Source organism: Psychrobacillus psychrodurans (assembly GCF_050209195.1).
GTDB lineage: Bacteria > Bacillota > Bacilli > Bacillales_A > Planococcaceae > Psychrobacillus > Psychrobacillus psychrodurans.
This window is the reverse complement of the sequence record NZ_CP189791.1, coordinates 1,787,817-2,249,189: the sequence shown is the minus strand read 5'-3', so window position 1 is coordinate 2,249,189 and position 461,373 is coordinate 1,787,817. Positions and strand designations below refer to the sequence as shown.

The window sequence follows — 461,373 nt, the reverse complement described above, 5'->3', positions numbered from 1 at the left end:
CTAAAAAAATTGATGGAAAACAAATTGCAGGATTAGTTACAGAAAAAGTGAAAGAACGTGTTGAAAACCTAAAATCTAAAGATATCGTTCCAGGATTAGCGGTTGTTTTAGTAGGGAACAATCCAGCATCACAAACTTATGTAAACAATAAAGCAAAGACATGCGAACGTTTAGGCATGTATTCCGTATTAATAGAGCTAGACGAAAATATTTCTGAAACGGAGCTTCTTAAAAATGTAGAGGCACTTAACCAAGATGATAAAATTCATGGTATTTTAGTTCAATTGCCATTGCCTTCACAAATTGATGAAGACCGAGTAATAGCAGCTATTTCTCCATTAAAAGACGTGGATGGTTTCCACCCAGAAAATGTTGGGAAAATGATGATTGGCCAACAATCTTTCCTTCCTTGTACACCTTTTGGCGTGATGAAATTACTTGAATATAGTGATGTAGAAATTGCAGGAAAACACGCTGTTATTATTGGTCGAAGCAATATTGTTGGTAAACCGATGGGGCAATTATTATTACAAAAAGATGCGACAGTTACCTACTGTCATTCTAGAACAAAAGATTTACATTCTTTTACTAAACAAGCTGATATTTTAGTTGTAGCAACTGGTCGAACTAAAATGATTGATGCTAGTTATATTAAAGAAGGTGCAGTTGTTATTGATGTAGGCATCAACCGTGACGAAAACAATAAGCTTTGCGGAGATGTAGATTTTGATTCCGCACAGGAGGTAGCTTCGCTGATTACCCCAGTACCTGGTGGTGTAGGTCCAATGACAATCGCGATGCTTATGGAAAATACTTGTTTAGCAGCTGAAAGTACATTAACTAATAAATAATTGGTGAGCTGTTTTTCTATGAAAGACAGCTTTTACCTTGAAGGATAAACCTACTTTTTTATGTAATCCGTTAACGCTACTGATTTCCGTTACATGTGGACGCTTTCCACGGGCGAGGCCGAGCCTCCTCGGTAGCTACGCTCCCTGCGGGGTCTCGACTTTCTCGCTTATCCCGCTGGAGTCGCCGCATTTCACTCCAATCAATAAATTGAGTATTAACTGCAATTAGATTTTGTAAAGCCTATCGCTAGGTAGAAATAGATTAAGATTTAGCATAGATAAATTGGACTTCTAAAAGCTGTTGAATTAGAGATGCTACTAATTTTATCTGATATTTGATTTAATTATCCTTATTAGAAAGTGGATTTCGTTGATTGAAGCGTAAGGGGGCGACTCCAGTGGGAACAACGCGAGCTGAAAGCCCCGCAGGAACGAAGTGACGAGGAGATTGAAGCCGTGCCCACGGAAAGCGTCCGCCTAAAGCGAGGATCAACATTGTTCGGATTTCAATATTTCATATGTATTTATGAAATTGACTCAAGTAAATTTATTTTTATACTAATGGAGTTGTTTTTTTGTGACTACAGAACCGAGTAAGTACTTAACTGTAAAAGCTCTAACTAAATACATAAAGCGAAAATTTGATGCTGATACGCATTTACGAGATGTGTACGTAAAAGGAGAACTTTCCAATGTGAAAGTTCATTCTAGCGGACATATCTATTTTACGCTTAAAGACGATGCTGCTCGACTTACTTCTGTCATGTTCGCGATGAATGCCAAATCATTAAAATTTGTTCCCGAAAGTGGCATGAATGTACTCGTTCGAGGAGATATAAATGTATTCGAAGTAGCTGGTCAATATCAATTATACGCTGCTACTATACAGCCAGACGGTATAGGGGAGCTTTTTTTAGCATTTGAACAATTAAAAAAGAAATTGCAGCAAGAAGGGCTCTTCCATCCGAGTCGTAAAAAACCAATTCCAACATTCCCTAAAAAAATTGGTGTAGTTACCTCTAAGACTGGAGCAGCTATACGAGATATCTTAACAACATTAGAACGTCGGTACCCTATTTCTGAAGTTATTGTATTTCCTAGTATCGTTCAAGGACCTCAAGCTGCGCCTACCATTGTAAAGTCAATTGAAAAAGCCAACCAAAACAATGATATGGACGTTTTGATCGTTGGACGAGGAGGCGGTTCCATTGAGGATCTATGGGCTTTCAACGAGGAAGTAGTAGCAAGAGCAATTGCAAATAGTAGAGTTCCAATAATAAGTGCAATTGGTCATGAAACAGATACAACTATCGCTGATTTTGTTTCAGATTTACGAGCCCCGACCCCAACAGCAGCTGCTGAAATGGCAGTGCCAAGCAAAGAAAACCTTATGCAAAATATCCTATCATTTCAATCGGCAAGCTTACGTTTTATCACTAAGCGGATAACAGATGAAAAAAACAGATATAAACGAGCAATGGAATCACCGATAATGGCAACTCCCGAGAAATTATATCGTCCTTTTATTGAAAGGTTTATTCGTACAGAACAACAGCTACAAAGAGAAACAAACCTTCTTTATAACAGTAAGCATCGAGATTTCTTGCAGGTTCAAAATAGATTTTCTCAATTATCTCCACAAAAATTAATCGATCAACATCATAAATCTGTCCAGTCAATAACTAACCAATTGAACCAAGCATCACTATCCACGTTTGAAAAATATCGTCAGCAATTTGTTGGCTCTATACGTACTTTAGAAGCGCTAAATCCGTTGAAGATTATGGACCGTGGATACAGTATTATATTCAAAGAGGGTAAACTAGTTAAATCCGTGGAAAATGTAAAGAAAGATGATTCGATATTTGTTACATTACAAGATGGTCAATTAGAAGCTATCGTTAGGCAAGTTGAAGTGAAAGAAAGTGGGGACTAATACTAATGACTAAGAAGGAAATTCTATTCGACGAAGCAATGCTGCAATTAGACAATATAGTTCGTCAGCTAGAACAAGGTGATGTACCTTTAGAAAGTGCTATAGAACTATACCAAAAAGGTATGGAGCTTTCCAAAGTGTGTAGTGACAAGTTGCAAAAAGCGGAAAAACAACTAGTAACATTTATAGATGAAAACAAAGAAGACGTTGGTGTGGACAATGAGTAATCTATTAACTTCATTTATACAAACCAATCAGCCGCTTATTGAAGAAACATTACATGATCTTATAAAAGATATAAAGGCACCTCAGCCTCTAAAAGATGCTATGCTGTATTCACTTCAAGCAGGTGGGAAAAGAATTAGACCATTATATACACTTGCAGTTTTAAAAGAGCTAGATTATCAGAATGAGGACGCTCTTATTGTGGCAAGTACGATTGAAATGATTCACACGTATTCCCTCATTCATGATGATTTACCTGCGATGGACAATGATGATTTACGACGTGGAAAACCAACCAATCATATAGTATTTGGCGAAGCACTTGCTATATTAGCAGGAGATGCACTTGTAACGATTGCCTTTGGTATTATTGCTAGACTTCAAAATATTTCCCCTCAGCTAAAAGTAGATTTAATCGAAAAGTTAAGCTTTTCTGCTGGTGCAGAAGGAATGGTCGGCGGTCAAGTATTAGATATGCTAGGTGAAGGTCAAACTCTAAATTTAGAGCAATTGGAAGAGATTCATGTCAATAAAACAGGGGCACTCTTGTCCTACAGTATTTTAGCGGGAGCAATCATAGCAAATGTTCCCGGAGAAATAATGAGTGCATTAAAAAAATACGCATTTCATATTGGTCTTGCATTCCAGATTCAAGATGACATTCTAGATGTAGAAGGTACATCGGAACAGTTGGGTAAAACTGCTGGTAAAGACTTAAAAAGCGAAAAAAATACATACCCTTCAATTTTGACTATTGAAGGTGCAAAAAAAGAACTTCAAAATCAGTATAACCAAGCTTTCCAGGCCTTAGAGAATGTTCAAATGCACAATGGTTTACTAGTAGAGTTTGCCAATTACATTACGAAAAGATCAAAATAGTAGCGAATAATTTGTTTTTTATACAATTATTGCTATGATATTAACTAGTTGTAAAGAAGGAAATCTAATAGAAGGTGTGTGATGGCAATGGATTTAACTTCAATTTCTAGCCCATCCTTTTTAAAAAGTTTAGATAATGAACAATTAAAGGAACTTAGTGAAGATATTCGATCGTTTTTAATAGAAAATTTAGCCGTAACAGGTGGGCATATTGGGCCGAACTTAGGAGTAGTAGAACTAACAATTGCTTTGCATAAATCATTCAACAGCCCAGAAGACAAATTTCTGTGGGATGTTGGACATCAAGCATACGTCCATAAGATTTTAACAGGGCGAGCGAGTCAATTTGATACACTGCGTCAATTTAAGGGATTATGTGGGTTTCCAAAGCGTATTGAAAGTGAACATGATGTATGGGAAGCAGGACATAGCTCAACTTCTCTTTCTGCTGCAATGGGAATGGCAAAGGCTAGGGATATTCAAAACAAGAAAAATTATGTTGTACCAATAATTGGAGATGGTGCTCTTACTGGCGGTATGGCATTAGAGGCTTTAAACCATATTGGACACGAAAAAACCGATATGACAGTTATTTTAAATGACAACGAAATGTCTATTGCACCAAATGTAGGAGCTCTCCATAATGTGTTAGGTAGATTACGTACTCATGGGACTTATAACAAGGCAAAAGATGAGCTAGAATCATTGCTGAAAAAAATCCCAGCAGTTGGTGGAAAACTTGCAGTTACAGCAGAGCGGGTGAAAGATAGTCTAAAGTATTTACTAGTTTCAGGAGCATTTTTTGAAGAACTAGGATTTACCTATCTCGGTCCAATCGATGGTCACGACTTTGTAGCATTAGAAGAAAACTTGCAATATGCCAAGAAGATGAAAGGTCCAGTAATTCTGCATGTTATAACGAAAAAAGGAAAAGGTTATAAACCTGCGGAGCTTGATAAAATTGGTACATGGCATGGAACAGGTCCATATAAAATGGAAACTGGTGATTTTGTCAAATCAACTTCAAAAGGACCTTCATGGAGCGCACTAGTTGCCGAAACTGCGAGGAAGCTTGCGCGAACAGATAAACGTATTGTAGCAATTACTCCAGCAATGCCAGTAGGTTCCAAGTTAGAAGGATTTGCTTCTGAGTTTCCAAATCGTATGTTTGATGTAGGTATTGCAGAACAGCATGCTACTACTATGGCTGCAGGTATGGCTGCAGATGGTATGAAACCGATGCTTGTCATTTACTCGACGTTTCTTCAACGTGCTTACGATCAAATTCTTCATGATATCTGTCGACAAAACCTAAATGTTGTCATTGGTATTGATCGCTCAGGCTTAGTCGGAGCAGACGGAGAAACGCATCAAGGGGTATTTGATATTTCTTTCTTACGTCATATGCCAAATATGGTTATTATGATGCCTAAGGATGAAAATGAAGGCCAGCATATGGTTAAGACTGCCTTCGATTATTCGGATGGACCAATAGCACTTCGTTATCCAAGAGGAAATGGTCTTGGCGTTCCAATGGATGAAGAATTGAAAACTATTCCAATTGGTTCTTGGGAAGTACTAAAAGAAGGTACACAGGCAGCTATTCTTACATTTGGAACAACTATACCAATGGCTATGAAGGCTGCGGAAATTCTTTCAAAAAATAATATTTCAGTAGAAGTGATTAATGCTCGTTTTATAAAACCATTAGACGGAGAAATGCTTCGAGACCTACAGGCTCGTAATATTCCTATTGTTACATTAGAAGAGAGTGTTCTTCAAGGTGGTTTCGGAAGTGCAGTAATAGAGTTTTATAATGAACATAACTTACATGCAAATGTTCACCGTATGGGTATTCCAGACATCTTTATCGAACATGGTGAGGTAAATCAATTGCTGGAAGAAATTCATATTACTTCAGACGAAATTGTAAAAGTAGTGACTACCAAAGTAAGTGAATCTTCAAGGTATATCTCATCATGACTAAAATACCGAAAGAAAGAGTAGACGTATTATTAGTCGAACAAGGATTATTCGAAACAAGAGAAAAGGCTAAACGTGCGATAATGGCAGGACTTATTTATAAAAACGAAGAGCGAATTGATAAACCTGGAGAAAAGGTGGAAAATACCTCTGTTTTAACTGTAAAAGGTCAAGTATTAAAGTATGTAAGCCGTGGTGGATTAAAGCTAGAAAAAGCATTGGATCAATTTAACTTAAGTATCGAAGATAGAATTATGCTTGATATCGGTTCTTCTACTGGTGGATTTACAGATTGTGGTTTGCAAAATGGTGTAAAGCATGCCTATGCGTTAGATGTAGGAAGCAACCAATTAGCATGGAAAATTAGGCAAGATGCTCGTGTAACTGTTATGGAAAAAACGAATTTTAGATACTCAACTCCTGCAGACTTTTTAGAGGGTTTACCATCATTTGCATCAATCGACGTATCATTTATTTCCTTAAAACTTATCTTTCCGACTTTAAAAACAATTTTAGTACCTAATGGAGATGTAATTGCTCTTGTAAAGCCTCAATTCGAGGCAGGCAAGGATCGCGTGGGGAAAAAAGGGGTAATAAGAGATAAGGCAGTCCATGTAGATGTTTTGAATGACATAGCTAATTTTGCTGAAAGTCAGCGTTTTCGATTAAAAAATGCTTCTTTCTCCCCTATCACTGGCGGAGAGGGAAATATAGAATTTCTTTTTCACCTCACGAATATTGTAGGTGAAGAATTTCCACCGCATCAGATAGATTTTGCAAAACTAGTAGGCGAAGCACATCAACTACTTAAATAACTTGCGACTCTTGTGAAAGAGTCGCTTTTTTCTTGTTACTTTTCCAATCCAATGCTATTGTATAAAGTAAACAGTATAAATATACAATGAGGTGAACCCGATATGAACAAGGGACAACGACATATTCGCATAAGAGATATTATTGGAAAGCATGAAATTGAAACACAGGATGATTTAGTCGATTTTCTAAAAAATGCGGGATATAATGTCACTCAGGCTACAGTATCGAGAGATATTAAAGAACTTCATTTAGTTAAAGTGCCATTGCCAAATGGTAATTATAAATATAGTTTACCTGCAGACCAACGCTTTAATCCTATACAAAAACTACGAAGAGCATTATCTGATGCGTTCGTTAGTATTGATGGAGCTAGTCATTTCTTAGTAATGAAAACATTACCTGGTAATGCACATGCAATAGGGTCCTTGATAGATTACTTAGATTGGCCAGAAATTTTAGGAACTATTTGCGGTGACGATACTTGCTTGATCCTATGTAGGCAGGAACAAGATAGTCAAACTATTAAAAATCGCTTACTCGAAATGCTCTAAAATGAGGTGAAAACAATTGCTGAAGGAACTAACGATAAAAAACTTTGCGATTATTGATGAATTGACCGTCAGTTTTGAAGAAGGTCTTACTGTGCTTACAGGAGAAACTGGAGCAGGAAAGTCTATTATAATTGATGCTGTGCATTTATTATGTGGTGGTAGAGGCTCACATGAATTCATTAGACATGAGGCTAAAAAAGCTGAGTTAGAAGGCTTGTTTATTATTTCCAATCCTCAACATGGTGTTGTGAAAAAGCTAGCAGACGTTGGTATTGATATTGAAGATGAATCTATCATTTTAAGAAGAGATATCAACCAGTCAGGTAAAAGTGTCTGCAGAGTCAATGGGAAACTTGTAACAATTGGTATTTTAAGAGAAATTGGTGCTTCATTAATAGATATTCATGGGCAGCATGAAAGTCAGGAATTAATGGACGATAAAGCACATATCCATTTATTGGATCAATTTGCTGGAGATAATCTAAAAGAAGTGAAAGAATCTTATCAAGAACTTTATAAGCAATACAAAAAGTGGAAAAAAGAACTAGATAAATTATCCGAGAACGAACAACAGATTGCTCATAAAATTGATTTATACACGTTTCAGGTAGAAGAAATCGTCGATTCAAATCTAGTCATTGGAGAAGAGGAGCAACTACAGGAACAGAAAAAGAAATTACAAAATTTCCATAAGGTTTTCGACAAAATGAGTACTGCGTATGATGCTATTTTGGCGGAATCAAAAGGTTTAGATTATATAGGTACGGCAATGGCTGATCTTCAGGATATAGCAGATGTCGATAAAAATATGATGGAGCTAAGCGAAAACGTATCATCAGCTTTTTACATATTGCAAGATGCAGCCTATCAACTAAAAAATGAACTAGATGAAATGGAATTTGATAACAATCAGTTACAAATCGTAGAAGAGCGTTTAGCTGCTATCCAAACCTTGAAAAGAAAGTATGGTTCAACTATTGAAGAAATTTTACAATACAAAGACCAAATTCAACACAGTTTAGATCAATTAGTGAATCGTGATGAGCAAATTCAAAAAATGACTGAAAAAATACGTCAAATTGAAATTGATTTAGAACTAGAGGCAAATGACTTAACGGATAAACGTAAAAATGCTGCTAAACATTTAAGCATTGCCATCATGGAGCAATTACAGGAACTATACATGGAAAAGGCAACTTTCTCGGTTATGTTTCATGAATCAGTTAAACCAGTTTACAATGAAAATGGGTTAGACGATTTATCGTTTTATATTTCAACGAATGTAGGAGAACCTCTGAAGTCATTAACTAAAATTGCTTCCGGTGGGGAACTATCACGTATGATGCTTGCTCTTAAAAGTATTTTCTCCGAGCATCAAGGCATTACATCTATTATTTTCGATGAGGTTGATACAGGAGTAAGTGGACGTGTTGCGCAATCAATAGCAGAGAAAATTTCAGGGATTGCTTCGAATTCACAAGTACTTTGTATTTCTCATTTACCACAAGTTGCTGCAATGGCCGATCAACATTTAATGATTAAAAAAGAAGTCAGCGGTAATCGGACATTTACTGTATTAGAAGAAGTCCAAAATGAAAAACGAGCAGAAGAGCTTAGTCGGATGATGTCTGGTGCGGAAATTACAAGCACCACTTTACAGCATTCGAAAGAGCTTTTAAAATTAGCGAAAAATCGAAAAAAAATTATAAGAAATCTTTAAAGACCTTGAGATCAAGGTCTTTTTTTTACCATGTTTTAAAGGATCCCAATATTCCCACTTCAATGTTTGAGCCAAAACAAAATCTTTATGGTAAAAAAACCCATTGATTTCAGTTTTATTTTATCAATTATTTACCTTTCATAGCCGACATTTTGTAGGACATAGTATCAATATAGGGAGGTGAAATATGAAGAAAAACTATCGTAAATGGTCGCTAATTCCACTACTCTTCTTTACTTTATTCTTCGCGAACAATTCAGCTTTTGCAGAGGAAACTTCAGTAGTACCACTCGGACAGTCCATTCAAATTGATTTACAATATGGCTCCGTTTTTGTAAGCAGTGATGTTTTACTTTCAGATGATGAATGGTTGCGAACTGGTGATTTGATTCATCTGATTAATGATAAGCCAGTGACAAATCTAATGGACGTAAAAAGTCATATAAAAGATAGTACACAAATTATTATCCAGTATGAGCATAAAAAAGAAAAGTATACGAAAAGTATAAGCTCAGTTCAAATGGTGAAATTGCTTCCTTTTTTGAAAGATGCTACAGAAGGTATTGGTACTTTAACCTATTTTGACCCCATTACGAAAGAATTTGGTGCGTTAGGTCACCAAATAGTGGACCAACAATCCGGAATTACTCCGAATTTTTCGGAAGGATCCATATATTTATCTTCGATCGAACAGATAAAGAAAAGTACGCCTGGAAAACCTGGCTATAAAATAACCTCCCATAAATCAAATACTTTACCAATCGGTGGAGTAAATGAAAATAATGTATACGGTGTTTTTGGAAAATTGGACAATAGTGCATTAGAAAATATATCCATGCAACAAGTAGAAATTGTAGATCAAGAAGAAATAAACACAGGTAAAGCAGTTATGAGGACCTCAATCGATGGTGAAAAAGTACAAGATTTTGCAATAGAAATTTCTTCAGTAGAAGGCCATATTTTTCAATTTACAGTAACCGATAAGAAGCTTCTTCAAAAGACTGGCGGGATTCTACAAGGTATGAGTGGAAGTCCAATCATGCAAAAAGATAAACTAGTCGGAGTCGTTACTCACATGTATGTAGATAAACCGGAAAATGGTGCAGCATTAGCAATTACAGAAATGATGAAAAAGAATCCATGATAAAATAAAAAGGATAGATTCCGTTTTTTTTGGGTCTATCCTTTTTATTGTTTTAGATATAAGATGAAATAAAGATAATTCGACATTGTTGTTTTAATATTCAAAAATTTGTCGCAATATAACGAAAATGTATTATAAAAGCCTTATTTTTAATAAGAATAAAGGATATTAGGAAATTAAAGAGAATAGTATCTGAGTGAAAAATTACAAAAGGTGGATGAGAAAATGGAAAAGGTAAAAATTGCAATAGTAGATGACAATAAAGATTTAATTCGGACGATGGAATCCTACTTTGATCAGCATCCTGAAATCGAGATAATAGGGACTGCGGCAAATGGGAAACTTTGTTTAGAACTTTTAGAGAATATTCAGCCGGATGTATTACTACTCGACATTATAATGCCACATTTAGATGGAATTGCTGTTTTAGATAATCTACAAAAAGACAATAAACTTAAAGATATCCAAGTAATCATGCTCACCGCGTTTGGACAAGAGGATGTAATGAAACAAGCTGTAGACTTGGGAGCATCCTATTTTATGCTGAAGCCTTTTGAATTCGAACGCTTAGTAACTCAAATTAAACAAGTAGCAGCCAAAAAAGGTTTTGTTCAGGAAGCGCCTGTAAAAACTAGTCCCGAGAAAGAAGCATTACAAAATAAGCGTATGATTGACAATACAATAACGAATGTTATTAAAGAGATTGGTGTTCCTGCACATATTAAAGGATATTCCTACCTACGAGAGGCTATCCAAATGGTTTATAGTGATATTGAATTGCTAGGCTCCATTACAAAGGTTTTATATCCAGAAATAGCTAAAAAATTTCAAACGACACCATCTCGTGTAGAACGAGCAATTCGACATGCTATAGAGGTAGCATGGAACCGTGGAAACTATGAAACTATATCTAAATTGTTCGGCTACACTGTCCATCATTTAAAATCAAAACCTACTAACAGTGAATTTATAGCAATGATCGCAGATAAAATTCGTATGGAGAATATGGCTAGTTAAATTCCTGTTACCGGACTAATCATAAATTATAAACCTTCCAATTTCTTAAATTAAAGCAATATAAACTTGCCACCAATAAAGCCAACGAATTAATTATTCGCTGGTTTTTTTGATGAATAAGTTTTTACTAGTTATTCAAAAACACACTTAACTTTTCTAAAAAGTAATTAGGTGAATCAATTTCATAAAGAATATTGTATTGTTAAATCCGAACTACGCTGAGTTCCGCTCTAGGCGCGGAAAGACATCAGTCAAACAAAGTTTGTCCAATATCTTTCCAACGGGCTTTTCAGCTCTCGCTGTTCCCGCTGGAGTCGCCGCCTGCCACTCCAATCAACGGGATTGATTTTAAAAAACTAATAATATATTGCGATATTAAGTAAACATTTGTATTTCTAAATGAAACAAGTAATTATGAAATTGACTCAGGTAATAATAGAGCAATTATTATTTTTGAAGCCTTAGAAAACTATTGAAACAGTTATGAACTTAAAGATCAGGAGCTTTATTCCCAGTTTTACTTATTTACAAAAGTATGAAAAAGGACTTTTTATATTGGTAAGAATTATTTTTATCGCTACTTTGTACCCTTCAAAAGAGGTCGGTTATAAGTCTAAATATCTGGATTATTTGAAGTAAGACTAATTAAAAATAATTAGAATTAGGTATTAATAGCGATATTTTAAGCAAATTCAAAATTTTTAGCACTCTATTTTTAATTGTGAGTATAATAATGATGAGAGGAAGTGTTTGATGCAATGATAATCATTGAGAATGATGAAATAATGCTTTCTGCAGATAATGGACGAGTATTTATGACTATTAAAAAGGATAACTACAATCTGAAGAAAGTTGATGAATTAACTAGTGCTCATCCGAGGCTGAAGATTTCTAATTTCATGGCTGTAAAAAAAGCAGTAGAAAGTGGTTCACATGATCCGATTGAAGTTGGAAGCTGGATCGACAGTATGGAGTTAGAGATAAGTATTGATAAAATGGAAGCGTTAATCACTATTTACGAGTCTCAGAACTTTATACAAGAAAACATAGAAAGTCTTCAAAAGAATATACAAAAATTACTTCAGGACAATGGAATTGTATTTGGTCAGCAACCATTGGATTTAAATTCGATTAAAACGGGTAAATCATACATAATTGCAAAAGGAGTTCCACCTGAAAAAGGTGCTAATGCCAAAATATCTTATTTACAGCAAGCAGAAAAAACACCAGTAATCAATGAAGATGGCAAAGCGGATTACTTTGATATGAACTTCATCGTAGAGATTGATGAGGGATCATGGCTTGGTGAAAAAATTCCTGCACAGCAAGGAACAGAGGGTAAGAATATTCTTGGAGAATCCGTACCTGCATTGATGGGTGATGATTTACCTCTAAAATATGACACTAAATCCGCGTATGAAGTGGAAGAGGACGGTAAGACAGTTTTACGTTCAAAAACAAAAGGAGTAATTGGAGAAGTAAACGGAGTACTTACGGTTCAAAAGCATCTTGTCATTGATGGTGATGTGGGATTGGAGACAGGTAATTTGAAATTTGACGGCTCTATTCAAGTTAGAGGAACTGTAATGGCTGGTTACTCAATAGTCTCTTCCGGTGATATCTCCATTGAATCTAATGAAGGCGTACATTCAGCAGAACTTATAAAATCGACAGAAGGAGACGTGTTCATTAAAGGCGGCATATTTGGCAGAGGAATCACAAAAGTAGAGGCACATCATAATATATTTGTTAAACATGCTAATGAATGTACTTTAGAGGCAAAAGATACTATTCACATTGGATTTTATTCTTTAGGGTCTAAGATTTTCTGTAATGAATTGATATTAGATGAGCGTAAAGGGAAGATTATTGGTGGTAAAGCTATTGCTATCAATTCAATCACATCTGCATATACGGGAAACAATTCAGAAAGGAAAACGGAATTGGTAGTCCAAGGAATAGACCGAAAAATTCTAACGGAAAATGCGAAAACAAAAGCACAAGAGATGATGAAGTTACAGGAAGAAACGACTAAGCTCAATTTTAGTTTAAGTCAATTAAATCAATTTAAGAGTTCAATGTCTGTTCAACAAGTAGCTGTATATGAACAAACGAAGCAAAAATATAATGAAATTCAACGTGAAGTGAAAGAGTTAGATGAGGAGATTCAGCGAATTTTGAAAATGTTAAGACAAACTTCAGATTATTTTATCGATATTAAAAGAGAAGCAAATCCAGGTACGGTTATTCAAATTGGAAACAAATCATCCTATCTAACAAAACAAACCCAAGGGAAATTCAAATTGGAAAATGGGGAGTTAAATGTCTAATATACCTGTGTATGCTCACCGTGGTGCTGCAGCAAAAACAGTTGAAAATTCAATGAAAGCGTTTAAAAGAGCTGTAAAGCTAGGAGTAGATGGGATTGAATTAGATTTACAGCTTTCAGCAGACGGCGTACCTTTTGTTACGCATGATATTGATTTTTTTCGATTAGCGGGAAATAAACGAAGAATTACTGATATGCTTGCAGAGGAAGTTTTGCAGCTAAAACTCGGTCGAGTGTTCTACCGTAAGTTTTTCTATTCTAAAGTAGTGACCTTTGATGAATTCATTCACTATGTGACTCCATTAGGAATAAAATTAAATATAGAATTGAAGGAATCCTTTCTTGGGAAAAATGAAAAAATTCGAGAGGTCGTAGAAAAAGCATCACACATTTCAGATGTTCACTTTTCTTCCTTCGAATTTAGTATCCTGCAAACAATACACGCGATGGGAAGAGAAGTACAAACAGCTTTTATTGGTAAAAAAAATTCAGATTGGGATTATGTGCTGTCTATTAAAGAAATAGATGCAATTCACTTCAATAAAAAGTTTTACGATACTATTTTAATGAAGAGAGTATGGGATGCTGGTTTTCCAATGCGCTTTTATAACATAAAGGGCAACGAAAAGTATATTCAGAATCCACATGAATCTGTAATTGGATGGATCACTGATTACCCAGAAAAAGTAATTCAACAACAAAAAAGACCAGGTTAAAGACGCCCGGTCCTCTAAAAATAAAAACGCAGATTTATTTGATTTCCACTCTGAGCGACCGCATGAAACGGATGTTAGTAGTATTATTCATTCTTTTAAGTGCCATAAATCAAGTGTTTCACGGAATTTTGACGTAGGCTTTTATTATAAGTCTACGTCTTTTTTCTTTTGAAATCGTGGAGCTACTTTCCCATTTTTACGATCACGGTTCAATAAGAACCCTGCAAAGAAGCCTAATCCTAGAACCGTAAATATTAATCCGCTTATAAATTGTATGACCAAGCCACCAATAGGGAGGATTTGTAATCCGAAAAATGTATCTCTCATTAATTTAATCCCAAATGCTGCTAAAATTCCAGGAATTAATAACACGATTAAAGCCGCTAAACGAGCCATTTTTTTCACTCCTGTTCTTACTAATTTAATTTTACTATCAACAATATGATTGTCAACGAAAGAAACTTGCGTTATGATAAATGAGAAGTGCAATAAGTTGCAGATGATTAATGGGGGTGTGCATATTCTTGCAAAACATACTTATAGTAGGTGCTGGTAATGGAGGATGTGCACTTTTGAAATTGATACAACAGGCTGAGTATCTTCAAGTAAAAGCTATTGTAGACATTGATGAAAAAGCTCCCGGGCTAAAACTTGCAAAAGAGACTAATATTCCTACGTTTAAAGATTGGAAACCTCTCCTAAATGATGATATTCAGATCATCATTGATGTTACGGGAAACAAAGAGGTATTTCATGAGCTTCTTGCAAATAGGCCAGCCACTGCGGTATTAATACCGGGCGAGATTGCCAACTTAATTGTTTCACTTTTAGAAGAGAAAAATAAGTATATAAACATTATTGATCACAAAACGATGATGCAGGAGTTAATCTTCAGTTCTGTTGAAGAAGGTATGATTGGAATTGATGATCAAGGCATCGTAAATTTATTTAACAAAAGTGCAGAAAGAATGACACAAATATCTGTCGAAAATGCCATTGGAAAACATGTGCATGAAGTAATTTCCTTAAGTGAATTACCTAAAGTATTCGATACGGGTCGTGTCGAACTAAACAAAGAACTCATTCTTGAAAGCGGTACCAAAATTGTCACCTCGCGTTATCCGATGATAAATGAAGAAGGAAAACAAGTCGGGGCATTTGCAGTTTTCAAGGATATTTCGGAAGTAGTTCGACTAGCTGAAGAAATTACAAACCTAACAGAAATTCAAAAAATGCTAGAGGCAATTATCTATTCAAGTGAAGATGCTATTTCCGTTGTGGATGAAGAGGGTAAAGGTATTCTTATTAACCCTGCTTACACAAGAATAACTGGATTTAGCGAAGCAGAAGTAATTGGGCAACCCGCAACAGCTGATATTTCCGAAGGGGAAAGTATTCACCTAAAAGTGTTGCAAACTCGCAAGCCTGTTCGTGGTGTTAATCTACGAGTAGGGAAACTGAAAAAAGATGTTATCGTCAATGTCGCGCCTATCATCGTTAACCAACAGTTAAAAGGTAGTGTTGGAGTAATACACGATATGACTGAAATGCGCGGGCTAATGAAAGAATTAGATCATGCTCGCACGCTAATCAGAACGTTAGGGGCAACATATAGCTTTGAAGATATTGTTGGTACTTCAAACGAAATAAACTTCACGATTGAGCAAGCAAAGTTAGCAGCAAGCGTTTCAGTAACCGTACTTTTAAGGGGAGAGGTTGGTGCTGGAAAAGACTTATTTGCTCTTGCAATACACAGTGAAAGTAATCGATCGCATCATCCGTTTCTTCGTGTAAACTGTAGCTCAACGGAAGAACATTTGCTAGAAACAGAGTTGTTTGGATCTGAAAAAGATGGGTTTATACAACCTGGAATTTTTGAACAAGCAATAAATGGTACAATTTTCTTGGACGAAGTTGGGGAACTTACGAAAAAGACACAGGCAAAGCTGCTACGTGTTCTGAGAGAAAATGCAATCATTCGAGTAGAAGGAACGACATCAATACCTGTAGATGTGAGAATCATCGCATCAAGTAGTTTGAACCTCGAAAAAGCAATGCTAGAAGGTACTTTTAGAGAAGATTTTTATTATCAATTGAATCGGATGCCAATACATATTCCTTCCTTACGTAATCGTAAACAGGATATTCCGGCAATAGCAGAGCATTTGCTCGTGAAGTTAAATCAAGAATTTGGTCGCAATGTTGAAGGTTTTTCAGAAGAAGCAATGAAGAGTTTACTTCTATATGACTGGCCGGGGAATGTTCGAGAGTTGGAAAATGTCATCAGTCGTTCAATGATATTTTTGCAGCCAAATGATCGAACGGTAGAAGAATACCATCTACCAAAGTCAATGTTAGTTATACCAAGTGAGGACAAGGGAGAGACTTCACTTGGTACGTTAGCAGAACAAATGGATGAAATGGAAAAGAAAGTATTGGCACAAGCATTAAAACTTTCTGGGGGAAACAAATCACGAACCGCCAAACAACTTAACATTTCACTCCGCACGCTTTATTACAAATTAGAAAAATATCATTTAGCATAAATGGGAGACACTTCTAACAATAGGGGTATTGAATATATAAGTAAGGCCCATTTAACTACTAGGAGGAACTACACATGGAAATCTTTAAATATATGGAAACTTATGATTACGAACAATTGGTATTCTGCCAAGATAAAACTTCAGGGTTAAAAGCGATAATTGCAATTCATGATACTACTTTAGGTCCTGCACTTGGTGGGACACGTATGTGGAATTATGCAACTGAAGAAGAAGCGATTGAGGATGCATTACGTCTTGCGAAAGGTATGACTTATAAAAATGCAGCAGCTGGATTAAATCTTGGTGGCGGAAAAACTGTAATTATTGGAGATCCATTAAAGGATAAAAATGAAGAAATGTTCCGTGCTTTTGGTCGCTTCATACAGGGGTTAAATGGTCGTTATATTACAGCTGAAGACGTTGGAACAACTGTAGCGGATATGGACTTAATCCACGAGGAGACTAATTATGTAACAGGTATTTCAGAAGCATTTGGTTCTTCAGGTAATCCATCGCCTGTAACAGCTTACGGTGTTTATGTAGGGATGAAAGCAGCAGCTAAAGAAGCATTTGGCTCAGATTCTTTAGAGGGTAAAACTGTAGCAGTACAGGGTGTTGGTAATGTTGCATACACGCTTTGCGAATACTTACACAAAGAAGGCGCAAAACTAATTGTTGCAGATATTAACCAAGCATCGGTTGACCGTGCAGTGAATGCATTCGGAGCAGTTCAAGTTGATGTTAATGATATCTATTCGCAAGAAGCAGATATTTTTGCTCCATGTGCTTTAGGTGCAATTATTAATGACAATACAATTCCACAACTAAAAGCGAAAGTAATTGCTGGTTCAGCAAACAACCAATTACGTGATACAACGCATGGAGATATAATTCATGAGATGGGCATTGTCTATGCACCAGACTATGTTATTAATTCAGGTGGCGTTATCAATGTAGCGGATGAATTATATGGCTACAATGCGGAGCGTGCGATGAAACGTGTAGCTACAATTTACGATAAAATTGAACGCATTTTTGAAATCTCAAAACGCGATGGCGTGCCATCATATGTTGCTGCTGACCGTTTGGCGGAAGAACGTATTGCACGTGTAAGCAAATCACGTAGTCAATTCCTACAAAATGGCAAACATATCTTAAACGGACGTTAAGAAAACAACTAATTTCATCTATTGAACTAAAGTAGGCCGTCTTTCTTTTAAAGTAAAGCGGCCTTCTTAGATGGATATTAAAGGAGATGGTAAAGTTGGCAAAAGATTATGATGTAGTAATTATCGGTGGTGGTACGGGCGGATATGTCGCTGCTATACGTTCGGCTCAACTTGGATTAAAAACAGCAATCGTGGAAAAAGGAAATTTAGGTGGTACTTGTTTACATAAAGGGTGTATTCCTAGTAAAGCGTTGCTTCGTAGTGCGGAAGTATATGCAACTACTAAAAATCATGCAGCTGACTTCGGTGTAAATACTGGAGAGGTAACACTCGATTTTAGTCGCGTACAGGCACGAAAGGAATCGATTGTTAACCAATTACATCAAGGTGTGCAAGGGTTGATGAAAAAAGGCAAAATAGATGTATATGAAGGTACAGGAAGAATGTTAGGACCTTCTATCTTTTCACCTTCTCCAGGTGGAACTATTTCTATAGAAATGAATAACGGCGACGAAAATGAAATGCTTATACCTAAAAATGTAGTAATCGCAACTGGTTCTAGACCACGTACTTTACCAGGATTAACAATTGACGGCGAATTTGTCATGAGCTCTGATGAAGCCTTAGCAATGACAGAGTTACCAAAAACTATGTTAATCGTAGGTGGCGGAGTTATTGGAATAGAATGGGCATCTATGCTTAATGATTTTGGAGTAGAGGTAACGGTGGTCGAGTATGCAGATCGTATTATACCGACTGAAGACAAGGATATCTCGAAAGAAATGCAAAAGCTACTTGCTAAAAAGGGTATAACATTTGTTACAAGTGCAAAAGTACTTCCAGAGACATTAGAAACAAAAGAAAAAGAAGTACAAATTTCTGCAGAAATAAATGGTGAAATGAAAACCTTTATAGCAGAAAAAATGTTAGTTTCTGTTGGCAGACAAGCGAATGTAGAAGGTATTGGCATTGAAAATACAGATATCGTTGTAGAAAAAGGATTTATCCAAGTGTCAGAAACATTCCAAACAAAAGAATCTCATATATATGCGATTGGAGATGTAATCGGTGGACTTCAATTAGCACATGTGGCTAGCCATGAAGGAATTACTGCGATTGAACATATCGCGGGTAACGACATCTCGCCAATTGACTATACATTAGTTTCACGTTGTATTTATTCGAATCCTGAAGCTTCAAGTGTTGGTATTACGGAACAACAAGCAAAAGAACAAGGATTTGATGTAAAGGTTGGTAAATTCTCATTTAAAGCGATTGGAAAAGCACTTGTTTACGGCGAATCTGATGGATTTGTGAAGATTGTTGCAGATAAAAAGACAAATGATATTCTAGGGGTTCATATGATAGGACCACATGTAACTGATATGATTTCAGAAGCAGGTTTAGCAATGGTTCTTGACGCAACACCATGGGAAATTGCGCATACAATTCACCCACATCCTACACTAAGTGAAGTAATAGGCGAAGCAGCATTAGCTGTAGATGGTAAAGCTATTCATATGTAGAAAAGTGGCAAATGCCGACCAGCAGCAAAAAGCGCTGGAAGACTTGAAGTAAGATGCGTCCTTTGCCTTTCTCTGTCATTCTGAGACGACTCAAGAGGGTGGGCTCTGAGCTAGGGAAATACTGAAATGAGAACCAATTTGCTTGTATATTAATCGAGGGGGAGTTCTAGATGACAACAAACCGTCATGAAGAATTAGGTTTAACAAATGAAGATGTGTTAACAATGTTTGAAACGATGTTAATGGCACGTCGTATCGATGAACGTATGTGGTTATTAAACCGCGCTGGTAAAATTCCTTTTGTAATTTCCTGTCAAGGTCAAGAAGCCGCTCAAGTAGGAGCAGCTTTTGCACTGGATAATACAAAGGATTATATTGCTCCTTATTACCGTGATATGGGCGTTGTTTTACACTTTGGCATGACTGCCAGAGATTTAATGCTTTCTGCTTTTGCAAAAGCAGAAGATCCAAACTCTGGTGGTCGTCAAATGCCAGGTCATTTTGGACAAAAGAAAAATAGAATCTTAACTGGTTCTTCACCCGTTACAACTCAGCTACCGCATGCTGTAGGAGTAGCTTTAGCTGCGAAAATAGAGAAAAAAGACTTTATTACCTTTGTTACTCTTGGGGAGGGTTCCTCTAACCAAGGTGATTTCCATGAAGGATTAAACTTTGCAGGAGTTCACCAATTACCATGTATTACAATGGTTGAAAACAATAATTATGCTATTTCTGTACCATTTGAGCGTCAGGTTGCGAGTAAAACAGTTGCAGACCGTGCTTCCAGTTATGGTATGCCTGGGGTAACTGTTGACGGGAAAGATCCAATCGAGGTATATAGAGTAGTGAAGGAAGCTGCAGATCGTGCGCGTAATGGCGAAGGGCCAAGCTTAATAGAAGCTGTGACGTACCGTTTGACAGCTCACTCTTCCGATGACGATGATAGACAATACCGTACTGCGGAAGATATTGCAGAAGGAAAAGCGTTAGATCCACTTATTACATTTGCAAAGTATTTGCGTGATTTAGATATTTTATCTATAGATTTAGAAAAAGAGATTAATGATCGTATTATGAAGGAAGTAAACGAAGCAACGGACTATGCAGAAAATGCTCCATATGCTGCTCCTGAAGATGCCTTGAAGCACGTCTATGCTGAACAAGAAGGAGGGAATGCATAATGGCAATCATGTCTTATATTGATGCAATCACACTTGCAATGAAAGAAGAAATGACTCGCGATGAACGCGTTTTCGTACTTGGAGAAGATGTTGGTCGTAAAGGTGGAGTGTTCAAAGCGACAAACGGTCTATATGATGAATTTGGAGAATATCGCGTGCTAGATACACCTCTTGCCGAATCTGCTATAGCAGGTGTTGGAATCGGGGCTGCGATGTATGGGCTACGTCCCATTGCGGAAATGCAGTTTGCTGACTTTATCATGCCTGCGGTAAACCAAATTATTTCCGAAGCATCACGTATTCGTTACCGTTCTAATAATGATTGGACTTGTCCGATCGTTTTCCGTGCTCCATTCGGTGGAGGAATTCACGGAGCACTCTATCATTCCCAATCGGTAGAAGCAATTTTTGCTAACCAGCCTGGTCTAAAAATCGTTATTCCATCTACACCTTATGATGCTAAAGGTTTATTAAAAGCTGCAATTCGCGATGAAGATCCTGTTATGTTCTTTGAGCATAAACGTGCGTATCGTCTTATTAAAGGTGAAGTTCCTGAAGAAGATTACACAATCGAAATCGGGAAAGCGGATGTGAAACGTGAAGGGGAAGATATCACGGTTATTACGTACGGTCTTGCTGTGCATTTTGCGCTACAGGCTGCTGAACGCTTAGAAAAAGACGGTATTTCAGCACATATTTTAGATTTACGGACAATTTATCCTTTAGATAAAGAAGGAATTATTGAAGCTGCATCTAAAACAGGTAAAGTTCTGCTAGTAACAGAAGATAACAAAGAAGGTAGTATTATTGGGGAAGTTGCTGCAATCATTGCAGAAAACTGCTTATTTGACCTAGATGCACCGATTATGCGTCTTGCTGGTCCTGATATTCCAGCTATGCCATATGCACCAACGATGGAAAAATTCTTTATGATCAATCCAGATAAAGTCGAAAAAGCGATGCGTGAGCTAGCGGAATACTAACTTCATACAAAAAAAAGACTTAGCCAAATAAAGTTAATGCCTCCGGCGGATGTCACAGATTTTTTAAGGAATTTATCGTGCAAGCTCGATAAAAATCTGGACCCAAATACGCCAAGGCGAATTTGATAAGGAGGAAAACGAATGGCAATCGAACAAATTAAAATGCCCCAGCTAGGAGAAAGTGTAACTGAAGGAACGATAGAAAAATGGTTAGTAAAACCAGGGGATCATGTAAACAAATATGATGCGCTAGCTGAAGTTAACACGGACAAAGTAACTGCTGAAGTGCCATCTTCCTTTACTGGAATTATTAAAGAACTGATCGCAAGCGAAGGAGACACACTAGCTGTAGGTGAAATCGTTTGTACAATAGAAACAGAAGGTGGAGCTTCTGAGGAAATAGTGGAGGTAAAAGAGGCTGCTCCTGAAGAGCCTACTGCAGAAACTGTTAAACCTACGGAAGTACAAAAGCATGCTGCACCTCCTGTAAAACGGGAAAAAGGAGCTAAAGCTCGCTATTCACCAGCAGTTTTAAAAATTTCACAGGAACATGGTATCGACCTTTCTTTAGTTACTGGTACTGGTAACGAAGGACGTATAACTCGTAAGGATCTACTGAAAATTGTAGAGAGTGGAGAAATTCCAGTAGATGCAAAAGCAGAGCCTAAATCGGTATCCACTCCTTCTTTACCTACTGCAGCAAGTGCACCAGCACCAAAGTCTACATCAGCTAATGTTCCAGTAGCAGTTGGAGATATCGAAATTCCTGTGACTGGTGTTCGTAAAGCAATTGCAGCAAATATGCTACGCAGTAAACACGAAGCTCCTCATGCATGGACTATGATTGAAGTGGACGTTACGAACATGGTTCAATATCGTGACTCTATCAAAAATGAATTCAAACAAAAAGAAGGATTTAATGTTACATACTTCGCTTTCTTCGTGAAAGCTGTATCGCAAGCATTAAAAGAATTCCCGATGATGAATTCCATGTGGGCTGGGGACAAAATAGTTCAGAAAAAAGACATTAATATTTCTATAGCAGTAGCGACAGAAGATGCGCTATATGTTCCAGTTATTAAAAATGCTGATGAAAAAACGATTAAAGGTATTGGCCGTGAAGTAAATGAGCTAGCATCAAAAGTTCGTTCTGGCAAATTAAAATCAGACGAAATGCAAGGTGGTACATTCACGGTAAACAACACAGGGTCATTTGGTTCTATTCAATCAATGGGAATTATCAACTACCCTCAAGCTGCTATTTTACAAGTAGAATCTATCGTGAAACGTCCAGTCATCATGGACGGTGGAATGATTGCTGCGCGTGATATGGTAAATCTATGTCTTTCACTAGACCACCGTGTACTAGACGGCCTAGTTGCCGGTCGTTTCCTAGCACGTGTAAAAGAAATTCTAGAAAACATAACAAAAGAAAATACATCTGTTTATTAATAAAACGATAAAAAGGTAGAGCATTCTTGCTCTGCCTTTTTGTTGTTTATGTGCTAAATACTGTGTGCTACAAACAAAAAACTGCCGCCACAGAGAAAAAGTGACCTATGGGAAAAAGAACAGGAACAGCTGATCGGTACGATGATTACTGCAGCAACTTTTCAATCGTTGGAAGGAAAGAAAGTTAAGACGATGGAAGAAAACATAGCGGAAAATATTTATTATTACAGAGGTCATCATAAAATGTATAAAAATAGTTTATATGAATTTAATTACCTTGATTGGCTAAATGACTTTCAAGGTTTTAAACTAAATTTATACTAATTCAGCTAGAAGATATTGAAAGGGCAACCTTCGAGCGTATAGGTGAGGAAATTCAAGATTGAAAAGATAGCATATTATTTGCCTATAATTTCTCTAATTAAGTTCCGGTTGTGGACATCGCAAGTACAGGTGAGAAGCATGCTGTAAAGGAAAGTAGGGTAAGAAAATAGAGGATATTCATTATGCGCAACATATCAAGGGAGTACTTTTAAAATTTATTCTTCTGGTTCATCTGGTTTAAATTATAAGGATGGAGATTCATTTGCATTTTATTTGTTTCCACAGGATAAAGAGGTAGAAGTTGATATTGAAAAGGATTCCATTATAGAAGTTAAACTTTCAAATTTATATATGCATAATTGGGAGAGGTAATAAATGCTTACTTTTATAACTTTCTTCAACTCCCATGAAAATTAAAAAATGCTCAAAATCAACAAAATTGCATAACCAAAGAGACTCAGAAATAGCTTTTTTAAAAAAGGCTGAGCCTTCAGATTATTTATTTGGAGTTAAAGAGTAAATCAGGAACCAACTCCTTCTTCTTAGAATAAAGGCAAGGCTGGTGCAATAACCAGAGTAGGATTAATCTCCCATGAGTGCTACTCGTATAGAGTGCGACAGTCTGTGATGCACCGTGGTCGTTGGAGTCAGACTAACGGATGGGCTCTATGGCACCATAGTTCATCGACCTTCTTCGCCAGCCGTAGTATCCTATACCCGATTTTCACATTTTCATTCTCTGTGGTGAAGCGCTGATTTTGCGCTTCATGGATGGCTAACGGGTGCTTAGTAAAAAACAATATCAAAGTAAAATGAGCCAGGAGAAAATATCCTAGCTCATTTATAATGTGTATTTAAAATCAACCTTAACCTTTAACATAGCTTTTTATTAATAGAATTCCAGAAAAATATTTCTCGTTCTTATATAAGTTGTTGTTTATAGAAAAAAGACCATAAAGGTCTTTTTTAGTACTTAAGGTAAATATTTTTCTTCTATCATAAACAGTTTATTAGCATCATCATAAAGAAACGCAAAAAGCGCTCCTTTTTTATTTGCTATATTTTCAATTGAAGCAACTGATAGCTCAGTTCCGTTCAACACATACAACTGAACATTATCTCCCACAATGACTTTATCTTTCCCTACTTCTTTATTAGCAACATAAAAACCAACATCATGTGAGTTATCAATAACAAACTCAGCAAAGTCCACTGTTAATTGGTTTCCAGCATTCGTTTTTTCGATGTTGGTAACGTACCCCACTTTTTCTGCTGAATCATAATAAGATTTAAGGTAGTCCTCTTCTGAAATGTCATCCATCGGTTCACCATCTTCTACGCTACCTGTAGCTGGCGTCACTTCTTTTGGTTCATCTTTCGTAACTTCCTTCGTCGTACCAGATTCAACAGGTGTTGTTTCTTTTGGAGTTTCTTTTTCTACCACCACTGTGTCCACTTTTTTATTGCTTTGTTCTACCACATCTACCACAGGTTCTTTTTCTACTACTTTGGCATCGTCGCTACAACCTACAGCAAGCAATACAACCATTGGTATAAGAAATAAGTTTTTTTTCAAATTTTATTCTCTCCTTTCTAATAAAAATCGAATTAGTTTCAATTCAATCTTTATTTCAATCAAACTCAAGCTTATCACAAAAATTCAGACCAGAAAAAGGAATTGTGGAGCAAATTATATGAGAAAATTATGCAAACTTCTTATGATGATCCTAAAGTTGTCTTGATAAAGGTTAAAGCGGAAGCAGCCGAATATTGGGAAACCGGTAATTTTACGAAGAAAATCGCCTTTCTCTATAAACGCATGACGGGGCAAAGTTCTAAATCGACAGATGTTAATGAAACAGTTGAATTGAATTGAATAAATAACAGCAAAGGATAAGTTAGTGAAAGGTTTCACTTAAACTAACGGAGTGCTTGTGCGGCCGAGCCTAGGTCGTATCATATAGCGGGTGGGATTCCCGTCGAGAAAGAACTAGCCATTCACTCGTAGCGAGTCTTGGAGGGCTAATGGTAACATTAGCCTTTAAGCGTAGACAGTTAGGTGGCGGGCCGAAAGCCAAATGGTTGAAGGGATTGAGCTCCATAATGTTAGTAAATCGAGAGGGCTGATGCCTTAAGCACAGCAGAAAGCTACATTTTATCTATCGTTAAAGGCAAGAAGGATAAAACCTCTCTGGAGTCAGAGACCTTGGCACGTCACACATTGATATGATACGGCAACTCGGGAGGCCCTACCGGTCTTTTCTTCTTATAGAAGAGTATGGTGTACAAGCGATAATAAGCAAGGAAACCAAATGCCGTTGTAGGGAGTCGGATAGCAGCGTAGTACCAATGAAGTTGGGTAATGCCGATGGAGGAAAGGCTGCTACCAAATGATCACCCTCACTAGGGACACATTTACTACACACAGCGGTAGAAATAATAAATGTAAACTAAACTATTGAGGATAGCAGAATCACCATTTTGTGAAGGATGATTTGGAGGAGCCGTGTGCGTAAATAGCGCAAGCACGGTTCTGTGAGGGGGGTGGAACACAATCTACCGTAAGGTAGAGAGGTTCCCTTCTACTCGACTACTTCAAGAAGGAGTATAGCCTTTTTTCTTATTGAACTAACTCAGCAGTTTAGTTGAATAAGAAATCGGAAAATATAGAAAAGAAAACTCGCTTCAAATTTGGCGAGTTTTCTTTTTTTATATACAAATAACGATTTTAAAACAATTGTCATGTTGGTTTATACCACTGGGAAAGGACCTTAAAACTGGCAGGAGGATTAAAAATCCTTGACTTAGAGTAAACTCTAAGAATTACTCTTACTTTGTGTCACAAATAAAATAATAAAGAAGATATAGACATATAAGATTTCATGAATGCGGATAAATGACATATTCTATTGGAGAATTTAGCACATGTGCATTTCATAAGTTCATTTCCATCAAAAACTACTAAGTAATTAGGTAGTTTTTTTGTATTGTATTGAGGTGATTTGTTGTGTTGGATATTAGTTTTAAAAGCAAGAAATATGAAGAAAAATTGCTATAGACATAGTAAAGGAAAAAAACTAGTGGAAATTTCGGGAATAATAATAGTATAATTTTCTTATTTAGAGGAACTTGAACATGCAATTATTTACAGTTAAAATATATATGTTATACCAATTTCAGTAAGGGGGAAGAAATCATTATGTTAGACGATCCAAATGATTACACCAATCATCCAGACGATAAAGAAGGTAATTGGGATTACGATTCAATGCCAGATCTCCAAGAATATTTCGAAAAAGATGGCAATTTTGACCAATTTAACAAGGATTATGATAAATGGGAAGAAAAACAATATGAAAAAGAAGATAAATTAAGAAAGGGGTAGGGATTGTGGAAGTTAAAATTGAAAAAAATTATCCAATTTGTAATGGTAGTGGTTACGATTTTGAAGATGGTTGTCAGTCGATAAAAGAGTAACTCAAATAAATTTTAATTAAAAAAGCTATCCTACATTTCGGGTAGCTCTTTGTTAATCATTATAACAATTATCCGGCGCTTTTCTTGAATAAGAAAGCGTCTTTTTGCACGGATAACATATTTAATGGATTAAGTTTATGGCGGTACTAAAAAAAGATTGTGAAGTATTCTACTTAAACTCCCATGAAAATTAAAATCTTCGATTTATAGAAAAAGGCAATACGAAATCGGACGCAGCTCAATAATTTTTTAAAAAAGTGCAGCGCCTAAATGAGAATTAAATTATGGGTTGGACTAGGAGGGATTTGGTTCAGTGATTGTACGTTGTAACCTAAGTTTTCAAGTCATCGAACAGAATATCGTAAAATCGATTGTTCTTTTTGTTTGTCAAAGTGATCTTCCCCTAAGTCTACGTACATTTCTTTGCGTGTTAAGATAATAGCTGATTTTAGATCAGGTGTTTCCTGAATACCGCAAGGTTTTTGGTGATCTTTATTCGAAGGTTTCTTTATTGATGTTAAAGAAATATCCTTCTTCAGAAGATGTACTAGCGGCTGGAGAAAGTAAGCTAGCGGAATGTGTGATGGAGTTTTGTCCAAGAAGGTCTAGTCTATGGGCATTGGAAAAGGCAAAAAAATTAATGGATTCCGCATCTCGAATTCCATTTCAAAAAGTGGTGTATCACAGTCACTTGATCAACCTTCAAATGTATATTGAAATGCTTTTTCAGTACCAAGGACATCTTTCAGAGTTGGAAATTCGTATAGTGACCTTGGCAAATGAATTAGAAGATTACAAGATTGTCCAATCGATTCCAGGAATCGGAGAAAAAATCGCTGCCACGATCATCTCTGAGATTAGTGAAATCGATCGGTTTAGTCATCCCAAAAAACTGGTTGCCTTTGCAGGAGTAGATCCCAGTGTTCACTCATCCGGAAAGTTCACTGCTACAACCAATCGTATTACTAAGCGAGGTTCAAGTAGATTACGCCATGCTTTGTATCTTGCCGTATTGTGCGGTATCAGAAGTTCAAGAAACAACAAGCTGAAAGAATTCTATGATAAGAAGAAATCAGAAAAAAGCCTGCAAAAGTGGCAATAGTAGCCTGCATTAACAAACTGCTTCATTGGATTTATGCTTTATTAAATCGAAAAGAAACTTTCCAAGATATAGCGTAATTACTGGTTACAAGTGATTAAGTAAAAACCTTCCATAAGGTTTTTGGAGGGCTATTTGTCATGCACAAAATAGTATAACATAAGATTAATACTAATTTTAAAGAAAAATATTGACATCCTATTAGCTGGTTTACTTCAAGAAGGAGTAAAGCCTTTTTTTCTTATTGAACTAAAGCCGCAGGTTAGTTCAATAAGAAAATGTAAATTTGAAAGATATTCAGCAGTCGAATAAATTGAAAGGGGACGTATAATTTTGATTGATTATTTTGAACGTAAAATTAGATTAAGAGATTTTGAAGTGTGGGATGTTTGAATTAGCGACCAACAATATGCTTTAGTCATATTAGATGAATTTCGACCTGCAACATTTGAAGATTTTGAAATGCCAGTGCTAATTTATGAAGATGATGACCAACGTGCAAACATTGTCTCAGCTACATACTTCTCTGTTGAGTCTGTTAAAGATGAACATAGAGAAAGACTCGGTGAATTTGCACGAATGCTTACAGCACATTTAGCATTGGCACATTGTGAAGTTATTATTCAGATATTCCTTTAGAAAAGCTATGGCACTTTAATCAAGAATAGAGTTTCCTACTTTTTCACTAACAAGGTGCTTTACTTCAAGATGGGGTAGAGCCTTTTTCTTATTGAAATAAAGGGGCAGCATTCCTGTTTGAAACTTATTCGAGGTCTTGCAGAAAAAAGAGCCCTCTAGTATGATGCTGAGTGTCAACGTCGAATTGACCCAACATCAAATAGGAGGACTCTATCTATGAATTCTAAATGGAATGAGAAACTAAATCAAGTTACTGAAAACACATTAATTGTCGGCATGGATATCGCTAAACGTACACATTATGCATGCTTCGTAGATGAACGTGGCCGTGTTTTGGAGAAATCTTTTGCCGTGCACCAGTCCAAAGAAGGATTTGAGGTATTATATGAGAATGTACTTCATGCGATGAAAGTTTATGAAAAAACAGATGTGATCGTTGGGATTGAACCCACTGGGCACTATTGGATGAACCTTGCTTATTTCTTAGATAACTATGGAATCCCGCTTGTCATGGTCAATCCAATGCACGTCAAGAAGGCAAAAGAGCTTGATGATAACTTACAGACAAAGAACGATAAGAAAGATGCAGTCGTCATTGCTCGACTGATGAAGGACGGTCGTTTTAGCTATCCCCGTATTCTGAAGAATATCGAGGCTGAGTTTCGGAATGGATCTACACTTCGTTCAAAGATGACAGAGGATTTGTCGGGCATCAAAAACCGAATCGTTCGCTGGCTTGATCGGTATTTTCCAGAGTTTACACAAGTCTATCCAACCTTCGGAAAGATGGCACTTGCTACACTCGAAAAGACACCGTTCCCAAGAGACATCATAGGGAAAACGGCTGAAGAGTTAGTCTTTCTCTACCGGCAGGTAGAGGGGATGAGAGCTCCGCAATTACCAAAGGCTAAACTTCTGATAAACGTAGCCAACAACTCGATTGGATTGAGAGAAGGACTGCAGATGGCACGACTTGAAATCGCCACGCTACTTCGTCAGTACCGATTGTTAGAGGAAGAAATAGAAATGATAAATAGTCACTTAGCCGAGCTGGCTAAGTCCACAGAAGATTACGTATATCTCACTTCTGTGCCAGGCTTAGGGGATGCCACGATTGTTGATCTGCTCTCAGAAGTCGGTAGTTTTTCACAGTATGAGAATCCACGCCAACTCATCAAACTAGCGGGATTAACATTACGTGAAAATTCATCTGGTCAACATCAGGGGCATAAACATATCTCGAAACGCGGCCGGAAGAGGTTAAGAAGCGTATTATTCAAAGTAATAGTTCCACTGGTTAGACACAACATTGCGTTTAAACATCTTCATGAATATTATACAAGCCTTCAACGAAACCCCCTAAGGGGAAAACAATCGATGGTCGTGCTCTGTGGTAAATTATTGAAGGTGTTACATGGTATTTGTAAGAAGAAAGTTCATTTCAACGAGCAACATATGATGAACGATGTCCACTGTCTCTCAACGGCAGCTTATGCATTTTTCTATCGAACGAACTAAGACAATAAGGATGACACGGAGAAGCCAGCACAATACTAAAATTAAGACCTTGAGTCCCTGCGGCAGCATAGCAGGCCTCTGCCTTATGAATAGACCGAACGAAGGAATGTAAGCGCGCTGACGCTAAGAGACATGGGAGGGTACGTCATCATAAGCATCGCAGAGATCCATTGTGCATCAAATAATGGGTAAGAAAAGCTAATGTTTTCCATTAGTTTTAGCGAAGCGTACGCTCTTCTTGGTAATAAAAACAAGAAATTCAAATCTATGTTTATTTGTTAATAGAAAAATAATTTTTCTCACATCACGAAGTGATGAAAATCGTTGATACTTCAATGTTTATAGAGGCAGTTTAGTTCAACAAGAGAAAAGATCGTTCACAAAAAATGGACAATCTTTTTTAGGAATTCAACATGTCGACTAAAATTATTTAAAAAATATCTTACAAGAACATGAAATTATTTAACTATATAACTCGTTATTAGAGTATAGAGAAAAAAACGAGACATGCTCATACTCGTTTTAGAAGGAGGTTCATATGGAAGAAGAGTTGCAGTGGATTCAAGAGGTATTAACCGGAAATAAGCAGGCTTATTCTCACATTATAAATAAATACAAAAACCTACTATATGCGACTGTTTTACGGATGACCAAAAATCCGCAGATTTCTCAAGACTTAGTTCAAGAGGCATTCATTAAAGTATATCAACAACTTGGAAAGTACGATAATAAGGGATCGTTTTCAAGTTGGGTTTATCGGGTGACTATTAACCATTGTATGGATGAATTTAGAAAGAAAAACTACCAATTGAAACATGAACAAATAAACGAAGAAAGAGTTGTAGATTCTATTCATCCGGAGATTATTTTATTGAAAAAGGAAAAAAGTAGACAGTTAGAACGATTGATCTCGACGCTTCCTGAAGATGAAAGACTGATTATTCTATTACGATATGTAAATGAATTAAGCTATGAAGAAATAAGTGAACTGGTTAAAGTGCCACTTTCAGGGGTTCGAAATAAACTTCACAGAGCGAAGAAAAAAATGAGAGAAACAACAAATCGTGAAGGAGGCTATTTTTATGAACTGTCCGAAGGCCGATAAACTTTCCCAGTATGCTGATAACCTACTAACACAGCAAGAACATTCTCAAATACTTACTCATTTAAACACTTGTGATACCTGTTCGAGTATTGTTCAAATTTTTAAAGAGGAACAGGAATTTTTAAAAGTTAATTTACAATCACCAACATTACCAGATCATTTTGCATCACTTGTATTGGAACAACTGGAACCCTATGAACAGAAAGATGTTCGAAGAAAAAAACTGATTTGGAAACGCATCGTTCTACTGGCTGCTAGTATTATGTTAGCTGTAGTTTTAACTGCAACATTAAGCCCTGCCTTTGCCCAGTTTATAGGTGGCATGTTTAGTACAAAACAGGTAGATGAAGGACTAAATATGGCTTCAGATGAAGGGCTAGGAGAAAGAGTTGATTTGGAAGTGTCAGATCAACAACTTACATTTAAAGTGGAGGACTTAATTGTAGATTCATCACGAGTAGCATTATCTTTACAAGTTATTAATGAAAAAGGTATTGTAGTAAAACCGAACATAGATCAGTCAATAAAAGGGAACCGTATTTCCGTTACCGGTTTTAATGGTGAGTACAATTATAAAATGGGTTACAGATTGGATGGAGGGTTAGATTATAATTCTTTTCAAGTGTTTATAAGTGATGAACCTGGATTAGAGAAAGTAACAATCAATTTTCATCTTGTCGAGTTAAATGGCAAACAGGGAAATTGGGACTTAGAAATACCAGTAGAAATATCAGGTAACAAAGATAACACCAAAAACGTGAATCTTAATAAAGAAAACCAAACGATAAATGGAGTAGCAATTAATTTAAAAGAAATACAATTCGCACCTACGTCGAATACCTTGCTTTATGAAACTTCGTACGAAGCATCAGAACAATTAGAAATCGAGAAAAATTTTATAGCATTAAAAGAACAGTTCGGATTGGACGTCAGCGAACTCACATCCTTTGGAACATCTATTAAATATCATATAGAAAATGAAGATAACAATGTCATAATGAAATTTTCTCCTTATATTCAGGCCGAACCTATGGATGATAAAATAATCATAAGTTCTGCAAGCGGAAAAGAAAAAATAGGGCATGCTGCATGGAAAGAAGTATTTGTACCTGATAAAAATGACAGCAATCTCACATTCGTATTGGAAGGTGTCTATAAAGTAATTCCCACTGATTTTTCTATTAAGTTTAATCCTAAAGAAATTAAAGAGAATCCTGTATCGTTTAAATATATGGGAAATGAAGTAACAATAAAAAAGGCTGAATTACAAAGTAGTGCAAATACAAGTGATCCAACTATATTTGAAATTGAAATGGCAGTGAATCAAGAAAGCAACGAAATGGAATTTGGTAAGTGGATATTGAAGGATAGTACTGGAAAGTATTTTAGGATTGATAGTGAAACTACAACAGATGGAAAAGAAGATAACAAGCATACGCTCTACTTCAAAACTAATGGTTTAGATGATATCTCGGAAGAAATGTCTTTGCATTTGCTAACTGCAACTAGCTACTATGAGATAGAGAACAAATGGCGAGTTCCGTTATTTGAATAAATAAGTCAAGAGGATAGAAAATGAAGAACCGAATGTCTTCCTCAATAAATTCTGTAGAAATTGTCACATTATTAATTGCGTGATTGCAAATTAGAACGACTTCAATTCTACTGCAATAAACGGGGTACTTTAATATAAAGTTAGGAGGGTTGCTTAGGCAACTCTTTTTTAAAACTAAGAAGCAGGATAGTTGAATATGAAGGTTTTTTTGAATGGTAACGAATAAGTGAATATATGTAAATTACAAAAGAAAGTTTTTAGGGGAGTGAAGAAATATGTCAATGGAGCAAGAAACAATGGGTATGCTAATAGGTGGATTTTCACTCACGAAGCTAATGCGGAATTCTTTCCGTATATAATGATGTGAAATAATTAATATTGGGGATGGAGTGATTTTATGAAAAAGGTGATTTTCATGTTTACAATACTATTTAAAGTTGCTTGTTCCAACAAAGACGGGGAGACTAACCAAGCACCTAAGATGGATATTGCTGAGGCACTAGCACTATCCGAAAAAAAATTTAAGGAGTCGGGTATAGAAAGCGTTTCGGCATTTAACGGAGAAACTATAAAGTATTTGAAGGCAATAAAGAAAAAGCTAAAGATTTAATAGTTAAGCCTATTTAAAAATATTATCGTCTTCCTACTTCAAGTAACGAGGTGCTTGTGCGGCCGAGCCTAGGTCGTATCATATAGCGGGTGGGATTCCCGTCGAGAAAGAACTAGCCATTCACTCGTAGCGAGTCTTGGAGGGCTAATGGTAACATTAGCCTTTAAGCGTAGACAGTTAGGTGGCGGGCCGAAAGCCAACTGGTTGAAGTGATTGAGCTCCATAATGTTAGTAAATCGAGAGGGCTGATGTTTTAAGCACGGCAGAAAGCTATATTTTATCCATCGTTAAAGGCAAGAAGGATAAAACCTCTCTGGAGTCAGAGACCTTGGCACGTCACACATCGATATGATACGGCAACTCGGGAGGCCCTACCGGTCTTTTCTTCTTATAGAAGAGTATGGTGTACAAGCGATAATAAGCGAGGAAACCAAATGCCGTTGTAGGGAGTCGGATAGCAGCGTAGTACCAATGAAGTTGGGTAATGCCGATGGAGGAAAGGCTGCTACCAAATGATCACTCTCACTAGGGACACATTTACTACACACAGCGGTAGAAATAATAAATGTAAACTAAACTATTGAGGATAGCAGAATCACCATTTTGTGAAGGATGATTTGGAGGAGCCGTGTGCGTAAATAGCGCAAGCACGGTTCTGTGAGGGGGGTGGAACACAATCTACCGTAAGGTAGAGAGGTTCCCTTCTACTCGACTACTTCAAGAAGGAGTAAAGGCTTTTTTCTTATTGAACTAACGCGGCAGTTTAGTTTAATAAGCCAAATGGATTTTTACTTATTATAAATGGAGAATTTATATAAAGTTGGAACATCTATTTGTTTCAGGCGTATTAAAGTAAAGCAACAGGTTAGTTCAAGAGTGTTGTTTAACTTATGTTCATGATTCGGACAGCTTGTGATAAGGTTGCGGTAAAAACAAACAAAGGAGTTGGATAAATTTGAAGCAATTTTTATTACTAATTTTAATTGTTTGCGGTATTCTGACAGGATGCGGAGGAAATAAAGTAACTATTTCAGAAATTAATTTAGAAAAGGCAAATGACATTGTGAAAAATTTTATTATGGATGTAGAAAATGATGAAAAAGGTACAGGAACTGGCATTTATATGTACAACGATTCCAAAAAACGCTATTTGTATCTTAATCAAGATTTTTTGGATGATGGAAAAGAATTTGGAGATATAGATATCAAAACAGATGAAAATTCGATTAACATTTATCTGAACGACATTTCTAATTCTGAGGGGGAAGCAGACACATATAAGTTGTACAAAATCAATGTCAAAGGGGACTATGAGTACCTGAAAGTTTTTAAGAATGGTGAAGAAACCCATTTTGAAGGGATAGGGGCTTAGTGGATGATGCCACAAAGGGGCACGATTTAATAGGTTCTCATTGTACTTCTTCGACTAAACCAGCCAATAGTTTGTCTCATTTTGATAGTGAGTTGAAAGTTTCATTTGAAAGTATGCCATAGTCAGTGTTTGTGAGTCTTCTACTTCAACTAACGAGGTGCTTTACTTCAAGACGGAGTAAAGCCTTTTTTCTTATTGAACTATAGGTGCAGGTTAGTTTAATAAGGTATATTAGGATGAATATGGTAATATGAAAATAAACAATAACTCAAATGCTTATGTTCAGCTACCTCCATTGAGCTAAGAACAATATATTTTAGGGGGATTTTAAATGGAGAAAATTTTAGTGAAAACGGGAATATATTCATTGATTTTAACCTTCTTCTTATTAATAGTCTTTATGAAAAGAGAAGAAAGCACAACTGATTTTGAGGGGATGACATCATTTGTTGTAACGCCTTATCCAGAGTTTTTCTTTCAAATTTTTAGATACTCTATTATCACTTCAATCATTGCAGTAATATTTGTATGGCTATATATACTGTCAAATAAGGGAAAAGAATAACAAACTCAACAGGTGTATTATTACTTTATAGATATTGTGAAAGTTTGTACTTAAATTAATGGGTGCTATAGTTCAATCAGGAGTATAGCATTTATCTTATTTCAGTAACGCAGCAGTTTTTTGGAAGAAGAACTTTTATTAGGAGGTGGATTTTTGTTCAATTATTCTCGTAAAAAGTGGACAGTTTGGATGATTATTTCTTTCTTAATAGTAGGTTTTTTATTTTATTTTAATTTTGAGGAAGGAAAGTCTTATAAAAGTAGTGCTATGACCTTTGAAATTAAAAAGAAAGAACATCATATTGAACCAGGAAAATATATGGAAATGTGGGTTATAGGAACTAACGCTAATGATAATAGTCCAAATAAAGAGAAATATAAAGTAATGATTGAGGACTCAAGAATATATAATTTGTTAGATGTAGGTAATGAATATTTTGTAAATATTCATGGAGTAAAAAAGAGGAATCAATCAGAATACATATATACTTTTGGACAGTTAGGTTTGGTTGATGGAACACAACTGACTGGAGAAGGGGAAATTGAATAATTTACTCCCATGAAAATTAAAATCTTCGATTTATAGAAAAAGGCAATACGAAATCGGACGCAGCTCAATAATTTTTAAAAAAAGTGCAGCGCCTAAATGAGAATTAAATTATGGGTTGGACTAGGAGGCATTTGGTTCAGTGATTGTAACGTTGTAACCTAAGTTTTCAAGTCTTCGAACAGAATATCGTACAATCGATTGTTCTTTTTGTTTGTCAAAGTAATCTTCCCCTAAGTCTACGTACATTTCTTTGCGTGTTAGGAGATAATAGCTGATTCTTAAAATGGCATGAGCGACTGATATCCCTGCACGCTTTTTACCCTTTCTTGATGCAGTACGCCTATACAGGGCTCCCAAGTAGGTTTTGGATCCTCTAACAGAATGAGCTGCTTCAATTAATGCCGATTTCAAGTACTTGTTTCCTTTTTTCATGTTGGTTGATTTCCTCTTGCCCGCACTTTCATTATGTCCAGGTACTAATCCTGCCCAGGAACATAAGTGCGCCGAACTGGGAAATTGCTTCTCCACATCTGTACCGACTTCGGCTAAGATTTGTTCGGCCATTCGAGTGGCGATGCCAGGAATGGAATCCAATCGTTCTATATCTTCTTGATGGGAGGATAACCTAGTAGCAACCTCTTCGTTTAATAGCTCAATCTGCTCAGTTAGAAATTCTATATGGACTAGAATGGTTTTTAACATGAGACGTTGATGTGGATTGATATACCCTCGAAGAGCTAGCTCCAGTTCACTCTTTTTCTTCTTCATTGATCGGCGGGCAAAGCTAGCTAATTTCTCAGGATCATTTTCGCCATCGGCGATAGCACGGAGCATATCAAGAGACGAAACACCCATGATGTCGGAGACAACGGAACCGAGTTTGATATTCGCTCCTTCTAAAACCTTTTGAATCCGATTATGTTGTCTCGCACGCTCTTCAATAATACTTCGACGGTATCGAACTAACTCTCTTAATTCCCGCTGATTTCGGTCTGGAATAAAACTTGCTTTAAGTAGACCGTGACGAAGAAGTTTGGCAATCCATTCTGCATCTTTTACATCGGTCTTACGACCTGGTACTGCTTTCATATGTTGAGCGTTCACTACTAAAAACTCAATGCTCTCGGCTTCTAGCAAGTTGACAATAGGCTTCCAAAATACACCTGTACTTTCCATTGCTACGTGAGTACAATCATGCTCCTTAATCCAGTCAATTAACTGTAATAGAAATACAGTTTTAGTGGAAAACGTTTGAATCTCCTTTCCTTTTGGGGTAATAATACAAGCAGTAATGGAATCCTTATGGACATCCATTCCACAAGCACGTTCAATGATTACTTCCATTGTAATCATCCTTTCTACGGCAAATAGTATTGGAGGCTGGTGCAATAACCAGAGTAGGATTAATCTCCCATGAGTGCTTCCCGTAAGGGAGCGACAGTCTGTGATGCACCGTGGTCGTTGGAGTCAGACTAACGGATGGGCTCTATGGCACCATAGTTCATCGACCTTCCTCTCCCAGCCGTAGTATCCTATACCCAGGTTTTCACATTTTCATTCTCTGTGGTGTAGCGCTGATTTTGCGCTACATGGATGGCTAACGGATGCTTTACTCAAGTTTGTGGGTGGCACTTTTTCTTGAATTAACGCAACAGGTTGGTTGTAGAGTGTTGTTTAACTTGTGTTCAACAAGTGGGCAATTTTGTTGAACAATGTTTCGGGAGATGGAAAGGATGATACTGTGAGAGATAGAATATACAGAAGTGGTTCCAATGTTTAAATCTGAAAAACACAATTTAATTGCTGACATTACTTTTAGGATTATAGCTCTTATAGTTATTTATAGTACTATAACTTTCAAACCACCTTTATGGTTTAATATTCTTTTTCCATTATTAACGGGTTTGCCGATTATTGAAGGTGTTTACAAGATGCTTAGAAAAGATAGTGATTTAATCAACAGTCGGGATGATTGTTGAATAAGCTCCTTACCTATTCAACTAACGAGGTGCTTGTGCGGCCGAGCCTAGGTCGTATCATATAGCGGGTGGGATTCCCGTCGAGAAAGAACTAGCCATTCACTCGTAGCGAGTCTTGGAGGGCTAATGGTAACATTCGCCTTTAAGCGTAGACAGTTAGGTGGCGGGCCGAAAGCCAACTGGTTGAAGGGATTGAGCTCCATAATGTTAGTAAATCGAGAGGGCTGATGCCTTAAGCACAGCAGAAAGCTATATTTTATCCATCGTTAAAGGCAAGAAGGATAAAACCTCTCTGGAGTCAGAGACCTTGGCACGTCACACATCGATATGATACGGCAACTCGGGAGGCCCTACCGGTCTTTTCTTCTTATAGAAGAGTATGGTGTACAAGCGATAATAAGCGAGGAAACCAAATGCCGTTGTAGGGAGTCTGATAGCAGCGTAGTACCAATAAAGTTGGGTAATGCCGATGGAGGAAAGGCTGCTACCAAATGATCACTCTCACTAGGGACACATTTACTACACACAGCGGTAGAAATAATAAATGTAAACTAAACTATTGAGGATAGCAGAATCACCATTTTGTGAAGGATGATTTGGAGGAGCCGTGTGCGTAAATAGCGCAAGCACGGTTCTGTGAGGAGGGTGGAACACAATCTACCGTAAGGTAGAGAGGTTCCCTTCTACTCGACTACTTCAAGAAGGAGTATAGCCTTTTTCCTTATTGAACTAACGCGGCAGCTTAGTTGAACAAGCTTAGGCAATAATTGAGGAAGATAGAATAGCTAAAGAGGTGATTTTATTGATACTCCCTAAAGGCATTACTGGATTTATTGATAATATGGAGGAAATGATAGACGGACAACAATTTAAAAAAATTTGTTATGAAGTATTGAGAGAGGCTAAAGGAGAAATTCTTAATTTCGAGGGTCCTCTCTATCCACATAATTACTTTAAAGTTCATATTCGTTTAGAGGGGGAGTTATTTTATATCCTTTTAAATGAATACTACCCCTATCTTGCCTTCGCTAATAAATGGGAAGATATTGTGATTGAATTTACGGATTTGCCAACATTAACGAAAGCCTTCGGAGAATATTATAATGTCCTCACAAAAAAAGAATTAAATTTACCATTCTCCAAAATGGAACATAATTTAGAAGAAGTTGAGTTTAGACAAGCAACCTATTGGCAACCCCGTTCAATCGGTGAAGTAATTTTCAACTGTTGGGATTAAAGAAAACACGAAATGCGGCTCTTTTAGCTTGTTCTACTTAAGCAGCAGTTTAGTTGAAGTAGAAAATCCTTTAAAATGATTGTAGGTTTTAAAGGTTAACTGGGTTTCAATAATAGATGGAGGTCGTTGCACTAACGGATGCTGTACTTGAAGAAGGGTTAAAGCCTTTTTCTTATTGAACTAAAGAAGCAGTTTAAGTCGAATAAATAAAATTAGAAAAAAGCGGAATTTTAGTTGGTTTATATTTGTATATTATTATGAGTTGATTATTATGACACTTGAAAGGTGGATTTTTTATGTACAAAGTGAATGGTATAGAAGCTTATGAAGCACATAATCGAACTGAGTTATTAGCAGGTTTAGAGGCAAAATCTGAATATATCTTTATTAAAGGAGACTATTATAAAGAAGTAAGAAAGATTATGGATACTCATCTTCCAGAGAACGAAAGTATAGGAGTGGCATTAGGAAGTGCAGGTGTGTTATCAATTCTTAATTATGCAATAGATGCAGTAAGAAATTCATTCAGTGATGCAGATAAAATGGATAAAAAAATTGACAGAAAATTAAATTCATTCAAGGTTAAAAAGATTACAGATGATGGTTTATTATTGAGCTTAAAGCAGTTAGATTATTAAAACTTGCATATATAGAATTATTTTGGATAGTTCTATGTGAATAAATACACTTAAACAAACGGGAGCTTTACTTCAAGAAGAAGTAAAGCTCTTTTCTTATTGAACTAAAGAAGCATTAGTTGAAGAAGGAAATTCAATATAAAAAGGTTTTTTTAATGTTGAGTTGAATAAGTAGAAAGGATCTTACTAAATCTTGGAGGGATAATGATTTTGTTAAATACTATACAAGCAGTATTCATTGATAGAGATGGAACAATTGGTGGAAATGGGCATTTTGTTCACCCTAAAGTCTTCACGCCTTACCTTTTTAGCCAACATGCTTTAGAAATGTTAAAAGAAAAGGGTTTTAAACTGTTTGCGTTTACTAATCAGTATAGAATTAGTTCAGCTGAAGCTTCTATCAGTGAGTTTCAGAAAAGTTTCTGTCATATGGATTCGATGATGCTTTTATTTGTCCCCATAACCCAAAGGAAGGTTGTATTTGCCATAAGCCCAACCCTGGTATGTTAATTGAAGCATCCCATAAACATAATTTAGGTTTAACAAAATGTGGAGTTATTGGGGATGTCGGTTCAACAAAGATCTTAGTTTTGACAGGTTGGGGAAATAGTTCTTATAACAAATACAGACATACTTGGTATGACGTCGAACCCGATTATGTTGCTGATAATCTTCTTGGTGCTGTCGAATGGCTACTTCCTAATCAATAGCTAATTCATCTTAAAGGAGATATAAAATGAATCCAACAAAAATTGAAGTGAAAACAATCTTTTTTGATGCTGGTGGTGTTCTTTTTGATACTTTTGTTAAAGGAGATGACAGAATAAGATATCTATTGATGGAAAGAGGTTATCAAAAATCATCTATTGATGTTGCTATTATGAAGGCAAAACGAATTAAACTGACTTTCATTACAAATTGGAATGAAGAACAATACTATAATCGGTATTATGGAACTATTGCAGAAGAACTTGGAGAAATTGAACTAATAAACGAATTATTTTTCTGTACTCATTTTGCCGTTCAATGTGAACTTTTTCCGGAAGTAAAAGATTTGCTAGAGGAATTAAGTAAAGAGTATAAATTAGTAATCATTTCAAATGCGATGCCTAGTATGGACTGGATATTTGATAGGTTAGGAATTCGTAAATATTTTGATTCAATTATTCTTTCTGCTTTTGTAAAGGAAGAAAAGCCAGGAGAAGCAATCTATAATATCGCTCTTAAACACGCAAAAGCAAAAAAAGAAGAAAGTATATTTATTGATGATAAAATTGAAAATATAGAAGGAGCCGAACGGGTTGGGATAAGAGGACTTCACTTGGATAGAAATATGATGAATTTGGTAGAACTACTTAGAGAACTAGAACTTATCAATAATTTAACAAAAATAAATTGAGAATGAAACTACAATCTAACCTTGTTCAACTAACGGAGTGCTTTACTTCAAGAAGGAGTGAGGATGCTAACATCAATAAAGAATGAGTAATAAAGAATCCAATTATCAATGTTAAATGGTGAATTAAAGAAACTGAGAAATGAGAAATGAGAAATGAGAAATGTGAGAGGTAATGTACAGTTGCTTGATCATTTCTATACAAGGGGATGTTTAAATGTTTAATGTGGGAGACATGATTTATCAGGTTATAGTATTGGGGCTAATCGTTTTATTTGTGGTCTCATTTTCACTATTTATTAGGAGAATGCTTTTGAATCAACAGGCAAAAATGCGCCAACTTAATGAAATTGAGAAGAAATTGGATAAAATAATAGAGTTAATGGATAAGGATGAAAAAAAATTTTATTTAAGAAAACAATAGTTGTGAAATATTACACTTAAACTAGCGGATGCTTTACTTCAAAAAGGGGTATGGCCTTTTTTCTTATTGAACTGATGCAGTAGGTTAGTTCAATAAGCAGGAACTATTGATGGGTTGTCGAAACTGTAATGATAAAGGTAATTTAGGCAATTTAAAGAAAAAGACTTGATCAAAGGAGTGAGTTTATGAAAAAAAGAATTTACCTGTTTAGCATAGTAGTCGTAGCACTTCTTATTGGAATATCTGCTTTGACCATAGTGTTAGTCAACAAGGACACTTCTGAAAAAGGAGCAGAAGAAATAACTGAAGTTGTAATTGACGATGAATTTCTAAACGGCTGGAATAAAATTAACATTACATTGAAAGAGAAATCCCAAAATAACTATAATTTCGAAGATATGGATTTGCACAATGGTGATATTTTCTTATTAAATGGAGAAAGTAAGGGGTTGGAATTAAAAGAAGGTGATAATGTATTGGTGGATTTAACCATAATCCCTGATGGTTTAAGTCATACTGGAGTTGGATACATATTAGATGGTAAATATACAGAGATTTTTTTTGCTCCCGTTTCTGATAAACTGATAACCTCTTTTGATGTAAAGGTGGATGGAGATTATATAATTTGTATTATCGGTGGTAACGCAAACTTTATAACGATTAAAGGTGGCGTAATTTCAATTGATTAAATTTAATAATGTCTGTTAGGTGGGGGCCGAAAGCCAACTGGTTGAAGGGATTGAGTTCCATAATGTTAGTAAATTGAGAGGATTGGGGACTTTTTAATGAAATATAACATTAAAGGAATATGTAAAATTTATCATAAAGAAGAGGGATGGGGGTGGATTTCAATTGATGGAGAGGATGATGTTTGGATACATTTCAGTAGTATTCAAATGGATGGGTTTAAATCGTTTACCAAAGGTGAGGCAGTATTGTTTGACCTTGAAGAAAATTCAAATTTAAAAGAACAATCACGTCGAGCTGTAAATGTTAAGAAACTCGTAAATAAGTTCAATTAACATATGTTTTACTTGGAAGAAGGGTCCAGCAATTCTATTATACAAATAACAATTTATTAGGAGGGATTAGTACGTTGAAAACAATAGGTTTAATAGGTGGGATGAGTTGGGAATCATCAAGTGAATATTACCGTTTAATAAATGAAGAAATAAAGAATAAATTAGGTGGATTACATTCAGCCAAATGTATTTTATATAGCGTTGACTTTGACGAAATTGAACGTTATCAGGCAAATGGCGATTGGGAAAGTGCTGGACACACTTTGGGGAATGTGGCAATCTCTTTAGAAAAAGCAGGAGCAGATTTTATTGTTATTTGTACAAACACAATGCACAAGGTAATAAACTATATTGAAGAAAAAATAAATATTCCAATTCTACATATTGCTGATGCGACAGCAAATGAAATAAAGAAAAATAATGTAAATTCAGTTGGGTTACTTGGAACTAAATATACGATGATACAAGACTTTTACAAATCAAGAATTGAAGCTAATGATATCAAGGTATTAATTCCAGATAATGAGGATATAGAACTTATAAATGAAGTGATTTATGAAGAATTATGTTTAGGTAAAATCAATCAAACGTCAAAAGAACATTTTAAAAAAGCTATAAAGAGTTTAGTTGATAAAGGTGCTGAAGGGATTATATTAGGATGTACAGAGATTGGATTATTAATAAAACAAGAGGATTCTGAAGTTCCAATATTTGATACTACAGTAATTCACGCTATTGAATCAGTTAATAAGGCAATTGATAAGTAAGGATACTTTATTCAAATGCTATAGAAATATATAAACGTCACTTACCAAAGAGATTATAGTTGTTTCACTAACGTGGTGTTTTAGCAAAATATGGCCATCATGGTGCAGCACCCCATTAGATGGTCTATTTTTATGTCCAAAACATTAAGTTAATCTCAGATATGCATTGTGAAATGTTATACCTAAACTAACTTAGCAGTTTAGTTGAAGAAAGTAGGGGAGGATTTAATAATTGGGGGTGTTTCTATTGAGACCGATTAGTCAGGATGTTTTGAAGAGATTGACTAACAGTGTGCTTTACTTCAAGAAGAGTAAAGCTTTTTCTTATTGAAACAATGAAGAAATTCACTGGAAGAATAGTGGATTTTTTATTGCCCTTATTGAATAAGCATAATGTGAGAGAAATTCAGTTTGTTGAGAACATAAATAAATATATCATTTGACATTGAAGAGCTCTTAGATAATGAAAACAATAATTTGTATATCCTATAGATTTTTAGTTTCATTCTCTTCGATTAAAAGCTCCAGTGCCTCGCGAAGGAGATTAATATCTTGAAGAATTTGTTTTTTTATTAATTCATTAGGACATTTTTTATAGTCAAATACCAATTGATTGAGTTCCTTTGTAAAGAGTTCCATAGGTTATTCTCCTTCTAACTAGGTCTAAATAGTATTATGAACCATTTTTCTTGTAAGTAAAAGTAAAATGTATTTTAAATACTACTTTAAATTAAGGCAATATTAAAGGAAAATGGTGATTATCGTAAAATGGTATTATGACGTTATTAATGGGAAATAGATGGGAGATAAATATGCGTAATAAGAAGTTAAGGGGTTTAAAACGAAAAACAAGAAATATGATAAAGCGAATATGGGAGGAAACTTCTGATTTTCCTTTGGAGTTTTATAATGGGCATTGGCATCTTCATTTACCAGTTGAACAAAGTTTTATTGATTCCGATAGCACTCCTTCTGGAATTAAGAGACTTTGTGTTCAAACTTTATTAGAACAGGCTAAAAATTTAATTGAAATCAAACCAAATACTCGTAAAAAGTATCGAGTGGTTGTTTATATTAGCTTCCAAGCATTGTTTGATTCTCAAATCATAGTGTTTGCTGGGGATTCTCACTACGATGGGTTCTTTAAAAGAAACGGTGAGTTTCAAAAATGGATTCCCTTGTCCGAAAAAAGAAATTTTGAGAGTGATTGGAGAATAAATATCCCCAAAGATATGAATGTCTTAGGATTTAAAGAAGAAATAATCGATGAAGATGGGGAAATTTATAAAAGAGATACTTGGTTTATAGGTGAATTAAAGTAGGCTAAATATTACATTCTTTTTCAACTAAAGAAGCAGCATTCCTGTTTGAAACTTATTCGAGGTCTTGCAGAAAAAAGAGCCCTCTAGTATGATGCTGAGTGTCAACGTCGAATTGACCCAACATCAAATAGGAGGACTCTATCTATGAATTCTAAATGGAATGAGAAACTAAATCAAGTTACTGAAAACACATTAATTGTCGGCATGGATATCGCTAAACGTACACATTATGCATGCTTCGTAGATGAACGTGGCCGTGTTTTGGAGAAATCTTTTGCCGTGCACCAGTCCAAAGAAGGATTTGAGGTATTATATGAGAATGTACTTCATGCGATGAAAGTTTATGAAAAAACAGATGTGATCGTTGGGATTGAACCCACTGGGCACTATTGGATGAACCTTGCTTATTTCTTAGATAACTATGGAATCCCGCTTGTCATGGTCAATCCAATGCACGTCAAGAAGGCAAAAGAGCTTGATGATAACTTACAGACAAAGAACGATAAGAAAGATGCAGTCGTCATTGCTCGACTGATGAAGGACGGTCGTTTTAGCTATCCCCGTATTCTGAAGAATATCGAGGCTGAGTTTCGGAATGGATCTACACTTCGTTCAAAGATGACAGAGGATTTGTCGGGCATCAAAAACCGAATCGTTCGCTGGCTTGATCGGTATTTTCCAGAGTTTACACAAGTCTATCCAACCTTCGGAAAGATGGCACTTGCTACACTCGAAAAGACACCGTTCCCAAGAGACATCATAGGGAAAACGGCTGAAGAGTTAGTCTTTCTCTACCGGCAGGTAGAGGGGATGAGAGCTCCGCAATTACCAAAGGCTAAACTTCTGATAAACGTAGCCAACAACTCGATTGGATTGAGAGAAGGACTGCAGATGGCACGACTTGAAATCGCCACGCTACTTCGTCAGTACCGATTGTTAGAGGAAGAAATAGAAATGATAAATAGTCACTTAGCCGAGCTGGCTAAGTCCACAGAAGAGTACGTATATCTCACTTCTGTGCCAGGCTTAGGGGATGCCACGATTGTTGATCTGCCCTCAGAAGTCGGTAGTTTTTCACAGTATGAGAATCCACGCCAACTCATCAAACTAGCGGGATTAACATTACGTGAAAATTCATCTGGTCAACATCAGGGGCATAAACATATCTCGAAACGCGGCCGGAAGAGGTTAAGAAGCGTATTATTCAAAGTAATAGTTCCACTGGTTAGACACAACATTGCGTTTAAACATCTTCATGAATATTATACAAGCCGTCAACGAAACCCCCTAAGGGGAAAACAATCGATGGTCGTGCTCTGTGGTAAATTATTGAAGGTGTTACATGGTATTTGTAAGAAGAAAGTTCATTTCAACGAGCAACATATGATGAACGATCTCCACTGTCTCTCAACGGCAGCTTAAGCATTTTTCTATCGAACGAACTATGACAATAAGGATGACACGGAGAAGCCAGCACAATACTAAAATTAAGACCTTGAGTCCCTGGGGCAGCATAGCAGGCCTCTGCCTTATGAATAGACCGAACGAAGGAATGTAAGCGCGCTGACGCTAAGAGACATGGGAGGGTACGTCATCATAAGCATCGCAGAGATCCATTGTGCATCAAATAATGGGTAAGAAAAGCTAATGTTTTCCATTAGTTTTAGCGAAGCGTACGCTCTTCTTGGTAATAAAAACAAGAAATTCAAATCTATGTTTATTTGTTAATAGAAAAATAATTTTTCTCACATCACGAAGTGATGAAAATCGTTGATACTTCAATGTTTATAGAGGGAGTTTAGTTTAAGAAGGAGTTCAGAAGAGTGGGGAAATTAAATAATAGGGGGAGATACAACTGAAAAGAAATATATTTATAGGATTATTATTTTTCATAGTTTTTTAGTCGGGTGTTCAGACGAACAAACATTTGGAAATTATTTTCAACAAAAAATGATAGAAATGCATTTAGATGAAGAAAATTATTCGTATTCACTTGTTGAGAAACAGTTTAATGTCGTACATGAAGAAGATGCAATCGCTGTGAGACATCTGTTCACTACTCACCTAAACATGATGTATTGGTAAATATAAGATTGCTTGAAAAAAAGAAATAAAATCAGAAAAAAGAGTATAATTTAATTATAGAATATTTATAAGAGGAATTGGAATATTCGAATGCTGAAATAAATTTAATATATGAACAAGAGTTTAATTAACAAGATATATTGGATCTAGAAAAGATGAATGTAGAATAGATGTATGGACACATCTTGGTTAAGTCAATAAAATTGAACTAACGAAAGGTCGTGTCTGTATTATGAGTAAAAAACGGTATAACCAAGAATTTAAACAAACAGTAGTGGAGCTTCACAGCTCAGGTACCCCGGTCAGCCAACTATCTAGCGAATATGGTGTTTCAGAAGTAACCATCTATAAATGGATTAAACAGTTCTCTACAATCGAAGGGACAAAGGAATTAACTGTATCCGATGTAGAAATGATTCAAAAAGAAAACCTCCGGTTAAAACAGGAGCTTGAAATCCTAAAAAAGGCTATGACCATATTCGCGAGAAAATAGAGGACGAAGAACTGATCAACTACATTACAAATGAAAGCGGGCATCATCCAGTACAAGTGATGTGTCGCATTTTAAAGATGCCTAAAAGTACTTATTATCATTCATTTCATAAGAAACCGAACAGCTACCACGTGGCCAATGAGGCAATATTGGATCGTATAATAGCCATTCATAAAGGAAGCAAAGGTATCTATGGCGCTCCCAAAATACATCGAGTACTTTTAAAAGAAGGCTATTCTTGCAGTATAAAAAGAGTCCAACGTCTGATGAAACAAGCAGGCATCCAGTCAAACATTGTGAAGAAATACCGTCCAGCAAGCACACAGACACCAGTGGAAGAACGAGAAAATGTGTTGAAGCAAGATTTTACAACAACCACAATCAATGAAAAATGGGTGGCAGATATCACGTATATCCATACACTTCGAGATGGCTGGTGTTATCTAGCGTCTGTCCTCGATTTGCATTCAAAGAAAATAGTAGGCTACAAGTTTTCCCATACGATGACCACAGAAATCGTGTTGTATGCTTTAAAAAGTGCCGTCGATTCCCAAAATCCTTCACCGGGATTGATCATCCATACGGATCTAGGTACCCAATATACAAGTGAGGCATTTCAAGAACAGTTAAAAAAATATGAAATGATTGCATCATTCAGTCGTAAAGGATGCCCTTATGACAATGCATGCATCGAGTCCTTTCATGCCACACTCAAAAAAGAAGAGGTCTATCGGAAACGATATGAAGATTTTGAGAATGCGAGAATCTCCCTATTTCAATATATAGAAGGCTGGTATAATCGTAGACGAATTCATGGAAGCATCGGCTTTGTAACGCCAGAGGCGTATGAAATAATGTGTCGCGCAGCATCCTGAGTCTTAAGGGTAAAAGCCAATCCCCCTCCACATTTTTCATGCACAACATCCATTGGTTAATCTCTCCACGTCCCAAGTAGATTGTCAAAGGCTCTTTTCACTTTGACGATCTACTTGGGATGTGGAACACTCCATGAATGGTGGTTGTGCAGAAAAAACTTAATCTTTTTGTGTCCAGAATCTTGACGTAGATCCAAGATATATGGAAACATTATACTTACAGTAACGGGTGTGCTTAGTTAAATAATCGAGGTGTTTTAAATGACATACTTTAATTTTAACGGGGATGATGGTTAAGTGAACAAAAGAGTAGATGGATTTTACTTTTAGGAATGGTTACTTCGTGGATTAGATTGGGCTATTTAGAATTATATTTGATATTACTACCTGCACTTTATGTTTGTTTTTCAATTAACGATAACAGTATTAAAAAAATAAAAAAAGTGTCAAGTCAATACTACAAGTAGTTTTAATCTTGTTTGCATTTATTGCATCAGTGGGGATAGTATTCGGGTTTATTCAACTAGCCAATTACTTGATCAATGATAAGTTGCACCTAACAGGATGGATGAAGACACTTAGTCAGTTTATTGCTGTTATTCTATCGTTATACCCTATCAAATTTGCATTTAGTAGTGTTGTTTATAAAATAAATAACGATTTAAATACAAGAAATATTGGATAGAATTATTAAAGTAACGGTTCTGTTTAGTTCGTTAATAGGATTTTTTTTAGAGTGTAACAAAGCAAATGAAATATTGGTCTTATATTATTACTTATTGAAAAGCTACGTTTTTTAGAAATTTGCATTTAATGGGTATCATTGTTTGCCTAGGGCTTTGGATATTAGTACACGTGATAGGATTAAGGAATAATGTCTTATCATATCAAGGAGGTATTTCGTGGAACCACTCATTATGGTTTTGTTCGGATTCTTAGTTTGTTTTTGTATTGGTTCTGTACTGAATATACTACTTAAAACGACTCAAAAAAGAGATTGGCTTATTACATTTTTTATAAGTTTAGCTTTAGCAATAATAGTAGTGCCTATATTAAACTCATATTAAAAATTAATATATTATTTGGTTAAAACAGCTGATTATAAGCTAACGGTGTGTTTTAGTTAAAATAAGTTACTCCCTGTAAGGGTTGCTTTCTTATTGAACTCCCATGAGAATTAGTTCTTCAGGAAATGAAAAATGCCAACTTATGAAGACCTCTACTTAATCGTTAAAAAAGAGGAGAGTGTAAATAGAATACGGTTGACTGGATTAAGATCAGTATCAGTATCAGTTTTGACACATCCTAATCATTTTCATACTCTGTAGTTCAGCACGGATGGCTAAAGGGTGCTTAGATAAGATTGTGTTCAAATATCTGTTTAGATAATAAAATTTCGTTTTGAAAGGGAAATTATAAAATGAAAAAAATTAGAGCGATATTTATTGGTGATGTTAGATATGATCAATGTCCTGTTTTTGAACTAAATAATGAAACAAACTACTTTGAAATGCTGATTGATAAAGAAAGCAAATATGAAAAAGAAGTTGTTGAGGAAGATAATGATTTTTTAATTTTTGAAATAGAAAAAGATATTGCAACATTAATGGATTAATATAGCACATTCTTTATAAGAAATACAGGAGAAAGCAAAGGTTTACTTAAGCATTTGGATGAGATTGTTTAATAATTGTCTCTGTTATTATTCAACTAACGCGGCTGCTTAGTTGATTAAGAGGAATATTAAAACTAATAACAAATTAATAAAATACAAGAATATTCAACTAATTCGATATCTCATGGGAGTTGTAAAATCAAAATAATAAGTTCTTTACTTGGTTGTTTTCTAATAATTTTTGTTGGTTTATTGTTTTAGTACCACCATTTTAAAGGAACCTAATAAAAACGTAATGGTTGAAATAGTAGGAATAATTATGCTTGTTTGGGGATTTTTGTTTTGAAAAAATTGCGAATTTTGGAAAACAAAAGCCATCTTAAACTCATAGGTTAGTTGAAGTTTCCATTGCTATGTGAGTACAACCATGCTCCTTAATCTAGTCAATTAACTGTAATAGAAATACAGTTTTAGTTTCACATTTTCATTTTCTGTGGTGTAGCGCTGATTTTGTGCTACATAGATGGCTAACAGGGCAGGCTAGTTCATGTGGTAACAGTATATAGTGTATACATTAGGAAAAATCCACTTGAATCGTAATAAATGAACTATACGATTTAGGGCTTTCTCTTTTTTAGTTTACTATTTTAAGTTGCAAACAATATCTTAATGACGCTTTTCCTCTAAGATATATCCGTCTCGATTTTCTTTCTCAATGTTGAAACTAACATAACAATCATATATTGTTGTATTCAGTCATATGGTTCATCAACTTAAACCATTAAACAGTTTATTAGAGGTGTTTTACAGAATGAATAAACAAGATCAGCTAAAAATAATCAAAGAGGATTTTATTAATAGTCAAAAAGTTCTGTTGGCAATTGGTGATGAAACCCGTCAATCGATCTTATTAGTCCTAATGGGGACGGATTGTCAAACGGGTTTACGTGTAGGTGAAATCACGGAACAAACACATCTCTCACGACCTGCTGTGTCCCATCATCTTAAGATTCTACGAGATGCCGGTGTTATTTTAATGCGTAAAGAAGGAACAAAAAACTATTATTATATTAATGTACGTACAGAATTAGGTTTATTAAGAACACTTGTGTCAGATATTGATAAGTTCATGCAGAACTTTTATTGAAATGAAGGAATTTAAACAGACATTATTTGGAGGTGTAGGCTATGAGAGCAATGGTTATTGAGAGGTATGGGGAAAATCCAATGAGTTTGGTAGAAATGCCCACACCTGAAATTGGGGAAAATGAGGTACTCGCAGAAATTCATGCAGCTAGTATTAATCCAATTGATTTTAAGATACGCGATGGTAAGGTGAAATTGTTAGTTAAATATCAAATGCCACTTATCTTAGGGAATGACTTTGCTGGTGTCATTGTACAGGTTGGCGCAAAAGTGACTCGTTTTAAAGTTGGTGATGAAATATATGCACGTCCTCGTAAGAGTAAAATTGGTACTTTTGCTAAATATATTGCTATTCATGAAGATGACATCGCCTTAAAACCTAAAAATTTGAGCTTTGAAGAAGCGGCGTCTATCCCACTGGTTGGACTAACCACCTATCAAGCTTTAACAGACATTTTGCAATTACAAAAGGGACAAAAGATTTTAATTCAAGCTGGAGCTGGTGGTGTCGGCACCTTTGCTATTCAATTGGCCAAATTAATGGGTGCCAATGTTGCAACGACTGCCAGTGAAGCTGGTGCGAATCTAGTAAAATCTCTTGGTGCTGATGAAATTATAAACTACAAGATAGAAAAATTTGAAGAGATACTGAAAAACTATGATGCCGTATTTGATACTCTTGGGGGCGAGATACTCGAAAAATCATTTGAAGTGATAAAAAGCGGTGGAAAAATTGTTTCCGTTTCAGGATTACCGAATGCTCGTTTTGGCAAAGAATATGGTTCAGGATTTTTTAAAACAATGTTGTTTTTTGCAGCAAGTCATAAACTTACTGCGCTTGAAAAAAAACATAATGCTCAATATACGTTTCTGTTTATGAAGCCAAGTGGAGAGCAATTACGTATAATCACGAATTTTATTGAGACTGGCAAAATCAATCCAGTTATTGATAGAGTTTTTCCTTTTGAAAATGCTCAAAAAGCGATGGAATATGCAGAGTCTGGTAGGGCTAAAGGGAAAATAATATTGAAAATTAAATAGTTATGAAACAAACTATAAAAGTACTGAAAAAAATATTTTAGGAGTAGTCTTAACGTTTGTTTTTATCTTTGCTCTAATTTACTGCTATGTTGGAACCCTCTAAATAAAATAGATTGTGAACTATTGTACTTAAACTCCTATGAGTGCTTCCTGTAAGGGAGAGGAAGTCTGTGATGTACCGAGATAGTTGGAGTCAGACTAAGGGAAGGGCTCTATGGCACCATAGTTCATCTACCTTCTTCTCAGATACTATACCCTAAGAAGGGGGAAAGCCTTTTTTCTTCATCAACTAAAGCAGCAGCTTAGTTGATGAAGAAATTCGAAGTAGATTGGATAAATTCACCAACAATAAACTTGAGAGGTGATCCCCAGATTAAATTAAGAGAGCATAAAAGCTTTGTTCGTTTTTGGACTGCATCCACCACTTCAAATTTTGGCACCTATATTACGACTATTGCTCTACAAGTATTGGTAGTGGTTAATATGGGAGGTAGTGCTGTTGATGTTGGATGGGTATCAGCATCTAGGTGGTTTCCGTATGTATTGTTGGGATTAATAGCAGGGGTTTTTGTTGATCGTTTTCACCTAAAGACTGTATTGGTAGTAACAGATATGGGGCGCGGCATAATATTTGCTTTTATTTGCTTATTAGCTGTTACAGGAGTACTTAGTATTGGTTGGCTAATGATACTGTTGTTGCTCTTTGGAGCCATGTCACTTTTTAATGATGCTGCCCACCAGTCCTTTGTGCCACAATTAGTCCCACGCCCTTTATTAACACGTGCATATGCGCGGCTAGAACAAAGCGCAGCTGTTGCGGAAACGAGCGGTCCAGCCATTGGAGGGGGGCTTGTCTTATGGATTGGTGCACCTTTTGCCCTACTTATAGATGCAGTCTCGTATCTGATTTCAGGTGTTTTAATGGCGACTGTTAAACACCAACCCTCAGATAAAGTAAAGCCCGGTCCACTTGGTAAGCAATCAAGGAAGGTTTGCAATGGGTCTATCAACACCAATACTTAAGTATACTTGCATTAAACACGCATGTTTGGTTTCTTTTCCATAGCATGACTATGACAGTCCTAGTATCCTTCTTTTTGATCGAGCTTGGCTTCGATGCTTCGCTCTTTGGGTTTGCTCTCGCGGCTGCGGGTGTCGGTGCGATCGCTGGAACCTCTCTATCTTCTCGAGCTGGTGAGCGCTTTGGTGTCGGCCGTGCAATGGCTTCTTCGCGAATTCTCTATGCTCCAGCAGTAATTCTGATTGCTTTAGCTCCACCAGCTATCAACTCTGAACCGCAGAACATAGCTATCATTTTTGCGGTAGTAGGGCAGCTCCTGTACGGCTTTTCCATGGGAATCGAAGGTCCTCTCGAAATGGGTTATCGTCAGTTTGTCACGCCCTCCCATCTGCAAGGTCGTATGAATGCCACGCTACGATCTATTAACCGTAGTGCGGTCGTTATTGGTGCCCCGCTAGGAGGTGCCATAGCCGACGGACAAGGGTTCTTGACGGCTTTATGGATATCGATAGCTGGTCTAGCTTTATGCGGACTATGGTTCAGTCTTTCATCGATGAGAAAAGCTCAAATAAAAGAAGTAGAAGAAATCTAAACCTCATTAAAACAATAAGACTCTGACGACCTAGCTAATAATATTATTATTTAAATTTAGAATCTAGCATAGGAACTAGTAGTGTATTAACGGTGTTCAGTTAAAATGAATAAATAAAAAAGTCGATTCCTTAATACTGGAATCGGCTTTTTAAAGCTTATTAATCACAATACCTTTTCTGCTATTTTTTGATTTTGAAATCCATATCTATATATACCTAGCAAAAGAGGAAACATGATAATAAAGGTAAAAACAGCAAGAAATATAATTCCTTCTGTTCCTAGTTCAGCATCTTGAAACCCATAATAAATTATAGATACAACTACATCTATTACAGTAACTATGAATATAATTTTCCAAAAAGATTGAGAATAGAATTGTTTCTTATATACATAACCATAAAATCCTAATGTGTTAATAATGGCAATAATCGTACTCACTATTCTTAATACAGTTTCTCCCCGACCATATTCATTCTCCAAAAACATTGACACTATCAACAAAACTAACATTATCCAAAAATAGATTTTCCAAAGTATGCTTATACCTCCAATTTTCTATATATCATATTGGCAGATATTTCTTTATCAATATACATACAATATTTTCCAAAGTACTGTTTGATGTGAGTTGGCAACCTCGTTAGAAATAAGGCGCATTGTATTGCAATTACCGACTGCAACATCCGTTGAAAAATTAGCTATAGTGATACATGCGGTCTTTGATAAACTGTTTTCCGTGAGTGAAAAACATTCGATTAATAATTGTTATCCATGTGATTTAAAAACTTGGAACAAAATTAATAGCAGTGAATTTCCAAATGAAATAAAACGACATCTAAAAACGACAATAATCAAAAGAAATATTATTAAGCTAAAGGCTTAATTCAAGAAGAAGTAAAATATTTTTCTTTATTGAACTAAGGTGGGGGGTTATTTCATAAAGATTTATATAATAGCTTTTGAAAGAAAGGAAACACAGATGAAAAAGAAAATTAGATTTTTTGGAATTGGATTTTTATTAATGGTTCTTTTATTCGCAGGAACGTTTAAAGTTACAAAGTTAAGGACATTTCAATTATTTGGAGGATTAACATACCAAATTGAAACGGAAAACAAGGTCATTGCTTTAACATTCGATGACGGTCCGACAAAGAACGTGGATCAAATTCTGCCTTTATTACAAAAATATGAGGCAAAAGCTACTTTTTTCCTTATCGGAAATGATATTGAAAAACACCCTGAAGAAGCAAAAAAGTTGGTAGTCGCAGGGCATCAAATTGGAAATCATACCTATTCACACAATAGAATGGTTTTAAAATTTCCTTCATTTATTAAAGAGGAAATAGAAAAAACTGATGAGTTGATCAGAAAGTCTGGATATAAGAGCGAAATTGACTTTCGACCTCCCTATGGAAAAAAACTTGTGGGATTACCTTATTATTTAAATAAGAACAACAGAGAAACTATTATGTGGTCTATAGAGCCTGATAAATATTACACAATTGCTGAAGAAAAAGTAAATTATATAGTGGAAAACATTAAACCCGGCTCGATAGTCTTGCTACATCCAATGTACGATCAAACAGGTGGAGAAATCCAAGTGATTGAAGATATTTTACGAAAACTTACGAACGATGGGTATAAATTTGTGACTGTGGATGAACTTCAGGAATTCTGATTTAAGCTTTTCACTTAAACTAACGAAGCAGTTTAGTTTAAGCTCTAAGTTGTACTAATAAATAAAGGGGAGGTGTAGATGATATGACATTTGAGAATATAGTATATCCAGCATTTATTAAGCAAGAAGAAGGTTTCGGCATTCATTTCCCAACATTGCTCCCAAAGTACGGGTGGGAGACTCCGCTAAGCTCTGGTCCCACGAAAAAAGAGGCAATTCAAAATGCAAAGAAGGCCTTAGCTTATTTGTTGGCTGGTGCTCTATATGATAATGAAGATTTACCAAGTCAAGCACACATTCCTGCTAATCTTGTGACAGAAGAGATGGAACTAATTTTTATTAAAACATCATATAGTGATTATGCAAAGGAAATTGAAGAGCATATACACTTCCGCCATTGGCATATCTATTTTAACAGAGATGAGAAAAGTGATTTTCAAGCTGTTGCATATAAGAATAGGCAAGGACTTTGGGATGTAAAGGTAGATGGTGATTTACCAATCGAAATGGCACAGGAGAAGTTGATACAACTTTGTCCTACATATCCTGTAATTTGTAATGTACGACGTCGAGATGATGCGGAAGAAGCGTTCGACAGTTTAGTACTCAGAGTAAAAAAGATAAAAAAGCAATTGTAGATTATATTGTGGGAAGCTAATCTTGGAATATGGCAAATTAGTTATTAGGGAACCACTAAAGGATAATCCATTTGATCGTTTTAAAGATCCAACCAATTTAGTATCTATACATTATGATGGAGATGATTTGGAATTAACATTCTCGGCATTGAACAGTGGACAGGAATTCAAATTCACATACAATCAAGATGGAACTAATTTTTATGCCATCCCTCATTTTCGTATTCTGAAAGAATTAACAAGAGACAAGAGATGATATTGAAATCCTTATTGGTAAATTACGAGAGGAAATGGAAGTCATAGGATTGGCAAGGTTAGCATACGATCCAACTTTTTACAAAATAGAAAATTCAAGTTTTGAATCCTGGTATAAGGATATTGATCTTTCTTTGCCATTACCTGAGAATTCTTATCTTGAACATCACTTATATATAGCATCCGACTATTTTATAGACGTACTAAGTGAACAACAACCCACTATTAATAAATCAACATAGATAATATAAAAACTGAGTACTATTGTTGAATTTCAACGAAACAACGGCTGCTTGAGTTATACATGACCATCATCTTGATGGTCTATTTTTACGCTGAAATATCAAGAATACTTCGTCTATATGAAATGGATTATTACAATTAACTAACACAGAAGTTTAGTTTAACAACAATTTGTCTCATTTGACGTGAAGTTTTTGTATATAATTATAAAAAAATTCTATTTATTCGCTGAAGGAGATAAATCACTATGAAAATTGATACAAATATAATATTAGAAGGAACAACAATCACTCTTGTTCCTCTTGAGATGAAATATAAGAAACAAGTATATGAAGCTATTAAAAACCCTGATGTATGGAAATATACATGGAGAGAAGTTAAAACATTTGATGATATAGAACAAATATTATTAATAGCTGTACAAAACAAAGACGATGGAAAGCAATTACCTTTTATGGTAAAGGATAAATTGTCAGGTGAAATAATAGGGACAACCCGTATTGGTGATATAGATACAGCAAATCGAAATGTTGAAATAGGATGGACTTGGCTTTCTCCATCAGTTTGGAAAACGAAAGTAAACACAGAATGTAAATTTTTAATGCTTCAATATTGTTTTGAGGAACTGAAGGTACTACGTGTTCAATTTTCAATTAGTGGACAAAATATCCGCTCTCAAAAAGCAGTTGAACGAATAGGGGCAGTAAAAGAAGGAACATTTCGTAAACATAGGATTAAAGCAGATGGAACTATTCACGACAATATATTTTACAGTATCGTGGATACCGAATGGATTGATGTAAAGGGAAAATTGATTAACTTATTGGAGAAGAAATACTGATTTCATTCACATCCAATAGACTGATTTCTATTTTAATAAATAATTTTTTATTCAACTGTCGGGTACTTTAGCAGAACAAGGCTGTCAGTAGACAAACTATATACCTTTTTCACCTACGCGGTAGTTTAGTAGAATTATAGAAAAATGGAAAATCCTTTTAGAATTGGAACCATAATTCGTTTCAAACGTATTAAAGTAAAGGGAAAGTTAGTGAAGAATGTTATAAAAGTGGTGTAGTCTATGAGTGAACGACTTGAATTAAGTTTTAAAAACAAAGAAGTATAAAAATGAAATTTTATTTGGCAGTGACAACATTTATTATAGGAAGCCTCGTTATATTTTATGGTGAACAAAAATATCAGTGTATTCCTTTGGTAGTATTTGTGATAGCATGGACTTTCTTTTATATGTGGCGTTTTTATTACCGTAAGAAACAGAAGAAAGATGTTAAAATTTCTTAATGGCTATTGAGTGCTTTACTTCAAGAAAGTAGGGAAATAAGTTGAGAAAAATCGCAAAGTTGGTAGCTGGTTTATTTAGTGTACTTTTATTAACTGGATGTATAGGGGAAGAGTATGATTACTCACCCCCTAGCGTTACACTTTCTCACAGTGAAGTTAAATTAGCAGATGCGAATATTAATTGGGAAAAAGATGGTACAGTAAAAAAAACAGACAGTTTGGAATTAGCAAGAGAACAACAACAAGCAATTGTTAAGGCTGGACAAGAGAACTTTGTAAATTTTGATAGTCAAGATTTTGAAATCTTAGATTTAACCGTTTCAGTTTGGAGAGATGGTGAACAAATACATTTAGATGTAAATAGACTTAAACAATTTAATTTTCCCAATGAAAAAGGTGAATATTTAGTAGAGGTAAATCTTACTTCTGATTTTGGAACGGCTCAATATGTTGGGAATATTATAGTAGAGTAAATAGATTTTCATGATAGAAATACCGGTTTATTTAGAGGGAACTAACAAGTATGTGAGAAGGGTACTGATTTTTAAACTTACAAAGCAGGTGTTTGTTCAATATGAAATCACAAAAAGAATGCGCAGTTACTGTAAAAAACTGAGATAATGCACATTAGTATAATTACACGACAAAAATAAAATATATTGGAGGTTAATAATGTTATTTATGATATTTGGGGTTATTGCAATAGTATCAACATTTATAAATCTTTATATGTATAGAGCAGGAAAGGATTATAAGCTTGCTATGGCGATGGGATTATCATTTACAGCATTAACACTCTGTGCAGAATACAGTCTTGTATCGGTCTGGGTAGAAGTGGAAGATTGGGCAGCTTTAATGGATGTAGTACCTGGTATGGAAAGGGCATTATGGTTTTTGACAATTGTTTCTATCTTACTAAATATAGCACCTATACTTTTAGAACGAAAAGGTAAGAAATAATAATTTATTGTCACATAATTTATATAATATGCAATTCCTGTGTAAGACTTTATGTATATCTAACGAGAGCTTTACTTCAAGAAGGGGTAAAGCTGTTTTTTCTTGTTGAGCTAACTCGGCAGGTTAGTTTATAACAAGGTTAAAATATAGATAGAAAATATGAACTGGGAGAAGGAGATTTGAATGAAAGATTGTATATTTTGTAATCTAGAATTAGAACCAACCCAAAAAGTTATTTTAAGCAACGAGTATTGTATGTTTTTACAGTTAGAACAAGCACAAGAGAAAGGTATTCAGCTTGAAGGTGCTGGGCTAATTGTACCTAAAAAACATAGGGAAACTGCATTTGACTTAACGATAGAAGAATGGAATGCAACCTATACACTTCTTCATGATGTAAAAAAATTCTTAGATGAAATGTATCAACCTCAAGGATATAATCTCGGATGGAATTGTGGCGAGATTGGAGGACAACATATTTTTCATTCTCATTTTCATGTATTACCGAGGTATGAAGATGAACCACTTGCGGGTAAAGGTATTAGGCATATGTTTAAAAGAGCTGATAATAATAGGATAAATTATGTAATAAAAAGGTGAGCAATTATGAAAATTTATATTGCATTTACCTTAATAAATACAGATCAGATATGTAAGTAAAAGGTTAATATCTCACATGAGTGCTAAATTCTGTGATGCACCGCGGTCGTTGGAGACAGATTAACGGGATGGCTCAATGGCACATAGTTCATCGACCTTCTTCGCCAACCACAGTATCCTATACCCGTTTTACCGTGATCATTCTCTGTGGTGTAGCGATGGTAGTTCGCTACATGGATGGCTAACGGGTGTTTAAATAAAAAAGGACATCAAAATAAAATGAGTTTAGAGAACATATCTAAGCTCATTTTATATACGTAATTTAAATCAACCTTTAACATAGCTTAAAATTAAAAGAAGAATAACAAGAGTCGTCCTAACAAATCTTTATTTTACTATTATCAAGTCCCTTTCGTTTACTTTTTATTTTTTATTCGATAGCATTTGAATAGTGAAGTATTCAATGAGCATTTGTGGAAGGGAAGATATATAGATGAAATTAAGTGTACTAGACCAAGCGCCAGTCACAACTGGCAATACAGCAGCGGAAGCATTAAAAAAAGCAGAAGAACTGGCTATTTTAGCAGATGAACTAGGCTATCACCGTATGTGGATGGCCGAGCATCATGGAACCGATGCGTTTGCAAGTTCGGCACCGGAAGTAATTGCAGCTCACTTAGCTGCAAAAACCAAAAATTTACGTATCGGTACAGGTGGAGTAATGATGATGCACTATTCACCACTAAAGCTAGCCGAAGTATTTAAAACACTGAGTGCACTTTCTCCAGGTCGTATCGACTTCGGTGTTGGACGTGCTCCAGGTGGAGATAATCATGCGATGTACGCCCTTTCGGAAGGACGTCCTCCAATGGTCAATAATATGTATGAAAAACTAGCGATTGCCCTGCAACTGATTAATGACGAAGTTCCAGAAGAAAGCCTGTATAACAGAACGCTTGCGACACCTTCTAAAATCGTGTTACCAGAAGCTTGGTTACTTGGCTCTACTGGTAATAGTGCTGTACAAGCTGGCAGAATGGGTCTCGGATATTCCTTTGCGCAATTTTTCCAAGGTGGTATGACTCCAACTATATTAGATACGTACCGCAAAAACTTTACGCCATCTGCTTTAATGGAGAAGCCAGAGATTAATGTTACCTATCTTGTCACTGCTGCAGAAACAAATGAAGAAGCTGAGTTTCAAGCATTACCGCAGGATATCTCTCGTTTGTCTCTTCTGAAAGGGCAAATTCGTCCATTGATGACACCAGAGGAAGCGCAGGAATACCCATTGACGGAAATGGATCGAATGATGATACAAGAAAATCGTAAAATTCATCTGGTCGGTTCTGCTAAAGAAGTGGCTCAGACTTTACAGGAAGAGCAAGATAATTATGGCTTCGATGAAGTAATGATTTGTAGTATTCCGCATTCACAAGAAAAACGTTTGAATGTCTATCGTTTACTCGCAAAAGAATTGATGTAACTAGCAATTGGGCGCACTTGTCATGGGTGCGTCTTTTTTGTAGCCATTTATTCCCTCTTGAAATAAGAACAAATGTTCTGTATGATAAGTGAAAAAGAAAGAACGTGATAACATGGCTAACTTTGAAGATGATTGGAACCAATTAGATTTATCTCGATTACAGGATCGTGGGTCAAAGAAATGGGTAGCAATGATGGTGCCTGAGCATGTGAAATTGCTTCGTGAGTACAGTGAGGAGATAAAAAAAGAGCCTTGCCCAAACTTAAACGAGTTTGATTATGAAGCTATTCAGGATCAAATCGCACTTGCAATGCAAAGAAATGTTGAAATTAAAATAAAACGGTGGAAAGAGGGAGAGTTTATCTATAACCGCGGTACGATACAATGGATTGATTTGAGGAAAAGAACAATCGAACTAGAGGATCCTTTTCGCTCATTTGAGCTATATATTGATGAAATCGTAGACGTCACCATGTTGGAATAGCAATTACCTAAAACATCATCCTTTCAATGTGGATGATGTTTTTATGTATGAAGTAAAAAGAAGGAGTTTGTCAGGAAGATGTGGAAGATTATTCAAGGAGAATTGATTAGGTAAAAAATTCGAAGGAGAATATGAATGAAAAAGTACACTGTCTTACTCGATATCGTATTCTATATGGCGCTACCGTTTGCAATCTGGACATATGGAAGAGAAAGTCTAGGTGATTACTGGGCGATGCTTTTATCGACAGCACCTGGTTTTATTTATACGATCATAAATTTTGTTAGAGATCGTCAGTTTAATATAACGGGCATTTTTATATTACTAAGTCTACTTGTTGGAACAGTTGTTGATATACTGTCAGGAACTGCAGAGCGGATGCTATGGAATCAAGTATTCGTGGGAGTTTCATTTAGCTGCGTATTCTTAGTATCGATGCTTATTAAAAAGCCGCTTCCCTTATACTTTATGATGGATATGGCACATTTACAAGGATATCCGCGAGAAAGTAGTAGAGTGATTTATTTCAAAAAAGAAATATTACGATGGTTCCAAGTACTTACATTAATTTTTGTACTGAGAGGTATTACTCTAGCACTATTAAAATCCTGGTTGCTAAATAAACATGGAGTAGATGCATATGGCTCCATGCTTATATATTTAAGGGTTACTAGCTGGGTATTCGGTGGAGTAATGATCATAGGGTATATTTTTATTGGAAACGAAATAAAAAAAGTAGTTAGTAAGCTGACAATTGCAAAGAAAGAGATAGAGTTAGTAACAGAATCTAAATAAAAGGGTGAATAATAATGATAAAAGCAGTACTGTTTGATTTGGATGGTACGCTACTGAATAGAGATGAGTCGTTAAAGGTTTTCATCGATAAGCAATATGAGAGACTGTTTGATTTTATAGGTCATATACCAAAAGATACGTATACAACAAGGTTTATACAACTAGATAGTAGAGGGTACGTTTGGAAGGATAAAGTATATCGGCAATTAGTAGAGGAGTTTAGATTAACTAAAGTTACTTGGGAAGAGCTGCTTGAAGATTATGTGAATGAGTTTAAGTTTTGTTGTGTTCCTTTTGATAATCTTTTGTTAATGCTAGAGGAATTAAAGAAAAGAAAGTTGCTAATTGGGATGATTACGAATGGATATGGCCGGTTTCAAATGGATAATTTAAAGGCTTTAGGAATAGAAGATTATTTTCAAGTCATTTTGGTTTCAGAATGGGAAGATATTAAAAAGCCAGATCCCCATATATTTTTACGTGCTGTGGAGAAGCTTAGTGTGCTGCCAAACGAATGCGTTTTTATCGGTGATCATCCAAAAAATGATGTGCAAGGCGCTAAAAATGTAGGAATGATAGGTATCTGGAAGAAAGATATTCACTGGATAGGCGCTCAGGCTGACTATGTAGTAAATGATTTAATGGAAATTCCAGCTTTAGTAGATGGTGTTATGGAAGAGGGAAATATGTATGAGAGGGGGTAAAAGACGCATCAAAATGCAATGCTATTCAGAAGTGTAAAATTGGGGGTTGTTGCATGTTTTTTTATACAGTCATATGTTTATTTTGCAAAAAAGAATTTAAGCTTTATGATAATGAGCCACAGTACCAAAAATATAAACGTAATATGCAGGGGAAATTTTCTTGTCCTACATGTAAAGAACGAATTGAAAGTGATGCGAGAAAAATGAGGCTTTAACCAAACAGCTATGAGTAGATATTTGTATGAAACTCTGGAAAAAAGAAACTTTAATTGAGTGGAGATTGAGGGAATAATGAAAATGCTCATCTTGGGAGCGACTGGTTTTTTAGGTTCAATGATATTTGGATTAGCTTTAAAAACACAAGATATATTCGTACAAGGAACTTCACGTTATGCAAATGAAAATAGAAATATTGTTCAAGTAGATGTAACAGATAAACTATCCTTAGAAAAAGTTATCAATCAACTAGAACCTGAAGTTGTTATCTGGTCTCTTATGAATGGAGAAAAAGAGGATGTACTAATTGATAAAGGACTTATAAATTTATTTACAGTTATTAAGAAAGAAACAAAACTAATTTTCCTATCAACGGATGCCCTTTTCGTAGATGGTGCTGGTAATTACATGGAGTCTGACCAAATAGGTTCGCTTCCAAAGGATACACCTTTACATACATATGTGAATGCAAAAAGAAATGCTGAAAACATCATAAAAACTAGACATTTAAATCACGTAATCCTTCGAACTGGTCCTTTGTATGGAGAGGATTACAATCGAAATATAGAGCAGCGAACCGAAAGGATGCTCAAACTACTCAAAAATGGTGAACAACCTAAAGCAGCTTCAAACTTATATAAGACTTTTGTTCACGTTGAAGATCTATCAAAAGCGATACTTGAAATCTCAAGAAATGAATTTACAGGAATATTACATATGGGACCTATGCAAAAAGAGAGTTATTACTCCTTTTATGTGAAGCGGTTGTTACAGCTTGGATTCGATAATTATGCTATACGGGCGTATTTAATTGAAGAAGGTGATAATTCACATTTACCTCTTGATACTTCCTTAAATACACAAAAGGCAAACTATCTACTAGAAACTAAATTTCGTAATGTCTAGCTGGTCAAATAAAGGGAGAAAGTTCAATTTAGTTGGATGCAATGAACTTTTATACCTCCTTTTTATTCGAAAAAGGAATAATCTTAATACATTCACTGAAACAATTTATCATCCTCGGAGGTGTATTGTTTATATGCTGCATGATGGCAACGAGGAAGTTTAGTTCAATAAGCAGGTTTTTTACTAGAATATAGGAATACTTATGTACTTATTATTAAGAGTTCTATCTCCAAAATACTCGATAGGAGGAATTGTAATTGTGTAATTCTAACATAAATTTTACGAATAGAATGCTAAGTATATTGAGGGATGCAGAAAATGAAGCACATTTTCAAAAATTAGAAGTATTACAGCCAATACATCTCCTAATTGCCTGTTTGAATGAGAAGACAGGAGTTCTAGGAGAGATATCTCTGAAAATTGACTTATATAAGACTACATTGAAAGCTATGATGAAGGATACTTCGTATCAGCATTCGACAAAGAGTTTTTTTTTCAACATCAGGGTAACAAATGAAGTAATTAATGTTATGGAAGTTGCTATTAATTATATGAAAAGGTATAACCAAGTCTATGTAAATGAAGGTCATTTGCTTAAAGCATTATTAACAACTAATGTAGTTGACAGTTTTTTATCAGATGAAAACAGAAAAATAATTTTGTCCCTCGGTACTACTTCACGAGATATGATAACGCATCTTGGAAATTATATAGTCCCAGAAATTAACACCCATCTTATCCGTAAAGTAAATAAAAATGAAATTACTGAACTTGTTCATTTTATTGAAAAAAATTTTTCTACTGAATGGTCTAAGACTATAAGAGAGGCATTCTCATTAAGAAAACCACCGATATACATTGCTTTAGATAATAATGGAGATATTGTTGGGTTTGCTGCTTATGATATTTATAAGAATAAGAAATGTTATTTTGGTCCTATGGGCGTAGCATTATCCAACAGAGTTAACGGGATAGGATATTCTTTACTACATCACTGTTTAAAAGACATGAGTGATATTGGTTATGAGTATGCAATTATTGGTGATGCAGGGCCAATAGAGTTTTATGAAAAAGCGTGTAATGCCGTTGTAATACCTTCAATATAGTTTAAGTGTATAAATTAGACAAAGTACGGTTATTGTAGCTTAGTAATCTAACCGGGGCTTTGTTGGTTCATCAAGCATTTATTGGTTCAATTGTAATTCATGGAGTCTATTTTGCCGGTATGATGTTAGTCGGTTACATAAAAACAAGAAGTTATAAAGCAGATTTTGAAAGGTCGTGGGATAAAGTAGAGACACTTCAAAGTGAAGTAGTTTTTAGTAAGGTTGGTTCTTCTTTTCTTTACTTTACTTATTCACATTTGTAGGAGTGGCTGTAATTTGTGGTATTACACTATTTTCATACAAGAAACTCTTCAACTAACGAGCGCTGCTTTACTCCATAAAAAGTAAAGCTTTTTTTCTGATTGCCTAAAACTAAAGGTACAGTTTAGTGAGGAGATTAATATAAAATGTTTGTTTCAGTCGATTATAGCAGACTTAATTATAGGGGGAGAGACAAATGGGGAAAACAATACATTTTTCTTTTAGTAGTACAAATTATGAAGGAACAGAGGCAAAAGAAACATTCACTTTTGAAAAATTAGGTATTGATGAGGATATGGATAATAAAGCATTAATAATAGAAATTGAAAGACTTTTTCATTCATGGGTTTGGGATAAACTTAATATTTCCTATAGTATAGTCACTGGTGAGGAGAACGCTCTTGGTTCAGATGAAATTCAGCAATAAAAGAAGTTGTTTGTTTGACTAGCGAGGTGCTTAGTAAACTATAGGGTTAATAATGCAGCTCTCTTTTCTGAATGAACTAGCACAGCAGGTTAGTTGAAGAAGGAACAATTAGGAAAATGCAGGAAGAATTTATAGTTTAATGACTATTATAGATGTAGATATAAATCAGTTCATAAGCGCTTTCTCCTTGGTATTAAGTTAAGCATGAAAGGGTTAATTCATTTGAAAACGGTTATTCTTCTCTTTGTATTTCTAACCTCACTATTTTAATAACTGATTTTACGATTAGTAATTCCTAAAAAATATAAGAAACAAATAAAAATCAGAATTGTAGATGAGAGAGTATAAAATTCTTGACACGGAGGAAAGGATCAGATGGTTAGAGTATTTATGCCCATATTAATTGCTATTATGTTGACTGGATGTACTAATGGACTCCCAAACGGTATTCATAGGCCACCAGAAGGAAAAGTTATATTAGATGATGAGCATTACACAATGATTCAAAGTTATTATGAATGGACAGAAGAAGACTTTGACATTACTACAACAGCTAATCCCAATGAATTAGAAGATAATTTCGAAACATTTGTAGCTGAAAAAGGAGATACATTAACATTTAAAATTGATAATAATCCAATTTCCTTTACGGTCACTAAACTGAATGAAGACGGTACTATTGAAAGTGTTCAAATTAAAGATAATAAAATCAATGGACCATTAAAAGAGGGATATTATATTTATGAACTTAATACAACATGGGATCAAGGTAAAGCAACTTTTACTTTTGATATTAATGTACATTAAAAATATAGCGACCTCGGAGTTTCAAAGGATTTTAAACAAGTGTATGACCTAAAACCCATTTTACACAACTCAATGGGTTTTAGTTAATCAAGATCATCAATTTGATGGTCTATTTTTTAGTCCAAAACAAGAAATAGATTTCGGCAACAAATTCTGAAATGCTCCACTTAAACTAAACGGTGGCCAGTATATCACTAAAATGATTGGGACCCGAAGCACCTTTTACGTTAAACATCTGAGGATGTCGAGAAGTTGTTGGAAAAACAAGGAATTGGAATTAAGTTCTAGTTAATGACATAGACAGAAAGTGATAAAGACGAAGCGGAATTGCCAATAAATTAATGAAACTAAAGCGACAGTTAGTTGAATTAGCAAAAATGAACTTTTGTTGTAAAGTTCGGATTGGAGGAGGAGGTCCTATTAAGTGGTAATGAGAAGTATAGTAATACTAACATAGTTGGAGATAAAGATTTTTAGAGAAGGGATTTTGTACATTAGAAACGAATTATTTCTAGTAGGGGGAATTGTAGGGAGGAAATCATTTAAAACGTTGGAACAAGCAAAAGAAGGGAGAGGACGCTTTTGATAATATGGTTTCGACACTTACCTCAAATAAGTATGGATTTGAAAGACTGGACCCCTTTCATAGAGAATAATTGGTTTAGAAAGCACTATATGAAGTTTGTTTATTTATTTCAGGTCACCATTTTTCTAATGTCACGCTTCTTTGATGTATGGTTCATTCCTATTAATACATTCGTTCTTATCTTAATATTTATCGTTGTCTTCATCATTCATGAATCCTTTCACATTCTTGTGATAAACAAAAAAGGCGATATTAGCTTAACATTTCGCGGAACATTTTTTTGGCTACATACAAATGCAGTCTTATCCAAAATGAGATTTTGGATCTTTATGAGTCTACCCCTCATTGCATTATCCGTAGTGCCTGCCATTGTTTCATTGTATGTATCAGGAAATATTAAATCAGTATTATTATTTATAAGTTGGATTAACTTATGGATTTCTGCCTCTGATATCATAAATTCATTTTTAATTGTAATTAAACCAAAGAACTCAGTATTTTGCAGAGGTTATTACCAGGTGGAAAAAAACTAATAGCATTTCTACTAAAAAGGTATACCATATGAGAGATTATATTATTCAATTACATATGAACCCTCTAGCGGTTTGGGCTGGTAAATATATATCATTGAAAGAATTATGGGAGAAAGTAAATGGCACAAAAACGTTCGTTTATACACCTAGTTCTATTCTAATTGTTTTAAAAAATAAATCTTTAAGAATATATCATTTTTGGGGAGAGGTTATATGATACAAATTCAAGGTCTAACCCAACAATTTTCAAATGGAAGGGGAATATTTGATGTAACCTTTGAGGTGGAAAAAGGAGAGGTGTTCGGATTTCTAGGACCTAATGGTGCAGGAAAATCCACAACAATTCGTCATTTAATGGGGTACATGAAGCCACAAAAAGGAACTGCTATAATCCATGGGTTTAACACTTGGGAACAACAAGAGAAAGCAAGAGAAAAAGTAGGCTATTTACCGGGAGAAATTTCTTTTTTGGATGGAATGAAGGGATTGGAATTTATTAATCTAATGGCAGGTATGCAAGGATTAAAAGATAAGAAAAGGAGGAATGAATTAATTGAACGGCTTCAATTAGAACCTAAAACACCATTTCGTAAAATGTCAAAAGGGATGAAACAGAAAGTAGGTATTGTTGTTACATTCATGCACAATCCTGAAATATATATATTAGATGAACCAACGTCAGGATTAGATCCTTTAATGCAAAAAGTCTTTATCGATCTTGTTTTAGAAGAAAAAGCAAAAGGGAAAACATTTATTATGTCTTCTCACAGTTTTGCAGAAATAGAGAGGACCTGTGATAGAGCTGCCATTATTAAGGATGGAAGGATTGTGACTGTTAAAAACATCAATGACCTGCAATATATGCAACGAAAAATCTATGATATTACTCTTGAGAATAAAAATGATGTAGAAAAAATTAAAGAATCTAATTTAATCATTGAAAACACTAATGACAATGTTGTTCGCATTGTGGTCCAAGGTGATTACAATGAGTTAATAGATGAATTATCTAAATTTAACGTTATAAATATAAGTATTATTAGTCAAAGCTTAGAAGATATTTTTATGAACTACTATGATACGAAGGTGGCTGTAAAATGAATATTTCTTTATTCAATCAAATGATAAAACTAAATATGAAGAACTTTCTTAGTTTTGGGTTTGGTTCGGCCCTCTATGTAGTTCTAATGACATCTTTATATCCGATGTTTGCAGAAAATGCCGAGGCAATTAACGAATTAATAAAAATAATCCCTGAAACACTGAAAAACGCACTTGGCTTTGATTCTCTTACTAGTTATGGTGGATTTATTTCTGCTGAATATTTCGGTCTGTTTTTCCCTATTATTTTAGGTGTTTTTAGTGTAATGACAGCAACTCAATTGTTAGCACATCTAGTTGATAAGGGATCTATGGCTTATTTACTTTCTACAAAGGTTTCTCGTACTCAAATAGCTTTTACTCAAGCTTTAGTCTTGATTAGCGGATTACTTTTTATAGTATTATTAACATTTTTAGGTGGTATCGTTGCTGGAGAAATGTTAATTGATGATCAAACCTCGCTTGAATTTAATACATTTTTCCATATATGCTTGGTTGGATTTTTATTGTTTTTTGTTGTTGGTGGGTACTCATTTCTAGTTTCTTCTTTATGTAATGACGAAAAAAAGTCGCTTGGTATAGCTGCTGCTTTAACTTTTATTTTCTATGGATTAGATATGGCAGGAAAAATCAGCTCGGATTTTGAATGGCTAAGGAACATAACACCGTTCTCATTATACAATCCTAGTGGAATTGCCAGTGGTGATGCTGAGATATTCATACCTTCTTTTATTCTCTTAGGAATTGGATTTTTTAATTATTCAGCAGCTGTTGTCGTGTTTAAACTTCGTAATTTACCACTATAAATACATCATCTACGTATGTACATAATTAGTACGTTAATCACTTATTTGCCATGCTTTCTAATAAGTGTATAAACTACTCCTCGTTTTTTATCTAAATAAGAAACTGTTAGAATTTACGAAACATTTTAGTAAATAAACTCGTAGAATAGATATAGGAGATGATTATATGGAAAAGACAATTGAGAAATATTCTAGTGAAGGAATAACAATTGAATATTCATTGGTCGGTAAAGGGGAACCTATTTTAATTTTCCACGGTGGACACTCAAATTGTAATGAAGAGTTTGGATACCAATCATTGTTAGACAATGGTTACTCCATAATTACACCTTCAAGAGCAGGGTATGGAAGTACATCTAAAGAGGCAGGTGAAAGTTTAACAAAGGCTTGTGGACATTATGATAATTTACTGAAACACCTAAAAATAGATCAAGTCCATGTTATAGCAATTTCAGCTGGCGGTCCAACTGGAATACGTTTTGCGTCTTTGTATTCAGAAAAAGTAAAAAGTCTTATCTTAGAGTGTGCAGTTTCAAAGGAATGGTTGACAAGCAAAGACATAGAGTATAAAGCAGCTCATATTATTTTTCGGCCTTCTATTGAAGGGGTTACATGGAAGATGCTTAGTAAACTTAGCCACCTATTTCCGAATACTATCTTTAAGATGATGGCTCCACAGTTTAGTTCTCTTAACAAAAAAGAGCTCCAACTAAAATCTGAGGTTAGTGATGTTGTAGAATTTACAAAAATGAATGCACGTCAACGTTCTGGTCATGGTTTCCTTATTGATCTAAAGCAATCTAAAGAAATAAAGGACCAAGATTTAAAATCTATCAGTAGTCCAACTCTTATCATTCATAGTGAAAATGACGGTTTTATTTCTCTTGAACATCCACAGAATGCTCACGAAAAAATAGCCAAATCAGAGTTATATGTAGTGGATACATGGGGGCATTTAATTTGGATTGGAAAATCAGCAAAAAAAATTAACCAAAAACTGATTTCCTTTCTCAAATCGGTTTGAAATTCGATTTTTCTCATCCAGCCGTCAATAAGTATGGACGGTTTTCATCAATTTTGATGAAGCTCTGTTTTTGCGCGTCGTGGATGACTAACGAGCGAGTTTGAGTACGCTTTGCAGATATACAAAATCCCACCAGTATTATTGGTTGGAAAAAACTTATTGACTCAATTGAAGAAAATGGCATATTTGTGATATCAAATAAAAAAGTACCTGATGCTCATACGCACCAAGTACTGAAAAATTATGACTGAACCATTTTCGTCTTGATTCGCCAAAAGAAATATAAAACGGGTAAAATCAGGAATGCAGAAGCCGAAATACCTCCTGCAATTGTTGTGTATAATGCGAATAATCCTACTAATGGTCCTCCAACAATTTGTCCAAAAGCATCAAGTTGTCCGAACATGGAAAGTGTTGTTGCACGACCTTTTGATTCAATTTGTTCATTTGTAATGATGCTCATTAATGGGTAATTTACGTTTCTCAGTGCACTTGTCACCCAGTACATCGCTACAGCTAACCAGAAATGACCTGTCCATGCGAAAATTAGCATCGTTCCCGTCAACACGGCATTTGTAAGCAATAGCACATCTGCGTAGCGACCTTTCACATTTTTCTCAACAAAATGGAGTACCCCAATATTAAGTATAAATGCTATCGCATAAAAAGCACCGAGCCAATAGATGGACTCATCTTCCGACAAATCAAAGTTAGTGATGAAATGGGCACCATATAAACGATCGAATCCTTCACTAGCAAGTCCCCATAATAACGTAACTGCCGATATACTAACTAGCATAGTCTTTGAATTACTTTCCTTAGTTTGGGAAAATATTGCTGATTTAAGTGTCTTTTGTACAAGCAAAAAAGAATATAATCATAGATTATGTTGTTTCCCAGAAGAAGTAGAAGAATTTTCTCGTAAAATTTACGCTGAGGCACAAAACGTAGAAATTATTTATGTTGTTTTATGGGTCGAAAGAAAAGAACTGTTGAGAAGGGATGCTTTAAGGATTAAAGAACATCAAATGGGAGTAAGATGTTTAGAATTAATGACTGAATTTGAAATAAGAGTAATAGATAAACGCTTTTTCTATAATACAACCGACTTACAACCATCGAATTTAGAAGAAATCTATATGAATATTAAAGAAAACCCTTCATTTAAATTTTGATTTATTCTTAAACGAACTGTGCAGGTTAGTAGAATATGAAAAACTTTTGATGATTTAATTGGTAAATTTACCTAAAAAGGGAACTGCAATCCGTTTAAAACGTTTTAAAGTAAGTGGTAGATTAGTTTAAGAGTAAAATTTAATATGGAGGGATTAGGCATGAAGCAGTCAACCTACCTAATTGGTGTATTTATATTTGGAATATCGATTGTTATATCTTCTTTAATATTGTTTAGTGCCTTTTCAAATTCAGCAAGTAAGGTAAGTGATACTCAAATAGTAACAAATTCACTACCTAATTTAATGACTAAAATGCAACTTTCCGAATATCTTCAGATAAGTGAGCAATCAATAGATGACATAATTAAGAAAGATGAACTTGAAAAAGCAAGCTTAAATAGCTATGACACCTATAAATATATCCCTTACTTAGAACTCGATAATCAGAAAAGGTTTTTAAAAGCAGAGATAGATGAATGGTTGAAATATAAGAATGATTTCCACTAATTTAAAAACGGATGGTTTTGTTAAAGAGGAATAGCTTGGTGAACTATATTTAACAGTTCCTAAAATGTACGATGCATTATATAAATTTAAACTGGTGCCAGTCAATCACAATGAATCAAAAACAACCTTTTTAACTGAAATGGTTAATGAGCAGCTCATATTCCACTATTCATTAACAAGTGTAATAACCATTGTAGAGTATAAAGATTTTAACGAGAATATATATAGCTTACAAACACATATAGTTTTTCACTGGAATTCAATTAATAGATAACCTAGGAAAGAACATAAGGTTGCTGAGGCAACTCTTTTTTCTAATAGAACTATGGGAGAAGGTGTTATTTTGAAGGGGGGATATATAGCTCTTCTTATTACATTAGCAGTAGTTATGAATGTAATATGTGTCTGGTTGTTTTTTACCCTTGGGGAAATGATAGCCCAAGGTGAGTATAGGAAATATAACAAAGGGGTTACTATTGAGGTAAATAATTTGAGTAATCAAAGTCTACCTGATCTTATATTTTCATACAGCGTCAATCAGACAGATTTTAAAGAGGTAGGAACGATAAAAAATCTTAAAGCTGGAGAAAAAACTCAAATAACTGGTAGCAGCAAAGAGATAAAAACAAGTGATACAAGCCTATATTTGCATTACTACATAAATAATGGTGGAAAAGCAGTGAATAGTTTAGCTTATTTTTATACTGCTGAACCTAGAAAAGCTGTCATTGTTTTAAATATCTATGAAGTAAAACCTCATGGATTTTTAAAGTATGAGTATAGAGGTTATAGCGGTTGGGACCAATATGGACCAGATAAAATTAACTATTGAATAATGAATTATTATTCAATAACGTTAAACTCCCTTGTAAAATGCTCACATCTATGCCGAAAGATAGTATTTTAAGGTGCCTTGGCAATGACAAAAATTTACTAGGAGGACGTAAAATGTTTAAGTACATAATACAATTTATCGTTGGATTCTTTGCTTTAATAGTATCAACATTTATAGCTTGGTATGAAGGAAGTACAATAACCAATAACTCTTTTGAATGGGAGTATTCAACACCATTTTCCAAATTGCTTAACATTGAGATTACAAATGGTCGTGATATTAGTCAACTCGATTATTTTGTTTATGCAGCTAAATTTCATCCGCTATTTCCCACTATTATGATAGTTAGTGCATTCTATATTTTGAGTGTAGTTGGTTATCTTTTAATACAGAATAAGTCTAAATGGACAATAGGATTTTGGGGATTAATAAGTTGTATGATGATATTACTTAGTGGGATGATTTTTAATTCACCAACAACTGGTGGAAGGATTTTATTCTGGGTTGCTTTAGTAAGTGGACTTATTTGCATAGCTGTTGCTATCTTAGTGGGCTTAAGAAATTTCAAGAAAAAGCTGACGGTTGATTTATAACAATGTAATGACAGTGCGAAATAGGGTTAAAAAGGAGTAAGCATCATATTTAGTGTGTTATAGCTGGGTAAAGCCTTTTTCTTGTTGACTAACCCATCAGTGAAGTTGGAGATGATATAATTAAATAAATCTGATTTATTTTAAGGAGAAGTATAGTGTTGGATGCAAAATGTATTAAATTCTATGAATTCGGTAGCCCTAGAGATGTATTAAAAGTTGAATATAAAAGTATTGAATCACCAAAAGAATCCGAAGTCCTTGTTCGAATGTTAACACGTCCTATAAATCCTTCTGATTTAATACCAATTAGGGGGGCCTATTCACATCGGATAACTTTACCTAATATTCCGGGTTATGAAGGGGTTGGTATTGTAGAAGAGGTAGGTCCATTAGTTTCTCGACACCTTATTGGTAAACGAGTTTTACCCTTGAGAGGGGAAGGTACATGGCAGGAATTTGTTAAAACATCATCAGAATTTGCAGTTCCAATACCAGATTCTATTGATAATTTTACGGCATCACAGATGTATATCAATCCAATCACAGCATGGGTTGTTTGTACGGAAGTTTTGAAATTAAAACCATATGATGTTTTACTGGTTAACGCATGTGGTTCTTCTATTGGGCATATTTTTGCTCAATTATCAAAGCTTTTAGGTTTTCGATTGATAGCAATTACTAGAAATAATAAGCATACAGAAAAATTAATTAATCTAGGTGCTTCTTTTGTAATTGATACATCAAAAAATCCACTTTATGAAACGGTTATGGAATTGACAAGTGGGATTGGTGCTGATGCTGCTATTGATTCTATTGGAGGTTCATCTGGAAACGACTTGGCATTTTGTGTGCACCCTAATGGCAATTTTTTAACTATCGGTCTTTTATCAGGAATACAAGTAAATTGGTCAGATATTGTAAATAAGGCTAAGGTTAATGCTAGTATCTTTCATTTGCGGAATTGGAATAAAAATGTCTCGGCAGATAAATGGCAAAATACATTTAACCATTTGATAACTCTAATTGATAATAAAAGATTAAGCTTGATGATGGTAGATTCCCAATACGACTTATCGAACGTAAAAAAAGCTGTTGAAGAACTTGAAACATTAAAAGAGACCAAAGGGAAAGTATTTTTAACAAGTTACTGAGTTAACTCTTGTTCAACTATCACGGCAATTAGTTGAATAAGCGAAATGGATCTATTGTAATTTAAAATGGAACATTAATTATTCTCAAACATATTAATGTAAAATAGCAAGAATACATAAACAGACAGTGGGGGCATGGTTAATAAATGAATAGTGATACATTGCATTCACTAAATTTACTGAAGTTTAAAGAGGTTGACTTTAATGCTTATTTCAGCCTTGTATCCAATGAAAAAGTTATGGCGCAAATTACCGAATACGCTATCCCTTTAAAAGAAGCTCAATTCAATTTTCAAAGATTATTAAAACGTAATGAAAAACATGAACACTTTGGTACATATAAAATCTATGATAATTAAATTAATGAATTTATAGGACTTGGACACTTAACTATTGATGAAGAGAATAATGAAGAAGCTGAAATTGGCTATATGTTAAAGCCAGAGTATTGGGGTAAAGGATACGGCGGTCAGATAGCGAAGGTATTGATTGAACGGGCTTTGAAATTAGAACTAAAGACTCTGAAAGCGATTATTGACCCAGATAATATTGCTTCTAGGAAAATTCTAATTAAAAGAGGATTTGTCTCTGAAAAGATCGGCAAATTTGACGGCTTACCTGGAGAAATATTAAGTAAAAAATTATAAACAAAATCGACAATAATAGTGTATTTCATATTAATCCCCCAATATAATGTTGGAAATCTATAATATTGCATAAAAAATTGAGACTCAGAAAAGCTATTTTAAAACAGACTGAGCCATCAATACGTTTATCTTGAGATAAAATGTAAAACAGACGAACATGTTGGTGAATACTAATTTTTTTAAACTTTTAGGGGGATTAATATTGGAAAAAACAAAAGTGCAAGCATACTTTAGTCTAAGTAATGATGATGATTTTCCATTAGATGAGTTAACTAAAAGAATGAAAATACAGCCGTCTAGGACAACAAAGGTTGGGGAACCATTACTTTTAAATTCAGCTAGACATTATTTCTCTACCACTTGGCAATATGGTTTAGGATATAAAGAAACACTTGATGTGGATGAAGTATTAATGCCTGTTATTTATAAATTGGAATCAAAAGTCAATGATATTTTACTTTTGAAAAAAGATTATAATTTAGTAGCAAAATTCTACATTGTAATTCAAATACATAACGGGCTTTCTCCAGGTCTTGCCATTAACACGAGGGCTAGTAAGCTAGCTACTGAAATTGAAGCAGTTTTTGATATTAATTTGTATGCATATCCTTATAGTGAACTAGAGTAAATGTAGCAAATATTTTTGAAGAAGTGGATAGATGATATTTAATTAGACTGCCAATTCATTGTGCTAGCTGTATTTTTAAGTTATTCCATAAAATGTTTTGTCATAAATACTTGTGAAATATCAGTGTTTTTAAATCCATTATTTTTTAAAAACGGAAGGACATTTTGCATTTTGTCTTCCAAATTATAAGTATTTCTTTTAATGGAACGATTAAAATGGAGCCCTTCCTGAAGCGCTGCTTGAAGAGCGCGTATTCCATCTGGATGTTCATTGTTAGTAGAAGCTTGAAATAATGTGACACCTTCAGCTTCGCTACCAAATTTTTGTTTTGTTCTTACTAAGCAAGCTGCAAGTACTTCACTATCCTTCATTGCGATAATTGCCTCTCCACCAGCTTTTGGTGTAATAGAAGGATCTACTTGCCACGGTACTAAAGCAGGAAAAATACTTGAATTTACTGCTTGCAGAGCAGGTATTCTTTTCAATTCAAATTCACTAGCAATTTTTTCATCATAGTTTAATACACCTTCTGCTTCCCAAAAATGTAGCGTATCAATTACTTTATACCCAACTTTCTCATATAGTTTAATAGCTGGTTGATTAATTGACAGAGCCTCTAATGTAGCAATATTTACTTTTTGCTGACTTAACAATTCAAGAGCCTTTTCAATTAGGATTGTCCCTAGTTTTTTTCCTCTGTATTCTGGAATAATTCCAGTACCACCATTCCAAGCAATTTTCTCACCATTCACTTCTCGAATGCCTTGTAATACAAAACCTACTGGTCTATCCTCATCAAACATAACAATAGATATTCCTGCTGATAGATTATCATTTCCAAACCGAGCTATAAATGCATCCAATGGCATCTTCATCGGAGTAAAATATCCTTCAAACCCATTTATAAAAAGTTCGTGTGCTTCCTTGAAAGTTAAATGCTCCATTGTTTTAAATGTAATCATTTTAAAACACCCCTTGTTAAAAGTAGTATACATTTCTCTTTAAATTTCCGAATAAGGAAATGCTAGCTGCCAAACAGTAGCATAAAGAAGAACTTCATCAATTTTCCCAAATATTATTAAGCGTGGGTAGATTTATTTCTTTTGAGAACTCACAACTCTCACGTTCATCATTTAAAGTGTAAAAAAACGGTAAAATTGCTAATAATGTTGTTTGCTCGTGGAAATGAGTAAGGTGATGGATATAACTATATCTAAGAAAAAAAGGGCCACTGTTATGTAAGCAGCCATTTTGTATAGCCAGAGGTATTTGTTTGTTTTATATTACTATTATAGCACGGGGTATTTTGAATTATAAGACTATTAAAGGTTTGATGACTTCTACTCGGTTTGAACGTTTGGTATGTGCATTTTGTGCTTCTTCTTTGGTGGTTAATTGATGAGTTTTAAGTGTAACGCCATGGTTTTTTTCAACTAACGTTAGTAACGGCGTATCACTTAAGTGATTACACCTGTAAAATAAATTAATCCCAAACACGTACTCTTGGAACCTCAGCCATTCTTAAGTAATCTAGCAATTGGCCGGTGTGTACAGATTCATGATAGGCGACTCTTAGCAACATGTCTCCCAAACTTCTTATGTAGCCTGATTCTGAACGATCAATTTTAATATTTGTTAAATCTTCTTCAGAATATGTCTTAATAGTTTCTATAAACTCATTTCTAAATGGTTCTGCAACTTTCAATTCTGCATTTACAGTGGAAAAAGGTTGTTTTTCAAAAGGAGAGTCAAAGACTGTCAGACTGGCTTGGTTTTGGATAGCTAGATGGTAATAATGTTCACTTTCCAAAACATGCCTAACCATCTCTATACAAGTCATTGCTTCTTTATCTGGTTTCCAATGTAGTTTTTCTTGAGGAATAGATGTCCAAACCTTTGTACTTCTTCTTCGTACTTCGTTTAAATTTAAAAGAATTAAATCAATTGAGTTCATAACATATTCTCCTTTAGTTGGTATGTTTTAATTATACACGAATGCACGTTCGAAAAAAAGAGAGTGATTTTGGTTAAAAGATTATGTCACAGTTTGACCGAACTAAAGAGGAGGGGATATATGAGTTAAATTAATGCGTTGGATTATTATATTAAGGTCACAAACAGTTAAAAAACAATCTAGATTCTAGTGCAATTAAATTAAAGTGGCTGAAAGTGATGATGGACCAGATTGGTAATTAGGTTCTTATTCAACTAACATATGCTTAGTTAAGTATATGGCTGTCTGAAAGGGTTGCTTTTTCTTATTGAACATATCGCAGTAGGTTTGCTCAATAAGAGCAGGAGAATCAATATTATAGGTAGAAATATAATAAGATGACATTGTTTAGAGGTTTTGAAACACTATTATATTTATATGAGGAGTGTTAGTTATGGTCCATGCAAAAGATGTTATATCGGATCAATTGTTGGCAAATGCAAATGACCCTAGTTGGTACCTACCATTTTCAGATTCAATAAGAGGACTGACTGAGGATCAAGCATTTTGGAAACCAAACGAGGAAAGTAATAGTATTGCTGAAATCGTACAGCATCTACTATATTGGAATCAAACATGGCAAACAAGGTACAAAAAATCTCACGTTGATGCCGTTCCTTCCATTGGAAATAATAATAACAGCTTTATTATTCCTGAAAATCATTCATTTGCTGACTTAGAAAAACAACTATTAGAGGTGCTTATACTTTGGCAAGAGTTATTGTCTGAAGAAAAAGTTGAGAGTGAAGTGAATGGCTTTTCTGAACATGTAAAATGGTGGGAAGTTCTCGGAAATGTGTCAACTCATAATGCGTATCACATAGGTCAGATTATTTATATCCGAAAGTTGCAAAAAAGCTGGAAAATAAATGTTGGAGAAGATGAATAAATAGAATGTATACAAGTGATTTCTTGAACTAAGGCGCGCTTATTTCAAGTAGGAGATAAGCATTTTTCTTTGAACTAAGCAGTTTAGTTGAAGAAGAATTTCCCTCTAAAATTATCGAATTGCTACATGAGAAAGGATGTAGAATATGAAGTTATTTATAGAAAATATGAATGAAGAAATAGCAAAAGATATACTTAGCTGGGAGTATGAAAAACCATATGATTTCTATAATAATGAATTAACAGATCAAGAAATAAAGGAAAGACTCGATGGTTCATATTATGCACTTGTAAATGATAAGAAAGAAATATATGGATTTTTTTGTACTGGAGAGAATGCACAAGTTCCAATCGGGAAAAAAATTGGGGTTTATTCAGATGACTCAATAGATATGGGACTAGGAATGAACCCTAAAATGGTAGGGAAAGGTAACGGTTTTGAATTTTGTTCTTTTATTCTTCGTTACATTGAAAAAAACTATATAGGTAGTCCAATTCGATTAACTGTGGCAAAGTTCAATCAAAGAGCTATTCATTTATATGAAAAGCTTGGTTTTGTTAAGAAAGACGAATTTAACACGGATTATTCAGAATTTATGACGATGATCAAATTATAACAGCGCTCGAAGATACTTTAAGGAGATTAATATTAATAAGAAAAAAACGTTTAAGTTATGTACGATGGTCACCATATTCAAGTGGTGAACTGGTTTACAGGAGAAAAGTTATGTGTAAACAGACAATTTCAAGATGAAAATCTTGGACTTGCTGTAAGAGCTAAATTAAATGGTGAACAAAAAAGTAGTGACAATATACAGTTCATACCAACTTTTGATTTTAAAAAGAGACGAAATAAATAAAAGGGGAGATTGCGGTCATTCCAGTTTTTAGGTGCAAAAGGGTGCTAAAACGTTTCTCGTTGTTGTCAAAACTTTCAAATGAGATAGAAATTCTTTTCACTTTGAGCGTTGTAGCTGAATGTTAGTTATTTACTTTTCGATACATAGCTTTGTTATTATAATAAAATATTTTTGGAAGTATTTATAGTATGAAATAACATGAAAAATATGTAACTAAGATAATGGAGAGTAAAATGTATACAATTGGACATGTTGCAAAATTTTTAGGTGTATCTAGAGATACCTTAAAATTTTATGAAGAAAAGGGATTAGTTAAACCTAAACAAAACAAGGAGAATGGGTATAGAAAATATAATCGTTTCGATATATATGATATAACCACAGTAAATTTCTATAGAGAAATGGATATTGAAATAAAAAAAATTAAGGAATTAAGAAAAAGCAAGAGTATAGAGGGAATAAAATCTTTATTAGAAGAGAAAGAACAAAAGGTTTTAGAAGAAATAGAATATAAGAAGCTTCTTTTAAAAAAGATTCAGATCGTAAAAGAAGATTGCGAGAAAATAAAACAATTCTTAGGAGAATACACAGTAAAAGAAATGAAGCCTTTAGAACTAAAAGGAGAAATAGAGCATTTCACTGCGTTTGATGAATATGAAACTCTTAAAGAGAATACGGACAGCTTGAAAGATGCCATTACTCTAACGTCTTTAAGAAGAGTCATAAGATTCAATGACGAAGGTATTCTTGAAGATAAGTTTATCATTGTAAGAAAAGTAAATGACACTCATGAAGAAAATGAAGGTGAGATTTTATCTCATCCAAAATGTATGTATACCATTATTGAAGATGGAAGGTGGTCGACTGGTGGAAAAAATATTGACCATAATGTGGAAGCGAGTTTAAGAAGAGTAGCTATAGAAAAAGGATATGAACTTTTGGGGCTAGTTTATATCAATCTATTACTTACTACTTATGAAGAAGGACTTGAACGTGTATTTTTAGAAATGTATGTACCTATAAAATAATGCAGATATGTATTGACCTGTGAGTAACCCCTAGGTTTAAGCTGAAGGTATTCGTAAGTAGAAGCGATAATAAATTTACGAAATACTTAGCTTGAAGAGGGGATTATACATGAATGGTGAAAAGAAACTAAAAAATCCAGTCACTAGTTTTATTTTGCTAACCAATATCATTTTTTTACCGCTTTTTATTCTTGTAGGAGTCACCAGAATGTTAGAATTTCCTGCATGGGTCTTTGATGTTATGCTCTGTATATCAGCTTGGTCCTCAACCTTTGCTTTTGGAGTGTTATTTAAAAGGATCTATCCTGGGCAGAGTTTTATTCAATTTGCAAAAGATAGGTTCAAGAATAAACTCAAATTTTCTGTGATTCTTACGGTAAGTATGATTCAAGCTTTCATATTTTTAGTGATTTTGTTTATCGTATCTAATAATAGTGAAGCAGACTCTATTTTCACTAAAACTTCATGGGGAATGCTGGTTTATTTCTTTTTTAAAAATCTTCTGTCAGGTCCACTAGGAGAAGAAATAGGGTGGAGAGGATTCGCTCAAATTGAGCTTCAAAAAAAGCATTCGCCATTAAAAGCTTCGATAATCTTGGGATTTTGGTGGGGGATATGGCATTTACCCATATGGTTTACTACAGGGTATGTGGGCATTGATTTAATCAAATATATGCTGTTCTTTATGATTTCAATTCAGTCCACGACAATCATCATGACCGTATTCTATAACTTAAATCAAAATTTGATTGTTCCCATTATCATCCACCAATTCTTTAATTTTTTTATTGGCATAATAAATGGAAACTTGATCGATTTAATCATGTATAACGCATTATTTTATTTAGTAGTTGCCGTTTTGATAATCGTTATAAATCCAAAGAAAGTATTGTATGGAAAGAAGACACAAACATTTTTAATGGATAACATTACATGATTTATTGATAGTTTGTACAACTATATATCTAAACTATCGGGAGCTTTAGTTGCAAAAGTCCTTTTTCTGGGTCCCTCTTTAAAACATCAAGAAGATTTTGGGGATTACTTGTGAAATGTTGCACTTAAACAACGATGAAGGCTAGTTGAATAAGAAGGTATTTTGGCGATTGTGCTGAATAAGTTAAAATATGTAAATTGTTGAACAATGGGTGCTCTACTTCAAGTCTAGGGCACTTTTTTCTTTAATTAATGCAACGAGAGTGTTTCGGCTGCAATTATATTACTTAATGACCAAAAGAAAATATTACGAATTAAGATCTTTTGAGAGGTTGGGAAATGCCAGGTGGAGTAGTTGAGCAAGGTGAATCTCTGAAAGGCGTAATGTTAAATGCAATGCGAGTAGAACATTTTATTGATTACACTCTCACGAAGAGCCCATTGGCGGATGGGTTCTTTTTGGTATAAAAAGAAAAAATAGATATATCGGTTTATGATATAAGAATAGACATATGTATCACTTAATGATATATTATTTTTAGATGTATCACTTTAAGATATATCTAAAGAAGATATAGAAGGTGATTGATTGAAGAAAACAGAGCAATTAACTGATTCAATGTTTTATATTATGGCTGCTCTAACCAAACCAAAGCATGGTTATTCAATTATGAATTTAATTGAAGAAACAACAAAAGGGGCAATTACTATAGGTCCTGCTTCGATGTACACTATTATAAAAAAGCTATTAAAACAAGAGTGGATTTATTTGCATGATGGGTCGGATTCAAGACGTAAAACATATCTACTTACTGAAAAAGGTAGAGAAGTATTAGAAGAAGATGTGAAGTTAAGAAAACTGATGATTCAATTAGCGGAAACTGGATTGAAGGAGGTTGAAAAATGAAGCATACAAAGTATATAACCTCAGGTGGGTTAGCTTTTTCAGAGGATAAGGACATGGAAAAATTACGCAGATTTTCTTTGAAGGGTTGGCATGTCAGTGATTTTAAGTTTATGGGCTATACGCTTGAAAAAGGGGAACTCGAAGATTATATCTACAGTGTAGATTATCGCTCATTAAAAGAGGATGAAGAAGAGGAATACTTTGACTTTTTTTCATCTTCTGGTTGGTCGCATATTGCTTCTGAAGGATATATTCATTTATTTCGAGCATATTCTGGTACGCAACCGATTTACAGTGACCGAGACACATCGGTTGAAAAGCATGATAATTCAATTAACTCGATGAAACGCTTAGCAATTCCGTTAGTTTTAATAACGATACTCGCATGGGTTGGAGCAATGATAAGTTCGGGTACTTTAAAATCATTACTACAGGTAATAGCTGTTATTTTCACTGTAATTGTCATCCCAACTGCTTGGACTGTTATCGCAACATACAATAACAAATGGAAGGTAAAAGAAAAAAAGGGATTAGTTAATCTATTGAAAATTATACCTTTCCTTCTTTTCATAATTGCTGTTATTATTTTGTTATTTGTTGATGGTAGTGAACTCTATCTCATAGCGTCTATGGTAATTGGAGCAATCGCACTTCCAACTGCAATTTGGGTCATCATGTCTCTTTTTCACAAAATAGGTATGAAGAGAGCTTAGTAGAAGAATCCAATGATTCAGTTTTTAGACATTTTGGAGTTAATGAGTAACTTTTGTTAAACAAGTGGCTACCTGTAAGGGTAGCTATTTCATTTTAGTTGAATAAGTATTAAACAGTTTTTAAATCTTAGAAGGTATTCAGTTATGAACAAGGGAGAGAAAACAATGCTACAATCACTGATTTTTGATATGGATGGAACTCTATTTCAAACAGATAAAATTTTAGAATTATCACTCGAAGATACTTTTAACCATTTACGATCATTAAATAAGTGGGATACAGTAGCTCCTATTGATAAATATCGTGAAATTATGGGAGTCCCTTTACCAAAAGTATGGGAAGCTTTGTTGCCTAATCATTCCGATGAAGTAAGAGGACAAACTGATGCTTATTTTCTGGAAAGATTAGTAGAAAATATTAGAAGTGGAAAAGGTGCTTTATATCCTAATGTAAAGGAAGTTTTTAGTTATTTAAAAGCGAATAGTTGCTCCATTTACATAGCGAGTAATGGGTTAACGGAGTACTTAAACGCAATTGTGAGTTATTATAATTTAGATAAATGGATTACAGAAACATTTAGTATTCAACAAATACAAACGCTGGATAAAGGGGATTTAGTTAAAACTATTTTAAAGAAGTATGATATAAAAAAAGCAGCAGTAGTCGGTGACCGTCTATCTGATATATATGCGGCTAAAGATAATGGATTAACTGCAATTGGATGTAATTTTGATTTTGCACAAGAAGATGAACTCTCACAGGCAGATTTGGTAATAGATGACTTAATTGAACTAACCACTTTATTACCTAAACTGTAAAATAACTTCTTCCACCACTAACGAGGTACTATAGTTAACTATTATAAAAGCACCTTAGATATTTTCATATGGAAAAGTTTATTAAAAAGTTGGAACCTATAATTGCTTCAAACGTATTTAAGGAAAGGCATGTTAGCAAATGGGGAAATGCCGGGGGATGCTTTTGTGAGAAAAAATGAAGACCAATATATAACACCAGAAAATTTTGGACATTTCTTCTTAAATGGAAATTCTGAAACACTTTATAAACAATGTATTAAAGATTTAAAAGAGTTATTAACGATTGGACAATTTAAAGAATTAGTACAGTCATTTAATAAGAATGTTGAAAGTTACCGACTAATTGAAACGACATTGATAGGATCTTTTGTTCAATATTTATGGTTAGATAACCATAGCGAAAAAATAATTTGTGTTTTATTCGATTCGATGGACGCTATCCATCGCCTTTTATTAAAACCCTATATAACCTTTCCCAAAAGTGACAAACGTTATTCGAAAAACGCATATACGTTTCCTGTTAAAGAAGATTGGTTAGTCTTTTGGGGTGGAACAAATGAATTTATTAACTATCATTATATTTATGAATCACAACGTTATGCATATGATTTAGTTGTGATGAAGGATGACCAAACCTATAAAGATAACAGAATGCATAATAAAAATTTCTATGCATTCGATAAAGAGGTCGTTGCACCAGCAGATAGTAAGGTCGTAAAAGTGATTAATAATATTATTGATAACATTCCGGGCGAGATGAATGAATCACAGCCAGCAGGAAATTGTGTCATTTTAGAGCATTCAAACAAAGAGTATAGTTTACTTGCCCATTTGAAACAACATTCCATTATGGTAAATGAGGGAGAAATTGTAAAGCGAGGTCAAATTGTTGGACTATGTGGAAATTCTGGAAACTCATCTGAGCCACATATTCATTTTCAAGTGATGGATTCGCCGGATTATATGAATTGTCAATCTATTCGTATCAGTTTTATCGATGGACTAGAGCCAATTCAAGGGGATACTGTAACACAATGTATTCAAAAAAAGAAAGAAAAAATGGATACCTTTGATAAAGTTGAAAATGCATTTACACTAGCAGACTTTTTCTTATTTATTCCTCGAATTATAGGCTCTTTCTTTAAATAAGGGTTATGGTAAAGTAGTTAGTTTTATAAGGGAATTGTCTAATAAATTGCATATAATGGAATTGTCATATTGAGGATTTGAGGGATTATTATGTTTAATTGGCTTACAGAGATTGAAGAACCCCCATTCCAATTTTATAATGATGATAATGGTGAATTAAATTTCAAGAGATTGGATTCAACTGTTGAATTAAGTGAAATGAGCACTGTTTGCCAGCTTTTTGCTTCTTTTGATTTAATTTTTGGTGAAGATTCCCTAACAACATTACCAACCCCTAATGACAATGCTTTAGAAACTATACTGAATGAAGTAGTTCCTCATTATTTAGATATAAAGCAAATATTCATTGATGGGAAGCTTAAAGAAATAAATGTTAGATTCCTTAAAAAAGAGTCTAAAAAGATTGTACAGGATTTGCTGTCAAATGGTATATATCCAGTTATTCCTGATTTATATCGTACAAGACATCTTAATTTGGCAACTGAACCAAGAGTAGTGAAACACTATTTGGTGAATCAAGAATTGATCGACCCATTAGACATTAAAGAGACAGAGAAGATACGAGGATTTTTTATGTGTTCTTTCTTTATTGAAAGTGGGTCAATATTACTTCAACCAACTGGATGGAAGTTGGATGATAATTTAAAAGAGTCATTGACCATTCGTGCATTTATTACATTTGCAAAACAAATTGTTTTAGTAGTAGATAATAAAGACATGAGTGTAATTGGACTTCATATTTACGGATGATTGTATTGGTTTCTAGTTCTATGGACTGGTGCTTTGCTTCAAGAAGAAGTAAAGCTTTTTTTATTGAACTAACCCAGCAGTTTAATTAAAAAAGCAGGAGTTTAAGGAATTATGTTGAATTGGCTTTTATAAGACAATCAAATTAAAGAGAAGGTGGAGTCATGAAAGCACTATTAGTAATTGATGCACAAAATATAATTGTGGAATTTAAAGATTTTCAGCAAGAACTAAACAAAATTGAAAGTATTATTCAAGACTTTAAAGAAAATGATGAACCTGTAATATTTATAAGAAATATAGATGATGATGAAACAAGCCCTTTCAATAAAGAATTGCCAAGCTCAGAACTGCATCACTCTCTAAAGGGATATGCAGATATTGTAATTGAGAAGAAGTCACCAAGTGCTTTCTTTCATACAGAACTTAGTGAAAAGTTAGACCAACTCGGTGTAGAACATCTTTTTATAACAGGATTTAACACTGAGTTTTGTTGCCAGTTTACTGCAATATCAGCATATGACAGAGGTTATCAAGTCACATTTATTGAAGATGCTACAGGAACTGTTAATGACGAAGCCACATATGAAATGAAAGAACTGGATGTAAGGGGTTTCGTAGGGACAGTTTTACATTGGTCTAATGTTATTCAGGTATTGGATATAGAGGAATATATTGAAGAGTATAAATCAAGGAGAGTTTAAATAATTTATAAGTGAAGTGTTATTGTACTATCGGTGCAAGAGTTAGCTTAAGAACAAATGTTATGATTATTTAAAATAAATATGATAGGTGATTTTGATGAGCAAAAGTTTAAGGTTGATAACGTTAAGCGGGTTAGATCAAGCACAAAATGCGAAAGTAAAATCTCTTCACTCTGAACTAGTTCCTTTTTTTGAATATATCTTAGAGTTAGTTTACCGTGAGAAAAATCCATATATGTTAAATAAGCTACTAGCATTAGATTTATGTAAACCTTTCCCTTATACCGATACGTCCAAAATAATGAGTGATTTTAAAGAATTGATCTTGGAAGACGACTGTATAAATGCTGATTTGAATACATACTGGATGAACATTAATGGGATTTTAAGTTATATTCTTAGGGGACGTTCTCAAAACATACCACAAGGTCAGATAGATTGGCTTCAAATGTCATTCTTTAATCTCTTCCAACAATATAGTTTTTTGGAAGAACATATCGGTTTATATCCAGGTTTTTATGAAGAATATATTAAATATGAAAAAGCACGAAATTTAATATTCTGTTACCTGTTTCTTGAAGCTTTATAAAACAAACGGAATCATAGTTCAATAAGAGGAATATGTTGGGGGCTTATCGATATAAGTACACGGACCAAGAAAGTCATAGGAGGGAAACTGTATGTTTTATAGGAGGAAATTTTATATTGTAAAAAATGATTTCGTTGAAAAGTTTAATGATCATTTCGACAAAACTAATTTACCTAATCAACTAAAGTACGGAGCAAGATTGGTTGGACGATGGTTGAAGGATAATAAGGATAATACTACAGAAATATTTGCTATTTGGGAATATGACAGTTATGACAATTATATAGAAATAGAGAATAATTTAAAAGGTGACAATGCTCACGTCAAACGAATTAAAGAGTGATACGAGAAAAATGGTGGTAGGGAACACATTTTCACTGAATATATATTGGAAGTGAAGAATGAAGAGTTAGTATCTACCCTACGATAAAAAACTAATAATGTTCAAGAGATGGAATAATTAGACAACCATATTGAAGCCCATTCTGCTAAGACAGGTTACTTGAGTTTATGATTTTATCTGCTTTAATTTTGGTTATTTCTACAGGAGTATATGGTTGAATGACTTAGAGGATTTACCTTTTACCTTTACTTATTGTGGTAGGCCTTACATTCTGACACTACCAATTACAGCGATATTATATTCAAGAAACTTTAATATTATAACTTATCGATGGTGATACCCCATCTACAAGTTAAAGGGTGTCGAAATAGATTATAGAAAAGTAAAGAGGAGTGGAAGCATGAAAAATAAGTATAATAAATCATTGATTTACTTATTTTCAATTGGGGTAATAATAATTTTTTCTTTTGGTATTTATCAATATTTGACTCACTTTTCAACTCGTGATGAAGCAATTGAAAAATATATCACAGAAATGTTTGATATTGATTCTACACAGTTAATAGATGTTGTTGAAACGGATATATCTAATGCTTATTATTTGTTATTACGAACAAATGGTTCAGATGTTATTAATACGACATCAAACGTGAAGATCCAAGAAAACATGTTTGGTTGGAAAGTTACAGCAGGATATGAAAGAGCCTATGCAGATTTAGGTAAACATCTTATAGATAGAGAAACTAACACATTAAAATAATTCATATCACTGATTGGCAAGTTCTTATTGTGCTAAAGGCTGCTTTAGTTAAACAGTAACCCTACTTCAATAGACGCTAATCAGTGGAATACAGATTTTACAAGTACTACGATAGAAGTTAAAGGGAACAAAATAACCATTCCATCAGAAAAAGGATATTATATTTATGAAGTTATTGTTGAATGACCGCAGGGAAAAGCAACTTATATTTTTGATATTGATATATTATAACCAAAAACTGTTATAGAAAAGCTATTGCATATAGTAACTCCTAGAACGTAAAAAGGATAGTTCACTATATAAATTCTCAGAAATAGAATATGTATATAGGGGTGATAATATGTCATTGATTTGCATAGAAGGAGCAAGTGCCGTAGGAAAAACAACAACTTCTCATGAATTTGCAAAAAGAACCAATGCTTTTATAATTCCGGAAGTAAATCTATTATTCGAGCGCCCGAAGGTAGAGTCAAAAACGTGGTATATAGAACGTCAAATAGAACGTTGGTTAATTGCTCAAGAAAAACTTAAAACTTATGATACTGTTATTCTTGATGGCGATATTTTTCAACTACTAAGTTATAACTGGTGTTTCGATTTTAAATTATATAATCATAGTCTAGATTTTATTTCTGGATTTTACCGAAATGAAATTAAAGAGGGGAGAATTAGATTCCCTGATAAGTATTTCTATCTATATACTGACAAAGAAAATTTGAAAAGTCGTAAGGAGAAAGATATTACAAGAAAAAGAGGTAATTTTGAAAAACATTTAGAAATAGTGGAACCTCATCAACGTTATTATGAGACATTAAACTATTTTATTCCTGATTATGTTGAACTAATAAATGCAGAGAGCATACAAGGAAATATTACATCTATATCAGAGAATGTTTGTTCTTATCCTGTAAGTTTCCATTCAGTAGATTTACTTGATAATATGACAAAATGGTTAGCAAATAACAATGCATAGTCTTGCTCCTATTTAAACTAACGAAACTTTAACTTCAAGAAGGAAATTGATACAAAATATGAATAGTTCTGCTGCATGACCGGCTAAAAGGGTGCGTTTAGTTAGATGATAATGGAGTTTTCATGTCCAATACGAAGGGAAGATTCATATAATAAAAGCATTAGTTGGATTTAATCTTTATCGAAAAACCTGAAATTAATATTAAGCTATATGCCCATAGTAACCATGCAGCGAAAAAAGGTAATGAATCAGTATGTAAGTTTAAAAAGACTTTATCAAAAAAAATAACACTAAATATATCCAAAATCATTCCTGGGAGAGCAATTTGGACTGATGTCATTAGACGCTTTGATTCAGGTATCTTTCTCAAATAATAATAAGCATACGTTGCAATTATTATTAAAGGTATGGTCAGAATAAAGGTAATAATCAATAAAGGCACATTCCCAGGTATCAGAAATAGTTGTCCGTAAATACGGAAAAGTAATGTCGCTAAAACCCACAATAAAATGCCCCAGCTTACATTTATCATAAAATTCACCTCTAATAAAGATTTAATATATATTATTCTACATAGATTATTAATCTTCTCGTATCTTCGGTAAATTTTATGTAAAGATGAGGTGCCGAAGCTAAGTTACGGATAAAAGTGTAAAACAAGATTTATAACTAATTGGGAGAGTTATCCAAAAAGTGTGCCGAATTCTGATAGCTCTTTAAAACTGCTTGAGTGGGAACAATACCATAACTGATCAGGAGTGTGGAAGAAGGAATTTAATATAAAAGTGTAGAAAATATAATATTCAACATATATTTTAATATTGGCAACTATTAAATGTAAGGGAGCAATCACCATGAAGGCGATGGTATACGATAGGTACGGAATGACAGACGTTCTTATGCTCAAAGAAGTAAAAATACCAGTTATACAGGACAATGAAGTACTGGTAAAAGTTCATGCTGTATCTGTGAATTCATGGGACTGGGATCTCCTAAGAGGTAAACCCTTCTTAACTCGTATTGGAGGATTGCTAAAACCAAAATACAAAATCCTCGGAGCGGACATAGCGGGGCGGGTTGAAGCGGTTGGCAGCGATGTAAAACACCTTCTTCCAGGAGATGAAGTATTCGGGGATATTTCCTGGTGTGGCTGGGGTGGGTATGCAGAGTATGTATGTGTGCATGAAGACGCATTATCTTTAAAACCACCAAGTATGACATTTGAACAAGCGGCAGCCATTCCACAAGCTGCTGTTCTTGCCTTGCAAGGTCTTCGCGATAAAGGACATATTCAGGAAGGGCAAACGGTTTTAATTAACGGTGCAGGCGGAGGTGTGGGCACGTTCGGGTTGCAGATTGCCAAATTACATGGTGCTGAAGTAACCTGTGTAGATAGCACGGATAAGTTGGAAATGCTGAAGACAATGGGAGCGGACCATGTTATTGATTACACTCAAGAAGATTTCGTACAAAAAGGTATATTGTATGATCTTATTCTTGATGTAGTAGGAAACCGGTCTATTTTCAATTATAAGGATTTATTAAAAACTAAGGGTACGTACGTCATGGTCGGTGGTCCAATGTCACTAATCTCTCAAGTATTGTTTCTGGGACCTATAATTTCTAAAATGGAAAAAAAGAACATGAAATTACTTGTCCATAAACCCAATAAATCTGATCAAAACATCCTACTGGATCTTTTTGTACAAGGAACAGTACAACCTGTAATAGATAAAAGTTATCCGTTAAGCCAGGTTGCAGACGCTATAGAGTATCTTAGTGAAGGAAAAGCACAGGGGAAAGTTGTCATCAGTTTGGAACAAAAAATACTTTAAAGAATTGTACTTCAAAAAGATTTTAATTATATTATTAATCCTGTTTATGGTCCTGAAGTAACTATTCGTTTAGTTTTTTGTTCAACTGGGTTTTTGACTCTTGATATAGGGAGGAGAAAGAAGGAATTCCCCTAAAATAGTAAATAAATGCATAGACTCTTTCTGTCGAAACACTCAACTTTCCCTAATAGTCTGGGTGTTTTTTTATTAGTTAAATTATGTATTTATTATAGGTATTCTCACTTACCGGAGCTTTATTTCAAGAGGGGTATTGCATTATTTATTGAAATAGCGCGGAAGTTATAAGAGTATCTATCAAATGTACAAGATTATACAAGAAGCATTGATTATAAAGGATTCTTACATAAATATAAATCACAAATAGAAGACCTTTATATATTAGGGTATTTTACACATTTAATCGCCGATGATATTTGGTTAAAAGGTTTTTATCTTCCTTGGTTGAGAAACAGGATGGAAGAAAATAACGAAATACTTCATTTGTATCATAATGATTTCCGATTATTAAATGGTAAATTATTAGAATACTATGGCTTAAAAAATAATTTAAGTAGAAGGTTAAGTAAGTTTCCTACAATTTTAGATTTGGAAGAGGTTAAGTCTGAAGAGGTAAAAAATTTCCTTCCTTTTCTTTTAAATGAGATGGAATACGATAAAGAAGTTTTGAATGAAAAACTTGATGTTTTTACGTTTAATCAGATAATTGGTTATATAGAGACATCAGTTAATATGGGATTATTAAATATCAAACTTTTATCACGATAAGATGTTATACTAGCTGGTGCTTTAATTCAAACAGTGGAAAAGCTGGTGAAAGAAGGTTAAGTATTAGCTTTGGTTCCTTAACATCAAGTGGTAAGAAAGGAGTTATTCATTTGAAATTAAGTATTTCTCTGTTTGTAACTCTGTCTTTCTTGTTAATGATAACTGGTTGTACGCATAGAAATTATTTAGAACAAGATGAATTAAAAAAGGAAGATGTTATCGATATAGAAGAAGAGAAAGTATTATTAATTGATGACTCAGAAGAAGAGTTTTCATATTTATCCGACCTGTCGGAAGAAGAATTAAAGTCATATGAACTATTTACAAGGGAGTATGACACAAATTACTTAAAAGGTTTTTCACCAGAAAAGACTATACTTATATATATTCATTCAGCAGTTATCGACGATATAGAAGCAATCTATTCATTGGCTTATTTGGATGGTGAGCTACCTGGTTATGATTCTTTTAAAGAAAAATATTATGAAAATCTGAACATATCCAATTTAGAGATAGCCTTAGATTTTAGATATTATGATTCAATCAAAATAAAACAAGAGAATAGTAATGGCCTATTAGTCGAATTAATGGTTAGCTATGGGAGTTTCACGGCTACTACATTAATGGGATTAAAAAAAGAAAATGAAACATGGAAAATTGAAGTACCAGACTTACTTCAAAATTGAGCTTTTCAGTATTTAGCCTTATTTAACTAGGGGGGCTTTATATGAAGTGGATCTACGTCAAGATTCTGGACACAAAAAGATTAAGTTTTTTCTGCACAACCACCATTCATGGAGTGTTCCACATCCCAAGTAGATCGTCAAAGTGAAAAGAGCCTTTGACAATCTACTTGGGACGTGGAGAGATTAACCAATGGATGTTGTGCATGAAAAATGTGGAGGGGGATTGGCTTTTACCCTTAAGACTCAGGCTGCTGCGCGACACATTATTTCATACGCCTCTGGCGTTACAAAGCCGATGCTTCCATGAATTCGTCTACGATTATACCAGCCTTCTATATATTGAAATAGGGAGATTCTCGCATTCTCAAAATCTTCATATCGTTTCCGATAGACCTCTTCTTTTTTGAGTGTGGCATGAAAGGACTCGATGCATGCATTGTCATAAGGGCATCCTTTACGACTGAATGATGCAATCATTTCATATTTTTTTAACTGTTCTTGAAATGCCTCACTTGTATATTGGGTACCTAGATCCGTATGGATGATCAATCCCGGTGAAGGATTTTGGGAATCGACGGCACTTTTTAAAGCATACAACACGATTTCTGTGGTCATCGTATGGGAAAACTTGTAGCCTACTATTTTCTTTGAATGCAAATCGAGGACAGACGCTAGATAACACCAGCCATCTCGAAGTGTATGGATATACGTGATATCTGCCACCCATTTTTCATTGATTGTGGTTGTTGTAAAATCTTGCTTCAACACATTTTCTCGTTCTTCCACTGGTGTCTGTGTGCTTGCTGGACGGTATTTCTTCACAATGTTTGACTGGATGCCTGCTTGTTTCATCAGACGTTGGACTCTTTTTATACTGCAAGAATAGCCTTCTTTTAAAAGTACTCGATGTATTTTGGGAGCGCCATAGATACCTTTGCTTCCTTTATGAATGGCTATTATACGATCCAATATTGCCTCATTGGCCACGTGGTAGCTGTTCGGTTTCTTATGAAATGAATGATAATAAGTACTTTTAGGCATCTTTAAAATGCGACACATCACTTGTACTGGATGATGCCCGCTTTCATTTGTAATGTAGTTGATCAGTTCTTCGTCCTCTATTTTCTCGCGAATATGGTCATAGCCTTTTTTAGGATTTCAAGCTCCTGTTTTAACCGGAGGTTTTCTTTTTGAATCATTTCTACATCGGATACAGTTAATTCCTTTGTCCCTTCGATTGTAGAGAACTGTTTAATCCATTTATAGATGGTTACTTCTGAAACACCATATTCGCTAGATAGTTGGCTGACCGGGGTACCTGAGCTGTGAAGCTCCACTACTGTTTGTTTAAATTCTTGGTTATACCGTTTTTTACTCATAATACAGACACGACCTTTCGTTAGTTCAATTTTATTGACTTAACCAAGATGTGTCCATACATCTATTCTACATTCAGAAGAGCTTTTAATAACACATTAAAAAGATTGATATCATTTGTTTAAATTTAATAGAGTTAACGTGAAGATTAAAACAAGTAGCTAATAATAGAATACAAACGACGGGGGAGAAAAGTCCATGGGATTTCCAAATTTGGAAACAACACGGTTGAACTTAGTTCAAGTTGAAAAGGAACATGCTCAAAGCTTTTACGAAATTATGTCAAGAAACGAAGTGACCAAGTACTATGGAATGGAGAGTTTGAAAAGTCTAGAAGATGCTCTAAAAATAGTCGAGTCTTTCCAAAACACATACAAGATACTGGCGAGTTTGTAGGTACATTGGGATTAAACAATCTTAGCACCAGGAGTAAAAAAGCTGAGATTGGTTTTGAGCTGCATCCTTCACATTGGAACAAAGGGATTATGACTGAAGCTGTAAGGGAAATATTACGATATTCATTTGAGGATTTAGAAATATATAGAATTGGTGCTATAACTTATCCACAGAATGAGCCATCTATACAGTTATTAAAACGGTTGGGTTTTACTGAGGAGGGATTATTAAGGGGTTACCTCTATCAAAATAATCAGTCTCATCATGCTTTAGTTTTTTCATTGTTAAGAACAGAATGGCAATAAATATTATTGAACCAGTATAGTTAAACAAGTGGTACATGTCCATCTAAGGCGGAGATAACAAGGGTGATTGCACAAAAATTGCAATCGCTATTTTGGCAGAAAATATTCTTTAATGATATCGATCTATATACATTCCTTAAAAGAAAGGAGAAAATTATAAATTTGATTAATTATTTTGAACGTAAAATAAGATTAAAAGACTTCGAAGTTTGGGATTTACGAATTGCCAAACGAAACTTATCATTATTCATATTAGATGAACATCGACGTGCTACATTAGAGGATTTTGAAATGCCAGAGCTAATTTATGAAGAAGGTGACCAACGTGTGAATTATGTATCTGCTAAGTATTACTCAAAAGAAGTTGTTTTAGAAGAACATAAAGAAATACTTGGTGAATTTGCAAGAATGCTAACAGAACATTTAGCATTGGCACATTGTGAAGTTATTATAAAATTTTATCAAGAAAACCCTAAAAAAGCACTAGACCGAATTATGTTAGCTAAATATGGTTTCAAAGAGTCTGAAATTCCTTTAAAAAAACTATGGCACTTTAATCAAGAATAGAAGTTGAGTTTTTTCCCTAAAGTTTGAAAATTAAAAATGATAAAAGGTTGTGTAGGACTGTAGAATGACTATGAAATAGTTGATTTAAATAGATACATATGGGGAAAGAAGGTATAAATATGCCTGGTGAGCTGAATAACTTTGCTCAAGGATACATAGAAAATCCAGAGAGAATAAAAAAGTTATATAAACGAACATTGATCATAATCGTTATTTCTCAAATGTTTGGAGGAGCAGGATTAGCAGCTGGAGTAACAGTTGGAGCATTACTTGCAGAACAAATGCTTGGAACAAATGCATTTGCAGGGCTTCCAGCAGCTTTTTTGACTTTAGGATCAGCAGGAGCTGCTTTTTCAGTAGGAAGACTTTCTAACCGTCTTGGTAGACGCATGGGTCTTGCAACAGGCTTTATAACAGGCGGCCTCGGAGCAATAGGCGTTGTTTTTGCGACTGTTTTTAATAGTGTGCCTATATTATTTGCTTCCTTATTTGTATACGGTGCAGGAACTGCAACAAATTTACAAGCTCGCTATGCCGGTACAGATCTAGCAACTAATAAACAGCGGGGCACTGCTGTAAGTATAGCAATGGTTTCCACGACATTTGGAGCAGTTGCTGGTCCAAACCTAGTGGATGTAATGGGGAATTTCGCACTTTCAATTGGTGTTCCTGAATTAGCAGGTCCGTTTATTTTATCGGCAGCAGCATTTATATTAGCAGGAATTGTGATATTTACTTTTTTACGTCCTGATCCACTCATTATTGCGTTAAACATAAATACAAATAAAAAAAACACGATACTTAACGAGACTCTCGAAAAGAAACAAAGTAATAAAAAAGGAATTACAATTGGAGCTACCATTATGGTTCTTAGTCAAATTGTGATGCTTGCTATTATGACAATGACACCGATTCATATGGGACATCATGGTTACAGTTTAAGGGAAATCGGACTTGTTATCGGGTTTCATATAGGTGCAATGTATCTGCCTTCACTCTTCACGGGGATTCTTGTTGATAAGTTTGGTCGAACTGCCATGGCGATTGCTTCTGGAATCACATTGCTGCTTGCAGGAGTTGTAGCTGCAATTGCACCCGCTGACTCTTTATTCCTTCTTGTTGTTGCATTATCGTTACTTGGAATAGGATGGAATTTGGGGTTAATAAGCGGTACAGCCTTAATTGTTGATTCAACAGAACCTTCAACACGTGCCAAAACTCAAGGGACTGTGGATGTTTTTATTGCATTAGCAGGTGCAACCGGAGGTATCATGTCAGGACTGGTTGTTGCTGGTACAAGTTACGAAACGTTATCACTTGCCGGAGGGATTTTGTCTTTAATACTCATTCCAGTTGTAATATGGTCCCGCAGTGGAAAAGAATGATGGTACAAACGAAAATATTTCTTGTTTAACAAACGAGTGCGATTGTTGAACAAGATTATCAGTTATTAACAACTCTCCACTCTTAAGAGTTTGGAATAATAATGATTTTATATTGGTTTTTACTCTTAGTTTGAATTTAGACCTCCAGGGTACAATAGTACAGAGGACAAATTGTAGGTAGGAGGTGTTTACATGAATCAGAAATATGAAGAGTGTCTTAAAGCTTGCAACGAATGTCTAGAGGCTTGTAACAAATGTTATGATGCTTGTTTAAGGGAAGATCATGTAAAAATGATGGTAGAGTGCATTAGATTAGATCGAGCTTGTGCGGATGCTTGTGCATTTGCTATACAAGCAATGACTTCTAATAGCCCTTTTATGAAAGAGATTTGTCAACTTTGTGCGGAAATTTGTGAACGTTGCGCGGATGAATGTGCTAAGCACGACCATGAACATTGTCAAAGATGTGCTGAATCTTGCCGAAAATGTGCAAAAGCATGTCGTGAAATGAGTATGTAAGTTAAAATTACTAGGAATTTAATTTTGATTATTAAAAGGCTACTGCAAAAAGTAAGCAATATACTTTTTGTGGTAGCCTTAAATTTCTCTAAAAGAAAAAATGAAAGTGATGTTCCATCTTGCTGTGACATAAATGTAGAAACTCGTCAGAATGAGTCTCTTTAATATATAGACATTAAATAATAGCTCTGAAATTTTCTACTTTACATACCACACCATGGTATGGTAATATGAAACCAAGTTAGGAGGTTGAGCTGATGGAAAACGTATTGAAAGATACTATTTACGATAAAGAGTTTGTCACATCCTGCCGGAAAAGCCATCATCCAGAACGTGTAAAAAAGGATTTAACAACTCGATTAAATCGTATAGAAGGGCAAATACGAGGGATCAAAGGCATGATAGATAAAGACGTTTACTGTGACGATGTAATTACACAACTGTCTGCGACACAATCTGCTTTAAATAGTGTAGCCAAAATTCTTTTGGAAGGTCATCTAAAAGGCTGTGTAGTTGATCGCCTTTCAGAAGGTGATGAAGAGGTATTAGACGAACTACTTGTGACGATTCAAAAGCTCATGAAAAAATAAAAAGATATAACTAGCATAATGCAAAAATTTTTAATTAAAATATACCCCAGTGGTGTATGTGGGTTATATATACTTCAATTAAGGAGAGAAAAAATATGCAAAATTTAACATTAAATGTACAAGGAATGTCTTGTGGACATTGCGTGAACGCAATCGAAAAAAGCGTTGGTCAATTAACTGGAGTAGAACTAGTAAAAGTAAACTTAACGGACGCGCAAGTAAATCTAGCATTCAATGAAGTGCAAGTATCACTCGATAAAATTAAAGAAACGATTGAAGATCAAGGTTATGAGGTAGAATAAAAATTGATGGAGTGCTTCCATAGCACTCTCTTATTTTCAAAATTAGATACCCCTAGATGGTATGAAAGAGGTGGAAAGTAACATGAATACAGAAGTTAAAGAAGCTAACTTGCAAATTACAGGAATGACATGCGCAGCGTGTGCAATTCGTATAGAAAAAGGGTTAAATAAAATGGATGGTGTCGAACAAGCAAGTGTGAACTTGGCACTTGAAAAGTCATCGATTAAATATGATCCGTCCAAACTGAGTGCAGCCGATTTTGAAAAAAAAATCGAAGCACTTGGTTACGGTGTTGTTAAACAAAAAGCGGAATTTGATATTACAGGAATGACTTGTGCCGCATGTTCTACTCGCATTGAAAAAGGGTTAAATAAAATAGAAGGTGTTGCAATTGCGAACGTCAATCTAGCGCTTGAAAAAGCAACAATCGAATTTAATCCATCAGAAGTAACAGTTGCGGACATTATTGCCAAGGTAGAGAAGCTCGGTTATGGTGCACATCAAAAGCAAGAGGATACAGAACAAGTGGACCACAGAGAAAAGGCAATAAAAGATCAGAAACGTAAATTCATTATTTCGGCCATTTTATCGTTACCTTTACTATGGACGATGGTAGGGCACTTTACATTTACATCATTCCTATATGTACCGGATTTTTTAATGAATCCATGGATACAACTGATTTTGGCAACACCAGTCCAATTTATTATCGGGAAACAGTTTTATGTGGGTGCTTATAAAGCACTTCGTAATGGTAGTGCAAACATGGATGTACTTGTTGTCATGGGTACTTCCGCAGCCTATTTTTATAGTGTATATCAAGCAGTTGTTACAGCTGGAACACATCACGGTCCACACCTATATTTTGAAACAAGTGCGGTACTGATTACACTTATTATTTTAGGTAAATTATTTGAGGCAAAAGCTAAAGGACGTTCGTCTGAAGCTATAAAAAAATTAATGGGGCTTCAAGCTAAAACAGCCATAGTCGTTCGTGATGGAGTTGAAAAAGAAGTACCCTTAGAAGAAGTAGTGATAGGTGACACAATTTTAGTGAAACCAGGTGAAAAAATCCCAGTTGATGGGGAGGTTTTAGAAGGAATTACAGCAGTGGATGAATCCATGTTAACAGGTGAAAGTTTACCTGTGGATAAAAATACAGGCGATGTATTATATGGATCAACCATTAACAAAAATGGTTTCATCAAAATGAAAGCAACAAAAGTTGGTCGTGACACTACATTAGCTCAAATTATTAAAGTAGTAGAAGATGCACAAGGGTCAAAAGCTCCGATCCAACGAATGGCAGATCAAATTTCGGGTATTTTTGTACCAATAGTAATAGGGATTGCTATCCTTACCTTCCTAGTATGGATTATCTGGGTGCAACCAGGTGAATTTACAGCCGCACTTGAAGTGTTGATAGCGGTACTGGTTATTGCTTGTCCGTGTGCACTTGGTCTGGCTACACCAACTTCAATTATGGCGGGTTCTGGTCGTGCAGCTGAGTTAGGCATTTTATTCAAAGGTGGAGAGCACTTAGAGCAGACACAAAGTATTGACACGGTTGTAGTTGATAAAACTGGAACTGTTACACATGGTAAACCTGTTTTAACAGATGTTGTGCTAGCATCTGGTCAAGAGGAAGAAAAACTCCTGTCCTTAATCGGTGCGGCCGAGAAACAATCAGAACACCCATTAGCACAAGCAATCGTTGAAGGTATTCAAGACAAAAGCATTGAACTGGGTAAAGTTCAATTTTTCGAAGCAATCCCCGGTTACGGTGTCCAGGCAACCGTTTCAGGTCAGGCCGTTGTTATAGGTACACGCAAACTTATGCAGCAATATGGAATAGAAATACAATCAGTTCTTCCAACGATGGAAAAGTTAGAGAGTGATGGCAAAACAGCAATGTTAGCTGCCATTAATGGACAATATGCAGGAATAGTTGCAGTAGCAGATACAATAAAAGATACCTCTCGGGAAGCTGTAGACCGATTACAACAAATGGGCATCAAAGTGATCATGATGACAGGTGATAATGAACGTACAGCCCAAGCAATTGGAAAAGAGGTAGGCGTTGATGCAGTTATTGCAGAAGTGCTTCCCGAAGGTAAAGCAGAAGAAGTGAAAAAGCTACAACAACAGGGCAAAAAGGTTGCAATGGTTGGTGACGGTATTAATGATGCACCAGCACTAGCAACAGCCAATATTGGGATGGCCATTGGTACTGGAACTGACGTAGCGATGGAAGCTGCTGATGTGACATTAATTCGCGGAGATTTAAACAGCATTGCTGATGCGATTATAATGAGTCGTAAAACAATGCGCAATATTAAACAAAACTTATTCTGGGCATTTGGCTATAATACACTTGGTATTCCAATTGCGGCAATAGGATTACTTGCACCTTGGGTAGCAGGTGCAGCGATGGCATTTAGTTCCGTGTCAGTTGTACTGAACGCTTTACGTTTACAAAGAGTGAAATTAGATAAGTAAAATTACTGGTGACTATAGAGTAAACTACATTGTTTGCTCTATAGATTACATATGAATAGTTTCATTGAAAGGTAATGGTGAAAATGGAGATAACCCCACTCAATAAAAAGATTAAACTGGCTGTAAATGGTGGCATTTCATTTGGTGCAAAACTAAATGCTAAACAATTGGCTGTCATTATAGATTATATGAGCGATAGTGATGAACTGGAGTTGACCACATTTCAACTACTTTACATCGAGGTACCTGAGAGTAAGTTGGAATTAGTAGAAGAGAAATTTAAGGAAGTAGGATTGTCATGTTATCCAGTTGGAAACTTTGTGAAAAGCTTAAGAACCTGCAACTTTTGTAAAGGTTTAGAAGAAGAAGGAATGCCTGTAGCCATTGAACTAAACAAGCGAATAGCAGGTAAACCAGTTCCTTTCACACTGCGCCCAGCTTACACTGGATGTCCTATAGGATGTGGTGAACCGCTTGTAAATGATATAGGCATTATGAAAGTAAAAAACGGATATGACTTATACATTGGCGGAAAATCAAAAGGAAAGGATGCTCAAATAGGTACTTTATTGATGGAGCAACTAATGCCTGAACAGCTGTATAAAGTTGTCGAAAAAACTATTCATATTTATGCTGAACAAGGCAAGAAAAGGGAAACCTTTATAAAATTCATTAACCGTTTTGGATTTGAAAACCTGAAAGATGAACTAGCTATATAGGGTTTTGTATTGAAACCCAAGTATCAGCCCTACATCACAATAAAATATAAATAAAAAGCTAGTTGTACTATTTTGTATGAAATCACACCTTTCGATTACTATAACGGAATCATTCGTAAAAAAAGACTGTCCAGAAAAATTAATTACATCTGTACAGCCTTTTACATTTATCTCGTATACTAACTTCTTATTTTAGGAAATCTTCGGTCGATGTAACATCACAATACATACCGTTAAGCGCACCGACAAACGCATAATGAACTTGATCAGCTGGAACGACCTTACCTTCATAAGACAAGTCTCTTGTTGCACATGCATCTTCAATAAGTGTAGTTTCATAGCCAAGATCCACTGCAGCTCTGACTGTGGCATCAATACACATATGTGTCATCATACCCACAACCACTACCTTAGTTATTCCTTTTTCTTTTAGTTTGATTTCTAATTCAGTCTTTAAAAAGCTGTTAGGGAAATGTTTGATAATAATGCTTTCATTTTCCAATGGTTGAACAGTTTCATGTATTTCAGCCCCTACGGTATCAGAAATGAAGAAGCCTAGTGCTGGGTCAGCTGCGATATGTTGAATATGAAAGATGTTCTCTTTGTTATTCTTTCTAAACCAGTCAAGTACTTTCGCAGCATTAGCGGCCGCTTTTTCAGGGTTACTTAATTCCATATTTCCTTTTGGAAAATAGTCGTTTTGAATATCTACAATAATTAGAGCTGTGCTCATTTTCTCCACCTCATTCAAGTTATTTTGTTACACTATAATCATAGAACGTTTAATAGTTTATATCGATAGGTTGACGAAACACTTTTACCTCTAAAAATTTCATGGTGAAAGGAATTTATAATGGAACTTGATAATATTGATTTTCAAATTCTTCGGTTATTATCCGAAAACTCTCGTGTTCAATGGAAAGACTTAGGTGAACAAATTCATATGACGGGACAAGCAGTAGGTAATCGTATAAAAAAACTGGAGGAGAATGGGGTTATTAAAGCTTACTCATTAATAGTTGATGAAATGAAATTAGGACTTACTTATACTGCGTTTGTCATTATTTATATGAAAACAGTCAATCATGATTCATTTATAAGATTAATGAATGATCGAAAAGAAGTGGTAGAGGTTCACCGCGTATCGGGAGAAGCCTGTTATCATATAAAAATAAAAGTGAGTTCTCAAGAACAATTGAATCTTTTTTTGGATAAAATTCTTGAGTACGGTAACTATACTGTACATTTATCTATCCAGGAGATTAAACTACAGAATCCGTTACTGCTACATGACAATAATAGATTAGAGTTCTAGGTGTGTGGTTAGATTAGGTCCTTTAATTTAAAGTCCTTTTTTAACGCTTCGGTAGACTTTGGATAAATTTGTCGCTGTATCCTTACCGATTGATTTTTAGAAGGTGTAATGTTAAATTACGTCACCATCACACCTTCTTAATTCGATAATTTTATAGCGTCTGTCCTTCGTCCTCCTACACCATCTCGAGGGTTTAAATAGACATGCAAATCATAATTATAGATTGTCATAATAAGTAGTGTGCATTAATAGACCAGGCAAGCTGTCTGTATTGACAACATACCTATTAGGGTATAATATAATGCTTGTCAGTATGTTATTGTTTAACCTGGAGGAGAGTATCTATGGAATACAATGATCAAATGAAAAACAGAGTGAAGCGTATGGAAGGTCAACTTCGGGGAATCTTGAAAATGATGGAAGAAAACAAAGATTGTAAAGAAGTCATTACGCAGTTGTCAGCTGTTCGCTCAGCAGTAGACAGAACAATTGGTGTGATAGTGAGTTCAAACTTAGTTGAATGTGTCCAAGAAGCCGGAGTAAATGGAGAAAAAACAGATGAAATGATTAAAGAAGCTGTCAACTTGCTTGTAAAAAGCAGATGAAACTCAAGGGTTGACATCTTTTTTTTCTTTCGTTATTATACCCATAGGGGTAATTGTGAAAAGAAAAGGAGGAATAAAAATGAATGCTGATAAAGTATTAGATGCAAAAGGATTAGCATGCCCAATGCCAATAGTAAAAAGTAGAATGACCATAAATGAACTTGAAGGGGGCCAAATACTAGAGGTTCACACAACAGATAAGGGAGCTAAAAACGACTTTCCAGCCTGGGCTAAATCTGGTGGGCACGAGCTTCTGAAACATGAGGAAGAAAATGATGTATTAAAGTTTTGGATTAAAAAGGGCTAATTCTATTTTTTTATACAATTTTATACCCTAGGGGGTAAAAAGCATATCTATAAAGGTGGTAAAGATTTGGAATACGTAACTTACATCGTTATTGGTCTTATATTGCTTTTCATCTTACAACGCGTTGTACCAACAAAAGGTGTTAGGCATATTTCAACAACTGATTTAAAAGAGGAGTTAAATAACAAAAATAAACAATTTGTTGATGTACGAACACTTGGAGAATTTAAAGGAAATCACATTAAAGGCTTTAAAAATATTCCTCTCCATCAACTCTCTCAGAAAGCGGAGAAGGAGCTTTCAAAGGAAAAAGAAGTGATTATCATTTGCCAAAGTGGAATGAGGAGCCAAAAAGCCAGTAAGATGCTCCAAGAAATAGGCTTTACAAAAGTGACAAATGTAAAAGGCGGCATGAGCAACTGGAGATAGTAGAATAAGGGGGACTTACAATGAAAGAAATGACTGCAAAAGAAGTAGAGGCTTTAATTAATGAAGTAAAGCTATTGAATATCATCGATGTGCGTGAGGTAGATGAAGTAGCAGAAGGGAAAATTCCTGGAGCAATAAACATTCCATTAGGATTAGTCGAATTTCGTATGCATGAATTAAATAAATCAAAAGAATATATCATAGTTTGCCGTTCAGGAGGAAGAAGTGGCCATGCAACACAATTCCTTGAAGACCAAGGTCATAAAGTGATCAATATGCAAGGTGGAATGCTTTCTTGGGAGGGCAAGATAGAGTAAAATTTTTTAATAGTTTTAATACCCATACCCGTATTAAAGTAGAGGTATGAAAAGGATTTATAAATAATGAGTGAGGAGAGATTTGAAAATGAATTCAGTAACAGTTTACACAACAACTCAATGCCCGTATTGTGTCATGTTAAAGAACTTTTTATCAGAGCAAAACATCTCTTTCAATGAAGTGAATGGTCAATGGATTATAGGCTTTGATCCAAATAATATCATGATCGCATTAAGAAATCGGGGGGAAAAATAAATGAATAAAAAAGTAGCAATTATCGCAAGCAATGGTGGATTATTTGATGCATACAAAGTGTTTAATATCGCAACTGCAGCTGCAGCAACAGATCAAGAAGTAGCTATTTTCTTCACATTCGAAGGCCTAAACTTAATCCACAAAGAGGCTAATCAGCAACTTCCGATGCCCGAAGGAAAAGAGCATTTTGCTGATGGATTTACGAAAGCTAATGTTCCAGCCATCCCAGATTTGCTTGCTATGGCAAAAGAAATGGGTGTTAGATTCATTGGCTGTCAAATGACAATAGATGTTATGGGATTAGATGAAGAGGATCTTATAGATGGAATTGAAGTAGGCGGTGCTGTCACATTTTTAGAATTTGCTATAGACGCGGATGTAACATTGACATTTTAACTTCATTCAGTAGAAGTCTTCTATTTCTAAAGAGGTAAAGTTTTTTGAAATAATGACGCAGTTATAACTTGAATATTTTATTTTTTTGTAAAAATATATACCCTAGGAGGTAAAGGTATGGATATAAAAGCTATGAATTCAATAGAAGTAACTAAAAAAGTAATTAACAAAGAAGAACTATTTATTTTAGATATTCGAAATACAACTGATTTCGCAGACTGGAAAATCGAAGGTGAAAACTTTGTTTATCTAAATGTTCCATACTTCGATTTAATGGATGGTGTGGAAGGAATCCTGGATGAGATTCCTGCTGATAAAGATGTACTTGTCGTTTGTGCAAAAGGGCGCTCATCTATAATGGTTGCAGAGATGCTAACTGAGGCGGGACTTTCTGTTTCATCCCTAGACGGTGGAATGAAAGCATGGAGTGAACATTTATCACCTGTTAAAGTGGGGAGTTTAAAGAATGGTGGAGAGATTTATCAGTTTGTACGTATTGGTAAGGGGTGCTTGTCTTATATGATCGTCTCAAACGGTGAGGCAGCCATTATCGATTCGGCAAGAACTACGGATATCTATCTTGAATTTGCAGAACGTATTGGTGTAAAAGTTACCCATGTATTTGATACACATCTACATGCCGATCATATTTCTGGTGGAAGAAAACTTGCTGAGAAAACAAGCGCAACCTACTGGCTCCCACCGAAAGATGCCGTAAATATAACATTTGAATATGAACCATTGGAAGATGGAAATGAAGTGGTAATTGGCAATACCGCTATCACTATTCATGCCTTATATTCTCCAGGTCACACAATTGGGTCAACATCCTTTGTTGTGGATGAAAAGTTCTTACTATCTGGGGATATTTTATTTATCGATTCAATTGGTAGACCAGACCTTGCTGGTTTAGCAGATGACTGGGTCTCAGATTTAAGAGAAAGTCTCTACGCAAGATATAGAGGATTATCTGGGGAGCTAATCGTTTTACCAGCACACTTTATGATCATCGATGAATTAAATGCAGATGGAAGTGTATCTGAAAAGTTAAGTACGCTCTACGAAACAAATCATGGGCTAAATATAGAAGATGAAAATGAATTTAGAAAACTTGTGACTGAAAATTTACCGCCCCAGCCAAATGCATATCAAGAGATTCGAGAAACGAATATGGGGATATTGAACCCTGATGAAGAAAAACAACGTGATATGGAAATTGGACCAAATCGTTGTTCGGTTCGATAAAAGTAATCAGATGCTGATGAGGTTGTTTCAAAAGAATTTCAAGGGATCAAAGAGGGAGCCGAAACAGGTTCCTTTTAAAAGGAGGAGGAAAATGGATATAGGTTTTATTGTTACCATCTTCTTCATTGGATTGATAGGCTCGTTTATTTCTGGAATGTTAGGAATAGGTGGATCCATTATTAATTTTCCGATGCTGTTGTATATCCCTTCTGCACTTGGTATTGCCCAGTTTACAGCCCATGAAGTATCAGGAATAACTGCCATCCAAGTATTTTTTGCTACGATTGGTGGAGTCTATGCATATCGAAAAGGAGAATTTTTAAATAAGAAATTAATTGTTTACATGGGTGCTAGTATTCTAATTGGTAGTTTCTTTGGGGGATTAGGTTCTACTAAAATGCCTGAAAGTGGAATCAATTTCGTATATGGAATTTTGGCAATAACTGCGGTCATCATGATGTTAATACCTAAAAAACGACTTGATGACAAACCCATTGGTCAAATCAGGTTTAACAAATGGCTTGCTGCTCTGCTCGCATTAATCGTTGGAGTTGGGGCAGGAATTGTTGGTGCAGGTGGGGCATTTTTATTAGTACCAATCATGCTAACCGTTTTAAAAATACCTACAAGAATGACAATTGCTTCGTCCTTAGCAATAACACTTATTTCATCAATAGGTGCCATCGCCGGAAAAATATCGACTGGGCAAGTGGAACTCTTACCATCACTTATCATGGTGGTTGCTAGCTTACTTGCCGCACCTCTTGGAGCTATGGTTGGAAAAAAGATAAATACAAAAGTGTTACAAATGATTTTAGCAATATTAATATTTATAACTGCAGTTAAAATTTGGTTAGATATATTAGTTTTTTAAATTTAATAAGCAATATTTATGGGAAATACATTAATTGGAAGGGTATAATTGCTTTAACTAATATGGCACCTGATGATATAAAAAAAGAAATTCAGCAATGGTGATTAAATGAGCACTGGGTCTAAACTAATTGCTTATGCGGCACTTTGCACGTAATCCATTCGCCGCTAGTTGGAATGTTGGAGGTAAAACCACATATGAAACGGATTAAATCAATAGAAGCTTGGCGAGAGTTATTGGAAAAGTCCAAAGAACAGCCTTTTCTTCTATTTAAATTCAGCAAGACATGCCAAAGTAGCTTATCAGCTATGAAAGAAGTACAAGCGCTTGAAACAGAACTTCCTAAATACATAGTCATTGTACAGGAGGACAGAACTGTTTCAAATTCAATAGAAAAAGATCTCAAGGTGAAGCATGAATCCCCTCAACTTCTAATCTTGAAAGATGGAAAAGGAATTTGGCAGGCTACTCACTACAAAATAAAGAAGTCTCTATTAAACGAGGCAATTAATACGTATGTTTGATTACTAGCGCCTATGACTGTTCAAGAATTAGGTCAGCTCTTTTATGGGGGTTGAACAAAATATTACTAGTGAATGAGATTCACAAAATTAATCCTTTGAGAAGAAAGGAGAAGATATGGTTACATTAACAACGGTCACTGCAGTTGAAAAGTTTATGGAGGATCATCAGTTTAGTTTCTTATATGTATCAAGAACTAATTGTGGAGTATGTCACGCTATACTGCCTCAGCTTAAGGATTTACTGAAAGAATTTCCACTAATACATTTAGGGCATATAAATGCAGATGATGTCGAAGAAATAGCTGGACGTCTTTCAGTTCTTACTGTACCTGCACTAATTTTATTTGTAGAAGGTAAAGAAATTATAAGGGAAGCACGGTTTGTTCAAATGCAATCTTTGCATGAAAAGATAAGTAAAGTTTATAACATGATTGTTGAGAAATCAGATTGATTTTGGTTCATTCAGTTTTATAGAAAATATTTCTCTTAGCAATTATAGATTCAAAAGCATATGAAAGGATGATAAAATGATGAATCATTGGAATATACGTTTTCAAACAGAGGATTATGTTTATGGTAAGGAACCGAATGCTTTCTTGAAGGAATTTCAGAAGAAAATAAAAGTTTCGGGCGAGGCTCTGGCCATAGCTGAAGGGGAAGGGCGTAATGCGGTTTACTTAGCGGAGCAGGGAATGAAAGTCACGGCATGGGATTATGCGGAATCAGGGCTAGCAAAAACAAATAAACTCGCAGATGAACGTGGGGTAGTGGTTAAGACTGAGCTTGTAGATTTAAACGAAGCAAACTGGAGTGAAACTAAATGGGATGAAATTGTTTGCATCTTTGGTCACTTCCCTGTAGAGCTACGACAAAAAACTCTTCTAGGTGTGAAAGAGGTTATAAAGCCTGGAGGTTACTTCCTGACAGAGGTGTATTCACATCACCAGCTTCCTTATAAGAGTGGTGGACCGCAAGATCTAGATTTTCTATATAAACCTGATGAGTTTTTGAAAATTTTTGCTGAATGGCGTATTGTTCACTTTTTCATGGGAGAGGTTGTACGTCAAGAAGGAGAACTTCATAATGGCGTGTCGCATGTTATCCAATTTGTTGGGCAAAAGCCGGGGAAGTTACAGCATTAAAGTGAATAAGATAACGTGCTGTCTCAAATGAATATAAGGTTATGGCTTATCCAACTGCCTATATGATTGACACTAATGGTCGCATTCAATTTAACACGATGGGTGCAATGAATTACGAATTCATGGTGCAGCAGTTTGAAATGATGCAATAGGTCACTTATATCAGGAATAGACATAGTTCTTATGAAGTAATTAGTTATATTGTAAACAACACCGTTCATAAATAGAACAGTGTTGTTTACCTTTGAAATATTCTAGATCAATTCTAATATTAACACTTGGCATTTTTTTCACAAGAGGAAGAAGGTGAACAAAAATGACTGAAAAACGAGATAGATATAGTTTCCTATACAAAGATGATTGTTTCTACCATTTTAATTTCCTTTTCGTATATCGTCATTGTTATCCCTATAGACTTTGACGAAAAACCCCTCTGTCTCAGACCATTCCGCATACAGTATATCGTGAATATTAGTATATCCTTCCTGATACAGTTCCTCATAGAGCCATTCCTTTGACTTGCCCGTGTATCTTAGAATTTCTTCATTAATTTCCCCTTCATCTACAAATAGAAAATTGAGGGACTCATCTTCGGGCTTTAAATTGAGCATAGTCGGAGTGACCATATCAAATTTAGCGAACTTTTTCAAGCTGACCGTACCTCCAGGTTCCAAGTACAAATCGCAAACTTCCCGAAGAGAGAAGACCCCTTGCTGTCGTAGCATGATTCGTAATTGCTCCATTTCTAAATGATTTGCTTCCAATTCTTTTACGTTGAATTCGCCATTTCTGATTAATATTGAAGTTTCCCCTTTTAGAAGAACCCTTATTTTGTCAAAGCGCTTCGACAGTTTTTCAATGATAAACAACAACACTCCCCATACCGCGACAGCGAACCATACTTTAAGAACTGAAACTTTGTCATCATAGATACTTTCTTCTAATATCCCACCAAGTACAAGAGAATAAATAAAATCAAAGGGGGTGAGCTGTGACATTTCTTTTTTCCCCAATAGACGCGTCACAATTAATAGAGCAATCAACCCAAAAAACAACTTCAATCCAATATCCACATATGTCATCAATTCCACTCCTCTGCTTTTCTTACTTCTAATATTTTCTCGTGCTAATTGACAATATAGTGTCGTAAACACTCCAGTAATATTAATGTTCATTAATTGAGATCCTGTAGAAGGATGTTCCTTAAAATCATTAGGATCTTCCATCAACCGTTCTCTTTAGCTATATAATCCTATACCCATTCTGTGAAAATTTTCATCCTTTTTGCTGTAGTTCAGGTTACCTCTTATTTAATTAAAAGGAAGAGTGTGATATAGAGAATTATTTGTTGTAATAAACACTTCGATATTTGAAATCTATGTAAAAATTTAAACTAGAAATGAGTGAAAAGATAAAGCATATCTTACTTTTCATTTAATGAAGTATTGTCTTGGATTTTTAATTAAAGGCTTTTAAATGCGAAATAAAAAAAAGAAAATGCAGAAAAGCAGCAGGTAATATATTTATAGTTTGATTACTAGTAGCTTGCTTTATTTGAAATGGTATCTCACTTTTTTTCACTTAATATCTCCAATTTTAAAGTTGTCTAGTGACAGTCATATTAACTTGTATGATAATGTGAATATTAAGAAAAAATTATGAGGTGATGAACGTGTCTGTAAAAGGTCTCAATCATTTTTTATTTTCAGTTTCACATTTAGACAATTCTATTGCGTTCTATCAAAATGTATTTGATGCAAAGTTGTTAGTTAAAGGTAGAAGTACTGCTTATTTTGACTTAAATGGAATATGGCTAGCACTAAATGAAGAGAAAGATATTCCTCGTAATGAAATAAGCCAATCTTACACTCATATCGCATTTTCAATAAATGAAACAGAATTCGATAATATGTTTGAGAGACTAGAGAATTTGAATGTAAATATCCTACCAGGTCGTCAACGAGTGGAAAAAGACAAAAAGTCTATTTATTTTACTGATCCAGATGGTCATAAGTTTGAATTCCATACAGGTACTTTACAAGATAGGCTAGATTACTATAAACAGGATAAGAAACAAATGGATTTTTTTGATTGAAGTGCTATTTTGTTAAAATTAAAGGGTTCGATATAGGAGGAATTGTTGATGGATACGAAATACCCTATAGGCATTTTTCAGTTTGATGGTGAAATTACTAATAGCGTTACTAGTGAATGGATAAATGATATTGAAGACTTGCCCAGACTATTAAGAGATACTGTAAAAGACTTAGATAGTGAACAGCTTGATACAGCCTATCGTTCTGGAGGATGGACTGTTCGTCAAGTAATACATCACATTGCAGATAGCCATATGAATGCCTACGTTCGTTTTAAATTGGCACTTACGGAAGAAAATCCCGTAATTAAACCATATATTGAAACGAAATGGGCGGAACTAGCTGATTATAAAATGCCAATCGATACTTCACTTTTACTTCTAGAAACGTTGCATAAACGTTGGACCAACCTATTACGTAATTTAACTTCTGCCGATTTGGATAGGACATTTATTCATCCAGATTCAGGTGAAGTAACATTAGGTAAGAATATAGGAATCTATGCTTGGCATGGGAAACACCATCTAGCACAAATTACTACTTTGTGTAATCGTAAAGGGTGGCATTGAATTTTATAATAAAATTCTGGTGATTTACTACAAAAAGGAGTAATACCTTTTATTAAGAACTCAAGCAGCAGTTTGGTTGCAATACGAAAATGATTATTTAATTTATTGGTAGAGTTACGCTTGAATATATTGTTTTTAAAAATAACAGCAGAGGATGGTATATAATATTGAAAATTAAACTAGATGACTTGACTGATAAAAGAACTATTGAACTAATTAGCACACACTTAGCAGGTATGGCTGAAAACTCACCTTCTGAAAGTATACATGCGTTAAATGTGGCAGGGCTCAAGCAAAATGAAATTACTTTTTATAGTGCCTGGGAAAATGACGAAATTATGGGGTGTGGTGCTTTAAAAGAACTAACGTTCAAACATGGAGAAGTAAAGTCCATGCGAACAGCAGAGATACATTTGAAAAAGGGCGTTGCTAGAGCTATATTAAAGCATATCATTAATGAAGCTAAAATGCGTGGCTATTCAAGATTAAGCCTTGAAACAGGCTCTATGGAGGCATTCCAACCAGCTCTCAAGCTATATGAAAGCTTCGGCTTTACATACTGTGAGCCTTTTGATAAATATACAGATGACCCAAATAGTCTGTTTATGACATTGAATTTACTTTAGAGAATTCTCCCCGATTAGAGAGGAATTATTAAACAATCTACAAAGTTATAATGAAATAATAAAAGTACTCAAAATTTATCAATTTTAATTTTACTCATATGCTATCTTATTTAAAAAGTAATATTTACTTACTATTCACTAGAAAGTCTTTACTTCAAGAAGGAGTAAAGACTTTTTTCTTTCTTATAACTAAGAAGTTGTGATGATTAAAAAGTTATATAAAGTAAAAGTATATGTGCTAATCGATTTTTATCCTTATTCAAATATCAAAAATATGTTATTTTAAGATAAAAGCTAGAATAATTATTACGATATAACTGGTATTGTTGCTTTAATTATAGGAGTGTTTTATTTAAAAACCGGTATTTAGTTTTTTTAGATGATATAAAAGAACTATTGTTCCTCTTAGATGTACTTTGCCCTAAAGTATCTGAACAATAGTAGCAAGTTATTTGAATAAGATCCTATGAAATTCTATGGTGATACAGACTTTAATTAGCAAAAAAGAAAGTTAATTAAGAAAAGTTCGATTGTTGAAACTTATTTGATCAAAAACCGTATTATAATGTATAGCAGTTCTCAACGAAAAAGGGAGATGGAAGCGATGGCTGAAATGAAATGGACTGAAAAGTCATGCATTGGGTGATGTGGATTTTTTGGACTTCTATTGGAGCATTAATTATAGGCAGTTATCTTGTGAATGTTTTGACTGGGCGGAAATATAATTTAAAAGAACAAGAAAAGTCTTTAAACCAAAACATTGCTGAAGCAGATTCTCTACGAGAAGTTGATCGGTATAACCATCAAAATGGACCGTTTTAAATTCACGGAACACTGAAATGAAATTAAAGATCGTTGGGTTGCTTATGCAGCTCTTTTTTTGTTCGACCAAAGTTGTCGTATAGATCTTATTAATATTGCATGAAAGTTTATAGAAAAAGACACTACAAAAATAAACTGTACCCTATAAGATAGACACTTTAAAAAAGGTCATCTTATAGGGTCTTTTTGTTTATAATGAAAAAAACAGTATTCGGAGCGATAAATTATGACTAAAAATTATTTAACACCTAACCAACAAAAAGAACTAAAAAAGAATCCATATGTAAAAGCTGTAAGCAATAAAGCGATTACGTACACAGATGAATTTAAACGATTATTTATTACTGAAAATGAATTTGGGAAGTTTCCGCGTGAAATTTTTGAAGATGCAGGATTTGATATCGAAATGATGGGGATGACACGCATTCATAAAGCGGCAGCTCGATGGAAAACAGCATACCAAAACCAAGGAATTACTGGGTTAGAAGATTCTCGGAAATATAGTTCTGGTCGCCCACTTGAACGAGAACTAAGTCTCGAGGAAAAGTATGCACGATTAGAAGCGAAGACTCGATTACTTGAGGCAGAGAACGAACTCCTAAAAAAGCTCGATTTACTCGAAAGGCAGATGGTGAAGAAGAAATAAAAATTGCGCCAGAATTAAAATTCGAACTCATTAACCAGATTATTAAAAAGTATGAGTTAAAGCGTATGGTAAGTTATCTTTGCGAGGTAATGGATGTATCTCGATCAGGTTTCTACAATTACTTTGATGAAAAATCCATTCAAAAACGTGCAATTAAAGGCGGTTCGGACGAGGTGGTGAAAAACATCATTTTAAAGGCGTATCATTTCCGAGGACGCAAAAAAGGAGCACGCCAAATTAAAATGACACTCCAAAACCAGTACCAGATTACATATAACTTAAAACGTATTCGCCGCATTATGAAGAAATTTGAGATTGTTTGTCCAATTCGAAAAGCGAATCCCTATCGCCGCATGGCGAAAGCAACAAAAGAACATCGCACATGCCCGAACGAATTGCAGCGCAACTTTAAACAAGGGTTGGCTGGAAAAGTGTTATTAACGGATATCACATATTTAAACTACAGAAGCGGAAAGCGTGCTTATTTATCCACGATTAAAGACGCAGAGACGAATGAAATTTTAGCGTATGAAGTCTCAGATAAAATTACATTAGACATCGCATTAGATACACTTCACCAATTAAGACGTCGTCATTCACATATTCGAAATGATGCCTTTATTCATTCGGATCAGGGATTTCATTACACAAATCCGACCTATCAAAAATTAGTGAAAAAGATGAATCTTGGACAGTCAATGTCACGCCGTGGAAACTGTTGGGACAATGCTCCACAAGAATCATTCTTTGGGCATTTTAAAGATGAAACAAATATAAAAGAATGCGAAACATTAGAAGAAGTAAAACAAGAAGTGAAGTGTTATATGATATATTACAATTATTATAGAGGCCAATGGAATTTAAAAAAGCTGCCGCCTGCAAAATACAGACAGCAGCTTCAACAAGTTGCCTAACCTTTTTCAAAATGTCCTTTACAAAGGGTACAGTTTAAAAAGAATTAGCTCTTATTTTTATAAAATGTTGAGTATTGTACGATATAAAAAAATTGAAACAATATTTAATTCTAATCGTTTCTATAAAGTAAGTGGGAAATAGGAACAAGAAATCGGAATCTAATTAATACAATTAAAAGTGGAGTAGGTAATGTACTTGGAATTTTTCACAGCGCAATTAGTAATGATTGCATTATTTATCTTAGTTATTCATTCAATCGAAACGTTAGCTTATTCAGTACGTTTGTCAGGAGCAAGAGTGAAACTATTAGCATCTGCACTCTCCTTATTTAATGTGATGGTAATGGTTTCAAGGCTAGCAAATATGATGCAACAACCTTTTACGGGAAGTTTAATTGATAATGCACCAAAAGTAAATTCTTTGGAATTTGTGGAGAGCCAGTATCGAATTCTAATAGGTTCTGCAACATTAGGGACAGTAATAGGTTTACTTTTGTTACCGACATTTATTGCTGTTTTTTCGAGGGCAATCATTCACTTAGCAGAAGAACGAGGTTCAATTCCAGCGTTATTGAAAAAAGGATTTACGTTATCATATTTTAAACGTGCAAAAAAGCATATTCACTTACCGAGATATACTTATTTGAAAGATATGAATTGGCGAGATATACCTATTAAATTGTTTTGCATTAATATATTAATTACAGCAATTTATACTATCGGAGTATTATCTGCACTATATGCAGCTTTGCTGACACCTGAACGTGCAACAACTGCCGTTATGGCGTCGGGTTTAATAAATGGTATAGCTACAATCTTGCTGATTGTATTTATTGACCCTAAAATTTCAATCCTCGCGGATGATGTGATCAACAAAAAAGGGAACTATGTAACATTAAAAAGTGCCTCTATTATGATGGTTACTTCAAGACTGTTAGGTACATTGTTAGCGCAGGTCTTTTTCATACCTGGGGCAAAGTATATAGCATGGTTTACGCAGTTCCTTATGTAGTTTAAGAAAAATATTTTAGAATAAAAAAACTATTTCTCTTATTGAACTAAAGTACCGTGTTAGAGATAAAAGCTTTACACATCTATTACAAAGGAGTATTTAAATGAGTGATAATCAACTGCTTATTACATTCAAAAGTGAGCTTTCCAACTTTTCGCTGGAACAACTAAGATATATATCGGCAGTAGGGGTTTGGTCTATTGGACAAATGTATGACCATTTGATAGTTGTTGCGAATGAGTATCTCGATAATATGGAAACTTGTTTTACATTAAATAAGGAACAACCCCTAGGGAAGACACAATTTGGTGAGGAATTATATAGGAATAGAGGGTTCCCACCTATTAAAATTAAATTACCAGATGAACTAAATTCTCCACCAAATAATTCGAACAATATGGAAGACCTTATTATTAGGATGGATCAGTTAATTGAAAGATTGAGTCAATTGAAATCGAAAGTAGAATATATTAACCCTTGTTATAAAGTTGAACATGGAGGTTTCGGTTGGCTGAATGCAAGGGAATGGTGTGATTTAGTTGGAATGCATTTTCGTCATCACTTGCGTCAAAAAGATGAGTTGAAAAAGTTAATTATGTAGGTGGAAGTTGGTAAACATATAAACAGTGTTGTATTTATTAGGAGTAATAATTAGTGACAAGAGATGAAATTGCGAATTTATTAGATGGTATTGGATGGAAGGTAGAATTAATCCCATTTTATAGTATAGGTTATGGTGACTACTTTTGCCTTCTTTCAAATGAATGTTCCAACACAGGAGTCTACTATTATTCACATAATGCAAATAATATTGAAAAAGAAGCTGATAACTTTGAAGAGTGGTTAAATCAGTTGCCGACTTTTTTGAGTTAATCGAGTAAAGTGCCGAATAGGCTGCTTTTTAATAAAAAAGCTACATATTGTTAAAAAAAACCTTGCACTCTTTCTATACTCGTTATAAGATGTAAATCGTAATGATTACATTTTAATTCCGGGTGCGAGATTTACAAATTTGTAAATGTACAATCGAATAGCTTATCCAAAGTTAAACTATGCCGTAATTAATAGAACACTCATATACATATTGACCTGGATAAACACATTGTTTTACTTTACAAATAGCTACTGAACAAATGGAAGTTAAAATTTTTTGCGGTTTTTTAAATCGTAACGATTACTCTTTAATTTCTTTTCTTTAGCTATAACTGTTTTCTCGCATGTATCTTTGTTTGAAAATATTACCGGAAATCCTTGTTTAGGCAAGGGTAAGAAATAGAGGAGGGTATTTAATGTACAAATTATACAAATCATTAATCGTATCAATTTTAACAATATTACTTTTGACAGCTTGTTCTTCCAAGTCAGTGGAGCAATCGGAGAATGGAAAGAAAGAAATCAACCTGCTCTTTAATTTTGCTACAAGCTCGCTTGATCCAAATGTAGATACAAGCTATGTATCATTGAGAGCAGGAATTACCGAGACCCTAGTGCACTTGAATGATGAAACTTTAAAGATTGAACCTTGGTTAGCAGAAAGTTGGTCCAGTAAAGATGGCCAAACATGGACGATTAAGTTAAGAGAAAATATAACATTCCAAAATGGTAATCCAATGGATGGAGTGGCTGTGAAGGCTTCTTTGGAGCGTGCGATGAAAGACAGTATAGCGATTAAAAATGCACTGCGCATTGAATCGATTGAAGCGGATGCCAATACACTCACTATCAAAACTGAAGTCCCTTTTCCAGAATTTCCTTCCGAATTAGTTCATCCTAACACATCCATTATAGATATAACTGAAACGGATTTTGTTAAAAAACCGGTAGGTACAGGACCTTTTGCTGTTTCTTCATTCACTCCTGGAACTTCTGTGGATTTAATACGATATGACGAGTACTGGGATGGGGCTGCAAAATTAGAAAAAGCAAGATTCTCCTTTAATGAAGATGCTAATGCAAGATCTCTTGCCCTTGAATCAGGAGGTGCTGATGTCGTTTTCCGTCCGGAAGTTGAAAGCTTAGAGAACTTAGAAACAATTTCAGGGGTTACAGTAGAATCGACTTCGACGTTTCGTGTACATCAGATGACGATGAACCTTCAGCGCAAACCACTGCAAAATATCAATGTTCGTAAAGCAATGGATGCATTAATTAATCGAGAAAGCATTGTGGATACAATTTTAAGAGGACATGCAGAAGTCGCTACCGGACCTTTTCCATCGTCATTTACTTTTGCCCCAGATTATTTGGAAAAGCAAACTGGCATTGAAGTTGCGCGAGAGTTCCTTAGAAAAGCGGGTTATGAAGAGGTGGCAGGAGTGATGAAAAAAGATGGTGAACCCTTGGAGCTTACTTTACTTACATATAGCGCCCGCGCAGATTTGCCATTAATTGCTCAGGTTTTCCAATCAGATGCAGGGCAGTTAGGTATTAATGTGATTATCCAGCAAATTGAAATACCGGAAGAATATATGGCGGCAAATCGGGATTGGGATTTGACAACCTATAGTAATTTGACTGCTCCCCGCGGAGATGCTGGATATTATTTGAATGCAACATACCATCCAAACGGTGCACTAAATTTTAGTGGGGCGGATGATGACAAGTTAACAAGTATGATTGATAAACTGAACACCACTGTAGGACAGCAGGATCGTTCGGATATTGCGGAAAAAATTGCATCCTATGTGGACGAACAAGTATACAATTCCTTTATCCTTCATCCGAATACACTGGTCGCCTATAACTCTGACAAGGTGAAAAATTGGGTAACTTCCCGAAGTGAGTACTACATGTTAACGAATGAACTGGACGTGTATTAAGTGATTCACATATTGAGACGCAGATTGGTTGAAGTGACGCTTTTTCTGCTATTAATTACATTTATTAGTTTCCTTTTTGCTAGACTTGCACCAGGGGATCCAGTTCTTTCCATTCTTAGGGTGGATGACGTTTCTGTTACAAATGAACAGGTAGAGCAATTGAGGGAAGAGTTGGGTTTCAATGAGCCGCTACTAATTCAGTATGGTCATTGGTTAGCTGATTTTGTGAAAATGGATTTTGGAAATTCCTACATTACCAACCAACCGGTAATGGAAATGCTTTGGAGTGGTCTCCCGGCTACGTTGGAACTGACTGCGGGTGGGTTGCTTGTTATGATATTGATTGCAGTTCCACTCGGCTCACTTGCAGCAATATACAGGGGAAGTTGGATTGATCAAGCTAGCCGAGTAGTTTCCCTTTTGGGTGCTGCAATGCCAAGTTTTTGGCTAGGACTCATATTGATTGATTTATTTGCGGTGCGATTTGGAATTCTTCCTACTATGGGGAGGGACGGCATTATCTCTGCTGTCCTACCATCTATTACGTTAGGATTAGCAATCTCCAGTGTATATGTCCGATTGCTTCGTTCGAGCTTAATTGATTCTTTGAATCAGGAGTATATTCGGGCGGCACGTGCTAGAGGGCTCTCGGAGACGCGGATTTTCTTTGCACACGCGCTACGTGCAAGTCTACCCCCAGTCATTACCGTATTTGGTGTTAGCTTAGGTAGTTTGATTGGAGGGGTAGTTGTAATTGAAGTGATTTTTGCTTATCCTGGAATCGGAAAAATGGTCGTTGATGCAATTAGAGGAAGAGACTACCCTGTAATACAAGGATATATTTTAGTAATGGCAATTATTGTGTTTATGGTGAATAGTGCAGTTGATTTATCATACCGTTATTTAAATCCGGAATTGCGCTTTAAGGAAAGGAGGAAGAATTGATGGAGTTGAGGATATCTAAATCTTACAAAATAAGCTATAAATCCACATTATTACTCCTCGCTTTGATACTAATGTTAGGAATTGCAGCATTTACTTTCCTAGTCTTAAAATATGATCCCTCTTTCGTCAATTTGAATGAAAGGCTCCTTCCAATGAGCTTGGAGCATCCTCTCGGAACCGATCACTTAGGACGCGACATACTGACCCGTATTCTGCTTGGTTTCCAATTAACTGTTGGATATGGTTTTTTGGCCTTGCTAATGGCTGTAGTAATTGGTGTTCCCTTTGGTATAATAGCAGGATTTAAAGGAGGAATTGTAGATCGCATTCTAATGCGAATAGCTGATGCATTCCTCTCATTTCCCGATACAATTGTAGCCATTGTGTTAAGTGGTCTTTTAGGTCCTGGCATTGAGAATCTCTTGATTGCAATTGTCGTGGTTAAATGGGTTAACTATGCTCGTTTAGTGCGTAGTACAGTCATAATTGAACGTCAAAAGGAATACATAACTATGGCTAAAGTAAATGGCTTAAGCGAATGGAGAATTATGTTAAAACACTTGTTTCCTCATGTTGTCGGCCATGTACTTGTGCTAGCAAGCCTGGATTTAGGAAAAATCATTTTGTTAATATCCTCTTTATCTTACATTGGTCTTGGCGCACAGCCTCCGACTCCTGAATGGGGTGCAATGCTTAACGAGGCACGACCATATTTCCAGTCGGTCCCTTCATTGATGGTTTTTCCAGGATTGGCTATTGTTTTGGTGGTTCTACTATCGAATCTATTGGGTGACTATTTGCGAGATAAATTTGATGTAAAAAAGGAAGTGACTTCATGAGCCTTTTGAAAGTCAGCAATTTATCAATTTCAAAAAAACACAATAATATTGTTGAAAATGTTTCGTTCAATATTCGAAAAGGAGAATGGTTAGCTATTGTTGGGCAAAGTGGCAGTGGGAAAAGTCTGACAGCTTCGGCTATTTGCCAGCTGCTTGAGCCAAACTTACAAGCTGCTGGGGAAGTCCTTTATGAAGGGGAAAACCTACTCAATTTAATGCAGAAAAATATGCGAAACTTAAGGGGAACCCGCATTTCGTATATTTTTCAGGATTACCAAGGTTCGTTTACCCCTTTGTTGACGATTGGCCAGCATTTTGAGGAGTTTTTGAAAAGACATCTTAAACTTGCGAAAAGCCAGAGAAGAACAATGGCGGAAGAGGCTTTGACGTCTGTCGGGCTAAAGTCTGAAGTTTATCTACGTTATCCATTTCAGTTAAGTGGAGGGCAGCTTCAACGTGTTTCCATTGCACTTGCACTTCTCATGAAACCGGATCTCCTTATTGCAGATGAACCGACAACTGCTCTGGATAGTATATCCTCCTTCCAAATATTGCAGTTGCTGGCGGATTTACAACAGAAAAATGGTTGCGCGATATTATTTATCACACATGATTTACGCCACGTAAGAAAATATGCGGATCGTATACTGGTGATGAAAGAAGGGAGAATTATTGAGCAAGGGGAGAAGCATCAGCTACTAAATAATCCTAAACATTCTTACACACAACTGCTGATCAAAGCATCATTATCCCTTAGAACAACTTCCTCATTATTTTCTCCGGAGGTGTTTAAATGAGCCTGCTAGAACTTAAGAATGTTAGTAAAATATACGAAAATGGAGTTCCTGTACTCAATAACATTAATTTTAAAATGGAAAAAAAAGAGTGCATAGGGCTGGTTGGGGAGAGTGGCTGTGGCAAAAGTACGTTGGCGCGTTGTGTCCTACAGCTTGAATCCATTGAAGAGGGAAAAATCTTGTATAATGGCACTTCGTTGCATGATAAAAACGAAAAAAGCTTAAGACCTTACCGAAAAAATTTGCAAGCAGTTATGCAAAATCCTTCTTCCTCCTTAAATCCGAAGCTGAAGGTACAAAATTCTTTGATAGAGCCATTTCAGCAATATGGCAAAGATGCAACTCTGCAACATTTTAACTATACAAATGAAAAAAAATTTGCAGATCAACTAATGGATGCTGTAGAACTTCCACGGAAATTGATGGACCGATATCCACATGAGCTTAGCGGCGGACAAAAACAACGGATTTCCATAGCGCGCGCAATTAGTATAGAACCTGCTTTGATAGTATTAGACGAACCGACATCAAGCTTGGACGTATTGACTCAGGCTGCTATTTTAAAGTTGCTAGATGACCTTCGAGAGCGACTTGAACTTTCTTATTTGTTTATCTCTCATGATTTGTCGGCAGTCAATATGATGAGCCAACAAATTATGGTCATGAAGGAAGGGGCTATAGTGGATCATTTTGTGCAGGAAGATCTATTTTCTGTAAAGCGACATAATTATACAAAGCAATTAATTTCACTGTTTGAATGATATATTCATGAGCATATAGGTAAGAACTAGTGGAACGAATAGGAGCATTTTTTATGAACCACAAATCATATTTAGCACTAGCAGTACCTTTAACACTTTCTACTGTTACCACACCCCTACTGGGAGCAGTAGATACAGCCGTGGTTGGACAAATAGATAATCCAGCTTATATAGGTGGTGTAGCTATAGGAACGGTTATCTTCAATACAATGTATTGGTTATTTGGTTTTTTGCGCATCAGCACATCTGGTTTTGCAGCACAGGCTCATGGAGCTAACGATGAGCTGCAGGAAAGGCTTTCTTTAATACGTCCCTTTTTAATTGCTTTGCTGGTAGGAAGTATTTTCTTGCTTCTTCAAAATCCGATCGAATATGCAGCAATGACGCTGCTAAACCCCGCATCTGATGTGGAAGCTTTGGCAACTGAATATTACCAGATACGCATATGGGGTGTGCCAGTAACGTTAATAAATTATGTTATTCTCGGTTGGTTAATGGGGCTGGCCCGCATCAAAGTAGTAGTAATGATTCAAGTAACAATGAATTTAATTAATATTGTTCTGGATATAGTTTTCGTTAATGTTTTTTCATGGGGAGTATCAGGAGTAGCTACTGCTACATTAATCGCAGAAGTTGCAGCACTAATAATCGGACTTTACGTGATAGTCAGGGGAACTACGGTTACCTTCAAACTTCTGCCTGTAAAACAGATTTTAGATGCGTCAGCATTAAAAAAGATGTTATCCGTAAACCAGGATTTGTTTATACGAACCGTATGCTTGCTACTCGTATTTAATATTTTCACGTATAAAAGCGCATCTTTCGGAACCGAAACTTTAGCAGCCAACGCGGTATTACTTCAAATACATTACTTGATGGCTTATTTTTTTGATGGTTTTTCTAATGCTTCAAGTATTCTATCAGGAAAAGCACTGGGATCAAAAGATTATAGTTTATATAAAAAAACGGTTACCATTTCGGTACATTGGGCTATAGTCACTTCGATTTTACTCACAATTTTGTATTGGGCATTTAGCCAAGAAACCATTGGACTTTTTACGAATATCCAAGAAGTTGTTGACATAGCGGTAGTCTATAGTAATTGGCTTTTATTGTTCCCGATATCTACAAGCATCGGTATTATTTTCTATGGCATTTTCACAGGGGCATCAGAAACAGCACCTATTCGAAAATCCATGATTTTTTCCTTACTTTCATTTTTCCTAATTTTCGTACTGGTAGTCCCTTTTTTCAATAATCACGGACTATGGATTGCTTTTATTGCTTTTAGTGCCGGCAGGTCGTTATTTTTGTCGTTTTATATTCCAAAACTGAATATATATTTTTCCAGTTTAAGTAAGAATTATTAATGAATCAAATAAAATAAGAATATGTTAAAGGTAATGTTTGAGTTTTCGTAAGGTGGTATTGTTTGTGAAATATAAGACTTAAACTATCTAAGCAGGTTAGTTTAAGAAGAAAATAAAATTTATTGTTTATATATTCAATTAAATGGGATGAATTATAGGTGGATTGGTACCAATGAATTCGCCAGCCATACTGTACTTATGTCCATTCCTCACCAATTTTCATCCTCTGTGGTGCAGCATTCTATGCTGTATGAATGGCTAACGGGTGCTTTGTAAAAATCATGGGGTTGCTCAGGCAACTCTTTTTTTATTCAACTAACGAAACGGTTTAGTTGTGCGAAATGTTCCTAGTTAAACAACTGCAATATAAAAAGGGGAAGGGGCTATGTTCTTTGTCTTTAACACAATTCTCCTAGAAATTACATATGAAATAGTGAACTACATAGAATGTTACTAAATTTTCTTGCTTTTTTATGTACATGTAAGGTCATATGTACAGCTAGTGAGAGAAATTCTAAATATAATGAGTAACATGAACTCAAATTGACACCCATATTCTATGCACATAGTCAAAAGGAATATTCTCTATCTTCACAAATTTCTAACGCTATTTGACTATTAATAAATTTTATTACTAGTATGCAAAGGCGGGTGTTTAACTACAGTTTATTAAAAAATAAGGAGGGTAGAAATGGATAAAGACAGTAAACATAATAAACATGAAACTCTAAATGCATTAACTAAACGAGTATCAACATTGGAAGAGTTATACGAGAAAATGGAAAAGCAACAGGAACTATTGAATGAAATTCCTACAGAAATTAGAAAAAATCCTCGACCATCTGAATCACTTTTTAGTATTTTGGAAGACTTAGACTTGGATATGGAGAAATTTATAAAGATGGCCACATTTATTTGGCGTTTATATACCGATAGTAATGAAGAGAAAATTCAACAAAAAGAAGCTGATTAATAAATCAGCTTCTTCCTCATTTATAACAACTTATATTTATGAAAAGTTATTTAAATGATGCTCCAACAATGATTAATAAAATAAACAATACAACAATTAATACAAAAGTTGAACCGTATCCGCTCGTAGTCATAATTCACACTCCTTAAACCAAATTTAGTAAGCTTACTTTAATAAGTTATTCTTGTTAAATAGAAATAATATGGACAACTATCTTGCCGAACAAAAATATTATGGACAACTAATTAATTGTTTTGTAGAAATTAATAAAATCTTAAAGAAAATAAAAAGGGTATTAGATAATGTAATATTGAAATATAAGAATGAAGAGAAACATTAACTAAAAACAACTTGAGATAGAAAACAACTTAATAATTAAAAATGTTCGATTTCATACATATGTCTTATTCAACTAGCGAGTGCTTTACTTCAGCAAAGAATAGAGAAAGGTAGGTGATTAAATATGAGTTTAGCAAGCTATATAGGGTGTAATATAGAAGTCCATCTCAGTAATGATGAAGAAAATAAAGGATTAATTTATATTGGGGATTGTTTTTCAAGTAAGTACAACAAACAAGATGTACAAACATATCAATTTACCACACCTTTTGTATATGAAGTATCGAGTGATTGGGAAATTGAGATCTCAGAAGAAATGAATCAAACAACATGTGCTGAATCAAAAAAGAAACTAATTGCATTATTTGAAATTATGGATCGTTACCTTAAAAAAGGTGATTATTTTGAACTGTATAGTTGTTGGGTTGGCGAAGAAAAGGACAAACGAGTAGGTGAGCTAACTTTGAAGATAGGTAAATTAAATGTTGATTTGATTGAATTACCTGAAAAAATTTGGTGCGAATAGAAAAGTAATGCCTGTTTTTTCTATAGATAGAGAATAGAATGGGGGACATATCAGGGATGAAAGCTGTTTTTCATTGGTAGTACTGGAGGAGAGGCATCAATTTGTTTTCAATGCAAAATTTTACTCAAAATATCTTAATTATATGCTAACAATGTAGATTAACTCTAATAAAATGAAATTTAATTAGAGTTAATCTAACTAGCATGGAGATTTTATAATTGATTTAGTTTCTTAAAAAACTAGTCCACTAAATTTTAAATTGGTTGATAATAACCTGCAGATCATCAGCAAGTTTGGCAAGTGCCATTGAAGATGATGTTATTTCTTCCATCGATGCAAGTTGTTCTTGTGTTGCTGCTGATATATTCTGGGTAATCGCAGAAGTCTCTTGGGCAACATTACTTACATTTTCAATGGAGTCGTTAACTGAAAGTGTTCCATTTGACAATTTCTTAAGTGAATCTGAAATATCTTCTATTTGTGAAACAACCCCGTTAACAGCTTGTTCAATTTTCTCGAAAGAACTTCCTGCCACACTAACTACATTAAGACCAGATTGTACTTCTTCAGCTGCTTTTTCCATTGTTTTTAATGTTAAATTAGTATCATTTTGAATTAATTGAATTAGGTTCGAAATTTGTTCAGTAGAATTTGTGGATTCTTCAGCTAGCTTTCTTACTTCATCGGCAACAACCGCGAATCCTTTGCCATGTTCACCAGCTCTGGCAGCTTCAATAGCAGCATTTAATGCTAATAAGTTAGTTTGAGCTGATATTCCTGTTATTACATTAGTAATCTGACTGATTTCATTAGATCTTGCATCGAGGTTTCCAACTGCCTTAGATAAGCTATTTACGTTTTCATAAATAGAATTCATTTGTTCATTTACTTTTTGAATAGCCTTATTTCCTTCAGTTGAGAGTGTTGATGCTTGAAGGGCGTCTTTTGTAATTTCCTCTGTATGTTTGGAAATTGTTTTTGTGTGATTAGTAATGTCTTTCATAACTCTAAAACTATTTTCGACTGTATCCAACTGTTTATCTGATCCCGAAGCAAGTTCTTGGACAGTTAGGGTAATGTGTTCGCTAGCATTGCTATTTTGCTCTGCACTCGCACTTAATTGTTCAGATGCAGATGCAACCTGTTGTGAAGAGTCTTGGACAGTAATGAATACAGCTTGGAGAGAATTTGTCATATTGTTATAGGAAGCGGTAAGTTCTCCAATTTCATCCTTAGATTCATATTTACCTTTACCTGTAAAGTCTCCATTTTCAGCTTCAATTAGTAAACCCTTAACTTCTTTAATTGGACGAACTATCATACGGGTAATTATTATGCTTAAAGTAACTAAAATTAGTAATACTACAATAGCTATACCAGCAACAAAAACTAGTACTACCTGTTTTTTATCGTTATTTTCGTTATTTATTAAATCTGCATTTTCTAAGTTATAGTTCTGCATTTCTTTCAATACGTCATTAACAGCAGCTCGATTTTCTTCAACTGCACCCATGTACAAAGAATATGCCTCTTCATTTTTATTGCTTGCTGCAAGCTCCATTACTTTATCTCTATTGTTAGCAAGTTCTTGTGCACGCTGTTTGTATTGCTCATTTAAATTTATTTCCTCTTTCGTTAGATCCGTTTTTTCAATTTCAGCGATAATTGAATCAATCTCTTCCCAAGCGGATGAGATTTCATTGTTTAACTCTTTGGTTCTTTCAGGGTTCTTCGTTACTAGAGCTTCTAGTGTGTAGGCATCACTCGCTCTGGCATTTACTCTGATTTGCATTATTTTATTCAGATGCAATAGGTTATCTTTATACATAACATTTGAACCTTTTGCCATTTCGTTTATATAGCTGATTCCAAGGGCTCCGATTGAGCACAGCCCTAATGCGCTAGCTATAATAATAATTAATAATTTTTTGCTAATACTTAAATTTCTTAAAAACTTCAAATTGAATACTCCTCTGCATTTAATTTTATCTACATTTAACTATCGGTTTGAAAGTATATATTTCAAATTGAAAATAAAATTTTATAGATTAATATTCATTTATGAATACGATAGTTCGCCGTAAATACTATTTAGATATAATTATAAATATCCTTGAATAAGAAAATAATTCCATTTGAATTTACATGGATAGAAGGAAAGGGCGTATTTATGCTGATCAATAATGTACTAATTTCCAGAAAGTTAATTCAATTAGATGGATAATGGTATTTTGATATATAAATTTCTATAATAGGCTATTTTTTATAACCAGTACGTTTTTCAATAAGTGGAGATACATATTTTTTTAAAGTTAGGTTTACTCTTTTATATAAGAAGGAGTCGAATAACCTTAAGTTGAATTTACCATAGAGAAGGGTGGTTGAAAGATGAAAATAAATAAAATGACCAATACTGCTTTGTAAATTGTTGAAAGGTCAAGTGCTGATAAGAAATATGTGAGAAGGTGGAGAATTGGATTTTTCAGAATTAGTTATAGATACCGAAAGATTAATTATACGGCCCTTTAAAAAAGATGATTATAGCGATTGGTTCAAGCAGTTCGATAATAGAATGCCCTCGAAATATAAATATGATGACGGTCGTCCTTCAAGCATGTCTGCTTATAAGGAAGAATGGTTTGTAGACTGGATTAATGGTTTCAATGAGTCAGCAAGAAAAGATAAAATGTACAACTTGGGAATATTTTGTAAAGAAGATGGATTAAACGTAGGGAAAGTAGAACTTATAACGATTTTACGGATGGATTACCAATGGGCGATGGTGGGCTACTCGATTCACAATCAGTATTGGAAAAAGGGTTATGGGTTAGAAAGTGTATTAGCAGCCACGGAAACTTTCTTTTTAACTTTAAATTTTCATCGAATCGAATTGCATATAAATACGGATAATTATCCCTCGATCCGACTAGCTGAAAAAGCTGGTTTTATGTTCGAATGTGTAAGGGAAGAATTTTCACTTGATAATGATAAATGGACGGATTTTTTGATTTACTATAAAAATAGAATATAAGATTTGAGACAATGATTAACCCTAAGAGTGGGTAGAAGAAATTCTGAATGTACTCATAAAAAACTTCTACCAAACCTTCCGCTAGAAACTTTATCACTAATTGATTCAGTACTAAAAATGAGCTAATGATATAATATTTATTAATTCACAACTCGAATATCAAACGAAAGATGTACTCGATGCAATGGAAGCAGATTCCGGTATATCATTGAAATCGTTGAGAGTAGATGGTGGGGCTGTAAAAAATGACTTCTTAATGCAATTCCAAAGTGACATACTTGACGTTGAAGTAGATCGTCCTGTTATTAATGAAACAACCGCTTTAGGAGCAGCGTATTTAGCGGGATTAGCAGTTGGTTATTGGAAAGACAGAAGCGAGATCTCTGAGAGATGGAAAAATGACAAGTCATTCCAACCAAAAATGGAAGAAGAAAAAAGAAATAATTTATATGATGGATGGCAAAAGGCAGTGAAAGCTGCGAAGATATTTAAATAATAGTTTATCAACTTAAGTAAATACATCAGAAATCAGCCTCAATAGATGGGGCTGATTTTTTGTTTGGTTTGACGAAAAATTGATTTGGAATCACCCAAAATAATACTTAGATATTTGTTCAATAAATAATTTTTCTAAATCTCCTTTCTTTTTCAAGATGATAAAAGTGGAAACAGTAGGTAAATCGAATAAATCGAAATGGGGCTGCATTATTTTGCCTTCCAATAACTCACGGCGAACGATTGAGTGTGGCAAAAAGGATACTCCTAGATCATCTTGAACAAACCGTTTGGCAATATGGGCCTGTGTTACTTTCATTGTTCTAATTCCATTGATATTCTTATGTAGTTTCACAAGAAGATCATCCCAAAAAACAGGATGATGATGGGTAAACAAATAATTGTTCTGCAAAACCCCCTTAATATCAATGGGAGGTCCGCTTTCCTCATCGTAAATGTCTACTGGCATAACGAATAAAATTGGTTCCTTATAAATAATAATGGATTCTACGCCTTTTGTTTGTGCGTCGAGTGCCGAAATGCCGATATTTACTGCTCCTGATTCTACCAGACCTTCGATAAGATAGGATTCCTCCACACGAATAGTTATTTCCAAGTCAGGTTGTAGCTTCATAAACGAACGTAAAAAATAAGGGAGAATCGTCTCAGCCATAAGTGGTGAAATCGCAATTGTCCAAGTTCGGCGATATCCTTGTTTAAAAGCATGCATTTTGTGAATTGTGCTTTCAGTATTGTTCAAAAGCTTTTGTGCTTCGGGTAGAAAGTATCTTCCTGCTTCCGACAAAGTTACTCGATTATTTTGCCTATCAAAAAGAGTGGATCCCAAATGTTCCTCAAGTAAACGGATATGAACGGTGACACTTGGTTGGGACATCATCAATTTTTCAGATGCCTTTCGAAAGTTAAGTGTCTCTGCAGCAATACAAAAAGTTTTCAGCCATTGATATTCCATATAGTCATCACCTTTGATTAATAATTATAATTAATATGATTATATATATTTAATTTTTTTTATCAAGTTCTTCTCTTATACTAAAGAAAAGGAGTGGTATATATGTTTCAAAAGGGATTAAAAGATGTTGTAGCAGTTCATACAAAAATTGCCTCAGTGGATGGGGAAGTTGGGGAACTAAGATATAGAGGAATACTAGTAGATGAGCTAGTTGCTTATAATACATTTGAACAATTGGCAGCCTTTTTATGGACTGGGGAAAGCGGTACTGAAAAAAAGCTCGAATTGAATCAATGTCGAGAATTGCCTGCACATATAATAGCGATCATTGATGCACTTCCAACCGAAATATCTTTAATGGATGCAATGAGAACGGCTATTTCTGCATATTCACAACCAGCATTTAAAGAAAAATTAATAGAAGAGCAGGCAGTCATATTAACAGCTGCACTTCCGATGATTGTGGCTAGACATTATCGAAACCAGCAAGGACTTCCTATTATAGAATCGAATAAGAACCTTTCCTACACAGCAAATTATTTATGGATGCTAACTGGGGAAATTCCAAGTGATGTACAAGTGGAAGCGCTAGAAACGTACTTGAAACTTACAATGGAGCATGGTCTCAATGCATCGACCTTTGCTGCACGTGTAACGATTTCAACCGAGTCAGATTTAACAGCAGCGATTACTTCTGCAATTGGAACAATGAAAGGACCACTACATGGAGGAGCTCCATCAGGTGTTATTTCTATGTTAAATGAATTCGAAGAACCTACAAAAATCCGTACGATTGTTAAAAATAAAATAGAAACCGGAGAAAAGATAATGGGCTTTGGTCATCGAATATACAAAACAGAGGATCCTCGTTCAATTATACTGCGAGAGAAATGTATAGAGCTTCAAGGAAAAGATGCATGGCTAGATATTGCAACAATCGCAGAAAAAGAAATAATCGAGTTATTAGCGGAGTATAAACCAGGTAGGAAGTTATATACGAATGTAGAGTATTATGCGGCAGCTATTATGCGCTCTATTAACATGCCGTCGGAATTGTTTACTCCGACATTCAGTGTAGCTAGAATGGTAGGTTGGACAGCCCATGCAATTGAACAGTTGGAAGACAATACAATTTTCCGTCCACAGTCTATATACGTAGGGCAAATAAAATAATTCTTATAAGATACCGTTTCAGTAACAGAAAACGGTATCTTTTTTTTGGATGGAAAAGGAAATCTATACGTCGAGGCGAATATATATATAGTGAGATGTAAATGAAAGGGGAATGTATATGAAATTTATAATAATGGGAGCAACTGCAATCCTTTCAGGAATCATGTTATTTGGGATGACATGGATTGCAGCTGCTATATATACAACTAGAGGAGGCGGATATGGCAGATTTTCTGATGCTATAGATGTGATAGGGTATTTTCCGATAATTATAAGTATTATTTTGGTTATAATTGGTATATCTTTTTTTGGAACTGCCTTTAATAAACATTTAGAAGACAAGTAAACTTGTGGTGAATTATTAAATGTCAGTGAAAAGTGTTAGTTCATTTTAAGAATTTCATGTGATTTTCAAGGAGTATATTAGCCTATTTTTTAGGTGATCTTTTCGTTAAAGAATATAAGAAAAGCATGGAGAATTAAATACTATTATTGCATGGAAAGATAAAAATTTTGAAGCAAAATAGCGCTATGGCTATCTCAAGAAGGAGCAGATAAAAGTGAATCATTTTGAAGAATATAATGATCCAATTTCATACGATATTGAAAACGATGCCTATACTAGTGAACTTAATTTACTTACAGAATGGGCTATCAAACAGGGAGGACCAATTATAGATCTGGCATGTGGGACCGGTAGAATGACGATCCCTTTAGCTAAAAAGGGCTTTGAATTGATAGGGGTAGATTTACATAGAGGTATGCTTGAACATGCGAAGAGGAAAGCGGAAAATTTGGTAATACAAATTAAATGGTTAGTTCAAGATTGCACAGTGCTTCAACTAGAAGAAAAAAGCCCGTTAATGTTTATGGTTGGGAACTCCTTTCAACATTTTCATACAAATGAACAACAAAATCTTGTTTTGAGGTCTATACATAGCCATTTAGAAACAGATGGAATTTTGGTATTTGGGATTAGGTTTCCAACGGCGGAAGAATTGCTCCAACCAAGTACAGAAGAGTATTGGAAAACATATATAGATACAATTGAGAATAAAGAAGTAAAAGTATATACGATTAGTAATTATAATCCTTTAGAACAAATACAGCATTATACAACAATCAGAAAATATATGGATAAAGGCAATGTTGTAAAGGAAAGAAGAACGAACATTAGTTTAAGATACACATATCCTAAAGAAATGGAACGGTTACTATTTGAAAACGGACTAGATATTTTACATGTCTATGAAGATTGGAATAAATCATTACTAAGTAAAGATAGTGATGAGATGATTTATGTTTGTAAAAAAAGATAAAATTGCACTAAGCAATATCTGTCACTAATAAGCGTGATATATGTTAGGTAAAGTATAATAAGGATCATTTATGTGTGTTTAAAAAGACACTCATAGTCTTGGTAAATTAAACGGTCAAGATGAGTATTTAAGATACCTAATGTTTCTAACGCAGCGCTGATTTAAGAGTGAGGATTATTCCTCACTCTTTTTTATAGGACGAATTAGTTAAATTTTCTATATTATAATACCTTTACTATTTGATTCAACTTTTCTAAAAAGTTGATTGACAGTACAAGTAAAATGTTTTATCTTTGTGTTAACCTTAAAAATATATAAGGTTAACACATTAGAGGAGGTATTATGTTTTGGAAAAAAGTAATATTTATCAATACTTATTAGCGGCAATTGGGGCTGCAATTATAGCAATACTCGCACAGGTGACAATTCCTCTGCCACTTGTACCAATTACTGGGCAAACTTTTGCGATCGGTTTAGTAGTTACCATTTTAGGTATGAGATTAGGTGTATTATCAGTGATGGTATATATATTAATCGGTGCGGTTGGAATGCCGGTATTTAGTGGGATGTCAGGAGGATTAGGAATTGTAGTTGGACCAACAGGTGGCTATATTGTTGGTTTCTTGCCATCTGCATTACTTATGGGACTTTATATGAGAAAATTTGGTGTCACAATTTCACATGCTATTATAGCTAATTTAATTGGTATGGTTGTTACATTGGTATTCGGGACGGTTTGGTTAAAAATAATAGCTGATTTGACGTGGACTGCAGCATTTATGGGTGGTGTTGCTCCATTTATTATCGTAGGTGTAATAAAAGCGGTACTAGCTGCATGGTTTGGTGTTGTCGTTCGTCGTCGATTAGAAACAGCACGTTTAATCGTGGCTAATACATAAAAAAAATGTTTTTTGTTTTAATAACTTCCAGGGTAGTTTTAAATGATGTTGGGTAACTTTGAAATATTTGTAGAGGACCTTTTTTATATCGGAAAGAGGAGGCAGCAAGTGGAATAGATAGCTTGCTGTCCACTTGCTGCCCTTAGACAGGTAATTAGTTTTCTGTAGATTGGATAGTGAGTCAGGGAATGATTTGGGTTTGATCGATTAATTGATTGAGAAAAAGACAGATAAATTATACCTTGCTCATCATCTTTCACTTGTTGATAAATTTTAGTAATGAATGATTTATGTATTTAGATGGAAGTTATTAGAAGGTAGTAGAAATCCATTTAAATAAAAGTGCTATAAGATAAAGAGGTACACCGACAATAATTAGCCCTGCTATAAAGTACGATACATAATACAGAATATCATGTATAGCACCAGCAAAATCATCAATAAAACTTTTCATGATATTTTACAACTCCTTCACTATTTACTATTTTAACATAAAATAATTAAACTTCTTGTGAAGTTCAGAATTTTATGTATAATTATCTTAACTAATATAAAATAGTAGCGATGAAGAGGAAAAGTAAAGTGATGATGTTATAAAGAGAGCTTCTGCTGGTGGGAACGAGGCAAACTAGTCATTTGAACATGATCTCTGAGCTTCGTACTGAACGTTATGTGACTAGTAGGATACGACAAGGTTTGGCACTTGTTATCCCTGTCAAAGTATAAAGGCTTATTGCCATGTACTTATAAAGTCAAGCGATGTGAGTTGTTTGAAAATTAAGGTGGTACCACGAGTATAATAACCTCGTCCTTATCGGAATTTTTCCGGTAAGGACGAGGTTTTTTGTTTATTAAAAAGGAGGAATAGGAAATGAGTATTTTTATTGGAGGGGCTTGGCCTTATGCAAATGGCTCTTTGCATTTAGGACATATAGCTGCATTATTACCAGGGGATATACTGGCAAGGTATTTTAGACTAAAGGGAGAGGATGTACTATATGTTTCGGGAAGTGACTGTAATGGAACACCTATTTCTATAAGAGCCAATAAGGAAGGGATTTCGGTAAGGGAGGTAGCCGATAGATACCATTCTGAATTTGAATATTCGTTTCGGAGATTAGGGTTTTCTTATGACCTCTATTCGCGAACAGACAGTGAGAATCATCACCAAGTCGTAAAGGAACTATTTTTAAAGCTATTAGATAATGGATTTATATATAAAAAAGAAATAGAACAGACCTATTGTGAGCAAGACAAGCAATTTTTACCGGATAGATATGTAGAAGGGAAATGTCCAAATTGTGGTAGCAATGCTCGTGGAGATCAATGTGATAATTGTTCCAAGATATTAGACCCATTAGATTTAATCGACCGAACGTGTAAGCTTTGTGGAAGTGAACCGACAACCCGTAAAACGGAGCATTTTTACTTTATGTTAAGTGCTTTTCAAAAACAATTAGAGAAATATGTTCACGAAGCAAGAAATAATGAGTTATGGAGAGATAATGCAATTCAATTAACGGAGCGGTATTTAAAGGAAGGACTGTTGGATCGAGCAGCCTCTAGAGATTTGCCAAATGGAGTTAGTATTCCTGTAAAAGGCTATGAGGAAAAGAAAGTTTATGTTTGGATAGAAGCAGTAGCAGGATATTATTCAGCAAGTAAAGAGTGGGCAAAAAATTCTAATAAAGAAGATAAACCATATTGGTCAAAAGAGACGATCTCATACTATGTGCATGGAAAAGATAATATCCCATTTCATACACTAATTTGGCCAGCAATCTTATTAGGGATAAATAACCAGGCATTACCTACACATATTATTTCAAATGAGTATTTGACGCTTGAGAAAAGAAAACTATCTACAAGTCAAAATTATGCGGTTTGGATACCTGATATTTTAAAAAGGTATCATCCTGATTCCATTCGTTACTTTTTAACTATCAATGCTCCAGAGAATCGTGACACTGATTTCTCCTGGAGAGAATTTATATACAGCCATAACTCGGAACTACTTGGCGCATATGGAAATCTGGTGAACCGAACATTTAAATTCGTAGAGAAGTTTTATGAAGGTAATATACCTGTAAACAGTATAAATGAAATAATAATAATACAAACAGAAAGATTATATGAAGAAGTAGGAGAGCTAATAGAAAAAGGTCATTTTAAATTAGCATTAGAAAAAATATTTCAATATATTCGTAATGGTAACAAATATTTTGATGCTCAAAAACCATGGATTCAACTAAAAGAAGAGGAAATAGAATGTAAATGTACGATTGCTACTTGTGTATACATTATTGGCAATATAGCGCAAATATTATCACCATTTCTACCCTTTTCAAGCGAAGAAGTAAAGGCAAATCTCCAAATAGATAAATTCTCTTGGCAGCCTTTTGAGCCGGCGCCAATTCAGTTGCAAACGGTTAGACCTTTATTTGAAAGAATAGATATTAGTGCTATACAAGATGAACTAGATAAACTAAGGGAAAGAGAAATTAGGCTATCGTAACCAGGTAAAAGGAGTGGAATTCCATGGCATTTCATGAAATTTCACTCAAGTTCTACTTTTCTTTTTTCACTATAGTATAGTCAATATCCAAAAAAGGAATGGAGAAGATTTTCATCCGATGTTTAGCAAAAAGGTCTCCACTTGGTTCTTCATCTATAAAAAACTGCTCCTGAAGTGGCAGCTTAAAGACAATGTTGCGAAACGTCAAGTAAATTCCAGCATCAGAATTGCCGTTTCCGCGACTTGTTAATATTAGGTTTCCATTGTTTTGTTCATGCAGTTCAAGTATGCCAATCATGGATGTGAAAGGGAGTGGAAGTGCAATATTCATATAAGTTTTCTCGCCCTTTACATATGAAGAGTATAAGGCCACAAAAATAACGTCAGATTCTATTTTTCGAAGCCATGCCCTAGTTCTAATACGACCGTCGTTAACAGCAATAATGTCACCAGTCATTTCCGTTTTCTTAGAAGAATAGGGTAAATTCAACTGTTGGATTCTTTGACTAATAACTCTATAGACAGCCGCAATTGGTTTAAACCACGGATACCAATGTACTTCTGAAAACAAATAGTACTGTTTAGTATTTTCGTAGAATTCTATAATTGTAGACTTCACATTATCCCTGTTAACATAAACCCCCATATCATCTACGAGTCCAGTGTAGCATTCGTTACCTTTGTTTGGCTCTAGTATTTGTTCACCAATAACAAATTTCCCACGTATATGACTTATTGGAACATTCAATTCTTTGTATAGGGGAGCAGGTGTTGAAATAGACCAACCGATAATACCAACTAATCCAAATAACAAACAGTTAAAAAATCCGTGAAACTTTAACATAAACTCAATACTGACCTGGAATACTCCAAAAGCATTTCCAAGCGCATATAGTAAAGAGAAAATAATAGTAATTCCTAATGCACTAAACGAAATTAAAATCAGCGTTTTTTGTACAAGTCCTTTAAATGGAATTCTAAACGCTAGAACGATAAATCCATAAATACCAATAATATATAGTAGGACAGATACTAACTCAAGCCAAGGGGAGAATGTAATCCCTGCTGCAACTATTAATGGTGATACTAAAATTATCGTAGCAAAGAATGGGTAACTCTTAGGTTTATAAAGTCTACCAGCAAACCCTATAAAAATAGGTAATAGAAAAGATGAATAATGGAAATGGATTGCCGTAAGCCAAGTTAACATAGGGGAGAACCCAGTATCAAACCCTATTTCGTAAATAAAAAACCATATCCCCCCCATGGATAAATACATGAGACCAACATCAATGGAAAACTCCTCTAAATGAGTAAATCCTCTTTTAGCAAAACGAATAAATCCGCATATAGCAACGGCAAAAGTAAACAGTAAATAGATGAAAGCAAGGATAAAGTCAAAACTAGTTTTTTCTGTTATTTGAAGTACAATAACCGAAAAAACAGCAGGAAGAACAAAGTAATACATTCGTAGTTTTAGTTTTAGAATGAGTTGCAAAGTTAGCGGGACAAATAAGAGTTGTGCTATTGTCAGCATTAAAAAGTACCAAGGATTCACAGTAAATAATGCAGTAAAAGTAAATAAAATTATATGTATACTAGCAAGAATCTTATAAGTCATCAGCTCGGAATTCCCCCTTATATTCAAATAAAGTACCAATTAGCGGGTTCGTAATCCATACATGTATACAAAAACTCTCATTTTCCTTCACATAACTTTCCTTGACTAAAACGTTTCCTTGAAAAGATTTTGGAATAGGCAATTCAAATTTTCCAAGTACGAGTCGTTGTTTTTGTGATTCGATTCTTAAATGTCCTTGATCTGTAACTTCAAAAGTCAACTCAGAGTAAATTAGACTAGGTTCACCTAAGTAGTCTTTCACTAATTCCTTATTTATATCTAAGGTCATGAGAGCATTAAAATCCCGGTTATTATTTGGGAAATAAAATTTTCTTTCCCAGTGAACCTGTTGTTCACCGTTAGATCCAATTTGTGGTTTATTGACAATTTGAAAAGGTATATTATTCCCATGTTCAGGGAACAAGAATTTTCTGCGTGCAGCAAATAGTTTGAATAGATATAGCCACTTTGGGCCACTAGTTATTTCATGCATTACTCCGGTTGCTTTAAAGGTTTTACCATCTTTAAACCCATATCTTTTTTGAAGCATTGGGTGCATTTTATAAAATTGGTTACCAAGAATTTCTTTATAAATGGACATGTATAAGCTCCTTACCTTACGCGTTTACAGCTTCTAGCTGTTGGGATATCCTTACCTGCTAACAAACCAATAATTGTTAGAACGATTAAAGATAAATTAAATGTTATCGGATTGAATGGATGTGAAAGTACTGAAGTGTCGGCAAAGATTGCAGAAATAGTGAGTAGTGGAAGTATGACTAACTGCAATCTAAGTAATCTTGTTTTATTTTGATAGAGAATCCAAATTAATCCGAAAATGATTTCAATCACGCCAATAGCAGCGACCATATTATTAGTATCACTTGGCTTGAGAGGTAGTAATGCGTTAGTCAAAGCAACTTCCTCTGGATGCATCATGATTAATTTGGGAACTAACCCTTGATAAATCCAAACGAAAAAGAATAGAAAAGTAATTATCCAATGTGTAAAAAATCGTATATATTGTCCTGATGGGGCATCTCCTTTTTCAATCCACCTTTTTAAGACATCAAAGCTTAGTGCAGTTGCCCATCCCATTAAAGGTCTAATAGCAATTCTATCCAGCAATTTACCAGGTGTGCCAAATTGCACTTCATAATCGTATTGAGTGAAAAACTTAGTGTTACTCTGTTCAGGAATATACTTCCAATAACCTTTTCCTTCTTTAATAGGAGATAAATAATGGTCCGACCCGAAATGAAGGGAAGATGTTCTTGAATCGTTCTTAGAATGTAAGGTACCGACACTTTTGCCCCAGCCATTTATAGCTATTCCGAAACCTATTTTCGTTTTATATTCAAATAGTTGTGCTTCATTTTCTTCTTTTGGCAAGTAAGTAATAGAAGAAAAGCGTAAGTCCCATTGCTCATGCAATGTGGGATTTTGGGAAGCCTCCCAAACACGTTCTACATTATCTTCAATCAGAATTTCTACATATATCGGTTTGTTTTTCATTATTGCACCCCTTCCTGAGAATACCACAAAGGTATGATCTTTTGCCTATTCGTTATCATTAAATTTCAATTTATTCCGTTTAATTTACTTCTTCTTTCAAAAAGTAAATTATCTCTCCATACTCCATTTACTTTCCCAATTCGTTCACGATATCCGACATCTCTAAAACCATGGTTTAAATGCAGATGAATACTAGCAGTATTTTCCGGGAAAATAGATGACTGCAAGGTCCAAAATCCATTTTCTTCAGATGTTTTTATTAAATGATCTAAAAGCATATGTCCCACGCCCTTTCCTTTTGCTTTCGGATGGACATAAATACTAACCTCGCCGACCCCATCATAAACCATTCTGTTAGAAACAGGAGAAAGTTTATACCAACCTAATAATAGATCCCCATCTTTAATAACATTGCTACATTTTTTGAAACTGTTAGATATCCACTTGTCAAAAGTCATAGGTGCTTCCGTTTCGAAAGTAGCATTATTTGTTTGAATGCCACATTCATAAATATATTTAATTTGCTCCCAATCTTTACTAGAAGCTTTCTCGAATTTTAAAAGCATAGTGTTTGCTCCTTCAAAAAGTTATTTTATACTTGCATTATACAAGTAATTATAATATAAATAAATAAGGGAGTGAATTCGATGGAAAACAAACGAGAATTATTTCAGCTTTTAACAAGAAGATTTGGACTACTCAATAAAAACTGCTGTTCCATTGGTGCAGTAGAAATATCAACTGTTCAAAGTCACATTATATATGAAATCGATAAACAGCCTGAATCCTCTATGCAGCAAGTAGCAGAATTATTAGCGATGGATATTACTACCTTTAGTAGGCAAATTCAAAACCTCATTAAAATGGAGCTCGTCACAAAATCACCTTCTGCCCAAGATAAAAGGGTTTCCTTATTAGCTCTAACCGTACAAGGTAAGTTTGTTGCCACTACAATTGATGAGTCGATGAATACTTATTTGGAAGAAGTGTTCTCCCACATGAATGAATTCGAACGTGACACAGTTTTACGTTCAATAGAACTATTAAATAAAGCTATGTCCAAATCTAGTGTCTGTTGTAATACGGTATGCTAATATAGAATTTATTTGTAAAATACAAGTATTTAAAGAAAGGAATCCTTTATTATGATGAATTTTAATATTATTGATAAGTCTTTATGTTGTATACCTAATAATGACATAGATCATTTGCCTGTCGCAATTATCGGTGCAGGGCCTATAGGACTTGCGGCTGCTGCACATTTAGCCGAGCGCGGGGAACCTTTTATCCTAGTGGAATCGGGAGAAAAAGTTGGTTCTAACATCCGTCAATGGGGTCATGTTCGATTATTTTCTCCATGGCAATATAATATTGATAAAATTGCCAGAAAGCTCCTAGAACATAATAATTGGATTGCACCACCAGCTGAGGAATTACCTAATGGTAAGGAATTAGTTGAACTATATTTAGAACCACTTTCAGAATTACCTCAAATACAACCACATATTTTATTTAATTCTATTGTTACTGCGGTAAGCAAAAAAGGATTAGATAAAATGAAGACCGAAGATAGGGAAAATGCATCGTTTGCTATATATTTGGAGCAAGATGGAACTACAAGCCGTATAGAAGCAAAAGCAGTAATAGACGCTTCTGGTACTTGGTCACATCCGAATCCTATAAACACGGATAATGTTTGGACACTAGAAGAAAAAGTCTTACAAGATCACATTTATTATGGCATTCCTAACACTGCTACTATCAGGGGGAAATACAGTGATAAACGAGTTGCAGTAATTGGGGGAGGTCATTCTGCTATTAACACTATTCTTGAACTTACAGAGTCAGGTAGTCAAGAACTTTACTGGATTATGAGGAAGAAAAAAGTAGAAGATGCTTATGGTGGAGAGGAAAAGGATGCACTGGAAGCAAGAGGTGAGCTTGGTAGTAGAATTCATCACTTAGTGGATAATGGAACAGTAAAACCAATTACTCCATTCTATATACAGCAACTAAAGGACGCACCAACAGGAATTCAAATAATTGGTCAATTAAACGGAAAACCTTTTGAACTTGAAGTAGATGAGATTATTGCCAATACAGGAAGTCGTCCAGATTTTTCTTTCTTGAGAGAAATTAGATTAAGTGTAGATGTTGGCACAGAAAGTGTAGAAGCTCTTTCCACTTTAATAGATCCTAATTTGCATAGTTGTGGGACAGTTCGTCCTCATGGTGAAGAAATTTTGCGTCAGCCAGAAAAGAACTTTTACGTTGTCGGGATGAAAAGCTATGGCCGTGCTCCTACATTTTTAATGGCAACTGGTTATGAACAGGTTAGATCGGTAGTTGCCTATCTAACTGGAGATTTAACAGCATCGAAGGCGATAGAATTGGATTTACCGGAAACTGGAGTGTGCAGCACGGATATTAAAGCATCTCAAGCAGGTTCATCCTGCTGTGGAGGATGCTAAAGGAGTAAATAATTATGACTGTTAATAATGGTGGCAAATTATCAAAAGAGTATTTTATATCCTATTTAAAACTAATTATGGCTACCAAAACGTGTTCACTGGAAGAAGCAAGAGAATATATGTTCGAACATTTTTTTAAGGGTAACAAGGATACATTTGGAGAGTACAGTTACTATCACTTTTTACAGGCAGCAGATATATATAAATCCAAAATAGTTTAGCAACAAGGGAGAGTATAAATTGACAGATGCAATATTAGCATCACTGATATTCCTAATTACACTTGCATTTGTTATTTGGCAGCCGAAGAATTTATCAATAGGCTGGACAGCATGTGGCGGAGCTTTAGTGGCTTTGTTAGTGGGAGTAGTTGGTATACAGGATGTTCAGGAAGTAATCGGAATAACATGGAATGCAACGTTGTCTTTTGTTGCAATTATACTAATTTCATTGGTTTTAGATGAAATTGGATTGTTTGAATGGGCGGCACTCCATATGGCAAAAGCAGCGAAAAGTAATGGAGTCAAGATGTTCATTTATGTAAGTATATTAGGGGCAATAGTCGCAGCGTTTTTTGCAAATGATGGAGCAGCATTAATATTGACCCCTATTGTATTGGCAATGGTACGTCATTTGAATTTTAAAGAAGCAATGATCTTTCCATTTATTATGGCAAGCGGATTCATTGCAGATACGACTTCGCTACCATTTGTAGTTAGTAATTTAGTTAATATCGTTTCGGCAGACTTTTTCCAAATTAGTTTTGTGGAATATGCTTCAAGAATGATTATTCCGAACTTATTCTCGTTAATTGCAACGATTAGTGTGTTATTTATATATTTCAGAAATAGCATTCCAAAAACATATGATTTATCCAGATTAAAAGAACCGAAAGAAGCTATTAAAGATTTAAAAATGTTCCATCTTTCCTGGTACGTATTATTAATACTACTAGTTGGTTATTTTACTAGTGAATTCATAAATCTGCCTGTTTCAATTGTAGCAGGAGTTGTTGCCATATTTTTTATATTAATGGCAAAAAAGAGTCATGTAGTGAATACTACTAGTGTAATAAAAAATGCACCATGGAATATAGTGTTTTTCTCGGTTGGTATGTATGTCGTTGTATATGGATTAGGAAATGCATGGCTTACACATTCGTTAGCAGGTGTAATTCAGTTTGTGTCAGAACAAGGTTTATTTGTGGCAACCATGTCTATGGGATTCATTGCAGCATTTCTATCATCAATTATGAATAATATGCCTACAGTTATGATTGATGCACTTGCGATTGCTGAAACGAATACTTCGGGAGTAATACGAGAAGCACTTATATATGCAAATGTAATTGGTTCCGATCTTGGCCCAAAAATTACGCCAATTGGTTCACTTGCGACATTAGTATGGCTACATGTCCTATCTCAAAAAGGGGTGAAAGTATCCTGGGGCGTATATTTTAAAACAGGCATAATTTTAACGGTACCTATTTTGTTCATCACTTTGTTTGGACTTTACTTAACGTTATTAATTTTTTAAAGGAGATTTTTATGACAAAACAAACGATTTACTTTCTATGCACAGGCAATTCCTGCCGTAGCCAAATAGCTGAGGGGTGGGCAAAGAAATATTTAGGTGATAAATGGGATGTATTTAGTGCTGGGATTGAGGCGCATGGACTTAATCCGAATGCTGTAAAGGCTATGAATGAGGTAGAAATTGATATTTCTGGACAAACTTCTGATATTATTGACTTAGAAATTCTAAACCATGCAGATTTAGTCGTAACGCTTTGTGGCGACGCAGCAGACAAATGCCCAATAACACCACCAAATGTTAAAAGAGAACATTGGGGCTTCGAAGACCCAGCGAAAGCTACTGGAACTGCAGAGGAAAAGTGGAGTGTATTCCAACGAATTCGTGATGAAATCGGAATTAAAATTCGACAATTTGCATTAGAAAGTAATAAATAGGGCTAATATTAAAAGCACTTTTCACTAATTCGGAGTGAAAAGTGCTTCTTTATTTACTCGTTTGAATTATCAGACGAATTGTCTGTGGTATCATCATCCTGTATTTTTTCTTCTTCATCATTCGCTTCATTTTCAATTCCTGCGTCATTTTCTCCATCATCTTCTAACAATGGATCATTTACTTCAATATCATCCACATCTGCATCGTCATCACCACATGCTCCGAGAATAAGTAATGAAGATATTGCTAAAGGTAATGCAATCATTTTTCTTTTCATCTTATTTGCCTCCAGTTTATCGTAAATTATTTTATAGACTTAGTTTCTATGTACCTCTTATTCAAAAACATAAACTTTTAGAATCTGTTTAACAACTAAAAAAGTAGATGGAGAATATTATTCCACTCCATCTACTTTTAAGCAGAAATCTATATTATTGTATGCTTTTTAACGCTTGTACTCGATTTAAATACCAAAATAATCTTCACTTAAAGTAAAATCAATAAGTAGGGTAAATACTTTCATATAATAGACCTTGTATAAAAGGGAGTGGTCGGAATGATAATGAGAGAAGCAAAGGTTTCTGACGCAACTGAGATAGCTTTAGTGCATGTGGAAAGCTGGAAGGACTACTTATAAAAACATTAGAGGATAATAGCTCAAGGCTGTTTTATGAGGCTATGGGCGGCAAACAAATTGGAAAAGTTGAGGTAGAGTTTGCGGGTGAGAAATTAAATGAACTCATATATGGATGGGATAATATTAACAATATATTTCATTGAAAGTACTGACTAAAATAAACCACTGTTTTACAAATTCTAAAAGGGCATCTAGGCTATTAAGCTAATAGAATTTGTATCGATGACAAGATAGGAGATTTACATGAGAGTGTTATTGGAGTTAATCCGAATTATTATTATGTTTGCTATTGTGGGAAGTGCTTTAGGTTATATATTGGAAAACGTATACTTAGAAATGGGCATTCATCCAGAAAAGTTAGGTTCGATTGGATTTATTGCTATTTTTGTTTTGTTTTTTGTTCTATATAGAAATAAGTTGCAATTCAGTGGTTGGTACAAGGGGAAAGGTATAGAAAAACTTCCGAGAAAAGTCTCGCAAATACTTATTATAAGTTCCATTGTTTTACTATTAATACCACCAGTTTTGAAATTGTTATTAGGGTAAAAGCAGGTTGGTCTATGAAAAATTGTCAATTACATAACGGAATTCCCTGTCAGAGGATATAAACCTTATAAGTTTACTCTTCTCTCATTTATTTTCACTCTAATTAGATCCAGAAAAATTTTGTTGCATAATATTTATATACAATTGGATACTAAGCAGGAATGTAAAAGGAGAGATACTACTTATGGCCATATGTCCTTTATGTAATTCATTAAAAGTACTCAACATAAATTGTCCCAAATGTAAAACTCAGTTGGAGGACTCAGGAAAAATATCTGATTATTTGGATCCATACGGTCATTATAATGATGAAGAGACCGTGAAAATGGGAGATGGCTATCCGAACACAGCAAAAGATAAGATTTGTCCACATTTAATGGTTTGCCAAAACTGTCAATATGATGTGGTAAAGTTTATACAAGAGGAATAGGGGAGAATTCGCTCATCTAGTCGTGTCTCCGAAAAAAACTCAAGTAATAACTACTTGAGTTTTTTTGTTTCTATTTGATCATTAGAATTGCATATCACTTAGGCCAGGACTGTGTTCATTTGGCATTTCTGGCATCAAGGGGAGTGGAAAACCAGCGGGTGGATCTGTAACAGTTAGGTCACCATGATTACGACTAGGGCTAGTGCCATGAATGATTTCAGCAATTCTAGTAGGATCCAATCGAAAGTTGAATGTGGAGTTATGATAACCCATATCTATATACTTCTTACATTCGGGGTATTTGTTAATATCGTAATTTGGTACAGGGAACAGTTTTCCCCACTGTACACCAAGTGTTTCTAATGCCTTAGCAAACGCGTTTTGGTGGGAGTTATCTCTTACGATAAGGAATGCAAGCGTTTCTCTGAATGTTTTGTTGGAACTCATTTCATAAATTCTAGTTTTTTGGAGGACTCCTGTTGACTCAAGAACAAGGTTGTCAAGTAAATCTCCTATTAAATTTCCATGACTATAAACCCATGAACCATTCCAGGGATTTCCTACCGCATCGGCAGGTAAGGAAGCTTGCGCACCAATAATGAAATGATGAGGGTTTGCATGTTTTATTGCTTCATCGAGAGGAGCCCCATCTATACCAGTATTTCCAGGCACTGCGGATTCACCTGACCCATTTAATAACTGATTAATCGTATTTTGTACTAATTCTACATGAGCAATTTCCTCTAGAAACACTCCTCTAAGCAAATCTCTAAATTGTGTTTCCTTTCCTCTAAAGTTAGAGCTTTGAAAAAAATACTGCATCATTGTACGCATCTCACCAAAATGACCGCCCAATATTTCTTGTAATACCTTTGCAGCAGCAGGGTCTGGCTGGTCTGGGACTATTTGATTTATCAATTCTTCCTTATAATAATACATTCCTCATCCTCATTTCATTCTTTATTGATACCTAGTATTTGAATCGCAATCACCTTTATACATTAAATATAGTAGATGTTTTTATTTGTGTAAGAAACTGAAGATTAATAAAATGAAAGAAAGGGAATAGTCTTAGTGTGAAAGGGGAGTGCTATATGATTTATTTGAAGATATTAGTTCAAATTTTAGTTATCTCATTCTTCATCTTTTTCGTGAGTGGACGATTAATGGGCTCGCAGATCAACCTTGTAAAACGTATTATGGCGGTTGTAATTAGTGTGTTTTTTACTTCCTTTGTCTATTGGTATGCCTATTTACGTGGAACAGATTTCTTATCAGAAAGTTTTGTATATACGTATATGGATGTAAGCACAATTATATGGATAGGAAGTATGTTGTTAATATCAATGTTGCTGTACCTTTTCTTTGAATTATTTGATCCAATGGCGATTGGTGAAAAGGGGCAAAGAGTATCTGGGAATATATCATTATTAATTCGCTTAAGAAATAATTGGCGTAGTCAGAGAAGACTGAGACAGGTTGTCCAAATTGCTATGAAAAATGGTATATCTCGGACAATTAAATATTCGAAGTTCAAGGAAAGTGAGAGAGAACTAGCAAAAGCATTAAAAGATACATTGGAGCAATCTGGTGGTGTTTTTGTGAAGTTTGGTCAAGTTCTTTCTACAAGAGGGGATATATTGCCAGCTGCATTCGTAAAAGAATTAGAATCATTACAACAGCATGTTAAGCCTTTAACGAATGAACAAGTGAGTTCTATTTTAGTGTCCTTTTTGCCTTATAAAATGGAGGATATGTTTGTTGAATTCGATTTAACACCTATTGCTTCTGCATCTATAGGTCAAGTACATAAAGCAATACTTCGTTCAAATAATAAAGAAGTAGTAGTGAAAATTTTACGTCCTGATATTAAAGATATGATGCGAGATGATTTAAATATATTAGTAGATTTCGCTACATGGTTCTCGGATAAATCTTCATGGGCTGAGAAGCTTGGTTTTCGTGAACTTGCGCTAGGATTCGCGGAGAATCTAAGAGAAGAAGTTGATTTTGAGATTGAAATGCGAAATGCCTTACAAGTAACAACAGCCTTGAAAGATAGTTCGTATACAGTGAAAATACCACATATTTATACGGAAATAAGTAATGATCATTTGATTATATTCGAGTATGTTCATGGCCAAAGTGTGGCATATGGGGATACACTTTTCAGGTCACTCGGAGTGGACAGAGAACAGTTTGCCCGTACTGTCCTATATTCATTTTTTGATCAGCTGCTGTATTCTGGAATATTCCATGCGGACCCACATCCAGGTAATATCTTTATAGATGATGTCGACGGAACCCCAATTTTCTTAGACTTTGGAGCAGTTGGTCGCTTAGCACAGCCCCAGCAAGAGGGAATGAAGTTGTTTTTATTGGGTATTCAACAGAATGATTCGGATATTTTATACGATGCACTATCTCTATTGGTAGAGGATGTAGATCATATTGAGCGGGAGAAATTAGAACATGCTATGGCTCAATTATTGTTAAGAATTTCTTATATTTCTCATATTCCAACGGAGGAATTGATTCAAGCATTTTTTGAAGTCGTTAAGAAATTCGGCTTATCTTTCTATCCATCCGTAGGTATTGCGCTAAGAGCTTTAGTTACACTCGACGGCACATTACACATGGTAAAAAGTGATTTTGATATTTTTAATGAGGCAAAAGAGTATTCTACAGAATATATGGCATCGTTATGGAAAAAACCATTTAAAAAACCAAAGCAGACCTTTGAACGTTTAGAAGAAGAATTTGCTTTGCTGTTACCTACGCTTCGTAAAATTCCAAGACGAGTAGATCATCTTATTCAGCGTGTGGAAAGTGGGAAGATAACATTACACCATGATATTTTTTCTGATAAAAGTAATTCTATGTTTATCACACAATTATTTTCTCGCTTCATTCTATTAATGGTAGGCATTACATTTGGAATAATATCGGTTGCATTATTAGCAATAGGGCAGTTTATAGAGGCAGAATTTGCAATATATTTAAACACTGCAGCGTATGTTGGTTTGTTTTTATGTGCTGTGTTACTAGTTAGATTATCTATACAGGCTATACGACTGATGAAAAGTGATAGGTAAGTTTTTGCTGATAAAATTGCAAAATAGCAGAAAGCCCTTAAATTTTACAATTGAGCCTATTATCGCTGATAAATAGTTCATAACTAAGCATTTGGGTATTAACAACGTGAGAAAAGCCCATAATTTCTCCGATATAGTTCATAGTCCATGCATTATATCCCATAAGCAACGGTGTCTTATTTTTCAACGTTAAAAAACCATTTCAATTTTGAAATGGTTTTTTGATCTGAAGGATAAAAACTAGTACATTCGGTTACCCTATGTATATTCAATTTTTTCCTAAAATGGGGTGTATACATTGTGTGCGAACGAGAAGCCGAGTACTCCTAAGCTGATGAAAGAAGTAGTTGAAAAAATGAATAATTCTGAGGATATTTTGACAATACCTTTGCAGCTTGGTGATAATTATGCTTTTGTGCTCTACTTAAAGACAGTTGTAGATGGATTAAAATTACAAAATATAATTATAAAACCCTTTTTTGAGCTCAAATCTACAGAATTTTTCTCTTCTTATATACAGTCCCTCCCAGATATTGCAAAGATGAAAACGGGGGATGAACTTTTAATACAGTTGACGAAAGGGCATGTATTAATAGCGATACAAGAACAATTTTTTCTAGTAGATATAAAAATGATTACGGCAAGTACACCTCAACCCGCTTTAATGGAGCCTACTATATATGGCCCCCAGCTTGCACTAAGTGAAGCTATTGAAACCAATTTAAATATGATTAGACATCGTTATCTTGAACCTTCACTTACAATTGAAACGGTTCAATTAAAAGATAAATCACACCAATCAATAGCGCTTATTTATGATAAGAAAATTGTTAAACAATCTGTATTAGATAAAATACAAAAAAAAATCAAAGAAATGGACAATCCTCTTATAGAATCTTCAGGAGACTTACAACTATTTTTAAATAGCACGAAATTTTCTCTATTTCCAGTATTACTTTTAACGGAACGACCAGATCGAATTACTTATAATTTGGCTAATGGAAAAGTAGTGATTTTGATGGACGGTAGTCCCCAAGCAATAGTAGCACCAGTTGTTTTCTATGATTTTATGGTCTCTATGGAGGATAACTATCATTCATTTTGGATTTCTATTTTTACTTTAATCTTACGATATGTTGGGATATTAACTTGTATACTACTCCCAGCTATGTATGTAGCAGTCACTTCTTATACACCTGATATTTTTCGTGTGGAACTTGCACTATCAGTAGCTGGGAGCAGGCTGGGTGTACCGTATCCATCATTTATAGAAGTACTTTTCATGCTGCTTTTTATGGAGTTTTTAATAGAGGCGAGTATCCGATTACCAAAAGCTATAAGTGCGACAGCTACAACTGTTGGGGGATTAATATTAGGTACAGCAGCCACTGAGGCCGCACTTACTTCCAATATAATGATCATCATTGTATCAGCTGTAGCAATCACTAGTTTTGTTATTCCAATAAGCGAAATGAGCTTTGCCATAAGAATATGTAGATATGTATTACTAGCATTCACGACCCTATTCGGCACGGTTGGTTTAATGCTTGGATTTTTAGGAATCATAATGTTCTTAACAAACAAAGAAAGCTTTGGTGAACCGTTTTTAAAGATAAATTGGAAAAGTACGAAGAGGGAAAAAGAGGTGTAAATTTCCATTGAGCCGCTATATGTATTATTTAATTTTTGTAACTATGGTAGCAAATATAATCGCAACAGTCCCTCGAATATTAGTGATTGAAAGTAAAAATGGAGTAATTTTTTCTATGATTGCTGCGCTTTTTGTAGGTGTAATATTTACTTATTTTGTAATTTTATTTTTTAATAAATTCAGTGGACTAAGTTTTCCTGAAATATTGAAAAAGCACACCTCAAAGTGGTTTTATATACCTGTAATAGTTTATTTTGGGATTTCATGGTTTTTAGCTGGGACTATTACACTTATTACTTATGTATTTTTATTTACAACTTTTGTTTCACTAGAAACTCCTTTAATTACAACAACTCTTGCATTTGTCATAATAGTTTCTTTTGGTATGTTGATGAAATCTGAAAGTGTATTGTTTACGCTTGAAACAGTATTTGTTTTACTGTTACCGATCCTAATATTTTTATTCGTAAAGATAATTACTGATAGCAATTTAGAGTGGAATTTTGTCCAAGTAGCTATGATGAATATTAATATTACTCCAAGCTATAGGTCTTTTTCAGCGGCATCCTACATTTTTATTGGAGTTGTAAATATTGTTATCTTTAATAGCTTCTTTAAAGAAAAGCTCAAATTTGGATTTAAGCAAATATCTATCATCAGTACTGTAGGTGCAGTTGTATTATTTATAACTTACTTCATACCCATTGGATTTAATGGTTTTGAACAAATTGAACATATGAACTTTCCATGGGTATCTACAAGTGATTCCGTAAGGATGAAGTATGGGGTTATTGAGCGTTTGGTTTTCATATTTATTATTATCTTTTTAGGGATTTCTTTTTTGAGTTTATTAGTTCATTGGCATGTATCGTTAAAGTTATTTGAAAGTATTTTTCATTTTAATAAATTGAAGTGGAAAAATAAAAATCTGACATCCTACTTTTTTGTTGTTCTCTTCGGTGCAGTCTCTATTTATTTGGTTACAAAAATTGATGAATTTGAACTGTTTAAATACTCAAGTTATTTCTATAATATTTTTCCACTATTTTATTTTATTTTATTCCTTTCTTTGTTTGTAGCAAAAAGGAGGGCAAAAATATAATGTACTTGTTGGACAGAAGAAAAGCGGTTTTTCTGTATGTTATTGTCATCCAATGTATAGTTCTATTGGCTGGTTGCGGATTTAAAGATATTGATAATAGATTGTTTATAATTGGAATTGGTGTTGATCCTTCTGAAAAAGAGGAAGGTCATTACAAAGTTACACTTAAATTATCCATTCCAGTAGCTTCGATTAAACAAGAAAAAAAACCGAGCTATCAGTACCTCGTACATGAAGGAGAAAACATTGAAGAAGCAGTACGAATACTAGAAACTCATACAGACAAAACGTTAGAATTTGGGCATACTAAAATCATTATGGTAAACGAAGCATTACTCGAGAATAATATTAAAGATGTGATGGATTATTTTGTTCGAAGAGGTGATATGCAGTTAATTGCATGGGTAGGGGTAGCTAAAGAATCTGCAGAAGAGGTTTTAAGAGCTGAGCCAAAAGCGGAAGAAGCTGTGTCTACATCGATAACAAGGTTTTTCGATAATACTGGAACGGAAAGTCCTTATATTGTCTCCGCCTTTATGTTTGAATTTAGGCGAAACACCCGTAGTTTAGGTATTGATCCTGTTCTACCAATTGTTGAGACAAACGATGATGGTTCTCAGTTAATAGTAAATAAATCATTAATCGTTCAAGAAGGGAGAGTTCCTTTTGAATTATCGTCTAGGCTGACGAGGGAATACAACACTCTTGCAAATGATCTTGGAGGATATAGTTATAAAATTGAGTTTGAAGGAAATAATATTGTAGTGAATATTGGAAAAACAAAGGTGAAATACAAAATAATTACGGAGAATAAAAAGCCAACTGCTATAAATATGAAAATCGAAATGACTGGTGAAATTATTGAGTCCGATAAAGACTTATCATTAAATAATTTAGAAAAATATAATAAACTAGCTGAAGATGAAGTGAAAAAACATGTGTTGAAATTTTTAACGACTGTCCAAAAGGAAAATTTAGATCCAATCGGTTTTGGGTTAAAGTATAGAACTATGCACATTAATAATAAGGATACTATGAAAAAATGGAATGAAGCCTATCCAGAGCTGCCAATTGATCTGAAAGTGGATGTAAATCTTAAAAGCACTGGGACAATAGAATGATGAATCTACCTCTTCTTAATTTTTGAAGAGGTATTTTATATTTTGGGGATATAGTGTCTATTCGGCGGACAATGCAGGATGTTCCCAGTAGCTATCTGCCACTGCTGATAGATTGTCTGCTTTAAAATTGTTAAAGTTAATTTTATTTAACGTTTCCCTACTCATTAGCACTATCATTACATCCCCATTCTCCACATTGCCGTACCGATCTGTAAGTGGGGCTTGTACTATCAAAGTCGCTTGAGTAACTTCTTCTTGTGATTTCATCACTTTCATAAATTCCACTGTGTTGTATAAAAAGGAATGTCTTGTGGTTTTTGTGGATATTATTCTTTCTTCCAATGCAATAGTTTCCAATATTCCACTTTCAAATCTAGATGATACCACAGCATTTTCCTTTTCGATGTATGTTGTTCCAAAGTTCTTCATAATTATTTCCGCGGCAATCACTTCGGGATTCATATGGCTTTGCATCATTTTTTCTTTTAGTTCTTCTTTTTCCATTTTCTTGTAAAATATAATATCGGCAACATCTATGCTATCTGTTTCTGTTTTTTCTGTATGGATTACTGAATATAAAATGATTCCTATCCCCAAAAATACTAAGAACAAAATAAACCACCATCGCTGATAAATAGGTTTCTGCGTCTCATCTATCAAAGTAAATCTCCTTTCATACTTGAGTTGTATTCTACTATTTTATGCAAACTTGAAAGGGAATTATGTCTAGTAGCTTCTAATAATCTCGGTTTACTAAAGTTGAATATGCCATCGATAATATTTACAATGAAAAAGAAACTAATAATGAAGTGGAGTCGGTGTAGAATGTATAGAACGGTAAATGATTTTATAGTAGATTGGTCTGTAGCAGCAGAGGGTACACTTCGAGTACTACAATCTTTATCTGATGAAAAATTAGATCAGGCAATTGTAGAAGGACATAGTACTCTTGGGTGGCTAGGATGGCACCTTGCAACGAGTCCAGCATTTTTCTCTGGGTTAGTAGGTTTAAATGTTGAATCAGCTATTGGTGGAAATAAAGAAGAAATTAAAGTTAGAGAAATTGTGGAAACGTATAAAAAAATCGTTGAAGCCGTAAAGAGTGAAGCAGAAAGTAATCTAACAGATGAGAAATTGGTTGAGAAGATTGAAAGCTTTGCTGGAGAGACAACAAGAGGAACATTACTACGTAAATTAATCGATCACCAAACTCACCACCGTGGTCAAATGACTGTTCTTCTTCGACAAGCAGGACTGCCTGTACCTGGTGTAATGGGGCCAACAAAAGAAGAACAGTTATAAAGTTGTCCCTGTGTGAGACACAACTTGGAAACAATTCTGAATAGTGTCTGATAGTAGATTTTTAAATGCCATACTTGAAATAGAATGGAATATACATAATAAGGCTGCTTATTATAAATTCTTCTGATTAAAGTATGATGACAGCATGAATAAAACAATAAAAAACAATGCCTGAAACCTCGTTACTTAGGGTTTTAGGTATTGTTTTTCATTTTCAATGAAGTTAAGTTTCATAGCATCTATTGATTAAAATGAAAATGCCCCTAAGAGATTATAGTTTTACAAAACAAGGGGAGTAAGTTGTGAACGAGGAATAGTTATAAGTGAAAAGTACAAAAATGAAGTTTAAAATGCACGAATAGCTGTGAGGAGTTGAAGAGTGGATTGAACTAACAGCTGTCTAAACAAAGAATAGAAGTTAGTTTTCTCGTTTTAAAGGTTATAATACAAAATCCAAAAAGGATTTTAAGAGCGCGGTGAAGAATATTGTATGAATGAAATATAGTTTGTAAGTAAATATGTATTAAGAAGAGATAGAAATGGGGTGTTATTTAATTTGAAGCCGAAGATCCTACTAGTTGGAGTGTTTCATATGGGTGGTTCATCAGATATGATTAAAAATGAAATAGATGATGTTTTTTCGCCGAAAAGACAGTTGGAATTAGAAGATGTCATTCGAAAACTAAAAGCATTTAAACCGAATAAGATTGCTGTCGAAGCAGTGAAAAAAGCTGATAGGGAGATAAATAATACATATCATCAATATATAAATAATTCCTTGAAATTAAATAAGAACGAAATACAACAAATTGGATTTCGACTTGGTGCAATGATGGAGATTGAGAGAATTTATCCTGTCGATTGGATGGGGGATGTAGGTCAAAGAAATATTGAAGAAGTCTTAGAATGGGCAAAAACCAAACATTACGAATTATATAGTTCGATTATGGAAGAATATATTCCGAAAATAGTGGAACCTCCAACAACCGGGCATACAATTGGTGACATGTTAATCCATCTTAATCAAGAAAAAAGAGTACAGCAAGACCATGCACTTTATATGCAAATCGCACGTATTGGGACAGGAACCGATTATATCGGGGTGGATTGGGTGAGATGGTGGTATCAGCGAAATTTAACCATTTTCTTTAATCTTTCAGGTTTAGTCTCAGATTCAAATGATCGAATAATATTGCTGATCGGAGCGGCGCATATATATTTAGTTAGACAATTTCTGCTGGAAAGTGGGGTTTTTGAAGTGGAATCTACCTTACACTATTTGCAATAGAGGAGAATAGCTGGATTTAGTTATGAAGTCAAAACCGCCACCAAATGATGCGCTCTTTCTTTTAATAGAAAAATTGTAAATTTTATGAGGGGGATTAAAGATGCAATTTAGGCTAGCAGAAAATAAAGATATTGACCAGTTAATTCAAATGAGATGGAATTTCACGCTTGAAGATAATCAATCAAAAACGTATACAGAGGATGATTTAAAAACATTTAAATTAGAATGTCGATATTTTTTAGAGACTGCCACCAAAAGTGAAAATTGGTTTATTTGGGTTGCAGAGAAAGAAGGGGAAATCGTATCTCACATTTATATACAACTAATACATAAGTTACCGCGTCCTGGTAGAATAACTATACCATTTGCATATATGACCAATGTCTTTACTATAGAAAAATACAGAAACCGAGGTATTGGGAGTCAATTAATCACTACTATTAATAAATGGGTGAAAAGTAAAAGTTATGAATTTATAATCGTTTGGCCGAGTGAAGATAGTGTCGATTACTATAAAAAGAATGGTTATATATATTGCAAGGAACCTATGGAATTTTTCCCATCTTAGAAGAAAATAAATAAAATGCAGAGAGGAGCTTTAATATAAGACTCTTTCATGTTAGTGAAGAATCTAATATAGAATCATTTGTACCTAGAATACCAACACGGATGGATTTAGATCCGTCAAAAAAACTTGTATGGTCCATTAATGAAAAGTGCCTCCCGAATTTTTTAACTCCTAGAAATTGTCCACGTGTTTGCTATCATATTGGAGTCAATACTTCCGAGGTAGATAAGAGGACTTATTTTTCATCCAAATCTAGCTCTCATGTAGTAGTAATAGAACGTAACTGGTTTGATGTGATGCAAAATACGACATTATATTTATATGAATTTAACACTACTCATTTTACTCTTATAGATGAAAATGCAGGTTATTACATAAGCGAACAAAAGCAGAATCCTATTAAGAAGATTGTAATATCTAACCCATCTAAAGAGCTAAGCAGAAGGAATGTCGAATTACTGCTGGTCGACAACTTATGGGATATATCTGATGAAATTCAACAGACATCATTGAATTGGTCCATGTGTAGAATGGGCTTTGCGCAGCAAAGGGATTCCTTTAGTGAAAAAAGGAGGTAAATAATGTATTCGTATAACTTTGAAGGTCTTGTCATTAAAATTGCAACTAGTAGTGATACCCCAAGAATAATTAATATGTTAAAAGGGTTAGCTATATGGATGAGAGATAATGAAATTAATCAATGGGGATTTCTTTTAGAGGGTGGTGATGACGAGGAAATTGAACAAGCAATATCTGATCAGGAAACGTATATTATCTTGAGGGATGATGAACTAATAGCCACATTCACACTTTTATCTAAACAAAGTGAGTGGGATAAACATATCTGGGGAGATGATTTAACTTCCAATACTTATTACTTACATAGACTAGCAATTATTCCTTCTTATATGAATAAAGGAGTAGGTAGTAGTATATTGACCTGGATACAAAACAATCTTAGCTACACTAAAGATTATTTAAAGCTAGATTGTGTTGCAAACAATAAAAAGTTAAATGCTTTTTATATAAACAATAACTTTGAATTTATCAATTTACATGATGGACATAATAAATATCAAAAAAGCTTGCGTCCCTGTGTAAGAAACAATTAAAATCTATTCTGAATACTTCCGGAACTTCTTCTAACACAGGGATCGCTTATTATTTAGATAAATCTGTCTAAGAAATCCAGCATTTTTCCATAGACTAATATTTCATTTTGTTTTTTAGAAAAGCCGTGGCCTTCGTCTGGTAGAACAATATATTCCACGTCTCTACCTTTTTCCTTTAAAGCTGCGACAATTTGGTCAGATTCTTTTTGTACAACCCGTGGATCATTAGCCCCTTGAATAACTAGCATAGGTTTCGTCATTCCATCTAAATAAGTAATTGGGGAATCTTCTATAAACTTTTCTTTATCTTTTACTGGATCACCTACCCATTGAATCATGAAAGACTTCCAAAACTCTGGTACTGATTCCACAGAGGAAAATAGATTACTCGGACCAAATATATCTACGACTGCTTTAAAATACTCTGCATGCCGTCCGTGAAGTAAGAGGGACATATAGCCTCCATAGCTGCCGCCTAAGAGTAGAATTTTATCTCTTTCAACATATCCTTCTTTAATCAACCATTCTAATCCTTCCAAATTATCAAGTCGCGGGCCGTGACCCCAGTCTCCTTCAACTAGTTTCATGAACTTTAAGCCATAGTTTGAAGAACCCCGGAAGTTGGGAGCGAATATGGAATACCCTCTATTGAGCAAGAATTGGAACATCGAACGGAACCATTTTCTTTCCAACGATTGAGGACCACCATGTGGCCATAAAATGACATGACCATTGGAGTATTCTTCTTTTGCTTTGAAAAGTAGTGCTTCAATCTCTAGTCCATCAAAAGAAGGGTAAGTTAGTATGGTAGGTTCTACCAGCATTTCATCTGGAACGCCTGGAATTCGAAATTTAGTTAATTCTTTCCATGATTCACTATTATTTTTTGAAACAAAGACATTGTTTGGTCTAGTAGAAGTTCGCCCTTGAATATATAGATTACCAGATGGCATCACGATTACTTTTTCTATTACATTTGTCGGTGTTTTCACTTCGTTAATTTTTTCACTTTTTAAATGGTATTCATAAAGACGATCTTCTACACCGTATGATCCAATTAAATAAAGACTTTGGCTTTTCTTAGAAAAATATATACTAGAAAAATCCTCTTTTTTAATTTCTAAAACTTTTTTAAATTCCTTCGCTTCTAAATCGAACTTCGCCAAATAAGTCAAATCTGAATTATAGTTTGTTAAAAAATAAATATCTGTTTCCGAAGTATATAGGGTGTCTGTAACCGTATGTTGTTCCTTTGTCTCAGGAGTTAATAATATAGTCTCGTCATCGAGATGAACATATGCAAGAGAGTAAGTATTTCCAAATTGTTTGCCGGAAACAAAAGATTTTTCAGCTGGGGAGACAGCTTCTATAGATGTCGGTGCAATGGTACCTTCCTGTAAGAGTTTATCTTCACCAGTTTCAATGTCATATATATAGTTATTAAGGAAGGTTGCATTACCTGCTGTTGTAGAATAATAAAGACGTTTTCCATCTTTAGTCAAGTAGTTGAAGAAATGTCGTTCTCCTTCATTTCTTCTGATCGAGACAAGTTTTCCACCTTTAGGAGCAAGAGCATATATTTGTGTATTCTCATCCCCGTCTTGATCAAAACCAGCAACCATAAACTCACCAGTTTTTGCATAGGTTAAAAAATCTACACTCTGATTATTAAATGTAAGTGGATAAGGAAACTGATTAGGCAAATCCATTGCCCAAATATTAAAGTGACCGTTAAGGTTTGAACTAATTACCAGTTGTTTTTCATCAGGACTAACAGTGAAATTCTCAACAGTTAATGTTTGAAAAAATTGTTCTACTTCTGGTTTATCAAATTTGACCATTTAAACTCCCCAATTCTTGTAAGATACTTTCATTTTATCATAATAATTTGTTAGTTTAAGATGTTTTGACTTAATATTAAATATAATCAAAATATTTGGTGTTCTACTAAAATATATCCTATGATAAATGGGTAAGAATTAAATTTTTTTTGTGTAGAGGTAATAAAAATAAAAAGGTCTCTTTAAAAGAACTAACAGGTTTCTTAAGTGTACAATTCCAACGGATTTAGAAATATAAACTTACACAAGTCAATCATGAAAACATGAGAAAAATAGGGAGTTTCTTTAAGTAAATGTGTAACAAAAAGAGTTGGACAAAGATATATGGATATGAAAAAATTTAATAGTAAGAATTATCGGCCGATTTTCTTCTTAAGTATTTAGTTTTCCTGTTAAATAAAATAATTATGGATACGGAGGAACTTTCTATATGAAAAAAAATATTATTTTAATATTAAGTTTAGTTGTTGTTTTAAGTTTAGGATTCGCAGTTCAAGTTGAAAATGTACAAGCGGCTCAAAGCAAAGAAAGAATGATTAGTGTAGCTTCTGAAGAAATATTTGTTACAAAAGTAGTTCCTTTTACAAGGCAACAATCTATGTGGGTTACTGAAACTAGAAATGGCAAAACTTATTCAGGATATATTTATAATAGAGGTTTTTCAGATGGGACTGGAAACTATTCATTTTTCTCGGGTTATTTAAAAACAGGACCTTATGCCCCAACTGTACTTCAACTTGAAGAATAGTAAAATATAATAGAGTAGATGAAATAATGGCAAAGTTTGACCGCTTCCCTTTAAGTAGTTGTTTAAACTGCAGTTCTCTGTGGATTTTACTATTTAAAGGGTTATTTTCTTTTCTGAAATATACGAACGGTTTTCAAGGAGGAACTCATGAAAGAAGTTACAAGTTTCGTTATGAAGGGAATCTTGAAAAGTAAATATATATTATTAGTTCCTATTGTTCTCATTGTTTTTATGGCTACTTTGTTGACTATCAATAGTCAACAATCAGGAGCTACTTCACAAGAGTTACAAGATAAGTTTGAACATCGCAAAGAAACAGTTAATTTTTTGATTGGTAACCTGTTAAATAAAAAAAGTCATCTTGGTTTACCTGAAGAGCAGCAAATAGCACTTGATAGTTTACTCGTTCAAGAAGAGTATTTGAAAGAGATATCAACTAAGTTAGGAATAGGAGATTTAGACATTTCTACCGAAAACCTAGCATTTCTCAAAGAATATAACGTATATGAAAACTATGACTTTATAAATTATAATAATACAAAGCTTTTAGAAGTTGAGCAGCTGAAAGCAGCCACTTTACAGAGACATGATTTAACCTATACAGAACAAGAAACGCCTTATAACACAGCACTATTTTCAAAACAATTATTTCAAATTGTATTCAGTCCATTTACTGCATTTCTTTTCTTACTCATTTTTATTTATAAATTGATATCCGATGACCAGAATAGAACATTCGAATTTTTTAAAGTCAACTCACTTTCAAATATAACAGTCTATTATGGCTACTTGATGCCATTTTTAATACTCTTATTAACGTATACAATCCTAGCTAGTTTCTTATCATTGTTGCCCCCAATAGTGACAGGGAATTTGGGTATGATTCACTATCCAATTGAAGTAGTCATTGATACAGATACTTTATTGGTGCCTGTGTGGAAATGGCTACTATACCTTCCTATCGGTTGGGGGATATTTGTTTCATTAATGCTGGTACTAGCAATATATTTGTTCAAAAACCGAATCTCTTTTTGCTTTCTGATAGCAATCATTGCATTTCCAATCGTAATTGCTTACATTTGGTCCGTTCACTTTGGATTTCACGCGGTAAATCCAATTCATTTAATAGTTTCATATGAGAAACAATTACTAGAACCGAATCGTTTTATAATCTATTTAGTTGGAATGCTTATCTTGCTTATAATATGTTTTGCTGCTTGTTATCCGGTATTTAAATCTAAACGGACTGTTCTAAGAACTTCTTTTTTTTCTCTCGCTCGCAAGAGGTATATTCCAAAACCTAAGTGGAAGTTGCTTCAATTTGAACAAATTAAAAAGAAGCGCAAAGGCCATGTAATCTTCACGTTTATCTTGTTGGTTGGGATTATTGGGGGTACATTTGTTGTTGTGAATCAAGCCTTTCAAAAACTACCAACAATATACTTGAATGTCATTGAAGACTTCCAAAATATACTTATTGATCAACAAGTGCAGTGGAAAGTAATTGAAGAAGAGTTTGATTTGGAAGCTGAAAAAATGAAGTCGATTTCTGAAGAATCAAAAGACAAGTCAACTGAGTTTCCTGAAGAAAATCCATACTCGATATTGATCAAAGACATCGAAAATGAATACAACAATTTAGAAGGATTGAAGGATGAAATTGGTTCTATAGATTTCTCTAAAAAGTATAGGGAAATCATGGAATCTTCGCAGTCTTATAAAGAATTAGATCCTTCCATGTGGAATGTAACCGTAATGGCTTCCGAGGAGCAACAGCGTATCTTAGATGAGAAAAATATTACACCTTGGCCAATCGGGCCTCAGTGGATATCTCATTTCAATGACCCAAGTTATGCAGTGGATAGCGTGCATTACAAATTAATGAAATCGTCACAAGAGAGAAATACGAAATACGGAAATAGTGGCTTGTTCTCTCTTTATAAATTTTTAGATTGGAATATGATGCTAATTGTCTTGGGCATTTATATTCTTCTGTTATGGACGAGTCTTTCTGAGGAGCAGCGACCGAATCCATCCATTCATTTTTTGACCACTAAGCCGATTACTTTCAGGTCAATTTACGCAAGCAAATGGGTGTACAATCTAGTGATCGCTTATAGTATGCTGCTGATTAGTGGAGGTATCGTATTCATAATCAGTTTATTAATAGGCGGTTTGGGTGAATCAGACTATCCGATTTTGGTCTATGCAACTGGAATTACGGATGATGAGATGTTTTTTTCAAATGTCGATAATGTCCACTTTTTCTTTGAAAGTTTAATCGTGCTTATCGTAAAAAGTGGAGTTCTTATCGTAGCTCAAATCTTCTTCTTGAATAGCTTATTCAGTCTAATTGGTAAGTGGGTGAAAAATCACTATGTGACTATAATTATCACAGTACTAGTCTCAGTTGCAGGGTATTTTTTAGCAAACCAATACATTACTGCATCATTTATGCATCTGAATCCATACATATATTTTGATACATGGCATATTGTCGATGGTTGGAAGTCAGTATTATCGAACTCTTCTACCGTCAACTTCAATAATGGTTGGATGATTCTGTTGTTTAGTGGATTGTTGTTGTTCCTCATAGGATTCATACAAAAAAGGAAGAGGGTGTCATGATGTCCTTATTACAAGTTCATCAGCTCAGAAAAAAGTATGGGAACCTACTTATATTGCGAGATATTTCATTTGATATTAATGAAGGGGATATCATCGGTCTAGTTGGTCCAAATGGGGCGGGGAAATCTACTTTATTACGATCTATTATGGCAATAGAGGAGGTAGAAAGGGGATCAGTGAAGGTCAAAAATATTTCTAATCAGAATTCCGATTTTTACAAGTTTGTTTCGTTTATACCGAGCGACAACTATTTATATATGCAGTTGACTGGGTATGACCATTTAGCTTTTGTCGCAAACATTTATCAGTTAGGAAAAGCAGCGATTGAAGAGGTCATTGATCAAATTGGAATCAGCACTTATGTCGACCAACCTGTAAAAACCTACTCATATGGGATGAGACAGCATTTGCTTATTGCATTAAGCATATTAACAAAGCCTTCTATTATATTAATGGATGAACCTTTCAATGGATTGGATCCGACAAGTACAATCGAATTAAAGGAATTAATCCGTAAATTACATGCCCAACGGATTAGCTTTATCATCTCCACACATAATTTGGATATTTTAGAGGATTTAACGAAAACAATTTGGTTCATCAGGGACGGAATGTTGTTTAAAGACAATATTAAATTAGAGATGAAGCTTCCCTATCAAATTGAGGTTAAAGTTACTGATGTAACCCTATTAGAAAATCTAATGACGGACTGTCAATTGCCACACCAAATATCGGAAAACATCGTAATTACAGATCACAATTACGATGTTGGTAAATACTTGGAGTGGCTACTGATGAATAAGGTGCAAATTCAATCGGTCAATCAAATTAAACCGAATCTGGAGGAAAGATATAAGCATTTTTATGAAGTTTTAAAAAAAGATCAAGCTTAATAACTTTAAGCGGTAAAGCTGTTTTACAGTAATATGGAACCGACTAATAATCCGAGATGTAAAAGTAATTCGATACGAAGGACAAATCTTCGAAAAGTAGGGGGCGTAGATCGGGGCAATATTTAATTGTAAGGGGGTGTTATAAAACCGTAGTTTAAAAACCTTGGACATAAACTTTTCTATGTGCAATGGACAATTATAAATAATCTAGAATTGTCCTGGAATTGTTTCTTACACTGGGCACTATTACTATTGACTTCACGGCTACTACGTGTTACGATGTACTTGTAGTAAGCGATACTTAATAGCTTATATCACAAAAGCTATTAAGTAAAAATTATCCTTAGTACTAAGTTGTACTGAATATAAGTCATACAAAATAGAGGAGGCTCTGAACATGGAAAATTTAACTGAAATGCTGAAGGGTTCCCTGGAGGGCTGCGTTCTAGAAATCATCAGCCGCCATGAAACATATGGCTACGAGATTACTCGTAGCCTGAACGAACTTGGATTTACCGAAGTCGTGGAAGGGACAGTTTACACCATTCTTGTGCGATTAGAAAAGAAAAAACTTGTAAACATAGAAAAGAAGCCGTCGGATATGGGGCCGCCTCGCAAATTTTATTCACTTAATAAGGCCGGTCAGCTGGAATTAGAATTATTTTGGAAAAAATGGGATTTCGTATCCTCAAAAATCAATGTCTTGAAGTCACACTAGCTTCATAAGATAAACAGAATAATATTTTGGACTGTCTTTTTCGGCTATATAAAAAGAGGAGGAAATATACATGATGGAAATGTTCAAAAAATTGATTGGTGATAAGAAAGAGTACAAGGTGATGATGGCTCGAGTTGAAGTCTTGCCAGAGGACTACAATTTTGTATTTAAGAAAATCCAAAATTACATGTGGAATTTTTCAGCGGGCAACGGGATGGATATGCTACACATACAGTATGAACTAATCGATTTGTTTGAAGCCGGTGCTGCGGATGGCAGACAAGTGTTAGAAATCACTGGGAACGATGTGGCATCCTTTGCGGATGAATTAGTGGCAAATGCTAAAACTTATGTCGCAAAGTATCGTGAGGATTTGAATCTCAGTATCATGAAGCAATTAGGAAAAAAATAAATTCAATAAATATTACTGACTGAATAGCTCGATGTAAACGTGAACTGTCACCTTCGTTATTCAGTTATATTTACGCACAGTAGTAAGTAGTACAGATTATCAGTCAGACTATATAGAGGTATAAAGAAAATCTTGCTTTGCGAAGCGTTTATTAAAAAGGAGGAAACAAGTATGGGGAATGCAACGATTTTTGTGAAAGGTTTAAAAAAATCCTTTAAAGAAAAGGAAGTATTAAAAGGTGTGAATTTTGAGGTGCAGCGAGGTGAAATCTTTGCACTACTGGGCTCTAATGGAGCGGGCAAGACGACTACGGTTAACATACTATCAACGTTGATGAAGGCTGATGGAGGTGAAGCAGTTATTTGTGGCTTTGACGTTTATGGGCAACCAGAACAGATACGTCAGAACATCAGCCTCACTGGGCAATTTGCAGCATTGGACGGAGTGCTCACAGGGAGGGAAAACCTGCTGATGATCGCTAAGTTGAGGGGAGTCTCCAATCCAAATCAAGTCGTAGACAATTTGCTTACACGTTTCAGCCTAGTTGATGCGGCCAACCGCCGGGCGGACCAATATTCTGGTGGGATGAAGCGCCGGCTCGACATCGCCATGAGTCTGATAGGGACGCCAGCGGTCATTTTTCTTGATGAACCGACGACAGGACTTGACCCCGAAGCGCGGATTGAAGTCTGGGATACAGTCAAGGAGCTTGCCGGAGGTGGCACTACCGTCTTACTGACGACTCAGTACTTAGAGGAAGCTGAACAACTGGCGGACCGCATCGCCATCCTACATGGCGGAAAAATCATTACGACCGGTACCCTTAATGAACTTAAAGAGATGTTCCCACCAGCCAAAGTAGAATACATCGAGAAGCAGCCGACATTAGAGGAAATTTTCCTTGCGATCATCGGTAAAAAGGAGGAAAGTAAATGAAAAGCAAGACAGGTGTATTACTAGGGCGTTTAATTCGTAACATCATGCGTAGTCCAGATACGATTATCACTGTGGCGATTACGCCGATTATGATGATGCTGCTATTTGTTTATGTATTTGGAGGAGCTATAGAAACAGGCACGGACAACTACGTTAATTATTTATTACCGGGAATTCTGCTGATGGCTATCTCATCCGGTGTGGCTTACACTTCCGTGCGGCTGTTTACGGATGTAAAGAGTGGGTTGATGGCGCGTTTCATTACCATGCCTATCAAGCGCTCGTCCATATTGTGGGCTCACGTGTTAACCTCGCTCGTTTCCAATGCACTTACTATTGTGGTTGTTATTCTCGTCGCGCTCCTGATGGGCTTCCGTTCCAGCACTGATATTCTGGATTGGCTCATGGTAGCCGGAATACTCGGCTTGTTTACATTGGCGCTTACATGGCTAGCGGTCATTCCGGGATTAACAGCAAAGTCTATGGAAGGTTCGTATGCCTACTCGTACCCGCTAATTTTCTTGCCGTTTATCAGTTCGGCCTTTGTCCCAACTGAAACTATGCCTAAAATTGTCCGTGCGTTCGCTGAGAACCAACCCGTAACTTCAATTGTTAATGCGATTCGTTCCTTATTGTATAAAGGGGAAGTTGGCAATGATATCTGGACTGCACTTGCCTGGTGTGTTGGCATTATGCTCATCGCTTACTTTTTCGCCATTAAAGAATTTAAACGCAAGTTAGGGTAGTGTCCCTGTGTAAGATACAATTAGAAACAATTCTGAATTATCTTGAAATGACTACAATAGATAGATAACGATAATTACTAAAATAATGTGCAAATACTAAATAATGTTACCTAATTTATAAAAAACGACAGAAGAAAAATAAACTTTTCTTCTGTCGTTTTTATTGATTGGTTGCTAAACAGACTTTTGCTTTAGAACACCATATGAAACAAGAAACTGATAACAAATCCCATAGTTACAAAAGTAGTGGATGTCCTAATTGATAAAGCTCGAACATTTTGTAAAATGAATTCTTTTATACTCGTAATTGCTATTAGACCAATAGAGACACCTAAAAGAACACTTTGAGCTTTTATGCCAAGATGTATGTGATTACCAATCCATATAAACAAACTAAAGCAGAATGACAAACCAATAAAACAAAGGATTAAACCGATTAGTTTCTGCCCCTGTGAAAGAAATATAGAAGTAAGAACGAATCCTTCTGGTATATGATGCAAAATAGTAGACATTGTTAAAGAGTGATTGAAAAGGGAGTCACCAAGTAAGTTTCCAATCGTTAAACTTAAAGGAATTGTATGTATAAGAAGTGCGATAGTAAGTAGATAACCAGATGGTCTAACTGAAGAATGAAGTGATTTCTTAACAAAAAGTAAAAACATATAACCTAACAATATTCCAAGAGCAATACCAGGAGTTTTGTATGAGTTTAATGCCGACGGAATGATGTCTAATGTTAGAAGGCCTATCAAAAATCCACCGCATAAAAGAGCCATACCTTCATTAGAATGTTGAAATATTTTAGATACTATCCCTGCGATTACTGCCCCTACAGTTACACTTAAAAAAAGTAATCCCCCAAGAACTAATGCACTCAAATTTATCATTTCCTCTGCATACAAATTAGATGGATGTTGTTTAAGTGTATGTGTTCATCATGCTAAACTTTCATACATCTGAAGATAATTTTTTGAGGTGTCCCTGTGTAGGACACAATTCAGAATCGTTTCTAATTGTGTCCTACACAGGGAGCAACGAAAAGAGCAACAGGAGATCCTTAGTAAAAAGGAAGTTTCCCTTTCTAATGCAATTAGAGTCAGTTAAAATATAATTAGTATTACTTTTATACATAGGGGGAAGCGAAAGCGTTCATATGACAATAGATAAAATGAAACAAACTTCGTTTAATAGAGCAACACTTGACCAATGGGAGCAAGTAGCACTTAAATCACTCAAGGGGAAAACTTTGGAGTCACTATCAACTAGAACATTAGAAGATATTATTTTGAAACCGCTTTATTCTTTAGAAGATATGGAAAATATTCCAGAATCACAAACGGCTATTGTTCGTGATGCAAAAAAGTCTTCTGGCTGGTTGATCGCACAAGTTGTAGAAGGTTCTTCAAGTAAGGAGATACTTGAGGAAATCAAAGAGTCACTTACAAAAGGTAATGATGTTGTTCATTTTAAAATAGAAAAAGAACATAATTGGCAAACAGATGAAAAAGATGAGCTAGCAGAGCTATTGAAGAAGCACACTGCTATTTTAGATGTTACAAATGATCCAGCTTTTTTAACTTATTTCTCAGACCTAAAAGGATTAGTAAAAGGTGTAGAGGATGTAGAACTTTTGAATGCTAGAACATATTTCATAAATGGCTCTACCATCCATCAAGAAGGTGGAGATGCTATTAGTGAGCTAGCTAGCGTATTAGTACAAGCAGATAAGTTTGCTAAAAATTCGGGGATAGAGAAGCTTGTTTCAAACGCATTTGTACAATTTTCGATTGAAAATAATTTCTTTATGGAAATAGCGAAAATTCGAGCATTTCGTATTCTATGGCAAGCTTTCGGACAAGCATATGGGAAATCTAATATAGCAGCAATTCCTGTACATACCGAAACCTCTTTAAGGTCTTACTCCGTATTAGATGCAAACGTTAATATTTTGCGTTCTGGTAATAGTGCGCTAGCTGCCGTTCTTGGTGGAGCGGATAGTTTGACAACGTATCCACATGATTATCTGACTGGTGCAACACCGACATCCAATCGAATCGCAAGAAATATGCAACTCGTATTAAAAGAAGAAACGCATACCCAGCGTATTGTAGATGCTGCGGGTGGTTCTTACTATGTAGACACACTAACGAATGAACTTGTCGAAAAAACGTGGGCATACTTTTTAACGTTAATGAAGGAAGCAACTGTTGAGAATAGAGAAGCAATACTTTTAGAAAGAGCAGAAGTGAAATGGAACGAGCAACTTGCTCAACTCTCTACACGTAAAAAATCGTTAATTGGAACGAATACTTATGCAAATCCAGATGATATTCTAGGAGTTTCTATTAAACAAACAGATTATAAACGACTAGCAGAACCTTTTGAACGATTAAGAAAATCATTCCAAGATAATCCATTAAACACTGCAATTATTCCCTTTGGCATTTTAAAAGAATATAAGGCTCGGATGGATTTTGTTAACGGTTATTTAATCGCATTAGGGATTTCACCAATTGTAGCTCCTGAAAATTTAAAACCATTTGATCTACAAAAATGGATAAATGAAAAAAATATTAACTATGTTGTATTTGTTGGTAACGATGAGCAAACGGCTGGTTTAGTACCTGCAATACTAAATGAAAATCTGTCCGTTCCAATGGATGTTGCCGGGAAATTTGAGGAGTATGAAGACTGGTTAGATGCCGGGTTATATGGAAGTATCTATGCTGGACAATCACTTCTTAAAAAAGGGCAACAATTACTTGCCCTTGCTAAAAAGGAGGATTCAAATGACAATGCCTAATTACGATAATGTATCTATTAAAGAAGTGTTATTAAATGAAGGACATCCAAAAATGGCAGCGGTAGGTTCCTTTTTAACGAATGAAGGAATTCATTTAAAACAAATGTATATCAAGGAAGATACGTCTGAATTCCCACATCTAAATGATCTACCAGGTATCGCACCGAACACGAGGGGACCTTATCCAACGATGTATGTTGCGAAACCTTGGACTGTTCGTCAGTATGCTGGTTTTTCAACTGCGGAAGAAAGTAATGCTTTTTATAGAAGAAACCTGGCTATGGGACAAAAGGGATTATCGGTTGCATTTGATCTTGCTACACATCGTGGCTACGATTCTGATCATGAACGAGTTACCGGGGATGTAGGAAAAGCAGGAGTTGCAATTGACTCTGTTGAAGATATGAAGATATTATTTAATGGAATTCCATTAGACCAAATGTCTGTATCAATGACGATGAATGGTGCAGTACTTCCAATACTAGCCTTCTATATTGTGACTGCAGAAGAGCAAGGCGTTACTACAGAGCAGTTAGCTGGTACGATTCAAAATGATATCTTAAAGGAATATATGGTTCGTAACACATATATTTATACACCGGAAATGTCTATGAAAATTATTGCAGATATTTTTGCTTATACAGCTCAAAAGATGCCGAAATTTAATTCTATTTCAATATCCGGTTATCATATGCAAGAAGCTGGAGCAACAGCTGATATTGAACTAGCTTACACTTTAGCTGATGGCTTAGAATATGTTCGAACAGGGTTAGCTGCCGGAATAGATATTGATGCATTTGCGCCAAGACTTTCATTCTTTTGGGCAATCGGAATGAATTATTTTATGGAAATCGCTAAAATGCGTGCAGCTCGTAGAATATGGGCGCAAATGATGCAAAGCTTTAATCCGAAAAATCCGAAATCATTAGCTCTTCGTACACATTCTCAAACGTCTGGATGGAGTTTAACCGAGCAAGATCCATTTAACAATGTTACAAGAACTTTAGTAGAGGCAAACGCAGCTGCAATGGGGCATACACAATCACTTCATACAAATGCTCTAGATGAAGCAATTGCCTTGCCGACAGATTTCTCAGCTCGAATAGCTCGTAACACTCAACTTTTTCTACAGGAAGAAACGAATATGACAAAGGTAATAGATCCATGGGGTGGGTCTTACTATGTCGAGACACTAACACACGAATTAATGGAAAAAGCATGGACTTTGATTGAAGAAATTGAAGAACTTGGAGGTATGGCAAAAGCGATAGAAACCGGTCTTCCTAAAATGAAGATAGAAGAAGCAGCTGCTAAAAAACAAGCACAAATTGACTCTTCTAAAGAAGTTATCATTGGAGTAAACAAATACCGTTTAGAGCAAGAAGATGCTATTGATATTTTAAATATAGACAATACTGTCGTTCGTCAAAAACAAATGGAACGCTTAGAAAAAGTTAAAGCTGACCGTGATGAAAAAGCAGTACAAAAAGCGTTAACTAAATTAACTGATGCAGCAAGAACTGGTGAAACAAATCTGTTAGAAGCTGCTGTTGTTGCTGCTAGGGAACGTGCAACTATTGGTGAAATTTCAGATGCAATCGAAGTGGTAGCAGGCAGACATAAGGCGGTGATTCGTTCTGTGAGTGGTGTATATAGTGCAAACTTTAATGATGCTGAAGAGATTGATGCAGTGAAACAAATGGCAGAGGATTTCCGGGAAAACGAAGGTCGTCGCCCACGTATTTTAATCGCCAAAATGGGTCAAGATGGGCATGATCGCGGAGCTAAGGTTATTGCAACTGCATTTGCTGATTTAGGATTTGACGTTGATATTAGTCCACTTTTCCAAACACCTGCAGAAACTGCACTACAGGCGGTAGAAAATGATGTTCATGTTGTCGGAGTAAGTTCATTAGCTGCTGGACATATGACGTTAGTACCTTCATTGAAAGAGGAGTTAGCTAAGCTTGGTAGAGAAGATATATTAATCGTTGTTGGTGGTGTTATCCCAGCACAGGATTATTCTTTCCTGCGTGACAACGGCGCTTCCGCTATTTTCGGACCAGGAACAGTTATTCCAGTAGCAGCACAAAAAGTTATTGAAGAGATTTATAAGCGCCTTGGCTACGAGGAAGTGGAAGATTAATGTCAAAAACGGATAATAATAACGATTCTACTATGCATGTGATGAGTGGTATTAAATCGCAACATGATGGTGTGGGGAAGGCTTCTATTAAAAAGTTCTCCAAAAAAAAGCCTCTTCAAATCAATGAAGAGGAATATATCCGAAATATACAAAATGGCTCCAGGTTACATTTAGCAAAAGCGATAACATTTATAGAAAGTACTGTATTTGATCAGCAGCATATCGGACAGCAATTATTGAAAAACTTACTTTCATTTACTGGTAACAGTGTTCGTATCGGAATAACTGGAGTTCCTGGAGTAGGAAAAAGTACCTTTATCGAGTCATTTGGTAAAATGCTATGCGATCAGGGATATAGAGTAGCAGTACTAGCTATAGACCCTAGTTCCTCCTTGACAGGTGGAAGTATTCTAGGGGACAAAACAAGAATGGAAGAACTCTCCAGACATCCGAACGCATTTATTAGACCATCCCCAACTGCAGGTACACTTGGAGGCGTACACAAAAAGTCTCGTGAGACGATGCTTCTTTGTGAGGCTGCCGGTTACGATGTGATTTTAGTTGAAACGGTTGGTGTAGGTCAAAGTGAAACGATTGTACGAGGAATGGTCGATTTCTTTTTATTATTAGCGCTTACAGGTGCAGGAGATGAACTTCAAGGGATGAAAAAAGGAATAATGGAGCTTGCTGATGCTATTATTGTTCATAAAGCAGACGGATCAAATGAAAAGCTAGCCAAAAAAACAGTTGCTGAGTATAAGCAAATACTTCACTTTCTAGCACCTTCCTCACCATATTGGAAGACTCCCGCACTAGCAGTATCTTCGCTACAAAAAATTGGCTTAGATATCGTTTGGGAAAATATACTTCATTTCCAGCAAGTGATGAAGGAAAAAACTGTATGGCAACAAAGAAGAAAAGAACAAACAGTTGAATGGTTTAAATCAATGATTGTCGATCGATTATATGATGACTTTTTTTCTTCTAATGAAAGAAAACAATCAATGGCAAAATTAGAGCAATTAGTGCGGAACGAAAAAATAACGGTTTCGCAAGCGGTTGACGATCTTTTTTCCTCGAATCCAAACCTATAATCTGATAAGATAAATATAGTTTAAAAAAGGAGAGTGGCATAAATGAATATGGATTTCAATCTATATATGAATGATATACTGGTACAAGCTCGTGGAGAAATGGAAGCAGCAGGCTATGAGCAACTTGAAACACCTGAAGATGTAGACGCTGCATTTGCTCGAAAAGGAACAACATTAGTAATGGTAAACTCAGTATGCGGATGTGCTGGAGGTATTGCTCGCCCTGCTGCAGCAAACTCTGTACATTATGATAAACGTCCGGACCATTTAGTTACTGTTTTTGCTGGTCAAGACAAATTAGCAACTCAACAAGCACGTAATCTATTCGGTGATGATCACTTACCTTCCTCTCCATCATTTGTACTGTTGAAAGATGGACAACCAGTAGCAGAAATTGGTCGTCATGAGATAGAAGGCCATGCTCCAACTTCAGTAATCACACATCTTCAAGGATTATTTGAAGAATATTGTGAAGAAGTATAATTAAGTAAAAACGGGAGTGCCCTTTAAGTTAAAACTTGTTTCTATTAGTTTTGGCATGCTTTGGACAGTCTTGAAACTATGTTATTATCGATTGATTTTTTCAGAGGCCGGTCGTGACGTCAGTCACGACCGGCCTCTGTTTTTCGGTAATCTTATGGCATTTGTTTGTCCTTCGCCCTTCTACAATTTCTAGAAACAGATTAATGCATTTTTTGAATAACTAGAGAACAGACACTCTTCTATTTATAAAGCAAGCTCTCGAAGATACAATTTCATTCGCTATTGCGCTTCTTTTTCAGAGGACACTTTCTATTTTTCTTTATTTCCACTAGTAAAAGGAAATTTACTTTCTTCACCCTTCATTACAGAATAACATCCCTAATTTAGCAGATGGTTTTATCACTTTATTAACTTTGAATAGTCTTATCTAAGCGATAAGCTATGCTGAATCTTCTTGTTGGGTGCTACTCATTTCATTGATTGAAGTGAAAGGTGGCGACTCCAGCGGATGAGTGAGACAGATGAGTCATCACATCGACGCATAAGCGACGGTGATGGCTCATCGCTCACCCCGCGGAGGCCAACAGGATGTTGGTCACGAAGGCTTTGCCACAAGATGTGGCGCTCTTAGCCTTCGTTCCTTTGTAACGCCTGAAAAGTAAATCATTGCGGTATAATTCATTTGTTTAATCATCATAAACACAGTGTTCATGATTTTTATATACTTTTCTTAAAAGAAAATAAAAAACCAGCGAAAACATATATATGCTTTCGCTGGTTTTTCTTATTTCTTAAAGGACGAAACTTAGACCGAATAGTAATGTAGACATTACCATTACAAAAATCATTAAATAAACAATAATTTTACGAAATGTTTGGTTGCGCATAATTTCTCTCCTTTAGCTTGTACCTTTATTTTAACAAAAACATAAAAATGCACAAGAGGTAGAGATTTTTTTTTGAAATAGGTACAATAGGAAAAGGTAAGCGTTTTACAAAAGGGGTGTAAAAATGGAGAAAATTGATCATATTGGTATTGCTGTAAAAAGTATTGAAGACTCTCTTCCATATTACATAGATACATTGGGGTTAAAACTAGTACATATTGAAGATGTTGTATCAGAAAAAGTTCGTGTAGCTTTTATTGATAGCGGCAATGTCCATTTAGAATTGCTTCAACCAATCGATGATACAAGTACGATTCATTCATTTATCGAAAAAAAAGGTGAAGGTATTCATCATATAGCTTTTGGCGTTACAAGTATACAACAGCGTTTGGATGAGCTAAAAGACAAGGGAGTTCGGCTTATACAAGAGACTGCAAAAGCTGGTGCCCATGGTGCTCAGGTGGCTTTTATACATCCAAAAGCATCTCATGGAGTACTTTATGAATTAGTCGACAAAACCGGGGGAGAGAAGTAATTATGGATATTTATGAAAAAATTAATGATTTATATGATCGTAAACGTAAAATCGAACTTGGTGGCGGAGATGAACGGATAGAAAAGCAGCATGAAAAAGGGAAGTTGACTGCTCGTGAACGTATTGAATTACTAGTAGACAAAGATTCGTTTGTAGAGTTAAACCCTTTTATCAAGCACCGTACAGTTGACTTCGGAATGGACAAGCAAGAAGGTCCTGGAGATGGGGTCGTAACTGGTTACGGGAAAGTGAATGGTCGTCCAATTTATCTATTCTCACAAGATTTCACAGTTTTTGGTGGAGCTTTGGGAGAAATGCATGCACTTAAAATTGCGAACGTAATGGACTTAGCAGCAAAAAATGGAGCGCCGTTTATTGGGTTAAACGATTCCGGTGGTGCTCGTATTCAAGAAGGCGTTGTTTCACTAGATGGATACGGACAAATTTTTTATCGTAATGCCATATATTCCGGCGTTATACCTCAAATTTCTGTAATCTTAGGTCCATGTGCTGGTGGAGCTGTGTATTCACCTGCTATAACTGACTTTGTGTTTATGACAGATGAAACTAGCCAAATGTTTATCACAGGTCCTAAAGTAATAGAAACAGTTACCGGAGAAAAAATTTCTGCCGAAGATCTGGGTGGATCGAAAGTACATAATACTATAAGTGGAAATGCACATTTCCGTGGGGAGACTGAAGAGGTAGTATTAGAAAGTGTCCGTCTGCTATTAAGTTATCTACCACAAAGCTATGAAGAAAAAGCTCCTTTAGCTGATGTAGTAGAAGAAGATGATTACCGTTCTGAATTAGCAGATATCGTTCCTTATGAGGCAATCCGCCCTTATGATGTTAGAAAGGTTATTGAACAGATAGTTGATACAGATTCTTTCTTAGAAGTGCAAAAGGAGTTTGCTAAAAATATAGTTATTGGTCTAGCTCGTATTAAAGGCGAGGTAGTTGGTCTAGTTTGTAACCAACCAAAAGTAATGGCTGGAGGATTAGATATAGACTCTTCAGACAAAGCTGCACGTTTTATTCGTTTTTGTGATTCCTTCAATATCCCTATCATTACGTTTGAAGATGTAACTGGATTCTTCCCAGGTATTAAACAGGAACATGGTGGAATTATTCGCCACGGCGCTAAAATATTATTTGCTTATTCAGAAGCAACCGTTCCTAAAATAACAGTTATTTTACGAAAAGCATACGGAGGTGCTTATGTTGCTCTAAACTCCAAGTCTATTGGGGCAGATGTTGTTTTTGCATGGCCTAATGCGGAAATAGCAGTTATGGGGCCAAACGGAGCTGCCAATATAATTTTTGCACGTGAAATTGCTCAAAGTTATGATCCTGAAGCAGTACGTGCGGAAAAGATTGAGGAATACCGTGAAAAATTTGCAAATCCATATGTAGCGGCCTCAATGGGAATGGTCGATGATGTTATTGACCCTCGAGAAACACGTATTAAGTTAATTCAGTCATTAGAAATGATGCGTAATAAGAAAGAAACTAGACCAAACAAAAAACATGGTAATATTCCATTATAAAAGGAGACTTTTAAATGAGTCGATTAATAGATGAATTTTTAGAGCTAGTTCAAATAGATTCTGAAACAAAGTATGAGGGAGTAATTGCACCTATTTTAAAAAGTAAATTAGAACAGCTTGGATTTACTGTTATTGAAGATGATTCTGCTACTAGAAATGGTCACGGAGCTGGAAATCTAATCGCAACTCTAAAGGGATCTAATCCAAACGTAGACCCAATATACTTTACGGTTCATATGGATACTGTTGTACCTGGAAAAGGGATTAAACCTGTAATAAAAGAAGATGGCTATATATATTCGGATGGAACTACAATTTTAGGAGCTGATGATAAAGCTGGAATAGCCGCATTATTTGAAGCTATGCGTCGTTTGAAAGAGCAATCTATCGAGCACGGAGATATACAAGTTGTTATTACCGCTGGAGAAGAAAGTGGTCTAGTAGGAGCAAAAGAATTAGATGCTTCTTTACTAACTGCAAAATATGGCTATGCGATTGATAGTGATGGGACTGTCGGTGGAATTGTAACAGCTGCGCCTTTCCAATCTAAGCTGTGGACAACTATTACTGGAAAAACTGCTCATGCTGGAGTGGCTCCTGAAAAAGGTATTTCTGCCATAACTTTAGCTGCAAAAGCTATTTCTGCTATGAAGTTAGGAAGATTAGATGCTGAAACGACTGCTAATATCGGTCGATTTGAAGGTGGACAAGCAACTAATATCGTCTGTGATGAAGTGCATATTCTTTCTGAGGCACGCTCGATCAATGAAGATAAACTTAATGCGCAAGTTGCACATATGGTAGCAACATTTGCAGAAACAGCTGAAAAATTTGGAGGTAAAGCGGTAACTGAAACACAATTAATGTACCCAGGCTTCCATTTTGAAGAACACCATTCTGTTGTACAGGTTGCTAAACGTGCAGTAGAGCGAATTGGAAGGACTGCTGAGATTAAGACTAGTGGCGGTGGCAGTGATGCAAATGTTATTGCTGGATTTGGTATTCCTACTGTTATCTTATCTGTAGGGTATGAAGAAATTCATACAACAAATGAACGCATGCCTATTGAAGAATTAGAGAAACTAGCCGATTTAATAGTAGAGATCGTTTTAGTAGCGGCAGAATAAATAGGAGGTGACTTTGTTGAGCAATGAAAAAGTAGTAGTATTTCAATGTGGAAATGAAGATTATGCAGTTTCAATTGAACATGTAGTCTCCATTGAGAAATTAGAGCATGTAAACCCAATACCGCACTTGCCAGATTATTTAATTGGTTTGATGAAGATTCGAGGAGAGCTAGTGCCAATAATCGATTTCGAACAAGTTTTGTATAATCGTAGCGGTATTGATCAAGAGTTAGCAAGAGTAGTTACTATGCATACTGAAGATATGACGGTTGGCCTTCTTGTAAAAGAAGCGAAAGAGATTCTGGATATTGATCAGGACAATCTAAAGCAAATTGGTCTAGTAAATTATACGAAAACACGTTATTTCACAGCTGTTGCAAACCTAGAAAATCGAATGATTACAATTGTAGATGCTTCTATATTAGTTAGTTCATTAGAAGGTTTTGAAGACATTCAAACATATGTTGAAGAAGTAAAGAAAGAAGAAACTATTAATAACTAGTTTCATGTTTTAGTTAAATGAAATGAGGTAGCTTATATAGCTACCTTTTTTTAATGATAAGAAAGTATATAAAAATTCTCCTTGAATACTGTTTCATGTGGGCGCTTTTCACGGGCGAGTTTTTTGCGACGAGCTTGCGTAGGAGCAAAGGAAGCGGCTGAAGACGTGCCCACGGAAAGCGTCGACCTTTGCTACAATCAACAGCATTTCTAGGTAATGTTAAGAAAGGACTAGGCGTCTTTTAACCATTCTTTATTAAGTGAAGAGAAAGAATAATAATAATAATTTGCGACCTAAATACATAGTTTCCGGTTTTATATTTTTTGAAGCTACTGATTCCCTTTTCAGGCTATTGATTTAAATGCTTCATGTGTTAGTAGGGAATATATACATATGGGTCCTCTGGCTGTTCAATTCGTTCTATCTTGTTAATTTGTAAGTTTGGTAAATCTTGGCCATCTACATTTGTTTTCGCCAAGATTCCAGTTGCTTTAATCCATTCATCCATGACTACTGGGTGAGATATATCCGTTGTGGCTATAGTTCCAAATACAGAAGAATCGGCTACACAACAAGCAATTGCCACTCGTGATATAACAAATTGATCTGGTTTTAAGTCAGGCTCCTTATAGACAAAACCCATAATCTCAATTTCTTTTCCGATAAATGAATTTAAATCATTAACAAAAATATCTAAAGTATCCAAATAAAATTCATCTTTTACAATGATTTTCGGGTTATTAAGTAGTTCATTCTTTAGCTCTAATCTATTATTATAAACCGTGTTTCCTTCATCCAAATAGCTTATGTCACTATTTTCAGAAAGTGCTGAAGAATCCCCGCCAAATTCTGTCTGCTGTAAGGACGAATTTAAACCATAGTTGATGCCTCTATTTGCGACAATGGAACTATCCATAATCGTATCTGGAAACCAAAATCCAATTAGTATAGGTAAAAAAAATAAAGAATAAATAAAACCACTTTGGAGGAACGAGCTATTATTATGATCAAAACCACAATTACAGAAAAGATCCATCTTATTCTTGGAACCACTTCTCCAAATTTGTATTACTGCTAATATCAATAAAACACCTATAGCAAAGTAAGAGAAGGGTATCATTTTTGGTGCAATATAGTATTCGATATCTCCAGTCAAAGCCAACTTAAAAGTAAGCAGAAAAAAACCAATCAATATAATACCTCTTAATAATATATGAAAACCATAATCTCTCTCTTGTTGCATACTCCACCTCACAAAAATAAATATTGGAAAACTAAAATTATCGCATACACGGATAATGTAATAATAATCATATAGCCAATCACAAATTTAGTTCTGAAGTATGCAAATAGCATTATAGAACTTTTAATATCTAACATTGGTCCGTATACTAGAAATGCCAGTAGTGACCCTGTAGAAAATGTATGTGCAAAAGAAGAGGCCACAAACGCATCCGCTTCTGAACATAGAGATAAAATAAATCCAAGACCCATCATTACTAGAGGGGCTACTATATCGTTTGCCCCAAGACTAACCAAAATCTCTCTATCGAAAAATGTCTGAAATAGACTAGCTAAAATTGTTCCGAAAATTAAGTATTTCCCCATATCGAAAAATTCATCGCTTGCATTAAACATTAATATTTTTAATTTTGAGCTTTTCTTTTCGTTTACCCAAACTGAACTATCCAAAAATTCATTTTTTGTCCATTTTAATTGATTGTGATTTCGATAAAAGAGGTGAATTAAGAAACCAATTAGTATAGCTAATGTTAGAGCTAGGAACATTCGAGCATACGCAATACCCGGTGTAGATTGGAATGCATAATAAGTAGAAGCAAAAACAATTGGATTTAATATAGGGGATCCAACTATAAAAATAACACCCAAGTGTAATGGCATCCCTTTTTTTATTAATCTTCTTACAACTGGAATAATAGCACATTCACATACTGGAAATAATGCGCTTAATAATGCAACAGGTATAATTGCAATTAAAGGATTTTTGGGAATCAGTTTCTGAATAGTATTTTCAGAAACAAAAGTTTGAATTAAAGCTGATGCAAATACACCTAAAAAGACAAAAGGTAATGCTTCTAAAACTATACTTAAAAAAATTGTAGCAGCATTAAGCCAAACCTTAGGAATTTCAAAATGTATTTGTATATAATCTGCAGCTATAAAAGAAAAAACAATTACGCCAAATATTACTGTAATCGCAGTTTCCTTCCATGTTGAAATTCCTTGACCTCTCATGGTTTATCCTCCGAATCTCTAAAAATTTGTAAGTGCCGTAAAAATTTATAGAGGATTTATAATACTCCCTCTAATAATAGTTTAAAATGATTGTTCAAATCTTCATTATGAAGGTCTGTTCCAATCAAAATGATAACGGTTTTTTTATTATTAGTGAAAGGTACAGGTATAAATTTAACTTTCTTTGAAGCAAGTTGAAAACTCAGTAGATCACTAGAGTTTTCTATTTGAATGTACCCTTTCCCTCTTAGAACGTTGCTTGGAAGTTCTTTAAACCATTTTTCAAAAGTTTTTTTGGGTAATGATGGGATACCCTCCAACTTAAATGCAAACACAGTAGAATGATGATCATGATGATGAGAGTTAATATCTGTTTCAAGCGGATTGATAGAGAATGACTGAAACCTCTTATCAAAAAGTATTTTCGGGTCGACTATACCATTTGTACAAGGTATTATTTCTTTGTCTTTTCCGGCTATTTCTTCTATTTTGTTTATAACTTTCTCAAGTTGTTTAAAGTGGATCAGGTCTGTTTTGTTTAAGAGTAAGAGACTTCCACAAATAATCTGTTCTTTCATTAAGTTCCTGACTTCTGCTGAACTCGTAAAAAAACTTTGATACTCCAAATAATTACTGGCATCAAGTACCGTTATAATAGACATGATTTCAAACTGGTCTATATATGGATCACCCAACAGGACTTCTTGTATTTCCAGTGGGTTTGCCACACCAGTTCCTTCAATGAATAAAACGTCCAAGGAACTTCTGTTCATTTCTTCTATTAACATATTCATTGTTTCTTTTAAATCATCTTGAATGGTACAGCAAATACAACCATCTAAGAGTTCAAATACTTTTCTGCCTTCAAACAAATGTCCCTCCACGTTTTCGCTGCCTAATTCATTTAGTATTATCCCAGGTTTTTGACCTTTTTCTTTACAATGTTCTAGCATTTTCAGCAATACAGTTGTCTTTCCACTTCCAAGAAATCCACCTAAAATGTAAACGGGAATTTTAGTAGGGGTTCCCATTAAACCTCTCCCTTCCTTGTTAAAGCATCTTATATTGTAATTGTTAATTATATGCTTTTATCCTGTGTTGCATTAGTATTTACATTCTGACTGAAATTTTCAGTTATAATTTGTATAGAATTAGAAAAATGTAAAGTCTCTAATATAATTTATATTATTATCTTTGTAAACTTATGTACTGAGATTACTAAATTTTTAAACACAGCGATGTTTTATAAATATCTACATTCAAAATTGCAAGGTAGTCATAGTTATTCTTATAATAAATTCATATTTACTTTTTTTCTCTTTCACTAAACTTTCCATATCAGTAAGTGAAGGAGCAGGAATTTCTATACGAAGAATTCACAATTCAATATCGAGTAGATTTATAATATTAAATTGTATACTGTTGTCATTCTAAGTTTAAATCTATAGATAAAGAAAAGGAGGGAAGTAAATTGTCGGGAAAACATAGGATTATATTTCATTTAGACATGAATAGCTTTTATGCATCAGTCGAACAAGCACATGACCCCTCGTTAAAAGGGAAAGCAATTGCAATTGCAGGTAATCCTAAAGAGAGAAGGGGAATACTAGTTACATGCTCTTATGAAGCAAGGGCTAGAGGGGTGTATACAACAATGTCCGTGTGGGAGGCTAAACGAAAATGTCCTGAACTGATATTATTACCTCCAAATTTTGAACGTTACCGAATCGCTTCTAAAGCAATATTCGAAATTTTAAGGTCCTATACACATCTTGTAGAGCCTGTTTCGATAGATGAGGGGTATATGGATGTAACGGAAGTTGATATGAACAACGATGCAGTGAGTTTTGCAAGATCTATTCAGGATCGCATTATACGAGAGCTAGATTTGCCTTGTTCCATTGGTATTGCCCCTAACAAGTTTCTTGCGAAAACGGCATCCAATCTAAAAAAGCCTATGGGTATAACTGTTTTGCGGAAAAGACAAGTAAATGAAATCTTATGGCCACTCCCAGTAATAGATATGCATGGAATTGGGGAGAGTACTGCAAAAAAATTAGAAACGATTGGTATTATTTCTATAGGAGATCTAGCAAGTGCAAGTCCTAATTTACTAAAAGAAAAACTTGGGAAAAATGGAGTCCGACTTCAAAATCGGGCGAATGGGATTGATAATAGGGAGGTAGATCCTGAATCTATATATGACACTAAAAGTGTTGGGAATTCAACTACACTGCCATTTGATGAAACGAATATAGTGGACCTTGAAAAAGTATTTATTCGTTTATCGAAAAAAGTAGCTGCTAGACTTGATGCCAAAAATCTAGCTGGACGGTCCATTACGATACATATACGTGACGCTAATTGGAAAAACAAAACAAGAAGTAAAACTGTAACTAACCGTCTCTATAAAGAACAAGAAATTAATCAATTAGCATTAGATCTATTTCAAGCTTCTTGGAATGGGGATCCAGTTCGCTTACTAGGTGTAACAGTGAACAATGTCTATGATAAAGGAGAATCAGTCGAACAACTATCTATTTTTAATTTTGAAGAACATGCTAAAGAAGAGCCAATATTAAAGCTTGTGGAACAATTGCAAGGGAAATTCGGAGAAAATAGTATTAAACGTGGTATGAAATTAAAAAAGAAACCTTCATTGGAATCAAAAACAAGTTTTAGTAAAGACTTTTTAGATGACCATGACCATCATAAATGGTTCTGATGTACAAACGAATCGTTCAAATAATTCAATGTATGTAAATCAGATAAAGTAGGTAATTCAAATTTTTGTTGATAATTTTCAATTCCTTTACCAGTAATAACGATTAAGTCATTATACTGAGCAAGGTCCCATGCGTACTGAATAGCTAAAGTTCGATCTGGAATAATCACACATTTATTCATCGGATCCAATGAAGTGAGTTCTTCTATCATTTGTTGAGTTGATACACCATTTAAGTCATCAAAAGTTAATATACATGTGTGACAATTATTTAAAGAAATCTGTATCATATTACTTCTTTTTTGGACGTCTCTATTTCCCCTAAAACCAAAAACATGCACTATTCTTTCGGGATTATATAAGTTAGCGGTTTCTAAAATGTGAGAAAAAGCATTTCCAGTGTGAGCATAATCCACAATGAAGTTTGCTCCATTTGGATGTTGAAACATTTCGAATCTACCTGGAACTCCGCTAAAATGTTGCAATGAATTCTCAATATCTAATGGTTCGATATTTAAAGAGACTGCTGTCGAAAAAGCAAGTGCAGCATTTTCTATATTGTGTTTACCTTTCATACGATTATTAATCGAATAGCGCAGCGGATGTCGCTTATTCAACACTAACGATTCATTACTTATGATATGTGTAGGATCTGTCCCATTTACTTTAATAACTTCTCTATTCAATGAAGAGACATACTCACAAAGCCGTTCTCCCCATATTGAGTCGGATTTGATCACGGCAATTCCACTCGGTTTTAAATAGTTGAATAATGATTGCTTAGCCAAATAGTAGGATTCCATATTTTCGTGGTAATCTAGATGCTCATGCTCTAAATTAGTAAAAATACAATAATCAAATCGTAGACCCTCCACGCGAGCCTGAGCTAAACCATGGGAAGACACTTCCATTATGATAGCACGATCATTACTAGTAGCCATAAGCTGATTTAATGTTAAAGCATCAAGAGTTGTATGTGTAGATATGTTTTCAACACCATTGATAATAGTGCAAATACTCCCAAATAAAGAACACGAAATACCTGCTGATTCTAAAATATGCTTTAACATATAAGAGGTAGTTGTTTTTCCGTTCGTACCGGTAATTCCAATCATTATCTTGTGTTGTGTCGGGTTTTCGTAAAACATATTCGCTAATAAGCCTAATGCTTTTCTTGAATTATTTACTTGAATATAAGGCACACCAATAGATGAGAGATTTTCTTCACCAATGACAACGGAAGCTCCATTTGAGATTGCATCCTGTATAAACTCGTGTCCGTCTTTGTGAGTTCCTGATATGGCAACGAATATGTAATTGTTCTCTACTTTTGCAGAGTTAAAAGCAAGACCATCTATTTCAATGGATTCGTCTTCTTTACTTATGTTAATGCCTAAAGGCTTTATCAATGTCTCTAATTTCATAAGTTATGAACTCCTTTTGATTGTTTAATTATTGTTAGCAGTTTTGTTTTTTACATACATGGAATTTAGGGGTAGACTTATAATTACAATATGTCCTATTGAACAAAGGAAGTGAGTAAATATGCAATTATTATTTTTAGGTACTGGTGCAGGAATGCCATCGAAACAGCGTAATACGACATCTACTGTATTGAAACTATTAGAGGAGAGAGGTTCTTTTTGGATGTTTGATTGTGGGGAAGCCACTCAGCATCAAATTTTACATACGACTCTAAAACCTCGTAAACTGGAAAAGCTTTTTATCACACATTTACATGGAGATCATATATATGGGCTACCTGGTTTGCTAGGATCCCGTTCTTTTTTAGGTGGTCTAGAACCTCTTACAATCTATGGACCAACAGGGTTGAAAAATTGGATAGAAGTAACCCTGTCTGTTTCCAAAACTCATGTGAAATATCCCTTAACAATTATAGAAATTGAAGAAGGCGTTGTTTTTGAAGATGAAGAATTTATTGTAGAGGCTAAACTATTAGAGCATGTAGTGCCCTGCTTTGGATATACTGTCAAACAAAAAGCCCTTGCACCTGAACTCTATATTGAAAAAACAGATGCTTTAGGAGTTCCAAGGGGACCTTTACTAAAACAATTGAAAGAAGGGCATGATGTGTTACTTCCAGATGGAAAAGTTGTGAAGAGTGAGGAAGTAACTGGTGCTCCAAAAGATGGATTTAAAGTAACGATATTAGGGGACACAAAATACTGTGATAACTCTATATGGTTAAGTGAAAATGCAGATATCGTCGTCCACGAAGGAACATTCGATATTGAAACTGCTGAGCTTGCCCGACGTTATGGGCACTCTACTATAGTGGATGCAGCGGAGGTTTGTGAAAAAGCAAATGCTAAGCATTTAATCGTTAATCATATCAGTGCACGCTTCATGCCGTCTGACTTAAACAAAATGCTTAGCCAAGTTGAAAAATATAGTTTTCCCATTTATATTGCCGAAGATTTTACAGAATATAGTTGGATTAATGGTACATTAATTCCCCTAAAATGAAAAAAGAGATTCCGCGAGGATTACTTCACTCGGAATCTCTTTTTTTCTCTAATATAACTCAAACTTACGGTAGCGATAGGCCGGAACCAATTAAGACCGCTTCGATTTTTACCTTGAGCAATTCCAGCATTAATAAATGCCAGTGTACCCCAACCAACAAAATATGAATTTTCCATTTTATTTCAAAATCCTTTATAATTATTTTTTTCAAGTTTCAAATAGTTTCCCGAGTTCTCGTGATCTGTTTTGTGCAGCATTAATACAAGCAAAAATAGCTTCATTCACTTTATGCTCCATTAGTTGTTCCAAACCTGCTTCTGTTGTGCCACCTGGACTAGTAACTTTTCTACGTAGCTCTTCAGGTTCCACATCACCTTTCTTCAGCATTTGTGTTGCACCTTCCATCGTCTGTATAAATAGTTGACGAGCATCTACCTTGTTTAAACCATGCTCAATAGCTGCGGATTCAAACTGTTCAGCAAAATAGTATAAGTAAGCTGGACCGCTTCCTGAAAGTGCGGTAACAACATGTAAATCTTCTTCTGCCACGACCTTTACAGAACCAATAGATTCTAAAAGATTGATGATGGGTAGTTTGGATGCTTCTGGAATAAGCTCATTCCAGCATATAGCAGATGCACTCATTCCAACGGCTGCAGAAGTATTTGGCATTACACGTGCAATTGGTCTATTACCCAGAGAATTTGTAATGGTTTGTATACTTATACCCGCAATAACGGAAATTATTGTAGTATTATTGTTTAAATATGGTGCCAGACTTGTAAGAGCTTCATTTGCATCTTTTGGTTTCATGGCTAGAAAAATAATATTAGCTTCAGTTAGAGCTTTTTTCTGATCACATACAATTTGCACATTGTATCTTTCTTTTAAATAGTTAAGCTGGTTTTCATCTGATTTATTCGTAACATAAATAGATTCAGGTGAAATTATTTTTTCTTTTGTTAAACCATGTATAATAGCCTCCGCCATAGCACCTGCACCTACAAATACAATTTTCGTCATATAATTTTCCTCCCTTTAGTTTACCTGATTTCCATTAAAGTTAATGAAAGTAGAGCGGTATTAAAACTAGGACAAAATAAAAAAGCGCTCTCATCCCATACAATAAGGACGAAAACACTTGTTTTCCGCGGTACCACCTAAATTTGCTGATAATTTTCAGCACAACTTATTCCTTCGTATCGAGAAGGTACGACCATGTTTACATAGTTGCTCCGAAGTAGGTTCTATAAACGAGCGGGAGGTGAAACTTGCACCAGGTCATTTCACTCTCTTAACTCCATCGTATATGTACTAATCTTCATCTTAGCTTTTATATTCTGAATTAATGAAATTATATGCATCTTATCATAAAAAGTCAACCATATTTCCGTGACGGTAACCCGAAATAAGAGTACAATGTAATGAATGACTATTCATTAATAAGGAGAATTCAAATGATACATAAAATTATAGTTCCCACTCCCTTTGCAGTAGGGGATGTCAATGCATATATAGTTAAAGGCGATGCATTGACATTAATTGATGCTGGACCAAAAACAGAACAAGCATTATCCGCATTAACACAAGGTATAAAAGAAGCGGGCTATGAGCTTACTGATATTGAGCAAGTTGTTTTAACACATCATCATCCCGATCATGCTGGTTGGACAGATGCATTTGAACAAGCAACTATTCTTGGTCATGAATACAATCAAGTATGGATGACTCGTGATGAAGATTTTCTACAGTATCATGACCGATTTTACTTACAGTGTCTAAAAGAAGAAGGGGTTCCAGAGGAGTATTTTAATTGGGTGGAGAAGATGAGAAGACCATTAAGCCTTTTAGGGAGTCGTTCTCTAGATACTTATTTATGTGAAGGGGACATTCTACCAGGTCATCCTGATATCCAAGTGCTTGAAACGTTAGGACATGCACAAAGTCATTTGGCATTCTGGTCTGAAAGTTCTAAAGTTCTAATAGGTGGGGACCTTATTCTCGAAAAAATTTCATCTAACCCATTAATTGAGCCACCATTAAATCCACAAGAAGAACGCCCAAAATCGATGCTACAGTACAATGCATCATTGAAAAAAATACAGCAACTACCTATTGAGAAGGTTTATAGTGGTCATGGTAACGAAGTATTTAATATAAAGGAACTAGTTACAACTAGACTAGAAAAACAAAAAGAGCGGGCACTTAAAGTACTAGATATGATGAATGACGGTGAAAAAACAATTTTTGAATTAACTAAACAATTATTTCCAAAAGTTTATGAAAAGGAACTTGGCTTGACACTTTCTGAAACAATTGGTCAAATAGATTATTTAATCGATAATGGGCTTATAATTGCAAAACGAAATGAAAAAGGAATTTTGTTATATGAGCAAAACTAAAAAAATTTTAATAACGGGTGCTACAAGTGGGGTTGGACTATTGCTTGCTAGAACTCTACATGATGTTGGTCACCAAATATGGGCGTCTGGTAGAAATAACGATGTATTAAACAATTTATCAGCTATTGGTATACATTCAATTGAAGCGGACTTAACTATCGAACAATCCTTCGATTCACTTTTTAACAAAATGGGTACACCAGATACCGTAATTCACTGTGCGGGTGTTGGAACCTTTTCTTATTTATTGGATATGGATGAACGAGATATGGAGAAAATGTTTAATGTAAACGTATTAGCACCGATGAAGCTTACAAAGTACTTTGCAGAAAAGATGAAAACACGGGGGTTTGGTCATTTTGTATTTGTTGCATCTCAAGCAGGTAAAGTAGCTACTCCTAAAGCATCTGCATATGCAGCATCTAAGCATGCCATTCTCGGGTTTGCAAATGCTATCCGAATGGAACTAAAGGAATTTGGTATCGAGGTTACGACTATAAATCCAGGACCAATTGATACACCCTTTCTAGATTTAGCTGATCAGACGGGTAATTATAGAAACAGTATGAAAAAACATCTATTGACTCCGGAAAAAGTGGTAGAGTCTATAGAAAAAGTGATTGAAAAACCGGTAAGAGAGGTTAATCTTCCTTCTTACATGAGTATTACAAGTAAACTATATGCTATGGCTCCGTCAATTGTCGAAACAGTTGGGAAAAAGTATTTCATAAAAAAATAACACATTAAAAAACCGACTCTTCCTTTAAAAAGGATAAATCGGTTTTTTTAACAATTTTTGATGTTTTTACTCAAAGTTTTTGTAGAACCATTGGAAGTTAAGATAGGTATCTGTATATACCATTTTTAGGAAACTTTTCGTTGGTATCTATTGAGTAGTTCATCCAGCTCCTGACTGCAAGTAACGACAATTGGATGAGTAAATCCAAGTCTTTTTGCCTTTTTATACATATCCTGTTTTTTTAGCTCGATTCGTAGCAATAACGATTTTTGGTGCAATTGACTTTTCACAATATTTCTTCCTCCATAGTGTGTATTAGCTTCATCTCATGAAGTGTATATCTTGTAGGTTATGTAGCAACTTGATTATTGTATAATAAGGATATTGCAAAGAATGTCGGATTGTGAAAAATATACACATTTCACAAAAGTGTCACATTTGGATGATTTCTATTGTAATAATTATAACAATTGAACATTTTACTGGACATTTTTCAGTTTTTATATCTCTGATATTTTATATAATCTTTCGACATAAAAGGAATAATGAGAGCTGATGAAGAATATTAATAAAATTGAAATTGTGCAAACAAGGCAGAAATTTGAAAATAGCTACATAAAGCTATTTCAAAACATAAAGTAGGAAAGTGGGGTTTTGAAATTGATAAAAGGAGTTATATTTGATTTTGATGGTTTAATTGTAGATACAGAAACTACATGGTATGAAGCATTCAAAGAAGTTTTTTATGAAAGTCATCATATAAATATAGATTTACTAGGATATTCTCAATGTATTGGGACAGGAAATGATGTTTTATACAATTACTTCCGGGAACTAGCAGGTGAATCCGTCAATTGTGAAATGCTAGAAGAGCATGCAGCAATTAGGTACGAAACTATGATGAAAGCACCTATACTACGTGAAGGTGTTAAAGATTATTTAGATGAAGCTAAACAAAATAATCTTAAAATAGCACTAGCTTCTAGTTCATCAAAGAGCTGGGTACATAAGTACTTAACTCAACTAAACATAATGGAGTACTTTGAAGTCATCAATACACAAGATGATGTGAGCAATATTAAACCTGATCCCGAACTATATCTTAAAACATTAAAAGACTTAGGACTGTCACGTGAAGAAACAATTGTTTTTGAAGATTCTCTTAACGGATTGAGTGCAGCAAAACAAGCAGGTATTCGCTGTGTCATAGTTCCTAATAATGTTACAAAACATCTGAAGTTTGAGAACTTTGATGAACGAATAAACTCTATGGGGGAAATCTCTTTAAGTGAGCTATTAAAGAGGATAGAACAAAGGTAATTTTATAAGTTGGAAGTACAAAAAGGAGTGTTAACATGATATTAGAGGCAGTAATGCTACAAGTTAAATCTGGTACTGATGAAAATTATGAGGAGGCTTTTCGTCAAGCATCTAAAATTATTTCAACTATGCCAGGTTATATATCACACGAATTACAACGTTGTATGGAAGTTAAAGGTAAATATTTACTGCTAGTAAGTTGGGAAACCTTAGAAGATCATACAGTTGGTTTTAGAGAATCGAGCGAGTATCAGGAATGGAAGAAACTACTTCATCCATACTACGATCCCTTCCCAGTTGTTGAACACTTTGAGAAAGTGCATATATACTAGAACAAAACATAGACTTAGTACTCTAATTAATAGAGTGAACTAAGTCTATTTTTTTTGTATCTTTCATATAGTGTTGCCGTATTGCATCTATCAAACAAGTTGATGTCACCCATATATTTAGTTTAAGCCATCACCACTTCACCTAATCATGTTGACTTCTCTATCTGTATCCAGATGATTAGTCACCATATTTACGAAAAACAATTAAGTGACTAGTCCACAATAGGATTTTACTCGGGTTATATCCTCTATAGCGGACACCATCGCATTATTATATTTAAATACTTACAAGTGCCTGACAACTTTTTTGAAACGTAATCCAATTGCAGTCATTCCAAGTACAGTTAAAGAAGAAATGAATAATTATTAATATTTATTAATAATCAGTTGTATTTAAACATAAGTCATGATACATTATGTATATTAATACTAAAAAGTTGTATATAAATTCATTGGAGGGGTATATAATGAACAAAAAAGTTGTGTTAGCATATTCGGGCGGGTTAGATACATCGGTTGCAATTACGTGGCTAAAAGATGAGGGGTATGATGTTGTAGCGGTATGTCTAGATGTTGGAGAAGGTAAAGATCTTGCATTCGTTAAAAATAAAGCACTAGAGGTTGGAGCTATCGAAAGTTATATGATTGATGCAAGAGAGGAATTTGCTAATGAATATGCACTGATCTCACTTCAAGCACATACTTGGTATGAAAATAAATATCCATTAGTTTCTGCCTTATCTCGTCCATTGATTTCTAAAAAGTTAGTTGAAATTGCAGAACAAACTGGAGCAACTGCAGTTGCACATGGTTGCACAGGTAAAGGAAATGACCAAGTTCGTTTCGAAGTTTCCATTAAAGCATTAAATCCAAATTTAGAAGTGATTGCACCAGTTCGTGAGTGGAGTTGGAGTCGTGAAGAAGAAATTGCTTATGCCAAAGAAAAAAACATCCCTATCCCGATTAACTTAGACAGCCCATTCTCTATCGATCAAAACCTATGGGGGCGTGCAAATGAATGTGGGATTTTAGAAGATCCTTGGGTAGCTCCACCTGAAGAGGCTTATGATTTAACAGTGTCTCTAGAAAATGCACCAAATACTACTGATGTAATTGAAATTGAATTTTTAAAAGGAGTACCTACTTCGATAGATGGAGTAGCGTATCCATTACACGAATTAATATTAAAACTAAATGAGTTGGCTGGGAAACATGGTGTCGGCCGTATAGATCATGTTGAAAATCGTTTAGTTGGTATTAAATCACGTGAAGTATACGAAATTCCAGGTGCTCATACATTGCTACTTGCACATAAGGAATTAGAAGATATAACACTAGTAAAAGAATTGGCTCATTTTAAACCAGTTATGGAGAAAAAGTTAACAGAACTTATATATGAAGGACTTTGGTTCTCTCCACTTAGAACTGCACTTGAGGCATTCTTAAAAGAAACGCAGCAATATGTGAATGGAACAGTAAGAGTGAAATTATTTAAGGGTCATGCAATTGTAGAAGGACGTAAATCACCTAATTCTCTATACAACGAGAAGTTAGCGACGTATACAAAGGATGATGAATTTAATCATGCTTCTGCTGTAGGATTTATCGAGCTTTGGGGTCTTCCAACAAAAGTACACGCTATGGTGAATAAGGGAGCAGAGAAGGTGGAAGTATGACAAAACTATGGGGCGGCAGATTTCAAAAATCTGCCGAACAATGGGTTGATGAATTTGGAGCTTCCATCGGATTCGACCAAACATTGGTAATAGAAGATTTAGACGGTAGTATTGCTCATGTACAAATGCTAGGAGATTGCAATATATTACCACCTGATGATGTGCAAGCAATTTTAGGTGGTCTTGTTCAATTAAAAAAACTGGCTTTAGAAAAGCAATTAGATTTTTTAGTTGCTAATGAAGATATTCACTTAAATTTGGAAAAAATGCTTATCGATTTAATCGGACCAGTTGGTGGAAAGCTACATACTGGGCGTAGCCGTAACGATCAGGTAGCGACAGATATGCATCTATTTTTAAAAAATAGAGTAGGAGAAATAATTGAGCTAATCGATCTTTTTCAACAAACACTTGTGGCACAGGCAGAAATGCATATAGAAACACTTGCACCAGGATATACGCATTTACAGCGTGCACAACCTATTTCATTTGCTCATCATTTAATGGCTTATTTTTGGATGCTAGAACGGGACAAAGATCGCTTCAAAGATTCAATGAAGCGTATTGATATTTCACCGCTTGGAGCAGGTGCGCTTGCAGGAACAACATTTCCGATTGATCGTCAGATAGCAGCTAATTATCTTGGTTTTGCAAATGTCTATGAAAATAGTATGGACGCTGTTAGTGACCGTGATTTTATTATAGAATTTTTAAGTAATTCTTCTATGATGATGGCTCATTTATCTCGGTTTGCTGAAGAAATTATTTTATGGTCTAGCTCTGAATTTAACTTCATTGAATTAGATGATTCTTTTTCAACTGGATCTAGTATAATGCCTCAAAAGAAAAATCCAGATATGGCAGAGTTAATCCGCGGAAAAACCGGTCGAGTTTATGGAAATCTAATGGGATTGTTAACTGTCATTAAAGGACTTCCATTAGCTTACAACAAAGATATGCAAGAAGACAAAGAGGGCATGTTCGATACTGTACATACAATAGTTGGCTCATTGAAAATATTTGAAGGGATGGTCCGGACAATGGTTGTTCATACGGAACGACTACACAACACGGTCCACAAAGACTTTTCTAATGCCACAGAACTTGCCGACTATTTAGCTGCAAAAGGACTCCCATTCCGAGAAGCACATGAGGTAACTGGCAAATTAGTTTTCCTATGCATCCAACGTGGTTATTTCCTGCTTGATTTACCACTTGAAGATCTCCGTAAGGCAAGTGCTTTGATTGAATCGGATATATACGATGTATTATCACCACTAGCTGCTGTTAGAAGAAGAAATTCACTGGGTGGTACTGGTTTCGATCAAGTGAAAATCCAAATTGCAGAAGCTAAGACGCGACTAGCATAACAAAAGAACCTGTAGACATTCGTGATTACGAAACTGTCTACAGGTTTTTTGAATTGAATCACTGGATGTTATAAAAAATACCTAATTATAATTCTAAAGACAATATTAATTTATTGACAATTTAGAATTATATATTTATAGTGGAATATGTAAGGGCTTACATAATAGTTATTAACCTAAACGTTTTTTGTGAATGCTCATAATGGCTTCTACATTAAAACGTATTTTTTTTCTATAAAACTAAAACGTTTTCGTAAGGTTTACTTAGGCTTTAGGAAAGGGGTTTTAAGTCACATGATAAGTTATTCACGTGGTAAAGGAAATCTGGAGAATTGGATAGTTTCTGAAGAGTTATTCCAACCAGATTCGCTTGGGAAAAGTGAAGCAATTATGTACCTTGGTAATGGGTACATGGGTTTGCGCTCTGCTGCAGAGGAGCCTTATATGAAAGAAGTAAGAAATTTATTTGCTAATGGTACTTTTAATAAAGCAGGAGAAAATGAAGTCACAGAATTACCAAATATAGCGGATGTGACACGGTTAGATATTCGAATTGACGGTGATCGGTTCAGCCTGGAATTTGGAAAAACAAAGGACTATATAAAACAATTAAATATAAAAACGGCAGAGTTAATAAGGTCCTTTGTATGGACGTCTCCAAAAGGGAAAGTTTTACAATTTGAATTTAAACGATTTGTGTCTTTAGATAATTTACATCTAATTGGCATGAAAATGTTTGTTAAAAGCTTAACTGATCCCGTTCATATTTCATTTGATACTGGAATAGATGCACAAATGAGTAATTCTGGCGCTCAGCATTTTCTAGAAGGTGAACGGAGAATATTTGATAAAAAGGATATTCAGCTAGTTCAAACAACTAGAGAATCTAAAATAGATGTGGTGATCAGTTCGACTCATAAAGTCTTTGTGAATGGTGTTGAAAGTATAAATGAACCAGAAATGAACATGGCTCGAAGAAAAGTATGGCTCACTTATAATATTAAACTTGAGCCAAATGATAGGTTGGATGTAGAAAAGCTGACGACAGTATATACAAGTCGTGATAATGATTTAGATTTTACTGAATATACAACTAGACTTCTCCGCGAAAAATCATTAAGTGATTTAAGAAACTGTGCAATAAAAGGATATGAATCAAACTTTCAATTGCATAAAGAAGCATGGAATAATCGGATATGGAGTTCATACGAATTAGAGATCAATAGTGAAAATCCTTATGATTTGCTTGCTCTGCGCTTCTCTCTATATCATTTAACAATTATGGCTCCTGCTCATGATGATCGAATGGGGATTGCAGCAAAAGGATTAAGTGGAGAAGGTTACAAGGGACACTCCTTTTGGGATACAGAAATATTCATCCTGCCATTTTTTACTTTTTCTAATCCAGCAGTAGCAAAATCACTTTTAACATACCGTTACTTCTGCTTAGAAGGTGCTAGAAAAAAGGCGAGGGAAAATGGTTTTAGTGGTGCGATGTTCCCTTGGGAGTCGGCATGGCCGACTGACGGAGAAGTAACTCCAAAACTAGGAGACATTGATATTGTTACAGGGGAACAAACGAAAATTTGGTCCGGATTTATAGAACAACATATTTCAGCAGATATCTCTTTTGCAATTTATCAATACTTTAATGTTACTGACGATCAGGAATTTATGAATCACTATGGCTATGAAATAATTTTTGATACTGCAAATTTCTGGGTAAGTCGACTTGAGTGGAATGAAGGCAAGCAGGCATACCATATTAATAATGTTATAGGACCTGATGAGTATAAAGAGCATGTAAACAACAATGCTTTTACGAATTATATGGTTTTTTTTAATATGAAACTTGCCATTCGATATTACGAAACACTTATGAAAGAAAAACCTAGCATACTAAAAAAACTGACAACGAAGTTTGATATGAAAAAAGCTTACTCTTTATGGAAATCAAACGTGGGAAAAATATATTTGCCGCAACCCCGAGCAGAGGATTTTGTAATTCCACAGGATGATACTTACTTAACGTTAAAAGAAATTGATTTAACAAAATATAAAAATCAAAAAAAACTTAGAACAATTTATCGAGATTATAATTCAGAACAAATTAATGCCATTCAAGTTACGAAGCAAGCAGATATACTGCTAATGTTGTATCTGTTAAACCAAACTTTTATAAGTGATGCCGTTCCACTGTCAAATGCAGTAAAAGAAGCTAACTTCTATTATTACGAAAGAAAAACGTTACATGATTCATCGTTAAGTCTATCAACTCACTCCATTCTAGCAAGTGAAATTGGGGACAAAGATTTAGCTTATTCATTGTTTAGGAAAGCTACCGAAGTCGATTTAGGACCCCGAATGGACACATCAGATGAGGGGATACATGCTGCATCCATCGGCGGAATATGGAAAGCATCTGTCTTTGGCTTTGCTGGAGTCAGGGTAGTAGATGGAAAACTGAGGATAAACCCGAAGTTGCCAAAGCAGTGGCGTCACTTGAAATTTAAGATTCACTGGCAAGGTCAGCCAATCACATTAGCACTTAGTCATACTACTTTTTCTATTAAGGTTGAAAATAAGAGGAAAATAGAATTTGAGCTTAATAATCAAATCTATGAGTGTGATGATGTACTAAATATAGATTTTGAATATAAAAATGGGTAGTTATAAAATGATTCTTCATTTTATTCACTATAGCAATTCAAATCATAGGGGAGGAATTTAAATGAAATTCCAAAAAAGAACATTTAGTTGTCTATTTATAATCGCTTTTCTATTGCTTTTAGCCTCTTGTAGCGGCAGTGATGAAGGGGGAACTAAAAAAGAAAACAATGGCGATAGTGATGAAGCTACAAATCAAAAAATAACTATTTTCCAAAGTAAAGTTGAAATTTCCGATCAATTAGAAGCGCTAGCGAAGGAATATACAGCTGAAACTGGTGTTGAAGTTGAAGTATGGGGAACAACAGGTGATGATTATTTTGAACAACTTCAAATTCGTTTAAACAGTGATCAAGGTCCATCCATATTCAGTCTTCAAAATGTAACGGAAGCTGAAAAAATGAAATCTTACGTAGCCGATTTATCTTCTGAAGAATATGCAAAGGACATTGCTCCTGGTATGGAATTAAAGGTAGAAGATAAAATTGTAGGGATCCCATATGGAGTAGAAGGGTTTGGTTTAGTTTATAACAAAGATTTAGTGAAACCCGAAGATGTTGCCGATTATGAATCTTTTGTTAGCACTTTAGAAAAGTTTAAAGCAGAGGATATTACGGGACTTGGCCTTTCTAAAGAAGCTTATTTCTTAATTGGGCATATTAGTAACTATCCATATTCTTTACAAAGCGATCACTATGAATTTATCGATAAGCTAACAAGCGGTGATGTAACAATGGCAGAAACAAAGGAATTTCAAGAGTTCGGTAAATTTATGGAAGCTATAAAAGCAAACACACCAAGTCCTTTAGATGTGACATACGATAAAGAAGTGGGTGACTTTGCAGCTGGGAAATCAGCCATGATTCACCAAGGTAACTGGGCTTATGGGATGCTTGCAGATTTTGATGTAGATTTTGAGGTAGGTATGCTTCCATTCCCATTAAATGGTACGGATAAACTAGCAGTTGGTGTAGGAAATAACTGGGCAGTCAATGGTAAAAAGGATGAAGCAGAAACGAAAGCAGCAAAAGACTTCTTAAATTGGATGTTTACAAGTGATACAGGGCATCGATACATTGTAGAGGAATTTGGATTTGTTCCTGCGCTTACAACTATTGAAGCAAATGACTTAGATCCACTATCTCAAGACGTTTTAAACGCTTCCAATAGTGGTCAAACAATTCCTTGGGCACAAAATTATTATCCAGCTAATATTGTTCCGAATGATTTTGCTCCAAAAGCGGAAGAATTCTTTTTATCTAAGGATATGACTGGTGAAGAATTTATAGAAAGTTTAGATGATGCTTGGAAAAACGCTGTAAAATAGTTTAATTTGTTAGGATGATAGATTAATAAAGTCTGGACATCGCATTTAAATGGTGTCCAGTACTTACCTATTCAATCAATCCATTTATAAACAAACTATTAGAAAGGAGTGTTTCACATGCAAAATAAAAATAATAAAGGGTGGTATTTATTATTTACGGCGCCGTTATTTATTATTTTTTTGACAGTAGTAGTTATTCCATTCGTAATTGGAATATATTATTCCTTTTTTAAGTGGGACGGTATAGCAGCCAATCCAAAAGTGTTTGTTGGCTTTGATAATTTTATCAAGTTATTTGGTGATACACGTTTTCTTGAGTCTACATGGAAGACGACTCTATTCACCATATTAGCGGTTATCTCCGTAAATATAGTAGGACTTGTTTTTGCACTATTGGTAACATCAAAACTTAGAACATCAAATGCGGCACGTACTATGGTATTTATGCCATATTTAATAGGTGGTCTAATATTAGGATATATTTGGCAGTTTATTTTCCTTGATGTTTTTACACTAATCGGTCAAATAACTGGACTTGAAAATGTCTTTTTTAATTGGCTTATTGATATGGATTTTGCCTTATATGCTTTAGTCTTCGTTTTTACTTGGCAAATGGCAGGATATATTATGATTATTTACATCGCTGGAATACAAAGTATACCTAATGATGTAATGGAGGCATCCATGATTGATGGTGCAAGTTGGTTGCAAAGGTTAAAAAATATTACATTTCCTCTATTAATGCCTGCTTTTACGATTAGTCTATTTTTAACGCTGTCATCAGCATTTAAAATCTACGATGTAAACCTTTCATTAACGGGCGGGGGACCTGCAAATTCCACTGAAATGTTTGCAATGAACATTTATAACGAAATCTTCGGCTATGGTAATTATGGATATGGTCAGGCTAAAGCAATTATTTTCTTCTTAATAGTAGCAGCAATCACTCTGACACAAGTTTATATTACGAAAAAGAGGGAGGTAGAGTTGTAATGAATAAGTTTTATAAATTTATAAAAGAGCTTTTACTCCTCATTACAGCACTTTTCTTTCTATCACCGATTTATATAATTATTGTCAATTCATTTAAAAATCGACAGGAATTATACGAAAATGTTTTAGCACTTCCTAAAGAATTCAGCTTCCAATATTATATAGAAGCGATGGAAAAAATGAACTTTTTGAATGCACTTGCTAATTCATTATATATAACGATACTTTCTGTTCTAATTATTGTTGTCTTATCCTCTATGACTGCATGGATGCTAGCAAGAACGGATAATAAGTTAAGTAAAATTATTTTCATGATTTTCATAGCAACCATGCTTATTCCCTTCCAAACACTAATGATGCCTTTAATGCAATTCATGAGCACTATAACTAATACGTTACATATTCCAATGATTAATACTCGTGAAGGTTTAATATTTATGCATATTGGTTTTAGTTCTAGTATTTCCGTCTTCCTATACCATGGATTTGTTAAGTCTATACCAATTACATTAGAGGAAGCAGCTACAATTGACGGTGCATCGAAGTTTGGGGTTTTCTGGAGAATTATTTTTCCAATTCTAAAACCAATCACAGTAACAGTAATGATTTTAAACGTTATTAATATATGGAATGATTATCTACTACCTTCTTTAACACTTACTGATAAGGGACTTCGAACAATCCCACTATCTACTTTTTATTTCTTTGGAGAATTTACGATTCAGTGGAACTTAGCAATGGCTGGCTTGATGCTGACAATCATTCCTGTTGTAATTTTCTATGTTCTTGCACAAAAACATATTATTAAAGGTATTGGGGAAGGGGCTGTCAAATAGAGTCTATTTCTGTGGGAGGTTAGTAAATGCAAGGATTTTCAGGTTTTACAGGAGCATTGTACAGTACAACTGAATGGATTATGCGATTTTCTGTTGTTAATATTTTGTGGTTGATAATCAATCTTCCTATCGCAATTATTCTATTAAGTTTGTACGTTAATAGTTTCAGTATAGAGTTTGTAGCTTACTATGTACCCTTAATACTTCTAGTTCCTATATTATTTGTTCCAAGTACGATGGGATTGTTTGCAATGGCACGGGATTGGGTGTTGAAGATAGAGCATCCATCACTTATGAGAGCGTATTTTTCGTATATGATATCAAATTACAAAAAGAGTTCTATAGCTGGTCTAATGTTGACCTTTGTTTGGGTTATTTGGATAATGGATTTTTACTTTTTTGCAAATGAAAACGATTTATTGCTTATGGTAATTTCGATTTTGGGAGTTGTATTATTTGTATGCACAGTTAACTTTTTTTCCTTGAATGTGCATTTTCAAATGAGCATTCGAGAATTATTAAAAAACACGTTTTTTGTAACGATCGGAAGTCCTTTATTATTTTTGTTAGTTCTTTTGATTAATTTCTTATTGCTTTACTTAAGCGTTACCAAACTTATTTTTATGTTTCCTCTATTTACAGGATCATTAAGTGCCTTTGTATCTTTTACTATATTTTATAGATTTACATTGAAGATTCAAGAGAAAGCTTTAGTCAATAAAAGTAATTAAATATTATCGAATTTTGAACCTTTAGGGCAGAACTTAATGAAGGTTTACTTATTAAAATTGGGAAGTGATTCATGAAAATGACTACTATAAGAGATGTTGCTAAGGCTGCTGGATTATCAGTGAGTATTGTTTCAAAAGCCTTTAATAATTATACAGACGTAAATGAAAAAACAAGACAAAGAATTTTTGAAATCGCCAATCAAATGGGCTATACCCCTAATTTAATAGCTAAGAACTTATCATCTAAAAAACAAACGACTATTGGTTTGATATCATCAGGAGTTCTAAACAATAGTGAAAAAGATAATAATGCATTTAATATATTCAAGGGAGTATATACCGCTGTAACTACAAGTCAATTTGAATTATCCATCTACCTAATAGATTCACAGCGTCAGAAGCAAAAGAGCTATGCACAATACTGTCGAGAGCGAAATATTGGAGGTGCACTTTTACAGGGAATACGTGTAGATGATCCATATTATAAGGAGCTGATAGATACAAATATACCTTGTGTTGTGCTTGATATTATACCTGAAACGAATAACGGGTTAGTAGGTAGTGTTTCGATAGATAACGTAAAAGCGAGTAAAGAAATTGCAACGTATTTAATTGAGAGAAATCACCGAGATATTGCTGTAATGGCTGGTAGAAAAAAAACTTATGTAAATTCAGAGCGGATTAAAGGAGTTCAAGAAGCTTGTAAGGAAAATGAGGTAGAGTTACAAGACAACGAAATTTTGTATGCTGATTTTTCAGAGGAAGAAGCATATGTAATAGCAAAAGAATATTTGAAAACTAAGCGTCCTACGGCTTTTCTTTGTTTTAGCGATCTAATGGCCTTTGGAGTTATGAAGGCAGTAAAAGAAGTTGGTTTGAAAATTCCTGAGGATATATCTATTACAGGATTTGATGATCTAATATTTAGTAGTTACACAGAACCGCAACTAACCACAATCGGTCAAGACTTTTTTGAAATAGGAAAAATGGCTGCCGAATTACTTCAAGACTTAATGGAAAATAAACTAGAACGGAAGCATGTAAATATTGATCATCGATTAGTAGAACGCGGAAGTGTCAAGACTATTTTTCCATAAACACAAATTTTTCTACTCCACTTTATTTATCAAGAAAGGAAGGATTTAATGTCACAGTACCCAAAAGTCTTTATATTTGATTTGGATGGTGTTATTACGGATACAGCAGAACTTCATTATTTAGCATGGAAAAAACTTGCAGAAGGAATTAACATCTCATTTGACAAACAATTTAATGAACGACTAAAAGGAATTAGTCGCATGGAATCCCTTGAACTGATATTACAGTTGGATACTTCTTTATTAAAGCTGGATAATGAGAAAAAAGTGAAATTGGCCAATAAAAAAAATGAATACTATTTAGAATTAGCAGAATCTATAAATAAAAAAGATGTCTTACCAGGAATTGAAGATTTATTAAAACATATTAAAAAACAAAATATTAAAATTGCTCTTGGTTCAGCAAGTGAAAATGCAAAAAATGTAGTAAAAAAACTAGGACTCTCTAGTTACTTTGATTATATTGTGGATGCATCTAAAGTGAAAAAGGGAAAGCCAAATCCAGAAACGTTTATAATTGCTGCAGATTACTTTGGTATTCCTTACAAAGAGTGTATTGGAATTGAAGATGCAGCAGCGGGAATAGAAGCAATAAACAAAGCAAATATGTTTTCGGTTGGTGTCGGTTCTGTAGAAAATTTATCTCAAGCGAACTATTTAGTTGAAGATACTTCTAAGTTGAATTTTGAAGAAATAATAAAGAAATACAGCGATAAAAATAGCTGAGGTGAAATTTAATGACATGGAAATTAACAAGATCCGAATTAGATAACCAAAACCTTCTGTTAAATGAAAGCCTTTTGTCTTTAGGGAATGGGTATCTAGGTGTTAGAGGAAATTTTGAAGAGGGTTATAAAAGTACATATAGCTCTATTCGTGGTACATATATTAATGCTTTTCATGATGAAACTGAAATTAATTATGGTGAGAAACTACATGCATTTCCTGAGATACAACAGAAAATTTTGAATGTCATTGATGCACAAACTATAAATATCTATTTGGATGATGAACAATTTTCTTTATTTGAAGGGGAAATATTACATTTAGAAAGAAACTTGCATATGGATACAGGCTACTCTGAGCGAATTGTTCATTGGAAATCTGCAAAAGGTAAGGAAGTCAAAATTCACTTTAAAAGACTTATTTCGTTTGTTACGAAAGAATTGTTTGCGATAGAAGTCAAAATAGTACCAGTAAATAATATTAAACGAGTTAAAATTGTTTCAATTGTCGAAGGTAGCGTTTCTAATTTTGTGGATAAAAACGATCCTAGAGTTGCTTCTGGTCACGCTACAAGACTTCATATATCAGAAGTACGGCAGCATGAAAGTTTTAGCATTGTAAAAAATATTACCTATGCAACAAAGCTAGAAGTTGCCTGTGTTACCTCTTCTGAACTTAATAGAGTTGAATACGAGTATGTCAGCAAAATAACGGATAGCAGTGTGGAAGAGACCTATTTGTGTAATGGAAATGAGCCAATCCAATTTACAAAATATAATGTGTATACGGACACATTAAGGCATGGAAAGGATATTGTCGACGAAGCGCTTGCTATTCACCAGCAACTAGAAGATATATCTTTTGAAAATCTCCTTCTAATTCAAAGGAATTACTTAGATCACTATTGGCATAATGCAGATGTAAAAATCAGTGGAGAGGATTCCCTTCAAGAAGGAATTCGTTTTAACCTTTTTCAGCTATTACAATCAGTTGGTAAAGAACAACAAAGTAATATTTCAGCTAAAGGTTTATCAGGAGAAGGATACGAAGGGCATTATTTTTGGGACACTGAAATTTATATATTCCCGGTCTTCTTAATGACAAATCCAGAAATGGCAAAAAATTTACTAATACAAAGATATTCAATTTTGGAGAGTGCTAGGGTAAGAGCAAAGGAGATGGGACATAAAAAAGGGGCATTATTTCCGTGGAGAACTATAACAGGGCCAGAAAGTTCAGCATTTTTCCCAGCAGGAACAGCACAGTATCATATAAGTGCAGATATTGCCTATAGTTATATTCAATATTATTTAGTAACAAAAGATGAAGAATTTTTAAAGTATTATATGGCCGAACTTTTATTTGAAACAGCTCGTCTTTGGATCGATGCGGGACATATGAAAGAGGAACTCTTTAGAATTGATTGTGTTACAGGACCAGACGAATATACTTGTATAGTCAATAACAATTACTATACCAATGTCATGGCAAAACATAATTTACTGTGGGCTGCTAAGTTATATAATCTTTTGAAAGAAGATGATAGCAAGTTACTAAACCAATTGGGTGATAAATTAAATTTATCTGAGCAAGAAGTGAGTGAGTGGATTGATGCAGGTGAGAAGATGTACCTGCCATACGATGAAAAGTACAAAATCAATGCACAGGATGATAGTTTTTTACAAAAGGATCGGTGGGATTTAGCAAATACCCCTAAAGAAAAATTCCCACTGTTACTGAATTATCATCCACTAACTCTTTACCGATATCAGGTATGTAAACAAGCGGATACAGTACTAGCACACTTTTTATTGGAAGATGAACAGGATCTTGAAACAATGAATAATTCCTATAATTACTATGAACAAATTACAACACATGATTCTTCCTTGTCTTCCTGTATATTTAGTGTGATGGCTTCCAAATTAGGTGATAAAGCGAAAGCTTATGAATATTTTAGAAAAACAGCTCGGTTAGATTTGGATAACACTCATGGTAATACGAAGGACGGGCTTCATATGGCTAATATGGGAGGGACTTGGCTTGCAATTGTTTATGGTTTTGCAGGCTTAAGAGTGAAAGAAAGCGGTCTTTCATTAGCACCTGTCCTCCCTGATAATTGGAATTCACTTGAGTTTCATTTGCTATATCAGAATAGAACAATAAATATCAAAATAGAAAGACGTACTGTAACCTATTCGCTACTAGAAGGTGATAGTTTAACCATTTCGCATATGGGGGAACCTATTTATCTCCAATTTGGTAAGTTTGTGAAAAAAGCTATATAAAATAGCGGTTGTACGGTTGTTCCTTAAGACAAGATCGAGTTCATAGGTTATTGGTATTGTTCTGCTTGGAGCAGTAGCTTTTGATGTACTTAATAGGAATAAGTAATTTAAAATAAGAGAAAGATCAAACGTTACAGTAAGAATCTGTAGCGTTTTTATTATTTCTCTTATTATTTAAATATTATGGTAAAATTTAGAGAAGTCTTCTACATAGTGAATTCAAGCATTGAGTAGAATAAAAGAGGTGTGTCAAATGATTGAACAGTTAAAGGAAATATACTCTACACTAATAGTATATAAGGATGGATCGGATCAATTAGGCTTAGATTATAAATGGTTTGCAACAGAAAATGATGAAATCATTGGTATACGGAACGATGAGTTAACTTCCAAAGATGTCTCATTATTAACTACTTTTCTTTCTCCGTATATTGTGAAGTTCCCTACACCAACAGAAGTAGAAAGAAACTGGAGAGAAATTATTTTCTCTTCTGTTTTAAAGAAGGAAGAGAAAGATTGGAAACCTAGTAACCCTTTTCGATTTGTTTATTTTGCGTTTAATAAAAATCAAATTGAACCGGTCTTGTTTAAAGATGCCATAGAAGCCCTTTTTAATAAACAGGTTCCTATTTTATGGGAAAGTGAGCACGAAGGTTTTATCATAGAGCAGCAAATGATGGAAGAGGAAAGCATTTCATACGAACAAATAATTGATATTTTAATGAGCGATTTATATGTGAAAATTAACTTTTTTGTTGGACCATACAAAAAGGATATTATTGAGCTTACACCTCACTACAATTCATTAACCAATGTGGCCAAACGCGTTTTCCTTTATACAAACAAATCGGTAGTGACTTATGTGGAAGCTATACCATTCATACTAACAAAGCAAACTGAAGAAGGATTGCGATTGGATATTTCTCAAACTATATTGCAAGAGTACATAAACGACGAAGAGACGATTAAAATGATAGAAACTTTTTTCAATTGTAACTTAAATCTTTCGGAGACAGCAAAAATCCTCCATCTGCACCGAAACAGTTTGCAATATCGATTGGATCGTTTCGTTGAGAAGACTGGGATTGATATTCGTCAATTTCATGATGCGAAGACCGTATCCTTAGCATTACTAGCTAGAAAATGACTAGTATTTAGTCAATATACACTAAGTTCTTCATCATCTTTGTGCACTATTCCCATTTCTTGAAAATTTAAAATATAGTATTCTATTAGTAATGAAAGCACTTTCAATTCAAGGGGGAAATAGGATGGCTGAACTTAAGTTAGTAAATATTAAAAAGGTATATGACAATAACGTAGTTTCTGTAGAAAACTTCAATTTAGAAATACGGGATAAAGAATTTTTAGTATTAGTTGGTCCATCTGGTTGTGGGAAATCAACTACATTACGTATGATTGCTGGATTAGAAGAAATTTCTTCAGGAGATTTATTTATTGGTGATAAACGAGTGAATGATGTGCCACCAAAAGATCGTAATATTGCGATGGTTTTCCAAAACTACGCGCTTTACCCACATATGGATGTATACAATAATATGGCTTTCGGGCTAAAACTTCGTAAATTTAAAAAAGATGAGATTAAAAAACGTGTAGATAACGCTGCGAAAATTTTAGGATTAGAAAGTCTGTTAAATCGTAAGCCAAAAGCTCTTTCTGGTGGTCAACGTCAACGTGTAGCACTAGGTAGAGCGATTGTTCGGGATGCGGAAGTTTTCTTGATGGATGAACCATTATCTAACTTAGATGCAAAGCTTCGTGTGCAAATGCGCGCTGAAATTCAAAAGCTACATAGCCGTTTGCAAACTACAACGATTTATGTAACGCATGACCAAACAGAGGCTATGACTATGGCTACTAGATTAGTAGTTATGAAAGATGGAATTATTCAACAGGTTGGTGCACCAAAAGAGGTTTACGACGAGCCAGATAATGTATTCGTCGGTGGTTTCATTGGATCTCCAGCGATGAACTTTTTAAATGGTAAGTTGGTTGGCAATCATTTTGTGATGGATGATGTAAAATTGTTAGTACCGGATGGTAGGCTTAAAATTCTTCGCCAGCAAGGATATGACGGAAAGGATATTATTCTTGGTATTCGTCCAGAGGATATTAATGACGAGCAAGTATTCCTAGATTTTTCTCCTGAAACAAAGGTGAATGCATCTATAGAGGTTGCTGAATTAATGGGTGCTGAAATTATTCTTTATTCGCAAGTAAACAATCAAAACTTCGTTGCACGAATTGATTCGCGTTTCAATATTTCAGCTGGGGATACAATAGACTTAGCCTTTGATCTTAGCAAAGCACATTTCTTTGATAAAGAAACGGAACAACGTATTAAATAAAGAAGAAGACCGCCAAAGTGAATCTTTAGCGGTTTTTTCTTTTAAACTATTTGAATATTCCTTGTTATCAAACTAGTTGTAATTCCTACAAAAAAGATTGTAATAATTGACAGGAGTAACGTATCAGCAGACAATAATAGCCCCCCACATAGAACAACGATGGTATCAATAATAAAGATAAGTATACCTACATTTACCCCTGTTTTATCACTTAGTAACTGAGCAACTAAATCTGTGCCTCCTGTACTTGTCTTAAACCGTAGCATTAAGCCAATGCCTAGACCAACAAAAATTCCACCTAAAATTGAGCTATATATCGCCTCAATATGTATGAAGCCTACAATTGGCTGAAAAAAATCAATCAAAAAAGACGAAATGATCATCCCGTGTAAACTATTATAAAAATATTCTCGATAATTAAACCATGCAATGATAAAGATTGGAATACTAAAGAAAATAATCATTAACCCTGGTTTTAAAGCCCATAGATAATTTAAAATCAAGGCTATCCCGATAATACCGCCATCTAACACTTTATATGGTATTAAAAATAGATTAATACCTAACGCTATAAAAATACTCCCACCTAGTATAACTAACCCTTTTCTCATCAAACGCATCTCATCACTCCCAAGGATACCCATGTATATAGAATATGAGAAAATGAAAGTGAAAATGTAAAAAAATATGTTTATGTTAACGATAAAATTAATTTACTATAGCTATGTTATTAACACCTAACCGAGTCAATTTCAAAATTACCTTTTTCATTTTAAACCAAGGATATTTGTGTGATTTTCAATTCTTTGATTCGTTTTTATAATATCGTTGATTGGAGAGGAAGGTGACGACTCCAGATACTTTTATGAATAATTGAATCACCCTACAATATATTCAGCCTTTATACAATAATAAAGGGAAAACGATAGTGTGTAACGAATGTTTTAAGGTGCTGAAAAGTTGAAAACGATATTTAAGGAGAATGTTGTAGTGGGAAATTACATAGTAGTAGAGGAATTTAATGAAATACAATTAGAAGAATTACATAGCTTATTTAAAAACGAATGGTGGACACAGAAGCGCTCACTACCTGAAATTAGTAAGTTGATAGACAACAGTAGTGTAGTACTTGGTTTGATAAACAGTAAAACTGGAGAATTAATAGGGTTCGCAAGGGTAATTTCAGATACTTTATATAGAGCATTTATATTTGATGTTATTGCTAAAGAGGATTATAGAAATAGTGGTATTGGTACTATGTTGATGAACAGAATTCTTGAGCATCCTCAAGTTAAAGATGTTGAGAGAGTAGAACTTTACTGTCCCGATAGGTTAATTCCGTATTACGAGAAATTTGGTTTTTCAACAGATGTAAATGGAAGTAAATTAATGAGAATTAGTAATCACATTATTAGATGATTTAGTTAAATGTGAATATCATTTAAATAGTATATTTTTACAATTAATATCAAGAGGAATTTGACTGTACAAAACTAAGATGCAGGTAATGTTGGGGGATAATTATGAAACTAAAAAGTATCAACATGGAAGAACAAATGAAGCATTATAATGTACTAGGTTTAAGTATTGCTTTGCTTGAGAACGGTCAAATTATCGGAACGCAAAATTACGGCTTATTAGAAGCAGGAAGCGATAGAAAAGTAAATGAGAATTCTATCTTCAGTGCCTGTTCTATTAGCAAGTTCTTAACAGGAATGATTGCTTTAAAACTAGTAGAGGAAAGATTTCTCAACTTAGATGAAGATATAAATAAAAGACTAGTATCGTGGAAAGTTCCAGTAAATGAATTTACTAAAAATAGTAGAGTTACATTGAGAAACTTACTTAGTCATCTATCTGGAATTAAGGACCCAGAAGGGAGTTTTTTAGAACTAAATTTTGAGTTAGGTATTCCTTCGATGGTTGAATTATTAAACGGGACAACTCCTTATTGTAGAGATCCTATTAGAGTCCAGTGTGAACCAGAGAGTGAATTTCACTATTCAGATGCCGGTTTTTGTATTGTGCAGCAACTTATTGAAGATGTTGTTGGAAAACCGTTTTATCAAGTGGTGAATGAGTTAATTTTTAAGCCATTAGGAATGGGAAATAGCTATTTAAATACAAAGACAATAATAGAAATGGATAAAAAAGAATTTTCTTATGGACATAATAAAAACGGTGAATTGATAGATCAAAACTATGCTATATATCCATATCCAGCTGCTTCTGGATTATGGACAACTTCTTTAGATTTAGCCCGATTACTTCTTGAACTACTTAATGCTCTAAGAGGAGAGAGTAAGCTTGGTATTTCAAAAAGGTTAGCAAAAGAAATGATTACACCGCAAAAAGGGAGGAGTTGGACTGGATTAGGCGTGTTTCTAGAAGGTCCCGAAATAGATTTAGAAATTACATCACTTGGTTGGGGAGTAGGATTTCAATGTATGTTGGTAGCACTTCCAAACATTGAAAAAGGGGCAGTTATCATGACGAATGCAGAATTAGGTGTTCATCAAATGGAAGGAATAATCGGACAAATATATAAATCACTTATGTCTTAAATTGCACTTTCTTTCTATTACAAGTTTGCAAAGTTGAATGTGGCTGTGAAACTCTAGTCTTACATGGTAAAATATACTAGATAAGTATAAAATATTAAACGAATGGAGAATAAATAAGTGAAATCAATCAAAATATGGACAGGTTTTTTAACTTGTTTACTGTTTTTATCTTTTTCTTATGAAGAAGCATCCGCCGAGTCAACATGGACATCTAAATGTTCAACATATGGAGAAATTAAGCCAAATCAAAACCCAACTTTTCAGCATATAAACTGCCTACTTACGAATGCGGCTTTAGAAGCAAATATTCCGCCCGAAGTAGTAAAAGCCGTGGCTTCAACAGAAAATGGTAATTGGAAACAATTTGATGATAAAGGCAAGCCTATAATCTCAAAAGATAATGGGATAGGTCTTATGCAAATTACCAATCAATTAGATTATAATCAAGAAAAATTAAAATCCGATATCACATACAATATACAGGCAGGCGTCGAAATTCTTAGTAAAATGTATAATCGCACAGATCTTCCAAAAATAAAAGATGCTGGACCACAAGTAATCGAAAACTGGTATTTTCCTGTAATGGCATATAACGGTACAAAGCCTGTTAACAGTCCAATATATAAATCTAGTGGATTAAAGAATAAGAATGCCTATCAAGAAAAAGTATTTTCATTTATTGAAAGAGATAGTTATATGAATGATACGAAATTAGGTCAGTTTCCATTTAGTACAGCTGACTTTGAATATGATTCTAACAGTAGCGACAATATTGGATTCCGTAAGAAGGATTATACATTAACTGATCAGTTATATGTCTCTGCATATCATTTTCAAATCGGCGACAAGGTATCGATAACAGAAGACACTGTAAATTTAAGGTCAAAACCTAGTACTTCTTCTGTTCCAAAATCCATATCCAAAAACTCTACATTAATTATTGATGGGAATTTCTTGTTTGACCAATCTTTAACAAGTTTAAATCAATTCGTATGGTACCCAGTTAAGACGGAAGATCAAAAGTTAGCTGGTTATATTTCCTCTGCTTACATTACGAAGAAGTTGAGTGCACCTGTAAGAGTTATGTGGGGAAAAACAGAACTTAAACTTGGGCAAATAGGCAAAGTGACTATTCTATCTAATACAAACTTAGTCAAATTGGCGAACGACGGTTCACTAACTACAGTGCGTCCTTTGAAAAAAGGAGAGGAGTTCCGACTATATAGCTATAAGAGTAATCATGGTGGTTTATATGGTGTTGGTGGAGGAAGTTACGTTCAAAAATCCACAAAAGTAAAATACGAAACACCCTCTAAAAGAAAGTTAGCATTACTTACAAAATAACCATGCACAAAGACCCTTATTCAATGATTTTTTTGGTTCAAAAAATCTATACTGCATTCTGTTAACTTAAATGCCACTTACTCCAATACCTTATACGTTGGAGTAAGTGGCATTTGTTAATTTATTTACTTGAGCTATTTTCTAATTGCTTATATATACAATTATCCGTTTTTCTAAAAGTGATCGTCATTGATAACGCGCAAGGTGGCGACTCCAGTGAGCGCAGGGCGCCCTCTGTGACCAACGACGCCCTTTTGACCCACAGAGATAGAAGTCGTGCACACGGAAAGCTTACGCTTGGAGAGCTATTAAAAGGCGATAAAGAAAGGAGTAACATTTTTTATGTAGAAATTATTGATAAAGAAGAATTTTTACTGAAGAAGACTACCTATAAAAAATAGAGAATATACTCAATATATTATTTTAATCATAGATTAGGAGGGGGATTTTTTGAGTAAGAAAATTTATAACGGTAGGTTTGTTGCTAGTACAGATGAGAGTTTTGTTTTATTTTTTATTGGCATGCGTATTAATAAAATCTTTTCATTTACAAAGTGGGTACCAGTTTTTCGCGCAATGGGACCTATGATAAAGGAATTGTATCAGAACCCTGGATTAGGATTTATTCACACTGAATTTCTTCTAAATTGGAGGGGAGTTACACTGATCCAGTATTGGAAGAGCTTTGAGGATTTGGAGGCATATGCTCATGGGAAAACTCATTCTGTAGCTTGGAAAACTTTTAACCAAAAGATTAAAGATGATGGAAGTGTTGGGATTTACCACGAAACATATATAATTGAAAAGAGTGCATCGGAGGCTATATATAATAATATGCCAAGGTACGGACTTTCCAAAGCTTTTTCTCATATTCAGGTAGTTTCGAAGACAGATACAGCAAGGTGGAGAGTAAGTAAATAATGTATCTATGCCAGTTGCTTTAACACAACCAAACTAGCAGTATGATTTAGTTTTTGCTCAACCTGCCATCAATTTCTTTTGCAATTTACTAAAAATTTTCTATCTTTTGTTTTCACTATGTTATGATAATTTCATCATAACTTATAGGCAACAGGGGGATTTTTTGTGAAACGTTTTATACAGTGGATGCTGAGGTTAGCTGTTGCATTCATCGGTATTCTACTAATCAGTGGATTGCCAATTCTTATTAATGGTTTTCAAAAAGGAGAGCTTTGGTGGAGGGAATATGGGGAACATTTACTCGTTATCTTTCCATTGAATCGTTTCCTAGATACATATTATAGTAGTTATATTGGGGAGTATATCCTCTACTCACTAGAAATATTATTTTTAGCACTGCTTGCTGCAGTTATTTTCGCTTTATCATTCACCATAATTACTATGCTTTTTAAGGAACGTTCCCGACAAAGAATCAAGACATTGTTTTTCTTTTTGGAGTCATTACCTGATATTCTAGTTATTTTGCTTATTCAATTACTAGTTATCTTTGTCCATAGACATACGGGTGTTTTTATGTCAATCGCATCTACTGGTGGAGAAAAAATCTACCTACTTCCAGTTTTTTGTTTAATGATTTTGCCGATGGTTCAGCTTTACCGCTTAAGTATGCTGACGTTTGAAGCAGAAGAAAGAAAGTTGTATGTGGAGCTAGCAAGATCTCTTGGGTTTAATAAGGTTATCATTTTACTCATACATATTTTTCGTAACGCTATCATTAGCATTTTCTTTCAATCTAAAAAAACGATGTGGTTTATGCTGTCAAATTTATTCATCTTAGAGCGTATGTTCAACATGCCAGGAATTATGTTCCACTTAAGCGAACATATGTCTGGAGAATTATTTTTAATAACTGTTTGTAGCTTTTTCATACCAGTGTTCATAATATATAGCTTTTTTGAGTGGTACTTTTTACGTCGAACAAGCCGTGGAGGTACTATTTTATGAAATTGTTATTGAAGCAACCTTATTTTGTATTCGGTTTTCTCATAATAGCTTTCTTTCTTATCGGAAGCTTTGTATTTGAATGGTTAAATGGTCCAGACCCGAAACAAACCTATTTTATAATGGAAAAAGGGCGAGTCATAGAGGCTGCACCGCTCTCTCCAAGTTGGCTTCATCCGCTTGGGACCGATCAATTTGGCTTTGATATGTTCGCAAAAATTATGCTCGGTGCAAAATATACGATTATTTCAGCTATGGGTGTCGCTGCGGTACGTATGCTAATAGCCGTGCCTATTGGATTTGCAATCGGAACATATTGGCAAAAACGTCGAACAGTTATTAATAGTTTCATTGATCCTCTACATTATATACCAATGACTATTTTTTCTTATTTAATTTTGTTTCCTGTGTTATGGGAGCCGATGGAAGGATTCTCCACAACTGTCTGGGAGCGTATTGTCATACAAGTCGTTTTAATGGCCATTATTACAGTGCCGATTGTTTCTTCACTTATTGGCAATGAGGCGAACTTATTGTATCAGCAGGAATATATTCTAGCCTCGAGAACTCTAGGGGCAAGTAAGTCCCGAATTATTACTAGACATCTATTCCCAATGATGCGAGAAAAGCTATTCGTCTTATATGGTCAGCAGGTCGTGGAAACATTAGTTGTCTTTACTCATTTAGGGCTTTTACAATTGTATATTGGAGGGACAGATGTCAGTTATGACCCAATGTTCGCTGATCCTCCTAAATCGATTGCATATGAATGGGCAAGTCTTTTTGGATCCTCCTTCCGTTATTTGCAGGGAGTTCCTTGGTTGCCGCTCGGTCCAGCTATTTGCTTTGCACTTGTCATTTTAGCCATTGCTTCGATGATAGAAGGCTATACTCGAGCTGTTAGTGGTCAAGTGAAAATACCGAGGCGTAAGAAAGTCTCTTTTGTCTCTGATAAAACTGTGGAATGGAATCAACAACAGCTAAAAGAAAAAATGCAGTTACTTTATAAGGAAAAACAAAAACTGTAGAAAGTTATCTGCAGCTTTTGTTTGGAACATTTATTCTTCTACTTTTTTACCTCTTGTTAACTTTTCAAATGGTTCCATTTCTTTATCTCCATTTGGAAGATAGTTGAATGGATTTCTTTCTTGTGCAAATTCTTCTTTTGCATTCAATTGAATACCGATTTTAGCACCAGTAGTTGCTGTTGGATCATTTAATATATTTTCTATTTCACCATCAAAATGTGGAGAGGGGTTCACATGTTGATTGTCACTTCTTCGTGGCATTATATCATCTCCTTTGTAGTTAATATGACAAAGTAGAGGTTGTTCTATTCGAGGTTTGGGTTTTACCTTTTGCTAATCAAAATTTATTTTACAAATGAATCGAGGTTTTAACAATGACTATGCCAATTATTGAAACATCAAGATTATTATTAAGAGAAGTTACAAACGAGGATGCTTCTGACATGTTACGCTATTTGTCAGATAAAGATGTTGTAAAACATATGGGATTGGAACCTTTTCAATCTGTAGAAGACGCAGTGGATGAAATCAGTTGGTATCAGTCTATCCGCAAAGATGGATCTGGCATTAGATGGGGAATTACGCTAAAAGATGCTGGAAAGGTTATCGGAAGTTGTGGATTTCTTAATAGAAGTACAAAGAATTACCGTGCTGAGGTAGGATTCGAATTAAGCAAAGAATATTGGGGAAAAGGAATTGCTTTTGAAGCCTTAGAAGCAGTTATTAAGTTCGGTTTTAATCATTATTCATTCGAACGAATCGAAGCCTTGATCGAACCAGCCAATGCCCCTTCACAAAAGTTAGTGGAGAAACAGGGGTTTAAAAGAGAGGGTTTACTAAGACATTATGAATATACTTGTGGAAAATTTGATGATTTGTATATGTATTCTATTTTAAAAGATGATTTAGACAGTTGACAGAATTTTGAACTTCTTGTAAGATATCTAAAATCATAATGTTAAATTCATTGAAGAAGAGAGTAGTCGATACGAGACTGGGAAGCGAGTTAGGGATGGTGTGAGCCTAATACACGAAGAATCGATGAACCGCACTTTGGAGAAATGTCCTGAAAGTCTAGTAGGGAAAATCGGGGAAGACACCTCGTTAAGAACGGAAAAGCGGTCACAATTGTGGCAACTAGAGTGGTACCACGGGAATTTTAGCTCTCGTCTCTTATTTAGAGACGAGAGCTTTTTATATGGGAGGAAAATACATGAACCTGACAAATCAAATCGCAAATGTCATTTCAATTGCTTTAGAAAATGAATGGACTGCTGAACAAGTAGAACTGTTACTGGAAAAGCCAAAGCAGACAGAATTAGGAGATATTGCATTTCCTTGTTTTACATTAGCCAAAAAATTTCGTAAAGCTCCGCAGCAAATAGCGTTAGAGTTAAGTGCGAAACTAGAGGATCAATTAATAGCTAGCGTTCAAGTTGCTGGTGGATACGTGAATATTTTCCTCAATCAAGCTTTTGTTACAAACCAAGTTTTACATTCTATTATGACGGATCTACAGAAGTATGGAAGTAAAAATAGCATGCATGAAAAAATTGTAATCGATTTTTCCTCACCGAATATAGCGAAGCCTTTTTCCATGGGGCATCTACGTTCAACTGTAATCGGTAACTCCTTAGCAAATATTGCGGAGAAGAATGGGTATGAAGCTCTTCGCATTAATCATCTAGGAGATTGGGGTACACAATTTGGCAAGCTGATAGTTGCTTATAAATTATGGGGAAACAAAGTGAAAATACTTGCAGCACCTATCGAAGAGTTATTGAAGATTTATGTACATTTTCATAATCTGGCAGAAAAAGATGATTCTTTAAATGATCAGGCTCGTGCAGCTTTTAAATCACTTGAAGAAGGTGACGAAGAGGCTCTAACCCTATGGAATTGGTTTAAAGAAGCATCTTTAAAGGAGTTCCAAATAATATATGAACTTTTAGGAGTTCATTTTGACTCTTATGCTGGGGAGGCTTTTTATAATGATAAAATGACTAGAGTAGTTGACGACTTAAAGAAAAAGGGATTGTTAATTGAATCTAACGGTGCTTTTGTAGTAGAACTCGAAGATATGCCACCTAGTCTGATTACCAAAAAAGATGGGGCGACTCTTTACGCGACACGCGATCTAGCAGCAGCTATATATCGTCATCAAACATTTCATGCGTGTAAAACGTTTTATGTTGTGGGGAATGAACAAACACTTCACTTTAAACAACTTTTTTCTGTACTTGAAAAAATGGGATTTGAATGGTCCAAAAATCTAGTGCATGTTCCATTTGGTATGATGCTCAAAGACGGTAAAAAAATGTCTACACGTAAAGGTAAAGTAATATTGCTTGCGGACGTAATAACTGATGCTATTAAGACTGCTCAGCATAATATTGAAGAGAAAAATCCAACATTAGAAAATAAGGAAGAAGTTGCAAAACAAGTTGGAGTAGGTGCAGTGATTTTCAATGATTTAAAAAATGACCGGATGAATGATATTGAGTTCTCGTTGGAACAGATGCTTAACTTTGAGGGAGAAACTGGTCCTTATGTACAATATACCAATGCTCGAATTTGTTCATTGCTTCAAAAAGGTAGCTTTGAGGTTGAAGCATTCACTTTTTCTTCTATTGGGGTTGAAGCTTGGCCAATTATCCAGCTACTTGAGGATTTTCCACGTGTAGTAGAAAAGGCATTTGATAATGCGGATCCATCTCAAATTGCAAAGTTCAGTTTACTGCTTGCGCGCCAGTTCAATAAATATTATGCTAGAACAAAAATTTTAGCCGATGATGGAACGACTTCTTCTAAGTTAGCATTCGCATTTACAGTTTCTGTTGTCCTGAAGGAATCCTTACGACTTCTAGGTGTACCAGCTCCAGAGAAAATGTAATACTAATAGAACTATGTACAATTTGATTAACGAACACTCCCATAAGCTTGGGAGTGTTGTTTTATTTGAGGGCTATATGAAGGGATTATTGACCTTAGATAGAATAAGTATGGTAGTACGTATTGGAGGATAGTAGAAAAAGATAATTGAATCAGTATAAAAGCTCTGGATGCATATTTTCTAGAAAAAATAATATAACCGGGAATAGTGCAGATTTAGCAATTCTAATTGCAAATAAAATCGGACTTTCTCATAATAATTCTCATTATCGGAAATCTGGACGAAGCCATTGAGCCGTGAAATCATTTAATCTTTCCATCGAAGTAATTGAGTCGAAAATATGGATGATGCCGTTGAACAAATCAATGAGTTAAACCGGAAGAAATAGGAAAGGAAGACTTATATGAAAAATAGAGAAGTGAATCAATCTGACTATTATGACCAAAAGCTTTTGCCGCTCGATGACCAATTATGTGAACTTTTAAAACAACGTAAAGAGCTTTCAAACAACAATCCAGGTGTTCCACCAATTGAATCGATCTCCAATTGGGCGGAAAAGTATGGAGTTTATGAGGATTTGTTAAACTCGTTATTTGGATTATTGAGAAATGAGGAAATCTTTCGGCCACAGGTTGAACCAAATAATTTCAGAAGACATCTGCCAGTTATGAAAGCGATTGAAAAGGATGAACGTTTATATGCAATTACATTCATTCGGCAGTTTCACAATGCAAGTGTAATATACCTTACTATAGATTGGGATGCCCCGAACATTTCCGATCCTCTGGAGGAAATGCGTCGGAGTCGTTCTGAAGGTGCTTTATATCTATACATCAATGATAATTTTGATTGTCGTACTACTGGAAAAAGAGGATCGGAAGGTCATTTTACACACAAATTTATTGTATCTCCAGCACTTCCAGATGATTTAACCGGATTAAGTTTAATTTTTACTGAGTATACGAGTCATTTAAAAGAGAACCTTACCGGTCTCGAATTTGTCATTAATCTCGAATAATTAAAAGCATTCCTACGATAAGAGCGTTTTTTCATACACTATTATTTACCATTGAATAAGAACTTGTGTTCGTAATATACTATAGAGAACGTACATTCCTAGAAGGGAGTAAATAATATGTATGAGGGACTAAAAAATCGGCAAATTATATGCATTGATATACGAAGTTTTTTTGCAAGTTGTGCAGCAGCAGACGCAGGTCTGGATGTTACGAATACCCCGATTGCGGTCATCGGAAATTTGCAGCAAAAAGGAAGTATTGTGCTTGCTGCATCTCCACCTATGAAAAAACAGTTTGGTGTAAAGACTGGAACTCGTTTGTTTGAAATACCAGATCATCCTTCGATACATCTTATCGAACCTAAAATGGAGTTTTTCGTTCGAGTATCGATGGAAATTACACGCTATTTACACCAATTTGTCCCTCACGAATCAATTCATGTATACAGTGTTGACGAGTGTTTCGTAGATCTTGGAGGAACAGAAAAGCTTTGGGGACCCGTTGAAAACACAATAAAACGTATTCAAGATGAACTGTATGCTCAATTTCAATTACCTTGTGCGGTTGGAATGGGACCTAATATGCTTATGGCTAAGTTAGCCCTAGATCTAGAAGCGAAAAAAACTGGTTTTGCTAAATGGACGTATGATGACGTTCAGGAAAAATTGTGGCCAGTAACTCCCTTAAGTGAAATGTGGGGGATTGGTTCTCGTCTCCAAAAGACTCTAAATAATATGGGGATTTTTAAGGTTGGGCAATTAGCAAATACTCCATTATCTCTACTCGAGGAGAAGTTTGGTGTGATGGGAAACCAACTTTATTTTCATGCGTGGGGAGTAGATATATCTGAGCTTGGAGCACCTCTAGCAGAAGGACAAATTAGTTATGGAAAGGGTCAAATATTATTTCGGGATTATCGTAGTAAAAAAGAAGTTATGGCAGTCGTTTTAGAAATGTGTGAGGATGTTGCTAGGCGTGCACGTGAAGCAGAGATGGTTGGTAGAACGATACATCTATCCGTTGGGTACAGCCAAGACGAATTTGGCGGAGGTTTCAATCGTTCTCGTTCTATCGATGAACCTACAAATGCTACATTGACCATTTATAAAGTATGTGAACAAATCTTTGATGAATTTTACGATCGCCGTCCTGTTCGGAAATTATCCATCTCGATTACCAATTTAGAACCAGAGTATTCGATGCAATTAAGTTTGTTTGAAGAAAATAAATGGAAAGAACGAAAGCTTGGGAAAACTATGGATGCCTTACGTAGTAAATACGGATCTACTGCAATTTTACGTGCAGTATCTTACACAGAAGCAGGAACTGCAAGAACACGTGCAGGATTACTTGGTGGGCATAAAAAGTAAAAGGAAAGAGTCAGCCCGTAAAAGGGAATGACATAGTAAAGAAATTATGCTGTGCCAAGTCAAATCCTTAAACGTATTTATGGTACATCACGCGGCATTCTTTCACATGTTCTTAGATACTGTAGATAAGTAAGGAATTAGTTGTAGAAAGACCAAGCTAAATGGAGGTGCAAAAATGTTATTATTATGGCAGCTTTCATTATTTGTTTCAATTTTAGCTTTAATGCTGGGTATTGTTAAAAGGTCTTGGGTGTTCATAATAATTAGTACTTTCACATTCATACCGATAGCATATTACTTTTCAGGGGCAAATAATGAATGGAAATATGTTGGTTTGACTCCGATAATACTACTTGTTCTAACGATATTTATTTGGTTCATAAGCAAGAAAAAATTGAAGTCAATTAAAGGATAAATCGGAAGCGATTGTTTCAACAGAAACAGTCGCATTTTTACTAAAGAGTTAGTTAAGAGGAGTAATTCCTTTTCTCGAGAGTCACGCATAAGTAACTTGAAATACCATTGAAGCCTAAGCCTATAGGTCACTCCTCAAACTCCGCATAGAATTTAAACAAGTCTCTTTGGCAAATTTTTTCGAAAATACCCACGTAATAACCTGCAAGATTACGAACTTTCTTCTTTTGTGATGCATGCAATGAAATAGTCAATGCCTGGTATCCAATTTTTTCATAGAAGTCCTTATGCTGAGGAAAGTAATTAGTAACACGGTAAGTCAGGCTAAGGTAAACACCATATAATTGACTTACTGTCTTTTGGTCTTCTCCAAGCATCGAGAAAATAGTTGATTGGAACAGTTGGTAGAATGTACTCAAATTTTTATTTGTAGAATTATCTACGGAAAATGAAGAGGATACAATTTCGTTAGAATACGTATTATGTAATAATTCTTTTTTAGAGCTTAAAGAATAATACGTTTCTTCTTGCGAAAGGTGCTGTTCAGTACTTGGATTCACTAACGTTTGAGAATCTACTCGACTGATCATTTCCGATTGGTCATCGTAAGGCAAAATGATTAAAATGTTAGCTCCATAACCCTTTGTCACACGTCGAATAGTTGAGATTCTCTTAATGACATAAAGGCTTTCTAGCTTGCGCAACGTCCGTCGAACAGTCGCATCCGATTTAGTTATTGCTTGAGAAATTGTCTCAACTTTCAAATGAGTAGCTCCAGCATATTTACACGCATACTGCGCGAGCAAAGATAGCACTGTACGATCCGTATCATTTAACTTATAACAATTCTGCGTTATATGCGACCTAATATGTGTATCCATTTCTTGAACGCTTTCAAATACTTGAAATGTCTTTAGATAGATAGTCATCTAATTTCCCCCTAGAGTCCGAAGTGAATTTGCGATTAGTCAACTGCTTCCCAACCATTACATAGAAGAAAATAGGGAGAAAGGATACAATATGAATAGATAGCACAGTAAACAGAACTTTAAAATAATGACTTCCAACAAAGGGGGTCATTTTTTATATGGAAAATGAGAAGGGATTTAGAGCAATTGAGGAGAATACATTTAAGGACAGGAGCATTAAACGAAATTAGGGGGAGTAGGATTGGAACAAAAAATTTTTGAGCATATGCAGACAGTAAGGGGAATAACAGAAAAATCTATCCAACAGATACCCGAGGAACTAGCAGATATTATTCCAAAAGGATTTTCGAATAATATTCGTTGGAATTTTGGTCACATTGCATATATACAGGAAAAACTAGTATTTGGTGTCTCAGGAGATAAGATGGCTCTTCCTGAAGCATATGAAGTCTTTTTTAGTGCAGGTACGAAACCAGCTAATTGGATTGGAACTCCGCCTTCACTAGCAGCAATTTCGGATGAACTGATTGCACAAAAACAAAGAATAGAAAATTCCCTACCTGGAAATCTACAAAAAAGATTGCCTGAACCTTTCACTAACAAGTCTGGCATTACATTTCACACACTAGGAGAAACATTTCTATTCAGTTTCTATCACGAAGCACTACATATGGAATCCATCAAAAGGATTTATAGAACTATTAAACAATAAAAGGGGGAAACTATGAAGTTTTATATTGCATCTAGCTTTAAAAATATAGAGTTGGTGAGATATGTTAGTGAAAATTTAAAGAATAGAGGGTATATCCATACGTATGATTGGACTGTAAATGAAAATGTAACAACATTAGAAGAATTAAAGATAATAGGTGAAAAAGAGAAAACTGCTGTAATAGAAGCAGATTTTGTTGTAGTTATATTACCAGCAGGTAAAGGGAGCCACATTGAACTAGGTATTGCAATTGGAAATAGGAAAAATATCTATCTGTATTCACCAAACAAGGAGATAGATAATATTGAAACAACAAGTACCTTTTATCATTTACCCGAAATCGAAAAATGCTTTGGAACATTAGATGAGTTAGTTGAAATTATAGACAATAAATCATTTAAACTATCGTAAGCAGTGTAGTGATAATCCGCTATTGGAAAGGATGAGAAGGTGTTTGTTTAAAACCAAGAAAATGTGTTATTGAAGCAACTTTCTTAATCCTTAATGGTGCGCTTTAGCGAAATAGCACTGTCATGAGACAGCCTAGGGCGTTAATAGGTTTGTTACATATCCTAGAAACAATTGGAAGTATAATTCGTCATCTATTTTAGGGTGATGTTTTGAAAAAACTGGCAATTATTATGCTTTACTTATTAGTAGTTATACTATTTTTTATTTGGAATAAAACTGCTTTAATAAATCCACTTGGAATCATATATTCGTATAAAACCGAATGGGGAATTAATGTTCCGATGCCTGAAAAAAGAGAAGAAGTATGGCAATCTGAAGCAAGTTTCCATGGCGATGGAGAATGGGTCAATATTTTTCAATACTCAAAGCAAAAAATCTCTATTGAAGATAGTGGCATGATCGCACTGTCAACAGATAATGTAGATGAAGCAAAAAATAAAATTGAACACTTTATAACTACTACCATTGCAATGTACCAATTGCAGGGAAAAGATATAGAACAGGTAAAAAAGGCTTTTGAATATTGTTCTATTAAACCTCAAGTAGGCGATTTTTACTTTTATAGAGAAAATAATGGAGGACTAGATTACTTTATCGCTTTATTCAAACTAGAAGAAAACAAATTGTATACATTTGAGTGGCATCAATAATTTTAAAACAGTTGTAAGCAGGTTAGTTAGCATAACGCTGGAAATTCTGTTTAAAGGAAGAGTGAAGAATTGACAACCAAATATGTGAACTGGGGAAATTCAAAAGTAAAATTAACCTGGAAGTGTGATTCACAACTTCCGCCAAGAAAGTTAATTACAAGCGTACACGGTTTCTGTTTTAAAGAAGAAAAGATACTTTTGGTTAACTTAGATCATAGAGGGTGGGATTTTCCTGGTGGTCATATTGAACAAGAAGAGACATCTGAAGATTGTTTAAAACGTGAGGCGTACGAAGAGGGGTATGTAACAGGTAAAGTCTTTCTTTTAGGTCATATTATAGTTGACCACAATGAAAATCCAAATTGGGATGCAAGTAGTAATTACCCAAAGGTAGGTTATCAAGTATTCTATCGTATGGACATTGAACGACTACACGATTTCCAAGCAAAGTTTGAGTCTGCTGAAAGAACTCTTATAAGTCCGTGTGAAATAACAGAATACTATCAAGACTGGAATGAACTATATCAAGAAATACTTGATCATGCTCTAGTTCTAAAATAATTCATCTTTAATAAACGGATACTTTAAAGAGCTGATATTACAGCTCTTTTTTCTTCTTCAATTAATGCCAGCTGGTTAGTTAAATAAGTCATCCAAATAAAGGAGGAGACAACTATTGAGTTGAGAAATTATGTATTATGAATATAAATTACTACTAAAGTCAAATGGTAGGTGCGAATAGTTATTCAATAAACGAGTGCCCAAATTAAATAAGGCTTATAAAAAGACAGCAAATAAAAGGAGAGTGGTTCAAATAATAACCTCTATATCCGTTATTATATTTTTTTTTATAATGGCTTTCATTCTAACTTTTAAACGTTCTTGGTCACTTAATCTAATGATATGGGGTATGTATTTAGTGATAATTTTTACGCCTATATTCATTGTTGCTGGTTCAATCATTGTTAGCGACATAACACAAGATGGATTTGCAGGAATTGGATTTCTGTTAATATTCGTACTTCTTGAAATAATTGCAATCCTCATGTTTATTGTTGGCTGTATAGGGAGTATAACGAAAAAAATTAATAAGAAAAAGGCGCAACATGAAAATCCATCAGATGTGTCATTATAAAATGGATTATTCTATTAAATTCTATCGGATGCTAAACTTCAAGAAGGGTGTTCAAATGGTCATGTAATATTATCCATAATTCTTTTAAGAATAGGTAGGTAAAAAGTTTGAGGAAGATTATACTTCCATTATTTTATGTATGCGAATGGGTTCTATTTTTTTGTGTTCTTGTTTTTCTCTTTATATTCAATTTGACCAATATCTTTAACTTAATCTATATAGATATGCCTTGGGAGGAGCAAATTTCTTTAACTTCATCTTTCATGAAGCCATTGCTTTGGTATTAGGTATTTAATTGGGAATAGAATCTATAAGATAATAAAGCTTGTTATTTGGACACTTCTATTCGGGTTAAACTCATTTATTTGCATGCTTTGGTTGAGTGTTAATGATACTAATTTGTATAAGAATGATCGTATTATACTTTTACTAATAATATTATTTAGCATCATATTTACAATCCAAACCATCTTAAAATTCCGTAATGAAATAAGGTGAAAAACGCTTCTTAATTCAACTAATAGTATGACAGTCCAAAAATCTGAAGTAGCTCTTTATATATAGTTTAAGAAGGAATTCTGAAGACTATTGAAGAAATAACTAATCAGTATAATCTATTGTGTGGAGTGAGTAATATGATTATTAGAAAGCTAGTTACCACTGTAACCACTTGTGTATTGGTTATGTTAATCTATTTCTTCGAAGAACAGACTGCTTTTGCAATCGTAGTGGTTCTATATTTATTTCCAATACTTTTGATTTATGGAGTACCAGCATCACTCCTTTCTGATTTCGTCACAAAAAAACTTAGAGGACTATCTAGAAGAAGTTGTGCATTATTAATACACTTATTACTAGGCGCTTTGTTTGTTGTGATTCCAATCTTGTTAACAGGATGGGAGAGGAAATTTCTACTTTCAGACATCAAGAGCTTATTTTCTAATTTTTATTTTATTACCTCTCTTCTATCTTCATGTTTGTTCTACTGTTTAGATGAGTTTCTTAGATCTAAATTAGCTAAATGTTTGTATAAAAGAGCTAAAGCTCTGTTTGAAAAGATTGGGGATATGAGAATTTAGAAAAGTGAAATTATCTTGTGTTCAGCTTCATTAATAGCAAATTATTTTGACCTAAATTGTTGGCAAATGATGGGCTTTAATGAAAGTTCATTGATTTATTATTTCAATACATTTTTCTTGTTCAATTTTAGACGCAGCTATGTTGAACAAGTAGTAATTTATACAGAATTGTAACTATAACAACCGTGAAGGAGGTTCTTTAATGGATAATCAATTTTCAAAATTTTTAGATATATATTTAGATATTTGGAGAGAATCATCTTTAAAGGACTTGAAAAAATTAATATCACGTGATTATAAAGCAAGAGAAATAATAGGTGGAGATATATTTGACTTTGGTTATGAAGAATCATTAAATGGATGGGAACAAGGTTTTAGCTTTGCTAAAGAAAATAATGCTCAATGGAATATAAATGTAATCTCAATTCTACCTCTAAGAGAAAATGAAACTATGGCTATCTTATCAGCTACTTTGATTATACAAGGTAAGAGTATTGAAACAGCAAATTTGTTCTTTCAGACGTTTAAAAAAGATAGCATTAACGATTGGAAATTAGTTAGAAGTTATATAGAAGCTGGAATTCCTTTTATTAGTACAAATACAGTGTTATTCAACAAGGACACAAAAGTGAAATAAGGGAGAATTGTTTCCAATATCCAATGGTAATTTAGTAGAGATGATTTTAAATTATAATACGAGGAAAGTGAAAAGGGGAGCTTCTAATGACTTGTTCTATTGATAAGGATGTTAGGGACAATATTTTTGAAGCGATTACCAGTATATTTGGTTTTAATATTCTAGGTTTTTCTCAAATACAATTAGGTTATATGAATTTGAAATGGAAAGTCAAAACCGATATAGGCGATTTATTTGTTAAACAATACAATAAAACTCGCTATCCTAAACAATTGTTACAGGGATTAGAAACTTCACTAACTCTTCAAAATATGCTACATAGTAAAGGTGTTCCTTGCCCTAAACTTTACTTACATAAAGAAAAATATGTAATACAGTCTTCATATGGTGAGCGTTTTGTTCTGATGGAATTATGTGAAGGAAGAAATATTCAGGCAGGAATAGCAAGCGAAGAACAAATGTATAGTTTAGGTCAGAAAATTGGAGAAATGCATAAAATATTAAATTCCAATAATAAACTTCAGTTGCCATTACATTGGGATGTTCGGTCAAAGGGAAATATGCTGAAAAATTGGCATGAAAGATGGACAGAAGCGACTAAATTTGAATGTATTAATACGCTTTCTAATTTAGAAATACAAAGGGAAATTTTAGAAAGTAACGACTCGAATATTTTTTCAGAATGCGAAAAGGGTTGGAGTCACTGGGACTTATTTATAGATAACATTTTATTTAAAGATAATAATGTCTCAGCACTTCTCGATTTTGATAGGATGAATTTTGTATATCCTGAATTTGACATATCAAGATCTATTTTATCGTGCTGTGTTAACAATGGCCAAATACATTTAGAAGCAGTTTCAGCATTTGTTCAAGGTTATCGAGAATTCCATACACTTACACATCAAAAATTAATACGCTCAATAAAATTAACTTGGTGGAAAGAGTCAGAGTGGGTTCGAGCCAAAATACGAAATTCTTCTCCATTAAAAAGGTTTAATGAAGAAAATATATGGATTGGTTCGAATTGGGATGACTTGGAAAATATATTTTCTAATATTGGTTAACATGAATTTGGTATATTCTATCTAATATATTGACCTAACGCAGAAGTTTGCTTTAAATAACAGGTATTAATAATGGTAGATTGAATAAGTTAATTCAAATAAATGCTATATATTTTACAGAGAAAGAGGTGTTAGGAGTGAAAAAAGCAAAAGAAAAAAATGAATTATTGGAATGGGTAAAAGCAATAGGAATCGCAATTTTATTTGCATGTGGTATTCGATATTTCCTGTTTACGCCTATTGTAGTAGACGGTGCTTCTATGATGCCAACATTTGAAAATGGTGATAGAGTAGTAGTGGATAAAATTGGACCAAAATTAGTAGAGTATGAAAGATTTGATGTGATCGTATTTGAAGCTAGAGAAGATATTAATTACATCAAACGCATTATTGGTGTTCCTGGTGACCACATCGTTTATGAGAACGATGAACTTTTTATTAATGGTGAGAGGTACGAAGAACCCTATTTAGAGGAATATAAGAAAGCTATGATGGGCAAGGGAACCCTTACTGGAGACTTTACATTAGATGAAAACTTAGGTGAATTAACTGTGCCAGATGGATACTTTTTTGTACTAGGTGATAATCGTCTTAATAGCACAGATAGCAGAGATCCTAGTGTTGGATTTGTTGCTAAGGATAAAATATTGGGTACTGCAAAAATTGTATTTTTACCTCTAGAAAATTTAAAGATTATAAAATGAATAATAATATTTCGTACTAAAGCCTAAAAGAAATTTAAACCAATACCAATCCGTATGGAGGTGTTGGCGCAGGATTGTAAAAGTTGTATTTAGGAGTGATTTCTAGAAACTGTGATTTATCATACTATAGAGGGGGAAATAAAGTGTCAGAAACAACAATGCAAAATAAGACTATTAAAGAGCTTGATGAATTAAGGTTAGTAGGTTTTCGAGTTTTATGTTCTAATGATCAATATTTAGTTGAAATACCCAAAGCGTCATTAAAGTTAAGTCACCGTTTAAGTGAAATTAAACAGGTTGTTAATCCAACTGAACAATTTGGTGCATTTGTCGTGGAAAATGAAACTGTTGATGAAGATGGCTACTGGGTTTGTGTGGAAGTTAAAGAATACACAGATATTCCATCTGATATGGTAACTCTTACGATACCAGCTCAAAAATATGCTGTTATGAGACATAAAGGTTCAAATTATAAAATAAAGGAAACATATAATGACTTACATAAGTGGATTGAAGACAATAATTATGTGAGACTAGCAAATAAATGGCATATTGAAAGGTATTATGATTGGAAAGATACCGAAAAAGTAGATGTTGAGCTGTTAGACACTATTGAATAAAATCTTTTCAGTCTTAAGATAAGCAGCCTTAATTGTGAGACTGAATTACTGTATCGGGATTGCTATTTGTTAATATAACACTATTATGTTGAAAACAGGTATAAAATACCTAGTAACAATATAATGGTGTTTTTTCGCGTTTTGACATGTATCTTTGAAGAAAAATGATGTGAAAATATTTTTATTACTTAATGAATTGATGAAAAACGGAGTTAGATTATCTGTCAAAGGAAGTCTAAAGTAATTAAAGATATTCTCCTAGCTATTCAGATAATTGCTAACTAATTTATTTCATGGGAATTGACTTTTGGACTTGTAAAGTTATTTTAAAAGTTGTCGATATAGTGAGTAGATATAAGGAAATAGTGCTTAGGTCATAGGACTTAATTGTTCATAGAAATGGGAGGATAAAGAATGAAACGAGAAAAAACATCTTTTTTAAAGACGAATAAAATATCTACTAAATTATTGTTTCTAATCAGTACTATTATTTTATTGACAGCTATAATCGTGGGTGGAACTGGATATTTTTTAGCAAAGAATGAACTCATTTATAGCGGAAAGTTGGATTTAAGTCATATAGCAAATAGTTCCTTGGCTACACTCACCACTTTAAATGAACAGGTTGAAAGTAATGAGTTAACGCTTTCCGAAGCACAGGAAAAAGCACGTGTACTCCTTAATGGCCCCAAACTTGCGGAAGAGGGTTATGATTTCACGAAGTCTAATTTTGTATATAAAGATAAAGGGTATTTAGTTGCTTATGGGTCAGATTACTCCACTAAACTACATCCTAAAAATGTAATTGAATCCATTCCAGAAGATACCACTAATCGTGAAAAGATGGTGAAAGGCGCACATGAAACGACATATAATGAACAATTCGTAACCTATCTCGATGAGGACGAAAATGGAGATATGAAAAATAAAATAGCGTATATGACCTACTATGAACCATGGGATTGGAATGTTGGAATAGCCGTTTATGAAGATGAATTCTATGCCCAATTAAATAAATTGAAATATATTCTAATTGCCATCACGATAACCATTACAATACTAAGTCTGTTGTCTTTTTATTTCCTAACGAAAAAGAAAATTAAATTCTTAGTGGACGTAAAATCTGCAGCATTAAATATTGCAAATGGTCAACTACAAAATAGTCAATTACATGAATCTAAGGATGAGATTGGTCAATTAGGTTACGCGTTCAATCAAATGTCATCACAGCTAAGTCAACTCATAAGTGGTTTACAAAGTACTAGCGATAATTTATTGGAATCAGCTACTGAGCTATCTGCTGTATCTGAAGAAACGTCTGCAAGTAGTGAAGAAGTTGGAAAAGCCATTTCTGAAATTTCAAATGGTACACTAACACAGTTTAATGATTTAGAGAACACAAACCAACGGATAAATCATTTACAACAATCTATTAATACTATGAATGAACAGAGCCATGTAATAAAAGAGTTATCCATTAACTCTGAAAAAGCGACTCAGCAAGGTAGAGAGATTGTGCAACAACTTCAAAATTCTAATGAAGAATCTCTTAAAGCTTCTAGTCACATTAATACAGGAATAACAAGCCTTTCCTCTCGAGTGAAAGAGATTTCTCGTATCACTGAAACAATTGAAAGCATTGCAGCTGAAACAAATTTGTTAGCACTAAATGCTAGTATCGAAGCTGCCAGAGCAGGGGAACATGGAAAAGGATTTGCTGTAGTGGCTAGCGAAGTACGAAAACTTGCCGAACAATCTAATAAGGCTACACACCAGATTCAAGAAATGATCACTGGTATCGCAGAAGAAACACAAAAGACTGTGCATGCCATGTCACAAACTACCTTGCATTCAGAGCAATTGAATCAAGTTGTTAATAAAACCGAAAAAGAATTCAGTAATATCGCAGCTTCAATTTTCCAAACTATACAAGCGGTAGATACGTTAAATACCGAATTAGAACAAGTAACTGAAGAAAATAATAATATTACAATTGCTATACGAAATGCCACAAGCGTATCGCAACAAACTGCTGCGACTGTCGAAGAAATCCATGCGTCCGTAGATGAGCAAATAAATGCAATTGCTAATGTAGCTAATTCTGCCGAACATCTTACGCACCTCAATCACCAATTAAATAGTATGCTCAATAAGTATTCGAATTAAAAGAACGGATGTTAAGAAGCTCTTTCCCCAAAAAAAATATTGAACAAAATTGTTATTGAAGAAATCAATAGCAAGTTCAATTTTGCGACTTTCTCATAATGAGTTAGTCGCTTTTTTTATTATCGAAATTATTTATGAAGTGTTCTATAGCAAGGAATTACCATTTAAAGACAATTATTGTTTAAATAAAATCACAATTGAGCTGATTAATTGAAGTCCAATACTTATAGAACTTTACATTTTCATCTGATTGCACCACTGAAGATCATAGAATGTAGCCAGATCGATATATGAACCCGATGGAATCCTAAATTTTGTTAAATCAAAGTATTTTAAGTAAATATAAAGATGTCGCATTATTTTGTATAAGTTTACTTTACTTTTATACAAACAAAGTTTATAATTTGATTCAAGAGGTGATGGTCATGAAGAAAGATTTTGGTGATTCAATAACAAATAAGGTTTATGAATATCGAGTACTTGCCAGAATGTCTCAGCAAGAATTAGCTGAGAAAGTTGGGGTTTCCAAACAAACCATCTTCGTAATGGAAAAAGGAAATTATATACCGACTATGCTGTTAGCCTTTCGAATTGCCCAATTTTTTAATGTGGATGTAAACGATATTTTTACTTATGTGAAAGGAAGTGATCAAAATGCAAATTAATTTCTCAGATATTTCTAACGCAATTTTTTATCCTTTAAAGTCCTGGGCTGAGCAATCTACGGGAAATTGGAATTTACTTATTGGATTTGGTTTTTTACTACTCATGAGTAGTGCGATTTTTGCTTATGTATTTTATAAGAAAATTGGGAAAGAAGACGAACGGACGAATAGCATCTTTTTGAAAAGCAGTTATTGTATGCTGTGGGCAATTATTCTATGTGACCTGATTTTTCCTAAAGATTATATGTGGACCATTTTTTTCTTGTTCAAATATGCGCTTACATTTTTAGCTGGTGGAATTTACTTAGCAATACAATATAAAAAGGGTTTTTAGAAGTGCTGTTTACACGATTTTAACACTCAAATTGTTCTTTTTCCGAAACACTTATGAAGATTTATCATTTTAAAAAGGCTGGGACAGAACCTCAAAACAGCATTTTTCTCTGTGAGAAAAATGCTGTTTTTTGCTGTGCACAAAATTGATTTCCATTCCAGGGACGCTTTCCACGGGCGTGGCCTGAGCCTGTAGTCTCAGGCGTCACGCTATTCCCGTAGGAGTCGCCCCTTCATTCCAATCAGTTTTATTAAATATCCATTATTTGGTAAAGGTTTCTCCTTATCCAATAAAATTTCTGCTTCTGTCCCAATCTCTTTGTATGCGTGGTGAAACTAAGATATTCAGTGATGCGATCAGATAATAGGTATTCAATATCCTTCAAAAAATTCATCGTATGTTGATTTATGTTAAAAAATAGGCTCTTTTTTATACCACTGATGATTTGGGAATATAACTGATAATACAGTTGCAGCGATTGCACTTGGAAGTAAAATAAAAGCAAAAAATTGAAGCATCATCATCCCACTTACATCAAAGTGACTATGAATTGGTCCTAAAATTTGCAATGCTGTCATTATAGCAACGTGGAATCCTATGGAAGTCCATATGTTTCCTGAAACCGCCCTAAGATAACCCAGTATCAGAGCAAATCCGGGAATGAATTGAAGCTGCTCGAATGAATAAATCGCCCCTATAAAATAGGCGAAAAATGAAAAAAGTATTGTCTGAATAATAAGCGTTATCCAATGAGGAAAATCTACATTTAGATAGCGATAAATATATCCTCTAAAAATAAGTTCTTCAGGTAACGCTTCAATCAGGAATACAGTAATGAATAAAATCAAGATACTAAACAATAAGTTTTCTAAACCAGAAAATAATGTTACTTCAACCCATCCTAGTGTTAAACAAATAATTAAACCAACGGATGCAGGTACAACCCAAAGAAAAAATCCAAGTGAAAATAAAAAAATATTCGTTTTGAATGTTCCTTGTCCGATTGATTTCCAATGTACTTTATCAACTTTAAGTGCTATTTGGATGAGGATAAAGGTTAATGCAGAAGTAATTACAGCAATAAAAAAATGATTTGTTCTACTATATCCTTCCCCTATAAACGTATCACTAAGGTAGGTTATAAAATTCCAAATGGTGATGCCTATTATCACTACTACTAAAATTCTTATCCACACGTTTTTCATATTAAATGTCTCCATTTCACCCATATACTCACTCACATCTTTTTATATTTCAATTAAAAACACCGTTACTTTAAGTACATATCTTCATTGCAATTTCTTTATTTTAGCATATTTAATACACTAAGTATTCACCATCTGGTCCGATAAACGAATAGCAAAACTTGCGTTTTCAAACAACATTATTGTTATTTATCAGTAATATTCACTTATGATTCTCTACACCACTATTAAAATGTTGTTCTCTATGAAGAATGTCCTTTTGCGGCAGCAGAAACAAAAAATTGTATTTAGTGGAAATTTACGAATTGACTATATGGAATATAATGCTATAATTCAATTGTAAATCGTAAATAGTAATCATTACTATTTAAGATTATTTTACTCTATAAGGAAGGATCATTGGAAATAGTATAGGAGCAAACGATTGAAAATATGACTCGACTTAAAAAATAGGTTCATATACTGACAACCACTGGAATCCGCTAGAAGGTGGAAGTAATTTAAGTTAGATCATGTTAACTCATTAAAACGCGTTAATTCAAATTAATAAGGCTGAAGGGGAGAAATATGTTGTTAATGAAAAAGTTTAAGTTAGTGTGTTTAATATTATTGATTATATCCATTTTGGCGGCTTGCTCAGCTGAAAGTTCTAATAATGAGAAAACGGGTGATTCTGCTAATAATAAAAATGAGATTGTTTATGCATCTGCTAAAGATATTAATGATATGAACCCACATTTGTACTCAGGTTCAATGCCGGCACAAGGGATGGTCTATGAATCCTTGGTTGAAAACACGGAAGATGGGATCAAACCTTTACTCGCTGAGTCTTGGGAAGTTTCAGAAGATGGAAAAGTATACACGTTCTTTTTAAGACAAGATGTGAAATTTCATGATGGGGTGCTGTTTAACGCAGAGGCAGTGAAGAAAAATATTGAGGCTGTACAAAATAATGCAGAGAAGCATGCCTGGATTAAGTTATCTACAAAAATTGAAAGTGTGAATGTAGTAGATGAGTTCACAGTTGAATTAGCACTGTCCGAAACATACTATCCAACTTTGGCTGAATTGTCTATGACGAGACCTTATGTATTCATATCACCAAAAGATTTTAAAAATGGGGAAACGAAAGATGGCGTAAGTGGCTATAACGGTACTGGTCCATATATGCTCACAGAACATAAAATCGATGAATTTGCCACTTTTGAAGCAAATGAAGACTACTGGAATGGAACACCTGAAATAAAAAAAATTACGTCAAAAGTACTTCCTGCTGGGGAAACGACATTGCTAGCATTACAAAAAGGAGAAGTCAATTTTGTATTTACAGATGATCGTGGAGCAGATAGTCTCGCTATCGAACCCATGAATCAATTAGTCGATTCCGGAGAATATCAACTTATAAGAAGTGAACCAATGAACACTAAAATGATAGTAGCCAATAGCAGTAAACAAGATAATCCAATAAGTGAAATAGCGGTTCGTGAAGCCATATGGTACTCAATTGATAGAGAAACAATTAGTAAGGATATCTTTAATGGTACAGAGTCAGTGGCTAATACACTATTTTCACCAAATGTAAACTATGCCAATGTTGACTTAAAGGAGCGAGGCTATGATGTAGAAAAAGCCAAAGATATTCTAGAAAAAGATGGATGGAAACTAGAAAATGGAGATGAAGTTAGAACCAAAGAAGGAAAAAAATTAGTTATGAAGCTCTATTATGATAGCAATTCTTCCTCTCAAAAAAACCAGGCTGAATTTATACAAGCCTCTTTAGAAGAGATTGGCCTTCATCTGGAGATTATAGGTGAAGAGTCAACTTCAATAGCTAATAGAAGATCTACCGGCAACTATGATTTATTATTCAATCAAACCTGGGGTCTAGCGTATGACCCACAAAGTACAATCTCAGCTTTTACTTCTGAGGCATCTTATTTGCACACGACAAAAGGCATTGAACATGCAGATGAACTTTACAAGAAAATTGAACAAATTATGGTCTCGACAAATGAAGAAACTAGAAAATCATTGTACGCTGATATTTTGACAATTGTTCATGAAGAAGCAGTTTTTATCCCTATTTCAAATGGAAGTGTCACTGTAGTAGCCCCACAAAATCTAAAAGGAATATCATTCAAGCAAACTCAATTTGAGCTTCCATTTGAGTTGATGAACTTTAAGTAAAAATATTAATAAGAGAGGGGATTTCCCCCTCTCAGCTTGACGACAAAAATATTTTTATAAACTGCTATGAGTAATAATAAATATCTTTAAAAAGGTTACTTTATCTAAATAAAAGTATATATAGTAGAAACCTTTAAGGAGTTGTTTATAAGGCAAGGACCACCACGAAGACTCCGGTGGGACAGCTTGAGTAGAAGACCCCGCAGGAAAGACATTGGTCGAACTTTGTTTGACCAATGTCTTTGCGACGAGTAACCGCAGGACCATATGTTTTCGCAGTGACGAGGAGGCCGAAGCCAAGCCCACGGAAAGCGAAGTGGTGGTCCTTGCCGATTTTAGTATACAACTCTATGCACCAAAAATTGAGTTTGTCTACAGTCTGAGAGGGGATTTCCCTCTCTTTTACTAGCAAAAAAAGAATAAATGTTTAAAGTTTGATAGTTCAATGGAAAGGAGATTTGCTATGGGAAGTTACATTGTTAAAAGGATCCTCGTATCCGTCCCTTTACTTTTAATCATTTCGTTTTTGACGTTTGTCTTAATTAATCTCTCTCCCTTAGATCCAGCTGAAGTGGTATTACAAGCGCAAGGTGTTCCAGAGATAACAGAAGAATTATTAGAACAAACAAAAGAAGAATTGGGCCTAGATAAGCCATTTATCTTACGTTATTTTGATTGGTTCATTTCCTCCTTACAGTTGGACTTTGGAGATTCATACATTAATGGTAAACCTGTATGGTCACTGATAGGTCCAGCATTCTTAAATACCTTAAAGTTAACGTTAATTTCATCTATTGCCATTATCTTTATGTCCATATTATTAGGAGTTACTTGTGCGTTAAAGGAAGGGCAAGTAATCGATAAATCAATAAGAGGATTATCGTTTGTTTTAACAGCAATGCCGTCCTACTGGTTAGCGACAATTATGATTTGGTATGTCTCCGTTAAATTAGACTTATTACCAACAAGTGGAATGGATTCGTATAGCAGTTATATCTTACCGGTTATTGTTATCACGATAAGTTATGCTGGTATATATTTTAGAAATATTAGATCATCCATGTTAAACAATTTAAATGAGGATTATGTCTTGTATGGAAGGGCATCCGGTTTGCCTGAGAAGAAAATTACCATGCATCTATTAAGGAATTCATTGCAAGTATCCATTTCAATATTTGGTATGGCAATACCTATCATATTGGGAAGTACAGTCGTTATAGAAAATGTTTTTGCGTGGCCAGGATTAGGAAGTCTAAGTGTGAAAGCAATTCTAGGTAGAGACTTTCCTATTATTCAAGCATATGTGCTTATATTAGCAGCTGCCTTTGTTTTGTTTAATACAATCTCCGATATTATTAATGCTTTTATGAATCCTAAGTTAAGGAATGATCTTTAAATGAGAATACTGAGAAACTTAAGTAGAGATAGGTTAGCTACGATATCCTTATTAATCATTGCTGTCACAATTATTGCTGGTATTTTCGCACCATTATTTGCACCATTTGATCCTAATGAAATCAACATGAGTCTTAGATACGCTTCACCTTCATGGGAACACTTATTAGGTAATGACCATCTAGGAAGATGTATTTTATCCAGAATTATATATGGAATCCAACCAAGTGTATTATGGGTTTTAGTTGTTCTGTTTATATCTGTTTTAGTTGGTGCCATTCTAGGTTTTCTAGCTGGTTACTTTAGAGGGAAAATTGATGCAATAATTATGAGAACATGTGACACGATGCTTTCTTTTCCTGGTTACGTTATGGCGCTAGCAGTTATTGGAATATTGGGGGTAGGCCTTGAAAATATCCTAATTGCATTTGCTTTGATTAAATGGGCTTGGTTTGCTCGAGTTATTAGAACTTCTGTTATGCAGTATGCCGAATTGGATTATGTGAAGTTTTCTAAAGCAACGGGTATTAGTGATTTTAAAATAATTTTCAAACATATAGTTCCGGTTACATTCTCTGATATCGCAGTGATTTCGAGCGGATCTATAGGATCAATGATCTTGCAAATTTCTGGTTTTTCATTTTTAGGTTTAGGAATTCAAGCCCCAAATCCAGAATGGGGAATGATGTTGAATGAAGCGAGGGAAGTTATGTTTACGAGACCGGAATTAATGTTGGCTCCCGGATTAGCGATTGTCATTGTGGTATCGGCATTCAATTTTTTATCTGACTCACTTCAAGTTGCTCTAGACCCAAAACTAGTAATCTCTAAAAATAAGTACAAAAAAAATTCTCCTTATTCTGCTGTAAAGGTTCGAGAAAAAGAGGTAGCGAATTAGATGAAGAATATACTAGAGGTTAAAAACTTAATGGTATGGGATATAGTTTCTGGGAAAAAGATCATTCAAAATAGTTCATTTGATTTAAAAGCAGGAAGCTGCCTAGCGATTGTAGGAGAAAGTGGTAGTGGTAAGTCTGTAACTTGTAGGGCAATCATGAGATTAAACAGCACTTCACTTAAACAATCGGGAGATATACTTTTTAAAGGGGAGAATATAAACCAACTTTCCACAAAGGAGTTGAGAAAAAAAAGGGGAAAAAACCTTTGCATGATTCTACAAAATGGAATGACTGCATTCGACCCCTCCTGTGTAGTCGGTGTACATCTAAGGGAAACACTTGCTGAACATTTCGATTGGAGTAAAAACGAAGCGGAAGTAAGAATGAAAAGTGCCATGGAAAGTGTCATGTTAATAAATCCTACAGAAATTATGAATAAGTATCCACATCAGTTATCGGGTGGGATGCTACAACGCATTATGATCGCGTTGGCAATTGTGCTAGAGCCAGATATTATTATCGCTGATGAACCGACAACAGCACTAGATACCATCTCCCAATTTGAAGTAGTTGACCAATTTATTAACTTACGTGAAAGAATTGGTTGTTCCATGATTTTTATTTCCCATGATTTAGGTGTTGTAAGGAAAATTGCTGATGAAGTTTTAGTGATGAAGGATGGAAAAATCATTGAAAGCGGTAATACTGAAAAAATTTTTTCAGGAGCAAAACATGAATATACAAAATACCTAGTTTCTACAAGAATGGCTCTGAGTAATAACTTTAAGAGGATTATGGGGGAGGGACAATAGTTGCTGAAAGTTGATAAAGTGCAAAAATCCTATAAAAAAAATGGGTTATTTTCTTCGGAAAGGCAGATTGTTTTAAAGAATGTTAGCCTCGAATGTAGAAATGGAGAATGTCTTGGTATTATTGGAGAAAGTGGCAGTGGTAAATCAACTTTAGGGCGTTTGATGTTGGGAATTGAAAAGCCAGATTGTGGGACGGTTTTGATTGATGGTATGAATGTAGAAGACAGAAGAGTGAGATTAGGTAATATAAGCGCTGTTTTTCAAGACTACAAATCTTCCATTAACCCATTTTTTACTGTTGAAGAGGCGATCTTGGAGCCATTGAAGATTCAAAACAAGAGTAAAAAGGAGAATATAGACAAGATTACTACTCTATTAAATCAAGTTGGACTGCCTTCGTCTTATCGAAACAAATATTCTCATGAGTTATCAGGAGGAGAGATTCAAAGAGTTTGTATTGCAAGAGCTATATCAACAGAGCCAAAATGTATTTTATTAGATGAAGCGATCAGTTCATTAGATGTATCTGTTCAAATACAAGTGCTTGAATTGCTCAAGGATTTAAAAAGAATCTACAATATGAGTTATGTTTTTATCACTCATGATATACAGGCTGCTGCTTATATTTGCGACAGAGTCATTATTTTTAAGGATGGACAAATAGAAGAAATCGTGGCAATTGAACATTTGAAGGACGTTAAATCTGTCTATGCAAGAAAATTACTAAAGTCGTTGATAACGGTTTAACCAGGTAAAGCCATAAGTACATAATTTTTAATAGTTTGGAGGAGAAAAACTTGTGAGTGGAGCTATGTCTTGGCCATTTATACGATTATATTTGCTGGTACTACTTTATTTTAGTGCCAATTCTATACTAAATGTTATTATTCCTTTACAAGGGGGTGCCCTAGGAGCAACTAATACAACAATAGGTTTGATCATGGGGGCATATTTGTTTACTACCATGTTTTTTAGACCATGGGCAGGTCATTATATTCAAAAACATGGCCCCATAAAAGTGTTGAGAGTTATTCTTATTATTAATGGATTTGCTTTAATATTATATACATTAACTGGTCTTGGTGGGTTTTTGATTGCTCGTATGTTACAAGGAGTCTCAACAGCTTTTTTTTCAATGGCATTACAGATCGGAATTATTGATGCACTACCAGAAAAAGATCGTTCACAGGGAATATCACTTTATTCTTTATTTTCTTATATACCAGGTATTATTGGACCTTTATTGGCATTAGGAATTTGGCAAGGAGGAATGGAGTACTTTGCAGTAGTGATGGTAACAATTGCTATCATAACTGGAGTATTTGGATACAGTACTAAAATGAATAATTCCGAAACCCGACCTACAAAAATGGCTGAGCAGGGTGGAAGTATGTTTAATTCATTTAGTCAGTTAGTAAAAAATCCACATTTGTATAAATGTAGTGTTCTTATGTTAGTTGCTTCCATTATATTTGGAGCGGTTACTATTTTTACGCCACTATATGCTGAACAAATAAAAAACGGCAATGCTGGTATATTTCTAATGCTAATGGCAGGGACTGTTGTCTTTTCACGGTTTTCCTTAAGAAAAAAAATTCCTTCTGATGGAAAATGGCATTCATCTTTTATAATGGGAACAATACTTCTTTTAGCTATTGGAGCACAATGCGTAAGTTTTGCAATAAATGGTGGGGTACTCTTTTTCTATTTAGGTGCTGTTTTAATAGGTATAGCTCAGGCAATTCTCTACCCAACATTAACCACATTTTTAAGCTTTGTCCTGCCCCAGGCAAAACGCAATATATTACTAGGTTTATTTATTGCGATGGCAGATTTAGGTGTCTCCTTAGGTGGTCTCATTATGGGACCACTCTCAGACCTTTACTCCTATTCAACTACATATATGATTTGCTCGATTTTAGGTGTGTTAATGCTCTTCGTTGCCTATGATCGGCGAAAGTTGTTTATCGGATAAATCTATATAGACTAAGCTGCTTAAAAATTATCATTATCCAAATAAATTGTATTAGTTAGTTTTTGTGTGTTGAAATTTTCTCCAGGGGTCACTTTATCCATTATAAAAGGAATAAGTATTTATCAAATATTTATGCACTACGTAATATCCATATTTTATTGGGAAATTGAAAGAAAGTCATAAATTCATTGAATACGTAGGTGTTTCTGTATTAAGCAGAGACACTTTTTTAGTTAAGAGTAGCATAGTTAAATATAAGAATTTGACACAAACTCGCAGTAAAACGAACTAAAAAAACGAACACCTATTGATGTTCGTTGAGAGTAATTATTTTTCAGTGGCTGTATTACCCATTGCAATTGAAATTCTGTTCCAACTGTTGATTTGATTGATGATTAGAATAAGGTCAACATATTGTTTCTCGTCATAGTGTTCTCGTACCCGCTGATAAAGTTCATCTGGAACACGTTTTGTCGGTATTAATGTCACGTGCTCCGTCAATTCTAAAGCCACTTTCTCTGCTTTAGTGTAGAATTCACACTCTTCCCATGCGCTAACACAGTATAATCGCTGTTCTGTTTCACCCATTTTTCGGGCATCGGTTGTATGCATGTTTAAACAAAAAGCACATCCGTTAATTTGAGAAGCACGAATTTTAATTAGCTCACGAATTTTTCGTTCGATCGCAGATGTTTTCGTATATTTCTCCATTTCCATCATAATATCCATACCTGCTGGTGCAATTTCAGAATAAGGTAACCTTTGTGCCATAAAGCAAGACCCCTTTACATTTTAGATAAGGCTATTATACCCTAAAAAGAACGTTTGTACTATTTTTTGCGCTTTTGACATTAATATAAGAAGAAATCCAATTGTAAAGGTAAATGTTAAATTAATTTTCCACCAAACTATAATTTGGTGGATTGTCGGAACCACTATATGGGGGATAGGTAGTAACATTCTTATAAGATTTAGTTAGTAGGGAAGTATCTAGTTTAAAAACGGATGTTTTACCTAAGGACCATAGTCACAATAGCGTATAAAATAAATGCCAAAACGTTGTGCAATCAATGTTTTGGCATTTCATATTTTGAAGAGAAATATAATTATGAGCGATACATCAGATTAATTTGCTCCGCAATATATGCTGAATCTAGATGTAAGCCATTTTTTAACCACCACATAATGATGCCGATAATAGAGGCGGTTTTAATATCTGGATCGATAATGCTTTTTCTGCCTATATTCTTCGATTGACTTCTCCGGGTAACGATTAAGTCTTTCATCAATAAAAGTAATTGATTCTCAATTTGTTCAAACTGTGCTAAAGCAAGAATATTGTTTCTTTGCTCATGAAGGTAGTTCAAAAGCTGTATTAAATGCTCTTTACGATTTCTATCAAAAATGGAAGTTAAATTTTCTAATTTATCAGTTAGCTCTTGTAAAATATCATTTGTTAAATGCTCCTTTAACTCATTAATATTTTGATAGTGTAAATAAAAAGTGGTTCGGTTCAATTTTGCCCTTTGCGTTAATTTATGAATAGAAATTTGATGAAAAGAATGATCTTCTTGTAATAGTGTTAACAAGGCTTCTTTAAGCAATTCTTGGGTACGAATTGCACGAGGATCTTCTTTAAAAAGTCATGTATATCATTCCTTTACAATATAAAATTATCAACTAATCGACAGAAAAGAGCTAATTGTATATGGCTGTTTTAATTCTTCTGCTATTATATTTTTTAGACACTCTGTCGACAATATATATTATATGGGAAGGGATTTTATATGCAAAATGAAATATCAAGTAGTACTAAAAAATTACTACTAATCATAATGATAACGGGAACTTTTTTTTCTACATTAAATCAAACATTATTAAACGTTGCGTTTAGTGATTTAATGGTTGTTTTTGATGTAAATACCGCAACGATTCAATGGTTAGCTACAGGATTTATGCTTGTAAACGGAGTGTTAGTACCTATTACAGCTTACTTAATGCAACGTTTTTCAACACGTCAGTTATTTATTAGCTCATTGTTATTTTTGCTAATTGGCTCTATTGTTGCAGCCTGCGCGAATAGTTTCGGCGTACTATTAACAGGTAGAATGATTCAAGCAGTTGGTGCTGGAATTATCATCCCGTTAATGATGACTGTAATCGTTTATCTATATCCAGCAGAAAAGCGTGGATCAATTATGGGGAATATTGGCTTCGCTATTATTTTTGCACCAGCAATTGCTCCAACATTAGCAGGTTTTATTTTAGAGTATTTATCATGGAGATGGTTATTTATCATCATGATTCCATTCGTAGCAGCGATTATTATTCTAGCGACTAAATATTTAGTTAATGTGACAGAAACTTCTAAAATAAAGCTCGACATAGTCAGTGTAATATATTCAACGGTTGGCTTTGGCTTTGTTCTATTTGGCTTTAGTAGTGCAGGCAGCCGAGGGTGGGATGATTTAATCGTCATTACATCAATTGTTGGAGGTTTGGTTGTAACGATTTTGTTCTGTCTCCGACAAATAAAGGCTACTGAACCTTTATTGAATTTAAATGTTTTCAAATTTAAAGTATTTTCGATGACGACGGTAGTTAATATTGCAATTACAATTCTAATGTATGCTGATTTAATATTACTGCCGATTTATTTGCAGGATGGACGTGGGTTTACAGCACTTGAAGCAGGATTATTATTGTTACCAGGTGCCATTATTAATGCAATGCTTTCCCCAGTTACCGGAAAACTATTTGATAAGTTTGGAGCAAAACCTTTATTCATTTTAGGGACAGGTTTAATCGCAATTTCGATGTTTACAGTTAGTGATTTATCATCTGAAACAACAACTATATATATTTTAGTTAGGACAATTTTATTGCGTATAGGTTTAGCGTTTATTACAATGCCATTAAACACTGCTGCTCTAAATGCACTGCCGAGGGAATTAGCCTCTCACGGATCGTCTATAAATAATACAATACGGCAACTTGCTGGAGCAATCGGTACAGCAATTATTATGACTGTTTATTCAATTCAATTATTGAATGTTTCTTTAGAATCTAAGCAAAGTTATATTAATGCCGCAAGTAGCACGTACTTCTATATGTTTGTTCTTTCAATAATTGCATTCATAATCACCTGGTTTACGCCGAAAAAGACAAATTAACTTAAATTACGAAAATACTAGTGACTCAAATATGTGAAAAATAAAAAGACTTAAATCCTATTTAGTTGGATTTAAGCCTTTTTATTTGTATGATACAGTACACTTATTTGTTACGTTCGCGATTTCCTCTTTTATACCACCATAAGCAAAGGACAAACCAACTATATCCAAGCATCCAACCAGCTAAAACATCAGAAGCAAAGTGACGTCCCTCTGTTATGCGAGAGAGCCCAATTAATAAAGTTAATATAATGGCTGAAATCCAAACGATGATTGAAGCCTTTTTTGAAATGATTACAGTTTGATTGATTAAATAGGCGATTGTTAAAAGATACAATAAACCATGTACTGCATGTCCAGAAGGAAAACTAAAAGTGAAAAACTGATCTACAATCTCAGGACGTGGTCGTTCTATTACACGTTTTAAAAATTGGTATAAACCATATCCAGCACCAACAGAAAAAATGACAAAAACCGTCAATCTATAGTCATGTTTACGAAACCAAATAATGATTAAAACAATTATGGTGACAGCAAATATGAACTTAGTTTCACCTAAATAATGAAACATTGTAATGAATTTATTGCCATATAATAAATCCGAGGCTTTTCTGTCGAAGGATTGTATGAATGATGTCTCATAGGTCATCCATATAATACAGAATATAACGAAAGTAAACACAGCTATAACATATTTAGACTTGTTCATATTAATATTCCTTCCAATAATTATACTTTTAAATCCCAATATCATAAAATATAAATTAGTATGGCTAAGCTTGAATGAAAAATACAAATTATATTATAGATTAGTTTTAAAATATAAAAACAGTAGGAAGCTGATACTTTTTACTGTTTTGTTCTGTTATTTAGTTTTTTTAAACCTTATTGGAAATTCAATTGATTTATTTTCGCTAACAAATGTCGAACCTAAAAGCAATGCACCACCTAGCATTTGAATAAAGGTCATTTGCTCTTGCAAGATAATAGCAGAGATTAATAATGATGTGATTGGATCAGCATAGCTTAGTGTAGCGATGCTTTGCCCTTTTAAATTCTGCATACCAGAGAAGAATAATAAGAATCCAATACCAGTGTGTATAATCCCTAAGATTAATATAAATGGTATTGAAGAACTTGATACTCCCAAAATTCCGAATCCCTCCGTAAAGAAAACGTATGGCATGAGAAGTATTGTCGCTGTTCCAAGTTGAAGTAACGTGGTTTCTAAGCCATCCATTTTCTTTATGAACTTATTCAGTAACATTAAAGACGCATAGAATACAGCTGCTAGTAATCCATAGCCAATTCCAATTAGATCATCTAATCCAGCTGTACCTAAACCACCATTACCAACAATGAATAACATACCTAGCATTGCTATACCAATGCAGATTAGTTTTTTAGCTGATAATTTTTCCTTGAGTACTAGAGGTGAAAGAATCAGGACAATAACAGGTGCAAAATAGTAACTTAATGCAGCGTTAGAAATGGTCGTATGCTTATATGATTGGAACAGGAAAATCCAATTTCCGCTAAGTGCAATACTCGAAAGTACTAAAACTAGAGCATTTACTTTGACCATTGCCCACGAAATTTTCTTCTTCATCATAAACAAGACTGTAGTTAAAAATAAACTACCAATTAAACCACGTAATAAAGCTATTTCACTCGAAGATAAGTCAATGTATCTTACAAAAACACCAATTGTTCCGAAGATTATCATTGATAATAAGAACTGAATTTTAGATTTCATCGTCTACTCCTTCGAATCTGCGAAAGAGCTCATATATTCGCAGCTTCTTAATCTGTTTTTAATATAAGCTTATTCAATGCCGACAGTGCAGCAGGAGTAAACTGTGGTGGTGGTGATGTTGAAAATGACTTCCGAATGCATTGATTTACAGTTGATAATTGCATGAAAATTCCCCCTATTTTTGATGAGCTAATTATACTAAATAAACAATGATTTGACTAACTCTCTTATAATAGATTTACTCAATCATAATGTTCTAATAGGAAACGGATATATAGTGAATATTACAAAAAAAATGGAACTTCGTATCAGTTGAAACGTATTAAACTAAAGATGGTTGATTAACGGAGAAATTGTATGAAAAATGAGAACAAACTAAAATAATACTCATTTATAATGAATAGGGGATTTTTATATGACACATTTGGTTATTTCCAAACTTAGCGAATTAGAAGAAATAGTGAAAATTGATATAGAAGTGTTTGGCAATGATAGCAGACGAAAATTCATAAAGAATGCTATTGAAGAGGAGAGATGTATTGCTATTAAAAATAAGTCCTCATTTGTTGGATTCTTGATTTTTGATATAAATTTCTTCGATAGTAGCTTTATATCTTTGATAGTTATAAAGCCAACTGAAAGACGTAAAGGATATGCAACATCCCTCATTGAGTATTTTGTAAGCATAGCACCTACAAAGAAAATATTCTCTTCCACTAATCAATCAAATATAACAATGCAAGAAGTATTCAAAGTAAATGGATTTATACAAAGTGGATTTGTTGAAAACTTAGATGAAGGGGATCCAGAGATAATTTACTTTAAATCAACAATCGCACCAGTTTTGTAATAATTAAGTACAAAATGGGGTGGCTGACAATGAAAAAGATTGCATTAATTGGTTCAGGGGGAGCAGGGAAGTCTACATTGGCAAAAAGATTAGGAGAAAAATTGAACATAGAAGTTTACCATCTAGATGCATTGTTTTGGAAGCCAAATTGGGAGCCAACATCTAAAGAGGTACAAAGGAAAGTTCAAAGCGAATTGGTTATAAAAGATCAATGGATTATTGATGGGAATTATAACGGGACCTTGGATATTAGACTGAATGCGGTTGACACTATTATATTTGTTGATATTAGTAGGTTAGTTTGCATTAATAGAGTTTTTAAGAGGATGATTCAATATCACGGCAAATCCAGACCAGAAATGGCAGAGGGTGTTAATGAAAGGATAGATTTTGACTTTCTGAAATGGGTTTGGGATTATCCAAAAACTAAGAGACCTGCAGTGTTAAAGAAACTTAAACATTTACCTAAAGAAAAGAAAGTTATTATTTTAAGGTCTCCTAGAGAAGTAAAAGATTTTTTAGATAAAGTTATTAATGAATGACCTTGACTTTTTAATGAACTACCATTTTAGAGGAATGTATAACATTGTATTCCCAAAAAGCTAACTCAGTATTTTAGCAGAATAAATATATAAAGACTTCTAGTTGTATTATAGATCTTAGAGCGAAATGAGGATAAATAATATGTATGTGCAAAGCTATTTTAATGAGAAAATTTGTTTAGAACATGCTTTAAAACTACTGATTAAAGTGGGTGAAGTACATTTAAATGAAGTTATAATACAAAGAACTTTTGAAGAAAAAGATTGCTCAGAAAAACATTATGAAGAATTACATAATTTTTTACAAAGAAATCATTTTAAAGAAAGGTATAACAAAGTAGTTATAGATAATCCATATAAAACTATGCCTTCTGAATTTGATGCGGAAATTTGTTTGGTAGCGGCGTTATCATTTCTAACAGAAATAGGTGAATTGAGAGGTGAAGAAGTAGCGGAAATTATCATGAACGAAAGTTATCGAGGTGTATACAAACTTTTAGAAAGAGGTATCCAAGGATAATATTGTTATCAAACTGATTTCCTATTTTATAGCTGTTCATGTTTTAATGTGGAGAATAAAAAGTAGTTATTGCATGCAACAGAACAGAAAAATTATAATTACTGAATACATTACAATTTCAGAGATTATAGATTGAAAGTTTATTTGTAAAAGAGTTTTAATCTGCCAAGACAGCGGCTGAAGCTGAGCCCACGGAAAGCGTCCGTCCTTCGTTTACATCAACGGCATAATGCTTGTCTTTTTTTAGAGGACCGGGCATCTTTTAGGGCACAATCGAAACATTTATGGAAAAGAAAACAATCTCCCTATTTTCAATGTAAATTGTGTACGAGTTTTGTTTATCCCAAGCTTACCTAAATAGTTACAGATATGCTTAAAAAGCATACTATAACATTATTAGAGGGAGGAGGGAATTTTATTGACAAATACTTATTTAGATTTATTAGCTTATTATGGAATTGGTGGTGCTCATCCTGGTGGCTTTAATTTAACAAAAGCTATATTGGAAAATGAAAACATTCAACCAAATGAGTCTGTGCTTGATGTTGGGTGTGGAACAGGGCAGACTGCAGCCTTTTTAGCTGAAAAGTATAATTGCCAAGTGACAGCGATTGACAATCACCCAATTATGGTTCAAAAAGCTAGGCAACGTTTTAAAAAAATTAAAGTACCGGTAATGGTGTTGGAAGAAGACGTGCACAATTTAGATTTTGTAGATAGTTCCTTTGATTTGATTATATCTGAGTCTGTTATTGTTTTTACTGATATTTCGAGGACGTTAAAGGAGCTTTCTCGAGTTTTGAAAAGTGATGGAAGCTTGATAATGATTGAGATGACTGCTGAACAATATCTGTCAGAAAAACAACAAAAATTAGCATGTAGTTTATACGGGATTAAGGAAGTATTAAATACCGAAGAATGGATACTACGGTTACATCAAGCTGGATTAACCCAAGTAGAAATAATAAATACTCCACCAGAACTTATTAAAAGTGAAATTAATGACACAAATCCTTCTATTCAAATAAATATGGATCTCTTTGACATATGGGAAAAGCATAACGAATTTTTACTTCATAACGGGAATTTCATCAACTATCGAGTATTTAAATGTCGAAAATGATAAGAAAAGGTTATTCCTACTACAAAATTTTCACTTTCTAAACTAAAACAATACACAGAAAACAGTATGAAATAGAAGTTTTTATTACTATAACTCACAATAATATATGGTCGCATTTCTTACACTTTTAATAAACTACTCCAAGTTATTCCTCATCATTCTACAAATTTATAAAACAATAAATAACCTCAAACTTTCATTTTCTAGACGGTTGTCTATTACACAATCTTTTCAACTGCATATGTTAATAACGACATATTAAGTAGTCTTGAAAGGAGGATGAAAATGAATCGATCTGATTTATATAATCAATGTTGTAGGTTTAATGGACAGCGAGTGAGAATTACTTGTCATGATGGCAGGGTTCACGTAGGGGAAATTACAAGAGTTAACAGAAATATGGTCTGGATACGACCTGATGAAAATCTTGGAGGTTATGGTTTAGGATTTTTTGGTGGATATGGAGAATCTGGCTTTGGTTTTGGTATTGCGCTGGGTGCTATTGCCGGCATCGCTCTAGCTTCAGCATTTTTTTGGTAAGATAATCTTAATACATTTTTCTAGTTAATTCATTATTCCAACGGTTATAAATGGTGGTTTTGAAATTGATAAAAATTCTACTGCTTGAACTTGGTGTGGCAATTATTAAAGGCTAGACTCTGGAGTATATGTCAACTAGCTCTAATCTTTATAAAAATAAGATTTTCACAATAAAAGAGACAGTGCGAACTGTCTCTTTTATTAGTACCAAGTTGGAAACTCTGGATGACACGGATGTCTGTGACAGAACTCAGCAATAATATTTGAAAGATTTTTTTCCAAAAACTTTCACATTGTAATAACGATTTTTCCTTGAGTATGCCCTTCTTCAAAATACCTGAAAGCGTTAGGGACTTCACTCATTTTATAGTATCTATCTATTACAGGTTTTAATTGACCGGCTTCTATAAGGTCCCTAATAAAAATCAAATCAGTTTGATTTGGTCTTTGCAAAAAGCTGCCCAATTTCTTACTTCCTGTCATGGAAAGTAGTGGACCCAATATCATAGCTTGAGTCAATTGTGCTCCGGAACCACCGACCATTACATATTTACCATTCTGACTAAGAGAACCCTTATAAGCCGAAATTGGTTGATAACCGTTTACTGCAAGAATTATGTCATACAGTTCGTTATTTTTGGTGAAGTTTTCTTTTGTATAATCAATGACATTGTCTGCTCCAATAGATTTTATAATGTCTAAATTTCTTGTGCTACAGACCGCGGTTACCTCTGCCCCAAATGATTTTGCAATCTGTACTGCAAAAGTACCTACTCCACCAGATGCTCCATTTATCAAAACCTTTTGCCCTGATTTGATCTTGCCCTTATCTCGTAAACTCTGAAGGGCGGTTGTGGCGGCCATAGGCACAGCAGCAGCTTCCTCATATGATATATTACTTGGTTTCATCACCAATGAATTTTCAGGAACTGTTGCATATTCAGCAAAGCCTCCCCACCCACAGCCAGAGAGGTCACCAAATACTTCGTCACCTGGTTTAAAGTGTTTTACATTTTTACCAACAGATTCAACCTTCCCGGATATATCACCTCCGGGAATAATGTATTTAGGTTTAAAAAGTCCAAATGCAAATCGTGCTAGGAAGGGTTCTCCTTTTAAGAGAACTAGGTTTCCATAATTCAAGGAGGCAGCGTAGATTTTAATAAGCACTTGATTTTCGTCAGGAATAGGGTTTTTCACTTCTTTAAATTCAAGATTATCAGGTGAGCCATATTTATTAGAAATTATTGCCTTCATCGGTTTCCTCCTAAATGGTATGAGATTTTCCCATTTATCTCATTAGAAAATATGCTATAAAAAAATAAAAAGACCTGAAATTTGAACAAATGAAAACAAGTGAAAAAAATCCATAATACCCAAGGTAAAATTACCTTGGGTATTAATAATTTATTGGTGCTTGGTTTTAAATGCGATCATGAAATCACTTAGAGCTTTACATGTTTCTAGTGGAACCGAATTATAAGCAGAAGCACGACAACCTCCAACAGAGCGATGCCCATTTAAACCGATAAAGCCTGCTTCTTTTGCTTCAGATAAGAATTGTTGTTCCAATTCTTCGTCTGCAACGCGAAATGTTATGTTCATTAGAGAACGGCTTTCTTTTGAAGCATGGCCTGTATAGAAGCCGTTACTATTATCAATCACATCATATATCAATTTCGCTTTTTCCTCATTTTGTTGTGCGATTGCAGTCAAACCGCCTTTTTCTTCTATCCATTTTAACACCTCTCCAAGCATATAAATGCCGAATGTTGGTGGTGTGTTGTAAAGAGAGTTACTTTCAGCATGTGTGCTGTATTTTAAGACTGTTGGGATTTCTGAATTGGCTTTTGCGAGAAAATCCTTACGAGCAATAACCACAGTTACTCCGGAAGGTCCTAGGTTTTTTTGAGCACCTGCATAGATCATATCAAATTTACTAATATCAACAGGTTTTGACATGATATCACTAGACATATCTGCGATTAATGGAACTTCTCCTGTATTAGGAAACTCGGACCATTGTGTTCCGTAGATTGTATTATTCGATGTGACATGTACATATGCGTCATCTGTGTCGATATCAATTTCGTCAAATGTAGGAATATTACGGTATTGATTTTCTTTTGTACTTGCAATCTGAACAGGTTCACCAAAAAGTTTAGCTTCTTTATAAGCTTTTTCTGACCAAACACCAGTCATAATATAGCTTGCGGTTTTCCCGTTTTTTAAGAAGTTCATCGGAATCATAGTAAATTGAAGACTTGCGCCACCCTGTAAGAAAAGAATTTCATAGTCGGTTGGAATAGCGAAAAGTTTTCTTAAACGGGAAATAGCTTCATTATGGACTTTTTCAAAAGTTGCACTGCGATGACTCATTTCCATAATAGACATACCTGACCCTTGGAAATTAACTAATTCCTGTTGTGCCTTTTCTAATACTTCTAGTGGTAGCGCAGAAGGTCCTGCATTAAAATTATATGCGCGTTTATTTGAATGATTCAAGATGACCTCTCCTATCGTATAGTGGTTTGAATATATTTATCTATTATATACGTTTTTTATCCTACTATATAAAAAATTGTGTAATTTTTTAAAAGTTAATAAAGTATTAACATTCTAATTTGTATTGAATTGATTTAATTAATATTAAATAGTAAATTCCGAACAAAGTAGATATGGACTCCAATTAACTTTCATCTGTTGAAGTAAGCAATTATGAAACTGACTCAACTATCAAATATACATTATTCTAGTGAAAATATTTCAGTAACCGAATTATTTTGTTATCCCATCTATCGGAATGTTCAAATATTTGCTAAAATAATAAAGTCTTAATATATATAGTGGGGGAAGAAAAGTGAAAGTATTTTTGGAATTAGGATGGTTTTTTAAACAAAGAAAAAAGCAGTATCTGATTGGGATTCTGATGTTATTGTTTGTTGCATTTCTACAGCTACTACCACCGAAGATAATAGGGTATGTTGTAGATGAAATCAGTCAAAATACGCTAACTACTGAATTTTTGGTTAAATGGTTAGGTATCTTAGCACTGGCGTCAATTGGGATGTATATTTTGCGTTATTATTGGCGAATTATGATTTTTGGTTCATCGATATTTTTAGCAAGACAGCTTAGAGAAAATTTGTTTCGTCATTTCACAAAAATGTCTCCTTCCTTTTATCAAAAAAAACGTGTTGGAGATTTAATGGCCCACGCAACAAATGACTTATCTGCTGTTCAACAAACGGCGGGTGCAGGTGTATTAACGCTTGTGGATTCACTAGCAACAGGAGGATTTGTAATCGCTGCAATGGCTATTACGATTAATTGGAAGCTAACATTAATAGCATTATTACCCCTACCGTTAATGGCTATTTTAACAAGCTATTATGGAAAACTGTTGCACCAACGGTTTCGTTATGCTCAAGAAGCTTTTTCTAATTTAAATGATAAATCACAGGAAAGTATTTCTGGAGTTAAAGTCATTAAAACGTTTGGACAGGAAAAAGAAGATACTGAAGATTTTGTTCAATTATCACAAGAAGTAGTAGATAAAAATATACGTGTAGCTAAGGTAGATGCATTATTTGATCCGACGATTTCTTTAGTTGTTGGGATGTGTTTTTTCCTATCCATTGTATTTGGTACTCGTTACATACTCGCTGATGAAATGACTATCGGTGATTTATTTGCGTTTACGTCTTATCTTGGTTTGCTCGTTTGGCCGATGCTTGCTTTTGGGTGGCTATTTAATATTGTTGAGCGAGGTCGTGCATCTTATGATCGTATCAATAATTTAATGGACGAAAAGATTGAAATTGATGATATTCCAGATGCTGTGAATGTAAAGCCTGAAGGAGATATTCACTTTCAAATTAAGGAATTCAAATTTCCAGGAGACGATCGAGCAGCATTACATCATGTAGATTTTACGCTTAAACGAGGGGAAACGCTCGGGATTGTCGGTAAAACAGGTTCTGGAAAAACGGCAATATTGAAGCTCTTAATGCGGGAATTTGAAGGATATACAGGTGAGATTCTATACGGAAGGTATGCGATTGACAAATATAAAAAACGCAGCTTACGTGAAGCAATTGGTTATGTACCACAGGATCATTTTTTATTCTCTACAACTGTTGCAGGTAATATAGCATTTGCTAATGCAGGAGCAACTATGGAGGCTGTTGAGGAAGCTGCAAAATTGGCTTACATACATGAGGATATTTTACAGTTTACTAATGGCTATAATACGGTCGTTGGAGAACGTGGTGTATCGTTATCAGGGGGACAAAAACAACGTATATCAATTGCTCGTGCACTAATGATGGAGCCTGAATTACTCATACTAGATGATTCTTTATCGGCAGTAGATGCTAAAACCGAGGAAGCAATTTTAGAAGCATTAAAAGCTAATCGTATCGATGAAACAACTATTATTACCTCTCATCGTTTAAGCGCGATTCAGCATGCGCATCAGATAATTGTGATGAATGAGGGAACGATAGTAGAAAAGGGGTCTCATGATCAATTAATGCAGCAACAAGGTATGTATTATGAGATGTATCAACTACAGCAGTTAGAATCATTAGTGGAGCAAGGGGGTGAATCTTAATGGACGAAAAACAACCGCAGCTGACAGGAAGAGACCAGTGGGTAGTTTTCAAACGTTTACTCAGCTACTTGAAACCACATAAAAAAACAATCGCAATCGCCTTACTTTTACTATTATTAACTGTTACAGGTGATATTCTTGGTCCATATTTGATCAAAACGTATATGGATGATTTTTTAACACCTAGATATTTCCCGACAGGTCCACTTGTAGGCCTTGCAATAGGTTATATTTTTATACAAATTGGAAATGTAATTGTCAGCTATTTTCAATTATTAACATTCCAAAAGCTAGCGCTGAAAATTATTCAACAGATGCGAATTGATGTATTTACGAAAGTACACAAATTAGGAATGCGTTATTTTGACAAAACTCCAGCGGGGAGTATTGTATCCCGTGTGACTAATGATACTGAAGCTATTAAAGATATGTTCGTTAGTGTATTGGTGGGATTTGTACAAAGTGGTTTTTTAGTAGTTGGTGTGTATATTGCAATGTTTATATTAAATGTGAAGCTCGCACTTGTGACAACTATTTTATTACCAATATTAGCTATAATTATCCTGACGTATAGGAAATATAGTTCGGTAGTTTACCAGGATCTTAGAGAGAGATTAAGTCAACTAAATGCAAAGCTAGCAGAATCATTGCAAGGCATGACAATGATTCAAGCATTTAGGCAGGAAGATCGGTTACAGGACGAATTCAATGAGATCAATGATTCACATTGGAATGCAGGTAAAAGAAACATCAAACTTGATAGCTTATTACTACGACCTGCCATTGATTTGGTTTATGCTTTAGCAATTATCATGGTACTTAGTTATTTCGGAATTACATCCATGAATAATATCGTAGAAGTAGGTGTTATATATGCCTTTGTCACATATATTGATCGTTTCTTTGAGCCAATTAATCAAGTAATGCAGCGACTTTCTATTTTTCAGCAAGCAATTGTTGCAGCATCGAGGGTTTTCAAGTTATTAGATGAGAAGGACTTGGCCCCAAATCAACAAAACGTTGAAAATGCAAAAATAGAACAAGGTAAAATTGAATTCCAGAATATCACTTTCTCTTATGATGGAAAAACTGATGTGCTAAAGAATATTTCGTTTACTGCTGAACCTGGTCAAACTGTTGCTTTAGTTGGTCATACCGGTAGTGGTAAAAGTTCTATTATAAACTTGCTTATGCGATTTTATGAATTTGAACAAGGTGATATTAAGATAGATGGTCACTCTGTGAAAAGCTTCAAATCAGAAGAGATGCGAGAAGTTGTTGGCCTTGTTCTACAGGACCCATTCATGTTTTATGGGGATATTGAAAGTAATATTCGTCTTCATGCAAACAACATGACGGATACAGCAGTAAAAGAAGCTGCAGAGTTTGTGCAGGCAAATAATTTTATCGAAAAACTACCAAACGCTTATAAACAAAAAGTGACGGAACGTGGATCCACTTTTTCGAGTGGGCAGAGACAATTGGTAGCATTTGCTCGAACTATAGCTACTAATCCAAAGATTTTAGTACTAGATGAAGCAACTGCAAATATTGACACAGAGACAGAAGTAGCTATTCAAAGTAGTTTAGAAAAAATGAGAAAAGGAAGAACGACTATAGCAATCGCCCATCGTTTGAGTACTATACAGGATGCAGAACTAATTCTGGTGCTGCATCATGGTGAAATAGTTGAACGTGGGACTCATCAGGAGCTATTAAATCAAAAAGGTTTGTACCATAAAATGTATCTACTACAGAACAATGTGGTTAATGACATAGCATAACCTTAAACCAGCTAGAGTTTTGACTCATAGCTGGTTTTGTTTTGTAAAAAAGCGGATAAATTGTAATGACTATTTATTTGTGAAAGGATATAGATGGAACATTTTTGAAGGGAGACGATCTGATGAAAGTAGGAGTAATTGGAGCAAACGGACAAATTGGACAACATGTAGTGAAGTATTTACAACAGAGTGACATACACTCTGTGACCGCGGTGGTCCGCAAAGAGGAACAAGCAGAGAAGCTTATTGCTAACGACATCCAAGCAATCGTAGCTGACTTGGAAGGATCTGTTGAGGATCTTGCAAAAGCACTTGCAGGAGTAGATGCCATTATTTTTATAGCTGGTTCAGGAGGCCATACAGGTCCTGATAAAACATTATTAATCGATCTAGATGGTGCAGTGAAAACGATGGAAGCTGCTAAACAAGTAGGAGTAGACCGCTATATTATGGTAAGTGCATTCGATGCTGACAAACGTCAAAATTGGAACGAAGGTATGCGTCCCTATTATGTAGCGAAACACTACGCCGATCGAATGCTCGAATCAAGCGGTTTAAATTATACAATAGTTCGACCTGGTGGGCTTGTAAACGAAAAGGCAATTCGTAAAATTACAGTAGGACCAGAAGCAAAACCTAGTACCATTGCGCGTGAAGATGTGGCACATACCCTTATAGCTTCATTAGAGAATAAAAACACATACCACCGAGCATTTAATTTAGTAAATGGGGAGCATTCTATTGAAACAGCGCTAAATAACCTTAGCTAGAAAACTATTCCATTATATATTGGTCGTCTCTTGAGAGTATACTCGAGAGGCTTTTTTTAGCATTAGCGATGCTACTGAATATCTTATGAGGATTTTAGTTAAGAATGGCACAGTATCCACGCCTCGTTTTAGGGTCTTACTTAACTCATATCTAGTTGGAGTGGCAACTGTAACAAAAGTCAATAATGGAGTGGAAGTACGTAACTAGAAGATTTACTATATGAAAGTCTTTTCTATATTTCAGAAATCGAATTATTTAGACTTCATGTCTTCCACAATGGTTGAAGATTTGCTAAACTTAAAAAGTCTTAAAATATATTCTGAAAAAGTATATATGTGAATCAATTTCATAATTACTTGTTTCATTTAGAAATACGAATGTTTACTTAATATCGCAGAGTGGCAGGTGGCGACTCCAGCGGGAAAAGGGCGAGCTGAAAACCACAAGGAGCATTTGTTCTCGTAGTGACGAGGAGATTGAAGCCGTGCCTGCGGAAAGCGTCCGCCTAGAGCGGAAATCAGCGTTGTTCAGATTTCACAACTTAATTTGCATTTATGAAATTAACGAACTTACTTCTGAATATAGTATAAAGACTTAACTGTTTTAAAGAGTCAAAAAGCTGTCACAAGCAATTATGAGGTCAAAAAGAAAGAAATTTGATACGATAGGTACAGTAATTTGGAAAGGTTGACTGCCGTGAGTACAGATGTAAACCTCCTACTGGCATTTGGTGCAGGGTTTTTAAGTTTCATTTCACCTTGTACACTACCATTGTATCCTGCATTTTTATCATACATTACAGGAATGTCATTAGAAGAAATTAAAACAGACAAGAAATTAATGCAAAAAAGAGGAATGCTCCATACATTATTCTTCTTATTAGGTTTTTCTATCATTTTTATTGCGATAGGCTTTGCAACATCCCTAGTAGGTACATTTTTCATACAATATGATGATTTACTTCGTCAAATTGGAGCAATTTTCATTGTTATATTCGGTTTAATCATTGTAGGTATATTTAAGCCTGAGTTTTTAATGAAAGAAAAAAAAGTTCATTTTAAAAACCGCCCTGCTGGCTACTTAGGAACTATTTTAATCGGTATGGCATTTGCTGCTGGTTGGACACCTTGTACAGGACCTATTTTAGCTGCTGTTATAGTAATGGCAGGATCAAATCCTGATGCAGGTATGTGGTATATGCTAGCTTATGTATTTGGGTTTGCTATCCCATTTTTCGTATTATCATTCTTTGTTACACGCCTTAACTGGATACGTAAAAATAGTAATTTAATCGTAAAAGTAGGCGGTTATATTATGATTGCTCTTGGATTAATTTTATTTTTTGACGGTTTAACGTATATAATTCGTATATTAAGTCCGATTTTCGGAGGTTTTACTGGATTCTAATGTAAGGGGGGCATTGCAATGCCAACAGTATTAGTAGTAGACGATGCAATATTTATGCGCACGACGATTAAAAGAATGCTAGAGAATCATCAGTTTGAAGTTGTTGGCGAAGCATCAAATGGACTAGAAGCAGTAGAGCAATATAAGACGCTTTTGCCAGATGTAGTAACGATGGATATTACCATGCCTAGGATGAACGGGATAGAAGCAGTAAAAGAAATTATAGCAGAATTTCCAGAAGCTAAGATAGTAATGGTTACTGCTTTAGGTCAACAAAAGTTAATCGTAGATGCACTAGAATTTGGAGCAAAAGATTTCATCACAAAACCTTTCGATCCAGATCAAATTATAAATGTGTTACATAATGTTACTTCTGATATGTAAACCTTTAACGAAGTTTAGTAACTAATGAAATAAAAGATATGGGGAATAACAAATGCTAGATAAAATATCTCCAAATATGATGCTGATTGCTTCCACAGTGGTCGCAATTGGCATGGGAATACTCGTTACCACGGTTCGTGCAAAATCTGCTAAGAGACCAGCAAGTGTGAAAAAAATATTATTGCCCCCAATGTTCATGTCAACTGGAGCATTAATGTTCATTTTTCCATATTTCCGTGTAAATTTGATGGAATTTATAGAAGCAATTGGTGTAGGAATGCTATTCTCTATTGTTCTTATTTGGACCTCTAAATTTGAAATTAGAGAAGGAGAAGTATATTTAAAGCAATCCAAGGCATTTATATTTATATTGTTCGGTTTGTTGATAGTCCGTATTATTGGCAAAATAATACTAAGTGCTACCATTGACATTGGAGCACTTAGTGGAATGTTTTGGATATTAGCATTTGGAATGATTGTCCCTTGGAGAATTGCGATGTACGTACAATTTAAAAAATTGCAAAATAAGATAAAAAAGTGAGCATCCAGTTATAGGATGCTCACTTTTTTATTATAGATTAGTTAGTAGTTTTGTCCACTGATAGCTCAAAATACTTGTTAAAAGGGGTTACATCAATGTTCAATTCAGCCAGTTTTTTTCGTAAAAATTTATGATCTCTCTTTGGTGTTGCGATGATATAACCGCGTATTAAAAGTTCCCGAGTTATAGAAGTTGCTTTTTCCTCTAAAGCTAACTGTCCAATTTTTCCTGCTATTTTTTGTTTAGCAACAGGTCTAAACAAATCAGGAACAGGTGTAACTAATTCATTAAGCAACAGCTTTTGCTCATCATTCCAAAGATGGATTGTTTGATCCACATAATATTCTTCCCAATCTAAATCAGATTTTCCGTCTTTCTTAGGCAGTGACTTTCCAAACTTACGGAACATAAAGAAGCCGCCAATACCCATAAGTATCACTAAAAGTACTACCCAAAAAAGGATAAACCACATAAACCAACCTTCTAGCAAACTATTCACCTCATTCTCTTATATTCAGTATAAATCGTTCCTTAAAATATTTCATCCTCCATGTATACTTTCTTTTAAAAAAGTTCTATCTACTAGTTGAAAGGAGGGACACACATGGCAAACCTAGAGCATAAGTATGCAGTTTTGAAACTCATTTTTGAAGGAGAAGTAACAGAAGCAGGCAAGATGATAACAAAGTCAAAATCTTACCGTAATGTTCGAGCAAATGCAACAGCAGACCAACTAGATAATGTTGCAAAAACACTTAGTTCATTTTCCGATAGGCCATATATCGGAGCAGAGAAAATTGAAACAATGCAAGTAATCTAATAAAAAGAAAGGAGAGAAGGGAAAATGAGTAAAACACTTCAGCTACAGTTTGAAACAGCACATGGAAAGAACGTAACAATATCAGTAGATGAACCGAAAAGTAATTTAACAGAAACAGATATTCAAACAGGAATGCAAGCAATTATTGCAAGTAATGCTTTTCAGTCTGATGGCTCACCACTAGCAGTTATTAAAAGTGCTAAAGTAGTGGACAGAACAATTACCGAATTTATTTAACTTCTTAAGACTCTCCAAAAAAGGAGAGTCTTTTTTAAAAAACAAGAAAATGTATAAGAATGTCCGTGAAGACTGAATTGATGGTACTTAAAAAGAAGGAATATAATATGATTTCCGTTCAGGTGGACACCTCCACGGGCGAGGCAGGGCCTCCTTAACTTAGAACAATGCTAGCGACAAATTGTCGTCAAACGATATGTGATACTGGTCTTCTTCCTCAATAAACGCTGCCTGGGGATCTCGCTTTTCTCGCTATCTCGTTGGAGTCGCCACCTTGCACTACAAGCAATGAAATGAGTACTACCCTACCTAACGAGAGGATTAAGCATAGCTTATCGTGACGTTAGGTAAGACAAGCAGCATTTAAAATCAGTCGGTAATAATATATTAAAATGTTTGTTCGCTTACTAAAAAGGATAGAAACGGATTTTGAATTGAGGACAAGGTATCTTATTGCCCAGTTTTTATTAATGAATAAAAATGGATGGATGTGAATAATATGGAGCAGTGGCTAAGTGTAATTCAAGATATTGGCTTTCCTATCTTTGTGTCTTTCTATTTGATGCACCGAGTGGAAACCAAACTAGAAGAGATAAAAAACGTACTGTTATCACTTAATTAGTACATTTATTCACAAAACTGTTGAATTAAATAAGACAATGTAGTTGAAGGTGGAAACTTGTTTCGCTAAGATTAGGCTATGAAGAGAAAAGCGAGGTCTCATAGATGAAAAAGTTATTTGTTATATTATGTATTTCCTTATTTGTTCTTGTTGGTTGCGGGAGCAGTGGCAATTTTGAAGCACAAACAAACTGGGAAGTTTCAGATTTTGAATATGATAATCAGCGTGGAGAAATGGTTTCTTTAGAAGACTTAAAAGGAACGGTATGGTTATCGACATTTATTTTCACTAATTGTGAGACGGTATGTCCACCAATGACATACAATATGAGTGACATTCAAAAGATGTTAAGTGAAAAGGGTATTGAGGATTACAAAATTGTTGCATTTAGTGTCGACCCAGAAGTTGATACTCCAGATAAACTCCAGGAATATCTCGGAAATTATGATGTAATAGATGAAAGTAAATGGGAACTCTTAACTGGCTACTCACAAGAACATATTGCAAGTTTTGCAGCGGATTCCTTTAAAACTCTAGTAAAAGACGACCCGAACAATAACCAAGTTATTCATGGTACATCCTTCTATTTAGTTGACCAAAATGGTGTAGTTGTAAAAAATTATAGTGGTAATACCGATGTGCCGAAAGAGGAAATTGTGATTGATGTGGAAACATTAATTGAAGATGGAAAATAAAGAACAGCCTTTCCTAATGGAGAGGCTATTTTTTTATTATGCGTTATTTTGCTTTTTTAGTAAATCTCTAATCTCTTCTAGTAATAGCTCTTTTGAGTCAACAGGAGGTGCATTTTCCGTAACTGCTACAACATCTTCTTTACGTTTAAACTTTGATAATAATCGTATAAACATAAAAATAGAGAATGCAATTACTAGGAAATCAAAGACCGATTGTATAAAATTGCCGTACAAAATTTCTGTTTCCTTATACTTGAATGATAGAGAAGTGAATTTTACACCATTTAAAAGTAAGCCAACTAAAGGAGTTATAATATTTTCAACTAAAGATGAAACAATTTTTCCAAAAGCTGCTCCAATGACCACAGCAACTGCTAAATCTAGGACATTACCTTTAAAAGCAAATTCTTTAAAATCTTTCCACATATTTTTCACCCCCATACAGTCATACTACAAAAAATCCAATAGTTTGTATATACCGACATTATCTGCATTTAGACTATTGTTTGTAATGAATTTGTGCTATTGTTTTTATAGAATCCAAGCAAGGAGTTATACATATACCGGTGGAAAAACATATTGAAAAGTATCTGTTATTATTTATATAAACATCAGGTTGTTGTGTATACTATTATTTGATTGTAATGTAATTTAGATTTCTCCTAGAAAGATTATCACATATAACATATCTAGAGGGATTATCTAATGCTAGTCAATTTTATGAAAAAGAGTTTATAACCTGAACAAAACAATTTATAAAAAAATATTATCTAGCTTTACATAGTCTATAAACGAAGGTAAAACAAAAGCGATTATACATTCCATTACTTCACTTGCACATTACTTAGATGAATTTTTAACAGAAGGTTAAAAACCTCTTCCATGTGACTATTTGAAAGGAAATAGATTGACCTATTTACAATAGTATTTTTTCACTAAACCTTTAACAATAGACTATCTTTTACAGTAATATAAGCAGAATAGGTGAATGAATAGATGAAGAAACAAAAAGGAATATCCTATAAAACAAAGCTTTGGATGATTGTGTTACTTCTTCCATTTACCATCACAATCTATATACTAGCAATTATAGGATGGAAAGAACTCGTGAAAATACCAGTTGTACAGGAATGGGCTGAAACGCTACAAAAAAGTACCGTAAAATTGGATGTGCCATCTGAATATATTGAGTTGTATAAAAAAGCAGAAGAAAATTATGGTGTCCCTTGGACATTATTAGCAGCCCATCATCGCATTGAAACCAGATTTTCGACTATGGACCCTTTACTCTCTCCAGTTGGTGCTGAAGGACATTTACAATTTATGCCTTGTACATTTGTTGGTTGGTCACACCCCAGTTGTGGGGGATTGGGTAAAGGAGAAATTCCAGAAAAGGATAAAATAAATCCAGCTATTATTGAAAAGTATGGTGGCTATGGGGTAGATGCTAATAATGACGGTAAAGCAGATCCATATGATCTAGAGGATGCTATTTATAGTGCAGCCAATTATCTCGCAGCAAGTGGTGCTGCAGATGGTGAAATAGAAAAAGCCATTTTCAATTACAATCACAGCGAGAAGTACGTGGAAGATGTTCTTTATTTTTATAATTTGTATGAAAATCAGTTAAAAGAAATTCAAGCAGCATATTACCCAGCTGAATGAAATGAAGATTCCAGCTTGGAAAGTACTAGCCAATAAGACTAAATTTTAAATACACATTAACCTTAAAAAAAGGAAGTACTCATAATGAGCACTTCCTTTTTTCATTTTTAAGCTTTACGCATAGCTTTTAAGATAAAGCTTAAAATTAGTACTAAAATAATTGCGCCGATTAATGCTGGAATAATTGCCATATCCCAAATTACTGGACCCATGTCGGAGAATATTAATCCGCCAATCCATGCACCGATAATGCCTGCTATAATATTACCGATAATTCCGCCTGGTATATCTTTACCTAAGATAAGGCCAGCTAGCCAACCGATTACTCCACCAATTATTAAGTATAAAATAAATCCCATTTTTTCCATCTCCTTATGAATGAATTATTGCTTCACACTCTTTATATATCCATTCAGGAGAGTAAATAAACCTATTACAATTATTTTTCCTTACATTTGAACTTAGTGACCTTAATAAATGACCTAAAGCCCTCTCATAACCGGCAGAATAATAGGTTGCAACTTCATAACTGACTTCCCTTAGACAAGGAGCGCCTTTATTGAATTCTTCCAACACTTCTTAGGGATGACAAAGGGACTTGCACTTTTGTTATTTAACTGAATCACTTACAAACTGTTCATCTTTATAATACATATTTTTCACTAAAATATTTGGTCCTAAGCATTTAACAGCAGGACAATGGCAATTAAGTGATTTCGAAAGAGGAGAAGCTAGCCATCTATCAAAAATTGCTGGAAGCGTATCTGTTTGAATGTTTCCAAGAGCAGGTGCATCTCCAAAATCAGTGACAATAACTTCACCAGTAAATATGTTAACGTTCAGCCTAGATCGACCATCTGGATCATTCCTAGTGGAAACATTCTTCGTTTGGCGTAGTCGTTCTAATAATTGAATGCTTTTTTCATTTTGACTGCATGGATAAAAAGGTAATGTTCCAAATAACATCCATACATTGTCATCTCTGAAATCTAATATTTGTTCGATTGCTTCATGCGTTTCTTCTAATGTTAGTGACGTTAATGCGCTAGCAAAATCGGAAGGGTACATAGGGTGAATTTCGTGTCGAGCACATTTCATATCTTCTACTATTTGCTTATGAATATGCTCTAAATAGGGAAGTGTTTTTTTGTTCAACATTGTTTCTGCTGAAACCATCACTCCAGCCTCGGAAAGCATACGGCTATTTTCTATCATTCGTTGGAATAGGTTAGCTCGCTGTTCATATGTAGGTTTTCGTTCCATCATGGCAAATCCAGTTTCGACAAATTCATCTACAGTTCCCCAGTTATGAGAAATATGTAATACATCTAAGTAAGGCGCGATCATTAAGTAGCGTTCTGGCTCTAATGTTAGATTTGAATTCATCTGCGTACGAACGCCTCTATTATGAGCATACTTTAGTAATGGAAGAACATAATTGTTAATGGATTTTTTGGAAAGCATAGGTTCTCCACCAGTAATACTTATAGTTTTTAAGTGAGGGATCTCTTCTAATCGTTGGAGGATAATTTCTATTGGAATTGCATTAGGATCTTTCGTTTGTAATGTATAGCCAACTGCACAATGGGCACAGCGCATATTACATAAAGTTGTTGTAGTAAATTCAATATTGCTCAATATTAGTTTTCCAAACTGCTCCATGTCTCGGTAGGCTTCCCACGGATCATTTATTGGATTCATCGTTTTCATTTCAATCATTATTTAAACTTCCTTTCAATAGTATATTGTCGCATATTTGAAGTGAAAAGAAAATAAGAGCCGATACTTGCTTGTTTATCATTTATAATGGGTATAAAGAAAGTACAACGTAAGGAGTGGAGGAATTATATGTTTATAGAAAAAATTAATGAAATAAGAAAGAACTTGTTTGTACAAATCGATTCACTAACGAATGAGCAATTTAACGAAAAACCAGATGAGGATTCTTGGTCACCGAAAGAAATAATAGATCACTTAGTGAAAATGGAACATACTATTATTAAAGGTATTAAAAAAGAGCTCGATAACCCAGCTAGTCCAAGGGCAAAGAAAAAACCAATACAATTATCAACATTACGAATAGTTAAAGTGAAGGCTCCAACCCATACCGTGCCATCCAGTGAATATAAACGAACGGAAGAAATGAAAGCACAGCTACACCAAGCAAGAATGGAACTCCTCTCTATTTATAAATCCAGCAATCCTTCCTTGTTAAAAGGAAAATCTCTAAAGCACCCTATATTTGGACAAGTTCCTTTAATACAGTGGTTTGAGTTTACGGGATTACATGAAAAAAGACATGCCAAGCAATTAGAAAAGACAATCGAAAAAATAAAAGGTCATTAACAATAATTATGACTTATAATAATTTTAATCTAATTTACTTATCAAGTATATTCAAGTATGATTAGTAGTGGAGAAAAGTCACTAGATAGACACTTTTCAATAGATCTTAGGAGGAATACACATGGCAAAAAGTAATTTACACAATAGCCGTACTTCGTTTTCTCTAAATGGTAAAGAGTATAACTACTATCGTTTAGCAGCATTAGAAGAAGCTGGCATCGCAAAAGTTTCACGCCTTCCTTATTCAATTAAAGTATTATTAGAATCTGTTCTACGTCAATACGATGGATATGTGATCAAAGAAGATCATGTAAACCAATTAGCAAAATGGGGTAAGGATGCTAATACTGAAGCAGAAGTACCATTTAAACCTTCTCGCGTTGTGCTTCAAGATTTCACAGGAGTACCAGTAGTTGTAGATTTAGCATCACTTCGTTCAGCGATGAATGAAATGGGTGGTAACCCAGACAAAATCAATCCTGCAATTCCAGTTGACCTTGTAATTGACCACTCAGTACAAGTTGACAAATATGGTACTGCATCGGCTTTACAAGCTAATATGGATCTTGAATTTGAGCGTAATGCAGAGCGTTACAACTTCTTAAAATGGGCTCAAACTTCATACGATAATTTCCGTGCTGTTCCTCCAGCTACAGGTATCGTTCACCAAGTTAACTTAGAGTACTTAGCACCTATCGTACATGTGAACGAAAAAGCTGATGGTACACTAGAAACTTTCCCAGATTCAGTAGTAGGTACTGACTCTCATACAACAATGATCAATGGTCTTGGAGTACTTGGATGGGGTGTAGGTGGTATTGAGGCAGAAGCAGGAATGCTTGGTCAACCTTCGTACTTCCCAATTCCGGAAGTAATCGGGGTTAAATTAGTTGGGGATCTTCCAAACGGAACTACTGCAACTGACTTAGCACTTAAAGTTACTCAAGTATTGCGTCAACAAGGCGTTGTTGGTAAATTTGTTGAGTTCTTCGGACCTGGTGTATCTAAATTACCATTAGCTGACCGTGCAACAATTGCGAACATGGCACCAGAGTATGGTGCTACATGTGGTTATTTTGCAATCGATGAAGAATCTATCAACTATTTACGTCTAACTGGCCGTGACGAAGAGCACATTGCTGTTGTAGAAGCTTACTTGAAAGCAAATGATATGTTCTTTGATCCAACTCTAGAACCTGTTTATACAGACGTTGTAGAGATCGATCTTGGGGATATCGCAGCAAACCTTTCTGGACCGAAACGTCCACAAGATTTAATTCCACTTACTGATATGAAAGCTCGTTACCGTGAAGCAGTTGTAGCTCCACAAGGTACACAAGGATTCGGTTTATCGGAAAAAGAATTTGATAAAAAAGCTACTGCTAAATTTGCAGAAGGTGATGTAGAAATCCCAACAGGTGCTGTAGCAATTGCTGCAATCACTTCTTGTACAAATACATCTAACCCATACGTAATGTTAGCTGCTGGTTTAGTTGCTAAAAAAGCAGTAGAAAAAGGTCTTACAGTTCCTGCTTACGTTAAGACTTCACTTGCACCAGGATCTAAAGTAGTAACTGGTTATTTAGAGGATTCTGGTCTAAACACGTACTTGGATCAAATCGGTTTCAATACAGTTGGTTACGGTTGTACAACTTGTATCGGTAACTCGGGTCCATTATTGCCAGAAATTGAAAAAGCAATCGTTGAAGAAGATTTATTTGTAACGTCTGTTCTTTCTGGTAACCGTAACTTTGAAGGTCGTGTACATCCACTAGTAAAAGCAAACTATTTAGCTTCACCACCATTAGTAGTTGCTTATGCTTTAGCTGGAACTGTAGATATTGATCTAGAAAAAGATTCTTTCGGTACAGACAAAGACGGCAACGAAGTATACTTTGCTGATATTTGGCCATCAACAGAAGAAGTAAACGAAGTTCTTTCAACTGTTGTTACTCGTGAATTATTCCAAAAAGAATATGCACGTGTATTTGATGAGAATGAAGCTTGGAATGCAATTGAAACATCAACTGAATCTCTGTATTCATTCAATGATAAGTCAACTTACATTCAAAACCCACCATTCTTCCAAGGACTATCAAAAGAACCTGGTGCTATCCAATCACTTGATAAAATGCGCGTAGTTGCTAAATTCGGTGATTCGATTACAACAGACCACATTTCACCAGCTGGTGCAATTGGTAAAGATACTCCTGCAGGTAAATACTTGCGTGAAAATGGTGTTGAAATCCGTGACTTTAACTCATACGGTTCACGTCGTGGTAACCATGAAGTAATGATGCGTGGTACATTCGCTAACATCCGTATCCGTAACCAAGTAGCTCCTGGTACAGAGGGTGGATATACAACTTACTGGCCAACAGGCGAAATTATGCCTATCTATGATGCAGCTATGAAGTATCAAGAATCAAATACTGGTTTAGTAGTACTTGGCGGAAAAGATTACGGTATGGGATCATCTCGTGACTGGGCAGCCAAAGGAACTAACTTATTAGGTATCAAAGCTGTTATTACAGAAAGCTTTGAGCGTATACATCGTTCAAATCTAGTAATGATGGGCGTATTACCACTTAATTTCTTACCTGGTGAAAACGTTGAAACATTAGGCTTAACTGGTAAAGAAGAAATCAGCATAAATATCGCAGAAGGTGTGAAACCTCGTGATATTTTACAAGTTACGGCTAAAGCTGAAGATGGATCTGAAAAAATCTTCAATGTGCTTGCACGTTTCGATTCAGAAGTAGAAGTAGACTACTACCGTCATGGTGGTATCTTACAAATGGTATTACGTAACAAAATGTTAGAAGTATAAGAAAAACACTAAAGAGACTTTTCCTTCATAGGAAGAGTCTCTTTTTTTAGGGATAAGCAGAATTTATTTAAAACTTTCTCGTGAACATCATTTCGCAGGGGAATATTGTTTAACGACCCGAAGTAGCAACGTAGAGGCAAGTAAACAATAGGTGAGAGTATGTAAAGAAGAAATAAAATTATAGATATGACTTTACTTTGTAAACATAGATAGGATTTTAGTTTATACTTAAAGGAACAGCAAAAGGGGGAGTCTCAGTGTTTGGAAATTTATTTAAAAAGAAAGATCCCATCGAGAAATTTTGGCAGTACTTTATAGATCATGAAAAAGAACTATATAATTTACGAGATGAGGACATAGAAAGATTATTTGGAGATTTACATAGATTGTTAAACAAAGTAAATAACCAACTAGCGTTCTCCACACCATTACCATTAATTGAAGGTAGAAGGGAATTTACAATTAGTGGTTCACGTATCACAAAAAACTTTCCCGATGTTAAACGTTTAGTTGAGGCAGCTCCGGAAATGGATAAGTTTACAATCTTCGCATTTAACCAACCGAATGATGATGAAGATGGAGTAACACATAATGATGTAAAGCTTTCTCGAGACGATGTCTTTTTTGACTATACATATAATCAGGAACCTGATGAACTCTTTATTACACTGTATATTAAAGGGTTTGAAGAAGAAAATGATGATTACTATGCAGTAGCTTTGGATTTGCTAGACCTAGTCATAGGGGAATATGTGCTCGGTACTGAAATTACCGAAGTCGAGTTTAACAAGCTAAATACAGAAGATGAACTATTACCAATCAATGATTTACCCAAAATACTAAAAGATGTTAGAAGAAATAAGAATGATATGAAAAAAATGTAAAGTATTCTTAAACAGTATTTTTATTTTCTTTTTAGTATAATGGTCACTGAGGTGACCATTAATGTTTTTAAGTGAAAAACAAATTGAAGTACGTTATGCGGAAACAGATCAAATGGGCGTAGTATACCACGCAAACTATGTCATTTGGTTAGAAATCGGTAGAACCCAGCTTATTAAGGACTTAGGATTCTCCTATGCAGGTCTGGAGCAGGACGGATACATATCGCCCGTAACGAATGTGAACGTAAACTATAAAACTCCTGTTAAATACGGGGAAACGGTTGTTATTAGAACATGGATTGAAAAGCACAGTAAGCTTCGAACAACATACGGATATGAAATTGTTCATGAAGATGGAACTGTAGCCTCTAACGCTACATCTGAGCATGTAATAGTAAAGAAAGATAACTTCCGGCCTGTATCTCTAAAGAGGGTTCATGAGGCTTGGGATGCAAAGTATGTTGAAATAGCCAAGGTGAATGCTTAATGGCATTTGGGATTAAACGTCACGAGTTGAATGAATGGAAACTGGATGTAAAGAATGGAAAGATAGCATTTTTAACACACTATTGGATCGACGATCGATTTCCTGGCTGTAACACTGTGACTAAAGTCGGCTGCAATGATGTGGCAAAGTTAATCGAATGGGGCCAGCAATACGGCTTAAAGGCAGAATGGATCGACTATAAGGAAGCATATCCTCATTTTGATTTATTTGGCAAATATGAATTAGAAATTATGAAAAAGGAAGGATTGAAGGATCAGTTAGATAGGTTTAAACATTCCTGAAGTCGTTAAGGTACAGAAAAACAGCTTGTGATATGTAAAATCACAGGCTGTTTTTATTTACTACTAGCAGTTTATAGATACAATTAGTGAATTATTTCATTCTAAACATTCAGATTCGGATTAGCGTCTTGAGTATTTTTTACTGGGTCACCATAAGCAGTATTATCTTTCTTTTTTGATTTAATATTTAATCTTATATTGCTATCATTTTGGGTGCTTTCAGCAATTGGTGAAGTAGCTTTAGCATTTATATTATTGCTTGAAGGAGAACTATTTTTTATAGGATCACCGTAAGCAGTATAGGTAGAAGTATCTTTATTATTATCCAAACTTTCGTTTGAATTAATTTTGCTTTTTTGTTGGGTCATTTGTGCGTACTCTCCTCTCTTGTTACAAATATCAACCTTATAATCTCCAAGAGAGGAAAAATTATACGTGATAAAACTTTGAATAACCATTATGTTAAAGTACGTTTAAATCCTAAGAAACTACGAAGAAACTATCCAAACAAAAAAGCGTAACCTCTAAGGGTTACGCTTTTTTGTATGCATAAGATAATTCATCTCTAGTAGAATCTAACTCTACATATAAATCATGTACATCAAAATACCATTCGTCTGTTTCTTCTATAAAAAATAAGATATCATCTTTTTTATAGGTTACAGTAGGCTCAAATGGTATGTCCTTAGTGACACCTAAGGAAAATCCTTCATGAAGAGGACTCGACCCTCCGTAACGAGCAAAAAAACGAATTGTATCGCCTTTTACAGCTTCCATTTCTGTATGAAACCAATTCATTGCTTCAGTAGATATTAGTATTTTCATACGTACCACCATACTTTCATCAGATTAGATCCAAGTTACTTTTGGTTCGGTACCCGCTTTAATACGTTTGATATTTGCTCGATGCCTATAAAATATAAATAGTGCTAGCAATAACACAATAATTATTAGCGGCCAATCATTATCTATCGTAAAGTAATAGATAACACTATAAAGGACAGCAACAATTGCTAAAATCATTGAAGTTAATGATACCATTTTCGTCAGTTTCAAGATGATAAAAAATCCAATAACTAAAATGACAAAAATTGGCCAATTATAACCTAGCAGAAGACCACCTGAGGTTGCTACAGCCTTTCCACCCTTAAACCCAGCAAAGATTGGGAACATATGACCCACAACTGCTACAATACCAAGAATAAGTGGATGAACATTTGCAGCTTCAAAAACTGCCAATGAGCCTAACAGTGTTGCTGCAGTCCCTTTCAGAATATCCAAAATAGTAACAACTAATCCAGCTTTTTTACCAAGTGTTCTAAAAGTGTTTGTACCACCTAAATTACCGCTACCATGCTCACGTATATCTATATTGTAAAATAGTTTACCAACCCATAGTCCGGATGGGAGGGAACCAATAAGATAAGCGAGTAAGAGTAAAAGAATTATAATCATAGAATACTCCTTTAATATAAATCTATATTATCCTTAACATTTTAAGTGTACCATGTACATTTGTTAGTATTCAATGCCCTAGCTAGAAAGGTTTTTCAAATCTTTTCTTAAGTCGTGATACAATTGAATAGATAAACGAAAGAAAATTACATAAAACCAAATAAATTGTTATTATTAGGTTATAATCAATGGTAGTCGAACTAGTAGAGCAGATGGGGTAGCTATACGCTTACTCCAGTTTTTTATTCCCTAATTCTATTAGTCAAGAAGGAATACTGTAAGGAAATAGAGATTGCATGAAAAGGTGGTTTGCATTCTTATAAATCTTTCCTTACAATTATATTCTGACATTAAATACTGAAAAAATTGACATAATGAGTATCCATTTGTACGCTTAAGAAATAATAAAGAACAGATGTTTTTTTTTGGAGGGAACGTATTTGAGTAAAGTTGGAACAGTAAATAGCTATAGTGATGATGATATCCAGGTCTTAGAGGGCTTAGAAGCAGTTCGTAAAAGACCAGGTATGTATATTGGTTCAACAGATGCAAGAGGTTTGCATCATTTAGTATATGAAATAGTAGATAATGCAGTAGATGAAAGTCTTGCGGGTTTTGGAGATCATATCATTGTAACAATTCATGAGGATCAAAGTATAACCGTGCGTGATTTTGGCCGAGGAATGCCAACTGGTACACATAAAACAGGAATACCAACTGCAGAAGTTATTTTTACTGTTTTGCATGCAGGTGGTAAGTTCGGTCAAGGTGGATATAAAACAAGTGGAGGACTCCATGGTGTAGGTGCATCTGTTGTCAATGCACTTTCAACGTACGTAGATGTGGAAATCCACCGTGAGGGTAAAAAGTTCCATCAAAGATTTGAAAATGGTGGTAAAGTTGTTCAATCGTTAAAACAAATTGGAACAACGAAAGAGACTGGGACATCAGTACGTTTCTTACCTGATGCCACGATTTTTTCTGTATCCAAATACAATTACGAAACATTATGTGAAAGGTTAAGAGAATCTGCTTTTCTATTAAAAGGACTAAAAATTGAGTTAATAGATGAGCGTACCGAGGCACATGACGTATTCTTTTATGAAACAGGTATAGAAGCGTTCGTTTCTTATTTGAATGAAGAAAAGGACATCCTGCACCCTGTATTTTACATGGAGGGCATACAAGATGAGATTGAAGTAGAATTTGCCTTTCAGTTCAATGATGGATATTCGGAAACCATTCTTTCATTCGTAAATAATGTACGGACACGTGATGGCGGAACTCACGAAACAGGAGCAAAAGCAGCTTTAACTAGAGTTTTTAACGAGTATGCACGTAAAACTAATCTGTTAAAAGAAAAGGCGAAAAACCTAGAAGGCTCAGATATAAGAGAAGGTATATCTGCAATTATATCCATTCGTATTCCAGAAAATATATTGCAATTCGAGGGTCAAACTAAAGGGAAACTTGGAACTAGTGAAGCTAGAGGTGCTGTCGATTCTGTTGTTTCTGAGAAATTACAATATATTTTAGAAGAAAATTCAGAGTTAGCATCCTCTCTAATACGAAAAGCAATTCGTGCACAACAAGCAAGAGAAGCTGCTAGAAAGGCACGTGAAGATGCTCGTAACGGGAAAAAGCGTAAACCTTCTGAGTTATTATCGGGTAAGCTAACTCCTGCCCAATCTAGGAACGCTGCGAAGAATGAACTTTATTTAGTCGAAGGAGACTCGGCAGGTGGGTCTGCAAAACAAGGTCGAGATCGGACATTCCAAGCAATCCTTCCACTGCGAGGAAAAGTTATTAATACAGAAAAAGCAAATCTAGCAGATATTATGAAAAATGTTGAAATTGCAACGATTATTCATGCAATTGGTGGAGGCGTTGGGGCAGAATTCCAACTTGATGATATTGCATATGACAAAATAGTCATCATGACGGATGCAGATACCGATGGTGCACATATTCAAGTACTTTTATTAACTTTCTTCTACCGTTATATGAAACCATTAATTGAAAATGGAAATATATATATTGCATTACCACCACTTTACAAAGTTTTTAAAGGTGTAGGTAAAAAAGAAGTTTCTGAGTATGCATGGACGGAAAAAGAATTGGAAGCTGCTTCCCAGAGGATTGGAAAAGGATACATACTCCAACGTTACAAAGGTCTCGGGGAAATGAATGCTGATCAATTATGGGACACAACGATGAATCCCGAAACAAGAACGCTCATTCGAGTGACCATTGAAGATGGTGCACGAGCAGAAAGACATGTGACAACTCTTATGGGAGACAAAGTAGAGCCCCGTCGAAAATGGATAGAAGCAAATGTTAACTTCAGCTTAGAAGATGATTCGAATATATTAGAAAATGATAGATTACACACGGAGGATGAATTAGCATGACACAAACCGAAAGTTATCAAAATTTGCCATTAGAAGAGGTGATCGGTGATCGGTTTGGTCGTTATAGCAAATACATCATTCAAGATCGTGCACTGCCTGATGCCCGAGATGGCCTTAAGCCCGTTCAACGCCGTATCTTATTTGCCATGTTCCAAGAAGGCAATACAAATGATAAACCATTCAGAAAATCAGCTAAAACAGTTGGGAATGTAATTGGGAACTATCATCCACATGGTGATAGTTCCGTTTATGAAGCTATGGTTCGTATGAGCCAGGACTGGAAGCTACGCCATATGACCGTAGAAATGCATGGTAATAATGGTTCTGTTGACGGAGATCCCCCAGCTGCGATGCGTTATACAGAAGCCAGACTGTCAGCTATTTCTCATGAACTACTTCGCGATATTAATAAAAATACAGTTGACTATATTCCAAACTTCGATGATTCTGATTCCGAACCGGTAGTATTACCAGCAAGATTCCCAAATTTAATCGTAAATGGATCTACAGGTATATCGGCTGGATATGCAACTGATATTCCACCCCATGCGCTACATGAAGCACTTGATGCAGTACTGATGAGAATTGAAAATCCTGCTGCCACTGTAGATGAGTTAATGAGCGTTATCAAAGGTCCCGACTTCCCTACAGGTGGGATAATACAGGGCGTAGAAGGTATTAAAAAAGCATACGAAACAGGAAAAGGTAAAATTGTAGTTCGTTCCAAAACGGAGATAGAAACTATAAAAGGTGGTAAGCAACAAATTGTTATTACCGAAATTCCTTTTGAAGTGAATAAAGCAAACCTAGTGAAGAAAATTGATGAACAAAGACATGATAAGCGTCTAGAAGGTATTGCGGAAGTTCGAGATGAATCCGACCGCACTGGTTTACGCATTGTCATTGAAATGAAAAAAGAAATAGATGCACATGGTATTCTTCAATATTTGTTAAAAAATACTGATTTACAAGTAACTTATAATTTCAATATGATTGCCATTCATAATCGAAGACCAACAATGATGACACTACCACTTTTGTTAGATTCGTATATCGACCATCAAAAAGAGGTAGTAACTCGACGAACGATTTTCGATCTGAAAAAAGCTAAGGATCGACTACATATTGTAGCGGGTCTCATTAAAGCACTTTCTATTTTGGATGAAGTAATTAAAGCAATCAGAGCATCTAAAGATAAGAGAGATGCAAAAAACAACTTAATTTCACTTTTTGATTTTTCAGAAGCACAAGCTGAAGCAATTGTTTCCTTGCAATTATATCGATTAACTAATACAGATATTACAGAACTCAAAAATGAAGAAGAAACACTCAATAAATTAGTTAAGGAATTAGAGAGCATCCTTGCAAAAGAATCAGTTCTGTTAAAAGTTATTAAAAAAGAACTTTTAACAGTACGAAAACAATTTGCAGAACCACGTAAATCAATAATTGAAGATGAAATTGAAGAGATTAAAGTAACATTAGATGTCCTTATACCAAGTGAAGAGGTATACGTTACTGTGACGAAGGACGGCTATATTAAACGGACAAGTACACGTTCATATACAGCTTCTAATGGCCAGGATTTTGCTATAAAGGATTCGGACTATTTACTTTATAAAGAGCCAATTAATATGCAGAGTCATCTGCTATTATTTACTTCTAAAGGCAATTACATTTATCAACCTGTACATGAATTACCAGATATTCGTTGGAAGGATCTTGGTCAGCATATTTCAAGCATTGTACCTTTGGATTCACAAGAAAGAATTATCCAAGTTATGGGAATCGATTCCTTTGATAAAGATTTGAGCGTTTTAACAGCTACCAAGGATGGACAAATAAAACGTTCATTGCTCTCTGATTATGTTGTACAAAGATACGCAAGACCGATTAAAACGATTAACCTGAAGAAAAACGATGAGCTAATCATGGCAGAACTCGTTGCACCATCCGATGATGTATTAATAACGACTTATGCTAGCTATTCAGTTCGCTTCTCTTTAGATGAAGTGCCAATCACAGGTGTGAAAACTGGTGGGGTTAAAGCCATTAATCTAAAAGATCAAGATTTTGTAGTAAGTGTCAATCCGATTTCACAAGAAAGCAAAGAAGATATTATGCTAATCACCCATAGAGGTGCTGTTAAAAAGATGGTCATAAATGAAATTGAGTCTGGCGTCAGAGCTAAGCGTGGGGTGCTCACATTAAGAGAGCTAAAATCGAATCCTCATCGCGTATATGATGTATTATTAGTAGAAAAAAATGACCTACTTGTTATTGAAACAGAGAAAGGTCAGGAAACAATAGAAGTAAATGCTTTCCGCCCATCGGATAGATATTCTAATGGTTCATTTGTTGTTGATACAGACAAAGATGGTCCTTTAGCTCGTGTGTGGAAACAGTCAAAAGAAGAGAATTTATAAACAAAAAAGACAGGCAAATGTAAGTACTTGTCTGTCTTTTTTTATTGATGAGAACAAGGCTCTCACATGTGGAATTGATTCTAAACTGAAAAAAAGGTTATTCAAATTCACTTACCTAATTGGCATCTCTCAACCATGTTTAAACGTGCTAATGAAAGTATGTGAAACGAAAATCAATGTTACTAAGAAAAACATCAATATAAAAAGCATCTCCATCAGGTATCATACCTTTTGTGAAATGCTTTTTGTATTTTGTATATTGCTGCTGTAGTTTTCCTTTTTTTGATTTAGTCATTCGAACGTGCGTACTAAAGTCAACCTCATTCCTTGCTATTGTTACATCTTTACCTAGATTACGCAATTGGTGCTCGCGTTTACGTTTAGCTGCGGATTTAGCCACTAAAATCACTCCTATTTAATATTATTTCTCTTTAAGGGTATCTCATCCGAAGTAAAAATACAAACTTCACACTTTCTTCATAGCTTTGTGGTATAAGTAGAAGGTAGTAAATAAAACGTATAAATTTTTGGAGGCAAATTATGAAAAAAATACTTTGGATGACAATTGCTTGTGTATTATTATTTAGCAATCACGCATTAGCACATACTGGCTTGGAAAGCTCAATTCCAGCTCAAGGGAGTACAGTAACAGAAAAGTTAAACGAGATAACACTTACGTTTTTAACAAAGATCGAAGAAACAAGCTCATTTACAGTAACAAATTCATCGGATGAACCAATTGAAGTAGACGGTATTACTGTAAATGAGAATGTGCTAACTGGTAATGTGACAGATAGCTTAGAAAATGGGACATATAAAATCAATTGGAAAATAATCGGTGCTGACGGACATCCAATGGAAGGTGTAATTGATTTCGTACTAGACGCACCTGAAGAGGTTGAAGCGGTAGAACCTATAACTGAACCAATTGATGTAGTAGAACCAAATGAAACCATTAAGGAAGAATTGGACACAACAGTAGCAGCAGATAATGAAGAAGAAGAAGAGGGATCCAATTTCACTATAGGAATTATTATTGTTCTAGTCATTATCTTGGCACTTGCTGCTTGGTGGATGACTCGGAGAAATAAAAAATGATATTTATTTTGACAACTATTAGCGAAGCACTTTTATATGTGTGCTTCGCTTTGTTGATGGGAAGCTATATTCTTTCTTTATTCCCAGACGATTTAGTTCCTACTATTGTTGTTCCTAGAAAAGTGAAATTATTTGCAGTAATTGGCATAGCGTTATTTTCTTTTGTTCCACTTATTAGTCTACTCATGTATTTATATGAAGACTATGGTTTCATCAATTCTTTACAATCCATTTTATTGACCTTTGAGGTAGGTAAATCATGGTTGTTTATGTTTATTGTAACTGTTTTTTTAGGTCTGTATATTCTTTTCTTTCATGAAAAAAAATCAGCCTATTATTCAATAGTGGGAATTTTATTAGTTTTTGTTGCAATCATTGGTGTGAGCTGGTCAAGTCATGCCAACTCTATTGAAAGCTTGAAGGGGTTAATCACTCATTTTTTACACTTTGCATCTGTTGTCATTTGGGTTGGTATATTGTTTGTAGTAGCTTGGTTTTCCCAAAATACGAATAACTGGCTTTCGTTTTTAAAATGGTTTCATATAACTGCACTTTACTGTTTTGGGATAGTTATAATCACTGGACTTTCACTGATGAGTTTTTCAACCCCATTAGATGCATATTCTGATACTTGGATGGTTTCATATGGACAAAGTTTACTTATCAAACATTTACTTATTATTCCTCTAATAGGATATGCATTTATAAATGGTGTTCTCATGAAAAAACGATTACTTAAAAACAAAAACTTCGATGCACGGCCTTGGACAAAAGCTGAGTTTTCCATACTTCTACTAATTTTTGCGGCGACTGGTGCTATGAGACAACAATCACCACCACATAATCTTTTCGAAACAATAAATAATGAAGGTTTCTCTTCTTTAATTTTACTGTTTCATGAAGTTATTGCTTTTTTAGATATAGCTGTACAAATGGTATTTAATACAGAAGGAGTAATCTTACTATGTATCTCTGCCATATTTCTTGTAATAACTCTATTCTCATTCGTTAAAAAGCAGCCAGCCATATTTGGCTTCATTATGAGTCTATTCGTCGTAATAGCGGCTTATTTTGGCCTGATGTTAAGTATTCAAATTATTTAATCGAGTTCTTTTAAAAGCATTTCCAAGGGTGTATAATCCATCTTGGAAGTGTTTTTATTTAAAGGAAAATGGGGAATATGGATGAACAAAAACATTGTGATAACTGAAATGCTACATTCTGATTGGGATTATGTAAGAGAAATTTTCATCGAGGGTATTAGAACCGGCAACGCTACATTTAGAACAGAAGCCCCGACCTGGGAAGAATGGGATGAGGATCACTTAACTAATAGCAGATTTGTCGCCAAAATGAATGGGGAAATAGTGGGGTGGGTTGCATTAACTCCAATTTCCAGTATGCGAGCTTTTTTAGGAGCAGTGGAAGTAAGTATATATATTGCTTCAAATGCTGCTGGAATGGGCGTTGGTAGTCTTTTGCTTAAACATATAATTGACTCCAGTGAGCAAAACGAAATATGGACAATTCAAGCAATGATCTTCCCAGAAAATATTGCTAGTATAAACTTACATAGGAAATTTGGTTTTGAAACTGTAGGTATTAGAAAACAAATAGGGAAATTAAACGGAGTTTGGCGCGATGTGGAATTACTTGAGCGTAGAAGTTCTAAGGTCGGTGTATAAAAGCATGGATTTTGAACTTATACCAAGATGTACGTTTAGTATAATAGTTGATATAAAGATTAGTAATCTAATGTGGGGGCTCTCTTCTTCTATTTCTGTCCTTGAAAAGTAGACAGGAAGGGGGTGCTACTTCTGACTGTGTAAATACGATTAGTATTTCAACGCCAAAGGTTACGCTTATTACAGTTAATTTTCAGATGTCATGAAAAAGTAATCGACCTATGAGTTAACTTTCGAATGAATGACACTTGCCAAACATGCCGATGCCCCTTGAAGGAAACTGATCTATTTTACCGTTTAGATGCATCCACATCTAAACGGTTTTTATATACCTTTACTATCTTGAATGATTTTAAGTTAGCAATGCATGTGAAGGAGTTGAATTTTTATGTCCCTCATTTCTTCGATAACAGAGTTATAGTTATGATTAAAAGGTTTGGATTTGTACATAATAGAAGAAGTCCGATAGACATATTTCAATTTGATCAAACGGCGGTCAAAGAGAGGTAGCAATGTACATATATAAGCTCCTCATATAAAAAGAGGCGGAACGCATAGAAAAGTTAATGACGCACTGTTCCTCTGTTTATTACAAGATAGAGTGAATGATAACCCCAAAAAAGATGAGGAGAGACCTAATTGAAGGCAATAGCTATAAAGCAATATGGTGGAAAAGAACAATTAAAAGAAATAAATATTCCAAAGCCAACTCCTAAAGAAAAACAAGTGATCGTAAAACTACACGCTACCTCTATTAATCCTATTGACTGGAAACTTCGTGAAGGATATCTAAAGGCAACGATGCCATTTGAATTTCCTATAATTTTAGGATGGGATGTTGCTGGCATAGTTGAGGAAGTAGGGGATCATGTTCAAGACTTTAAAGTTGGGGATAGAGTTTTTGCTCGTCCCGAAACAACTAACAGAGGAACTTATGCGGAATATACAATAGTTGACACGCATTTACTTGCTAAAATTCCAGATAATATAAGTTTTGAAGAAGCTGCTTGTGTTCCTCTTGCTTGCTTAACTGCTTGGCAATGCTTATTTGACTTTGGAAACATCCAAAAAGGGGATAAAGTTCTTATTCATGCAGGAGCGGGAGGGGTCGGAACGTTTGCCATCCAACTAGCAAAAAGTGTTGGTGCATATGTTGCAGCTACAGCTGGAACACATAATGTTGAGTTTTTAAAATCACTCGGAGCCGATGAAGTCATTGACTATAAAAAACAAGACTTTGAAAAAGTACTTACAGAATTTGATTTTGTACTTGATTCACTTGGAGGAGAAAACCAAGAAAAAAGCTTCACTATTTTAAAAGTAGGTGGCAAGTTAGCTTCTATTGTTTCTGAACCTAATCAAGAAAAAGCTAAAGAGAAGAATATTAAATCGGGAAATGTTTGGCTTGTTCCCAATGGACAACAGTTAGAAAAAATCGCTAATCTGTTGGGACAAAATAAATTAAGAGTAATTATTGGGCATAAATTCCCTTTTTCAGAAGAAGGTATTAAGGAAGCCCATGCTCTAAGTGAAAGTCATCATGCTAAAGGAAAAATTGTTATTCAAATAAAGTGAACAATTTAATAGTATTTTGTTTAATATAGAAGAGCTGTGTACAATTCTATTTTTTCGTCGAGAAGCTATTTTCTCCTCTCAGTAATTACTATTAAAAGTGTTAATCGCAGAGGAACGAAAAATTCCAATTTTTCAACACTAACATTGAAAAATTGGAATTTCTTTAAGGTAATAAACGTGACCAAGATATTTTAATTGATAAACATTTGTTCCTCCTTTAGTATAATTTTTTTTACCAAAAATGAGATAAAAAACGTCTTTTAAGGCGGACTCCTCTTAATGCTTCTTCCCACAAAGCATGATTCCCTTCCCATCTATCAATATTAGGAAATTCTAAAATGCATACTTTTTCAAGTGGACTTGATTTTTCGACTAACCCTGACACAGTGCTATGATTGATTAACAAGATGCTAAAATCATGTTTAACTAACTTAGACAATATATCTTGAAGGTGTGCTGCTTCCGCTAAGGTTCCTTCCGTACGAACAAACAATATTCTTTTCGCGGTTTTCATTTTTTTAAGAAATCTTTGAATTCTTCTATCATATTTCTCCATGACTTCTGGATATGAGCTTAAACTTTCAAGTGTATTAGTTTCAATACTAAAATCATGATTTGACACAATGTTATTTCTATCATCTGATACACAGATGTTGTTATCGGCATACCCAATAACCCTCAAGTTTTTATAATCTAGAAAACTCACAAAACGATTTTCTATTAGTTCACTAACATTTGATAGGTTTGGGCTAGCTACCCAGTCAAATACACCAGAGTAAGGTCTTAAATTGTGTTTTTTTAATTGGATAGAAGTTAAACAAAGATCCCCTAAACTAAATATTGCATCATATTTCCCTTTAAGTTGTGACAATTCCATTATTTCACCTCCTAACTTTAAATATTTCTCTACTATACTAGTAAATTCACTTATTCAAAGTTGCGAAGGGCATCTTCCTAATTTCCAAAAAAATAACGAGATAAGATTCCTAAAGTATATTGAAGAGGTTTTGAAACATCTATGGAAATGAATCAATTTCATAAAGAATATTATATAGTTAAATCCGAACAACGCTGATTTCCGCTCTAGGCGGACGCTTTCCGCGAACACGGCTTCAATCTCCTCGTCACTATGAAAACATATGCTCCTGCGGTTACTCGTCGCAAAGACATCGGTCAAACAAAGTTTGGCCAGTGTCTTTCCTCCGGGGCTTTCAGCTCGCGCTGTTCCCGCTGGAGTCGCCGCCTGCCACTCCAATCAACGCGATCACTTTTAAAAAGAATAATATATTGCGATATTTTGTAAACATTCGTATTTTTAAATAAAACATGTAATTATGAATTGACTAAAATATATGGATGGGGAATAGGTGGAAAAGTATAATATATTCATTTTATAGGATGGCAGAGTTCAAGAAAAACACCGATAAGAGGATTTATTTATGCTAAACCATTTCTTGATGAATAAAGTATAGTAGTAGAATTAAATCTTTTTGGTATACAGATTCGTAAGTAGGGCAAAAAGTATAGACAGAAGTGTCTTATTAGTCAAATTAAACATACTATAAGGAAATTGGGATTGGGAATGTAACAAGGAGGGGCTTTACTTGGTAAAAAAAGTACTATTATTCGGAGATATCGGTATCGATGATACAGTTGCTTTAATTTACGCAAGTTTAACTAAAAAAATAGAGATTGTTGGTATAGTTGCCGATTATGGTAATGTATCTAGAGAAGATGCAGTGTCCAATATCTATTATTTGATGAAATTGTTTGACTTTCCACAAGGTATCCCTGTTATTCGGGGAGCAGAAGTACCTTTAACAGGTGAACAGCCGACTTTCTATCCAGAAATACATGGGGAGCGTGGACTAGGACCAATTATACCGAATGATGATCACAGTTTAAAAATAGAAAACTTTTTAGAAATAGTGAATCTAATTGAAAATTATAAGGATGAACTAATTATTGTAAACATTGGTCGCCTTACTTCACTTGCGACGATGTTCATACTATACAGGGATCTTATGACAAACGTAAAAGAGTTTTATATTATGGGTGGAGCTTTTTGGATTCCAGGAAATGTTACAACCGTTGCAGAAGCAAACTTTCATGGGGATCCTGTTGCTGTGAATATCGTCTTGACGTATGCTAATAACGTTACAATTATTCCATTAAATGCAACTCAAAAGGCAATTGTAACACCTGAGATGGTTGCGTATATAGAACAATTCGGGAAAACTAAAATTTTCAAACCATTAATGGATTATTATACAGATTTTTATAAAGAACGAGACCCGTCCATTCAAGGAGGTCCCGTCCATGATGCCCTAACACTAATGGCAGCAATTCATCCTGAAATGTTCATGTTTGGATCTTATTCGGTTAAAATTGTTGATGAGCTGGATGGCCATTCAAGGGGGCAAAGTATTGCTGATACTCGACCTTACAAGCAACAAAATAGTGGTGAGAAAATACATCGTATAGCGTTTGATATCCATTATGAAAAGTTCTTTAATAATTTTTTATCTGTTATGACAAGTCAAGATTTAAATAATGGATTAACTTAAGTATGAGTATATAAGGGATTCGAAGACAAACAGCATTACTCAAAAACTCCATTTCTTAAAATGATAAAATCTATATCCACATTTACTTTCATATTTTTATACATTTCATGCCATTTTTCCTTGGTCAGTTCAGAATTTCTCACTTTGCTTCTATACTTTTCTCCAAAGCCAAAAATATCAGATTCTACTTCCTGAGCATGGGCAATAACCCTGGATATTTCATTTGATAGGTTTTTACTGATTGCTTTTTCTAGTTTCTTTACACTTTCAGGATCACCAAGATTTACATCTGGATATATTTCTAATACTCTTGCTTTTAACTTTAGATTTAGGTCAAATTCAAGTGAGGAAGTGGAAGCATCTTTTAATTTCAATTCTCTTTTTGAGCGAATGGCATCAAATACAATTGAAATTTCGCTCAAAGGGTTTTTCAGTAAACCGGGGGGGATTTCTTCTTCCTTTAACTTAGTCTCAAAAAATCCTGACTTAAAACTATCTCTTACCAGCTTTACGAAAAAACTATCCTTCACTGGAAGTGAACTTACCATTGTGCCACCTTTGAATAGAGCTATTCCACTCATTTCAATATGTTCTTCGTTTCTTTTAATAATTGGCATAGCAATATCCCTACCGATGGAATAAAAATCGTGTGCCGTTTCATGCAGAGTTGGCGAGATCATATATTCCTGACTGATGTTTTGTTCTAACAGCCTAAATATATGTTGCCCAATATCATCAATATTTTCATATTCATAATTGAGCAATGGTGCCGTTTCATCTTCTACCACAGCCATATATAGACCATTACTTACATTTGCATTTTCTAGGTTTAAGTCAATATAGTAATGGAGGTTTTCTTTAGCCAACTTTTCGCCGAACAAAATGACCCTCATTTGGCCAACCGTAATTTTTTTAGATAGTTGTCGATTAGCTTTCATACGATTACCCTTACTAGTGTCATTTTCTGTTGTAATTATTTCCACGTTACTTTGAAATTCAGGATTCACTTCGCGAATAACTGCAGTAATTTCCATTTTATCTTCAGTTCCCAAATCATAGCCGACTAAAGTCGTCAATCCTATTTTATCAAGAATACTTGTCTCAGCACATCCCGATAGAAGACTAGATAAAAAAAGAAGCATGAGACAGAAATTATACTTTTTCATCTTTTTGTCCTTTCCTTGATGTGATTTTTTTCTTCAACATAGTAATCATGAATAAGAAAATAGGATAAATAAATACGATATAGAAAGCGATTTGTCCAAAATGAGTGTTAATTGAATTTATCTGTGTGCGGGTCTGGACTATTAATGTACCAATGAAAATAAGTAAAGAGAATATCCAAACAAATTTCGTTCCGCTTATTTTGACTAATCGTATAGTCCCCCGATAAGCAGCCCATAGATAAAGACAAAGATTAGGTAAAATGATCAGCATCCAAAAACAAACCGCAACAAATTCAAATCGCTCCATAAAAGGAAAACTGATAAAACTAAACAATGTTAATGTCGCCCATATTGTTTTAAGTAACTTTCCTTCACTATAATAGGTAATCGATACCATCATGACCGAAAGATAAATAAAGGTCGTAGCTAACAAACCTAAATGCACATACTTTTTGACTTTTTTCTTTTCTTTGATGAAGGGATAAATCACATTTAAGATTTCGAAGCCAATAATCGTAAAAGTCATAGATTGTGCTCCTTTTAGTATAGAGCTAATGTTTGTTTCAAAAATAGGAAATAGTGCTTCCGATGAAGAAAATTTCATAGGGAAAATTAACATTGGAAAAATCCATAGTGCGAGTACGACACTAAAAAAAGAAACGCCGACCACTACTCGAAGTCCACCTGTAAACGCATATATAATGATAAGTAATAAGGTACCCGAAAGAAACCAAGTACCTAAATTAGGAAAAATCCATGCTTGGATAACTTCAATATAATTTCGTAAAACGGAGAAAAATGCGATAAAACAATAAACTACATAAAGGGCATTTAAAAAATTTCCAATCCAAATTCCAAAAATATCTTGTTGAATTCCATAAAGGTCATTGGAACCGTACACCTCTAGTGTCTTAATCATACAAAAAGCAACAATGTGGGTTGCAAGACCTGCAAGTAACACTGACATCCATGCATCGTGCTTTGCATCTTGATATATAATACGTTGGAACCCCTGTATCCCCACTCCAACTTGCGCACTATGAATCACAAAAAAAAGTAAATATGCACTAATCATATCTTTAGAACTAAGTCGTATTGAATTCTTCACTCATGTCACCTACAGTTCAACTTTTTTCAGGCTTTATAGGTTGGGGATCAAATTTTTCTTCATTTGTCGGTCTTGTAAGAGCCGGTCTTTTGGCAGTGAACGGTATAGGCATTCTTATAATACTATTTCGCATATCTTTCAGCCTTGGCGGATAAAAAGGGGATAAATATGGCGCACCCATACTAGATTGACGCAAAAGATGAATGAGTATAAAACAAAAAGCAAGCATAATACCATAAAAACCCCAAAATCCTGCTAGTATAATAATTGGGAAACGAATGAGTCTGATAACATTGCCCATCATATAACTTGGAGTTGTGAATGATGCTAATGCGCTTAAAGCGACAAAAATGAGTAGTATATTGCTTGTAATTCCTGCTTGGACAGCTGCTGTCCCTATTACGATACCGCCAACAATCCCAATAGTTTGTCCAATTTTTGTTGGTAATCTCGCTCCGGCTTCTCTAAGTAATTCAATAATAAATTCAAGAAGTAATGCTTCAAACACAGGTGGAAATGGAACTAATGCTCTCGATTCACTAAGTGGAACCAGGAAGGCTTGCGGGATTACTTCATAATGAAAGGTCAGTGCTCCTACATATATCGGTGTTAAAAATACTGATAAAAGAATTGCAGTAAATCTTAATAACCGAGCAAAAGTAGCAATATGCCATCTCAGGTTTTGATCCTCTTGGCTTTGAAAGAATTCAACAAACGACTGAGGACATATGATAGCCATAGAGCTACCGTCCACAATGAGACCTATTTTGCCATTTAACAGACCGTCGCAAAATCTATCTGGTCTTTCAGTCAATAGCATTTGAGGAAAAACCGACAATGAGTTATCATCAATCATCTCTGAAAGAACAGCACTGTCGATTAAAGCATCTAATTCGAGACTTGTGATTCTTTGCCTCAACGAATTTATCATTTGATCGTTTGCAATACCATTCATGTACAATAACGCAACTGATGTATTTGTGCGCTTGCCAATTGTAAATTTTTCATTACAAAGATCAGAACTCGCAATATAACGACGGATTAAGGAAATATTTGTAGAAAGGCTTTCATTAAAACCTACCTGAGCACCTATTACTTGTGATTCGTTTTCAGGTGCTGACAAACTTCGAGATTCTCGTGTGGTGATATTTGCTACCACTGCTTGAGGGTAACCATCCAGATGTATAAGGACAGATCCATGAATGATTGATTCAATCGCTTTCTCTAGTTGACCATATATATCAACTTCAGGTATGGAGAGAGCACCTTTAATATTTTCCGGTGTTTCATTATGTTTATTCTGTAAATTGGATATGATATGCTCGTTTAAGGTCTGGTCTTTAACTAAATTATCTATATAAATAATAGTAATATTGGGTGGAATAAATTTAATTATTAAATCAAATGGATTGTTAGTAGCATCTTTTATCTGCTGAATAAAGCCAGCCTTTGAAGGAGTAATCATTTTTCCATCTACGTTAGATTCTTCTACTATTATTTTCATTTGCTTCTTATTGAAAGGTAGTTTAAATTTCATCCTGAATATTAGTCTCCTTCCATTTGTTTACTTTCTTTATAGAATAGGCTTTAATGGGTTAATCTATACTTTTGTCATTAACTTTTAGTATTTCTGGATTTATTGAATAACGCAAATAATATAAAAAACCAAACGCTTGAGGCATCTAAAAAATACCTCAAGCGTTTTTTGTTCTTTCTTATTATGTTTAGTTACACAATTCCTCTCCATACGTAAAACGCAATAAAAAAATAACGTAAACCAATAATTATATATTGATAATCGATAAATGTTCTGTTATTATAAAAATTATATTAAATGTAGGAGGTACTTTTATGAAACGAGGATCAACAATTTTCTTAAAGTTAGCTGTTATTCTTATGGGAATCCCCGTTCTTGCTATGTGTATTTTTTTATTGCCCCAAATAGCTGGTGAAGCAAATGAAGCAATAGAGAAGGGATCAACATTAGCTTATGTCGTATATGGACTTTTAACTGTAATGTACATTTCGGCAATCCCATTTTACTTAGCTTTGTATCAATCTTTTAAACTTTTAAGCTTTATTGATAAAAACCAAGCTTTCTCGGAGTTATCAGTCAGAGCTCTGAAAAAGATCAAAACATATGCAATCATCATTAGTGGTTTATACGTAGTTGCTCTACCATTTGTAGCTATCATGGCAGAAGTAGATGATGCTCCTGGGTTAATAATAGTCGGTATGATCCCTATTTTTGCTTCCTTGGTGATCGCCGTTTTTGCAGCTGTTCTTCAAAGACTTTTGAAAGAAGCTATAGATATAAAAGAAGAAAATGATTTAATAGTCTGAGCTGAGGTGAATAATATGGCAATTATAATCAATATTGACGTGATGCTCGCTAAGCGAAAAATGAGTGTAACGGAACTTTCAGAAAGAGTTGGAATAACGATGGCCAATCTTTCAATCTTAAAAAATGGAAAGGCAAAAGCGTTGCGATTATCTACATTAGAAGCAATATGCAAAGCTTTAGAATGTCAACCTGGTGATCTGTTAGAATACAAAAATGAGGAAGACAACCAGGAATAATTCAGTGGCTAAAATTATTATCTAAAGAGATTTAAGGTGTGATTATGATCAAAGCAAAAACCGTTTATCTCCTTTTAACTGATACAGGAACTATTTTAACAAGGATAATTAAATCCTATACTAAAAAACCCTATAACCATGCTTCCATAACTTTTGATGATGAATTGATCGAGACATATAGTTTTGGTAGAAAAACAGCTAAAAATCCTTTTATCGGAGGATTCGTTAGAGAAGATATTCATTCTGTATTATTTAATCAAGCATACTGTGCCATCTATTCATTAACTATAACGAATGAAGAATATCAAAAGATGTATCAATATATCCAAGAAATATCTGCCAAAAGGGAATATTATCGCTATAATTTTATAGGATTATTTGGTGTAATGTTTAATAAACCAATAAATAGGAAGAATGCATTCTTCTGCTCCCAGTTTGTTGCATCAGTTCTTAAGGAAAGTCAGATCATTGGTTTTGAAATAGACCTTTCACTGGTGGAACCTTATGACTTGCCACATTCCGCAAATTTTCAATTGATTTATGAAGGAAGACTAAGTGATTATAAAGATAGTATTATGAACAAAAAAGTACATGTGCCTTATCCAATAGTTACTAGTTAAATTAGAAAAGCTACGAGTTATTATATTCAAATGCTTTAACAAAGTAAAAGTCCAATTTCTCCTTTGTAGGATAGAGAAATTGGGCTTTTTATGTTTATAAGAGAATATTATCTGCAAACCAAACATTGTTAAGAAAATATGAAGCTAAGTGAGTCAATTTCATAATTATTTGTTTCATTTTAAAATACGAATATTTACTCAATATCTCAATATATTGCTCGTTTTTAAAATACAATCCCGATGATTGGAGTGGCAGGCGGCGACTCCAGCGGGAACAGGGCGAGCTGAAAGCCCCGCAGGTACGTAGTGACGAGGAGATTGAAGCCGTGCCCGCGGAAAGCGTCCGTCTAGATCGGAAATAAGCTTGTTCGGATTTAACTATATAATATTCTTTATGAAATTGATTCAAGTAAGCAAAAATATAAAATAGTATTTGAGATATTTTTAACATTGTCAGATCAATGTAAAAGTGGGAGCGGATTAATATTATTAGTATTTTAAATGTTATAAAAGTAAAGGATACAGTTAGAGGTTTTATAAAGAAAGCAAATGAATTAAATATCGAATATCAGTGGTATACTTATTAGAACAATTGATATAAACAATTTGCTATAGATTAGTTTCAGAATAATGAATCAAATTTTATCGAATAGTTAATATATCAGGCAAGTAGCGCTTTAGTTTCAAGCTCCACTAACATGACCAATACTAAATAGAAAGAATGGATAGGATATCATAATATGAAAATAAATCAATTGATTGCAAACAATATCAATAACTTAAATTCACTACTACCAGTAGATAAATCATTAGGAATTGCTGGTTTATCTGGATCTGGTAAAACAACTTTTTGCCAAACAATTGGGGAGGAATCCAAGAAACGTCTCGTTTCATTATTACCAAAGGCTGAATATCAGTACTTATTCCCAACTATTATGGAAACCAATTTTAGTGCCATCAAGATGGAAGAAATGCCTTTAGTACTTTTTCTCGGAAAATCATCCATTTCATCCAATCCACGTTCTACCATTGGCACACATACTGGTGTGTTTAAAGAGATTCGAGATACTCTTGCTGAGCAATTTAATGTATCTCCAGAAGTTTTTTCATTTAATAATGAATTAGGCTGGTGTACCGCATGTAAAGGACGTGGTACTACCAAAAACATTGTATGTAAAAAGTGTGATGGTATGCGCTACAATTCAGAAATTCTTCAAAAAAGAATAGTATTATTGGATCAACCCCACAATATTTCAGACATTAACAACTTAAGTATCGAAACGATTCTTGCATTATCTGATGTTTTACAAATTAGTGAAGCGAAACAACATATTCTTAAGAATATTATTAATATGAACATTGGTTACTTGACATTAAATCGTATAATGGGCACTTTGTCAGGCGGGGAATTAACACGTCTTTACTTAGCAGAATTTATGGCAGCAAGTGAAAATACCGTCATAATTATAGATGAAATCTCCGTAGGGCTTGACCAACAAACACTATTGAAAATTTTAGAACAGATTAAACAATTGGGTTATAGAAATCAAATTTGGCTTATTGATCACTCAGATACAGTGCTCGACACAACCGATGAGCAGTTGTACTTTGGACCTGGAAGTGGAAAGTACGGCGGAAAAATTGTTCAAGAATCTCCGCGTCCTGAGCCAATCAATCGTGAACGAAATGAAGAAATGCCAACAGAATTCTATCATTTTCACGATCTGTATAGTCGTAATATTCAAATGGCTGAAATCCAAATTCCACAAAATAGAATTGTTACTTTTACGGGAGAGTCAGGGTGTGGTAAATCTACACTGGTTAATGAATGTATAGCCAAAGATTTTGTAAAGCGATATACAAAAGATAAACTTGTAATGGTGGGGCAAAATCGAAACCAATCAATTACAAGTCGGTCAACAGTTGCGACTTTTCTTGATATAAAAAGAAAACTCACAAAATATAGTGAAGATATCGATGATATTTTTCTGCGCTCGATTGAAGATATTATTGATGAGCTGCCAAATGAAGATATCGTTCATAAAAGATTGAGCTTATTGATCAAGCTTGGTCTTGGTTATTTGACGTTGGAAAGAAAAACACAGTCCTTATCGAATGGTGAATTTCAATGTGTTCATTTAGTTTCTGAGCTGTTTGCCAATACTAGAAACCCACATACGCTTTTCATATTTGACGAGCCTTCAAAAGGATTATCACAGAATATATTAAATCAATTCATTGATAGCGTTAGGATCATCCTTCAGGACGAGTCTGTTTCAATCATAATGATAGAACATAACTCGTACATGCTTGATAACTCAGATTTTATCGTGGATTTTGGTAAAAGACAGCTTTCACCTGTAGAACATCTTGCTGTTGAAAGTCATGATGAATACTATCTTAAGCAAAACAATGAAGATAGCATTGATTCATTACACATTGCTTCTAAGGTCCATCAACAAACTGAGATTAACTACTTAAACGAAAATCAAATCGCTTATTTTAAAGATGCTGAAAACGTCTATAAGGGAGGTATCTTAAAAAGCCTATCCTCAATGGCACGTTTGATATACGGTGAGTACGAATCTGATAAAATTGCACCGGTCATCGCCATTGATCTAGAACGTCATTTATATAGCCAATATAGTTTCCTTTATGAAATTGGGGGACTGATCAACCATATAGTAGCTGCACATCCCACCAATAAAGATACGCGAAGTTTCGATTTTTATTATCAAGACAATCATTGCCCGAGCTGTTCTGGACGCGGGGTAATTGAAGAATTTGATTTTGATGTGGTTATTCAAGATAAAACTGTGCCATTCTGGGAGGGCCAATTGCATCCTGATGTAATGGAAGTACTAAAATACTACCAATACCCAAAATTAGAGTTTTTATTTGAAGAGATAAAAAATGAACTTGGTCATGATATAAGTAAAAGTTATAATGACATGTCGGAACAAGAAAAGCATACGTTTTTGTACGGATACTGGGACAAGTCATTTTATGATAAAGCAGGCAAGACACAAAGAACATGGCAAGGCTTTAATAACATAATTGGGATGTATATGTTCATTTCGAAATCGATTATTAAAGAGCATATGAAAGCGTCTAAAGAAATGATTACTTGTCCGATTTGCAAAGGCTCCATACTAAAACATCATAAACAGCTCAAATTTGGAGACATGGATATTAGAGAAATTATAAAACAACCGCTTAACAAAGCTATGAAAACTGTAGGAGAATTACCGGAGCTAGTAAAATTAAAAGCTATTGTTGGTAGCGAAATGATTTTGACAGAAGATGTCTCACTGTTGCCTAGAGAAACACAAGTATCCCTTAAAATGCTTGAATTAGAACTTGCAAGCTTTGCTGGTTATGAAATTGTACTACAAAATGTATTACCATTCTGGAACAGCATTAAGGACAATATTGAATCTATTAGTAACAATAATAAGGTAACCATCTGTGATTTTGACAATATTAATGAAACTAGAGAAACTATCATTGATAAGTATTTCACTAATGGAAAATACAAAAAACTAACATATGTATACGAAGCATTCGGATACAAAAAACTTGTTACCCAAACTAATAAAATAAAGAAAAGTCATCCATGTCCATTCTGTAAAGGAAAGAAAGTCATAGCTGAAGATAATCTACATGACGGCGTGCATAAATTAACGATACCTTGTGTAAGTTGTAATGCTACTGGTATCAATGATGAGGGACTAGAGGAAGTTGTGGAAGGGGTAACAGTTAAGACTTGGCTTACCGGAAAAGTTAGCGATGTTGTTAATGAAAGTACAAGCCTTGAATCTGTTACAGATCTTCTAGTTTTCAAGCGTATTCGTGAGTTAAATAAAAAGGAAATGATGGCAATTTACCAATACCTTGAGCAAAATAATTAAATTGGGACAAAAATTTATAGCTAGTGATAAAACTCATTTGCATTAATTGCGAATGAGTTTATATGTTATTCAGGAGACGGTCTTCTGTTAAAATGTTGTTAAGCATGTTTTAACAGAACATGTTAATTGAGGAATAATTATGTTTATTAATATCTAAATATTTCGTTTTTTATAACAAGTTTTTTTAGGAGGAATTATTAGTGACTATTATTTTTAATAAGTTTTGCAAAGAAGAATTAACGATTAGTGATATACAAGATGCAATGGAAAAAGGGGACCTAACATCAAAAGAATTGGTTATGTATTACCTATATAGAATCGCAAAGTATGACCAGGATGAACCAAACATAAACTCAGTACTTGAGATAAACCCAGATGCTATTTTCATAGCTGAAGCATTGGATCATGAAAGAAAAATAAAAGGTACTCGAGGACCATTGCACGGAATTCCTATATTGTTAAAAGATAATATTGAAACATGTGACTCAATGCATACGAGTGCAGGTACTCTTGCATTAGAGAATTATACTGCAAGCAAAGATGCATTTCTTGTTGAAAAGCTTCGTGATGCAGGAGCAGTCATTTTAGGTAAAACTAATATGACGGAGCTAGCTAACGGTATGTCAAGTAAAACGTGGGCAGGTTACAGTTCAAGAGGTGGACAGGTATTAAATCCTTATGGAGATTCAGACCTTTTTGTTGGCGGTTCTAGCTCTGGATCTGCAGTCGCTGTTGCTGCAAATTTCACTGTTTTATCCGTTGGTACAGAGACAGATGCTTCCATTCTTAGTCCGGCAATTCAAAACTCAGTTGTAGGTATTAAACCAACAGTAGGCTTAATTAGTCGAAGAGGAATTATTCCTTTTACATACTCTCAGGACACAGCAGGACCATTTGCAAGGACCGTTACGGATGTTGCGATTTTACTTACGGCTCTATCTGGTGTGGATAGGTTTGATCCTGCAACATATAAAAGTGAAGGTAGAGTCGAACAGGATTATTCTATTTATCTAGACTCCAAAGGTCTTAGAGGAGCTAAGATAGGTGTATATAATAACGTAACTAGTAATTTTCTTAACTCAGATGAGTACGATGATGAATTATTTAATAATGTTATAGATTCGATTCGTGACCAAGGAGCTGAAATATTTAAAGATATTGATATTCCATCATTTCATAGAAATTGGAAGTGGGGAGTAACTCTATACGAGATGAAACATAGTTTAAATAATTTCCTTTCACAGCTACCACCTAGTCTACCTGTTCACTCAATTAATGAGTTAATTGAATTCAATAAAGGTATAAAAGATAAGGCACTTAAATATGGACAGAATAAATTAGAACAAAGAGAACCTCTCTCTAATACACTAAGAAGTCCAGAATATTTATTAGCGAAATTGGAAGATATATATTATTCACAGGAACAGGGAATCGATCTTGTTTTGAAAAAATATGACCTCGACGCCATTCTTTTTCCGTCTTATATAGGATCAACAATTTGTGCAAAAGCAGGATACCCATCTATTGCTCTGCCTGCTGGATATATGAAAAGTGGAAGACCTTTTGGCATCACATTTGCAGGTACTGCATTTAGCGAAGGAAAATTAATTAAACTAGCATATGCATTTGAGCAGGCGACAAAACTAAGACTAAGTCCGATATTGCCATATGCTTAATACTTATACTTCAAGTGAATTGTTTTTATCTATGAAAATTAAATATATTTATACAAACTCACCATTTTTTAGGTAAAAGTGTTATACTCATAAATATATTTATTAAAGGAAAGGGAGGGGTTCTAATGGCTTCTACAACTCTAATGAATCTAAGTAGCACTGCTTTATATATATCTTTTATATTATATTTAATCGCTATCCTGCCTTTTGGACTATCTATTAAGTCAAAAACAAAATCTTTTGTTTATGCTGGAATAAGCTTAACATCGTTAGGTTTTATATTTCAGATTTTCTACTTTATTTCTAGGTGGTATGTAATTGGCCATGCTCCGGTAAGTAATTTATATGAATTTATGACTTTCTTCGGCATAATGCTTATTGCAAGTTTCCTCATTTTGTTCTATATGTACCGCCAATCTATTATCGGTCTTTTTACTCTCCCAGTCGTACTATTAACTTTAGGCTTTGCAAATTCATTTTCGAGTGACGTAACACCATTAATACCAGCATTACAAAGTGAATGGTTAACGATTCATGTGCTAACTGTAGCCTTTTCAAGTGCAGTATTATCTATTTCTTTTGTTACCGGCATAATTTATCTTTTAAAAGTAATTGCTCTAAATGAAAAAAGTATACGAGCATTCTTTTTAGAATTAGTTATGTATTTTTTAGTTACAGTCTTTGGTTTTATAATACTTACAGGTATATTTAGTTTTACGGATTACACTAAAACAATAACATTTGAGGATACTAACTCAATTCAAGAAACATTAGAATACAATATACCTATAATAGTTGCTCCATCAAATATAATAACAGAACAGGAAGGACTTACTGACGTTCCACTTTGGCTAAATGCAAAAAAACTAAATACAATCCTATGGTCATTCTTAGTAGGAACTGTACTCTATTTAATAATTCGTCTTGTTACACGCAAAAAAATTATCTCACTTTTAAAACCACTCACAAATAAAGTAAATATTGACTTGATGGATGAGATTACGTATAGAGCTGTTGTTATTGGATTTCCTTTATTCGCTCTAGGAGGATTAATTTTTGCAATGATTTGGGCACATATTGCCTGGGGAAGATTTTGGGGATGGGATCCCAAAGAAGTTTGGGCTTTGATAACGTTCCTTTTCTACGCTACATTCCTACATCTGCGATTCGGTAAAAACTGGATTGGAGAGAAAAGTGCCTGGATGGCCATTGGAGGATTTGGTATTATTGTCTTCAACCAAGTTTTTGTTAACTTAGTTATTGCAGGACTCCATTCCTACGCTTAATGATTTATTAGAAATAAATAAGACTACGAATTTAAACTTGGATAATTCTTTTGTTAAATATTACGATCTTCCGCAATTTAAGATATCACAAAGTAAATAAAGCCTAATTTCTCATTTATTATGCCGAGAAATTAGGTTTTTTCAATTTATATTCCTTAATTTTGTAGATCCACATTTTCCAGACACTCAAATTTCAATCTTAAGGTGCATAAGAATTCGGTCTTGAGATGTACTAATAATTTTTAATTATCTGTTAAATTTGTTGTATGAAAGTAAAACGAATATGGAGGTGACTTATGTATAACAGAATAATATGGAATGACATTTTAAAAAGCAAATTGATAACGTTGACAACAATGATATTTGTAGCTGCTGCTGCTATGCTTGTTTCGCTAGCGGCAATACTCGTCTTTAATCTTTCTGGCACGTTAGATACACTTATGAAAAATGCTAAAACTCCTCATTTTATGCAGATGCATTCTGGTGAAATTGATACTGTGCGGCTTGAGTCCTTTGCTGAGCAAAATAACAATATCAATAATTATCAGGTGGTTGAATTTCTTAACATAGACAGTGCCCAAATCATAATGGGCAATAATTCGCTTGCTAATAGTATTCAGGATAACGGCTTGAGTGTACAAAACGAACAATTCGATTATCTACTTGATCTTGACGGTAACATCATCCATGTTTCCGACGGTGAGATTTATGTCCCAATATCTTATATGAGGGACAACACTACAAAGATAGGTGACCATGCGATCATAAGTGGGAAGGAATTTATCGTTGCGGGATTTCTCCGTGACTCCACTATGAATTCATCGCTATCTTCATCAAAACGATTTTTGATAAGCACCAATGACTTCGCAGAAATTAAAGACCTTGGAAGTATCGAGTATCTAATTGAGTTTAGGTTAAAGGATTACTCGGGGATAGGTGAATTTGAAGCAGCTTATACTTCAGCAGGACTTGAAGCGAATGGTCCAACACTTACCTATACGCTTTTCAAAACGTTGAACGCGATTTCTGACGGGATGATGATTGCAGTTATCCTTCTTGTAAGTGCACTTGTCGTTACCATCGCTTTTATGAGCATACGTTTTACGCTTCTAGCAAAAATTGAAGATGATTACCGTGAAATTGGTGTTATGAAAGCAATAGGGATTCATCTTTCGGACATCAAGAAGATTTATCTTGCTAAATATGCAGTTATTGCCGCGACAGGTAGTATTCTTGGTTTTATTATTTCGCTTATATTTCAAGGAATTCTTCTTGAAAATTTACGGCTTTTTATGGGCAAAAGTGAAAATTCTTCTTTTGCAATAGTTTTAGGAATTATTGGAATACTGATTGTATTTCTTGCAATTGTTGCTTATGTAAATGGAGTGCTCAAACGTTTTAGGAAAATCTCCGTTGCGGAAGCTATTCGCTTTGGTACTTCTCAGGAAAAAAGAGTGATAACTAAGGGTTTCTCCTTAGTTAGAAACAGACTGTATAGTACTAATATTTTTCTTGGAATCAAGGATGTCTTTACAAGAAAAAGACTTTACGCCACAATGCTTATGGTACTAGTGATTTCAACATTTATAATTATTGTACCGCAAAACCTGTACAACACAATTTCTGAGAAAAGCTTCATCCAATACATGGGAATCGGCAACTACGATTTACGTATACAGACCAATAAAGCTGACAAAATCAATGATATTGTCAAGACAATAGACAGCGATAGTGCCACTTCAAAATATGTAGTTATGACAACAAAGACATTCAAAGTAAAAACGAGTAACGGATCTGAGGAAAACATTAAGGTTGAACTTGGTGACCATTCGGCATTTCCTATAGCATATTCTGTTGGCAGAGCCCCTGCTGCAGAAAACGAAATCTCTCTTTCATCGATAAACGCAGATGAACTGGGAAAAGAGGTTGGCGATGTTATGAAGCTGGTGATTGAAGGGAGGGAGAAAGATCTTAGAGTAAGCGGAATATATTCAGATGTCACCAATGGCGGCAAAACCGCAAAGGCATTATTCTCCGACAATACGACGAGTGTCATGTGGACTATCATTTGTGTTGAGTTTTCGGATAAATCTCTTGTCGATAGCATGGTTTTAGGATATTCGAGCAAATTCGATTTTGCAAAGACATCCGATATCGATGAATTTGTTTCTCAGACTCTAGGTTCGACAATTAGTTCAGTTCAAAAGGCTTCCTTTGCTGCAATTGCTGTTGCGCTGATTATTACCATAATAGTTACACTGTTGTTTATGAAAATGCTTATTGCCAAGGACAGATATTCGATTGCCATCATAAAAGCACTCGGTTTTACAAACTCAGATATTAGGACACAGTATGCTTCACGTTCTGTTTTCGTTCTAATTGTCGGAATTATTCTGGGTACTCTTCTCGCGAACACTTTAGGAGAGGTACTTGCTAGCGCACTTATCGCTTCGTTTGGAGCAGCAACTTTTAGTTTTACAGTTAATCCACTAACCGCGTATTTTCTTAGTCCATTGATGATGTTAGTCGCGGTGCTTTTCGCTACAAAGTTAGGCACATCAGATGCTGGGCAAATAAATATTTCTGACAATATAAAGGAGTAGGCATATGAAAAAGATTATTATCGGAGATCACATTGTGAAATCTTTTGGCGTGAAAGATGAACAGCGAAATGTTCTTGACGGAGTGTCTGTTGAAATATATGAGGGTGAATTCATTGCAATTATGGGCCCTTCGGGATCGGGAAAATCTACACTGATGTTCGCTTTAAGTGGAATGGATAACGTCAATGACGGTAGAGTCATTTTTGATGGTATGGATCTAACGGAGGTAGGGGAGAAAGAGCTATCAGAAATTCGTAGAATAAAAATGGGATTTATATTTCAACAGCCAACGATGCTGAAATATCTAAATATACTTGATAACATTGTTCTACCCTCAATGCGAAATAACAGGAAAAATGCACCGAAAATAGCTGAGAAAGCACTCAGGCTAATGCGAAGATTAGGTATAGGAGATCTTGAAAAGCGTGATATAACACAGGTTTCGGGAGGTCAGCTTCAGCGAGCAGGAATATGCCGAGCGCTAATGAATAACCCCAAAATCATCTTCGGTGACGAACCTACTGGCGCGCTCAACTCTAAATCTTCGGAGGAGATCATGGACATATTTTCAGAAATCAACATGGACGGAACTGCGCTTATGCTTGTAACGCATGACGCAAAAGTGGCTGCTCGTTCAGATCGTATTATGTTTATGCATGATGGAAAAATCAGGAGCGAATTGAAGCTAGAGAAATTTAACGGGAAGGGTATAGAAGATAGAATCAATGAAGTTACAGTTAAAATGAGGGAATTAGGAATATGATTTCACCTTAGTTTTATTCTCTCCTCCTATTTAACTACCATAATCGTTAAATAAACTTAAAAAGAGGGAGCCTACATAAATAAATTTATGAAATTCGGTGGATCTCAACACTAAACTAAGAGGCTGCTGATTGACTCCCACCACCTCCACATATAAGAAATTTCATTAGAAATAGGTTTTTGTGTGACTTAAAGCATAAAATTTCCTTTTGGAAACTTTATGCTTGATTTTTTATTCGATAAAGAAGCGTCTTTAATTATATCATTGCCATATTGGCAAGAAGTTAATGTAAGAAGGATTAACGCAAAAACGACGGAAAATCAAGCAAATAGGATGGAATTAAAGAAAAAAAGGTTGTTTTCAATTGAGTTGGAGAAAATGATAACAGGAGATCCGATTTTATTTTAAAAAAATTCATGGGACCAAATTGGATGATTATGTTAATATTTGAATAAGCTTGTGAAGGTTTTCACTTAAACTAACGCAGCAGTTTAGTTTAATAAGCAAAATGGATTTACGGTGAGTTTAAACGGAATCTTTATATAAATGTAACCTCATTTCATTTCAAATGTATTCAAGTAAAGAAGCAGTTCAGATTCAAACGGATTTATGATGAAAACTACACAGTTAAGACTAGGAGGTATTTTATGGAACCACTCATTTGGGTTTTGTTTGGATTTTTAGTTTGTTTTTGTTTTGGTTCAGTACTGAATCTACTACTCAACACGACTGGAAAACGAGATTGGCTTATTACATTCTTAATAAGTCTAGGTATAGCAATAATTGGAGTGCCTATATTACTAAATTGAATATACCATTTGGCTGAAGACTAACAGATGCTTATTAAGCTAACGAAGCAGGTTAGTTTAAGTGTGTTGTATAATAAATGGATATCTTTAGTTTGAAAATCACATGTTGGTACAGGGAGGATTGTATGTGGAGTTTTAGCATTTATAAAGACAAACGTTACTGGATACTTTTGATTACAGCTATAATTATCTTGTTCTTGTTCGCTGTTTTTACCCCTGATTATATTCTTGAAAAAACTTACGTTGTACCATTTTCAATGCCTATATTTATAGTTTTATTCTGGTCGACATACCATCTTTGGAAGTATTTTGGTGATAAAAAGAAGAGGAATAATACGGATGACAGTTGCGATTTGTAACTTGCTTGTTCAAGTAACGGGTGCTTACTTCAAGAAGGAGTAAAGCCTTTTTTCTTATTAAACTCCCATGAAAATTAAAAAATGTTCAAAATCAACAAAATTGCATAACAAAAGAGACTCAGAAATAGCTTTTTTAAAAAAAGGCTGAGCCTTTAGAGTGGAGTTATATTAAGTTGCAAGGTAAATCAAGAATCAACTCCATTCTTGTAAGAATAAAGGCAGGCTGGTGCAATAACCAGAGTAGGATTAATCTCCCATGAGTGCTACTCGTATAGAGTGCGACAGTCTGTGATGCACCGTGGTCGTCGGAGTCAGACTAACGGATGGGCTCAATGGCACCATAGTTGATCGACCTTCTTCGCCAGCCGTAGTATCCTATACCCGATTTTCACATTTTCATTCTCTGTGGTGAAGCGCTGATTTTGCGCTTCATGGATGGCTAACGAAGCAGTTTAGTTCAATAAGATATAATTAGCATAGCTGTATTCAAAGACAATCGATAAAGGAGAAATATCATCTTATGTTTGGTTTCTTATATAAAGCAAAATTAATAAAAGATGATTTAAAAGGCATTGCAAAATTAATGTATCGGGATGTATCGAATGATTCATGGGATAAAGAGAACCTTACTAAAAGAAACTTAGACTTTACCATTGAAAGCGTTCGTTATATTGATATGTATACAAAAAGATTAATGAATACGGAGTTTGGAACTGAACTGTTAAATAAGCATTTTGATAATTTAGTCGTTCGTACAGGTGCGTATATTGGTGAGGTTATCAAAAATAATATTAAGCAGGACTTTTACTGGTACGAGTCTGTTTCTGTATACAATTATTCTCCCAAGCTTAATGGAGTCTTTAATAATACCAAAACGCAGAGTGTTCTTTATTCTAAAAAGAGGGATACTGTGATATTACCTTTGAATATAGTATCGCAATTTTTAAAGGGAAACTCCTCGTACAGTGATTTACTTACTTACGTAGAAGAAACTATTAAGCAAAATGCTTAAATAAAAATGGTATCACAACTTTTACAATGCAATAATTTTTACAATGTTATTCAACTAACGGTGTGCTTTAGCAAAATATGACCATCATTTCGATGGTCTATTCTTATGCCCAAAACACTAAGTTGATCTCAGATATGCATTGTGAAATGTTACACTTAAACTAAAGCCTAGTTTAGTTCAATTTTATACATCAAGGATGTGATTTAATGAAAGTATATATGAGGATCTTATTTAGTGTTATAACAATGTTGGTAGGCATAGGTATTGTCGATTATTTTATTGAAGGCGGTTTTTTCAAGTATCTTTTGAGTGGGATAATTGTGGCATCAATTCTGCTTTATAATGACAAGAAAAATAAAGAGTTAAAGAATGTTCAAACATAGGTAGCTCTCTTTTCTTATTCCACTAACGAGAGTTAACTCATTTTCATATGCATGTTGTTCCGAGATATGAAGGACAAAATTTTGCGAACTTTTATACCGAAAAATCTGAACAAGTTGTAGTAGATGAAGTTGGGTTATCTAATACCAAAAGGAAAATAATCAATGCAATGCGATAAACAGTGTTTAGTGTAGTAATGGCTTATTTAAGTAACGGGTGCTGAATGCTTAACATGGGTATTTGCCTTTCTTGTTGACTCAGTAATACCAATAATAAACTCAATAGGGGGTTACATATGTTAAAAAATGCTTCGAAATGGCAAATATACACTGCCTACTTCACCGTAATGCTAACGTCATTGCAATCATATAACTGGTGGGGAGAAAAACAAGCTCTCTCATTATACTTTTTAATAGGGGGCATTGTTCTTTTATTAATGACCATTGTCAGTACGATTTACTATATAAAAAAATCTGATATCAGCATGAAGAATGAACAATAAGTTGCCCTATAATCCAATTTGTGAAAATGTATACTAAAACTAGAGGTGCTTTACTTCAAGAAGGAGTAAAGCCTTATTTCTTATTGAACTCCCATGAAAATTAAAAAATGCTCAAAACCTATAAAATTGCATAATAAAATAGACTCAGAAATTACTTTTTTTTAAAAAGACTGAGCCTTCAGAATGATTATATTAAGCTGAATGTTAAATCAAGAATCAACCCCATTCTTGTTAGAATAAAGGCAAGACTGGTGCAATAACCAGAGTAGGATTAATCTCCCATGAGTGCTACTCGATAGTGTGCGACAGTCTGTGATGCACCGTGGTCGTTGTAGTCAGACTAACGCATGGGATTCGTGGCACCTACTAGTCTATACCCGTTCTGAACCAATTTTCATCCTTTGTGGTGCAGCGTTTTTTGCTGCATGGGTGGCTAACGGGGCAGTTTAGTTGAAGAAGGATTATTTGGTATTTGTAATGAATTTAATAACACATACATCAATCAAAAGCAGGTGAAAAATTGCATACACTTAAATTTAATTTTGAATTTGTCCCAACACTTACTGTTGACAAAAAATTACTAAAAGAAAAAAATGGTAAACTCCTTGTTGATATTCAAGGTAAACTTGAGATATGTATTAATAATAAGCGTTTCTTTTTAGAACCTTCTCTTGCAATTCTTGAATTAGGAGTGCATTTAGCAAGGTGGAAAAGAGATATAGATGATACTCAAAAAGATTTTTATTACTTTACTATGGAACACGATGAAAGAGATGGTCCTATTTTAGCCTTGGTTAATAAGAGGGATAACAAGTGGTCTTTGTTCTCAATTTGGCAGGAATATGAACATAAAGAGTCATTACCCATTAATGTAATAACAGTTGCTGTTGACTTATTTTTAACGCATTTAAACAAAGAATTAATAAAGAATTTTGGGATTAACATTGGTGATTTCACAAATTCTTATTAAGCTAACGGTATGCTTTTGTTCAAGAAGTGGCTGCCTGTAAGGGTAGCTTTTTCTTATTAAACTAACGCGGCAGCATTCCTGTTTGAAACTTATTCGAGGTCTTGCAGAAAAAAGAGCCCTCTAGTATGATGCTGAGTGTCAACGTCGAATTGACCCAACATCAAATAGGAGGACTCTATCTATGAATTCTAAATGGAATGAGAAACTAAATCAAGTTACTGAAAACACATTAATTGTCGGCATGGATATCGCTAAACGTACACATTATGCATGCTTCGTAGATGAACGTGGCCGTGTTTTGGAGAAATCTTTTGCCGTGCACCAGTCCAAAGAAGGATTTGAGGTATTATATGAGAATGTACTTCATGCGATGAAAGTTTATGAAAAAACAGATGTGATCGTTGGGATTGAACCCACTGGGCACTATTGGATGAACCTTGCTTATTTCTTAGATAACTATGGAATCCCGCTTGTCATGGTCAATCCAATGCACGTCAAGAAGGCAAAAGAGCTTGATGATAACTTACAGACAAAGAACGATAAGAGAGATGCAGTCGTCATTGCTCGACTGATGAAGGACGGTCGTTTTAGCTATCCCCGTATTCTGAAGAATATCGAGGCTGAGTTTCGGAATGGATCTACACTTCGTTCAAAGATGACAGAGGATTTGTCGGGCATCAAAAACCGAATCGTTCGCTGGCTTGATCGGTATTTTCCAGAGTTTACACAAGTCTATCCAACCTTCGGAAAGATGGCACTTGCTACACTCGAAAAGACACCGTTCCCAAGAGACATCATAGGGAAAACGGCTGAAGAGTTAGTCTTTCTCTACCGGCAGGTAGAGGGGATGAGAGCTCCGCAATTACCAAAGGCTAAACTTCTGATAAACGTAGCCAACAACTCGATTGGATTGAGAGAAGGACTGCAGATGGCACGACTTGAAATCGCCACGCTACTTCGTCAGTACCGATTGTTAGAGGAAGAAATAGAAATGATAAATAGTCACTTAGCCGAGCTGGCTAAGTCCACAGAAGAGTACGTATATCTCACTTCTGTGCCAGGCTTAGGGGATGCCACGATTGTTGATCTGCTCTCAGAAGTCGGTAGTTTTTCACAGTATGAGAATCCACGCCAACTCATCAAACTAGCGGGATTAACATTACGTGAAAATTCATCTGGTCAACATCAGGGGCATAAACATATCTCGAAACGCGGCCGGAAGAGGTTAAGAAGCGTATTATTCAAAGTAATAGTTCCACTGGTTAGACACAACATTGCGTTTAAACATCTTCATGAATATTATACAAGCCGTCAACGAAACCCCCTAAGGGGAAAACAATCGATGGTCGTGCTCTGTGGTAAATTATTGAAGGTGTTACATGGTATTTGTAAGAAGAAAGTTCATTTCAACGAGCAACATATGATGAACGATCTCCACTGTCTCTCAACGGCAGCTTAAGCATTTTCTATCGAACGAACTAAGACAATAAGGATGACACGGAGAAGCCAGCACAATACTAAAATTAAGACCTTGAGTCCCTGCGGCAGCATAGCAGGCCTCTGCCTTATGAATAGACCGAACGAAGGAATGTAAGCGCGCTGACGCTAAGAGACATGGGACGGTACGTCATCATAAGCATCGCAGAGATCCATTGTGCATCAAATAATGGGTAAGAAAAGCTAATGTTTTCCATTAGTTTTAGCGAAGCGTACGCTCTTCTTGGTAATAAAAACAAGAAATTCAAATCTATGTTTATTTGTTATAGAAAAATAATTTTTCTCACATCACGAAGTGATGAAAATCGTTGATACTTCAATGTTTATAGAGGGAGTTTAGTGGAATAAGCGGGTTCAATTAAAAGCAAATAGAATTAGTTATTGTAAGTGGATTTAATTAAATTTGTTAAGATAGCAATATTTATCAAAAATTCTTTCAATTAATCCGTTATGATTATCATGAGGTGAGCGAGATGTATTACAGTGAAATAACGCTAAAAACAATCTCTTATATCGAGGTCAATCTGACGGAAGATATTCAACTGGATATTTTCCCTTCCGTTATTGGTTTCTCGAAATATCATTTATCAAGGATATTTAAAAAAGAAACAGGGAAGTCGATTGTGGAGTATATACGTTTACGCCGATTAGCAACAGCTGCTACGCTTATGTTACAAACAGATGAATCAATTTTAACAATCGCTTTCTTTTTCCGTTTTCAATCTCAAGAGTCGTTTTCAAGAGCGTTTAAAGAAGTGTATAGCTTGCCACCAGGAAAATATCGCAAGGTGATGAAAGTTGTACGAATGATAAAGGAGGAGAATGATTTGAACACAAAAGAACAAATTAACGGATGGAACTTAAGTGGTTCTAATCCTGAGATGTTTGAATTAATGGTAGATGAAAATGTATTCCACACAGGTACAAAATCAGGCTTGCTTTATGCGAAAGATGAGGCAAATGAACAACAATTTGGGACAATGATGCAAGGTTTCCAAGCAGATGATTACAAAGGAAAACGAATAAAGATGTCATGTTTCTTAAAAACAGAACAGGTGACAAAATGTGGGGCTTGGCTTCGTATTGATAATGTTACTGGTGATACCATTCAATTTGATAATATGGATAGTCGTTCTATTCAAGGTACTACAGAGTGGAACCACTACTCAATCGTTTTAGATGTTTCAGAAGAAAGTGTCTCCATTCACTTTGGCGTTTTACTTATTGGCAAAGGAAAAGTATGGGCAGACGGTTTCCGTTTTGAAGAAGTGGGTGAGAACGTAGGTACGACGAATATGATTTTACAAGACTACTTACCGAAAAAGCCTAGTAATCTAGATTTTAGTGAATAATCACTGTTTATATATGATTTCCTTGTAGGTAATGTAATACTTCAACTAAGGGGTGCTTAGTTAAACAGGACCATCAAAAAATGATGGTCTATTTTTATGTACATGTGAAATGTTACACTTAAACTAACGAAGCAGTTTAGTTTAATAAGTAAGTGTTAAATAAAGGCTCTGTTTAAGAATAACGTTGGAAATATTCGGAAATATTCTTTTGTATTGTACAACTTTTATTATGTGAAAACGTCTGTGTAAGAAGTAGAAAAAGTGAGGTGATATTATGGGGCTTATGTTCAATAAAATAACACTTTTTAGCATAATTTTTATATCAATTTGTTTAATAATAATTGGATTTATATTACAAACCATCCTTATCCCTTTACAAGATATCAATCTTATAAGTAATAAAGAACTATTGGAATATCAAAAAGAATATGCAATAAATTATCCCTTAGGGACAGGGCTACTCCATTTAGGTCAGTCTCTTATGATTTTAGTAATAATTCTATTCATTATTAAGTTTATAAAATTAAAAAGTAATAACCAAAAATCAGATGTATAACTATCCAACTACAACATTTGTTCTTAAACTCCCATGAAAATTAAAAAAAGCTCAAAATCTATAAAATTGCATAACAAAAAAGACTCAGAAATAGATTTTTTTTAAAAAGGCTGAGCCTTTAGAATGTTTATATTAAGTTGATAGTTAAATTAGGGATCAACTCCATTCTTGTTAGAATAATGGCGGGCTGGTGCAATAACCAGAGTAGGATTAAACTCCCATGAGTGCTACTCGTATAGAGTGCGACAGTCTGTGATGCACCGTGGTCGTCGGAGTCAGACTAACGGATGGGCTAAATGGCACCATAGTTGATCGACCTTCTTCGCCAACCTGAGTATCCACCCGATTTTCATATTTTCATTCTATGTGGTGTAGCGCTGGTTTTGGGCTACATGGGTGGCTAATGGGGCAGTTAAGTTGAATATGAAGGTATTTTTGCTATTTTGTTGAATAAGTTAATATATGTAAATTAGTGAACACTTCAAGTCTGGGGGTAGCACTTTTTTCAAATATTATTCGCACAATCCGTTCAATAATGCTGTCATATCTCTAGATGATACGAGGAGAGGTTATATGAAGAAAGAAAAAATTATTAAAACCACACTTGGATTCCTTGGATTTCCATTAACATTAGTAAATATGTACTCTAATAAGAAAAATAAAGTAAACGGATTGGGCAATCTAGTAAAAATAAATGATAGAGTAATTCATACAATTGATTCTGGAAGCGATGATTCAAAATATACAGTAATATTAGATGCTGGATTAAGCTGTTGTTCAATTGATTGGTATTATATCCAACCCCAAGTTTCTGAATTTTCGAAGGTTATTTCATTCGATAGGGCGGGATATGGATGGAGTTCATCGGTAAAAGGAAAATATACAAGTGAAAACGTGGTTGAGGATTTGTTAAAAGTGTTAGAAAAATTAAACTCAAAAACTCCGTACGTGTTAGTAGGACATTCATTTGGTGGTTTAAATATGCGATTATTTGCTAGTAAATATCCTGAGAAAGTGGCAGCTTTAATTTTAATTGATTCAGTACACGAAAACAGATATTTGAGTAGTGAATGGGATGAAGAACGTAAGAACATTCATAAGAAAAACTTGAGGTTATTTAGATTGGGATATATAACTTCAAGCTTAGGTATTCCTAGACTACTAAACCAACCAGTTGGCAGAAAACGTTTGCCAGAACCTTATCAAAAATATATAAACTATATTGGTTATAACCCAAAAACATTCGAAGCAGTATATAAAGAATTCTTTTATAGTGAAGAATCAGCCTTTCAATTAAAAGAATCAAAACCATTAAATAAAGAACTACCAATAACTGTTTTAAGTTCTAACAATAATGATGTTTCTTGGGTAGAACATCAAAATATTCTTTCTAATTTAACAAATAATACGGTTCAAATTAAGACTGAAGATGGGCATTCAATTCATTTGGAAAATCCAGAAATTGTAATAGATACAATAAAAGAAGTTATTAACGAACTAGATTAAAACAAGTCCTTATTAAACTAACGGATGCTTTAAAAATCAGGGGGCTTAGGCAACTCTTTTTTCTTATTAAATAGAATTAAAGCGGCGGTTTAGTTGAAGAAAGGCAATTATAAATTTAGGAGGTAAATTGTGAAAGTAAGTAGAGTTTTATTGGGGATAATTGTTATTGTGTTCTCTAGTTATATCTTAATAAGTAAAAATTATGAGTTAATGCCGTTTATGATGTTGTTATTAGGGACGTTGATGTTGGTATCGGGAATAGTCGAACTTCAAAAAGACAGAAAAAAATTTGAAGGATATTTGTTTATTATTGTTTCTTTGTTTATTTTCCTTGTTTTTATACAGTGTATCTTTTAGAACTAACGAGGTGCTTTAAGTAAAGTTCAATAGGGTCGCTTCGGCAACTCTTTTTTCTCCTTAAACTAAAGCGTCAGTTTAGTTTAATAAGAAGGAGAATATATAAATTGTCGCGAATAAATCTTGTAGAATCGAATTCGATTTATGGAGGTAGTTTATGAATCCTATATTAAATAAAATCGGAACAGTTTTTATTCCTGTAAACAATATTGAAGAAGCACGTAATTGGTATTGTGACATATTAGGGTTACCAGTAGATGGTGAGGTTTTATATGGTCATTTATATATAGTGCCTATGAATGGAACAGGAATTGTATTAGATAGCAAAATCTATTCAGAGGATAATATCTTCAAAACTCCACCTTTTCATTTAAACACTAATAATATAGAACAAGCATATGAGTATATGAGAGGTAAGAATGTCGAATTAACAACAAAAATTAAGCATAACCATTGGTTTAATTTTAAAGATCCTTATGGGAACCAATTGATGGTCTGCAAGTGTTGAACCTTGTTCAACTAACGGATGCTTTACTTCAAGAAGGGGTAACGCATTTTTTTAATTGAACTCGCAGCGGATTAGTTCAACAATATCTGCTGAAAAATTATAGAAAGAGGTAATTTCATGAAACAAATATATGCTTTTGAAAATAAAGAGGACTTTGAAAAATTTCAGGATATAATTGAGAGGTTTACCCAAAAGTTATTGAAGTATCAATACGAACTAGAAAATAAGTATGGTTTAAGGGATTTACCAAAAGGAATAGTTTGGACATCAGAAGAATTAGCAACAAATATATTTTCCCAAGTGCCTATACCTGCATATACAAGTAAGGATATTATTTATATTTCCCCTGATTTAAAAAGTTGGAGGGAATTATTTGTTAGTCAATTAGAAGAACATAATAATCCAAATATAAAAGAGTTCTATGAAAATATGTCCGAAAACCATTTATTTACTATAGTAGGACACGAATTAACCCACCACTCAGATTTGTTTGTAGATGAGTTTGATGATGAGAGGAAAGACAGCATTTGGTTTGAAGAAGGAATGTGTGAATACTTACCAAGAAAAATTTTATTGAGCGAAGTTGAGTTTAATGAAATAACAAAAGTAGAGTCAGAAATGGTAGAAATATTCAAAGAGAAGTATGGAAATCATTCCTTAGATGAATTTGGGAAAGCCAGTTATCAAGGAAGTTTAACGAGTATAATGTTTGATTATTGGCGTAGTTTTCTTGCTGTAAAGTATTTAGTTGAGGTTAGTGCAAATAATGATGTTAAGATAGTATTTGAAGAATACCTTAAATGGGATAAGGAAGGTAGAAAAATACCACTAACTCAATATTTTAAATTAGATTCCTTACTCAACTAACGGATGCTTTACTTCAAGAAAGAGTATTATTGTGGAGGTAGAAAAGCAGCAAAGTTATGTTTGTTTACTATATTATGTAGAATTAAAAGGAGTCCATTATGAAATTTTTTCAGAATATACTTTTATTAGTATTTATTTTATCTGCAATTCTCTTGTTTCTATGTGTATTAAACAATATTCTAAATCTAATTGAGGCTGAAAATGGGGTATCTTACTTATTTAATATTAACAATTTTTTCTTCTATGGATTAACTGCACTGATTTCTTGCATAATTTATATTGTGATAAAATTTAAAAGATAATTTGAGATATTTTACATAAAACATTTGTGAAATAGTGTACTTAAACTAAAGGATGCTTTACTTCAAGAAGGAGTAAAGCCTTTTTTCAATAATGATTCTTTTTGCTCGTCTAATTCGTATGCAATATAAAAATCATACCTTTTTGTATTATATAACAATTATAGAATCATAATTTCGTTTCCTGCTTTATAACAACTCCAGTCGATAAACTATTTATAAAATTATTCAAAGGAGTTTATGCTGATGCTGACGATACCAGAATCAATACAGCCATCAATCATTTATGTTACATTCGCTTATCAAACTTGTTTATTCCTATTTGTTTTTTTTAGAATTGTCGTTTTTATTTTCGCTCTAAAAAAGATTAAACGCCCACTAAGTATCGCTTACGATATTTCTCTTTTTGTCATCACAACACTTTGGTTACTTTATTTGGAATTACAAGACTTTATTGATTTACAAGGCTTTTTCAGCAACCCTTATGATTCCCCTATATTCTTTTTTGCTGGTTCAGCCTATTTCGTATCAATATTCGATTTTATATACAATTATTTTTCATATAAAAAAATAAAATCCACGAATTTGTAAATTCGTGGATTTTTATTCTTATCGCTTGTAAGGTACTTACCTAATAGCAGTCCACTGACAATCAGTGTAAATATTTGTACTTACACTAACGGCGTGCTTTACTACAAGAAGGAGTAAAGCCTTTTTCCTTATTGAACTAACACTCAGTTTACTTGAATAAGGATTATATTAATTAAACTGGACAAACTAAACCTAAATAAAACGTATATTCCACTAATTTGAATTAGTGGAATATACGCTTTTTGGTGTGTTTTGGATAGGGGTGCTCCTCATGTAACCTTTTAACGCAAATTAACATTTGTACTTAAAACAGTCAAACCTCTTATATGACAAGGGTTTTGGCTGTTTTAATTTTCACATGAGGTTATGGAAAGAAGGATTAACACAAAAACGACCGAAAATTGAGTAAAAAGAAGTAATAAAGGGAAGGAGAAGTTGTTTTTGAACGAGTGGAACTTGAAAAAGAGTTTGGAGAGAATGGATAAAAATAAGTAGGAGCTTTGATTCTGGAAGGAAGGGATTAACGATTGTTTTGTTGAACTTATTATACTAATAGATCAAAATACAATAAAATTGATTTTAGAAAGACCTATAAATAGGTAATCAGAAACTACTTGTTAGTGGAGATTGTGAAACATTTCGCTTAAACTAACGCGACAGTTTAGTTGAATAAGGATATTGAAAAAGTATGGTTAAAAAAGGGGTGTAGCATTGGAAAAATTAGAAAACGCTGAATTAGATTTAGAATACAAAGTTTTTGGTACGGGGGAGAAGATTCTCCTTATAGAAATAGGAATAGGAAGTTCAATTTACAACTGGTTTCCCTTTGTTAAAAACATAATGAAAGATTTTACTATAATTATGTATCACAGGGCTGGTTATGGTAGTAGTAGGATTTCAAAAAATCCAAGGACAACTAAAAATATATCTTACGAGTTAAACAAATTTATTGAGTCATTAAGAATAAAGGAAAATGTCACTATAATGGGACATTCTTTTGGAGGACTATGTGCATTACATTATGTAATGCTTTTCCCAGACAAAGTTAATGGATTAATTTTATTGGATTCAACTTCACCAAACTTTAATCGTTTATATAATCTTGATATTCCAGTAATGAATTCTCTAATATCAATAGACCAAATGGTACAAAGTAATATGGACAATTCATATAAATCAAAAGAGGAACTTAGAAATCTTTATAATCAGTCAATTGATGATTGTCAGGGCATCCTTACCAAGAATGAAGTGATTGGATTTGAGGAATTTATCACCAGTCCTAATATGTTTAAAACTGTTGCAGAAGAGTTCCAAAATTGGGAATCAAGTAGTGAAAGTATAAAAGAACTAGGTGAATTCCCTAACATTCCACTAACAGTTATAGCAAGAGATATAGAGGCTTCAGTTAATGCCTTTGTTCGATACAATATTCCAGAAGAAGAGGCAGTAAAATATGAAAAAGTTTGGAGAGAACTGCAAATAGGATTAACTCAATTATCTACAAAAGGAGAACTTATCATAGCAGACCGTAGTGACCATAGTATTCATCTCGATAGACCTGATATAGTAATTCAGGGGTTAAAAAGATTTTTATAGAAATTACTGAAATCGTTGATAGATTGTGAATGATTGTACTTAAACTAACGAATGCTTTACTTCAAAAAGGGGTAAAGCTTTTTTTCTTATTGAACTAAAGCAACAGTTTAATTGAAAACTACAAAGGAGTGAGAATATGATTTATGCAGCTGCATTCATAGGATTGTTATTAATGCCTATCTTGTGCGTTATATTTTGTTTGAATTTGGTTTCTATATTGAAAATGGTAAAACACGAAGAAAAAACTACGGTTAATACTGTTTGGCTTACAATATCGTTTACTCTTATTATGTGGAGCATCGCATGGCTAGCAGTAGGCACTGATTAAGCTAACGGATGCTTTAGCTAAACGAGACCATCATTTCGATGGTCCTTTTTTACGTCCAAAACATCAAGTGGATTTCTTCGATCCCTTGTAAAATGTTACACTTAAACTAAGAGGCAGATTTGTTGAAGAAGCAAGTATATATGGATGCTTTATGTAGGAATAGTTCAAGTACAGATAAGTGTTTTGAAACCACCAGAAATTTCAATCGTATATTACTTATTGATTTTTGGAGGGAGATATGAAGATAGGTGATATAATCATAGGTTTTATTATAATCATTCCATTATATGGGGTGTTAATCTGGAGTTATTTAATCCAAAAGAAAGTGTATTATGGGGGAAACGGTGGATGTACCAAAAAGAACCTGAAATTTCTGATGGTCCAATTCGTTAAATAAAACTTGCATCCTTAATTAGTGATATAGGAATGACATTTGTTATTATTATTTTAATACAATATTAGTAGGCGATTCCTCAATAAGAACATCGCTTTGTTTTTATTCTACTAACGAAGCAGTTTACTTTAAGAAGGAATTGTTATAATTTATGTTGAACTTAGAAGTATAAGGAATACCTGGAAAAGAGGTAGTTAAAATGAAATTTGCTAGATTTCTATATTTTTGTATAGTGTTTATATTTATTATGTTATTTGTGAATCTTTACATTCTTGATAGACCATACCATCATATTGTTTTTATGATAGTCGGTACAACTTTTATAGCATCTTCATTTGTATATTATAAATACCAAGAAAAGGCAACAAAGTCATAAAAACTTGGAGTTGCTGAGATTTTTAGAACAAAAACGTAAAAAACATTGTGAAAATTACACTTAAAGTAACGGTGTGCTTTACTTCAAGAAGGAGTAAAGCCTTTTTTTATTGAATAAACGGGCAGTTTAGTTTAATAATAGTATCTTTTGAAATTGTCAGATTATCAGCGGGAGGTATAAATAATGGAAGAAAAAAAGTTTGATATTTTAATGTTATTTCAAATAATATTTGTAATCTTTGTTATGTTAATTGGTATTTACGGTAAGGTTACGGAAAACTATAACTTACTACCATTGATGTTAATACTTCTGAGTATAACGTTACTTATAATGGGGTTACGAGAATATAAAAGAACTAAGAGTTTATTGTGGGGTATCTTCCTTTTATGCACTTCGTTATACATTTTATTCTCTGTGGTTGAAGGCATTATGAATTATTAAATTGAATTATTATTCAACTAACGAGGTGCTTTAGTTAAACAAGACCATCATTTCGATGGTCTATTTTTATGTCCAGAAATATCAAGTAGATTTCGGCAATCCAGTGTGAAATGTTATACTTAAAAAGGGGAGTTTTGTTTAATAAGGAAAAAATTACATATACAAAATAAGGTAATATATTGGTAAGATTTGAACGGTCTAGTATTCCATCGAAAGATATTGAGCGACAATATTAAATGATTTTTTCCCTAAAAATCACCCTAGCGATTAAGAGTGAAAAGTTATATAAATAGGGTGTTGATTTAAAGAACTGTAGTATAAAGTTAAGTAAATATAATTGTTAAATCATTGTAGGGAAGTGAAAAATTTGTTTTATATTATGCTCATATTAGGAATTTTGTCAGTTCTGATGGCTGTATTTATATTTAGTTTTATGTATGTTGACAAAGACTTTACATTGCGTGAAGACCGTTGGAGCCTTTCTATTTGGTGTATTACTTTTAGTACCTACTCATTATATATATCAATTTCTTAGTCCAAAAACTTGTTTGTTTGGAACTTAAAAATTATAGGGAGATTCTTTAATTCTTTGTTAAGGACTATCTATATACCAAGACATTTTTATTCCCCCTTTAATCTTTTATCAAGATCAGGATGAATCCAAAAACTTTCCACTTCGTATCCGTTCAACTGATTATCATCCGTATTATCTGATTCAAAGGTTTCTGCATTTTTTAACCCCTTAATAAAACTTTCAAAATCTTTAGCTACAAATGTGATTTTATAATCGTTTTCTTGATCTACATGTACAACGCTCGGTTCTCCTTTTGGCCCATACTCTCTATAATCAAGAAAGATCATATCATGACCAGCCGAAGGGCAATCACAGATAGCAATTCCTATTTCTGGATACTCCCAATCTTCAATCCAAAACTTACTACCAAACTCTCCACCTAGTGAGCAATTTTTTTCAAATCCTATGCCGTAAATACCGGATATAGATATGTGGTCCTCCGCCCAGCTTGTTGGAATGCTTGTGGAATGACAGTCTTTCGTTGGAATACCGCCATTCCGTTGTTTCATTAACCAGATATATGACGGAGGCAATTTATAGCCTAATTCCGTTTCAATGCTTTGGATAACTTCATCTGTAGGTGGATTAGAAGTATATTCGTTTTTTGCGTATTCACCCTCTTCCCAAAAATTGTCGAAATTAAAACCCACAAAATAGTGCATTTTCATATTTCTCCTTTCTCTTTAACTAACCTGCATATTAATAATAATTTCCCTTGCAATATAAGTGCCTTTTCCATTATTGGAATGACGTTATTGTTGGCTTACGCCAAGAGGTTCCCTCAATTTATATTAAACCAAAAAAATTCAGGTATACTTTTAGGTGTAATCTGGAAGAACGTTTAATCCACCGATGGACTATATAACGCCCTCACTTACACTAACTATCTTAGTGATGGTATAGTTAAATGAATATTATGACTTAACTTCAAATTAAAAAATTATTCTTTAATTATTGAGTAGTGCGTATAGATATTTTTAGAAACGGAGCAAAGCAGTATGCTAAAACTATCTCTGGACGATTAAATGGAACTTAAATTTGTTAAATCAATAAGTCATTCAAACAAATTATCACGCTTCCTTTACTTTCATAATATTCTATCATACCATCAATTTTCCTTTTATCATAACTGGTAATGCAATCTGATAGTACACTAACCCCATAGTTTGATTTACGTAAGTTAAAGCAAGTTGACTTAACACAAGCAATAGCATCTCCTCCAGTGATGTAGAAGTCGTCTATTTCATTTTTACTAATAAAGTCTGTGAATTCTTCACTTGTTAATGCGTTTCCTTTATATTTTGTAAAAACATTTTCTGATACTATTTTCAAATCTGAAGCTAATTCGGCACCTAGTGTACCTGTTTTAAAAGTTCTCGTACCGGGTGACAAATTCTCATGTCTTATATAAACAACATGAATATTATTTTCGACCGCCCAATCAATTGATTTGTTGATATTGTCAATGATATCTTTGTAATTCTTTGTCATGTCATTTTGAATATCAATTATTACTAAAGCTTTTTTCTGCATAATACTTCCTCCTAATTTAATTATGAAAATTCTATTAATTTGATACTGTCTTCAGTATATAATGTAATAGTGACAAATGATGACACAATTAGCAAAAGGGTGAAAATCTTGAGTAAGGCAATTAGATTAAATGAATTAAGGTTGTATATTAATCGAGTCAAAAAGTTTAAGGTAGATGATTTAGCAAAAGAATTTAATGTTTCAAGAAGAACGATTCTTAGGGATTTAGAAGAACTAAGTATTTTAGGGGTTCCATTAATTTCAGAGGTAGGAGCTAATGGTGGATATCAAGTTTTGGAAGAAAAAAATCTACTTGCTGTCTCTTTTACAAAAGAGGAAACTTTCTCTATCTTTTTTGCTCTTTTGTCTTTAAAACACTTTATTAGCCTACCTTTTGAATCGGAATATAATTCAATCATAAAAAAATTCTATCTGAACCTAAACGGAAAGATGAAAGATGAAATTGATTTAATCAAAAACAAGATTGATTTCAAAATAGATAATCAGAGTAAAGAAAGTCCCCTATTAAAAGAGCTGTTTATGGCGGCAATAGGAAATGAGCCGCTTTGGATTTCTTACTTGGGGGTTAAAAGAGAAATTCAACCAGTTGGATTATTTTCTCAGTATGGAAGATGGTATTGTCCTTCGTATTGTTATCTTAGGAAGGAATTTAGACTTTTTCGTTGCGATCGAATATCAGAGATCGGATTAAGTGTAAGAAATGACAAGATGAATCTAAAAGAAACCAACTTAAATGATATTATTAACATTTTAACTACAAAAAAAGAGTATGATCTTATTGTGGAATTAACACCAGAAGGAGTAGAAAAATATAAATCTAATCTTTCGCTATATTATCAAATATCAATAGACAGTAAAGGTTATGGAGTCATTAAGGGTTCAATAAGTGAAACAGAAATAGACTTTTTGGCTGACTATTTCATACAAATGGGAAAGCATGCAAAAGTAGTTGAACCCATAGAGTTAAGAGCTGAAATAAAAAAGAAAATTTTAGTATTGAGTGATTTATACCGTGATTTGATATAGGAAACAAATGAGCTTTTTCAACTAACGGATGCTTTAGCAGAACAAGACATATGGGTTATCATGGTGATAGGAAGTTGTATAGGGGGTGTCTAAATGTTGTTGTTCCTTCAAGCATTTATTGGTTCAGTTGTAATTCATGTAGTCTATTTTTTCGGTATGATGTTATTTGGTTATATAAAAACAAGAAACTATAAACCAGATTTTGCGAGTGCTTGGGATAATGTAGAGACACTTCAAAGTGAAGTGAGTTTTAGTAAGGTTAATTCTCCTTTTCTTTATCTATTCACATTTGTAGGAGTAGCTGTATTATGTGGAATTATAATAAAATTTATCAACTAACGAGTGCTTTACTTCAAGAAGGAGTAAAGCCTTTTTTCTTATTGAACTAAAAGGGCAGTTTAATTGACAAGGAGAGGTTTTTTACGTACTAATTGTTGTTTTAGTTGTTGGATATGTTATATATAAATTATTTTTTTGAAAATTTACTTTACCATGTTCTACTAACAGTGCAGTTTAGTAACCAGTTGAAGGGCGGAGAATGAGAAGAAAGAAGATTATTAAAATAACGAAGGAGTAAAGCCTTTTTTCTTAAACGAAGCAGTTTAGTTGAAAAGTAATTTACCCAACTGTGGAAAGGGGTTATTTGTGAACCTGGATTTCATCGATTCGCCACTTGCTGAAGCCATTTTAACCATATTTTCAACTCTATTAGACATGCCTTTTTCTTCATAGAGTGTTTCATCTGCATAGTCAAAAACTATAGAGCTTCCAGATAGGACTTTAGCAAATAAATGTTTAATCAGGCTTGAATTTTCATCTCGAATTGAGATAGGACAAAAGGAGGTTATTGTAATAAAAGAAGGTTTTTTTAATAACATATAAAATGTTATTTTTACAAAAAGCGTTGGGAGAGTTGCTAAGCATGATAAAATATCCAATCTTAGAAAAAGGTGCAACAATAGGAGTAACTGCACCATCATCTGGAGTCCCAAGTGAATTACATCATTTGTTGAAATCTGCACTCAAAAGTGTGGAAAAGAAAGGCTTTAACTTCATCTGCGGAGAAACTGCATGGACACAAGTTAAAGAAAAGTCTGCATCTGCTAAAAAGCGTGCAGAAGAGTTCAATAAAATGATGCTTAGTGATAATATTCAACTTATTATTCCTCCTTGGGGCGGAGAGCTACTTATTGAGACACTTGAATATATTGACTTCGAAAATATAAAAAGTAAGTGGATATTAGGTTATTCTGATATAAGTTTGCTACTGTTAGCAATTACATTGAAAACGGGTACTGCTACAGCACACGGAACCAACTTAGTGGATTTAAGAGGAGAGTATTCTGATGATACGACAGCAATGTGGCAAACAGTATTGTCAACCAAAATGAATGAATCAATTCTCCAACATTCATCAGAAAAATATCAAAAAGAATGGCAACCTGATAACCCTACTCCTTATATTTTCAATCTAAAAGAACAAACTTACTGGAAATCAACGGCAAACGAAAAAGTTAAGATACAGGGGCGGTTACTTGGTGGTTGTATTGATATAATTAGGCATCTGATTGGTACACCATATGGGAATGTACAAAATTTTAAAGAGAATTATATTGAAGGAGATTCTGTTATTTGGTATCTCGAAAATTTGCAGTTATCGACAACCGAATTGCGTAGAACCCTCGTGCAAATGAAATTAGCAGGTTGGTTTGAGGATTGTAGTGGCATTATGTTTGGGAGAAGTCCAGCAAATCCAACTGTTACAAATTATACAGTTGAAGATGTTTATAAAGAACTTTCTAAAGAGCTTCGAATTCCTATTTTGTACGATATTGATTGCGGTCATGTTCCACCACAAATGACTTTTATAAATGGAGCATTCGCTGAAGTTGAATCAGATAATGGTCAAGGTACTGTGTTACAAACTTTTAAATAAAATTATAGATGTGTTCTTTAATAATTTTTTTGTAATGAATTTAAGGGCTTATTCTTAGGTAATGTTCGAACAGACCAAGAAGACTATGAAATGTTTCATAATTGGGTTGAGACAATGCTATCGTACTGATATAGAACTAAATATAGTTAAGTCTTATGAACGGTGTGCTTTACTTCAAGAAGGGGTAAAGCCTTTTTTATTGTACTCTCATGAAATTCGATTTAGAGAAAAACGCAATACAAAATCTGTCGCAGCTCAATAATTTTTTAAAAAAGTGCAGCGCCTATATGTGATTGAATTGTGGGTTGGACTAGGAGGCATTAAGGGGGGAGTTGCTGAGTCTTTGAGAGCAAGTTGTGCCCTCCTAACGGAAATTACGCCATGTTTTACTAAGGAGCGGTAAAAATATTCTACAAAATGAAACCTTTTTGATAAATCCGCACTCTAAGTTATTAGGAGGGAATGCAATGGAACAGTATGTACTACAAGCACTTGAGAAGGATGAAGGATCGATTCAGCATTTAATAATGATATATAAGCCGAGATTACTCGCTAAAGCATTTACCTATGTAAAAAATAAGCAGGATGCGGAAGATATTGTGCAAGAAACTTTTATAAAAGCGTTTAGTGCGCTAGCTCAACTAAAGGAGCTGAAATATTTTAGTACGTGGTTGCACAAAATATTAATTCGTGAAAGTTTTTATATGTTGAAGAAACAGGAACGGATGAAGATCTTAGAAGTAGAAATGCTGGAACAATTTCAGTTACTCTCTCAAGAAAATAGCGAGGATTACAGTGCATTACATAACGCGGTTGCAAGTCTTAAAAAAGACTATCAAATGGCAATTGTGTTGCATTATTTCTATGACTTTAAAGTAGTTGAAATTGCGGAAATGCTCGATAAGCCGACCAATACAATCAAAATGCATCTGCATCGTGCTAGGAAAGCGCTTCGTGGAAAGCTAGAGCAAACGATGCAACAATCATTACAACCAAAGGACGTGAAACGGATGTTAAAGGAACAGTTATTCGAATTAGCACAACAATATGCAAATGCGCCTACATCCTATGAGCTCGAACTAGAAAATTACCTAGAGGATGGGATTTCTTCGTTCATGTGGAAAGGGCAAAGCAAGGATGAAGGGGTTTTTATTCGATTAGATAATAATGGACGCATCGAGGATTTTGCAAAAACGCCCACAAGAGACGGGTCACCTATTACAGAAGAGAAAAAGCTTACAATAGCCCATCAGATACTGCGTGAGCAATACCCAGAAGCAATTGCCTATTATACACTAGTAGAACAACAAAAAAAGGAATCATCGACAGGCTTTAAGTATGTGCAAGTTGTAGATGGATTGCCTCTAGATGGCTATTATTGTCGGATAGAAGTAACCGATCCTGGTGAAATTATTCAATTCACCTATACAGGCTATATGGAAAATCCACCGACAATGCCAAAAGAACTTTATCCTCCAGAGCATATTTTACACGCATTGAACAAGGGGGAATGGTCGCTTACTGCGGAATGCTTTAATGAACAATATGATTCCGTTTCAGAGTCAGGTATATATGCAATTTATGAGTCGGAGCTATTAAGGCAGGCGTATGATGCGGTGACGGGTAAACCCTTGTTTGAAAATGACGATGAGCCAAAGCCAAGCTATGTGCCGTTCCCAAAAGTAGAAGCGTTGTCAAAAAAGGATACAATTGAAGAAATACTGGGCATTAGTGATGAATGGGAGCGATATGAAGAGGAAAATATGGATGAAGAATTTGACGAGTTAAACTGGCGCCCCAAATCTTGGAAGGATGAAGAGGGGAAATCATACGAGCACTACATGAGGCGTAATTTTGAACATCGTATGAAAGCAAAGGTGGATAAACAGACGAAACAATTAAATAGCTTCATCTCGTTTACGAAAAGTGAAGGAGAGGCAAAGCTTTCTGAAGAGGAATGCTTACAAATTGCTATACAGTTTATTCAAACCTATTATTCTGAGTTCGCATCTTATTTATATGTAGAGATGAAAGATGAAGAGGATATAGTGGAAAACCGTGCCCTTTTCCGATTTGTTGTTCAGAAGGACGGCTACTTTGTTGGGAATGAATTTTTTCACATGAATATAAGTAAAAAAACAGGTGCTATTTTGATGTTTTCATCACCGAATATAGCGATTGAAGAGATTGAAAAGTTTGAGCCAAAAACCATTAAGCCTATTAAAGAATTACTACCACTAAAAAATCTGAAAGTACAAGTTGAATGGGATAAGGTTTATGGGGAAACGGAGCAGGATGGGGGCGAGATGCGGCTCATTTATCGTATTCAGACAACAGACGGAGCCTTTGTAAAAGGAATTCATGCGGAAAATGGAGAGGTTATTTATAGTGTAATCCAATCCTAAACCAGTTTGCCATGAGAGTAGTACAGTTTTATTGGCGTGTCAGCCACTAGTGGCATATAGATTATGTGCGTGTGGAAAAATCAATACAAGTTGTTAAAACATCAGCAGGTTAGTTGAATAAGAGAAAATTTTTCTCGTGGGTATATGGATAGACATTCTAGTATTAAAGTCAATAACAAATCTATAATAATATTTAAGTATAAGAGATAAAGTTATTATGATGATCTTGGTAATAAAGAAGTAAAAATTATTGAGTTAATTACTAAAATACCTAATGATGTATTAGACAATATGGAAGTCATATATGGAAGTCATAATTGATTTAGATGGTAAAGTCATAAAATCTAATTGGGTTTCGCATTTCTCTCAACCAGGACTACATAGGTACATGTTCAAAGTAAGTGGTGTCTTATTGCGATAACAGGTACTTTAGCGAAATAGGGCCATCATGGTAGTGACACCTTAAAGTTAGAGTTTTATTTATGCAGCCAATTTTTGTTTAATTCGATCGTTGTTATAAAAAGTGCTGTATGAATTTTTTCAAAATTGGGCCATTTTGCGGAAGATCAACAGAAGCTTTTGAGATCTTAATTAATATAGTAATTAATCTATTGAAGTTGTAAAATAAAGGTAAGAATAGTTCTGGGGGGATTTATATCAATTATAATGCTATTAATCTAAGCGAGAAACTTTCCAAATTCAGTGAACACTGGTCGCCTAAAGTTATTGGTGAAATGAATGATTATCAGTTTAAGTTAGTTAAGATTTTTGGGGATTTTGTATGGCACGATCATAAAGACACCGATGAGGCATTCATCGTGATAGACGGTGAGATGTCCATTGCTTTCCGCGATGGAGAGGTTAAACTTTCCAAAGGTGAAATGTATGTGATACCAAAAGGTGTGGAACATAAGCCTTATGCTGAAAAGGAATGCCATATAATGCTGGTAGAGCCTAAAGGTGTAGTCAACACTGGTGAAACTAATTTAAAACTTACTGCTGAAAATAACATATGGATTTAAACCAATAATTCAGTTACTTCCTTTGAATTAACATATAGTGGAAGAAGTTACGTATTTTCCGTAATCGGGAGCGATTCTTTAATAAGAATCGCTTTTCTTATTGAACTAACATTTAGATGGTCTATTCTTATGCCCAAAACATCAGGCAGAATTGTACGATTGTGAGATATTACACTTAAATGTAGAAGTAGTTTATTGGATGAAGACATAATCATATCAATGTAATAATAATATCTTTAGTATGTTTAACTACTTTAAGGTAGATCTGAAATAGAATGTGTGGTAAGTATAAAACAATACATCTCAACTCACATGAACATTATTTTAGATAGGCTTTGTATAAATACTAAGCAAAGATGTTCAATAGTAAGCAATAAAAGGAGTTGAGTAAAATTGGAAGTCAATAATGGACAGACTATTAGTATATTTGAAAAAATAAGTCGTGTTTTATTTATTATAATGGGAGCACTTATTACAGCTATCGGTTTAGAAGCGGTACTAATCCCAAACGATATAATCGATGGTGGTATAACAGGAATATCTATCCTGTTATCTCATTTAACAGGATTCTCATTAAGTTTATTCCTGTTTATTCTAAATATTCCCTTCGTATTTATCGGATATAAGGTACTTGGAAAGTCATTTGCATTTAGTTCGGTAATAGGTATCACTTTCTTGTCGATTGCTACTAGTTTATTGCATCACATTCCAACTATTATTTCAGGGGATACCATGTTAGTTGCAGTATTAGGCGGTATTATGATCGGTTTAGGGGTTGGTATTGTTTTACGAAAAGGTGGTGCTTTAGATGGTACAGAAATTTTAGCTATACTAATCGCAAAGAAATTCCCTTTATCGGTGGGGGAAGTTATTATGAGTATTAATGTCTTAATATTCTCATTCGCTATGTTAATTTATGGACTAAGGGGTGCCTTATGTTCGGCTATAGCTTACTTTATAGCTATGAAGGTAATAGACATGGTGCAAACCGGCTTTGACGAATCTAAAAATATTATGATTATTAGCAATAACTCACGAAAAATTGGTGACGCAATTCAAACACGTTTAGGTAGAGGAGTTACTTATGTGATTGGCGAGGAAGGACAAACCAATGCACGTGTTGAAATAGTTCTCTGTGTTATTAATAGGTTGGAAGAACCTGAACTTAGAACACTCATTAAGACAATTGACATAAATGCTTTCATAACAATTAATGGTATTGTGGAAGTGCGGCAATATTAATCTACTCTACAAAAGTGGCTATATAATCCTAATTTATCACTAGCAACTGGTTAGTTGAATCCATGAATTTGGTGGTAAGCTTAAAAAGTGGTATTGGAAGCTTGTTAAGAGCGATATAGGATCCTTATAAAAGTAATTCGACAATTATGTAGTTATTCTTCCACGATAATGAGAGGTGAGATTATATGGAAAAAGACTGGGACAAAGTTTTTTTATCTCTTTCCAAAATTAAAGTTTTTTCAAATGCAAATAATGAGCCTGTAACCATAAGTGGTGACCTTGATGACTTGAAGTGTATAGGTGTAGGGACAGATGCGGCTGTTTTTCAATCTCTTTCCGTCCCAGACTATGCATTTAAATTATATGCCAAAGACAAAGTAAACAAAGTAAAAGTTGAAGCAAATGTTTATCATATACTAGGGGATTCACCCTTCTTTTCAACATGTTTTGCTTCATACGACGAATACCTTGTTTTAAGCTACGAAGAAGGGAAAACTCTCTTTGACTGCATTCTACAAGGTATTCACATTCCAGAGCAGGTTGTAAATGATGTGGAGAATGCAAGAGAATATGTTCGAAATAAGGGCCTTAATCCACGTGATATTCATTTAAAAAATATTTTACTACAAAATGGAAGAGCAAAAATAATTGATGTCTCAGAATACGTGCTGCCTGGTAATGATTATCGATGGGAGCATCTAAAAAAAGGATATGAGCAATACTATCATTTAATAGATGGAAATTCCGTTCCTTTTTGGTTAGTAGAAACGATTCGAAAGTGGTATAACCAGCGGGCGGAGACTTCTTCTTCATTTGAAGAGTTTACAAAAAAGATTTTAAAACTTCTGTAGAAAAAATAGGTGAACTAGCTCTATTCAAAATATTGTACATGAATTTAGCTTATTGTACTCCATTGAAAATTAATAAACTATCAAAATCTATAGAATTGCATAACAAAATAGACTCAGAAAAAGATTTTTAAAAAAGTATAGCTTTTAAACCAAACCATTTAAATTGAATTAATCAAGAATCAACTCCATTCTTGTTGAATTAAAGGTAGACTGGTGCAAAAACAGAGTAGGATGTGCTACTCGTAAAGAGTGCGACAGTGTCTGTGATGCCCCGGGGTCGTTGGAGTCAGACTAACGGATGGGCTCTAATGGCACCATAGTTCATCGACCTTCTTCGCCTGCCATACTATACCCATTCTGAAACAATTTTCATCCTCTGTGGTGCAATATCTTAAGTGCATGAAATATATTCAATAAGGAATGATTTAATGAAAAAAATCTATTTTATCCTCTTATCGGCAGCTGTTATCATGATAGTTTTTGTTTTAAACAATATAAATGAAAAGCAGAATCAAGCTATTTACGTATCTCTAAATGGAAATGATCAAAATGATGGTAAAAAATCAAAGCCATTTCGCACACTAAAAAAAGCGGCGTCAGAAGCAAATGCCGGGACTACCGTTCTCATACGAAAAGGAACCTATAATGAAAAGCTTGTCGTTAAATATAGTGGGACCAAATCAAAACCAATTACTTTTAAAGCCTACAACAAGGAGAAGGTTGTTCTTAGTGGAAAGGATATAAATGATGTTGAAGGGGATACATCCTTAGTTACGATAAACAATAAAAACTACGTGACCATTAGCGGGCTAATTATACAGGATTTATCTACTGATTTAGCAGATGAAACTGTAATGGGGATATATGTAACAGGCTCTAGCAATCATATAACACTAGAAAATAACCATGTGCAACGGATTGAAACCCATGCAGATGATGGGAATGGCCATGGGATTGCTATATATGGAACTGGCACAATGAGAGATATAAATATTTTGAGTAATACGTTGGAAAACTTAAAACTCGGTTCAAGTGAATCTCTAGTTCTAAATGGAAATATTGACGGTTTTAAAGTAGAAAAAAATATAGTTCGCCGAAGTGATAATATCGGAATTGATCTAATTGGTTATGAAGGTACCTCTAATGATAAAAAAGTGGACTATGTACGAAATGGTATAGTAAAAAAAAATCAAGTTTATGAAATATCCTCTTACGGTAATCCAGCTTATGATGGAGATTATTCTGCTGGCGGAATTTATGTAGATGGTGGAAAGAATATAATCATTGAAAAGAATACCATTTATAAAAGTGATATTGGAATTGAAGCAACCTCTGAGCATGCTAAAAAATACGCTGATAACATTAAAATAATAAACAATATTATTTATGACAACTTTTATACTGGAATATCAATTGGTGGGTATGATAGGGATCGGGGAGGTACGATCAATTCTACTATCACTCAAAATATTCTATATCGAAATGACACGAAGGGGTTAGATGGGGGACAGCTATTATTACAACATGATACAAAAAACAATTTGATAGAAAAAAATATTTTAACCGCTGGACCATCGCGGATTTTTATCTCCAACTATTTTACAACCAATCAAGAAAATAAACTACAAAAGAATGTATTTCATAAAGAAAAAGGAGAAAAGGGTATTTGGATATGGAAAGAGGAAGAATATACATCTTTTCCTAAATTTAAAAAAGCTTCAATAAGTGATAAGAAATCAATTTATTTAGATCCGAGATATCAAAATGCAAACAAATATGATTTTAGGCTGAAAAAGGATTCGCCTGTAAAAAAAATTGTAGACTAATTTTGTATTCTAATTATCTATCCGCCCAGGAAAGGTCAATGACAACAGTCGTTTTGGTGTTTTTCAGATGGTGTTTAAATAGCTCCGTATCTTTTAAATTAAATTCATGGTATATAAATTTATCTTTTAAATGTGGATAAGAAAGAGAGTAGACAATTGCTTCTTTCTGTTCATAATCTATCAAATGAATGACGCAATTATTCATTACATGATAGATCGGATCTTTCTCATCCTGTACAGAGTTATTTAGGATGGAAAGTATTCCGTTCGCCACACCACCTGCACTTCCCAGTATTGTGATAATATGTTTATTTTTCTCCATTTCAAAACCCCGTTTAGTTTTATACATAGTCTATGTTTAAGAGAGAAAATGGTATAGGTGGTTTTCAGCTGTCTTTCTAAATATATACTTTCATGCTAATTCAAACACTTAAACTAAAGGTGCAGGTTAGTTGAACAAAGATAGTAAATAAATTATCTTTAATGATGTAATAACTACATAAAGAGTGGTAGTATATAGAAAAATGAATGGGGAATGATATTATGGGGAATTTTACCGGTGTTGAACTGAAGCATTTTTCAAGTGAGCATATGATAGTATTGAACTCTTTTGTCCTAACAGAAGAACAAAAACAATTTTCTACATTACCAAACAAATTCGGGGAAGTTACAGAAGGACAATATCGTATTGTTATTTTAAGTGAAAAAACACCTGTTGGTTTCTTTCTACTAAATTCAAATGAGCGAGTTAAGAAATACTCCACTAATCCGAACGCTTTGTTATTAACTGCACTATCAATTAATCATACAGAGCAAGGAAAAGGCTACGCTAAACAAGGGATGTCATTACTGATTGAGTTTGTTAAATCAGAATTCCCTAAATGTAATGAAATTGTATTAGTAGTAGATATAGATAATATTCCAGCTCAAAAACTATATTTGAATGTAGGATTTGAAGATACAAATGAGAGACAAATAGGACGTATCGGCGAAGAAATTATCATGAGACAATCCATAAAATAATGAAAAAGACCATAACTAAAAACAACTGCATTTTACACTATCAATTATACAATAGAAAAACGATTAGCTAATTACCATAAATTTTAAATAAATGCCCAAGAACCAGGATGATTCAATTTTATTATATCAACTATTTTTTGGCACTTAAAACCTATTCCCTCGGTGGTAACAATTAAATTGACTTCGAAATGTAAGAAAATTCATGATGTAAAAAAACTCTCTCTTTTTCAAGAGGGAGTTTTTTTCTTTTAGTTTGAGATAGAAGAGAAGAATGAAATTAGAGTTTTTAGATTCATATAACCAAACAATTATAAATCATTCCGAGTTACTTAAGCAATGTAAGTAACTCTTTTATTGCATTATCAACAAATGATTGCTTTGGACGAGATTTCATTATTACGGTAAGTCCAATTAACGATACGATTAGTGCCTGTGCTAAGGCTTTCGCGTTTACATCGGTCTCAAGTTCACCTGATTGTATACCTCGTTCAATGGTTTCTTGAAATATAATTGAAAGGTACATTTGATGTTCCCTTGTAAGAATTTCAAATTTCTCATCATGAGGCGCAAGTTCGACCATTGTATTAATGCAAAAGCATCCTCTACTGGGGCTTTCTGTGTATTCCTCAGCAACCACTTCTTCAAAAAAAGTGCAAAATGCTTCCTTTACTGATGGAAAGTTTTGAAGTCTTGTTCGGATGTCAGAAGCATGGGACATCGTGTATTTACGTAGAGTATTCCACTAACGGGTGCCTGTGAGGCCGAGCCTAGGTCGTCATATAGCGGGTGGGATTCTCGTCGAGAAAGAATTAGCCATTCACTCGTAGCGAGTCTTGGAGGGTTCATAGTAACATTAGCCTTTAAGCTTAGACAGATAAATGGCGGGCCGAAAGCCAAATGGTTGTAGAGATAGAGGTCCACAATGTTAGTAAATTCGGCAACTCGGTAGACCCTACCGTTCTTTTCTTCCTTTAGAAGAGTATGGTGTACAAGCGATAATAAGCAAGGAAAACAAATGCCTTTGTAGGGAGTGGGACAGCAACGTAGTACCAATGAAGTTGGATAATGCCGATGGAGGAAAGGCTGCTACTAAGTTATCACCCTCATAAGGGACACATTCTACACACATCGGTAGATAACAAATGTATACTAAACTATTGAGGATAGCAGAATCACCATTTTGTTAATGATGATTTGGAGGAGCCGTGTGCGAAAATAGCGCAAGCACGGTTCTGTGAGGGGGGGAACAATCTACCATAAGGTAGAGAGGTTCCCTTCTACTCGACTAGTTAAAAAAGGGGCTGCCTGTACGGGTAGCTTATTTTTTTCGAAGAAGGTATTAATAAAATAATATCGAAATAATAAAGAAGCAGGCTAGTTCAATAAGGTATGCAGCAGTCAAGAAAGTTCATGGGAGTGATAATACTTGGAGCGGTGAAAACTAGTATTAGTGGTATGAATGGTATTGGAATATGATATAAGTAGAATAAATGATTTGAAAATATCGTTATGGTATAATTGGGAAAAAAAGGAGTGAAATTATGAAGAAGATAATTCTTTCCGTCTTATTATTAGTCTTAGCATTTACTACTTTTTTTGTAAAAACAGAAGCAGCAATGCCAACAAAAATCATGTGGGATAACATGGAGCTTAAAACAGGACAAATAGGTAGGGTGACGATGTTAAAGTCAGGATTTACCATATCAAAATATGAGAATGGTGAATTTCGTCCAGCTAGAGTCGTTAAAAAAGGAGAAGTATTTAGAGTATACGGGATAAAAGTAGCTACTTACGCAACTCACTTAGATTTGGGAAATAATTTATGGGCATACCATAGTAGCCATAGAAGTGATGGTAGTAATGTTTATCTTCAAAAGACTGTTAATTATGAGACACCCTCGAAGTCTAAATTAGCATTGTTAAAAGAGTATATTAAATAATTTCAGAAGAACCAATTTTTTTGTTTTCATAATCAAAATAGGTGCTTTAGTTAAAAATTATCGGGTAGCATACGCTGCCCTTTTTCTTATTGAACTAACGCAGCAGTTTAGTTCAATAAGAAAGCTGCAACTTTGGTACTCAACGAATAAAAGAAATTCTGCTAATTAAAGGTCCGATGAGAGGTTAGGAAATGCCCAGTTGAATAGTTGAAGAAGGGGAGTCTCTGAATAGACGCTGCAATAAGGGAGACTAAAGAGAAGTCAGGTATTGATATTGAAGTACTTAAATTCTGCGGTGTATAGTAAAGTTTGATAGTGTGGAGGGATAAGATGTCAAAGTATATTAGTATATTTTTCTTAACTTTGTTAGTTAGTGTAATTTGCTTTTTTATATTTTCTAATGTGTTTGATGGCGGGGATTATGCCGAAACAGCGATTTATACATTCAGTGCAATAATTATCATACTACTATCATTTTCCGTTTCACTCATGTAATACTTAATAAATTTATTAAAAAGAAAACTATAATCTGACTTTTCATTAACGAATGCTTTCGTATTATAAAGTTAACCAGTTTTTACTGGAAGGGTTAAAGCCTAACGCGGTAGGATAATAAAACAACGCATTAGAAAATTCAGAAATTATAATGGAGGTTATTAGCTTTGCAAAAATGCGAGAAATGCAATACACATTTTAGTTGGAGTAAAATCTATGAATCCTTCTGGCTAAATTATAAACCTATTAATTGTAACGAATGCGATACAACACATAAGATAACAACACCAAGCAGGATAATTTTTGTTTCTTTAACTATTTTTCCAATGCTCTCCTTCGGTTATTTTCTGTCTCCTTTTAGCAATGGTCTTGTAACACTTGGCATAGCTATTTTTATTTTACTAATTGGTTCGTTGTTGGCACCTTTTCTTGTTACTTATAAAGAGTCTTTGTGACTAATGTACTTAAGCTAACGGAATGCTTTAGTTGAAGAAAATCCAATACTGGAACACAAATACATATAAAAGGAGGAAACGACAAGTTGAAACTAATTTGTAAAACATGTAATTTGGAAATCTCTGAACCACTATCAGAATTAAAAGACCTCAATTTGATTAATGGAAAAGATGGTCAAGATTATATTCCTAGAGGCTTTTATTTAATTCAAGAGGAAACATCTTACGAACTATTAAAAGGTTCTATCATTATAAACATCAAGGATTTAATCAATTCAAACCGCCATTCAGATAGCAGTAGATTAAATGGTTGTTGTGGACTTGACGGCTGTGATGGAATGAACAGGGTTTGCTTGCATGATCACGAAATTGGTACAGAATACTCTGATTGTTGGAGATTTCATAAAATTGTATTAAATCCAGAGTTAGTACAACTTATTTGAGATTTACATTTTCATTCCGTATCAAACTAACGCTGCTGTTTATTTGAAGAAGAATAAATGTTCATAATGAAGGTATAATGATGATAAAGGAAATGGATATTCAATGCCATTTAAGGTGAGAAATCGCCAAATATGGTGGGGGGGTGGCTGAGTCAAAAAGTTTGTTAGTGTCACATTTCAATTAGCAAAAAGCGTATTTCTTTTTTATAGGAGATTCGCTTTTTTCTTATTAATGAAATTGTGAGGGAGTGATTCATTTATAAGAAGCGTTAGTATATAAAACCGTTATATAGAAGTTTCTGACATTTATAAATTTTTGCAGCAAATGAAAGTATGAAAAGCATAACTCTAAAATGATCTATAAAAGCTAGGAAAATTGTTAACTAAAGTTTATGGAAGTTCTGTCTCAAAATCAATTCCTCGAACCAGGAAAAGTGTTGTATAGAAGTTCTTGTCCGTATATACAATATTTTTCTCTGATATCTCAATATTACTAGTATACTTATATACTGAAACGCAACTTAGTATAATATATATTATGACCACATCCCTATTTTATATATTAATTAATACACTCTTCTTTACTCCTTTTCTATTCTATATCTCCAGTTTGCTTGTTTAACCTCATCTAAATTTATATAGTTCTCACTAGCTTCAATAACGTCATTTAAATTGAGCTTATTACTCTTTGCAAATGAGCGTAAAGCCTCCAGTATTTCTTTATCACAAGTTGTACGTAATTCTACGCGATCTTTTGGTCTATTTTTCTTATCAAAGATTAATGAGCTTTCATTTAAAATATTCGTAAATCCATTTTCTAATATGTATCCTATATGCGAATTATTTTCTGCAGCCATTTTTTTTAGTTTTTTTATAAAACTTGAACTTATACGTGTTTTATATTCTGTTCTTGTTTGATCAACTGTTTGCACTAATTTTCCATTTATAATTTTCCACATGCTACATTCCATCCATTCCTCAAATACTTTTTTATTTCATTTTGAATATTGATCTAAATACCGATATAGTGTTGATTTACTAATGCCCGTTTCATCTTTAATTTGTTGGAGAGTAAATGCTTTACTTTCATACATATCAAATGCTTTCTTTAAATTATCGTCTGATTTTTTGGGTCTACCAATACTTTTACCTTGTTTTTGAGCTTCTCTAGCACTAAAAACTGACTGATGTCGCTTAATCTTAGTTTGTAAATCCGTTACTAAAGCTAGTAAATCTACTAACTTCATCGATAAAATATTTGTACTTTTTATATTTTCTTCAACAAATGTTACCGTTACTTGATCTCTTTCAAATACACGGAGTAAGTCTTGGAAATGAGATAAAGAATCCGCCAATACTACTAAACTTTGAACATATAGCTCATCCCCACTAGTTAATCTCATAAGTAGTTCTTCCAATTCGTTCCTTTTTTTCATATATGGATGATTTTCACTCCATACTTCTAAATGAAGCATATTTTGAAGTTGTTCTACTCCCTGTTCATCGTTTACTAAAGGTCTCTTATATCCGTATTTCATTTTATTCCTCCAAATTCCCAAAATCATTCCTTTTTAGGAAAAGTCATGTTATGATATGAAAAGCTTGTCCTAAAAGTAAGGCTTTTGGGACTTATTATTGACTATATCTGAAGGAGAAAGTTTATGCAAACATTACAACAACAATGGTTTGGAAATATTAGGGGCGATATTTTATCAGGAATTGTAGTCGCTTTAGCACTCATTCCAGAAGCCATTGCATTCTCTATTATTGCGGGTGTTGACCCTATGGTTGGACTCTATGCTTCATTTTGTATTGCTGTTATTATTGCCTTTGTTGGTGGTAGACCCGCTATGATTTCTGCAGCTACTGGAGCAATGGCGCTTGTTATGGTCAATTTGGTAGCCGATCATGGCTTGAACTATTTACTAGCTGCAACTATATTAACTGGTGTTATACAAATACTCTTGGGCGTATTTAAAATTGCAAAGCTTATGCGCTTTATACCTAATTCGGTCATGATTGGCTTTGTAAATGCGTTGGCTATTTTAATTTTTATGGCACAGGTCCCGCATATTTTAGGAGAAGGAATTATTACGTATATTTTTGTCGCTGTTACTTTATTAATCGTGTATACAGTCCCCCGCTTTTTTAAAGCAATACCGGCTCCACTAATTGCCATTATCATTTTAACAGCAATTACTTTTATTTTTGGAGTTGAATTAAAAACAATTGGGGATTTAGGGATCATTACACAAAGTTTACCAAGTTTTTTCATACCAGATGTACCTTTTAATTTGGAGACGTTTCAAATAATATTACCTTACTCTCTAGCTCTTGCAGGCGTAGGTCTTTTAGAATCGTTACTAACCTCTCAAATTGTTGATGATATGACTGATACTAAATCGGATAAAAACCGTGAAGCACGAGGACAAGGTATTGCTAATTTTATCACTGGTTTTTTTGGTGGTATGGCTGGTTGTGCGATGATTGGACAATCCATGATTAATGTTAAATCTGGTGGGCGTGGACGCCTATCTACTTTAGTAGCTGGCGTATTCCTAATATTTTTGATTATTGTACTTGGTGACTTAGTAATAGATATTCCAATGCCTGTTTTAGTTGGAATCATGGTCATGGTTTCCATTGGAACATTTGATTGGGGTTCGTTTAAGTATGCCATAACAGCACCACGTGCAGATGCTATTGTAATGATTGTGACCGTTGCAATCGTTGTATACACAGATAATTTAGCAATTGGTGTCGTTGTTGGAGTTATCTTAAGTGCGCTGTTCTTTGTTGCTTCCATTTCAAAGGTTAAAATAACTGAACAGGATGGAACATATATTATTGAAGGTCCTCTCTTCTTCGCTTCAACGCAGCATTTTGTTCAAACAATCGAACAAGCAACTGCTAATCATATTACAATTGATTTATCAAGTAGCCATTTATGGGATGAATCTTCTGTTGGCGCAATCGTAAAAGTAGTTACTAAATTAGAAGAACAAGGGAAAAAAACTACTGTAAAAGGCTTAAATCCTGCAAGTGAAATACTTTATCAAAAATTAATAGGTATATCTACATCACATTAAGGAGGAAGTTCCATGTATAAACACATTCTATTAGCAGCTGATGGCTCAGAAAACTCTGTTCGAGCTGCAAATGAAGCGATAAAATTAGCAAAAAGCTCAATAGATTCTATTTTAGAATTAGTAATGGTTGTGGATATTGAGAAATCTAAACAAGATGTTCTTCATTCCAGGTCCTCTGAATCCTTATTAATTGAACGCCGACGTAAAATTGCGAATGTTGAACAATTACTTATCGACGAGCATTTAAATTATAAGATAACAATATTAAAAGGTGCACCCGGACCAGAAATTATTCGCTATGCAAATGAACAGAAAGTAGACATACTTGTAATTGGAAGCCGAGGCCTGAATGGATTACAAGAAATGGTCCTAGGAAGTGTTAGTCACAAAGTGATGAAACGTGTGCATTGTCCTGCATTAATAGTTAAATAAATCTCCTATTTAATGATTTTTGTATATATCATGTATACATTAATGATAAATAGCTCATAATAAATTTTGTAAGATAACTTCTATTCCAGAGTAGCTCAGTGGTAGAGCAATCGGCTGTTAACCGGTTGGTCGTAGGTTCGAGTCCTACCTCCGGAGTAAAAAATAAAAAGAATGGTTAATCGTAAAAACATTACGATTGGCCATTCTTTTTTTAAACGGTATTTTTAAACCTTCAGTATTTTCTTTTTAACATAAGTTTGGAGGAATTGTATCTGTATTAGCATTTAAAACTGCTGGAGGTGTGTTGAAAATATTTGGAGGTGCTGGATTTAGTTTTGGCACGTCTCCAAAAGGCACTGGATATTCTACATAATTAAATACCCCTTCCCCGTCTGGAGCCATCCCATGAGCCCAAGGACCTGCTGCGCTCGCATTACCTTGAGAATAATTGAATAACGTATAAGCAACTTCTCTTTTTTCGAGACTTTTTGGGAATGTACTAGGTACTACAACGTTTTCTTTTGATTCTAACTCTCTTATCGCAGCGATCCACTGGTTCTGATGCATCGTATCACGAGCGATTAACCAAGAAAGCATATCTTTAACGCCACGATCGTTCGTCATTTCGTATAGACGACAAACCTGTAGCCTTCCCTGCGATTCAGCATTTAAATTAGCTCGGAAATCGGCAAGTAAGTTTCCACTTGCAATAATGTAGTCTGCTGTCCATCTATTTCCTACACTATCTGCTGGCATAGCACCAAGTCCAGACACTATAGCATGTTGGGGATTCATGCCCCCGAGTATTGCTCCGATAATCGGATTCTTAGCAGCGGTCTCTAAATCACCTACAGGTGCGCCATCTAACAATCTAGCAATCATAGTTGCAAGCATTTCAATATGTGCTAATTCTTCTGTACCCGTATCCATTAACAGATCTCTATATTTGCCATCACCTCTTACACTCCACCCTTGAAACAAATACTGCATAGCAACAGAAATTTCTCCAAACTGACCACCTAATACTTCCTGTAGCTGCGTAGCAAAAATTGGATCTGGTCTCTCCGGTTTTGCATGATACTGTAACTCTTTCACATGATAAAACAATATATCTTCCCCCATTATGTTTTTCATCATTCCATCTATTTTATGAATACTTTATTTACATGTTACTAATATAAGTGAGTCAATTTCATAATTACTTGTTTTATTTAAAATTACGAATGTTTATTACTTAATACCGCAATGTATTATTCGTTTTTCAAAAAAGCAATCCCGTTGTTTAAATGGCAGGCGGCGACTCCAGCGGGAACAGCGCGAGCTGAAAGCCCCGTCGCAAAGACATTGGCCAAACTTTGTTTGACCAATGTCTTTGCGACGAGTAACCGCAGGAGCATATGTTTTCATAGTGACGAAGAGATTGAAGCCGTGCCCGCGGAAAGCTTCCGCCTAGAGCGGAAATCAGCGTTGTTCGGATTTAACTATATAATATTCTTCTTTATGAAATTGATTCAAGTGTAAATTAAAAAACTCCTTATAAAACTAGAATATGAGGCAATACTTAGTATAGCTAGTTTGAATGGGAGGATAACGATGAATACTGAAAACAAAAAAGTATCGATTTTCGCATTAGGTGGAATAAATGAAATTGGGAAAAACATGTATGTCATTCAATCAGATGACGATATCGTTGTAATAGACTGTGGTTCTAAATTTCCTGATGAAACTTTACTAGGAATAGATCTAATCATTCAGGACATTTCCTACTTATTAGAGAACGCGGATAAAGTGAGGGCTTTAATCGTTACACATGGGCATGAGGATCATATTGGAGGTATCCCTTATTTCCTTAAACAACTTAATATCCCGATATATGCAACAAACCTAACATTAGGTTTAATTGAGATTAAATTGAAAGAACATGGTTTATTAAGAAATACACAACTTTTCTTAATAGACTCGGAATCCAAGTTAAGACTTGGAACAATAAAAACGTCCTTCTTCCGTGTAAGCCATAGTATCCCAGATTGTTTAGGAGTGGCTTTTCATACCTCTCAAGGAACAATTGTTCATACAGGAGATTTTAAGTTTGACATGACACCTGTAGATGAACAAAATCCCGATATTCACAAAATGGCCGAACTCGGTCAAAATGGCGTATTATTGCTCCTTTCAGAGAGTACTAATGCAGAAAGACCAGGCTCTACTCCCTCTGAGCGTAAAATTGCAGACCATGTAGAAGAAGCGTTTAGAAAAGCACCAAGAAAGATTTTCATCTCTACGTTTGCTTCCAATGTCCACCGGGTACAAACAATAGTAAATGCGGCTATCAAGACTAATCGGAAACTGGCTCTATTAGGTAGAAGCATGGTAAATGTAGTGTCCGTAGCTATGGAACGAGGATATTTAAGTATACCCGAAGGAATGCTGGTTGATCAAAATGAAATCAATACAATGAATCCAGAAAATATTGTGATATTATGCACAGGAAGTCAAGGAGAACCTATGGCGGCTTTATCTCGGTTAGCAAGTTCAAGCTTTCGTCAAGTTGAGGTCCTTCCCGAGGACACCGTCATCTTTGCTGCTGGGCCAATCCCTGGTAATGAAAAGAGTATTACCAGAATTATAGACAACTTATATACGTTAGGTGCCCACGTTATCTATGGCTCAGGTAATGTCACAGGTATGCATGTATCTGGTCACGCTTGTCAAGAAGAGCTGAAACTTATGCTCACATTGATGAAACCAAAATACTTCATCCCAATCCACGGCGAATATCGTATGCTTCATCATCACCAGCTTTTAGCTGAGGCAGTAGGCGTAGAACGTGATAATATATTTATCATTCAAAACGGAGATGTAGTTGACATTGTTAATGAAGAGGCTATACAAACTAGAAGCATTGAAGCTGGAAATGTCTTTGTTGATGGTTTTGGTATTGGGGATGTTGGCGAAATCATTTTACGTGACCGAAAATTACTTTCTGAGGATGGGATGTTAGTTATTGTTACTACATTAAGTAAGGCAAATGGCAAAATAATTTCTGGTCCTGATACGATTTCACGCGGATTTGTATATGGGCCTGATTCAGAGGCACTAATTAATGAAGTAAATCAAAATGTTCGATCTACCGTTTCAAAAATCAGAGATACAAATAGAAATCAACGCGTTTTGAAACAAAACATTAAAAAGTCACTAGAAAAACTTTTATACAGTCGTACAAAGAGAAAACCTATGATACTTCCTATAATTATTGAAGTGTAAGTAAATTGGAGGTAAACAAGTGGCCGATTCAGAAGAAAACTTGGTAGAACAAGGTTATAAAAAGTATTATGGGGATGAAATAGACATATACTTCCATCCCACTAAATGCACCCATGCCGCAAACTGCATTAAATACCTCCCTTCCGTTTTTAATGTTAATCATAAACCATGGATTTATCCAAACGGTGGCCTAAGAGAAGATGGTAAACGTGTTGTTCATAATTGTCCCAGTGATGCCTTAAAATTTATAGATAAAAGAAACGTTCATTAGAGGAGTCTCTAGTGAACGTTTTTCATCTATTCATATTGGGGAAATGATACGAACACTGGTTTCATGCTATTTAATAATTGAGTAATCATGAGATTTCGTTTCATCTTTTTTGGTGGCAACCTCTGGATGAATAGCGCCAAACGTATCGTAAATTGTCCACAAATCTATGTGCTACTCTACTATAAAGTTCAAGCACTTTTTCTCCAAGTTTTTTATTTTCAGAAAAAACATATTACTTTAATGAGATTTGTTATAAAATGGATGAAGTGAATCTATTTAAGTGGATTGTGTTTAATAGAGCTGAAAGCCCCGTAGAAATATTTAAAATGTCCACAGGCTAAGTTACACCAAATTTTCTGATAGCGCTTTCGGGGACCAACTTCCTGTTAGGCAGGAAATTGAAGTAGCGCCAGCGGAAATTATCCCACTATTTATGCATTGCTACGCGAGCGTCAAAACATGAAATTGGGCTGAAACAACAATTAATTCGGATATCACTACTAAAATCTACTTATAAAGGAGTTTCTATGTTAAATACTAAACAATTGAACGATATTGAAGCACTACAAAAAGAATGTGAAACACATGACAATATTCAGCTTAAGCTAAATTGGGATATGCTAAAAACTCGTTTAGACGATAATAATGATTTCCTGTTATATGAAAAGGATGAGCTGATTGCGTTTCTGGGCCTATATCCCTTTGGAACGACGGTAGAGATTTGTGGCATGGTAAAACCACGGGAACGTAGAAAACACCATTTCTCTAAGCTATTTGAACAAGCTATATCTTTTGCTAGAATGCAAGGCTTTACAAAAATTTTGTTAAATGCTCCAGCTGGTTCTGAAGAAGCAAGAGCGTTTTTGAACGTCAATAAAGCCGTTTATAACTTTTCTGAGCATCAGATGAAATGGGAACAAACAGAATTAGAAGAAGTGCATGGATTTGATCTACGCTTAGCAGAACAAAGAGATCTACCGTTGCGAATCCGTTTAAATGTTGAATCCTTTGGACTTAATGAACAAAGTTCCTTAGAAATAGAAAATAGAGTCGATCTCGAAAAAGACAATAGCGTGTATATTATTGACATTCAAGAGAAATCGGTAGGTAAAATAAGAGTAAAGGTAGAGGATAACGAAGCCTGGATATATGGATTCAGTATTCTTCCCCACTTTCGTGGGAAAGGGATTGGACGTAAAGTACTCCAATATATAGTCAAAAAATATTCAACAAAAGGCAATACTCTCCATTTAGAAGTAGAAACAGAAAATGCACATGCTCTAAATTTATACAAATCAATGGGCTTTCAAATTGTCCATGCCCAGGATTACTATACGTATAAATAATAATAACCCTGATGTAACATTAGCTATGTTCCATCAGGGTTTATTTACTTTTTCCAATCACTTGCTAGCATTCCATAAACCACATGATCGACATAATGGTCATATAACCACTCTGCCTGCCTTACACAACCCTCTTCTTTGAAACCTAATCTTTCAGGGATAGCTCTGCTTTTTTTGTTTTCCACAGCTGCTCGGATTTCCACACGATTCAATTGTAAATCCTGTAATGCATAATCTACAAATGCTTCAACTGATTTAGTCATTAACCCTAGTCCAACATAATCGTTCCCTAACCAATAACCAATACTGGTCGATTTGTTATTCCAATCAATTTTATGGAAGCCTATAACACCAGCAAGGCTCCCATCATACCAAATTCCAGCTTGAAAACCATTATTATCACAAAACTGTTTCATAGTCGATTGTATGAAACTTTTCGTATCGTCCGAAGTCCTAGTAAAATCAATAAAAGGAAGCCACTCTCTTAATGTATCCTTAGACTGAACCGTTAATGCGAACAAATGTTCAGTGTCCCGTAAATTTAGCATTTTTAAATTCGTTTTGTCATCTAATTTGAATAAAAACATTTATTTTCTCCTAATTCTACAGTTTTAGTTTACATAATAATAATATTTTAAACTATACTGGGTTTTTGTACTTCTAATAATAGCTTATATTATTTTATCACGGAGCAACACCACATGACTGTCTTATAACAAGTCTATGAGGTATTATAATTCGTTTAACAGGTTCATTATCATTTTTTAATAGTTGTATTAAGCTACTTACGGCTTGGTAACCAAGTTCTTTAATATTAATATCAATCGAGGTAAGTGGTGGTCTAGACATTTCTGCGAACAATGCATTATTGAAACTAACGATAGATACCTTGTTGGGAATATCAATTTCCATTTCAGTGAGTGAATTCACAACACCAACTGCCATCAAATCATCCGTTACAAGCAAAGCTGTTGGTGGAATAGTTCTTCTGAGAAGTTCTTTGACCGCCTCTTGACCACCTTCACGTAGAAAGTCTTCATGGATAATATAGTCTTCATTAAGTTCTATATTAGATGCTTTTAAAGCTTCTTTGTAGCCCTGAAGACGATCTATTGTAACGGTTAAACTTGGGCTCCCTCCAATAAATCCAATCTTATTGTGACCAAGTCCGATTATATAATCAGTTGCTTCTTTAGCGGCCATATAATTGTCATTATCTACATGGGTAATTTTATCAACAAGATCAAATGGTTTTCCTATTACAACGAAAGGAAAGTTTCTTTTCGTTAAATATGAAATAATCTTATCGTCCACCATGGAGTACAGTAGGATAATACCATCCACTCTGCCTCCTTGAACCATCTGTACTACACCCTCGTAGGAATCGAATTCTGTTTTCCCACTAGTCATTTGTAGTGCATAGTGATTTTCATGTACACCCTCGCTTAACCCTTGTATAACCTCCGAAAAGAATGGATTTTGAAAAAACACGCCAGAAGAGTGAGGTAACACTAAACCTATCACTTTTGTTGATTGGCTCGCTAGACTCCGGGCGATAAAGTTAGGATGATATCCTAACTCATCCATTGCATCCCGTACTCGTTTCTTCGTGGTTTCACTTATACGGGGACTATTTGCAATCACCCGTGAAACAGTTGAAGGAGCAACATTAGCTTGCTTCGCCACATCTTTAATTGTAATTGCCATTAGAAAATCCTCACTCTCTTTCTTTTCCTATATCCATTATAAATCACTTAAACAAATATACTCTTACTTCGTACGGTTTTAGAGATATAGCTTCTGATAGCTGCTCCGGTGCATCTATATAATTATATAATATTAGTTCTGTATTGCGTTGTGGAAGATGTTTTAATGTAAGTTCCGAACTATTTTCCCTGAAATTGCACAAAACAATTGTAAACTGATCTTCCATAGCCCGTGTATATATATATACATCCGGATGGTCTTCTTGTAATACATCATATTCTCCATAAACAAACACCGGATTTTCTTTTCTAACCTGAATCATTTTTTTATAGAAATGATAAATAGAATCCTTATCCTCTAGCTGATTAGCAACATTAATCGTCTCATAATTTGGATTAACTTTCATCCAAGGTTCCCCTTCGGAAAATCCACTATTTAACGAACTATCCCATTGCATAGGAGTTCTTGAATTATCTCGCCCATTCCTCCAAATTACCTCCATCACTTCATGATGTGTGCGACCTTTCGAAATTTCTAACTCATAAAAATTCTTCATGCCAATATCATCATAATCATCAATGGATGGGAACTGAACATTTGTCATCCCGATTTCCTGTCCTTGATAGATGAATGGTGTTCCTTGCATTAGGAAGTAGCATGCTGCAAGCATTTTAGCACTTTCATTCCAATATTCTTTATCATTTCCCCAACTTGAAACACTACGTGTCTGATCGTGGTTCTCAAGAAATAGCGCGTTCCAACCTTTTTCATGTAAACCTTTTTGCCATTTAGTAAGTGTTTGCTTTAATGCAATTACATCTACAGAATTATTAAGAGCCTTGTTCCAAAGACCAAGATGTTCAAATTGAAAAATCATATCAAATTTTCCGTTCTCTTCTCCAACCCATTCATCAGCTTCATCAATACCAACACCATTTGCTTCTCCAACTGTCATAATATCGTATTTAGCAAAAGTCTCTACCTTTAACTCTTTTAAATACTCTTGTATACCAGGTTGATTCGTATGCATGTCAAATGAGGAAACATATTTTTCTTTATTGGGATTTGGCATATTCGGCAATTCATCACGTTTTTTAATATGACTAATCGCATCTACTCGGTAACCATCGATTCCTTTATCTAGCCACCAATTCACCATTTTAAAAAGTTCATTGCGAACGTCCGTATTTTCCCAATTTAAGTCAGGCTGCTTCGTTGCAAATAAATGTAGATAATATTGATCCGTCAGCTTATCATGCTCCCATGCGCTCCCAGAAAAAATACTTTCCCAGTTATTCGGTTCAAGCTCTCCATTGCCATCTCTCCATATATACCAATCCCTTTTAGGATTATCCTTAGAAGAACGTGATTCAATAAACCAAGGATGCTCATCGCTCGTATGATTAATAACTAAGTCAAGAATTAGTTTCATACCTCTTTTGTGAATTTCTGCTAAAAGCTCATCAAAATCATCAATAGTACCATACTGCTCTGAAATGCCCTGATAATCACTTATATCATAACCATTATCTGCATTGGGTGACTTATAAAACGGGCTGACCCAAATAACATCGACACCCAAATCCTTTAAATAATCTAATTTAGTAATAATACCTCGTAAATCACCGATTCCGTCACCATTGCTATCCTTGAAGCTTCTTGGATACACTTGATAACTGACAGCTTCTTTCCACCATTTTTCTTTCATGATTGAAGTACCCCTCTCGTGCTGCTCTTTCTTCTATCTGTTTCGATTACCATTTTAAATTGAGCATATTAATAGATCACTATTTCTACTTGTTTCGTTTTGATCGAACTAAACGGTTGAAAAGAACCAATAATAATAGAATAATAATCCCTATTAAAACACCTAAAGATAACCGGTTATCTTTGTCACGATCAACTAATTCATATATTTCAGACTGTCCACTGTCTAAATGTATTGCATATCCATTCTTACCAGACTTAACTACCCCACCACCTATTAATCCTTGTAAATCCATTCCCGACTCTATCTCATCTTCTAGTACTACGCTTTGAGATTCTGAGGTATTATTAATTGCTACAATAAGCGTCTCATCAGCGTGGCTTCTCTTATAAATAGCTAAACCTGTATCGTCTACTAAAAGCTCCATATCTCCTCTTGTTAATGGTAGCTTCTCCTGTCTGACTGCTGCGAGTTTCTTTATATACTCAGTAAAATTATCATCTGCATTGAAATCCATCATTCGACGATTATCTGGATCGTTTCCTCCATCCAGTGCGGTTTCTGTTCCATAGTAGATAATTGGAATACCAGGAGCAGTATACATATAAGTTAAACCAAGCTTTAATTGCGCTATTGGATCCTGATTGTTTAGTATTGCTAAATTAGTGAACCGCTGCATATCATGATTGTCGATAAATTGCCCAAGCAATTCTGGACGCTTAAACAATTTATTATTTCGTTCATTATTTGAAAACAACCAACCCAGTGATTCATTTGATTTTTCAAATGCAGTTCTAAGACTTCCATTTTGGGAGAAATCCATGAAGCCATCGATACCGGTGTCCTGATAGCTAACGATGACATTTGGGTTATCATGCCAAACCTCTCCTATTAGAAAGAAGGATTCTTTCACTGATTTTACTCCTGCTGAGAAGTCGGTCCAAAATTCCTTTGGTACATGTTTGACCGTATCTAATCTATAGCCATCGATATTTGTTTCTTGAATCCACCATTTTGCAGCATCGACTAAATACTTACTAACCTCTGGATTTTCTTGATCTAAGTCGGGTAGGTCATATAGCCAGCCTGTTTCAACTTCTATTGGATCATTCCAATTAGAAATGGACTTATTTTCGTGAAACCAGTCTCTTTTAACAGGATCATTTAGCCATTCATGGTTGGGACCAACATGGTTAACGACAAAATCCAAAATAACTTTTATATCCCGTTTATGAGCTTCTTTTACTAACGTTTTGAATTCTTCCATCGAACCAAAATATTCATTGGTCTGATAAAAATCCTTTATCCAGTAGCCGTGATATCCTTTGTCCATATTCTCAAAAATTGGTGTTAACCAAATAGCTGTAAAACCCATTTCTTTAATATAATCAAGCTTTTCAATGATTCCTTTAAAGTCTCCGCCATGATATGCAAGTGGGTCGTTAAGGTTAGCATCGAGATCATTACTCGTATCACCATTATTAAATCGATCCACCATAATCATGTAAATGATCTCATCTTGCATTTTTCGTTCCTCACTAGCGAGAGCAGTCTGAGTACTTAAGGAGGAAATAACAAGCATTACTAGAATGAATACCGTAGCCCTTTTTCTCATGGTCACACCTACCCACTTCTTTCCGTTTAGGTAATTAACCTTTTGTACCACCAGCTGTGAGTCCAGAGATAAAATACTTTTGAAATGATAGGAAGAGTATTGTAATTGGAATTGCTATCAAAACTGAACCCGCTGCGAACGTAGTAAATTCATTTCCAAACTGCTTGGAAACTAATTCGTATAGACCGACGCCCATTGTGAATTTTTCTTCACTTCGAAGCATAATACGCGCAAGGATGAAGTCTCCAAAAGGAGCGATAAATGAAAAAAGTGCTACCACTGCTATGATTGGCTTTGATAAAGGCATAATAATTTGCCAAAAAATTCGTAAATGACCTGCCCCATCCATACGTGCAGATTCATCCAATTCTTTTGGAATTGTATCTAGGTACCCTTTCATTAACCAAGTATTCATCGGAATTTGGCCGCCAACATAAATAAGTATTAGTCCAGCATGTGTATCTAACAGATCCGTTCGTTGCGCAAGTACAAAAATTGCAATAAGCGCTGCGAAATTGGGTATCATTTGAAGGACTAAAAAGGTTAAAAGTCCATTTTTTCTACCGATAAAACGGTACCGAGAGAAAGCATACCCGGTAACTGCCACACTTAGTACTGCAAATACCATCGTTATTAAACTAATTTTCATGGAATTTAAGTACCATAAAACATAATTGGAGGTCTCTGTATCAAATAAGCTCTTATAGTGCTTGAATGTAGGGTTTTCAGGAAACATTGTTGAGCCTGAAAGACTTTGACCTGGGTTAAAGGAAGATCCTAATACCCATAGTAGTGGGTAAATAACGATTATTGCTGCAATCAGAAGAATAAGATAGGAAACTGACAGTCTGATTATTTTTTCAGTCTTATTAGTCATTACATCATATCCTCCTCTTTGAATGAATTAGTACGTTTAAATTGCCATAACGCTACAACTATTACAATCAGAGATAAAAGCATCGTAATTGCAGCAGCCTTCCCATATTGTCCAGAAGTCATCGTCAATTGATAAATCCAAGAGATTAGGATATCTGTTCCACCAGCATTTTGCCCTGGTATTGCAGGTCCTCCACCATTAAACAGGAAGATGACATTGAAATTATTGAAGTTAAATGTATATTGCGTAATAAGAATTGGGGCAGTTGCATACAGCACCATTGGTAAAGTGATACCTCGGAATTTCTGGAAAATAGATGCTCCGTCTACGTTTGCCGCCTCGTATAATTCTTCTGGAATAGATTGAAGTACTCCAGTTGTCATGGCAAATATAAATGGAAAACCGAGCCATGATTGTATTAAAATCAATGCTAATCTAGTCCACATTTCTTCTGTCATCCAAGGGATAGCATCGATACCCAACATACTAAGTATTTGTGTATTAATGACTCCAAAAGATTCATTGAACATACCCGAAAAGATTAAAATCGATACAAATGCTGGTACTGCCCAAGGTAAGATTAATATAGTACGAAAAAATGCTTTACCTTTTAAATCTTTTTGATTGATGACAACCGCTAAAAATACACCAATCGCAACTTGTAAGGTCGTTGCTCCAAAGGTCCAAACAATTGTCCAACCTAATACACCGAAGAATGTGGATCTCCAAAGATCTAATTTAAATATATCAATATAGTTTTGAATCCCTACCCAATCTACTAGTTTTGCAGGTGGAGAATGATATAAGTCATAGTTTGTAAATGAGAGAAGGATTACAAAGATAATTGGGAAAATAACTACGAAGATTAATAGTAAAAATCCAGGGGAAATCATTAGATATGGAAAACCATTATCCAGAAGATTATGATATTGCTCCCTCACACTGTTTAATAGGAACCCTTCATCCCGTTTTTTTCCATTGTTATATGCATCGTAAATATTGAATGCATAAATTCCAAGACCGATGATTGCTACCAATAATGCGATAATTCCATCGATTAATAAGAATATGGAATGATCAAGAATTGGAATTTCTCCAAGTGTGATCAAACCCCAGAATCCCCAATTTAGCGTTTGTGAGAAACTACTGAAGAATGCTACTGTTAATACTAAGAAAATGATCCCTTTTACAAACTGTTTATTATAAAATTGCCCAAAGCCTGGAATGATAGATAAAAACCCTGCATTTTTTCTATGTTTGGTTGTGACATTACTATCCATCGTAAATGTCGCCTCCTTCTTTCCTATCAAAGGAAAATACTCTCTTATTTTCGTGCAAATTTTCTTGTAATCATTATGTTTATATTAATATAGTAGCAAAGTCATGCTCCCTAATAGGAAACATGACTTTGCCTTGTTCATCAATTTGGGTGGTTTGTTTCTATATTTGTTTGAATAGTTTTTAGTGCATCATCCATTGCTGCTTTTGGTTCTGCTTTACCAGTAGCAAGCGTTTGTAGTGCAGATGCTGCTGGTCCCCATACTTCAGCCATTTCTGGAATATTTGGCATAGGTACTGCGTATTGAGATTGAAGAGCTACTGCTTTTGCCCCTTCGTTATCAGCAATAATAGGATCTTCAATCAATGATGTAACCGGTGGAATTTCTTGAGTTAATTCAAAACGAATTTTTGCATTTTCTTCATTTGTTAACCATTCCACTAACTTAGTTGACCAGTATTTATGTTCTGTAAAAGCTGATACATGCCACCCTTTAACTCCCATAAATGTTTTCATATGTTCGCCATTTGGTAATGTTGGCATTGCTGCGACTCCGATATCAATTCCAGCATCTTTCATACCTTGGAACGCCCAAGGACCATCCATCACGGAAGCAACTTTTCCTTCATTGAAAAGACCATCTTTAGCTGAACCGCCACTATCTCCAATAATTCCTTTAGGGAATAAACCTTCTGCATACCATTTTTGAATATATTCTGCTCCAGCGATAGCTCCTTCGTTGTTTAAACCAATATCATCGCGGTCAAGTGCTCCATCGTTCTCTTGGAATACATATCCGCCCATACCTGCGATGACACCATGTGCAAAGTAGAAGTCATCCCATTTTGCTAAAAATCCAAACTTTTTACCATCAGTAAAATCATTTGCAAACGTATATACTTCATCCATTGTCTCTGGCGCTTCCGGCATTAAAGCCTTATTGTAGATAAACACAGGTGTTTCTGTAGCCTTTGGTAGTCCGTAGAGTTTACCATTATATTTTTGTGCAGTCACAGCTGATTCACTAAAAGTAGAAAGTACTTCATCACTTACTTCGATTTCTTGAAGCAATCCTTCTGTAACAACTTGCCCGATTTGATCATGAGGTAAAGTTACTACATCTGCTCCAGTTCCCGAGGGACCATCTAAGCGCAGTTGATCACGCATTTTATCTGCCATACCTAATTCTTTAAATTCTACTTTAATACCGTATTCTTTTTCGAAAGATGCTATTGCGGGTTCTAAAGCGATAGATTTATCTGTATCTTCCCAAACAACAAGTTTTTCTGGTTTTGCTGGTTCTTCAGTTGATTCTGCTTCAGTTTCTGTTTCTTTTTCATCCGTGCTCGTTGGAGTTGTTTCCTCCCTTTTTGGGCCACATGCAACAAGTAGAGCAGCGGTAATAATGAGCATGAACAACAATTTTAATGACTTTTTCATCTTTAAACCCCTCCTATGTTCTGTTTAATTACTACATCTTCCAAGTTGGACAACCGTTTGCACAAAATTATAAAAGAAAGCGCTAACATAAAATTGCTAAAAAATAATCTTTTCCAACTACAATCAGTGTTTATATGTGATTTGAAGAAAAATACTATCTTTAATTCTATGAAAGCGATTGCACAACTTATTGTTTTATTATACATTTATTTTAGGAGGAAACAATCTATTTTTTATAAATTTTTTAAATATTTTATTTTCACTCGCTCTACCCAAGTACTATGACATGGTGTGCACAGGTATTCACATTAATAAACGCATTCATAAGCGTTTAAAAAGGAGATGTATTATGGAAAAAACAGCTATTTTTCACCGGTCGACCGATAACTATGTATATTTACTAGACGATCAAACGCTTCAAATACGAATCAAAACAAAGCATAATGATGTAAATACTGTTTCTCTAATAATGGGTGATCCGTACATTTGGAGTAATGGACAATGGCAGTATTCAAAGATGCCCATGAATTTAGTTGGAAATGATGGTCTCTTTGACTATTGGGAAACAGAAGCCTTTGTTGCAACTAATAGACTAAGATATGGCTTTAAATTGAGTTCATCTACTGAAGAGGTAATTTATACTGAAAAAGGATTTTATGACAGTATACCTGAAGATAGTGACTATTATTTTTGCTTTCCCTACTTACACGAAAATGAACTATTCCAAGCTCCAAAATGGGTAAAAGATACTGTTTGGTATCAAATATTCCCCGAACGCTTTGGTAATGGTGATCCCACCATTAATCCCGAGAATACAAAAAAATGGGGTAGCGAACTACCCGCCGTGAATAATTTCTTTGGTGGTGATTTTGCTGGTGTTACAGCTCATTTGGATCATTTAACTGATATCGGTGTAAATGGTATTTATTTTACGCCAGTGTTTAAAGCACACTCAAATCATAAATACGATACAATTGACTATATGGAGTTAGATCCGCAGTTTGGCGATGCAGCGGCTTTAAAAGAGCTTATTACACAATGTCATAAGCGCGGCATTAAAGTGATGCTTGATGCCGTATTCAATCACAGTGGTTACTACTTCCCTCCTTTCCAAGATGTCCTGAAAAATGGTGAAAACTCAGTTTATAAGGATTGGTTCCATATCCACAACTTCCCGGTTGTTGGAGGAGATAAGCCTAATTACGAAGCTTTTGGATTTGTAGAATCTATGCCAAAGTTAAATACAGCTAATCCGGAGGTGAAAAAGTATCTGCTGGATGTAGGTGCCTATTGGATTGAGGAATTTGATATTGATGGATGGCGACTTGATGTTGCAAACGAAGTAGATCAGCCTTTCTGGCGTGAGTTTAGAAAAATAGTAAAAAAAGCAAAGCCAGATGTATATATTCTTGGGGAAATATGGCATGATTCAATGCCATGGCTACGAGGAGATCAGTTTGACGCTGTGATGAATTATCCGTTTAAAACGAACGTATTGAATCTCTTAGCAAATAATAGTATTAATTCACAGCAATTCGTGGAGAACATGAGTAAGGTTTACTATAGCTACCCGAAAACTGTGTTTGATTATACATTTAATCTTGTAGGCAGCCATGATACGCCTAGAATTCTTACCGAATGTGGGGATAATATTAATATAACGAAGCAGGTATTTACTATTCTCTTAACATTCATGGGCACTCCCTGCATTTATTACGGGGACGAAATAGGTCTCACAGGTGGTCAAGATCCTGGTTGCAGAAAATGCATGGACTGGAACGAAGATAATCATGAGTTGGAGCTTAAAAACCATATCCGCATTCTAAATTCACTTCGGAAAAAAGAAAAGTTGCTAGCTAATGAAGGTTTTGTAACATTCCTACATCCTACAGAACCTAATGGTATATTTGGGTATAAGAAATATACTGCAAATAAAACTATTTTAGTCTTACTTAATCCAAACTCTAGTAACCAAAAATTTTCGCTTGAGAAGAGCGAAAATTATAACATACTTTATAGTTCTAATATCGTAATAGAAGGTGCTCAAGTTAACATAGATCCAGATGGATTTGGAATAATTGAATACAATGTATAAATAATCTATCTAGGCAAGTTTTACACTTGCCTAGATTAATTTTTAATATAATTTAGTTTACATAATAATATTATTGGTTATTATTTGTTAATCAAACCATTTCAAAAAAAATTGATGACTTCACCACTAATCGATACCCCCTATATAGAAATCGTTATAAATTAAAACAAGTGAATCAGTTTCAAATTTCCGCTCTAGGCGAACGCTTACCGCTGACACGGGGCTTCAATCTCCTCGTCACTACGAAAACATATGCTCCTGCGGTTGCTCGTCGCAAAAAAAGAATAATATATTGCGATATTAAGTAAACATTCGTATTTTTAAATGAAACAAGTATTCATGAATTTGACTCAAACTGAATACCAATACATATATTTTATTAGTAATAGATGTAAGAAGTAACAGTATATTAAATGAAAAGGGGCTGACAGAATTACACCATATGAATATGAACAAAGAAAAAAGGACATTCTTTCAATGGATAAATTTTTTAATTCCGTACTTTTATACAGCAGGAATCACACTTATAATATCGTGGATGATTGTTGCATCTGTACTAATTGGTATCCATACATGGAAAGAAAATCCCCAGGCTTTTCTTCTGCAGACTGAAAGCACTAGCAATAGTGTTTCTACAATTAATACAGGAGAAACCGCGTTTTCAATAATTGTTAAGCCTTTTGTTGAATCCAATTTTAATCAAATCATTTTTCGTGGTCTTTTTTTGCTTTTCATATGGTTGCTTCTATTTCTTACTGTACCTGTTGCTTTTAAACGTTTAAAAAGATTTAAGTTTTTAAATCTTGAATTTGAAGTAGATAATATCGAACAGGCTGCTATAGAAACTGTTGAAATCAGTGGAACTAAAGCAAGACTTATGGCATATTTTACTGGGGATGACGCCTCCGGAAGAACATTAGATTTTTTGACTCATTCTACAATAGATTTTAAAGAAGTACTAGAATATTTCCTAGCTGAAACTCAACTTGGATACAAAAATCATCCGATCAATGGCGTCTTTACGTATGAAATATACAATGGTGCCGCACCTGAAAAATTATATGAGTTAGTGGAGGAATCCAAAGAATCTGGGGAATCTGCGGTTTTCAACAAAATCAATGAAGATAATTTGTGGAAGAAAAGCTATCTTGTGTATTATTTTCCTTTTAATCATACAGAATACATTACAGTAATAGAAAGTTATTCCTATTCCTTTGATATACTAGATAAGTATTTATTTGAGCTGCTCCATAAAACGATTAGTAAAAACCTGGAGAATATTGAGTATATGGTAGCTTTGACAGACACTGAAGAAGATACGAACGATGGTGATTACTGATCTTGACTATGTATTAAAAAATCATATATCCTAGAAAAAAGGAGTCATGAATATGGTAAGTACCAGAAATCCGATCAATACAGATGATGTTAGAGTGCGTGCAGCAGAAAAATTAAGCCGATTTAGTGCAAAACAAAAAAATAGAAAAGCTAACAAAATTACAGGTGATATTGTTAAACCAATTTACCTTAATAAATCAGAACCATTAGTAAGACGAATGACGTGTTTTCAAAAACATAATTAATACTAACCCGCTTTCTTCAAAGCGGGTATTTTTGTTGGTGCTTTAAACTTTTGGAGTGTTTTTTGGCTATTTCTTGCATAATGGGTGAAGATCCAACCAAATCTGCCGCATGTTTTATAGGCAGTTTTCCTAGGTTTATTTCACTAATGCTTTTAAATTTTTCTCCATTTAAATACCTTTTATAAATTTCTGATATTTTCAAATTGTATTGCCCCCCTCTTCCACCAGCGAAACCGTATGCGCATATTGTAGTATATTCTCTTACTTCAAAAAGTTATAAATGAAAATGAAAATTATTCATATTTCGTCTTATTTCAGCAATTTTTCTACAAGTGAAACTAAATAATTCCATTGATTTTAGTTTACATAATAATATTATGTTAACCTAATTGGTTGAAAGGATTATTTTCTATTACTCGTTCAATTTCTTTATCTTCCACATGTGTATAAATTTGTGTAGTAGATACACTAGTGTGACCTAAAATATACTGTAGACTTCTAATGTCTGCACCACTTTTATACATAAGAGTTGCAGATGTATGTCTTAACTTGTGCGGAGTTAGTTTTTCTTTATTTAAACCAGAATCCTGGTTTATTTGTTTGATAATTTTTGCTACTGTTTGCCTTGTTAGTCTAGTTCCTTTTTGTGACAGGAATAGCGCTTGATTTATAGATGCATCTTGAATGTATTGGCGTTCTTTTTCCATATATGTATGTAGTGAAACAATACAAGCTCTGTTTAGAAAAACGGTACGTTCTTTATCCCCTTTACCTATCACATGCAATACATTATCCTGAATGGATGTAAGGTTTAAGCTGCAAAGCTCCGAAACACGAAGACCTAGATTTAATAAGAACATGATCATACTATAATTTCGATAGTAATGATTACTTTGTTTTATTCCTGCAATAAATATTTCTGCCTCTTTTTGATCCATATAAATCGGCTTTTTCTTACCGATTTTCGGTGTTTCTAATTCATCCGCTGGATTTTCGTCCAACATTCTTCTTTTCCCTTTCAAATATTTAAAAAAGGACTTAAGTGTTGCTGCCTTCCTAGCTCGCGAAGCAGCACTATTACTACGCTTTAATTCACAGTATTCCAAAAACAAATACATATCTTCCAGAGAGATTTCTCTTATAAAATCTATCGTTACATCTTTAATAGAAATTTCATCGATTTTTGATATATCTATATCATTTTCCACTGCTATTAGAAATCTCAAAAATAAAGTGATGTCATACTCATACTCTTTTCGTGTTCTTAAAGATTTCCCCTTTATAGTCGTTAAATAGACCAAAAAATCTTTTACTACTTTTGGTAATTCTTTTTGCATTGCTTCCACCTCTTCTACTCCCATTTTATCACATAATAAGGTTCCCAAATATGTATTTGGGAACCTTATTTAATTTTATAGTATTTTGTAGTGAAAAATCCAATTTCGCGGTAATTTATTCCCAAATATTAGGGTGCTTCAAATTAGCATTGAGAGCCTTTTAATTTTATTTTGATGAGTTGTTTTACGTAACTTTCTTCTGAGGTGAAATTTGATTTAAGGTAATCACTTAGGGCTAGGCGAGTTTACAATAATCTTTGATAAATTTCATTATTATGTCGGATACCTATTTACGTTTCTATGGAATTTTAAATACACAAAAGGATCGAATAATGTTGGAACATTATTCAATCCTTTTCCGTGGAAACTCCACAATGAATTTCATCTTATCTAAAATTCTAAGATTTAGATGAATCTATTTTATAGAAGAAACTCCTTCTTTTAAGTACACCAATTCTCCTTTCATAAAAGTTGCTTCAACAGATATTTGGTCAATTTCTTCAGGAGATATTTCCAATATATCTTTGTTTAGCACTATAAAGTCTGCACGATAACCTTCTTTTAACTGACCAACGTTCGGTAATCGCGTAATGTGTTGAGCCCCTCTTGTATAGAGTTCAATTGCAGTTTCAACATCAATTTTTTCCGCATCACCTGTATTAGTACCATCATATGCAACACGAGTAACTGCAGATTTGATACCAACAAATGGATTGACTGGATCTGCCCATGCAGTGGCAGGAGCGTCAGAAGAAAAAGCTACAGGAATACCCGAATTTAACATTGTTTTAACCGGATAGGTTGTTTTCGTTCGATCAGGACCTAAATTAGCTAGATAACTTTCTATTTCAGCATATAAGAAAATTGGTTGTGGAACAAAAGCAATACCCATTTCTGCTGCACGTTCTATTGCCTGCAATGTTGGCATAGCAGCATGTTCTATTCGAATGGATGGACCATCATGAATCCAAGGTTCTTTCCCATAAAATGTGTTTACGATTAGATCGATTGCCTGTTCACCCATTGCATGTACCACCAATTGTACTCCATGTTGTTTCGCATACTCCGCCGCTTCTAACAGTTCATTTTCAGAAGTAGTCGAAATACCATAGTTATCTTCTTCTCCTAGAAACGAAGGATCAACCCAAGCAGTTCTTCCAGATACACTTCCATCTGCAAATAGTTTTACTCCACCAATATGAATAGGATTTTCACGATCCGTGTTTTCCACATTTAGAATAGGATTGATTTTTAAATCATGCCACATATAGTATAGAACAACATTTTGCGTCAGACCTTTTTCCCTTGCTAATGTATAAATATCTATATAATCCATCGGTTTATGGCTAGCCATAAGATCTGTAATTGCTGTAATACCATGTGCATATAAAGATTTTGTTAGTGCAGCAAGTCGAGAAGCATTTTCTTCCATAGAAAGCTGCGGCATTTTATTTAGCACTAATAATCTAGCACTTTCTCTTAATACACCTGTTGGGTAACCATTCGTATCTCGGTCGATTTTCCCTCCAGCGGGATCTGGTGTGTCTTTATTAATTCCAGCGATAGAAAGTGCTTTACTATTCACAGAAATGATATGTCCGCATGTACGTGTAACGACAATTGGCTTATCTATAGAAACCTGATCTAAATCCTGTCTATTTGGTGCGCGTCCTTCTTCCAACTTACCTTCATCATAGCCCCACCCTTCAATCCAATTCGCCTTATCCATTGTCGATAATTCACGAATCATATCCACTATGGAATATACTACTGGAGGTGTACACGCAATTTGTTTGGAAAAATTGGCTAGTAATAATGGATGCATATGAGCATCAATAATCCCAGGCAGAACTCGACGACTTTTTAAATCAATTACTACCCCTTGAAAATCGTAAATTTCCTCTTGGTTACCTATCCACTCAACAATTCCATTATGAATTATCATCGCATTTACGTATTTTTTTGCTTTATTAGAGGTAAATATTTTACCATTAATAAACATTCGTTTGTTCATTTCCATGATACTTTTCTCCTTTATACTTGTTAATTAGATTTTTCTACCTCTAAAGAATGAATGGCATTAGAAATATTATTTTCTTTCCCCCAAAATTTATATAGAATACTTCCAACGATAAAACCTACAATTGCTGGTACTAACCAACTAAATCCATCTGAACTTAAAGGTAGTTTCATAATAATGTCAGTCAAAAACGGTATAGTTAATCCTAATGAGCCAATTGTTTCAAACAGACTAACTATGAACGTTAATAAAATAGCTCCTTGATAAGAACCAGCATTTGGAACGAATTTGCGGAAAGTACCTAAAATTACTAAAACAATTGCCACTGGATATAAAGCCGTAAAGATTGGCATTGCATAAGTGACAATTGCCCCAACCCCAGCGGAACCTATTACACTACCAACAATACATACAATAGCAACCCAAAGGCGATAGCTTAGCTTGTTTATCGTTAAGTCATTCAAGAAGTCAGCGATTACTGCAATTACACCTATAGCTGAAGTTAAACACGCTAATGCAATCGCAACGGCTAAAGCTATAGAACCAAAATTACCGAGTGATATTTCTATTAAGTTAGAAACTAAAGTAGTGTCTTCAATTCCAGTTTGAAAAAGACCACTTCCCGAAGCTCCGAGATATAATAATCCTCCATATACAATTAGTAACCCTAAACCAGCAATGAGTGTTCCTGTTAATGCCATCGAACGAGCTTGCTTACCTTTATAGCCAAAAGCCGCTATTGCTGCTATAAAGATTGGTGCACAAAAGATTCCAGTTACTACGTCCCCAGTTTGATAAGCACTAATGAAAGCATTAGAGAAAGAATTCTTTATATCGGTTACAACGGGTACGCCGATCGGATCAAAAATACCTTTTCCGACGATGAATAAAAGAATAATTAGTAGTACAGGTGTGAGAAATTTACCAATTTTATCTATAACATTTGATTTATCCATTGCAAAATAAAAACAAATCGCAAAAAAGACTAAAATAGTAACTAAAGATGGCACCTTGGGAAACAACAGGTGAACCCCTAATTCATGTGTTGTTGCGGACATCCTTGGAATAGTTACAAGCATTCCAATGCCAACCATCAATAACAAGTTGAATACTTTATAAAACCACGGACTAATCGGTCTTGTTAAATCTTCAAATTTACCTCCAGCATTTAATATGGCAATTACAGCTAAAAGCGGCAGTACTATACCTGTGATACTAAACCCAATTAATGCTGATATCCATTCAGATCCCGAAATATTTCCTATAGACGGTGGGAATATTAAATTACCAGCACCAAAAAATATTGCAAATAATGCAAATCCCACTATCAAGTTATGTTGAATTGATTTGTTCATTCCTTTTCCCCTCTTTTCTTATGTCCCCATTGAAAACCCTTACAAAATTAATGACTTTTTAAGCACCTAAATTAGAAATCGATGTTTTAATTTTCTAATAGTTGCTTTTATCTTAATTAATAATGACCAATAAAAAAAGGAGGTAAATTTTTCACCCCCTTTCGTAAAAATATTTTTACTTCAATTCGTATTTACTCATTTTATATTTTAATAATTGCTTTGAAATACCTAACCTTCTAGCGGTTTCTACAAGTTTTCCTCCAGTATTACTTAGCTCTATTACAATTAAGTTTTTTTCATATTCCTCCACTTTATCTTTTAAATGAAAGCTATTTTTAGAAACAGTTATTTTCTCTGATACACTAGAGTAATCTCTAATTTTCTCTGGAATATCGTTTAGATTAATCACTTTTGAGCTTGCATTATTATACGCAGTTTCCAATGCATTCTTAAGTTCCCTTACATTACCTGGCCAATTATATTGTTGAAAAGCTAAAAATACTTGATCATCTAATTTTTCAATTTTAGTTTGCATATGACGATTATAAAATTCGATAAAATAATCAATTAGTACGGTAATATCCTCTTTCCGGTCAGATAATCGTGGTAAATCTAATTGAAACACACTTAATCGATAATACAAGTCTTCACGTAATAGTTTTTCTCTCACAAGTTTATCAGGATTTTCATTAGTAGCTGCTATTACCCGTATATTCAAGTGAATATCCTGTTTTCCACCAACACGACGAATGAGCTTGTCTTCAATTACTCTCAATAATTTAGCTTGGTGCTTAATATCCAATGCACTTATTTCATCTAGAAAGATTGTTCCACCGTTTGCTTGTTCTAAAATACCAAGGATACCTGGTGCAGCATTTAATGTATCATTATCCGTTCCGAAAAATATTTGTTCTATGAAAGTGGTAGGTATTTCACCACATTTTATCGAGACAAATGGTTGAGTATATCGACTACTTAAATTATGGATGGACTGTGCAACAATTTCTTTTCCAGTTCCGGTTTCGCCATTTATTAAAATAGTTGAATCGGTATTTGAAACATTGTGTATTTTATTTTTTATTTCTTCCATCACAGTACTTGTTGAAATTAAATCGTCAATCGTATAAATGGTATTATTTTTTCGATATATTTTATGACTTGCGAATTGATCAAGTAATTGTATATTTTCCTTTTGGTAGAAGTGTTTTGAAAATTCAATAGCTCCTACAATAGTAGACCCATTATGAATAGGAAAGGTAGAACTTCTGGAAGTATATGTGAAGCCATTTTTAGAAGTTAGTTCTTGCTCGACATTCCATAACGGTTCACCAGTTCTTAATACAGTCATTAACGTACTATCTTCTATCGACAAGTTTTTATAAAAAGATGTAACACTTTTTCTTAAAAACTCTTCTGGCTTGAGACCTATATGCTTTAGAATATGCAAATCAGCTAAATCATAGAAAATTGTAATACCATTCGTATCGACGACTAACACATTGTCATAATCAGCTAAATGATTAAGTTCATTTAAATTCATTTATCCAACGATCCTTTCTTTTCAAGTACCAAGTTCATTAAAGCAACAATATGAGTTGATGTCTAAATTAGGATCCCCTATTACAACTTTGGATTGATTGCTTTCGATCACTGTAGATTCGAATGATTACAATAGCATCTAAGATATTAATCCCCATGAAACAATTCTTACTCTCTACATAATCATTATTTATATGAATCTATTGAAATCTAACTCTATTATCATACTTGTTCGGGATTTAACTGCAAGATTAATATATTCTTCGATTTATCTTTTAACAAATTACTACAAATGCAATATTTGTCATCTCTTGCTTATCTCTTTTTAAGTGGAAACAAAATAACTAAAAAGAGTAAATTACTAATTTTAAAGTTCAGCATCACCTTTTTTTCATATTTAGCTAACAAAAGTAAGTAACATCTAGTTCTTAAATTGATTTTGGAATATCTTTAACTCATAATATTAATTTAAGAGTGTTCAGCATTTTTTTTCAATTGTTTTTTTCGAATAATATATACGAATACCATCAAAAGAGGTAAATAAAGTCCGATCATTAATGAATAATAAACAGATGTAGTAGAATCAAATCTTTGTTGCTCCATGACGTTAGGAAAAATAACTAGTGACAGGACAATGACTATTATTGCTAACGGATATGTTAATGGGCGATAATCTTTCAAATTTATAGTTTGCGCAAAACCATAGACCGATGCGAAAAAGTATAGAACCATCTTAAAATAGAGGGATATAATCCAAAGTGTTGCCATCAGAGCCTCAATGCGGTTAATAAAATTCCCGATGTTTATCTTTTTGGCTAATCCGTAACTTGGATACATTTGCCTGGCCGTTAAATCCGGACCTAATACAAAAATACACAGTAGTGTGATAATAGTGATGACTAAACCTCCTAAAAAACTTCCAATTAAGAAGTATTTTTTTGCAGTTTTAGGTTGATTTATTAATGCCGGAAAAACCATTAATAAACTCACTGCATTGACTGAAGATACAATAATTAATGATAATGATGCTTGACCGATACTTTTTATATCCTCCTGAAATATAGGCTGAATGTTTTCATATTGGATTTCAGGTGCTATAAATACAACTAAAATGAGGAAAAGCAGGATGAAAATTACGATGAATATTTCTGCACTACGAGCAATCGTCTCAAGTCCAAGACGAACAGCCATAACCATTATAACCCCCATTAATATATTCGTGGCTGCCATAGGTGTATTTGGTATAACATGGGTAGTTAGGAATGAACCTGAATAATACAAAAGAATAGAAGTAAATAAAAGGTTAATTGATAGAAAAAATATAGAAATGGCTTTCCCTACCCATTTTCCAAATAGAGTTTCATTCATTTGTACAAAGGTGAGGTTTGGAAACCAAAGTCCTATTGTGGTGAATAACCATATGATTAAAATTCCAATAGACGTTCCTAACAATGCAGCAATCCAAGCGTCTTGTTTAGCTTCGGTAGCTAAAATTGATGGTACAACTAATATTCCTGTACCTATCGTAAATAATGTAACTAATACAAGAAATTGGTATGAGTTTATTTTAACTTTTGGCATCATATTTAATCTTCACCTCAATCTTTACTTTCTCGTATAACTAGTAAGTGCATCATGAATTGGCTTAATAATAAAAGTTAAAAGATCAATTGGATTTGGAATAGACTTTCCTAAACTATGTACTATACCTAGTCCAACTCCAATAGCAAGAAGAATTAAAAACACTATCAATTCTTTTTTATAGTTTTTCTGTAAAAGTGGCGGGACTTCCAAAAATAGGATAGCTGCAGCAACAAGGAGTATTCCAACGCTTTTCAACATTCTATGTCAGTCCTCTCATTTCTCTATTAAAGTATTATCCACTGTACCAGTTTTCAAAATCTTCACGTTCACTTTAATATTCACTTCCAAATCGGTAAAATGCTGATCCCATTCCTTTTTCATCGTATTCCATAATTTTGGATTTGTTCGATGAATAGCGTTACCAAATCCAAAAATATCTGAGTCATATTTTTCTTGTACGCTTTCAATAGATTGCTCTATCGACTCTTTTACTTCTTTCGCGTAGATATTTTCTAGTATTTCAATTGATTCAGGTTTAGTTATATTAATTGAACATTCTAATGCACCTAGATTTGCTTCAATATCAATACTGACATCCACTTTCGGAATTCCGTGAAAAACTTCACCCTTAACATCTGTATTGAAATTAAGTACCTCTATCGAAGCTTTTCCTTCTTTAGGACAACTTATAGTCGATACTGTATTCTTAACTTGATTTATAATTGCATTATAGCTTCTACTCTCTTCCTCATTTAACCATCCCACTAACTTATCGTTCTTAAACACCGCTAAATCTTGATATTGGATTGTAGCTGAAGGAGTTATTGTTTCCACATTCTGTAAACTTGAAGCATTTTCTGGATTCCCCCTTATAATAATTCCAGTTAAAACTGCTTCTTTTCCATCACTAATTAAGTCTGCTATTAGATCATCTAATGTAACTCCGACTGTAGCTGACCAATTTTCTTCTGAAATTTTAAGTGTGTTAAACATTTTATTTGATGGTATGCTTTCCAAGGGTGTTTGAATATTTAAAATGTCTTCAGCTTTAGAGTCCTTGGCCACAACAACATAGAAATCAGATCGGAGTTCCCAGTCCCTTGATAGCAAATCTAAAGAATCTCCAATACCATCTTCAGCCAACGACTCACCTATTACTAGCATTCGAAGATGTCCAGGATAAATTTTTCTAGGTGACTCTTTTGTTATTTTTCGAATAGCTTCATAAACGGTTTCTCCTTGCGCCTGTAAAAGGGTTACTGGAGAACCTCCATTTCCTGCGTTCATGGAAACTTCTTTAGGCACAACTACTTGAGCCGAAATCAAATATCCGTCCTCTGACTTATCAATACCAATAGCCAAAGTTATTGCTAACTCATTTAACTCCCTGCGATTCCAGCAACCAGTGAGAAATAGGCTAAGTATTAGCAATAATAAGATGCCTTTTTTCATAAATCTCCCACCTCTCCCTATTTATCTGGTTCAGGCTTCGCAGAAATTGGATTTTGTTGCCTCTTTATATTTTTTTGACTGATTAAATGAGGACGAGTAAACATTTTCCAAATAGGTACTCGAATAAATGTATCCTTTTGTCCAGAAATATTGAATGGCGCAATTGGATACATATATGGAATCCCAAAAGAACGTAAACTGCATAAATGCAAAATTAGCGCAATCAAACCTACTGTAACTCCAAATAAACCAAAGGAAGCTGCGAGACCCATAAAAAGAAAGCGTAATATTCTGACAGACATAGCCATGTCATAGGTAGGAGAAACAAAACTAGCAATAGCTGTTATGGAAACGACAATTACCATTGCAGCTGAAATCATACCAGCTTCTACTGCCGCAGTACCTATAACAAATGCCCCTACAATTGACATAGCTGACCCAATGGCACGCGGCATTCTTAAACCCGCTTCACGCAAAATTTCAAACGTGATTTCCATAATAAGTGCCTCAATAAATGCTGGGAATGGTACACCCTCCCGTTGAGCTGCCAAGTTAATGAGCAGTGCAGTCGGTATCATTTCATGATGAAAAGTAGTAGCAGCTATAAATAAAGCAGGAGCTAATAAAGAAATGCCAAATGAAAAAAATCGAAGGATTCGAACAAGACTGGTTAGATCAGCACGTTGAGAATAGTCTTCCGAAGACTGGAAAAACTGAACAAACAATGCTGGAACGGTAAGAACAAATGGTGTACCATCGATTAAAATAGCTACTCTACCTTCCAAGATAGCTGCAGCAACAACATCAGGTCTCTCTGAATTATATACCGTTGGAAAAGTAGAAATTTGTGAATCCTGAATCAACTCCTCAATATTGCCACTTTCAAGTATTCCATCGATGTCAATGCGATCTAGTCGCAAACGAAGTTCTTCCACTATATCGTCATTTGCAATGCCTTTGATATACATGACTGCAATATTCGTTTTCGTGCGTTTTCCTATTATTCTGCTTTCCATCCAAAGTTGTGGATCTTTTATTTTTCGCCGTATTAAGGCTGTATTTATACGTATATTCTCTGAGAATGCTTCCCTTGGACCCCTTATTACTGTTTGTGTCGTACTTTCAGTAACTCCACGTTCAGCCCAACGTTTATTACCAATGATTAGTCCTTCAGAATAACCTTCAATCAAAATAATGACATCCCCTGATAAAAGGGAAAGAAATAACTCATCAAAATGGGTAAATTCTTTTAATTCTCCTACGGTCATGGCAAAATCTTTTAATGTGTTCATAAGGTTAGGACTAGGACGAAGCTCGCTTTCTATATTAGTATCTTTAATTTCCAACATTAAAGACTCCATAATGAAGTGTTGTATAGAAGGTGCATCGCTTAAACCATCTGTATACATTATTCCAGCTTTAAGCACTCCTTCTTTTCCAATTCGAATCTCTCGAATTATAATATCGGTGCTCTCACCTAGAGTATCTTTTACGGTTTTTATATTTTCCTGAAGGTTTGTTTTTAGTATTTGTTTTTCATTTGACTCCTTCGTTGGACTCTTGGAAGGAATTGTGGGTTTTAACTGATTATTTACTTTCTCATAAAAAAATCCCATCGTATCCCTCTTTTGCTGAAAAAAGTTTTATATGTACTTATTAAGTTTGTACAAATAAATTCAAAAATATTCCTTTCATCAACAATTAAAAAGCCGATATCCCTAAATATAGGAATATCGGCTTTGTTGTTCGAAAATATAATAATCTTTAATTTTTTGCGAATTCACCAACGACTTCAACCGTCTCAAATATATTGATAAATGCTTTTTCATCATGCTTATGAATAATTTGCTTTATTTGCAACATTTCATATCTAGTAACGACCATCATTAGAATATGCTTTTTTTCTAGCGTGTAGCCACCATATCCTTCTGTGACAGTCACCCCACGATAAATGCTTACTAATAATTCCTGACGAATTGGTTCAGCTGCCGTCGTTATTATTTGCATCGTTAGTTTTTCATGATTGGTATAAATGGTGTCAATCGCTTTACCAGTTAAATATATGGATAATAAGGTGTATAATGCTATCTCCCAGTTAAATACAGTTCCAGAAATTAGCACGATTACACTATTCATCCCAGTAAGTAAAAGACCAACACTAAAATTACTTGAGCGAGAAATAATAATAGCTATTATATCCATTCCACCAGAAGTTCCTGAGTATTTCATAATAAGACCTATTCCAAGGCCACCTATAGCTCCACCAAATATAGCAGATAGCAATATATTATCTGAAATAGACTCCGCTGGAATTATATATAGAAAAACAGATAACGATAGTACACATACAAGCGTATTTAGCGTAATTTCTTTTCCAAGCTTGTAATACCCTAATATTAATAAAGGTACGTTCATAATAAAGTTAAGTATACCTGTGTCAAAAGGAGTTATAATTCCTAATAAAATAGCTATACCACTTATTCCACTGCTTAAAATTTCATGAGGTACTAAGAATGCATTAAATGCAAAAGCTATTACAAAGGAGCCCACAATTACAATTAGGTTTTTCAACATGACTGCTCCTTTCTTCCATAAAAAAACTCGCCCATTAAGGACGAGTTTTTCTTCTACTAGAATTTTCTCTTCGCAAATGATATAAGAAATAATTTAACAAAGATTAACGCACTCGTCAATATATTGCTTGTATTTCTTTATTAATTTCCCTTTTTCAAAGAAATTATTCCATTATCAGTATTTATACTAATCTTATTCTCTCCATTACCAAAAACGGTCTTTTCATTCGAAGAACCAAATATATCGATTCTTCCATTATCTATTTCCGCTTGTATTGTTGCATTCTTAGGTTCAGATGTTGTACGAATATCAACAAGTCCATTATTCGTTTCTAAAGTAATTGATCGATCTAGATTATCGGTAACCATTGAAATTTGACCATTATCTGACTCCGCTTGTATATCTCCGGTCACATGATGAAGATCAATCTTCCCATTGTTTGTTTTTACATTGACCATCTTACTTTCCAAATCCTCTAATACGATTTTTCCGTTATTCGACTCAATTTCGATGTTTTCAAATTGTAGTTCGTGTACGAAAATTTGACCATTGCTAGTCTGCGTTGTCAGCTCATCGTATTTTTCATCTGGAACTGATACGATAATTTTGTTGCCGGAAAAACTGAATCCAAAGTCGAAGACATTAAATAGCTTCTTTTTCATTTCTACATGAAGAGTATCACCTTCCACGTATGCATTTAATTTATTGCTTGAGCTTTTTTTACTTATAAACTCAACTTTGCCGTTAGAAGCAGATGTTCGAACTACTTCAATAGCCGTGTTGTCCCCTGTAATATCTATCCGCGAGAACTCTTCCGCTAACTCAATTTTTTCTGTATTTTTGATAAACCCACCTGCAATATTCATCCCTACGTTTATAGCTGCTCCTAAAACTACAACTACTATTGCTATAATACCAATCTTTTTTAAACTCACTACTGTAACCTCCATTTGTTTACCTGTTACATTTCATTATAAAGAAATAAATACCATTTCCTATGGTCTTGAGATGGGAAGTTCTCTAAGCCTTAAGATGTATATAATTTAAGGATAACTTGACAACTGAAGCTAAAATCAATCGTATACACTTTTCTTCTCCCAAGAATAATAGAATTATAAATACTTGACGCTCTCTGGCTTAGTTCCAAACGTCATCAAGATGCTTAGAGTAAAATTTTAATGCTCTTTCATATTCAAGAATTTGTTTATCTTCAGTCGTTTCCAATAGTACCTCTAATAATAATTCGGTGGCATTTGAATGGTCACTAAGATTATATAAAGTGATGGCATAGAAAACTTGAATAGCTTTATTATTTGGAAATAGTTCGATTCCTCGTATAAATACTCGTTTCGATTTCTCATAATCACCGAGTGCTCTGTATGTGCTCCCCAATCCTATAATGGCCCCTTCCATTTCATCATTTGGGAGGCCGAGATCTATTGCTTTTTCATAGAATGCTACTGCTTTTGTCTCCTCACCTAAAATGTCGAAGCTCCAAGCACATTGGTAGAAGATGCTTGCGTTACTCGGGTATTTCTCTACTAACTTTAACAAGAGTTCGTTTGATTCATTTTTCATGCCATTATTTCTCAAAATAATCGCTTCCTCTATTTCCTTAATCATAATTGAATACCCCTCTCTATCATGGTATTTGTTATTGAATGTAGAATACTAGTATGTAAGAAGTTAAATGATGGATCTAGCAAGTATTCTATTTGAACTTTTTTTTATTGTGTTGAATATTCGTATAACTTACGGAAGAAACGGTTTCACCTAGGTGTATTACCAACCCATTGATGATGAAATGTCCGGAATCGTTTCTGAGAAAAAGCATAATAACCAAGTATATTAAGAGATACCAAGCATGAAAAGAATAAGAAGAATTAACTTCGAACAGACTAATTCTTTTGTATTTTATATGCAATCATTGCATGTTTTATTTGAAATCCTGAGGCCTTATAAAGAGCAATTGCAGTTTTATTATTTGCCCCCACACTAAGTGTGATTTCTTCTATTTCTTCATAAGAAAATAAATGATGAAGAGCAGCTTTCATTAACTTAGTTGCTATTCCTTGCCCTCGATACTCTGGTGAAACAGCAATGTATTCAATTACTCCTTCTCCGTGAAGTGGGACAGCCTCTACGTACACATATCCCTTTACATCGTTATTGTCTTGGATGATGAATAATTGATTGACTTCACTAATTCTTGAAAGAATTTGGTTACTATTATAATAAGTATTTGGAAAGGCTAGTTCATGAAGGGCACTAAATTTCGTATGAAAGGAATTTTCATAAGTTTGAATATGTAAATTTTGTCCTTCCGTGATACTATTTCTATCTATCCTTAAAATAAGATGATTCCCATTTTCCTCTCCATTTTTAATTTCAATAAATTGCCTAACTAAAGTATTTTTTTCATTCAAAAAAAACAGGTACTCGTTTAGTTTAAAAGGAATGGTATCCACTAATACTTCCCATAAATCATTTGCCAACTGAGGATAGTCGTCCTTATTTTTTATAAATGGGCCCCATACTTCTGCACTTTTATTTTCTTCATCAATGTCAAATCCTAAAGCTCCAATTATGTTGTTTTCGGAATAGGCAACGACAAATGATTTCGTTATATCGATATCAGAGAAATGAGTTGTAAGAGTATCGTAAATCTCCTTTTTATATTGCCCACAATAACCAATATGATAGGAATCATCACTATTTAAAACCTCTAAGAAGAAAGCTAATTCCTCCAAATTCCTAGGGAAACTTATATAGGTTGTCATAGAAATCACCTTTCCTAAATATCTTTATCAAAACATTTTATCATTTAGATAATTGTAAAGATATACACAATTGGTAAAAAGAACTATACCTTTGATAAATAACTTTTGACAAAGGATAAATTTATCTTTATATTATTCTAATAGACCGGTTGGTATAATATATGAGGTGATTTAAAATGTCCGCTAAAAATAATTCCAAAGACATTCTTATTGAAACAGCTTCACGGCTTTTTCGGATAAAAGGCTACTATGGAGTAGGACTTAAAGACATTCTTGAGGAAAGTGGAATTCCAAAAGGATCTCTTTATCATTACTTTCCACAGGGGAAGGAACAACTAGCGATTGCAGCGATTAATCATACTAAAGAAATTGTTGTAAATGAAATTCAAACATTGTTTGATGAATTTGAAGATCCTATCAAAGCATTTCAAACACATTTGCAACATTTATCCGAAATCATTATAAAAAGTGATAACATAGGGTTCCCCATTGGAACTATTGCTGGTGAAACCTATTCAACAAGTGAACCAATCCGAATGGCTTGTCATTTAGCATTTGAAGAATGGCAAGCTATTTATAGGAAGAAATTACTTAAATGCGGATATGACAAAGTTCAGTCAAATGACTTGGCCCTTGCGGTAAATCTAATGATTGAGGGTGCTATTCTTTTATCTTTAACAAATAAGAGTAATAGACCGCTTGAAGTTGCCAAAGAGCAAATTACATTATTATTAAGAAAAGATTAATTTAAATTCTTCAGAAAATGTATTATATAGACGGTCTATGTAGTCATTAATTGGAGGAATTTGTTCATGATTGAAAAAGAAACACAACAAGAAAAACAAGTATTTAAAACAACCCCTATCTTAATTTCGTTTTTAATTGCAGGGTTTGTCGGATTATTTAGTGAGACAGCACTGAACATGGCACTAGGAGATTTAATAGTAATATTTGATATTAGTCCACCCTCAGTCCAATGGCTAACAACTGGTTACCTCTTAACATTGGGGATATTAGTACCTATTTCAGGATTTATCATGCAGTGGTTCACTACAAGACAATTATTTATAGCTTCTTTGCTATTTTCTATTATTGGAACACTTATTGCAGCACTTGCCCCAAGCTTTACTGTTTTACTGCTATCACGGGTTATACAAGCAGTAGGAACAGGATTACTACTACCATTAATGTTCAATACCATTTTACTCATTTTCCCTGTTCATAAAAGAGGAGCAACAATGGGAATCATGGGATTGGTGATTATGTTTGCACCAGCAATTGGCCCGACTATTTCTGGTCTGGTGCTTGAGAAACTTACTTGGCACTGGATTTTTTGGATTTGTTTACCATTCCTTCTACTCGCTTTGTTGTTTGGAATTAAATTCGTGCAAAATGTAACAACTGTAACGAAACCTAAAATAGACATAATTTCTATTATTTTATCAACTATTGGTTTTGGTGGAATTGTGTATGGCTTTAGTAGTGCAGGAGAAAAAGGTTGGGGTAGTACTATAGTTATTGTTACTATTATTGTAGGTCTTTTCGCATTGACTTTGTTCTCTATGAGACAATTCAAAATGGAAGTTCCAATGATTGACTTACGTGTTTTAAAATATCCAATGTTTACACTAGGTTTATTGAGTGTATTTATTACCTTTATGGTAATCATGTCCTCAATGATACTATTGCCTTTATACTTACAAACAGGACTGGCATTAGCAGCATTTACGGCTGGGCTCGTACTTTTACCAGGTGGGGTCCTAAATGGTTTTATGTCCCCTTTGACTGGGCGAATATTTGACAAATATGGTCCAAGAGGTCTTGTAGCACCTGGTTTCATCATCATGATTATTATGTTATGGATGCTGTCCAATATCACTGTGGACACTGCTATTATTATGGTAATTATTATGCACTCTATTCTATTTATCGGGGTGTCTATGGTTATGATGCCAGCTCAGACAAATGGACTTAATCAGCTTCCAAGAAACCTGTATCCTGATGGAACTGCTTTGATGAATACATTACAGCAAGTATCTGGTGCGATTGGAACGGCTGTAGCAATTACAATTATGTCAACTTCTCAGAACGCTTATTTAAAAAACGCAACCAATTTAATGGATCCGGAAACAGTTAGTATGTCATTAACTGCTGGGGTTCAAGATGCTTTTATATTTGGCTTAATCCTAGCTATTATTGGATTAATTATGTCCTTATTTATCAAAAAGGCATAAAATCCAAAATACAACCCTATTCTATGAGTTCTCTACTCAGAATGGGGTTTATTTCTATGTTTTTGCTTAGATTGTTCGGTATTACAATTATTTAATATCTTTTATTTTATACATACGCATGGATTGAAGGTCTCCCTCATAAGACAACAGTCCTAAATGAATAAGAGAACGTACACGGTATTCTATCCATGCATCCGATACCACTTGCTCCGATAAACCAACCACTTCACCTATCACACGTGTTGCATTCAAAAAATCTGTATTTTATCGTTCACTATGTAACTTCCTCACACATTCCATTATAAACGAATCATCTCTTGTTTCTAATTCATCGATGATTTCCCCTTGCTTCCATGACCGAACAATGCTTGTACTCTGTAGCAGTTTTTCCCCGTCCTGTTCTAAAGTTCTTGTCAATCCATCTGAAATCTGAAAAATGGAAAATTCATGAAAATGAGCTAACTGCTCTGCATTACACTCCCCGGTATGACGAATTTCAATTCGCAATTTCTTACGTTCTGTATAATCCCTCATTGCTTCGTATGTATTTACAACATTTATTTCAACTTTTTTTCTTTTAATAAATTACAGATGATGCGAAGTCCAATTTGCTCTGTAGCATTTTCACAAGTCCAAATCGTTACTTGGTCACCATGCTTTATATCCGCCAATTTTTGTAATGACTGTTGATACATAGTTTGGTTATCTTCAAAATTACCCCATACTGTGTGGTATGAATTTTCCAACCAAGTAAAATAACTTTTAATACCGCTGTTTTCATAAACATTTCTAATTGGTCCGATAGAAAAGTCTATAGGGAAACCAATTATTTTGTGATTATGTTCGCTTAAAGCGTGTTTTAAGCTACCAATCGCAGAATCTCCAAAAATGAGATGAATCACACGAACACTTCCGATTCTAAGTATATTTTTCTTTATGTTAAATTATTTGTACATGAAATATATGAAATATGAATTCATTTCTACTCACTTTAAATCTCTTCCACTTCTACCAATATTTGAGTGACATAATTATCACTTCCACTTACAGAGATTTCATCTAGTATATATTCCTCGTACGAATAGCTTCCAAGCTTTATTTGATGTTTATCGATAAATTTCATGATTTCTTTATAAGTTTTAGAAATATTTTTATCGTTCCCTACATGATAAGCGACTACATATAATCCTTTTGGTTTCGTGTAAAATGAAATATTTTTCACATCGGCCTCTGTTTTCGTGTACAAGTAAGAATAATTGTCATAATCCTCTTCCATCAGCTTCGCCCTATTTACCATGGCACCAATTGGATAACCAATATCAAGTTCATTTTTGTATAAAAAATCAATGAAATGGGAGACAGATTTTAAGAAAGATCGATCAGAACAATCCAATATAGAGTCACTTAAAAATAATAACTCCTCTTCCTGTATCTCTAGACTGATTTGTTTAAAATCTAACTTTAGTGCATTTTCCGTTAGAGCTATCTTTGTATCGATTATCTTTTGTATTTGGTTCAAATTATTTATCTTTTTTTGGATTTCCAATGACTTCCCTTTCAATAGCTCAATCAATTCGTCAGGGGTCTTGTTGTTCAAGAATAGTTTAATTTCCTTTAAAGGCATGTCCACCTCTTTGAGGAGTTCAATAACGTTAAAAACATCAAATTGATGATAGGAATAATATCGATAACCTTTTTCGTTTTTGATTTCAGGTGAAAGAAGCCCAATTTCATCATAATGAAATAAAGTCTGTTTTTTCACGTTACATAACTTTGCGAATTCACCTGTCGTAAAATATTTACGTAAATTCTCGCTCATTTACTTATTCCCCCTTGACTGTATGGTTACCGGATACTTTAGGATGTAACTATACCATTTAAAACTATCTATTTGTACTAAAAAGAAAGGATTTGATAGTCATGAATATTTCCATTCGTGACGTAGCGCAAGATAATGTTCAAGATATATTAAAGTTAAGTGTCGGAGAGTTACAAGCTTCTTTTATAGAAACAACTGAACAATGTTTAGCAGAAGCCCGTGAATGCACTATATATAAACCAGTGGGTCTCTATTCTGACGAGTGTTTAATCGGCTTTGCCATGTATGGGTTTTTCTCTGAAGAAACAGACAATGGTCGAGTATGGTTGGATCGTTTTTTAATCGATTCCAGATACCAAGGTTTTGGTTATGGAACTATTATGCTGAATGCATTAATACAGAAACTAGTCAATGAATTTTCATGTACCCAAATATATTTAAGTGTATATGAAGAAAATAAAGCGGCGATTCTCTTATACAAAAAATTTGAATTTCATTTCAATGGTGAATTCGATCTAAAAAATGAAAGAATTATGGTGAAAAATATAACAAACTTAAACGGACAGCTAGAATAACTCTACTCTACAAAACAACAGGTGAATAATATGAATGAAACATTAAGAAATACGCCAACTAATAAATTATTTCTAACGTATCTAATCCCTTCCTTACTCGGAATGCTATTAATGGCAGTCAATATTTTAGTCGACGGCATTTTTGTTAGCAATGGAATAGGTCCCGAAGCCCTTGCAGGTATTAATATAGCGGTACCTATATTCTCAATTCTACTATCTATTTCGCTCTGGATTGGGATGGGGGGAGCAACACTATTTTCCATTTCACTTGGAGAAAGTAATATTAAAAAAGCACGCTCAATCTTTTCACAATCTTTTTTCCTAGCTGTTATCATTGTTGGTGTACTTGTCATACTAAGTTTATGGAAGCAAAAAGAAATCGCTTATTCGTTTGGTGCAAGTGATGAAATTTTCCCTTATGTAAAAAATTATCTTCATATCATTCTAGTGTTTGGTGTCGTTTATGTGATAGAAAATATATTAAGTATTTTTATACGAAATGATGGAAATCCAAAACTTGCTATGCTTGGACTGGCTACTACCTCAGTTCTTAACATTGTATTTAATTATTTATTTATTTTTGTAATGGAACTTGGTGTTGAAGGTGCTGCCTATGCAACTGTTATATCAACTGCTATTGGATTAGTCGTTTTACTACTCCATTTCACTCGAAAAACTAGTATGTTGAAATTCACTAAATTTAAATTTGAGCTAAGGACAGTTATTGAGATATTGAAGATTGGCTTGCCAAGTTTTATAGTAGAAGGTTCTGTAGCGATGACAATTATTGCGTATAATATAACGTTTATGCATTTTGTTGGAGCAGTTGGTGTTACTTCGTATGCTGTTGTGAATTATTTACATGCGGTTTTCATCATGATATTTATTGGTATTGGTGCGGCACTTCAACCTATTGTTAGCTTTCACTACGGTGCGAAGTTATATGATCGTCTACAGCAATTCTTGAGATTAGGTGTGATAACAGGGATTTTATTCGGTGCTTGTATATTACTAGTCGGGTTGTTGTTCGGAGATGTGATTGTTTCGTTATTTGGAGTTACCTCTGAAGAAGTGTTTACTTACACGAAGACAGGCATTTCAATGTTTTTCATTGGTTATTTATTTTTAGGTTTTAATTTAGTATACGCCGAATATTACCAAGCGATTAAGAAGATTAAACTATCTTCTATTATAATCGTTACTAGAAGTATTGTGCTTTTTTTACCACTTTTATGGTTATTACCAACCTATGTAGGCAGTGATTACATTTGGCTTGCCTTCCCACTAGCAGAAGGAATTACAGCAATTGGTTTAGTAATTGCCAGATATACACTAAAAGCCTTAGCTCCGTTTAGAGATACCTCTGTGCAAGGAGCCAAATCATAACAAAAGTATGTATATAAAATGTCTCGGGAACACTGGCGTCATTGGACTGGAAAGAATGATTAATACCGCTGGTTTCCGTTTAAACGGACGCTTTCCTCGTGGGAGAGATGAGTCTTCACCGCACGCAGGTAGTTGCCGTCATTCACTCCAATCAGTTTGCTGTATAGTGCGCACTAAAATAGGTGCGCTAAGGACAGACAAAACCCACCCATAAGATTATCAAAAAAATGATATTGATTTTGACGAATGTCAAACCAATATCATTTAAGATTCACACGGTTATTATATAGTAAAACGTCTTTCTAAACACTTCGAAAACGATAGATACAGATTATAAACTTAAAGGACCGGGAGCGTTTTTTGCCCGGTTTTTCTTCGTTTATAGTCAGAACAACAAATCTAGTCAAGACATTAAATCCAATTTAGTTAAGCACTTTCTTAGACGCTTCAATTAGCTCCTTTATTTTTTCTAATTCAGTTCGATGAAAAGCCTCGACTATCGCGCTTCCCACAATTACACCATCTGCCAAGGAACCTATTGATTTCACTTGTTCGAGAGTTGAAATTCCGAAGCCAGCGAGGATTGGAACCGGGCTAACGTCTTTCAATTGCTTTAAGTGCTTTTCTAATTGATCATCAAATCTATCCCTTACCCCCGTAATTCCATTTACTGTTACCGCATAGATAAAGCCTTCACCAGCAGCAACTATCTTTTCCATACGTTCCGGTGAGCTAGTTAGAGAAACAAGTTGGACAAGTGCGACATCTGTTTTTATAAGTAAACTCTTCAATAATTCACACTCTTCTAACGGTACATCTGGAACGATTAATCCCACAATACCTAATTTATCACATACTTCTGCAAACTTTTCCAGACCGTAATTTAACAATGGATTATAATATGTCATTAGAACAAGTGGTACACTTACCTCTTGATAGAAGGTCTCTAGTTCCTGCAGGATTGATCGAAGTGTTGTGCCATTTGCAAGTGCACGTTCACCTGCTTTCTGAATGGTAGGTCCATCTGCAACAGGATCAGAAAATGGTATACCTAGTTCAATCGCTGTAACTCCTGCAGCTTGAAGAAATAATATTTTAGACTTTAATGTCTTCAGTCCACCATCACCTGCCATTATATATGGAACAAATGCCTTATCACCATGAGCATTTACTGATTGTATAGCATTTAAAAGTTTCGCTTTAGCCATTGTCATTCACCCCTAACGCATCACGAACGGTTTGGACATCCTTATCTCCTCGGCCAGATAAACAAATAACTAAAATCTCTTCCTGAGACATTTCTTTAGCCAGCTCCGTACCAAAATAAATAGCGTGGGCACTTTCAAGAGCCGGTATTATACCTTCTTTTCTCGATAATAGCTGTAAACCTTCTAAGGCTTCAGAGTCTGTAACAGAAGTATATTTCACGCGACCAATATCATGTAAGTATGAATGCTCTGGACCTACTCCAGGGTAATCTAAACCAGCGGAGATAGAATGTGCTTCTTGGATAAATCCATTGTCATCCTGCAAAATGTACATATAAGAACCATGTAGAACTCCTTCTTTTCCTCCGGCAACAGCGGCTGCGTGAAGTCCGGTTGAAATACCACTTCCCCCCGCCTCTACGCCGTACAAGGTAACAACCTTATCTTCCACAAAAGGGTGGAACATGCCAATTGCATTGCTACCACCACCAACACATGCTACTACTGCATCTGGTAATTTCCCAACTTTTTCTAAAATTTGCCGTCTCGTTTCTAGCCCGATCACCCGCTGAAAATCACGAACAATTTTCGGGAAAGGGTGTGGTCCAAGCGCAGAACCTAGTATGTAATGCGTATCTTCTACATTTGAAACCCAATATCTTAATGCCTCATTGACTGCATCTTTTAATGTGGAGGATCCCTGATCCACAGAAACAACTTTTGCACCTAATAATTCCATTCGAAATACGTTAAGTTCCTGTCTCCGCACATCCTCTTTTCCCATGAAGACAACACATTCTAAATCAAACAATGCGCATACTGTTGCGGTTGCTACCCCGTGTTGACCAGCTCCAGTTTCTGCTACTATTTTCTTTTTCCCCATACGCTTGGCCAGCAGCGCCTGACCAATAGTATTATTTATCTTGTGGGCCCCAGTATGGTTTAAATCTTCTCTTTTCAGATATATTTGAGCCCCTCCAAGTTCCTTTGTTAGTCTTTCTGCAAAATATAATGGTGTTTCACGACCAACATAATCTTTTAAATAGTAATTTACTTCATCTAAAAACAATGGATCACAAATAGCGTCCTCATAGGCATTTTCAAGCTCTATCAAAGCAGTCATTAATGTTTCTGGAACATACTGACCACCAAACCTACCATATCTACCAACTCTTTGTTCCTCTGAATAATTAACCATCATTCCCCACCCCTATCTTTTACAGCATGTATAAACCCTTGAATAAGTTCTTTATCTTTGATGCCATTTCGTTCTACTCCACTAGACACATCTACCATATAAGGATTTACTCTCTCAATAGCATCTTTTACATTACTTGGGGTCAAACCACCTGCTAGAATAATTTTTTCAGTCGGTATATTATTAACTTCCATCAGCTGCCAGTCAAATACTTCTCCACTACCGCCTTGATAATCTGTACCAGGTGCATCAAACAAATAAAACTCTGTCTCGTACTTTTTCGCCTGAAGAACATCCTCTTCATTGTGAACCGATAATGCTTTGATTGAAGGTAGATTGTTTGTCAGTATAAATTCAGGAGTTTCCTGACCGTGATATTGTATATAATCAAGCGGAACCTCTTTGAGTGCATTTATTAGTTCCTCTTTTGTTGGATTTACAAAAACTCCTATCTTCAAAACCCTAGGAGGCACTTCTTTGGCTAGCTCGTGCGCTTTTGCAACAGTTACTTTCCTCTTACTTGGTGCAAAGACAAAACCAATCGCATCAACACCAGCATTAACGGCGATTTCCACATGTTCTTTCTCCATAAGCCCGCAAATTTTCACCTTCGTCATGAGGTAATTACCTCCCTTTTAACCTGTAAGCTTCGAACAGCATTTTCAATTTCTCCACTACGCATTAACGATTCCCCCACTAGCACTGCACTAGCACCATAGCTAGCTACTTTTATAGCATCAATGGAATCCCAAATACCGCTCTCACTAATGAGCACACGCTCTTCTTCAAACGGAAATATTGCTGCGATTTCCGCAGTTCTAGATAAATCTACTTGAAATGTTCTAAGGTCCCGGTTATTAATTCCGATTATTTTCGCATCTAGCTGCAATGCTCGATCTAGCTCTACAGAATCATGAACTTCCACTAACACTTCCAAACCCTTACTTACTGCATATTTATATAAACTATTAAGCATCCCCTGCTCTAGTGCAGCTACGATAAGTAAAACAACAGACGCTCCAGCATTCTTTGCATAGTCTATTTGGATTGGATGAATGATAAAGTCTTTACAAAGTATTGGGATATCTACGGTACGAGCAACTTCTGCTAAATCATCAAATGTTCCTTGAAAAAAAGGGGTATCGGTCAATACAGAAATACAAACAGCTCCTGCATCAACATATCGTGTTGCTTTTTCACCAGGATTGATTCCTTCTGCTATCAATCCTTTTGAAGGAGAAGCTCGCTTAATCTCGGAAATTACCTGTAACGTTTTAGATTGATAAAGTGCATCAAACAAAGACTTTCTGACAATAATTTTAGCTTGATCTGAAACCGGTCGAAGAAGCATCTGCTCGATTTCCCCTTTTTTAGCATCCAATATCTTATCTAAAATTGTTGTCATAATACCACCTCATGTCTTACAGATTGTTGACTAAAAGCTATAGCTGCTTCCAGCTTTTCTAATGCTTTTCCTGAATGGATAGTATCTTTGGCCAACTTAACTCCTTCTTGAATCGAGCTAACAATTCCTGAGGCAAATAAACCAATACCACTATTAAAAAGAACTGTATCTAAATAGGGACTTGTTTCACCTTGGAGAACATTGTGCAGGATTTTGGCATTTGTGTGACTATCTCCTCCTTGTATTGCAGAAATAGGAGCAGAAGCTAAACCTACATCATTTGCTGTCAGCTTAAAGGGTATTAAATCACCGTTATCTACTAAGACTAATTGATTAACACCTGCTAGAGACGCCTCATCCATCCCACCAGCACCACAAACAACTATGGCCCTTTTTCTACCTAAAATTCTTAATACATCTGCATATTCCATTGTGAAGTCTGAGCGATTAATCCCAGTATATTGTGTCAGTAATCTAATAGGATTAGTTAACGGTCCAACTAGATTAAAAATAGTCGGTTTTCCAATCATCTTTCGCGCAATTCCAATTTTCTTTAGTCTGGGATGTACATTTGGTGCGTAAAGAAAAGTTAATCCTTCTCGTTTAAGTAATTCTATTGATGCTGCTGGGCTAATTGAGGTATGAATCCCTAACGCCTCCAGTACATCGGAGCTTCCAGCGTTACTTGAAATTTTTCGATTTCCATGTTTTGCTACCGTAACTCCTGCTGCAGCTAACACAAAGGCCGAGGTAGTGCTAATATTAAAGCTATTCAAGCCATCACCACCTGTACCGCAATTGTCCATATATTCTCCAATAGGCTCATTCAAGTTAATAGCAAATGACTTCATAACTGTTGCAAGTGCAGCAACTTCCATGGAAGTCTCACCCTTTTTGGAAAGTACACTTAAGAAATCTACAATATGTTGTACTTCCGTATCTTCCGCAAACATTGCCTTTGAAGCTGTAATCATTTCCTCATACAATAAATGTTCACTCTTCTCAACTTTTTCTATAAATCCTCTCATCTCAATCTCTCCTCTGCTCTGCTCGTATCTTGAAAATAAAAAAAGTCCTCTTCCAAGGGATTTCAGAAAAATCCCTTGGAAGAGGACGGTATGGACCGCGTTGCCACCTCTAGTTGGAGTGTAATACTCCCGCTTAAGCTCCTGTAACGTAGGAAAACGTCTGCCTCTATAACACTTGATGTGTTTCGAGGAAGCTCTCATAAGCCCATTCACTTCAGTAACAAATCAGTTTTCACCAACCACTGACTCTCTAAATTGTCCACTAAAGCTACTATTCTTATTCAAACAATTTCTCAGCTATACTAAGCTATTCTCAGCTCATCTGTTCTTAGGCGACGCTACTTTTAGCGTCTTCTACCTATATTCGAACATAAAAGTTAACTATTATGATAGTAGGAATACTTTTAATTGTCAAATATTTTTTATCCTTTTCCTCTTTATTTGCATAACTTAGGTTATAAGCAGACAAGGAGGTTTTTTTATCAGTGGTAAATCCAATATATGGACAGCGGATTACTTTAGAACAAGCAATGAGTATTGCCTTACAGAGAATATCCGGGGAAATTGTCCACGTGGACTTGGATATGGAAGATGGCATTCTAGTATACGAAGTATTCATCATGACGCCTAACAACCAGATTTTTGAAGTAGAAATCCACGCAAGAACAGGAAATATATTAAAAATAGAACAAGAAAATGACATTGATTATGATTGAATAAACAAACATGTCACAAAAAAAGAAGTAGTGATATTATTGGGAACAACTACTCCGTTGATTCCCTTCAGGATAGTTGGTATAATAAAGGAAATACAGGTATACAATAAAATACCGACTGGATGTTAGTAGCATCCAATCGGTAAAATAGATTGATTCCCTTCAAGGGTGTCGGCAAAGTAGATTAAGTAATCCATCCGAGCGCTAACTCACAGGTGGATTACTTTTTTCGTGTCATTGAAAAAGTCAGCGTAATCAATGCAATGATTAGTGAAGAAAAACTAATCATAATTACGAGAGATTCAAATATCGTCAAAAGCAGCACCCCCTTCTGTAACAGTCATTAAACAGAAAGGAAAAAAGTGCCGTCCACCCATGAGATCATCAATCTATATACTTAATTATACCACACATACGTTCTATTTTAGGTTTTTAACTTATGAAAAAGTAAGTTATTTTTGTAACTTTCTATTCTAAATTTGAGATTCTGTAATTTGAGATTCCAAAAAATTGGGTTAAAAATCTCCATTTAATCCATGGGTAAACCCCTTTTTCCATTAGTTGTGTTATATTTTCCTCAAGAGATATTAATCTAATACAACATTCGACTATACCTGATCTAGCAAGTTATTACCTATTTGTTCAAGATCACACTTTAAAAGTGACTTTCTATTTCAAATCGTTAAAAAGTAGAATTACTAACACTACTTGATTTCGATTCCATACACAACCTTCTGACCTCTATCAACTGCTGTTCATAAAAAGAGAGTTGGTAGAGGTCAGGCATTTCAAGTTCCTTCCAAAAACTAAAATCATAGACAGGGTCAAAGTAATTCATTATTAAAACCATTAGATTTCCATGTGTCCCTATTGCGACATTTTGCCCTACATATTTCTCCAAAATCTCTTTTACTCGGATGTGAAAAGTCAAAATCAGACCACACTTGAAGAATTGCTTCATTGAAATTATCTACCGGCTGTTCAGATAAGACCCGTTCCTTTAAGTCATCATTAATTTCTATTTCTTGCTCTAAGTGGAGTGCAATTCCTTCAACAGTTTGATACGCTCGCTTATAGGGACTCGATACAACAATGTCTATATCTTCTTCTATTAATAAATCAGTTACTTCTTTGGCATCTATTAATCCCTGCTCCGACAACGGTCTACCTAACTCATCTGTTGAATAAATGGAGTGCGCGTGCCGAACAAAATATAAATTTGTTATCATTTCTATTCACTCCTTTTTAGTTCGCTTTGAAAATATACTTTTTACAAATGGTTCTTTCAAATCTGTATACAAATTTATAGTAATATCCTTTATTTTAGCACTGTCTACTTTGATCTTTTGGTATTCATCTCTAGCTTCAGCGTTTGAATTTAAATAATTATGAAAATATAGTTGGTTTCTCCATAATTCATTTTCATATTCAACCATATGAATGAAATGTGTTTTTACTTCATATGTATCATCTGTAAACTTAGCAAGAACTATTTCACCAGGTCTTTCTACTCTCAGTCTTAGAAATCCAATATTTTGCAGGGCTATAAATAATGACTTATCTACTTTTGCAATATCATCTACCCCCACTAATATATCTATGATTGGCTTTGCAAGCATGTTAGTTATTGCGGTACTTCCTATATGTTGTATTCGGTTTTCTCCAAGTCCTGTAACAACAATAATTTGTTGCTTTACTCTGTTAAACTCTTTTTTCCATTCAGCTGTGTAAGGAAATAACTTCACTTCGTTTTTTTCTAATCCTAGCTCCAATAGAAATCCTCCAGTATTAACTTTGTTTTTTGGGAATAGATAATGTGGTCCATTTCTCTTCAGTAGTTACTTGTTTGGCAATGTATATCACTTGACCAACATGGGAGGATGTATGAGAAAGACTTCTTATAACAGCTTCCATTACAGTATGCGGCTCATTTCTAATATAAATGGTTTGGAGCAGGTGTTCCGGTTTAATAGTATCAAGAGCACTCAAAAATACCTGACACCCTTCAGACCAAATTTCCATCAATTCTTCACGAGTTTCAATTGTACTTTCAAATTCTTTGTCCCGATTCCTAGTAGTTTTTTCGCCATCTGTCGTCAAGAAGTCTGTCCATCGTGAAATCAGATTTCCACTCATATGCTTAATGATTACCTCTACACTATTTGAATGATTATTTGGTGCCCAAAATAACTTATCTACTTCCATCTGAATAACTGCTTTTTCTGTATCCTTCATTAAATCTAAAAACTTCTTCCTAACTACTCGTATAAAATCAAAGTGTATAGATGATATGTCGTTCAAAATAATCCACTCCTTTTCTTTTATTATAAAGTAAATATTCAGAAAAACTATATACCCGTAAATAATCAATGAACATAATCTAGATGGCCTATTCATATTTTATCTTTTTCCATATTATGCAATAGAGAAAGAGATTTTGTCTTTCTACTAATTCTAGTATTCATACTAGTAAAAGAAAGGAGGAACTTTAATGGCAGAAAAAATATTTATCAATAACACATTAGCAGCATTTCAAATTACCCTCTTTGTTCGTGAAGGAGAATTCCCGTACAACCAGGATGGAACCGTAACATTTACACTAGAGCCTGGTGAAACAGAGATTGTTACCTATGGTAGCGACACAAATATATTTTTAAATGGACTAACAATCTTTACAATTTATGAAGGTGATCTTTTCAGTTCAGTAAAATTTGTAACAGCTCAAATGAGTGAGTTAGACAATCTTCTTAATACAAATGACACAATAACTATTTCACAAGTACAAACCGATTATGTATTATCTGGTTCCAATATATTTCTGGATGCGGTTAATGATGCTCAGACAGTAGCAGAAATGAGAGCAGCGATTGAAGATCCTGGTTTGGGGCTAAATTTAACAGCTTATAACGTTCTTTCCGAAGCTCAGAGAGATGAAGTAGTAGAAGTATTGCTAAATACTAGACCTGTTGGGGGTTATCCTTCCATTGCAAGTGTCCAAGCATCCCTAGATACGGCAATAAATGAGCTTGTTGATCCAAACAATATTTACGTAAGTGCAGGAGCAGTTGGAGGAGATGGAAGTATTGCAAATCCTTTTGGATCAATTACCGAAGGAATTGCAGCTGTTAATCCTGGAGGAACCGTGCATATTTTAAGTGGCACATATCCAATCACTTCCCAAATTTTAGTTAACAAAATGGGAATAACCTTATTAGGAGAACCTGGAACAACTCTTCTTCTTCAAGCAGATATTATAGCCTTATTAATTACTGCAACTGATACTACGATTAACGGGCTAACAATAACTAGTGATATTCCATATGCAAAGGAATTCATCCAAATTGGTGGTACAAATACAACCTTATTAAATAATACGATATTTGGTCCACCTCAAGCATTGCCAATGTCAAACTGGGTTGTAAACCGGGCAGTAGTACCACAAGGCGGGATAAACATTGTAGTTGAGGGAAATACGTTTTATTCATTACGAACCGGGATATACATTAATCCAAATGTAACCGGCGAGATAGATAATAATGTAGTATATAATACAAAAGGCGGCTTCTTAGTAGACAGAGCTTTCACTACTTTTGTAGGCAACTCATGGGGTATTCCAATGAATGAGTTTGATATCGTATTATTTGCCGGTACAACTACCGGACCACCATATGATAATCTTCAAGCTCTTAGTACAGCTAATAATAATGCAACCATATCTGACCAACGTGTTTAATATAAAGGAAGAAGTAAAAGCCAACTTATTATTTGGAAGTTGGCTTTTTTTCCAGGCATTTCACATATCCCGAATGTTAAGAAGCATTTTTATTGTCCCCCATTTTATATTGGTGAACTTACCACAAAGTACCTGTATCTATTAATTTAAAACCATAGTAATCTATGAAGGTTATAATACTACTTTCAAACTAGAGGAGAATGGGTTTAAGTGAAAAAAGTACTTCCTATTTTTATTATATTTGTCTTATTTCTAAGTTCTCGCCCTATACAAAGTACAGCCACTGGTAGTTCACTTTCAGTGGGGACTGTTCAAATAGATAACGTTAGAGTATTAAGTTTACCTAAACAAGGTTCAACTGTTATCACCACATTAAAAAGAGGAGAAGAATTCCCTGTCATATCTACTTCATCAGGAGACTCATCTACCGATACAGTGCATACTGTAAGTCCTGGAAATACATTATGGAAAATTTCAAACCAATACGGGATTCCACTTAGTGCACTTCAAGAGACAAATAAGCTTACTTCAGCAGAAATTCGAATTGGACAGAAATTAATAATTCCACAAACACATACACTATATACTGTTATAAAGGGTGATACTTTATGGAAGATTTCTGAAAAGTTCAATGTAACTATTAATGATTTAACTAAGTTGAACAGACTACAATCTTCAAACCTAGTTGTCGGTCAAAAATTAAACATTCCCGATTATTACGTACAAGTTCAGTTGTTGGGTGGTAAAAAAGGCTGGGTTAATAAATCACTTTTAAAACAAAAGAACCAGCAACGAATCGTAATGGGATGGAAGTATAACGGAAGTTCGCAAAATTATACACAACAATTGAAGCACTCTAATTTAAATGTGGTGTCACCAAGATGGTATACTTTAAACAACACAGGTAATTTTGTTCTAATTACAGCTGACACAAATTATCTGAAAGATGCACACAACAAAGGCAAGAAAGTTTGGCCCCTAATTGGAAACAAATTCGACCCAGTTTTAACTGACTTGGTATTAAGTAATCCAGAAAAACGCAAAAAATTAGTGTCAACTCTTAAAAATTCTTTAGTTCAAACAAAAAGCGATGGAATAAATGTGGACTTTGAAAACATCGATCCGAAAAACAAGCAAGATTTTATCCGCTTCGTAACCGAACTTAAAAACGCTCTTCATCCACACGGAATTAAAGTATCTGTTGATGTTACTCGTGAAAACAATGATCCTTTTTGGTCTGGAAGTATAGACCGTTATGCGTTAGGTCAGGTTGCTGACTATATCATTATGATGGGTTATGACGAGCATTGGGGAGGTAGTCCAGTAGCGGGCTCTGTAGCTTCTATGCCATGGGTTCAAGAAGGTATTGAACTGTTAATGAAAGACGTACCATCTCACAAGATTATCTTGGCGGTACCTTTCTACACAAGAGAATGGATTACTAATTTAACGACAAAAAAAGTGAAAAGTATCGACCGTACAATGGGTGAGGTTGAACAAATTATCTCTTCAAAAAATCTTATAAAAGTTTGGGATCAAAATACCCAGCAAAATTATGTGGAATTTACTGTAAACGGGGATAAGCACCAAATATGGGTGGAGGATAAACAATCTATCAAACTTCGTATTGACCTCGCTAACCAATTTAACTTAGGTGGAGCAGCTGCTTGGTATATCGGCTCTGAAACACCTGATATTTGGAATATATACCATTTCAACAAGTAAATGGAGTGTGAAATCCAAAAATTTAATAACTATTTTCAACCTGAGTCCATATTTAGATGAACTCAGGTTGTTTTAATTTTCCACTAAAAGTAAAAGTCCCCAGTCTTTCTCTGAATTATGAGTTGTCTGAGAACCTAGTACCATACATCTTCTCGCCTGAATCTTATTTCTCATATCAGGAAGTCACCCATACTTTATATATATTTAATCCATCCTGCTGAGTATTGACTCTAAATGTGTGTATCGAAGCTAATCTAAAAGCAAGAGAATAAGCAATTTTGTAGTCTGGGGTTATATATCCATCGTAAATTCTTTCGTAAATTTCATTTGCTAAATAATCGCCCCAAACATCGGCTTCATACAATGTTTCAAAAATTATTTCTTCTCTTTTCCACCTAATATTCATAGCTACACCAACTTTGTAAAGTTATTCCCATTCATATGGTGTTTCTTGGTAAACATAATAATTCAACCAATTGGAAAATAGCAAATGTGTATGTGACCGCCATGAGTTCATTGGCTTTTGTGTTGGATCATTGTTTGGAAAATAATTTTCTGGAACATCAATCTCCACACCTTTTGCTATATCTCTTTGGTATTCATCTGCAAGTGTTGTTGCATCATACTCTAAGTGACCAGTAATCATAATATGCTTTTTATCTTTAGATATTACTAGGAAAACACCTGCATCTTCCGAATTGGAAAGCAATATCAGTCGAGGGTCTTGTTTAATCTCGTCGTATAACACAGCAGTGTAACGAGATACAGGTGCATAAAATTCATCATTAAATCCTCGTACTAATTGAATGGTTGGATCGGATAACCGATGACTAAATACACCAAAACATTTTTTGGGCAGGTCGAATTTACCAATACTATAATGATGATAAAGCGCTGCCTGCGCTCCCCAACAAATATGAAGAACAGAGGTCACATGCGTTTTGGACCATTCCATTATTTCAGTCATTTCTGGCCAATAATTAACATCCTCGAATGATAAATGCTCAATTGGAGCACCTGTAATAATCATTCCATCAAATTTTCTGTGTTTGATATCCTCAAAAGTAGTATAGAAAGTATCTAAATGAGTTTTACTAACATTTTTGGAATCATGTGTTGCCATATGTAAAAATGTCACATTTACTTGGAGGGATGTATTCCCTAATAATCGTAACAATTGAAGTTCGGTTTTCTCCTTTTCAGGCATAAGGTTCAAAATAATTATGTTTAATGGACGTATATCTTGAGTTATTGCTCGGTCGGTATCCATGATAAATATTTTCTCTTTTTTAAGAAGTTCAGCTGCAGGTAATTGTTTAGGTATATTTATCGGCAAAATAGTACTCCCCCTTAAATTTAAAAACCCTCTTTCCTTTATATAAGAAAAGAGGGTGAACGTTTTGCTCTCGATTCTTATCTTTCAAGAAATTATATCTTGTAGGAGTTAGCACCTTTCTGATAAATCAGAGGTTGCTGAAGCTTCAACGGGCCATGTCCCTCTGCTTCTCTTGATAAGAGTTATTAAATTATATTGTTCTTTATTAAAGAATATTAACATGTGTTTTCCAATAATTCAACTTCTTTTAAACTTTGAAACGATTCACTGCTTCCGCAAGTTTATCACTAAGATCTGTTAATGTCTCAGATGCTGTAGCTACCGATTGAATTGCTCGTAACTGCTCATCAGATGACGCACTCACTTCTTCACATGCAGCTGCAGTTTGTTCTGAAGTTGCGGCCATCACTTGAATAGTATCTACTACCTGATCTTTATAGTTGGAAACTTGTTCAATTTCTGCTGAAACTGCATCAATAGATGTTTGTAAACTATTCATCAATATTGATATTTCACTAAATGTTAACTCTGTATCAGTTACAACAGAACCCTGTTCACGGAATGTTTTGATGGTGTCTGTCATTTGTTCCCCTACAATATGGGATTCACTTTGTAGCTCCGTAATAGTTTGTTTTACTTCCTCTGTGGCTTTAGCAGATTGCTCTGCAAGCTTTCGCACCTCATCCGCAACGACCGCAAATCCCTTTCCATGCTCACCTGCACGGGCCGCTTCGATACTTGCATTCAATGCGAGGAGATTCGTTTGTGATGAGATTTCCATAATGGTTTCCATAACACTGCCAATCGCTTTTACTCTAACTTCTAAAGTTGTAAACAATGTAGACATGGAGGTAAGATTAGACTCCCAGTTTTGGAAAGAAGTTTTCAATTCACTCATTTGGTTTTGACCATTTGTATTCATTAAATTTGCTTTAGTAGCTATATCAGTCATCGTTATTGATTTTTCGTTAATGAGATTGATTTGCTCGCTTAAGTGTACGGAACTCTCGGTTACTTCACCAGCATCTTCTGCTGATTTAGATGCACCTTCTGCAATTTCACTAACTGCTAATGACACTTGTTCCGCTGAAGCATTTGTTTCTTCAGCTACAGCACTTAAATTTTCAGAATTTGACTGCACATTATTTGCGGACTCTTTTACAACCTGAATAATTTCATTCATACTGCTAGTCATTTTGTTAAAGTTTGTAGCAAGTTGACCAATTTCGTCCTTAGACCTTATATTCGCTTGTACAGTTAAATCTCCATCAGCAATAGAATCCATTAATTTTTTTAGTTGTCCGATTGGTTTTAAAATAGCGCTAATCATGAAATATAATACGATAAATATGGTTGCCTCAATGGCTAAAACAATTATTATTATCATTGTACGTATACTGTCTGCTGTTTGGTTTATCTTATTTCCCTCATAAACAGCTCCTATTTTCCAATCCAATTCTGGTATAGTTGTAAATACAGTAATTGTATTAGTACTCTCCGTTCCGTCAGTTACATTTCCACTTTCCGAGGAACTAGATAGCATTTTTTTGACTGATGAATTCTCAGATATGTTTTCACCAAATAAAGTAGGATGAACTATAGCATTACCATCTGCATCCACAATAATCGGATAACCTTCATAACCTAACTCATTGTTTGCTAACGTTTCTGTTAATTTGGATAATAGAATATCAATGGCTAGTACTCCAACCACTTGGCCATCTCTAATAACAGCTTTTGCACCAGAAATTGCATATTCTCCAGTAGAAGCATCTACAAAAGGTTTAGACCAGCTGAAACTGTCTTTATTGGAAACGGCATTTAAATACCATTCCCTTGAAGTAGGATCAAAATCTGCTCCTAGGTCTGCTTCTGGAATAATTTCAATCGATTTATCAGGTAAAGCTATATAGACTGAAGCTACAGCGTCATACAATGAAACAAATTCATTAAATCTAGTATCTAATCGTTTCTCTAATTGCTTGGCTAAAACTTTATCAGTCGCTTTAGCACTATTTTGAAAATCTACAATATCATTTGAAGTTGATAATTGAATAAGCCCTTTTTCATATGTAGCTAAATAATTCTGAATTGATGTAGACATTTCTTGAACTATAACTTGGCTTTGATCAATTAAATCTTTTTCCGTCTTTTTACTAATAGTGTTCGTACTAATGGTTATTAATGGTGCCATACTTACAATAATTAGAGCCATAACAGCAATAATTATTTTCCACTTTATAGATTTACGCATTACTCATCTTCCTTCTCTATGTATTGAATATGCTCCGATATGAATATTCCATATATAAGTATATTTATACTATTATATCGGCACAATGAGAGAATTTTAATGTATGAATAATAACTTGCTCTTCAAAAAAAAACAAATTTCGGGGAAATACCTTCTTATTTACTTTTCTATCATATTTTCTACAGATGATGAGTTTAAACATAATATTATTGAAAATAAAGGAACTAAAAATAAATCTTCCAATTTGAGATACCTAACTTGTAATCTCACAAAAGAGACCACCTTCTTAAAAGGTGGTCATTAATATTATAAGTAATTCTAATACTTCCTAACCAATCCATTCCTCCAATAAGATTTCAAGTTGTTCTTCTTTTGCTTGAATAGATTCGATAAGCTTTTCATAAATTCCCCAATCAGTTTCTATTATTGCATTTTCTTTTAAATATGAAATTTCACTTTCCAAACATGAAATTTCTTCATCAATTGTTCGCTCTTTTACACGTTCCCTTGTTGGTTGTTTAGTTTTAGTCTTTTTCTCTGAAACATCTTCTACTTCTCGCTTAGAATACATTTCCTCCCATTTTGTTCTAGCCCACTCATATGGTCCTTCAAATGTAGTCAGTTGGGCTTTTTCCAACCAGACAGTTTTAGGAAATAATTTATTTAAAAAATACCGATCATGTGATACGGCCAATATACTTCCATCAAAATCAGCTAAAGCATCTTCAAGTACTTCTCTGGACTCAATATCTAAATGGTTCGTCGGTTCATCAAGAATTAGGAGATTAATATCCTGATGCATGAGCTGTGCTAAGCGAAGTCTCATGCGCTCACCACCGCTTAAATCACCTATTCGCTTAAATACATCTGGTCCATAGAACATAAATTTTGCAAGAATATGTCGTGCATCTCCCTCGACCACATTTAACTCACTTCGAAATACATCAATTAGCCTAGACTTCGGATCCTGAATTTCATAATGCTGCGACAAATAACCTGCCCTGACATTACTACCTAACCGAGCTTCTCCATTGTCAATAGTTATCTCTCCACGCAGAAGATTTAATATAGTGGATTTACCAGAACCGTTTCGACCAACTATCGCAACTCGGTCCTTCCAGTATAGATTTAGCTGAGCATTTTCTAGTAATGCTTTATCACCAAATGATTTATATACATTTTTCATCATTACTACTTCTTTTCCACTTCTAGAAGCAAATTCAAAGGAAAGCTTCATCTTTTTAGGGTCGATTAAAGGTTTTCTAACTTTTACCATTCTCTCTAGTGCCCTTTCCATATTACGTGCCTGACGAAATAACTTTGGATTTGGTGGAACCGCTTCATTTGCCCATTGTCTGAGTCGTCTTATTGCATCCTTCATTTTTTTGATCTTTTTCTGTTGTTCCTCATACTCCTGGAACTCACGCATTAATCTAGCTTCTTTCTCTAAAATAAAGGAAGAATAATCTCCATGATAAAGAGAAAGCTCACCTTCTTCTAAATCTGCAATTTTGTTTACGACCTGGTCTAAGAAATATCTGTCATGCGATATAATTACAACAGTCCCTGAATAGTTAACCAAATATTGTTCCAACCACTCAACTGCAAATATATCTAAATGATTCGTCGGTTCATCCAACAATAATATATCTGGATTTGACAGTAAAATTTTCCCAAGCATTATTTTTGTTTGTTCCCCACCACTTAAACTAGCAAATGATTGGTTTACGAATTGGTTCAACTGAAGTCCCTGCACTACTTTTTCAATTTCAGACTCCATTGTATAACCGCCTAAAAGTGTAAATTGTTCTTGTACTTCTCCGTATTGTTGGAGCAGGCGCTCCATCCCTTCTGAATTTAAGGTTGTCATTTGTTGCTCCATCAGAATCATTTTCTTTTGTAACTCCGTAATCTTTTGAAAAGCATAATGTAGAACATCAAGACCTGTAATATCTTCTGATAAAGTAGGTATTTGAGCCAAATAACCAATGGATACACCTTTCTTAAAGTTGATATATCCTTCGTCAGGTTTTTCATTTCCTGCTAACAATTTGAACAATGTAGTTTTACCACTACCGTTACGACCAACAATGGCTAACCTGTCTCCCGTTTTAATATCAAGAGATAAGTTTTCGAAAATCGTATTTCCTCCAAGCATTTTTGTTATATTTTGTATTGTACATATCATTATGATCGCTTCCCTTCAATTCTTTATGAGCTAAGAAGCGCCTTTTTTTTGCAACAAAAAAAGACTGTCTAAAAAGCACAGTCTTCTCCCTACCATTTAAGATCCGAAAGAATGACTTCTTAGCTATGAAAATTACTTTGAAATTGTCTGAAAATGGACAGACCTGTCCCGTTGTTAGCAATTTCATGAGTAATTGCACAAGAAGTGGATAAAAATTCCAACATAAAATATTGTGCATTCATAGCGTTTTTCATTCTTTCTTCACCTCCGTTCGAATTAGTTAAATAAATAATAGCATAATTATTCAAACAATTCAATCGTTTTTTTCATTTGGTTTTTCAAAAGATGGATCATTTATGGAATCGTCCACTTTGGGAATACCTACATCATTTTCTTCATTAACCTCTTCATTACCTGTATTTGGAATTTTTTGATCTTGATTGTCTATTTGCGTCTCAGGATTAGCTGGTTGATTGGAATCTCTTTGAAATCCACAGGCAGAAAGTACAAAAGACGAAATAATAAGTATCGAAAACAATCGTTTAAACATTTTTAGTTTCCTCCTAATTTAACATTAGAATGCTCTACCTTCGTAACTTTATACTTTATAATTTATTCAATTATCTTTTTTATTAACTTAAGTTGGATGATGTTTTTTGCCAAGTAGATTTCTTATAAAAAAAGAGCTCTAGCACGAGGCTAGAGCTTCATATATCATTCTTCAATATCAAAATAAATTTCATCTTCGTCGTTATATTCAGACCCATTTTCGAATAATACTGTTGTTCTTAAAATTAGTCTTGTTACTTCCTCATTACTATCTGGAATCCATCTTTCATCTGGCATAATTTCAAAAGGTATCATTTGCATATCCTTAGATGCAGCTGCTCCAACTAACTCAATTGAGTGCTTCGATACAATTTTAGGTGATTCACCATTTGTCAGTTTAAATACTTCTAATTTGATGTTTTCTACCGATTCATCGTGTACTCCTTCTATATATATTGTGCCCGACAGATTAATACCATGTTCAATATAAGGGTGATCGACAATCGTGTCTATCTTTATAGATTTTACTTCTATGGAAGATTCAAATTTCTTCGCCATTATTCTCAGTCCACCTTGTGATTTGTATACTCATAGTGATTTTCTATTACTGGTTCAAACTTATTATAACGCTTTTTAAACAATGTATAAAAGTGTGAAACGATTACTTTCAAAATTGCATATCCTGGAATTCCTAATATTACTCCTGGAACACCAAATAATGCACCTGATGTAATAAGAACAAAGATAATTGTAATTGGGTGAACATGTAATGATTTACCCATAATTTGTGGTGATATAAACTTCCCTTCTATTAACTGGACAATCGTCCAAACTATCGCCAACCCAACTAGCATAAGTGGTGATTTTACTAGGGCTATAATAGCAGCTGGAGTAATAGCTATCACTGGACCTAAATATGGTACTACACTTGTAACCATCGCTATGACTCCAAGTAGAAGTGCATACGGCATACCGATAATTGTAAATCCAATGAAAATCATTATTCCAATACACATTGATACTAGTATTTGTCCTTGAATATAAGAACTAATTTGTCTATCTATACCTGTAAATACAGATTGTAAATCATCTCTCATTCTTGGAGGAAACAACTTCAGAACAAAGTGGGGTAACTTCTCGCCGTCCTTTAAAAGATAAAAAACGATAAAAGGTACAGTTACTATAGCTAAAACAAAACTAGTTAATACACCAACAATCGATGAAATCCCAGTTATAATACCTGTTACAGTATCTTGTACAAACTCTCCTATTTCAGCTGGAAGACCATTTAATACTGAAGTAACATCATTCTCAATTTGTAAATAATATTCCTGAAAAATAGATGTTCGTAAAAATTCATCTAAGTCATTGAAGAGCTGAATAAAGTAAGTCGGTAATTCTTCCACTAATTTAAAGACTTGACCCTTTAAAAAAGGAAATACTAGAAACACTAGTAATGTTATTAATCCGATTAATACTAAGAAAATAATAAGTATGCCCCATACTCGTTTAATTTTTATTTTTTCTAATAAACGTAGTATTGGTCGTAATAAGTAATACACAATAACAGCTAGGATTATAGGTAAGATTACATTACCCAGAAATACCGTCAAAGGCACAAATATAAAAGAAATCTCATCATAAATCATAATAACAAGACCGATCATCAGTAAAAGAACCAATGAAAAGATAGTATTACGTCCACCTAAAAATTTTATGTATCTAGTAGAAAAAAAAGAAGGTTTTTCTGGCTCCACTTCTATCAAACTTCCTTTCTATATATATTTATTCTACGGAGGAAAAATAAATATGGCAATCTTAAAGCAAGTTATTTTTCTAAAAACTCTGTAATTGCGTTTTTGTTTTTCTCTTCGTCGAGTACAATGACTGACCCAGCATGACTATAGCGCTTAAATGAATATGTTCCTTCCACTGGAATTGTCATTTTTTCCATTTCTAACTGACCACTTACGAGTGCATCTAATACTCGTTTTGTTTTGTCAGAACGTGAATAATCTGTTTGGATATATCCCTCTGTTGCGCCAATGAATTTAGGTAAATTTGGTATATTTTCCATGGATAATAGCTCATCTTTTAAGATTTCCATCACCAACTGTTGTCTTCCAACTCGTCCAAAGTCTCCTTCAGCATCCGAACGGAAACGAGCATAACCGAGCAATTCTTGTCCATTTAAGTTCTGTTGCCCTTTGGTTAATGTAACACCAATTTTCTCTGACATGTCCTTCTCTACATTAACTGGAACTCCATCCGGTGCAATTATGTCAACAAGGGATTCAAAGCTACTAAAGTCTATTAATGCATAGTGATGAATTGGTAAATCGAACATCTCTTGCATTGTATCTTTCAATAATTGTACTTTCCCTAAATAGAAAGCTGTATTTAATTTGTAGGATTTATTTCCAGGGATATCTGCATATATATCACGCATGAAAGAGATTACTTTAACATCATTATTTTGCTTATCCCAAGAAAAAATCATCATCGTATCTGTACGAGCTTTGTCTTCCCCTCTGGAATCCACGCCTAGAACCAAGATGTTTTCTCGTTCACCCTGCTTAAGTACATCTCCTTTAAAGTCCATTGGTTCTTTTTTATCTGTGTCAGCTAATTTATAACCGCTAGAATATTGTGTAAATGTATAAATACCAACTCCTACAGCCGAAAATAATAAAATAACAAAAAGCATACGTCCTATTCTTGGACGTCTTTTCCTTCTACGTCTTCTAGTTTGTTGTAATTCTTCTTCCATCTTGAAATCTCCCCTTTATACCCTAATAATAACGTATTTCAGTTAGGAAAAGTTTCAGATTTTTGTACTACTACTAAACAAGTGGTAAAATCTATTATACATAATACAATTATCAATTAGTGAGAATAATAGGAGGAAAGATCATGGTAGAAACAGCAACTTTCGCAGGAGGATGTTTTTGGTGCATGGTAAAACCATTTGACACTTGGGACGGAATACATAAGGTAACTTCAGGATATATGGGTGGTCATCTTGATAACCCTACTTACGAAGACGTAAAAAAGGGAGATTCTGGTCATCTAGAAGTTGTAGAAATACAATTTGATCCAAGCATTTTCTCCTACAAAAAGCTTTTAGAAATATTTTGGCAACAAATTGATCCTACCGATGATGGCGGTCAGTTCCAAGATCGAGGAGAAAGATATCGCACTGCTATATTTATTCATTCAGATGAACAACGAGAGCTTGCGGAGCAATCGAAAGAACAGCTTGCAGCAAGTGGGAAGTTCTCTAAACCTATTGTTACCGAAATTCGTGATGCTAAAACATTTTATGAGGCAGAAGAGTATCATCAAGACTATTATAAGAAAAGCCCAACTCACTATAAAGAGGATCGTGCACAGTCAGGTCGAGATGAGTTTATAGAAAAAAATTGGAAATAGAATTTTAGATCTACACCAACAAAAGTACCTTCAAAATTTTGGATGACATCTGTTTATAAAGAAGGAATAAAATTTAGACGAAAACCACTTCAAAATTGAAGTGGTTTTCATCATTGTGATGCAGTCCTTTATTCTCGTGAGATGAAAAAGGAGACACTCCATTCCACTGATAACAGGGAAAACCTATTAATTAGAGCCTGTCTAGCAAGAATATTTGCTTTAACCCTCATTAACAAAGGGATTCTGTATTTTGTTTATAATTCATGTTATAATTAGTTCATTGTGAATTTTAGGAGGTACTAGCATGATTGCAGTAAGTAACGTAAGTCTTCGTTTTGGTGATCGTAAGTTGTTCGAAGACGTAAATATAAAGTTTACACCAGGAAACTGTTACGGTTTGATTGGTGCAAATGGAGCTGGAAAATCAACATTTATCAAAATCTTGTCTGGTGAAATTGAGCCACAAGAAGGTAATGTTATTATGAATCCAGATGAACGTTTAGCTATTTTAAAACAAAATCACTTCGAATACGAAGAACACACTGTTTTAGAGACAGTTATGATGGGGCATAAACGTTTATATGAAGTAATGAATGAAAAAAATGCTATCTATATGAAAGAAGACTTTTCAGATGAAGATGGTATGCGTGCAGCCGAATTAGAGGGTGAATTTGCTGACTTAAATGGATGGGAAGCTGAATCAGAAGCAGCAATACTTTTACAAGGTCTTGGTATTCCTGATGACATGCACCAAAAGAAAATGGCTGACTTAACTGGTTCAGAAAAGGTAAAAGTTCTATTATCTCAAGCCCTTTTTGGCAAACCAGATGTACTTTTACTAGATGAGCCTACTAACCATTTAGATATTAAAGCTATCCAATGGCTAGAAGACTTCCTCATTAACTTTGAAAATACTGTAATTGTTGTATCCCATGACCGTCATTTCTTGAACAAAGTATGTACACATATTGCGGATTTAGATTTCAGTAAAATTCAAGTTTACGTAGGAAACTATGATTTCTGGTATGAATCGAGTCAATTAGCTTCTAAATTAGCTTCAGATCAAAATAGTAAAAAAGAAGAAAAAATCAAAGAACTACAGGCATTTATTGCTCGATTTAGTGCCAATGCTTCTAAATCCAAACAAGCTACATCTCGTAAGAAAATGCTAGACAAAATAGAACTAGATGATATTAGACCATCATCTCGTAAATATCCATATGTAAATTTCGCGATGAAACGTGAAATCGGTAATGATGTATTACAAGTTCAAGATTTAGGTCATTCGACAGAAGACAAAAAACTATTCTTTAATTTAAGCTTCACTATGAATAAAGAAGACAAAATTATTCTTTTAGGTGATGAATTAGCGAAGTCAGCTATATTACGTATCTTAGCTGAAGAAGAAGAACCAAAAGAAGGATCAATACGTTGGGGTATTACTACAACACGTGCCTACTTCCCGCTTGATAACGCAAAATACTTTGAAGGTAGTGAGCCTTCATTAGTAGACTGGTTACGCCAATATTCTCCAGATGATGAAAGCGAAACATTCCTTCGAGGATTCCTTGGCCGTATGCTTTTCTCAGGTGAAGAAGTAAAGAAAAAGCCTTCTGTTCTTTCTGGTGGAGAAAAAGTACGTTGTATGCTTTCAAAAATGATGCTTTCGGAATCGAATGTATTATTACTAGATGAACCAACGAACCACTTAGATCTTGAATCTATTCAAGCATTGAATAATGGACTTACATTATTCAAGGGTGCGATGATTTTCACATCACATGACCATCAATTCATCCAAACAATTGCAAATCGCGTAATCGAAATTCGTGAAGACGGATCTATCTTAGATAAACAATTGACTTACGATGAATTCTTAGAGTGGAAAGAAACACAAAACTTATAAGATAGATGAAATAAAGAGTACAGGATTGTGACAATGTGTCATGATCCTGTACTCTTTTTTGTTAATACTGTCCTTCTGTCTAAGTTAATCTCTTAATTTTTGTTGTTTTAACAATGATGAAAGTGCTCAAAGTAAATTTTTATAGGAAGTACTATTTAAATCTTCTTATCTTTAAAAGGATTAGTTTTTAACTAATCTGTCCTTTTTGGAAGTCATAATAAATCGACCGAGTAATGACCTTGTTGGTAATTTGCCTAGTAATGAATCACTTGTTTCTGAGATACTCTTCAGGACGTTTAATAATTTATCATCCCCTGCCCAATGTTCTTCAATCACTTCTGGTTTAAATTTATTTAATAACATGTTGACTACAAAAGTAGCTACAATTATATCGTCTATAAACCCTCCTGGCCCAACTAATCCTTCAGGTAATACATCTACAGGAGTGATGAAATACAATATCCCACTACCAACGAGTGTTTTACTTTTGGCATCTAATCTGTCATCGAACATCGACTTCACTAATAAATGAAATAAATCTGGCGCAAACAGAAGATATGGAGTAAACTTCCCTGCTTTCCCCGATTTACTTTCTACATAATCTGTGATCTTAGAACGTAATTTTATATAGAAGTCTTGTTGCTCCTCATAAGTTGGTAGCTCTTTCTTGAGTTCTACATTCATCGCCATATCCCCTTTCTCTTTTCACTATACCAAAAAAAAGACAATTTGAAACATTATAAGCATTTCTAAAACTAATCAAACATTTATACTAGGGTCAAGAGAACTTAAAAGTTAGGAAATAGCTAAATCCGAAAAACTATTAAAAGGTGATTCGTATCTATTTTCACGAACCACCATTCCTTTACTGTATTAAGTATTGGTTTAATGCTTGTTGCAGAGTAGCATAGGTTTTTGTTTCTTGATCAAACTTAATACCTAATTGAATCATTTGTCTAACAACATCCGGTCTTAAACCAGTAATAACTGTATCACAGCCCATCATTGAAGTACCATAAATAATTTTCATTAAATGATCTATTACCTCTATTTCCATTTTCGATATTCCCGATAAATCCATTATTAATGTTTGAATGTGTAAACGACCAATCTCGTTTAATATTTTACCCTCCATTATATTTGTTCTATAAGTATCCACTGATCCGATTAAAGGTAAGATACATATAGTTGGTGTAATCGGTATTATCGGTACCGAAAGTGCTTCCACTTCTTTTCGTTGTGATGAAATAAGGGCATCTTTATACGTAGAGTAGTTAATAAAGAATTCATTTAAAAAGTAATCTATTTGATTATTAATTTGTTTTTCTAACTCAAAAAAGTCATCGATAGAAATTTGTTGTACTTCATTGTTATATTTTTGAATAAAAGCCCACATCGTTCTCCTAATCGCTTGAATCCACTCCAACTTAAACGATAATGTTAAGGAAAATGTAGCCCATGCAATACCCTCTTGCCTTGAAAATGCACTAAGTTTATCCTGCTCATTTCCATCAATAATAAGATGAATAAGATTATGTGCATTATTGATCAGATCGATATCTCCAACTTTTAATATATCATCGATTTTCTCTCTAACATTCACAGCTTGGTTCAATAAATATTCTTCAAAATTTTGTTTGTTTGCCAGCAAATATTCTTTCAATTTATGATCAAGTAATGCCTCATCCAAAATTATTCCCCCTATGAAAATAATAAACTAAGCTCTTTATACCCTCGTTGAAAATAATTAAATCTACTAATATATATTTAATCTATCTGAATATGTATAAAAAATATAAAAAGTGAAAAAGAAGCACACCCTAACGGTGTACTTCTCTGTACTCTTATAGTTTTGTAACGTTTGCAGCTTGAGGTCCGCGGTTACCTTCAACTACTTCAAATTCAACTTTTTGTCCTTCTTCAAGTGATTTGAAGCCTTCTCCTTGAATTGCTGAGAAGTGTACGAATACGTCGTTTTCACCCTCTACTTCGATAAAACCAAAACCTTTTTCTGCGTTAAACCATTTAACTGTGCCTTGTTTCATTCTATTACCTCCAAAAAATTAATCAATACGTGAAAAAAATTCACATATTCCATGAAGTACCGATCTCACATCGATCACTTCATAGGATATGTGAATAATTAATACGGTATTTTTCACTTAAATTGTTAATTAAATTATATCAGTTGCTAGAATTTAGTCAATTAATTTTTTCGCAATTCTAAATAGTTTGTTGCATTTCATTCCATATTAGTCCATGGTAGATTTGTAAATCATCGTCACAGGAATCACAAAAACATACTTCTTTTTCTGACCAAAAAGCCCAGTATTTATCATCCTTATTTTTTTCTTTTGGAAATGTCTCCCGCAATTCCATAAGTTTACTATCTAAAAAGGATTTGGCCACTGCTTCATTTTCAAAAACATGCTTTTCTACGATATACTGTTCCCAACCTTCAAAAAGCCACCAGGGTTCGTAGTCTGCCTTCATGTAAATTACTTCATACATTTTCATCGCCTCTAACATTTTTTATTAACTCATATTTTACTTCTCCAATATAAAATGTCTACTTAAACGGCTTAGGAATTTATAAATTGAAAATTCCTACTTTTTCAGTTAAGTTATAGATACCATTATTTACAGGTTAGGAGACTTAGTTATGAAAAAGCGAGCTTTTATTCAAATGCACGGGGATGTGGATGGAGTAGGTTTTCGATTTCTAGTGAAACAAAAAGCTCAATCACTTGGATTAAAAGGTAGCTGCAAACAGACGAACGACAAACTTATCGTTATTGATATAGAAGGCGATTCAGAACAGTTAGAAGAGTTTTTAGAATATATTCAAAAAGGTGTTTCGCCTTTATCTCAAACAAATGCATTTAGTATTGAATTATATGATGATTTAAAAGGTTATACCACAATGGAGTCAGATATCGTTTAAATTTTTATGTTAATGAAACCTTCTTCTGATTGAATCGTATATAATAGTATAGAAAAAGTGAAACTTCAATCGATGGAGGTTTTCAAACCCACTGATTGTAAGTTGAGCCATTCAGGCTTTTACGGGCAGTTATCTCCCACTAATGCTTGGTACTTTGGCCCAAAACTTTAAGTGGGATAATTATTGCCCGTTAATGCGGGATAAAAGGAGGTAACATCATGAGTGAAGTAATTCAAACCTTCATACGCCATTGCTTAAATATACCGATCATGATTACTTCTTGGTTTGTTTTCTTTTTTTCAATCGAAAGTGGATTTTTTTGGAGTTCCGCTTTAGCTATAGGTGTATATATTGTTACTAATTTTTCGATAAAGAAAATACAACAAAGAAGAATTATGAAAAAACATCAAATGACCCTTTCTGAGTACTTCCATATCCAACAACAATTAAAAGAAGCAAATAAAAAGATAAAAGCGCTAAATAGTCAATATTTGAAGGTACGTTCTATTAGTTCGTTTAAACAATTATTTGAGATGAATCGATTAGCGAAACGAATTATATCACTTGTTAAATCTAATCCGAAGAAATTTTACCAGGCAGAAAATTTCTTTTATGCACATTTAGATTCGGCTGTAGAACTAACGTCAAAATATACACTACTAGTTTCACAACCGGTGAAAAACAAGGATATGAAGTTAGCATTACAAGATACAAGAGATACATTAGAATCAATTAGTACAGTCATGGAAGATGATTTAAACAATGTACTTGCCTCTGATGTAGAGCACCTTAAGATGGAATTAGACTTTGCAAAATTATCCGTTAAAACAGCAGAAAAACCTTTATATTTAGAAGGAGAATCAGAAGATGAGCGAAAAGTTATCGAATACAAGTGAAGATATATTAATGGACGAATTATTATCTAGTCCATTTAATTTGGATACTACTAAACCACAAGCAGTTTCTTCAGAAACAGAAGCAACTCCAACTAAATTGATAGATCGATTAACAGAAGCGGAACAGCAAAAGGCTCGACAATTAGCAGAACAGATTCCTGCTGGTAACTATGAAGCCATTCTAACTTATGGTGCTAATGCACAATCGGAGCTCACACGTTTTTCTCACCAAATGTTAGATCATGTTCAAAAGAAGGATATAGGGCCTGTTGGAGATATTTTAAGTGATTTAATGAAAAAATTATCTGAGATTAATCCAGAGGAGCTATCCACCGAGAAAAAATCGGGTATTAAAAAATTGTTTAGTCGTGTCAATCGCTCCGTTCAAGAACTAATGACTAAGTATCAGAAACTTAGTACACAAGTAGACCGTATCGGTATTCAATTGGAGCATTCCAAACGAGGACTTGTTGAGGATGTTCAAATGCTCAATAAACTCTACGATCAAAATAAAACTTATTTCCAGGCATTAAACGTCTACATTGCTGCAGCAGAATTAAAGCGAGATGATATAGTAAACGTAACTATTCCAGAGTTAAGACGTAAAGCAGAGCTTTCTAATGATCAAATGGCATTTCAAGAAGTAAATGACATGGCTCAATTTGTCGACCGATTAGAAAAGAGAGTTTATGATTTACAGTTATCTCGACAAATAACAATTCAAAGTGCACCACAAATACGTATGATCCAACAAACAAACCAAACACTTGCCGAAAAAATACAGTCATCCATTATGACATCTATCCCACTTTGGAAAAATCAAATCGCTATTGCTTTAACTCTAAATCGTCAGCAAAAAGCTGTTGCTGCACAAAAACAAGTAACTCAAACAACGAATGACCTATTACTTAAAAACTCTGAGATGCTAAAAGTTAATAGCATTGAAACCGCAAAAGAAAATGAACGAGGTATTGTAGAAATCGATACATTGAAAAAAACTCAGGAAAACTTATTACAAACAATTGAAGAAACTATGCGTATACAAGCAGATGGACGCGTAAAACGTAAAGCTGCAGAAATAGAAATTGGTCGTATGGAAGAAGAATTAAAACAACGTCTTCTACTTATAGCCGACCAATCTAAAAACCGTTCTTCTAATATATGAAGCGCCGATGATTAGATAACACATATACCACAAATAAAAAGAATTCATTTTAAAATCATCTTTGATTTTAAATGAATTCTTTTTTATGTCGCAATGTCGCAATAAAATTCAAAATGACTTTAACATGTTTTTCTTACTCTCTTCATTAAACACTATTACTTCATGGGAAGCATCATAGGAATCACCATAAAAATCCTCATCTTTATATGTGTGGATATTCTCGTACGTCCATTTCATTGCTTCATAAATTGCATACTCATCTTCATCTGATGGCGACCAATATAAAATTTCCAAAATAGTATTTTCACCTGTTGCAAGAGATCGTCTTGAATAACCAATACGGGTAGCATGTTTGAATTCTTCACGCGCATAAAACCTTAGACGTTTTTCTGAATCAGAATCTTCGTAGTTAATAGGCTCTACTTCCAATAGAATTACCTTATTTTTTTCTTTTAATTGATTCAATAACTTCCGTCCAAGGCCTTCTCCGCGAGCTTCCTTTGAAACAAATAAATAATCCACAAAGACAAAGTTCTCAAATTCAACGTACATTAATACATGTTTTGGCCCCTCATCTTTTATATAAACATTTCCCTTTTCGGTTAATAGTGTTTCCATATGATCTCTTGATTTCATCTCATCGACCGGAAAGTATTGATTGAGCTTTTCATACCAATTCATTCGGAACATTTCTCCTTCCAAAATTGTATTTTGCTCGGTTTTTTTATTTTTAAGAGAAACAAAATTGCCGAGAAAAATCCTCGATTATATTTATTCCCTATTTTCCGGGTCATAAACATATTAAGCTCTCTCTAACAGTAATTCTCTATTTTCTTAGGAACCTTGCACAACAAGATGGAGCATTTTGCGTAGTAATCTAAGTGTTTCCTCGGAAAACTTTTCTAAGGAAGAAGCAGTTGCTGATTTCTTGCCAAAAATTAAGCGAAACAAATTCAATTGCTCCTCTGTAGCCTCATGATCATTTAAAAATAGATGTAAAACGTTTATACCAAGCTGCTCTTGCTCTAACACTGCTTCTGCGGTATCCATAATACCATTCTGGGCATAACCAAATGCAGAGGGTTCCCCATCCGAAAATACAAGCAGGAACTTATGATTCTCTGCTCTATTCTCTAATCTTTTCCCCAGCCATCTTATTGCAAAGCCATCTCTGTTATCTTCATGGGCAATCATGGAAAGAATGTCTAAACCGTTATCCTTTTGACCATCCTCTAACTTATGAATCCATTCAAATGCGTTTGGTTGGGAAGTTTCTGTTGCTTCATAGGCATCTTCATAATGAAGTACAATTTCATGCGTAATTTTCAGCTCTCTTAATACATCATGAAAAAGTAAAACTGCCTTTTTAGTTTCATCCATTTTGTCTTGCATAGAAGCAGATCCGTCTACTAACAAACCAAATACGGCATTTAACTGGATACTCGGAGCATCTTTTTTATAAAAAGGTTTAGGTCTTTCATCTGTCCAAAGAGGAGTCAATTTTGTAGATAATCTCCCTTTTGTAAGGTTTGTACGCTTATCTATTCGCTTTTGATCTAAACGTTTTTTCATTTCTTGCACAAAAGCCTTTAGAAATGGTGCATGCTCCTGACGATACTTGTATAGTAGATTCTTATTGTCAGAAGCGTCAGTGATTGCAATACGCTGTTCCTTATAAACGACGTTTATATGTTCTTTACCGAAAGACTTACCAGCTTTTTTCAAATCACTGGATTGATCATTAGAGGATTGATCCACCTGTCCTTCCTTACTATTTCCGCTAGATTGGCCTTTACCAGTCATCGTAATCTCATGACCTTCTTGTCCTTCCTCAGCATCAATTGCTTGTTCTGCTTTTCCATCTCTTCCATGCTCAAGTTCATATTGAAGGTGGACTCCATTCTCCTGCTCATTTTCCCGATGCCAAGATCTAAATATCTCTTCAATCGTATCTTTCTTATCTTCTTCACCGAGTTCAGCGTTTGTTACCCCTCTATGATAATGAAAATCCTTTGGTGGTAAACTGGTGTAAGAAATAATTGCGTAATATTGCAGTAAGCTATCCTCTTTCACATATTCGTTTAAAAGAAAATACAGCTGAAAAACTAAATCAATAGACTGCTGAGTTGTTTTAGATTCATATACTTTTTGAATAATATTATTTGCTAGCTTAAACGAATCTGGTCCTTGTACATACATCGTGCCCTCATATAGGGAAATATATAAATAACTGATAAAAGCATCTGCTAAGAAACCTTTCTGTATATTTACACGTAGCTGCTGTTTATGAAAATCCAAATATGTTTTTATGCGAGTTTTAAATGTTTTTTGCGTACCAACTCTTTTTTCCTGAACCACTTCAACCAGTCGAAATTCTTCTATACAAAATAATAACTGATCCATGAATTTTGATAGTTCAGTTGGTTTTTCTTCTAGAAAATCCTGCCATATTAGCACATCAAAATACTTCCAAAATCCTTCTGACATCAGAAAAATATCGGACAATCTACCTTCATGCATCACTTGTTCATCCCGATGTCTCCAAAACACACTTATAGAAATAGTTTGATCCACAGGTTGAAATTCGATTAGTTTTCGTTCATTTATTGCTAATAACGTATTTTTTGTTAAAGCTTTTGCAACATTTTCATAATGCATTAGCTGTCTTGCATCAATAGTTTCATTATTGAACTGTATAAACCTGTCAACTGAATCCATTTATTTCCCTCACTTTATCCAAGAAGAAGCCAATGCTAACACAAGTTGTTTTTCTTGGTCATCCTCTAGCTTTTCAGCGATAGCATAAGTTATAGCTCTTACTGGATCCATATATAATGCCAATTCTGTTGCATATAGCAAACTTCTAATAGATGCCGCTTCCTCTGAAAGCAAACCTTGTTTTACTTGTTCCATCAAATCATCTGCTAGGTTTAACATAAGTGTATGTAATGTCTTCGGTGCTGTTGGGAACATCTCCTGCCATAGTTTTTCAAGATGCTCACCGGATATATAAGGAACGGAAAAGGTTACGAAACGATTTTTTAGTGCTTCATTCATGGGTGTTGTGCCGATATAACCTTCATTGATCGCAGAAATCACCGAAAAATCAGGATGTGCCTTTATAACTTCTCCAGTAAAAGGGTTTGTTAGCATGCGTCTATAATCGAGCACACTATGCAATATAGGAAGAGTCTCTGATTTAGCCATATTGATCTCATCAATATATAAAATATGCCCTTTTTTCATCGCTTCAACTACAGGACCATCAACAAAATCAATTTCACTCACACCATCATTAGTTACGATTGTTTTAAATCCTAGTAAAGCCTCCGCATCTAAGTCCACCGAACAGTTTATACTTTGGATCGGCTGAGTAAAGAAGGCTGAAACTGTTTCAGCAAGCTTTGTTTTACCTGCACCCGTTGGACCTTTTAGCAAAACTGGCTTTTTTAAAGAAACAGCGATAAGTACGTCCTCTAGTAAATGTTCTTCTGGCGAAAGATATCCACCAGCTCCAATAAGAGCTCTGTCTTGTGCAATATGTACTCTATTTAATCTCTTCTGTTGTTCTTCCTTTACGATGTCTACCATATTCTACTCTTGTCTCCTTATGAAAAAAAACCGATGAGTTCACATCGGTTTTTTATTGAAAATATTCTTTGTAGTAGCCGCCAACTTTTCCTGTGTTGTCAATAACAAATATAAATTCTTCTGTTTCATTTTTAACTTCATATGTTTTTCCAACGGTAAGTACATTACTCACAAGAAATTTTTTAGCATCTGTATGAGAACACGTCACTGTTTTGATAGTCGGCTTTGTAGCCCAATTTGTATGTATCATATAACCACTTCCTTTATAACTAGTATACGGTTCAAGAGAACTTTTTTCAATTAATCATTGAACGAAAAAAGGAGAAAATTATATAGTTCCTTATTCCGGTTTTATTATGGGAACAATTGCTAGCACACGATCAATTCTAAATGTTCGGTTCGCATGCTGTTTGAAACAGTATGCATGGAATAAATCTCCTTGTACTTTTAATAACCTAATTTTGCGCTTACTTATTTCACCAGCTTTTGAGATATACATCATATCGACAATCCAACCTCGATTTAAATATTTAACCAAATCATTACCCACAATTGTTCCCTCCTCTTTTATAGCATATGCGAACGTACGTTTTTCTGTGATTCCTGTTTATTTTTCTACAAGTTCTTTTAATTGGTTTAATACAATCGCAAATCTTTCATTTTCCGCTCCCACTCGGAAGTCTTGAAAAGGATTTCCTTCATATTTTATACGGTCTAACACATGTGGAATCAAAAATTCATCTGGTCTCAAGGACTCTCTAACCTCCTCCCATTTCAATGGAGTTGCAATAAGTCCCAATTCGTTCCCTCTTGGTGAAAATGGAGAAATGATAGTTTTCCCTTCTTTATGTTGAACATAATCCAAATACAATTTATTCCCGCGATTCTTTTTCAACCTTTCAGTAGTGAACCATTTTGGTTCCTGCTCTACTAAAAACTCTGATATAAACTTAGTGAAAATACCAGTTTCTTCATACGAAAAACTATCCTCCTCTAGTGGAATATATAACTGAATTCCTTTTCCACCAGAGGTTTTCACATAGGATTTAAGCTGAAATTGATCAAATATAACTTTCATCTGTTGAGCAGCTTCCACTGCTAATGAGAACTCATGAACCGAGGGTGGATCCAAGTCAAATACAATCTCTGTAGGATTTGTAGTATTTACAGTTTGAAAAGGAACATGAAATTCTAATGCAAGCTGGTTTCCTAACCAAAGCAAGGTGTCTAGATCATTACATAAAATATATTTAATATCTTCTATTTGCTTTGTCATAACAAAATCCGGAACATAATCTGGACTATTTTTCTGATAGAAGCTTTCACCTGCTGCACCATGCGGAAAACGAATAACAGTAAGAAGCCTATCCTTTAAAAAAGGTAAAATATATGGTGATATGCGTTGAAGATATAAAAGGTAATCATCCTTTAGTATTCCCGCATCTGGCCATATAGGCTTATCAGGATGAGTTATTATAGTAGATGATGGTAAAGGATATAACTGCTTTTGCATTTGTTGCCAATTACACTCCTGTATAGGTTTATTCAGATTAAACGAATGGAATCTTGGTTCCCTTAACTTTTTACCATCAAAATCAATACAGGCAATTTCTATGCAAATAGACGGTTCTAACTCCCAAATATTATTCGATAGTTTTGTTCCATTCGTTTGAAATAATTCTGTCAACGTACTTAACTCCATTTCAGATAGTCCGTGACGAAACGTAGTGATTTCAACTAATGAGTCCTTTTGATAAAGTGCACCATGAAAAAATCCATTATTTTTATCGTACTTAGTTAAAATGACACTAATAAATCTCCAGTTTTTAATTTTCAACCATTTTTTAGTGCGTTCCCCGCTATTCCATGTACTGCTTTTTTGTTTAGCGATTAAGCCTTCCCCATTATTTGAGACTATTGTATTCCACAATAATGTATTTTCCTCATAAACATCAATCATCTGTAGCTTATTTATATCTTGATAATTTATAGATATAGGCAACTGAACTTTGTTAAACAGTCTCGCCATCTGTTGCTTTCGCTTTATCAATGAAAGTTTAGTTAAATCCTTACCTTTATATTTGAGTAAATCAAACACAATATAATGACAAGCAAATATTTCTGCATTATTCTTAATGGTCTCGAAATTTTGCATTCTTCCTCTAGTTTGCACCTTTGAAAATTCACTTTGAAAGTTATTTATTAAACATACTATTTCCCCATCCATTGTTAGTGGTAAAAAAGATTTGATTTTGTTATAAATTTCATTACAGAATTTAATAATTTCTGGAAACATATCGTTTAGTAATTTTCCGTTTCTGCTTTTAAGTAAAGGCTCATTATCCCATTCCAAAATGCATCGAAATCCATCATATTTCGCTTCGTACAGCCAATCATCTCCTACAGGAATTTCTGGCGAAGCTGTTAAAAGCATGGGCATCAATTATATTCCTACCTCCACAGTTTTTTCTTAGTTTTCATATTAAATCTACTTTTGATACATAAAAAGACGTAAAAGATTGCATAGTAAGAAGAAAATGAAAAAGTGGTGAACATAATGCATACAGTTTGGAAAGGAAGTATAAGCTTTGGTTTAGTTAATATCCCCATTAAGCTACATGCAGCAACGGAAAATAAAGATATTAAATTACGTCAACTCCACAAAGATTGCCATACCCCAATTAGCTACGAAAAGGTATGTGAAGGCTGCAAACAAGAAGTGAAGAATGAGGATATCGTCAAGGCATATGAATACTCTAAAAACAAATTTGTTATTTTAGATGCGGAGGAATTGGAAAAACTGAAAAAAGAAAATGAGGATAAAGCTGTAGAAATAATTGACTTCGTAAAATTAGAAGAAATAGACCCAATTTACTTTGAACGAAGTTATTTTATGGCTCCTGATAGTGGTGGTGGAAAAGCATATTCACTTTTAAGAGAAGCACTCCATGAATCAGGTAAAATTGGCGTAGCTAAAATTATGATTCGTTCGAAAGAACAACTAGCAATCGTGCGAGTATACAAGGAAACTTTAATTATGGAAACAATTCATTTTCCCGATGAAGTCCGTAATACTGCAGATGTACCTAATATTCCCTCGGAACAAACTGTAGTAAAAAAAGAACTGGATACAGCACTAATGCTTGTAGATCAATTGACCACAGCGTTTGAACCGGAAAAATACACAGATGAATACAGAACTGCCTTGATGGAACTAATAGAAGAGAAAAAGGCTGGAAATAATGTAGTAATGACAAGCGAAAAACAAACTGAATTACCTTCAAATGTGACAGATCTTATGTCTGCACTCCAAGCTTCTCTTGATAATACAAAAAAGAAAAAACCTACAACAAGAAAAAGAGCTCCTAAAGCTAAAACCTCTTGATGAATCCGAGAACATTTTAAATAGAATTAAAAACGCAAAAATGCTTAAATTAGCATTCTTGCGTTTTCAACTTTATGTTGTAAGTTAAGAATCGGCGGCATTTATAAAAAAATAGTTGTACTTTTTGATTGATCACAAATGGCCATTATAGTATGAGTTTCTTCGTGTAAACAAACTCGTGAAATAATATATTAGAATTTTTATATAGTTTTAGTACAATCCGACCTTGTTCTTAAAAATTCAATTACATCTTCTAGATTTGTAGTATAGAGAAGTGTTTTTGTAAAATCATACATCGTATTATGTTCAACTACAAGATATTCATCTAGATGAATGGTACCGAATAATTTTTTCCATTTGAATTTCTTTTCCATCTTTTTTGTCTCTTCATTGACTCTATCCATATCTATTTTTAAAACTGCAAAACTTGGAGCTTTAATTTCAGTATTTGGAAACCTTTTCTCTAAGGAAACAATGGATTCTGATGTAAGTGCCATCTCTGTTATGACCTCTACGTTTCCTATTTTCTCCATTCTATCTACTAATTGTACATATTCATCTTCTTCTAGGTCTTTTTCAGCAAAAATTGCAATACAGTAAAAATCCATTTCTACCTTCTTCTTAAAAAACATAAATCTTCTCCTTCCTTTTGAGATCCATGATTATATATAGGTTTAAGTCCCCAACTAGTTTATGTATCTGACTACTTAAGTCTAAATTTCTACTTCTTTAATGGTATAACTAAGTTAATAGAATAAGATTATTTTACAACATCTATTAGTTGTTCTGTTGTAAGTATAGTAGCGAATTCTTCATTTAAAGTGGCTAGAGAAGTATTATGTATAGTCTCGGCATCATAATAATTATCATTTTGATCCTTCATACCAAACGCTGCTGTCACATCTGAAATAAGATATGTATTAAAACCTAAGTTCCCACTCATTCTAGTAGTCGTAGATACACAATGGGGCGTAGTCAAACCCGTTATTATTAATGTTCTTATATGGTTTAATTTTAAAAACTCTTCTAAATTTGTACCGATAAAACTACTATTCACTTTCTTTGTTATAATTACTTCCTCATCAATGGGTTCGACCAATTCTTTTATAGTAAATCCTTCATTCTTTGGATGGAATACAGAACTAGGGTTATCGGACATATGTTGAATATGTATTACTTGCCACCCTTTCTTCCTCCACAATGTTAGTAACCTACTAATATTTTCTTCCGCACTTAAATTGTTTCGTTCTCCCCTTTGAATTTACCATTTATTACATTTTATATATCTTTTCAATTGTGTACAACTGGTATCGTTATTGAATTAAACTGTCTCGTTAGAATATACTCTCATAATTTTATATAAATCTTAACATAATTATCCAGCATAAAATTATGAAGGGAAACTCATTCCTACATTCATTAACTCAAGAAAGTTACCGTGAGATACAATCTTCAATCAAAAAAGATGTTACGATTTCCAGATTCGGAGTTATGAACCCTTCTTTTAAAGTAATTTTCATCATCGTTAATCCTTGTATAGAAGCAAAATAGAAAAATGCCATCTCCATAGCATTTCCCTTTTTAAATTGACCAAGTTTCTGACCCTTTTCAATTAACCGGGCAGTTTGATGTAACATTGCTTCACTCTGCTTGTTAAGGTGTTTTATTTGAGGAGAAGGGTCTTCTATCGTTGCGGATTGATTCATCAGCATGTGAAAATGGGAATATTCATCATCTTTATCAAGATCATTTAATATTTCCAGTGTAAATTGTTGAATTAACTCTACTGGTGAATCATCACTTTTAAACTTTTTCACAACTCTATCTAATCCCTCTGCGGCATAGGTAACCAACTCATTAAATAAATCTTCTTTCTTTTTGTAATGACGATACATTAGCCCTATGCTGATTCCCGCCCCTTCGGCAATATCTTTAACACTTGTAGCAGCAAACCCTTTCTTTGCAAATAGCTTTATTGCTGCTGTATGAATTTTATTACTTGTTGCAATTCTCATTGCCTCGTATTGTTCTTCTGTTCTAGGCAATATTTCTCTCTCCTTTTCAACTTCTCCGTTAAATGGAAAAAACATTTTTTATTTTTCCACATATTTCAAAGACAAAAGATTATTAATTCCATTTTTCTTAGCTATCTTTACCGGAATAGGCTTCCTTCTGTATTCTTCAAATCCCAATTTTTCATACAATCGCATCGCTGGAATATTCGTATCTGCAACTTCTTCAATGAGATAATCATTGTATGGAGTGTTTTCAATGATATGTCCTATGATTTGAGATGCTATACCCTGACCGCGGAATTTCTGAGCTGTTCCAACAAACTCAATTGAACCAGCATTTGGAGGGAAACTTTCATAAGGTGCTTCAAATTCCTTTCTTAAAAAGATTCCTGCCAAGCTTCCCTTAATAAAACCTAAGTGCTTTCTCAACTCTTTAGTATTTAATCTAACCGAAAAAGTTTTTCCATCTGTACATGCAGTAACTCCTGCAACTTGACCATTTACTATAGCTACATAAAATTGATCTAAAATAAACATATGAGCAAAAGCCTTTGAAATAATTTTTTTATCTTTGGAAAAAAAGCCAAGCCATTGTGTGAAGCCTTCTGCAAAGATTTCAGCCATCTGTTTTCTTACATCTAAATCCGTTTTATTAGCTTTGACAATCGTAACCTTATAGTCACTTGATTGCATGTATGATTCCCCTTTTTTAATGAATGAATATATTTTCATTATAAAATAAGAATGCAACATTGTAAAGACTTATTGATTATATTTGGACTTTACCAGTTATGTTCGGCCATTTAATTCATTATTTCTCAAATTAGTGAAATGGCTACAGAAAAGGATTGGAAATGTGGCAATTTTGAGACATATTATAGTTAGGTAACCCACGAAAATGATTGGCTACATAATATTCCTTCAATTGATATTCTCAACTTTTCTTCTTAAAATAAATAAGGATTATTTTGGGGGACATATGTGCTTTTGTTAAATTTGCGAAAGTTATACTGTATAATCTTAATTGACTTAATTTTAAAATTGTGTATAATACAAGGTAATTGCATAGATAAAATGTTTTCTAGGGTTCCGCTGCAGTCAATGTTGGTCTGGTCCGAGAGAAAACTCACGGCTATGCTGTGTCACGGAAGGATAAAAGCCTGGGAGAAACTGTTTTTTACAGTTATCTCTTAGGCTTTTTTTCTTTTTTGAGAAACTATAAAATTGGGGGTGTATTTTAATGAATACTGAATGGACTAAAGTATATATTGCTGCTTTATTTGAAGTATTATGGGTTATTGGTCTAAAACATGCTGATGACTTTTGGACTTGGACTGGAACAATTATTGCTATATTCATCAGTTTTTATGTAATGATCATGGCAGGACGAAAACTTCCTGTGGGAACTGTATACGCTGTTTTTGTTGGATTAGGAACTGCGGGGACTGTTTTTTCTGAAATTTTATTCCTTGGTGAACCTTTTAAAATGGAAAAGATACTTTTAATTCTACTTTTATTGGCAGGAGTTATTGGTTTGAAATTAGTTACAAAGGACAAAGTTCAGAAAGGGGATGAAACTTAATGGCATGGATTTCTTTAATTTTAGCGGGAATGTTTGAAATGTTTGGTGTAATAATGATAAATAGATTGCATCAGGATCCTAAATGGCAATCAATAATTCTATTAATTTTGGGGTTTGGATCTAGTTTTATTTTTCTTGCTTATTCAATGAAAACACTACCAATGGGAACTGCCTATGCAATTTGGACAGGAATTGGTGCTTCTGGTGGAGCAATTCTAGGTATGGTTTTATATGATGAATCAAAAGACTGGAGAAGACTTGTTTTTATAGGTATGGTTTTAAGTGCAGCAATAGGTCTAAAACTTGTCTCATAGGATATTTTATGATGAAGATAATTTATTTTTATTTAATTACAAATTATCTTCATTATTATTCTATGAATTGTGGAGTTAGTATAAAAAGGTCATAATTAATAACACATAGTTAATAGCAATAGTACAGTAAAAAAGAAAAGCTATAGATGTTTTGGCAGCTTAGAAGAGAATAACTACGGAATTAAGAGAATATTGGTAAGTAAATCTGTACCTCTTCCTCTCCCTCTTCGACCGGATGATATGTCTCTACAATATAACTCTCAAAGTTTCGTGTATGACCTTGCTCTTCTGTCCACCTCAATAACTGAGAATGTAGATTACCGATATTTGATATTTTCCCTCTAGTTGAGACATAATCGTGAGCAATTTCAATAAAATCCATTCCATAAGGAACTTCTATTAAAGAATCTTTCACTTTCAATCCCACATAATATTCGCCTTCATGGTGATCACTACTCTTTTTTGGTTCAAATAGAGCAATTTCAATTCCTAGATGATTTTGTATTTCGTCAGAACGACTTATTAATTGCTTTGCAAGTTTTGGAATTTCTATACTCAAGTTCTCAAATGCCCCTCTGCCTTTAATGCCCACCACTTTAAATTCTACCTTAACTCTTTTAAACTCCATTGTAACCCCTCCAAATAACCTAATATATTTGTGCCATATTAAATGGATATCTCTTATTCTTCTACTCAAATATATAAAAATCCTTCTTTTGCATTTATTATTGACCTAATAATTTATGTACCTTCTATGTAAAGTAATATTAAAGTATTGAAAATATAGGAGCAAAATTTAAACTAGAACTGATTTTTTTATTATTCCAAGAAACAAATACTTCCATAAAAATAAGACTCCCATTTGGGAGTCTTTTTTTATAGATATTAAGATTCTAATAAAAGATCTTCTGGATTTTCAAGTAACTCTTTCACTGTTTTTAAGAATCCAACAGAATCTTTACCATCGATTACACGGTGGTCATAAGATAATGCCACGTACATCATTGGACGGATTTCAATTTCGTTTCCAATAGCAACTGGGCGTTTTTGGATTGTATGCATTCCTAAGATACCCACTTGTGTACCATTGAGAATTGGTGTTGACATTAGTGATCCGAATACCCCACCGTTAGTGATAGTGAAAGAACCACCAGACATATCTGATAGAGCTAATTTGTTATCACGAGCTTTTTTAGCTAGTTCCCCGATATTAGCTTCGATTTCTGAGAAGTTTTTACGATCTGCATCACGAACAATCGGTACTACAAGACCACCTTCTGTAGAAACAGCAATACCAATATCATAGAAATTATTTTTTACAATGTCAGTTCCGTCAATTTGAGAATTAACGTATGGATATTTTTTAAGTGCAGCAACTACCGCTTTAGTAAAGAAAGACATAAATCCTAGACGAACATCGTGATCCTCAAAGAATTTATCTTTTTTACGTGAACGCAATGCCATAACATTTGTCATATCAATTTCATTGAAAGTTGTAAGCATAGCAGTATTTTGTCTTACTTCTAATAAACGTGATGCGATAGTTTGACGACGACGAGACATTTTTTCTCGAGTTGTTCGGCCGTCATCTTCTTTTGTAGCACTTGCTGGTGATGCAGGTGCTGCTTTTGTAGGAGTTGGTGCAGAACCATGGGCTGAAACATCTTGTACACGAACGCGACCCATTGGATCTACTGGTGAAATTTCACTTAAATTAATGCCTTTTTCACGAGCTAATTTACGCGCTGCAGGACTAGCAATAGTGCGGTCTTGCTCATTTGAAGTTTCCTCAACAACTGGTGCTGCTTTAGGTGCTTCAGTAGCTTTTACCTCTTCTTTTGCCTCAGACTGTGCAGCAGGTGCAGATGCAGTTGAACCTGAACCAGCTCCTACTACAGCGATTACTTGCCCTACTTGTACTGTGTCTCCTTCAGCAGCTAGAAGTTCACTTACTACTCCAGCTTCTTCAGAAATAACTTCTACATTAACTTTATCTGTTTCAAGTTCTACGATGAACTCACCTTTTTCAACTGTATCACCCGGTTGTTTTAACCACTGTGCAATGGTACCCTCTGTAATCGATTCTGCTAACTCTGGAACAATAATTTCTGCCACTTCAATTTCCTCCTCTTATCTTTCCTAACTTATAAGCTCTTTAATGTTTCTTCAATTATCCGCGTTTGTTCGACTTTATAAGTATCGCCGTCACCTTCAGCAGGGCTTGCTCTATGCACTCGACCAACATAAGTAATTTCTTGATCTTTAGCTATATCTAATAAATATGGTAGAGCAAAGTTCCAAGAGCCCATGTTTTGTGTTTCTTCTTGAGCCCACACAAGTTGCTTCACATTCGGATAACGAGAAACAATTTCTTGAATTTTTTCTTGTGGGAATGGATACAGTTGTTCAACACGTACAATATGAACATATTCGAAATCTGCTCCATCTTTTACTTTGTCTGCCAAGTCTATTGCAAGTTTACCACTAACAAAAACAATTTTCTCTACTTTTTCTACTTGTTCGCCTAAACCTGGTTGCTCAATAATTGTTTCGAATTGACCTGTAGTCAATTCAGACACATCCGCTCCAACTAAAGGATGACGTAATAATGACTTTGGTGAAACAATTATTAATGGACGAATTGCTTCATCTTTAAGCATTTTTGCTTGTCTGCGTAGAATATGGAAATAGTTAGCCGCACTTGATAGGTTGGCTACAGTCCAGTTATTTTCAGCAGCTAATTGTAAATAACGTTCTAAACGTGCACTAGAGTGTTCGGATCCTTGGCCTTCTGCTCCATGTGGCAATAGCATTACTAAGCCAGATTTAAGCCCCCATTTAGCTCGTGCCGAACTGATAAAGTTATCAAACATTACTTGAGCCATGTTAGCGAAGTCACCGTATTGTGCTTCCCAAATAGTTAGGGAGTTATTGTCTTCTAAATTATATCCAAATTCATACCCTAGAATAGCCGCTTCTGTAAGAGGGCTATTATGCACAACGAATGATGCTTTCCCATCACTTATGGAATGAATTGGTGTTAATTCAGCTCCAGTTTTTTCATCATGGAGTACTAAATGTCTATGTGAGAATGTTCCACGTTGAGCATCCTGACCAGATAAACGAATTGAATTACCATCTTGTATGATTGTTGCAAATGCTAAAGTTTCTGCATGGCCCCAGTCAACTTTGCCCTTACCTTTAAATGGTTCCTCACGACGCTTTAATATTTTTGCTAATTTTTTGAATGCGTTAAAATCAGTTGGCCAAGTAAGTAACTCTTCATTAATTTTAGCAAGCTTACTTTCTTCAACCCCTGTTTGAAGTTCTGGAAAACCATCTAAAACTACTTGTGGTACAACAATTTCATGAGCCGTTGATTGTGGAAGTTCTTTAACACGATCATAAGCTTGTTGCATGCCAGTGAAAACCGATTCATCCAAAGTTTTTACTTCTGAAGAATCCATTAAACTTTCTTCAACTAACTGCTGTCCATATAATTCACGAACAGTTGGATGCTTATGAATAGAATGATACATAGCAGGATTTGTTACTAGCGGCTCATCCATTTCGTTATGACCATATCGACGATAACCTAATAAGTCAATTACAATATCTTTTCCAAATTTTTGGCGATATTCATGAGCAAATTTAGCAACTCCAACTACTGCTTCAGGATCATCAGCATTAACATGAACTACAGGCACTTCATATCCTTTTGCTGGATCAGAAGAATAGTTAGTAGAACGTGAATCATAATGTTCTGTAGTAAAACCAATCATATTGTTCGCAATTATATGGATAGAACCACCTGTTTGATATCCACGAACTCTGCTATAATTCAAAACTTCAGTTACTACCCCTTGCCCTGGGAATGCAGCGTCACCATGCACTAGTATAGCAAAAGCAGCATTTTTATCCTGAACAGGGTAACCAGCAGCATCAGTTGTTTCTTGTGCAGCACGTGTTTGACCTGTAACAATTGGACTAACCACTTCTAGATGTGAAGGATTATATGCAAGTTTTACTGTTAAACCAGATTGCGAGCGGTAACTTGCTCCTTTATGGTATTTAACATCCCCGAACCAGCCCTCAGAAAGTTCCAATGAACCATCTTTTGGTAAAAAAGAGTTTGAAGGTACATGGGCAAATTCAGCAAACATCATTTCATACGGTTTGTTTAGAACATGAGTCAACACATTTAAACGGCCACGATGTGCCATACCAATATTTACTTGTTTAGTTTTTGTTTTATCTGATTGACGAACTAACTCATCCATTAATAATACTAAAGAATCTAAACCTTCAATTGAGAAGCGTTTAGCTCCTACAAATGTTCGATGAATGAATTTCTCGAATCCTTCAACTTGTGTTAAACGTTTTAGTAATTGTTTCTTGTCTTCAGCTGAAAGTTTTTCTTTCACATTGCCTTTTTCAATCTTTTCTTGTAACCAAGCACGTTCATCTGAGTTGACTATATGAGCAATTTCAAATGCAATCTTATCAGAATACATTGAACGTAAATGTTCAATTGCTTGTAATCCATTCGTAATATTTGCTGGTGCATTGCGAATTAGGAACGATACAGGTACTTCTCTTAAATCTTGCTCAGTTAAACCATAAGTACCTAGATTCATCTTAGAATCTTCTTTTGGTCCATCATTTAATGGATAAATATTAGCAGTTAAGTGACCATGAGTGCGAATTGCATCTGCAAGCTGAATTGCGTTAATCACTTTCTCGAAATTATTCGGCTCGATAGCTGGTGTATCAGCGTTACTAGATGAAACAGAAGCGGGAATCTTAGGAGCACCGTATTGCTGAAATAACTGTACTAATTCAGGATCTACATCGTCAGGAGACTGTAAAAACACATCATACTGCTCCATCACATAACCAAGGTTCGGACCAGAAAAAGCTGACCAAGGTGTTTGATTGTTCGACATTTAAAAAAACCTCCAACATTTTGTGCCTTCTAGGCATTTATAAAAAAATACATTTTAATGGATAAAAAAGTTCCAGTATATATAGAACATAATACACGCAAATACACGTATATAGTTTACCTCTTTTTTATATATCTCAAACTATCCTTATATAAGAACAATTTTTCCATCTCAATCTTACTACTATAGGAAAAAAATACAATGGTTTTTTTCAAAAAAAACAAAGTAATTTGTCATATTTTTTATACTTTTGCACTGAATGATTATTCACTTGTTAATTTAGGGAATAAAATGTAAAATTTTGTGCCTTTACCTTTTTCACTTTCCACTGAAATTGTACCGCCGTATTCAATTATCAAGCTCTTAGTTATACTTAATCCTAACCCTGAACCACCATTGCTTTTAGTTCTCGCTTCATCAACTATAAAAAAGCGTTCAAAAATTTTAGGTAATAAGGAATCTTTGATACCAACTCCATTGTCTTCCACTGTAATTTGCACCTGATCTATATAGTTTACAACTATCACCTTGATATATGGTTGATTATCATTATATTTTATCGCATTTTCTATTAGATTACGCAGAATTTGCTCTAAAGCAGTAGGCGGAACAGGTACTTTTATTTGTTCATCTCCAAGAATTTCTATTGTTGTCCCAGTTGATAAATGTAAATAACTTTGCTGTAGCTGTTGAAGGATATTTGTTACGGAAGTTGCTTCCTTCATGTTATTATGCTCATTTTTTGCAAGCTTTAACATTTCTTCGATTAATAACTTCATTTTTTGTATTTCAGAGAGGGATATCTCCAGGGAATCATCTAGTATAGAGCGATCTTCTTTTCCCCAGCGGTTTAATAGCGATAAGTGCCCCTCCACGACCTGTACGGGGGTACGCAATTCATGGGAAACATTTTGGATAAATTCGTCTTGTCTTGTAATCGTTTTGGATACTTCATCCATCAATTCCTTGTAAATTTTTAGAAGTTCTCCGATTTCATCTTCATTGTCATATTGAAAACTCACTTTTTGGGTGAACTTAGTCTGTTTCGCAAGCTGCATCTCATCTCTTAATTCTTTAATTGGCTTCAGCAATATCGAGGATAGTACAAAGGCTATCAACGCAGATAGAACTAGTGCAATGATTGTGAATATGCCCATAGCAATCAATATATAATTCATGAGCTGAGAAAAACTTTCTAAACTATGAGAGATTTGTACATATCCTTTAAATAATCCAAAGTCTATCTCTGCTACCTTATGAAAAACTAGTTTTCCATCTATCTCTTCTCTAACAAATTCCTCCGTTTGGAATGTAGTTGTTTCTGGAAACTCGCTTGCATCGTTTATTCTAAGAATTTCTATGCCATCGTCATTTAAGATACGAACCGATTGTTTTTGATTGACCAATTGATTGAGTAAAGTCCTATTTTTTTGAATATCTTGTATGGAAATAATGGGACCATTAGAAATAAAAAAATGAGAAACTTCATCTAATGTATTCTGGGCAATTTTTTTCTCGGAAATTTGCAGCCAATTGAAAAGAGAAAAATATAATATAATACACATCATAAGAAAGCTTAAAAATATGGAAATCGCGGAAGCATACGTCCATTTTCTTTGTAAAGTCCATTGTCTAATCATCTCATAACATACCCTACGCCTCTAACCGTCTCGATTATAGCAGCAATTTCAGTAGGCAGTTTTTTTCTCAAATGCCTTATGTATACATCAACAACATTTGTTTCAACCTCAACATCATAGCCCCACACTTTTTCCAGAATAGCATCTCTAGACAACACCATATTATAATTTTCCATTAAATAGACGAGCATATCGTATTCAGTTTTTGTTAATTCAATTTCTTTTCCATTATAGAAGACTTGATGAGCTTTCTGTTCAATAGTTAGACCTTGGATTGTCAATTCACTTTTATCATTTTCTACAGGGGGCTCTACCCTTCTAAGAACTGCTCGTATTCTTGCTAATAGCTCTTCGATAGCAAATGGTTTCACCACATAATCATCTGCTCCTGTCTCTAGACCGGATACACGATCTATTATCGCGTCTCTGGCAGTGATTAGTATAATAGGTGTACTTTTCTTTTTGCGTACACGTCGACATATTTCTAAACCATTCAAATTTGGTAGCATGACATCGATTAGCATAAGGTCGTAATTATGATTTAAAGCTAAATCTGCTCCTTCACGCCCATCATAAGAAACAGTAACTAGAAAATTTTCATGCGTTAGCTCAAGCTCCACAAACTTCGCTATATTAATTTCATCTTCTATTAATAAAATATGTTGTGTCATCTCTTACATTCCCTTCTAAGTTTACGTTCCTTTGTTCACCTATCATAGGTCAATTGAAAGAAAAAGCCGTTCCATTAAGTCTGAACGGCATTAGTATATATATAATTGTTCTTTCCATTTTTCTTTGCGATGTATAACGCTTGATCTGCATGATCTAATAGCTCGTCTATGGAAGAGCCGTCATTTGGGAACATGGCAATCCCGATCGACGAAGTGGGCGAAAAGTAAGACTCCTCTATAATCCAACCTTTTCGTAGACTTTGCTGGATTGTCTGAACAATTTTTTCAATTGTAATGCTTCTACCATTCAAATAATCTGCAATCTGATCAATGATTATGACAAATTCATCGCCACCAATACGATATATATTGTACTTATAATCTAAACTGTGCTGGAGATTTTCAGCAAAATGAGTTAAAAACTGATCCCCAACATCATGTCCGTATTGATCATTAATCGCTTTAAAATTATCGCCATCAATATATAATAACCCTACATTCGGAAACTCTGAACTTACAGACGAGATATAAACTGGAAAGTCTTCATAAAAGGAACGTCGATTTGGTAGACTAGTTAAACTATCATGATAAGCCATAAACTTTAGCTGATCTTCTAAGGCTCTTTTCTCTGTAATTTCACGAGATACAATAACGAACCATTTTTCCTTCTCATCATCGACTGTGTTCTCTACTGTCGTTACTGATGTATCTGTCCAAATAGAATTTCCATCCTTTGTTTGTAGAAGAAGTTCTACTCGGAACTTATCTAACATCTTTAAGTTAGATAAACTTACTGTTTCCGTTTGATCTGTTATCAGATTAAAATAATAACTACCAAGTAATTCTTCTTTATCATATTTTAATATTGATTCATGACTTGGCGACGAGTAAAGTAAGAAACCTTCTGCATCTGTTATAGCTATTAGATCATTTGAGTGTTCCGTGATTAATTTAAAGGAGCGTTCTATATTTCGTAGTTCGTTCATCATACGTTTCTTTTCCGTATCATCAAATTGTATAGTTAAAAACTTTTCAATTTGTCCTAAATCATTTTTTATGGGTACAACGGTCGCATTTACCCAAAAAAAAGATCCTTCCTTTGTTCGATTACGTATTTGGCCATGCCAAATATCTCCATTACCTATCGTTTCCCACAAATTAGAGAAAAAAGATTCGTCATGATAGTTAGAATTTATCAAATGAAATGTTTTACCTATCACATCTTCCCTTTTAAATTTCGTTGTAGTTTCAAATAGTTCGTTTACTGTTTCAATTATTCCATCCTGATTTGTCAACGCAACTAATGCAACTTCATTAATGGCTTTACTGTAAGACTCCAAAACATAGGTATAATCTTTCATATTCTTTGTCCGAGAAACTTCTTTAGTTGTTGCTAAAATATAACTCATTCCATTTTCATAAATGGGTATAGCTGTTGTTTCATTTATATTTGTTTCACTTTGTACACAATGATGATCATGGTAGGAAACAGATTTTTTTTGCAAGCATGCTCGATTATAATGTTGGATAATGGTTCTATTGTGCAGTTCACTAAAACATTCATCCAGTGTCTTCCCTATAGGACTTTCTGAAAAAAGCTCCTCTGCTTTTTTGTTGATAAACTCATATACATAAGAAGAATCTTCTTTTCGCATAAAGAACACATATTCATCGGCTAAATCATATAATAAATGAAATTGAGTATGGTTTAAGAAAGACTGAGACATCTATTTAAAAACTCCTGTCAAGTTCTATACTAAGCTAATTTAATCATATGTATTTAAGAAGAAACATACAAGTATTTAACATATATTTTTAGAAAATATTTTTTCCAAAAGTTTAATTATTTTTAAAATACTTTCTACTATGCAAAATAGAAAAAACAAAGTATATTATTAATGCAAATAATTTTATAAGGCAAAGTTCGCTTTGCCGAGGGAAGGCAAATGGTGCGCCACCAGTTTTGAGCTGGTCCTAGTAGGTTCGATTCCTACCCCGAAATTTTTTATGCACGATGAAGTGAAAAATTTCAGGGGAACTAGGATGACTCTGCTCATTTATTGGTTCTTTTTAGGGGGCGCTTTTTTTGATAAAAAAACGGGATTTATTCGAATGTACATCTCTTTATGAACTAATGTCAGAACCAACTATTTTGCCTTTCGTACGTCATAAAGCAAGTTCGGCCGATGAGTATTGGTTTGTTACAAAACAGTTAATGGAAGAAGAAGAAAAAGGAACTGTTATTTCTCGAACAATTGTCAGCGACTTTGGTCAACCAATCGGAACAATTAATCTGTTTGATGTAGAAGATGGTGCAGGATTTTTAGGCACTTGGATTGGCTGTCCTTTTCAAGGTCTGGGATACAATAAAAAAGCTAAAGAACAATTTTTACAGGAACTTTTCTTTGATTTAGATATCCATACAGTATTTTTACGAATTCGCAAAAACAATGCGAAAAGTATACGTGCCACGGAAAAACTTAGATATGCATTAAAAGCAAATGAATCACATCCTTCTATCTATGCAGAAATAAATGCCTTAGATGGAGCATTTGATCTATACTATATACCAAAAGACTTGTTCCACTTAGTCCTAATGCAACAAGAAAACGAAGAGGAACAGGCAATGTAAAAAATTCCCGTCACTTTACATAGTGACGGGAATTTTTTACTTTTTGTAAGTTAGTAATAATTCAACGAACTGCTCGGGCGTTTTTGAAGCGTTAGTCTCGAACATCCGATCAATCATTTCTTCCTTATTGTTAACAATATGATTTATGGAATCCATAAAAGTAGTGGGTTTAAGATTTTCTTCTTCAAGTACATTTGCAAAACCTTTTTTCTCAAAGTATCTTGCGTTCAACACTTGATCCCCTCTACTTGCCTGAATTGATAACGGAATAAGTAACATAGGTTTTTTCAATTCTAGAAATTCGAAAATAGAGTTTGATCCAGCCCTGCTAATTACATAATCGGACAGTTTCATCAAATGAGGTAATTCATTTGTAACATATTCAAATGCAATATAATTAGGTTTCCCAACTAAGAACTCATCTTTGTTTCCTTTACCACATAAATGGATAAGTTGAAATCTGCGAGTAAGTTGATCTATATTCTGCTTAATGACATCATTTATCTTAGCTGATCCTTGACTACCACCCATAATTATAATTGTTTCTTTCGTTGCATCAAATCCAGTTAATTGTTCTGCAATTTTGTCATTACCTTGAAATAAATCAGGGCGTAGTATTGCCCCTATAGAAGATGCTTTGTTCTCAGGTAAGTGTCTTATTGTCTCTTCAAAAACAGTGAAAATATGTTCAGCAAAAGAAGAAGCAATTTTGTTCGCTAGCCCTGGTGTTAAATCTGATTCATGAATCACAACTGGTATATTCGCCAATTTAGCAGCAAGCACAACAGGTACAGATACAAAACCACCTTTTGAAAATACGATAGAGGGTTTGACTTTTTTCAATACTGATAAAGCCTGTAATGTACCATACAAGACTTTAAATGGATCAGAAAGATTTTTCAGTGAAAAATACCTTCTTAACTTCCCATTAGAAATAGGATGATAAGGTATTTCTGGAAATCGTTCCCCAATGATTGTTTTTTCTATTCCATTATACGATCCAATATAATGGATATTATATTTTTTCTTTATTAACTCGGGTATTATAGCTTCATTTAACGAAACATGACCGGCCGTTCCCCCACCAGTTAATACTATTGTGTTATTATTCATTAATAATCTCCTAACTAATTTTATAACTTAAAAGGATGTATGCCAACATGCACGAAATGAGAACTCTACCAGAAAAAAGTAAGTATATGATTAAGATCGTCTTGCCCATACTAATCACACAAATTGCACTCTATTTAATGACCTTCTTTGATATTTTAATGACAAGTAAATATAGTATTGCCCATTTAGCTGGTGTTTCTATAGGTTCTTCTTTATGGGTACCTGTATATACCGCCCTAACCGGTATATTAATAGGCATTACGCCCATTGTAGCACAATTAATAGGAGCAAAAAAGAAGAAAGATGTACGTACCTTTGTACAACAAGGTTTTTATATAGGAATAGTACTAGCTATTATTGTATTTTTAGGTATTATCCTGCTCACTGACCCAATATTAAATTTAATACCTCTTGAAGATAGTGTACGCATCGTGGCAAAGAATTATTTGTTAATGCTGAGTATTGGTCTGGCCCCATTATTTTTATATAGTGTCTTACGTTCTTTTATCGATGCTTTAGGTAAGACGAGAGTTTCCATGTTAATCACCTTGATATCCGCGCCGATTAACATTGTTTTAAACTACTTGCTTATATACGGAAAACTGGGCTTTCCAGAATTAGGCGGGGTCGGAGCGGGACTAGCCTCTGCGATTACTTACTGGCTAATATTACTTATAGCATTTATTATCGTTCTTCGCAGTAATCCATTTGCGAATTTAAAAATTTTTCACGGTTGGACCAAGCCGTCTTTTGTGAAAATACGCACACTGATGAAAATTGGAGTTCCAATAGGAATATCGCTTTTTGCAGAAACAACTATCTTTTCAGCTGTCACAATATTGATGAGTGTATATTCAACTCAAGTTATTTCAGCACACCAAATAGCCATGAATTTCACATCTCTGCTTTACATGGTACCTCTTAGCATTGCAATGGGTGCTACGATATTAGTAGGTCATGAAATTGGCGCTAAACGATTCTCAGAAGCACAGACCTATAGTTGGTTGAGTGTGATAACAGCAATATGCTTTAGTCTACTTTCCATTTCGATATTGTTATTATTTAGAGAGCAAATTGCTTCTGTTTATACAGATGATCGGTATGTTATCGAATTAACAGTTCAATTTTTCTTCTTTGCTGCATTGTTCCAATTATCTGATGCAGTTCAAGCGCCAGTTCAAGGGGCATTGCGAGGTTACAAGGATGTTACGATGACATTTATCATGGCTATCATTTCCTATTGGATAATAGGTTTGCCAACTGGATATTTCCTAGCCAACTACACTTCATTTGAGCGCTTTGGATATTGGATCGGATTAATTGTAGGATTGTCTATTGGAGCAATAACACTTACCTCACGACTTATTTATTTACAGAAAAAAATGAAGAAGCAGTAATAATGTCTTCACAGCAATCAAAACGATTAGATACTACGGATGTGCGCTGCTGCTACTTGGGAAGCGCACACCCTAGTTAGCGCTGAAAAATAGGAATGAATTATTTCTAAAGTGATGACTAATAATCGCAACAGTAAAAAAAACGACGCAAAATTGATCTGCGTCGTTTTTTTTGTTAATTATTTACCGATGAATTGTTGTGTCCAATAATATCCACTATCAGATAAACCTACTCCGATATGTGTAAATGAACCATTCATAATATTAGCTTTATGTCCTGGAGATTTCATCCATGCATCTACAACTTCAGCTGGGCTACGTTGACCCATCGCAATGTTTTCTGCTGCAGATTTATACGTAATTCCCATTGACTTCATTTGATCAAAAGGTGATCCATAAGTTGGGCTTGTATGAGAAAAATAGTTTTTATTTTTCATATCTTGAGATTTTGCTTGAGCTGACTGAGTTAGTTTTGTATCAATTTGAAGTGCTTGTAATCCTGCCTTAGCACGTTCTTTGTTCGTTAAGTCGACAACCTGTTGAATTTCAGAAGTAACTTTAACCTCATCTTTCCCTTCAGTTGATGGCTCTTTTACAACTGGTTCTTTTTCAACATTTTCTTTTACTGGCGCTTCTGGTTCTTTTACTACTGGTTTTTCTTGAACTGGTGTTTCTGGTTCTTTTACTACTGGTTTTTCTTCAACTGGCTTAGTTGGAGTTACCACTTCTGGTTTTTTTTCTGACTCCATTGGTTTTTCAACTTCAGGTTTTGGAGTTGTCTCTTCTTTTTGTTGCTCATTTTCTTTATCTATTACTGCTGGTTTTTCTACTTGGTTTAAAATAGTTAGAAGCTTCGCAAATGATAATTGCGTATTGTATTTCCATTTTACATTATAGGAAAAGCTTTTTGGAGCGTCCCATTTGTAGGTAACGGATGTCTTTGCCTCGGAAGTAGTTGGTGAAAACCCAGTATTCATAGATGCGTTAGCTGTATTGGTAGAGATTAATAATCCACTAGCTAAAATTCCAGCCATAATCATATGTTTTTTATTCATGTTTCATTTCCTCCTTCTTTTGTGCTCCCCTATTGTAAACACAAAATAGAATGAAATTTTCACATAAAATATTCCAACGAAACCAATTGAATCTTTTTATCTTTAAAATCTACAAATCTAGTAAAGAATTTTGGATAACATAACCACTTTGCTAAAATATTAGTTATTATCTTCGGTTGACAGTTTTTTTAATTCCTCTTTATATAGTTCAACCATCGCTTGCTGCTGCTTGTTGGATAGCTTACTATTTTCAATCCGTTCTAATGCCATACTATATTTTTTTTGAATCGATAATCTAGCTCTAGGGTGAGTATATTCATCTAATAACTCAGAATGAATGATGGCTCTGAGCTCTTCTTCTGTCTTTATAGAACTAACTGACTGACGGTTTTGATAAAGTAATTGAAACGCTTTAATCATTTTCAGTGTTTCCTATGATAGCGATAGATTCTACCTGATCACCTATAATAACAATCTGTGGATGCATTTTAATGTATTCAGGAAGCCACTGTACCATCCCGTATGCATATTGAAATAGAAAAGGATTTTTATGGCCTTTTAACGGTACATAGCCCTTCATACGATAAATAGTATCTGGAAGTTCCTTTACCCACTTTTCAAATTCATCCTTGTTAACAGGCTCTGTAAATGTGTGTAATCGCGAAGACAAGGATAGCTGTTTCCCTATTGCCGTTTGTTGTATTTCTTGACTAAAGTAAGTGGCTTCTAGGTTTGTAATCATTTTTAAAGGTAATTTGGCATTAGATGTCTGAATAATAGGAGCGTGATTATTTACCCCCTGAATTTGCAATGTTACCATAGCTATTTCATTGTCAGAAAGAAGGTCAACCTTATTTGCTACTATTAAATGCGCATGTTTAATTTGCTCCATAAATAACATACGTGTTTGTGGGGTCATTTTGTCTCTATCTATCCATCTTTTACAATCTGCCACTGTAATAATACCTTTCATATTCAGTCTACTTGCAAAATATGGAGATAAAACTGCATCCATAGCTTCTACAGGATGAGCCGCACCAGTTGTTTCTATTAATAGTACATCGAATTCTTCACCTTCTAATAACATTTGTAATTGTGCTTCCATTTTTTCAGAACCAGTGCAGCAAATACAACCTTCTAGCATTTCTTTTATAGGCACATCTTCATCCACGGATTTACTATCAAAAGGCAATTTCCCTAATTCATTCATAATAACAGCAGGTTTTAGTCCTTCTGCTTTCAGTTGTTCTATTAAATGAGACAGTAAAGAAGTTTTACCACTCCCTAAAAAGCCACTTAGTAGATAGACATCTTTCATATTCTTTAACTCCCTTAATATCGTCGAAAAAGCTGACCATAAAGGTCAGCTCTTATTCAACTATTTATTTGTTTAACAAATCTGTTGCAATTTCCTGTGCTTTTATTAACTGTGGATCCTCTTCTAAGATTTTCGCTCTTAGTTGATCCATCAATAGGAAAGATGTTTCTCCATCTATATCACCTGATACAGCAAGTTTGTTGTCTGATTGGAACTTCTTCACAGCAGTATTCATCTGTTCGTCAAAGTTCCCGTCAACTACTCCTACATCATATCCTACTGCTTTCAACATTTCTTCTGCAGTTTGGACAGCTTCGGACGATTGGTTTTTTTTCAACGTTATAGCTGTATCTAAAGGAGGTAACATTGCATAAGATGGATATTCAACTACATGATCAGGAAGAATCCCTACGTCATGAATCCAGTTTCCATCAGGTGTTAACCATTTAGCAGTAGTAATTTTAATATTTGAACCGTCTGGTAAATCATTTACTGTTTGAACAGTCCCTTTACCAAAGGAATTTAATCCTACTAACGGTACATTTGCTGATTCACTTAATGCGCCAGCAAGAATTTCTGATGCAGATGCACTACCTTCATCAATGATTAGTGTAACAGGAACTTTTACACGTGACCCAGGGGTAGCAACTGTAACCTCTTTATCGCCCTGAATTTCAATTTGAAGTAGGTTTTTACCTTCATCTACGAATAGATTAGAGATATCAATAGCAGAAGATAGTAAACCACCGGGATTTTGACGAACATCAAGTACTAATGCTTTCATGCCCTCTTTCTCCATGGAATCGATTGCTGTCAGTAATTCATCATATGTGTTTGTAGAAAAGCTCGATATAATAATATGTGCCACTTGATCATCCAACATTTCTGCATAAACAGTTTCAATCGGAATATCGTCACGTACAATTGTTACTTCCATTTGAGCATTAGTACCTCTTTGTATAGACAATGTTACTTCTGTTCCCTTACTACCTCGAATAAGTAATACTGCCTCCGACGCACTATATCCTTTAATATCTTTACCATCTACCGCCAAGACTTTATCATTTGGCATCAAACCAGCTTTTTCAGCTGGAGAGTTTTTGATAGGTGACACAATGTTAATATAACCATCTCTTTCTTGTATCTCTGCACCTATACCTTGAAAACTCGACGAAATATTTTCATTGAACTGTGATGCCTCGTCTCGATTCATATAATCAGAATATGGATCTTCTAATGCATCGATCATCCCGTTAATTGCGCCATTGATCACCGCTTCTTCATCTACTTCTTTATAGTATTCTTCCTCTAATTTATCATAGGCCAAATACAATTTAGAAAACTCAGAACGCTCAGCCTGATTAGCTGTATTAATGTTTACGACTTTTTCGTCTCCCCATGTTAAAACAATCATAGTAATTGTTGCTGTTGCTACTATTAGGGCAAAAATACTCAATAGGAAAACAAATGGTTTCATTTTTATATATTTGGATGCTGGTTTTACCTCAGTAATGTCTTCTTCATTATTTTGTTTTTGATCGTCCAAATTCTTTCACCCTTTTCAGAAAAAACTTTCCTTAATATGATATGTAGTTTTTAATACTTTAAGTCATAGTTTCATTTTAAAAATAGACTGTCATATATATGACAGTCTATTTTTAACTTAGTCTTGAATTGCTGCTTCTAATGCAACAACAATCATATCATTAAACGTTGTTTGACGTTCCTCAGAAGAAGTTGCTTCTCCAGTGATAATATGATCACTAACTGTTAAAACAGCTAATGCTTGACGACCGAATTTCGCAGCAAGTGTATATAAAGCTGCTGATTCCATTTCCACAGCAAGAACACCATAGTCAGCCCACTTCTCATTTTGAGCGTTTTCATTGTAGAATAAATCTGCTGTAAATACGTTACCTACTTTTAAGTTTAGACCAGCTTCTTTACCTGCATTGTAAGCTTTGTATAAAAGGTCAAAGTCAGCTGTTGGTGCATAACTAATATCATCCAACAACACTTTATTTAATGTAGAGTCAGTTGATGCACTTTGAGCAAGAATTACGTCACGAACTTTTACATCTTTTTGGATTGCTCCACAAGTTCCTACACGGATTAATTTTTGTACATCGTAGTCATTCATTAATTCATGAACATAAATAGATATAGAAGGTACGCCCATTCCCGTACCTTGTACAGAAATTCTTTTTCCTTTATATGTCCCAGTATATCCGAACATATTACGAACCTCATTATATTGAACTACATCCTCTAAAAATGTTTCAGCAATATACTTTGCGCGTAATGGATCTCCTGGAAGTAAGATTGTGTCTGCAATTTCACCTTTTTTTGCACTAATATGAATACTCATTTAAATAACCTCATTTCTTATACGTTTCGGCTTAATGATACCGTTTTTTTCCTTCAATTGCAATGAACTACCTACTTTGAATCTTCTATATAATACTCCCATATTTCATCAAAGACCGTTGCAGGCATATTCGGGTCAGCAAGCTCCTCAATATATAACGATATTTTATCAAAAGAAGTTTCCGCCTTTGGAAAATCGTGATGGTTAAACATACTATTGGCGAATTTTACCTTTTCATCTCCCTTTTGACCTCCCCGGAATTTTAAAGCAAACAAATAAAACGATTGTCTCATAAAAATAACCCTCCTTTAGTCATGAAGACTTATAAAAAAACAAAAAAGTGTAGATAATTCAAACTAAAACAAGTAAACTTAAAAATGTTAATAGTTTGACATATTGAAAGGATTGATATGGTTGAGAAAAAACTTTGCAAAAAACTTAAAATCAATGAATTTCCCAAAAATAAAGACCCGTAAAAAGAACGAAGGAAAAACTAAAAGAAGCAAACCTATCTTCCTATTTAAGAAGTCTAGGAAGGAGGATAAAAAGCTAAATCTAAACCGTACAGCCAAGGCCAATTTTCTGCATTCGATTCGTGGTCGAGTTCTTATAATTTTTACAGTTCTTATTGTTGTTTTAATATCGATGCTCGTCCTAACGTCTACAAAAATGTTTTCTGCTCAACAAGCATTAGAGAAGTTCACTAATGTGGACATTAAAGAACAGATGATGGTAAATCAAATTGCAACTGAGATTGCACAGCTTGCTAATGCAGAACAAAGTTATATCATAACCGGTAAGAATAATTATATGGCAAGCTATAGAAAATATAAAGATTCAACTATTACAAACATTAAAGAACTGTACAAAACATACGAAAATCGCCCTGAAGAGTTACAAAAAATTCAATCTATTGACCAATTTTTTACAACTTATTTACAATATTCTGATCGAGTTATCAACATTCGTGATGAAAAAGGTATAGAGTCAGCCCAAAAATTAGTGAATACTGGAAACGGTAAAACTGCCATGAATTATGTTGATGTACATATCGCTGCAATGAATGAACTTCTTGAAAAGAATAATGCAAATCAGATTGCTTTATTGAAAAAAGAGAATAACACCTCTCTTATGATATTTATAGCACTAACTATTTTCTCTGTAGTACTAACCTTATCTTTCGGTATTTTCTTATTCTTCTCTATTAAACGCAGTACGAATGCTATTAACCGATCCATCTTAGATATCGCACAAGCTGGTGGTGATCTGACGAGACGAGTAAAAGTAAGATCTAAAGATGAATTTTCAGAGATCGCGAATAGTACAAATGTCCTGATAACATCCATTGCCGATCTTGTAAGAAGAGTCAGAGAACTTACAGTGAATGTTTCTGCCAGTGGTCAAGAATTGATGGCATCATCAGACGAAACAGCTTTAACAATTCAATCTATCGCTGATTCTACGAATGAAATTGCTGCTGGAAGTGATCAAACATTACGAAGCATGACAGAAGCAATACAAAAAATGAATTCATTAGAAGAAGCAACAAGATACTTAAACAATGACGCACAATCAGTGAAAGAAGCTACGGACCATATGATTGAGGCGGCACAAAAAGGTGGAGAATCTGTACAGCATTCTTCAAATGTCATGATGAGTATTGAAGAAACAATGGCAAATACTACTCAAACTGTGGAATCACTAGGGACCAAATCAACTGAAATTACCTCTATTATCAAAACTATTACAGCTATTGCAGAACAAACGAATTTACTAGCTTTAAATGCTGCAATCGAAGCTGCTCGTGCTGGTGAACATGGTAGAGGGTTCGCAGTAGTTGCAGATGAGGTACGAAAGCTGGCAGAGCAATCCCAGAAAGCAGCAAAAGAAGTTACAGGTATTGTTACTTCAATACAGTCAGAAGTTACTTCAATTGTTAAACAAAATCACGAGGGTGTCGAAAGTGTAATACGAGGAGTGGAAGTTGCAAACGAAACGAATGCTTCTCTTGACCAAATCATGAATCAAACAAACGAAACGATTTCTATTATTGATAAGATGGTGAAGCAGATTGAAGAAACGCTAAACTTTAGTCAAGAAGTTGCCGCATCGTTTATAGAAGTAACTCAAATTGCAGAAAATACAGCAACTAACACGGAAACTTCCGCTGCTGCTGCAGAACAAGGATCTGCTGCTATGCAAGAAATTAATGCGTCTGCGGTAGAATTATCCCACCAAGCAGATGAATTAAGTAAGGTAGTAAATGAGTTTAAATTATAAAATGTATCATCATAAAATGGTTGGTTATGACTTTCGTCATGACCAACCATTTTTTATCGCATATTTAACGAGTACTTTTGAAGACTCTTGCACGATGATCCAAGGAAATACATCCTTTAAAATTATGTTATTCGCATAAATTTCTAGTGAATTACAATAGTTGATGGATAAATTTCCCGATTCGCAAGTAAATCGCCCTTATGAGCAAGTAATGTAAGTGTGAGGGCAAGTATACGAAGAGTACAGCAAGTAAATTCACTTTAAGCGCAAGTATTCGTTATGCCAAAGCAAGTAACATAATCACAAAGGAATTTATCAATTGAAAAGCTCTCTAGTAAGAGTTACTTTTTTAAAATATTTTACAAAATAAAAAAGAGCAAGCGCCCTTTCGATCAGTACTTCCATCTATCGTTTCCGAGAGATGGTGGTAGTTTTATAGGAGTTGTTTGTCCTAAGCGCTTCTACCTCTTTAGTAACTGAATTATTACATTTTGTATAATGATAGAAATGATATTTTCTAATTGATAAAGAAAGCTCACGAATATACAATTTCGTGAGCTACTTCTTTTATTAATTTAGTTAACCCCTACTATTTCTCTTTATATCCACAGATATAAAAGAAAATATACTTTCTTTCGTGGTGCTCTAATCCCATTGTTCGCTCGATTGGCTATTAGAACATTTTGATATACTCTTCATAACCTTCTTCTTCCAATTTATCTTTAGGTACAAAACGAAGTGCCGCGGAATTGATACAGTAGCGCAGTCCTGTTTCTTCCTTAGGTCCATCTGGGAATACGTGGCCTAGATGAGAGTCCGCTGTTTTGCTTCGTACTTCAACACGTCTCATACCATGGCTATCATCAAATTTTTCTAAAACCTCATGCTCCTCAATTGGACGAGTAAAACTTGGCCAACCGCAACCAGCATCATATTTATCTTTTGAATGAAATAAAGGCTTACCAGATACTACATCTACGTATATTCCTTCATCAAAATGCTTATCATACTCACCTTGAAACGGTGGTTCTGTACCATTTTGTTGTGTAACATAAAATTGCATTTCAGTTAAGTTCTCTTTCATTTATTGCCCCTCCTTCATTCTTTCAACAAACGCAGCTCTACCAGATCCCGTGAAATAACGATTATAGTGGCCTGGGTTTTTCTTATAATAATCTTGATGATAATCCTCCGCAGGATAAAACTCAGCGGCAGGTAGTATTTTCACAGCAATTTTAACATTAAATCTGCCAGATGCATCTAAAGCATCCTTTGAGGCGATTGCTTTTTCTTTTTGCTCTTCTGTATGATAAAAAATGGCCGTTTGATAAGAAGAACCACGGTCAAAAAATTGGCCATTATCATCTGTTGGATCTATATTGAGCCAAAAAATTTCTAATAAACGATCATATGAAAATACAGCTGGATCAAAAGTGATTTGTACTGCTTCGTAATGTCCAGTTGCATTAGAGCAAACCTGTTCGTATGTTGGATTAGGTACATGTCCACCCGTATATCCAGAAACCACTTTTTCAATCCCATCGTACGAATCAAAAGGCTTTACCATACACCAAAAACAGCCGCCTGCAAAAGTTGCTTTTTCCATTGTTTCGCCCCCTATTCTGTTGGTATTACAATTTCAAGCGTAATGATATCCTCTGCTAAATTCAACTCTTTTGCTCGGACATGAACACCAGAGGTCATCGGAATATCTGACAACTGAATGAGGACCTCTTCTTCTGCTGGGTTGACAACCATCCAATTTGGAAGTTCAACTGAATCTCTCAACAGCTTTAAAATTGTTTCCGGATCCAGTTGTAGTTGTCCAATTTCAACAGAGGACTGTTCTAATCGAATATTTCCGTTCTCTTCTACATATGGTTCAAAAAACATTTTTACTGGCAAATTTATAGAAAAAGCAGTAAACTCTGATGATAAAACAATTTGATCATCTACAGAGATTTGAAGGGGAAGAGGTTTTCCACCTATCGCTTTTTCAAGATACGTATTTGCAATAGCTTGAAAATCCTCTTTTGTTGCATTTACAGTTAACACATTCCCTTCTGGAGGCGTGTTAGCTTCCTCTATCCATACGGATTCTACAGGAGTTGTTATCCAATAAACGAAGGTTCCAATACTACCGATAATAATTATTACTAATATAAAAAATGCAATTTTCCATTTATTCAATCCATCAACTCCTTAAAACAACAATTCCCTACTATCCGCATCTATTAAACCACAATCTTGCATAGAACTAACTATTTCTTCAATCACAAGTTGATAACCTTTACTGTTTGGATGGAAGAAATCAGTGTGATAAACCAAATTAGCATTAGTTACGAAAAGGTGGTCGATTGGTACATAACAAGCATTGCTATCACTATCAGCAATCTCCTGTATGGTTTCATTCCAATCATTTAAAATAAGGTCAAACTCACTTTTTTCATCTGTGACAATTGTAATAGGATTATATAAACCCATTAATATAATCGGAGCAGTACTATTAATCTCCCGAATCTCCTGAATAATTTGATCATAGTTCCTTTCAAATTTGCCTAATTCTTTTTCAAAAGCCTCTACTTTAAGGTTAAACAAGTCTTTCTTAACAACTTTCATAATGTCATTCCCACCTATAGTTAAGGTAATGATATGGGCTTTTCGTATTTGGTGGTCAATTTCTCCATCCTTTAACATCTTTAAAAGTTGATCGCTTCTACGACCTCTTTTTGCAGTATTGGTTAATGGAACGTCTTCTATTCCTTTATATTGTGAAAAATGTTGCTGCAGACGTCCTAAATAACCTTCTCTCTTTAATTCATCCCCTACTCCTTGTGTCAGAGAATCTCCAAGTCCAACAACTTCAATTGTTCTAGGAAAAAACTGAAAAGGAATGACATAATCCTCAAAAAGAACCTCCTGCTTTTCCGAAAAACTAACTTCCACTAGGTCATTGGAATTACATCCAACTAGAAAAATAACGCTAATAATTATTAATAAATATTTCATCAGAAACCCCTTTTTTGAAAAGTGAAACTTCAACCAGTTGGAGATCCTTCATCCCATTGATTGTTAGGTTTGCCTATCTGGATAAAACAAAAGCAGGGATAAGTATTCCTCCCTGCCTGCCTTTTGTCTATTCAGTCGTATACATAAATCCAATAGCTCCAGGTCCTGTGTGCGTACTTATAACAGGTGATGTAAATGAAACTTGGATGTCAAGAAAACCTGATTCCTTAATAAGGTTCATCAAAGGTTTAGCCATTGAAAATCCATTTGCATGAGAAATACCAACCGCTTTGACAACCTTTCCTTTTGTATCTGCTATATATCGGTCAAATAAGTAATTGACAACTTGTTTATGGCTTCTTACTTTTGCAATTGGTGTATACTCTCCACCTGCTAAACTTGCGATTGGTTTAATAGAGAGTAAAGAACCAAGCATTGCTTTACCTTTACCAATTCTACCACCTTTAACGAGATTATCCAAAGTATCTACGACGACAAACAAATCAGTCTTTTGGCGAATATCTTCTACTTTTTGAATGATTGCTTCTTTTGTCTCGCCATTTGAAGCCATTTTAGCTGCTTCCTCAACTTGGAAAGATAACGCGAAGGAAATAAATTTGGAATCAATTACTGTAACATCTGATTCAGTCATCTCGGCAGCAGCCTGTGCCGATTTTACAGTTCCACTCATACCACCAGTCATATGTATAGAAATAACTTGATCACCATCTTTTCCAAGCTCGTCGTATAATTCTTTAAAGACCCCGGATGATGGTTGTGATGATTTCGGTAATTCTTTAGCTATCGACATTTTTTCTAAAAATTCTTCTGCTTTTATATCCACCCCATCAATAAATGATTCGCCATCAATTTGAATGGTTAAAGGTATGACATTTATATTGTATTGTTCAATCAATTCTGTTGTTAAGTCCGCTGTGGAGTCAGTTACAATGTGAACTTTCGGCATATGCTATCCCTTCCTTCCTACTTACTACTATTATAAGAAGAATACTGTTGTTCTGTAAACTATTTGCTAGTGGTTCTAATCATTTCAATTTTTCTAGCAATAGAAGTATGTAGATCCTCTATAATTTTATTTGTATCATTTTGGTCAATACTCTCTATAGTGTATGTAGGTAAAATGCTAATTTGAACGTTTGCTGGACAGATTTTATTATTATTTTTTTCCATAATTTTTGAAGTCCCATATATCGCTATTGGAACAATAGGAACTCTCGCCTGTTTTGCGATTCGGACAAATCCAGATTTAAAAACACCTATTTCTTTTCCCTTACTTCTTGTACCTTCTGGAAAAATTAAAATAGAATGACCATTCTCTAAATGGGTAGCAGTATCTTCAATGGATTTATAAGCGCTCTTTCTATTTGACCTATCTATGAACACACAATTCATTTCTTCCATCCATTTCGAAATAATCGGTAGTTTTTTCACTTCTATCTTTGAAATAAACCCAAATGGCTTGGGAATATACGCTAGTAAGCTTGGAATATCGAAATTACCTTCATGATTGGCAATAAAAAGCACAGGTCCACTTGGAAGATTTCCCTCTCCTTCTAAAGTAAATTGGCTTTTAGTTCTTTTTAAAATTCCACTTGCCCATAATTTTGGTACATTATGGACAAGTCGATCGTATTGCTCAGTTGAAAGTTTATTCTTTTGATCCTTTATTTTTTTATATTTAAGTAAGGAAACTGGTAAATATCCAAATAAAAAACCAAAAGTTCTTAGAGAAGAAAACAACTTATTCACTAACCTTTCTTTCATAAACCAAATAAACATACGTAGTACCATCCGGAGTTTTCATATCTGCGGTTGTGTCAACTAACACCCATTCATCATAACTGTATGATGGGAAATAGGTATCTCCTTCAAAGGTTTGTTGAATAAACGTTATATAAAGTCTATCCGCTTTTGGCAAAATCGCACGAAAAATTTGTTCACCGCCAATTACCATTACTTCCTCATGGTGGGCTGTAGCTATTTCAATAGCTTTCGCTAAATCTGTCACTACCTCGGCGTCTTCTACTTGATAATCTGCATTCCTAGTTACAATAATATTTTTACGGCCAGGTAACACTCTTCCAATCGATTCGAAAGTCTTTCTCCCCATTACCATCGCCTTGTCCATAGTCTGTGCTTTAAAATAAGCAAGGTCCCCTGGAATATGCCAAGGCATTTTGTTTTCAAACCCGATTACTCTGTTAGGATCATGTGCAACAATAAGTGATATCATGTGCTTCCTCCTTTAACTTATTTAAACAGCAATTGGTGCCTTAATTCGAGGATGTGGATCATATCCTTCTAATTGAATGTCTTCTATTTCAAAATCAAAAATAGACTCTTTTTGGTCATTTAATAATAATTGTGGCAACGTACGTGGGTCTCTTTCTAATTGCGTTGTAACCTGGTCCATGTGATTTATATATAAATGAGCGTCCCCTAAAGTATGGACAAATTCTCCGACTTCTAATTGGCATTCTTTTGCTATTAAATGAGTTAATAAAGCATAAGAGGCAATGTTAAAGGGAACACCCAAAAACACATCCGCACTCCGCTGATAAAGCTGACAGGATAGCTTCCCATTTGCCACGTAAAATTGCATAAAGGAGTGACATGGAGGTAAAGCCATTTCATCTACTTCAGCTGGATTCCATGCAGTGATTATATGTCTTCTAGAGTCAGGATTTTTCTGTATTTGCTCAATGACATTTCGTAATTGATCGATTGTTTGTCCATCCTTTGTCGGCCAGGATCTCCATTGACGACCGTAAACGGGACCTAAGTCACCGAACTTATCAGCGAATACATCATCAGTTAAGATTTTTTCACAAAATATATCCATTTGTTTCTGCACAACATCCTTAAAATCAGGGTCTTTTGCTGCTCGCACTCCAAAATTTGTCATATCAGGACCTGTATATTCATCACTGTTTACCCATTTCTCAAATGCCCACTCATCCCAAATATGATTATTAGCCTGAATAAGAGTTTTCACATTTGTATCACCTTTTAGAAACCATAGTAGCTCGGTTGCCACTAAACGGAATGCCGTTTTTTTCGTTGTAAGAAGGGGAAAACCTTCTGATAAGTCAAAACGCATTTGATAGCCGAAGACACTTTTCGTACCAGTTCCAGTACGATCTCCTTTTTCAACGCCATTTTTAATAATATGTTTGCACAAAGTAAGGTACTGCTCCATGTCATATCCCTCTTTTCATTTTTCATACAAAAAGGCTCTCACTAAGAGAGCCATTTTGGTGGTGTGTTTATTGACCAAAACACAATCCGTTTAGCGATGTATATAATTTTAATAACTAGACGTAGAAAAATCAACGTTTTCTATCTATTACATTTTTAACTACTTAATAACTTTAGTATATTATATCATATTGTTGTGGGTATGTTTGCGGTAAAAGTAATTTGTACTTTATCAAATGAAAAAGTATCAAATTGGTTCTTCTTCAGGACTTGTCGATGGTTTGTGTACTAAATCTTAATTCAATCCGCACTGGAACTTAAACTCGTTATCTCCATATTCTTCGTGACTTAAGTAGCTTTATATCGACCACTACGAACTGTTATATCAATTAACTCTTTATACTCTAAATGGAATTGAACATTCTTTCTCGTAAGGTATTAATAAGCTTGTCCAAGATCTGTATTTGGTTTTACACCCAGCTAAGGAGATTGCATGATTGCTGCAAAAAAGATGTTTGGTCACAACTAATAACTTAGGTGTAATACCGCTGTATCCATATGTTTTGGCAATAGCTCATTGGATTTCTGGACCCATGCTCTTAAAAAGGGCATTTAATATTTGCTCTGGAGGAACTGGTTTTAGTCCCCCACGGTTAACATTATTTGATAATTATTGTTTCACTTGTGTATTTGTAGCAAGTACCATTTTCCACCTATTTGATTAAGAATCTTCGTTCTGAAGTAGTATTCGAATATTTTTTAAATAGTTCTGGTTCCTCTTCTTTTAAGCGTTTCGAATCAAAGCGTGTAACATCACTTGACTTCCAAGACACTTTCCGAGTAGCTGTAAAAGCTTTTTCGTTCACACCCATAAAGGCTTTGATTTTATTTTTATATTCCTTCTCTTTTGTTTGAAGGTCAGTCAAATCAACTTTGATTTGGTCTAATGAATCAATAAGTGTTTCCACTTCAGAAGGTAGAATAATTTCCGTGTCATGTTCCGATTCAGGATAAAGCGCTTTCAGCAAATCTGCCGATGCATCAGAACCATCAAATGGAGGCGGAATTTGTTTCAACACGTTGTTTTCCCAAAAATCTTTTTCTATATTTATAAGGTATGTGATTAATTCCTCATCACGGTCAATTTTTTTATGGACAAATTTATTTCCTCCAACAAGTACTGCTATGTGCCAAGCTTTAAAACCTGTAACTGCCATGTAATGCTGACATTGGAGATTATAAGCGGTTGGTATTTCTTCACAATCCCACTCACCTTTTAGGTATTCAGAAGTTGTTTTACACACCAAACCTTCTCGTTTACCAATTATCAAACGATCCACATTAGCTAACATGAAAGGATAATCTGGGTGTTTCAATATTGCGTTTCTTCTCCGAACCTTTAAACCAGTTCGTACAGTAAATTCTTTAGCAACTATGTCTTTCATAACATTGCCCCAGTATGCAGCTTCCCCAGCCAAATCCTTATGAGGTGTTTGACCGAGCTTATCTAAATAAACTCCAACCGGAGACTTCCACTTGCTTAAACCTGCAATTGCTGAAACATCACTACCACCAATACCAAGCCGTCTTGCTTCTAACCACTCTTCACGGCTCAAATCAACTGTTTGTATTAACGTTTTCGCTTGCAAAATACTCCTCCTTGAATTTCTGAATCCTACCGATAAAATACAATTATAAATTTAGTTCCTGAGTTCTTTATCAATGCAGAATAGTGGTTTTTCTTATTTACTTAGATCGGTTGCCTCGCCTACTTCGATAAGATGCTCACCCATGCATCCTGTAGAGCAATATAATTTACCATGAAGTTCGTATCCTTCACCTTCGTACAGTTCTTCTCTACAATGTTTGTAGATGCATTGACCAACCTTTCTAGGTTCTCGTAATGGCTCTTCGTATCCATAGCCTGCTACCATTCCATTTTCCAACATGTTTCCACCTCTTTGTAATGGTTGGAATCCCATTAAGAAATCTTAGACTTCTTGAAGAGAGCAAATGCACTCATGCTATAATATTCATAAGTATTCAATTTTGCTATTTGACTTTGCCGAGTCATTTAGCTTTTTTGTGCCTGAAACCTCTCTCCCACGTATAAATAAACTGATGTTATTATCATAGTTACATTCACCATTACACCTTCTGGACTACTAATCATGTCTTCTCACTGCCATCACTCTGACTTCAGCTGCAACTAACTGAACTAACAAACATAAGAGCTTCTTTAAAGTCACCTATTTTAGCACTCACAATGCTACGGGAAAGAAGCATGCAACAATAATGAACTAAAAAATTCTGACCCTTCTAGAAAATTGGTACATTTATAGAATTCGATGATAACTAAACAAAAATGGCAAAATCCAAGTGAATTTTTTAGAAAAAAGAACTCTAACGCCTACAATTACAGTGATATTGTTGATTTTGAATTATTGAAAGATGCCGAACTTATCAGTTCTGGTGGCTAGTAGAGCGTTAGCTAATAGGTGGGGTGACCGGTAAAAAGACAAATGGAATTCGATGAAATTCAAAATTACTTTAAATTATACGCAATCCTGTTGTCTATTTAGGTTTGATTAATTCTGTGACAAACCTTTCCTGCCATTTGGAGTGATTTAGTTTTACACTGAAAATAGAACGCATGTTTTGAATTGAGAGGCAATAGCTTGCCGGTTAGATGCAACAATTATTTTATTCACTTTATGAATCTGTAGTGGTCCATGAGCTAATCCTGATACATGATAGACTCACTAAATGTGAACAAGGGCAAGACTTTAATCATGAACTGTGCCATATCGAGTGTCTTCTTCGGAACATCAAGATGGAAAGCTGATAATTTTGCATATTATGACTAGGTACCGACTTTTATGCTGAATCGAATGGATTTACCTACATCGAAAGAAAAGCTGTATGATTGATTGAAGAGGCGTTTCATGTAGTGCTTGAGTTTGCTGAAAAAAGACTGCACCTGTGTGAACAATTGCAAACAGCACAATTACTAACTTGTATAAGCTCAGTTTACAAAAAGTACAAATACTCACCTAAAGTAGACCGTCACAGAATTCTTTCATTGTGACAATAATAAAGATAATGAAATCAGAAGTTTCTAGAATGTAACAGCATATGTGAAAAGAAGTGTGGAGATGGCTCGTGAAAAAATGACTATAACAAAAATATATTGCATTTACTGATATAAACATGAAAATAATAAGAAGTTTGCATATCGCTATAAGTATTACGAGCAGAAAAGAGTAAATAAGGCTTTAATACGAATGAAAAGGATAAGCGTGTCCTGATTGAGATCGGCCGCTGTATTAGATTGAAATGTTAGTTTAGTAGAAATTAATAATTTAATAGTGATAAATTTAATCATATTTATGTCGATGCTATGAAATCGAATTGGAAACCTAAAACTGCTCGAGAAACCATGAGTATATTATGGAAAAGTATAACCTAAAGTTGTTTGGTAATCATAAGATCTAGAACGTCACTACACAACAATATAAGATAGAACGATTTGTATGAAACCTCGAAGAATAAGCGATTTTGGGGTACAGTGTCTTATTCAAAATTTTTATATATGCTTAACTAAAATAATAATACAATCTCACCTAATAGAAACATTGATATATTAACAACTCCAAACAAAAAAACACTCATTTTTATATGAGTGTTTTGGCTTTTTTAGGATAACCATTTTGGTGGTGTGTTTTTTGACCAATATATGTCACCCAACACATAATGTTTAGAATACTTATCTTCCGCCAAGTGATAATGGAAATTGAAATAATATCCATCTTGTGGCTTTTTGTCCGTTCTTACATGAAAACGGATTAAATCTTTTTTAGTAGAATCATTATAAATATTAAAAATCTTTTCATGATAATCTCCAGATGGCTGCTCAGAAATAGATAAAAGCGGTATTTCTTGATCGGATGTTTTGGCAATAGTCATATCAATTGCTTCTTGGATTTTTGGAAATATAACATCGTCAAACTCATGCCGAATCACTGGCCCTATTCGATTCCCGAATTTTATGTATGCTTGTTCTCTGGCTGCATTCGCCATATTCTCATAAATGGAGGAGTCATCTGTAATTGATACTTGATCATAATCTTGTAAATCAGAAGAAATAGCCCTAGAAGGACTTTTAGTATCTAATATTTGTTCCCATATGAAATGGCTAGGAGATATTAGACCAAACGTTAGTAATGCAACAGTTATAATTATTGACTTTTGGAACCACTTTTTCAACCTATTCACCTTCAATATTGGACAATTTTAGTAAAACTCTTCATTCTATTAAACGTTTTGATTAAGTAAAGGTTTCATCTTCTTACTATTCATTGTACAATAAAATGTGTAAACATACCACAGAGCTTTTTGAACAAAGGAGGAAAATCACGATGGACGCAGGATTAGTTATAGGTATCGGATTTTTATTTTTATTAGCATATTTAACATCACTTAACTTTACGGATTGATTTAAATTATTAACAAAGTTTTAGGGAGGGTCGTGGCTATCGTCATGGCTCTCTTTTCCATATTACCTCTTTGTCATACTATAAATCGATAATTCCATAATGAAACTTAGAAGAGAACCTAATTTCTCGTTTAAAACCAAATTCTTCAAATAGATTTGAACGGAAATGTGCTTTTAATACTACTCTCTTTCTTGCAAGTCTTCTTGCCTCTGACACCCACTCATCGCTCAAAGAATCATGGGCACCTGCCTCTCTTAATACATGAAAATTGGAGGCCTCCTCAATTATTTCTTCGAACATTGGATCTATATAAACTACATCATAGGTATTTGACGGTACTGTTTTCATGTAAGCCACTGAATCGTGATTAATAAGACGTATATTCTGTAAGCTTTTTAGCATCGCCTGATTGTTTGTTTTGTAATTTTTTAGCCCTTCATCTACCACGTACGCTATAATTGGTTCCTTTTCACAAGCATGTACAATCCCAGTAACTCCTACCGCATAAGAAGCAATAATACTATCTGAGCATAGGCCAGCTGTGGTATCTAAAAAATGATCCCCCACTTCTAGACTAGTTGCTTCCAAAAATGAATCATGCTCCCCTTTTAATAATCTCTTCATGCGAAACGCAGCAGAATTAGGATGAAAGAAAAAAGGAGAAGTGGAACCGTAAGTATACAGTTCCAATCTCTCATTGCTCACAACAAGTACATTTGCTTGCTGTTCTTTTTGTATAGTAGAAACTGATTTCTTTTGCCGTTTAAAATAAGGTAAATTTAAAAGTTTAGAAATCTCTTTTGCTTTTAAAATATATTCCTCTTTTGTTCTTCCCGCTGTTGTTACTACGGTATTCATGAAGAAACAACTTGTGAAAGAACACCAGATAGATGGTCTTTAATTGTCTCCATTGAGTTGCTCTCAATTTGCTCACGTGGAATGAAATACGCTAACTGATCATCTTTCCAAATGGCAATAGATGGTGAACTTGGCGGAACTTCTTCAAAATACCCTCGCATTGTTGCAGTAGCCTCTTGATCTTGTCCAGCGAATACTGTCACTAAGTTTTCAGGTTTTACTTCTAATTCATTTAGTGCATTAACAACAGCAGGTCTTGCAAGTCCAGCAGCACATCCACATACTGAATTTATCACGATTAAGGATACTCCACTAGCAGTTGACATATGTTCTTGGACATCCTCAGGTGTTATAAGCTCTTTAAATCCAGCCCCTGTTAATTCACTTCGCATTGGTCCAACAATACCCTTCATATACTCATCGTATGCATTCATGACTTCGCCTTCTTTCATTTAGTTTCACATAACCTATTATAACAACATTTTCACAACAGAAGCTAATACCCTGTTTTCGTATTTTTACATAGTCTTTTAGGATTTTAACGACTCTTTCGTGACTTTTTTCTTCTTTTTTATGACGTTCGAACGACTTTTGCTTATATTACCATGATAAATAACTATACTTTATATGATCCAATAGATTACGCTCCAAACCATTCATTAAAATTATACAAAAATCTATAATCCAGTTTTTTGTTTATGGATGAGAATCCAATTGTTCTTACAACAAGTCAATTTTGTATTGAATTGATATAAATACTAATTAATATTAATTATAATTAATTTCGTTCAAATTTCACAATTTTTTTATAAAATGTAATTTGTATTAGGAAATCAAATTTAATAACAATTAAAAAAGTGATTATTATTAGACAATGATCCTAATTGCAATTTTGAAGTATATATAGGTTGTGAGAATCATTAAATTATGGGGGAAAAAATTTGAATAATAACAAGAGATTTTATAATATTTTTTGGCGTTGGCACTTTTATGCGGGGCTATTTATTGCTCCACTATTAATATCACTAACATTAAGTGGGATTGGGTATTTATTTTATACTAATGTTGAAAATCAAATGTATGACGATTTATTTTTTGGTGAGTCAACTATTAATGAAAGTATATCAATTGATGAAGCGATAAAAAACGCTGAAAACCAATATCATGGTTTCAATGTTACAAAAGTTATAGTTTTAAAAGAAGATTACAATACAAGATTTACAATGACCGATGCAACTGGCGAACAGAAGTATGTATTTATAGATAATAATAACCAAATAATAGGTAGTCAAAATGCAGCAAATACCTTCTCAAACGTAATGAGAAGTTTGCATAGTTCTTTGTTTGTAGGTGGAACAGTTGTAAACTATTTGGTTGAATTAGCTGCATGTTGGGCTATATTTTTACTGATTTCGGGAGTTTATATGTCATTGAAAGGGAAAGTCTTTAAAAGACATAAAGGTACTCTAAATAAAAGACAGAGACATAAAAAACTTCATGCTATAACTGGCACTATAATAGCTATACCCATGGTCATTTTGATATTTACAGGTTTACCTTGGTCCGCTCTAATGGGTAATTTCATACATTCTGTAGCCCAATCTCAACCCTCTATCGGTATTCCAGAATTACAACTAGTTCCGCCAACATCTGATATCAACGAAATTCCATGGGCTATTCGTAAAAATCAGACACCTAAATCTGAGGATCCTCATGCTCACCATAAAATGATTACGATTACTATAGATAATGATAATATGGTTAGTATGCAAAAACTGATGAAAGAGGTTGAAGAAACCCAAATCTCCGAACCGTATTCTATCATCTTTCCAATGAGTGAAGAGGGTGTATATACAGTATCGAAAGGAAGCAACACTGGAGTTGCTGGCTTAGATGTTAGCCCATATGAGGAAGTGACTGCTTATTTTGATCAATATAGTGGCAATTTTATCTCAAAAGTTGGTTACGAGGAATATGGTATTTTAGGGAAATGGTTTACATGGGGTATTCCATTACATGAGGGGCATTTATTTGGGTGGCCAAATAAAATAATAAATCTACTCGTTTGTTTAGCCTTTCTAGCAGTAATTTTTTGGGGATTCAAAACATGGCTAGATAGAAAAGTAAAACATCAAATATCAGCTCCTCCAAAAACCCCGGTTGGAAAAAGTTTTGCCGGATTCATAGTTCTATTAATAACTTTGGGAATAATTATGCCACTTTTTGGTCTTTCTCTCGTGGTAATAGCTTTAATAGAATTAACTATATATGTATTAAAAAAAGACAAAAGCAGAAACATTAACGAACTTCCATAAGAATTAATAGAACTATAAAAGATTTATATAATGCGGGCTTACGACATCAAGTGTAAGCCGCTTTTTAATTGTTTTTTACTGCATCAATTGTTAAGTGAATAATCTTATGTGTTTTTTTAAAACATCATATTAGTGGAACAATATATTTCTAAAGAGTTTACTTGAAAAGGAAATAAAAAAGCCCCACTCAAATTAATTACTTAATGAGAAGGTCGCTTTTTATGAAGAGAAAATAAATCTGGATTTTCTACTAAACATATGCCCTTTACCCTAAAAGAACTTGGTACAGTAGACAAATTATATCCCATGAACAAAAGGGATGTCGGCAAAATTAAAACACCCTTTTAATTTACAACAGATTTGTTTAGTAATTCATAAAACTTGCTCCTACGATAATAAGTAAGATAAATAATACTACAATTAATACAAAAGTAGATCCGCTATTACCATAGTCGTTATTACATTCGCCTCCACCATATCCAAACATCTTTTTCCCCCTCCTTTCCAATTACTACTTTTTATAGATTATGCAGTGTTTAAAAATGGTTAAGGTAATTTATCTCGTATGAAGAAATTTATTTTTATCTTTCTTTGGTATTCCGTTCAACAAAGAATTTTTCACAAAAAAAAACCACTCAAATGAGCAGGGAATAGTGCTAGTTATATTACTTTTTCCTTGAACTTTTTTATCCCTATAGTTACCGGATTCCCCCACAGAACGTTCACTTATTTTCCTATAGGCTCACATGCCCAACCATCTTTGTCCACATCATGTTTAGATGCATATGCAGGATGTCCTTTTTTTACTCCATTTGGGATAATACTCTTTCAATGCAGTACAATTCTTATAACCGATAGGTGCTCCTGAAATAACCGCTAATCCATCTTCGACATTTGAATGTATAGGCTTTTGTGTAGGTTCTGGATTTTCACTAATCTCTTTTAATAAAGCTAATTTCGATTTGGAAATAGTGAAGTCTATAGTATTAGAAGCAAAATAAAAAGCCCCACTTCTTCAACAGTGGGGCTCCAATCTAATTAAATTAAGATTGTCTGAGAATCACGAAGGGAGAACTTCAGCTTCTCATAGACTTAAATTACCCGAAACACTCAAGAAATAACCTGGTAATTATATCTAAATAACTTTTACTATTTCCATACACCGTTTTTTTTAAATCTCTTACCATGGCAGCTTGAATTAAAATTGCGCGAATATTTCTCCACTATACATCTTAAAATATTTCACCATATTGGCACGTTGAACTAATACATCTTTCTCTTTTAGCTGATAGAGCTCCAAAGGATTTGCATATACCTTGTACGTGTTCCTTAACTACTTCCTTTTGATAATATTTGTCTAACATTAGTCTTGACGCACTCGGACTATCCATGAAACCATTTTCGGAAGGTATAGAAGGATCCATATTAATATTAATTAATTATAAATGCCTGAATTAAGCACTGTTCATCATCCATTACATTCTGTATTTCTTCAAATTGAATATTCATTTCACTATAAATTCTTTTCCAAAACGAAACAGCAGGACTATTCTCCATTAATTCAATTACAAAATATTTCCCTTTCTTAACTTGGAATAATTCTCTTATGGCCTGTCTGCTTAATCCCATACCTTTGTATTTATTTAATATAAATAGGTCATTTACGCCGAAGTCATAATCTTTTTTTAAGAACGGTCGTTCCAATAGTAGTATAAAACCGATGATGTTTTTATCTAAAATGATGAAATATGGAGAAAGCCCTTCTGTTTCCCAAAATTCATCTATTTCCTCATATTCAAAACAACCGTCATCTCCAATATCAATTAGGGAAGTATATTTTGAAAGGTCATGAAGATACAAAGAATAGAGGTTTCTTAAGATAATTTTTTCAGTTTCTAACACTTCCTTCAGAATAATATTCATTTGAAGTTTCTCCTTTTCAAGCTATCATTTATACAATTCCTTATATGCTAATACTTTTAAAGCGAGCATTTCTTCCTCAGTTAAGTTACTTTCTAACTTATTAAAAATCTCCTGTTTTTCTTCTTCAGTCATTCCATTTTGAGCTTTTGATTGAATTTCTTGGATTTCACCTAGGCCAAACTTTGTAACCAATGCTCTTGTAGCTTCTTCTTTTGTTTGAAAAGGTAGTTTGCTACTATCCACATCCTTACCCTCAGCTATAAATTCCTGAAGCTCAGGATCATTTTCAATTTCCTCTTTTATCGTTTCTAGCTGTCCGCTATCCTGTAACTCTATTGAAACTTTTTCCATCACTTGATCGGCAACTAGCTTTGGTCCAAAATAATAAGCGGCTACCACAAGAATACCTATAAAAATGATAATCCCAAACAGTACTTTGATAAACTTCACCGTTATTCCTCCCAGATTTTGATTAGTCATATCATACTACAATCTCAAAAATAAAAAACCTATTCATATCTAATGCGTTTGACATGAACATCCTCAAAGGCTTAAGCATTGCGTGCGACAATAGCACGTCTGTATAGAATATCTTTTGTTGGCCTTTGTATAATTTCTTCTTAATAGTGCAAAAAACGCAAGAATAATGTTCATATATATATCGAACAGCATTCTTGCGTTTACAATAGAGATTATTTTCTCTTCATGGTACTATTATTTAGTTCTATTTTCTTGCTTCACTCATTTGTTTCCAAACGGATCCTTTAGCTTCTTCTCCGCCCTCAATACGAGAAATAGCCATTAACACCTGAAGCTTTACCTCATATTCTTTATCATTCATTGCTTCTTTAAGGGCTATAAGTGCATCTGTTTCGCCAACTTCGTAAAAATACATTGCTGCTCTCCAGCGAACTAATTTGTTTTTATCAAACAAAGCAATCTTCATCGCATCTGCAAATTGTATAAATCCTAAGTCACTCATTGCATCACCAGCTGTTCTTCTAACTGCTGAGCTCTTGTCTTTTAGAGCCATTTCTAAAAAAGGAACAACTGCTTCGTCCTCTATTAATCCCAGATAAACTGTTGCTAATCGTCTAATAGATACTTGCTCATCTTGCAGTGCTCTTTCCAAAATTGGTAGGTCGTCTATTTCTGGATTGATCAAATTATTTAGTAATTGAAAACGTTCCTCCCATTCACTAACCTGAAATTGCTCTAATGTAAATGGTACTCTTATAGCTTTTTTATCTTCTTCATTTACATCCTTATCTGCAATCAATTGCGCAAGTTTGCTTTCTGGAAAAGTTGCTTCTAGCTCTTTTACTAACTGTTCCCCTATTTCGTTCTGATCTCCATAACGAACGCCATAATCCACCCATTTGCGCAATAAGATATAATTTTCTTTATCGCCTTCCATCGCCTCATCTAGTGCCTTAATAAAACGTTCGGATAGTCCATATCTCGATTCTGATTCACTATCGAATACCTTCACCTGAAGAGGTATTCCTTTATACTGTTGAACGTGAACGTATACTTCCCCATAATGTTCTAATGGTTTGTCTGTGTCATTTAGTTCAGCATTTTCAGCGCCAAACACATTTTCAACACTGGCTAGAATTGTTTCCCAAGTGAACTTCGCAATACGCTCAATTGCAAGGAAGTCTGCCACATGGTAAACACCCTTAACGCCATCTATACCAAAGATTGCTTGAATTTCCTTTGGAGCATCGGTTATATTGTCTTTTTTATAGTTATAACTTTTGCCAAAAGGAAGCTCCTGATCAATTACAACTTTCATCGTATTTGGACTCGGTGTTGGCTCAATAGTTACTATTTTCATATTCTAAATACCTCCAGTAATTAAAGTTAAGAAGAAGCTATCTCTTCCAAATAGGACCATCTCTCAATAAGTTCCTCATATTTGGCGTTAGCTTCTGCTAACTCATTAGTTATATCCTGCAATAATGTAAAATCAGAACCAGCCGTTTGCATTTTACCTTCTAATTGCTCAATTAACTGTTCAGTTCGTTCTATTTCTTGACCTATAGTTTCCCATTCTCTTTGCTCTTTGTAGGAGAACTTTTTCTTTTCTTTTGTTACTTTTTCAGGCATTTCAACTTTAATTTGTTCTACTAATTCCTTTGGAGTTTCCTTTGGTGCTTCAAGCATATCTGAATAAACTCCAAGCCATTCAGTTACTGTACCATCACCATTTAATAGCCAGAGCTTTTTAGCAATGCGATCTAGGAAGAAACGATCATGGGAGATTGTAATAATTACACCAGGAAAAGATTCCATGAAATCTTCCAATACAGATAATGTTTGGATATCTAAATCATTGGTAGGCTCATCTAAAAAAAGAACATTCGGCTGCTCCATCAGCATTTTTAATAGCACCAGCCGTTTCTTTTCCCCACCAGAAAGTTTCCCAATTTGAGTCCCATGTGTGTTTAACGGAAACAAGAAACGTTCCAACATTTGAGCAGCAGAGAATTTTTCTCCAGAACCAGTTTCTATTAAATCAGAGGATTCACGTACATATTCAATCATTCTTGTTTGTGGATTCAGTTCTGGTAACTGTTGAGTAAAGTGCATTAACTTAACGGTGGAACCTTTTACTATCTCACCCGAATCCATCGGAACTTCGCCTGCAAGCATTTTAAGAAGCGTACTTTTTCCTACACCATTTGGTCCTACGATGCCAATGCGATCTCCCGCTTGTAGCAAGAACGAAAAATCCTCCACAATGTTTTTAGTGTCAAATCTTTTAGAGATATTTTTTCCTTCTAACACTTGCTTTCCAAGTCTAGTAGTAACCATTTCCAACTCTAAGTTTAAGGCTGAATTGTCACGATCTATACTTGCGTCTATCTCTTCGAATCGATCTTTTCTTGCTTTCTGTTTTGTAGATCTTGCCTTTGCACCTCTGCGAATCCACTTTAATTCATTACGATATAAATTTTGTAGTTTTTGCTGAGATGCGGCATTCATTTCTTCGCGTAATGCTTTTGACTCTAAATAGTCTGCGTAATTTCCTGTATGCGTATATAAAGTTTTATCAGCTAGCTCGTAAATATGTGTTGCAACTGTATCTAAAAAGTACCGATCATGAGTTACAAAAATAATAGAACCTTCCACTCTTTGTAACATATCCTGTAACCAATCCGTTGACTCTTTATCCAAATGGTTAGTAGGCTCATCTAACAATAAAAGATCCGCTGGTTCGATTAACACTTTTGCAAGTGCTACTCTTTTTTGTTGACCCCCAGATAGATGCAATATAGATTCTTCAAACTGTGTTATACCTAATTTAGTTAAAGCAGTCTTAGCTAATGAATTGACATCCCATGCCTGCAAATCGTCCATTTTCTGCTGTAGATCCATCAATTTATTTTGAAGTTCCGTTGAATCTGAGTTATCCATTAAGGCTAATAAGGCATCCTCGTATTCTCTATTAATCTTTAGTATAGGGGAATCGCCACCAAATACTGTTTGTATAACGGTTTCTTCCTTTTCAAAAGTCGGTTGCTGTTCCAAATAGGCAATGCGATATTTGTTCGGGTGATCTCGTTCAATTGAATCTGCTTCAAGTTCGCCTGCGATAATAGATAGAAAAGTAGATTTTCCTGTTCCGTTTATACCTATCAAGCCTGCTCTATTTTGATTATTAATTGTAAAGGATATATTTTCGAATAAAGTTTTTTCACCAACTGTTTTTGTTAAATTAGAAATAATTAAATGACTCATAGTTGTTCACCTGTTTCTTTACGTAAATTTTCTAGAAATAGTTCCATGAAGGCATGTCGCTCGACTGCAAGTTCTTTACCTTTTTTAGTTTGCATACCATCAGATAGTTTTAATAATTTTTCATAGAAATGTGTAACCGAAGCCGTTTTTTTCGTACGATATTCTTCTATTGACATATTTTCTCTCGGAGTTTCAGATGCATCATAAAGTAGTCGCCCTTTAGCTCCACCATATGCAAATGTCCTAGCAATACCTACAGCACCAATTGCGTCTAACCTATCAGCATCTCGAACTATTTTCGCTTCTATCGTCACAGCTTCTAACTCATGACCTCCATTGAATGAAATAGCTTTAATAACATCTTTAACTTGAGCTTCCTTTTGTTCCGTTAAGTTCAATTGTTTAATGATTCTTTCTTCTTCTCGCTTTTCTTCTGTAGAATATTTTGGATCACTAACATCATGTAGTAAAACAGCAAGCTCAATAATCTCTTTATTTGCAGAAGGTTCTGTATCTGCAATATCAAAAGCGTTTTTACGTACTCTCTCTATATGTTGAAAGTCATGACTAGCATCAAAATGCATGTACACTTCTTTGACTAAATTCTCACATTGCTCAATATGATTCATCTCTTATTTCTCCTTAAGTTTGATTCATCCTTTCTATTATATACAATAAATCTCTTTGACTGTAATATTTGCATTTATTTTTAATGGACTTGAATCTTTCAATAGGTTTTCCCTAGCTTCTTGTATAAAGCAAAAACCCTTCATCCACTCTTTTGAAATAGTTTTATTAGTCTAGTCAAATAAACTATACCCTTCTTTAAAAAGCTCATATGTTATATAAAACCGGTTGTAAAATTATTGCAACCTGTTAATCAATTGAGGAAGGAGATTAGAAAATGAGTCATTGGAAATGCACACATTGTAAGTATGTTTGTGAAGAACCTGCTAAAAAATGCAAACGATGCAATAATCATCATTGGGAGCAGGGGGAAGAAGATAACAACTGGGCTTCCTCTGGAAATAATGAGGATGCAACAGTTTTTCAAGGTGGTGGACAGTTTTCATCTGTCGATCAGGAGTCTGACGAATTAATCTGGATTAAAGATTCTTGTAACGTAACTGTTCGGTCAACCGATACACAAGCTGCTGTTTCACTTCAAGTTGGCCTACAACTAGCTATTGCATTAGTAATTAGCATCGCAATTGGTGATACCGTTCAAGGTCAAGCAGTATCGCAAGAATTGTTCCAAAATTTTAATGATGAGCAAACGAACAAACAAAAAATTTATGTTGATAATTCAAAAGACGTCAACATTGTAACAACTGATACGGACTTATCAGTTAACATCGAAGCTATGTTACAAGTATTGGTAGCATTAGTTGCGAGATTGGATATTCTTTAATCTAAAATAATAAGTAAAAGAGGTGAATAGACATTATGGAGAAAAAAAAATGGAGAGCATTAGATCATTGCGATACTTCCTGTAATAACGACAACGATGTCCTCCAAGACGGGAAACAAGTAGTATCTACAAAACAACAATCATTTGAACGGATTATCGTAAAAGATTCTGAATGCATTGAAGTGCGATCAACAGATACACAAGCAGCGATATCGCTACAGTTAGGAATACAAGCAGCAATTGCAGCAGTTATTAGTGTTACTATCGGGGATTCTGACCAAGGAAGAGCAGTAACTCAAGATCTCAGCCAATTTATTAAAACAAAGCAAAGAAATGTCCAAACTACAATAATTGAGGGCTCTAAAAATATTACTGTAACCACTACTGATACAGACTTAGCAGTAAATATCCAGGCACTACTTCAAATTCTTGTCGCTATCGTTGCAAGATTAGATATTCTATAGTTTTTTACTCAAAAAAACCATTTGAACAAAAATTATTTGGAATTTCTTTGTGTATAAGAGATGAACACTTATCAGAGTAAATAACCAAAATTTTTTATAGAAACATCCACTCATTTAAACTGCTCAATTTTCCAATAATTGCATATATTAATATTAAACCGGTTTTAATTGAAGGAGTGAACAATATGAGTAATTTACCAGAAAAACCAAACGTTATCTCAAACAAGGTAATTGATCTTCTAGTGGATGATACACTAAGAAGAAATGGTATTAATCCAGAGAACATTAAAGAAAAGTTAACTGATCGACAAAAACATCAACTAAAGGAATTAGTTGATGAACTGACACAGCAGGTTAACACATTTACTAATCAACCAACAACTGATAAGAAAAATTAAAAATAAATTACATGTTACAGCCAAATATATAAGTCTAGAAAAAAGATAAATGATATGCTCCCTATTTGCTAAACAGGTGAACAAATAAAATCTGTTTAACAAATGGGGAATTTTTCTATTTCACAAGTTATTCAGCTAAAAAGAACTTATTGGCATTCAATATGCTAAAGAAGGTCTTTATTCATTATTAGAAATCTAAAGATGTTTGATGATTCCACTTTTTATATTTAACATACAAAGTATGAATCTCGCGGTATTGAAATACTCACTCGTCAAAAAATAAGGATTAACCAAAAGGCCGTTGAAGATTATATATATCTCTTAGTAGTTTGTTGGAATTCAAAAAGTGGTTAAAAAATCTATACTAGTTATAGTAATTAAAAAGATTCGTGTAAAGGGACGAGCCAAACCTATGCCTAAAGGAAGAACAAACTACTCTAAAAGAATTAGAAAAAATATTTTAACGTGTGAATTTAAGACTAAAAAAGGTTGTCGTTACATTAATAACCGACAGTTTGAAGGCAATCGTCACGAACATCCCATTCTATAATATAGTATAGTAAATTTAAAAATTTACACGCTTGCTGAAGAAGAATTCCGGTGTTCCCACTTTTAAATAACAACTAAATTAATTTCAATTTTAATCTAAGCGGAATATTTTGTATTTACATTACTAGGTCAAATGATTATTAATAATTTCAGTGTATAGATTTATAAAAATATTGCTGCGTAGTAAGAATTTTATATTGTAGTTATTCTCCTGACTTTCTTATCTACTGATCTTCTTAAATAATTTATATTCACATTTGAACAATTTCCATATACAAAGCTAAAATTCGACATATTATTGACGATGACTGACAATTCAAGTATAGTTTATGTATCCATTTATAGAATATTTAGTGGATTAAGGGAGGAACGTTTATGCAACAGGGGAAAGTAAAATGGTTTAATAATGAAAAAGGGTATGGTTTCATCGAATACAACGATGGAGAAGATGTATTTGTCCATTTTACGGGAATTCAAGGTGATGGATTTCGAGCATTAGATGAAGGACAACAAGTAACGTTCGAAATTGTTGAAGGAAACCGTGGACCTCAAGCTGCAAACGTGATAAAAAACGAATAGAAACGCTTCTTCCCGCGGCAAACTAGTCGTGGGACTTTTTAATTTTTGAGCCCTTTAGTTTATTACCAATTTGTTTAATACTCTCACCAACAGTGCATTGTTCTAGACAAAATCTATATGCAGTTGTTTTGCCACTCTCTTTCCTTAATTGCTTTCGAATAAAGCATCCGTCACAATAAGTATCCGATAAATAATCAATTTCATTTATTAACTGTGTATTTTTCATACTTTACTACTCCTCACTATTTCATAATTGTACTATTATGTTTCTTTTGTTTGCAACTATCCCTCTAATCATTCAAACTAACTATATCCATTATTTTAAAAAAAGGTGATTATCATGTTAGAAGTATACATTGACGGTTCGACCACTGGTAATCCAGGACCAAGTGGGATAGGTGTGTTTATAAAAGGAGAAGGACACCATGTCAAAGTAAGTGAGTTTATCGGTGAATACTCCAATCACACCACCGAATTTATTGCATTACAAAGGGGTTTAGAAGAAGCAAAAAAACTATCACCCTCTCTCGTTTCAGCACGTACTGATTCACAAATCGTTTGCGCAGCAGTAGAAAAAAGATATGCGAAGAATCCAGAATTTGCGGCTATTTTAGAGAAAATTCTAACCATCGTAGATTCATTTGACCTATTTTTCATTAAATGGATTCCAGACGATCAAAATAAAGCTGCCCATGCTCTTGCACGAGAGGCCGTATTAAAACAACTGCCTAAAAAATAAAGGCAGTTGTTTTTAGCTATATTCTACTAATTCGTTTTGTTCTTCTTTAAATCATTGTACTTCCTTGTTCTGAGATTGTTCAAAATCTAATTCAATTGCCAACTTGGCTTTATTCAAAAAGTTCACAATAACCTCGTCACTGCCAAACAATTGAAAAATCGACAGCAGTGGATTTTTCGGTTTATTTATAGAAGTATAGATGAATTTTGTTATTTTGTCACTTTGACTTACTAATTCGTATTCTGTCGTCATTTTAAAGCGATTATTAAGAAGGAAACTTTCTTGTATTGCTTTGTAGTTAGAATCATTGGTATATTTTTTTATCGTAATTTCATACTGCTCGATCAAAGATCCATTTTGATAGCTTTGATTTATAATTGTACCTATAATTGTTTCTGTTTGTTTAATTACTTCTTCATCTACTACTTTCGGAAATATCCTTTTCTTTTTTGAAATGTCTCCATAGAAGTAAAGCCATGCAAATTCAATAGGTACATTAAGCAGAATTTCTTTTTTCCATTTTTTCATTGGTTTTTCATCCTATCCTATCTTCGATAACATCTTTTCAAGTTTGACTCTCCATTCATCTGCTAGCTCATCTACTTTGAGAATATTTTCAATTCCTTCTTTTGAATCTTTTTGATAAAAATAAATTGAATGAGCGTAAGAAACAGTGACTTTTTCTGGGTGTTCAAAAATTCGCTCGATACGATCAGTGTTAGTAATTTTTCCTTCTTTAATAACACGACATAGATAACCAGTATGTCCAGTTTCTATCATACGTTTCATCAAAGGTTTTATACCAGTTCTTTGGTTGATAGTATTGCACGGTATTCTGCCTTGTGTTACTTCTATAATTGCCTCGCCAATGGAAAATCGATCTCCTATATGTATGTTTTCTTCTAGCATATTTTCTACTAGTAAATTTTCTCCAATTGCACTTACTGGAAAATCCATTCGAAATTCTTTTGACCAACTTCTGTAATGTTCCACGCTATACACGCAAACGGCTCTATCAAGACCACCGTGATGCTTTAAATCTGCAACTCCGTCGTTATCAAAGCCATCATTTGTCAAATATGCTTCAGTCACCTGAGTTTTGAAAATTCCTGATCGTAGTTCTTCTCCTAACTCATTCTTCACAGTTTTAGGTTTCCCTACTGATATTGCAATTAGTTTCATTTTCTCCAATTTTCAAACACCTCCAAAATATTACTATAATCATAGCATAGTTAGTTGAAACAAACGGCTGCTTTATATGCAAAAAAAAAACAGACTCTCTGATGAGAGCCTGTTAAAGTTAAGTTTTAGGTTTAAAATTAAGCTTTAACTACGTTAGTAGCTTGAAGGCCACGTTGACCTTGCTCGATTTCAAAAGTTACTTCTTGACCTTCGTCAAGTGATTTGAAACCTTCGCTTTGAATAGCTGAGAAATGTACGAATACGTCGTCTCCGCCTTCACGTTCGATAAATCCGAATCCTTTTTCTGAGTTAAACCATTTTACTTTACCTTGTTCCATGTGTATTTCCTCCTCGTATGCAGCAGCTGCACACATTGTGTTACTATCCTTGCTCAACACTGTTAAGTAAAAGTGTTGCCACCTACTAACTAACCGAACAAAAATAATCCTCTTTAAATATAACACGCATTTTCTGATAATGCAACAATTATACCTAATATTTTTTAGTGTTTTCTAATAATGCTCCTATTGCTCCGCTATAGCCATGCTTAGCTAAAAAGGTTGGTTTTTTAAGCTTTAATACTGTATAGGATTCAATGATTTGCTGGAGTAATTCATTGTCCTCCAATGTTGTACCTATGTAGATTATATCTTCCACTTGATGAGCATCTGCAACTTGAATACAAAGTGAAGCAACTACTTCCCCAATTATCCCTTGGACACCAGCTAACAAGTCGGAAGAGCTTCTATTGTTGCTATTATTTAATGAAATACCGCCAAAATTACTCGCTGTTAAAGTACCTTTTATTGGAAGCTTATTATTCTTATATATATCGCTTACTAAGACATCAATCTCAGACCTGCTTCCTTCTCGAGATTGTTTTATGATTTCCTCAAAATCGGATATACCTGTTAAAGCCATTCCCAAGCCAAGAAGGGTTCCCCCGCCGATTCCAGTACCACCTAATCGTTTATGTATACTATTTTGCATAATATGTATAGAGGTGCCAGTACCTATATTCGCTATAATTGCTGCTTTAGGTTCGATTGACCTTTGCTTCATTTGATACATGACACCATTCATAGTTGCATCAAATTCAACTATGTATGGTATGTCCTCTTTAGAGCTTAAATGAACTTTTAATTGCTCTGCACGACCACCAGTGACGCAGATAGAAGCATTTGGATGATTAGATTCAATCCACTCCTTAACCTTTTGGAAATCTGAAGAAAGAAATCGATCAAAGACCATTTCATTATTTTCATTCCAATAAGCTATTTTTGTTAATGTTCCACCTGCATCAATACCGATTCTAGTAGTCATTCTAATTCCCCTTTATGTTAAGACACTTACTTTATCCATGATCCTACAATAGGATAGTTAAATGTGTCTCCCGTAATCGCTTTAACAATTCCAATAATCGGAACTACAAATGCCATTATACCAAAAATAATGAGCATCGGAATACCAATTAGAATTAAAATTAAAAATGCAGATATAGTCAGTAATACCGCCATAATTAATTGAAACAGTACAGCTTGAATGGAAAGCTTTTTAATTTCTTCATCATTTACTACTAGAAATAAAATAAATGGCACTAGAAAAGGAGCAAACCATGTACTTGCATGCAGCAGGATTTTTAAACCTGTGTTTTCCATTTCCTTATCCCTCCTCTCTTAATATTTATACGTTGAAACTAGATGAATAGTTTCACTTTTCCTTCTGATACACAATTTCCCCTGCTACAACTGTCTTTACTACCGAAGTAGAAAGAATGTTTTCTTTTTCAAGTTTATTATCTAATATAGTAAAATCCGCATCAAAACCAGGTAATATCAATCCTCTCTTACATTCCCTCCCAATTGCTTTCGCACTTCCAGATGTATAAAGCGATACAGCTTCAAAAACGGTTAACTCCTGTTCTGGTAAGTAGGAATTATTAACTGCTGCATCTATCCCAAGCAATGGGTCTGCAAGTTCTATTGGTGAGTCAGACCCTCCTGAACAATCGAATCCTTGCTTCAGTAATGATTTCCATGCGTATGCCCATTGTAGTCTTGAATGTCCGAGTCTTTCTTTTACCCAAGGGAAATCGGATGCGACAAATATTGGTTGCAAATCTAGGACGACGGGGAGCTTTTTCATTCGCTTAACAAGATCAGGACGCAATACATTCACATGAATTAACCGATCCTTTTTCCCATCTGTTACTGGATACTCTTCTATTAAATCTAAAATTCTTTCAACTGCAAGATCACCTATTACATGGACTGCAATATTCTCATTATAGCTACGAGCCAATTTCACTAAGTTCTCTAGCTTTTCCGAACTATGGACCTCCACGCCTTTATTCCCTGGTTCATCAGTGTAGTCTTCCCCTAGTAACGCTGTTCTGCCACCCAAAGAACCATCTATAAATATTTTCATCGCTCCAAATTCGATAAAAGAGGAAGATTCTTCTCCTTGCATTTGTTCAAAAACATCATGATGGCGTAAAAGGTGAACTCTAAAATCATTTTGAACAACCTCTCGATATGCTTGTAATGGAACTTCATAGTGTCCATAATAAGCCATATCCTCAGAATGGACACCAGTTATCCCTTTGGACTTTAAATCCTTCAAACTGGAGCTAATAATGTTCTTCAAATATGATGTAGTTGGTAATGGTATATGCTCTGTTATTAGACTTTGTGCTTCATCGTAGAACAGTCCATTAAGCTCACCATTCTCATCTTTACCTATTACTCCTCCAACCGGGTTAGGGGTTTCTTTTGATATGCCAGCTAATTTCATTGCGGCTGTATTTGCTACTAAAACATGTCGGCATACTCTTTTTAGCACTACCGCTGTTTCGGTTATGAAGTCGATATCAGTACAAGTTAATGGTCTGCCTTCTTCTAATTTATTGTCGTCCCAACCTTCTGTCATATACCATTCTTCGTTAGTTATATGAGAAGCTATCGTTTCTTTTATTTGTTTTATAGAAGAGAAAGTAGATAAATCTAAATAAGATAGTTTCTCACCATGACCAATCAAGTGAATATGGCTATCTACAAAACCCGGATACATGACACATCCATCAAGTGATTCCACGTTATCTGCTAATGGTAGTAGATCTTTTTCCAATCCAGTATGCAAAATCAACCCATCTTCTACTAATATCGCTTCGACGAATTTGTCCTCAGCTTCCATAGTGAAAATTTTTCCATTTGTCCATAGCGTCCTCACTACTTTGTCCCCTTTCTTAGTTCCGTTAATTCATCTACCAGCAATTCTGCCGCTTTTCGATAAGCATTACTCATATTCGAAAGAGAAGCTATAAGTAAAATTAGCTTATCAATTTCTTCAGTTTCCTGATTTTCAACTTCTACTTCATGAGCCTTCATTTCACTAAGGAAATTTTGAGCATTTTTTTGTTGCAGTTTAACCCAGGAATTATAAAAATTTGCTAACGGAAAATCTTCTACATCCATTTTTTCATTTATCGGCTCTAATACAGATTTAATATCTTTAATAGTTAGTGCCCCTTTTAACTGATATATCAAGCTGATCAGCATTATATGGTTTTTGGAATATTTTTTATTTTTAATAGGTATAAACAATTTTCCCTTGGCATAATTATTGATCATCGTTTTAGTCAGTACTTTTTCATCTTCATTACGTAAAGACTCATTATAGGTTGCATCAAATAACTGAATCACTTGGTCCATATACAGATCAATAGCGGGTATATCCTCTTCATGTATTGTGGACTCTAAACTCAACTTTTTTATAATTTCTTCTGATTTACTCACTAATATACCTCCAGTTTGTGCATTACGTTTATCATAACTTATAAAACATATAAGGTAAACCTTGACTAAGTGTTATGATAGTAATATATTTATACGTAGTTATAAAAACTAGATAGAGAGGTTGAGGTACTACATGAATACATATATAAGAGAGCCGTTTAATAGTCTTTCACATTTATTAGGAGCTATATTTGGTCTAGTAGGATTAATCCTAATGTTAATGAAGGGAATAGAAATCGATAGTTCCTCATTAACTTTAACAGCAATCAGCATTTTTGGTATTAGCATGATATTGCTTTATACTGCATCCGCTACTTATCACTGGTTGATAGGTAATGTTCATCATATACAATTCTTAAGACGCTTAGATCATTCAATGATTTATATTTTAATCGCAGGCACCTACGCACCATTTTGCCTTATCACTTTAAATAACTCTGCTGGATATATCTTGTTTACTATTATTCTATTCCTAGCTGTTAGTGGAATTTGTTTTAAAATGATTTGGTTTGCTAGTCCGAGATGGGTTTCGACTGCTATTTATATCGGCATGGGATGGATGATTATCTTCTTGGCACCTACACTAGCTGACTCTCTAGGGTCTGCAGGATTATTTTATCTAATATTGGGTGGAGTTTCCTATACTATTGGAGGAATTATATACGGGATAAAACCAAACCTTCCATTTATTAAGAAGTTAGGATTTCATGAAATATTTCATATTTTTATATTGTTGGGGACATTATTTCACTTCATCTGTGTTTATGGATATGTATTGTAAGAGAACAGGGCAAAAAGTTGCTTGGTCCATTAAGTTTAAAAACTGTTCCTATCGTTATAGAAGTGCTTAGGACAGAAGTTTTACTTAAGGAATACCTGGCTGAATTTTTAGCGAATATTGGTTGTGGCAGATGTTCCAACCAATACTTATCTTTTTCGGTAATCTTATGGTAGTATCCTGAGCATCACTCTCCTACAACATTGAGAAAAAGGTTAGTACATTTTAAGATAACTAGAAAACTGCTAATTCCCTAATTATAGAGAAAGCTCACGAAGAGGTAATTTCGTGAGCTACTCCCTTCACTATTCAACTTATTAACTATTTTTCTTTATTCCACTAGGTAAAGAGAACTCTCAGCATTCCTCTGTAAATGAATTATAGATTTCTCATTCATCCGCGATTAAAAATAATTTGTAACTAAATAAAACTCGGCTAATCATTCCATCTAATCGATATGCTCTTCCAAATTTTATAGTCGGGTATGCTTAATGTGACCTCAGAAAAAGAAAATAGCCATGTTCCCTCTTTCTTATGGCGTTTAAACTCCCACTAGCAGTGTAGGCTGAAGCTCTATTTCTACATTACCTTTGAGAGCTTTACTAATCATACAAGTGTCTTCAGCCTTCAATAGTAATCGAGTTGCCATTTTGAAATCTTTTTCATTTATTATTACTAACGTTGGTCGATGTATTATTTTTTTATATGTAAAAATACCATCCGTCACATCTACTACAGCAGATGATTCAACAACTAGAGATACTTTTTCTATCTTACTTCTCTCTAGCATGGCAGCAAGTGTGATAATATAGCATGTTGTGGCAGCTCCAAGCAGCATTTCGTCTGGATTTGTACCTACCCCTGGTCCATCCATTTCTTCTGGAATCGAAATTTTAGTCTGGAGATTTTGAGCATGTATAGATCCTATATCATTGCGATTACCTGGCCAATTAGCTTTTAAATGAAAATAATGTTCCGTCATAAATATCATTCCTCTCGTTTTTTTCATATTCTAATGGAAATATTGTCATGTTCTTAGTATGATTAGGTAGTGAAAGTAGGCGAATTGATTGTTTAAAAATTATGGTAAAGTTGCAATTTCAATTATATTTATTTCAATGTTTTTACTTATTTTAGGAGTTAAATATGTACTAGGTCAAGATTTAGTTATTATGAACTTGCTTGCATTTGCTGCATTTTCAGTAGTAATTGGCGTTTTAGCAGGTGCCATGTTATTGTATAATTTACAAAAAGCGTTTTATATATTTGCCATCGGTTTAATAATTGGTTTTTTTGAAATGTACCGCTCCTTTATTACAGGACCTGAGGAATTTGGAGACTTAGCTGGTATTCTCTCCTTATTTATCTTCACTGCTTTTGGGTTTGTTATAGGGTTAATCGTTGAAGCCATTTATTACTTACTAAGAAAGAACGAGCAAAAGGATTAGCTGTCTAAATCCTTTCAGCTCGTCTTTTTAGTTCATTATATATACCATCACGCTGTGCTTATTCTAATTTTGCAATCACTGTATTATTACGTCCTTTTGCTTTTGCTTCGTAGAGAGCCAAGTCAATTCTGTTCATAAATTGTGTTTGTGTTTCACCGCATTTATACTCACCAACACCTAAAGAAACAGTAAGTTTTGTTTGAATAGGTGGAACCGAATTTTCTATAGTCATTCTTATATGTTCCCCCAGAATATACGCTGCTTGAATATCCTTTTTTGAAAGTAAAACGAGAAATTCTTCGCCTCCAAGTCTAATACACTCTCCTTGTTCAGAACATAAATCCTTCAAAATAATGGAGATAAACTTAAGAACGTCATCACCAGCAATATGCCCATATTTATCATTAACTTGTTTAAAATGATCAATATCTAGCATGATTATAGAAAAATTAGTCTGTTGATCGAATAATTTACCGAACAATATATCTGCATATCTTCTATTTTTCAATCCCGTCAATGGGTCTGTTACTGATATTTCCTTCATACTTTCAACTGTTTCTCGCTGACGTTTCCTATAGTTTTCAATCGTCATAGTTAGTTGTTTCGCCTCGAAATACCAAGTTGGAACATCGATTACCTCTTCTTGATCATCCACATCTCTTAGCGTGTTAATAGCGAGCTTCCGTAAAGGTGATGCCAACTTAGTTGAGACATAAAACGCAGAAACTAAAAAAATAATAATAAACGGCAATGAAAATATAAATATTGTTAACATTATTCCTGATAATGGTTTTAATGCGCTAGTATATGGAGTCTGTGATACTACTCCCCACTTACTTTTTTCTATGTATGTATAACCTGCCAAAAAGTTAGTTCCAAGTGTATTGTCTAGTTGTAAAGCGCCACTTTTTTCTTCTAATAACTTTTGTACAACGAGGTTACTTTCAACAGATTCGCCTATTCTAGTTTTATTAGGATGATAAATTAGAGTACCATCTCGATCAACCACATAAACATAGGATCCGTCCTGAGAGTAATGTTCGGCAAGAATATCTCTGATAAAGTTATCTTCCTCCAAATACACAGTACCATTTAGCATACCTAAATATTCACCACTATCTCCAAACAAAGGAGTGGTTATTAGTATTAAGAGTCTACCAGTTTGTGCATAATATGGCTTAGAAATAAACGCTTCTTTCCTTGCAAAGGCTTCTTTTACACCGAACGAGGAAATTTTACTCCCTACGATTCCAATATTCGGGGTAGTTGCGATTGCAATTCCTTGGTCATTTATAACGGATAAAGAGTTAAAGTTCTCACCACTAATATTAAGCTGTTGTAATATGTTAGTTACTGTTTTAGGATCATTCAGATGTTTTACCACATCCGACTTTCGGGCTTCCAGGTTGCTTTGCATATATGAAAACACCTCATCCGTCATATGAGCTAATTTCATAGAATAAACTCTATTTTGCTCTAAAGAGTTTTCAACCAAGATTTTTTTCGTCACAAAATAGCTTGAAGAAAAAGTACTAACAATTATCCCAAACATAATAAAACAGATCAATGACAGAGTCCAGAATCTTAAAGTTTTCAATAAAACCCTCCTAAACAAAGGAATTGCAATGTAATTCCGACAAATATTTGTTACTAATCATATAACATTAACACAAAAAAACTACGACTAATATAGTCGTAGTTTACTATTAATGTCCACCAAGGTAGGCAAGTTTAACTTCTTCACTATTTTGTAATTCCGCAGCTGAACCAGATAGTACAACTCTTCCCGTTTCAATTACATACCCCCTACTTGCTATAGATAGCGCCATATTGGCATTTTGTTCAACCAATAAAACAGTTGTACCTTCACGGTTAATATCCTCAATTACTTGGAATATTGTTTTAACCATCAATGGAGCAAGTCCCATAGAAGGTTCATCTAATAACACCAGTTTAGGCTTTGCTATAATAGCTCTTCCCATAGCTAACATCTGTTGCTCCCCACCTGAAAGAGTTCCAGAATGCTGTTTTTTACGCTCTAATAATCTCGGAAAGATTTCATATACTTTTTGCATATCTTGATGAATTCCTTGTTTATCTTTTCTAAGAAAAGCTCCTAACTCCAAGTTTTCTTCAACAGTTAAATTCGCAAAAACACGTCTTCCTTCCGGCACATGAGATATCCCTGCCTTTACTATCGTTTGTGCCTGTTTACCGGAGATTGACTTATCCAAAAACTCTATTTTACCTTTTTTGGGTTTCAACAGCCCAGAGAGAGTTTTAAGTAATGTACTTTTCCCTGCTCCATTAGCACCAATCAACGAAACAATTTCTCCTTCATTAACAGTAACAGAAACATCACGAAGCGCTTGAATATTCCCGTAAAACACATCTATATTTTCTACTTTAAGCATTGTCATCGTGAACTTCCTCCCCTAAATAAGCCTCAATAACCTTAGGATGGTTACGGATCTCTTCTGGTGATCCTTCCGCAAGAAGTTGACCATGATCGAGTACATATATTCTTTCACAAACTCCCATTACTAAGTTCATATCATGTTCTATCAACAATATAGTCAAATCGAATTTTTCACGAACAAAAGCAATTAAATTCATTAAATCTTTTGTTTCCTGTGGATTCATACCAGCAGCAGGCTCATCAAGTAAAAGTAATTTTGGTCCTGCAGCTAGAGCTCTTGCAATTTCCAATCTTCTTTGCTGACCATATGGTAGATTTTTCGCTAGTTCATCTTTGTACTTTTCAAGCTTGAAAATCTTTAGAAATTCTAATGATTTTTCTTCCATCTCTTTTTCACCTTTGAAATGAGATGGTAAACGAAGTATAGAGCTTAACATTGTATGTTTAGCAAGAGAATGGTAAGCAACTTTAACATTCTCTAATACAGATAATTCATTAAAGAGTCTAATATTTTGGAAAGTACGACTTATACCTTTTCTCGTTACTTTAAAAGGCTGCAAACCATTTATTCTCTCACCATTAAATAATATATCCCCTTCTGTAGGAACATAGACACCTGTCAATAAGTTAAAGCTTGTAGTTTTACCGGCACCATTAGGACCAATTAAACCAACTAGTTCTCCCTGATTCAATTTTAAGTTTAAGTTCTGTACAGCCTTTAAACCACCAAACTGAATGCCAGCATTTTTAACTTCAAGTAAAGGTTTATTTTCCATGCTGATCGCCTCCTTTTGGCGTTCTCCAGAGCTTGAAATAATCTGTAATTTCCATCGTACCCATTAATCCCTTCGGACGATATAACATTACTAGAATTAATACAAGACTATAAATTATCATTCGAGTTTCCGGATATCCTTGAAGATAAGTAGAAACTACAGTTAATAAAATTGCAGAAAGTACGGCACCAGAAAGACTTCCTAAACCGCCTAGAACAACAAATATTAATATATCAAATGATTTTAAAAATCCGAATTGACTCGGTTGAATGATATAAAAGTTATGAGAATACAAAGCACCGGCAACCCCAGCGAAAAAGGAACCAATCGCAAATGCAGCGACTTTATAATAAGTAGTATTAATCCCCATCGCATCTGATGCAATTTCATTTTCCCTAACAGAAATAGCAGCAATCCCATGTCTTGAATTAGTAAAGTTCACTATTACTATAATGGTAATGACAAGGCATACAAACGCATATGTCCAAGTCGTTAGATGAGAAACTTGCATTCCTGCAGCCCCACCAACATAGTCAATATTTAGAAAAACAATACGTATAATTTCAGCAAAACCAAGCGTAGCAATTGCCAAGTAATCCCCTTTTAATCTTAAACTCGGAATACCGACAATCAGCCCCGCCAACGCAGCAACAATTCCACCGACAATAATCCCAACGATAAAGGGAAGATCTAATTTCATAGTCACTATTGCCGACATATATGCTCCTACAGCTAAGAAACCAGCATGACCAATAGAAAATTGTCCCGTAATACCAATTACTAGATGTAGGCTGACTGCTAAAATTATGTTGATAGCTATAAATATAAGTGTATTAGAATAAAATTGATTCATCATTCCATTTGCTATAAAAATTTGAACCACTGTGTAAACTAATACTGCAGCTATAATAAATAGCCAAAACTGTTTTGACTTTTTCATAATTATGTATCACCTACACTTTCTCTCGTGTATTTTTTCCAAAGATTCCCGATGGTCTAAAGATAAGAATTAATATTAAAATGACGAATGCTGCAGCATCTCTCCATAAAGAGAATCCTAAAGCACTAACGATCGTTTCAACAACTCCAAGTACCAATCCACCAACCATTGCCCCAGGAATTATACCAATTCCTCCAAGAACTGCAGCAACAAACGCTTTTACTCCTGGGATAACACCCATCAGTGGGTCAATCTTTGTATAATATATACCGAATATAACACCAGCTGCTCCAGCTAAAGCTGAACCAATCGCGAAAGTTGCAGATATTGTATTATCAACGTTTATTCCCATCAACTTAGCAGCTTCTGTATCATGAGAAACGGCTCTCATTGCTTTTCCTGTTTTGGTTTTGTGCACAATGAACTGTAATAGGATCATTAATACAACAGAAACAGAAAGAATAAGAATAGATTGAATGCTAATTTGTGCCCCTAAAAATGCAAACGAACGATTGGAGAAAACATCTGGATATGCTTCTGGTTGTGCCCCTCTAATATAAATTACTCCATATTCGATTAATAACGATACACCGATTGCGGTAATAAGTGCAGCTATTCTTGTTGCATTTCTTAAACGTTTATATGCAATTCGTTCAATTATTACACCGAATAAGGCACAAGCTGCCATCGATAGAATAAGCGCTGGAAAAAACCCTAATCCGAAAACGGTAATAGAATAAAATCCAATGAACGAACCTACCATGAACACATCCCCGTGCGCAAAGTTGATCAGTTTAATAATCCCATAAACCATCGTGTAACCGAGGGCGATTAAGGCATATATACTCCCGAGTGAAATACCGTTTATCAATTGTTGTATCCATTCCATAAATTTTCACTCCTATTACTTAAGATTTCAAATATTTTAGAATTAGAAAAGGAGGGATATCAATCCCCCCTATAAATCATAAGAATCTTAAGGATTAACTTTCGTTTTAAATACTTGTGCACCATCAACATATTCAATAATTACAGCTGATTTGATTGGATGATGATTTTCATCAACCGAATATAAACCAGTTACTAATTCCAATTGATCAGTAGCTTCTATTGCTTCTTTAATTTTCGTACCGTCAGTTGAACCAGCACGTTCAATCGCGTCTTTTAATAGATAAACCGTATCATATCCAAGTGCATTGAATGAGTTAGGGTCTTTTCCATACTTTTCTTTAAACTTTTCAGAGAAATCCTTCGCTTTACCGTCTGGATCTTCAGATGAAAAAGCAGTAATTATGAATGAATTATTCAAAGCATCTGCTCCAGCTAAGTCAACAAGTGTAGGTGAATCCCAACCATCAGCACCCATTAATGGAACAGTAATTCCTAATTCACGTGCTTGCTTAACAATAAGACCCACTTCTTCATAGTATCCTGGGATAAAGATAAATTCCGG

469 protein-coding genes, 1 tRNA gene, 12 pseudogenes, 2 riboswitches and 4 other annotated features (2 of these 488 running past the window's edge) are annotated in these 461,373 nt (G+C 34.5%); of the genes and pseudogenes, 315 read left to right on the top strand and 167 right to left on the bottom strand.

What is annotated here, in order from left to right:
- From folD to ACQCPR_RS10745, 12 genes are all read left to right on the top strand, one after another.
- Positions 1-851: the 3' portion of a bifunctional methylenetetrahydrofolate dehydrogenase/methenyltetrahydrofolate cyclohydrolase FolD gene (folD, locus tag ACQCPR_RS10800; protein ID WP_427137026.1), read on the top strand. 7 nt of this gene lie to the left of the window's left edge; only the last 851 of its 858 coding nucleotides appear in the window; the start codon falls outside the window, past its left edge; it ends in the stop codon at positions 849-851.
- 577 nt (positions 852-1,428) lie between these two features.
- Positions 1,429-2,787, top strand: a complete 1,359-nt coding sequence (gene xseA / locus ACQCPR_RS10795) for an exodeoxyribonuclease VII large subunit (protein ID WP_427137025.1) — start codon at positions 1,429-1,431, stop codon at positions 2,785-2,787.
- 5 nt (positions 2,788-2,792) lie between these two features.
- Positions 2,793-3,014 (top strand): exodeoxyribonuclease VII small subunit, encoded by a 222-nt coding sequence (gene xseB, locus ACQCPR_RS10790; RefSeq protein ID WP_427137024.1) that lies wholly within the window; start codon positions 2,793-2,795, stop codon positions 3,012-3,014.
- Entirely contained in the window at positions 3,007-3,891 is an 885-nt protein-coding gene (locus ACQCPR_RS10785; protein WP_427137023.1) for a polyprenyl synthetase family protein, read from the top strand. The genes xseB and ACQCPR_RS10785 overlap by 8 nt, the downstream gene beginning before the upstream one ends.
- A gap of 87 nt (positions 3,892-3,978) precedes the next feature.
- Positions 3,979-5,874: a 1-deoxy-D-xylulose-5-phosphate synthase gene (gene dxs, locus ACQCPR_RS10780; protein ID WP_427138935.1), complete on the top strand. Its 1,896-nt coding sequence runs from the start codon at positions 3,979-3,981 to the stop codon at positions 5,872-5,874.
- Entirely contained in the window at positions 5,871-6,689 is an 819-nt protein-coding gene (locus tag ACQCPR_RS10775; RefSeq protein WP_269922922.1) for a TlyA family RNA methyltransferase, read from the top strand. The genes dxs and ACQCPR_RS10775 overlap by 4 nt, the downstream gene beginning before the upstream one ends.
- A 102-nt stretch (positions 6,690-6,791) precedes the next feature.
- A complete protein-coding gene (gene ahrC / locus ACQCPR_RS10770) occupies positions 6,792-7,241 on the top strand; it encodes a transcriptional regulator AhrC/ArgR (protein WP_090563671.1) in 450 nt (149 codons plus the stop codon).
- Between the two features lie 16 nt (positions 7,242-7,257).
- A complete protein-coding gene (gene recN / locus ACQCPR_RS10765) occupies positions 7,258-8,961 on the top strand; it encodes a DNA repair protein RecN (protein ID WP_090563669.1) in 1,704 nt (567 codons plus the stop codon).
- 187 nt (positions 8,962-9,148) lie between these two features.
- On the top strand, positions 9,149-10,105 hold the full coding sequence (locus ACQCPR_RS10760; RefSeq protein WP_427137022.1) for a SpoIVB peptidase S55 domain-containing protein: 957 nt from the start codon (positions 9,149-9,151) through the stop codon (positions 10,103-10,105).
- Positions 10,106-10,330: 225 nt separating this feature from the next.
- Complete coding sequence (gene spo0A / locus ACQCPR_RS10755; RefSeq protein ID WP_093496806.1) at positions 10,331-11,122, top strand: sporulation transcription factor Spo0A; 792 nt, start codon at positions 10,331-10,333, stop codon at positions 11,120-11,122.
- A 758-nt stretch (positions 11,123-11,880) separates the two neighbouring features.
- The gene (locus tag ACQCPR_RS10750) at positions 11,881-13,452 is read left to right on the top strand and encodes a DUF342 domain-containing protein (protein ID WP_427137021.1); all 1,572 of its coding nucleotides are present in this window, start codon (positions 11,881-11,883) and stop codon (positions 13,450-13,452) included.
- Positions 13,445-14,167 (top strand): glycerophosphodiester phosphodiesterase, encoded by a 723-nt coding sequence (locus ACQCPR_RS10745; RefSeq protein WP_427137020.1) that lies wholly within the window; start codon positions 13,445-13,447, stop codon positions 14,165-14,167. Before ACQCPR_RS10750 ends, ACQCPR_RS10745 begins: the two co-directional genes overlap by 8 nt.
- A gap of 144 nt (positions 14,168-14,311) precedes the next feature.
- Here the strand turns inward: ACQCPR_RS10745 and ACQCPR_RS10740 are convergent, their stop codons facing one another.
- Positions 14,312-14,563: a DUF2627 domain-containing protein gene (locus tag ACQCPR_RS10740; protein WP_090563660.1), complete on the bottom strand. Its 252-nt coding sequence runs from the start codon at positions 14,561-14,563 to the stop codon at positions 14,312-14,314.
- Positions 14,564-14,691: 128 nt separating this feature from the next.
- Between ACQCPR_RS10740 and ACQCPR_RS10735 the strand changes: the two genes are divergently transcribed.
- The 6 genes from ACQCPR_RS10735 to ACQCPR_RS10710 all read left to right on the top strand — a co-directional run bounded on the left by ACQCPR_RS10735 (position 14,692) and on the right by ACQCPR_RS10710 (position 23,024).
- Positions 14,692-16,713: a sigma 54-interacting transcriptional regulator gene (locus ACQCPR_RS10735; RefSeq protein ID WP_269922928.1), complete on the top strand. Its 2,022-nt coding sequence runs from the start codon at positions 14,692-14,694 to the stop codon at positions 16,711-16,713.
- A gap of 74 nt (positions 16,714-16,787) precedes the next feature.
- Positions 16,788-17,882 (top strand): branched-chain amino acid dehydrogenase, encoded by a 1,095-nt coding sequence (bcd, locus tag ACQCPR_RS10730; RefSeq protein WP_090563656.1) that lies wholly within the window; start codon positions 16,788-16,790, stop codon positions 17,880-17,882.
- A 95-nt stretch (positions 17,883-17,977) separates the two neighbouring features.
- A complete protein-coding gene (lpdA, locus tag ACQCPR_RS10725; RefSeq protein ID WP_427137019.1) occupies positions 17,978-19,408 on the top strand; it encodes a dihydrolipoyl dehydrogenase in 1,431 nt (476 codons plus the stop codon).
- Between the two features lie 170 nt (positions 19,409-19,578).
- Positions 19,579-20,589, top strand: coding sequence for a thiamine pyrophosphate-dependent dehydrogenase E1 component subunit alpha (locus ACQCPR_RS10720; protein ID WP_427137018.1), 1,011 nt, complete (start codon positions 19,579-19,581; stop codon positions 20,587-20,589).
- Entirely contained in the window at positions 20,589-21,572 is a 984-nt protein-coding gene (locus ACQCPR_RS10715) for an alpha-ketoacid dehydrogenase subunit beta (protein WP_090563651.1), read from the top strand. Before ACQCPR_RS10720 ends, ACQCPR_RS10715 begins: the two co-directional genes overlap by 1 nt.
- Positions 21,573-21,713: 141 nt before the next feature.
- Positions 21,714-23,024 (top strand): dihydrolipoamide acetyltransferase family protein, encoded by a 1,311-nt coding sequence (locus ACQCPR_RS10710; protein ID WP_427137017.1) that lies wholly within the window; start codon positions 21,714-21,716, stop codon positions 23,022-23,024.
- Positions 23,025-24,321: 1,297 nt separating this feature from the next.
- Here the strand turns inward: ACQCPR_RS10710 and ACQCPR_RS10705 are convergent.
- Positions 24,322-24,924, bottom strand: coding sequence for a hypothetical protein (locus ACQCPR_RS10705; RefSeq protein WP_427137016.1), 603 nt, complete (start codon positions 24,922-24,924; stop codon positions 24,322-24,324).
- A gap of 81 nt (positions 24,925-25,005) precedes the next feature.
- On the opposite strand from ACQCPR_RS10705, the pseudogene ACQCPR_RS10700 reads away from it, so the two are divergent.
- The 11 genes and pseudogenes from ACQCPR_RS10700 to ACQCPR_RS10650 form a co-directional block, all read left to right on the top strand.
- Positions 25,006-25,224, top strand: a pseudogene (locus ACQCPR_RS10700) (pyridoxamine 5'-phosphate oxidase family protein); the annotation flags it as partial.
- 1,323 nt (positions 25,225-26,547) lie between these two features.
- Positions 26,548-26,733, top strand: a complete 186-nt coding sequence (locus tag ACQCPR_RS10695; RefSeq protein WP_427137015.1) for a hypothetical protein — start codon at positions 26,548-26,550, stop codon at positions 26,731-26,733.
- Between the two features lie 537 nt (positions 26,734-27,270).
- A pseudogene (locus ACQCPR_RS10690) lies at positions 27,271-28,004 on the top strand (IS110 family transposase); the annotation flags it as partial.
- A 382-nt stretch (positions 28,005-28,386) separates the two neighbouring features.
- Positions 28,387-28,563, top strand: coding sequence for a hypothetical protein (locus tag ACQCPR_RS10685; RefSeq protein WP_427137014.1), 177 nt, complete (start codon positions 28,387-28,389; stop codon positions 28,561-28,563).
- A gap of 216 nt (positions 28,564-28,779) precedes the next feature.
- On the top strand, positions 28,780-30,081 hold the full coding sequence (locus ACQCPR_RS10680; protein ID WP_427137013.1) for an IS110 family transposase: 1,302 nt from the start codon (positions 28,780-28,782) through the stop codon (positions 30,079-30,081).
- Between the two features lie 538 nt (positions 30,082-30,619).
- On the top strand, positions 30,620-31,186 hold the full coding sequence (locus ACQCPR_RS10675; protein WP_427137012.1) for an RNA polymerase sigma factor: 567 nt from the start codon (positions 30,620-30,622) through the stop codon (positions 31,184-31,186).
- A complete protein-coding gene (locus tag ACQCPR_RS10670; protein ID WP_427137011.1) occupies positions 31,164-32,741 on the top strand; it encodes a DUF4179 domain-containing protein in 1,578 nt (525 codons plus the stop codon). The genes ACQCPR_RS10675 and ACQCPR_RS10670 overlap by 23 nt, the downstream gene beginning before the upstream one ends.
- Positions 32,742-33,138: 397 nt before the next feature.
- Complete coding sequence (locus ACQCPR_RS10665; RefSeq protein ID WP_427137010.1) at positions 33,139-33,351, top strand: hypothetical protein; 213 nt, start codon at positions 33,139-33,141, stop codon at positions 33,349-33,351.
- A 955-nt stretch (positions 33,352-34,306) separates the two neighbouring features.
- Positions 34,307-34,723: a hypothetical protein gene (locus ACQCPR_RS10660; RefSeq protein ID WP_340771749.1), complete on the top strand. Its 417-nt coding sequence runs from the start codon at positions 34,307-34,309 to the stop codon at positions 34,721-34,723.
- A gap of 331 nt (positions 34,724-35,054) precedes the next feature.
- The gene (locus ACQCPR_RS10655; RefSeq protein WP_427137009.1) at positions 35,055-35,288 is read left to right on the top strand and encodes a hypothetical protein; all 234 of its coding nucleotides are present in this window, start codon (positions 35,055-35,057) and stop codon (positions 35,286-35,288) included.
- A 153-nt stretch (positions 35,289-35,441) separates the two neighbouring features.
- A complete protein-coding gene (locus ACQCPR_RS10650; protein ID WP_427137008.1) occupies positions 35,442-35,837 on the top strand; it encodes a hypothetical protein in 396 nt (131 codons plus the stop codon).
- A gap of 120 nt (positions 35,838-35,957) precedes the next feature.
- Here the strand turns inward: ACQCPR_RS10650 and ACQCPR_RS10645 are convergent, their stop codons facing one another.
- Positions 35,958-37,181, bottom strand: a complete 1,224-nt coding sequence (locus tag ACQCPR_RS10645; RefSeq protein WP_340765914.1) for an IS110 family transposase — start codon at positions 37,179-37,181, stop codon at positions 35,958-35,960.
- A 1,437-nt stretch (positions 37,182-38,618) separates the two neighbouring features.
- On the opposite strand from ACQCPR_RS10645, the gene ACQCPR_RS10640 reads away from it, so the two are divergent.
- The 9 genes from ACQCPR_RS10640 (at position 38,619) to ACQCPR_RS10600 (ending at position 43,300) form a co-directional block, all read left to right on the top strand.
- The gene (locus ACQCPR_RS10640; protein WP_427137007.1) at positions 38,619-39,053 is read left to right on the top strand and encodes a hypothetical protein; all 435 of its coding nucleotides are present in this window, start codon (positions 38,619-38,621) and stop codon (positions 39,051-39,053) included.
- Between the two features lie 296 nt (positions 39,054-39,349).
- Entirely contained in the window at positions 39,350-39,691 is a 342-nt protein-coding gene (locus tag ACQCPR_RS10635) for a hypothetical protein (RefSeq protein WP_427137006.1), read from the top strand.
- Between the two features lie 210 nt (positions 39,692-39,901).
- Positions 39,902-40,201: a hypothetical protein gene (locus ACQCPR_RS10630; protein WP_427137005.1), complete on the top strand. Its 300-nt coding sequence runs from the start codon at positions 39,902-39,904 to the stop codon at positions 40,199-40,201.
- The gene (locus ACQCPR_RS10625) at positions 40,195-40,401 is read left to right on the top strand and encodes a hypothetical protein (protein WP_427137004.1); all 207 of its coding nucleotides are present in this window, start codon (positions 40,195-40,197) and stop codon (positions 40,399-40,401) included. Before ACQCPR_RS10630 ends, ACQCPR_RS10625 begins: the two co-directional genes overlap by 7 nt.
- 26 nt (positions 40,402-40,427) lie before the next feature.
- A complete protein-coding gene (locus tag ACQCPR_RS10620; protein WP_427137003.1) occupies positions 40,428-41,090 on the top strand; it encodes an HAD family hydrolase in 663 nt (220 codons plus the stop codon).
- Between the two features lie 214 nt (positions 41,091-41,304).
- Entirely contained in the window at positions 41,305-41,511 is a 207-nt protein-coding gene (locus ACQCPR_RS10615; RefSeq protein ID WP_427137002.1) for a DUF4083 domain-containing protein, read from the top strand.
- 185 nt (positions 41,512-41,696) lie between these two features.
- Entirely contained in the window at positions 41,697-42,200 is a 504-nt protein-coding gene (locus ACQCPR_RS10610) for a hypothetical protein (protein WP_427137001.1), read from the top strand.
- 96 nt (positions 42,201-42,296) lie between these two features.
- A complete protein-coding gene (locus ACQCPR_RS10605; protein WP_427137000.1) occupies positions 42,297-42,533 on the top strand; it encodes a cold shock domain-containing protein in 237 nt (78 codons plus the stop codon).
- Positions 42,534-42,607: 74 nt separating this feature from the next.
- Entirely contained in the window at positions 42,608-43,300 is a 693-nt protein-coding gene (locus ACQCPR_RS10600) for an aspartate/glutamate racemase family protein (RefSeq protein ID WP_340929930.1), read from the top strand.
- A gap of 486 nt (positions 43,301-43,786) precedes the next feature.
- Here ACQCPR_RS10600 and ACQCPR_RS10595 read toward each other — a convergent pair whose 3' ends face one another.
- Positions 43,787-43,939: a hypothetical protein gene (locus ACQCPR_RS10595; RefSeq protein ID WP_427136999.1), complete on the bottom strand. Its 153-nt coding sequence runs from the start codon at positions 43,937-43,939 to the stop codon at positions 43,787-43,789.
- 173 nt (positions 43,940-44,112) lie between these two features.
- Between ACQCPR_RS10595 and ACQCPR_RS10590 the strand changes: the two genes are divergently transcribed.
- The 10 genes from ACQCPR_RS10590 (at position 44,113) to ACQCPR_RS10545 (ending at position 53,490) form a co-directional block, all read left to right on the top strand.
- Positions 44,113-44,622 (top strand): DUF3916 domain-containing protein, encoded by a 510-nt coding sequence (locus ACQCPR_RS10590; RefSeq protein WP_427136998.1) that lies wholly within the window; start codon positions 44,113-44,115, stop codon positions 44,620-44,622.
- A gap of 144 nt (positions 44,623-44,766) precedes the next feature.
- Positions 44,767-46,044: an IS110 family transposase gene (locus tag ACQCPR_RS10585; protein WP_427136997.1), complete on the top strand. Its 1,278-nt coding sequence runs from the start codon at positions 44,767-44,769 to the stop codon at positions 46,042-46,044.
- Between the two features lie 895 nt (positions 46,045-46,939).
- Positions 46,940-48,075, top strand: a protein-coding gene (locus ACQCPR_RS10580; RefSeq protein ID WP_427136996.1) for an IS3 family transposase whose coding sequence is annotated in 2 segments (ribosomal slippage) — positions 46,940-47,165 and positions 47,165-48,075 — 1,137 coding nt in all. Because the reading frame shifts where the segments join, the coding sequence is not laid out codon by codon here.
- Between the two features lie 475 nt (positions 48,076-48,550).
- Complete coding sequence (locus tag ACQCPR_RS10575) at positions 48,551-48,760, top strand: hypothetical protein (protein WP_427136995.1); 210 nt, start codon at positions 48,551-48,553, stop codon at positions 48,758-48,760.
- Positions 48,761-48,977: 217 nt separating this feature from the next.
- Positions 48,978-49,142, top strand: coding sequence for a hypothetical protein (locus ACQCPR_RS10570; RefSeq protein WP_427136994.1), 165 nt, complete (start codon positions 48,978-48,980; stop codon positions 49,140-49,142).
- Between the two features lie 353 nt (positions 49,143-49,495).
- Positions 49,496-49,690 carry a hypothetical protein gene (locus ACQCPR_RS10565; RefSeq protein WP_427136993.1) on the top strand — a complete coding sequence of 65 codons (195 nt, stop codon included), beginning with the start codon at positions 49,496-49,498 and terminating at the stop codon, positions 49,688-49,690.
- An 811-nt stretch (positions 49,691-50,501) separates the two neighbouring features.
- Positions 50,502-50,837, top strand: a complete 336-nt coding sequence (locus ACQCPR_RS10560; protein WP_427136992.1) for an ArsR/SmtB family transcription factor — start codon at positions 50,502-50,504, stop codon at positions 50,835-50,837.
- A 41-nt stretch (positions 50,838-50,878) separates the two neighbouring features.
- Positions 50,879-51,877 (top strand): NADP-dependent oxidoreductase, encoded by a 999-nt coding sequence (locus ACQCPR_RS10555; RefSeq protein ID WP_427136991.1) that lies wholly within the window; start codon positions 50,879-50,881, stop codon positions 51,875-51,877.
- A gap of 309 nt (positions 51,878-52,186) precedes the next feature.
- Complete coding sequence (locus tag ACQCPR_RS10550; protein WP_427138934.1) at positions 52,187-52,900, top strand: MFS transporter; 714 nt, start codon at positions 52,187-52,189, stop codon at positions 52,898-52,900.
- Complete coding sequence (locus tag ACQCPR_RS10545; protein ID WP_427136990.1) at positions 52,870-53,490, top strand: MFS transporter; 621 nt, start codon at positions 52,870-52,872, stop codon at positions 53,488-53,490. Before ACQCPR_RS10550 ends, ACQCPR_RS10545 begins: the two co-directional genes overlap by 31 nt.
- 164 nt (positions 53,491-53,654) lie before the next feature.
- Here ACQCPR_RS10545 and ACQCPR_RS10540 read toward each other — a convergent pair whose 3' ends face one another.
- Positions 53,655-53,993 carry a hypothetical protein gene (locus tag ACQCPR_RS10540; RefSeq protein ID WP_427136989.1) on the bottom strand — a complete coding sequence of 113 codons (339 nt, stop codon included), beginning with the start codon at positions 53,991-53,993 and terminating at the stop codon, positions 53,655-53,657.
- 478 nt (positions 53,994-54,471) lie between these two features.
- On the opposite strand from ACQCPR_RS10540, the gene ACQCPR_RS10535 reads away from it, so the two are divergent.
- From ACQCPR_RS10535 to ACQCPR_RS10435, 21 genes are all read left to right on the top strand, one after another.
- Positions 54,472-55,170, top strand: a complete 699-nt coding sequence (locus ACQCPR_RS10535) for a polysaccharide deacetylase family protein (RefSeq protein ID WP_427136988.1) — start codon at positions 54,472-54,474, stop codon at positions 55,168-55,170.
- Positions 55,171-55,253: 83 nt separating this feature from the next.
- Entirely contained in the window at positions 55,254-55,808 is a 555-nt protein-coding gene (locus ACQCPR_RS10530; RefSeq protein ID WP_427136987.1) for a type II toxin-antitoxin system HicB family antitoxin, read from the top strand.
- 22 nt (positions 55,809-55,830) lie between these two features.
- Positions 55,831-56,064 carry a hypothetical protein gene (locus tag ACQCPR_RS10525; RefSeq protein WP_427136986.1) on the top strand — a complete coding sequence of 78 codons (234 nt, stop codon included), beginning with the start codon at positions 55,831-55,833 and terminating at the stop codon, positions 56,062-56,064.
- A 49-nt stretch (positions 56,065-56,113) separates the two neighbouring features.
- Entirely contained in the window at positions 56,114-56,305 is a 192-nt protein-coding gene (locus tag ACQCPR_RS10520; protein WP_427136985.1) for a hypothetical protein, read from the top strand.
- A gap of 248 nt (positions 56,306-56,553) precedes the next feature.
- On the top strand, positions 56,554-57,147 hold the full coding sequence (locus ACQCPR_RS10515; protein WP_427136984.1) for a GNAT family N-acetyltransferase: 594 nt from the start codon (positions 56,554-56,556) through the stop codon (positions 57,145-57,147).
- Between the two features lie 502 nt (positions 57,148-57,649).
- On the top strand, positions 57,650-58,081 hold the full coding sequence (locus ACQCPR_RS10510; RefSeq protein ID WP_427136983.1) for a hypothetical protein: 432 nt from the start codon (positions 57,650-57,652) through the stop codon (positions 58,079-58,081).
- A 199-nt stretch (positions 58,082-58,280) separates the two neighbouring features.
- Positions 58,281-58,568, top strand: a complete 288-nt coding sequence (locus ACQCPR_RS10505) for a hypothetical protein (protein ID WP_427136982.1) — start codon at positions 58,281-58,283, stop codon at positions 58,566-58,568.
- Positions 58,569-58,751: 183 nt separating this feature from the next.
- The gene (locus ACQCPR_RS10500; RefSeq protein WP_427136981.1) at positions 58,752-59,168 is read left to right on the top strand and encodes an HIT family protein; all 417 of its coding nucleotides are present in this window, start codon (positions 58,752-58,754) and stop codon (positions 59,166-59,168) included.
- 493 nt (positions 59,169-59,661) lie between these two features.
- Positions 59,662-60,654, top strand: coding sequence for an LLM class flavin-dependent oxidoreductase (locus tag ACQCPR_RS10495; protein WP_427136980.1), 993 nt, complete (start codon positions 59,662-59,664; stop codon positions 60,652-60,654).
- Positions 60,655-60,766: 112 nt separating this feature from the next.
- The gene (locus ACQCPR_RS10490) at positions 60,767-61,138 is read left to right on the top strand and encodes a YolD-like family protein (RefSeq protein ID WP_427136979.1); all 372 of its coding nucleotides are present in this window, start codon (positions 60,767-60,769) and stop codon (positions 61,136-61,138) included.
- Between the two features lie 135 nt (positions 61,139-61,273).
- The gene (locus tag ACQCPR_RS10485) at positions 61,274-61,933 is read left to right on the top strand and encodes a VC0807 family protein (RefSeq protein ID WP_427136978.1); all 660 of its coding nucleotides are present in this window, start codon (positions 61,274-61,276) and stop codon (positions 61,931-61,933) included.
- Positions 61,934-61,947: 14 nt separating this feature from the next.
- The gene (locus tag ACQCPR_RS10480) at positions 61,948-62,637 is read left to right on the top strand and encodes an HAD family hydrolase (protein ID WP_427136977.1); all 690 of its coding nucleotides are present in this window, start codon (positions 61,948-61,950) and stop codon (positions 62,635-62,637) included.
- Between the two features lie 291 nt (positions 62,638-62,928).
- A complete protein-coding gene (locus ACQCPR_RS10475) occupies positions 62,929-63,759 on the top strand; it encodes a sugar nucleotide-binding protein (protein ID WP_427136976.1) in 831 nt (276 codons plus the stop codon).
- A 257-nt stretch (positions 63,760-64,016) separates the two neighbouring features.
- The gene (locus ACQCPR_RS10470; protein ID WP_427136975.1) at positions 64,017-64,865 is read left to right on the top strand and encodes a GNAT family N-acetyltransferase; all 849 of its coding nucleotides are present in this window, start codon (positions 64,017-64,019) and stop codon (positions 64,863-64,865) included.
- Between the two features lie 457 nt (positions 64,866-65,322).
- Positions 65,323-65,553, top strand: coding sequence for a hypothetical protein (locus ACQCPR_RS10465; RefSeq protein WP_427136974.1), 231 nt, complete (start codon positions 65,323-65,325; stop codon positions 65,551-65,553).
- Between the two features lie 375 nt (positions 65,554-65,928).
- Entirely contained in the window at positions 65,929-66,360 is a 432-nt protein-coding gene (locus tag ACQCPR_RS10460; RefSeq protein WP_427136973.1) for a hypothetical protein, read from the top strand.
- A 618-nt stretch (positions 66,361-66,978) separates the two neighbouring features.
- Positions 66,979-67,479 (top strand): DUF3267 domain-containing protein, encoded by a 501-nt coding sequence (locus ACQCPR_RS10455; RefSeq protein WP_427138933.1) that lies wholly within the window; start codon positions 66,979-66,981, stop codon positions 67,477-67,479.
- A gap of 28 nt (positions 67,480-67,507) precedes the next feature.
- Positions 67,508-67,696, top strand: a complete 189-nt coding sequence (locus ACQCPR_RS10450) for a hypothetical protein (RefSeq protein ID WP_427136972.1) — start codon at positions 67,508-67,510, stop codon at positions 67,694-67,696.
- Positions 67,693-68,580 carry an ATP-binding cassette domain-containing protein gene (locus ACQCPR_RS10445; protein ID WP_427136971.1) on the top strand — a complete coding sequence of 296 codons (888 nt, stop codon included), beginning with the start codon at positions 67,693-67,695 and terminating at the stop codon, positions 68,578-68,580. Before ACQCPR_RS10450 ends, ACQCPR_RS10445 begins: the two co-directional genes overlap by 4 nt.
- Complete coding sequence (locus tag ACQCPR_RS10440) at positions 68,577-69,386, top strand: ABC transporter permease subunit (RefSeq protein WP_427136970.1); 810 nt, start codon at positions 68,577-68,579, stop codon at positions 69,384-69,386. The genes ACQCPR_RS10445 and ACQCPR_RS10440 overlap by 4 nt, the downstream gene beginning before the upstream one ends.
- 166 nt (positions 69,387-69,552) lie before the next feature.
- A complete protein-coding gene (locus ACQCPR_RS10435) occupies positions 69,553-70,410 on the top strand; it encodes an alpha/beta fold hydrolase (protein ID WP_427136969.1) in 858 nt (285 codons plus the stop codon).
- 241 nt (positions 70,411-70,651) lie between these two features.
- Here ACQCPR_RS10435 and ACQCPR_RS10430 read toward each other — a convergent pair whose 3' ends face one another.
- Positions 70,652-71,209 carry a hypothetical protein gene (locus ACQCPR_RS10430; RefSeq protein WP_427136968.1) on the bottom strand — a complete coding sequence of 186 codons (558 nt, stop codon included), beginning with the start codon at positions 71,207-71,209 and terminating at the stop codon, positions 70,652-70,654.
- Between the two features lie 535 nt (positions 71,210-71,744).
- Here ACQCPR_RS10430 and ACQCPR_RS10425 point away from each other — a divergent pair.
- The 6 genes and pseudogenes from ACQCPR_RS10425 to ACQCPR_RS10400 all read left to right on the top strand — a co-directional run bounded on the left by ACQCPR_RS10425 (position 71,745) and on the right by ACQCPR_RS10400 (position 75,946).
- Positions 71,745-72,092 carry a Clp protease ClpB gene (locus tag ACQCPR_RS10425; protein WP_090570414.1) on the top strand — a complete coding sequence of 116 codons (348 nt, stop codon included), beginning with the start codon at positions 71,745-71,747 and terminating at the stop codon, positions 72,090-72,092.
- Positions 72,093-72,435: 343 nt separating this feature from the next.
- Positions 72,436-72,924, top strand: coding sequence for a hypothetical protein (locus ACQCPR_RS10420; protein WP_090570411.1), 489 nt, complete (start codon positions 72,436-72,438; stop codon positions 72,922-72,924).
- Between the two features lie 116 nt (positions 72,925-73,040).
- The gene (locus ACQCPR_RS10415) at positions 73,041-73,520 is read left to right on the top strand and encodes a YjdJ family protein (RefSeq protein WP_427136967.1); all 480 of its coding nucleotides are present in this window, start codon (positions 73,041-73,043) and stop codon (positions 73,518-73,520) included.
- 158 nt (positions 73,521-73,678) lie between these two features.
- Positions 73,679-74,671, top strand: coding sequence for a zinc-dependent alcohol dehydrogenase family protein (locus tag ACQCPR_RS10410; RefSeq protein ID WP_427136966.1), 993 nt, complete (start codon positions 73,679-73,681; stop codon positions 74,669-74,671).
- A 161-nt stretch (positions 74,672-74,832) separates the two neighbouring features.
- Positions 74,833-75,318, top strand: a pseudogene (locus ACQCPR_RS10405) (GNAT family N-acetyltransferase).
- Between the two features lie 202 nt (positions 75,319-75,520).
- Entirely contained in the window at positions 75,521-75,946 is a 426-nt protein-coding gene (locus ACQCPR_RS10400) for a DUF4279 domain-containing protein (RefSeq protein WP_427136965.1), read from the top strand.
- 80 nt (positions 75,947-76,026) lie between these two features.
- Here the strand turns inward: ACQCPR_RS10400 and ACQCPR_RS10395 are convergent, their stop codons facing one another.
- Both ACQCPR_RS10395 and ACQCPR_RS10390 read right to left on the bottom strand, forming a co-directional pair.
- Positions 76,027-76,908: a GNAT family N-acetyltransferase gene (locus ACQCPR_RS10395; RefSeq protein WP_427136964.1), complete on the bottom strand. Its 882-nt coding sequence runs from the start codon at positions 76,906-76,908 to the stop codon at positions 76,027-76,029.
- 521 nt (positions 76,909-77,429) lie between these two features.
- The gene (locus ACQCPR_RS10390; protein WP_427136963.1) at positions 77,430-77,900 is read right to left on the bottom strand and encodes a DinB family protein; all 471 of its coding nucleotides are present in this window, start codon (positions 77,898-77,900) and stop codon (positions 77,430-77,432) included.
- Between the two features lie 433 nt (positions 77,901-78,333).
- Here ACQCPR_RS10390 and ACQCPR_RS10385 point away from each other — a divergent pair, with 433 nt between their 5' ends.
- The 15 genes and pseudogenes from ACQCPR_RS10385 (at position 78,334) to ACQCPR_RS10315 (ending at position 89,355) form a co-directional block, all read left to right on the top strand.
- Positions 78,334-78,828: a DinB family protein gene (locus ACQCPR_RS10385; protein ID WP_093496344.1), complete on the top strand. Its 495-nt coding sequence runs from the start codon at positions 78,334-78,336 to the stop codon at positions 78,826-78,828.
- Positions 78,829-78,973: 145 nt separating this feature from the next.
- Positions 78,974-79,444, top strand: coding sequence for a GNAT family N-acetyltransferase (locus ACQCPR_RS10380; protein WP_427136962.1), 471 nt, complete (start codon positions 78,974-78,976; stop codon positions 79,442-79,444).
- A 476-nt stretch (positions 79,445-79,920) separates the two neighbouring features.
- Complete coding sequence (locus tag ACQCPR_RS10375) at positions 79,921-80,715, top strand: MerR family transcriptional regulator (protein ID WP_427136961.1); 795 nt, start codon at positions 79,921-79,923, stop codon at positions 80,713-80,715.
- Between the two features lie 109 nt (positions 80,716-80,824).
- On the top strand, positions 80,825-81,652 hold the full coding sequence (locus tag ACQCPR_RS10370; protein WP_090570379.1) for a CPBP family intramembrane glutamic endopeptidase: 828 nt from the start codon (positions 80,825-80,827) through the stop codon (positions 81,650-81,652).
- A 338-nt stretch (positions 81,653-81,990) separates the two neighbouring features.
- The gene (locus tag ACQCPR_RS10365) at positions 81,991-82,119 is read left to right on the top strand and encodes a hypothetical protein (RefSeq protein ID WP_418939831.1); all 129 of its coding nucleotides are present in this window, start codon (positions 81,991-81,993) and stop codon (positions 82,117-82,119) included.
- 121 nt (positions 82,120-82,240) lie between these two features.
- A complete protein-coding gene (locus tag ACQCPR_RS10360) occupies positions 82,241-82,558 on the top strand; it encodes a PadR family transcriptional regulator (protein WP_093496349.1) in 318 nt (105 codons plus the stop codon).
- Complete coding sequence (locus ACQCPR_RS10355; RefSeq protein ID WP_427136960.1) at positions 82,555-83,271, top strand: DUF2812 domain-containing protein; 717 nt, start codon at positions 82,555-82,557, stop codon at positions 83,269-83,271. The genes ACQCPR_RS10360 and ACQCPR_RS10355 overlap by 4 nt, the downstream gene beginning before the upstream one ends.
- Before the next feature lie 165 nt (positions 83,272-83,436).
- Complete coding sequence (locus ACQCPR_RS10350) at positions 83,437-84,090, top strand: HAD hydrolase-like protein (protein WP_427138932.1); 654 nt, start codon at positions 83,437-83,439, stop codon at positions 84,088-84,090.
- A 165-nt stretch (positions 84,091-84,255) separates the two neighbouring features.
- On the top strand, positions 84,256-85,239 hold the full coding sequence (locus tag ACQCPR_RS10345) for a M23 family metallopeptidase (protein WP_427136959.1): 984 nt from the start codon (positions 84,256-84,258) through the stop codon (positions 85,237-85,239).
- Between the two features lie 90 nt (positions 85,240-85,329).
- Complete coding sequence (locus ACQCPR_RS10340) at positions 85,330-85,989, top strand: hypothetical protein (RefSeq protein WP_427136958.1); 660 nt, start codon at positions 85,330-85,332, stop codon at positions 85,987-85,989.
- A 161-nt stretch (positions 85,990-86,150) separates the two neighbouring features.
- Positions 86,151-86,690 (top strand): cysteine hydrolase family protein, encoded by a 540-nt coding sequence (locus ACQCPR_RS10335; protein ID WP_427136957.1) that lies wholly within the window; start codon positions 86,151-86,153, stop codon positions 86,688-86,690.
- Positions 86,691-86,787: 97 nt separating this feature from the next.
- Entirely contained in the window at positions 86,788-87,279 is a 492-nt protein-coding gene (locus tag ACQCPR_RS10330; RefSeq protein ID WP_427136956.1) for a YxiJ family protein, read from the top strand.
- Positions 87,280-87,370: 91 nt separating this feature from the next.
- Positions 87,371-87,709: pseudogene (locus tag ACQCPR_RS10325) on the top strand (NIPSNAP family protein).
- A 313-nt stretch (positions 87,710-88,022) separates the two neighbouring features.
- Entirely contained in the window at positions 88,023-88,382 is a 360-nt protein-coding gene (locus ACQCPR_RS10320) for a hypothetical protein (protein ID WP_427136955.1), read from the top strand.
- Between the two features lie 340 nt (positions 88,383-88,722).
- The gene (locus ACQCPR_RS10315; RefSeq protein ID WP_427136954.1) at positions 88,723-89,355 is read left to right on the top strand and encodes a chloramphenicol acetyltransferase; all 633 of its coding nucleotides are present in this window, start codon (positions 88,723-88,725) and stop codon (positions 89,353-89,355) included.
- Positions 89,356-89,515: 160 nt separating this feature from the next.
- On the opposite strand, the gene ACQCPR_RS10310 is transcribed toward ACQCPR_RS10315, so the two are convergent.
- Positions 89,516-89,887: a DUF5367 family protein gene (locus ACQCPR_RS10310; RefSeq protein WP_427136953.1), complete on the bottom strand. Its 372-nt coding sequence runs from the start codon at positions 89,885-89,887 to the stop codon at positions 89,516-89,518.
- A gap of 322 nt (positions 89,888-90,209) precedes the next feature.
- Here ACQCPR_RS10310 and ACQCPR_RS10305 point away from each other — a divergent pair, with 322 nt between their 5' ends.
- From ACQCPR_RS10305 to ACQCPR_RS10295, 3 genes are all read left to right on the top strand, one after another.
- Positions 90,210-91,190 (top strand): NAD(P)-dependent alcohol dehydrogenase, encoded by a 981-nt coding sequence (locus tag ACQCPR_RS10305; RefSeq protein ID WP_427136952.1) that lies wholly within the window; start codon positions 90,210-90,212, stop codon positions 91,188-91,190.
- Positions 91,191-91,664: 474 nt separating this feature from the next.
- Positions 91,665-91,976: a hypothetical protein gene (locus ACQCPR_RS10300; protein WP_427136951.1), complete on the top strand. Its 312-nt coding sequence runs from the start codon at positions 91,665-91,667 to the stop codon at positions 91,974-91,976.
- Positions 91,977-92,086: 110 nt separating this feature from the next.
- On the top strand, positions 92,087-92,662 hold the full coding sequence (locus tag ACQCPR_RS10295) for a hypothetical protein (protein ID WP_093496362.1): 576 nt from the start codon (positions 92,087-92,089) through the stop codon (positions 92,660-92,662).
- Positions 92,663-92,905: 243 nt separating this feature from the next.
- Here ACQCPR_RS10295 and ACQCPR_RS10290 read toward each other — a convergent pair.
- A protein-coding gene (locus ACQCPR_RS10290) for an IS3 family transposase (protein WP_427136950.1) occupies positions 92,906-94,041 on the bottom strand; the annotation gives its coding sequence in 2 pieces (ribosomal slippage) (positions 92,906-93,816 and positions 93,816-94,041; 1,137 coding nt in all).
- Positions 94,042-94,237: 196 nt separating this feature from the next.
- Between ACQCPR_RS10290 and ACQCPR_RS10285 the strand changes: the two are divergent.
- From ACQCPR_RS10285 to ACQCPR_RS10250, 8 genes and pseudogenes are all read left to right on the top strand, one after another.
- Positions 94,238-94,740: pseudogene (locus ACQCPR_RS10285) on the top strand (GNAT family N-acetyltransferase).
- A gap of 162 nt (positions 94,741-94,902) precedes the next feature.
- Positions 94,903-95,307 (top strand): hypothetical protein, encoded by a 405-nt coding sequence (locus ACQCPR_RS10280; RefSeq protein ID WP_427136949.1) that lies wholly within the window; start codon positions 94,903-94,905, stop codon positions 95,305-95,307.
- A 119-nt stretch (positions 95,308-95,426) separates the two neighbouring features.
- A complete protein-coding gene (locus tag ACQCPR_RS10275) occupies positions 95,427-96,692 on the top strand; it encodes an MFS transporter (RefSeq protein ID WP_090570358.1) in 1,266 nt (421 codons plus the stop codon).
- Positions 96,693-96,884: 192 nt separating this feature from the next.
- The gene (locus tag ACQCPR_RS10270) at positions 96,885-97,211 is read left to right on the top strand and encodes a four-helix bundle copper-binding protein (protein ID WP_090570356.1); all 327 of its coding nucleotides are present in this window, start codon (positions 96,885-96,887) and stop codon (positions 97,209-97,211) included.
- Positions 97,212-97,468: 257 nt separating this feature from the next.
- The gene (locus ACQCPR_RS10265) at positions 97,469-97,801 is read left to right on the top strand and encodes a metal-sensitive transcriptional regulator (RefSeq protein WP_090570353.1); all 333 of its coding nucleotides are present in this window, start codon (positions 97,469-97,471) and stop codon (positions 97,799-97,801) included.
- Between the two features lie 95 nt (positions 97,802-97,896).
- Positions 97,897-98,103 (top strand): copper chaperone CopZ, encoded by a 207-nt coding sequence (gene copZ / locus ACQCPR_RS10260; protein WP_090570350.1) that lies wholly within the window; start codon positions 97,897-97,899, stop codon positions 98,101-98,103.
- An 82-nt stretch (positions 98,104-98,185) separates the two neighbouring features.
- Complete coding sequence (locus tag ACQCPR_RS10255) at positions 98,186-100,603, top strand: heavy metal translocating P-type ATPase (protein WP_427136948.1); 2,418 nt, start codon at positions 98,186-98,188, stop codon at positions 100,601-100,603.
- 83 nt (positions 100,604-100,686) lie between these two features.
- Positions 100,687-101,322 carry a nitrite reductase gene (locus ACQCPR_RS10250; RefSeq protein ID WP_427136947.1) on the top strand — a complete coding sequence of 212 codons (636 nt, stop codon included), beginning with the start codon at positions 100,687-100,689 and terminating at the stop codon, positions 101,320-101,322.
- Between the two features lie 187 nt (positions 101,323-101,509).
- Here the strand turns inward: ACQCPR_RS10250 and ACQCPR_RS10245 are convergent, their stop codons facing one another.
- Complete coding sequence (locus ACQCPR_RS10245) at positions 101,510-102,055, bottom strand: cysteine hydrolase family protein (RefSeq protein WP_090570345.1); 546 nt, start codon at positions 102,053-102,055, stop codon at positions 101,510-101,512.
- Between the two features lie 120 nt (positions 102,056-102,175).
- Between ACQCPR_RS10245 and ACQCPR_RS10240 the strand changes: the two genes are divergently transcribed.
- From ACQCPR_RS10240 to ACQCPR_RS10185, 12 genes are all read left to right on the top strand, one after another.
- The gene (locus tag ACQCPR_RS10240) at positions 102,176-102,637 is read left to right on the top strand and encodes an Lrp/AsnC family transcriptional regulator (protein ID WP_427136946.1); all 462 of its coding nucleotides are present in this window, start codon (positions 102,176-102,178) and stop codon (positions 102,635-102,637) included.
- 344 nt (positions 102,638-102,981) lie between these two features.
- The gene (locus ACQCPR_RS10235) at positions 102,982-103,242 is read left to right on the top strand and encodes a metal-sensitive transcriptional regulator (RefSeq protein ID WP_090570339.1); all 261 of its coding nucleotides are present in this window, start codon (positions 102,982-102,984) and stop codon (positions 103,240-103,242) included.
- Positions 103,243-103,321: 79 nt separating this feature from the next.
- On the top strand, positions 103,322-103,549 hold the full coding sequence (locus ACQCPR_RS10230) for a sulfurtransferase TusA family protein (protein ID WP_090570336.1): 228 nt from the start codon (positions 103,322-103,324) through the stop codon (positions 103,547-103,549).
- 66 nt (positions 103,550-103,615) lie between these two features.
- On the top strand, positions 103,616-103,978 hold the full coding sequence (locus ACQCPR_RS10225) for a rhodanese-like domain-containing protein (protein ID WP_427136945.1): 363 nt from the start codon (positions 103,616-103,618) through the stop codon (positions 103,976-103,978).
- 20 nt (positions 103,979-103,998) lie between these two features.
- Positions 103,999-104,295, top strand: a complete 297-nt coding sequence (locus ACQCPR_RS10220; protein ID WP_427136944.1) for a rhodanese-like domain-containing protein — start codon at positions 103,999-104,001, stop codon at positions 104,293-104,295.
- 88 nt (positions 104,296-104,383) lie between these two features.
- On the top strand, positions 104,384-104,551 hold the full coding sequence (locus ACQCPR_RS10215; RefSeq protein ID WP_427136943.1) for a glutaredoxin family protein: 168 nt from the start codon (positions 104,384-104,386) through the stop codon (positions 104,549-104,551).
- On the top strand, positions 104,552-104,947 hold the full coding sequence (locus ACQCPR_RS10210) for a DsrE/DsrF/DrsH-like family protein (RefSeq protein WP_427136942.1): 396 nt from the start codon (positions 104,552-104,554) through the stop codon (positions 104,945-104,947).
- 117 nt (positions 104,948-105,064) lie between these two features.
- Positions 105,065-106,192: an MBL fold metallo-hydrolase gene (locus tag ACQCPR_RS10205; protein WP_093496378.1), complete on the top strand. Its 1,128-nt coding sequence runs from the start codon at positions 105,065-105,067 to the stop codon at positions 106,190-106,192.
- Positions 106,193-106,283: 91 nt separating this feature from the next.
- Positions 106,284-107,066: a sulfite exporter TauE/SafE family protein gene (locus tag ACQCPR_RS10200; protein WP_427136941.1), complete on the top strand. Its 783-nt coding sequence runs from the start codon at positions 106,284-106,286 to the stop codon at positions 107,064-107,066.
- 197 nt (positions 107,067-107,263) lie between these two features.
- Positions 107,264-107,590: a bacillithiol system redox-active protein YtxJ gene (gene ytxJ / locus ACQCPR_RS10195; RefSeq protein ID WP_427136940.1), complete on the top strand. Its 327-nt coding sequence runs from the start codon at positions 107,264-107,266 to the stop codon at positions 107,588-107,590.
- 115 nt (positions 107,591-107,705) lie between these two features.
- Positions 107,706-108,041 carry a thioredoxin family protein gene (locus tag ACQCPR_RS10190; protein WP_090570317.1) on the top strand — a complete coding sequence of 112 codons (336 nt, stop codon included), beginning with the start codon at positions 107,706-107,708 and terminating at the stop codon, positions 108,039-108,041.
- Between the two features lie 79 nt (positions 108,042-108,120).
- A complete protein-coding gene (locus ACQCPR_RS10185; protein ID WP_427138931.1) occupies positions 108,121-108,732 on the top strand; it encodes an SAM-dependent methyltransferase in 612 nt (203 codons plus the stop codon).
- Positions 108,733-109,106: 374 nt separating this feature from the next.
- Here ACQCPR_RS10185 and ACQCPR_RS10180 read toward each other — a convergent pair whose 3' ends face one another.
- Positions 109,107-109,958, bottom strand: coding sequence for a DUF421 domain-containing protein (locus ACQCPR_RS10180; RefSeq protein ID WP_427136939.1), 852 nt, complete (start codon positions 109,956-109,958; stop codon positions 109,107-109,109).
- A 440-nt stretch (positions 109,959-110,398) separates the two neighbouring features.
- Between ACQCPR_RS10180 and fosM the strand changes: the two genes are divergently transcribed.
- The 15 genes from fosM (at position 110,399) to ACQCPR_RS10105 (ending at position 123,921) form a co-directional block, all read left to right on the top strand.
- Positions 110,399-110,827, top strand: a complete 429-nt coding sequence (fosM, locus tag ACQCPR_RS10175; RefSeq protein WP_427136938.1) for a FosM family fosfomycin resistance protein — start codon at positions 110,399-110,401, stop codon at positions 110,825-110,827.
- A gap of 45 nt (positions 110,828-110,872) precedes the next feature.
- Positions 110,873-111,397 (top strand): YfiT family bacillithiol transferase, encoded by a 525-nt coding sequence (locus ACQCPR_RS10170; protein WP_427136937.1) that lies wholly within the window; start codon positions 110,873-110,875, stop codon positions 111,395-111,397.
- Between the two features lie 167 nt (positions 111,398-111,564).
- Positions 111,565-112,023: a GNAT family N-acetyltransferase gene (locus ACQCPR_RS10165; protein WP_427136936.1), complete on the top strand. Its 459-nt coding sequence runs from the start codon at positions 111,565-111,567 to the stop codon at positions 112,021-112,023.
- A gap of 633 nt (positions 112,024-112,656) precedes the next feature.
- Complete coding sequence (locus tag ACQCPR_RS10160; RefSeq protein ID WP_427136935.1) at positions 112,657-112,845, top strand: hypothetical protein; 189 nt, start codon at positions 112,657-112,659, stop codon at positions 112,843-112,845.
- Positions 112,846-113,071: 226 nt separating this feature from the next.
- Positions 113,072-114,405 (top strand): IS3 family transposase gene (locus tag ACQCPR_RS10155; RefSeq protein WP_340928296.1). Its coding sequence is split into 2 segments (ribosomal slippage): positions 113,072-113,459 and positions 113,459-114,405, totalling 1,335 coding nucleotides; the frame shifts between segments, so codons are not numbered across the junction.
- Between the two features lie 223 nt (positions 114,406-114,628).
- On the top strand, positions 114,629-115,417 hold the full coding sequence (locus ACQCPR_RS10150) for a lipid II flippase Amj family protein (protein ID WP_427138930.1): 789 nt from the start codon (positions 114,629-114,631) through the stop codon (positions 115,415-115,417).
- 103 nt (positions 115,418-115,520) lie between these two features.
- Positions 115,521-116,018 carry a DinB family protein gene (locus ACQCPR_RS10145; protein WP_427136934.1) on the top strand — a complete coding sequence of 166 codons (498 nt, stop codon included), beginning with the start codon at positions 115,521-115,523 and terminating at the stop codon, positions 116,016-116,018.
- A gap of 53 nt (positions 116,019-116,071) precedes the next feature.
- Positions 116,072-116,290: an SMI1/KNR4 family protein gene (locus ACQCPR_RS10140; protein WP_427136933.1), complete on the top strand. Its 219-nt coding sequence runs from the start codon at positions 116,072-116,074 to the stop codon at positions 116,288-116,290.
- 416 nt (positions 116,291-116,706) lie between these two features.
- Positions 116,707-118,236: a nickel ABC transporter substrate-binding protein gene (nikA, locus tag ACQCPR_RS10135; protein ID WP_427136932.1), complete on the top strand. Its 1,530-nt coding sequence runs from the start codon at positions 116,707-116,709 to the stop codon at positions 118,234-118,236.
- Entirely contained in the window at positions 118,237-119,181 is a 945-nt protein-coding gene (gene nikB, locus ACQCPR_RS10130) for a nickel ABC transporter permease (RefSeq protein WP_427136931.1), read from the top strand. It abuts the gene before it with no gap.
- Positions 119,181-120,020, top strand: coding sequence for a nickel transporter permease (gene nikC, locus ACQCPR_RS10125; protein ID WP_427136930.1), 840 nt, complete (start codon positions 119,181-119,183; stop codon positions 120,018-120,020). The genes nikB and nikC overlap by 1 nt, the downstream gene beginning before the upstream one ends.
- Positions 120,017-120,817, top strand: a complete 801-nt coding sequence (locus ACQCPR_RS10120) for an ABC transporter ATP-binding protein (RefSeq protein WP_427136929.1) — start codon at positions 120,017-120,019, stop codon at positions 120,815-120,817. The genes nikC and ACQCPR_RS10120 overlap by 4 nt, the downstream gene beginning before the upstream one ends.
- Positions 120,814-121,578, top strand: coding sequence for an ABC transporter ATP-binding protein (locus ACQCPR_RS10115; protein ID WP_427136928.1), 765 nt, complete (start codon positions 120,814-120,816; stop codon positions 121,576-121,578). The genes ACQCPR_RS10120 and ACQCPR_RS10115 overlap by 4 nt, the downstream gene beginning before the upstream one ends.
- A gap of 53 nt (positions 121,579-121,631) precedes the next feature.
- Positions 121,632-122,948, top strand: coding sequence for an MATE family efflux transporter (locus ACQCPR_RS10110; RefSeq protein ID WP_427136927.1), 1,317 nt, complete (start codon positions 121,632-121,634; stop codon positions 122,946-122,948).
- 691 nt (positions 122,949-123,639) lie between these two features.
- The gene (locus tag ACQCPR_RS10105) at positions 123,640-123,921 is read left to right on the top strand and encodes a hypothetical protein (RefSeq protein WP_427136926.1); all 282 of its coding nucleotides are present in this window, start codon (positions 123,640-123,642) and stop codon (positions 123,919-123,921) included.
- Positions 123,922-123,967: 46 nt separating this feature from the next.
- Here the strand turns inward: ACQCPR_RS10105 and ACQCPR_RS10100 are convergent, their stop codons facing one another.
- The gene (locus tag ACQCPR_RS10100; RefSeq protein WP_090569695.1) at positions 123,968-124,054 is read right to left on the bottom strand and encodes a YjcZ family sporulation protein; all 87 of its coding nucleotides are present in this window, start codon (positions 124,052-124,054) and stop codon (positions 123,968-123,970) included.
- Between the two features lie 330 nt (positions 124,055-124,384).
- Here ACQCPR_RS10100 and ACQCPR_RS10095 point away from each other — a divergent pair.
- Positions 124,385-124,794: pseudogene (locus ACQCPR_RS10095) on the top strand (hypothetical protein).
- 239 nt (positions 124,795-125,033) lie between these two features.
- On the opposite strand, the gene ACQCPR_RS10090 reads toward ACQCPR_RS10095, so the two are convergent.
- A complete protein-coding gene (locus ACQCPR_RS10090) occupies positions 125,034-126,746 on the bottom strand; it encodes a methyl-accepting chemotaxis protein (RefSeq protein WP_093495871.1) in 1,713 nt (570 codons plus the stop codon).
- A 513-nt stretch (positions 126,747-127,259) separates the two neighbouring features.
- Between ACQCPR_RS10090 and ACQCPR_RS10085 the strand changes: the two genes are divergently transcribed.
- Together ACQCPR_RS10085 and ACQCPR_RS10080 are read left to right on the top strand one after the other, a co-directional pair.
- Positions 127,260-127,817 (top strand): GNAT family N-acetyltransferase, encoded by a 558-nt coding sequence (locus ACQCPR_RS10085; protein ID WP_427136925.1) that lies wholly within the window; start codon positions 127,260-127,262, stop codon positions 127,815-127,817.
- Between the two features lie 136 nt (positions 127,818-127,953).
- Positions 127,954-128,313: pseudogene (locus tag ACQCPR_RS10080) on the top strand (FGGY-family carbohydrate kinase); the annotation flags it as partial.
- Between the two features lie 90 nt (positions 128,314-128,403).
- Here ACQCPR_RS10080 and ACQCPR_RS10075 read toward each other — a convergent pair.
- Complete coding sequence (locus ACQCPR_RS10075; protein ID WP_427136924.1) at positions 128,404-129,285, bottom strand: LysR family transcriptional regulator; 882 nt, start codon at positions 129,283-129,285, stop codon at positions 128,404-128,406.
- A 102-nt stretch (positions 129,286-129,387) separates the two neighbouring features.
- On the opposite strand from ACQCPR_RS10075, the gene ACQCPR_RS10070 reads away from it, so the two are divergent.
- The 4 genes from ACQCPR_RS10070 (at position 129,388) to ACQCPR_RS10055 (ending at position 132,676) form a co-directional block, all read left to right on the top strand.
- Positions 129,388-130,458 carry a citrate/2-methylcitrate synthase gene (locus ACQCPR_RS10070; protein ID WP_427136923.1) on the top strand — a complete coding sequence of 357 codons (1,071 nt, stop codon included), beginning with the start codon at positions 129,388-129,390 and terminating at the stop codon, positions 130,456-130,458.
- A gap of 118 nt (positions 130,459-130,576) precedes the next feature.
- A complete protein-coding gene (locus ACQCPR_RS10065) occupies positions 130,577-130,804 on the top strand; it encodes a hypothetical protein (RefSeq protein ID WP_427136922.1) in 228 nt (75 codons plus the stop codon).
- 214 nt (positions 130,805-131,018) lie between these two features.
- Positions 131,019-131,777, top strand: a complete 759-nt coding sequence (locus ACQCPR_RS10060) for a class I SAM-dependent methyltransferase (protein WP_427136921.1) — start codon at positions 131,019-131,021, stop codon at positions 131,775-131,777.
- A gap of 347 nt (positions 131,778-132,124) precedes the next feature.
- Positions 132,125-132,676 (top strand): biotin transporter BioY, encoded by a 552-nt coding sequence (locus ACQCPR_RS10055; RefSeq protein ID WP_340879760.1) that lies wholly within the window; start codon positions 132,125-132,127, stop codon positions 132,674-132,676.
- A 310-nt stretch (positions 132,677-132,986) separates the two neighbouring features.
- Here the strand turns inward: ACQCPR_RS10055 and ACQCPR_RS10050 are convergent, their stop codons facing one another.
- Positions 132,987-133,130 (bottom strand): hypothetical protein, encoded by a 144-nt coding sequence (locus ACQCPR_RS10050; protein ID WP_269915672.1) that lies wholly within the window; start codon positions 133,128-133,130, stop codon positions 132,987-132,989.
- Between the two features lie 101 nt (positions 133,131-133,231).
- Positions 133,232-133,492, top strand: a binding site (T-box leader).
- Between the two features lie 55 nt (positions 133,493-133,547).
- On the opposite strand from ACQCPR_RS10050, the gene metG reads away from it, so the two are divergent.
- Positions 133,548-135,191: a methionine--tRNA ligase gene (gene metG, locus ACQCPR_RS10045; RefSeq protein WP_427136920.1), complete on the top strand. Its 1,644-nt coding sequence runs from the start codon at positions 133,548-133,550 to the stop codon at positions 135,189-135,191.
- Between the two features lie 52 nt (positions 135,192-135,243).
- Here the strand turns inward: metG and ACQCPR_RS10040 are convergent, their stop codons facing one another.
- From ACQCPR_RS10040 to ACQCPR_RS10025, 4 genes are all read right to left on the bottom strand, one after another.
- Positions 135,244-136,812, bottom strand: a complete 1,569-nt coding sequence (locus ACQCPR_RS10040) for a YndJ family protein (RefSeq protein WP_427136919.1) — start codon at positions 136,810-136,812, stop codon at positions 135,244-135,246.
- Positions 136,802-137,413 (bottom strand): DUF4166 domain-containing protein, encoded by a 612-nt coding sequence (locus tag ACQCPR_RS10035; protein WP_427136918.1) that lies wholly within the window; start codon positions 137,411-137,413, stop codon positions 136,802-136,804. The genes ACQCPR_RS10040 and ACQCPR_RS10035 overlap by 11 nt, the downstream gene beginning before the upstream one ends.
- A gap of 11 nt (positions 137,414-137,424) precedes the next feature.
- On the bottom strand, positions 137,425-138,327 hold the full coding sequence (locus ACQCPR_RS10030) for a DoxX-like family protein (protein ID WP_427136917.1): 903 nt from the start codon (positions 138,325-138,327) through the stop codon (positions 137,425-137,427).
- A gap of 65 nt (positions 138,328-138,392) precedes the next feature.
- Positions 138,393-138,893 carry a GNAT family N-acetyltransferase gene (locus ACQCPR_RS10025; RefSeq protein WP_090569643.1) on the bottom strand — a complete coding sequence of 167 codons (501 nt, stop codon included), beginning with the start codon at positions 138,891-138,893 and terminating at the stop codon, positions 138,393-138,395.
- Positions 138,894-138,974: 81 nt separating this feature from the next.
- Between ACQCPR_RS10025 and ACQCPR_RS10020 the strand changes: the two genes are divergently transcribed.
- The 5 genes from ACQCPR_RS10020 to arsC are packed head-to-tail and all read left to right on the top strand — an operon-like array spanning position 138,975 to position 142,768.
- Positions 138,975-139,421 carry a MarR family winged helix-turn-helix transcriptional regulator gene (locus tag ACQCPR_RS10020; RefSeq protein ID WP_090569641.1) on the top strand — a complete coding sequence of 149 codons (447 nt, stop codon included), beginning with the start codon at positions 138,975-138,977 and terminating at the stop codon, positions 139,419-139,421.
- A gap of 54 nt (positions 139,422-139,475) precedes the next feature.
- Positions 139,476-140,798, top strand: a complete 1,323-nt coding sequence (locus ACQCPR_RS10015) for an NAD(P)-binding domain-containing protein (protein WP_427138929.1) — start codon at positions 139,476-139,478, stop codon at positions 140,796-140,798.
- A gap of 14 nt (positions 140,799-140,812) precedes the next feature.
- Complete coding sequence (locus ACQCPR_RS10010) at positions 140,813-141,019, top strand: hypothetical protein (RefSeq protein WP_090569633.1); 207 nt, start codon at positions 140,813-140,815, stop codon at positions 141,017-141,019.
- 19 nt (positions 141,020-141,038) lie between these two features.
- A complete protein-coding gene (locus ACQCPR_RS10005; RefSeq protein WP_090569629.1) occupies positions 141,039-142,334 on the top strand; it encodes an arsenic transporter in 1,296 nt (431 codons plus the stop codon).
- A gap of 11 nt (positions 142,335-142,345) precedes the next feature.
- Positions 142,346-142,768 (top strand): arsenate reductase (thioredoxin), encoded by a 423-nt coding sequence (gene arsC / locus ACQCPR_RS10000; protein ID WP_090569626.1) that lies wholly within the window; start codon positions 142,346-142,348, stop codon positions 142,766-142,768.
- Positions 142,769-142,821: 53 nt separating this feature from the next.
- Here arsC and ACQCPR_RS09995 read toward each other — a convergent pair whose 3' ends face one another.
- On the bottom strand, positions 142,822-143,046 hold the full coding sequence (locus ACQCPR_RS09995; RefSeq protein ID WP_090569623.1) for a hypothetical protein: 225 nt from the start codon (positions 143,044-143,046) through the stop codon (positions 142,822-142,824).
- 603 nt (positions 143,047-143,649) lie between these two features.
- On the opposite strand from ACQCPR_RS09995, the gene ACQCPR_RS09990 reads away from it, so the two are divergent.
- Entirely contained in the window at positions 143,650-143,952 is a 303-nt protein-coding gene (locus ACQCPR_RS09990) for a hypothetical protein (RefSeq protein WP_090569620.1), read from the top strand.
- Between the two features lie 184 nt (positions 143,953-144,136).
- Positions 144,137-144,382 (top strand): hypothetical protein, encoded by a 246-nt coding sequence (locus ACQCPR_RS09985; RefSeq protein ID WP_090569617.1) that lies wholly within the window; start codon positions 144,137-144,139, stop codon positions 144,380-144,382.
- 81 nt (positions 144,383-144,463) lie between these two features.
- Here ACQCPR_RS09985 and ACQCPR_RS09980 read toward each other — a convergent pair whose 3' ends face one another.
- Complete coding sequence (locus ACQCPR_RS09980) at positions 144,464-145,321, bottom strand: manganese catalase family protein (RefSeq protein WP_090569614.1); 858 nt, start codon at positions 145,319-145,321, stop codon at positions 144,464-144,466.
- Positions 145,322-145,476: 155 nt separating this feature from the next.
- Here ACQCPR_RS09980 and ACQCPR_RS09975 point away from each other — a divergent pair, with 155 nt between their 5' ends.
- From ACQCPR_RS09975 to ACQCPR_RS09960, 4 genes are all read left to right on the top strand, one after another.
- Positions 145,477-147,477 (top strand): ABC1 kinase family protein, encoded by a 2,001-nt coding sequence (locus tag ACQCPR_RS09975; RefSeq protein ID WP_427136916.1) that lies wholly within the window; start codon positions 145,477-145,479, stop codon positions 147,475-147,477.
- Between the two features lie 298 nt (positions 147,478-147,775).
- Entirely contained in the window at positions 147,776-149,128 is a 1,353-nt protein-coding gene (locus ACQCPR_RS09970) for a spore germination protein (RefSeq protein WP_427136915.1), read from the top strand.
- 7 nt (positions 149,129-149,135) lie between these two features.
- On the top strand, positions 149,136-150,230 hold the full coding sequence (locus ACQCPR_RS09965; protein WP_139219701.1) for a GerAB/ArcD/ProY family transporter: 1,095 nt from the start codon (positions 149,136-149,138) through the stop codon (positions 150,228-150,230).
- On the top strand, positions 150,230-151,351 hold the full coding sequence (locus ACQCPR_RS09960; RefSeq protein ID WP_427136914.1) for a Ger(x)C family spore germination protein: 1,122 nt from the start codon (positions 150,230-150,232) through the stop codon (positions 151,349-151,351). The genes ACQCPR_RS09965 and ACQCPR_RS09960 overlap by 1 nt, the downstream gene beginning before the upstream one ends.
- A 57-nt stretch (positions 151,352-151,408) precedes the next feature.
- On the opposite strand, the gene ACQCPR_RS09955 is transcribed toward ACQCPR_RS09960, so the two are convergent.
- On the bottom strand, positions 151,409-152,011 hold the full coding sequence (locus ACQCPR_RS09955; protein ID WP_090569603.1) for a hypothetical protein: 603 nt from the start codon (positions 152,009-152,011) through the stop codon (positions 151,409-151,411).
- Positions 152,012-152,176: 165 nt separating this feature from the next.
- Here ACQCPR_RS09955 and ACQCPR_RS09950 point away from each other — a divergent pair, with 165 nt between their 5' ends.
- The 5 genes from ACQCPR_RS09950 to ACQCPR_RS09930 all read left to right on the top strand — a co-directional run bounded on the left by ACQCPR_RS09950 (position 152,177) and on the right by ACQCPR_RS09930 (position 155,621).
- Positions 152,177-152,653 carry a DinB family protein gene (locus ACQCPR_RS09950; protein WP_090569601.1) on the top strand — a complete coding sequence of 159 codons (477 nt, stop codon included), beginning with the start codon at positions 152,177-152,179 and terminating at the stop codon, positions 152,651-152,653.
- Between the two features lie 556 nt (positions 152,654-153,209).
- Positions 153,210-153,941, top strand: a complete 732-nt coding sequence (locus tag ACQCPR_RS09945; protein WP_427136913.1) for a DUF5694 domain-containing protein — start codon at positions 153,210-153,212, stop codon at positions 153,939-153,941.
- 100 nt (positions 153,942-154,041) lie between these two features.
- A complete protein-coding gene (locus tag ACQCPR_RS09940; RefSeq protein ID WP_427136912.1) occupies positions 154,042-154,509 on the top strand; it encodes a GNAT family N-acetyltransferase in 468 nt (155 codons plus the stop codon).
- Positions 154,510-154,610: 101 nt separating this feature from the next.
- The gene (locus ACQCPR_RS09935; RefSeq protein WP_427136911.1) at positions 154,611-155,087 is read left to right on the top strand and encodes a DUF6886 family protein; all 477 of its coding nucleotides are present in this window, start codon (positions 154,611-154,613) and stop codon (positions 155,085-155,087) included.
- Between the two features lie 3 nt (positions 155,088-155,090).
- On the top strand, positions 155,091-155,621 hold the full coding sequence (locus tag ACQCPR_RS09930) for a GNAT family N-acetyltransferase (protein ID WP_090569590.1): 531 nt from the start codon (positions 155,091-155,093) through the stop codon (positions 155,619-155,621).
- A 53-nt stretch (positions 155,622-155,674) separates the two neighbouring features.
- Here the strand turns inward: ACQCPR_RS09930 and ACQCPR_RS09925 are convergent, their stop codons facing one another.
- Positions 155,675-157,462 (bottom strand): S9 family peptidase, encoded by a 1,788-nt coding sequence (locus tag ACQCPR_RS09925; RefSeq protein WP_427136910.1) that lies wholly within the window; start codon positions 157,460-157,462, stop codon positions 155,675-155,677.
- Between the two features lie 430 nt (positions 157,463-157,892).
- Here ACQCPR_RS09925 and ACQCPR_RS09920 point away from each other — a divergent pair, with 430 nt between their 5' ends.
- The 7 genes from ACQCPR_RS09920 to ACQCPR_RS09890 all read left to right on the top strand — a co-directional run bounded on the left by ACQCPR_RS09920 (position 157,893) and on the right by ACQCPR_RS09890 (position 164,543).
- The gene (locus tag ACQCPR_RS09920; protein WP_427136909.1) at positions 157,893-158,210 is read left to right on the top strand and encodes a hypothetical protein; all 318 of its coding nucleotides are present in this window, start codon (positions 157,893-157,895) and stop codon (positions 158,208-158,210) included.
- A 147-nt stretch (positions 158,211-158,357) separates the two neighbouring features.
- The gene (locus ACQCPR_RS09915; protein ID WP_427136908.1) at positions 158,358-160,838 is read left to right on the top strand and encodes an ABC transporter permease subunit; all 2,481 of its coding nucleotides are present in this window, start codon (positions 158,358-158,360) and stop codon (positions 160,836-160,838) included.
- A complete protein-coding gene (locus ACQCPR_RS09910) occupies positions 160,838-161,731 on the top strand; it encodes an ABC transporter ATP-binding protein (RefSeq protein ID WP_427136907.1) in 894 nt (297 codons plus the stop codon). The genes ACQCPR_RS09915 and ACQCPR_RS09910 overlap by 1 nt, the downstream gene beginning before the upstream one ends.
- Positions 161,732-162,128: 397 nt before the next feature.
- Positions 162,129-162,449, top strand: coding sequence for a PadR family transcriptional regulator (locus tag ACQCPR_RS09905; protein ID WP_090569575.1), 321 nt, complete (start codon positions 162,129-162,131; stop codon positions 162,447-162,449).
- A 70-nt stretch (positions 162,450-162,519) separates the two neighbouring features.
- On the top strand, positions 162,520-162,861 hold the full coding sequence (locus ACQCPR_RS09900) for a DUF1048 domain-containing protein (protein WP_427136906.1): 342 nt from the start codon (positions 162,520-162,522) through the stop codon (positions 162,859-162,861).
- Positions 162,862-163,032: 171 nt separating this feature from the next.
- On the top strand, positions 163,033-163,797 hold the full coding sequence (locus tag ACQCPR_RS09895; protein WP_427136905.1) for an ABC transporter ATP-binding protein: 765 nt from the start codon (positions 163,033-163,035) through the stop codon (positions 163,795-163,797).
- Positions 163,794-164,543, top strand: a complete 750-nt coding sequence (locus tag ACQCPR_RS09890) for an ABC transporter permease (RefSeq protein ID WP_427136904.1) — start codon at positions 163,794-163,796, stop codon at positions 164,541-164,543. Before ACQCPR_RS09895 ends, ACQCPR_RS09890 begins: the two co-directional genes overlap by 4 nt.
- A 191-nt stretch (positions 164,544-164,734) precedes the next feature.
- Here ACQCPR_RS09890 and ACQCPR_RS09885 read toward each other — a convergent pair whose 3' ends face one another.
- Positions 164,735-165,430, bottom strand: a complete 696-nt coding sequence (locus ACQCPR_RS09885; RefSeq protein WP_427136903.1) for a zinc transporter family protein — start codon at positions 165,428-165,430, stop codon at positions 164,735-164,737.
- 266 nt (positions 165,431-165,696) lie between these two features.
- Between ACQCPR_RS09885 and ACQCPR_RS09880 the strand changes: the two genes are divergently transcribed.
- Genes ACQCPR_RS09880 through ACQCPR_RS09865 form a run of 4 tightly spaced genes read left to right on the top strand, consistent with a single transcriptional unit; the run spans position 165,697 to position 171,069 of the window.
- Positions 165,697-167,346 (top strand): methylmalonyl-CoA mutase family protein, encoded by a 1,650-nt coding sequence (locus ACQCPR_RS09880; protein ID WP_427136902.1) that lies wholly within the window; start codon positions 165,697-165,699, stop codon positions 167,344-167,346.
- Complete coding sequence (scpA, locus tag ACQCPR_RS09875) at positions 167,333-169,492, top strand: methylmalonyl-CoA mutase (protein ID WP_427136901.1); 2,160 nt, start codon at positions 167,333-167,335, stop codon at positions 169,490-169,492. The genes ACQCPR_RS09880 and scpA overlap by 14 nt, the downstream gene beginning before the upstream one ends.
- Positions 169,492-170,586: a methylmalonyl Co-A mutase-associated GTPase MeaB gene (gene meaB / locus ACQCPR_RS09870; protein WP_340879735.1), complete on the top strand. Its 1,095-nt coding sequence runs from the start codon at positions 169,492-169,494 to the stop codon at positions 170,584-170,586. The genes scpA and meaB overlap by 1 nt, the downstream gene beginning before the upstream one ends.
- 42 nt (positions 170,587-170,628) lie before the next feature.
- The gene (locus ACQCPR_RS09865; protein ID WP_090569557.1) at positions 170,629-171,069 is read left to right on the top strand and encodes a BrxA/BrxB family bacilliredoxin; all 441 of its coding nucleotides are present in this window, start codon (positions 170,629-170,631) and stop codon (positions 171,067-171,069) included.
- A 791-nt stretch (positions 171,070-171,860) separates the two neighbouring features.
- Here ACQCPR_RS09865 and prli42 read toward each other — a convergent pair.
- Positions 171,861-171,956, bottom strand: coding sequence for a stressosome-associated protein Prli42 (prli42, locus tag ACQCPR_RS09860; RefSeq protein WP_151109618.1), 96 nt, complete (start codon positions 171,954-171,956; stop codon positions 171,861-171,863).
- Positions 171,957-172,080: 124 nt separating this feature from the next.
- Between prli42 and mce the strand changes: the two genes are divergently transcribed.
- From mce to ACQCPR_RS09840, 4 genes are read left to right on the top strand one after another with little or no spacing between them, the layout of a single operon-like run.
- On the top strand, positions 172,081-172,491 hold the full coding sequence (gene mce, locus ACQCPR_RS09855; RefSeq protein WP_090569554.1) for a methylmalonyl-CoA epimerase: 411 nt from the start codon (positions 172,081-172,083) through the stop codon (positions 172,489-172,491).
- Positions 172,492-172,493: 2 nt separating this feature from the next.
- Positions 172,494-174,041, top strand: coding sequence for an acyl-CoA carboxylase subunit beta (locus tag ACQCPR_RS09850; protein ID WP_427136900.1), 1,548 nt, complete (start codon positions 172,494-172,496; stop codon positions 174,039-174,041).
- Between the two features lie 14 nt (positions 174,042-174,055).
- Positions 174,056-175,168 carry a M20/M25/M40 family metallo-hydrolase gene (locus tag ACQCPR_RS09845; protein ID WP_427136899.1) on the top strand — a complete coding sequence of 371 codons (1,113 nt, stop codon included), beginning with the start codon at positions 174,056-174,058 and terminating at the stop codon, positions 175,166-175,168.
- A 16-nt stretch (positions 175,169-175,184) separates the two neighbouring features.
- Positions 175,185-175,670: a chemotaxis protein CheW gene (locus tag ACQCPR_RS09840; RefSeq protein WP_090569544.1), complete on the top strand. Its 486-nt coding sequence runs from the start codon at positions 175,185-175,187 to the stop codon at positions 175,668-175,670.
- A gap of 373 nt (positions 175,671-176,043) precedes the next feature.
- Here ACQCPR_RS09840 and ACQCPR_RS09835 read toward each other — a convergent pair whose 3' ends face one another.
- Genes ACQCPR_RS09835 through ACQCPR_RS09825 form a run of 3 tightly spaced genes read right to left on the bottom strand, consistent with a single transcriptional unit; the run spans position 176,044 to position 178,957 of the window.
- The gene (locus tag ACQCPR_RS09835; protein ID WP_090569541.1) at positions 176,044-176,913 is read right to left on the bottom strand and encodes a TIGR03943 family putative permease subunit; all 870 of its coding nucleotides are present in this window, start codon (positions 176,911-176,913) and stop codon (positions 176,044-176,046) included.
- A gap of 8 nt (positions 176,914-176,921) precedes the next feature.
- Positions 176,922-177,926: a permease gene (locus tag ACQCPR_RS09830; RefSeq protein WP_090569536.1), complete on the bottom strand. Its 1,005-nt coding sequence runs from the start codon at positions 177,924-177,926 to the stop codon at positions 176,922-176,924.
- 56 nt (positions 177,927-177,982) lie between these two features.
- Complete coding sequence (locus tag ACQCPR_RS09825; RefSeq protein ID WP_427136898.1) at positions 177,983-178,957, bottom strand: CobW family GTP-binding protein; 975 nt, start codon at positions 178,955-178,957, stop codon at positions 177,983-177,985.
- A 440-nt stretch (positions 178,958-179,397) separates the two neighbouring features.
- Here ACQCPR_RS09825 and ACQCPR_RS09820 point away from each other — a divergent pair, with 440 nt between their 5' ends.
- Positions 179,398-180,651: a DNA polymerase IV gene (locus ACQCPR_RS09820; RefSeq protein WP_427136897.1), complete on the top strand. Its 1,254-nt coding sequence runs from the start codon at positions 179,398-179,400 to the stop codon at positions 180,649-180,651.
- Here ACQCPR_RS09820 and ACQCPR_RS09815 read toward each other — a convergent pair.
- Positions 180,636-182,075, bottom strand: a complete 1,440-nt coding sequence (locus tag ACQCPR_RS09815; RefSeq protein ID WP_427136896.1) for a UDP-N-acetylmuramoyl-L-alanyl-D-glutamate--2,6-diaminopimelate ligase — start codon at positions 182,073-182,075, stop codon at positions 180,636-180,638. The genes ACQCPR_RS09820 and ACQCPR_RS09815 overlap by 16 nt on opposite strands.
- A gap of 121 nt (positions 182,076-182,196) precedes the next feature.
- Here ACQCPR_RS09815 and rnz point away from each other — a divergent pair, with 121 nt between their 5' ends.
- Entirely contained in the window at positions 182,197-183,138 is a 942-nt protein-coding gene (gene rnz / locus ACQCPR_RS09810; RefSeq protein WP_427136895.1) for a ribonuclease Z, read from the top strand.
- Between the two features lie 20 nt (positions 183,139-183,158).
- On the opposite strand, the gene ACQCPR_RS09805 is transcribed toward rnz, so the two are convergent.
- Both ACQCPR_RS09805 and proC read right to left on the bottom strand, forming a co-directional pair.
- Positions 183,159-183,314, bottom strand: a complete 156-nt coding sequence (locus tag ACQCPR_RS09805) for a hypothetical protein (protein WP_427136894.1) — start codon at positions 183,312-183,314, stop codon at positions 183,159-183,161.
- A 31-nt stretch (positions 183,315-183,345) separates the two neighbouring features.
- Positions 183,346-184,161, bottom strand: coding sequence for a pyrroline-5-carboxylate reductase (proC, locus tag ACQCPR_RS09800; RefSeq protein WP_090569520.1), 816 nt, complete (start codon positions 184,159-184,161; stop codon positions 183,346-183,348).
- Between the two features lie 101 nt (positions 184,162-184,262).
- Positions 184,263-184,475, bottom strand: a binding site (T-box leader).
- Between the two features lie 120 nt (positions 184,476-184,595).
- On the opposite strand from proC, the gene ACQCPR_RS09795 reads away from it, so the two are divergent.
- Positions 184,596-185,540, top strand: a complete 945-nt coding sequence (locus ACQCPR_RS09795; RefSeq protein WP_090569517.1) for an MBL fold metallo-hydrolase — start codon at positions 184,596-184,598, stop codon at positions 185,538-185,540.
- Entirely contained in the window at positions 185,527-186,279 is a 753-nt protein-coding gene (locus ACQCPR_RS09790) for an SDR family NAD(P)-dependent oxidoreductase (RefSeq protein WP_427136893.1), read from the top strand. The genes ACQCPR_RS09795 and ACQCPR_RS09790 overlap by 14 nt, the downstream gene beginning before the upstream one ends.
- Positions 186,280-186,404: 125 nt before the next feature.
- Here ACQCPR_RS09790 and ACQCPR_RS09785 read toward each other — a convergent pair whose 3' ends face one another.
- Positions 186,405-186,569 carry an aspartyl-phosphate phosphatase Spo0E family protein gene (locus ACQCPR_RS09785; protein WP_090569512.1) on the bottom strand — a complete coding sequence of 55 codons (165 nt, stop codon included), beginning with the start codon at positions 186,567-186,569 and terminating at the stop codon, positions 186,405-186,407.
- Between the two features lie 373 nt (positions 186,570-186,942).
- On the opposite strand from ACQCPR_RS09785, the gene ACQCPR_RS09780 reads away from it, so the two are divergent.
- The 14 genes from ACQCPR_RS09780 to ACQCPR_RS09715 all read left to right on the top strand — a co-directional run bounded on the left by ACQCPR_RS09780 (position 186,943) and on the right by ACQCPR_RS09715 (position 204,011).
- The gene (locus ACQCPR_RS09780) at positions 186,943-187,599 is read left to right on the top strand and encodes an HAD family hydrolase (RefSeq protein WP_427138928.1); all 657 of its coding nucleotides are present in this window, start codon (positions 186,943-186,945) and stop codon (positions 187,597-187,599) included.
- Between the two features lie 35 nt (positions 187,600-187,634).
- Entirely contained in the window at positions 187,635-187,931 is a 297-nt protein-coding gene (locus ACQCPR_RS09775; RefSeq protein ID WP_090569506.1) for an antibiotic biosynthesis monooxygenase family protein, read from the top strand.
- A 467-nt stretch (positions 187,932-188,398) separates the two neighbouring features.
- A complete protein-coding gene (locus tag ACQCPR_RS09770) occupies positions 188,399-189,607 on the top strand; it encodes an argininosuccinate synthase (RefSeq protein WP_427136892.1) in 1,209 nt (402 codons plus the stop codon).
- The gene (argH, locus tag ACQCPR_RS09765; RefSeq protein ID WP_427136891.1) at positions 189,604-190,977 is read left to right on the top strand and encodes an argininosuccinate lyase; all 1,374 of its coding nucleotides are present in this window, start codon (positions 189,604-189,606) and stop codon (positions 190,975-190,977) included. The genes ACQCPR_RS09770 and argH overlap by 4 nt, the downstream gene beginning before the upstream one ends.
- Positions 190,978-191,271: 294 nt before the next feature.
- A complete protein-coding gene (locus ACQCPR_RS09760) occupies positions 191,272-193,647 on the top strand; it encodes a glycoside hydrolase family 65 protein (protein WP_427136890.1) in 2,376 nt (791 codons plus the stop codon).
- A gap of 61 nt (positions 193,648-193,708) precedes the next feature.
- The gene (locus ACQCPR_RS09755) at positions 193,709-194,971 is read left to right on the top strand and encodes a sugar ABC transporter substrate-binding protein (RefSeq protein ID WP_427136889.1); all 1,263 of its coding nucleotides are present in this window, start codon (positions 193,709-193,711) and stop codon (positions 194,969-194,971) included.
- Positions 194,972-195,088: 117 nt separating this feature from the next.
- Positions 195,089-195,964, top strand: a complete 876-nt coding sequence (locus tag ACQCPR_RS09750) for a carbohydrate ABC transporter permease (RefSeq protein WP_241599179.1) — start codon at positions 195,089-195,091, stop codon at positions 195,962-195,964.
- Positions 195,964-196,800 carry a carbohydrate ABC transporter permease gene (locus ACQCPR_RS09745; RefSeq protein WP_427136888.1) on the top strand — a complete coding sequence of 279 codons (837 nt, stop codon included), beginning with the start codon at positions 195,964-195,966 and terminating at the stop codon, positions 196,798-196,800. Before ACQCPR_RS09750 ends, ACQCPR_RS09745 begins: the two co-directional genes overlap by 1 nt.
- Before the next feature lie 26 nt (positions 196,801-196,826).
- On the top strand, positions 196,827-197,531 hold the full coding sequence (locus ACQCPR_RS09740) for a YesL family protein (RefSeq protein ID WP_090569484.1): 705 nt from the start codon (positions 196,827-196,829) through the stop codon (positions 197,529-197,531).
- A 71-nt stretch (positions 197,532-197,602) separates the two neighbouring features.
- Entirely contained in the window at positions 197,603-198,628 is a 1,026-nt protein-coding gene (locus tag ACQCPR_RS09735; protein ID WP_427136887.1) for a LacI family DNA-binding transcriptional regulator, read from the top strand.
- A gap of 48 nt (positions 198,629-198,676) precedes the next feature.
- Positions 198,677-199,354: a beta-phosphoglucomutase gene (gene pgmB / locus ACQCPR_RS09730; protein WP_427136886.1), complete on the top strand. Its 678-nt coding sequence runs from the start codon at positions 198,677-198,679 to the stop codon at positions 199,352-199,354.
- Positions 199,355-199,365: 11 nt separating this feature from the next.
- Entirely contained in the window at positions 199,366-201,642 is a 2,277-nt protein-coding gene (locus tag ACQCPR_RS09725; protein ID WP_427136885.1) for a glycoside hydrolase family 65 protein, read from the top strand.
- A 253-nt stretch (positions 201,643-201,895) separates the two neighbouring features.
- Positions 201,896-202,789 (top strand): PucR family transcriptional regulator, encoded by an 894-nt coding sequence (locus tag ACQCPR_RS09720; RefSeq protein WP_427136884.1) that lies wholly within the window; start codon positions 201,896-201,898, stop codon positions 202,787-202,789.
- 124 nt (positions 202,790-202,913) lie between these two features.
- Positions 202,914-204,011 carry an ABC transporter ATP-binding protein gene (locus ACQCPR_RS09715; RefSeq protein WP_090569474.1) on the top strand — a complete coding sequence of 366 codons (1,098 nt, stop codon included), beginning with the start codon at positions 202,914-202,916 and terminating at the stop codon, positions 204,009-204,011.
- A gap of 41 nt (positions 204,012-204,052) precedes the next feature.
- Here ACQCPR_RS09715 and ACQCPR_RS09710 read toward each other — a convergent pair whose 3' ends face one another.
- The gene (locus ACQCPR_RS09710) at positions 204,053-204,631 is read right to left on the bottom strand and encodes a YitT family protein (protein WP_090569471.1); all 579 of its coding nucleotides are present in this window, start codon (positions 204,629-204,631) and stop codon (positions 204,053-204,055) included.
- A 370-nt stretch (positions 204,632-205,001) separates the two neighbouring features.
- On the opposite strand from ACQCPR_RS09710, the gene ACQCPR_RS09705 reads away from it, so the two are divergent.
- The 7 genes from ACQCPR_RS09705 to ACQCPR_RS09675 all read left to right on the top strand — a co-directional run bounded on the left by ACQCPR_RS09705 (position 205,002) and on the right by ACQCPR_RS09675 (position 210,870).
- Positions 205,002-205,430, top strand: coding sequence for a GNAT family N-acetyltransferase (locus ACQCPR_RS09705; protein WP_427136883.1), 429 nt, complete (start codon positions 205,002-205,004; stop codon positions 205,428-205,430).
- 104 nt (positions 205,431-205,534) lie between these two features.
- Positions 205,535-206,575 carry a serine hydrolase domain-containing protein gene (locus tag ACQCPR_RS09700; RefSeq protein WP_427136882.1) on the top strand — a complete coding sequence of 347 codons (1,041 nt, stop codon included), beginning with the start codon at positions 205,535-205,537 and terminating at the stop codon, positions 206,573-206,575.
- A gap of 117 nt (positions 206,576-206,692) precedes the next feature.
- A complete protein-coding gene (locus ACQCPR_RS09695; protein ID WP_427136881.1) occupies positions 206,693-207,919 on the top strand; it encodes a transglycosylase SLT domain-containing protein in 1,227 nt (408 codons plus the stop codon).
- A gap of 113 nt (positions 207,920-208,032) precedes the next feature.
- Positions 208,033-208,320 carry a hypothetical protein gene (locus tag ACQCPR_RS09690; RefSeq protein WP_427136880.1) on the top strand — a complete coding sequence of 96 codons (288 nt, stop codon included), beginning with the start codon at positions 208,033-208,035 and terminating at the stop codon, positions 208,318-208,320.
- Between the two features lie 49 nt (positions 208,321-208,369).
- Entirely contained in the window at positions 208,370-208,840 is a 471-nt protein-coding gene (locus ACQCPR_RS09685; protein WP_427136879.1) for a DUF4188 domain-containing protein, read from the top strand.
- A gap of 165 nt (positions 208,841-209,005) precedes the next feature.
- Positions 209,006-209,845, top strand: coding sequence for a hypothetical protein (locus tag ACQCPR_RS09680; protein WP_090569459.1), 840 nt, complete (start codon positions 209,006-209,008; stop codon positions 209,843-209,845).
- Complete coding sequence (locus ACQCPR_RS09675; RefSeq protein ID WP_427136878.1) at positions 209,842-210,870, top strand: ABC transporter permease; 1,029 nt, start codon at positions 209,842-209,844, stop codon at positions 210,868-210,870. The genes ACQCPR_RS09680 and ACQCPR_RS09675 overlap by 4 nt, the downstream gene beginning before the upstream one ends.
- A 30-nt stretch (positions 210,871-210,900) precedes the next feature.
- Here ACQCPR_RS09675 and ACQCPR_RS09670 read toward each other — a convergent pair whose 3' ends face one another.
- On the bottom strand, positions 210,901-211,131 hold the full coding sequence (locus ACQCPR_RS09670) for a hypothetical protein (RefSeq protein WP_427136877.1): 231 nt from the start codon (positions 211,129-211,131) through the stop codon (positions 210,901-210,903).
- 113 nt (positions 211,132-211,244) lie between these two features.
- Between ACQCPR_RS09670 and ACQCPR_RS09665 the strand changes: the two genes are divergently transcribed.
- The 5 genes from ACQCPR_RS09665 to ACQCPR_RS09645 all read left to right on the top strand — a co-directional run bounded on the left by ACQCPR_RS09665 (position 211,245) and on the right by ACQCPR_RS09645 (position 216,567).
- Entirely contained in the window at positions 211,245-211,787 is a 543-nt protein-coding gene (locus ACQCPR_RS09665) for a GNAT family N-acetyltransferase (RefSeq protein WP_093495804.1), read from the top strand.
- Positions 211,788-211,828: 41 nt separating this feature from the next.
- Positions 211,829-212,047 (top strand) — a binding site (T-box leader).
- A 36-nt stretch (positions 212,048-212,083) separates the two neighbouring features.
- Positions 212,084-213,763: an arginine--tRNA ligase gene (argS, locus tag ACQCPR_RS09660; protein ID WP_427136876.1), complete on the top strand. Its 1,680-nt coding sequence runs from the start codon at positions 212,084-212,086 to the stop codon at positions 213,761-213,763.
- Positions 213,764-214,166: 403 nt separating this feature from the next.
- Positions 214,167-214,781, top strand: a complete 615-nt coding sequence (locus ACQCPR_RS09655) for a hypothetical protein (protein WP_427136875.1) — start codon at positions 214,167-214,169, stop codon at positions 214,779-214,781.
- Positions 214,782-214,898: 117 nt separating this feature from the next.
- A complete protein-coding gene (locus ACQCPR_RS09650) occupies positions 214,899-216,152 on the top strand; it encodes a DNA polymerase thumb domain-containing protein (protein WP_093495801.1) in 1,254 nt (417 codons plus the stop codon).
- Positions 216,153-216,327: 175 nt separating this feature from the next.
- Positions 216,328-216,567 carry a hypothetical protein gene (locus tag ACQCPR_RS09645; RefSeq protein WP_090569435.1) on the top strand — a complete coding sequence of 80 codons (240 nt, stop codon included), beginning with the start codon at positions 216,328-216,330 and terminating at the stop codon, positions 216,565-216,567.
- Between the two features lie 127 nt (positions 216,568-216,694).
- Here the strand turns inward: ACQCPR_RS09645 and ACQCPR_RS09640 are convergent, their stop codons facing one another.
- The gene (locus ACQCPR_RS09640) at positions 216,695-217,495 is read right to left on the bottom strand and encodes a helix-turn-helix domain-containing protein (protein ID WP_093495800.1); all 801 of its coding nucleotides are present in this window, start codon (positions 217,493-217,495) and stop codon (positions 216,695-216,697) included.
- 241 nt (positions 217,496-217,736) lie between these two features.
- Here ACQCPR_RS09640 and ACQCPR_RS09635 point away from each other — a divergent pair, with 241 nt between their 5' ends.
- The 12 genes from ACQCPR_RS09635 to ACQCPR_RS09580 all read left to right on the top strand — a co-directional run bounded on the left by ACQCPR_RS09635 (position 217,737) and on the right by ACQCPR_RS09580 (position 227,735).
- The gene (locus ACQCPR_RS09635) at positions 217,737-218,207 is read left to right on the top strand and encodes a DinB family protein (protein ID WP_427136874.1); all 471 of its coding nucleotides are present in this window, start codon (positions 217,737-217,739) and stop codon (positions 218,205-218,207) included.
- Positions 218,208-218,219: 12 nt separating this feature from the next.
- Positions 218,220-218,618 carry a group-specific protein gene (locus tag ACQCPR_RS09630; RefSeq protein WP_427136873.1) on the top strand — a complete coding sequence of 133 codons (399 nt, stop codon included), beginning with the start codon at positions 218,220-218,222 and terminating at the stop codon, positions 218,616-218,618.
- Between the two features lie 209 nt (positions 218,619-218,827).
- Positions 218,828-219,328 carry a hypothetical protein gene (locus ACQCPR_RS09625; RefSeq protein ID WP_427136872.1) on the top strand — a complete coding sequence of 167 codons (501 nt, stop codon included), beginning with the start codon at positions 218,828-218,830 and terminating at the stop codon, positions 219,326-219,328.
- Between the two features lie 69 nt (positions 219,329-219,397).
- Complete coding sequence (locus tag ACQCPR_RS09620; RefSeq protein WP_090569421.1) at positions 219,398-219,889, top strand: NUDIX hydrolase; 492 nt, start codon at positions 219,398-219,400, stop codon at positions 219,887-219,889.
- 358 nt (positions 219,890-220,247) lie between these two features.
- Positions 220,248-220,463 (top strand): hypothetical protein, encoded by a 216-nt coding sequence (locus ACQCPR_RS09615; RefSeq protein ID WP_427136871.1) that lies wholly within the window; start codon positions 220,248-220,250, stop codon positions 220,461-220,463.
- A gap of 1,281 nt (positions 220,464-221,744) precedes the next feature.
- Entirely contained in the window at positions 221,745-222,179 is a 435-nt protein-coding gene (locus ACQCPR_RS09610; RefSeq protein ID WP_427136870.1) for a flavoprotein, read from the top strand.
- A gap of 86 nt (positions 222,180-222,265) precedes the next feature.
- Positions 222,266-223,246: a phosphotransferase gene (locus ACQCPR_RS09605; protein WP_427136869.1), complete on the top strand. Its 981-nt coding sequence runs from the start codon at positions 222,266-222,268 to the stop codon at positions 223,244-223,246.
- A 137-nt stretch (positions 223,247-223,383) separates the two neighbouring features.
- The gene (gene lepB, locus ACQCPR_RS09600; protein WP_427136868.1) at positions 223,384-223,950 is read left to right on the top strand and encodes a signal peptidase I; all 567 of its coding nucleotides are present in this window, start codon (positions 223,384-223,386) and stop codon (positions 223,948-223,950) included.
- A 143-nt stretch (positions 223,951-224,093) separates the two neighbouring features.
- On the top strand, positions 224,094-224,570 hold the full coding sequence (locus ACQCPR_RS09595; RefSeq protein WP_427136867.1) for a GyrI-like domain-containing protein: 477 nt from the start codon (positions 224,094-224,096) through the stop codon (positions 224,568-224,570).
- A 414-nt stretch (positions 224,571-224,984) separates the two neighbouring features.
- The gene (locus ACQCPR_RS09590) at positions 224,985-226,736 is read left to right on the top strand and encodes a methyl-accepting chemotaxis protein (protein WP_090569403.1); all 1,752 of its coding nucleotides are present in this window, start codon (positions 224,985-224,987) and stop codon (positions 226,734-226,736) included.
- A 425-nt stretch (positions 226,737-227,161) separates the two neighbouring features.
- A complete protein-coding gene (locus ACQCPR_RS09585; RefSeq protein ID WP_090569400.1) occupies positions 227,162-227,401 on the top strand; it encodes a helix-turn-helix transcriptional regulator in 240 nt (79 codons plus the stop codon).
- Positions 227,391-227,735 (top strand): DUF2178 domain-containing protein, encoded by a 345-nt coding sequence (locus tag ACQCPR_RS09580; RefSeq protein ID WP_427136866.1) that lies wholly within the window; start codon positions 227,391-227,393, stop codon positions 227,733-227,735. The genes ACQCPR_RS09585 and ACQCPR_RS09580 overlap by 11 nt, the downstream gene beginning before the upstream one ends.
- A 410-nt stretch (positions 227,736-228,145) precedes the next feature.
- Here the strand turns inward: ACQCPR_RS09580 and ACQCPR_RS09575 are convergent, their stop codons facing one another.
- The gene (locus ACQCPR_RS09575) at positions 228,146-228,940 is read right to left on the bottom strand and encodes a CPBP family intramembrane glutamic endopeptidase (RefSeq protein ID WP_427136865.1); all 795 of its coding nucleotides are present in this window, start codon (positions 228,938-228,940) and stop codon (positions 228,146-228,148) included.
- A 576-nt stretch (positions 228,941-229,516) separates the two neighbouring features.
- Here ACQCPR_RS09575 and cntA point away from each other — a divergent pair.
- The 6 genes from cntA to cntE all read left to right on the top strand — a co-directional run bounded on the left by cntA (position 229,517) and on the right by cntE (position 236,208).
- Positions 229,517-231,127 carry a staphylopine-dependent metal ABC transporter substrate-binding lipoprotein gene (cntA, locus tag ACQCPR_RS09570; protein WP_427138927.1) on the top strand — a complete coding sequence of 537 codons (1,611 nt, stop codon included), beginning with the start codon at positions 229,517-229,519 and terminating at the stop codon, positions 231,125-231,127.
- 463 nt (positions 231,128-231,590) lie between these two features.
- Positions 231,591-232,523 carry a nickel/cobalt ABC transporter permease gene (opp1B, locus tag ACQCPR_RS09565; RefSeq protein WP_427136864.1) on the top strand — a complete coding sequence of 311 codons (933 nt, stop codon included), beginning with the start codon at positions 231,591-231,593 and terminating at the stop codon, positions 232,521-232,523.
- The gene (gene cntC / locus ACQCPR_RS09560; protein ID WP_427136863.1) at positions 232,524-233,420 is read left to right on the top strand and encodes a staphylopine uptake ABC transporter permease subunit CntC; all 897 of its coding nucleotides are present in this window, start codon (positions 232,524-232,526) and stop codon (positions 233,418-233,420) included. It abuts the gene before it with no gap.
- Positions 233,421-234,233 carry a staphylopine uptake ABC transporter ATP-binding protein CntD gene (cntD, locus tag ACQCPR_RS09555; protein WP_427136862.1) on the top strand — a complete coding sequence of 271 codons (813 nt, stop codon included), beginning with the start codon at positions 233,421-233,423 and terminating at the stop codon, positions 234,231-234,233.
- Entirely contained in the window at positions 234,234-234,980 is a 747-nt protein-coding gene (locus ACQCPR_RS09550) for an ABC transporter ATP-binding protein (protein WP_427136861.1), read from the top strand. It abuts the gene before it with no gap.
- 52 nt (positions 234,981-235,032) lie between these two features.
- Positions 235,033-236,208: a staphylopine family metallophore export MFS transporter CntE gene (gene cntE, locus ACQCPR_RS09545; RefSeq protein ID WP_427136860.1), complete on the top strand. Its 1,176-nt coding sequence runs from the start codon at positions 235,033-235,035 to the stop codon at positions 236,206-236,208.
- Positions 236,209-236,535: 327 nt separating this feature from the next.
- Here cntE and ACQCPR_RS09540 read toward each other — a convergent pair whose 3' ends face one another.
- Positions 236,536-236,979, bottom strand: a complete 444-nt coding sequence (locus ACQCPR_RS09540; protein WP_090569370.1) for a carboxymuconolactone decarboxylase family protein — start codon at positions 236,977-236,979, stop codon at positions 236,536-236,538.
- A gap of 335 nt (positions 236,980-237,314) precedes the next feature.
- Positions 237,315-237,797, bottom strand: coding sequence for a TetR-like C-terminal domain-containing protein (locus tag ACQCPR_RS09535; protein WP_427136859.1), 483 nt, complete (start codon positions 237,795-237,797; stop codon positions 237,315-237,317).
- Positions 237,798-237,995: 198 nt separating this feature from the next.
- Here ACQCPR_RS09535 and ACQCPR_RS09530 point away from each other — a divergent pair, with 198 nt between their 5' ends.
- A complete protein-coding gene (locus ACQCPR_RS09530) occupies positions 237,996-239,381 on the top strand; it encodes a DHA2 family efflux MFS transporter permease subunit (RefSeq protein WP_427136858.1) in 1,386 nt (461 codons plus the stop codon).
- Positions 239,382-239,484: 103 nt separating this feature from the next.
- On the opposite strand, the gene ACQCPR_RS09525 is transcribed toward ACQCPR_RS09530, so the two are convergent.
- Positions 239,485-240,090, bottom strand: a complete 606-nt coding sequence (locus ACQCPR_RS09525) for a phosphatase PAP2 family protein (protein WP_427136857.1) — start codon at positions 240,088-240,090, stop codon at positions 239,485-239,487.
- Between the two features lie 156 nt (positions 240,091-240,246).
- On the bottom strand, positions 240,247-241,137 hold the full coding sequence (locus ACQCPR_RS09520) for a DMT family transporter (protein ID WP_427136856.1): 891 nt from the start codon (positions 241,135-241,137) through the stop codon (positions 240,247-240,249).
- A gap of 415 nt (positions 241,138-241,552) precedes the next feature.
- On the opposite strand from ACQCPR_RS09520, the gene ACQCPR_RS09515 reads away from it, so the two are divergent.
- The 5 genes from ACQCPR_RS09515 (at position 241,553) to ACQCPR_RS09495 (ending at position 244,712) form a co-directional block, all read left to right on the top strand.
- Positions 241,553-241,987: a GNAT family N-acetyltransferase gene (locus ACQCPR_RS09515; RefSeq protein ID WP_427136855.1), complete on the top strand. Its 435-nt coding sequence runs from the start codon at positions 241,553-241,555 to the stop codon at positions 241,985-241,987.
- 29 nt (positions 241,988-242,016) lie between these two features.
- Positions 242,017-242,529 carry a DNA topology modulation protein gene (locus tag ACQCPR_RS09510; protein ID WP_427136854.1) on the top strand — a complete coding sequence of 171 codons (513 nt, stop codon included), beginning with the start codon at positions 242,017-242,019 and terminating at the stop codon, positions 242,527-242,529.
- A gap of 142 nt (positions 242,530-242,671) precedes the next feature.
- Complete coding sequence (locus tag ACQCPR_RS09505) at positions 242,672-243,049, top strand: hypothetical protein (RefSeq protein ID WP_427136853.1); 378 nt, start codon at positions 242,672-242,674, stop codon at positions 243,047-243,049.
- A gap of 418 nt (positions 243,050-243,467) precedes the next feature.
- Positions 243,468-244,172 carry a class I SAM-dependent methyltransferase gene (locus ACQCPR_RS09500; RefSeq protein WP_427136852.1) on the top strand — a complete coding sequence of 235 codons (705 nt, stop codon included), beginning with the start codon at positions 243,468-243,470 and terminating at the stop codon, positions 244,170-244,172.
- 285 nt (positions 244,173-244,457) lie between these two features.
- Positions 244,458-244,712: a hypothetical protein gene (locus ACQCPR_RS09495; RefSeq protein ID WP_090569343.1), complete on the top strand. Its 255-nt coding sequence runs from the start codon at positions 244,458-244,460 to the stop codon at positions 244,710-244,712.
- A gap of 288 nt (positions 244,713-245,000) precedes the next feature.
- On the opposite strand, the gene ACQCPR_RS09490 is transcribed toward ACQCPR_RS09495, so the two are convergent.
- Together ACQCPR_RS09490 and serC are read right to left on the bottom strand one after the other, a co-directional pair.
- Positions 245,001-245,969, bottom strand: a complete 969-nt coding sequence (locus ACQCPR_RS09490) for an NAD(P)-dependent alcohol dehydrogenase (protein WP_090569340.1) — start codon at positions 245,967-245,969, stop codon at positions 245,001-245,003.
- Positions 245,970-246,119: 150 nt separating this feature from the next.
- Complete coding sequence (gene serC, locus ACQCPR_RS09485) at positions 246,120-247,217, bottom strand: 3-phosphoserine/phosphohydroxythreonine transaminase (RefSeq protein WP_090569337.1); 1,098 nt, start codon at positions 247,215-247,217, stop codon at positions 246,120-246,122.
- 355 nt (positions 247,218-247,572) lie between these two features.
- Here serC and ACQCPR_RS09480 point away from each other — a divergent pair, with 355 nt between their 5' ends.
- From ACQCPR_RS09480 to ACQCPR_RS09455, 6 genes are all read left to right on the top strand, one after another.
- Positions 247,573-249,327: an ABC transporter transmembrane domain-containing protein gene (locus ACQCPR_RS09480; protein WP_427138882.1), complete on the top strand. Its 1,755-nt coding sequence runs from the start codon at positions 247,573-247,575 to the stop codon at positions 249,325-249,327.
- Positions 249,327-251,111 (top strand): ABC transporter ATP-binding protein, encoded by a 1,785-nt coding sequence (locus ACQCPR_RS09475; protein ID WP_427138881.1) that lies wholly within the window; start codon positions 249,327-249,329, stop codon positions 251,109-251,111. Before ACQCPR_RS09480 ends, ACQCPR_RS09475 begins: the two co-directional genes overlap by 1 nt.
- 122 nt (positions 251,112-251,233) lie before the next feature.
- On the top strand, positions 251,234-251,881 hold the full coding sequence (locus tag ACQCPR_RS09470) for an SDR family oxidoreductase (protein WP_427138880.1): 648 nt from the start codon (positions 251,234-251,236) through the stop codon (positions 251,879-251,881).
- Positions 251,882-252,578: 697 nt separating this feature from the next.
- The gene (locus tag ACQCPR_RS09465) at positions 252,579-253,289 is read left to right on the top strand and encodes a cytochrome c biogenesis protein CcdA (protein WP_090569325.1); all 711 of its coding nucleotides are present in this window, start codon (positions 252,579-252,581) and stop codon (positions 253,287-253,289) included.
- A gap of 18 nt (positions 253,290-253,307) precedes the next feature.
- Positions 253,308-253,673 (top strand): response regulator, encoded by a 366-nt coding sequence (locus ACQCPR_RS09460; RefSeq protein ID WP_090569322.1) that lies wholly within the window; start codon positions 253,308-253,310, stop codon positions 253,671-253,673.
- Between the two features lie 52 nt (positions 253,674-253,725).
- Entirely contained in the window at positions 253,726-254,214 is a 489-nt protein-coding gene (locus ACQCPR_RS09455) for a CcdC family protein (RefSeq protein WP_427138879.1), read from the top strand.
- 37 nt (positions 254,215-254,251) lie between these two features.
- Here ACQCPR_RS09455 and ACQCPR_RS09450 read toward each other — a convergent pair whose 3' ends face one another.
- Positions 254,252-254,686 carry a DUF2621 family protein gene (locus ACQCPR_RS09450; RefSeq protein WP_093495875.1) on the bottom strand — a complete coding sequence of 145 codons (435 nt, stop codon included), beginning with the start codon at positions 254,684-254,686 and terminating at the stop codon, positions 254,252-254,254.
- Positions 254,687-254,818: 132 nt separating this feature from the next.
- Here ACQCPR_RS09450 and ACQCPR_RS09445 point away from each other — a divergent pair, with 132 nt between their 5' ends.
- The 4 genes from ACQCPR_RS09445 to ACQCPR_RS09430 all read left to right on the top strand — a co-directional run bounded on the left by ACQCPR_RS09445 (position 254,819) and on the right by ACQCPR_RS09430 (position 256,588).
- A complete protein-coding gene (locus ACQCPR_RS09445) occupies positions 254,819-255,034 on the top strand; it encodes a DUF1659 domain-containing protein (RefSeq protein ID WP_090569316.1) in 216 nt (71 codons plus the stop codon).
- 24 nt (positions 255,035-255,058) lie between these two features.
- Entirely contained in the window at positions 255,059-255,271 is a 213-nt protein-coding gene (locus tag ACQCPR_RS09440; RefSeq protein ID WP_427138878.1) for a DUF2922 domain-containing protein, read from the top strand.
- A 499-nt stretch (positions 255,272-255,770) separates the two neighbouring features.
- Entirely contained in the window at positions 255,771-255,893 is a 123-nt protein-coding gene (locus ACQCPR_RS09435) for a YvrJ family protein (protein WP_090569308.1), read from the top strand.
- 104 nt (positions 255,894-255,997) lie between these two features.
- A complete protein-coding gene (locus ACQCPR_RS09430) occupies positions 255,998-256,588 on the top strand; it encodes an SCO family protein (RefSeq protein WP_090569305.1) in 591 nt (196 codons plus the stop codon).
- 36 nt (positions 256,589-256,624) lie between these two features.
- On the opposite strand, the gene mscL is transcribed toward ACQCPR_RS09430, so the two are convergent.
- On the bottom strand, positions 256,625-257,014 hold the full coding sequence (mscL, locus tag ACQCPR_RS09425) for a large conductance mechanosensitive channel protein MscL (protein ID WP_090569302.1): 390 nt from the start codon (positions 257,012-257,014) through the stop codon (positions 256,625-256,627).
- A 570-nt stretch (positions 257,015-257,584) separates the two neighbouring features.
- Between mscL and ACQCPR_RS09420 the strand changes: the two genes are divergently transcribed.
- On the top strand, positions 257,585-258,253 hold the full coding sequence (locus ACQCPR_RS09420) for a lytic transglycosylase domain-containing protein (RefSeq protein WP_090569297.1): 669 nt from the start codon (positions 257,585-257,587) through the stop codon (positions 258,251-258,253).
- Positions 258,254-258,360: 107 nt separating this feature from the next.
- On the opposite strand, the gene ACQCPR_RS09415 is transcribed toward ACQCPR_RS09420, so the two are convergent.
- Together ACQCPR_RS09415 and yfkAB are read right to left on the bottom strand one after the other, a co-directional pair.
- Positions 258,361-258,612 carry a GlsB/YeaQ/YmgE family stress response membrane protein gene (locus ACQCPR_RS09415; RefSeq protein WP_090569294.1) on the bottom strand — a complete coding sequence of 84 codons (252 nt, stop codon included), beginning with the start codon at positions 258,610-258,612 and terminating at the stop codon, positions 258,361-258,363.
- Positions 258,613-258,862: 250 nt separating this feature from the next.
- Positions 258,863-259,972: a radical SAM/CxCxxxxC motif protein YfkAB gene (gene yfkAB / locus ACQCPR_RS09410; protein WP_427138877.1), complete on the bottom strand. Its 1,110-nt coding sequence runs from the start codon at positions 259,970-259,972 to the stop codon at positions 258,863-258,865.
- Positions 259,973-260,101: 129 nt separating this feature from the next.
- Here yfkAB and ACQCPR_RS09405 point away from each other — a divergent pair, with 129 nt between their 5' ends.
- From ACQCPR_RS09405 to ACQCPR_RS09385, 5 genes are all read left to right on the top strand, one after another.
- Positions 260,102-260,599, top strand: a complete 498-nt coding sequence (locus ACQCPR_RS09405; protein ID WP_427138876.1) for a DinB family protein — start codon at positions 260,102-260,104, stop codon at positions 260,597-260,599.
- A 121-nt stretch (positions 260,600-260,720) separates the two neighbouring features.
- Positions 260,721-263,429: an aconitate hydratase AcnA gene (acnA, locus tag ACQCPR_RS09400; RefSeq protein WP_269921162.1), complete on the top strand. Its 2,709-nt coding sequence runs from the start codon at positions 260,721-260,723 to the stop codon at positions 263,427-263,429.
- Between the two features lie 257 nt (positions 263,430-263,686).
- A complete protein-coding gene (locus tag ACQCPR_RS09395; RefSeq protein WP_340879671.1) occupies positions 263,687-264,313 on the top strand; it encodes a hypothetical protein in 627 nt (208 codons plus the stop codon).
- A gap of 61 nt (positions 264,314-264,374) precedes the next feature.
- Positions 264,375-264,800 carry an acyl-CoA thioesterase gene (locus ACQCPR_RS09390; protein ID WP_090569279.1) on the top strand — a complete coding sequence of 142 codons (426 nt, stop codon included), beginning with the start codon at positions 264,375-264,377 and terminating at the stop codon, positions 264,798-264,800.
- Positions 264,800-265,102 (top strand): hypothetical protein, encoded by a 303-nt coding sequence (locus ACQCPR_RS09385; RefSeq protein ID WP_090569277.1) that lies wholly within the window; start codon positions 264,800-264,802, stop codon positions 265,100-265,102. The genes ACQCPR_RS09390 and ACQCPR_RS09385 overlap by 1 nt, the downstream gene beginning before the upstream one ends.
- Before the next feature lie 101 nt (positions 265,103-265,203).
- Here the strand turns inward: ACQCPR_RS09385 and ACQCPR_RS09380 are convergent, their stop codons facing one another.
- The 3 genes from ACQCPR_RS09380 to plsY all read right to left on the bottom strand — a co-directional run bounded on the left by ACQCPR_RS09380 (position 265,204) and on the right by plsY (position 266,557).
- Positions 265,204-265,470, bottom strand: coding sequence for a hypothetical protein (locus ACQCPR_RS09380; RefSeq protein WP_427138875.1), 267 nt, complete (start codon positions 265,468-265,470; stop codon positions 265,204-265,206).
- A gap of 163 nt (positions 265,471-265,633) precedes the next feature.
- Positions 265,634-265,927 carry a HesB/YadR/YfhF family protein gene (locus tag ACQCPR_RS09375; protein WP_427138874.1) on the bottom strand — a complete coding sequence of 98 codons (294 nt, stop codon included), beginning with the start codon at positions 265,925-265,927 and terminating at the stop codon, positions 265,634-265,636.
- 24 nt (positions 265,928-265,951) lie between these two features.
- A complete protein-coding gene (plsY, locus tag ACQCPR_RS09370; RefSeq protein WP_269921157.1) occupies positions 265,952-266,557 on the bottom strand; it encodes a glycerol-3-phosphate 1-O-acyltransferase PlsY in 606 nt (201 codons plus the stop codon).
- A gap of 440 nt (positions 266,558-266,997) precedes the next feature.
- Between plsY and parE the strand changes: the two genes are divergently transcribed.
- Together parE and parC are read left to right on the top strand one after the other, a co-directional pair.
- The gene (gene parE / locus ACQCPR_RS09365) at positions 266,998-268,968 is read left to right on the top strand and encodes a DNA topoisomerase IV subunit B (RefSeq protein ID WP_090569265.1); all 1,971 of its coding nucleotides are present in this window, start codon (positions 266,998-267,000) and stop codon (positions 268,966-268,968) included.
- The gene (parC, locus tag ACQCPR_RS09360) at positions 268,965-271,394 is read left to right on the top strand and encodes a DNA topoisomerase IV subunit A (RefSeq protein WP_269921155.1); all 2,430 of its coding nucleotides are present in this window, start codon (positions 268,965-268,967) and stop codon (positions 271,392-271,394) included. The genes parE and parC overlap by 4 nt, the downstream gene beginning before the upstream one ends.
- 148 nt (positions 271,395-271,542) lie before the next feature.
- Here parC and ACQCPR_RS09355 read toward each other — a convergent pair whose 3' ends face one another.
- Positions 271,543-271,794 carry a hypothetical protein gene (locus ACQCPR_RS09355; protein WP_427138873.1) on the bottom strand — a complete coding sequence of 84 codons (252 nt, stop codon included), beginning with the start codon at positions 271,792-271,794 and terminating at the stop codon, positions 271,543-271,545.
- Positions 271,795-271,934: 140 nt separating this feature from the next.
- Between ACQCPR_RS09355 and ACQCPR_RS09350 the strand changes: the two genes are divergently transcribed.
- From ACQCPR_RS09350 to ACQCPR_RS09335, 4 genes are all read left to right on the top strand, one after another.
- Positions 271,935-272,492, top strand: a complete 558-nt coding sequence (locus ACQCPR_RS09350; protein WP_269921154.1) for a copper resistance CopC family protein — start codon at positions 271,935-271,937, stop codon at positions 272,490-272,492.
- Positions 272,489-273,595 carry a copper resistance D family protein gene (locus tag ACQCPR_RS09345; protein ID WP_427138872.1) on the top strand — a complete coding sequence of 369 codons (1,107 nt, stop codon included), beginning with the start codon at positions 272,489-272,491 and terminating at the stop codon, positions 273,593-273,595. The genes ACQCPR_RS09350 and ACQCPR_RS09345 overlap by 4 nt, the downstream gene beginning before the upstream one ends.
- Positions 273,596-273,676: 81 nt before the next feature.
- Entirely contained in the window at positions 273,677-274,177 is a 501-nt protein-coding gene (locus tag ACQCPR_RS09340) for an N-acetyltransferase family protein (RefSeq protein ID WP_427138871.1), read from the top strand.
- A gap of 639 nt (positions 274,178-274,816) precedes the next feature.
- Complete coding sequence (locus ACQCPR_RS09335; RefSeq protein WP_427138870.1) at positions 274,817-275,752, top strand: NADP-dependent oxidoreductase; 936 nt, start codon at positions 274,817-274,819, stop codon at positions 275,750-275,752.
- A gap of 232 nt (positions 275,753-275,984) precedes the next feature.
- Here ACQCPR_RS09335 and ACQCPR_RS09330 read toward each other — a convergent pair whose 3' ends face one another.
- Positions 275,985-276,629, bottom strand: a complete 645-nt coding sequence (locus ACQCPR_RS09330) for a DUF1796 family putative cysteine peptidase (RefSeq protein ID WP_090569245.1) — start codon at positions 276,627-276,629, stop codon at positions 275,985-275,987.
- Between the two features lie 727 nt (positions 276,630-277,356).
- On the opposite strand from ACQCPR_RS09330, the gene ACQCPR_RS09325 reads away from it, so the two are divergent.
- Positions 277,357-278,319 (top strand): nucleoside hydrolase, encoded by a 963-nt coding sequence (locus ACQCPR_RS09325; protein ID WP_427138869.1) that lies wholly within the window; start codon positions 277,357-277,359, stop codon positions 278,317-278,319.
- Positions 278,320-278,354: 35 nt separating this feature from the next.
- Here ACQCPR_RS09325 and ACQCPR_RS09320 read toward each other — a convergent pair whose 3' ends face one another.
- Genes ACQCPR_RS09320 through ACQCPR_RS09310 form a run of 3 tightly spaced genes read right to left on the bottom strand, consistent with a single transcriptional unit; the run spans position 278,355 to position 282,130 of the window.
- A complete protein-coding gene (locus ACQCPR_RS09320; RefSeq protein WP_427138868.1) occupies positions 278,355-279,485 on the bottom strand; it encodes a Ger(x)C family spore germination protein in 1,131 nt (376 codons plus the stop codon).
- Positions 279,472-280,593 (bottom strand): GerAB/ArcD/ProY family transporter, encoded by a 1,122-nt coding sequence (locus ACQCPR_RS09315; RefSeq protein WP_427138867.1) that lies wholly within the window; start codon positions 280,591-280,593, stop codon positions 279,472-279,474. The genes ACQCPR_RS09320 and ACQCPR_RS09315 overlap by 14 nt, the downstream gene beginning before the upstream one ends.
- Before the next feature lie 16 nt (positions 280,594-280,609).
- On the bottom strand, positions 280,610-282,130 hold the full coding sequence (locus ACQCPR_RS09310) for a spore germination protein (protein ID WP_427138866.1): 1,521 nt from the start codon (positions 282,128-282,130) through the stop codon (positions 280,610-280,612).
- Between the two features lie 314 nt (positions 282,131-282,444).
- Between ACQCPR_RS09310 and ACQCPR_RS09305 the strand changes: the two genes are divergently transcribed.
- The 22 genes from ACQCPR_RS09305 to ACQCPR_RS09200 all read left to right on the top strand — a co-directional run bounded on the left by ACQCPR_RS09305 (position 282,445) and on the right by ACQCPR_RS09200 (position 308,733).
- A complete protein-coding gene (locus tag ACQCPR_RS09305) occupies positions 282,445-282,936 on the top strand; it encodes a DUF2975 domain-containing protein (protein ID WP_427138865.1) in 492 nt (163 codons plus the stop codon).
- A 15-nt stretch (positions 282,937-282,951) separates the two neighbouring features.
- On the top strand, positions 282,952-283,173 hold the full coding sequence (locus ACQCPR_RS09300) for a helix-turn-helix domain-containing protein (protein ID WP_427138864.1): 222 nt from the start codon (positions 282,952-282,954) through the stop codon (positions 283,171-283,173).
- 44 nt (positions 283,174-283,217) lie between these two features.
- Positions 283,218-283,793 (top strand): hypothetical protein, encoded by a 576-nt coding sequence (locus ACQCPR_RS09295; RefSeq protein ID WP_427138863.1) that lies wholly within the window; start codon positions 283,218-283,220, stop codon positions 283,791-283,793.
- A gap of 740 nt (positions 283,794-284,533) precedes the next feature.
- Positions 284,534-287,704, top strand: coding sequence for an ATP-binding cassette domain-containing protein (locus tag ACQCPR_RS09290; protein ID WP_427138862.1), 3,171 nt, complete (start codon positions 284,534-284,536; stop codon positions 287,702-287,704).
- A gap of 200 nt (positions 287,705-287,904) precedes the next feature.
- Entirely contained in the window at positions 287,905-289,380 is a 1,476-nt protein-coding gene (locus ACQCPR_RS09285) for an amidase family protein (protein ID WP_427138861.1), read from the top strand.
- A gap of 125 nt (positions 289,381-289,505) precedes the next feature.
- Positions 289,506-290,666, top strand: a complete 1,161-nt coding sequence (gene ccsB, locus ACQCPR_RS09280; protein WP_427138860.1) for a c-type cytochrome biogenesis protein CcsB — start codon at positions 289,506-289,508, stop codon at positions 290,664-290,666.
- A 296-nt stretch (positions 290,667-290,962) separates the two neighbouring features.
- The gene (locus ACQCPR_RS09275; protein WP_427138859.1) at positions 290,963-293,269 is read left to right on the top strand and encodes an ABC transporter permease; all 2,307 of its coding nucleotides are present in this window, start codon (positions 290,963-290,965) and stop codon (positions 293,267-293,269) included.
- 4 nt (positions 293,270-293,273) lie between these two features.
- The gene (locus ACQCPR_RS09270; RefSeq protein WP_427138858.1) at positions 293,274-294,032 is read left to right on the top strand and encodes an ABC transporter ATP-binding protein; all 759 of its coding nucleotides are present in this window, start codon (positions 293,274-293,276) and stop codon (positions 294,030-294,032) included.
- Positions 294,033-294,679: 647 nt separating this feature from the next.
- Complete coding sequence (locus tag ACQCPR_RS09265) at positions 294,680-294,841, top strand: hypothetical protein (RefSeq protein ID WP_427138857.1); 162 nt, start codon at positions 294,680-294,682, stop codon at positions 294,839-294,841.
- Between the two features lie 125 nt (positions 294,842-294,966).
- Positions 294,967-295,200 (top strand): permease, encoded by a 234-nt coding sequence (locus ACQCPR_RS09260; RefSeq protein ID WP_427138856.1) that lies wholly within the window; start codon positions 294,967-294,969, stop codon positions 295,198-295,200.
- Between the two features lie 520 nt (positions 295,201-295,720).
- Positions 295,721-296,212 (top strand): hypothetical protein, encoded by a 492-nt coding sequence (locus tag ACQCPR_RS09255; RefSeq protein WP_427138855.1) that lies wholly within the window; start codon positions 295,721-295,723, stop codon positions 296,210-296,212.
- Between the two features lie 206 nt (positions 296,213-296,418).
- The gene (locus tag ACQCPR_RS09250) at positions 296,419-296,595 is read left to right on the top strand and encodes a hypothetical protein (protein ID WP_427138854.1); all 177 of its coding nucleotides are present in this window, start codon (positions 296,419-296,421) and stop codon (positions 296,593-296,595) included.
- A 293-nt stretch (positions 296,596-296,888) separates the two neighbouring features.
- A complete protein-coding gene (locus tag ACQCPR_RS09245) occupies positions 296,889-297,095 on the top strand; it encodes a hypothetical protein (protein WP_427138853.1) in 207 nt (68 codons plus the stop codon).
- A gap of 520 nt (positions 297,096-297,615) precedes the next feature.
- Positions 297,616-298,065 carry a hypothetical protein gene (locus tag ACQCPR_RS09240; RefSeq protein WP_427138852.1) on the top strand — a complete coding sequence of 150 codons (450 nt, stop codon included), beginning with the start codon at positions 297,616-297,618 and terminating at the stop codon, positions 298,063-298,065.
- A 181-nt stretch (positions 298,066-298,246) separates the two neighbouring features.
- Positions 298,247-299,524, top strand: a complete 1,278-nt coding sequence (locus ACQCPR_RS09235) for an IS110 family transposase (RefSeq protein ID WP_427138851.1) — start codon at positions 298,247-298,249, stop codon at positions 299,522-299,524.
- 511 nt (positions 299,525-300,035) lie between these two features.
- The gene (locus ACQCPR_RS09230) at positions 300,036-300,914 is read left to right on the top strand and encodes a helix-turn-helix domain-containing protein (protein ID WP_427138850.1); all 879 of its coding nucleotides are present in this window, start codon (positions 300,036-300,038) and stop codon (positions 300,912-300,914) included.
- A gap of 1,129 nt (positions 300,915-302,043) precedes the next feature.
- On the top strand, positions 302,044-302,976 hold the full coding sequence (locus ACQCPR_RS09225) for an alpha/beta hydrolase (protein WP_427138849.1): 933 nt from the start codon (positions 302,044-302,046) through the stop codon (positions 302,974-302,976).
- 129 nt (positions 302,977-303,105) lie between these two features.
- Entirely contained in the window at positions 303,106-303,333 is a 228-nt protein-coding gene (locus tag ACQCPR_RS09220) for a DUF3953 domain-containing protein (protein WP_427138848.1), read from the top strand.
- Between the two features lie 157 nt (positions 303,334-303,490).
- On the top strand, positions 303,491-303,841 hold the full coding sequence (locus tag ACQCPR_RS09215; RefSeq protein ID WP_427138847.1) for a VOC family protein: 351 nt from the start codon (positions 303,491-303,493) through the stop codon (positions 303,839-303,841).
- Between the two features lie 117 nt (positions 303,842-303,958).
- The gene (locus ACQCPR_RS09210; RefSeq protein ID WP_427138846.1) at positions 303,959-304,708 is read left to right on the top strand and encodes a hypothetical protein; all 750 of its coding nucleotides are present in this window, start codon (positions 303,959-303,961) and stop codon (positions 304,706-304,708) included.
- Between the two features lie 1,601 nt (positions 304,709-306,309).
- On the top strand, positions 306,310-307,194 hold the full coding sequence (locus ACQCPR_RS09205) for an alpha/beta fold hydrolase (protein ID WP_427138845.1): 885 nt from the start codon (positions 306,310-306,312) through the stop codon (positions 307,192-307,194).
- A gap of 1,281 nt (positions 307,195-308,475) precedes the next feature.
- Positions 308,476-308,733 carry a DUF3953 domain-containing protein gene (locus ACQCPR_RS09200; RefSeq protein ID WP_427138844.1) on the top strand — a complete coding sequence of 86 codons (258 nt, stop codon included), beginning with the start codon at positions 308,476-308,478 and terminating at the stop codon, positions 308,731-308,733.
- A 621-nt stretch (positions 308,734-309,354) separates the two neighbouring features.
- Here ACQCPR_RS09200 and ACQCPR_RS09195 read toward each other — a convergent pair.
- Complete coding sequence (locus ACQCPR_RS09195; protein ID WP_427138843.1) at positions 309,355-309,975, bottom strand: SMI1/KNR4 family protein; 621 nt, start codon at positions 309,973-309,975, stop codon at positions 309,355-309,357.
- 373 nt (positions 309,976-310,348) lie between these two features.
- Complete coding sequence (locus ACQCPR_RS09190) at positions 310,349-310,840, bottom strand: cysteine hydrolase family protein (RefSeq protein WP_427138842.1); 492 nt, start codon at positions 310,838-310,840, stop codon at positions 310,349-310,351.
- 108 nt (positions 310,841-310,948) lie between these two features.
- Here ACQCPR_RS09190 and ACQCPR_RS09185 point away from each other — a divergent pair, with 108 nt between their 5' ends.
- Positions 310,949-311,887, top strand: a complete 939-nt coding sequence (locus ACQCPR_RS09185; protein ID WP_427138841.1) for a helix-turn-helix transcriptional regulator — start codon at positions 310,949-310,951, stop codon at positions 311,885-311,887.
- 93 nt (positions 311,888-311,980) lie between these two features.
- Positions 311,981-312,226: a hypothetical protein gene (locus ACQCPR_RS09180; RefSeq protein WP_427138840.1), complete on the top strand. Its 246-nt coding sequence runs from the start codon at positions 311,981-311,983 to the stop codon at positions 312,224-312,226.
- Positions 312,227-312,531: 305 nt separating this feature from the next.
- Here the strand turns inward: ACQCPR_RS09180 and ACQCPR_RS09175 are convergent.
- A pseudogene (locus ACQCPR_RS09175) lies at positions 312,532-312,780 on the bottom strand (hypothetical protein); the annotation flags it as partial.
- Between the two features lie 29 nt (positions 312,781-312,809).
- Between ACQCPR_RS09175 and ACQCPR_RS09170 the strand changes: the two are divergent.
- From ACQCPR_RS09170 to ACQCPR_RS09145, 6 genes are all read left to right on the top strand, one after another.
- On the top strand, positions 312,810-313,823 hold the full coding sequence (locus ACQCPR_RS09170; RefSeq protein WP_427138839.1) for a S66 family peptidase: 1,014 nt from the start codon (positions 312,810-312,812) through the stop codon (positions 313,821-313,823).
- 467 nt (positions 313,824-314,290) lie between these two features.
- Positions 314,291-316,228: a sigma-70 family RNA polymerase sigma factor gene (locus ACQCPR_RS09165; RefSeq protein ID WP_427138838.1), complete on the top strand. Its 1,938-nt coding sequence runs from the start codon at positions 314,291-314,293 to the stop codon at positions 316,226-316,228.
- Positions 316,229-316,884: 656 nt separating this feature from the next.
- A complete protein-coding gene (locus tag ACQCPR_RS09160; protein ID WP_090570931.1) occupies positions 316,885-317,250 on the top strand; it encodes a cupin domain-containing protein in 366 nt (121 codons plus the stop codon).
- Positions 317,251-317,643: 393 nt separating this feature from the next.
- Complete coding sequence (locus tag ACQCPR_RS09155) at positions 317,644-318,492, top strand: YitT family protein (protein WP_427138837.1); 849 nt, start codon at positions 317,644-317,646, stop codon at positions 318,490-318,492.
- 185 nt (positions 318,493-318,677) lie between these two features.
- A complete protein-coding gene (locus ACQCPR_RS09150) occupies positions 318,678-319,343 on the top strand; it encodes a serine/threonine protein kinase (protein ID WP_340929627.1) in 666 nt (221 codons plus the stop codon).
- 428 nt (positions 319,344-319,771) lie between these two features.
- Positions 319,772-321,169, top strand: coding sequence for a DUF1565 domain-containing protein (locus tag ACQCPR_RS09145; protein WP_427138836.1), 1,398 nt, complete (start codon positions 319,772-319,774; stop codon positions 321,167-321,169).
- 13 nt (positions 321,170-321,182) lie between these two features.
- Here the strand turns inward: ACQCPR_RS09145 and ACQCPR_RS09140 are convergent, their stop codons facing one another.
- A complete protein-coding gene (locus ACQCPR_RS09140; protein ID WP_427138835.1) occupies positions 321,183-321,491 on the bottom strand; it encodes a hypothetical protein in 309 nt (102 codons plus the stop codon).
- Positions 321,492-321,712: 221 nt separating this feature from the next.
- On the opposite strand from ACQCPR_RS09140, the gene ACQCPR_RS09135 reads away from it, so the two are divergent.
- Entirely contained in the window at positions 321,713-322,192 is a 480-nt protein-coding gene (locus ACQCPR_RS09135; protein WP_427138834.1) for a GNAT family N-acetyltransferase, read from the top strand.
- 325 nt (positions 322,193-322,517) lie between these two features.
- On the opposite strand, the pseudogene ACQCPR_RS09130 reads toward ACQCPR_RS09135, so the two are convergent.
- Positions 322,518-322,925 (bottom strand): annotated as a pseudogene (locus ACQCPR_RS09130) (TetR family transcriptional regulator C-terminal domain-containing protein); the annotation flags it as partial.
- 808 nt (positions 322,926-323,733) lie between these two features.
- Between ACQCPR_RS09130 and ACQCPR_RS09125 the strand changes: the two are divergent.
- The 5 genes and pseudogenes from ACQCPR_RS09125 to ACQCPR_RS09105 all read left to right on the top strand — a co-directional run bounded on the left by ACQCPR_RS09125 (position 323,734) and on the right by ACQCPR_RS09105 (position 325,525).
- Positions 323,734-324,132, top strand: coding sequence for a hypothetical protein (locus ACQCPR_RS09125; protein ID WP_241599892.1), 399 nt, complete (start codon positions 323,734-323,736; stop codon positions 324,130-324,132).
- A gap of 132 nt (positions 324,133-324,264) precedes the next feature.
- Positions 324,265-324,432: pseudogene (locus ACQCPR_RS09120) on the top strand (NUDIX domain-containing protein); the annotation flags it as partial.
- 30 nt (positions 324,433-324,462) lie between these two features.
- Positions 324,463-324,627 (top strand): hypothetical protein, encoded by a 165-nt coding sequence (locus tag ACQCPR_RS09115; RefSeq protein ID WP_427138833.1) that lies wholly within the window; start codon positions 324,463-324,465, stop codon positions 324,625-324,627.
- A gap of 167 nt (positions 324,628-324,794) precedes the next feature.
- Positions 324,795-325,082: a TIGR04104 family putative zinc finger protein gene (locus ACQCPR_RS09110; RefSeq protein ID WP_427138832.1), complete on the top strand. Its 288-nt coding sequence runs from the start codon at positions 324,795-324,797 to the stop codon at positions 325,080-325,082.
- Between the two features lie 86 nt (positions 325,083-325,168).
- Positions 325,169-325,525, top strand: a complete 357-nt coding sequence (locus ACQCPR_RS09105) for a hypothetical protein (RefSeq protein WP_427138831.1) — start codon at positions 325,169-325,171, stop codon at positions 325,523-325,525.
- Positions 325,526-326,106: 581 nt separating this feature from the next.
- Here the strand turns inward: ACQCPR_RS09105 and ACQCPR_RS09100 are convergent.
- Together ACQCPR_RS09100 and ACQCPR_RS09095 are read right to left on the bottom strand one after the other, a co-directional pair.
- Positions 326,107-326,484: an rRNA methyltransferase gene (locus ACQCPR_RS09100; RefSeq protein ID WP_090561280.1), complete on the bottom strand. Its 378-nt coding sequence runs from the start codon at positions 326,482-326,484 to the stop codon at positions 326,107-326,109.
- A 36-nt stretch (positions 326,485-326,520) separates the two neighbouring features.
- Complete coding sequence (locus ACQCPR_RS09095) at positions 326,521-327,063, bottom strand: recombinase family protein (protein ID WP_427138830.1); 543 nt, start codon at positions 327,061-327,063, stop codon at positions 326,521-326,523.
- A gap of 123 nt (positions 327,064-327,186) precedes the next feature.
- On the opposite strand from ACQCPR_RS09095, the gene ACQCPR_RS09090 reads away from it, so the two are divergent.
- The 3 genes from ACQCPR_RS09090 (at position 327,187) to ACQCPR_RS09080 (ending at position 329,202) form a co-directional block, all read left to right on the top strand.
- The gene (locus ACQCPR_RS09090; protein ID WP_427138829.1) at positions 327,187-328,614 is read left to right on the top strand and encodes a SulP family inorganic anion transporter; all 1,428 of its coding nucleotides are present in this window, start codon (positions 327,187-327,189) and stop codon (positions 328,612-328,614) included.
- A 12-nt stretch (positions 328,615-328,626) separates the two neighbouring features.
- On the top strand, positions 328,627-329,046 hold the full coding sequence (locus ACQCPR_RS09085) for a universal stress protein (protein WP_427138828.1): 420 nt from the start codon (positions 328,627-328,629) through the stop codon (positions 329,044-329,046).
- A gap of 84 nt (positions 329,047-329,130) precedes the next feature.
- Positions 329,131-329,202, top strand: a tRNA-Asn gene (locus tag ACQCPR_RS09080).
- 90 nt (positions 329,203-329,292) lie between these two features.
- Here the strand turns inward: ACQCPR_RS09080 and ACQCPR_RS09075 are convergent.
- Positions 329,293-330,153, bottom strand: coding sequence for a manganese catalase family protein (locus ACQCPR_RS09075; RefSeq protein ID WP_090561288.1), 861 nt, complete (start codon positions 330,151-330,153; stop codon positions 329,293-329,295).
- Between the two features lie 486 nt (positions 330,154-330,639).
- Here ACQCPR_RS09075 and ACQCPR_RS09070 point away from each other — a divergent pair, with 486 nt between their 5' ends.
- The 3 genes from ACQCPR_RS09070 (at position 330,640) to ACQCPR_RS09060 (ending at position 333,927) form a co-directional block, all read left to right on the top strand.
- Positions 330,640-332,310 carry a ribonuclease J gene (locus tag ACQCPR_RS09070; protein ID WP_427138827.1) on the top strand — a complete coding sequence of 557 codons (1,671 nt, stop codon included), beginning with the start codon at positions 330,640-330,642 and terminating at the stop codon, positions 332,308-332,310.
- Between the two features lie 19 nt (positions 332,311-332,329).
- Complete coding sequence (locus ACQCPR_RS09065; RefSeq protein WP_090561292.1) at positions 332,330-332,581, top strand: (4Fe-4S)-binding protein; 252 nt, start codon at positions 332,330-332,332, stop codon at positions 332,579-332,581.
- 527 nt (positions 332,582-333,108) lie between these two features.
- Entirely contained in the window at positions 333,109-333,927 is an 819-nt protein-coding gene (locus ACQCPR_RS09060) for a GNAT family N-acetyltransferase (RefSeq protein ID WP_427138826.1), read from the top strand.
- 44 nt (positions 333,928-333,971) lie between these two features.
- Here the strand turns inward: ACQCPR_RS09060 and ACQCPR_RS09055 are convergent, their stop codons facing one another.
- From ACQCPR_RS09055 to ACQCPR_RS09025, 7 genes are all read right to left on the bottom strand, one after another.
- Positions 333,972-334,514, bottom strand: coding sequence for a GNAT family N-acetyltransferase (locus tag ACQCPR_RS09055; RefSeq protein ID WP_090561296.1), 543 nt, complete (start codon positions 334,512-334,514; stop codon positions 333,972-333,974).
- A 97-nt stretch (positions 334,515-334,611) separates the two neighbouring features.
- Complete coding sequence (locus ACQCPR_RS09050; RefSeq protein WP_090561298.1) at positions 334,612-335,634, bottom strand: LacI family DNA-binding transcriptional regulator; 1,023 nt, start codon at positions 335,632-335,634, stop codon at positions 334,612-334,614.
- A 43-nt stretch (positions 335,635-335,677) separates the two neighbouring features.
- On the bottom strand, positions 335,678-337,342 hold the full coding sequence (locus ACQCPR_RS09045) for a glycoside hydrolase family 13 protein (RefSeq protein WP_427138825.1): 1,665 nt from the start codon (positions 337,340-337,342) through the stop codon (positions 335,678-335,680).
- A gap of 85 nt (positions 337,343-337,427) precedes the next feature.
- Positions 337,428-338,957, bottom strand: coding sequence for an alpha-amylase family glycosyl hydrolase (locus tag ACQCPR_RS09040; RefSeq protein ID WP_427138824.1), 1,530 nt, complete (start codon positions 338,955-338,957; stop codon positions 337,428-337,430).
- 34 nt (positions 338,958-338,991) lie between these two features.
- On the bottom strand, positions 338,992-339,834 hold the full coding sequence (locus ACQCPR_RS09035) for a sugar ABC transporter permease (RefSeq protein WP_340929617.1): 843 nt from the start codon (positions 339,832-339,834) through the stop codon (positions 338,992-338,994).
- On the bottom strand, positions 339,834-341,114 hold the full coding sequence (locus ACQCPR_RS09030; RefSeq protein ID WP_090561307.1) for a carbohydrate ABC transporter permease: 1,281 nt from the start codon (positions 341,112-341,114) through the stop codon (positions 339,834-339,836). Before ACQCPR_RS09030 ends, ACQCPR_RS09035 begins: the two co-directional genes overlap by 1 nt.
- A gap of 140 nt (positions 341,115-341,254) precedes the next feature.
- Complete coding sequence (locus ACQCPR_RS09025; RefSeq protein ID WP_427138823.1) at positions 341,255-342,553, bottom strand: extracellular solute-binding protein; 1,299 nt, start codon at positions 342,551-342,553, stop codon at positions 341,255-341,257.
- Between the two features lie 349 nt (positions 342,554-342,902).
- On the opposite strand from ACQCPR_RS09025, the gene ACQCPR_RS09020 reads away from it, so the two are divergent.
- The 3 genes from ACQCPR_RS09020 to ACQCPR_RS09010 all read left to right on the top strand — a co-directional run bounded on the left by ACQCPR_RS09020 (position 342,903) and on the right by ACQCPR_RS09010 (position 346,231).
- Positions 342,903-344,648: a glycoside hydrolase family 13 protein gene (locus ACQCPR_RS09020; RefSeq protein WP_427138822.1), complete on the top strand. Its 1,746-nt coding sequence runs from the start codon at positions 342,903-342,905 to the stop codon at positions 344,646-344,648.
- 442 nt (positions 344,649-345,090) lie between these two features.
- Positions 345,091-345,987 carry a hypothetical protein gene (locus ACQCPR_RS09015; protein ID WP_427138821.1) on the top strand — a complete coding sequence of 299 codons (897 nt, stop codon included), beginning with the start codon at positions 345,091-345,093 and terminating at the stop codon, positions 345,985-345,987.
- Between the two features lie 52 nt (positions 345,988-346,039).
- A complete protein-coding gene (locus ACQCPR_RS09010; RefSeq protein WP_090561317.1) occupies positions 346,040-346,231 on the top strand; it encodes a hypothetical protein in 192 nt (63 codons plus the stop codon).
- Between the two features lie 16 nt (positions 346,232-346,247).
- On the opposite strand, the gene ACQCPR_RS09005 is transcribed toward ACQCPR_RS09010, so the two are convergent.
- The 13 genes from ACQCPR_RS09005 to ACQCPR_RS08945 form a co-directional block, all read right to left on the bottom strand.
- Entirely contained in the window at positions 346,248-346,433 is a 186-nt protein-coding gene (locus tag ACQCPR_RS09005) for a hypothetical protein (RefSeq protein WP_427138820.1), read from the bottom strand.
- Between the two features lie 178 nt (positions 346,434-346,611).
- The gene (locus ACQCPR_RS09000) at positions 346,612-347,568 is read right to left on the bottom strand and encodes a tyrosine-type recombinase/integrase (protein WP_427138819.1); all 957 of its coding nucleotides are present in this window, start codon (positions 347,566-347,568) and stop codon (positions 346,612-346,614) included.
- Positions 347,569-347,983: 415 nt separating this feature from the next.
- On the bottom strand, positions 347,984-349,588 hold the full coding sequence (locus tag ACQCPR_RS08995) for an amidohydrolase (protein WP_427138818.1): 1,605 nt from the start codon (positions 349,586-349,588) through the stop codon (positions 347,984-347,986).
- Between the two features lie 23 nt (positions 349,589-349,611).
- Positions 349,612-350,943: a branched-chain amino acid transport system II carrier protein gene (gene brnQ / locus ACQCPR_RS08990; RefSeq protein WP_427138817.1), complete on the bottom strand. Its 1,332-nt coding sequence runs from the start codon at positions 350,941-350,943 to the stop codon at positions 349,612-349,614.
- 175 nt (positions 350,944-351,118) lie between these two features.
- Positions 351,119-352,483 (bottom strand): sigma-54 interaction domain-containing protein, encoded by a 1,365-nt coding sequence (locus tag ACQCPR_RS08985; RefSeq protein WP_427138816.1) that lies wholly within the window; start codon positions 352,481-352,483, stop codon positions 351,119-351,121.
- A 467-nt stretch (positions 352,484-352,950) separates the two neighbouring features.
- Complete coding sequence (locus tag ACQCPR_RS08980; protein ID WP_427138815.1) at positions 352,951-354,066, bottom strand: GerAB/ArcD/ProY family transporter; 1,116 nt, start codon at positions 354,064-354,066, stop codon at positions 352,951-352,953.
- Between the two features lie 21 nt (positions 354,067-354,087).
- Positions 354,088-354,324: a hypothetical protein gene (locus ACQCPR_RS08975; RefSeq protein WP_427138814.1), complete on the bottom strand. Its 237-nt coding sequence runs from the start codon at positions 354,322-354,324 to the stop codon at positions 354,088-354,090.
- 15 nt (positions 354,325-354,339) lie between these two features.
- Positions 354,340-355,518, bottom strand: a complete 1,179-nt coding sequence (locus ACQCPR_RS08970) for a Ger(x)C family spore germination protein (protein ID WP_427138813.1) — start codon at positions 355,516-355,518, stop codon at positions 354,340-354,342.
- Between the two features lie 17 nt (positions 355,519-355,535).
- Positions 355,536-357,134 (bottom strand): spore germination protein, encoded by a 1,599-nt coding sequence (locus ACQCPR_RS08965; protein ID WP_427138812.1) that lies wholly within the window; start codon positions 357,132-357,134, stop codon positions 355,536-355,538.
- Between the two features lie 148 nt (positions 357,135-357,282).
- Positions 357,283-358,092 carry a YitT family protein gene (locus ACQCPR_RS08960; RefSeq protein ID WP_427138811.1) on the bottom strand — a complete coding sequence of 270 codons (810 nt, stop codon included), beginning with the start codon at positions 358,090-358,092 and terminating at the stop codon, positions 357,283-357,285.
- A gap of 140 nt (positions 358,093-358,232) precedes the next feature.
- Positions 358,233-359,027 (bottom strand): DUF4097 family beta strand repeat-containing protein, encoded by a 795-nt coding sequence (locus tag ACQCPR_RS08955; RefSeq protein ID WP_427138810.1) that lies wholly within the window; start codon positions 359,025-359,027, stop codon positions 358,233-358,235.
- A gap of 202 nt (positions 359,028-359,229) precedes the next feature.
- A complete protein-coding gene (locus ACQCPR_RS08950) occupies positions 359,230-359,715 on the bottom strand; it encodes a tetratricopeptide repeat protein (RefSeq protein WP_427138809.1) in 486 nt (161 codons plus the stop codon).
- 275 nt (positions 359,716-359,990) lie between these two features.
- The gene (locus tag ACQCPR_RS08945) at positions 359,991-360,872 is read right to left on the bottom strand and encodes a GNAT family N-acetyltransferase (protein ID WP_427138808.1); all 882 of its coding nucleotides are present in this window, start codon (positions 360,870-360,872) and stop codon (positions 359,991-359,993) included.
- A gap of 176 nt (positions 360,873-361,048) precedes the next feature.
- Between ACQCPR_RS08945 and ACQCPR_RS08940 the strand changes: the two genes are divergently transcribed.
- On the top strand, positions 361,049-361,618 hold the full coding sequence (locus ACQCPR_RS08940) for a TetR/AcrR family transcriptional regulator (protein WP_427138807.1): 570 nt from the start codon (positions 361,049-361,051) through the stop codon (positions 361,616-361,618).
- Positions 361,619-361,684: 66 nt separating this feature from the next.
- On the top strand, positions 361,685-363,106 hold the full coding sequence (locus ACQCPR_RS08935) for a DHA2 family efflux MFS transporter permease subunit (protein ID WP_090561341.1): 1,422 nt from the start codon (positions 361,685-361,687) through the stop codon (positions 363,104-363,106).
- A gap of 87 nt (positions 363,107-363,193) precedes the next feature.
- Here the strand turns inward: ACQCPR_RS08935 and ACQCPR_RS08930 are convergent, their stop codons facing one another.
- From ACQCPR_RS08930 to ACQCPR_RS08915, 4 genes are all read right to left on the bottom strand, one after another.
- Positions 363,194-363,358, bottom strand: a complete 165-nt coding sequence (locus ACQCPR_RS08930) for a DUF3658 domain-containing protein (RefSeq protein ID WP_427138806.1) — start codon at positions 363,356-363,358, stop codon at positions 363,194-363,196.
- Positions 363,359-363,370: 12 nt separating this feature from the next.
- Positions 363,371-363,613, bottom strand: a complete 243-nt coding sequence (locus ACQCPR_RS08925) for a hypothetical protein (RefSeq protein ID WP_427138805.1) — start codon at positions 363,611-363,613, stop codon at positions 363,371-363,373.
- Between the two features lie 50 nt (positions 363,614-363,663).
- Positions 363,664-364,008: a DUF1835 domain-containing protein gene (locus ACQCPR_RS08920; RefSeq protein ID WP_427138804.1), complete on the bottom strand. Its 345-nt coding sequence runs from the start codon at positions 364,006-364,008 to the stop codon at positions 363,664-363,666.
- 89 nt (positions 364,009-364,097) lie between these two features.
- Complete coding sequence (locus ACQCPR_RS08915; protein WP_090561345.1) at positions 364,098-364,925, bottom strand: MerR family transcriptional regulator; 828 nt, start codon at positions 364,923-364,925, stop codon at positions 364,098-364,100.
- A gap of 101 nt (positions 364,926-365,026) precedes the next feature.
- Here ACQCPR_RS08915 and ACQCPR_RS08910 point away from each other — a divergent pair, with 101 nt between their 5' ends.
- The gene (locus ACQCPR_RS08910; protein ID WP_090561347.1) at positions 365,027-365,500 is read left to right on the top strand and encodes a GNAT family N-acetyltransferase; all 474 of its coding nucleotides are present in this window, start codon (positions 365,027-365,029) and stop codon (positions 365,498-365,500) included.
- Positions 365,501-365,530: 30 nt separating this feature from the next.
- Complete coding sequence (locus ACQCPR_RS08905; protein WP_427138803.1) at positions 365,531-366,886, top strand: MATE family efflux transporter; 1,356 nt, start codon at positions 365,531-365,533, stop codon at positions 366,884-366,886.
- A gap of 422 nt (positions 366,887-367,308) precedes the next feature.
- Here the strand turns inward: ACQCPR_RS08905 and trpA are convergent, their stop codons facing one another.
- Genes trpA through trpD form a run of 5 tightly spaced genes read right to left on the bottom strand, consistent with a single transcriptional unit; the run spans position 367,309 to position 371,725 of the window.
- Positions 367,309-368,094, bottom strand: coding sequence for a tryptophan synthase subunit alpha (gene trpA, locus ACQCPR_RS08900; protein ID WP_427138802.1), 786 nt, complete (start codon positions 368,092-368,094; stop codon positions 367,309-367,311).
- Positions 368,087-369,292 (bottom strand): tryptophan synthase subunit beta, encoded by a 1,206-nt coding sequence (gene trpB / locus ACQCPR_RS08895; protein ID WP_427138801.1) that lies wholly within the window; start codon positions 369,290-369,292, stop codon positions 368,087-368,089. Before trpB ends, trpA begins: the two co-directional genes overlap by 8 nt.
- Positions 369,292-369,909: a phosphoribosylanthranilate isomerase gene (locus ACQCPR_RS08890; protein ID WP_427138800.1), complete on the bottom strand. Its 618-nt coding sequence runs from the start codon at positions 369,907-369,909 to the stop codon at positions 369,292-369,294. Before ACQCPR_RS08890 ends, trpB begins: the two co-directional genes overlap by 1 nt.
- A complete protein-coding gene (gene trpC / locus ACQCPR_RS08885) occupies positions 369,906-370,697 on the bottom strand; it encodes an indole-3-glycerol phosphate synthase TrpC (RefSeq protein ID WP_090561358.1) in 792 nt (263 codons plus the stop codon). Before trpC ends, ACQCPR_RS08890 begins: the two co-directional genes overlap by 4 nt.
- On the bottom strand, positions 370,694-371,725 hold the full coding sequence (gene trpD, locus ACQCPR_RS08880; RefSeq protein ID WP_427138799.1) for an anthranilate phosphoribosyltransferase: 1,032 nt from the start codon (positions 371,723-371,725) through the stop codon (positions 370,694-370,696). The genes trpC and trpD overlap by 4 nt, the downstream gene beginning before the upstream one ends.
- A 78-nt stretch (positions 371,726-371,803) precedes the next feature.
- Positions 371,804-372,019 (bottom strand) — a binding site (T-box leader).
- A gap of 191 nt (positions 372,020-372,210) precedes the next feature.
- On the opposite strand from trpD, the gene ACQCPR_RS08875 reads away from it, so the two are divergent.
- The gene (locus ACQCPR_RS08875) at positions 372,211-372,441 is read left to right on the top strand and encodes a PepSY domain-containing protein (protein ID WP_427138798.1); all 231 of its coding nucleotides are present in this window, start codon (positions 372,211-372,213) and stop codon (positions 372,439-372,441) included.
- Between the two features lie 220 nt (positions 372,442-372,661).
- Here ACQCPR_RS08875 and ACQCPR_RS08870 read toward each other — a convergent pair whose 3' ends face one another.
- From ACQCPR_RS08870 to ACQCPR_RS08855, 4 genes and pseudogenes are all read right to left on the bottom strand, one after another.
- The gene (locus ACQCPR_RS08870; RefSeq protein WP_402848510.1) at positions 372,662-372,766 is read right to left on the bottom strand and encodes a putative holin-like toxin; all 105 of its coding nucleotides are present in this window, start codon (positions 372,764-372,766) and stop codon (positions 372,662-372,664) included.
- 357 nt (positions 372,767-373,123) lie between these two features.
- A pseudogene (locus ACQCPR_RS08865) lies at positions 373,124-373,667 on the bottom strand (histidine phosphatase family protein).
- Positions 373,668-373,676: 9 nt separating this feature from the next.
- Positions 373,677-374,213: a GrpB family protein gene (locus ACQCPR_RS08860; RefSeq protein ID WP_427138797.1), complete on the bottom strand. Its 537-nt coding sequence runs from the start codon at positions 374,211-374,213 to the stop codon at positions 373,677-373,679.
- 16 nt (positions 374,214-374,229) lie between these two features.
- Entirely contained in the window at positions 374,230-374,742 is a 513-nt protein-coding gene (locus ACQCPR_RS08855) for a DUF1572 family protein (protein WP_090561365.1), read from the bottom strand.
- 190 nt (positions 374,743-374,932) lie between these two features.
- Here ACQCPR_RS08855 and ACQCPR_RS08850 point away from each other — a divergent pair, with 190 nt between their 5' ends.
- Together ACQCPR_RS08850 and ACQCPR_RS08845 are read left to right on the top strand one after the other, a co-directional pair.
- Positions 374,933-376,174, top strand: coding sequence for a hypothetical protein (locus ACQCPR_RS08850; RefSeq protein WP_427138796.1), 1,242 nt, complete (start codon positions 374,933-374,935; stop codon positions 376,172-376,174).
- 210 nt (positions 376,175-376,384) lie between these two features.
- Positions 376,385-377,899 carry a LysM peptidoglycan-binding domain-containing protein gene (locus tag ACQCPR_RS08845; protein ID WP_427138795.1) on the top strand — a complete coding sequence of 505 codons (1,515 nt, stop codon included), beginning with the start codon at positions 376,385-376,387 and terminating at the stop codon, positions 377,897-377,899.
- 175 nt (positions 377,900-378,074) lie between these two features.
- Here the strand turns inward: ACQCPR_RS08845 and ACQCPR_RS08840 are convergent, their stop codons facing one another.
- The 9 genes from ACQCPR_RS08840 to ACQCPR_RS08800 all read right to left on the bottom strand — a co-directional run bounded on the left by ACQCPR_RS08840 (position 378,075) and on the right by ACQCPR_RS08800 (position 386,996).
- Entirely contained in the window at positions 378,075-378,305 is a 231-nt protein-coding gene (locus ACQCPR_RS08840; protein ID WP_427138794.1) for a hypothetical protein, read from the bottom strand.
- Positions 378,306-378,326: 21 nt separating this feature from the next.
- Entirely contained in the window at positions 378,327-379,235 is a 909-nt protein-coding gene (gene metA / locus ACQCPR_RS08835) for a homoserine O-acetyltransferase MetA (protein ID WP_090561369.1), read from the bottom strand.
- Between the two features lie 74 nt (positions 379,236-379,309).
- A riboswitch (SAM riboswitch) is annotated at positions 379,310-379,417 on the bottom strand.
- A gap of 65 nt (positions 379,418-379,482) precedes the next feature.
- Entirely contained in the window at positions 379,483-381,489 is a 2,007-nt protein-coding gene (locus ACQCPR_RS08830) for a methyl-accepting chemotaxis protein (protein WP_427138793.1), read from the bottom strand.
- Positions 381,490-381,817: 328 nt separating this feature from the next.
- Positions 381,818-383,677 carry a ribosomal protection-like ABC-F family protein gene (abc-f, locus tag ACQCPR_RS08825; protein ID WP_427138792.1) on the bottom strand — a complete coding sequence of 620 codons (1,860 nt, stop codon included), beginning with the start codon at positions 383,675-383,677 and terminating at the stop codon, positions 381,818-381,820.
- Positions 383,678-383,796: 119 nt separating this feature from the next.
- Entirely contained in the window at positions 383,797-383,931 is a 135-nt protein-coding gene (locus ACQCPR_RS08820) for an RAxF-45 family protein (RefSeq protein ID WP_427138791.1), read from the bottom strand.
- Positions 383,932-383,990: 59 nt separating this feature from the next.
- On the bottom strand, positions 383,991-384,227 hold the full coding sequence (locus ACQCPR_RS08815; RefSeq protein WP_427138790.1) for a hypothetical protein: 237 nt from the start codon (positions 384,225-384,227) through the stop codon (positions 383,991-383,993).
- Between the two features lie 164 nt (positions 384,228-384,391).
- Complete coding sequence (locus ACQCPR_RS08810) at positions 384,392-384,784, bottom strand: sporulation protein (protein ID WP_090561379.1); 393 nt, start codon at positions 384,782-384,784, stop codon at positions 384,392-384,394.
- A gap of 5 nt (positions 384,785-384,789) precedes the next feature.
- Positions 384,790-385,983 carry an AI-2E family transporter gene (locus ACQCPR_RS08805; RefSeq protein WP_090561381.1) on the bottom strand — a complete coding sequence of 398 codons (1,194 nt, stop codon included), beginning with the start codon at positions 385,981-385,983 and terminating at the stop codon, positions 384,790-384,792.
- 71 nt (positions 385,984-386,054) lie between these two features.
- Positions 386,055-386,996 carry an LCP family protein gene (locus tag ACQCPR_RS08800; protein WP_427138789.1) on the bottom strand — a complete coding sequence of 314 codons (942 nt, stop codon included), beginning with the start codon at positions 386,994-386,996 and terminating at the stop codon, positions 386,055-386,057.
- A 143-nt stretch (positions 386,997-387,139) separates the two neighbouring features.
- On the opposite strand from ACQCPR_RS08800, the gene msrA (ACQCPR_RS08795) reads away from it, so the two are divergent.
- Positions 387,140-387,658, top strand: coding sequence for a peptide-methionine (S)-S-oxide reductase MsrA (gene msrA, locus ACQCPR_RS08795; protein WP_090561385.1), 519 nt, complete (start codon positions 387,140-387,142; stop codon positions 387,656-387,658).
- 304 nt (positions 387,659-387,962) lie between these two features.
- Positions 387,963-389,564 (top strand): ABC-F family ATP-binding cassette domain-containing protein, encoded by a 1,602-nt coding sequence (locus ACQCPR_RS08790; RefSeq protein ID WP_427138788.1) that lies wholly within the window; start codon positions 387,963-387,965, stop codon positions 389,562-389,564.
- A gap of 180 nt (positions 389,565-389,744) precedes the next feature.
- Here the strand turns inward: ACQCPR_RS08790 and ACQCPR_RS08785 are convergent, their stop codons facing one another.
- The 4 genes from ACQCPR_RS08785 to ACQCPR_RS08770 all read right to left on the bottom strand — a co-directional run bounded on the left by ACQCPR_RS08785 (position 389,745) and on the right by ACQCPR_RS08770 (position 392,075).
- A complete protein-coding gene (locus tag ACQCPR_RS08785) occupies positions 389,745-390,248 on the bottom strand; it encodes a YkvA family protein (protein WP_427138787.1) in 504 nt (167 codons plus the stop codon).
- A 181-nt stretch (positions 390,249-390,429) separates the two neighbouring features.
- On the bottom strand, positions 390,430-391,254 hold the full coding sequence (locus ACQCPR_RS08780) for an STAS domain-containing protein (protein WP_427138786.1): 825 nt from the start codon (positions 391,252-391,254) through the stop codon (positions 390,430-390,432).
- A 154-nt stretch (positions 391,255-391,408) separates the two neighbouring features.
- Positions 391,409-391,609: a cold-shock protein gene (locus ACQCPR_RS08775; protein WP_090561394.1), complete on the bottom strand. Its 201-nt coding sequence runs from the start codon at positions 391,607-391,609 to the stop codon at positions 391,409-391,411.
- Between the two features lie 178 nt (positions 391,610-391,787).
- Entirely contained in the window at positions 391,788-392,075 is a 288-nt protein-coding gene (locus tag ACQCPR_RS08770; protein WP_427138785.1) for a DUF1033 family protein, read from the bottom strand.
- Between the two features lie 151 nt (positions 392,076-392,226).
- On the opposite strand from ACQCPR_RS08770, the gene ACQCPR_RS08765 reads away from it, so the two are divergent.
- From ACQCPR_RS08765 to ACQCPR_RS08755, 3 genes are all read left to right on the top strand, one after another.
- Positions 392,227-392,508, top strand: a complete 282-nt coding sequence (locus ACQCPR_RS08765) for an acylphosphatase (RefSeq protein WP_427138784.1) — start codon at positions 392,227-392,229, stop codon at positions 392,506-392,508.
- Positions 392,509-392,726: 218 nt separating this feature from the next.
- Positions 392,727-393,404 (top strand): 5-bromo-4-chloroindolyl phosphate hydrolysis family protein, encoded by a 678-nt coding sequence (locus ACQCPR_RS08760; RefSeq protein ID WP_090561398.1) that lies wholly within the window; start codon positions 392,727-392,729, stop codon positions 393,402-393,404.
- Positions 393,376-394,569, top strand: coding sequence for a toxic anion resistance protein (locus ACQCPR_RS08755; RefSeq protein ID WP_427138783.1), 1,194 nt, complete (start codon positions 393,376-393,378; stop codon positions 394,567-394,569). The genes ACQCPR_RS08760 and ACQCPR_RS08755 overlap by 29 nt, the downstream gene beginning before the upstream one ends.
- A 108-nt stretch (positions 394,570-394,677) precedes the next feature.
- Here ACQCPR_RS08755 and ACQCPR_RS08750 read toward each other — a convergent pair whose 3' ends face one another.
- The 6 genes from ACQCPR_RS08750 to ACQCPR_RS08725 form a co-directional block, all read right to left on the bottom strand.
- The gene (locus ACQCPR_RS08750) at positions 394,678-395,250 is read right to left on the bottom strand and encodes a GNAT family N-acetyltransferase (protein WP_427138782.1); all 573 of its coding nucleotides are present in this window, start codon (positions 395,248-395,250) and stop codon (positions 394,678-394,680) included.
- A 153-nt stretch (positions 395,251-395,403) separates the two neighbouring features.
- Positions 395,404-397,287: a vWA domain-containing protein gene (locus ACQCPR_RS08745; RefSeq protein ID WP_427138781.1), complete on the bottom strand. Its 1,884-nt coding sequence runs from the start codon at positions 397,285-397,287 to the stop codon at positions 395,404-395,406.
- A gap of 9 nt (positions 397,288-397,296) precedes the next feature.
- Complete coding sequence (locus ACQCPR_RS08740) at positions 397,297-398,160, bottom strand: AAA family ATPase (RefSeq protein WP_427138780.1); 864 nt, start codon at positions 398,158-398,160, stop codon at positions 397,297-397,299.
- 52 nt (positions 398,161-398,212) lie between these two features.
- A complete protein-coding gene (locus ACQCPR_RS08735; RefSeq protein ID WP_269921057.1) occupies positions 398,213-398,410 on the bottom strand; it encodes a DUF6501 family protein in 198 nt (65 codons plus the stop codon).
- A 90-nt stretch (positions 398,411-398,500) separates the two neighbouring features.
- Entirely contained in the window at positions 398,501-398,710 is a 210-nt protein-coding gene (locus tag ACQCPR_RS08730; RefSeq protein WP_090561408.1) for a transcriptional regulator, read from the bottom strand.
- A 57-nt stretch (positions 398,711-398,767) separates the two neighbouring features.
- Complete coding sequence (locus ACQCPR_RS08725; protein ID WP_090561410.1) at positions 398,768-400,603, bottom strand: DNA ligase D; 1,836 nt, start codon at positions 400,601-400,603, stop codon at positions 398,768-398,770.
- A 114-nt stretch (positions 400,604-400,717) separates the two neighbouring features.
- On the opposite strand from ACQCPR_RS08725, the gene ACQCPR_RS08720 reads away from it, so the two are divergent.
- Positions 400,718-401,545 carry a Ku protein gene (locus ACQCPR_RS08720; protein ID WP_090561412.1) on the top strand — a complete coding sequence of 276 codons (828 nt, stop codon included), beginning with the start codon at positions 400,718-400,720 and terminating at the stop codon, positions 401,543-401,545.
- 200 nt (positions 401,546-401,745) lie between these two features.
- Here ACQCPR_RS08720 and ACQCPR_RS08715 read toward each other — a convergent pair whose 3' ends face one another.
- From ACQCPR_RS08715 to ACQCPR_RS08700, 4 genes and pseudogenes are all read right to left on the bottom strand, one after another.
- Entirely contained in the window at positions 401,746-402,177 is a 432-nt protein-coding gene (locus ACQCPR_RS08715) for a hypothetical protein (protein ID WP_427138779.1), read from the bottom strand.
- A 128-nt stretch (positions 402,178-402,305) separates the two neighbouring features.
- Positions 402,306-402,797 (bottom strand): annotated as a pseudogene (locus ACQCPR_RS08710) (cysteine hydrolase family protein); the annotation flags it as partial.
- Positions 402,798-402,978: 181 nt separating this feature from the next.
- Positions 402,979-403,590 (bottom strand): TetR/AcrR family transcriptional regulator, encoded by a 612-nt coding sequence (locus ACQCPR_RS08705; RefSeq protein ID WP_427138778.1) that lies wholly within the window; start codon positions 403,588-403,590, stop codon positions 402,979-402,981.
- Positions 403,591-403,638: 48 nt separating this feature from the next.
- Entirely contained in the window at positions 403,639-404,253 is a 615-nt protein-coding gene (locus ACQCPR_RS08700) for a GNAT family N-acetyltransferase (RefSeq protein WP_427138777.1), read from the bottom strand.
- Between the two features lie 377 nt (positions 404,254-404,630).
- Positions 404,631-404,729: riboswitch (guanidine-I (ykkC/yxkD leader) on the top strand.
- 71 nt (positions 404,730-404,800) lie between these two features.
- On the opposite strand from ACQCPR_RS08700, the gene ACQCPR_RS08695 reads away from it, so the two are divergent.
- Together ACQCPR_RS08695 and ACQCPR_RS08690 are read left to right on the top strand one after the other, a co-directional pair.
- Complete coding sequence (locus ACQCPR_RS08695; protein WP_427138776.1) at positions 404,801-405,142, top strand: DMT family transporter; 342 nt, start codon at positions 404,801-404,803, stop codon at positions 405,140-405,142.
- Positions 405,142-405,456, top strand: a complete 315-nt coding sequence (locus ACQCPR_RS08690) for a DMT family transporter (protein WP_090561426.1) — start codon at positions 405,142-405,144, stop codon at positions 405,454-405,456. The genes ACQCPR_RS08695 and ACQCPR_RS08690 overlap by 1 nt, the downstream gene beginning before the upstream one ends.
- Positions 405,457-405,637: 181 nt before the next feature.
- Here ACQCPR_RS08690 and ACQCPR_RS08685 read toward each other — a convergent pair whose 3' ends face one another.
- The 6 genes from ACQCPR_RS08685 to ACQCPR_RS08660 form a co-directional block, all read right to left on the bottom strand.
- Positions 405,638-406,084: a GyrI-like domain-containing protein gene (locus tag ACQCPR_RS08685; RefSeq protein WP_427138775.1), complete on the bottom strand. Its 447-nt coding sequence runs from the start codon at positions 406,082-406,084 to the stop codon at positions 405,638-405,640.
- Positions 406,085-406,341: 257 nt separating this feature from the next.
- Positions 406,342-407,571: a 2-oxoglutarate dehydrogenase complex dihydrolipoyllysine-residue succinyltransferase gene (odhB, locus tag ACQCPR_RS08680; protein WP_427138774.1), complete on the bottom strand. Its 1,230-nt coding sequence runs from the start codon at positions 407,569-407,571 to the stop codon at positions 406,342-406,344.
- 29 nt (positions 407,572-407,600) lie between these two features.
- Positions 407,601-410,402, bottom strand: coding sequence for a 2-oxoglutarate dehydrogenase E1 component (locus ACQCPR_RS08675; RefSeq protein WP_427138773.1), 2,802 nt, complete (start codon positions 410,400-410,402; stop codon positions 407,601-407,603).
- Positions 410,403-410,665: 263 nt separating this feature from the next.
- Positions 410,666-412,042: a HAMP domain-containing sensor histidine kinase gene (locus ACQCPR_RS08670; RefSeq protein WP_427138772.1), complete on the bottom strand. Its 1,377-nt coding sequence runs from the start codon at positions 412,040-412,042 to the stop codon at positions 410,666-410,668.
- Positions 412,039-412,713 (bottom strand): response regulator transcription factor, encoded by a 675-nt coding sequence (locus ACQCPR_RS08665; protein ID WP_090561436.1) that lies wholly within the window; start codon positions 412,711-412,713, stop codon positions 412,039-412,041. Before ACQCPR_RS08665 ends, ACQCPR_RS08670 begins: the two co-directional genes overlap by 4 nt.
- A gap of 74 nt (positions 412,714-412,787) precedes the next feature.
- Complete coding sequence (locus ACQCPR_RS08660; RefSeq protein ID WP_427138771.1) at positions 412,788-414,440, bottom strand: diguanylate cyclase domain-containing protein; 1,653 nt, start codon at positions 414,438-414,440, stop codon at positions 412,788-412,790.
- Positions 414,441-414,799: 359 nt separating this feature from the next.
- Between ACQCPR_RS08660 and ACQCPR_RS08655 the strand changes: the two genes are divergently transcribed.
- Positions 414,800-415,345 carry a GNAT family N-acetyltransferase gene (locus ACQCPR_RS08655; protein WP_427138770.1) on the top strand — a complete coding sequence of 182 codons (546 nt, stop codon included), beginning with the start codon at positions 414,800-414,802 and terminating at the stop codon, positions 415,343-415,345.
- Between the two features lie 36 nt (positions 415,346-415,381).
- Here the strand turns inward: ACQCPR_RS08655 and ACQCPR_RS08650 are convergent, their stop codons facing one another.
- Positions 415,382-416,458 (bottom strand): undecaprenyldiphospho-muramoylpentapeptide beta-N-acetylglucosaminyltransferase, encoded by a 1,077-nt coding sequence (locus ACQCPR_RS08650; RefSeq protein WP_427138769.1) that lies wholly within the window; start codon positions 416,456-416,458, stop codon positions 415,382-415,384.
- A 47-nt stretch (positions 416,459-416,505) separates the two neighbouring features.
- Here ACQCPR_RS08650 and ACQCPR_RS08645 point away from each other — a divergent pair, with 47 nt between their 5' ends.
- Positions 416,506-417,855 (top strand): MATE family efflux transporter, encoded by a 1,350-nt coding sequence (locus ACQCPR_RS08645; RefSeq protein ID WP_427138768.1) that lies wholly within the window; start codon positions 416,506-416,508, stop codon positions 417,853-417,855.
- A gap of 179 nt (positions 417,856-418,034) precedes the next feature.
- Here ACQCPR_RS08645 and ACQCPR_RS08640 read toward each other — a convergent pair whose 3' ends face one another.
- From ACQCPR_RS08640 to ACQCPR_RS08615, 6 genes are all read right to left on the bottom strand, one after another.
- Positions 418,035-418,910: a CAP domain-containing protein gene (locus ACQCPR_RS08640; RefSeq protein ID WP_427138767.1), complete on the bottom strand. Its 876-nt coding sequence runs from the start codon at positions 418,908-418,910 to the stop codon at positions 418,035-418,037.
- Positions 418,911-419,069: 159 nt separating this feature from the next.
- Positions 419,070-419,330: a hypothetical protein gene (locus tag ACQCPR_RS08635; RefSeq protein ID WP_090561445.1), complete on the bottom strand. Its 261-nt coding sequence runs from the start codon at positions 419,328-419,330 to the stop codon at positions 419,070-419,072.
- Entirely contained in the window at positions 419,323-420,228 is a 906-nt protein-coding gene (locus ACQCPR_RS08630) for a CobW family GTP-binding protein (RefSeq protein WP_427138766.1), read from the bottom strand. Before ACQCPR_RS08630 ends, ACQCPR_RS08635 begins: the two co-directional genes overlap by 8 nt.
- A 64-nt stretch (positions 420,229-420,292) precedes the next feature.
- Positions 420,293-421,774 (bottom strand): S41 family peptidase, encoded by a 1,482-nt coding sequence (locus tag ACQCPR_RS08625; protein ID WP_427138765.1) that lies wholly within the window; start codon positions 421,772-421,774, stop codon positions 420,293-420,295.
- Between the two features lie 117 nt (positions 421,775-421,891).
- Complete coding sequence (gene deoD / locus ACQCPR_RS08620) at positions 421,892-422,596, bottom strand: purine-nucleoside phosphorylase (RefSeq protein WP_090561451.1); 705 nt, start codon at positions 422,594-422,596, stop codon at positions 421,892-421,894.
- A 71-nt stretch (positions 422,597-422,667) separates the two neighbouring features.
- Positions 422,668-422,889 carry a YozE family protein gene (locus ACQCPR_RS08615; RefSeq protein WP_427138764.1) on the bottom strand — a complete coding sequence of 74 codons (222 nt, stop codon included), beginning with the start codon at positions 422,887-422,889 and terminating at the stop codon, positions 422,668-422,670.
- Positions 422,890-423,010: 121 nt separating this feature from the next.
- On the opposite strand from ACQCPR_RS08615, the gene ACQCPR_RS08610 reads away from it, so the two are divergent.
- The gene (locus tag ACQCPR_RS08610) at positions 423,011-424,876 is read left to right on the top strand and encodes a methyl-accepting chemotaxis protein (RefSeq protein ID WP_427138763.1); all 1,866 of its coding nucleotides are present in this window, start codon (positions 423,011-423,013) and stop codon (positions 424,874-424,876) included.
- Between the two features lie 673 nt (positions 424,877-425,549).
- Here ACQCPR_RS08610 and msrB read toward each other — a convergent pair.
- The 13 genes from msrB to ACQCPR_RS08545 all read right to left on the bottom strand — a co-directional run bounded on the left by msrB (position 425,550) and on the right by ACQCPR_RS08545 (position 436,892).
- The gene (gene msrB / locus ACQCPR_RS08605; RefSeq protein WP_093494771.1) at positions 425,550-425,960 is read right to left on the bottom strand and encodes a peptide-methionine (R)-S-oxide reductase MsrB; all 411 of its coding nucleotides are present in this window, start codon (positions 425,958-425,960) and stop codon (positions 425,550-425,552) included.
- Positions 425,961-426,482, bottom strand: a complete 522-nt coding sequence (msrA, locus tag ACQCPR_RS08600; RefSeq protein WP_093494770.1) for a peptide-methionine (S)-S-oxide reductase MsrA — start codon at positions 426,480-426,482, stop codon at positions 425,961-425,963.
- Between the two features lie 11 nt (positions 426,483-426,493).
- On the bottom strand, positions 426,494-427,066 hold the full coding sequence (locus ACQCPR_RS08595; RefSeq protein WP_090561455.1) for a YpmS family protein: 573 nt from the start codon (positions 427,064-427,066) through the stop codon (positions 426,494-426,496).
- A gap of 12 nt (positions 427,067-427,078) precedes the next feature.
- Positions 427,079-427,885, bottom strand: a complete 807-nt coding sequence (locus ACQCPR_RS08590) for a GDSL-type esterase/lipase family protein (protein ID WP_427138762.1) — start codon at positions 427,883-427,885, stop codon at positions 427,079-427,081.
- Between the two features lie 127 nt (positions 427,886-428,012).
- Complete coding sequence (locus ACQCPR_RS08585) at positions 428,013-428,852, bottom strand: DegV family protein (RefSeq protein WP_093494767.1); 840 nt, start codon at positions 428,850-428,852, stop codon at positions 428,013-428,015.
- 59 nt (positions 428,853-428,911) lie between these two features.
- Complete coding sequence (locus ACQCPR_RS08580) at positions 428,912-429,685, bottom strand: lysophospholipid acyltransferase family protein (protein ID WP_427138761.1); 774 nt, start codon at positions 429,683-429,685, stop codon at positions 428,912-428,914.
- The gene (locus tag ACQCPR_RS08575) at positions 429,648-430,139 is read right to left on the bottom strand and encodes a dihydrofolate reductase (protein ID WP_427138760.1); all 492 of its coding nucleotides are present in this window, start codon (positions 430,137-430,139) and stop codon (positions 429,648-429,650) included. The genes ACQCPR_RS08580 and ACQCPR_RS08575 overlap by 38 nt, the downstream gene beginning before the upstream one ends.
- Positions 430,140-430,160: 21 nt before the next feature.
- Positions 430,161-431,105, bottom strand: coding sequence for a thymidylate synthase (locus ACQCPR_RS08570; RefSeq protein ID WP_427138759.1), 945 nt, complete (start codon positions 431,103-431,105; stop codon positions 430,161-430,163).
- A 712-nt stretch (positions 431,106-431,817) separates the two neighbouring features.
- On the bottom strand, positions 431,818-432,753 hold the full coding sequence (locus tag ACQCPR_RS08565; RefSeq protein ID WP_090561468.1) for a YqaJ viral recombinase family protein: 936 nt from the start codon (positions 432,751-432,753) through the stop codon (positions 431,818-431,820).
- A gap of 93 nt (positions 432,754-432,846) precedes the next feature.
- Positions 432,847-433,053 carry a hypothetical protein gene (locus ACQCPR_RS08560; protein WP_090561470.1) on the bottom strand — a complete coding sequence of 69 codons (207 nt, stop codon included), beginning with the start codon at positions 433,051-433,053 and terminating at the stop codon, positions 432,847-432,849.
- Between the two features lie 1,747 nt (positions 433,054-434,800).
- On the bottom strand, positions 434,801-435,370 hold the full coding sequence (locus ACQCPR_RS08555; RefSeq protein ID WP_427138758.1) for a YpjP family protein: 570 nt from the start codon (positions 435,368-435,370) through the stop codon (positions 434,801-434,803).
- Positions 435,371-435,678: 308 nt separating this feature from the next.
- Complete coding sequence (locus tag ACQCPR_RS08550; protein ID WP_427138757.1) at positions 435,679-436,458, bottom strand: class I SAM-dependent methyltransferase; 780 nt, start codon at positions 436,456-436,458, stop codon at positions 435,679-435,681.
- Positions 436,455-436,892 carry a BrxA/BrxB family bacilliredoxin gene (locus tag ACQCPR_RS08545; protein WP_090561476.1) on the bottom strand — a complete coding sequence of 146 codons (438 nt, stop codon included), beginning with the start codon at positions 436,890-436,892 and terminating at the stop codon, positions 436,455-436,457. The genes ACQCPR_RS08550 and ACQCPR_RS08545 overlap by 4 nt, the downstream gene beginning before the upstream one ends.
- Before the next feature lie 507 nt (positions 436,893-437,399).
- Here ACQCPR_RS08545 and ACQCPR_RS08540 point away from each other — a divergent pair.
- Positions 437,400-438,773 (top strand): PepSY-associated TM helix domain-containing protein, encoded by a 1,374-nt coding sequence (locus tag ACQCPR_RS08540; protein WP_427138756.1) that lies wholly within the window; start codon positions 437,400-437,402, stop codon positions 438,771-438,773.
- 364 nt (positions 438,774-439,137) lie between these two features.
- Here ACQCPR_RS08540 and ACQCPR_RS08535 read toward each other — a convergent pair whose 3' ends face one another.
- The 7 genes from ACQCPR_RS08535 to ACQCPR_RS08505 form a co-directional block, all read right to left on the bottom strand.
- Complete coding sequence (locus tag ACQCPR_RS08535) at positions 439,138-439,260, bottom strand: YjcZ family sporulation protein (protein WP_090561481.1); 123 nt, start codon at positions 439,258-439,260, stop codon at positions 439,138-439,140.
- Positions 439,261-439,499: 239 nt separating this feature from the next.
- Positions 439,500-439,592, bottom strand: a complete 93-nt coding sequence (locus tag ACQCPR_RS08530; protein ID WP_427138926.1) for an excalibur calcium-binding domain-containing protein — start codon at positions 439,590-439,592, stop codon at positions 439,500-439,502.
- Between the two features lie 612 nt (positions 439,593-440,204).
- A complete protein-coding gene (locus ACQCPR_RS08525) occupies positions 440,205-440,696 on the bottom strand; it encodes a GNAT family N-acetyltransferase (RefSeq protein ID WP_427138755.1) in 492 nt (163 codons plus the stop codon).
- Between the two features lie 24 nt (positions 440,697-440,720).
- The gene (locus ACQCPR_RS08520; protein ID WP_241600340.1) at positions 440,721-441,146 is read right to left on the bottom strand and encodes a hypothetical protein; all 426 of its coding nucleotides are present in this window, start codon (positions 441,144-441,146) and stop codon (positions 440,721-440,723) included.
- A gap of 274 nt (positions 441,147-441,420) precedes the next feature.
- Positions 441,421-442,536 carry a conserved virulence factor C family protein gene (locus ACQCPR_RS08515; RefSeq protein ID WP_090561488.1) on the bottom strand — a complete coding sequence of 372 codons (1,116 nt, stop codon included), beginning with the start codon at positions 442,534-442,536 and terminating at the stop codon, positions 441,421-441,423.
- A gap of 26 nt (positions 442,537-442,562) precedes the next feature.
- Positions 442,563-444,443, bottom strand: coding sequence for an ABC-F family ATP-binding cassette domain-containing protein (locus ACQCPR_RS08510; RefSeq protein ID WP_427138754.1), 1,881 nt, complete (start codon positions 444,441-444,443; stop codon positions 442,563-442,565).
- Complete coding sequence (locus ACQCPR_RS08505) at positions 444,440-445,072, bottom strand: HD domain-containing protein (protein ID WP_090561492.1); 633 nt, start codon at positions 445,070-445,072, stop codon at positions 444,440-444,442. Before ACQCPR_RS08505 ends, ACQCPR_RS08510 begins: the two co-directional genes overlap by 4 nt.
- 275 nt (positions 445,073-445,347) lie before the next feature.
- Between ACQCPR_RS08505 and ACQCPR_RS08500 the strand changes: the two genes are divergently transcribed.
- The 4 genes from ACQCPR_RS08500 to ACQCPR_RS08485 all read left to right on the top strand — a co-directional run bounded on the left by ACQCPR_RS08500 (position 445,348) and on the right by ACQCPR_RS08485 (position 447,844).
- Positions 445,348-445,854: a spore coat protein gene (locus ACQCPR_RS08500; RefSeq protein WP_090561494.1), complete on the top strand. Its 507-nt coding sequence runs from the start codon at positions 445,348-445,350 to the stop codon at positions 445,852-445,854.
- Between the two features lie 35 nt (positions 445,855-445,889).
- Positions 445,890-446,318 (top strand): spore coat protein, encoded by a 429-nt coding sequence (locus tag ACQCPR_RS08495; RefSeq protein ID WP_090561496.1) that lies wholly within the window; start codon positions 445,890-445,892, stop codon positions 446,316-446,318.
- Between the two features lie 185 nt (positions 446,319-446,503).
- Positions 446,504-446,716 carry a spore coat protein gene (locus tag ACQCPR_RS08490; RefSeq protein ID WP_427138753.1) on the top strand — a complete coding sequence of 71 codons (213 nt, stop codon included), beginning with the start codon at positions 446,504-446,506 and terminating at the stop codon, positions 446,714-446,716.
- 924 nt (positions 446,717-447,640) lie between these two features.
- On the top strand, positions 447,641-447,844 hold the full coding sequence (locus ACQCPR_RS08485; protein ID WP_090561500.1) for a cold-shock protein: 204 nt from the start codon (positions 447,641-447,643) through the stop codon (positions 447,842-447,844).
- Between the two features lie 22 nt (positions 447,845-447,866).
- Here the strand turns inward: ACQCPR_RS08485 and ACQCPR_RS08480 are convergent, their stop codons facing one another.
- Positions 447,867-448,070 carry a zinc-finger domain-containing protein gene (locus ACQCPR_RS08480; protein ID WP_241600335.1) on the bottom strand — a complete coding sequence of 68 codons (204 nt, stop codon included), beginning with the start codon at positions 448,068-448,070 and terminating at the stop codon, positions 447,867-447,869.
- A 114-nt stretch (positions 448,071-448,184) separates the two neighbouring features.
- Between ACQCPR_RS08480 and ACQCPR_RS08475 the strand changes: the two genes are divergently transcribed.
- Positions 448,185-448,583 (top strand): reverse transcriptase-like protein, encoded by a 399-nt coding sequence (locus tag ACQCPR_RS08475; RefSeq protein WP_090561506.1) that lies wholly within the window; start codon positions 448,185-448,187, stop codon positions 448,581-448,583.
- A gap of 51 nt (positions 448,584-448,634) precedes the next feature.
- On the opposite strand, the gene ACQCPR_RS08470 is transcribed toward ACQCPR_RS08475, so the two are convergent.
- The 7 genes from ACQCPR_RS08470 to ACQCPR_RS08440 form a co-directional block, all read right to left on the bottom strand.
- On the bottom strand, positions 448,635-449,111 hold the full coding sequence (locus ACQCPR_RS08470; RefSeq protein WP_090561508.1) for a hypothetical protein: 477 nt from the start codon (positions 449,109-449,111) through the stop codon (positions 448,635-448,637).
- A 12-nt stretch (positions 449,112-449,123) separates the two neighbouring features.
- Complete coding sequence (locus tag ACQCPR_RS08465) at positions 449,124-449,765, bottom strand: MOSC domain-containing protein (protein ID WP_241600349.1); 642 nt, start codon at positions 449,763-449,765, stop codon at positions 449,124-449,126.
- Positions 449,766-449,902: 137 nt separating this feature from the next.
- The gene (locus ACQCPR_RS08460; protein WP_053589685.1) at positions 449,903-450,103 is read right to left on the bottom strand and encodes a cold-shock protein; all 201 of its coding nucleotides are present in this window, start codon (positions 450,101-450,103) and stop codon (positions 449,903-449,905) included.
- Positions 450,104-450,257: 154 nt separating this feature from the next.
- Positions 450,258-451,088: a type II pantothenate kinase gene (gene coaW / locus ACQCPR_RS08455; protein WP_427138752.1), complete on the bottom strand. Its 831-nt coding sequence runs from the start codon at positions 451,086-451,088 to the stop codon at positions 450,258-450,260.
- A gap of 26 nt (positions 451,089-451,114) precedes the next feature.
- Positions 451,115-451,423 carry a DUF4870 domain-containing protein gene (locus ACQCPR_RS08450; protein WP_090561512.1) on the bottom strand — a complete coding sequence of 103 codons (309 nt, stop codon included), beginning with the start codon at positions 451,421-451,423 and terminating at the stop codon, positions 451,115-451,117.
- Between the two features lie 52 nt (positions 451,424-451,475).
- Entirely contained in the window at positions 451,476-452,993 is a 1,518-nt protein-coding gene (locus tag ACQCPR_RS08445; protein WP_427138751.1) for an amidohydrolase, read from the bottom strand.
- On the bottom strand, positions 452,993-453,559 hold the full coding sequence (locus tag ACQCPR_RS08440) for a DUF1836 domain-containing protein (protein ID WP_427138750.1): 567 nt from the start codon (positions 453,557-453,559) through the stop codon (positions 452,993-452,995). Before ACQCPR_RS08440 ends, ACQCPR_RS08445 begins: the two co-directional genes overlap by 1 nt.
- A gap of 133 nt (positions 453,560-453,692) precedes the next feature.
- On the opposite strand from ACQCPR_RS08440, the gene trhA reads away from it, so the two are divergent.
- Positions 453,693-454,340 (top strand): PAQR family membrane homeostasis protein TrhA, encoded by a 648-nt coding sequence (trhA, locus tag ACQCPR_RS08435; protein ID WP_427138749.1) that lies wholly within the window; start codon positions 453,693-453,695, stop codon positions 454,338-454,340.
- Positions 454,341-454,878: 538 nt separating this feature from the next.
- Here trhA and ACQCPR_RS08430 read toward each other — a convergent pair.
- On the bottom strand, positions 454,879-455,319 hold the full coding sequence (locus ACQCPR_RS08430; protein WP_427138748.1) for an OsmC family protein: 441 nt from the start codon (positions 455,317-455,319) through the stop codon (positions 454,879-454,881).
- 88 nt (positions 455,320-455,407) lie between these two features.
- On the opposite strand from ACQCPR_RS08430, the gene ACQCPR_RS08425 reads away from it, so the two are divergent.
- Entirely contained in the window at positions 455,408-455,785 is a 378-nt protein-coding gene (locus tag ACQCPR_RS08425) for a hypothetical protein (RefSeq protein WP_090561523.1), read from the top strand.
- 58 nt (positions 455,786-455,843) lie between these two features.
- On the opposite strand, the gene ACQCPR_RS08420 is transcribed toward ACQCPR_RS08425, so the two are convergent.
- The 6 genes from ACQCPR_RS08420 to ACQCPR_RS08395 form a co-directional block, all read right to left on the bottom strand.
- Positions 455,844-457,382 carry a sensor domain-containing diguanylate cyclase gene (locus tag ACQCPR_RS08420; protein WP_427138747.1) on the bottom strand — a complete coding sequence of 513 codons (1,539 nt, stop codon included), beginning with the start codon at positions 457,380-457,382 and terminating at the stop codon, positions 455,844-455,846.
- Between the two features lie 109 nt (positions 457,383-457,491).
- The gene (locus ACQCPR_RS08415; RefSeq protein WP_427138925.1) at positions 457,492-458,199 is read right to left on the bottom strand and encodes an ABC transporter ATP-binding protein; all 708 of its coding nucleotides are present in this window, start codon (positions 458,197-458,199) and stop codon (positions 457,492-457,494) included.
- Positions 458,192-458,980 carry an ABC transporter ATP-binding protein gene (locus tag ACQCPR_RS08410; RefSeq protein ID WP_090561527.1) on the bottom strand — a complete coding sequence of 263 codons (789 nt, stop codon included), beginning with the start codon at positions 458,978-458,980 and terminating at the stop codon, positions 458,192-458,194. The genes ACQCPR_RS08415 and ACQCPR_RS08410 overlap by 8 nt, the downstream gene beginning before the upstream one ends.
- Positions 458,970-459,920: a branched-chain amino acid ABC transporter permease gene (locus tag ACQCPR_RS08405; protein ID WP_090561529.1), complete on the bottom strand. Its 951-nt coding sequence runs from the start codon at positions 459,918-459,920 to the stop codon at positions 458,970-458,972. The genes ACQCPR_RS08410 and ACQCPR_RS08405 overlap by 11 nt, the downstream gene beginning before the upstream one ends.
- 13 nt (positions 459,921-459,933) lie before the next feature.
- Complete coding sequence (locus ACQCPR_RS08400; protein ID WP_090561531.1) at positions 459,934-460,809, bottom strand: branched-chain amino acid ABC transporter permease; 876 nt, start codon at positions 460,807-460,809, stop codon at positions 459,934-459,936.
- Positions 460,810-460,896: 87 nt separating this feature from the next.
- Positions 460,897-461,373, bottom strand: partial view of an ABC transporter substrate-binding protein gene (locus ACQCPR_RS08395; protein WP_093494744.1) — the 3' end only. 699 nt of this gene lie beyond the right edge of the window; 477 of the gene's 1,176 nt are visible here — the last part of the coding sequence; its start codon lies off the right edge, out of view — the gene reads right to left on this strand; its stop codon occupies positions 460,897-460,899.

Bases quoted from the DNA above. Each gene is read 5' to 3' on its own strand.
- xseB (WP_427137024.1), top strand. From the start codon at position 2,793: ATGACTAAGAAGGAAATTCTATTCGACGAAGCAATGCTGCAATTAGAC.
- ACQCPR_RS10785 (WP_427137023.1), top strand. From the start codon at position 3,007: ATGAGTAATCTATTAACTTCATTTATACAAACCAATCAGCCGCTTATT.
- dxs (WP_427138935.1), top strand. From the start codon at position 3,979: ATGGATTTAACTTCAATTTCTAGCCCATCCTTTTTAAAAAGTTTAGAT.
- ACQCPR_RS10775 (WP_269922922.1), top strand. From the start codon at position 5,871: ATGACTAAAATACCGAAAGAAAGAGTAGACGTATTATTAGTCGAACAA.
- ahrC (WP_090563671.1), top strand. From the start codon at position 6,792: ATGAACAAGGGACAACGACATATTCGCATAAGAGATATTATTGGAAAG.
- ACQCPR_RS10760 (WP_427137022.1), top strand. From the start codon at position 9,149: ATGAAGAAAAACTATCGTAAATGGTCGCTAATTCCACTACTCTTCTTT.
- spo0A (WP_093496806.1), top strand. From the start codon at position 10,331: ATGGAAAAGGTAAAAATTGCAATAGTAGATGACAATAAAGATTTAATT.
- ACQCPR_RS10750 (WP_427137021.1), top strand. From the start codon at position 11,881: ATGATAATCATTGAGAATGATGAAATAATGCTTTCTGCAGATAATGGA.
- ACQCPR_RS10745 (WP_427137020.1), top strand. From the start codon at position 13,445: ATGTCTAATATACCTGTGTATGCTCACCGTGGTGCTGCAGCAAAAACA.
- ACQCPR_RS10740 (WP_090563660.1), bottom strand. From the start codon at position 14,563: ATGGCTCGTTTAGCGGCTTTAATCGTGTTATTAATTCCTGGAATTTTA.
- bcd (WP_090563656.1), top strand. From the start codon at position 16,788: ATGGAAATCTTTAAATATATGGAAACTTATGATTACGAACAATTGGTA.
- ACQCPR_RS10720 (WP_427137018.1), top strand. From the start codon at position 19,579: ATGACAACAAACCGTCATGAAGAATTAGGTTTAACAAATGAAGATGTG.
- ACQCPR_RS10715 (WP_090563651.1), top strand. From the start codon at position 20,589: ATGGCAATCATGTCTTATATTGATGCAATCACACTTGCAATGAAAGAA.
- ACQCPR_RS10710 (WP_427137017.1), top strand. From the start codon at position 21,714: ATGGCAATCGAACAAATTAAAATGCCCCAGCTAGGAGAAAGTGTAACT.
- ACQCPR_RS10695 (WP_427137015.1), top strand. From the start codon at position 26,548: ATGTTAGACGATCCAAATGATTACACCAATCATCCAGACGATAAAGAA.
- ACQCPR_RS10685 (WP_427137014.1), top strand. From the start codon at position 28,387: ATGCCAGTGCTAATTTATGAAGATGATGACCAACGTGCAAACATTGTC.
- ACQCPR_RS10680 (WP_427137013.1), top strand. From the start codon at position 28,780: ATGAATTCTAAATGGAATGAGAAACTAAATCAAGTTACTGAAAACACA.
- ACQCPR_RS10675 (WP_427137012.1), top strand. From the start codon at position 30,620: ATGGAAGAAGAGTTGCAGTGGATTCAAGAGGTATTAACCGGAAATAAG.
- ACQCPR_RS10670 (WP_427137011.1), top strand. From the start codon at position 31,164: ATGAACTGTCCGAAGGCCGATAAACTTTCCCAGTATGCTGATAACCTA.
- ACQCPR_RS10665 (WP_427137010.1), top strand. From the start codon at position 33,139: ATGAAAAAGGTGATTTTCATGTTTACAATACTATTTAAAGTTGCTTGT.
- ACQCPR_RS10655 (WP_427137009.1), top strand. From the start codon at position 35,055: ATGGAGAAAATTTTAGTGAAAACGGGAATATATTCATTGATTTTAACC.
- ACQCPR_RS10645 (WP_340765914.1), bottom strand. From the start codon at position 37,181: ATGGAAGTAATCATTGAACGTGCTTGTGGAATGGATGTCCATAAGGAT.
- ACQCPR_RS10635 (WP_427137006.1), top strand. From the start codon at position 39,350: ATGTACAAAGTGAATGGTATAGAAGCTTATGAAGCACATAATCGAACT.
- ACQCPR_RS10625 (WP_427137004.1), top strand. From the start codon at position 40,195: ATGTTAATTGAAGCATCCCATAAACATAATTTAGGTTTAACAAAATGT.
- ACQCPR_RS10620 (WP_427137003.1), top strand. From the start codon at position 40,428: ATGAATCCAACAAAAATTGAAGTGAAAACAATCTTTTTTGATGCTGGT.
- ACQCPR_RS10615 (WP_427137002.1), top strand. From the start codon at position 41,305: ATGTTTAATGTGGGAGACATGATTTATCAGGTTATAGTATTGGGGCTA.
- ACQCPR_RS10610 (WP_427137001.1), top strand. From the start codon at position 41,697: ATGAAAAAAAGAATTTACCTGTTTAGCATAGTAGTCGTAGCACTTCTT.
- ACQCPR_RS10605 (WP_427137000.1), top strand. From the start codon at position 42,297: ATGAAATATAACATTAAAGGAATATGTAAAATTTATCATAAAGAAGAG.
- ACQCPR_RS10595 (WP_427136999.1), bottom strand. From the start codon at position 43,939: ATGGAACTCTTTACAAAGGAACTCAATCAATTGGTATTTGACTATAAA.
- ACQCPR_RS10590 (WP_427136998.1), top strand. From the start codon at position 44,113: ATGCGTAATAAGAAGTTAAGGGGTTTAAAACGAAAAACAAGAAATATG.
- ACQCPR_RS10585 (WP_427136997.1), top strand. From the start codon at position 44,767: ATGAATTCTAAATGGAATGAGAAACTAAATCAAGTTACTGAAAACACA.
- ACQCPR_RS10565 (WP_427136993.1), top strand. From the start codon at position 49,496: ATGAAAAAAATTAGAGCGATATTTATTGGTGATGTTAGATATGATCAA.
- ACQCPR_RS10560 (WP_427136992.1), top strand. From the start codon at position 50,502: ATGAATAAACAAGATCAGCTAAAAATAATCAAAGAGGATTTTATTAAT.
- ACQCPR_RS10555 (WP_427136991.1), top strand. From the start codon at position 50,879: ATGAGAGCAATGGTTATTGAGAGGTATGGGGAAAATCCAATGAGTTTG.
- ACQCPR_RS10550 (WP_427138934.1), top strand. From the start codon at position 52,187: ATGAAGAAATTCGAAGTAGATTGGATAAATTCACCAACAATAAACTTG.
- ACQCPR_RS10535 (WP_427136988.1), top strand. From the start codon at position 54,472: ATGAAAAAGAAAATTAGATTTTTTGGAATTGGATTTTTATTAATGGTT.
- ACQCPR_RS10530 (WP_427136987.1), top strand. From the start codon at position 55,254: ATGACATTTGAGAATATAGTATATCCAGCATTTATTAAGCAAGAAGAA.
- ACQCPR_RS10515 (WP_427136984.1), top strand. From the start codon at position 56,554: ATGAAAATTGATACAAATATAATATTAGAAGGAACAACAATCACTCTT.
- ACQCPR_RS10505 (WP_427136982.1), top strand. From the start codon at position 58,281: ATGTTATTTATGATATTTGGGGTTATTGCAATAGTATCAACATTTATA.
- ACQCPR_RS10500 (WP_427136981.1), top strand. From the start codon at position 58,752: ATGAAAGATTGTATATTTTGTAATCTAGAATTAGAACCAACCCAAAAA.
- ACQCPR_RS10495 (WP_427136980.1), top strand. From the start codon at position 59,662: ATGAAATTAAGTGTACTAGACCAAGCGCCAGTCACAACTGGCAATACA.
- ACQCPR_RS10490 (WP_427136979.1), top strand. From the start codon at position 60,767: ATGGCTAACTTTGAAGATGATTGGAACCAATTAGATTTATCTCGATTA.
- ACQCPR_RS10485 (WP_427136978.1), top strand. From the start codon at position 61,274: ATGAAAAAGTACACTGTCTTACTCGATATCGTATTCTATATGGCGCTA.
- ACQCPR_RS10480 (WP_427136977.1), top strand. From the start codon at position 61,948: ATGATAAAAGCAGTACTGTTTGATTTGGATGGTACGCTACTGAATAGA.
- ACQCPR_RS10475 (WP_427136976.1), top strand. From the start codon at position 62,929: ATGAAAATGCTCATCTTGGGAGCGACTGGTTTTTTAGGTTCAATGATA.
- ACQCPR_RS10465 (WP_427136974.1), top strand. From the start codon at position 65,323: ATGGGGAAAACAATACATTTTTCTTTTAGTAGTACAAATTATGAAGGA.
- ACQCPR_RS10460 (WP_427136973.1), top strand. From the start codon at position 65,929: ATGGTTAGAGTATTTATGCCCATATTAATTGCTATTATGTTGACTGGA.
- ACQCPR_RS10455 (WP_427138933.1), top strand. From the start codon at position 66,979: ATGGATTTGAAAGACTGGACCCCTTTCATAGAGAATAATTGGTTTAGA.
- ACQCPR_RS10450 (WP_427136972.1), top strand. From the start codon at position 67,508: ATGAGAGATTATATTATTCAATTACATATGAACCCTCTAGCGGTTTGG.
- ACQCPR_RS10445 (WP_427136971.1), top strand. From the start codon at position 67,693: ATGATACAAATTCAAGGTCTAACCCAACAATTTTCAAATGGAAGGGGA.
- ACQCPR_RS10440 (WP_427136970.1), top strand. From the start codon at position 68,577: ATGAATATTTCTTTATTCAATCAAATGATAAAACTAAATATGAAGAAC.
- ACQCPR_RS10435 (WP_427136969.1), top strand. From the start codon at position 69,553: ATGGAAAAGACAATTGAGAAATATTCTAGTGAAGGAATAACAATTGAA.
- ACQCPR_RS10430 (WP_427136968.1), bottom strand. From the start codon at position 71,209: ATGCTAGTTAGTATATCGGCAGTTACGTTATTATGGGGACTTGCTAGT.
- ACQCPR_RS10425 (WP_090570414.1), top strand. From the start codon at position 71,745: ATGAAGCAGTCAACCTACCTAATTGGTGTATTTATATTTGGAATATCG.
- ACQCPR_RS10415 (WP_427136967.1), top strand. From the start codon at position 73,041: ATGTTTAAGTACATAATACAATTTATCGTTGGATTCTTTGCTTTAATA.
- ACQCPR_RS10395 (WP_427136964.1), bottom strand. From the start codon at position 76,908: ATGATTACATTTAAAACAATGGAGCATTTAACTTTCAAGGAAGCACAC.
- ACQCPR_RS10390 (WP_427136963.1), bottom strand. From the start codon at position 77,900: ATGAACTCAATTGATTTAATTCTTTTAAATTTAAACGAAGTACGAAGA.
- ACQCPR_RS10385 (WP_093496344.1), top strand. From the start codon at position 78,334: ATGGTCCATGCAAAAGATGTTATATCGGATCAATTGTTGGCAAATGCA.
- ACQCPR_RS10380 (WP_427136962.1), top strand. From the start codon at position 78,974: ATGAAGTTATTTATAGAAAATATGAATGAAGAAATAGCAAAAGATATA.
- ACQCPR_RS10375 (WP_427136961.1), top strand. From the start codon at position 79,921: ATGTATACAATTGGACATGTTGCAAAATTTTTAGGTGTATCTAGAGAT.
- ACQCPR_RS10370 (WP_090570379.1), top strand. From the start codon at position 80,825: ATGAATGGTGAAAAGAAACTAAAAAATCCAGTCACTAGTTTTATTTTG.
- ACQCPR_RS10365 (WP_418939831.1), top strand. From the start codon at position 81,991: ATGCCAGGTGGAGTAGTTGAGCAAGGTGAATCTCTGAAAGGCGTAATG.
- ACQCPR_RS10355 (WP_427136960.1), top strand. From the start codon at position 82,555: ATGAAGCATACAAAGTATATAACCTCAGGTGGGTTAGCTTTTTCAGAG.
- ACQCPR_RS10350 (WP_427138932.1), top strand. From the start codon at position 83,437: ATGCTACAATCACTGATTTTTGATATGGATGGAACTCTATTTCAAACA.
- ACQCPR_RS10340 (WP_427136958.1), top strand. From the start codon at position 85,330: ATGTTTAATTGGCTTACAGAGATTGAAGAACCCCCATTCCAATTTTAT.
- ACQCPR_RS10335 (WP_427136957.1), top strand. From the start codon at position 86,151: ATGAAAGCACTATTAGTAATTGATGCACAAAATATAATTGTGGAATTT.
- ACQCPR_RS10330 (WP_427136956.1), top strand. From the start codon at position 86,788: ATGAGCAAAAGTTTAAGGTTGATAACGTTAAGCGGGTTAGATCAAGCA.
- ACQCPR_RS10320 (WP_427136955.1), top strand. From the start codon at position 88,023: ATGAAAAATAAGTATAATAAATCATTGATTTACTTATTTTCAATTGGG.
- ACQCPR_RS10315 (WP_427136954.1), top strand. From the start codon at position 88,723: ATGTCATTGATTTGCATAGAAGGAGCAAGTGCCGTAGGAAAAACAACA.
- ACQCPR_RS10310 (WP_427136953.1), bottom strand. From the start codon at position 89,887: ATGATAAATGTAAGCTGGGGCATTTTATTGTGGGTTTTAGCGACATTA.
- ACQCPR_RS10305 (WP_427136952.1), top strand. From the start codon at position 90,210: ATGAAGGCGATGGTATACGATAGGTACGGAATGACAGACGTTCTTATG.
- ACQCPR_RS10300 (WP_427136951.1), top strand. From the start codon at position 91,665: ATGGAAGAAAATAACGAAATACTTCATTTGTATCATAATGATTTCCGA.
- ACQCPR_RS10275 (WP_090570358.1), top strand. From the start codon at position 95,427: ATGCCTGGTGAGCTGAATAACTTTGCTCAAGGATACATAGAAAATCCA.
- ACQCPR_RS10270 (WP_090570356.1), top strand. From the start codon at position 96,885: ATGAATCAGAAATATGAAGAGTGTCTTAAAGCTTGCAACGAATGTCTA.
- ACQCPR_RS10265 (WP_090570353.1), top strand. From the start codon at position 97,469: ATGGAAAACGTATTGAAAGATACTATTTACGATAAAGAGTTTGTCACA.
- copZ (WP_090570350.1), top strand. From the start codon at position 97,897: ATGCAAAATTTAACATTAAATGTACAAGGAATGTCTTGTGGACATTGC.
- ACQCPR_RS10255 (WP_427136948.1), top strand. From the start codon at position 98,186: ATGAATACAGAAGTTAAAGAAGCTAACTTGCAAATTACAGGAATGACA.
- ACQCPR_RS10250 (WP_427136947.1), top strand. From the start codon at position 100,687: ATGGAGATAACCCCACTCAATAAAAAGATTAAACTGGCTGTAAATGGT.
- ACQCPR_RS10245 (WP_090570345.1), bottom strand. From the start codon at position 102,055: ATGAGCACAGCTCTAATTATTGTAGATATTCAAAACGACTATTTTCCA.
- ACQCPR_RS10240 (WP_427136946.1), top strand. From the start codon at position 102,176: ATGGAACTTGATAATATTGATTTTCAAATTCTTCGGTTATTATCCGAA.
- ACQCPR_RS10235 (WP_090570339.1), top strand. From the start codon at position 102,982: ATGGAATACAATGATCAAATGAAAAACAGAGTGAAGCGTATGGAAGGT.
- ACQCPR_RS10230 (WP_090570336.1), top strand. From the start codon at position 103,322: ATGAATGCTGATAAAGTATTAGATGCAAAAGGATTAGCATGCCCAATG.
- ACQCPR_RS10220 (WP_427136944.1), top strand. From the start codon at position 103,999: ATGAAAGAAATGACTGCAAAAGAAGTAGAGGCTTTAATTAATGAAGTA.
- ACQCPR_RS10215 (WP_427136943.1), top strand. From the start codon at position 104,384: ATGAATTCAGTAACAGTTTACACAACAACTCAATGCCCGTATTGTGTC.
- ACQCPR_RS10210 (WP_427136942.1), top strand. From the start codon at position 104,552: ATGAATAAAAAAGTAGCAATTATCGCAAGCAATGGTGGATTATTTGAT.
- ACQCPR_RS10205 (WP_093496378.1), top strand. From the start codon at position 105,065: ATGGATATAAAAGCTATGAATTCAATAGAAGTAACTAAAAAAGTAATT.
- ACQCPR_RS10200 (WP_427136941.1), top strand. From the start codon at position 106,284: ATGGATATAGGTTTTATTGTTACCATCTTCTTCATTGGATTGATAGGC.
- ytxJ (WP_427136940.1), top strand. From the start codon at position 107,264: ATGAAACGGATTAAATCAATAGAAGCTTGGCGAGAGTTATTGGAAAAG.
- ACQCPR_RS10190 (WP_090570317.1), top strand. From the start codon at position 107,706: ATGGTTACATTAACAACGGTCACTGCAGTTGAAAAGTTTATGGAGGAT.
- ACQCPR_RS10185 (WP_427138931.1), top strand. From the start codon at position 108,121: ATGAATCATTGGAATATACGTTTTCAAACAGAGGATTATGTTTATGGT.
- ACQCPR_RS10180 (WP_427136939.1), bottom strand. From the start codon at position 109,958: ATGGAAGATCCTAATGATTTTAAGGAACATCCTTCTACAGGATCTCAA.
- fosM (WP_427136938.1), top strand. From the start codon at position 110,399: ATGAACGTGTCTGTAAAAGGTCTCAATCATTTTTTATTTTCAGTTTCA.
- ACQCPR_RS10160 (WP_427136935.1), top strand. From the start codon at position 112,657: ATGCATTGGGTGATGTGGATTTTTTGGACTTCTATTGGAGCATTAATT.
- ACQCPR_RS10150 (WP_427138930.1), top strand. From the start codon at position 114,629: ATGATTGCATTATTTATCTTAGTTATTCATTCAATCGAAACGTTAGCT.
- ACQCPR_RS10145 (WP_427136934.1), top strand. From the start codon at position 115,521: ATGAGTGATAATCAACTGCTTATTACATTCAAAAGTGAGCTTTCCAAC.
- nikA (WP_427136932.1), top strand. From the start codon at position 116,707: ATGTACAAATTATACAAATCATTAATCGTATCAATTTTAACAATATTA.
- nikC (WP_427136930.1), top strand. From the start codon at position 119,181: ATGGAGTTGAGGATATCTAAATCTTACAAAATAAGCTATAAATCCACA.
- ACQCPR_RS10120 (WP_427136929.1), top strand. From the start codon at position 120,017: ATGAGCCTTTTGAAAGTCAGCAATTTATCAATTTCAAAAAAACACAAT.
- ACQCPR_RS10115 (WP_427136928.1), top strand. From the start codon at position 120,814: ATGAGCCTGCTAGAACTTAAGAATGTTAGTAAAATATACGAAAATGGA.
- ACQCPR_RS10110 (WP_427136927.1), top strand. From the start codon at position 121,632: ATGAACCACAAATCATATTTAGCACTAGCAGTACCTTTAACACTTTCT.
- ACQCPR_RS10105 (WP_427136926.1), top strand. From the start codon at position 123,640: ATGGATAAAGACAGTAAACATAATAAACATGAAACTCTAAATGCATTA.
- ACQCPR_RS10100 (WP_090569695.1), bottom strand. From the start codon at position 124,054: ATGACTACGAGCGGATACGGTTCAACTTTTGTATTAATTGTTGTATTG.
- ACQCPR_RS10075 (WP_427136924.1), bottom strand. From the start codon at position 129,285: ATGGAATATCAATGGCTGAAAACTTTTTGTATTGCTGCAGAGACACTT.
- ACQCPR_RS10070 (WP_427136923.1), top strand. From the start codon at position 129,388: ATGTTTCAAAAGGGATTAAAAGATGTTGTAGCAGTTCATACAAAAATT.
- ACQCPR_RS10065 (WP_427136922.1), top strand. From the start codon at position 130,577: ATGAAATTTATAATAATGGGAGCAACTGCAATCCTTTCAGGAATCATG.
- ACQCPR_RS10050 (WP_269915672.1), bottom strand. From the start codon at position 133,130: ATGAAAAGTTTTATTGATGATTTTGCTGGTGCTATACATGATATTCTG.
- metG (WP_427136920.1), top strand. From the start codon at position 133,548: ATGAGTATTTTTATTGGAGGGGCTTGGCCTTATGCAAATGGCTCTTTG.
- ACQCPR_RS10040 (WP_427136919.1), bottom strand. From the start codon at position 136,812: ATGACTTATAAGATTCTTGCTAGTATACATATAATTTTATTTACTTTT.
- ACQCPR_RS10035 (WP_427136918.1), bottom strand. From the start codon at position 137,413: ATGTCCATTTATAAAGAAATTCTTGGTAACCAATTTTATAAAATGCAC.
- ACQCPR_RS10030 (WP_427136917.1), bottom strand. From the start codon at position 138,327: ATGAAAAACAAACCGATATATGTAGAAATTCTGATTGAAGATAATGTA.
- ACQCPR_RS10025 (WP_090569643.1), bottom strand. From the start codon at position 138,893: ATGCTTTTAAAATTCGAGAAAGCTTCTAGTAAAGATTGGGAGCAAATT.
- ACQCPR_RS10020 (WP_090569641.1), top strand. From the start codon at position 138,975: ATGGAAAACAAACGAGAATTATTTCAGCTTTTAACAAGAAGATTTGGA.
- ACQCPR_RS10015 (WP_427138929.1), top strand. From the start codon at position 139,476: ATGAATTTTAATATTATTGATAAGTCTTTATGTTGTATACCTAATAAT.
- ACQCPR_RS10010 (WP_090569633.1), top strand. From the start codon at position 140,813: ATGACTGTTAATAATGGTGGCAAATTATCAAAAGAGTATTTTATATCC.
- arsC (WP_090569626.1), top strand. From the start codon at position 142,346: ATGACAAAACAAACGATTTACTTTCTATGCACAGGCAATTCCTGCCGT.
- ACQCPR_RS09995 (WP_090569623.1), bottom strand. From the start codon at position 143,046: ATGAAAAGAAAAATGATTGCATTACCTTTAGCAATATCTTCATTACTT.
- ACQCPR_RS09990 (WP_090569620.1), top strand. From the start codon at position 143,650: ATGAGAGTGTTATTGGAGTTAATCCGAATTATTATTATGTTTGCTATT.
- ACQCPR_RS09985 (WP_090569617.1), top strand. From the start codon at position 144,137: ATGGCCATATGTCCTTTATGTAATTCATTAAAAGTACTCAACATAAAT.
- ACQCPR_RS09980 (WP_090569614.1), bottom strand. From the start codon at position 145,321: ATGTATTATTATAAGGAAGAATTGATAAATCAAATAGTCCCAGACCAG.
- ACQCPR_RS09975 (WP_427136916.1), top strand. From the start codon at position 145,477: ATGATTTATTTGAAGATATTAGTTCAAATTTTAGTTATCTCATTCTTC.
- ACQCPR_RS09960 (WP_427136914.1), top strand. From the start codon at position 150,230: ATGTACTTGTTGGACAGAAGAAAAGCGGTTTTTCTGTATGTTATTGTC.
- ACQCPR_RS09950 (WP_090569601.1), top strand. From the start codon at position 152,177: ATGTATAGAACGGTAAATGATTTTATAGTAGATTGGTCTGTAGCAGCA.
- ACQCPR_RS09940 (WP_427136912.1), top strand. From the start codon at position 154,042: ATGCAATTTAGGCTAGCAGAAAATAAAGATATTGACCAGTTAATTCAA.
- ACQCPR_RS09935 (WP_427136911.1), top strand. From the start codon at position 154,611: ATGGATTTAGATCCGTCAAAAAAACTTGTATGGTCCATTAATGAAAAG.
- ACQCPR_RS09930 (WP_090569590.1), top strand. From the start codon at position 155,091: ATGTATTCGTATAACTTTGAAGGTCTTGTCATTAAAATTGCAACTAGT.
- ACQCPR_RS09925 (WP_427136910.1), bottom strand. From the start codon at position 157,462: ATGGTCAAATTTGATAAACCAGAAGTAGAACAATTTTTTCAAACATTA.
- ACQCPR_RS09920 (WP_427136909.1), top strand. From the start codon at position 157,893: ATGAAAAAAAATATTATTTTAATATTAAGTTTAGTTGTTGTTTTAAGT.
- ACQCPR_RS09915 (WP_427136908.1), top strand. From the start codon at position 158,358: ATGAAAGAAGTTACAAGTTTCGTTATGAAGGGAATCTTGAAAAGTAAA.
- ACQCPR_RS09910 (WP_427136907.1), top strand. From the start codon at position 160,838: ATGTCCTTATTACAAGTTCATCAGCTCAGAAAAAAGTATGGGAACCTA.
- ACQCPR_RS09905 (WP_090569575.1), top strand. From the start codon at position 162,129: ATGGAAAATTTAACTGAAATGCTGAAGGGTTCCCTGGAGGGCTGCGTT.
- ACQCPR_RS09900 (WP_427136906.1), top strand. From the start codon at position 162,520: ATGATGGAAATGTTCAAAAAATTGATTGGTGATAAGAAAGAGTACAAG.
- ACQCPR_RS09895 (WP_427136905.1), top strand. From the start codon at position 163,033: ATGGGGAATGCAACGATTTTTGTGAAAGGTTTAAAAAAATCCTTTAAA.
- ACQCPR_RS09890 (WP_427136904.1), top strand. From the start codon at position 163,794: ATGAAAAGCAAGACAGGTGTATTACTAGGGCGTTTAATTCGTAACATC.
- ACQCPR_RS09885 (WP_427136903.1), bottom strand. From the start codon at position 165,430: ATGATAAATTTGAGTGCATTAGTTCTTGGGGGATTACTTTTTTTAAGT.
- ACQCPR_RS09880 (WP_427136902.1), top strand. From the start codon at position 165,697: ATGACAATAGATAAAATGAAACAAACTTCGTTTAATAGAGCAACACTT.
- scpA (WP_427136901.1), top strand. From the start codon at position 167,333: ATGACAATGCCTAATTACGATAATGTATCTATTAAAGAAGTGTTATTA.
- meaB (WP_340879735.1), top strand. From the start codon at position 169,492: ATGTCAAAAACGGATAATAATAACGATTCTACTATGCATGTGATGAGT.
- ACQCPR_RS09865 (WP_090569557.1), top strand. From the start codon at position 170,629: ATGAATATGGATTTCAATCTATATATGAATGATATACTGGTACAAGCT.
- prli42 (WP_151109618.1), bottom strand. From the start codon at position 171,956: ATGCGCAACCAAACATTTCGTAAAATTATTGTTTATTTAATGATTTTT.
- mce (WP_090569554.1), top strand. From the start codon at position 172,081: ATGGAGAAAATTGATCATATTGGTATTGCTGTAAAAAGTATTGAAGAC.
- ACQCPR_RS09850 (WP_427136900.1), top strand. From the start codon at position 172,494: ATGGATATTTATGAAAAAATTAATGATTTATATGATCGTAAACGTAAA.
- ACQCPR_RS09845 (WP_427136899.1), top strand. From the start codon at position 174,056: ATGAGTCGATTAATAGATGAATTTTTAGAGCTAGTTCAAATAGATTCT.
- ACQCPR_RS09835 (WP_090569541.1), bottom strand. From the start codon at position 176,913: ATGCAACAAGAGAGAGATTATGGTTTTCATATATTATTAAGAGGTATT.
- ACQCPR_RS09830 (WP_090569536.1), bottom strand. From the start codon at position 177,926: ATGAGAGGTCAAGGAATTTCAACATGGAAGGAAACTGCGATTACAGTA.
- ACQCPR_RS09825 (WP_427136898.1), bottom strand. From the start codon at position 178,957: ATGGGAACCCCTACTAAAATTCCCGTTTACATTTTAGGTGGATTTCTT.
- ACQCPR_RS09815 (WP_427136896.1), bottom strand. From the start codon at position 182,075: ATGAAATTAGAGACATTGATAAAGCCTTTAGGCATTAACATAAGTAAA.
- rnz (WP_427136895.1), top strand. From the start codon at position 182,197: ATGCAATTATTATTTTTAGGTACTGGTGCAGGAATGCCATCGAAACAG.
- ACQCPR_RS09805 (WP_427136894.1), bottom strand. From the start codon at position 183,314: ATGGAAAATTCATATTTTGTTGGTTGGGGTACACTGGCATTTATTAAT.
- proC (WP_090569520.1), bottom strand. From the start codon at position 184,161: ATGACGAAAATTGTATTTGTAGGTGCAGGTGCTATGGCGGAGGCTATT.
- ACQCPR_RS09795 (WP_090569517.1), top strand. From the start codon at position 184,596: ATGATACATAAAATTATAGTTCCCACTCCCTTTGCAGTAGGGGATGTC.
- ACQCPR_RS09790 (WP_427136893.1), top strand. From the start codon at position 185,527: ATGAGCAAAACTAAAAAAATTTTAATAACGGGTGCTACAAGTGGGGTT.
- ACQCPR_RS09775 (WP_090569506.1), top strand. From the start codon at position 187,635: ATGATATTAGAGGCAGTAATGCTACAAGTTAAATCTGGTACTGATGAA.
- ACQCPR_RS09770 (WP_427136892.1), top strand. From the start codon at position 188,399: ATGAACAAAAAAGTTGTGTTAGCATATTCGGGCGGGTTAGATACATCG.
- argH (WP_427136891.1), top strand. From the start codon at position 189,604: ATGACAAAACTATGGGGCGGCAGATTTCAAAAATCTGCCGAACAATGG.
- ACQCPR_RS09760 (WP_427136890.1), top strand. From the start codon at position 191,272: ATGATAAGTTATTCACGTGGTAAAGGAAATCTGGAGAATTGGATAGTT.
- ACQCPR_RS09755 (WP_427136889.1), top strand. From the start codon at position 193,709: ATGAAATTCCAAAAAAGAACATTTAGTTGTCTATTTATAATCGCTTTT.
- ACQCPR_RS09750 (WP_241599179.1), top strand. From the start codon at position 195,089: ATGCAAAATAAAAATAATAAAGGGTGGTATTTATTATTTACGGCGCCG.
- ACQCPR_RS09745 (WP_427136888.1), top strand. From the start codon at position 195,964: ATGAATAAGTTTTATAAATTTATAAAAGAGCTTTTACTCCTCATTACA.
- ACQCPR_RS09740 (WP_090569484.1), top strand. From the start codon at position 196,827: ATGCAAGGATTTTCAGGTTTTACAGGAGCATTGTACAGTACAACTGAA.
- ACQCPR_RS09735 (WP_427136887.1), top strand. From the start codon at position 197,603: ATGAAAATGACTACTATAAGAGATGTTGCTAAGGCTGCTGGATTATCA.
- pgmB (WP_427136886.1), top strand. From the start codon at position 198,677: ATGTCACAGTACCCAAAAGTCTTTATATTTGATTTGGATGGTGTTATT.
- ACQCPR_RS09725 (WP_427136885.1), top strand. From the start codon at position 199,366: ATGACATGGAAATTAACAAGATCCGAATTAGATAACCAAAACCTTCTG.
- ACQCPR_RS09720 (WP_427136884.1), top strand. From the start codon at position 201,896: ATGATTGAACAGTTAAAGGAAATATACTCTACACTAATAGTATATAAG.
- ACQCPR_RS09715 (WP_090569474.1), top strand. From the start codon at position 202,914: ATGGCTGAACTTAAGTTAGTAAATATTAAAAAGGTATATGACAATAAC.
- ACQCPR_RS09710 (WP_090569471.1), bottom strand. From the start codon at position 204,631: ATGCGTTTGATGAGAAAAGGGTTAGTTATACTAGGTGGGAGTATTTTT.
- ACQCPR_RS09700 (WP_427136882.1), top strand. From the start codon at position 205,535: ATGAAACTAAAAAGTATCAACATGGAAGAACAAATGAAGCATTATAAT.
- ACQCPR_RS09675 (WP_427136878.1), top strand. From the start codon at position 209,842: ATGAAATTGTTATTGAAGCAACCTTATTTTGTATTCGGTTTTCTCATA.
- ACQCPR_RS09670 (WP_427136877.1), bottom strand. From the start codon at position 211,131: ATGCCACGAAGAAGTGACAATCAACATGTGAACCCCTCTCCACATTTT.
- ACQCPR_RS09665 (WP_093495804.1), top strand. From the start codon at position 211,245: ATGACTATGCCAATTATTGAAACATCAAGATTATTATTAAGAGAAGTT.
- argS (WP_427136876.1), top strand. From the start codon at position 212,084: ATGAACCTGACAAATCAAATCGCAAATGTCATTTCAATTGCTTTAGAA.
- ACQCPR_RS09655 (WP_427136875.1), top strand. From the start codon at position 214,167: ATGAAAAATAGAGAAGTGAATCAATCTGACTATTATGACCAAAAGCTT.
- ACQCPR_RS09650 (WP_093495801.1), top strand. From the start codon at position 214,899: ATGTATGAGGGACTAAAAAATCGGCAAATTATATGCATTGATATACGA.
- ACQCPR_RS09645 (WP_090569435.1), top strand. From the start codon at position 216,328: ATGTTATTATTATGGCAGCTTTCATTATTTGTTTCAATTTTAGCTTTA.
- ACQCPR_RS09640 (WP_093495800.1), bottom strand. From the start codon at position 217,495: ATGACTATCTATCTAAAGACATTTCAAGTATTTGAAAGCGTTCAAGAA.
- ACQCPR_RS09630 (WP_427136873.1), top strand. From the start codon at position 218,220: ATGAAGTTTTATATTGCATCTAGCTTTAAAAATATAGAGTTGGTGAGA.
- ACQCPR_RS09610 (WP_427136870.1), top strand. From the start codon at position 221,745: ATGGATAATCAATTTTCAAAATTTTTAGATATATATTTAGATATTTGG.
- ACQCPR_RS09605 (WP_427136869.1), top strand. From the start codon at position 222,266: ATGACTTGTTCTATTGATAAGGATGTTAGGGACAATATTTTTGAAGCG.
- ACQCPR_RS09590 (WP_090569403.1), top strand. From the start codon at position 224,985: ATGAAACGAGAAAAAACATCTTTTTTAAAGACGAATAAAATATCTACT.
- ACQCPR_RS09585 (WP_090569400.1), top strand. From the start codon at position 227,162: ATGAAGAAAGATTTTGGTGATTCAATAACAAATAAGGTTTATGAATAT.
- ACQCPR_RS09580 (WP_427136866.1), top strand. From the start codon at position 227,391: ATGCAAATTAATTTCTCAGATATTTCTAACGCAATTTTTTATCCTTTA.
- ACQCPR_RS09575 (WP_427136865.1), bottom strand. From the start codon at position 228,940: ATGAAAAACGTGTGGATAAGAATTTTAGTAGTAGTGATAATAGGCATC.
- cntA (WP_427138927.1), top strand. From the start codon at position 229,517: ATGAAAAAGTTTAAGTTAGTGTGTTTAATATTATTGATTATATCCATT.
- opp1B (WP_427136864.1), top strand. From the start codon at position 231,591: ATGGGAAGTTACATTGTTAAAAGGATCCTCGTATCCGTCCCTTTACTT.
- cntC (WP_427136863.1), top strand. From the start codon at position 232,524: ATGAGAATACTGAGAAACTTAAGTAGAGATAGGTTAGCTACGATATCC.
- cntD (WP_427136862.1), top strand. From the start codon at position 233,421: ATGAAGAATATACTAGAGGTTAAAAACTTAATGGTATGGGATATAGTT.
- ACQCPR_RS09540 (WP_090569370.1), bottom strand. From the start codon at position 236,979: ATGGCACAAAGGTTACCTTATTCTGAAATTGCACCAGCAGGTATGGAT.
- ACQCPR_RS09530 (WP_427136858.1), top strand. From the start codon at position 237,996: ATGCAAAATGAAATATCAAGTAGTACTAAAAAATTACTACTAATCATA.
- ACQCPR_RS09525 (WP_427136857.1), bottom strand. From the start codon at position 240,090: ATGAACAAGTCTAAATATGTTATAGCTGTGTTTACTTTCGTTATATTC.
- ACQCPR_RS09520 (WP_427136856.1), bottom strand. From the start codon at position 241,137: ATGAAATCTAAAATTCAGTTCTTATTATCAATGATAATCTTCGGAACA.
- ACQCPR_RS09515 (WP_427136855.1), top strand. From the start codon at position 241,553: ATGACACATTTGGTTATTTCCAAACTTAGCGAATTAGAAGAAATAGTG.
- ACQCPR_RS09510 (WP_427136854.1), top strand. From the start codon at position 242,017: ATGAAAAAGATTGCATTAATTGGTTCAGGGGGAGCAGGGAAGTCTACA.
- ACQCPR_RS09505 (WP_427136853.1), top strand. From the start codon at position 242,672: ATGTATGTGCAAAGCTATTTTAATGAGAAAATTTGTTTAGAACATGCT.
- ACQCPR_RS09495 (WP_090569343.1), top strand. From the start codon at position 244,458: ATGAATCGATCTGATTTATATAATCAATGTTGTAGGTTTAATGGACAG.
- ACQCPR_RS09490 (WP_090569340.1), bottom strand. From the start codon at position 245,969: ATGAAGGCAATAATTTCTAATAAATATGGCTCACCTGATAATCTTGAA.
- ACQCPR_RS09475 (WP_427138881.1), top strand. From the start codon at position 249,327: ATGGACGAAAAACAACCGCAGCTGACAGGAAGAGACCAGTGGGTAGTT.
- ACQCPR_RS09470 (WP_427138880.1), top strand. From the start codon at position 251,234: ATGAAAGTAGGAGTAATTGGAGCAAACGGACAAATTGGACAACATGTA.
- ACQCPR_RS09460 (WP_090569322.1), top strand. From the start codon at position 253,308: ATGCCAACAGTATTAGTAGTAGACGATGCAATATTTATGCGCACGACG.
- ACQCPR_RS09455 (WP_427138879.1), top strand. From the start codon at position 253,726: ATGCTAGATAAAATATCTCCAAATATGATGCTGATTGCTTCCACAGTG.
- ACQCPR_RS09450 (WP_093495875.1), bottom strand. From the start codon at position 254,686: ATGTGGTTTATCCTTTTTTGGGTAGTACTTTTAGTGATACTTATGGGT.
- ACQCPR_RS09445 (WP_090569316.1), top strand. From the start codon at position 254,819: ATGGCAAACCTAGAGCATAAGTATGCAGTTTTGAAACTCATTTTTGAA.
- ACQCPR_RS09440 (WP_427138878.1), top strand. From the start codon at position 255,059: ATGAGTAAAACACTTCAGCTACAGTTTGAAACAGCACATGGAAAGAAC.
- ACQCPR_RS09435 (WP_090569308.1), top strand. From the start codon at position 255,771: ATGGAGCAGTGGCTAAGTGTAATTCAAGATATTGGCTTTCCTATCTTT.
- ACQCPR_RS09430 (WP_090569305.1), top strand. From the start codon at position 255,998: ATGAAAAAGTTATTTGTTATATTATGTATTTCCTTATTTGTTCTTGTT.
- mscL (WP_090569302.1), bottom strand. From the start codon at position 257,014: ATGTGGAAAGATTTTAAAGAATTTGCTTTTAAAGGTAATGTCCTAGAT.
- ACQCPR_RS09420 (WP_090569297.1), top strand. From the start codon at position 257,585: ATGAAGAAACAAAAAGGAATATCCTATAAAACAAAGCTTTGGATGATT.
- ACQCPR_RS09415 (WP_090569294.1), bottom strand. From the start codon at position 258,612: ATGGGATTTATTTTATACTTAATAATTGGTGGAGTAATCGGTTGGCTA.
- yfkAB (WP_427138877.1), bottom strand. From the start codon at position 259,972: ATGATTGAAATGAAAACGATGAATCCAATAAATGATCCGTGGGAAGCC.
- ACQCPR_RS09405 (WP_427138876.1), top strand. From the start codon at position 260,102: ATGTTTATAGAAAAAATTAATGAAATAAGAAAGAACTTGTTTGTACAA.
- acnA (WP_269921162.1), top strand. From the start codon at position 260,721: ATGGCAAAAAGTAATTTACACAATAGCCGTACTTCGTTTTCTCTAAAT.
- ACQCPR_RS09390 (WP_090569279.1), top strand. From the start codon at position 264,375: ATGTTTTTAAGTGAAAAACAAATTGAAGTACGTTATGCGGAAACAGAT.
- ACQCPR_RS09385 (WP_090569277.1), top strand. From the start codon at position 264,800: ATGGCATTTGGGATTAAACGTCACGAGTTGAATGAATGGAAACTGGAT.
- ACQCPR_RS09380 (WP_427138875.1), bottom strand. From the start codon at position 265,470: ATGACCCAACAAAAAAGCAAAATTAATTCAAACGAAAGTTTGGATAAT.
- ACQCPR_RS09375 (WP_427138874.1), bottom strand. From the start codon at position 265,927: ATGAAAATACTAATATCTACTGAAGCAATGAATTGGTTTCATACAGAA.
- plsY (WP_269921157.1), bottom strand. From the start codon at position 266,557: ATGATTATAATTCTTTTACTCTTACTCGCTTATCTTATTGGTTCCCTC.
- parC (WP_269921155.1), top strand. From the start codon at position 268,965: ATGACACAAACCGAAAGTTATCAAAATTTGCCATTAGAAGAGGTGATC.
- ACQCPR_RS09350 (WP_269921154.1), top strand. From the start codon at position 271,935: ATGAAAAAAATACTTTGGATGACAATTGCTTGTGTATTATTATTTAGC.
- ACQCPR_RS09345 (WP_427138872.1), top strand. From the start codon at position 272,489: ATGATATTTATTTTGACAACTATTAGCGAAGCACTTTTATATGTGTGC.
- ACQCPR_RS09340 (WP_427138871.1), top strand. From the start codon at position 273,677: ATGAACAAAAACATTGTGATAACTGAAATGCTACATTCTGATTGGGAT.
- ACQCPR_RS09330 (WP_090569245.1), bottom strand. From the start codon at position 276,629: ATGGAATTGTCACAACTTAAAGGGAAATATGATGCAATATTTAGTTTA.
- ACQCPR_RS09320 (WP_427138868.1), bottom strand. From the start codon at position 279,485: ATGAAAAAGTATAATTTCTGTCTCATGCTTCTTTTTTTATCTAGTCTT.
- ACQCPR_RS09310 (WP_427138866.1), bottom strand. From the start codon at position 282,130: ATGAAATTTAAACTACCTTTCAATAAGAAGCAAATGAAAATAATAGTA.
- ACQCPR_RS09305 (WP_427138865.1), top strand. From the start codon at position 282,445: ATGAAACGAGGATCAACAATTTTCTTAAAGTTAGCTGTTATTCTTATG.
- ACQCPR_RS09300 (WP_427138864.1), top strand. From the start codon at position 282,952: ATGGCAATTATAATCAATATTGACGTGATGCTCGCTAAGCGAAAAATG.
- ACQCPR_RS09295 (WP_427138863.1), top strand. From the start codon at position 283,218: ATGATCAAAGCAAAAACCGTTTATCTCCTTTTAACTGATACAGGAACT.
- ACQCPR_RS09290 (WP_427138862.1), top strand. From the start codon at position 284,534: ATGAAAATAAATCAATTGATTGCAAACAATATCAATAACTTAAATTCA.
- ccsB (WP_427138860.1), top strand. From the start codon at position 289,506: ATGGCTTCTACAACTCTAATGAATCTAAGTAGCACTGCTTTATATATA.
- ACQCPR_RS09275 (WP_427138859.1), top strand. From the start codon at position 290,963: ATGTATAACAGAATAATATGGAATGACATTTTAAAAAGCAAATTGATA.
- ACQCPR_RS09270 (WP_427138858.1), top strand. From the start codon at position 293,274: ATGAAAAAGATTATTATCGGAGATCACATTGTGAAATCTTTTGGCGTG.
- ACQCPR_RS09265 (WP_427138857.1), top strand. From the start codon at position 294,680: ATGGAACCACTCATTTGGGTTTTGTTTGGATTTTTAGTTTGTTTTTGT.
- ACQCPR_RS09260 (WP_427138856.1), top strand. From the start codon at position 294,967: ATGTGGAGTTTTAGCATTTATAAAGACAAACGTTACTGGATACTTTTG.
- ACQCPR_RS09255 (WP_427138855.1), top strand. From the start codon at position 295,721: ATGTTTGGTTTCTTATATAAAGCAAAATTAATAAAAGATGATTTAAAA.
- ACQCPR_RS09250 (WP_427138854.1), top strand. From the start codon at position 296,419: ATGAAAGTATATATGAGGATCTTATTTAGTGTTATAACAATGTTGGTA.
- ACQCPR_RS09245 (WP_427138853.1), top strand. From the start codon at position 296,889: ATGTTAAAAAATGCTTCGAAATGGCAAATATACACTGCCTACTTCACC.
- ACQCPR_RS09235 (WP_427138851.1), top strand. From the start codon at position 298,247: ATGAATTCTAAATGGAATGAGAAACTAAATCAAGTTACTGAAAACACA.
- ACQCPR_RS09230 (WP_427138850.1), top strand. From the start codon at position 300,036: ATGTATTACAGTGAAATAACGCTAAAAACAATCTCTTATATCGAGGTC.
- ACQCPR_RS09225 (WP_427138849.1), top strand. From the start codon at position 302,044: ATGAAGAAAGAAAAAATTATTAAAACCACACTTGGATTCCTTGGATTT.
- ACQCPR_RS09215 (WP_427138847.1), top strand. From the start codon at position 303,491: ATGAATCCTATATTAAATAAAATCGGAACAGTTTTTATTCCTGTAAAC.
- ACQCPR_RS09210 (WP_427138846.1), top strand. From the start codon at position 303,959: ATGAAACAAATATATGCTTTTGAAAATAAAGAGGACTTTGAAAAATTT.
- ACQCPR_RS09200 (WP_427138844.1), top strand. From the start codon at position 308,476: ATGGAAGAAAAAAAGTTTGATATTTTAATGTTATTTCAAATAATATTT.
- ACQCPR_RS09195 (WP_427138843.1), bottom strand. From the start codon at position 309,975: ATGAAAATGCACTATTTTGTGGGTTTTAATTTCGACAATTTTTGGGAA.
- ACQCPR_RS09190 (WP_427138842.1), bottom strand. From the start codon at position 310,840: ATGCAGAAAAAAGCTTTAGTAATAATTGATATTCAAAATGACATGACA.
- ACQCPR_RS09180 (WP_427138840.1), top strand. From the start codon at position 311,981: ATGTTGTTGTTCCTTCAAGCATTTATTGGTTCAGTTGTAATTCATGTA.
- ACQCPR_RS09170 (WP_427138839.1), top strand. From the start codon at position 312,810: ATGATAAAATATCCAATCTTAGAAAAAGGTGCAACAATAGGAGTAACT.
- ACQCPR_RS09165 (WP_427138838.1), top strand. From the start codon at position 314,291: ATGGAACAGTATGTACTACAAGCACTTGAGAAGGATGAAGGATCGATT.
- ACQCPR_RS09150 (WP_340929627.1), top strand. From the start codon at position 318,678: ATGGAAAAAGACTGGGACAAAGTTTTTTTATCTCTTTCCAAAATTAAA.
- ACQCPR_RS09145 (WP_427138836.1), top strand. From the start codon at position 319,772: ATGAAAAAAATCTATTTTATCCTCTTATCGGCAGCTGTTATCATGATA.
- ACQCPR_RS09140 (WP_427138835.1), bottom strand. From the start codon at position 321,491: ATGGAGAAAAATAAACATATTATCACAATACTGGGAAGTGCAGGTGGT.
- ACQCPR_RS09135 (WP_427138834.1), top strand. From the start codon at position 321,713: ATGGGGAATTTTACCGGTGTTGAACTGAAGCATTTTTCAAGTGAGCAT.
- ACQCPR_RS09125 (WP_241599892.1), top strand. From the start codon at position 323,734: ATGAAGAAGATAATTCTTTCCGTCTTATTATTAGTCTTAGCATTTACT.
- ACQCPR_RS09115 (WP_427138833.1), top strand. From the start codon at position 324,463: ATGTCAAAGTATATTAGTATATTTTTCTTAACTTTGTTAGTTAGTGTA.
- ACQCPR_RS09100 (WP_090561280.1), bottom strand. From the start codon at position 326,484: ATGTGGAAAATTATAAATGGAAAATTAGTGCAAACAGTTGATCAAACA.
- ACQCPR_RS09095 (WP_427138830.1), bottom strand. From the start codon at position 327,063: ATGAAATACGGATATAAGAGACCTTTAGTAAACGATGAACAGGGAGTA.
- ACQCPR_RS09090 (WP_427138829.1), top strand. From the start codon at position 327,187: ATGCAAACATTACAACAACAATGGTTTGGAAATATTAGGGGCGATATT.
- ACQCPR_RS09085 (WP_427138828.1), top strand. From the start codon at position 328,627: ATGTATAAACACATTCTATTAGCAGCTGATGGCTCAGAAAACTCTGTT.
- ACQCPR_RS09070 (WP_427138827.1), top strand. From the start codon at position 330,640: ATGAATACTGAAAACAAAAAAGTATCGATTTTCGCATTAGGTGGAATA.
- ACQCPR_RS09060 (WP_427138826.1), top strand. From the start codon at position 333,109: ATGTTAAATACTAAACAATTGAACGATATTGAAGCACTACAAAAAGAA.
- ACQCPR_RS09055 (WP_090561296.1), bottom strand. From the start codon at position 334,514: ATGTTTTTATTCAAATTAGATGACAAAACGAATTTAAAAATGCTAAAT.
- ACQCPR_RS09050 (WP_090561298.1), bottom strand. From the start codon at position 335,634: ATGGCAATTACAATTAAAGATGTGGCGAAGCAAGCTAATGTTGCTCCT.
- ACQCPR_RS09045 (WP_427138825.1), bottom strand. From the start codon at position 337,342: ATGAAAGAAAAATGGTGGAAAGAAGCTGTCAGTTATCAAGTGTATCCA.
- ACQCPR_RS09040 (WP_427138824.1), bottom strand. From the start codon at position 338,957: ATGAGAAAAAGGGCTACGGTATTCATTCTAGTAATGCTTGTTATTTCC.
- ACQCPR_RS09035 (WP_340929617.1), bottom strand. From the start codon at position 339,834: ATGACTAATAAGACTGAAAAAATAATCAGACTGTCAGTTTCCTATCTT.
- ACQCPR_RS09030 (WP_090561307.1), bottom strand. From the start codon at position 341,114: ATGGATAGTAATGTCACAACCAAACATAGAAAAAATGCAGGGTTTTTA.
- ACQCPR_RS09025 (WP_427138823.1), bottom strand. From the start codon at position 342,553: ATGAAAAAGTCATTAAAATTGTTGTTCATGCTCATTATTACCGCTGCT.
- ACQCPR_RS09020 (WP_427138822.1), top strand. From the start codon at position 342,903: ATGGAAAAAACAGCTATTTTTCACCGGTCGACCGATAACTATGTATAT.
- ACQCPR_RS09015 (WP_427138821.1), top strand. From the start codon at position 345,091: ATGAATATGAACAAAGAAAAAAGGACATTCTTTCAATGGATAAATTTT.
- ACQCPR_RS09010 (WP_090561317.1), top strand. From the start codon at position 346,040: ATGGTAAGTACCAGAAATCCGATCAATACAGATGATGTTAGAGTGCGT.
- ACQCPR_RS09000 (WP_427138819.1), bottom strand. From the start codon at position 347,568: ATGCAAAAAGAATTACCAAAAGTAGTAAAAGATTTTTTGGTCTATTTA.
- ACQCPR_RS08995 (WP_427138818.1), bottom strand. From the start codon at position 349,588: ATGGAAATGAACAAACGAATGTTTATTAATGGTAAAATATTTACCTCT.
- brnQ (WP_427138817.1), bottom strand. From the start codon at position 350,943: ATGAACAAATCAATTCAACATAACTTGATAGTGGGATTTGCATTATTT.
- ACQCPR_RS08985 (WP_427138816.1), bottom strand. From the start codon at position 352,483: ATGAATTTAAATGAACTTAATCATTTAGCTGATTATGACAATGTGTTA.
- ACQCPR_RS08980 (WP_427138815.1), bottom strand. From the start codon at position 354,066: ATGATGCCAAAAGTTAAAATAAACTCATACCAATTTCTTGTATTAGTT.
- ACQCPR_RS08975 (WP_427138814.1), bottom strand. From the start codon at position 354,324: ATGTTGAAAAGCGTTGGAATACTCCTTGTTGCTGCAGCTATCCTATTT.
- ACQCPR_RS08970 (WP_427138813.1), bottom strand. From the start codon at position 355,518: ATGAAAAAAGGCATCTTATTATTGCTAATACTTAGCCTATTTCTCACT.
- ACQCPR_RS08965 (WP_427138812.1), bottom strand. From the start codon at position 357,134: ATGGGATTTTTTTATGAGAAAGTAAATAATCAGTTAAAACCCACAATT.
- ACQCPR_RS08960 (WP_427138811.1), bottom strand. From the start codon at position 358,092: ATGTTGAAAAACCTAATTGTAATTGTGGGCTCCTTTGTAATAGCTTTT.
- ACQCPR_RS08950 (WP_427138809.1), bottom strand. From the start codon at position 359,715: ATGATTAAGGAAATAGAGGAAGCGATTATTTTGAGAAATAATGGCATG.
- ACQCPR_RS08945 (WP_427138808.1), bottom strand. From the start codon at position 360,872: ATGACAACCTATATAAGTTTCCCTAGGAATTTGGAGGAATTAGCTTTC.
- ACQCPR_RS08940 (WP_427138807.1), top strand. From the start codon at position 361,049: ATGTCCGCTAAAAATAATTCCAAAGACATTCTTATTGAAACAGCTTCA.
- ACQCPR_RS08935 (WP_090561341.1), top strand. From the start codon at position 361,685: ATGATTGAAAAAGAAACACAACAAGAAAAACAAGTATTTAAAACAACC.
- ACQCPR_RS08915 (WP_090561345.1), bottom strand. From the start codon at position 364,925: ATGAGCGAGAATTTACGTAAATATTTTACGACAGGTGAATTCGCAAAG.
- ACQCPR_RS08910 (WP_090561347.1), top strand. From the start codon at position 365,027: ATGAATATTTCCATTCGTGACGTAGCGCAAGATAATGTTCAAGATATA.
- ACQCPR_RS08905 (WP_427138803.1), top strand. From the start codon at position 365,531: ATGAATGAAACATTAAGAAATACGCCAACTAATAAATTATTTCTAACG.
- trpA (WP_427138802.1), bottom strand. From the start codon at position 368,094: ATGGCTAAAGCGAAACTTTTAAATGCTATACAATCAGTAAATGCTCAT.
- trpB (WP_427138801.1), bottom strand. From the start codon at position 369,292: ATGGTTAATTATTCAGAGGAACAAAGAGTTGGTAGATATGGTAGGTTT.
- ACQCPR_RS08890 (WP_427138800.1), bottom strand. From the start codon at position 369,909: ATGACGAAGGTGAAAATTTGCGGGCTTATGGAGAAAGAACATGTGGAA.
- trpC (WP_090561358.1), bottom strand. From the start codon at position 370,697: ATGACAACAATTTTAGATAAGATATTGGATGCTAAAAAAGGGGAAATC.
- trpD (WP_427138799.1), bottom strand. From the start codon at position 371,725: ATGAGAGGATTTATAGAAAAAGTTGAGAAGAGTGAACATTTATTGTAT.
- ACQCPR_RS08850 (WP_427138796.1), top strand. From the start codon at position 374,933: ATGGCAGAAAAAATATTTATCAATAACACATTAGCAGCATTTCAAATT.
- ACQCPR_RS08840 (WP_427138794.1), bottom strand. From the start codon at position 378,305: ATGAATATTAGGTGGAAAAGAGAAGAAATAATTTTTGAAACATTGTAT.
- ACQCPR_RS08830 (WP_427138793.1), bottom strand. From the start codon at position 381,489: ATGCGTAAATCTATAAAGTGGAAAATAATTATTGCTGTTATGGCTCTA.
- abc-f (WP_427138792.1), bottom strand. From the start codon at position 383,677: ATGATATGTACAATACAAAATATAACAAAAATGCTTGGAGGAAATACG.
- ACQCPR_RS08820 (WP_427138791.1), bottom strand. From the start codon at position 383,931: ATGAAAAACGCTATGAATGCACAATATTTTATGTTGGAATTTTTATCC.
- ACQCPR_RS08815 (WP_427138790.1), bottom strand. From the start codon at position 384,227: ATGTTTAAACGATTGTTTTCGATACTTATTATTTCGTCTTTTGTACTT.
- ACQCPR_RS08810 (WP_090561379.1), bottom strand. From the start codon at position 384,784: ATGGCGAAGAAATTTGAATCTTCCATAGAAGTAAAATCTATAAAGATA.
- ACQCPR_RS08800 (WP_427138789.1), bottom strand. From the start codon at position 386,996: ATGGAAGAAGAATTACAACAAACTAGAAGACGTAGAAGGAAAAGACGT.
- msrA (WP_090561385.1), top strand. From the start codon at position 387,140: ATGGTAGAAACAGCAACTTTCGCAGGAGGATGTTTTTGGTGCATGGTA.
- ACQCPR_RS08790 (WP_427138788.1), top strand. From the start codon at position 387,963: ATGATTGCAGTAAGTAACGTAAGTCTTCGTTTTGGTGATCGTAAGTTG.
- ACQCPR_RS08785 (WP_427138787.1), bottom strand. From the start codon at position 390,248: ATGAATGTAGAACTCAAGAAAGAGCTACCAACTTATGAGGAGCAACAA.
- ACQCPR_RS08775 (WP_090561394.1), bottom strand. From the start codon at position 391,609: ATGAAACAAGGCACAGTTAAATGGTTTAACGCAGAAAAAGGTTTTGGT.
- ACQCPR_RS08770 (WP_427138785.1), bottom strand. From the start codon at position 392,075: ATGTATGAAGTAATTTACATGAAGGCAGACTACGAACCCTGGTGGCTT.
- ACQCPR_RS08765 (WP_427138784.1), top strand. From the start codon at position 392,227: ATGAAAAAGCGAGCTTTTATTCAAATGCACGGGGATGTGGATGGAGTA.
- ACQCPR_RS08760 (WP_090561398.1), top strand. From the start codon at position 392,727: ATGAGTGAAGTAATTCAAACCTTCATACGCCATTGCTTAAATATACCG.
- ACQCPR_RS08755 (WP_427138783.1), top strand. From the start codon at position 393,376: ATGAGCGAAAAGTTATCGAATACAAGTGAAGATATATTAATGGACGAA.
- ACQCPR_RS08750 (WP_427138782.1), bottom strand. From the start codon at position 395,250: ATGAATTGGTATGAAAAGCTCAATCAATACTTTCCGGTCGATGAGATG.
- ACQCPR_RS08745 (WP_427138781.1), bottom strand. From the start codon at position 397,287: ATGGATTCAGTTGACAGGTTTATACAGTTCAATAATGAAACTATTGAT.
- ACQCPR_RS08740 (WP_427138780.1), bottom strand. From the start codon at position 398,160: ATGGTAGACATCGTAAAGGAAGAACAACAGAAGAGATTAAATAGAGTA.
- ACQCPR_RS08735 (WP_269921057.1), bottom strand. From the start codon at position 398,410: ATGATACATACAAATTGGGCTACAAAGCCGACTATCAAAACAGTGACG.
- ACQCPR_RS08720 (WP_090561412.1), top strand. From the start codon at position 400,718: ATGCATACAGTTTGGAAAGGAAGTATAAGCTTTGGTTTAGTTAATATC.
- ACQCPR_RS08715 (WP_427138779.1), bottom strand. From the start codon at position 402,177: ATGTTTTTTAAGAAGAAGGTAGAAATGGATTTTTACTGTATTGCAATT.
- ACQCPR_RS08700 (WP_427138777.1), bottom strand. From the start codon at position 404,253: ATGCAATCAAGTGACTATAAGGTTACGATTGTCAAAGCTAATAAAACG.
- ACQCPR_RS08695 (WP_427138776.1), top strand. From the start codon at position 404,801: ATGAATACTGAATGGACTAAAGTATATATTGCTGCTTTATTTGAAGTA.
- ACQCPR_RS08690 (WP_090561426.1), top strand. From the start codon at position 405,142: ATGGCATGGATTTCTTTAATTTTAGCGGGAATGTTTGAAATGTTTGGT.
- ACQCPR_RS08685 (WP_427138775.1), bottom strand. From the start codon at position 406,084: ATGGAGTTTAAAAGAGTTAAGGTAGAATTTAAAGTGGTGGGCATTAAA.
- ACQCPR_RS08675 (WP_427138773.1), bottom strand. From the start codon at position 410,402: ATGTCGAACAATCAAACACCTTGGTCAGCTTTTTCTGGTCCGAACCTT.
- ACQCPR_RS08670 (WP_427138772.1), bottom strand. From the start codon at position 412,042: ATGATTAGACAATGGACTTTACAAAGAAAATGGACGTATGCTTCCGCG.
- ACQCPR_RS08665 (WP_090561436.1), bottom strand. From the start codon at position 412,713: ATGACACAACATATTTTATTAATAGAAGATGAAATTAATATAGCGAAG.
- ACQCPR_RS08660 (WP_427138771.1), bottom strand. From the start codon at position 414,440: ATGTCTCAGTCTTTCTTAAACCATACTCAATTTCATTTATTATATGAT.
- ACQCPR_RS08650 (WP_427138769.1), bottom strand. From the start codon at position 416,458: ATGAATAATAACACAATAGTATTAACTGGTGGGGGAACGGCCGGTCAT.
- ACQCPR_RS08645 (WP_427138768.1), top strand. From the start codon at position 416,506: ATGCACGAAATGAGAACTCTACCAGAAAAAAGTAAGTATATGATTAAG.
- ACQCPR_RS08640 (WP_427138767.1), bottom strand. From the start codon at position 418,910: ATGAATAAAAAACATATGATTATGGCTGGAATTTTAGCTAGTGGATTA.
- ACQCPR_RS08635 (WP_090561445.1), bottom strand. From the start codon at position 419,330: ATGATTAAAGCGTTTCAATTACTTTATCAAAACCGTCAGTCAGTTAGT.
- ACQCPR_RS08630 (WP_427138766.1), bottom strand. From the start codon at position 420,228: ATGAAAGATGTCTATCTACTAAGTGGCTTTTTAGGGAGTGGTAAAACT.
- deoD (WP_090561451.1), bottom strand. From the start codon at position 422,596: ATGAGTATTCATATTAGTGCAAAAAAAGGTGAAATTGCAGACACAATC.
- ACQCPR_RS08615 (WP_427138764.1), bottom strand. From the start codon at position 422,889: ATGAGACAATCGTTTTATTTGTTTGCTTTAAAATTCCGGGGAGGTCAA.
- msrB (WP_093494771.1), bottom strand. From the start codon at position 425,960: ATGAAAGAGAACTTAACTGAAATGCAATTTTATGTTACACAACAAAAT.
- msrA (WP_093494770.1), bottom strand. From the start codon at position 426,482: ATGGAAAAAGCAACTTTTGCAGGCGGCTGTTTTTGGTGTATGGTAAAG.
- ACQCPR_RS08590 (WP_427138762.1), bottom strand. From the start codon at position 427,885: ATGAAATATTTATTAATAATTATTAGCGTTATTTTTCTAGTTGGATGT.
- ACQCPR_RS08585 (WP_093494767.1), bottom strand. From the start codon at position 428,852: ATGCCGAAAGTTCACATTGTAACTGACTCCACAGCGGACTTAACAACA.
- ACQCPR_RS08580 (WP_427138761.1), bottom strand. From the start codon at position 429,685: ATGTTTATTTGGTTTATGAAAGAAAGGTTAGTGAATAAGTTGTTTTCT.
- ACQCPR_RS08575 (WP_427138760.1), bottom strand. From the start codon at position 430,139: ATGATATCACTTATTGTTGCACATGATCCTAACAGAGTAATCGGGTTT.
- ACQCPR_RS08570 (WP_427138759.1), bottom strand. From the start codon at position 431,105: ATGGAGCAGTACCTTACTTTGTGCAAACATATTATTAAAAATGGCGTT.
- ACQCPR_RS08560 (WP_090561470.1), bottom strand. From the start codon at position 433,053: ATGTTGGAAAATGGAATGGTAGCAGGCTATGGATACGAAGAGCCATTA.
- ACQCPR_RS08550 (WP_427138757.1), bottom strand. From the start codon at position 436,458: ATGAATACCGTAGTAACAACAGCGGGAAGAACAAAAGAGGAATATATT.
- ACQCPR_RS08545 (WP_090561476.1), bottom strand. From the start codon at position 436,892: ATGAATGCATACGATGAGTATATGAAGGGTATTGTTGGACCAATGCGA.
- ACQCPR_RS08535 (WP_090561481.1), bottom strand. From the start codon at position 439,260: ATGTTTGGATATGGTGGAGGCGAATGTAATAACGACTATGGTAATAGC.
- ACQCPR_RS08525 (WP_427138755.1), bottom strand. From the start codon at position 440,696: ATGAATATTATTCTGAAGGAAGTGTTAGAAACTGAAAAAATTATCTTA.
- ACQCPR_RS08515 (WP_090561488.1), bottom strand. From the start codon at position 442,536: ATGAAAATAGTAACTATTGAGCCAACACCGAGTCCAAATACGATGAAA.
- ACQCPR_RS08510 (WP_427138754.1), bottom strand. From the start codon at position 444,443: ATGAGTCATTTAATTATTTCTAATTTAACAAAAACAGTTGGTGAAAAA.
- ACQCPR_RS08505 (WP_090561492.1), bottom strand. From the start codon at position 445,072: ATGAATCATATTGAGCAATGTGAGAATTTAGTCAAAGAAGTGTACATG.
- ACQCPR_RS08500 (WP_090561494.1), top strand. From the start codon at position 445,348: ATGAGTCATTGGAAATGCACACATTGTAAGTATGTTTGTGAAGAACCT.
- ACQCPR_RS08495 (WP_090561496.1), top strand. From the start codon at position 445,890: ATGGAGAAAAAAAAATGGAGAGCATTAGATCATTGCGATACTTCCTGT.
- ACQCPR_RS08490 (WP_427138753.1), top strand. From the start codon at position 446,504: ATGAGTAATTTACCAGAAAAACCAAACGTTATCTCAAACAAGGTAATT.
- ACQCPR_RS08485 (WP_090561500.1), top strand. From the start codon at position 447,641: ATGCAACAGGGGAAAGTAAAATGGTTTAATAATGAAAAAGGGTATGGT.
- ACQCPR_RS08480 (WP_241600335.1), bottom strand. From the start codon at position 448,070: ATGAAAAATACACAGTTAATAAATGAAATTGATTATTTATCGGATACT.
- ACQCPR_RS08475 (WP_090561506.1), top strand. From the start codon at position 448,185: ATGTTAGAAGTATACATTGACGGTTCGACCACTGGTAATCCAGGACCA.
- ACQCPR_RS08470 (WP_090561508.1), bottom strand. From the start codon at position 449,111: ATGAAAAAATGGAAAAAAGAAATTCTGCTTAATGTACCTATTGAATTT.
- ACQCPR_RS08465 (WP_241600349.1), bottom strand. From the start codon at position 449,765: ATGAAACTAATTGCAATATCAGTAGGGAAACCTAAAACTGTGAAGAAT.
- ACQCPR_RS08460 (WP_053589685.1), bottom strand. From the start codon at position 450,103: ATGGAACAAGGTAAAGTAAAATGGTTTAACTCAGAAAAAGGATTCGGA.
- coaW (WP_427138752.1), bottom strand. From the start codon at position 451,088: ATGACTACTAGAATCGGTATTGATGCAGGTGGAACATTAACAAAAATA.
- ACQCPR_RS08450 (WP_090561512.1), bottom strand. From the start codon at position 451,423: ATGGAAAACACAGGTTTAAAAATCCTGCTGCATGCAAGTACATGGTTT.
- trhA (WP_427138749.1), top strand. From the start codon at position 453,693: ATGAATACATATATAAGAGAGCCGTTTAATAGTCTTTCACATTTATTA.
- ACQCPR_RS08430 (WP_427138748.1), bottom strand. From the start codon at position 455,319: ATGACGGAACATTATTTTCATTTAAAAGCTAATTGGCCAGGTAATCGC.
- ACQCPR_RS08415 (WP_427138925.1), bottom strand. From the start codon at position 458,199: ATGCTTAAAGTAGAAAATATAGATGTGTTTTACGGGAATATTCAAGCG.
- ACQCPR_RS08410 (WP_090561527.1), bottom strand. From the start codon at position 458,980: ATGGAAAATAAACCTTTACTTGAAGTTAAAAATGCTGGCATTCAGTTT.
- ACQCPR_RS08405 (WP_090561529.1), bottom strand. From the start codon at position 459,920: ATGAAAAAGTCAAAACAGTTTTGGCTATTTATTATAGCTGCAGTATTA.
- ACQCPR_RS08400 (WP_090561531.1), bottom strand. From the start codon at position 460,809: ATGGAATGGATACAACAATTGATAAACGGTATTTCACTCGGGAGTATA.